This window comes from Bordetella sp. MIP270_01_BMS, assembly GCF_054958705.1.
In genome coordinates this window covers 283535-744907 of sequence record NZ_CM143297.1, presented here as the reverse complement: position 1 = coordinate 744907, position 461373 = coordinate 283535, and the positions used below count along the sequence as shown (strand labels likewise).

At 63.9% G+C, this 461373-nt stretch carries 396 protein-coding genes and 6 pseudogenes (2 of these 402 only partly in view); 175 read left to right on the top strand and 227 right to left on the bottom strand.

All coding sequences use genetic code 11. The features are described 5' to 3' along the window. The 4 genes in view from lpxA to ACV17W_RS03370 are tightly spaced (each overlapping or abutting the next) and all read left to right on the top strand, a layout consistent with a single transcriptional unit that may run on beyond the window. Positions 1-669 carry the 3' portion of an acyl-ACP--UDP-N-acetylglucosamine O-acyltransferase gene (gene lpxA / locus ACV17W_RS03385; protein ID WP_462595049.1) on the top strand. The gene continues 126 nt to the left of window position 1, outside the view, so 669 of the gene's 795 nt are visible here — the last part of the coding sequence; the start codon falls outside the window, past its left edge; the stop codon is at positions 667-669. Next, positions 666-1853, top strand: a complete 1188-nt coding sequence (lpxB, locus tag ACV17W_RS03380; protein WP_462595048.1) for a lipid-A-disaccharide synthase — start codon at positions 666-668, stop codon at positions 1851-1853. The genes lpxA and lpxB overlap by 4 nt, the downstream gene beginning before the upstream one ends. Beyond that, positions 1840-2454, top strand: coding sequence for a ribonuclease HII (gene rnhB / locus ACV17W_RS03375; protein ID WP_462595047.1), 615 nt, complete (start codon positions 1840-1842; stop codon positions 2452-2454). Before lpxB ends, rnhB begins: the two co-directional genes overlap by 14 nt. Beyond that, complete coding sequence (locus tag ACV17W_RS03370; RefSeq protein WP_462595046.1) at positions 2451-3224, top strand: TrmH family RNA methyltransferase; 774 nt, start codon at positions 2451-2453, stop codon at positions 3222-3224. Before rnhB ends, ACV17W_RS03370 begins: the two co-directional genes overlap by 4 nt. A 277-nt stretch (positions 3225-3501) precedes the next feature. Here the strand turns inward: ACV17W_RS03370 and ppsR are convergent, their stop codons facing one another. Continuing rightward, positions 3502-4332, bottom strand: a complete 831-nt coding sequence (gene ppsR / locus ACV17W_RS03365; RefSeq protein ID WP_462595045.1) for a posphoenolpyruvate synthetase regulatory kinase/phosphorylase PpsR — start codon at positions 4330-4332, stop codon at positions 3502-3504. Positions 4333-4491: 159 nt separating this feature from the next. Here ppsR and ppsA point away from each other — a divergent pair, with 159 nt between their 5' ends. Continuing rightward, positions 4492-6855 (top strand): phosphoenolpyruvate synthase, encoded by a 2364-nt coding sequence (gene ppsA, locus ACV17W_RS03360; RefSeq protein WP_462595044.1) that lies wholly within the window; start codon positions 4492-4494, stop codon positions 6853-6855. A gap of 206 nt (positions 6856-7061) precedes the next feature. Here the strand turns inward: ppsA and ACV17W_RS03355 are convergent, their stop codons facing one another. Continuing rightward, complete coding sequence (locus tag ACV17W_RS03355; protein WP_462595043.1) at positions 7062-7817, bottom strand: glutamine amidotransferase; 756 nt, start codon at positions 7815-7817, stop codon at positions 7062-7064. A gap of 109 nt (positions 7818-7926) precedes the next feature. Here ACV17W_RS03355 and ACV17W_RS03350 point away from each other — a divergent pair, with 109 nt between their 5' ends. Both ACV17W_RS03350 and ACV17W_RS03345 read left to right on the top strand, forming a co-directional pair. After that, the gene (locus ACV17W_RS03350) at positions 7927-8358 is read left to right on the top strand and encodes an NfeD family protein (protein WP_462596447.1); all 432 of its coding nucleotides are present in this window, start codon (positions 7927-7929) and stop codon (positions 8356-8358) included. A gap of 40 nt (positions 8359-8398) precedes the next feature. Beyond that, positions 8399-9325 (top strand): SPFH domain-containing protein, encoded by a 927-nt coding sequence (locus ACV17W_RS03345; protein ID WP_462596446.1) that lies wholly within the window; start codon positions 8399-8401, stop codon positions 9323-9325. A 31-nt stretch (positions 9326-9356) separates the two neighbouring features. On the opposite strand, the gene smpB is transcribed toward ACV17W_RS03345, so the two are convergent. Beyond that, positions 9357-9824: an SsrA-binding protein SmpB gene (gene smpB / locus ACV17W_RS03340; RefSeq protein WP_462595042.1), complete on the bottom strand. Its 468-nt coding sequence runs from the start codon at positions 9822-9824 to the stop codon at positions 9357-9359. A 69-nt stretch (positions 9825-9893) separates the two neighbouring features. Here smpB and ACV17W_RS03335 point away from each other — a divergent pair, with 69 nt between their 5' ends. From ACV17W_RS03335 to ACV17W_RS03305, 7 genes and pseudogenes are all read left to right on the top strand, one after another. Further along, positions 9894-10328, top strand: a complete 435-nt coding sequence (locus tag ACV17W_RS03335) for a type II toxin-antitoxin system RatA family toxin (protein WP_462595041.1) — start codon at positions 9894-9896, stop codon at positions 10326-10328. Beyond that, a complete protein-coding gene (locus ACV17W_RS03330) occupies positions 10318-10659 on the top strand; it encodes an RnfH family protein (protein WP_462595040.1) in 342 nt (113 codons plus the stop codon). Before ACV17W_RS03335 ends, ACV17W_RS03330 begins: the two co-directional genes overlap by 11 nt. A 190-nt stretch (positions 10660-10849) precedes the next feature. Continuing rightward, entirely contained in the window at positions 10850-12004 is a 1155-nt protein-coding gene (locus tag ACV17W_RS03325) for an acyl-CoA dehydrogenase family protein (protein ID WP_462595039.1), read from the top strand. Further along, on the top strand, positions 12001-13176 hold the full coding sequence (locus ACV17W_RS03320; RefSeq protein ID WP_462595038.1) for an enoyl-CoA hydratase/isomerase family protein: 1176 nt from the start codon (positions 12001-12003) through the stop codon (positions 13174-13176). The genes ACV17W_RS03325 and ACV17W_RS03320 overlap by 4 nt, the downstream gene beginning before the upstream one ends. Positions 13177-13282: 106 nt before the next feature. Next, positions 13283-14194, top strand: coding sequence for a 3-hydroxyisobutyrate dehydrogenase (gene mmsB / locus ACV17W_RS03315; RefSeq protein WP_462596445.1), 912 nt, complete (start codon positions 13283-13285; stop codon positions 14192-14194). Continuing rightward, a pseudogene (locus tag ACV17W_RS03310) lies at positions 14191-14626 on the top strand (PaaI family thioesterase). Before mmsB ends, ACV17W_RS03310 begins: the two are co-directional and overlap by 4 nt. Positions 14627-14665: 39 nt before the next feature. Next, positions 14666-15355 carry a VIT1/CCC1 transporter family protein gene (locus ACV17W_RS03305; protein ID WP_462595037.1) on the top strand — a complete coding sequence of 230 codons (690 nt, stop codon included), beginning with the start codon at positions 14666-14668 and terminating at the stop codon, positions 15353-15355. Between the two features lie 12 nt (positions 15356-15367). Here the strand turns inward: ACV17W_RS03305 and ygfZ are convergent, their stop codons facing one another. Beyond that, positions 15368-16378 carry a CAF17-like 4Fe-4S cluster assembly/insertion protein YgfZ gene (gene ygfZ, locus ACV17W_RS03300; RefSeq protein ID WP_462595036.1) on the bottom strand — a complete coding sequence of 337 codons (1011 nt, stop codon included), beginning with the start codon at positions 16376-16378 and terminating at the stop codon, positions 15368-15370. A gap of 152 nt (positions 16379-16530) precedes the next feature. Here ygfZ and mltG point away from each other — a divergent pair, with 152 nt between their 5' ends. The 5 genes from mltG to ACV17W_RS03275 all read left to right on the top strand — a co-directional run bounded on the left by mltG (position 16531) and on the right by ACV17W_RS03275 (position 21027). After that, positions 16531-17541, top strand: a complete 1011-nt coding sequence (mltG, locus tag ACV17W_RS03295; protein WP_462595035.1) for an endolytic transglycosylase MltG — start codon at positions 16531-16533, stop codon at positions 17539-17541. After that, positions 17538-18161 carry a dTMP kinase gene (gene tmk, locus ACV17W_RS03290; RefSeq protein WP_462595034.1) on the top strand — a complete coding sequence of 208 codons (624 nt, stop codon included), beginning with the start codon at positions 17538-17540 and terminating at the stop codon, positions 18159-18161. The genes mltG and tmk overlap by 4 nt, the downstream gene beginning before the upstream one ends. Continuing rightward, positions 18158-19210 carry a DNA polymerase III subunit delta' gene (gene holB / locus ACV17W_RS03285; protein WP_462595033.1) on the top strand — a complete coding sequence of 351 codons (1053 nt, stop codon included), beginning with the start codon at positions 18158-18160 and terminating at the stop codon, positions 19208-19210. Before tmk ends, holB begins: the two co-directional genes overlap by 4 nt. Positions 19211-19260: 50 nt before the next feature. Continuing rightward, on the top strand, positions 19261-20031 hold the full coding sequence (locus tag ACV17W_RS03280) for a TatD family hydrolase (protein ID WP_462595032.1): 771 nt from the start codon (positions 19261-19263) through the stop codon (positions 20029-20031). Between the two features lie 135 nt (positions 20032-20166). Then, positions 20167-21027, top strand: coding sequence for an ankyrin repeat domain-containing protein (locus ACV17W_RS03275; RefSeq protein WP_462595031.1), 861 nt, complete (start codon positions 20167-20169; stop codon positions 21025-21027). A gap of 36 nt (positions 21028-21063) precedes the next feature. Here the strand turns inward: ACV17W_RS03275 and ACV17W_RS03270 are convergent, their stop codons facing one another. Beyond that, a complete protein-coding gene (locus ACV17W_RS03270; protein WP_462595030.1) occupies positions 21064-21801 on the bottom strand; it encodes a hypothetical protein in 738 nt (245 codons plus the stop codon). A gap of 545 nt (positions 21802-22346) precedes the next feature. Here ACV17W_RS03270 and ACV17W_RS03265 point away from each other — a divergent pair. Further along, positions 22347-23636 carry a Glu/Leu/Phe/Val family dehydrogenase gene (locus tag ACV17W_RS03265; protein WP_462595029.1) on the top strand — a complete coding sequence of 430 codons (1290 nt, stop codon included), beginning with the start codon at positions 22347-22349 and terminating at the stop codon, positions 23634-23636. 55 nt (positions 23637-23691) lie between these two features. Here ACV17W_RS03265 and ACV17W_RS03260 read toward each other — a convergent pair whose 3' ends face one another. The 6 genes from ACV17W_RS03260 to ACV17W_RS03235 all read right to left on the bottom strand — a co-directional run bounded on the left by ACV17W_RS03260 (position 23692) and on the right by ACV17W_RS03235 (position 27840). Beyond that, the gene (locus ACV17W_RS03260) at positions 23692-24516 is read right to left on the bottom strand and encodes an RsiV family protein (protein WP_462595028.1); all 825 of its coding nucleotides are present in this window, start codon (positions 24514-24516) and stop codon (positions 23692-23694) included. Next, a complete protein-coding gene (locus tag ACV17W_RS03255) occupies positions 24516-25295 on the bottom strand; it encodes a lipoate--protein ligase family protein (RefSeq protein ID WP_462595027.1) in 780 nt (259 codons plus the stop codon). The genes ACV17W_RS03260 and ACV17W_RS03255 overlap by 1 nt, the downstream gene beginning before the upstream one ends. After that, entirely contained in the window at positions 25292-25567 is a 276-nt protein-coding gene (locus ACV17W_RS03250) for a biotin--protein ligase (RefSeq protein ID WP_462595026.1), read from the bottom strand. Before ACV17W_RS03250 ends, ACV17W_RS03255 begins: the two co-directional genes overlap by 4 nt. 17 nt (positions 25568-25584) lie before the next feature. Then, positions 25585-26091, bottom strand: a complete 507-nt coding sequence (locus tag ACV17W_RS03245; protein WP_462595025.1) for an N-acetyltransferase family protein — start codon at positions 26089-26091, stop codon at positions 25585-25587. Further along, complete coding sequence (locus ACV17W_RS03240) at positions 26092-26790, bottom strand: glutathione S-transferase N-terminal domain-containing protein (RefSeq protein ID WP_462595024.1); 699 nt, start codon at positions 26788-26790, stop codon at positions 26092-26094. A gap of 129 nt (positions 26791-26919) precedes the next feature. Then, positions 26920-27840: a DMT family transporter gene (locus ACV17W_RS03235; RefSeq protein ID WP_462595023.1), complete on the bottom strand. Its 921-nt coding sequence runs from the start codon at positions 27838-27840 to the stop codon at positions 26920-26922. A gap of 132 nt (positions 27841-27972) precedes the next feature. Between ACV17W_RS03235 and ACV17W_RS03230 the strand changes: the two genes are divergently transcribed. Next, positions 27973-28458 carry an Lrp/AsnC family transcriptional regulator gene (locus tag ACV17W_RS03230; RefSeq protein WP_462595022.1) on the top strand — a complete coding sequence of 162 codons (486 nt, stop codon included), beginning with the start codon at positions 27973-27975 and terminating at the stop codon, positions 28456-28458. Between the two features lie 9 nt (positions 28459-28467). Here ACV17W_RS03230 and ACV17W_RS03225 read toward each other — a convergent pair whose 3' ends face one another. The 4 genes and pseudogenes from ACV17W_RS03225 to ACV17W_RS03210 all read right to left on the bottom strand — a co-directional run. Continuing rightward, positions 28468-28959 (bottom strand): glutathione peroxidase, encoded by a 492-nt coding sequence (locus ACV17W_RS03225; RefSeq protein ID WP_462595021.1) that lies wholly within the window; start codon positions 28957-28959, stop codon positions 28468-28470. A gap of 75 nt (positions 28960-29034) precedes the next feature. Further along, a complete protein-coding gene (locus ACV17W_RS03220) occupies positions 29035-30228 on the bottom strand; it encodes a DUF1501 domain-containing protein (protein ID WP_462595020.1) in 1194 nt (397 codons plus the stop codon). A 22-nt stretch (positions 30229-30250) separates the two neighbouring features. Continuing rightward, positions 30251-30979 carry a DUF1800 family protein gene (locus ACV17W_RS03215; RefSeq protein ID WP_462595019.1) on the bottom strand — a complete coding sequence of 243 codons (729 nt, stop codon included), beginning with the start codon at positions 30977-30979 and terminating at the stop codon, positions 30251-30253. A 122-nt stretch (positions 30980-31101) separates the two neighbouring features. Beyond that, positions 31102-31722, bottom strand: a pseudogene (locus ACV17W_RS03210) (DUF1800 family protein); the annotation flags it as partial. 229 nt (positions 31723-31951) lie between these two features. Here ACV17W_RS03210 and ACV17W_RS03205 point away from each other — a divergent pair. The 3 genes from ACV17W_RS03205 (at position 31952) to arsC (ending at position 34255) form a co-directional block, all read left to right on the top strand. Beyond that, positions 31952-32278 carry a tetratricopeptide repeat protein gene (locus ACV17W_RS03205; RefSeq protein WP_462595018.1) on the top strand — a complete coding sequence of 109 codons (327 nt, stop codon included), beginning with the start codon at positions 31952-31954 and terminating at the stop codon, positions 32276-32278. Positions 32279-32380: 102 nt separating this feature from the next. After that, positions 32381-33829 carry a CoA transferase gene (locus tag ACV17W_RS03200; RefSeq protein WP_462595017.1) on the top strand — a complete coding sequence of 483 codons (1449 nt, stop codon included), beginning with the start codon at positions 32381-32383 and terminating at the stop codon, positions 33827-33829. A gap of 63 nt (positions 33830-33892) precedes the next feature. Continuing rightward, positions 33893-34255, top strand: coding sequence for an arsenate reductase (glutaredoxin) (gene arsC, locus ACV17W_RS03195; RefSeq protein ID WP_462595016.1), 363 nt, complete (start codon positions 33893-33895; stop codon positions 34253-34255). A 45-nt stretch (positions 34256-34300) separates the two neighbouring features. Here arsC and ACV17W_RS03190 read toward each other — a convergent pair whose 3' ends face one another. Next, positions 34301-34855, bottom strand: coding sequence for a peroxiredoxin (locus ACV17W_RS03190; RefSeq protein ID WP_462595015.1), 555 nt, complete (start codon positions 34853-34855; stop codon positions 34301-34303). A 127-nt stretch (positions 34856-34982) separates the two neighbouring features. Further along, a complete protein-coding gene (locus tag ACV17W_RS03185; RefSeq protein ID WP_462595014.1) occupies positions 34983-35387 on the bottom strand; it encodes a DoxX family protein in 405 nt (134 codons plus the stop codon). A gap of 214 nt (positions 35388-35601) precedes the next feature. Between ACV17W_RS03185 and ACV17W_RS03180 the strand changes: the two genes are divergently transcribed. Then, positions 35602-36660 carry a M4 family metallopeptidase gene (locus tag ACV17W_RS03180; RefSeq protein ID WP_462595013.1) on the top strand — a complete coding sequence of 353 codons (1059 nt, stop codon included), beginning with the start codon at positions 35602-35604 and terminating at the stop codon, positions 36658-36660. Beyond that, positions 36657-36974, top strand: a complete 318-nt coding sequence (locus tag ACV17W_RS03175) for a protealysin inhibitor emfourin (RefSeq protein WP_462595012.1) — start codon at positions 36657-36659, stop codon at positions 36972-36974. Before ACV17W_RS03180 ends, ACV17W_RS03175 begins: the two co-directional genes overlap by 4 nt. A gap of 9 nt (positions 36975-36983) precedes the next feature. On the opposite strand, the gene ACV17W_RS03170 is transcribed toward ACV17W_RS03175, so the two are convergent. The 7 genes from ACV17W_RS03170 to ACV17W_RS03140 form a co-directional block, all read right to left on the bottom strand. Continuing rightward, positions 36984-37409: a universal stress protein gene (locus tag ACV17W_RS03170; RefSeq protein WP_462595011.1), complete on the bottom strand. Its 426-nt coding sequence runs from the start codon at positions 37407-37409 to the stop codon at positions 36984-36986. A 281-nt stretch (positions 37410-37690) separates the two neighbouring features. Further along, positions 37691-38707, bottom strand: a complete 1017-nt coding sequence (locus tag ACV17W_RS03165; protein WP_462595010.1) for an XdhC family protein — start codon at positions 38705-38707, stop codon at positions 37691-37693. After that, a complete protein-coding gene (locus tag ACV17W_RS03160; RefSeq protein WP_462595009.1) occupies positions 38704-39345 on the bottom strand; it encodes a nucleotidyltransferase family protein in 642 nt (213 codons plus the stop codon). The genes ACV17W_RS03165 and ACV17W_RS03160 overlap by 4 nt, the downstream gene beginning before the upstream one ends. Positions 39346-39538: 193 nt before the next feature. After that, positions 39539-40150: a hypothetical protein gene (locus ACV17W_RS03155; protein WP_462595008.1), complete on the bottom strand. Its 612-nt coding sequence runs from the start codon at positions 40148-40150 to the stop codon at positions 39539-39541. 475 nt (positions 40151-40625) lie between these two features. After that, entirely contained in the window at positions 40626-41549 is a 924-nt protein-coding gene (locus tag ACV17W_RS03150; RefSeq protein ID WP_462595007.1) for a DUF72 domain-containing protein, read from the bottom strand. Positions 41550-41611: 62 nt separating this feature from the next. After that, positions 41612-43951 carry a cytochrome P450 gene (locus ACV17W_RS03145; protein ID WP_462595006.1) on the bottom strand — a complete coding sequence of 780 codons (2340 nt, stop codon included), beginning with the start codon at positions 43949-43951 and terminating at the stop codon, positions 41612-41614. A 12-nt stretch (positions 43952-43963) separates the two neighbouring features. Next, positions 43964-44941 (bottom strand): Bug family tripartite tricarboxylate transporter substrate binding protein, encoded by a 978-nt coding sequence (locus tag ACV17W_RS03140; RefSeq protein WP_462595005.1) that lies wholly within the window; start codon positions 44939-44941, stop codon positions 43964-43966. Between the two features lie 125 nt (positions 44942-45066). Here ACV17W_RS03140 and ACV17W_RS03135 point away from each other — a divergent pair, with 125 nt between their 5' ends. From ACV17W_RS03135 to ACV17W_RS03120, 4 genes are all read left to right on the top strand, one after another. Further along, positions 45067-45897: an IclR family transcriptional regulator gene (locus ACV17W_RS03135; protein WP_462595004.1), complete on the top strand. Its 831-nt coding sequence runs from the start codon at positions 45067-45069 to the stop codon at positions 45895-45897. Between the two features lie 243 nt (positions 45898-46140). After that, a complete protein-coding gene (locus ACV17W_RS03130; RefSeq protein ID WP_462595003.1) occupies positions 46141-46959 on the top strand; it encodes an IclR family transcriptional regulator in 819 nt (272 codons plus the stop codon). Between the two features lie 80 nt (positions 46960-47039). Continuing rightward, entirely contained in the window at positions 47040-48245 is a 1206-nt protein-coding gene (locus ACV17W_RS03125; protein ID WP_462595002.1) for an alpha-hydroxy acid oxidase, read from the top strand. A 244-nt stretch (positions 48246-48489) separates the two neighbouring features. Continuing rightward, positions 48490-52119, top strand: coding sequence for an AAA family ATPase (locus ACV17W_RS03120; RefSeq protein ID WP_462595001.1), 3630 nt, complete (start codon positions 48490-48492; stop codon positions 52117-52119). A 24-nt stretch (positions 52120-52143) separates the two neighbouring features. Here the strand turns inward: ACV17W_RS03120 and ACV17W_RS03115 are convergent, their stop codons facing one another. From ACV17W_RS03115 to ACV17W_RS03095, 5 genes are all read right to left on the bottom strand, one after another. After that, on the bottom strand, positions 52144-52806 hold the full coding sequence (locus tag ACV17W_RS03115; RefSeq protein ID WP_462595000.1) for a hypothetical protein: 663 nt from the start codon (positions 52804-52806) through the stop codon (positions 52144-52146). 543 nt (positions 52807-53349) lie between these two features. Then, positions 53350-53958 carry a nuclear transport factor 2 family protein gene (locus ACV17W_RS03110; protein WP_462594999.1) on the bottom strand — a complete coding sequence of 203 codons (609 nt, stop codon included), beginning with the start codon at positions 53956-53958 and terminating at the stop codon, positions 53350-53352. A 130-nt stretch (positions 53959-54088) separates the two neighbouring features. Then, positions 54089-56149 carry a TonB-dependent receptor domain-containing protein gene (locus ACV17W_RS03105; RefSeq protein WP_462596444.1) on the bottom strand — a complete coding sequence of 687 codons (2061 nt, stop codon included), beginning with the start codon at positions 56147-56149 and terminating at the stop codon, positions 54089-54091. 194 nt (positions 56150-56343) lie between these two features. Then, on the bottom strand, positions 56344-57765 hold the full coding sequence (locus ACV17W_RS03100) for a PQQ-dependent sugar dehydrogenase (RefSeq protein ID WP_462594998.1): 1422 nt from the start codon (positions 57763-57765) through the stop codon (positions 56344-56346). Continuing rightward, positions 57762-58190, bottom strand: a complete 429-nt coding sequence (locus tag ACV17W_RS03095) for a DUF2231 domain-containing protein (protein ID WP_462594997.1) — start codon at positions 58188-58190, stop codon at positions 57762-57764. The genes ACV17W_RS03100 and ACV17W_RS03095 overlap by 4 nt, the downstream gene beginning before the upstream one ends. Before the next feature lie 284 nt (positions 58191-58474). Between ACV17W_RS03095 and ACV17W_RS03090 the strand changes: the two genes are divergently transcribed. Beyond that, positions 58475-59119: a glutathione S-transferase family protein gene (locus tag ACV17W_RS03090; RefSeq protein ID WP_462594996.1), complete on the top strand. Its 645-nt coding sequence runs from the start codon at positions 58475-58477 to the stop codon at positions 59117-59119. Positions 59120-59188: 69 nt separating this feature from the next. Here the strand turns inward: ACV17W_RS03090 and ACV17W_RS03085 are convergent, their stop codons facing one another. Next, the gene (locus ACV17W_RS03085; protein ID WP_462594995.1) at positions 59189-65776 is read right to left on the bottom strand and encodes a hypothetical protein; all 6588 of its coding nucleotides are present in this window, start codon (positions 65774-65776) and stop codon (positions 59189-59191) included. A gap of 173 nt (positions 65777-65949) precedes the next feature. Between ACV17W_RS03085 and ACV17W_RS03080 the strand changes: the two genes are divergently transcribed. Then, positions 65950-66948, top strand: coding sequence for a cupin domain-containing protein (locus ACV17W_RS03080; RefSeq protein ID WP_462594994.1), 999 nt, complete (start codon positions 65950-65952; stop codon positions 66946-66948). A 52-nt stretch (positions 66949-67000) separates the two neighbouring features. Here ACV17W_RS03080 and ACV17W_RS03075 read toward each other — a convergent pair whose 3' ends face one another. From ACV17W_RS03075 to galE (ACV17W_RS03060), 4 genes are read right to left on the bottom strand one after another with little or no spacing between them, the layout of a single operon-like run. Continuing rightward, on the bottom strand, positions 67001-68797 hold the full coding sequence (locus ACV17W_RS03075; protein ID WP_462594993.1) for an ABC transporter ATP-binding protein: 1797 nt from the start codon (positions 68795-68797) through the stop codon (positions 67001-67003). Then, positions 68787-69992, bottom strand: a complete 1206-nt coding sequence (locus ACV17W_RS03070) for a beta-glucosidase (protein WP_462594992.1) — start codon at positions 69990-69992, stop codon at positions 68787-68789. Before ACV17W_RS03070 ends, ACV17W_RS03075 begins: the two co-directional genes overlap by 11 nt. 11 nt (positions 69993-70003) lie before the next feature. After that, positions 70004-72361, bottom strand: coding sequence for a UDP-galactopyranose mutase (gene glf / locus ACV17W_RS03065; protein ID WP_462594991.1), 2358 nt, complete (start codon positions 72359-72361; stop codon positions 70004-70006). Beyond that, the gene (galE, locus tag ACV17W_RS03060) at positions 72358-73479 is read right to left on the bottom strand and encodes a UDP-glucose 4-epimerase GalE (RefSeq protein WP_462594990.1); all 1122 of its coding nucleotides are present in this window, start codon (positions 73477-73479) and stop codon (positions 72358-72360) included. Before galE (ACV17W_RS03060) ends, glf begins: the two co-directional genes overlap by 4 nt. A 278-nt stretch (positions 73480-73757) precedes the next feature. Between galE (ACV17W_RS03060) and ACV17W_RS03055 the strand changes: the two genes are divergently transcribed. Continuing rightward, positions 73758-75149: a hydroxysqualene dehydroxylase gene (locus ACV17W_RS03055; protein ID WP_462594989.1), complete on the top strand. Its 1392-nt coding sequence runs from the start codon at positions 73758-73760 to the stop codon at positions 75147-75149. After that, complete coding sequence (locus ACV17W_RS03050; RefSeq protein ID WP_462594988.1) at positions 75149-75808, top strand: acetoacetate decarboxylase family protein; 660 nt, start codon at positions 75149-75151, stop codon at positions 75806-75808. Before ACV17W_RS03055 ends, ACV17W_RS03050 begins: the two co-directional genes overlap by 1 nt. 29 nt (positions 75809-75837) lie before the next feature. Here ACV17W_RS03050 and ACV17W_RS03045 read toward each other — a convergent pair whose 3' ends face one another. Continuing rightward, a complete protein-coding gene (locus ACV17W_RS03045; protein WP_462594987.1) occupies positions 75838-77034 on the bottom strand; it encodes a zinc-dependent alcohol dehydrogenase in 1197 nt (398 codons plus the stop codon). Between the two features lie 10 nt (positions 77035-77044). Continuing rightward, complete coding sequence (locus tag ACV17W_RS03040; protein WP_462594986.1) at positions 77045-77833, bottom strand: SRPBCC family protein; 789 nt, start codon at positions 77831-77833, stop codon at positions 77045-77047. A 226-nt stretch (positions 77834-78059) separates the two neighbouring features. Between ACV17W_RS03040 and ACV17W_RS03035 the strand changes: the two genes are divergently transcribed. From ACV17W_RS03035 to ACV17W_RS03015, 5 genes are all read left to right on the top strand, one after another. Then, positions 78060-79229, top strand: a complete 1170-nt coding sequence (locus ACV17W_RS03035; RefSeq protein ID WP_462594985.1) for a hypothetical protein — start codon at positions 78060-78062, stop codon at positions 79227-79229. A gap of 11 nt (positions 79230-79240) precedes the next feature. Next, positions 79241-79963, top strand: a complete 723-nt coding sequence (locus tag ACV17W_RS03030; protein WP_462594984.1) for a ferritin-like domain-containing protein — start codon at positions 79241-79243, stop codon at positions 79961-79963. A 554-nt stretch (positions 79964-80517) separates the two neighbouring features. Continuing rightward, positions 80518-80874: a hypothetical protein gene (locus ACV17W_RS03025; RefSeq protein WP_462594983.1), complete on the top strand. Its 357-nt coding sequence runs from the start codon at positions 80518-80520 to the stop codon at positions 80872-80874. Next, complete coding sequence (locus tag ACV17W_RS03020) at positions 80871-81689, top strand: DUF2243 domain-containing protein (RefSeq protein ID WP_462594982.1); 819 nt, start codon at positions 80871-80873, stop codon at positions 81687-81689. Before ACV17W_RS03025 ends, ACV17W_RS03020 begins: the two co-directional genes overlap by 4 nt. A 157-nt stretch (positions 81690-81846) precedes the next feature. Continuing rightward, positions 81847-82422 carry a lipid-binding SYLF domain-containing protein gene (locus tag ACV17W_RS03015; protein WP_462594981.1) on the top strand — a complete coding sequence of 192 codons (576 nt, stop codon included), beginning with the start codon at positions 81847-81849 and terminating at the stop codon, positions 82420-82422. 50 nt (positions 82423-82472) lie between these two features. On the opposite strand, the gene ACV17W_RS03010 is transcribed toward ACV17W_RS03015, so the two are convergent. Next, the gene (locus tag ACV17W_RS03010) at positions 82473-83780 is read right to left on the bottom strand and encodes an NTP/NDP exchange transporter (protein WP_462594980.1); all 1308 of its coding nucleotides are present in this window, start codon (positions 83778-83780) and stop codon (positions 82473-82475) included. Positions 83781-83786: 6 nt separating this feature from the next. Continuing rightward, a complete protein-coding gene (locus ACV17W_RS03005; RefSeq protein WP_462594979.1) occupies positions 83787-84704 on the bottom strand; it encodes an aldo/keto reductase in 918 nt (305 codons plus the stop codon). Between the two features lie 241 nt (positions 84705-84945). Between ACV17W_RS03005 and ACV17W_RS03000 the strand changes: the two genes are divergently transcribed. Beyond that, complete coding sequence (locus tag ACV17W_RS03000; protein WP_462594978.1) at positions 84946-85842, top strand: aspartyl/asparaginyl beta-hydroxylase domain-containing protein; 897 nt, start codon at positions 84946-84948, stop codon at positions 85840-85842. Positions 85843-86011: 169 nt separating this feature from the next. On the opposite strand, the gene ACV17W_RS02995 is transcribed toward ACV17W_RS03000, so the two are convergent. Then, the gene (locus tag ACV17W_RS02995; RefSeq protein ID WP_462594977.1) at positions 86012-86785 is read right to left on the bottom strand and encodes an aspartate/glutamate racemase family protein; all 774 of its coding nucleotides are present in this window, start codon (positions 86783-86785) and stop codon (positions 86012-86014) included. Between the two features lie 22 nt (positions 86786-86807). Continuing rightward, the gene (locus ACV17W_RS02990) at positions 86808-87797 is read right to left on the bottom strand and encodes a Bug family tripartite tricarboxylate transporter substrate binding protein (protein WP_462594976.1); all 990 of its coding nucleotides are present in this window, start codon (positions 87795-87797) and stop codon (positions 86808-86810) included. A 430-nt stretch (positions 87798-88227) separates the two neighbouring features. On the opposite strand from ACV17W_RS02990, the gene ACV17W_RS02985 reads away from it, so the two are divergent. Next, positions 88228-88602 (top strand): alpha/beta fold hydrolase, encoded by a 375-nt coding sequence (locus tag ACV17W_RS02985; RefSeq protein WP_462594975.1) that lies wholly within the window; start codon positions 88228-88230, stop codon positions 88600-88602. Positions 88603-88707: 105 nt separating this feature from the next. Here the strand turns inward: ACV17W_RS02985 and ACV17W_RS02980 are convergent, their stop codons facing one another. Continuing rightward, on the bottom strand, positions 88708-89739 hold the full coding sequence (locus tag ACV17W_RS02980; RefSeq protein WP_462594974.1) for a LysR family transcriptional regulator: 1032 nt from the start codon (positions 89737-89739) through the stop codon (positions 88708-88710). Between the two features lie 486 nt (positions 89740-90225). On the opposite strand from ACV17W_RS02980, the gene ACV17W_RS02975 reads away from it, so the two are divergent. After that, complete coding sequence (locus ACV17W_RS02975) at positions 90226-90417, top strand: YqaE/Pmp3 family membrane protein (RefSeq protein ID WP_462594973.1); 192 nt, start codon at positions 90226-90228, stop codon at positions 90415-90417. A gap of 25 nt (positions 90418-90442) precedes the next feature. Here the strand turns inward: ACV17W_RS02975 and ACV17W_RS02970 are convergent, their stop codons facing one another. From ACV17W_RS02970 to ACV17W_RS02940, 7 genes are all read right to left on the bottom strand, one after another. Continuing rightward, positions 90443-90952, bottom strand: coding sequence for a hypothetical protein (locus ACV17W_RS02970; RefSeq protein ID WP_462594972.1), 510 nt, complete (start codon positions 90950-90952; stop codon positions 90443-90445). Between the two features lie 136 nt (positions 90953-91088). Next, positions 91089-93497, bottom strand: coding sequence for a penicillin acylase family protein (locus ACV17W_RS02965; protein WP_462596443.1), 2409 nt, complete (start codon positions 93495-93497; stop codon positions 91089-91091). Positions 93498-93688: 191 nt separating this feature from the next. After that, on the bottom strand, positions 93689-94441 hold the full coding sequence (locus tag ACV17W_RS02960; RefSeq protein WP_462596442.1) for an amino acid ABC transporter ATP-binding protein: 753 nt from the start codon (positions 94439-94441) through the stop codon (positions 93689-93691). A gap of 106 nt (positions 94442-94547) precedes the next feature. Continuing rightward, complete coding sequence (locus ACV17W_RS02955) at positions 94548-95201, bottom strand: amino acid ABC transporter permease (protein ID WP_462594971.1); 654 nt, start codon at positions 95199-95201, stop codon at positions 94548-94550. Between the two features lie 47 nt (positions 95202-95248). After that, positions 95249-96040 carry an amino acid ABC transporter substrate-binding protein gene (locus tag ACV17W_RS02950; RefSeq protein WP_462594970.1) on the bottom strand — a complete coding sequence of 264 codons (792 nt, stop codon included), beginning with the start codon at positions 96038-96040 and terminating at the stop codon, positions 95249-95251. Positions 96041-96154: 114 nt separating this feature from the next. Then, a complete protein-coding gene (locus ACV17W_RS02945; RefSeq protein WP_462594969.1) occupies positions 96155-96592 on the bottom strand; it encodes a universal stress protein in 438 nt (145 codons plus the stop codon). Positions 96593-96730: 138 nt separating this feature from the next. After that, positions 96731-97780 (bottom strand): serine hydrolase domain-containing protein, encoded by a 1050-nt coding sequence (locus ACV17W_RS02940; protein ID WP_462594968.1) that lies wholly within the window; start codon positions 97778-97780, stop codon positions 96731-96733. Positions 97781-98314: 534 nt separating this feature from the next. Here ACV17W_RS02940 and ACV17W_RS02935 point away from each other — a divergent pair. The 7 genes from ACV17W_RS02935 to ACV17W_RS02905 all read left to right on the top strand — a co-directional run bounded on the left by ACV17W_RS02935 (position 98315) and on the right by ACV17W_RS02905 (position 106235). Next, positions 98315-99868, top strand: coding sequence for an ABC transporter substrate-binding protein (locus tag ACV17W_RS02935; RefSeq protein ID WP_462594967.1), 1554 nt, complete (start codon positions 98315-98317; stop codon positions 99866-99868). 30 nt (positions 99869-99898) lie between these two features. Then, entirely contained in the window at positions 99899-100816 is a 918-nt protein-coding gene (locus ACV17W_RS02930) for an ABC transporter permease (protein ID WP_462594966.1), read from the top strand. 2 nt (positions 100817-100818) lie between these two features. Next, the gene (locus ACV17W_RS02925; protein WP_462596441.1) at positions 100819-101736 is read left to right on the top strand and encodes an ABC transporter permease; all 918 of its coding nucleotides are present in this window, start codon (positions 100819-100821) and stop codon (positions 101734-101736) included. A gap of 3 nt (positions 101737-101739) precedes the next feature. Continuing rightward, positions 101740-102717, top strand: a complete 978-nt coding sequence (locus ACV17W_RS02920; protein WP_462594965.1) for an ABC transporter ATP-binding protein — start codon at positions 101740-101742, stop codon at positions 102715-102717. Further along, entirely contained in the window at positions 102717-103688 is a 972-nt protein-coding gene (locus ACV17W_RS02915) for an ABC transporter ATP-binding protein (protein ID WP_462594964.1), read from the top strand. The genes ACV17W_RS02920 and ACV17W_RS02915 overlap by 1 nt, the downstream gene beginning before the upstream one ends. Continuing rightward, on the top strand, positions 103685-105079 hold the full coding sequence (locus tag ACV17W_RS02910; protein WP_462594963.1) for a M20 family metallopeptidase: 1395 nt from the start codon (positions 103685-103687) through the stop codon (positions 105077-105079). Before ACV17W_RS02915 ends, ACV17W_RS02910 begins: the two co-directional genes overlap by 4 nt. 418 nt (positions 105080-105497) lie before the next feature. After that, positions 105498-106235: an IclR family transcriptional regulator gene (locus tag ACV17W_RS02905; protein ID WP_462596440.1), complete on the top strand. Its 738-nt coding sequence runs from the start codon at positions 105498-105500 to the stop codon at positions 106233-106235. 5 nt (positions 106236-106240) lie between these two features. Here the strand turns inward: ACV17W_RS02905 and ACV17W_RS02900 are convergent, their stop codons facing one another. The 14 genes from ACV17W_RS02900 to ACV17W_RS02835 form a co-directional block, all read right to left on the bottom strand. Next, positions 106241-107095: a polysaccharide deacetylase family protein gene (locus tag ACV17W_RS02900; RefSeq protein ID WP_462594962.1), complete on the bottom strand. Its 855-nt coding sequence runs from the start codon at positions 107093-107095 to the stop codon at positions 106241-106243. Next, complete coding sequence (locus ACV17W_RS02895; protein ID WP_462594961.1) at positions 107092-108147, bottom strand: TauD/TfdA family dioxygenase; 1056 nt, start codon at positions 108145-108147, stop codon at positions 107092-107094. The genes ACV17W_RS02900 and ACV17W_RS02895 overlap by 4 nt, the downstream gene beginning before the upstream one ends. Then, positions 108144-108998 (bottom strand): ATP-binding cassette domain-containing protein, encoded by an 855-nt coding sequence (locus ACV17W_RS02890; RefSeq protein ID WP_462594960.1) that lies wholly within the window; start codon positions 108996-108998, stop codon positions 108144-108146. The genes ACV17W_RS02895 and ACV17W_RS02890 overlap by 4 nt, the downstream gene beginning before the upstream one ends. Next, positions 108995-110020: an ABC transporter ATP-binding protein gene (locus tag ACV17W_RS02885; RefSeq protein ID WP_462594959.1), complete on the bottom strand. Its 1026-nt coding sequence runs from the start codon at positions 110018-110020 to the stop codon at positions 108995-108997. Before ACV17W_RS02885 ends, ACV17W_RS02890 begins: the two co-directional genes overlap by 4 nt. Before the next feature lie 7 nt (positions 110021-110027). After that, entirely contained in the window at positions 110028-111533 is a 1506-nt protein-coding gene (locus ACV17W_RS02880; protein WP_462594958.1) for a M81 family metallopeptidase, read from the bottom strand. A gap of 67 nt (positions 111534-111600) precedes the next feature. Continuing rightward, on the bottom strand, positions 111601-112431 hold the full coding sequence (locus ACV17W_RS02875) for an alpha/beta fold hydrolase (RefSeq protein WP_462594957.1): 831 nt from the start codon (positions 112429-112431) through the stop codon (positions 111601-111603). Between the two features lie 28 nt (positions 112432-112459). After that, positions 112460-113182: an SDR family NAD(P)-dependent oxidoreductase gene (locus tag ACV17W_RS02870; RefSeq protein WP_462594956.1), complete on the bottom strand. Its 723-nt coding sequence runs from the start codon at positions 113180-113182 to the stop codon at positions 112460-112462. A gap of 27 nt (positions 113183-113209) precedes the next feature. After that, a complete protein-coding gene (locus tag ACV17W_RS02865) occupies positions 113210-113929 on the bottom strand; it encodes an SDR family oxidoreductase (RefSeq protein WP_462594955.1) in 720 nt (239 codons plus the stop codon). Between the two features lie 35 nt (positions 113930-113964). After that, positions 113965-114885: an ABC transporter permease gene (locus ACV17W_RS02860; protein ID WP_462594954.1), complete on the bottom strand. Its 921-nt coding sequence runs from the start codon at positions 114883-114885 to the stop codon at positions 113965-113967. After that, complete coding sequence (locus ACV17W_RS02855) at positions 114882-115805, bottom strand: ABC transporter permease (RefSeq protein WP_462594953.1); 924 nt, start codon at positions 115803-115805, stop codon at positions 114882-114884. The genes ACV17W_RS02860 and ACV17W_RS02855 overlap by 4 nt, the downstream gene beginning before the upstream one ends. 21 nt (positions 115806-115826) lie before the next feature. Then, the gene (locus ACV17W_RS02850; RefSeq protein ID WP_462594952.1) at positions 115827-117368 is read right to left on the bottom strand and encodes an ABC transporter substrate-binding protein; all 1542 of its coding nucleotides are present in this window, start codon (positions 117366-117368) and stop codon (positions 115827-115829) included. Positions 117369-117947: 579 nt separating this feature from the next. Further along, complete coding sequence (locus ACV17W_RS02845; protein WP_462594951.1) at positions 117948-118424, bottom strand: DUF411 domain-containing protein; 477 nt, start codon at positions 118422-118424, stop codon at positions 117948-117950. A gap of 76 nt (positions 118425-118500) precedes the next feature. Continuing rightward, entirely contained in the window at positions 118501-120882 is a 2382-nt protein-coding gene (locus tag ACV17W_RS02840; protein ID WP_462594950.1) for a mechanosensitive ion channel domain-containing protein, read from the bottom strand. 305 nt (positions 120883-121187) lie between these two features. Continuing rightward, complete coding sequence (locus tag ACV17W_RS02835; protein ID WP_462594949.1) at positions 121188-121916, bottom strand: TerC family protein; 729 nt, start codon at positions 121914-121916, stop codon at positions 121188-121190. Positions 121917-122276: 360 nt separating this feature from the next. Between ACV17W_RS02835 and ACV17W_RS02830 the strand changes: the two genes are divergently transcribed. From ACV17W_RS02830 to ACV17W_RS02815, 4 genes are read left to right on the top strand one after another with little or no spacing between them, the layout of a single operon-like run. Continuing rightward, a complete protein-coding gene (locus tag ACV17W_RS02830; RefSeq protein ID WP_462594948.1) occupies positions 122277-123449 on the top strand; it encodes a DUF3182 family protein in 1173 nt (390 codons plus the stop codon). Next, entirely contained in the window at positions 123436-124194 is a 759-nt protein-coding gene (locus ACV17W_RS02825; RefSeq protein WP_462594947.1) for an alpha/beta hydrolase family protein, read from the top strand. Before ACV17W_RS02830 ends, ACV17W_RS02825 begins: the two co-directional genes overlap by 14 nt. Before the next feature lie 50 nt (positions 124195-124244). After that, on the top strand, positions 124245-124781 hold the full coding sequence (locus tag ACV17W_RS02820) for a CinA family protein (protein ID WP_462594946.1): 537 nt from the start codon (positions 124245-124247) through the stop codon (positions 124779-124781). Beyond that, entirely contained in the window at positions 124778-124963 is a 186-nt protein-coding gene (locus ACV17W_RS02815; protein WP_462594945.1) for a hypothetical protein, read from the top strand. Before ACV17W_RS02820 ends, ACV17W_RS02815 begins: the two co-directional genes overlap by 4 nt. A gap of 51 nt (positions 124964-125014) precedes the next feature. On the opposite strand, the gene ACV17W_RS02810 is transcribed toward ACV17W_RS02815, so the two are convergent. Further along, a complete protein-coding gene (locus ACV17W_RS02810; RefSeq protein WP_462594944.1) occupies positions 125015-125560 on the bottom strand; it encodes a type 1 glutamine amidotransferase domain-containing protein in 546 nt (181 codons plus the stop codon). On the opposite strand from ACV17W_RS02810, the gene ACV17W_RS02805 reads away from it, so the two are divergent. Further along, entirely contained in the window at positions 125559-126623 is a 1065-nt protein-coding gene (locus ACV17W_RS02805) for a DNA topoisomerase IB (protein ID WP_462594943.1), read from the top strand. The two genes, ACV17W_RS02810 and ACV17W_RS02805, sit on opposite strands and share 2 nt — an antisense overlap. A gap of 134 nt (positions 126624-126757) precedes the next feature. Here the strand turns inward: ACV17W_RS02805 and ACV17W_RS02800 are convergent, their stop codons facing one another. The 20 genes from ACV17W_RS02800 to ACV17W_RS02705 all read right to left on the bottom strand — a co-directional run bounded on the left by ACV17W_RS02800 (position 126758) and on the right by ACV17W_RS02705 (position 146066). Then, positions 126758-127123, bottom strand: a complete 366-nt coding sequence (locus ACV17W_RS02800) for a hypothetical protein (protein ID WP_462594942.1) — start codon at positions 127121-127123, stop codon at positions 126758-126760. A 10-nt stretch (positions 127124-127133) separates the two neighbouring features. Continuing rightward, complete coding sequence (locus ACV17W_RS02795) at positions 127134-127739, bottom strand: hypothetical protein (RefSeq protein ID WP_462596439.1); 606 nt, start codon at positions 127737-127739, stop codon at positions 127134-127136. Continuing rightward, on the bottom strand, positions 127739-128617 hold the full coding sequence (locus tag ACV17W_RS02790) for a glycosyltransferase family 2 protein (protein WP_462594941.1): 879 nt from the start codon (positions 128615-128617) through the stop codon (positions 127739-127741). The genes ACV17W_RS02795 and ACV17W_RS02790 overlap by 1 nt, the downstream gene beginning before the upstream one ends. Next, positions 128614-129309 carry a PIG-L deacetylase family protein gene (locus ACV17W_RS02785; RefSeq protein WP_462594940.1) on the bottom strand — a complete coding sequence of 232 codons (696 nt, stop codon included), beginning with the start codon at positions 129307-129309 and terminating at the stop codon, positions 128614-128616. Before ACV17W_RS02785 ends, ACV17W_RS02790 begins: the two co-directional genes overlap by 4 nt. A gap of 11 nt (positions 129310-129320) precedes the next feature. Beyond that, positions 129321-130319, bottom strand: coding sequence for a UDP-glucuronic acid decarboxylase family protein (locus ACV17W_RS02780; protein ID WP_462594939.1), 999 nt, complete (start codon positions 130317-130319; stop codon positions 129321-129323). Then, positions 130316-131287, bottom strand: coding sequence for a glycosyltransferase (locus ACV17W_RS02775; RefSeq protein WP_462594938.1), 972 nt, complete (start codon positions 131285-131287; stop codon positions 130316-130318). Before ACV17W_RS02775 ends, ACV17W_RS02780 begins: the two co-directional genes overlap by 4 nt. Continuing rightward, entirely contained in the window at positions 131274-132344 is a 1071-nt protein-coding gene (locus ACV17W_RS02770; protein WP_462594937.1) for a glycosyltransferase family 9 protein, read from the bottom strand. Before ACV17W_RS02770 ends, ACV17W_RS02775 begins: the two co-directional genes overlap by 14 nt. Then, complete coding sequence (locus ACV17W_RS02765; protein WP_462594936.1) at positions 132341-133330, bottom strand: glycosyltransferase family 2 protein; 990 nt, start codon at positions 133328-133330, stop codon at positions 132341-132343. Before ACV17W_RS02765 ends, ACV17W_RS02770 begins: the two co-directional genes overlap by 4 nt. Further along, complete coding sequence (locus ACV17W_RS02760) at positions 133327-135063, bottom strand: carbamoyltransferase family protein (protein ID WP_462594935.1); 1737 nt, start codon at positions 135061-135063, stop codon at positions 133327-133329. The genes ACV17W_RS02765 and ACV17W_RS02760 overlap by 4 nt, the downstream gene beginning before the upstream one ends. Positions 135064-135073: 10 nt before the next feature. Then, positions 135074-136189, bottom strand: a complete 1116-nt coding sequence (locus tag ACV17W_RS02755) for a glycosyltransferase family 9 protein (protein ID WP_462594934.1) — start codon at positions 136187-136189, stop codon at positions 135074-135076. Further along, positions 136186-136773, bottom strand: coding sequence for a D-glycero-alpha-D-manno-heptose-1,7-bisphosphate 7-phosphatase (locus ACV17W_RS02750; RefSeq protein ID WP_462594933.1), 588 nt, complete (start codon positions 136771-136773; stop codon positions 136186-136188). Before ACV17W_RS02750 ends, ACV17W_RS02755 begins: the two co-directional genes overlap by 4 nt. Further along, positions 136764-137492, bottom strand: a complete 729-nt coding sequence (locus tag ACV17W_RS02745) for an SDR family oxidoreductase (protein ID WP_462594932.1) — start codon at positions 137490-137492, stop codon at positions 136764-136766. Before ACV17W_RS02745 ends, ACV17W_RS02750 begins: the two co-directional genes overlap by 10 nt. 70 nt (positions 137493-137562) lie before the next feature. Next, complete coding sequence (locus ACV17W_RS02740) at positions 137563-137991, bottom strand: PRC-barrel domain-containing protein (RefSeq protein ID WP_462594931.1); 429 nt, start codon at positions 137989-137991, stop codon at positions 137563-137565. Between the two features lie 27 nt (positions 137992-138018). Continuing rightward, complete coding sequence (locus tag ACV17W_RS02735; protein ID WP_462594930.1) at positions 138019-138750, bottom strand: BON domain-containing protein; 732 nt, start codon at positions 138748-138750, stop codon at positions 138019-138021. A 158-nt stretch (positions 138751-138908) separates the two neighbouring features. Further along, entirely contained in the window at positions 138909-141596 is a 2688-nt protein-coding gene (locus ACV17W_RS02730) for an ATP-binding cassette domain-containing protein (protein ID WP_462594929.1), read from the bottom strand. Between the two features lie 59 nt (positions 141597-141655). Further along, positions 141656-141988, bottom strand: coding sequence for an ElaB/YgaM/YqjD family protein (locus tag ACV17W_RS02725; protein ID WP_462594928.1), 333 nt, complete (start codon positions 141986-141988; stop codon positions 141656-141658). 100 nt (positions 141989-142088) lie between these two features. Further along, complete coding sequence (locus tag ACV17W_RS02720; protein WP_462594927.1) at positions 142089-142568, bottom strand: hypothetical protein; 480 nt, start codon at positions 142566-142568, stop codon at positions 142089-142091. Then, positions 142568-142819: a hypothetical protein gene (locus ACV17W_RS02715; RefSeq protein WP_462594926.1), complete on the bottom strand. Its 252-nt coding sequence runs from the start codon at positions 142817-142819 to the stop codon at positions 142568-142570. Before ACV17W_RS02715 ends, ACV17W_RS02720 begins: the two co-directional genes overlap by 1 nt. Positions 142820-142863: 44 nt before the next feature. After that, on the bottom strand, positions 142864-144627 hold the full coding sequence (locus ACV17W_RS02710; protein WP_462594925.1) for a thiamine pyrophosphate-requiring protein: 1764 nt from the start codon (positions 144625-144627) through the stop codon (positions 142864-142866). A gap of 65 nt (positions 144628-144692) precedes the next feature. Next, positions 144693-146066, bottom strand: a complete 1374-nt coding sequence (locus tag ACV17W_RS02705) for a sigma-54-dependent transcriptional regulator (protein WP_462594924.1) — start codon at positions 146064-146066, stop codon at positions 144693-144695. A gap of 306 nt (positions 146067-146372) precedes the next feature. Here ACV17W_RS02705 and ACV17W_RS02700 point away from each other — a divergent pair, with 306 nt between their 5' ends. The 10 genes and pseudogenes from ACV17W_RS02700 (at position 146373) to treY (ending at position 167702) form a co-directional block, all read left to right on the top strand. After that, entirely contained in the window at positions 146373-147302 is a 930-nt protein-coding gene (locus ACV17W_RS02700; RefSeq protein ID WP_462596438.1) for a sigma-54 interaction domain-containing protein, read from the top strand. Between the two features lie 68 nt (positions 147303-147370). Continuing rightward, positions 147371-148477: a mechanosensitive ion channel family protein gene (locus tag ACV17W_RS02695; protein ID WP_462594923.1), complete on the top strand. Its 1107-nt coding sequence runs from the start codon at positions 147371-147373 to the stop codon at positions 148475-148477. 224 nt (positions 148478-148701) lie between these two features. Continuing rightward, a complete protein-coding gene (gene glgA, locus ACV17W_RS02690; protein WP_462594922.1) occupies positions 148702-150267 on the top strand; it encodes a glycogen synthase GlgA in 1566 nt (521 codons plus the stop codon). 11 nt (positions 150268-150278) lie between these two features. Next, the gene (locus tag ACV17W_RS02685; protein WP_462594921.1) at positions 150279-153500 is read left to right on the top strand and encodes a maltotransferase domain-containing protein; all 3222 of its coding nucleotides are present in this window, start codon (positions 150279-150281) and stop codon (positions 153498-153500) included. Between the two features lie 13 nt (positions 153501-153513). Beyond that, positions 153514-156850, top strand: a pseudogene (gene treS, locus ACV17W_RS02680) (maltose alpha-D-glucosyltransferase). Then, positions 156847-159048, top strand: coding sequence for a 1,4-alpha-glucan branching protein GlgB (glgB, locus tag ACV17W_RS02675; protein WP_462594920.1), 2202 nt, complete (start codon positions 156847-156849; stop codon positions 159046-159048). Before treS ends, glgB begins: the two are co-directional and overlap by 4 nt. Next, positions 159045-161162, top strand: coding sequence for a glycogen debranching protein GlgX (gene glgX / locus ACV17W_RS02670; protein ID WP_462594919.1), 2118 nt, complete (start codon positions 159045-159047; stop codon positions 161160-161162). Before glgB ends, glgX begins: the two co-directional genes overlap by 4 nt. A 92-nt stretch (positions 161163-161254) precedes the next feature. Continuing rightward, complete coding sequence (gene treZ, locus ACV17W_RS02665) at positions 161255-163003, top strand: malto-oligosyltrehalose trehalohydrolase (RefSeq protein WP_462596436.1); 1749 nt, start codon at positions 161255-161257, stop codon at positions 163001-163003. Next, complete coding sequence (malQ, locus tag ACV17W_RS02660) at positions 163000-165096, top strand: 4-alpha-glucanotransferase (protein WP_462594918.1); 2097 nt, start codon at positions 163000-163002, stop codon at positions 165094-165096. Before treZ ends, malQ begins: the two co-directional genes overlap by 4 nt. Then, a complete protein-coding gene (gene treY / locus ACV17W_RS02655; protein ID WP_462594917.1) occupies positions 165093-167702 on the top strand; it encodes a malto-oligosyltrehalose synthase in 2610 nt (869 codons plus the stop codon). Before malQ ends, treY begins: the two co-directional genes overlap by 4 nt. Here the strand turns inward: treY and ACV17W_RS02650 are convergent. Then, entirely contained in the window at positions 167664-170714 is a 3051-nt protein-coding gene (locus tag ACV17W_RS02650; RefSeq protein WP_462594916.1) for a PAS domain S-box protein, read from the bottom strand. The genes treY and ACV17W_RS02650 overlap by 39 nt on opposite strands. A gap of 270 nt (positions 170715-170984) precedes the next feature. Here ACV17W_RS02650 and ACV17W_RS02645 point away from each other — a divergent pair, with 270 nt between their 5' ends. From ACV17W_RS02645 to ACV17W_RS02605, 9 genes are all read left to right on the top strand, one after another. Further along, positions 170985-171755 carry an endonuclease/exonuclease/phosphatase family protein gene (locus tag ACV17W_RS02645; RefSeq protein WP_462594915.1) on the top strand — a complete coding sequence of 257 codons (771 nt, stop codon included), beginning with the start codon at positions 170985-170987 and terminating at the stop codon, positions 171753-171755. Continuing rightward, on the top strand, positions 171752-172960 hold the full coding sequence (gene clsB / locus ACV17W_RS02640) for a cardiolipin synthase ClsB (protein WP_462594914.1): 1209 nt from the start codon (positions 171752-171754) through the stop codon (positions 172958-172960). The genes ACV17W_RS02645 and clsB overlap by 4 nt, the downstream gene beginning before the upstream one ends. Beyond that, the gene (locus ACV17W_RS02635; RefSeq protein ID WP_462594913.1) at positions 172953-173975 is read left to right on the top strand and encodes a lysylphosphatidylglycerol synthase domain-containing protein; all 1023 of its coding nucleotides are present in this window, start codon (positions 172953-172955) and stop codon (positions 173973-173975) included. The genes clsB and ACV17W_RS02635 overlap by 8 nt, the downstream gene beginning before the upstream one ends. A gap of 153 nt (positions 173976-174128) precedes the next feature. Next, on the top strand, positions 174129-175706 hold the full coding sequence (ctaD, locus tag ACV17W_RS02630) for a cytochrome c oxidase subunit I (protein WP_462594912.1): 1578 nt from the start codon (positions 174129-174131) through the stop codon (positions 175704-175706). Between the two features lie 11 nt (positions 175707-175717). Further along, positions 175718-176317 (top strand): DUF2244 domain-containing protein, encoded by a 600-nt coding sequence (locus tag ACV17W_RS02625; protein ID WP_462594911.1) that lies wholly within the window; start codon positions 175718-175720, stop codon positions 176315-176317. Then, positions 176289-177311: an SDR family oxidoreductase gene (locus tag ACV17W_RS02620; RefSeq protein WP_462594910.1), complete on the top strand. Its 1023-nt coding sequence runs from the start codon at positions 176289-176291 to the stop codon at positions 177309-177311. Before ACV17W_RS02625 ends, ACV17W_RS02620 begins: the two co-directional genes overlap by 29 nt. Positions 177312-177482: 171 nt before the next feature. Continuing rightward, positions 177483-178373, top strand: a complete 891-nt coding sequence (locus tag ACV17W_RS02615) for an NAD(P)-dependent oxidoreductase (protein ID WP_462594909.1) — start codon at positions 177483-177485, stop codon at positions 178371-178373. A gap of 119 nt (positions 178374-178492) precedes the next feature. Then, a complete protein-coding gene (locus tag ACV17W_RS02610; RefSeq protein WP_462594908.1) occupies positions 178493-179959 on the top strand; it encodes an NfeD family protein in 1467 nt (488 codons plus the stop codon). Next, positions 179956-180735 (top strand): slipin family protein, encoded by a 780-nt coding sequence (locus tag ACV17W_RS02605; RefSeq protein WP_462594907.1) that lies wholly within the window; start codon positions 179956-179958, stop codon positions 180733-180735. The genes ACV17W_RS02610 and ACV17W_RS02605 overlap by 4 nt, the downstream gene beginning before the upstream one ends. 60 nt (positions 180736-180795) lie before the next feature. Here ACV17W_RS02605 and ACV17W_RS02600 read toward each other — a convergent pair whose 3' ends face one another. Together ACV17W_RS02600 and ACV17W_RS02595 are read right to left on the bottom strand one after the other, a co-directional pair. After that, positions 180796-181368 (bottom strand): DUF4142 domain-containing protein, encoded by a 573-nt coding sequence (locus ACV17W_RS02600; protein WP_462594906.1) that lies wholly within the window; start codon positions 181366-181368, stop codon positions 180796-180798. Between the two features lie 110 nt (positions 181369-181478). Continuing rightward, the gene (locus tag ACV17W_RS02595; protein WP_462594905.1) at positions 181479-181697 is read right to left on the bottom strand and encodes a hypothetical protein; all 219 of its coding nucleotides are present in this window, start codon (positions 181695-181697) and stop codon (positions 181479-181481) included. A 134-nt stretch (positions 181698-181831) separates the two neighbouring features. Between ACV17W_RS02595 and ACV17W_RS02590 the strand changes: the two genes are divergently transcribed. Together ACV17W_RS02590 and ACV17W_RS02585 are read left to right on the top strand one after the other, a co-directional pair. Continuing rightward, the gene (locus tag ACV17W_RS02590) at positions 181832-182116 is read left to right on the top strand and encodes a MatE family transporter (RefSeq protein WP_462594904.1); all 285 of its coding nucleotides are present in this window, start codon (positions 181832-181834) and stop codon (positions 182114-182116) included. A 65-nt stretch (positions 182117-182181) separates the two neighbouring features. Further along, positions 182182-182676: a DUF421 domain-containing protein gene (locus ACV17W_RS02585; RefSeq protein WP_462594903.1), complete on the top strand. Its 495-nt coding sequence runs from the start codon at positions 182182-182184 to the stop codon at positions 182674-182676. 105 nt (positions 182677-182781) lie between these two features. Here ACV17W_RS02585 and ACV17W_RS02580 read toward each other — a convergent pair whose 3' ends face one another. Beyond that, on the bottom strand, positions 182782-184047 hold the full coding sequence (locus ACV17W_RS02580; RefSeq protein ID WP_462594902.1) for a glycosyltransferase: 1266 nt from the start codon (positions 184045-184047) through the stop codon (positions 182782-182784). Between the two features lie 278 nt (positions 184048-184325). On the opposite strand from ACV17W_RS02580, the gene ACV17W_RS02575 reads away from it, so the two are divergent. Beyond that, positions 184326-185753 carry an RNA polymerase factor sigma-54 gene (locus tag ACV17W_RS02575; protein WP_462594901.1) on the top strand — a complete coding sequence of 476 codons (1428 nt, stop codon included), beginning with the start codon at positions 184326-184328 and terminating at the stop codon, positions 185751-185753. A 211-nt stretch (positions 185754-185964) separates the two neighbouring features. On the opposite strand, the gene ACV17W_RS02570 is transcribed toward ACV17W_RS02575, so the two are convergent. After that, the gene (locus tag ACV17W_RS02570) at positions 185965-186345 is read right to left on the bottom strand and encodes a hypothetical protein (RefSeq protein WP_462594900.1); all 381 of its coding nucleotides are present in this window, start codon (positions 186343-186345) and stop codon (positions 185965-185967) included. A 205-nt stretch (positions 186346-186550) separates the two neighbouring features. Between ACV17W_RS02570 and ACV17W_RS02565 the strand changes: the two genes are divergently transcribed. After that, positions 186551-186868 carry a BON domain-containing protein gene (locus ACV17W_RS02565; RefSeq protein ID WP_462594899.1) on the top strand — a complete coding sequence of 106 codons (318 nt, stop codon included), beginning with the start codon at positions 186551-186553 and terminating at the stop codon, positions 186866-186868. Positions 186869-186964: 96 nt separating this feature from the next. On the opposite strand, the gene ACV17W_RS02560 is transcribed toward ACV17W_RS02565, so the two are convergent. Beyond that, entirely contained in the window at positions 186965-187834 is an 870-nt protein-coding gene (locus ACV17W_RS02560) for an SDR family oxidoreductase (RefSeq protein WP_462594898.1), read from the bottom strand. A gap of 152 nt (positions 187835-187986) precedes the next feature. On the opposite strand from ACV17W_RS02560, the gene ACV17W_RS02555 reads away from it, so the two are divergent. The 10 genes from ACV17W_RS02555 to asd all read left to right on the top strand — a co-directional run bounded on the left by ACV17W_RS02555 (position 187987) and on the right by asd (position 198460). Next, positions 187987-188712, top strand: a complete 726-nt coding sequence (locus ACV17W_RS02555; RefSeq protein WP_462594897.1) for a FadR/GntR family transcriptional regulator — start codon at positions 187987-187989, stop codon at positions 188710-188712. A 63-nt stretch (positions 188713-188775) separates the two neighbouring features. Then, a complete protein-coding gene (locus ACV17W_RS02550; RefSeq protein ID WP_462594896.1) occupies positions 188776-189759 on the top strand; it encodes a TRAP transporter substrate-binding protein in 984 nt (327 codons plus the stop codon). After that, positions 189759-190238: a TRAP transporter small permease gene (locus tag ACV17W_RS02545; RefSeq protein WP_462594895.1), complete on the top strand. Its 480-nt coding sequence runs from the start codon at positions 189759-189761 to the stop codon at positions 190236-190238. The genes ACV17W_RS02550 and ACV17W_RS02545 overlap by 1 nt, the downstream gene beginning before the upstream one ends. Positions 190239-190242: 4 nt before the next feature. Next, positions 190243-191526, top strand: a complete 1284-nt coding sequence (locus tag ACV17W_RS02540) for a TRAP transporter large permease (RefSeq protein WP_462594894.1) — start codon at positions 190243-190245, stop codon at positions 191524-191526. Then, complete coding sequence (locus ACV17W_RS02535; RefSeq protein ID WP_462594893.1) at positions 191523-192431, top strand: HpcH/HpaI aldolase/citrate lyase family protein; 909 nt, start codon at positions 191523-191525, stop codon at positions 192429-192431. Before ACV17W_RS02540 ends, ACV17W_RS02535 begins: the two co-directional genes overlap by 4 nt. 10 nt (positions 192432-192441) lie before the next feature. Then, entirely contained in the window at positions 192442-194157 is a 1716-nt protein-coding gene (locus ACV17W_RS02530; RefSeq protein ID WP_462594892.1) for a thiamine pyrophosphate-binding protein, read from the top strand. Positions 194158-194168: 11 nt separating this feature from the next. Further along, positions 194169-195413, top strand: a complete 1245-nt coding sequence (locus ACV17W_RS02525) for a Zn-dependent hydrolase (protein ID WP_462594891.1) — start codon at positions 194169-194171, stop codon at positions 195411-195413. A 24-nt stretch (positions 195414-195437) separates the two neighbouring features. Beyond that, positions 195438-196934, top strand: a complete 1497-nt coding sequence (locus ACV17W_RS02520) for an aldehyde dehydrogenase (protein WP_462594890.1) — start codon at positions 195438-195440, stop codon at positions 196932-196934. Between the two features lie 119 nt (positions 196935-197053). Then, complete coding sequence (locus ACV17W_RS02515) at positions 197054-197521, top strand: hypothetical protein (protein ID WP_462594889.1); 468 nt, start codon at positions 197054-197056, stop codon at positions 197519-197521. A gap of 75 nt (positions 197522-197596) precedes the next feature. Next, complete coding sequence (gene asd, locus ACV17W_RS02510; RefSeq protein WP_462594888.1) at positions 197597-198460, top strand: archaetidylserine decarboxylase; 864 nt, start codon at positions 197597-197599, stop codon at positions 198458-198460. A gap of 3 nt (positions 198461-198463) precedes the next feature. On the opposite strand, the gene ACV17W_RS02505 is transcribed toward asd, so the two are convergent. Next, entirely contained in the window at positions 198464-199273 is an 810-nt protein-coding gene (locus ACV17W_RS02505; RefSeq protein ID WP_462594887.1) for a MetQ/NlpA family ABC transporter substrate-binding protein, read from the bottom strand. Between the two features lie 181 nt (positions 199274-199454). On the opposite strand from ACV17W_RS02505, the gene rocF reads away from it, so the two are divergent. Together rocF and ACV17W_RS02495 are read left to right on the top strand one after the other, a co-directional pair. Next, the gene (rocF, locus tag ACV17W_RS02500) at positions 199455-200402 is read left to right on the top strand and encodes an arginase (protein ID WP_462594886.1); all 948 of its coding nucleotides are present in this window, start codon (positions 199455-199457) and stop codon (positions 200400-200402) included. 118 nt (positions 200403-200520) lie between these two features. Continuing rightward, a complete protein-coding gene (locus ACV17W_RS02495; protein WP_462594885.1) occupies positions 200521-200895 on the top strand; it encodes a DUF423 domain-containing protein in 375 nt (124 codons plus the stop codon). A 64-nt stretch (positions 200896-200959) separates the two neighbouring features. Here ACV17W_RS02495 and ACV17W_RS02490 read toward each other — a convergent pair whose 3' ends face one another. Next, positions 200960-201598 carry a glutathione S-transferase family protein gene (locus ACV17W_RS02490; protein WP_462594884.1) on the bottom strand — a complete coding sequence of 213 codons (639 nt, stop codon included), beginning with the start codon at positions 201596-201598 and terminating at the stop codon, positions 200960-200962. Beyond that, positions 201595-202713 (bottom strand): PQQ-dependent sugar dehydrogenase, encoded by a 1119-nt coding sequence (locus tag ACV17W_RS02485; protein ID WP_462596434.1) that lies wholly within the window; start codon positions 202711-202713, stop codon positions 201595-201597. Before ACV17W_RS02485 ends, ACV17W_RS02490 begins: the two co-directional genes overlap by 4 nt. Positions 202714-202914: 201 nt before the next feature. Here ACV17W_RS02485 and ACV17W_RS02480 point away from each other — a divergent pair, with 201 nt between their 5' ends. Further along, a complete protein-coding gene (locus ACV17W_RS02480) occupies positions 202915-203532 on the top strand; it encodes a glutathione S-transferase family protein (protein WP_462594883.1) in 618 nt (205 codons plus the stop codon). A gap of 143 nt (positions 203533-203675) precedes the next feature. On the opposite strand, the gene ACV17W_RS02475 is transcribed toward ACV17W_RS02480, so the two are convergent. The 5 genes from ACV17W_RS02475 to ACV17W_RS02455 all read right to left on the bottom strand — a co-directional run bounded on the left by ACV17W_RS02475 (position 203676) and on the right by ACV17W_RS02455 (position 208522). Further along, positions 203676-204377, bottom strand: a complete 702-nt coding sequence (locus tag ACV17W_RS02475; protein ID WP_462596432.1) for an ABC transporter ATP-binding protein — start codon at positions 204375-204377, stop codon at positions 203676-203678. Next, positions 204377-205144 (bottom strand): high-affinity branched-chain amino acid ABC transporter ATP-binding protein LivG, encoded by a 768-nt coding sequence (gene livG / locus ACV17W_RS02470; protein WP_462594882.1) that lies wholly within the window; start codon positions 205142-205144, stop codon positions 204377-204379. The genes ACV17W_RS02475 and livG overlap by 1 nt, the downstream gene beginning before the upstream one ends. Further along, positions 205141-206376 (bottom strand): high-affinity branched-chain amino acid ABC transporter permease LivM, encoded by a 1236-nt coding sequence (locus ACV17W_RS02465; RefSeq protein ID WP_462594881.1) that lies wholly within the window; start codon positions 206374-206376, stop codon positions 205141-205143. The genes livG and ACV17W_RS02465 overlap by 4 nt, the downstream gene beginning before the upstream one ends. Next, positions 206376-207302 (bottom strand): high-affinity branched-chain amino acid ABC transporter permease LivH, encoded by a 927-nt coding sequence (gene livH, locus ACV17W_RS02460; protein ID WP_462594880.1) that lies wholly within the window; start codon positions 207300-207302, stop codon positions 206376-206378. The genes ACV17W_RS02465 and livH overlap by 1 nt, the downstream gene beginning before the upstream one ends. 104 nt (positions 207303-207406) lie before the next feature. Beyond that, the gene (locus ACV17W_RS02455; protein WP_462594879.1) at positions 207407-208522 is read right to left on the bottom strand and encodes a high-affinity branched-chain amino acid ABC transporter substrate-binding protein; all 1116 of its coding nucleotides are present in this window, start codon (positions 208520-208522) and stop codon (positions 207407-207409) included. 357 nt (positions 208523-208879) lie between these two features. Here ACV17W_RS02455 and proC point away from each other — a divergent pair, with 357 nt between their 5' ends. The 6 genes from proC to ACV17W_RS02425 all read left to right on the top strand — a co-directional run bounded on the left by proC (position 208880) and on the right by ACV17W_RS02425 (position 214802). Next, entirely contained in the window at positions 208880-209713 is an 834-nt protein-coding gene (gene proC / locus ACV17W_RS02450) for a pyrroline-5-carboxylate reductase (protein WP_462594878.1), read from the top strand. After that, the gene (locus ACV17W_RS02445) at positions 209710-210276 is read left to right on the top strand and encodes a queuosine precursor transporter (RefSeq protein WP_462594877.1); all 567 of its coding nucleotides are present in this window, start codon (positions 209710-209712) and stop codon (positions 210274-210276) included. Before proC ends, ACV17W_RS02445 begins: the two co-directional genes overlap by 4 nt. A gap of 261 nt (positions 210277-210537) precedes the next feature. Further along, positions 210538-211851, top strand: a complete 1314-nt coding sequence (gene ugpB, locus ACV17W_RS02440; RefSeq protein WP_462594876.1) for a sn-glycerol-3-phosphate ABC transporter substrate-binding protein UgpB — start codon at positions 210538-210540, stop codon at positions 211849-211851. Positions 211852-211951: 100 nt separating this feature from the next. After that, positions 211952-212833: a sn-glycerol-3-phosphate ABC transporter permease UgpA gene (ugpA, locus tag ACV17W_RS02435; protein ID WP_462594875.1), complete on the top strand. Its 882-nt coding sequence runs from the start codon at positions 211952-211954 to the stop codon at positions 212831-212833. Positions 212834-212852: 19 nt separating this feature from the next. Beyond that, positions 212853-213680 carry a sn-glycerol-3-phosphate ABC transporter permease UgpE gene (ugpE, locus tag ACV17W_RS02430; protein WP_462594874.1) on the top strand — a complete coding sequence of 276 codons (828 nt, stop codon included), beginning with the start codon at positions 212853-212855 and terminating at the stop codon, positions 213678-213680. Between the two features lie 33 nt (positions 213681-213713). After that, positions 213714-214802, top strand: coding sequence for a sn-glycerol-3-phosphate import ATP-binding protein UgpC (locus ACV17W_RS02425; protein ID WP_462594873.1), 1089 nt, complete (start codon positions 213714-213716; stop codon positions 214800-214802). Positions 214803-214845: 43 nt separating this feature from the next. Here ACV17W_RS02425 and ACV17W_RS02420 read toward each other — a convergent pair whose 3' ends face one another. Then, on the bottom strand, positions 214846-215454 hold the full coding sequence (locus tag ACV17W_RS02420; protein WP_462594872.1) for an RBBP9/YdeN family alpha/beta hydrolase: 609 nt from the start codon (positions 215452-215454) through the stop codon (positions 214846-214848). Positions 215455-215667: 213 nt separating this feature from the next. Here ACV17W_RS02420 and ACV17W_RS02415 point away from each other — a divergent pair, with 213 nt between their 5' ends. The 3 genes from ACV17W_RS02415 (at position 215668) to ACV17W_RS02405 (ending at position 226394) form a co-directional block, all read left to right on the top strand. Continuing rightward, positions 215668-216795 carry a branched-chain amino acid ABC transporter substrate-binding protein gene (locus tag ACV17W_RS02415; protein WP_462594871.1) on the top strand — a complete coding sequence of 376 codons (1128 nt, stop codon included), beginning with the start codon at positions 215668-215670 and terminating at the stop codon, positions 216793-216795. A 595-nt stretch (positions 216796-217390) separates the two neighbouring features. After that, positions 217391-225040, top strand: a complete 7650-nt coding sequence (locus tag ACV17W_RS02410) for an SDR family NAD(P)-dependent oxidoreductase (protein ID WP_462594870.1) — start codon at positions 217391-217393, stop codon at positions 225038-225040. 4 nt (positions 225041-225044) lie between these two features. Beyond that, the gene (locus tag ACV17W_RS02405) at positions 225045-226394 is read left to right on the top strand and encodes an aminotransferase class I/II-fold pyridoxal phosphate-dependent enzyme (protein ID WP_462594869.1); all 1350 of its coding nucleotides are present in this window, start codon (positions 225045-225047) and stop codon (positions 226392-226394) included. 48 nt (positions 226395-226442) lie between these two features. Here the strand turns inward: ACV17W_RS02405 and ACV17W_RS02400 are convergent, their stop codons facing one another. From ACV17W_RS02400 to cysQ, 3 genes are read right to left on the bottom strand one after another with little or no spacing between them, the layout of a single operon-like run. Beyond that, positions 226443-227840: an FAD/NAD(P)-binding protein gene (locus ACV17W_RS02400; protein WP_462594868.1), complete on the bottom strand. Its 1398-nt coding sequence runs from the start codon at positions 227838-227840 to the stop codon at positions 226443-226445. A 10-nt stretch (positions 227841-227850) separates the two neighbouring features. Then, positions 227851-229584 carry an SLC13 family permease gene (locus ACV17W_RS02395; protein ID WP_462594867.1) on the bottom strand — a complete coding sequence of 578 codons (1734 nt, stop codon included), beginning with the start codon at positions 229582-229584 and terminating at the stop codon, positions 227851-227853. 56 nt (positions 229585-229640) lie between these two features. Beyond that, positions 229641-230408, bottom strand: a complete 768-nt coding sequence (cysQ, locus tag ACV17W_RS02390) for a 3'(2'),5'-bisphosphate nucleotidase CysQ (protein ID WP_462594866.1) — start codon at positions 230406-230408, stop codon at positions 229641-229643. 1034 nt (positions 230409-231442) lie between these two features. Here cysQ and cysD point away from each other — a divergent pair. The 4 genes from cysD (at position 231443) to ACV17W_RS02370 (ending at position 236700) form a co-directional block, all read left to right on the top strand. Continuing rightward, entirely contained in the window at positions 231443-232342 is a 900-nt protein-coding gene (cysD, locus tag ACV17W_RS02385; protein WP_462596431.1) for a sulfate adenylyltransferase subunit CysD, read from the top strand. Beyond that, positions 232343-234244, top strand: a complete 1902-nt coding sequence (cysN, locus tag ACV17W_RS02380; protein WP_462594865.1) for a sulfate adenylyltransferase subunit CysN — start codon at positions 232343-232345, stop codon at positions 234242-234244. Between the two features lie 235 nt (positions 234245-234479). After that, positions 234480-235295, top strand: coding sequence for a sulfotransferase (locus tag ACV17W_RS02375; RefSeq protein WP_462594864.1), 816 nt, complete (start codon positions 234480-234482; stop codon positions 235293-235295). A gap of 103 nt (positions 235296-235398) precedes the next feature. Then, positions 235399-236700, top strand: a complete 1302-nt coding sequence (locus ACV17W_RS02370; protein ID WP_462594863.1) for a hypothetical protein — start codon at positions 235399-235401, stop codon at positions 236698-236700. Here the strand turns inward: ACV17W_RS02370 and ACV17W_RS02365 are convergent. The 23 genes from ACV17W_RS02365 to galU (ACV17W_RS02255) all read right to left on the bottom strand — a co-directional run bounded on the left by ACV17W_RS02365 (position 236695) and on the right by galU (ACV17W_RS02255) (position 266835). Continuing rightward, on the bottom strand, positions 236695-238068 hold the full coding sequence (locus tag ACV17W_RS02365; RefSeq protein ID WP_462594862.1) for a hypothetical protein: 1374 nt from the start codon (positions 238066-238068) through the stop codon (positions 236695-236697). The genes ACV17W_RS02370 and ACV17W_RS02365 overlap by 6 nt on opposite strands. A gap of 16 nt (positions 238069-238084) precedes the next feature. Further along, on the bottom strand, positions 238085-238996 hold the full coding sequence (locus tag ACV17W_RS02360; protein ID WP_462594861.1) for a hypothetical protein: 912 nt from the start codon (positions 238994-238996) through the stop codon (positions 238085-238087). 37 nt (positions 238997-239033) lie between these two features. After that, a complete protein-coding gene (locus tag ACV17W_RS02355; protein ID WP_462594860.1) occupies positions 239034-241946 on the bottom strand; it encodes a glycosyltransferase family 2 protein in 2913 nt (970 codons plus the stop codon). Between the two features lie 60 nt (positions 241947-242006). Further along, positions 242007-243746 carry a tetratricopeptide repeat protein gene (locus tag ACV17W_RS02350; RefSeq protein ID WP_462594859.1) on the bottom strand — a complete coding sequence of 580 codons (1740 nt, stop codon included), beginning with the start codon at positions 243744-243746 and terminating at the stop codon, positions 242007-242009. Between the two features lie 89 nt (positions 243747-243835). Continuing rightward, entirely contained in the window at positions 243836-244234 is a 399-nt protein-coding gene (locus ACV17W_RS02345) for a hypothetical protein (protein ID WP_462594858.1), read from the bottom strand. 409 nt (positions 244235-244643) lie between these two features. Continuing rightward, complete coding sequence (locus ACV17W_RS02340) at positions 244644-245219, bottom strand: hypothetical protein (protein ID WP_462594857.1); 576 nt, start codon at positions 245217-245219, stop codon at positions 244644-244646. Between the two features lie 60 nt (positions 245220-245279). Continuing rightward, positions 245280-246899, bottom strand: coding sequence for a tetratricopeptide repeat protein (locus ACV17W_RS02335; RefSeq protein ID WP_462594856.1), 1620 nt, complete (start codon positions 246897-246899; stop codon positions 245280-245282). Positions 246900-247074: 175 nt separating this feature from the next. Beyond that, positions 247075-247392, bottom strand: coding sequence for a hypothetical protein (locus tag ACV17W_RS02330; RefSeq protein ID WP_462594855.1), 318 nt, complete (start codon positions 247390-247392; stop codon positions 247075-247077). Between the two features lie 524 nt (positions 247393-247916). Next, positions 247917-248912, bottom strand: coding sequence for a hypothetical protein (locus ACV17W_RS02325; RefSeq protein ID WP_462594854.1), 996 nt, complete (start codon positions 248910-248912; stop codon positions 247917-247919). Positions 248913-249018: 106 nt separating this feature from the next. After that, the gene (locus ACV17W_RS02320) at positions 249019-250284 is read right to left on the bottom strand and encodes a polysaccharide pyruvyl transferase family protein (RefSeq protein ID WP_462594853.1); all 1266 of its coding nucleotides are present in this window, start codon (positions 250282-250284) and stop codon (positions 249019-249021) included. 36 nt (positions 250285-250320) lie between these two features. After that, positions 250321-251367: a hypothetical protein gene (locus tag ACV17W_RS02315; RefSeq protein ID WP_462594852.1), complete on the bottom strand. Its 1047-nt coding sequence runs from the start codon at positions 251365-251367 to the stop codon at positions 250321-250323. Further along, complete coding sequence (locus tag ACV17W_RS02310) at positions 251368-252636, bottom strand: glycosyltransferase family 4 protein (RefSeq protein WP_462594851.1); 1269 nt, start codon at positions 252634-252636, stop codon at positions 251368-251370. Next, positions 252636-254513, bottom strand: a complete 1878-nt coding sequence (locus ACV17W_RS02305; RefSeq protein WP_462594850.1) for a glycosyltransferase family 2 protein — start codon at positions 254511-254513, stop codon at positions 252636-252638. Before ACV17W_RS02305 ends, ACV17W_RS02310 begins: the two co-directional genes overlap by 1 nt. An 84-nt stretch (positions 254514-254597) precedes the next feature. After that, positions 254598-255611, bottom strand: a complete 1014-nt coding sequence (galE, locus tag ACV17W_RS02300; RefSeq protein ID WP_462594849.1) for a UDP-glucose 4-epimerase GalE — start codon at positions 255609-255611, stop codon at positions 254598-254600. 31 nt (positions 255612-255642) lie between these two features. Continuing rightward, positions 255643-256341, bottom strand: a complete 699-nt coding sequence (locus ACV17W_RS02295; protein WP_462594848.1) for an ABC transporter ATP-binding protein — start codon at positions 256339-256341, stop codon at positions 255643-255645. Beyond that, positions 256338-257129, bottom strand: coding sequence for an ABC transporter permease (locus ACV17W_RS02290; protein WP_462594847.1), 792 nt, complete (start codon positions 257127-257129; stop codon positions 256338-256340). Before ACV17W_RS02290 ends, ACV17W_RS02295 begins: the two co-directional genes overlap by 4 nt. A 1-nt stretch (position 257130) precedes the next feature. Beyond that, entirely contained in the window at positions 257131-259305 is a 2175-nt protein-coding gene (locus ACV17W_RS02285) for a glycosyltransferase family 2 protein (protein ID WP_462594846.1), read from the bottom strand. A gap of 103 nt (positions 259306-259408) precedes the next feature. Then, on the bottom strand, positions 259409-260611 hold the full coding sequence (locus ACV17W_RS02280; protein WP_462594845.1) for a polysaccharide biosynthesis/export family protein: 1203 nt from the start codon (positions 260609-260611) through the stop codon (positions 259409-259411). After that, a complete protein-coding gene (locus ACV17W_RS02275; protein ID WP_462594844.1) occupies positions 260604-261710 on the bottom strand; it encodes an ABC transporter permease in 1107 nt (368 codons plus the stop codon). The genes ACV17W_RS02280 and ACV17W_RS02275 overlap by 8 nt, the downstream gene beginning before the upstream one ends. 111 nt (positions 261711-261821) lie before the next feature. Further along, positions 261822-263021: a DUF1501 domain-containing protein gene (locus ACV17W_RS02270; protein ID WP_462594843.1), complete on the bottom strand. Its 1200-nt coding sequence runs from the start codon at positions 263019-263021 to the stop codon at positions 261822-261824. A gap of 9 nt (positions 263022-263030) precedes the next feature. After that, entirely contained in the window at positions 263031-264416 is a 1386-nt protein-coding gene (locus tag ACV17W_RS02265) for a DUF1800 domain-containing protein (RefSeq protein ID WP_462594842.1), read from the bottom strand. 246 nt (positions 264417-264662) lie between these two features. Continuing rightward, positions 264663-265760: a capsule biosynthesis protein gene (locus ACV17W_RS02260; protein WP_462594841.1), complete on the bottom strand. Its 1098-nt coding sequence runs from the start codon at positions 265758-265760 to the stop codon at positions 264663-264665. A 241-nt stretch (positions 265761-266001) separates the two neighbouring features. Then, positions 266002-266835 (bottom strand): UTP--glucose-1-phosphate uridylyltransferase GalU, encoded by an 834-nt coding sequence (gene galU, locus ACV17W_RS02255; protein WP_462594840.1) that lies wholly within the window; start codon positions 266833-266835, stop codon positions 266002-266004. 170 nt (positions 266836-267005) lie between these two features. On the opposite strand from galU (ACV17W_RS02255), the gene pgi reads away from it, so the two are divergent. Continuing rightward, on the top strand, positions 267006-268586 hold the full coding sequence (pgi, locus tag ACV17W_RS02250) for a glucose-6-phosphate isomerase (protein WP_462594839.1): 1581 nt from the start codon (positions 267006-267008) through the stop codon (positions 268584-268586). Here pgi and ACV17W_RS02245 read toward each other — a convergent pair. The 5 genes from ACV17W_RS02245 to rfbB are packed head-to-tail and all read right to left on the bottom strand — an operon-like array spanning position 268583 to position 274076. Continuing rightward, the gene (locus ACV17W_RS02245; protein WP_462594838.1) at positions 268583-270595 is read right to left on the bottom strand and encodes a capsular polysaccharide biosynthesis protein; all 2013 of its coding nucleotides are present in this window, start codon (positions 270593-270595) and stop codon (positions 268583-268585) included. The two genes, pgi and ACV17W_RS02245, sit on opposite strands and share 4 nt — an antisense overlap. 53 nt (positions 270596-270648) lie before the next feature. Further along, positions 270649-271197: a dTDP-4-dehydrorhamnose 3,5-epimerase gene (gene rfbC, locus ACV17W_RS02240; RefSeq protein ID WP_462594837.1), complete on the bottom strand. Its 549-nt coding sequence runs from the start codon at positions 271195-271197 to the stop codon at positions 270649-270651. Then, positions 271194-272078 (bottom strand): glucose-1-phosphate thymidylyltransferase RfbA, encoded by an 885-nt coding sequence (rfbA, locus tag ACV17W_RS02235; protein ID WP_462594836.1) that lies wholly within the window; start codon positions 272076-272078, stop codon positions 271194-271196. The genes rfbC and rfbA overlap by 4 nt, the downstream gene beginning before the upstream one ends. A gap of 12 nt (positions 272079-272090) precedes the next feature. Further along, positions 272091-273008, bottom strand: a complete 918-nt coding sequence (rfbD, locus tag ACV17W_RS02230) for a dTDP-4-dehydrorhamnose reductase (RefSeq protein ID WP_462594835.1) — start codon at positions 273006-273008, stop codon at positions 272091-272093. 6 nt (positions 273009-273014) lie between these two features. Further along, entirely contained in the window at positions 273015-274076 is a 1062-nt protein-coding gene (gene rfbB, locus ACV17W_RS02225; protein ID WP_462594834.1) for a dTDP-glucose 4,6-dehydratase, read from the bottom strand. Between the two features lie 184 nt (positions 274077-274260). Between rfbB and ACV17W_RS02220 the strand changes: the two genes are divergently transcribed. Beyond that, positions 274261-275244, top strand: a complete 984-nt coding sequence (locus tag ACV17W_RS02220) for a glycosyltransferase family protein (RefSeq protein ID WP_462594833.1) — start codon at positions 274261-274263, stop codon at positions 275242-275244. Here ACV17W_RS02220 and ACV17W_RS02215 read toward each other — a convergent pair. The 6 genes from ACV17W_RS02215 to ACV17W_RS02190 all read right to left on the bottom strand — a co-directional run bounded on the left by ACV17W_RS02215 (position 275241) and on the right by ACV17W_RS02190 (position 281793). Further along, positions 275241-276776, bottom strand: coding sequence for an LTA synthase family protein (locus ACV17W_RS02215; RefSeq protein ID WP_462594832.1), 1536 nt, complete (start codon positions 276774-276776; stop codon positions 275241-275243). The two genes, ACV17W_RS02220 and ACV17W_RS02215, sit on opposite strands and share 4 nt — an antisense overlap. Beyond that, on the bottom strand, positions 276769-277551 hold the full coding sequence (locus tag ACV17W_RS02210) for an SDR family NAD(P)-dependent oxidoreductase (RefSeq protein WP_462596430.1): 783 nt from the start codon (positions 277549-277551) through the stop codon (positions 276769-276771). Before ACV17W_RS02210 ends, ACV17W_RS02215 begins: the two co-directional genes overlap by 8 nt. Before the next feature lie 119 nt (positions 277552-277670). Beyond that, positions 277671-278174, bottom strand: coding sequence for a Dps family protein (locus tag ACV17W_RS02205; RefSeq protein ID WP_462594831.1), 504 nt, complete (start codon positions 278172-278174; stop codon positions 277671-277673). 117 nt (positions 278175-278291) lie between these two features. Next, positions 278292-279236, bottom strand: coding sequence for a LysR substrate-binding domain-containing protein (locus tag ACV17W_RS02200; protein ID WP_462594830.1), 945 nt, complete (start codon positions 279234-279236; stop codon positions 278292-278294). A gap of 54 nt (positions 279237-279290) precedes the next feature. Next, positions 279291-281375: an ATP-dependent DNA helicase RecG gene (gene recG, locus ACV17W_RS02195; RefSeq protein WP_462594829.1), complete on the bottom strand. Its 2085-nt coding sequence runs from the start codon at positions 281373-281375 to the stop codon at positions 279291-279293. 31 nt (positions 281376-281406) lie between these two features. Continuing rightward, complete coding sequence (locus ACV17W_RS02190; RefSeq protein ID WP_462594828.1) at positions 281407-281793, bottom strand: Rid family detoxifying hydrolase; 387 nt, start codon at positions 281791-281793, stop codon at positions 281407-281409. Positions 281794-282068: 275 nt separating this feature from the next. Here ACV17W_RS02190 and ACV17W_RS02185 point away from each other — a divergent pair, with 275 nt between their 5' ends. The 4 genes from ACV17W_RS02185 to ACV17W_RS02170 all read left to right on the top strand — a co-directional run bounded on the left by ACV17W_RS02185 (position 282069) and on the right by ACV17W_RS02170 (position 286018). After that, on the top strand, positions 282069-283424 hold the full coding sequence (locus tag ACV17W_RS02185) for an acyclic terpene utilization AtuA family protein (RefSeq protein WP_462594827.1): 1356 nt from the start codon (positions 282069-282071) through the stop codon (positions 283422-283424). Next, the gene (locus ACV17W_RS02180; RefSeq protein ID WP_462594826.1) at positions 283421-283834 is read left to right on the top strand and encodes an AtuA-related protein; all 414 of its coding nucleotides are present in this window, start codon (positions 283421-283423) and stop codon (positions 283832-283834) included. Before ACV17W_RS02185 ends, ACV17W_RS02180 begins: the two co-directional genes overlap by 4 nt. Positions 283835-283876: 42 nt before the next feature. Next, positions 283877-284839 carry a Bug family tripartite tricarboxylate transporter substrate binding protein gene (locus ACV17W_RS02175; protein ID WP_462594825.1) on the top strand — a complete coding sequence of 321 codons (963 nt, stop codon included), beginning with the start codon at positions 283877-283879 and terminating at the stop codon, positions 284837-284839. A 180-nt stretch (positions 284840-285019) separates the two neighbouring features. Beyond that, the gene (locus tag ACV17W_RS02170) at positions 285020-286018 is read left to right on the top strand and encodes a TRAP transporter substrate-binding protein (protein WP_462594824.1); all 999 of its coding nucleotides are present in this window, start codon (positions 285020-285022) and stop codon (positions 286016-286018) included. 151 nt (positions 286019-286169) lie between these two features. Here the strand turns inward: ACV17W_RS02170 and ACV17W_RS02165 are convergent, their stop codons facing one another. Then, entirely contained in the window at positions 286170-286946 is a 777-nt protein-coding gene (locus tag ACV17W_RS02165; RefSeq protein WP_462594823.1) for a ferredoxin--NADP reductase, read from the bottom strand. Between the two features lie 310 nt (positions 286947-287256). Here ACV17W_RS02165 and ACV17W_RS02160 point away from each other — a divergent pair, with 310 nt between their 5' ends. From ACV17W_RS02160 to ACV17W_RS02150, 3 genes are all read left to right on the top strand, one after another. After that, positions 287257-288297, top strand: coding sequence for a Fe(3+) ABC transporter substrate-binding protein (locus ACV17W_RS02160; protein WP_462594822.1), 1041 nt, complete (start codon positions 287257-287259; stop codon positions 288295-288297). 340 nt (positions 288298-288637) lie between these two features. Beyond that, entirely contained in the window at positions 288638-290308 is a 1671-nt protein-coding gene (locus ACV17W_RS02155) for an ABC transporter permease (RefSeq protein WP_462594821.1), read from the top strand. Between the two features lie 4 nt (positions 290309-290312). Further along, on the top strand, positions 290313-291089 hold the full coding sequence (locus ACV17W_RS02150; protein WP_462594820.1) for an ABC transporter ATP-binding protein: 777 nt from the start codon (positions 290313-290315) through the stop codon (positions 291087-291089). A gap of 42 nt (positions 291090-291131) precedes the next feature. Here ACV17W_RS02150 and ACV17W_RS02145 read toward each other — a convergent pair whose 3' ends face one another. Both ACV17W_RS02145 and ACV17W_RS02140 read right to left on the bottom strand, forming a co-directional pair. Further along, a complete protein-coding gene (locus ACV17W_RS02145; RefSeq protein ID WP_462594819.1) occupies positions 291132-292016 on the bottom strand; it encodes a pirin family protein in 885 nt (294 codons plus the stop codon). A gap of 186 nt (positions 292017-292202) precedes the next feature. After that, complete coding sequence (locus ACV17W_RS02140) at positions 292203-292901, bottom strand: pirin family protein (RefSeq protein ID WP_462594818.1); 699 nt, start codon at positions 292899-292901, stop codon at positions 292203-292205. A gap of 146 nt (positions 292902-293047) precedes the next feature. Between ACV17W_RS02140 and ACV17W_RS02135 the strand changes: the two genes are divergently transcribed. Next, positions 293048-293971 carry a LysR family transcriptional regulator gene (locus tag ACV17W_RS02135; protein WP_462594817.1) on the top strand — a complete coding sequence of 308 codons (924 nt, stop codon included), beginning with the start codon at positions 293048-293050 and terminating at the stop codon, positions 293969-293971. Positions 293972-294074: 103 nt separating this feature from the next. On the opposite strand, the gene ntrC is transcribed toward ACV17W_RS02135, so the two are convergent. The 6 genes from ntrC to ACV17W_RS02105 form a co-directional block, all read right to left on the bottom strand. Beyond that, positions 294075-295580 (bottom strand): nitrogen regulation protein NR(I), encoded by a 1506-nt coding sequence (ntrC, locus tag ACV17W_RS02130; protein WP_462594816.1) that lies wholly within the window; start codon positions 295578-295580, stop codon positions 294075-294077. Then, positions 295577-296644, bottom strand: a complete 1068-nt coding sequence (gene glnL, locus ACV17W_RS02125) for a nitrogen regulation protein NR(II) (protein ID WP_462594815.1) — start codon at positions 296642-296644, stop codon at positions 295577-295579. Before glnL ends, ntrC begins: the two co-directional genes overlap by 4 nt. A gap of 192 nt (positions 296645-296836) precedes the next feature. Further along, positions 296837-298249 carry a type I glutamate--ammonia ligase gene (gene glnA, locus ACV17W_RS02120; protein WP_462594814.1) on the bottom strand — a complete coding sequence of 471 codons (1413 nt, stop codon included), beginning with the start codon at positions 298247-298249 and terminating at the stop codon, positions 296837-296839. A 194-nt stretch (positions 298250-298443) separates the two neighbouring features. Then, complete coding sequence (gene hemW, locus ACV17W_RS02115) at positions 298444-299661, bottom strand: radical SAM family heme chaperone HemW (protein ID WP_462594813.1); 1218 nt, start codon at positions 299659-299661, stop codon at positions 298444-298446. Between the two features lie 24 nt (positions 299662-299685). Then, on the bottom strand, positions 299686-300315 hold the full coding sequence (gene rdgB / locus ACV17W_RS02110) for an RdgB/HAM1 family non-canonical purine NTP pyrophosphatase (RefSeq protein ID WP_462594812.1): 630 nt from the start codon (positions 300313-300315) through the stop codon (positions 299686-299688). A 101-nt stretch (positions 300316-300416) separates the two neighbouring features. Beyond that, positions 300417-301355 carry a LysR family transcriptional regulator gene (locus ACV17W_RS02105; RefSeq protein ID WP_462594811.1) on the bottom strand — a complete coding sequence of 313 codons (939 nt, stop codon included), beginning with the start codon at positions 301353-301355 and terminating at the stop codon, positions 300417-300419. A gap of 117 nt (positions 301356-301472) precedes the next feature. Here ACV17W_RS02105 and ACV17W_RS02100 point away from each other — a divergent pair, with 117 nt between their 5' ends. Together ACV17W_RS02100 and ACV17W_RS02095 are read left to right on the top strand one after the other, a co-directional pair. Then, positions 301473-302633 (top strand): acyl-CoA dehydrogenase family protein, encoded by a 1161-nt coding sequence (locus tag ACV17W_RS02100; RefSeq protein ID WP_462594810.1) that lies wholly within the window; start codon positions 301473-301475, stop codon positions 302631-302633. 5 nt (positions 302634-302638) lie between these two features. Next, entirely contained in the window at positions 302639-304009 is a 1371-nt protein-coding gene (locus tag ACV17W_RS02095; RefSeq protein ID WP_462594809.1) for an MmgE/PrpD family protein, read from the top strand. Positions 304010-304096: 87 nt separating this feature from the next. Here the strand turns inward: ACV17W_RS02095 and rph are convergent, their stop codons facing one another. Further along, positions 304097-304849 (bottom strand): ribonuclease PH, encoded by a 753-nt coding sequence (rph, locus tag ACV17W_RS02090; RefSeq protein ID WP_462594808.1) that lies wholly within the window; start codon positions 304847-304849, stop codon positions 304097-304099. A gap of 103 nt (positions 304850-304952) precedes the next feature. On the opposite strand from rph, the gene ACV17W_RS02085 reads away from it, so the two are divergent. Next, positions 304953-305882: a YicC/YloC family endoribonuclease gene (locus tag ACV17W_RS02085; RefSeq protein WP_462594807.1), complete on the top strand. Its 930-nt coding sequence runs from the start codon at positions 304953-304955 to the stop codon at positions 305880-305882. A 345-nt stretch (positions 305883-306227) separates the two neighbouring features. Continuing rightward, positions 306228-307220: a Bug family tripartite tricarboxylate transporter substrate binding protein gene (locus tag ACV17W_RS02080; protein ID WP_462594806.1), complete on the top strand. Its 993-nt coding sequence runs from the start codon at positions 306228-306230 to the stop codon at positions 307218-307220. A gap of 104 nt (positions 307221-307324) precedes the next feature. Here the strand turns inward: ACV17W_RS02080 and ACV17W_RS02075 are convergent, their stop codons facing one another. From ACV17W_RS02075 to galU (ACV17W_RS02040), 8 genes are all read right to left on the bottom strand, one after another. Next, positions 307325-307897 carry a SecDF P1 head subdomain-containing protein gene (locus tag ACV17W_RS02075; RefSeq protein ID WP_462594805.1) on the bottom strand — a complete coding sequence of 191 codons (573 nt, stop codon included), beginning with the start codon at positions 307895-307897 and terminating at the stop codon, positions 307325-307327. A 99-nt stretch (positions 307898-307996) separates the two neighbouring features. After that, positions 307997-308773, bottom strand: a complete 777-nt coding sequence (locus tag ACV17W_RS02070; protein ID WP_462594804.1) for an OmpA family protein — start codon at positions 308771-308773, stop codon at positions 307997-307999. 107 nt (positions 308774-308880) lie between these two features. Beyond that, positions 308881-315549 carry a YadA-like family protein gene (locus ACV17W_RS02065; RefSeq protein ID WP_462594803.1) on the bottom strand — a complete coding sequence of 2223 codons (6669 nt, stop codon included), beginning with the start codon at positions 315547-315549 and terminating at the stop codon, positions 308881-308883. A gap of 366 nt (positions 315550-315915) precedes the next feature. Then, positions 315916-316905 (bottom strand): helix-turn-helix transcriptional regulator, encoded by a 990-nt coding sequence (locus tag ACV17W_RS02060; protein ID WP_462594802.1) that lies wholly within the window; start codon positions 316903-316905, stop codon positions 315916-315918. Positions 316906-317202: 297 nt separating this feature from the next. Then, positions 317203-317394 (bottom strand): hypothetical protein, encoded by a 192-nt coding sequence (locus ACV17W_RS02055; RefSeq protein ID WP_462594801.1) that lies wholly within the window; start codon positions 317392-317394, stop codon positions 317203-317205. Between the two features lie 35 nt (positions 317395-317429). Further along, positions 317430-317837, bottom strand: a complete 408-nt coding sequence (locus ACV17W_RS02050) for a hypothetical protein (protein ID WP_462594800.1) — start codon at positions 317835-317837, stop codon at positions 317430-317432. A gap of 46 nt (positions 317838-317883) precedes the next feature. Then, entirely contained in the window at positions 317884-318351 is a 468-nt protein-coding gene (locus ACV17W_RS02045) for a low affinity iron permease family protein (protein ID WP_462594799.1), read from the bottom strand. Positions 318352-318402: 51 nt separating this feature from the next. Further along, positions 318403-319272 (bottom strand): UTP--glucose-1-phosphate uridylyltransferase GalU, encoded by an 870-nt coding sequence (gene galU, locus ACV17W_RS02040; protein WP_462594798.1) that lies wholly within the window; start codon positions 319270-319272, stop codon positions 318403-318405. A 201-nt stretch (positions 319273-319473) separates the two neighbouring features. Here galU (ACV17W_RS02040) and ACV17W_RS02035 point away from each other — a divergent pair, with 201 nt between their 5' ends. After that, entirely contained in the window at positions 319474-320439 is a 966-nt protein-coding gene (locus tag ACV17W_RS02035; RefSeq protein ID WP_462594797.1) for a Bug family tripartite tricarboxylate transporter substrate binding protein, read from the top strand. A 30-nt stretch (positions 320440-320469) separates the two neighbouring features. Beyond that, positions 320470-321372, top strand: a complete 903-nt coding sequence (locus ACV17W_RS02030; protein WP_462594796.1) for an NAD(P)-dependent oxidoreductase — start codon at positions 320470-320472, stop codon at positions 321370-321372. Positions 321373-321510: 138 nt separating this feature from the next. Here the strand turns inward: ACV17W_RS02030 and ACV17W_RS02025 are convergent, their stop codons facing one another. Next, on the bottom strand, positions 321511-322452 hold the full coding sequence (locus ACV17W_RS02025) for a LysR family transcriptional regulator (protein WP_462594795.1): 942 nt from the start codon (positions 322450-322452) through the stop codon (positions 321511-321513). Positions 322453-322592: 140 nt separating this feature from the next. On the opposite strand from ACV17W_RS02025, the gene ACV17W_RS02020 reads away from it, so the two are divergent. Beyond that, positions 322593-323468: a hypothetical protein gene (locus tag ACV17W_RS02020; protein ID WP_462594794.1), complete on the top strand. Its 876-nt coding sequence runs from the start codon at positions 322593-322595 to the stop codon at positions 323466-323468. A gap of 56 nt (positions 323469-323524) precedes the next feature. On the opposite strand, the gene ACV17W_RS02015 is transcribed toward ACV17W_RS02020, so the two are convergent. From ACV17W_RS02015 to ACV17W_RS02005, 3 genes are all read right to left on the bottom strand, one after another. Next, positions 323525-324892: a type II toxin-antitoxin system HipA family toxin gene (locus tag ACV17W_RS02015; RefSeq protein ID WP_462594793.1), complete on the bottom strand. Its 1368-nt coding sequence runs from the start codon at positions 324890-324892 to the stop codon at positions 323525-323527. Continuing rightward, a complete protein-coding gene (locus tag ACV17W_RS02010) occupies positions 324889-325188 on the bottom strand; it encodes a helix-turn-helix domain-containing protein (protein ID WP_462594792.1) in 300 nt (99 codons plus the stop codon). Before ACV17W_RS02010 ends, ACV17W_RS02015 begins: the two co-directional genes overlap by 4 nt. Before the next feature lie 114 nt (positions 325189-325302). Then, positions 325303-326799 carry an AMP nucleosidase gene (locus tag ACV17W_RS02005; protein WP_462594791.1) on the bottom strand — a complete coding sequence of 499 codons (1497 nt, stop codon included), beginning with the start codon at positions 326797-326799 and terminating at the stop codon, positions 325303-325305. 241 nt (positions 326800-327040) lie between these two features. On the opposite strand from ACV17W_RS02005, the gene ACV17W_RS02000 reads away from it, so the two are divergent. Further along, complete coding sequence (locus ACV17W_RS02000) at positions 327041-327652, top strand: C40 family peptidase (protein ID WP_462594790.1); 612 nt, start codon at positions 327041-327043, stop codon at positions 327650-327652. Positions 327653-327692: 40 nt separating this feature from the next. On the opposite strand, the gene ACV17W_RS01995 is transcribed toward ACV17W_RS02000, so the two are convergent. Next, positions 327693-328628, bottom strand: a complete 936-nt coding sequence (locus tag ACV17W_RS01995; protein WP_462594789.1) for a LysR family transcriptional regulator — start codon at positions 328626-328628, stop codon at positions 327693-327695. A 103-nt stretch (positions 328629-328731) separates the two neighbouring features. Between ACV17W_RS01995 and ACV17W_RS01990 the strand changes: the two genes are divergently transcribed. Together ACV17W_RS01990 and ACV17W_RS01985 are read left to right on the top strand one after the other, a co-directional pair. Next, positions 328732-332175, top strand: a complete 3444-nt coding sequence (locus tag ACV17W_RS01990; RefSeq protein WP_462594788.1) for a molybdopterin-dependent oxidoreductase — start codon at positions 328732-328734, stop codon at positions 332173-332175. A 180-nt stretch (positions 332176-332355) separates the two neighbouring features. Continuing rightward, the gene (locus ACV17W_RS01985; RefSeq protein ID WP_462594787.1) at positions 332356-333726 is read left to right on the top strand and encodes a short-chain fatty acid transporter; all 1371 of its coding nucleotides are present in this window, start codon (positions 332356-332358) and stop codon (positions 333724-333726) included. Between the two features lie 257 nt (positions 333727-333983). Here ACV17W_RS01985 and ACV17W_RS01980 read toward each other — a convergent pair whose 3' ends face one another. After that, positions 333984-334754, bottom strand: a complete 771-nt coding sequence (locus ACV17W_RS01980) for an SDR family oxidoreductase (protein ID WP_462594786.1) — start codon at positions 334752-334754, stop codon at positions 333984-333986. Positions 334755-335055: 301 nt separating this feature from the next. Between ACV17W_RS01980 and gmk the strand changes: the two genes are divergently transcribed. Genes gmk through ACV17W_RS01965 form a run of 3 tightly spaced genes read left to right on the top strand, consistent with a single transcriptional unit; the run spans position 335056 to position 338247 of the window. Then, positions 335056-335688 carry a guanylate kinase gene (gene gmk, locus ACV17W_RS01975; protein WP_462594785.1) on the top strand — a complete coding sequence of 211 codons (633 nt, stop codon included), beginning with the start codon at positions 335056-335058 and terminating at the stop codon, positions 335686-335688. Positions 335689-335727: 39 nt separating this feature from the next. After that, positions 335728-335931: a DNA-directed RNA polymerase subunit omega gene (rpoZ, locus tag ACV17W_RS01970; protein WP_462594784.1), complete on the top strand. Its 204-nt coding sequence runs from the start codon at positions 335728-335730 to the stop codon at positions 335929-335931. A gap of 21 nt (positions 335932-335952) precedes the next feature. After that, on the top strand, positions 335953-338247 hold the full coding sequence (locus ACV17W_RS01965; RefSeq protein WP_462594783.1) for a RelA/SpoT family protein: 2295 nt from the start codon (positions 335953-335955) through the stop codon (positions 338245-338247). Positions 338248-338276: 29 nt separating this feature from the next. Here ACV17W_RS01965 and ACV17W_RS01960 read toward each other — a convergent pair whose 3' ends face one another. Further along, on the bottom strand, positions 338277-339248 hold the full coding sequence (locus tag ACV17W_RS01960) for a tripartite tricarboxylate transporter substrate binding protein (RefSeq protein ID WP_462594782.1): 972 nt from the start codon (positions 339246-339248) through the stop codon (positions 338277-338279). Positions 339249-339476: 228 nt separating this feature from the next. Between ACV17W_RS01960 and ACV17W_RS01955 the strand changes: the two genes are divergently transcribed. Next, on the top strand, positions 339477-340178 hold the full coding sequence (locus tag ACV17W_RS01955) for a FadR/GntR family transcriptional regulator (RefSeq protein ID WP_462594781.1): 702 nt from the start codon (positions 339477-339479) through the stop codon (positions 340176-340178). A gap of 27 nt (positions 340179-340205) precedes the next feature. Here ACV17W_RS01955 and glnQ read toward each other — a convergent pair whose 3' ends face one another. The 3 genes from glnQ to glnH form a co-directional block, all read right to left on the bottom strand. Beyond that, the gene (glnQ, locus tag ACV17W_RS01950) at positions 340206-340934 is read right to left on the bottom strand and encodes a glutamine ABC transporter ATP-binding protein GlnQ (protein ID WP_462594780.1); all 729 of its coding nucleotides are present in this window, start codon (positions 340932-340934) and stop codon (positions 340206-340208) included. Beyond that, positions 340931-341590 (bottom strand): glutamine ABC transporter permease GlnP, encoded by a 660-nt coding sequence (gene glnP / locus ACV17W_RS01945; RefSeq protein WP_462594779.1) that lies wholly within the window; start codon positions 341588-341590, stop codon positions 340931-340933. Before glnP ends, glnQ begins: the two co-directional genes overlap by 4 nt. A gap of 110 nt (positions 341591-341700) precedes the next feature. Then, on the bottom strand, positions 341701-342447 hold the full coding sequence (gene glnH / locus ACV17W_RS01940; protein ID WP_462594778.1) for a glutamine ABC transporter substrate-binding protein GlnH: 747 nt from the start codon (positions 342445-342447) through the stop codon (positions 341701-341703). 164 nt (positions 342448-342611) lie between these two features. On the opposite strand from glnH, the gene ACV17W_RS01935 reads away from it, so the two are divergent. After that, on the top strand, positions 342612-343634 hold the full coding sequence (locus ACV17W_RS01935) for a C45 family autoproteolytic acyltransferase/hydolase (RefSeq protein WP_462594777.1): 1023 nt from the start codon (positions 342612-342614) through the stop codon (positions 343632-343634). Positions 343635-343686: 52 nt separating this feature from the next. Here ACV17W_RS01935 and ACV17W_RS01930 read toward each other — a convergent pair whose 3' ends face one another. Next, the gene (locus tag ACV17W_RS01930; RefSeq protein ID WP_462596429.1) at positions 343687-347310 is read right to left on the bottom strand and encodes a hydantoinase B/oxoprolinase family protein; all 3624 of its coding nucleotides are present in this window, start codon (positions 347308-347310) and stop codon (positions 343687-343689) included. Positions 347311-347369: 59 nt separating this feature from the next. After that, on the bottom strand, positions 347370-347879 hold the full coding sequence (locus ACV17W_RS01925) for a winged helix DNA-binding protein (protein ID WP_462594776.1): 510 nt from the start codon (positions 347877-347879) through the stop codon (positions 347370-347372). A gap of 299 nt (positions 347880-348178) precedes the next feature. On the opposite strand from ACV17W_RS01925, the gene ACV17W_RS01920 reads away from it, so the two are divergent. The 4 genes and pseudogenes from ACV17W_RS01920 to ACV17W_RS01905 all read left to right on the top strand — a co-directional run bounded on the left by ACV17W_RS01920 (position 348179) and on the right by ACV17W_RS01905 (position 352155). After that, on the top strand, positions 348179-349153 hold the full coding sequence (locus ACV17W_RS01920; RefSeq protein WP_462594775.1) for a TRAP transporter substrate-binding protein: 975 nt from the start codon (positions 348179-348181) through the stop codon (positions 349151-349153). Positions 349154-349159: 6 nt separating this feature from the next. After that, positions 349160-349660 carry a TRAP transporter small permease gene (locus tag ACV17W_RS01915; RefSeq protein ID WP_462594774.1) on the top strand — a complete coding sequence of 167 codons (501 nt, stop codon included), beginning with the start codon at positions 349160-349162 and terminating at the stop codon, positions 349658-349660. Continuing rightward, positions 349653-350952: pseudogene (locus ACV17W_RS01910) on the top strand (TRAP transporter large permease). Before ACV17W_RS01915 ends, ACV17W_RS01910 begins: the two are co-directional and overlap by 8 nt. A gap of 144 nt (positions 350953-351096) precedes the next feature. Next, positions 351097-352155 carry a porin gene (locus tag ACV17W_RS01905; protein ID WP_462594773.1) on the top strand — a complete coding sequence of 353 codons (1059 nt, stop codon included), beginning with the start codon at positions 351097-351099 and terminating at the stop codon, positions 352153-352155. A gap of 38 nt (positions 352156-352193) precedes the next feature. On the opposite strand, the gene ACV17W_RS01900 is transcribed toward ACV17W_RS01905, so the two are convergent. From ACV17W_RS01900 to ACV17W_RS01870, 7 genes are all read right to left on the bottom strand, one after another. Further along, a complete protein-coding gene (locus tag ACV17W_RS01900; RefSeq protein WP_462594772.1) occupies positions 352194-352988 on the bottom strand; it encodes a putative hydro-lyase in 795 nt (264 codons plus the stop codon). A gap of 46 nt (positions 352989-353034) precedes the next feature. After that, complete coding sequence (locus tag ACV17W_RS01895) at positions 353035-354381, bottom strand: amidase (RefSeq protein WP_462594771.1); 1347 nt, start codon at positions 354379-354381, stop codon at positions 353035-353037. 64 nt (positions 354382-354445) lie between these two features. Then, a complete protein-coding gene (locus ACV17W_RS01890) occupies positions 354446-355129 on the bottom strand; it encodes a DUF2848 domain-containing protein (protein WP_462594770.1) in 684 nt (227 codons plus the stop codon). Positions 355130-355171: 42 nt separating this feature from the next. After that, a complete protein-coding gene (locus ACV17W_RS01885; RefSeq protein WP_462594769.1) occupies positions 355172-356455 on the bottom strand; it encodes a TRAP transporter large permease in 1284 nt (427 codons plus the stop codon). After that, the gene (locus ACV17W_RS01880; protein ID WP_462594768.1) at positions 356452-357072 is read right to left on the bottom strand and encodes a TRAP transporter small permease subunit; all 621 of its coding nucleotides are present in this window, start codon (positions 357070-357072) and stop codon (positions 356452-356454) included. Before ACV17W_RS01880 ends, ACV17W_RS01885 begins: the two co-directional genes overlap by 4 nt. 75 nt (positions 357073-357147) lie before the next feature. Then, on the bottom strand, positions 357148-358188 hold the full coding sequence (locus ACV17W_RS01875; RefSeq protein WP_462594767.1) for a TRAP transporter substrate-binding protein: 1041 nt from the start codon (positions 358186-358188) through the stop codon (positions 357148-357150). Positions 358189-358531: 343 nt separating this feature from the next. Further along, positions 358532-359467 (bottom strand): LysR family transcriptional regulator, encoded by a 936-nt coding sequence (locus ACV17W_RS01870; RefSeq protein ID WP_462596428.1) that lies wholly within the window; start codon positions 359465-359467, stop codon positions 358532-358534. A 65-nt stretch (positions 359468-359532) separates the two neighbouring features. Here ACV17W_RS01870 and ACV17W_RS01865 point away from each other — a divergent pair, with 65 nt between their 5' ends. Further along, on the top strand, positions 359533-360492 hold the full coding sequence (locus tag ACV17W_RS01865; RefSeq protein ID WP_462594766.1) for a DMT family transporter: 960 nt from the start codon (positions 359533-359535) through the stop codon (positions 360490-360492). Positions 360493-360517: 25 nt separating this feature from the next. Here ACV17W_RS01865 and ACV17W_RS01860 read toward each other — a convergent pair whose 3' ends face one another. Continuing rightward, positions 360518-361189 carry an ABC transporter ATP-binding protein gene (locus tag ACV17W_RS01860; protein ID WP_462594765.1) on the bottom strand — a complete coding sequence of 224 codons (672 nt, stop codon included), beginning with the start codon at positions 361187-361189 and terminating at the stop codon, positions 360518-360520. On the opposite strand from ACV17W_RS01860, the gene ACV17W_RS01855 reads away from it, so the two are divergent. Then, positions 361188-361856 (top strand): arylesterase, encoded by a 669-nt coding sequence (locus ACV17W_RS01855; protein WP_462594764.1) that lies wholly within the window; start codon positions 361188-361190, stop codon positions 361854-361856. The two genes, ACV17W_RS01860 and ACV17W_RS01855, sit on opposite strands and share 2 nt — an antisense overlap. On the opposite strand, the gene ACV17W_RS01850 is transcribed toward ACV17W_RS01855, so the two are convergent. After that, positions 361841-363802 carry a SurA N-terminal domain-containing protein gene (locus ACV17W_RS01850; RefSeq protein WP_462594763.1) on the bottom strand — a complete coding sequence of 654 codons (1962 nt, stop codon included), beginning with the start codon at positions 363800-363802 and terminating at the stop codon, positions 361841-361843. The genes ACV17W_RS01855 and ACV17W_RS01850 overlap by 16 nt on opposite strands. A 336-nt stretch (positions 363803-364138) precedes the next feature. Here ACV17W_RS01850 and ugpQ point away from each other — a divergent pair, with 336 nt between their 5' ends. After that, positions 364139-364879, top strand: coding sequence for a glycerophosphodiester phosphodiesterase (ugpQ, locus tag ACV17W_RS01845; RefSeq protein WP_462596427.1), 741 nt, complete (start codon positions 364139-364141; stop codon positions 364877-364879). A gap of 13 nt (positions 364880-364892) precedes the next feature. After that, positions 364893-365750 carry a 23S rRNA (adenine(2030)-N(6))-methyltransferase RlmJ gene (locus tag ACV17W_RS01840; protein ID WP_462594762.1) on the top strand — a complete coding sequence of 286 codons (858 nt, stop codon included), beginning with the start codon at positions 364893-364895 and terminating at the stop codon, positions 365748-365750. 20 nt (positions 365751-365770) lie between these two features. Here the strand turns inward: ACV17W_RS01840 and ACV17W_RS01835 are convergent, their stop codons facing one another. From ACV17W_RS01835 to folC, 5 genes are all read right to left on the bottom strand, one after another. Further along, positions 365771-366241: a disulfide bond formation protein B gene (locus tag ACV17W_RS01835; protein WP_462594761.1), complete on the bottom strand. Its 471-nt coding sequence runs from the start codon at positions 366239-366241 to the stop codon at positions 365771-365773. A 65-nt stretch (positions 366242-366306) separates the two neighbouring features. Next, a complete protein-coding gene (purF, locus tag ACV17W_RS01830) occupies positions 366307-367827 on the bottom strand; it encodes an amidophosphoribosyltransferase (protein ID WP_462594760.1) in 1521 nt (506 codons plus the stop codon). Positions 367828-367850: 23 nt separating this feature from the next. Next, positions 367851-368339 (bottom strand): CvpA family protein, encoded by a 489-nt coding sequence (locus ACV17W_RS01825; RefSeq protein ID WP_462594759.1) that lies wholly within the window; start codon positions 368337-368339, stop codon positions 367851-367853. Beyond that, a complete protein-coding gene (locus tag ACV17W_RS01820) occupies positions 368336-369139 on the bottom strand; it encodes an SPOR domain-containing protein (RefSeq protein ID WP_462594758.1) in 804 nt (267 codons plus the stop codon). Before ACV17W_RS01820 ends, ACV17W_RS01825 begins: the two co-directional genes overlap by 4 nt. 50 nt (positions 369140-369189) lie before the next feature. Further along, positions 369190-370497 (bottom strand): bifunctional tetrahydrofolate synthase/dihydrofolate synthase, encoded by a 1308-nt coding sequence (gene folC / locus ACV17W_RS01815; RefSeq protein ID WP_462594757.1) that lies wholly within the window; start codon positions 370495-370497, stop codon positions 369190-369192. A 159-nt stretch (positions 370498-370656) separates the two neighbouring features. Here folC and ACV17W_RS01810 point away from each other — a divergent pair, with 159 nt between their 5' ends. Genes ACV17W_RS01810 through ACV17W_RS01795 form a run of 4 tightly spaced genes read left to right on the top strand, consistent with a single transcriptional unit; the run spans position 370657 to position 374476 of the window. Beyond that, positions 370657-371067 (top strand): cupin domain-containing protein, encoded by a 411-nt coding sequence (locus tag ACV17W_RS01810; RefSeq protein ID WP_462594756.1) that lies wholly within the window; start codon positions 370657-370659, stop codon positions 371065-371067. A gap of 60 nt (positions 371068-371127) precedes the next feature. Next, positions 371128-372093, top strand: coding sequence for a Bug family tripartite tricarboxylate transporter substrate binding protein (locus tag ACV17W_RS01805; protein ID WP_462594755.1), 966 nt, complete (start codon positions 371128-371130; stop codon positions 372091-372093). Continuing rightward, a complete protein-coding gene (locus ACV17W_RS01800; protein WP_462594754.1) occupies positions 372090-373310 on the top strand; it encodes a CaiB/BaiF CoA transferase family protein in 1221 nt (406 codons plus the stop codon). The genes ACV17W_RS01805 and ACV17W_RS01800 overlap by 4 nt, the downstream gene beginning before the upstream one ends. After that, positions 373310-374476, top strand: coding sequence for an acyl-CoA dehydrogenase family protein (locus ACV17W_RS01795; protein ID WP_462594753.1), 1167 nt, complete (start codon positions 373310-373312; stop codon positions 374474-374476). Before ACV17W_RS01800 ends, ACV17W_RS01795 begins: the two co-directional genes overlap by 1 nt. 63 nt (positions 374477-374539) lie before the next feature. On the opposite strand, the gene ACV17W_RS01790 is transcribed toward ACV17W_RS01795, so the two are convergent. Beyond that, on the bottom strand, positions 374540-375274 hold the full coding sequence (locus tag ACV17W_RS01790) for an IclR family transcriptional regulator (protein WP_462594752.1): 735 nt from the start codon (positions 375272-375274) through the stop codon (positions 374540-374542). Positions 375275-375402: 128 nt separating this feature from the next. Here ACV17W_RS01790 and ACV17W_RS01785 point away from each other — a divergent pair, with 128 nt between their 5' ends. The 7 genes from ACV17W_RS01785 (at position 375403) to ACV17W_RS01755 (ending at position 380093) form a co-directional block, all read left to right on the top strand. Then, positions 375403-375777 carry a flagellar protein FlaG gene (locus ACV17W_RS01785; protein WP_462594751.1) on the top strand — a complete coding sequence of 125 codons (375 nt, stop codon included), beginning with the start codon at positions 375403-375405 and terminating at the stop codon, positions 375775-375777. 92 nt (positions 375778-375869) lie between these two features. Then, a complete protein-coding gene (gene fliD, locus ACV17W_RS01780; RefSeq protein WP_462594750.1) occupies positions 375870-377243 on the top strand; it encodes a flagellar filament capping protein FliD in 1374 nt (457 codons plus the stop codon). Between the two features lie 21 nt (positions 377244-377264). Beyond that, a complete protein-coding gene (gene fliS / locus ACV17W_RS01775; RefSeq protein ID WP_462594749.1) occupies positions 377265-377690 on the top strand; it encodes a flagellar export chaperone FliS in 426 nt (141 codons plus the stop codon). 48 nt (positions 377691-377738) lie between these two features. Continuing rightward, positions 377739-378089, top strand: coding sequence for a flagellar protein FliT (locus ACV17W_RS01770; protein WP_462594748.1), 351 nt, complete (start codon positions 377739-377741; stop codon positions 378087-378089). Between the two features lie 40 nt (positions 378090-378129). Further along, positions 378130-379353 carry a flagellar hook-length control protein FliK gene (gene fliK / locus ACV17W_RS01765; protein ID WP_462594747.1) on the top strand — a complete coding sequence of 408 codons (1224 nt, stop codon included), beginning with the start codon at positions 378130-378132 and terminating at the stop codon, positions 379351-379353. Next, entirely contained in the window at positions 379350-379676 is a 327-nt protein-coding gene (locus ACV17W_RS01760) for an EscU/YscU/HrcU family type III secretion system export apparatus switch protein (RefSeq protein ID WP_462594746.1), read from the top strand. Before fliK ends, ACV17W_RS01760 begins: the two co-directional genes overlap by 4 nt. Before the next feature lie 15 nt (positions 379677-379691). After that, positions 379692-380093, top strand: a complete 402-nt coding sequence (locus ACV17W_RS01755; RefSeq protein WP_462594745.1) for a hypothetical protein — start codon at positions 379692-379694, stop codon at positions 380091-380093. 13 nt (positions 380094-380106) lie between these two features. Here ACV17W_RS01755 and fliE read toward each other — a convergent pair whose 3' ends face one another. Further along, a complete protein-coding gene (fliE, locus tag ACV17W_RS01750; RefSeq protein ID WP_462594744.1) occupies positions 380107-380439 on the bottom strand; it encodes a flagellar hook-basal body complex protein FliE in 333 nt (110 codons plus the stop codon). A gap of 321 nt (positions 380440-380760) precedes the next feature. On the opposite strand from fliE, the pseudogene fliF reads away from it, so the two are divergent. The 13 genes and pseudogenes from fliF (at position 380761) to fliR (ending at position 391839) form a co-directional block, all read left to right on the top strand. Beyond that, positions 380761-382420: pseudogene (fliF, locus tag ACV17W_RS01745) on the top strand (flagellar basal-body MS-ring/collar protein FliF). Beyond that, positions 382410-383420, top strand: a complete 1011-nt coding sequence (gene fliG, locus ACV17W_RS01740) for a flagellar motor switch protein FliG (RefSeq protein WP_462594743.1) — start codon at positions 382410-382412, stop codon at positions 383418-383420. The pseudogene fliF and the gene fliG overlap by 11 nt, the downstream one beginning before the upstream one ends. After that, positions 383413-384162, top strand: coding sequence for a flagellar assembly protein FliH (gene fliH, locus ACV17W_RS01735; protein WP_462594742.1), 750 nt, complete (start codon positions 383413-383415; stop codon positions 384160-384162). The genes fliG and fliH overlap by 8 nt, the downstream gene beginning before the upstream one ends. Then, positions 384144-385610 carry a flagellar protein export ATPase FliI gene (gene fliI, locus ACV17W_RS01730; protein WP_462594741.1) on the top strand — a complete coding sequence of 489 codons (1467 nt, stop codon included), beginning with the start codon at positions 384144-384146 and terminating at the stop codon, positions 385608-385610. Before fliH ends, fliI begins: the two co-directional genes overlap by 19 nt. Beyond that, complete coding sequence (fliJ, locus tag ACV17W_RS01725; protein ID WP_462594740.1) at positions 385603-386049, top strand: flagellar export protein FliJ; 447 nt, start codon at positions 385603-385605, stop codon at positions 386047-386049. The genes fliI and fliJ overlap by 8 nt, the downstream gene beginning before the upstream one ends. 20 nt (positions 386050-386069) lie before the next feature. Next, positions 386070-387344 carry a flagellar hook-length control protein FliK gene (locus ACV17W_RS01720; protein ID WP_462594739.1) on the top strand — a complete coding sequence of 425 codons (1275 nt, stop codon included), beginning with the start codon at positions 386070-386072 and terminating at the stop codon, positions 387342-387344. A gap of 160 nt (positions 387345-387504) precedes the next feature. Next, a complete protein-coding gene (locus ACV17W_RS01715; protein WP_462594738.1) occupies positions 387505-388095 on the top strand; it encodes a flagellar basal body-associated FliL family protein in 591 nt (196 codons plus the stop codon). A gap of 2 nt (positions 388096-388097) precedes the next feature. Then, a complete protein-coding gene (gene fliM, locus ACV17W_RS01710; protein ID WP_462594737.1) occupies positions 388098-389105 on the top strand; it encodes a flagellar motor switch protein FliM in 1008 nt (335 codons plus the stop codon). After that, positions 389098-389613, top strand: coding sequence for a flagellar motor switch protein FliN (fliN, locus tag ACV17W_RS01705; protein ID WP_462594736.1), 516 nt, complete (start codon positions 389098-389100; stop codon positions 389611-389613). The genes fliM and fliN overlap by 8 nt, the downstream gene beginning before the upstream one ends. A gap of 4 nt (positions 389614-389617) precedes the next feature. Next, the gene (gene fliO, locus ACV17W_RS01700) at positions 389618-389941 is read left to right on the top strand and encodes a flagellar biosynthetic protein FliO (RefSeq protein ID WP_462594735.1); all 324 of its coding nucleotides are present in this window, start codon (positions 389618-389620) and stop codon (positions 389939-389941) included. Between the two features lie 18 nt (positions 389942-389959). Then, entirely contained in the window at positions 389960-390739 is a 780-nt protein-coding gene (gene fliP, locus ACV17W_RS01695) for a flagellar type III secretion system pore protein FliP (RefSeq protein ID WP_462594734.1), read from the top strand. Positions 390740-390751: 12 nt separating this feature from the next. Next, entirely contained in the window at positions 390752-391021 is a 270-nt protein-coding gene (gene fliQ, locus ACV17W_RS01690; protein ID WP_462594733.1) for a flagellar biosynthesis protein FliQ, read from the top strand. Between the two features lie 26 nt (positions 391022-391047). Then, positions 391048-391839, top strand: coding sequence for a flagellar biosynthetic protein FliR (fliR, locus tag ACV17W_RS01685; RefSeq protein ID WP_462594732.1), 792 nt, complete (start codon positions 391048-391050; stop codon positions 391837-391839). Between the two features lie 64 nt (positions 391840-391903). On the opposite strand, the gene ACV17W_RS01680 is transcribed toward fliR, so the two are convergent. The 14 genes from ACV17W_RS01680 to flgB form a co-directional block, all read right to left on the bottom strand. Beyond that, positions 391904-393628 (bottom strand): methyl-accepting chemotaxis protein, encoded by a 1725-nt coding sequence (locus tag ACV17W_RS01680; protein WP_462594731.1) that lies wholly within the window; start codon positions 393626-393628, stop codon positions 391904-391906. 89 nt (positions 393629-393717) lie between these two features. Continuing rightward, positions 393718-394137, bottom strand: coding sequence for a hypothetical protein (locus ACV17W_RS01675; protein WP_462594730.1), 420 nt, complete (start codon positions 394135-394137; stop codon positions 393718-393720). 29 nt (positions 394138-394166) lie between these two features. Next, complete coding sequence (locus ACV17W_RS01670) at positions 394167-396152, bottom strand: methyl-accepting chemotaxis protein (RefSeq protein WP_462594729.1); 1986 nt, start codon at positions 396150-396152, stop codon at positions 394167-394169. Between the two features lie 44 nt (positions 396153-396196). After that, on the bottom strand, positions 396197-397423 hold the full coding sequence (flgL, locus tag ACV17W_RS01665; protein ID WP_462596426.1) for a flagellar hook-associated protein FlgL: 1227 nt from the start codon (positions 397421-397423) through the stop codon (positions 396197-396199). A 37-nt stretch (positions 397424-397460) separates the two neighbouring features. After that, positions 397461-399107 (bottom strand): flagellar hook-associated protein FlgK, encoded by a 1647-nt coding sequence (gene flgK / locus ACV17W_RS01660; RefSeq protein ID WP_462594728.1) that lies wholly within the window; start codon positions 399105-399107, stop codon positions 397461-397463. 69 nt (positions 399108-399176) lie between these two features. Beyond that, on the bottom strand, positions 399177-400148 hold the full coding sequence (gene flgJ / locus ACV17W_RS01655) for a flagellar assembly peptidoglycan hydrolase FlgJ (RefSeq protein WP_462594727.1): 972 nt from the start codon (positions 400146-400148) through the stop codon (positions 399177-399179). A 5-nt stretch (positions 400149-400153) separates the two neighbouring features. Further along, positions 400154-401284, bottom strand: a complete 1131-nt coding sequence (locus tag ACV17W_RS01650) for a flagellar basal body P-ring protein FlgI (protein WP_462594726.1) — start codon at positions 401282-401284, stop codon at positions 400154-400156. A 2-nt stretch (positions 401285-401286) separates the two neighbouring features. Continuing rightward, positions 401287-401976 carry a flagellar basal body L-ring protein FlgH gene (locus ACV17W_RS01645; RefSeq protein ID WP_462594725.1) on the bottom strand — a complete coding sequence of 230 codons (690 nt, stop codon included), beginning with the start codon at positions 401974-401976 and terminating at the stop codon, positions 401287-401289. Continuing rightward, the gene (gene flgG / locus ACV17W_RS01640) at positions 401976-402761 is read right to left on the bottom strand and encodes a flagellar basal-body rod protein FlgG (protein ID WP_462594724.1); all 786 of its coding nucleotides are present in this window, start codon (positions 402759-402761) and stop codon (positions 401976-401978) included. Before flgG ends, ACV17W_RS01645 begins: the two co-directional genes overlap by 1 nt. A gap of 52 nt (positions 402762-402813) precedes the next feature. Then, complete coding sequence (locus tag ACV17W_RS01635) at positions 402814-403572, bottom strand: flagellar basal body rod protein FlgF (RefSeq protein WP_462594723.1); 759 nt, start codon at positions 403570-403572, stop codon at positions 402814-402816. Positions 403573-403600: 28 nt separating this feature from the next. Next, positions 403601-404836, bottom strand: coding sequence for a flagellar hook protein FlgE (gene flgE, locus ACV17W_RS01630; RefSeq protein WP_462594722.1), 1236 nt, complete (start codon positions 404834-404836; stop codon positions 403601-403603). 73 nt (positions 404837-404909) lie between these two features. Continuing rightward, positions 404910-405599, bottom strand: coding sequence for a flagellar hook capping FlgD N-terminal domain-containing protein (locus ACV17W_RS01625; RefSeq protein WP_462594721.1), 690 nt, complete (start codon positions 405597-405599; stop codon positions 404910-404912). A gap of 19 nt (positions 405600-405618) precedes the next feature. Beyond that, complete coding sequence (gene flgC, locus ACV17W_RS01620; protein WP_462594720.1) at positions 405619-406038, bottom strand: flagellar basal body rod protein FlgC; 420 nt, start codon at positions 406036-406038, stop codon at positions 405619-405621. Between the two features lie 14 nt (positions 406039-406052). Continuing rightward, positions 406053-406460, bottom strand: a complete 408-nt coding sequence (gene flgB, locus ACV17W_RS01615) for a flagellar basal body rod protein FlgB (RefSeq protein WP_462594719.1) — start codon at positions 406458-406460, stop codon at positions 406053-406055. A gap of 166 nt (positions 406461-406626) precedes the next feature. On the opposite strand from flgB, the gene flgA reads away from it, so the two are divergent. The 3 genes from flgA (at position 406627) to ACV17W_RS01600 (ending at position 408248) form a co-directional block, all read left to right on the top strand. Further along, entirely contained in the window at positions 406627-407337 is a 711-nt protein-coding gene (gene flgA / locus ACV17W_RS01610; RefSeq protein WP_462594718.1) for a flagellar basal body P-ring formation chaperone FlgA, read from the top strand. A gap of 154 nt (positions 407338-407491) precedes the next feature. Then, positions 407492-407752 carry a flagellar biosynthesis anti-sigma factor FlgM gene (gene flgM / locus ACV17W_RS01605; RefSeq protein WP_462596425.1) on the top strand — a complete coding sequence of 87 codons (261 nt, stop codon included), beginning with the start codon at positions 407492-407494 and terminating at the stop codon, positions 407750-407752. Between the two features lie 22 nt (positions 407753-407774). Then, entirely contained in the window at positions 407775-408248 is a 474-nt protein-coding gene (locus ACV17W_RS01600; RefSeq protein WP_462594717.1) for a flagella synthesis protein FlgN, read from the top strand. Between the two features lie 2 nt (positions 408249-408250). Here the strand turns inward: ACV17W_RS01600 and flhF are convergent, their stop codons facing one another. From flhF to flhD, 15 genes are all read right to left on the bottom strand, one after another. Further along, positions 408251-410569 (bottom strand): flagellar biosynthesis protein FlhF, encoded by a 2319-nt coding sequence (gene flhF, locus ACV17W_RS01595; protein WP_462594716.1) that lies wholly within the window; start codon positions 410567-410569, stop codon positions 408251-408253. Next, positions 410566-412683 (bottom strand): flagellar biosynthesis protein FlhA, encoded by a 2118-nt coding sequence (flhA, locus tag ACV17W_RS01590; protein WP_462594715.1) that lies wholly within the window; start codon positions 412681-412683, stop codon positions 410566-410568. Before flhA ends, flhF begins: the two co-directional genes overlap by 4 nt. Then, a complete protein-coding gene (gene flhB / locus ACV17W_RS01585; RefSeq protein WP_462594714.1) occupies positions 412680-413849 on the bottom strand; it encodes a flagellar biosynthesis protein FlhB in 1170 nt (389 codons plus the stop codon). Before flhB ends, flhA begins: the two co-directional genes overlap by 4 nt. Before the next feature lie 132 nt (positions 413850-413981). Then, on the bottom strand, positions 413982-414614 hold the full coding sequence (gene cheZ, locus ACV17W_RS01580; protein ID WP_462594713.1) for a protein phosphatase CheZ: 633 nt from the start codon (positions 414612-414614) through the stop codon (positions 413982-413984). A gap of 8 nt (positions 414615-414622) precedes the next feature. Next, positions 414623-415012: a chemotaxis response regulator CheY gene (gene cheY / locus ACV17W_RS01575; protein WP_462594712.1), complete on the bottom strand. Its 390-nt coding sequence runs from the start codon at positions 415010-415012 to the stop codon at positions 414623-414625. Between the two features lie 107 nt (positions 415013-415119). Beyond that, positions 415120-416178 carry a protein-glutamate methylesterase/protein-glutamine glutaminase gene (locus ACV17W_RS01570; RefSeq protein WP_462594711.1) on the bottom strand — a complete coding sequence of 353 codons (1059 nt, stop codon included), beginning with the start codon at positions 416176-416178 and terminating at the stop codon, positions 415120-415122. 10 nt (positions 416179-416188) lie between these two features. Beyond that, the gene (locus tag ACV17W_RS01565) at positions 416189-417049 is read right to left on the bottom strand and encodes a CheR family methyltransferase (protein ID WP_462594710.1); all 861 of its coding nucleotides are present in this window, start codon (positions 417047-417049) and stop codon (positions 416189-416191) included. A gap of 4 nt (positions 417050-417053) precedes the next feature. Beyond that, entirely contained in the window at positions 417054-418757 is a 1704-nt protein-coding gene (locus ACV17W_RS01560) for a methyl-accepting chemotaxis protein (protein ID WP_462594709.1), read from the bottom strand. Positions 418758-418820: 63 nt separating this feature from the next. Further along, the gene (gene cheW, locus ACV17W_RS01555; RefSeq protein WP_462594708.1) at positions 418821-419321 is read right to left on the bottom strand and encodes a chemotaxis protein CheW; all 501 of its coding nucleotides are present in this window, start codon (positions 419319-419321) and stop codon (positions 418821-418823) included. Between the two features lie 12 nt (positions 419322-419333). Further along, positions 419334-421448 (bottom strand): chemotaxis protein CheA, encoded by a 2115-nt coding sequence (cheA, locus tag ACV17W_RS01550; protein ID WP_462594707.1) that lies wholly within the window; start codon positions 421446-421448, stop codon positions 419334-419336. A gap of 21 nt (positions 421449-421469) precedes the next feature. Next, positions 421470-421856 (bottom strand): response regulator, encoded by a 387-nt coding sequence (locus ACV17W_RS01545; protein WP_462594706.1) that lies wholly within the window; start codon positions 421854-421856, stop codon positions 421470-421472. A gap of 2 nt (positions 421857-421858) precedes the next feature. Then, positions 421859-422797, bottom strand: a complete 939-nt coding sequence (motB, locus tag ACV17W_RS01540) for a flagellar motor protein MotB (RefSeq protein WP_462594705.1) — start codon at positions 422795-422797, stop codon at positions 421859-421861. A gap of 11 nt (positions 422798-422808) precedes the next feature. Then, complete coding sequence (gene motA / locus ACV17W_RS01535) at positions 422809-423684, bottom strand: flagellar motor stator protein MotA (RefSeq protein ID WP_462594704.1); 876 nt, start codon at positions 423682-423684, stop codon at positions 422809-422811. A 114-nt stretch (positions 423685-423798) separates the two neighbouring features. Next, the gene (flhC, locus tag ACV17W_RS01530) at positions 423799-424389 is read right to left on the bottom strand and encodes a flagellar transcriptional regulator FlhC (protein ID WP_462594703.1); all 591 of its coding nucleotides are present in this window, start codon (positions 424387-424389) and stop codon (positions 423799-423801) included. Between the two features lie 14 nt (positions 424390-424403). After that, positions 424404-424727 carry a flagellar transcriptional regulator FlhD gene (flhD, locus tag ACV17W_RS01525; RefSeq protein ID WP_462594702.1) on the bottom strand — a complete coding sequence of 108 codons (324 nt, stop codon included), beginning with the start codon at positions 424725-424727 and terminating at the stop codon, positions 424404-424406. Positions 424728-425061: 334 nt separating this feature from the next. On the opposite strand from flhD, the gene ACV17W_RS01520 reads away from it, so the two are divergent. Together ACV17W_RS01520 and ACV17W_RS01515 are read left to right on the top strand one after the other, a co-directional pair. After that, entirely contained in the window at positions 425062-425802 is a 741-nt protein-coding gene (locus tag ACV17W_RS01520; protein WP_462594701.1) for an RNA polymerase sigma factor FliA, read from the top strand. 154 nt (positions 425803-425956) lie between these two features. Next, on the top strand, positions 425957-427201 hold the full coding sequence (locus ACV17W_RS01515; protein ID WP_462594700.1) for a FliC/FljB family flagellin: 1245 nt from the start codon (positions 425957-425959) through the stop codon (positions 427199-427201). A 176-nt stretch (positions 427202-427377) separates the two neighbouring features. On the opposite strand, the gene lpdA is transcribed toward ACV17W_RS01515, so the two are convergent. From lpdA to aceE, 3 genes are read right to left on the bottom strand one after another with little or no spacing between them, the layout of a single operon-like run. After that, positions 427378-429231 carry a dihydrolipoyl dehydrogenase gene (lpdA, locus tag ACV17W_RS01510; protein ID WP_462594699.1) on the bottom strand — a complete coding sequence of 618 codons (1854 nt, stop codon included), beginning with the start codon at positions 429229-429231 and terminating at the stop codon, positions 427378-427380. Positions 429232-429242: 11 nt separating this feature from the next. Beyond that, positions 429243-430964, bottom strand: coding sequence for a dihydrolipoyllysine-residue acetyltransferase (gene aceF / locus ACV17W_RS01505; RefSeq protein ID WP_462594698.1), 1722 nt, complete (start codon positions 430962-430964; stop codon positions 429243-429245). A 12-nt stretch (positions 430965-430976) separates the two neighbouring features. Next, a complete protein-coding gene (gene aceE / locus ACV17W_RS01500) occupies positions 430977-433685 on the bottom strand; it encodes a pyruvate dehydrogenase (acetyl-transferring), homodimeric type (RefSeq protein ID WP_462594697.1) in 2709 nt (902 codons plus the stop codon). Positions 433686-433992: 307 nt separating this feature from the next. Here aceE and ACV17W_RS01495 point away from each other — a divergent pair, with 307 nt between their 5' ends. The 4 genes from ACV17W_RS01495 (at position 433993) to ACV17W_RS01480 (ending at position 439531) form a co-directional block, all read left to right on the top strand. After that, a complete protein-coding gene (locus tag ACV17W_RS01495; RefSeq protein ID WP_462596424.1) occupies positions 433993-435747 on the top strand; it encodes a PAS domain-containing sensor histidine kinase in 1755 nt (584 codons plus the stop codon). Next, positions 435744-436370, top strand: a complete 627-nt coding sequence (locus ACV17W_RS01490) for a response regulator transcription factor (RefSeq protein WP_462594696.1) — start codon at positions 435744-435746, stop codon at positions 436368-436370. The genes ACV17W_RS01495 and ACV17W_RS01490 overlap by 4 nt, the downstream gene beginning before the upstream one ends. Then, on the top strand, positions 436367-437251 hold the full coding sequence (gene folD / locus ACV17W_RS01485; protein WP_462594695.1) for a bifunctional methylenetetrahydrofolate dehydrogenase/methenyltetrahydrofolate cyclohydrolase FolD: 885 nt from the start codon (positions 436367-436369) through the stop codon (positions 437249-437251). The genes ACV17W_RS01490 and folD overlap by 4 nt, the downstream gene beginning before the upstream one ends. Before the next feature lie 222 nt (positions 437252-437473). After that, complete coding sequence (locus ACV17W_RS01480) at positions 437474-439531, top strand: M3 family metallopeptidase (protein WP_462594694.1); 2058 nt, start codon at positions 437474-437476, stop codon at positions 439529-439531. A gap of 37 nt (positions 439532-439568) precedes the next feature. Here the strand turns inward: ACV17W_RS01480 and hutG are convergent, their stop codons facing one another. The 8 genes and pseudogenes from hutG to hutC all read right to left on the bottom strand — a co-directional run bounded on the left by hutG (position 439569) and on the right by hutC (position 447970). Beyond that, a complete protein-coding gene (gene hutG, locus ACV17W_RS01475; protein ID WP_462596423.1) occupies positions 439569-440375 on the bottom strand; it encodes an N-formylglutamate deformylase in 807 nt (268 codons plus the stop codon). A gap of 75 nt (positions 440376-440450) precedes the next feature. Further along, a pseudogene (locus ACV17W_RS01470) lies at positions 440451-440810 on the bottom strand (HutD/Ves family protein); the annotation flags it as partial. 17 nt (positions 440811-440827) lie between these two features. Further along, entirely contained in the window at positions 440828-441646 is an 819-nt protein-coding gene (locus ACV17W_RS01465; RefSeq protein WP_462594693.1) for a phosphate/phosphite/phosphonate ABC transporter substrate-binding protein, read from the bottom strand. Positions 441647-441654: 8 nt separating this feature from the next. Continuing rightward, positions 441655-442659: an ornithine cyclodeaminase family protein gene (locus ACV17W_RS01460; RefSeq protein WP_462594692.1), complete on the bottom strand. Its 1005-nt coding sequence runs from the start codon at positions 442657-442659 to the stop codon at positions 441655-441657. 12 nt (positions 442660-442671) lie between these two features. After that, the gene (locus tag ACV17W_RS01455) at positions 442672-443658 is read right to left on the bottom strand and encodes a Bug family tripartite tricarboxylate transporter substrate binding protein (protein ID WP_462594691.1); all 987 of its coding nucleotides are present in this window, start codon (positions 443656-443658) and stop codon (positions 442672-442674) included. 43 nt (positions 443659-443701) lie between these two features. Continuing rightward, positions 443702-445468, bottom strand: coding sequence for an HAL/PAL/TAL family ammonia-lyase (locus tag ACV17W_RS01450; RefSeq protein WP_462594690.1), 1767 nt, complete (start codon positions 445466-445468; stop codon positions 443702-443704). A gap of 39 nt (positions 445469-445507) precedes the next feature. Continuing rightward, positions 445508-447190, bottom strand: a complete 1683-nt coding sequence (hutU, locus tag ACV17W_RS01445; RefSeq protein WP_462594689.1) for a urocanate hydratase — start codon at positions 447188-447190, stop codon at positions 445508-445510. A 24-nt stretch (positions 447191-447214) separates the two neighbouring features. Further along, positions 447215-447970, bottom strand: coding sequence for a histidine utilization repressor (gene hutC / locus ACV17W_RS01440; protein ID WP_462594688.1), 756 nt, complete (start codon positions 447968-447970; stop codon positions 447215-447217). A gap of 72 nt (positions 447971-448042) precedes the next feature. On the opposite strand from hutC, the gene hutI reads away from it, so the two are divergent. From hutI to ACV17W_RS01420, 4 genes are all read left to right on the top strand, one after another. Further along, positions 448043-449326, top strand: a complete 1284-nt coding sequence (gene hutI / locus ACV17W_RS01435; RefSeq protein WP_462594687.1) for an imidazolonepropionase — start codon at positions 448043-448045, stop codon at positions 449324-449326. Positions 449327-449341: 15 nt separating this feature from the next. Continuing rightward, complete coding sequence (locus ACV17W_RS01430) at positions 449342-450727, top strand: formimidoylglutamate deiminase (RefSeq protein WP_462594686.1); 1386 nt, start codon at positions 449342-449344, stop codon at positions 450725-450727. A gap of 96 nt (positions 450728-450823) precedes the next feature. Further along, a complete protein-coding gene (locus ACV17W_RS01425) occupies positions 450824-451438 on the top strand; it encodes an SCO family protein (protein ID WP_462594685.1) in 615 nt (204 codons plus the stop codon). 132 nt (positions 451439-451570) lie between these two features. After that, positions 451571-451822 (top strand): GlsB/YeaQ/YmgE family stress response membrane protein, encoded by a 252-nt coding sequence (locus ACV17W_RS01420; protein WP_462594684.1) that lies wholly within the window; start codon positions 451571-451573, stop codon positions 451820-451822. Positions 451823-451894: 72 nt separating this feature from the next. On the opposite strand, the gene ACV17W_RS01415 is transcribed toward ACV17W_RS01420, so the two are convergent. Genes ACV17W_RS01415 through ACV17W_RS01405 form a run of 3 tightly spaced genes read right to left on the bottom strand, consistent with a single transcriptional unit; the run spans position 451895 to position 457752 of the window. Further along, positions 451895-453361 carry an efflux transporter outer membrane subunit gene (locus ACV17W_RS01415; RefSeq protein WP_462594683.1) on the bottom strand — a complete coding sequence of 489 codons (1467 nt, stop codon included), beginning with the start codon at positions 453359-453361 and terminating at the stop codon, positions 451895-451897. Then, entirely contained in the window at positions 453358-456567 is a 3210-nt protein-coding gene (locus ACV17W_RS01410) for an efflux RND transporter permease subunit (protein ID WP_462594682.1), read from the bottom strand. The genes ACV17W_RS01415 and ACV17W_RS01410 overlap by 4 nt, the downstream gene beginning before the upstream one ends. Before the next feature lie 9 nt (positions 456568-456576). Beyond that, positions 456577-457752, bottom strand: coding sequence for an efflux RND transporter periplasmic adaptor subunit (locus ACV17W_RS01405; protein WP_462594681.1), 1176 nt, complete (start codon positions 457750-457752; stop codon positions 456577-456579). A gap of 207 nt (positions 457753-457959) precedes the next feature. On the opposite strand from ACV17W_RS01405, the gene ACV17W_RS01400 reads away from it, so the two are divergent. Then, positions 457960-458889, top strand: a complete 930-nt coding sequence (locus ACV17W_RS01400; RefSeq protein ID WP_462594680.1) for a LysR family transcriptional regulator — start codon at positions 457960-457962, stop codon at positions 458887-458889. A 35-nt stretch (positions 458890-458924) separates the two neighbouring features. Here ACV17W_RS01400 and ACV17W_RS01395 read toward each other — a convergent pair whose 3' ends face one another. Beyond that, positions 458925-459656 carry a pseudouridine synthase gene (locus ACV17W_RS01395; protein WP_462594679.1) on the bottom strand — a complete coding sequence of 244 codons (732 nt, stop codon included), beginning with the start codon at positions 459654-459656 and terminating at the stop codon, positions 458925-458927. Between the two features lie 124 nt (positions 459657-459780). On the opposite strand from ACV17W_RS01395, the gene ACV17W_RS01390 reads away from it, so the two are divergent. Beyond that, positions 459781-460347, top strand: coding sequence for a chorismate--pyruvate lyase family protein (locus ACV17W_RS01390; RefSeq protein ID WP_462594678.1), 567 nt, complete (start codon positions 459781-459783; stop codon positions 460345-460347). Between the two features lie 69 nt (positions 460348-460416). On the opposite strand, the gene ACV17W_RS01385 is transcribed toward ACV17W_RS01390, so the two are convergent. Next, a complete protein-coding gene (locus ACV17W_RS01385) occupies positions 460417-460953 on the bottom strand; it encodes a YaeQ family protein (protein WP_462594677.1) in 537 nt (178 codons plus the stop codon). 248 nt (positions 460954-461201) lie between these two features. Further along, positions 461202-461373: the 3' end of a dipeptide ABC transporter ATP-binding protein gene (locus tag ACV17W_RS01380; protein ID WP_462594676.1), read on the bottom strand. Its footprint extends 1688 nt past the window's final position; 172 of the gene's 1860 nt are visible here — the last part of the coding sequence; its start codon lies off the right edge, out of view; its stop codon occupies positions 461202-461204.

The window sequence follows — 461373 nt, the reverse complement described above, 5'->3', positions numbered from 1 at the left end:
CCGCATTGCGTTGTTGACGGTGCTACCAGCATTGGGCGCGACAACCGCTTCTACCGCTTCTGCTCGATCGGCGGCATGCCGCAAGACAAGAAGTACGCGGGCGAGCCTACCCGCCTGGTGATCGGCGACCGAAATACGGTGCGGGAATTCACCACCTTCAACACCGGTACCGTGCAAGATGGGGGGGTGACCACCGTGGGCGATGACAACTGGATCATGGCCTATGTGCACATTGCGCACGATTGCCACATAGGCAACAACACCATCCTGGCCAATTCGGTACAGCTGGGGGGCCATGTACACGTGGGCGATTGGGCCATCGTGGGCGGCTTGACCGGCGTGCACCAGTTCAGCAAGATCGGCGCCCACAGCATGACGGGCGGCAACAGCTCGCTGATGCAGGACATGCCGCCCTACGTATTGGGGGCGGGCAACCCTTGCCGGCCCGTGGGCGTCAACGTCGAAGGCTTGCGACGCCGCGGCTTCAGTGCGCCGGTCATCTCGGCGCTGCGAGATGCCTACAAGATCATCTACCGGCGCGGCCTGTCGCTGGACGAAGCCCGGGCCGAGCTGCGCGCACGTCAGCAGTCGAACCCCGAGGCCACGCACGCTCTGCAGGTGTGGCTGGACTTCATCGACGCCTCTACCCGAGGAATCATCCGGCCATGAGCCTTTCGGTCGGCATGGTGGCGGGCGAACCTTCGGGCGATCTGCTCGCCAGCCGCGTCATCGCGGGCTTGCGTCAAAGCGATCCCGGGTTGGCATGCCAGGGCATCGGCGGCCCGGCGATGCAGGCGGCCGGTTTCGATGCTTGGCATCCCATGCACGCCCTGACGGTCTTCGGCTACGTCGATGCGCTCAAGCGGCTGCCCGGGTTGCTGCGAACCTACCAGGACGTCAAGCGGCGCTGGCTGGCGACGGGGCCCTCGGTGTTCGTGGGCGTCGACGCGCCTGACTTCAACCTGAAACTCGAGCTGCAGCTGCGCCATGCAGGGATCCCGACGGTGCATTTCGTCGGCCCGTCCATCTGGGCCTGGCGCTACGACCGTATTCACAAGATCCGCGCCGCCGTCTCGCACATGCTGGTGCTGTTCCCGTTCGAGGAAGAGCTGTACCGCAAGGAAGGCATACCGGTGACCTACGTGGGTCACCCGCTGGCAGACGCCATTCCGCTGCAACCCGACCGGCAGGCGGCGCGCCGCCGGCTGGGCCTGGACGACAACGCGCGCGTACTGGCAATTCTGCCGGGTAGCCGCGCGTCCGAGATACGGATCCTGGCGCCCCGTTTCCTTCAGGCAGCGCAGCAACTGCAGCGCCGAGATCCCGGGCTGGTCTGCGTCGTGCCCATGGTCAACGCGCAGCGCCGACAGGAATTCGACGCCGTGCTCGCGCAATATCCGGTGCCGGGCCTGCGCTGCCTGACCCTGGACGACCTGCCTTCGGGGGATGGCCAACCGGTTGCCTGGAGCGCCCTGGAGGCCAGCGACGCGGTGCTGGTGGCCAGCGGAACCGCCACGCTCGAGACGGCGCTCTTCAAGCGGCCGATGGTCATTTCGTATTATCTTTCACCCTGGATGCGACGCATCATGGCGTGGAAGTCGGGCCAGCAGCGCCCGTACCTGCCGTGGGTGGGCCTGCCCAATGTCCTGCTGCGTGATTTTGCGGTGCCTGAGCTGCTGCAGGACGACGCCACGCCGGACAAACTGGCCGATGCCACCTGGGCGGCCCTGACCGACGACGCGCATGCCGCCCGGATCGAAACCCGCTTCACCGCATTGCATCGCGACCTGACCCGCGATACGGCCCGCCTGGCCGCGCGAGCCATTACCGAGGTAGCCCATGGCGCAGCATAGCCTGTTCGCCGCCACGCCCGATTTCACCGGCATCCTGATGGCCGGTGTAGACGAAGCCGGGCGCGGGCCGCTGGCCGGCGGCGTATATGCCGCCGCCGTCATACTCGATCCCGACCGTCCGGTCGACGGGCTGGCGGATTCCAAGGCGCTGACGCCCGAACGCAGGGAAGAGCTGGCTGTATACATCCAGCAACGGGCCTTGGCCTGGTGCGTGGCCAGTGCCACGGTGGCAGAAATCGACACGCTGAACATCCTGCGGGCCACCTTGCTGGCCATGCAGCGCGCCGTCGACGGCCTGGCGCATATTCCGCAGGTCGCCATGGTCGACGGCAACCAGGCGCCGCCCCTGCGCTGCACCGTACAGACCGTCATCAAGGGCGATGCGCTGGTGCCGGCCATCTCCGCGGCCTCTATCCTCGCCAAGACGGCTCGCGATGCCGATCTGCTGCGGCTGCATGCCATGTATCCGCAGTATGGCTTCGACCAGCACAAGGGCTATTGCACGTCGCTGCATATGGAACGCCTGCGCGAGCATGGACCATGCCCCGAGCATAGGCGCAGTTTCGCGCCCGTGCGCGAGCGCCTGGCCGTGCTGCCATGAAGCAGATCACATCGCGCGACAATCCGGCTTTCAAGCAGTTGCAGCGCCTTGCTGCACACGCCGGCCGCCGCGGCGCTCCCGCCATACTCGAAGGCGTGCACCTATGCCAGGCCTGGCTGGCCCGGGCTGGCGCACCAACGCAGGCCATATTCGACGCCGAACGGGCGCAACAGCCCGAACTGGCCGACCTGCTGGCGAAACTTCCGCCAGGGCGGGCGTTGCTGGCGGACGCCAGGTTGCTTCGACAACTCGAGACCGTTGAAACTGGCCAGGGCGTATTGTTTGTCGTGAACCCGCCCGCGCCCGAACTGCCGCCGCGCCTGGCCGATCCCATGGTCTGGCTCGACCGCGTGCAAGACCCGGGCAACGTCGGCACCATTCTGCGCATATGTGCGGCGACTGGCGTAGAACGCGTGCTGCTGTCGCCGGGATGTGCTGCCGCGTGGTCGCCCAAGGTGTTGCGGGGCGGCCAGGGTGCCCATTTTGCGCTGACCGTGCACGAACAGGCCGATCTGCAGGCCTGCGCCCAGCGGCTGGAACTACCCCTGGTTGCCACGGCCCTGGACGGCGCCCAGGACCTCTATGCCACGACCTTGCCCCGGGCATGCGCCTGGGTGTTCGGCCACGAAGGGCAGGGCGTGACGCCTGCTCTGCAACAGGCCGCCGCATTGCGCGTGCGGATCGAGCATGCTCCGGCGGTCGAATCGCTTAACGTTGCGATTGCGGCTGCGCTCTGCCTGTTCGAGCAGCGTCGGCAGCTGAAGGGCTGAGTATCTGCGTGCAGCAGGCGCTGCGCAATCTCTTCGCAGGCGCTGCGGCGTCCGGCTGGCCCAAAGCCGCCGCGAACATCCAGACCCGGATGCACAGCGGCCGATGCCGGCGGGGCAACATCGGCGCGGTGCCATGGCGGGTCCGAGCGTTATTCGGTTTGCCGATGACGGCGCCGGCACCCTGGGCGCGAAACGCCGGCGGCCCGCCCGCCGAGACGGCTCGCGCTACGGGGCGGTCTCGGCCCGGGCCGCGGTCTGAGACCCGGCGCCCCGGCGGTCAGTTGGAGCGTCCCAGACCGACTTCCTGCATGACTGTCGTGGCGATCTCTTCGATAGACTTGGTCGTGGTGGACAGCCACGAAATGCCTTCGCGCCGCATCATGCGCTCGGCCTCCGCCACCTCGTAGCGGCATTGCTCGAGCTTGGCGTACTTGCTGTTGGGACGGCGCTCATTACGCACTTCGGCCAGGCGCTCGGGCTGGATGGAAAGCCCGAACAGCTTGGACCGATAGGGGGCGACGGTCGAGGGCAAGGTGCCTCGCTCGAAATCATCTGGCGTCAAAGGGAAATTGGCGGCCTTGATGGCGTACTGCATGGCCAGGTACAGGCTGGTCGGGGTCTTGCCGCAACGCGACACTCCCACCAGGATCACATCGGCCTGGTCGAGCTGGGTGATGAACTGCCCATCGTCGTGCGCCAGGCTGAAATTGATGGCGTCGATGCGGTTGCGGTACTGCTCGGAATTCGCCGCCATGTGCGAGCGGCCCACCGAATGGCTGGATTTCAGCCCCAGCGCCTGTTCGATATGCCCCACGAATGTGCCGAACAGGTCCAGGAACACGCCGTTGGCCGATCGCACGCATTCCATGCTGGCAGGATCGACCAGGGTGCTGAACACGATGGGCGGCACGCCGGTTTCCTGCGCATTGCGGTCGATGCGCGCTGCAACGTCGCGCGCCTTCTCCAGAGTGTCGACAAACGGCAGCCGCACCGGCTTGAAATGGACTTCCTCAAATTGCGACAGCACTGAGTGGCTGAAGGTCTCTGCGGTGATGCCGGTACTGTCTGAAACGATATAGACAGTCCGTTCGATAGTGGGCGATGCCATATGTAAAATATTCCAACCAAAGGGGAAAGCCATGGTGCCCGACCGGGTACAATCTGCCCCCGAATAAGTCACCCCAAGAGCGGTCCAAGGCCAGTTTGGTCAGCGCATCCTGATGCATTGACCAAACTCGCTTTCTCTCCATTGTAAAAGGTGACTTCAATGTCGTACGTCGTTTCGTTCGAGCAGCTCCGCATGACGGATGTGGACTCGGTAGGGGGCAAGAACGCATCACTCGGTGAAATGATCAGCCAGCTGTCCGGCGCGGGCGTCCGCGTGCCGGGCGGCTTCGCCACGACCGCCGAGGCCTTCCGCGACTTTCTGAAGGCTTCGGGCCTGGACAAGCGCATCGCCGAGCGGCTCACCACCCTGAACCCCGAAGACGTCCGCGAACTCGCAACCGCAGGCGCCGAGATCCGCCAATGGATCATCGACGCGCCATTCTCTGCGGAATTCGAACAGCAGATCCGCACCGCTTTTGCCGCCCTGGATGCCGACGGCAAGGGTTCGTTCGCCGTGCGCTCTTCGGCCACGGCCGAAGACCTGCCCGACGCTTCGTTCGCCGGCCAGCAGGAAACCTTCCTGAACGTCGTCGGCATCGATGACGTGCTGGACAAGATCCGCCACGTGTTCGCCTCGCTGTATAACGATCGCGCCATTTCCTACCGCGTGCACAAAGGGTATGCGCACGCCGAAGTGGCCCTGTCGGCCGGTGTGCAGCGCATGGTCCGCTCCGACAAGGGCAGCGCGGGGGTGATGTTCACCATCGACACCGAATCCGGTTTCCAGGACGTGGTCTTCATCACGTCTTCGTACGGCCTTGGAGAAACCGTGGTGCAGGGGGCGGTCAACCCCGACGAGTTCTACGTTTTCAAGCCCACGCTCGAGCAAGGCCACTATCCCATCGTCAGCCGCCGCATCGGCTCCAAGCTGATCAAGATGGAATTCGACCCCGAGCGCCCGGAAGGCCGGGCAGTGCGTACCGTGGACGTTCCCGTCTCCGAGCGCAACCGCTATTCGCTGACCGACGATGAAGTCTCCGAGCTGGCACGCTACGCCGTGATCATCGAGAAGCACTATGGCCGTCCCATGGACATCGAATGGGGCCGCGACGGCATCGACGGCAAGATCTATATCCTGCAGGCGCGCCCGGAAACCGTGAAATCGCAGCAGGGCGCCAATGACGTGCAGCAGCGCTACCGCCTGAAGGCGACCGGCCAGGTGATCGTGACCGGTCGCGCCATCGGGCAAAAGATCGGTGCCGGCCGCGTGCGCGTGGTGGGCGACATCTCCGACATGGACAAGGTCCAGGCCGGCGACGTCCTGGTTACCGACATGACGGATCCCAACTGGGAGCCCGTCATGAAGCGTGCCTCGGCCATCGTCACCAACCGCGGCGGCCGTACCTGCCACGCAGCCATCATTGCGCGTGAGCTTGGCATTCCCGCCGTGGTGGGCTGCGGCGAGGCCACCGACCTGCTCAAGGACGGGCAGGCCGTCACCGTGTCGTGCGCCGAAGGCGACGAGGGCCGCATCTACGACGGCCTGATCGAAACCGAGGTCGAAGAAGTGCGGCGCGGTGAAATGCCGCCCATCGATGTCAAGATCATGATGAACGTGGGCAACCCGCAACTGGCGTTCGACTTCGCCCAGATACCGAACTCGGGAGTGGGGCTGGCCCGCCTGGAGTTCATCATCAATAACAACATCGGCATCCACCCGAAGGCGGTGCTCGATTATCCGAATGTCGATGGCGAACTGAAAAAGGCTGTGGAGTCGGCCGCCCGTGGCTATGCCAGTCCGCGCGCCTTCTTCGTCGAGAAGCTGGCCGAAGGCATCGCCACCATCGCCGCCGCGTTCTGGCCGAAGTCTGTCATTGTGCGCATGTCCGACTTCAAGTCGAACGAATACCGCAAGCTGGTCGGCGGTTCGCGTTACGAGCCCGAGGAAGAAAACCCCATGCTGGGCTTCCGCGGCGCATCGCGCTATATCGCGGCCGATTTCGCCGAATGCTTCCGCATGGAATGCGAAGCCCTGAAGAAGGTGCGCGATGAAATGGGCCTGACCAACGTCGAGATCATGGTGCCCTTCGTGCGCACGGTGAACCAGGCTGCGCGCGTGGTGGAATTGCTGGGCTCGCACGGCCTGGCACGCGGCGAGAACGGCCTGAAGCTCATCATGATGTGCGAGGTGCCGTCGAACGCCATCTTGGCCGACGAGTTCCTGCAGTATTTCGACGGCTTCTCCATCGGCTCCAACGACATGACCCAGCTGACCCTGGGGCTGGATCGCGACTCGGGCATGGAGTTGCTGGCAGCCGATTTCGACGAGCGCGACGAAGCCGTGAAGTTCATGCTGCGCCGCGCTATCAAGGCTTGCCTGGCCGCCAACAAATATGTGGGCATTTGCGGCCAGGGCCCCAGCGACCATCCCGACTTCGCCCAATGGCTCAAGGACGAAGGCATTCTGTCCATGTCCCTGAATCCGGACACGGTGGTTGATACCTGGCAGCGCCTGGCGAAGTAAGTTCTGCCACCGCGTGCGGCGTCCTGCGCGGCACGCCGGCGTCAGCCCGGCCATTCAGTGCCTGGCCCGTGCAGCGGGCCGGGCACTTTTCATTGGTGCGAGGCCGGCGTGGCGGGCTGTCGTGACGGTGCAAGCGCGCCCCATGCGCCAGTGGGCCCGCGCCCGCTGCGGCACGCCAGCACGCGCCTGCGCCCGCCTGCGCGGCGCTAGCGCCCCGTGCGCGAGGTGGCGGGCAGGCGCAGGTGCAGGAATCGCCGCAGCAGGCTGGCCGCGGTAGGGGTGGGCTTGAGCTGGTCTGCCAGCATGGGGGCGTCAAGCCCTTCGCGCGCATAGGCGGCCTGGTTGCGAAGCAGGTGGGCGCGGATGAATTCGGGGCCGAGTTCCGGGTGGAACTGCGCCGAATAGACCCTTGGGGCGAACCGTACCAACTGGTGGGCGTCGAGCTGGGACCTGGCCAGAACCACGGCGCCGTCCGGCAGGCGCGTGACCGTCTGGGCGTGCAGGGTCTGCGCCGGAAAGCTCACGGGCAGGCCGGCCATGAGTTGGTCGCCATCGGCGGCGGGCAGGCATTCTATGGTCTGGGTGCCCAATTCGCGGCCCAGCGGGTTGTAGTCGACCGCGCCGCCCAACGCATGCGCCAGCAATTGGTGGCCGTAGCAGACACCGAAGATGGGCAGGCCCGCCGTCACCGCCTGCTTCAGCCATTGGGCGGTCTGCTCGCTCCAGGGCTCGCGGTCGGTGACCATGGCCGGAGAGCCCGTGATCAGCGCCGCGCGATATGCCGCCGGAGGGGCGGGCAGGTCTCCTGTGTACACGCGCACGATATGCACGGCGTCTGGAGCCAGCCCGGCCGCGTGGCGCATCATCTGCGCGTAGTCTCCGTGATGGCGGCGCAGGATCTCGTCGGGATCGCCGGTATGCAGGATCAGTACCGGCAATTCAGGCTGGGCAGTAGCGTTCATGCCGTCATGATAATCGGAGCCGCTGCTTCCCGCGTTGCGCGTCGCGCGCGGGGTGAGGCGGAAATCCGTACAATCGACGCGGTATACAACTCAGGCAACGAATATGACCATGTGGATCTGGTTCGGGCTCGCCGCCGTGGCGCTGATCGGTGAAGTGGCCAGTGGCACGTTCTATCTGCTGCTGGTGGCACTGGGCCTGGTTGCCGGCGGCATTGCGGCCTGGCTCGCGGTGGGTTTCGAGTGGCAGCTCGTAGCCTGCGCCGGGGTGGCGCTGGTCGGCCTGCTGGTTCTGCGCCGTACTGGCGTGCTCAAAAAGCGTGAGATTGACGCCGGGCGCAACGCCGACGTGCACATGGATATCGGGCAGACCGTGCGGGTCGAATCGTGGTCCGAGGGCGGCTCGGCCCGAGTCTGGTACCGCGGCGCCCATTGGCAGGCCGAGCTCTCCGCCGGCCAGCCGCGAGCGCCCGGCCCGCACATCGTCACCGAAGTGCGTGGCAACAGCCTGGTGCTGGCGCCCAAAGACACGGCCCGTCGCTGACACCACTCAATCATCATTCACTCAGGGACTCCCCTTCATGATGCTCGATACTTCCACCATAGCCCTGATCGTACTGGTCGTCCTGGCCTTGCTTATCATCATCAAGGCCATCGCCATCGTTCCACAGCAGCACGCCTGGGTGGTCGAACGCCTGGGCAAGTTCGACCGCGTACTCTCGCCGGGCGCCGGATTCGTCATCCCTTTCATCGAGCGCGTGTCCTATAAGCACTCGCTGAAAGAGATTCCGCTCGATGTGCCCAGCCAGGTCTGCATCACGCGCGACAACACCCAGTTGCAGGTGGACGGAGTGCTGTACTTCCAGGTCACCGACCCCATGCGAGCCTCGTACGGCTCGTCCAACTATATTTCTGCCATTACCCAGCTCGCGCAGACCACGCTGCGCTCGGTGATCGGCAAGCTCGAACTCGACCGCACCTTCGAAGAGCGCGAATTCATCAACAGCACCATTGTCAATTCACTGGACGAGGCGGCGTTGAACTGGGGCGTGAAAGTGCTGCGTTATGAGATCAAAGACCTCACGCCGCCCAACGAAATCCTGCGTGCCATGCAGGCCCAGATTACCGCCGAACGCGAAAAACGCGCGCTGATCGCGGCATCCGAAGGACGCCGGCAGGAACAGATCAATATCGCCACCGGCGAACGGGAAGCGGCCATCGCGCGTTCCGAGGGCGAGAAGCAGGCGCAGATCAACCAGGCGCAGGGTGAGGCGGCGGCGGTGCTGGCCATTGCCGAAGCCACGGCCAAGGCCATCGCGCAAGTGGGCGAGGCAGTGCGCCAGCCGGGCGGAATGGAAGCCGTCAATCTGAAAGTGGCCGAGCGCTACGTCGATGCGTTCAGCAATGTGGCCAAGGAAGGCAATACCTTGATCCTGCCGTCGAATCTGGCCGATGTGGGTGGCCTGATCGCATCGGCCATGACCATCGTGAAAACCGGCAAGCCGGCCTGAAGCGCCGGAGGGGCGGGGCTTGCGCCCCGCCTCAGCCGTCTTTGCGCGAGTTGCGCGTGTCGTGTTTCATCATGCGCTCTTTTTCGCGCTGCCAGTCTTTTTCGCGCGAGGTGTCGCGCTTGTCGTAGAGTTTCTTGCCCCGGCCCAGTGCAAAGTCGAGCTTGATGCGCCCATTCTTGTAATGCAGGTTAAGCGGCACCAGGGTATAGCCGCGCTGCTCGACCTTGCCGATCAGCTTGCTGATCTCTTCGGCCTTGAGCAGCAGCTTGCGGGTGCGCAGGGCGTCGGGATGGATGTGGGTGGACGCGGTTGGCAGGGGGCTGACGTGCATGCCCAGCAGGTACAGCTCTCCATCGCGTACGATGACGTAGCTTTCTTTCAGTTGCACGCGCCCATCGCGGATCGCCTTGACTTCCCAGCCCTGCAGAACCAGGCCGGCTTCGTAGCGGTCTTCGATGAAATAGTCGTGCGAGGCCTTGCGGTTGTCGATGATGCTCATGAGGCGGAAAATCCGGAGGTAGCGTCGCTACCGGTAAAATCTGAACATTCTAGCCATTTGCGATAGCCGATGCACAAAGTACAGCGATCCGTCCTGGTTCCCTATAGCGCCGCGCAGATGTTCGATCTCGTGGCCGACGTAGAGAAGTATCCCGAATTCATGCCCTGGTGTGGCGGCACCGAGGTGCAGTCGCGCACCGAGCACGGCATGCAGGCATCGATCTTGATCAGTTTCGCCGGGATGAAACAGCGCTTCACCACGCGCAACACGCACAACTATCCCGAGCGCATTGAACTCGAGCTCGTCGACGGCCCCTTTTCGATGCTGGTGGGGCACTGGGAATTCCAGGCCCTGGCGCCCGACGCCTGCAAGGTCTTGTTCACGCTCGAATACGCCTTCTCGAACCGTGCGCTCGAAATGGTCGTCGGGCCCGTATTCAACCGCATCGCCAGCAGCTTCATTGACTCGTTCACCAAGCGCGCACAGGCTGTTTATGGTGAATGAGTCCGGCGCGCTGCGCGTGTTGGTGTGCCACGCCGAATCCCCGCAATCGGCATGGCAGTGTACGGTCACTCTGCCACCCTCGGCTACCGCCGCCGACGCCCTGCGCGCCAGTGGCTTCGCGCTTCGTTTTCCGCAGCTCGATGCATGGCAATCGGGCGTAGGCATATTCGGCAGGCTTTGTCAGCCCGATACGCCACTGGCGGACGGCGACAGGCTCGAAATCTACCGGCCTCTGGCCTTCGATCCCAAGGTCTCGCGGCGCCGGCGGGCAGAGCACCGGCGGGCCAAGGCCGCCCGCCAGGGGCGCGAACGGCCGGCCGGCCTGCTGTAGGACGGCGGGGGCCTGCCCACACCCGCGCGTCATTGTCGCCAGCCCGACAAAAAACGGTGTGCATACGAGCGTAATATATCGTCAGCTGGTTTACGTTTACGTTAACGTCATGCAAAATCGGCACTGGCAGGCGCGGTCGCTCACAAGGCGGCTGTGCCTCCATCAAGACCGACCGACAGGAGACAACACCTTGGATCTGGAACTGACTGACGAGCAGCAGGCCTTTGCCCAGGCCGCGCGCGACTTCGCCGAGGGCGAACTGGCGCCTCATGCGGCACGCTGGGACGCCGAAGGCATTTTTCCGCGCGAGGCCTTCGCGCGAGCCGGCGAGCTGGGCTTCTGCGCCATTTACGCCGCTGAAGAAATCGGCGGCCTGGGGCTGCCGCGGCTGGATGCCACGCTGGTGTTCGAAGAAATGGCCGCGGTCGACCCCTCGACCACGGCTTTTCTCACCATACACAACATGGCCACGTGGATGGTCGGTCAATGGGGCAAGCCTGCCGTGCGCGAGACCTGGGGCGAGCTGCTTGCCAGCGGGAAGAAACTGGCTTCGTATTGCCTGACCGAGCCTGGCGCCGGTTCCGACGCAGGATCGCTTGCCACGCGCGCGCATCTTGACGGCGGCGAATACGTACTGAACGGATCCAAGGCCTTTATCTCGGGCGGCGGCGACACCGACCTGCTGGTGGTGATGGCGCGTACCGGAGCGGGCGGGCCTGGCGGCGTCAGTGCCTTTGCGGTGCCGGCCGACAGTGCCGGCATCAGCTACGGACGCAAAGAAGAAAAAATGGGCTGGAACAGCCAGTCCACCCGGCCCATCACCTTCGAGAACGTGCGCGTGCCAGCCGAGAATCTGCTGGGCGCGGAAGGTGAAGGCTTCAAGATTGCCATGAAGGGCCTGGATGGCGGCCGCATCAATATCGGCACCTGCTCGGTGGGGGCCGCGCAGGGCGCGCTGGATGCCGCGCGGCGGTACATGCATGAACGCAGTCAATTCGGGCGCCGCCTGGCCGAATTCCAGGCCTTGCAGTTCAAGCTGGCCGACATGGCCACGCACCTGGTGGCGGCCCGCCAGATGGTGCGCCTGGCGGCATGCAAGCTGGACGCGGGGTCGCCAGACGCGGGCACATACTGCGCCATGGCCAAGCGCTTCGCCACCGACATGGGATTCCAGATCTGCCTTGATGCGCAGCAGATCCACGGCGGCTATGGGTACTTGCGCGACTATCCCCTCGAGCGCCTGGTGCGCGATACTCGCGTACATCAGATTCTCGAGGGCACCAACGAAATCATGCGTGTGATCGTCGCCCGCCAATTGCTCGACAAAGGAGCCGACATCCGATGAATTCCCCGGTGCTTTTCGAAGAAAAAACCGCAGCCAATGGCATGCGTCTGGGCTTTGCCACCCTGAATGCGCCCCAGACGCTCAATGGCCTGTCGCTTGAAATGGTCGACATGCTCGCCGAACGGCTCGACGCCTGGTCGCGCGATGCGGGCCTGGCGATGGTGGTGCTGCAAGGAGCCGGGGGCAAGGCCTTCAGCGCGGGCGGTGACCTGCACGGGCTGTACCGCAGCATGCAACAACACCAGGGGCAGGGCGCCTGGGCCAATACGCTCGCGCGCGAATTCTTCGAGCGAGAGTATCGGCTCGACTACCGCATCCACACCTATCCCAAGCCCTTCCTTTGCTGGGGCCATGGCATTGTGATGGGCGGCGGCGTGGGCCTCATGATGGGGGCCAGCCACCGGGTGGTCAGCGAAACCTCGCGCATCGCCATGCCCGAAATTTCCATTGGCCTGTTCCCCGATGTGGGGGGCAGCTGGCTGCTCAACCGCATGCCGGGCCGCACCGGTTTGTTCCTGGCCCTGACAGGCGCGCAGCTGAACACCTCCGACGCGTTCTACGCAGGGGTGGCCGATTTCCGGCTCGATTCGGCCGATTGGCCGAAGTTCATCGAAACCTTGCTCGACACTCCCTGGGCGGGTCAGGCGGGCGGGCCGGGCGACGGCGGGGCCCCGCCGCGCTCCATCAACGACGGTTTGTTGCGCCGCGCACTGTTGGCGCACGAGCCGGCCGCCACGCTGTCGCCGGGTCCGCTGCGCCAGCACGCCTTCCAGATCAACAGCCTGTGCAGTGGCAATGACCTGGCCGAGATCTACGAGTCCATCGCTGGCCTGAAAGACCACGAAGACCCCTGGCTGGCCCGGGCGGCAGCCACGATGCTGGCCGGCTCGCCGGGATCGGCGCGGCTGGCGTTCGCCCTGCAGCAGCGCACACGGCTGCGCTCGCTGGCCGACGTGTTCCGCACCGAGTATGTGGCGGCGCTGGCCTGCACGGTAGAAGGCGACTTCGCCGAGGGCATACGTGCATTGCTCATCGACAAGGACAAGCAACCAAGGTGGAATCCGGCCACGCTGGACGCCGCTTCCGACGGCTGGGTGCGGCGTTTCTTCGAAGCCCCCTGGCCCGAGGGTCAGGCGCATCCGCTGGCCGACCTGGGGCCCCCGGAAGACTGACCACCGGCAAAGCGCGTGTCGGGCCCGTCTACCGGGCCGGCCGCGCCCGATCGCAAGCCGTGCCCGGCGTCGACGTTTACTGGAAGGCGACGGCAAGGTTCACGCTATAAGACCAAGGAGACCAAACATGAGCACTATCGCGTTTATCGGCCTGGGCAATATGGGCGCCCCCATGGCCCACAACCTGATCAAGGCAGGCCACCAACTTACCGTTTTCGACCTGGTGCCAGCGGCCGTGCAGGGGCTGGCCGATGCAGGCGCCCGCGCCGCCGCCAGCGCAGCCGATGCCGTGCAGGGGGCGGAAATCGTCGTGTCCATGCTGCCGGCCAGCAAGCATGTCGAGTCGCTGTATCTGGACGACGACCTGCTTTCCCGCATCGACTCCAGCGCGCTAGTGATCGATTGCAGCACCATTGCGCCCGACGCGGCTCGCAAGGTCGCCGCCGCGGCGCAGGCGCGCGGCCTGGCCATGATCGACGCCCCGGTCTCCGGCGGTACGGGTGGCGCGGTGGCGGGCACGCTCACCTTCATCGTGGGCGGCGAGGCGGCGGCATTGCAGCGCGCCATGCCCGTTCTCCAGGCCATGGGCAAGAACATCTTCCATGCCGGCGAGGCGGGAGCGGGCCAGGTGGCCAAGATCTGCAACAACATGCTGCTGGGAATCCTGATGGCGGGTACTTCCGAGGCGCTCGCGCTGGGCGTGGCCAACGGACTCGACCCCAAAGTGCTGTCGGACATCATCGCAAAGAGTTCCGGGCGCAACTGGGCCACTGAACTCTACAACCCCTGGCCCGGCGTCATGGACAACGCGCCGGCTTCCAAGGGTTACGCAGGCGGCTTCGGCGTCGATCTCATGCTCAAAGACCTGGGGCTGGCTGCCGAGTCGGCATTGTCGTCGCGTTCCTCCATCCCGCTGGGTGAACTGGCCCGCAACCTGTATTCGCTGCACAGTGCGTCCGGCAGTGGCAGGCTCGACTTTTCGAGCATCGTCAGGATGTACACGGACAAGGCCGAATGAGTGCCACGACCGGCGCCGAGGCGGCCGCCCGGCGCGTGCGCGAAAGTTTCGCGCGCCAGACCGTCATGGCCGCCTTCGGCGCTCGGCTCACGCGTGGAGCCGGGGCAGGTCGATATCGAGCTGCCGTTCCAGCCCAGCCTGTGCCAGCACAATGGCTATCTGCACGCGGGCATTTCCACCGCCATCGCGGATACTGCTGGCGGGTACGCCGCGCTGTCACTGTTCGATGCCGGCGACGATGTGCTGACATCTGAATTCAAGATGAACTTCCTGGCGCCGGCAGACGGCGAGCGCTTCGTGGCCAACGGCCGCGTCATCAAGCCGGGGCGGCGGCTCTCGATATGCCAGGTCGAAGTGCACGCGTACCGGCACGGTCAGCCCACCCTGTGCGTGGTGGGGTTGATGACGGCCGTGCGCGTTAGGCCGCGCTAAGATGGCGAATCGTCCCCGGTCAACCCGCAGCTGCCACACATGCCCGCACGAGAACACCATCGCATCTTTCGCTCGGGCTGGCTGCGTGCCGCAGTGCTGGGGGCCAACGATGGCATTGTTTCAACTGCCAGCCTGATCGCCGGGGTGGCTGCGGCGGGGGCTTCGCACGAGGCCATCCTGACATCGGGCCTGGCGGGCCTGGTGGCCGGGGCGCTGTCCATGGCTGCCGGCGAGTACGTATCGGTGCGGTCGCAGGCTGACACCGAAGCCGCCGACCTGCGCCTCGAGCAGCGCGCGCTGGCCGGCAACTCGACCCAAGAACTGCAGGAACTCACCGACATCTACATCGGGCGCGGCGTTTCACCCGAGCTGGCCCATCAGGTGGCCGAGCAGCTTACCCGCCACGATGCACTGGATGCGCATGCCCGCGATGAACTGGGCATCGTGCTGCACAACCGTGCGCGGCCGGTGCAGGCTGCGGTGGCGTCAGCCGTCTCGTTCGCCAGCGGAGCGGCGCTGCCCCTGCTTGCAGCGGCCGTGACGCCGGTCAGCCAGATGTTGCCCGTGGTGACGGTCACGTCGGTGGCGTGGCTGGCGCTGCTGGGGGCGCTGGCCGCACACGCAGGAGGCGCACCCATTGGCCCCGCGGCCTTGCGAGTCACCGCGCTGGGCGCACTCGCAATGCTGGCCACCGCTGGCGTCGGGGCATTGTTCGGGGTGGCCGTCTAGGCCCGCACCGGCTCAGCCGGCTGCGCCTTCGATCAGCGCATAAGGCAGGGGCGCCACGGCGATGTGCGGTCCTTCAGGGCTGCCCACGCGCAATTCGCCGGCCGCCAGCGCGGACAAGGTGATCTCGAACAGCACCCCCTCGCGCGAGGCGTCGATGACACGCCCGCACGGTTCGTTGGGCTGCGTGGCATCGTAGACGTCGGTGCCGGGGGGCGGGGCGTCGCTCTGGCCGTCCAGGCGTCCGTAGGCGGCCCGGCGTTTCACCGTGCCCCGGTAATGGCTGCGCGCCACCACTTCCTGGCCGGGATAGCAGCCCTTGGTGAAACTGACGCCTCCCAGCAGATCGAGATTGAGCGTCTGCGGGATGAAGAGGTCTTGCGTGGCTGCGGCCACCCAGGGCAGGCCCGCGGCCAGGTCGGCGCCGCGCCACGCGTCGGCGTCGCCCTGCGCCAGGACGGGCGCCAGGGCGCCGGCCTGCGACAGTTGTTCGTCGCGGGCGATCCACCACCAGCGCAACGCGGTCCCCGCCGATGGCGCCGAAATCCAGGTGCCGCAGGGCAACTCGGCCCGTTGCCAGGGTGTGGCGGGCAGACTTCCGCCAGCCGCAGCTTGCAGGGCCGGCAACTGGGCCGGCTCACACCACACGCCGGCCGCGTGCAGCGGCGCCAGTGCCAGCTTTGCCTTGGCCCGCAGCACGAACATCGACAGGCGCTTGACCAGGGTTTCAGCCAGGTCGCGGCGCACCAGGCCATAGAGCCGCGGCGCGTCGGCCGGCGGCGCCGGATGGTCCGTTACGCTCGCCCGCCATACCACCAGCGTGGCAAGTAAGCGCCCCTTCGCGGTGCAGTAGCCCGCGAGCCTCGAGCCATCATCTGGAAGACCTGTGACGTCCTGGGTCAACTGGCCGTGCAGGAAGGACAGCGCATCGTCGCCGGACGCCGAAATGATGGCGTACTCGGGCAGGGGAACACAGAACGCCGAACCATCGGCCCGCGCGGGAATCGAACTGAAGAAATCATGCATGGCGTAAACCGGAAACAAGGGCGGGGCGCCGGCAGGGCGCCCCCACAGACCTGATGATACCCGTGGCGCCCGCAGGCGGGACGCAATCCCGTGCCTGCGTCAGGGTGGCCGGCCTGCCCGGGGAGCGTTCATCCATTAAACTGCGCAATCTTATGAAAAAGCTCTCTGTCTATTTTCTGGTCGCCTGCCTGGTGTTGGCGGTGCTGGCCGGCACGCTGGCCGCAGGGGCGTGGCTGTGGGTCAACCGCGCTCTCGATCTGCCCGCGGAACGCGTCGAGTTCATCGTGCCACCCGGCAGCACGCCGCGTGCCGTGGCTCGCGCCATGGCCGAGGCCGGCATCCCCATCTGGCAGGATGGCTTTGCGTGGCTGGCGCGCCTCTCCGAGCGCGACAAGCTCATCAAGGCCGGGGGCTACGAGGCCCGTGCCGGAGACTCTCCCTGGACACTGCTCGACCGCCTCGCGCGTGGCGACATGGTGCAACGCCAGATCACTTTCGTTGAAGGCTGGACCCATGCGCAGTTCCGCCAGGCGCTGCGGGCGCACCCTGACATCAGGCAGACGCTGGATGACGTGACCGACGCCGAGCTGATGAAACGGCTGGAATCGCCCTTTACCGCCCCCGAAGGGCTGTTCTTTCCGGACACGTACGTCTTTACGCCGGGCACCACCGATTTCGACTTGCTGCGACGGGCGTACGACCAGCAACAGCGGGTGCTGGCCCAGGTGTGGGCAGAACGCCAGCCCGACCTGCCACTGAAAACGCCGTATGAAGCACTGATACTCGCTTCCATTGTCGAAAAAGAGACCGGCCACGGCCCCGAGCGTACGCGGGTGGCCGGGGTGTTCATCAATCGATTGCGCATCGGAATGATGCTGCAGACCGATCCCACCGTGATCTACGGCATGGGCGAACGCTATCAAGGGCGCATCCGGCGCGCCGACCTGCAGGCGGATAATCCCTGGAATACCTACACACGGGCTGGCCTGCCTCCGACGCCCATCGCGGCTGCCGGCCGGGCGGCCCTGCTGGCGGCAGTGCAGCCCGAAACGCACAAGTTCCTGTACTTCGTTTCGCGCGGCAACGGAACCAGCGAGTTTTCGGCTAACCTGTCCGAACACAATCGCAACGTTGCCCGCTACATCCTGGGCCGTAACCAATGACTGCACGTGGACGCTTCATTACTCTCGAAGGCGTCGATGGCGCCGGCAAGAGCACACACGCGAAATGGCTGGCCGACACCTTGCGGGACTGGGGGTACACCGTGGTGTCCACCCGTGAGCCAGGCGGCACGCCGCTAGGGGAAACATTGCGCGGGCTGGTGCTGAACGAACCCATGTCGCTGGACACGGAAACCCTGCTGATGTTCGCGGCGCGCTGTGAGCATCTTGCACAGGTGATCGAGCCCGCCCTGGCGCGTGGCGATTGGGTCGTGTGCGATCGCTACACCGATGCCACGTATGCCTATCAGGGCGGCGGGCGGCAGCTGGGCGCCGATCGCGTGGCCGTGCTCGAGCAATGGATGCGCCCCGCCGTACAGCCCGATCGCACCTGGCTGTTCGATGTGCCGCTGGAACTAGCCCGCGCCCGCCTGGCCGATGCCCGCCAGCCCGACCGCTTCGAACGCGAGGAAGCCGCTTTTTTCCAGCGGACTCGGGCGGCTTACCATGCGCGCGCGGCCGCCCGCCCTGACCGCATACGGATGGTCGACTCGAGCCGCTCGGTGCAAGAGGTGCGTGCCCAACTGCAGGCCGAACTTCGGGCGCTGGCCGAAGCTCCATGAGCGCCGCCGCATTTTTGCCCTGGCAGCAGGATACTGCCCGCGAATGGCTGGCCGGCCGCGAGCGATTCGCCCATGCCTGGCTGGTGCACGGCATGGCCGGCATAGGCAAGCTGGAATTCGCCCTGGCGGCGGCCGCCAGCCTGCTGTGCGAGTCGCCGCGGGAACATCTAGCCTGCGGACAGTGCCCGGCTTGCACCTGGGTTGCCAGCGGCAACCATCCGGACCTGCGCCGTATCCGCCCCGAAGCGGTTGCCGTGCAAGAGGGCGCCGAGGCGTCCGAAGGCGCGGAAGATTCCGAGCCCGCGTCTGGCGCGGCGGCCAAACGCGCGCCGTCAAAAGAAATCCGCATCGACCAGATTCGCTCCCTGGAATCCTGGTTCAACACCGCCACGCACCGGGGCGGCTGGCGGGTGGCGCTGCTGTACCCGGCGCAAGCCCTGAACGTCATATCCGCGAACGCCTTGCTCAAGGTTCTGGAAGAGCCCCCGGCGCACACGGTGTTTCTGCTGGTGGCCGACGCTCCTGATCGCCTGCTGCCCACTCTGGTGTCGCGGTGCCGCAGGCTGCCGCTGCCGGCACCCGGCCCTGAGCAGTCGCTGCAATGGCTGCAGGAGCAGGGGGTAGAGCAGGCATCCGACTGGCTGGCTGCCTCGGGCGGTGCGCCGCTGGCGGCGCTGCGTCGTTCGCAGAGCGGTGGGCAGGCCTGTCCCGAATGGCTGGCCCAGTTGGTGGAACCTCTGGCGGAAGGCCGCGCGCCTGATATCGGCGCCTTGGCCGAGGGGCTGGAGAAAACGCCAGCAGCCGACTGGATCGATGCCTTGCAACGGCTGTATGCCGACCTGATTCTTGCCGGCGCCCGGGCGCCGGTCAGGTATTTCCCCTCGCTGGCGCACCCGGTGGCCCAGATGGCCGCACGCGCCGATGCCGTGCGGCTGGCCGACGGCGCCCGCTGGCTGACCCAGCAGCGGCGCCTGGCGTCCCACCCCCTCAATGCCAAGCTGATGGCCCACGCGACGCTGCAGCGCGTGGTGCTATCCTGCATGGGCTAGGGGTTGTCGCGCCGGGGCGCGTCGCACCCACCCGTTTTGAGTCGTCTTTCATGTACGTTGATTCGCATTGCCATCTGAACTTTCCCGACCTTGCCCAGGAACTGCCAGACATCCTGCTGCGCATGCAGGCGAACAAGGTCACGCATGCCCTGGTGGTAAGCGTCGATCTGCCTGATTGGCCAGGCCTTATCGAGCTGGTCGAGCCCCATCGCAACCTGTGGGCCTCGGTGGGTGTGCATCCGGATTACGAAGCCGCGTCCGATCCCACCGAAGCCGAGCTGCTGCAGTTATCGCAGCATCCCAAGGTCGTGGCCATAGGCGAAACCGGCCTGGACTACTACCGACTGAGCGAGCCGCTGGATTGGCAGCGCGAGCGATTCCGGCGCCATATCCGGGTGGCGCGGCAGGCCAACTTGCCGCTCATCATCCATACCCGGGAATCGGTCGCCGATACCTTGCGTATTCTGCGCGAAGAAAACGCCTCCGAAGTAGGGGGCGTGATGCACTGCTTTACCGAGTCTTGGGAAATGGCACAGGCCGCGATGGACCTGAATTTCCATATCTCGCTGTCGGGCATCGTCACGTTCAAGAACGCGGCGCTGGTTCATGAAGTGGCAAGCAAGATGCCCCTGGACCGCCTGCTGATCGAAACCGATTCGCCATATCTGGCTCCCGTGCCATTCCGCGGCAAGCGTAACGATCCTTCCAAAGTGGTCCATGTCGCCGAGAAGATTGCGGAGCTGCAGGGCCGGCATGTCGCGGAAGTGGCCGAAGCATCTACAGAAAATTTCTTTCGTCTTTTCAATAAGATAGACAGATAATTTGAGGTATTTTAATTAAAGTGAATTCTTTAATGTAACTTCGCAAGTCGATCTTCGTGAGCCGCTCTTCCTGCACGGAACTTGAAGTAACACTTTTAAAGCTCTTTATAAAGTCGTTTTATTGAGGTGGCGCCCATGTCGCAACGAACCCGTAGATTCTTACCGGCCCGATCACTGGCAGGTGCCTGCGTCGCTGTGGCACTGGCCTGTGGAGCCATCGCGCCCGCCCACGCCGCGGAGCCGCCGCGCAATTGGTGGGTCTACGTGCACAACGACAATGCCGCGGATTTGCGCAAACTGCTGGCACAGGGCGCCGATCCCAATGTTCGATACAAGAACGGGCAACCCGCGCTGATGCGGGCCGTGGTCGACGGGGCCTGGCAGGTGTTCGATCTGCTGGCGGCGGATCCGCGAACCGATCTCGAAGCCGTCAATCCCGCCAATGAAACGGCCCTGATGTACCTGGCAGTCGCGGGGCAGACGCAACGCGCAAGCGAACTGATAGCGCGAGGCGCGCAGGTCAACCGCCTGGGATGGACGCCATTGCACTATGCGGCTTCGAAGGGCCATGTGGACACGGCCAGGCTGCTGCTCAAGCACGAGGCCATGGTCAACGCGCCTTCTCCCGACGGCACGACGCCCCTGATGATGGCGGCCCTGTCCGGCAACCGCGACATGGTGCAACTGCTGCTGGACTCGGGGGCCGACATCACCACGCGTAATCTCAAGGGTCAGAATGTGGTCGACTGGGCGCGCCAGGGCAAGGCCGGCAAACTGGCGGCGGAACTGACGACGCTGGTTGCCGCCGCCGAACAGCGGCGTCAGTCGCTACGCGGTGGACAGCCGGCGGATGCGCCGGAGAGGGCAGCGTCAGGCAACACCGCGGCGACAGTCGTGGCACCGCCCGCGCCGGCACCGGCCCAGACTGGCCAAGCGACCGAATCCGATTCGCCTACGCTTTCCGGCGTGTCAGGGGTAAGGTTGAACAAATACTGAAGGGGCGCCGCCAGTCTGGTAGCGGCGGCCCGGGCCTCAGTTCAGGGCCAGCGGAAATTCTCGCTCGGTCGTGGCGGGCAGGGGGGTCAAGATGCCCGCCGGCGTCTGCAGTTGGTAGCCAGCGCTGATGACCAGCGCCACGGTCTGCCCGTGGCGTATTTCGGGCAATTGCCAGGTGGCGGCGCCGATACGGGTGTATCCGTCGGCAGCCGGCTGCGGCGCAGCCGGTGCGGCCACCAACGCATGTTCCTCGCCGCGCTGACCATCGATCTTCAGGCATGCGGCGGCAAAAAAAAGCGCTGACCCGGCTTCGGTGCCCGAATGCGCGCCCATGGCGGAGACGGTAATGGCGCCCTGTTGCACTACATAGTCGCCCTGGAGGAAGTACGAACCGGCCACTGGCCCGCTCTCCAGCGCCAGGTAGGCGAGTTGCCGCAACCGGAAGGGGTAGGTCCCGTCAGCGAAAGCCGCCGGTTCGCCCTGGCGCGCGGCATAGACTTTCCCGGCGGCAATCAGGCTGGCCATGTGGCGGGCAGCGTCGGCGGGCGTCTGGGCCGGGGGCACGGTGTACCCGGGCTCCACCGCGTGACACAGGCGCATGATGGCCAGCCGGTTGCTGTCATCATTCAAGAAGTCGCGCAACATGGACTCCGCCCCGGAACGGTCGGCGGGGCGCCCCGCGGAGCGTCCGCTGCGCGCTTGCCAGGGAGTGAGCGTCAGGACGTCGCTGGAGTGCCGCAGGACGACCGTAGGAGCGTGCATACCAATGGACATGAGAGGCCTCCCGCAAAATAAAAGCGCACCGGACGGCGCGAATAGCTGAGCCATTCTATCGGCCGAGTATTGCTGCGCTAACTCAGTGGGCAACATGATGTAATGGCCTTGTCTGCGCTGCGCTTTGCGCCGCGCGAGCACGCGCAAGGCTTCGGCCTTCCTGCCTATGCGTGCCCCTGTGACGTGTTGCAACGCACTGAAGTGAAACGCCATGACGCATCGGGCTGCGCACCCGCGGCCTGCGGCAAGAGAAGCATCTGCGCGCCTGGAACACGGCGCCCGCAGCGGGCGCGTTGCCCTTGCTGAAGTGCAGGGCAGCAGGCCGTGTGGCTTCCGACGCCTCGTCTGGCAATCCCCGGAATGGTCCCGCGCAGCCTGCCTGTTGCAGGCAATGCAAGAAGGGCTTAAGGTGCCTTGCACGCCTCGGGCACGCCGGTCCAGTGCGGGTTTATATGCGTCCCTAATTAATTTTTTTCTTTTTTAATGGGGACGCTATTAGGTTTGCTCGCTACAATGTGCTCAGTCCTAGCCTGGAGATTTTTCTCATGTCCGAAAGCACCGCCCACGCTTTGCCGTCATACCTGGATGCCGCCCACCTGGGCCCCTGGGGAATCTACCTGCAGCAAGTCGATCGCGTCACGCCTTATCTGGGGCCTCTGGCGCGCTGGGTTGAAACGCTGAAACGTCCGAAGCGGGCGCTGATCGTCGACGTGCCCATCGAACTGGACAACGGCAGCGTCGCGCACTTCGAGGGCTACCGGGTACAGCACAACACGTCACGCGGGCCGGGCAAAGGTGGGGTGCGCTACCACCAGGACGTCACGCTATCGGAAGTGATGGCCCTGGCGGCATGGATGTCCGTCAAGAATGCGGCCGTCAACTTGCCGTTCGGCGGCGCCAAGGGTGGTATACGGGTTGATCCGCGGCAGTTGTCGCCCGCCGAGATCGAACGCATGACGCGCCGCTATACCTCGGAAATCGGCGTGATCATCGGACCTACCAAAGATATCCCGGCCCCCGATGTGAACACCAACGCGCAGACCATGGCGTGGATGATGGACACGTATTCCATGAACGAAGGTTCCACGGCCACGGGCGTGGTCACGGGCAAGCCGATCTCCCTGGGCGGCAGCCTCGGGCGGGTCGAGGCGACCGGCCGCGGGGTGTTCGTGGTGGCGTGCGAAGCGGCCCGCGACCGCAACATCGATGTCTCTCAAGCCAAGGTCATCGTGCAGGGTTTCGGCAACGTAGGGGGCACCGCGGCTCGCCTGTTCCACGAGACCGGGGCCAAGGTCATTGCGGTTCAGGACCATACCGGCACGGTGTACAACCCGGCCGGTCTGGACGTGCACAAGCTCCTGTCGCACGTATCGCAGCGAGGCGGCGTGGGCGGTTTCAGCGCGGGAGAAGCGCTGGATAACGAACAATTCTGGGAACTGGAAACCGATTTCCTCATTCCGGCGGCCCTGGAAGGCCAGATCAACGCCTCGAATGCCCACAAGATCCGCGCCAAGATCGTGGTCGAAGGGGCCAACGGCCCCACGACCCCCGAAGCGGACGATCTGCTCAGCGCGAACGGCGTATACGTGGTGCCGGACGTGCTGGCCAACGCCGGCGGCGTCACGGTCAGCTACTTCGAGTGGGTGCAGGACTTCTCCAGCTTCTTCTGGAGCGAAGAAGAAATCAACCACCGGCTCGAGCGGCTGATGCGCGACGCTTACTCTGCCGTGTCCCAGATGGCCAAGGAACACAAGGTCACGCTGCGCACCGCAGCCTTCATCGTGGCCTGCACGCGCATCCTGCAGGCGCGGCAGGTGCGCGGCCTCTACCCCTGAGCTGCACAGGCGGGTCGGTCAGAAGGCCGGCGCCTCAGGGCGCCGGCCTTCCGTTTCATGGGGCAGGCAGGAACTGCGGCTGCAGCACGTGGGTCAGCTCGCTGTAGGGAATGAGCAGCTCGGGCTCGCCATGGGAATACGGCGCGATGGAATAGGCGTCGTACTTCACCACCAGGCCTTCGGGCGTCAGCGCGAAGTTGTCGCTTTCCTGGAATGGCCACATGCGGTCATAGGCCGCCGGGTCGCGCTGCGCGTCGACGTTGCCCGCCAACCACGCCGTGTGGGCCTTTCTGAGCGCTTCGGTGTACGCGGGACGGGCACCGGGCAGCAGTGCTTCGTTTAGTGCCAGCACCCGGCCCCGGTCGCGTTGCCAGTTCAGGTACTGCGTCGCGGGAATGCCATGGGCCGCCCCCGTCAGGTATTGGCCGGTGTGCAGCTCGAGCGCCACGATATTGCCCGTGACCGCTTTGACGCTGCCCTTGAACACCGTGCTGTCGCGCGCCTGCGCCGTCTGCCAGAAGTATTGCGTGTATTCCGACAATGTGCGGTAAGGGCGCGGGCGGTCGGGGTCGACGCCGGTCATGTAGGCCAGTATGTGGTCGACCAGTTCGGTAAGTTTCGGGATGCCAGGAAAGGCGACGCTGTCGATCTGGATGCGAGGGCATTGGCCTTCACAGCCGGGCTTGACGCCTTCCCACTGGATTTTCTCGACGACCAGGTCGCCGATCTGGGCTTCGGTGGTGCTGGGCTGCGGCGTGGAAGCCGGCAGGCTGATGTCGGCCGGGGAGCTGGCGCAACCGGCCAGCACGACGAGCGCGGCGCCAGCCGCGCACCCGGACGCGCGCCGCAGGAGGTAAGACAGGATAGATTGACGTGGCATCACGGTACCAAGGCTGTCCATTCGGGGGTTGAGAACTTTTCCTGGGCTTGCCGACGCGCGCGCTCCAGGGTGCTTTCGGCCAGCTGCACCGGCTGCAGCGGCGCCAGTCTGCGGAAGGTCTGCAACATTCGGTCGATGATGACTTCGCGCGCCAGGCCGGTCTGGCTGCGCAAGGGGTCGACGCGCTTCTTGGCGCTGGTCGTGCCCTTGTCCGACAGCTTCTCGCGGCCGATACGCAGCACCTGAACCATTTTATCGGCGTCGATGTCGTAAGACATCGTCACGTGGTGCAGCACCGCGCCGGCGCGGCGTGCCTGCGCCGCGCCGCCGATCTTGCCGCCTTCGGAAGCGATATCGTTCAAGGGCTGGTACCAGGCCTTGATGCCCAGATCGTGCAGCGCGCGTATGACCCAGCCATCCAGAAATTCGTACGAATGCTGGAAGCTCAGGCCGTGCACCAGGGCCTGCGGCACGCTCAGCGAATAGGTGATGGTATTGCCGGGCTCGACGAACATGGCGCCACCGCCGCTGACGCGCCGCACCACGGTTACCCCATGGCGTTGCGCGCCTACGGGATCGACTTCGTTCTTCAGGGACTGGAAGCGCCCGATGATGACGGCAGGTTCGGACCATTCCCAGATGCGCAGGGTGGGCGGTCGCAGGCCGGCGCCGACCTCGTCGGTAATGACGGCGTCCAGGGCCATGTGCAGCGCGGGCGGCTGAGCGCCTTCGTGGATCAGCTGCCACGAGTAATCATTCCAGTACGTACGGGTGCTCATGCCAGGGCTCTTTGAACGGTGATGGCGACGGCCTGTGCAGAGAATCCGAACAGTTCGGCGTCGCGCGGCAGGGCCGCCTGCACGGCCTGCGCCATGTGGGCTTCGCCGGCGTCGGCGGGCAGTCCGCACAAAGCCTGGTTGATGCGATCCAGGGCCTCGGGCGGCTCGAGAAAGAAATCGCCGCTCAGGCGCACATTGGCCAATCTGCCGCCTGCGACGTCGAGGTCGACGACCACCAGTTTGCCACCGGGTACTTTGTATTCGCCATGCATAGGAATCGGACTCCGTTTCAGCCCGCCAGTTCCAGCTTCATGCCTTCATGCGTGGCTGCAAATCCAAGGGATTCATAAAAACGCCGGGCGTCGGCGCGCGTTTTGTCGGTAGTGAGCTGGACCAGTCCGCAGCCGCGTTCGCGGCAAACGCCGATGGCCCATTCAAACAGTTGGCGACCCGTGCCCGCGCCGCGTTCGCCGGCGGCGACGCGGACGCTTTCGATCTGCCCCCGCCACAGTCCGCGTCGCGACAGGCCGGGAATGAAGCTGAGCTGCAGGCAACCGACCACCGCGCCCTGGCGTTCCGCCACCGCCAGCAACTGGTTGGCGTCGTGTGCTATCGCCTCGAACGCCTGCACGTAGCAGGCGCTGGCCGGCACGGTGGGATCTTCCCGGTTGCTGCCCAGCATGTCATCGGCGAGCAGCGCGACGATGGCGTCGAGATCGTCGCGCCGCGCGCGCCGGAATTTCAAGCTGGGGCCAGGCGCCGTGCTGCTGCCGGCTGCTGCAGAGGCAGGCTGCATCTACCGCACCTGCTGGGCCGTCTGTCCGAACAGAATGCGCCGCGACTCGTCCGTATGCACCGAAGGGGTCCGGTTGATTTCGTCGGCCTTGGCATAAGCGCGCTGCGTGGCCTGGCGCTCCTGGATGGCATGGAACCAGCGCTGCAGGTGCGGAAAATCGTTCAGGTCCTGGCCCTGGCGTTCGTGGGGAACGATCCACGGGTAGGCCGCGATGTCGGCGATGGAGTAGGCGCCCGCCACGAACTCGCGGTCTGCCAGGCGCTTGTTCAGCACTCCGTACAGGCGGTTGGTTTCGTTGACGTAGCGGTCGACGGCATACGGAATGCGTTCAGGCGCATATACCGAGAAATGATGGTTCTGACCGGCCATGGGACCCAGTCCGCCCATTTGCCAGAACAGCCACTGCAGCGTATCGGCGCGGCCGCGCAGGTCGGATGGGATGAGCTTGCCGGTTTTTTCCGCCAGGTACAGCAGAATGGCGCCCGATTCGAACAGCGACACGGGCTCGCCGCCGCCGGCCGGTTCGTGATCGACAATGGCGGGAATGCGATTGTTGGGTGCGATTGCGAGGAACTCGGGTTTGAACTGGTCGCCCTTGCTGATGTTGACGGGCACGATCCGGTAGGGCAGGCCGGTTTCCTCGAGAAACATCGTGATCTTGTGGCCGTTCGGTGTGGTCCAGTAATAGAGATCGATCATGGAGAGATTCCTTGCGCAGTGCCGCCGTGGCACGGCGGCGACATAAGAGCCCATGATAGCGGCTCGCCGCCTCGCCGCTGCACAAGCCCCGGCCGCGCAAGTGGATTTACCGCCGCGTGCCTCGGACGCCTATGATCCGGTCGCACACGCGCCCGGGCCGTGCGCCTCTTTGCGCGCAAAGAGCCGCCAGTTCAGGCTGACCCCGGCCGCAGCCAGCAGAATCAGGCCTACGCCGGCCATCTGCGACCACGCCATGCGCTGGCCATACACCACGTAGTCGAGCAGGATGGCCATTGCGGGGTAAATGAAGGCCAGCGCCGCCACGGAAGTCGTGGGCAACTTCTGGATGGCTGAATACAGCAGAATATACGTGAGGCTGGTATGCACCAGGCCAATGGCGACCAGGGTGCTCCATTCCGCCGGCGCGGTGGGCAGCGCTTCCCAGTCGACCATGGGCAGCAACAGCAAGGCGCCCAGACTGACCTGAACCAAAGCCAGCACGTGAGGCGCAATATGCCTGAGACGCTTGACGATGATAGAGGTCACGGCGTACAGCGCGCCGGCGCCCAGCGCCAGGCTCAGCCCGAACAGATACTGGCCCGCCTGGGCCAGTTCGGCGGGTTCAATGCGCAGCACCAGGATCAGTCCGCCGAAGGCGAGTATCGACCAGCTCAGCTTGCCCAGCGTCGGCCGCTCGCCGAGGAATATCGCGCCGAGCGCAATCAGGAAGAAAGGCTGAAAGTTGTATACGGCCGTGGCCAGCGATATGGATGCCAGCGGGTAGGCAGAAAACAGCAGCACCCAGTTCAGCACGATGGCCACGCCCGCCAGCAGCGTCCAGCCCAGCGTGGCCAGGGTGAAGAGGCCGGGTTTCAGCATGCCTCGCGCCAGGCAATAGACCAACAGCCCGAGGGCGCCGAACACACAGCGCAGGAACACCACATTCCAGGCGCTCTGCCCGGACTCCAGCACGAAGATGCCGACCGTACCCGATATCGCCATGGCGGCGGCCATCTGGGCCAGGCCACCGCGCTCATTCGATGTGTTCATCGCTACACTCCCGCAAAATGCATCGGCACTCCGATGCCATGTGGAAATTATCCCAGGCGGTGTAGCAGCTTTACATGCATGAAGCGTGGTATTTTTCTGGGTGTGACCTTTTAAATATCGGTTTAATTTCCCATGAGCCTAATTTCTGAAAACAGCGTCCTGGATGCCGTCGATCGTCGCCTGCTGCAGATGCTGGCGTCGCACGCGCGCATCACCACCGCGGAATTGGCCCGGCAGATCGGCATGTCGGCGCCCAGCGTGGCCGACCGCATACGCAGGCTGGAAGAAGTCGGCATCGTGCGCGGATATACCGTGGACGTGGACCCGGTGGCCCTGGGCTATACCTTGACCGCCATCGTACGGATTCGTCCGTTGCCCGGACAGCTGCGCAAGGTCGAAAAGCTTATCGCGGGCATCGGCGAATTCGTGGAGTGCGACAAGGTCACCGGCGATGACTGCTTCATCGCGCGGTTGCTGCTGAAGTCCATCTCGGATCTGGACGGCATGCTCGATCGCATCACCGAATTCGCCGAGACGAACACGGCGATCGTCAAAGCCAGCACGGTGAGGCGGCGTCTGCCCCCGCTGCAGGGGCCCCGGGTCGCGTCGAACGCGTGACGCGCAGGGTCAGGCGGCCGCCGCGCAGGCGCGTGCGATATCGTCTTTCAATGCTGACGGCTTTTCGGTAGGAGCGTAGCGCCTGATCACGTGTCCGTCGCGCCCCACGAGGAACTTCGTGAAGTTCCATTTGATGGCTTCGGTACCGAGCAGGCCGGGCCGTTCGCCTTTGAGCCAGCGGAACAGCGGGTGTGCATGAGGGCCGTTGACATCGACCTTTGCGAACATCGGAAAGGTGATGTCGTATTCGCGGTTGCAGAACTCGCGTATGGTCGATTCATCGCCAGGTTCCTGACGCCCGAACTGGTTGCACGGAAAACCCAGCACCGCCAGGCCATCGGAACGATGGTCCCGATACAGCGTTTCGAGGCCGGCGTACTGCGGTGTGAAGCCGCATTGCGAAGCCACATTCACGATCAGCAGCACCTGCCCGCGGAACACTTCCAGGCTTTGCTCGTGGCCACCGATATCGATGGCGGAAAAGTCATAAATCGTGGTCATGGAATGCCTTTGCTGTGACGGACGCCCGGCGCACTGCCTAGCGTGGCGCCAGTGTAGCCGGGCGCCGGGGCAGGGCTAGATCAATTGCAGATCCCGGGGCTGCACACCCGGGAACACGGTGTCCAGGCGCTTGGCATCCAGCCCGTACAGGCGCGAAAAAAGACCGGCAAATACCGACCGATAGTCGTTGAGCACCGGGTAGTCCCGATCCTGGAACAGGGTATCGCGCCGCACCTCCACCTGACGCCCGGCGAGGCGGCCGCCCCGTACGCCACCACCCAGCACCCAGTACACCGTTCCGTGGCCGTGATCGGTACCCTTGTTGCCGTTCTCGCGAAACGTGCGGCCGAACTCGCTGAGGACGACGACCGTCGTATCGCGCCACGCGGGTCCCAAGGCCGTTTTGTACGAGACCAATGCACGGCTGAGTTGAGCCAGCTTATTGGCGAGCGAGCCTTCGGCGCCGCCCTGCGCCACATGCGTGTCCCACCCTCCGACGTCGATGAAACCCAGGTTGTAGCGATCTGCCATGAACCGGCCGACCCGCGCGGCCTCCCGCTCGAGCTGGCTGGCGGGCATCGCGGACCCATTGGCCTGTTGCATTTCGAGTTCCAGCTCGCGTCGCGCCATGACGTTCAACTGTATGCCTTCACTCACGGCGGCGCCGAGCTCGGTGTCCCGGTACATTGCTTCGATGGCTTGGGCGCGCCGGCGGTCCAGGGCCGATCGGCCGGCCGAGCCGCCGAGATCGACGTTGGGCACGCGGGACTCGCCTCGCCATATCTGCGGAAGATCGGCGGTGAACGAAACCGGCTTCGTCGTATCGTGGTTGAGCGCATGGGCAAGGCGATTGAGAAAGCCCGTTCTATAACTGTTGTCCGGATCACCCGGACGCCCCAGTTCGATGCCATTCTGCGTGGCGAAGTGACTCCGGCTGAGGTCTGCGGTACCCGCAAAGGGAACGAAAGCCAACTCGCCTGATTTGTACAGCGGCAGCAGCGTGTCCTTCAGGGCCGGGTGCAGGGCCCAGCCATCGGCCAGTGGGAGGGCCGCACCCGTGCCGCTGCCAGGGCGAGGCACGGCAATATTGGGCCGTGCCTCGTAATAGAAATCGCTGGAAGCGGGGATCAGGAGCCCATTGCTGTCATAGGCTCCACGCATGAAGACCACCAGCAGGCGCGGCGTGCTGCGCGGGGCCGCCAGCAGGCGGGTCGAGATCAACGCCAGGGGCGCGGCGGCGGAGAGTTTGAGTAGATGGCGTCTATGCATTGCGATGAATCCGGCGGTGGTGCTACCTGCGCATGAAATCGGGAGACGCCAGTAAATAGATGTTGGCGTCCAACACCGATCTGGCGTTCTCGATGGCATGGCGCGTGGCGGGAGATAAACCCGCATAGCGATTCGCCTTTTTGTACAACTCGGGAAGATCGGGAACAGGCGCAAGCTCCACCGCGGGCTTCTCGTCGGCGGGCTGGTAGAACGTACGCGACGCGGCCACGATGCGGCGCGCCCAGTCGAAGCGCTCGGTCATCTGGCCGGATCCCGACCAGTCGGACTGCGTCAGTGGGTAGCCATCCGGGGTAATGCGCCTGTACAGCGGCTGTCCCAGGCGCTTCAGCCAATTGTTCGCGGTGTCTACCCGTGCAATGGCCGGCAGATCGCCGTAGGCAAGGCGCAAAGATGAATAGACATAGTGCACCGGGTCCTTGAACTTCCCCGACTGCAACGATGCGCTGAATGCTTCCGACGAGAACATCGTGCGCAGCGTCGCGGTGATGTCGCCATCGCTGGATTGAAAGGTCTGAGCCATGGCGTCGACCAAAGCTTTCGGAGGCCGATCGGCGACGAAGAACCGGGCCAGTTTAGTGCTGATATGGCGGGCCGTCGCCGGATGCCGTGCCAGGATATCGACCGCCTGATCGATTTCAGCGTATCCGGTGCCCGGGATATCGTGGCCCAGCAAATGCTTGTCTCCGAAGTCGTGGTACCGGGGGTTGAAGAGAAAGTTGCCCTGCAGCACGATTTCAGCACGCAGATCTGCAGGCACTTTGGGTGGTGTGCCGGTGTACGTGATGCCTGAACCGTCAAGACGCGGGCCAGTTCCTGCACGTCTTTCTGTGTGTAGCCCCCGTCGACGCCGAGGGTGTGCAGCTCCATCAATTCGCGGGCATAGTTCTCGTTGACGCGGCCTTTGCGGTTGTACTGGTTGTCCAGGTAAATAAGCATGGCGGGCGAACGCATGGTCGCCGCCAGCAGGTCGCGGAACTTTCCCAGCGCATGCGGCCGCACCGCGCGGTCCTCGTAGTCGGACAGCGCGGCGCCCGCATTGCCCTTGGGGGCATAGACATTGAAGTGATTCATCCAGAGCCAGGTCATCTGGTCATGCAGCTGATTCGGCGCATACACCGCAAGCCATATCGCCCGTCGCGCGGTATCGGCGGCGCGCACGTTGCTGATTTCCCGTGCTTTTTTGCTGATCGCTTTCTTCTCGGGGCCATCCTCGAGTGCGCGCCTGGCGCTCAGGAATTGCTCGATCCTGGCGAAGGCCTTTTCGGAGGTTTCTCGGGAAATCGACAGGGCATCGATGCGCTCCTGGACCTCGCGCGGCAGCGGGGCCCGCAGATCGGGTGTCAGCTGGGCGTCGATATAACCCTTGACGCCCAGCTTTCGAGCGCGTTCGAGCTCTTTCGGCGTGAAGCCCCAGGTCAGGCGGTCGACGATCGCCGGAAGGTCTTCCTCACGCAAGTTCGAATCAGCCGCCATGGCGGACGGACCGGAAAGCATCAAGGTAAAGCCCAAGCACAGCGTGAGCAGGAAAGGGCGGACATACATCAAGCCGGAAATCCTTGCAAAAAGGTTGGCAACCATCAGGCGAAATTTCGGTTCAGACTATCATGCCCTCAGTCGGTGAATGCCGGATCTGATACTCCCTGACACAGTTGGTTTGGCCTTGCTGCGCGGCGGCGCCGCGCCCGGCCAGGCGGAGAGCGACATGAACGAACTGACAGAAAGACTGGAAGCCCTGCTGGCGCGAGGGCAGGACAACCTGCTGTTGCGCTATTCCCTGGGCAAGGCCTACGCCGAGCGGGATGAATTCTCCACGGCAATCCCGCATCTGCGGGCGGCGCTGGAATTCGACCCGTCTTATTCGGTTGCCTGGAAATGGCTGGGCAAGGCCTTGCACGGGCAGGGCGACATCGACGGCGCGCGCGCCGCCTGGCAATCGGGGGTGGATGTTGCCACCGCGCGCGGCGACCAGCAAGTCGTCAAAGAGATGCAGGTTTTTCTGAGACGCCTGGAGCGCGCGCCCAAGGCGTGAAAGCCACAGGCAAATGGGGCGCGTGCCGCCACGAGCAGGTTCGGTGATATTGACGCGCCGGCGCCCCGGCTCTGTAATCAGGTGGCTGGTGTTTGATGCAGAATGGAAACGCTGATGGATGCTACTAAGTTGTACCCCGACGGTCAGGGCCGCCAGGCCAGAACGGGGCGTGACGCCTTGCTGGGTCTGTGGCGGCTGCAGGCCATGCCCGACGAGGCCATGGATTACATCGATCTGTCCGGCCGCGAGCCGGCCTTGCCCTCATCGTTCGCGGTGGGTGTCGCGGCACAGGCGAGCATGGCGGCCGCCGCCCTGGCGGCCGCCGAGGTTTGGCATATGCGCGGCGGCAAGCGCCAGCGCGTGGCGGTCGACATGTTGCACGCGGCGCAGGAATGCCGCAGCTACTTCACGCTGGACGGCGTGGCGCCCGACGTTCACGACAAGCTCACGGGGATGTATCGATGCGGCGATGGCGGCTGGGTACGCATCCATGCGAACTTCGCGCATCACCGCGACGGCGCGCTGAGCCTGCTGGGCTGCGCGCCCGGCCCCTCCACGACGCGTGAACAGGTCGAACGAGCCTTGTCGCAATGGCGAGCTCTGGATTTCGAGCAGCAGGCGGCCGAGGCGGGCCTGGTGGTGGCTGCGATGCGCAGTTTCGACGAATGGGACCACCACGCCCAGGGCGTGGCGCTGGCTGGCCAGCCAGCGCTCACGGTCGAGCGCATCGGCGATGCCGATCCTCGGCCGCTGCCGCGCTATGGCCAGGACGCACGCCCCCTGAAGGACATACGCGTGCTCGACCTCACGCGCATCATCGCGGGGCCGGTATGCGGCCGCGCGTTAGCGGCGTACGGGGCCGACGTCATGCTGATCAATGCTCCCCACCTGCCCAACATCGACACCATCGCCGAGACCAGCCGCGGCAAACTGTCCGTGCATGCCGACCTGCAAACCGCAGACGGACGTATCGCGCTGGCGAACCTGCTGCGCAGCGCGCATATTTTTGTACAAGGCTACCGTCCAGGTGCTTTGCAGGCGCTGGGATTCGGGCCGGAAGAGGTCTCCGCCCTGCGTCCGGGCATCGTCTACGTATCGCTGTCGGCCTACGGCGAGAGCGGCCCATGGGCCGCACGCAGGGGTTTCGATTCGCTCGTCCAGATGGCCACCGGCTTCAATCACGCAGAGGCGCTGGCTGCCGGGGCGTCGACGCCCAAGCCGTTGCCGGTGCAGATCCTCGATCACGCGTCAGGTTATCTGATGGCCTACGGCGCACAGGTGGCGCTGGCCCGGCAGGCTACCGAGGGAGGCTCGTGGCACGTGCGCGTGTCGCTCGCGCAGACCGCGCGGTGGCTGCGTTCGCTGGGGCGCGTGCCGGACGGCCTGCAACGTGCCATGCCGCCGATCGAGGGTTACCTGGAAACCGGCGCCTCTGGTTTCGGTGAGCTGGCCGCGGTGCGCCATGCGGCGCAGTTCTCGCAGACACCGGCGCGTTGGGCGCGGCCTTCGATGCCCCCCGGGGCGCACCCCACGGTCTGGCCGTTCAGCTAGGGTTTGTCGCCTGCCTGAGATGCGTCCGATTGGGTAGACTATCTTTTTGGCTCAGGAGCTCGTATGTCTGCCACCATTTATCACAATCCACGCTGCAGCACCTCGCGTAACGTGTTGCAGATGATCCGCGATGCCGGCATAGAACCTACCGTCATCGAATACCTGAAGTCGCCGCCATCCCGCCAGACCTTGGCGGGGCTGATCCAGCAATCGGGCCTGACGGCGCGCGAAGCCATACGCGCAAAGGAATCGCTTTACCAGGAAATGGGGCTGGACGATCCCGGCGTCACCGACAGCGAGTTGCTGGACGCCATGGCGGACAACCCCATACTCATCAACCGGCCGTTCGTGGTCACCGAACAGGGGGCGCGGCTGTGCCGGCCGGCTGAGCGGGTATTGGAAATTCTGCCCGGGGCCACTCGCTGACATTCTGCGCGGCGGCCCGGCGGGCGCCAGGCCGCGGCACGCGCATCACGGGCGGGCAGGCGCCGACGCGGCACGCCACTCGCGCAGGGCCTGCATCGTATTGCCGACATGGCGGTCGGGGCTCATGTCGGTATAGGCATACAGGATCTTGCCATCGGGCGTGATCACATAGGACACTCGCTTGGCGTATTCGGGTCGGCGGTCATGGACGGCGTCGTACGCCTTCATGACCGACCCGTCTTCGTCGGCCGCCACTGCAAACTTGCCTCGGCATTCGCTGACCGAAAACTTCTTCAGCGTGTCGATGTCGTCGGCGGACACGCCGATGACGGTCGCGCCCAGCGCCTTGTAGTCATCAGTGGCTTGCGCAAAATTCCGCGCTTCGATCGTGCAGCCCTGGGTAAAGGCCGCCGGATAGAAGTACAGCACGACCGGGCCATGGGCCAGTGCATCGGCCAGATCGAATGTGTACACCTGGCCGTCCAGGGACGCGGGCGCCGAGAAGTTGGGGGCCGGCGCTCCCACGGGCAGTTCGGCACGAACCGCGCCCGCCCAGGAGAAAGCCAGTGTCAGGGCCAGCAGGGCAGCAGAACGTTTCATGGCATGCTCTCGAACTAGGATGATCGGCGCCGGCTTTCGCCGGAAATGCCGTGGGGGATGCAGGCACTGTACGATAACGGGGCCGCGCGTGCGATCCCGATGACTCAACCCTGGCGCATGCTCGGGCTCAGTTCCAGCGGCCCCCGGAACCGCTCAGGGCGAACCGGCCCGCGCCCATGAATGCCAGCGCCAAGGCTCCGAACAGGAACATGCCCTGCAGTTCGAGCGCCCAACCCCCTTGCGGCGTAATGCTGGCCAGATGCCCCATGTGAGCCAGGAAGATGGCCACCAGCATGTTCAACACGATCAGCAAGGCGCCAAGCCGGGTATAGATGCCCAGAATCACCAGCAATGGCCCGATGATTTCTCCGACGTAGGCGCCATAGGCCAGGAATCCCGGCAGGCCATGCGAAGCAAGCATGCCCGAAATGCCGCCCACGCCTCCCGACAGCTTGGCCAGGCCATGCATCAGCACCAGGATGCCCACGCTCAGGCGCAGGATAAGCTTGCCGGTATCGTCGGATTTGATCATGAAGACTCTCTTTCGTCTGTAGTTGAGGACCGCGGGCTGGACTGCCTGGGCTTTGGGCCGCCAGGCGGGTGCGCCACGGGCGGAGTCATTATTGCAAATCTTTCATGAATGGCAAGCAGCGCGGCAGTGGGCCGGCGCCGCATCGGGCCGGCCGGTGTCCATTTCTGCTAAGGTCATGACGAGGCAGTTTCAATCGCCCTTCGGAGGCCCGTTCATGTCGAGCGTCATGTACGACCCGTGGTGTTCAGGCGTAATTCCCCCATACATGCTGGACCGGTTGGCCCATCATGCCAGTGCCCGGGTACGCGAGCGTGTCAGAGCCACATTGCGCATCGAGCAGCACGAGCGCAGCCTGCGGCCGTCCAGGCCGGCCGCCTCGCCGGCCCTGCGCGCGCCGATGGCGGCCACGCGGGCGCCGGGCCAGGTCGAGCGCGCGGTATACAGCGCGGCCAACGGTATCGCGCTGCCCGGCCATCTGGTGCGCGGCGAGCGCCAGCCGCCCAGCGGCGACCCGGCCGTTGACGAAGCCTATGCGCACCTTGGCGCAACCTACGATTTATTCTGGAAGGTGTACCGGCGTCACTCGATCGACAATGGCGGCTTGCCGCTGGTGGGCACCGTGCATTACGGCGATGACTATGACAATGCCTTCTGGAACGGTTCACAGATGGTGTTCGGCGATGGCGACGGCGAAATCTTCAATCGCTTTACCGTCGCGGTGGATATCGTCGGGCATGAACTGAGCCATGGAATCATCGATCACGAGGCGGGCCTGGTCTATCAGGGTCAGTCCGGCGCACTGAACGAGTCGCTGTCCGATGTCTTTGGTTCGCTCGTCAAGCAATATCAGGCCGGCCAGACCGTGGAGCAGGCCGACTGGCTGATCGGTGCGGGCCTGTTCACGTCAGAGGTGAATGCCCGGGCGTTGCGCTCGATGGCGCGGCCCGGGTCTGCCTATGACGACCCCGCGTTGGGCAAAGATCCGCAGCCGGCCCATATGCGCGACTTTGTGCGCACCGACGATGACAACGGCGGTGTGCATATCAATTCCGGCATTCCCAACCGGGCGTTCTACCTCACGGCGACTGCGCTGGGCGGCCACGCCTGGGAACGCGCCGGACGGGTCTGGTACGACACGCTGCGCGACAAGCGGCTGGGGGCGCATCCCGATTTCACGACCTTCGCGACCTTGACGCTCGGCGCCGCCAGCGGCGACGCGGCTGCCCGCCAGGCTGTCCATGAGGCCTGGCGAGAGGTGGGAGTCTTGCCGTGATCGACCTGCCATCGCTGGACGATGCGCGGCGGGTCCGTGTGTCGCGCCAGGGCGGCCTGGCCTATCTGCCGGCGCGCGTGGCGCCGCGTGAATTCGACCTTCAGGCTTGCCCCGACGATACGCGGCGGGCAGTCTGCATGGCCCTGCGCGAGGCCGCGCCGCACGGTTCGCTCGAAGGGGCGGCGGGCGGCGACCAGCGCTATTTCCGCATCGAGATCTGGTTTGTGGAAGAGGCGCCCCGCGTCAGGTTCCAGGTACCGGAACACGGAGCGCCCGAGGCTCTGGTGCAGTTGTGGAAAGAGGGCGGCGTCTAGGCGCCGACGCTACTTCACCAGGGTGACGGGCATTTCGGCCAACGCGATGACCTTGTTCGCCACGGATCCCATCAGCATGCCCGGCAGGGCGCTCAGGCCGCGCGTGCCCATCACGACATGCGAGCATTGCTGCGCCTGGGCATAGGAGGCGATTTCCTGGGCAGACTGCCCGGGCTGCACGGCGGTCACGATGGGCACGCCCGATTGTTCGGCGATCTGCCTGGCCTCGGCCAAGGCCTTGTCGGCCTCGTCCTTGTAGTAATCCTGGATTTCGTCCTGGTTCAGAAACATGCGCGCGTGGCCGGACAGCACGGGCACGGGCACGTTGAGCAGATGCAACTCGGATGCGTTCTGCTGTCCGGCCATGGCGATGGCCACTTTCAATGCGCGCAGAGCGCAATCGGAACCGTCGACGGGAACGAGGATTTTGTACATGGGGGCTCCTTGCGTAGACGCAGTTGATGATTGTGGGATGTCCCCCAGCCAGGCGATCCACCACATTTGTGGCGCGCCAGATCATCTACCGCCAGGATGCGACGGCAAGCCCGGTGGCACGCGCGGCTGCAAGCAGGCCGCGAGCGTCGCCTCGATCCGGCGCCGCGAGCGCCGCCCGGCTGGGGACGCACAACCAGACGCAAGCGCCATGCCGGCCTGGTCGCCGCGTGGCGATGCCATCCGCAACGGACGCCGGCGGGGGTGCGGTGCGTCAGCCTGTCTCAGTCTTGCGGGCCCGCCTGCAGACGGGTGTCGTCGCGCAATGTGCCGGTGTCCAGGTACGCGGACGCCTGGCCGGTTCCCAGCGAATTGCGCACCCATACCAATTCGGCGGCCACGGCGACGGCAATTTCGGCTGGCGTGCGGCTGGCGATGCGCAGGCCCACCGGGCCGTGCAGGCGTGCAATCTGCGCGTCGTCGAGATCGAACTGCCTCAAGCGCTCTCGACGTTTCGACTGGTTGGGCCGCGAACCCAGCGCGCCGACATAGAACGCCGGCGATTTCAAGGCCTCCAGCAGGGCCATGTCGTCGAGCTTGGGGTCATGGGTCAGGGCGACGATGGCGGTGCGGGCGTCTACGCCGATTTCGACGACGGCGTCGTCGGGCATCGCGGTCAGAAGTGTGGTGTGGGGAACCTCCCAGCCTTCGTGCAGTTCTACGCGCGGGTCGCATACGAGCACGCGGAAGTCGAGCATGGTGGCGATGCCCGCCAATGCCCGGGCCGTCTGGTTGGCGCCGATGATGAGCAGGCGCCACTGCGGACCGTACACGGCGCGCAGGATGCGGCCGTCGAAATCCGGCCCGTCCGCGGGGCCCGCAGGCGCCACGGTGCAGGCGCCGGTTTGCAAATCGAGCGTACGGGCCACCAGCTGCTGGGCATCGATGGCATGTAGCACCCCCGCAAGCCAGCCGGCCTCGGCCAGTGGCTCAATGACCAGGCGCAATGTGCCGCCGCACGGCAGGCCGAAGCGGGCAGCCTCGTCGCCGGTTACCCCGTAGGAGACACGCTCCGGCCTCACACCGAGCTGGCCGGCCTGTGCACGCGCGATCAGGTCGTCTTCGACGCATCCGCCCGAGACCGAGCCGACGATGCGGCCGTCGGCGCGCAGGGCCATCAGGGCACCGGCCTGCCGCGGCGCAGAGCCCCAGGTCTGGGCCACGGTGGCCAGATGCACGGTGTGGCCTTGTTCGACCCAGTCGCGCGCCTGGCGCAAGACATCCATATCCAGAGGGTTCATCGCGAGGAGTTTCCTGTGAGCAGATCTTGTGGGGTGTCGATGTCGAGCAGGACGCCGGCATCGCCGCATTCAACTTCCAGCGCGCCATGTCGCTGCAGCAAGGCTCGCGCGCCAGTATCGCCGCCGATTTCGGCCAGTTCGGGCAGGAAGGCAGCACCGAAAACCACGGGATGACCCCGCCGGCCCTCGTGAACGGGAACGACGATACGATCGTCGGTGGCGCACTGCAGGATGCGCTGCAGGGTTTCGCTGCGTAGCCAGGGCATGTCGGCCAACGCGACCGCACAGGCTGGCCGCCTGCCGCCGGGCGCCGGGCGATCCAGCAAATGACGCGCAGCGGCGGCGAGCGACACACCCATGCCGCGCGGCTGCGCTGGCGCCTTCACAATGCCGCAGCCAGCGCGCGCCAACAATGCGGACAGCTCGGGCATATCATCGGCCACCACCGCGACGGTATCGGGCACGACGCTCAGCAGTGTGACGGCGCTGGCCTGAGCGACCGGGCGTCCGTCAGGAAGAGGTGCCATCAGCTTGTGCGCGGCATCGGGGTGCAGGCGCGCGGCGCGCCAGCGCTGACCGGCGCCCGCCGCAAGCAAGACTCCCACGCAATGATGTACCGGGGCTATCGATGTCACCATACCTTCCACGACCTGAACCTCGTTCGAGGTTAGGCCGGCCGGCAGTGCGGCGTCAAGCGGGGCGAGGTGGGGCGGCGATGGTGCGGTGGGAGGGGGATTGCCGGTCCCGTGATGAAAAACGGCGAGGCCCGGTATCCGGGCATCGCCGTATGCTGCCAGAAGGGCCCGTCAGGCCTGCATCATGCAGGGTCTTTCAGGCTTTGGTCATGCTGGGCGTGTTGATGCTGTCCGCCAGACCGGCCAGGCGCATGCCGCCCGCATACTGGTCTTGCGCCGCCAGGGCAGCCAGGCGCCGGTTGTCCCCGAACGGTACGTCGGGCACGGCAGCCAGGGCGGCCAGGGCCATGTTGCCGTCTTGCTCGTTGGCGGCCAGGGCGGCAAGCGCCATGTTGCCGTCCTGCTCGGTGGCGGCCAGAGCAGCCAGGGCGGCCAGGGCCTTCCCGGTGTCCGGCTGGCTGGCGGCCAGGGCGGCGAGGGCCATGTTGCCGTCCTGCTCGCTGGCGGCCAGGGCAGCCAGCGCGGCGCGGCGGAAATCCATGAACTGCTCATCTTCATACGAGAAGCTGGCCTTGGTCATATTGCTCTTGAGCGGCGTCTCATAAGAGAGGGCGGCTTTTTTCATGGTGGCTTTTTTCATGTCTTCGTGAGACATGCTGGCTTTTTTCATCGTGCCTTTCTGTACGTCGTCACGCGAAAGGGCGGCCTTCCTCATGTCGTACTTGCTGAAACCCTCGGAGGCGGCCAGGGCGCTGCCGGCGGCCAGGATCAGGCTGAGGGAAACGGCGAAGGTAAGGGTCTTGTTCATGATCGACTTCTCCAGGTGTTCGCGGCGCTGCCGCTAGGGGGTTGGGTTGCGGCCTTGCCGCGGTTTGGTCTTCGGCAACGCGATGACGTTTCGTCGTTGCTTGGGAGCATGTTAGGAAGCCGATATTGAGGCGCCGTTAAACGGCAACGCCCAAACCATCCCGCCTTCAACGTCCCATTCAACGCAAATTCAACGCCTGGCGAGCGTCCGGACGACGCCGTCAGGCGGGGGGTAATGAGCGGCTAGGGGGCGCTCGCGCCTCCAGGGCGGCCACGTCGCGGCCCCGGAGGCGTCCCGCCGGACCTGCGTGCCCCTTCCCGAGCGGCGCTTCCGACCGCCCGGCGGGTGCAGGACGTCATAGGGCTGTGGGGGTGTATGGCAGGCCGCTGCGCTGCGCAGCGAATCCACGGCGCGCGGCGCCCGCCCGGGCAGGCGCGGTGAGGCCCGGTGCGGGGTGAGTCCGACGATTCGTGGCTCAGGCCTGCGGTGCAGGTTCGACGGGAGCCAGGGGCAATTTCAACAGGCGCGCCAGGTTCCGGGCGTCGCGGGGCGCCTTCACCTTGATGTCATTGTCGAAATAGCAATAGACATCGCGTCTGCCGTACGGATGGGAAGGGCGCGGGCCGGCGCGGCGCGCGTCGCGTGGCTCGCGTCCGGACGACCACGCGCGTATGCGGCTTGCCCAGCGCTGCAGCGCCTTGTCGGTGTAGCCGCTGGCGTACAGTTCCTTGTCGCCGTGCAGTCGCAGATAGGCAAAGTCGGCCGTTGCGTCCTCCAGCAGGGGCCATTTTCCCGCCGTATCGGCGGTGACCAGCGCTACGTTGTGATCGCGCAGCATCTGCACGAATTCGGCACAGGCAAAGCTGTCGTGGCGGATCTCCACTGCGTGGCGAATCGCACCGCTTTGGCCCGGCTTCAGCGCCGCGCGACCCGCTACCCGGCCGTCATGGCGGGCGGCAAGGCGTGCCGCCTGGTCGGTATCGCGAGGCAGAAGCGAGAGGAATGGCCCGAAGAGTTCGGGGTCGAAGCGCATGGAAGGCGGAAATTGCCAGAGAATGGGGCCGAGCTTGTCGCCCAGTTCGAACAGGCCCGACGCCAGGAAATTGGCGAGCGGTGTTTCGATGTTGCGCAACCTCAGCCGATGTGTGATGAAGCGTGTGCCTTTCACGCTGAAGACGAAGCCACCCGGCGTGGCTTCGCGCCAGCGGGCGAACCACTCGGGCCGCTGCAGTGAATAGAAGGTGCCATTGATCTCGATGGTAGGCACCTGATGCGAGGCATAGCTCAGTTCCTGCGCCTGGGGCAGGTCGTCGGGATAGAAGGTGCCGCGCCAGGGGGGATATCGCCAACCCGATATCCCGATCCGTATGGCGCTTGCATGCGAGTCCGAAGAAGTCATGGCAGGGCAGGCTGGTCAGGAGCCTACACCCAGCAAGAATCGCGCCGCGCCGCGCTGGGCGCCTACAGCTCCAGCACGATCTTCCCGCCCGCCGCACGCGAGCAGCACGACATCATCTTGGTATTCGCTGCGCGCTCGGCGCGCGTCAGCACTACATCGCGATGGTCGACCTCGCCTTCCAGGACCCGCACCTCGCATGAGCCGCACAGGCCTTCTTCGCAATCGCTCTGAACGTCGATATTCGCGGCCCGCAAGGCCGCGAGCAGGGTCTGTCCGGCACCGACCTGCACGACGATGCCCGAGTCCTTCAGTTCGGCCTGGAAGGCATGTTCGCGCGTGGGATCCAGTGCGCCCACCGTGGAGTGAAAATGCTCGACACGCAATGCGTCGTCGGGCCAACCCTTGATCGAGCACGCCTGGGCCAGGGCATCGAGCATGCGCTGCGGACCACAGGCGTACAGCTGTGTGTGCGGGGCCAGGCGATCCAGCAGGGCGGTAAAGTCGTTGCGCTGCTGCTGGTCCGATATGTAGACATGCAGGCGGTCGCCGTGCAGTTCCTGGAGTTCGTCGAGCAAGGCCATGCCGGCGCGGGAACGGCCGCTGTAGTGGAGCTGATATTCGATGCCGCGGGCGCGGGCCCGCCGCGCCATGGCACTGATAGGTGTGATGCCGATGCCGCCGGCAATGAAAACCGCCCGGGTCGCATCCGGGTCGAGCCTGAAGTGGTTGCGCGGTCCACGCAGGCGCAGCCGGTCTCCCGCCTTGAGCTGCCGATGGATCCAGGCCGAGCCGCCCCGGCCCTGGGGTTCGTTCAGTACCGCGATCTCGTAGGCGGATGTGTCGTCCGGATCGCCGCACAGCGAATACTGGCGCGACATGCCCGTGTCGCCGCATTCGATGTCGATGTGCGCGCCCGGCGCCCAGCGCGGCAGCGGCTTGCCGTCGGTGCCGGCCAGTCGCAGCCTCAGGACGCCGTGGCAGGCCGGATCGGCACGTTCCACCACGACGGTACGCGTGATGGCGTGTACGGTGGGCTCGCCAATGCGTGCGGGATGGCATGCCTGCAGCAATTCGGGATGTCGTCGTTCCGGGTTCATAGCCGGATCCCATTCGACCCACAGATGCTCGGGTCCGCGGAACGACGTATTGGGCACGTAGGTGAAGACCTGGTCGCAAAGGCGCATGTGCGGCAGGCGGCGGGTAAGCTCTTGAAGAAAGATCTGCATTTCCATGCGCGCGAGATTTTTTCCCATGCACTGGTGCGAGCCGTAGCCGAACGTGAGCTGGTCGGTGGCGTTTTCGCGGCGGATGTCGAACAGGTCGGCGTCCACGAAGTGGCGTTCGTCATGATTGGCCGACGATGACACGATGAGCAGTTTGGCGCCCGCGGGGATGCGCACGCCGGCGATTTCCACATCTTTCGTGGCCAGGCGGCGCCAGGCGGCGACCGAACCGTTATGCCGCAGGCATTCTTCCACCGCGTTGGGGATGAGCCCGGGGTCTTCGCAGATGTCGCGCCACGCATCGGGATGTTGCAGCAGCAACTTGATCGCGTTGGCGGACGCATTGGCCGTGGTTTCGTGGGCGGCGACGATGCCGGCCATCATCATGGAATGCAGATAGGAGTCGGTGACGATGTCCGGGTGCTCCTGCTGCTTGCGTATCCCGTACTGCATCCAGCCAGGCCCGGACGGATCGCGCCGCATCTTGTCGAGCACCTTTCCGGCGAACTGCCAGAAATTGCCCACTGCGTGTGCCACGGCCACCTGTTCTTCCGGCCGGGGCCGGCCCCAGGTGTTCACGGTGTGCGCGATGGAGTACTTGCGCAGCATGTCCATGTCTTCTTCGGGTACACCGAGGAAGTGCAGTGCCACGGTCAGCGGCACTTCCCAGAGCATCTGGTCGACCAGGTCGGCCCGTCCGTCATCGATAAAGCGATCGACATATTCGCGCGTGAGCCGGCGCACCATGGGCTCGTGATGCTTGAGTTCGGCTGGCGTGAACGGGTCCATCAGCAGGCGCCGCCGGGGCATGTGCGCGGGTTCGTCTTCGTTGACCAGCGTGCGGCTCATGCCATAGCCGTAAGATTCGAGCACGGCATTGGCTTCCGGCCCGGTGGGTGTGATTTTTTCGAGTGCGATGGAAGGACTGAAGGTCAGGTTGTCGCGGAAGATCGCCTTGATGTCGTCATAACGCGTCACGACCCAATACCCTAGCTTGGGGCTGTAGAACACCGGCTCCTGCTCGCGTGCCCAGCGCACGTACTCGGGCGGGTCCTGCTGGTAAGCATCGCCAAACGGGTCGAATTCGGCCGCACGCGGGCTGACGGGGCAGCCCGGGCCCGGCGCAGCAGTATGGTCTACAGGGCAGCCCGTCGGGCGGTCCGTTGCGGTATGGGTCATGACGCGCAAACCTCAGTCCAGCTTGATGTTCAGATCGGCGATCAGCTTGTGCCAGCGGGCGCGTTCACGCTCGAGCAGGGCGTTGAACTCGGCGGAGGTGTTGCCCACCGGTTCAACACCGAAGTCGACCAGACGCTGCTTCACCGAGGGTTCGTTGATCGCGGCCACGACCTGCTTGTTCAGGGCATCGATCACCGTGGGCGGTGTCTTCCCCGGCACCACCAGCCCCACCAGCGCGGCAGCCTCGACATTCTTGTAGCCCAGCTCGGCAAAGGTGGGCACGTCGGGCAATTGCGGCAGTCGGGTGGCGTTGGCCACTGCCAGCGGCCGGACCTTGCCCGCCTTGATGAAGCCGGCGCCGGCCGCCATGTCGACCATCATGGCGGGCACCTGGCCTGCCGCCACGTCGGCCAGGGCGGGGGCGGCGCCTCGGTAGGGCACGTGCACCATGTTCAGCCCGGTCTCGACCTTGAAGAGTTCCATTGCAAGGTGGTGCGGGCTGCCCGCGCCAGCCGAAGCGAAGTCCATGCCCGACTTCTGGTTGCGTGCCTCTTCAATGAACGACTTCACATCGCTGGCCTTGCTTCCCGGACCGGCAACCAGAATCATCGGGAAACGGCCCATCAGTGTGACGGGCGCCAGATCCTTGCTGGCGTCGTAGGACAGCTGCGAGTACAGCACCGGATTGAAGACCAGGGTGCCGTTGTCTGCCGACAGCATGGTGTAGCCATCCGGCGCCGCGCGCGCGGTCTCGGACGCGCCGATCGCGGTGTTGCCGCCGGGTTTGTTGTCGACCACCACGGGCTGCCCGATGCGCTCGGACAGGCCCTGGCCGATGGTGCGGGCCAGGAAATCGGAGCCGCCGCCTGCGGCATACGGCACGATCCAGCGCAACGGCTTGCTGGGGTAATCCTGGGCGTGGACGCCGGTGGTCGCCAGCAGGGGCAAGGCCAACAGGCCCAGCGTAAACAGGGACTTGCGTAGGGACATGGTCTCTCTCCAGAGGTGCGCATCGGAACCGCGCGGTTCTTCTTGTTGCGTAAATGATATACGCTATGCGTAATTCAATGAAGCCGCAAATCCGTGAGGATTTTCCCTACCCGACAGGACCCCGCATGCCCACGAAATTGCCTCGGCCGCTCTCAGCGCGGCCTGATTCCGCATCGAGTTCCGACCGCCGGCGCCAGCGCGTGCAAGCTGCCGAAACGGGTATGGCCGTGCTGAAGGGCCTGGCGCGGCTGGGTGGCCGGGCCTCGCTCACCGCGCTGGCAACGCACGTGCAGGAGAGTCCGGCCAAGGTGCATCGTTACCTGGCCAGCCTGGTCGAAGAAGGCCTGGTGCAGCAGGATTCCGGCACGCAGCAGTACTACCTGGGCCTGCAGACTCTGCTTCTGGGTGTGGCGGCCATGCGCCAGGCCGATCCCATACGCCTGTCCGAGCTCGCGCTGATACGTCTGCGGGAATCACTGGAGGTCACCTGTTTCCTGTCGGTCATGGGCAACAAGGGGCCCACCATCGTGCGATTCGAAGAACCGGGGTTGCCGGTTACGGTGAATGTACGCGTCGGGTCGGTCATGCCCTTGTTGTGGTCTGCCACCGGGCGGGTGTTCCTGGCGCAACTGGATGAGGCGGCAGTGCTGGCTCGCGCGCAGGCCGAGCTCGACGCCGCGCCGCCCGAGCAGCGTGCACAGCTGCCAAGTGGCGACCCGATCCCGGCATTGCGGCATGCGGTGCGCGCGGACGGCTGCGCCACGGTTCGCGATACGAACCTGAAGGGCATCAGTGCGGTGGCCGCGCCGGTCTTCGACTACACCGGGCACACTTGCGCGGTGCTCACGGCGCTGGGAGCCACGGGCGGGTTCGATGCGTCTGTCGAGGGGCCCATCGCCACGGCCGTCAGGCAGGAGGCGCGCGCCATCAGCACGCTCCTGGGGTTCCAGGAATAGGACGCGGGCCTTGGCACGTCGTTCCCGATGATTCAACATGTGAACGTTCGACTGGGCGAGGCTTCGCAGCGGGAGTCCGCCGGCCGCTGTGGGCCGCGCCCGCGGGCGCGGCCGTCTACGCGCAGCCGGCAAGCCTGTATAGTCAGCGGACGAAAAAAATTCGGGAATTGCTGCGGGGCACCGGCCGCACGCACCAGCCCGAGCCTCACAGTCGATACGCGAAGCCACGGAGGAGGGGGGAGCATGGATTTCGAAGACCTCGCAATGTCGCTGCCCGCGCGGGCGGCCACCCCCGACCGCACGGGCACCCAGAGCCTGGGCCGGGGAATCAAGCTGATGCGCATGATCGCGACGCGGCCGGATTTCGGCTGGCGGCTGTCCGATCTGGCGGCGGCCTGCCAGCAGGACAAAGGTACGGTGCATCGCATGCTCGCCTGTCTGGTCGAAGAGCGCCTGGTGGTGCAACGCGCCGACGATCGCCGCTATCTGCCGGGGCCGCTGATGTACGAACTGGGGCTGGCGGTACCCGCGCGCGTGCAGTTCCAGCGCAGGGCAGAGACCCTGCTGCATGCCTTCGCGCGCCGCATGGGGGGAATCTGCCTTTTGCTGATGCGCAGCGGGACGGAATACGTCTGCAGCGTCAGGACGGGCACCCTGCAATTGTCCGGCCTGATGGTGCAGGTGGGCACGCGCCGTCCTTTGTTCACTTCGGTCGGGGGCGTCGCCATCATCCAGACCCTGCCGCCCGAAGAAGCCCGAGTCGTGTTGCGCAGCAACGTCGCGCAGGAGGTGTCCGGCCATGGCACGCAACGGCTGCATGCGTTGCAGAGAATGCAGGAACGTTCGGACCGGCACGGCTGGGGCGTGAATCTCGGCGACGTGGTGCCGGGCGTGCACGCGCTGGGAATGCCCCTGCGTGACGCGCGCGGCGATGCCTACGCCGCGGTCTGCCTGATTGGCACGGCAGAACTCTATGGCGAGGCGCGCCTGCCTGAATTGCGCGTCGCGCTGCAAGACATCGCGGCGGCGCTGGAAAGCGAAGCGGACAAGTTCAATATATGAAATAGACGCCGCGCCAGGCCGCGGCGGCGCGCGCAAGCTCGCTTATGGTAACGGCGTTGCCATTTCACCCGAGCCGTACCGTGAACGTAGAATCCGCCATCAACCTGGAAGACCTGCGCGTAATGGCGCGGCGCAAGTTGCCGCGCATTGCCTTCGATTTCATCGATGGGGGGGCAGACGGCGAGCTATGCCTGCAGCGCAACCGCGCGGCATTCGAACGCTTCTGCCTGGTGCCGCGCTACCTGCGCGACGTGTCCCACCGCGATCAGTCCGTCGAACTGTTCGGGTGTCGCTATGCGAGTCCCATCGGCATTTCACCCACCGGCCTGGCCGGCCTGTTCCGGCCCGGGGCGGACCTGCTGCTGGCGGCGGCGGCGCGTCGCGCCGACGTGCCGTTCCTGCTTTCCAGCGCCAGCAACGCGGCCTGGGAAGATGCCATCGCCGTCGCGCCCGAGCACGTCTGGTTCCAGATGTATTGCACCAGCGACGAACGCATCAACGACGACCTGGTCCGGCGTGCCCGTGAAGCCGGCTCGCGCGTGCTGGTGGTGTCCGTCGATGTGCCGGTCAATTCCAACCGCGAACGCAATCGTCGCAATGGGTTCTCGCGGCCATTCCGCATGACGGCCGGCGTCGTGCTGGAAGCGTTGGGACATCCGGGATGGGTCATGCGTTATCTGCGCACCGGCGGGATACCCATGATGCAGAACTGGAAGCCGTATGCGCCCGCGGGCGCCGACGCCGCAGCCGTGGCCGATCTGTATGGCACCCTGACGCCCGCGCCCATGATCAGCTGGGAACACATGCGGCGTATTCGCAACGCCTGGGACGGCCCGCTGGTGATCAAGGGCCTGCTGCATCCGGAGGATGCGCGCGATGCGCAGCGGATGGGGGTGGATGGGCTGGTGGTGTCCAACCATGGCGGCCGCCAGCTCGATGCGGCGCCGGCGCCGCTGGATATGTTGCCCGCCATCCGCGACGCGGTTGGCGATCGCATGACGCTCATCCTGGACAGCGGAGTGCGCCGGGGTTCGGACGTCGCGATTGCGCGCGCGCTGGGCGCCTCGTCGACCATCTTCGGCAGGCCCACGCTGTACGCCGTCGCGGCGGGCGGCCAGGCGGGCGCGGAGCGGGCATTGCAGATCGTGCGCAGCGAGCTCGATATGGTGATGACACAGATCGGCTGCCGGTCATACCAGGAACTGGACGGCAGCTATCTGTGGTCGCCCCAGCGGCCGTCCGGCGCATGGCCGCCGCCTGGCGCGGCCCGCCTGGCCTCTGCCTGATCCGGCGGCAACGGATCCGTCGACGCCGGGAACCGGGTGAAATGTTGATGCAGCCCGCAAGTATTCGGTACACTCGTCGGGCACTCAACGCCAACTGAGCGTTGATGCGCTGCACGCCGGCACTTTAGCGATCGATTTTCAACCGAGAGAAACTAAGGCCCAGCGCGGTATGGGGCAGCATGGCAGGCAGGCTTGGCCCTGGACTGCCTTGGCGGGTCGCAAGGTTCTCGTCATTGGGTCCGCTATGCACCCGAGCCTGATTCGGCCTGTCCACCTGCGGCTGCTCGGCGAATTCGACGTCACCATTGCCGACGTCAACGGCCGCCACGCGATCAGCTATATCAAGCCCAAGCTGCTGCTCGCCATGCTGGCGCTGGCGCAAGGCAGGCCGCACTCGCGCAGCGAACTGGCCAACATGCTGTGGCCGGCGGATACGAATGATGGCCGGGCCAACCTGAGGCATGCGCTGTTTGTCCTCAGGCGCCTGTTCGAATCCGTACCCGACGCCTGGATCACCACCAGCAGCACCCTGGCCCTGAACCCGGAAGTCATCACGGTGGACGCGCTCGCCATCATCGGCGCGAGCGGCTACGAATCCTTGACGCTCGAGCAGCGTCTGGGGTACGACCGCGGCGCCTTTCTCGAGTATTCGGACCTGCCAGACAGCGAAGCCTTCACGGCCTGGAAGACCAGCTGGCAGTCACGCATCGAGCGCGATATTTCCGAGTGCCGCAGTGCGTTGCTGGCCCGGCTGGCCCAGACGGGAGAGCATGAGCAGGCCCTCGAAATCGCCCGGCAGTGGGTGCACCATCATCCCGAAGACGAAAGCGCGCATCGCCACCTGATCCGCCTGCTGCGGGACAGCGGCAACCGCGAAGCGGCCATGCTTGCCTATCAGCATTGCGCCGGCATCTTGCGAGACCGCTACGATTCCGAACCCACGGAGCAGACGCGCGCGCTGATCGAGTCGGAGCCGGTACTGGCCAATGCCGCATTTCCTGCGCAGCGGGCCGCGCAGCCACCGCAGCACCAGCCCGTGGCCGTCCTGGCGCTGGCCCTGTCTCTGGATGAGTCGGCCGGCTGTCACGAGCAAGCCCTGCAGAGCCTTCAGGCGGCCCGCGGACAACTGCTCGAAGCGATACGCGGCGATGGGGCCAGCGTGCAGGTCGGGGCGGACAGCAGTCTGGTCGTCGTCTATGGTTATCCCAGGCTTGCGGAAAGGCCGGCGCATGCCGCCGCCAGCCTGGCCTGCGCCATTCGGCAGATCACGCTGCCCGATGGGGTACATGTGGGCATGGGGATGCACGCCGAGATCGCCCTGGTGGACGCAGGCTCGGGGCCGAATGCCTGTGCACTCGTCAGCCTGCGCGCGATGCGCCTGGCCTATCTTGCGGATCCTGGCGACATCTTGCTCAGCGCATCGGCCCGGGATCGTCTGGCCGGGGATTTCGCCACCCGCGCCGACAAGCGGCACGGTCACCAGCGATACTTGCTGCACACACAGCTCGAAGCAAAACTGGTGCGGCGCATGTTTGGCCGGGCTCGCGAGTTCGACCACCTGACCAGCCTCTGGAGCCGGCTGCCGTTGACGGAGTTGCCGGCGGTCACCCTGGTGCGAGGCGAGGCCGGCATTGGGAAATCGCTGCTGACCAGGGTCATGATGGAGTATGTGCGTCACACGCGAGGCGAGGTCAGGTCGCTGGCCTGTACCGAAGGCCATGACCATACGCCTTTTCACGCGGTGCGCGAATGCATTGTGCGCAGCTTGGCGGCAGAGTGGGGCGGTATCCAGGACGCCCTGGCGCAGCCCGATGCCCAGCGCGAGTTCGTCGCCTCGGTGTGCCAGCGCGTGAGGCTCGACGAGTCGATACGCGGCAGTCTGCGCCGGATGCTGTTTCCAGAGCGCGGACACGAACGCGGCGCGCCGGGTGAATTGCTCCGCGGGGCTCTGATGCAGGCCCTGGCCGCGATCGTGACGTTCCGCAGCGAGCCGCGGCGTCCATTGCTGCTCGTCTGGGAAGACCTGCACTGGGCGGACGCGTCCAGCGTCGAACTGATCGAGTTGCTGGCGAAACAGGGGCAATCGGGCCCCACCATGCTGCTGCTCACGGCACGTGAAGAGTTCAGGTACGACGGGCCGGCGCATGAGCTGTTGCTCAAGCCCCTGGAGCGGCAGGCCATGGCCGAGTTGGTCGCCCATCGTTCCCGGGGCCAGCGCCTGTCGCCGAAGTTGCGCGCCCGGATCGTGGCGGATGCCGACGGGATACCGCTGTATGCGGAAGAACTGGTGCACCAGGCCGAACTGGGCGCCGAGATGGGCGTCGCGCCCGTCGTTGCCGACCTGATTGCGGCGCGGCTTTCCGACCTGGACCCGGTGGCGCGAAGGCTGATCCAGTTTGTCGCCACGGCCGGGCAGGTCGATCAAGCGCTGTTGCCGCGCGCGGCGCAGGCCGCGGGTGTTGAAACCGGTAGTGTCGCCGAGGTGTTGCACCAACTGCGCCACCGGGGCCTGATAGAGGAGGGCATGCCCGCCAGGTTCCGCCATGCGCTGGTGCGCGAGGCCATTTACCACACGCTGAGCGCTGCCCAGCGCCGCGACCAGCACGAGGTCCTGGCCCACTCCCTGATCGAGCTGGGGTCTGCGGCCGGGTCGATCGAGCCCGCCTACATTGCGCGGCATCTGGAACTTGCGCAGCATGCCAGCGCGGCCCGATGGTGGTGCCTGGCCGCGCGGGACGCGCTGGCGCAGTCCGGCATGGCCGAGGCGCACGCGCTGACCGAACGCGCCTTGCAGGCGCTGCAGTTCATCTCCGATGGGGCCGCGCGTCGCGCGGCCGAACTCGAGGTGCAGTTGTTGCGTGGCTCGGTATTCGCGGCGCTGAAGGGGGGCGGGGCGGCCGAAACCTCGCAGGCCTATGCTCGCACCGCCGAGTTGCAGCAGCACAATGCTGATGCGGGTACACAATTCCTGCAGCTCTGGGGCGCGTGGACGGTCGCCTTGAGCACGCGAACCCATTCCGAAAGCCTGCATCATGCCGAACGCATGCGTCGCCATGCGGAACAGAGCGGCGATGCCGCCATGCTGAGCCGTGCGCAATATGCCTGCGGCTTCAGCAAGCTGCTGAGCGCAGACATGGTGGCCGCCGAACGATGGTTGCGGGCCAGCATTCATACCCTGGGCGGGCAGCCCGACCATTCCATGCGCTTTGCCCGCTGGGGCGCTGATGGCGTCTGCGCCGCGAAAGCCGTGCTGGGCTGGGCGCTGACGCTGCAAGGCCGTGAGGACGAAGGCCTTGCGTCGGCAAAATCGGGATTGGCGGACGCCGACAAGCTGGCGCACGCGGCCAGTCGCGTGCTCTGCCTGTCGATGCTGGGCGAGATCCATCGCCGCCGCGGCGAAGACGAAGCGGCGCTGCGCACCGTAGAAGCGGTTCGCGCCACAGCTCACAGCGGCGACTTCGCGCTCTGGTATGGGTTGTCCGACGGCCTGTCAGGATGGGTGAGGGCGCGGCAGGGCATGCCCGAGGCGCTCGACGAAATCAGGCGCGCCATCGAGGCCGCTCGCACCGGCATGCCGGTTTTGCAGTGCGGACTGGAATTACTGCTTGCGGGGGCAAGCCTGGAACTGGATCAGGTGGACGAGGCCACCAACGCCGCGCACCGCGCCGCCGACGCAATGGAGCGGTTCGGCAGCTTGTTCATGCGCGGCGATTATTTGTGCTTGCGGGGCAATGTGGCGGCGCTTCAGGGCAATCACGACCAGGCGCGCGAATATTGGCGGAGCGCGGTGGCGGAAAGCCGCAGGCTGGGCTTGATGCTCGCGGCGCGCAAGGCACAAGCCAGCCTGGATGGCGTCACGCAACTTGCGACTTGACCGGGTCGGCCGGACGAAAGCAGATCAGAACACACTGCGAGTGACGACCGCGCCTTTGGGGCGAAAGCCGACTCTGAAGCTCTTGGCTTCCGGTATCAAGGTCTGCGGCTGGCTGACGTACATCCAGGTTGAGTTCCGGTAGTACAAGAAATTGAAGGCGTTGGGATGGGCGTCAGCGCCGTAATCCTCGAAAGAAAAGCAGGATTCCAGCGTATCTCCGGATTCGCGCTTGATGAGATCGGCGATGGAACGACTGTGAGGGTGCTGGTTGTGATAGACGCGAAACCATTCTCTGCCCAGGGGTGAGTTCGTCACCACGAAAGCGCAGCCATTCATGGCAGGCGTGAACATGAATCGGTGTTGCGGGCTATGGCGCGGAATATCGACCCAGCCCGGCAGGATGTTGCCGGAATAGTAGGGACACCAGTAACCCGTGATGGGCGTGTCATTAGTGACGGCGGAATTGCCCATGCAGAGGTCGTGGACGATGCGCCCGTCATCCACCTCTTGCTGGACAACCAAATCGAACTGGGCTTGCTTGCGAATATTGGCGGCGGCGATGAGGCTTGCAAGACCCGTGCTGGATGCTTGCCCCGGGGTCGCGGACAGGCCTCGGATCGTGTTGACCACATTGGCCTGCAGGAACAGGTCTGGTGCATTAATAAATTGCCCATTTCTTCCATTCATCGCTGCTTTTCCTATCGCGTGCTTTCGGGAAACGCCTTGCCACGTTCGTGGAACGTGCCGGGCCTGATGTCGGGGATCGAATGCTCCAGATAGCCAAACCGGCGAAGTGCCGGGGCCTTTTTGGACGCATTAGCGTACGGCAGCTCGCACCCATCAAGGCGTTACCGATTATTGGTCCATGTAAGCCCGCGCCATGGCGGTGCACCGGCGGCGCCTAAGTTTCGGGTGGAATTGCGTGCTGCGACGATGGTCCGGACGTTACGAGCGCCAGCGGGGCGCGGCCCGTGAGACGGCCATTTTTGCCAGAGGTACGGCGACAATCAAATACGCATAATGTGTATTATGTAAAGCAGTGGTTATGAGCAGCCCAAGCCTGGGCCCGCCCTGACCGCTTTCGCCCCTAACCTGAATCGCTGGGCGGCCAAGCAGCCCGCATGATGGCGCGGGCCGTCGATAGCGCGGCATCGGGTGTGGGCGCACCCGGGGTCGGGCCCGCGCTGTTGCGGCCTCAAGCCGCCCTGTTGCGCGCTTGCGCCTTTCCGGTCAGGGTTTCGGAGTGCCGGTGACCGTGAACGGAGCCTTGTCTTTGGTTGTCTTTACCGTCCACGCTCCCGACTGCCGGAACGAACTGGCCGAGGCGTAGGTATCTTCCATGAACTGGAAGTACGTCATCTTCCCGTCGTGCACCTTGGCATGGATGGAAAACGGCGAAGTGAACGCCGTGCCGACGGCTACCGACCTATAGGTGAACTTGCCGAAGATCGCCACCGTTTCTTCAGACGCGATGCTGTCGGTGATGGCGAAGTCTTCGATGTTCCAGTAGTTGGCGACTTGCATGAAAACGCTGCTGAAGGCCGTCGGCCCCTTGTTCGTGCCGGTCCACGGAAGAATCTGCTTGAGCTCGGGATTGTCGAAATTGAGAGACACGTACGTGGCGTCCGGCGCCACCAGCCTCTGAGCGGCGGCCTCGACCTTGTCGGGCGCGGTGTTTTCCAGAAACTCCATCACCACGGCCAGCGAAGCGGCGGATTGGGACGCCGGCGCGGGCTGCGCCCGTTCGGTCGCCCCAGCACCTGCCGCCGCAACGGTCAGGCTGGCTGCGACGATGGCGGCAGCAAAGTTTGATTTCGGTGTTGTCTGGGTCGTGGGCATGTCTGGGTCCGTAGAAGGAGATTTTCCGATTCCGGACGGTACTTGCCGAGGAAGATCATGGATAGAACAAACACCGCGCGACAGAACCAGACTACGGCGGCGGCGCTTTTATGTCGCTCGCCGGTGGAGTTCAGAACGCATATGACACCATCATGCCTGCGCTCCAGTTCCTGCCAGCCGCCGGCTCGAAATACCGGCCATTTCCATCGTTGACAATGACCGAGCCGATGTAGTCGCGGTCGAACAGATTGTCTACCCGCGCGTAGGCGTCCCAGGTCCACGCCTTGTGCTGCCAGCGGTAGCCGGTGGATGCCGCAGCCACGAAATAGCTCGCGGCGGCATCGCTGTTGGCGTCGTCCACATATATCTTGCCCAGGTACCTGCCCTCGACCCCCGCACGCCACCCCTGCGCCGGGGCCCATTCCAGCGCGCCGTAAAGCATCTGCCGCGCGATGCCGGGAATGCGGTTGCCGGCGCGTATGTCCGAGCCGGCGATATCGTCGCGGTAGCGGGCATTTATCCAGGTGTAGGCCACGTCGGCCCGCCATTCGGATGCGAGGCGGCCGCTCCAGGCCAGCTCGACACCGTTGCGGCGGGTACGCCCGCCGTTCCGATACGAGGTGCGCCCGTTGGCACTGCCCGCTGCCACGATTTCGTTGCGTGTATCGGTGTGGAACGCCGCCACGGAAAACAGGCCCGCTCCCCATTCGGACTTGTAGCCCACTTCGTAGTTATGGCTGATGGCGGGCTGCAGCCCCAGGTTCAGCCCTGCCCTGCCATCGGGCCGGTATGAAACTTCATTGGTCGTGGGCGTCTCGAAACCCTGGCCATACGAGGCATAGACGCTGCTGCCGGGCGTAGGCGCGTAACGCACCGACGTCACGGGCAGCGCCCTGCGATATCGCGCTGAACCGCTGTCGTCCGCGTTGCCATCCTCAACATAGTGGTCGTCGGAATCGAAGCTGACCGAGCTGTACCGCAGCCCGGCGTCGACGGTCCAGCTCGGCGCGACCTGCCACGATGCCTGCAGATACGGATCGACGTTGTAGACGCGATTGGTTTCGTCGCGGCGCAGGCGCCCCTTCACACCAAGTTGGCTGGGTGCGAGCGCCGGACCGAGAAAGTTCTCGTATCCTTTTCGGTCTTCGTGCAGATGGTCATATGCGAGGCCACCTACCAGTGTGAGGGGCCGGCCGGCCAGCTCCATGCGCGTCGTCCAGCGCAGGTCCATGCCGGCGTACTGGCGTTCCAGGCCGATCACCCCGCCCGCCTGCCCCGGATTCAATTGGACGGCCGCGGGGATGGACAGATATTGCGTCATGTCGCGTTGCCCGAAGTACAGCATGGCGCGCAGTTCGTTGTCGGCATCGACCTGTCGCTCATATAGCAGACCGCCCTGCGTCTGCCGCACGGATTTGCGCGTGTTGTACTGGCTGGCCTGCGGGGTAGCCTGGCGCGGGTCCTGCTCATACTGTTCGCGCGTGAGGCCCATGGGATCCTGGGCATGCAGGTCCACGCTGTTGACCACCAGCGTGAGCCGGCCGGCATCGTCGAGTTGCAGTCCCAGCTTGGCGTTGCCCAGGTTCTTGCGCGCGCCGCTGTGATCGCGATAGCCCTCGGTAGTGAGTCGATGGGCGCTCAGCACGTAGTCGAGGCTCTGCGTGGCGCCGCTGGCCTTGACGCCGAAGTTGTAGGTGCCATAGCTGCCCGCCGACACTTTCCCCTGCACCCGTGGCGGGCTCTCGCCAGTCTCTGTGAACACTTGCACGACCCCGCCCGAAGAATTGCCATACAGCGCCGAAAAAGGGCCGCGCAGCACTTCGATTCGTTGCGCCGAGGCCAGATCGATGTTCGACGTCTGGCCTTGACCGTCCGGCATGGTGGCCGGAATGCCATCGACGTACAGCCGCACGCCACGCACGCCGAAGGTAGACCGGGCGCCGAATCCGCGAACCGACATCTGCAGGTCCTGTGCGTAGTTCTGGCGGTCCTGGATTTGAAGGCCCGGTACGATGCCCATGCTTTCGGCCAGGCTGATCCCTGGCGAGTCGAAGCGCAGCAGATCGCCCTGGACCACGTTGACCGAGGCCGGGGTGTCCAGCAGCGACGCGCTGTAATGGACGCTGGTCACAATCACCGGCTCCAGGGTCGGGGCCTCGGCTGCAGTTTGCGCCGACGCCTCGCTGCTCATCGCTGGAACCAGCGCGCCGCACAGCACGAAGGCCGCGCGATTCGGTCCGGAAGTCAGGCTGCGGGGTATCACCATGGGTAGACGGGCCAGCGATAGAAGTCAGGGGCGCATGTCATCCGCGCCCGGCGCGCGGCGCGCCCGGCCCCGAAGCAGGGGCCGGCGCGGCCGGTGAAGAATAGCCCAGGGATGCGGGCTCAACTGTTTCCGGCTGGCGCCGGAGCTACCGTGGCCGGCGGCTGGTCCGGGCTGGCCGGCGTGGGCTGCGCGGGGGAATCCTGCTGCGGCGGGGTCTGCTGCTGCGGCGATGGCTGCGAAGGCTGCGGCGGCGCGGCCTGGTTCGGCGTCACGCGCCAGACCGTATTCGATAGGTCGTCGGCAACGATCAGGGCGCCGCGCGGGTCCAGCGTCACGCCCACCGGGCGTCCGCGCGTCGTGCCATCGTCGTCGCGAAAGCCGGCCACGAAATCCACCGGGATGCCGGATGGCCGGCCGTCCTTGAACGGGACGAACACCACCTTGTAACCCACGGGCTCGCTGCGGTTCCAGCTGCCGTGCTCTCCGACGAAGGCGCCGTCGGTAAACTTGCCGCCCATGCTGCCGTCGGAAAATGCGACCCCCAGCGCGGCGACGTGTGCGCCCAGGCTGTAATCGGGCTTGATCGCAGCCGCGACCTTGGCGGGGTTCTGGGGACGCACGCGGTCGTCGACATTCTGCCCCCAGTAACTGAACGGCCAGCCATAAAAGGCGCCCTCTTGAACCGACGTCAGGTAGTCCGGTACCAGATCGGGGCCGATCTCGTCGCGCTCATTGACCACCGCCCACAACTGGCCGGTGCCCGGCTGGATGGTGAGCGCTGTCGGATTGCGCAAGCCCGTGGCATATACCTTATGTTCGCCGGTGCGGGCGTTGACCCGCCAGATCATGGCGCGGTCGGCCTCCGCGGTCATGCCTCGCTCGGTGATATTGCTATTGGAGCCGATACCGACATAAAGGTATTGTCCGTCGGCGCTCGCGGTCAGAGCCTTGGTCCAGTGGTGGTTGATCTCGGCGGGCAATGGCGTCAGCGTTTCGGGGGGGCCGCTGGCCTTGGTCTGGCCCGGCTGATAATCGAATCGCACCAGGGCGTCCTGGTTGGCCACATACAGATTATTCCCCACCAGGGCCAGCCCGTAGGGTGCGTTGAGGTCTTCGGCAAATACCGAGGCCTCGTAGGTGCCGTCCCCCTCGGGGTCGCGCAGCAGGGTCAGGCGGTTGCCTCCCTTCACCGAACTGGTGCCACGCGACTTCATGATGCCCGCGATCACGTCCTTCGGTTTGAGCGCCGGCGCGTTGCCGCCCCTGCCCTCTGCCACCAGGATGTCGCCGTTGGGCAAGACCAGGGTCTGCCGGGGAATCTTGAGGCCTGTCGCGATGGCCTGGATGGAATAGCCGTCCGGCACGGTGGGCAGCTTGTCGCCCCACTCTGCCGGTTCCGCAATGACCATGTCCGGCAACACGCCGCGCTGTGGCTTGGGCAGTTTGGGATCGGGACCATATTGATCGGGGCTCAGCTGGGCGAGGCATACGCCGGCTGCGGCCATTAGTGGTATCAGGGCGATAGCGGTGATATTTTTCATACGGCGCCCCTCAAATGCGGCGCGCGGAACCCCAGCCAGGTGGCCAGGCAAGCCAGCACGACCGTGATGACGGACATCACCAACCCTGTGGGCATGCTTGCCCAGGCATCGCGGGCATGCATCAGGGCGTTGAAGAAACCCACGATCCACATCGCCAGCAACACAAGCACGTAGACGGCCGCGCCGGGCCAGCGGCGTCTAGGCATGCAGACGTCGATGATCGCGAGCACCAGCGCCACGGCGCCGAATACCAGGCCGCCCACCAGCAGCCACGATGCGAAGTTGCTCCATTGGATGTGGTAAGTCTTTGCATAGGCAAGGTCGGCCAGCATGGTGCCCAGGAACAGGGGAATCACGCCCGCCAGGAAGACGGCATGCAGTGGATGCACCGTCAATGCATATCGATGTTGAACGAGTTGGGTCACGCGATTGCCTCCTTCCAGTGACGCGGGTTGGGCCAGGATATCGGGGACGGACAGCAAGAATGATGCCTGGCGGCCTGGGGGGTCGCTGGTCCGGGTGCCCTGGCTCGCGCCGAGGCGCGACACTCGCATGGGGAGCACTGCACGCCGGCCCAGGCATGGCACCCGGCGGCAGGTTTTGCCGGCTGCCTGAAAAAACGGGCGTCGCCAGGGGCGCCGGAGTTTGCTAAAACGCTAACCGGACCGTCGACTGGAATGGTCCGCCCCACTTCCGGAGACCCGTTCTGATGAAGCTTTACTACTACCCCGGCAACGCGAGCATGGCGCCGCATTGCCTGCTCGAAGAAATTGGCCAGCCCTTCGAGCTGAGCCTGGTAGATCGCGCGAACAATGGCCACAAAGACCCGGCCTACCTCGCCCTCAACCCCAACGGCCTGATCCCGGTGTTGGTCGACGGCGATCTCGTGTTGTACGAATCGGCAGCCATCTGCCTGCATCTGGCCGACCGATACCCCGAAAAACAACTGGCCCCTGCGCTGGGTACGGCGGAGCGGGCGCAGTGCTACAAGTGGCTGATGTGGTGTACCAACACGCTGCAATCCACCGCCCTGCTCTATTTCTATCCGGACCGCTGGGTCGAGGCAGGCAACGCGGACGCAGCGGCACAGGTCAAGGCGCACGCCGAAGCGCGTATCGACGGCTTGCTCGAGCAAATCGACGCGCATCTGGCGCGCGCCGATGGACCTTGGTTCCTTGGGCAGCGCTATTCGGTGCTGGACCCCTACGTGCTGATGCTGTGCCGTTGGACCCGCGGCTTCAACCGCCCGGCTCGCGGTATGCCGCACATCGGTCCCTACCTGCAACGCGTACTCGAGCGGCCTGCGGTGCAGCGCGCGCTGCGCACCGAAGGGCTGCAAGCGCCGTACGTGTAAAGGTCACGGCGTAACAGGCGAGCCTTGTGCGACGTCGGGCCAAACGTCGCGCGGACCGCATCGGTGCTGCTAGTACCGCCAGCTCGCCTTCAGAGAGCCCCCGTGGCTCTGCACATGGCTGGAGTAGAGGCCGTCGTACTGCAGGCGCACGTCGAAAGCCTCGCCGCCGAATATCTGCATGCCGGCGGTGACCCGGCCGAATGTGCGGCCCGATTCCAGCGTGGACCTGGCCGCGCGGCTGCCCGCAGGCGCCGCTTCGAGCCTGGCATAGCTGTCCCAATGATCGGTGCTGCTCAGGCTGAGCCCCAGGTTCAGATAGGGACGCAGCACGTGGTTTCCGGCCAGGTCGATCCGGCCGCCAATCTCCACGCCAGGCGTCAGTATGGCCGTCCACTTGTCGCTGGCTTCGTAATTGAGATTCAAGGCGCCCGCTCCATGTTCCGAGTACGACGGCATGCGGGTGTAGATCAGGTCCAGGTCGACCATCGGCTTGATGTAGGCCCGGCCCAGGTCGTGCGTGTATGCGGCCCGAAGCCTTTGCCCGAGCGAGAAAACATCCGGCGAGCTTTTCGCGCTGACGTCATCCGAGGACGAACTGATTCTGCGGGTGCTGTCGTAGCTGCCATAACTTCCCGTCAGAGAGCCCGCCAGCATCCAAGGGCCATCTTCGTATTTCAGCGTGGCGCCCAGGTAGCCAGTGTGGCCGCTGAGTTTCTGGCGGCCATCGGTGGCACGCATATGGCCGTTTTCGTAGGCCGCCGAGACGCCCACGAACCATTTTGGCGCGACCTGTTGCTGCACGCCGAGCTGATACGTGACGCCGCTCGCCTCGAACGACGAGGTGCCGTGGCTGCCGTCGACACGGGTGCTGCGTGCACCGATGTTGCCCCATACGCAAGACGTTTCACCCAGGCGCGGGTCTGCCCCCTGGAACTGCGGGCAGCTCTGCAGGGAGCTTGCGAATCGCGCCATGTCGGCCTGCTTCAGGGCGGCGGGCGCCGCGGATATGCCGGGTGCCAGGTTCGATAAAGCCTGATTGAAGCTGGCCGCGCCCTGCCGGGCGGCCTGGTCGAAGCCAGCATAGACTTCGGCCAGGCGCTCATCGCCGCCGCGCGCCCAGATGTCCTGCAAGTGGTCACCAAGTTCGCGCAGATTCCGGCCCGCGCCGGACTGCTGCGCCACCGTATCGAAATGGGCGCTGCCCAGCGCCACCGTCGCGTGGTCCTGCGAGTACGTCGTCGTGTAATCGAACAGCGGGGACCCGCCGCGCAGTGCGGTGCGTGGATCGATCTGCGCCGACCGCAGGAACACCACCGGTCGGTCCGGCATCAGGCGGGTGCCCTGAATACGCAGCGTCCCGCCGAGCGTCGCCGTGCCATCCACCTGCAGCAGGTCGGCCGACTGGCTGATGAAGTCGGCGCCGATCTGCAACACGCCGTCAGAGGTCTGGTCGAAATTGCCGGTGACCTGCGTGCGTGTCGTGGTCAGGGAATGTCCAACGAGGAACTCGCCGTGGTTGATCACTGACCCATCGATCGTGTCCGCCTTCAGTACCTGGCCCTGATTCTGCAGGGTGCCTGCCCCGTCGCGACCGTTCAGGTATTGGCTGCCGGCGACGCTGCCGTGGTTGGTCACGTCCACTTGCCGGATGCCTGTATTGTTGATGGCGGTGGCCGCCGACAGCGACGCGCCCGAGTCGATGGTGACGGTATTTGACTGCGCCGTGCCGTCGATCCACACCCCGCCGCCTGTGGCGGCGGTTGCCGTCACAGTTCCGCCGATCGACACGCTGACCTCACTCGAGTTGCTGGTGTTGCCGTCGCTTTGCGCGAAGATCGCGTAGGCGTTCTCGCCGCCTACACTGAGCGTGCCGCTCTGCGTGATCGATACGTTACCCGCTCCGTTACCCATCGCGTCCGGTGCGGCGTGATCGTACGCCGAACCCGCGTAGCTGCCTGTGCTGTCTCCGGCCAGTCCGCCGCCATCGGCAATGGACTGGGCGATGATTCCGAATGCGCCGTCGCCCGCCGTGGTCAGCGTGCCCGTGAACTGCAGTACGACGTCACCGCCGGTGCTTTCGTCGCTGCGCGGCGCGGTGACGGCCGTGCCATTCCATTCGGGCGACAGGGCGCCGTTGGCAGTGTAGCCGGCGATGCCGCCTCCGCCTCCGATGGATTGCAGAACGATGCCATGCGAGCCGGCTCCGCTGGTCGCAATGACAGCCGGATTCGACGAACTGGCCTGGCTGCCGAAGTTTCCAATCGTGATGCTGAGTGAGCCGCCCGCCAGCGCCTGGGCAGTGTTGCCTCCGCCGATTCCGATCTGCGCAACGTTGGCCGCCGCGCCCGACGCCACGATACCGCCGCCGCCGCCTATGCTTTGCGCCACCATGCCGAATGCATGTTCGCCGGTCGTGCTGATGTTCAGCCAGGCTTCCATGCCGATCGGCCCGCCTGAACTGTTCGACACGGGTGAGGCGATGCCAGTGTTGTAGGCGCCGCCGCCGCCGCCCAGGCTGAGGTCGAAATTCGGCGTAGAACCGTCGCCCGACACGCCAACCGATGCCACGCTGGCCGTGCCGCCGCCTCCGCCGATCGACTGCAGCACGACACCGTGCGAGTTGAATCCGGCGGTCGTTACCGAAAATACGCTGGCGGTGCTTCCATTGCCGGTGGTGATCCGGCCGCCCGAGCCGCCATTGGGCGTGGCGCCGGTGGCGCCCAGCGTGACGCTGGACGTAGAGTCGCCTGGAGGGGCCGAGTTGGCCGAGCCGTCGGCGCCCTGCCCGCCGCCGCCGCCGATGCTTTGCGCGAGCAGACCATAGGCGACGGCGCCCGTCGTGGAGATCGCCGCCTTGTTCATGGTGCCGTCGCCCTGCAGATCCAGGTAGACGGTTCCCCCGTTGCCTGCCGCCCCGCCTGAGCCGCCGACGCCCATGATCACGTTGGTGGCGCCGGTCACACCCGACGCCGTCGCCGTGCCCCCCGCGCCGCCGCCGCCGCCGATCGACTGCAGCACGATGCCGTCCGCGTACGTGCCCTGGGTCGAGACGGTACCCGAGAAGCCGTTCAGGGTAACGGCGCCGCCGCCTCCGGCCGCACCGCCCTGCCCGCCCACCGTCAAATTCATGTCATAGGAGTTCGAATCGTCGTCATCGTCCGACGCTGTGCTGCTGGCGCCGCCTGAGCCGCCCGCATCTGCGCCAGCCGAGCCGGCGAGGCCGCCGCCGCCGCCGATCGACTGGGCGAGAATGCCGTCGGCATCCCCGCCGGCGGTCACGATGGCGCCCTGCGCCGTCACGGTCACCGCGCCGCCGTCGCCTGCAGTGGCCCCGTTGGCGCCCACCGAAACGCCCACGGACGCCTGGTAGCCGTCGTCGTCGTCATCGTCGTCTCCGCCGCCAGAGACAGACAGCTGGACTGTGCCGCCTTGCGATGCGCCGCCGCCGCCGCCGATGGATTGCAGCAGCATGCCGCGCGAGCCGGACCCGTAGGTCTGCAGCAGCGATCCGGCATCCAGCTGGGCGGTCATCTCGCCGCCGTTGCCGCCGTCGCCGCCCGTGCCGCCGACCCCCACGGTGGCTTTGATCAGTTGTCCCGAGCCGCCCGTCTTGCTGCTGCCGATCCCGGCATTGCCGCCGCCTCCGCCCAGGGTCTGCGCCATCAGCGCGTTGGAAAAATCATCGTAGGTGGTGATGGACGAGCTGCCATCCACATACAGCTCGACCTTGCCGCCATGCCCGCCATCGCCCGCGCTGCCGCCCAGCGCCACACTTACTGTGATCTGGAGGGTGTCATCCGGCGCCGCCGTGGACGTGGTGCTCAGCGAGTGCGACGCGCCGCCAGCGCCACCCCCGCCACCGATCGTCTGCGCCAGCACGCCATGCGAACCCACTCCGCCGGTGGCCACCTTGGTGCCCTGCTCCAGGCCGACTTGCAGGATGCCGCCGTTGCCTCCGCTGCCGCCCGCGCCGCCCAGCGCCAGCGTGGTCGCAATGGCAATCGAGCCGTCTCCGGTAGGAATCCCCAGGTCCAGATCGCTGGCCTGTGCACTGCCGCCATTGCCTCCTCCGCCGCCGATGGCCTGCGCCAACACGCCATAGGAGTCCGAGATCGCCGTGTTCGACTGTCCGCCGGCTGTGGTGACGTTCGAATTCTTCAGGCCCACCGCGACGGTGCCGCTGCCGCCCCCATCGCCTGCCTTGCCGCCGATCGTCACGTCGGTGCCGAAGAAGGCGTTCAGGCTGGAGCCATGGGCGGCCCCGCCGTTGCCCCCGCCTCCACCTATCGATTGCGCGGTGATGGCGGGCGCGGCAATGCCCTGCGTGCTGACGGTGGAGCTTTCCAGGCCGATGGTCACGTTGCCGCTGTTGCCGCCTTTCGCGCCCGCGCCGCCGATCGACAGGCTGACGAAGTCGATGCCATCCTGGGTCGACGAGCCGCCCGTGCCGCCGCCGCCACCGATGGACTGCGCCAGCACGCCTATCGCTCCGGCCCCTTGGGTGGACAACGATGCCTGGTTGCCCAGCACCTGCACCACCTCGCCGGTGCCGCCGCCGCTGCCGCTGCCTCCCAAGGCCGGGGGCGCTTCGGACGATCCGGCGGACAGGCTGAATACGCTGCCGCCGTTGCCGCCGCCGCCCCCTATCGACTGGGCAACGGCGCCATGCGCGTAGAGCCCGGATGTCTTGATTGCACTGCCGCCCTGCAAGTTGATATTGACCGTTCCCGCGTCGCCCGCGGCGCCGCCCTGGCCGCCTACCGCCGACACCCCCAGCGCCGAGCCCGCATTGCCGCCGCCGCCGCCGACGGACTGTGCCAAGATTCCTATGCCGGCTTCGCCCGTGGTCGTGACCGCGCCGCTCAGGGTGGCGACGACGCCGCTGGCGGTGCTGCCGCCGCCGGCGGTGCCGCCCACCGAGATTATGCCCGAGGCGCTGCCTGCATTGCCGCCGCCGCCGCCAATCGACTGCAGCAGCGCGCCGATGGATCCGGTACCGGTCGTATTGATGGTGCCGCCCAGCTTGCCGCTTACTGAACCGCCATTGCCGCCCCCGCCGCCGCTGCCGCCCAGCGCAATCACGCCTCCGGCCGTGGCGCCCGTGCCGCCGCTGCCCCCGAGGGATTGCGCCAGCACGCCATGCGCGTACTGGCCCGAGGTGGTCACCGCGGCGTCGCTGTTCACGTCCGACTGGCCTCCGCTGCCCCCCACGCCGCCATCGCCCGAGTTGCCGTCTATCCAGCTGGTCCAGGCGCCGCCGGAGCCGCCCGCCCCGGCCAATGACTGGGTCACGATCGCGATCGCGTAGTCGCCGCTGGTGTTCACCTGGGAGGCGCTGTCCAGGTTGGCGGTCGCCACACTGCCGTTCGCCCCTTGGCCCCCCTGGTTGGTACCCACGCCTCCCAACCCGCCTATGCTTTGCACCAGCACCCCGTACGCGCTCGCGCCGGTGGTGGACACGGTGCTGCTGCCCAGCGTGGCAGTGGCGGTGCTGGCGGCGCCGCCGTCGCCGCCGTCGGAGTCGTCCGGCAGCGAGTTGTTCGAATCCGTGCCGCCATTGCCGCCGCGCGACAGCACTTGCACACCGCTCAGGCCGTCGCCCAGGCTCTGGACTTGGGTGTTGTAGACATTGGCGGCGGCGCCCAGGGAATCGCCCCCCCTGCCGCCGGTGCCATCGTTGGTGCCGTAATCCCCGCCATGGCCGCCCACCGACATCGCGAGGATGGCGGCGCTGTCGTCCTGGGTGGCCTGCGTTGTGGCGGCCGTGATGGTGGTGAGACTGCTGCCTGCAGAGCTTGCGCCGACGTTGGCCGTTGCCTGGCCGGCCTGTCCGCCATCGCCGCCTATATCGCCGGTAAACAGATTGACCCCGCCTGTCCCTCCGATACTGCTCGCGACGACCGCCGCGACGCTGCTGCAGCGGTTCACGTTGAACGTGGCACTGCAGGCGGTCTGGGCCGTCGGTGCCCAATATACCGACACGTCGCCGGTGACGTTGGCGGTTGCCGTCGAGGCGCTACCGCCTGCACCAGTGGGTTCCCCGTCGGTATTCTCGCCCTTGGTCAGATCACCGCCTTTGCCGCCCAGGCTCTGTGCGACGACGCCCCATCCCATATCGTTGCCGGCCAGGTAGGCCGACGCGCTACCCAACTGAACGCTGGCACCGCTGGTGACAGTGACCTCGGACGCGTTGCCGCCGGTGCCGCCGTAATGGTCGATGACCGCGGCGTTCGCGTCGGCGCCCGCGCCGCCGCGCGAGCTGCCCAGCACCCCGATGACGCCATGCTGCAGGTTCGCGCCGGACGCTGTGGGCGACGATATCGTGATGTCCGCTCCAGGCGAATTGGTCAGGGTCACCTGTGCGCCACTGCCGCCGTTGCCGCCGTTGTCATGCGAATCGGGCGTATAGCCCGCGCCGCCGATACTCGCGGCCCGCACCCCGATGACCAGAGTATCGCTGCTGGTCGGCGTGACTGCGACCGCCCCGCTGGTGGTGTAGGTGACATCACTGGCCCCGCCCCCGTCCAGGTTGCTTTCGGTGCCGGCGGCGCCACGGCTGACCTGCTGAACGCCCACCGTAATGGTGCTGGGATCGGCGGCCAGGGCCGGAGTGGTCACGAGCAGCGACAGGGCCAGGGGGCTTGCAATTGGTTTCATTGTTTATGTCCGATAGGGGCGGGCTTGCGGACGCCAAAACGGGCGCAGCCCGCAATGCTCGGCCGCGCCGCCGCTGCTGTCTATCGGTTAAACGCCGTGGCCCGACGAAAAAGCGCTGTTTTCAAGCGGCAATGATGAGTAATATGTCGTCACTTTGCATCCCGCGAGACGCGATGGCCCGATCTCTGTTCGCCCAAGTGCGCTTCGAGCATTACCGCGTGGTCAGTACGACTGATCCGGAAGAGGCACGGCACCAGATCGGCCAATTGCTCAATTCATACCAGCTCCGTGTCGAACACGGACGCCTGCTGCACAGCTACCTCGACCTGGTTCCCTGTGGCGGCCTGTCGCTCATCCGGATGCAGCATGCGCGCGGCGCGCAGGTCAGCGTCGACCCGGACTGCCAGTGTCTGGACGGCTATTACCTGCTGGTGCTGCCGACACAGGGCAAAGCCTTGTTTTCCTTTGACGGGCAGGCCCTGGAAGGGACGCCCAACCAGGCGTTCCTGATCAGCCCGGACCGGCGCTTCCATTTCAAGGCCAGCCCCGATTACGAGCAGGTGCTGCTGAGGTTGGAACGCAGCACCATTGCACGAGCCTGGCAACGCCTGACCGGGCAGGATGAAGCGCCCTCGATTTTCTTTGATGCAGTCATCCCTCTGCATTCGGCGAGCTGGCAGGCGCTGCTGCCCGTGCTGCAATGGGTCGTGCGGTGCGCCGGGGCCGGGATCACCCCCGATGCCCCGCATTTCGCCTTGCTGTCGGAAACCGAAATGATGGTCGCCACCACTCTGCTGTTGCACCAGCCGCACAATATGGCGGCCCGCCTGTGGCCGGCGCCGCCGCCATCGGCGCCGCAGGCGATCCGCCGCGCGCAGGCCTATATGCTGGAGCATCTGGGCGAGCGAATCCCGGTGGCCATGGTCGCCAGCCACTGCGGGTTGTCAGCGCGGCGCCTGCAGGCCCTCTTTCAGGACGAATGCGGGCAGTCGCCCCTGCAATGGCTGCGTCATCAGCGACTGCAGGCCGTGCGGCTGGCGCTGTCCCAAGGTGGCGGGTCGACAATCAGCGAAATCGCCGCCCGCTTTGGCTTCACGCACCTGGGCGAATTCTCGCGTGCCTATCGGCAGGCCTACGGCGAAACGCCGCAGCAGACGCGCGCCGTGCGATAGCCCGCGTCCAGAGCAAAGCGCGTCCGGGCCTGGGACGAGGCTCGCCTCGACTTCAGTTTGCCAACGCTTCGCGCGACGTGTCGGGTGGCGCGTGCGCGGGCGGGCTGACCGCCTGGATGTCCCAGAGCTTGCGAAACAGGCCGTCGGCGCGGCGCAGCTCGTCGAGCCGGCCGTCTTCCACCACCCTGCCGCCGTCCAGGACCACGATGCGATCGTAGCGTGCCAGAGAAGACAGCCGGTGGGCAGCCGCGACCACGGTGCGGTTGCGCATCAGCTCGATCAAGGCTTCCTTGATCAGCAGCTCTGAGTGACTGTCCAGCGATGACGTGGCTTCATCCAGCAGCAGGATGGGCGCGTCTTTCAAGAACGCGCGGGCAATGCCGATCCGTTGGCGCTGGCCTCCGGACAACATGGCTCCCCGCTCGCCGACCTGGGTATCGTAGCCATTGGGCATGCGCCGGATGAAGTCGTCGCAGTGGGCCTGCCGTGCGGCGTCGAAGACTTCCGCATCCGTCGCCGCCGGACGGCTGTATCGGATGTTCTCCATAATGGAGCGGCGGAACAGGCTGATGTCCTGCGGTACCACCGCGATCGCGGCGCGCAGGCTATCGGCGGTCACGTCGCGGATATCCTGGCCATCGATCCGTATCACGCCGCGCTGCGGAATGTCCGCGCGCTGCAGCAGCGACAGCAAAGTGGACTTGCCGGCCCCCGACGGGCCCACCAGGCCCACCTTCTGGCCGGGTGGAATCAGCAAGTCCACCTCGCGTATGGCCTCGTGCCCATCGGGGTACCGGTAGCTGACCTGGCGCAGTTCCAGTTTGCCCTCGCGGCAAGTCAGGGGGCGGCTGTGGGGCGAATCGGGCGCGGTGTGCGGGCCAGCCACGACGGAAAGCATCTCGGCAATCACCCCGAACTGCTGCGCCGTGCCGACCAGCGCCAAGGCGAGATCTCGCGAGCCGTGCAAAATGCGGAACGTCAGCGCGCTGACCACCACGACATCGCCCGGGCTGGCCTGGCCGGCCTGCCACGAACGCAGCACCCATACCAGCATCGCGGCCGCCATCAACCACAAGAAGATGTCGTGGATCACCCTGGCCTTCTCTACATACATCCAGCTTCGCCGCTGCGCGCGCGCTTCGTCGCCCAACTCGCGCGCCAGCCTGGCCCGCTCGCGCTGCTGGGCAGAGAACGCCTGCACCGCCCATATGTTGGAGATGGCATCGACGAGCTCGCCGCCAACCCTGGCGGCCTGTTCGCCGTACTGCCGATGCAGGCCTCGGCCGCGGGCGCCGAATACGACAATCACACTGCTCACGATGGCCACGAAAATCAGCAGCGCGACCGCCATGCGCCAGTCGACGAGCAGCAGTACGATCACGGCGCCGATGAAGTCCACGCAGGGCGGCACGATGTTCCAGGTCAGTGCGCCATAAATCGCGCCCGCGGCCCCCGCGGTGGAAGAAATTCGGTTGCCCAGGGCCCCGGAATGGTGGCGTTTGAAGTAGCTGAGGGCGTGATGGCTCAGGTGCTCGAAGAGGTCGACGCGCATGTCTGCGCAGGCCGCCACGATGCATCGGCAGCCCTGCCAGCCACCCAGGCGCCACAGGGCCGATTCGGCGGCGATCAGCCCCAGAAACAGCCCGAGCGGCAGCCACACCCCTGCATCGGCGCGGCCGCCGCCGGCCATGGCGTCGACGATCAGCTTCATTGCATACTGCACCGCAACGGCGCAGGATCCCGCGGCAACGACAATCAGGAACAGCGTCGAAAACGCCCAGGGGCGTGCGCCGGCATAGCGCCAGAGAAACGCGGCCGGTCGCCGGGGAATCGCATGCTCATGGCGCATCGGCGTCGTTCCGTTGCAGACCCGGCTCGGGGGGCGCCGCCGCGAGGGCGTCGGCAAGATGCCCCGCCGGAGCGGCTGGCGTGTCGGCGGCGAACGCGGCAAAGCGGCGCATCTGCCGCTGAATCTCCGCATCGTAGGCGCCATGCATGCTGCGCTGGCCGTCGGCGGTGGGCGCACCGAACAGTCCTGTGGGGCACGCCCGGTCGTCCTCCCAACCGGGGTAGTCGGTAATGGGATAGAGGCAGATACCCACCAGAGGCACGCCTTGCAATATCGCGTGTGCCGCCTCGTCGGCAACGTAACGCAGCCACGGCGCCCTCGCGTCGCCTTCCGCCCCGGTTTCGGCGATGAGGGTCGGACGCCGGTAACGCTGTGCGGCATCGGCCAGCAGGTCGCGCAGGGGGCGGTACTGCGGGGACTGCATCGGTATCATCGGCCCGTCCAGAAACCATTGATTGTGGGGGTAGTAGTTCAGTCCCAGTATGTCCAGGTAGCGCTCTGCGCCACCCAGTTCCGGTTCACGGCGTCCGCACAACATGTCCCAGGCCTGGAACTGAGCACAGTGGGCTTCCTGCGCCTGGGCGGCCCGCGACGCATCGAGCGGGTGGATGGCGATCAGCGGGTCCGCCGCCACCATCCGGGCTTCCGGGTCCACTTCCAGGATCGCGTCGGCCGCCTGGATGGCAGCGCGCACCAGCTGACGCTTCAGCTCGGCACCGCGTCCGAACGCGCTCGGGCCGAAATGCCCGACCTCGCCGCCTGCCCACGCCCAATATGAAATCTCGTTGATCGGACAGTACAGCGGCGGAACGGCAGACTCGTTGGCCAGCAGCCGCGCCGCCGCCGCCGCATAGCGCGCAAACTCTTCCGGAAAGCGGGCCGACCAGATGTCCAGCCAGTCCGGCCAGCCGTAGTGGCATAGATCCCAGATAACCTGCGTGCCTTGGGCCTTGGCCGCCGCCACCTGGTTGCGCAGGCTGCTCCAGTCATAGCTGTTGGGCGCTTGCCCCACTTTGTGCCAGCGAACGCCGTCCCGCACCGTGCGTAAGCCCTGGCGGGCCGCCGCCGCGTAGTCCTGGGCGGCCCATATCTCGTGGCCGGTCGAAGCGACCAGATCCAGTCTTCTTCCATCCGGGAACAGATGGCACGAACATTCGAAGCCGGCCTGGATGAAACTCTGGAACGTACTGCGCATGACCGGCCGCCTCAGGCTGCGAGCGCCGCCCCGTCCGGCTGCGCTGACACGATGCCTTGCGCGGCCAGTGCCGCGTAGCGAGCCAGCGCCTGGCCCACGACCTGATCCATGTTGTAGTACCGGTAAGTGGCCAGGCGTCCCACGAAATGCACGCCCGGGGTCCGATCCGCAAGTTCTTGATAACGCCGGAAAAGCGCCGCGTTTTCGGGCCGCGGAATCGGATAGTAGGGGTCGCCCTCTGCGCTCGGGTACTCGTAAGTGACCGCCGTGCACGCGTGCTGCTGTCCGGTCAGGTGCTTGTATTCGGTGATGCGGGTGTGCGGGACCGAAGCGTCGGGATAATTCACCACCCCCACCTGCTGCAGCCAGGCGCGTGGCAGCGTTTCGTGCCGGAATTGCAATGAGCGGTACGGCAGGCGGCCGTAGCAGTAGCCGAAGTATTCGTCGATCGGGCCCGTATAGATCAGATGGCGGAATTGGAACTCGCGTTTCGCCTGCTCGAAGCTCATGTCGAGCGCCAGGGCGATATTGGGATGGTCGAGCATGCGCTCGAACATGCGGGTATACCCCTGCGCAGGCATCTGCTGAAACGAGTCCGTGAAATAGCGGTCATCGTCCGACAGCCGCGCCGGCACGCGGGCGGCAACGGTGTGATCGAGTTCCGAGGGGTCCAGGCCCCATTGCTTGCGCGTGTACCCGCGAAAGAACTTCTCGTACAGTTCACGCCCCACCTTCGAGACCACCACGTCCTCGGAAGTGGCCACCGTGGCCACCGCTTCCGCGCGCTCATCGAGAAAGGCCTGCGCCTCCTCCGCGGAAAAGGGGCGCCGGTAAAGGCGAGCCAGCGTCGTCAGGTTGATAGGCATGGGCACCAGCATGCCGTCAACCTGCGCCAGGACACGATGCTCGTAAGGCCGCCATTCGGTGAACCGGGACAGGTACTCGACGACCTTATCGGAATTCGTATGGAATATGTGGGGTCCATAACGATGCACCAGAATGCCGTGCTCGTTGTAATAGTCGAACGCATTGCCCCCGATGTGGGGCCGCTTGTCGATCACCAGCACACGCTGCCCGCTTTGCGCGGCCAGCCGTTCGGCCAGCACCGCGCCGGCAAAGCCGGCACCCACGATCATGAAGTCGTATGGCTGCGCGGACGCGGTGCCCGCTGCGCCGCGTCCCGACCGCTGCTCGGCCGTGGCGCCGGAGGTCTTGCGCACGCGGCTGTTGTGCGCGCGGCCCATGGCATCGTGCATCGCCTGCCAGGACCTGTCCCACGACATGCCGTCCAGCGCATCGTCGGCCCGCCGCAGCACCCTTCCCGGCTCCTTCATGTCACGCATCGCCGCCTCGGCGGCGGCCACCATTTCCTGGGCATTGCCGGCGATGCGCACCACGCCGGACTCCCCGTAGGTGCGCACGACATCCACGATGGGGGTCGAGACCACCGGCCGCCCTCCCGCAAGGTATTCGGGTGTCTTGGTCGGGCTGATGTAGCGGGTGGAGTCGTTCAGGGCAAACGGCATCAGGGCGACTTGCCAACCCGCCAGATACGCTGGCAACTGCTCGTATGAACGCTGCCCCAGGTAGTGAATGTTTGGCGCGCGCGGCAGAGTCGCCGGATCCACCTTCACGATCGGCCCGACCAGCACGAACTGCCAGTCGGGGCGCAGTGCGGCCACCTTCCGCATGAGTTCGGCGTCGAAGCGTTCGTCGAGCACACCGAAAAACCCCAGGCGCGGTTCGGGAATGCCCGATTGGTCGGCCGGCGCATCGGTGCGTGTTCGTGTGGTCGCGAAGTGGGCCACATCGACGCTGCTGGGTACGGCGTGCACATTGGGATGCAGCTTGCGCTTGGCCTCATACAGGCTATGGCCGCCGGTGAACACGACATCGGCGCGGGCCAGCAGGTCGCGTTCACGGTCCAGCAGTTCGCGTGGCGCGCCCAGAAAGGCCGACAGCTCGTCCATGCAGTCGTAGACCACCAGCGACGCCTGCAGATGCCCGGAGTAACCCAGGCTCATGGGCGTGTAGTACCAAAGAATCGGGAGCCGGATCTCCCGTTCGCGCATCAGGGCGTCCAGCAGTCTGCGCTGCCGCGCATCGGCATCGTCGCTGCCGATATGAGGCGTGACGATCTGCACGCCGTCGGGGGAGGCTTTGATGTCGAGACGATCTTCATCTGTGGTCCAGATGGGCTCTTCCACGTAATAGACCTCGTGTTCCCGCGCCCAGCGCGCCATCAGGTGCTGCGGCCGCTGGTACACGAAGTTCCACCGCAGGTGCGAAAAGCACAGGATCGCCGGGCGTTCCAGGTCCAGCCACTGGGCGCCGGTGCGCGCAATGGCAAGTGGCTCGATGTTTTTCATTTGATCTCTCCGGCCGCAGCGGCCTTAGAAAGTTGAGACAACAAGGCAGCCGGGACCGGCTCCTCGATAACGTCCGCGTCGTAGCCCTCGGCATACCCGTGCGGGTGGTGACGCTGCCAGCGCCAGCCGTCGGCGCACATCTGGTCCAGCGAGCGCCGCGCCTTCCACCCCAGAATGCGCGTGGCCGCCTCCGGGTCGGCCCAGATTTCGGCAATGTCGCCCGGTCGCCGGGGTGCGTATTCGATGGGAATGTGCAGACCGCTGACGCGTTCGAAAGCCCGCACCAGCTCGAGCACGCTGACGCCCCGCCCCGTACCCAGATTCAAGGTCAGGCAGCCCGGCGCCTGCAGGGTGTGCTCCAGTGCCAGTACATGCCCCTCGGCCAGATCCATGACATGCAGGTAGTCGCGCACGCCAGTGCCGTCGCGCGTCCCGTAGTCATTGCCGAAGACCGACAGCGCGTGGAGGCGCCCGGCAGCCACCTGCGTGATATAGGGAAAAAGATTGGCGGGCACACCGTGCGGACATTCGCCCATCAGGCCGCTGGCGTGTGCGCCGATCGGATTGAAGTAGCGCAGCAACGCCACGCCGACATGCGGATCCGCGTCGACCTGATCGCGCAGTATGTCTTCGATCATGAGCTTGGTGCGGCCGTAGGGATTGGTGGGTGCCAGCGCGCACTGCTCGGTGACCGGAACGACCGAAGGGCAGCCATACACCGTGGCCGAGGAACTGAACACCATGCTGCGTATCTGGTGGCGCTGCATCGCGCGCAGCAGATGTACCGTGGCGCAGACGTTGGCCTGGTAGTATTCGAGCGGAATGGCCACGGACTCCCCGACGGCCTTGCGCCCCGCCAGGTGTATGACGCCAATGAACGGCATGCCCGCAGCCTGGTATTGGCTTATGACCCGGTCGGCCGCTCCTTCCTGCGCCAGATCAGCGATTTCCAGCGGAATCGGTCTGCCCGCCAGGCGCCCCGCCCGTTCCACTGCCATTGCGCTCCCGTTGCTGAGATCGTCTACGGCAACTGGCTGATATCCTGCCTCCGCCAGACAAACCAGCACGTGGCTGCCGATATATCCCGCCCCGCCCGTGACCATTACCACACCACTCATGACTGACCCCTGATCGGCGGCCCAGCGCCGCGCCGGGGGGCAGTCGCAATCGGTGTGCCATGGCCGCCGGTCGGGCGCGAATGGGGGCCGGCATGGCGCTTGCGACACGGCAATAACCGTCGTGCAGAAAAATTCGGTGCGCGATGTAGTTTGTTCCCGCGATCGTCGCGCCCGACTCCTCTCACCCGTTCGCCTTCGCCTGCATGACGCTGCCGCCGTCTTCAGCCCGTGTTTTTTCCCCCGCGCCCCTCCCTGCGCCAAATTCCAGGGGCGGCGAGGTGGTCGTCATCGGGGCCGGGGTCGCGGGCCTGGCATGCGCCACCTGGCTGGCCCATGCCGGCGTGCGGGTGCTGTTGCTGGAAGCCAGCGCGGTGGCAGGCGGGCGGGCGCGCAGCTGGAGCGGTCCCAGTACGGGCGACACGGTCGATATCGGCCCGCACGTGCTGCTGAACTATTACGCGAATTTCCGTGCCTTGCTGAAGCTGCTGGGCACCGACTCGCAGATCGCCTGGCAGGCGCGCCCTCTCCTGACCGTGTTGGATGGCCCGCGATCATTCCCTGTGCGCACCGCGCCGCTGCCGCCACCGTTGCATTGGTTGCCGACCCTGCCGGGCGCCCTGCCCAGCGCGGGCGCAGCCGGCGTCGCCTCGAACCTGCGCGTGGCGTGGCGCGCCATGCGTGGCAATGAGGCGGATTTCCTGCGGCTCGATGCCCAGCCGGCACGCGAGTATCTGCTGTCCCTGGGCGTGCGCCCAGCCATCCTGGAATGGTTCTGGGAATCCGCGGCGCTGGCTTTGCTCAATGTCCCACTGGCGCATTGTTCCGCGGCGGCCGTCATGCGTCTGGCCGCACACTTGCTGGGGCATCGCGGGGTTGCGTTCGGCATCCCGGGCGTTGGCCTGAGCGAGCTGTATGCACACGCCTGCACCCGACACGTCGAGCAGGCCGGCGGCGAGCTGAGGCTGCAGTGCGCTGCGGGCCGGCTGCGTCCCGACCAGGACGGCTGGCTGATTCCGCTGGCCGGCGGCAGCGCCGTGCGCGCCGCTCAGTGTGTGCTTGCCGTTCCACCCGAGGCCATGCAGGCGGCCCTGCCCACGCAGGTTTCCTTGCCGGCCGCTTCCTGGTTCGAACCGAGCCCCTACATCAGTTGCTACCTCTGGTTCGATCGTGCCCTCACCCGTGAACGGTTCTGGGCCTATCCGTGGTCTAGAACCGGCCTGAATACGGATTTCTACGAGCTCAGCCAGGTACGCCCGTTCGCCTATAGCCCAGGGTCGGTGATCGGCTCGAACATTATCTGGAGCCATCGCGCCAGCGACCTCACGGATGACGAAATCGTACGCGCCACGCTGGACGAACTGGCGCCCGTATGCAGCGTCACCCCGCACCGCCACCTGGTGGCCCAGGCGCTGCATCGCATTCCCATGTCGGTGCCGGCGATGCGGCCGGGCGCCGAAACCAGAAGGCCTGGCACCCGCGCCGCTCCTGGTCTTTATCTCGCCGGCGACTGGACGCGCACGGAGCTTCCTCCGTGCATGGAAAGCGCGGCGCGCTCCGGGGCATTGGCGGCCGAAGCGGTGTTGGCCGACCGTGGCCAGCGACACGTCATTGCCCATGATCCTCCCCGCCCCGACGGCCTGGCCGGCTGGCTGCGCCGCAAGGACTCTTGATGCCCGATTCCATGACAGAGCCCCGCCACGACTACTCCTCGATCCCGCCCGCGCCGTGGCGCCTGCACGGCAGCATGCTCGTCAGCCTGTGGCGCGTGCCTTCGGGCGAACTGTATATCCCGGTGGCAGCCGGCGCGCGTCCCTTGGTGGTGGCGGGACACGCCCTGGTTGCAACCGCGTGGGCGAGCTACGAACCAGGCGGAACGCTGAGTTATGGCGAGCTTCTGCACGCCACCGCGGTGAAAGCGGCCGGGTTGCTCACACCATCGTGTACCGTTGCGCCCATCTGGGTCGACGACGCCACCGCTGCCGAAGGGGGCCGTGTGCTGTGGGCGATTCCCAAACAGCTTGCGGCTTTTCATGGCGGCCGCTCGCCCACGGGCGTCCATCGGCACAGCGCCGCCTGCGACGGCCAGCCGCTGGCCACCGCCGAAGTCAGCGGTTGCCGGCGCTGGTCGCTGCCCTTTCGAAGCACCCTCTGGACATTGCAGGACGGCGAGTGCGGCGTGGTACGTACCCGATGTCAGATCCGCGCGCGCCTGCGTTTCTGCAAGGCCGCCTGGGACTTTGCGCCGGGCGCCGGCCTCGACTACCTGCGCGGCCGCGAACCCCTGGTCAGTGCGCGGTTGGAACGGCTGACCGCGCACTTTGGTGTGTAGGCGATCAGCGCCCTGCCGGCCGTGGCCCGCTAAAGTGAAGGCGTCGCGAGGACGCGGTCGGGTATGAACACGGCCCGCAGGCAGTTGTCATCCTTTTTCTTGAACATGGCATACCCTTCGACCGCCTGGTCCAGCGACATCGGATGCGTCAGCATGAACGAGGGGTCGAGCTTGCCGGCCTGGATCAATTCGAACAGCTGCTTCACATAGCGCTGCCCCTGTTGCTGGCCCGACCGGACGGTGAGCGCCTTGTTGACAATGGCCCCCATGGGAAACTTGTCCATGAAGCCGCCGTAGACGCCCATCACCGACACCACGCCTCCCTTGCGGCAGGCTCTTATCGCCTGACGCAGGGCAATGCCGCGGTCGTTCTGAAGAAAGGTCTGCTGCTTGAGATAGTCGTACCAGTACTGCGGGCCGTCTCCATGCGCTTCCATGCCCACGCAGTCGATGCAGCGGTCGGGACCTCGGCCGCCGGTCATTTCCTTCAATGCCTCATGGACATCGGTCTCTTCGTAGTTGATCACCTCGGCATTGCACTGGCTGGCCGCCAGCCGCAGTCGCTCGGGCAGCCGGTCGATGGCGATGACCCGTTCGGCGCCCATCAGGTATGCCGAGCAGATCGCCATCAGCCCGACTCCTCCGCACCCCCACACGGCCACAATATCGCCGGGCTCGACGCCCGCGAGGTCGGCGCCCATATAGCCCGTGGGCACCGCGTCCGAGACGAAGACCGCCTGCTCGTCGCGCACGCCTTCCGGTATCTTGAAGGCGTTCACGTCGCCGTAGGGCACGCGGATGTACTCGGCGTGACTGCCCGCATAGCCGCCGAAGGCATGGCTGTAGCCGATAATGCCTGCGCAGGCGTGGCCATACGCCACTTCGGTCATGTGGGGCTTGGGATTGGTATTGTCGCAGCACGAAAAGGCCTGCCGCAGGCAGTGCTCGCATGCGCCGCAGGCCAGGATGGACACCACCACCACGCGGTCGCCCTTCCTCAATGTGGTGACGGCGCTTCCGGTGTCCACCACCTCGCCCAGGAATTCGTGGCCCAGAACGTCGCCTGGCTTCAGCGCCGGCACATAGCCACTGATCAGGTGCAGGTCGGACCCGCAGACCGACGACATGCCCACTTTCACGAGAATATCCTTGGGATTCAGGATCTCCGGATCCGGAACCCGTTCAACAGCCAATTCGTTGGTGCCCTGCCAGCAGAGTGCGCGCATGGGTGATCTCCTATTGTGGCCGCGACTGCGACACGGTGGTCTCGCCGGTTTCCATCAGTTGCTTCAGGCGCCTGAGGTCGTCGGCCATCTGGTTGTGCGGCGTTTCCGGCAACAGCATGCGGCTGGCCAGCCGGCCTGCGTGTCCAAAGGGCGGCTGGTAGGCAATCTCGGCCCGTACCTCGGTGCCACGGCCGCCCGGTGCATCGCGAAACTCCACCCATCCCGCATTCGGCACATCGGCGTCGGCTTCAGACTCCCAGGCAATGCGTTCGTTCTCTCGCTCGTCGATGACGTACGAAACCCAATGAACCGTCCGCCCCATGGGCGCTTTCACGGTCCAGCATGAACGCTGCGGGCTCGTGACCTCGACGCGTTCCACATGCTTCATGAAGGCGGGCAGATTGCTGAAATCGCGCCAGAATCGATAGAGCTCGTCGCGGGGCCGGGCGATCGTGACGGCATAGTCGGTCACCGTGGCTGCCGGCCAGCCCCGCGCCTGGGCGACGCCCCGTTCGTACGGCGAAGACTGCACCGCGCGCTTGGCCAGGCTATGGCCGGTTGCGGCCCGGCAGAAGAAGCCCATTGCGCCTGCGGTGGCCAGCGTGGCGCCGGCGCCTCGCCGGCGCGCCGCCCAAGCCAGCAGCAGCAAGCCTGCCGCGCCGGACAGGATGCGGCCGCCTGGTGTGACGTTCGCGCCCTTTTCGCGGCGCGCAAACGCCGGTGCATGGTTGATCCACCCCGTCGTGCCATCCGGTTCGTCCCGCGGCGCTTGCGCGTTCCGCCATTCGTAATCGCCCATAGTCATTCCTGTCAGTGTGAAGTCCACCCGCAAAGGCCCGCTTTACCGCAGCCCGAGGCTCGCGTGCTGCGGCAGCAATCCCCATGCCGACGCGCCGCCGGCCAAACGGCATGCCGCAGCGCCGCCTCGTCGGCGAGCCGCTCGCCCGCTGGCGGTAGTCCGCGCGGCGCGCATGGCAGGAACATCAATTGCTATGGGATCGGCTTTCGGGAGATCACTTATGGGCATGATCAACAATCTGTGGGACAACGCAGGGGTTCCGCTGGACCGCCAGCGCTTCACCTGGCGCGACATGGTCGGCAAGCCGATCAGCAAGCTGGATGACGATGCCTTCACGCGCATACGCATCATCCTGCTTAACGGTCTGGAGCTGGACGCTTTGCGCATCAAGCATATTGCCGCCCGCTTCAATGGCGAGCTACGCGTGCCGCTGGCGAAGTTGCGGCGCGTGGAACAACACCAGGCAACCATGATCAATTGGCTACTGTCCGCCGATCACTCGCCGCTCGAAACCACCATTGCCTACGAACAGGTCGCCATCGAAGTCACGGCGGCGGTGGCGCAGGCGGAGCCCGACCCCTACCAGGCCCAGAGTTATCGCTTCGGCCTGTTGGAAGATTTCGACCACTTGTACCGTTACAGCGCGATGCTTGACCGGCTGGAGGGCAAGGACGCCAACAACATCCTGCAGGGTTACACCGACATCGTGCCCGGCCGGCCCACGGTGGACGAGCATCGAGACCCGGAAGACGACGTGCGAAATGCCTACCAGCGCGACCAGGCCCATCTGCTCACCAAGATGCACGCGACGCTGATCACCGCCGCCGAATACCAGACCCATGATTACTACATGAATATCGGCCCGCTGTTCGCCGATCCGTTGGCGCGGCAGCTGTACGCCGAAATCGCCTCCATCGAAGAACAGCACGTCACTCAGTACGGTTCGTTGCAGGATCCGGACGAGTCCCTGCTGGAGAAGCTGCTGATCCACGAGGCCACCGAGGTCTACACCTATTACAGCTGTGTAGAGCAGGAAACCAATCCGCGCATCAAGGCCATATGGGAAAGGTTCCTCGACTACGAACTCGGCCACCTGGAATACATGAAATCGCTCTTCAAGCAGTACGAGCGCCGCGATCCTGAAGAGATCCTGGGCACGGTGATTCCCACCATGCTGAGCTTTGCGCCTCAACGCGATTTCGTTCGCAGCGTGCTCTCCAGTGAAGTCGATCTGCGCGCCAAGGGCACGGCCTTTGTGCCCGCCGACCAGGAAGGCGATGCGTCCATCGAGGCGCGTCGCATCCTGAACGCGGAAGGTTCGCCCAGCAGCATCGTGTCGGCCGGCTATCAATGGTCGCCCGGCACCGAGTTGAACCGCCCCAACCTGCGACCCTGACCGAGGACGATATGGAAAAGACAATCAAGACCGGCATGAACCGCACCGGCATGCAGATGGCGCCGCTACAGGGCCCGCTGCAGGTCAAGTACGCGGCCGAACAGGGGCCGGCGCCCGGCAATATGGACGCCGCCATGGCCGAGCGCATGGCGTATATCGCCGAATCCGACCGCATCGGATCGGTACCCATACCCGGCACCGGCAAAGGCCTGGTGACCACAGCCGCCGGAAAGATGACGGGCAACAACCCCGAGGTGCTGCTCGACAAGCTCGGGCAACGCCTGGCCTATGAGCGATCCGGAACACGGCTCTACGAGGCGGCGCTTGCCAAGGTGCAGGCCGGCACCGACGACCGAATCACGCGGCTGCGCATGGACCTGATGGAAATCCGCAACGAAGAAGAAGCGCATTTTCACCTGCTCGTAGAAGTTATCGAAGGGCTGGGCGCCGATCCCACCGCGCAGACGCCCGGAGCCGACGTCAGCGGCGTGGCCGCGATGGGTTTGATCCAGGTGGTCACCGATCCACGCACGTCGATTCCGCAGTGCCTGGAGGCCCTGTTGACCGCAGAACTGACTGACCACGCGTCCTGGGAACTGCTCATAGAGCTCGCGCAGCAACAAGGCCATGACGACCTTGCCACGCGCTTCACCGAAGCCTTGACCGCAGAGGCTCGCCACACGGTGACCATCCAGCAGTGGCTGCGCGAGTGCCTCGCGGACGAGGCTACCTGAACTGCCCGGGCCGCGAGGTCTCCGTGGCTCTGCCTTCGCGGCGCGGCCTTCGCAGCCGGGCCTGGGTGGCCCCCCTGCGCGGTTCGCCCTGGGCGGCCCCCTGCGCGGCCGACCTGGGCGGACCCACCTGCGCGGCCCGACCTGGGCGGCCCCACCCTTCAAGGGCGGGTTGGGTAGTGGTGCGACGCCCTGCCAGGCAACGGGTCAATGCGGGCGCGTGCAGAATGTGCCGGTGGCGGAAAGATCTACCGCTGGACCGTGACGCGGAGACCTTTCCGCGGATGTCCGGAACCGCCAGGCGCTGACGCGGCCGTGTGCCACCGATTTGCCATACGTATGCACGCCTCCCCTCCCGCGGCGGTCAGGTGGCCCGGGCTGACGCCGGAACCGGCCTATTACTCCGTCCCGCCTGCCGTATGCCGAATGTCGCGCGGCGCGGCAGTGGTCCGGGCGGCCAGGTCGCCGTCACCACCGTGCGCCCGGTTCCGAGCGCGCCTCGGCTGGGTATGGGCCTTGCTCCTGGGCGCGGGTCCGCCATACCTTTGGAGCCATTCATGAAACCGACGTCCCCGACATCCCAATCCGACCACCCATCGCCCAGCCCGGATCCGGGCGCCGAAACCCGGCAAGCCGGGCGCGACGTCGAACCTTCGACCGAAAGCCAGGCGGATGTGGCCCATCGCGTGCAGGAAGGCATTCAGGACGCCAACAAGCGCAACGACGAAACCCAGCCGACCCAGGCGACCGATGCCGATCCCGCGCAGCCCGGCCTGACGCGTACGGGGCTCCATGGAGAACCGAAAGTCGATGGCAATCCCCACCCTGAAGCGGACGCGGAAGGCGGCGTGTTCAGGCCCGCCGACGACACGCCCGCCGTGCTGCGCAAGCGTGAAGGTCCGCGCGAGCCATGAGCCAGCCTGCCACGACAACGGAACCGCCGCGCCGGTCCCTCTGGGGCGGCTACCTGCTGGGATTCAGCATGGGCGGCTTCTTCGACGGCATACTGCTGCACCAGATCCTGCAATGGCATCACCTGCTGTCCGGATACCAGACGGGAGGGCTGGCCGACCTGCGTGTGCAGGTCCTTGCAGATGGGCTGTTCCATGCGCTGATGTATGTCGTGGGCATGGCCGGCTTGTTGATGCTGTATCGGGGAAGGAAGCAGCCTGCGCTGCCCCGCAAACCGTTGCTGGGCAGCTTCCTGATCGGGTTTGGGGTCTGGCATGTGGTGGACGCCGTCCTGTCGCATTGGCTCGCCGGCATTCATCGCATACGCATGGATGTCTCGAATCCGTTGCCATGGGACCTCGGCTGGCTCGCCATTTTCGGGCTGGTTCCCCTGTGGGCCGGGCTGGTACTGCGCCGCCGCGATGGCCCGCCCGCTGAGGGTCCGGGCGGTGGGCACGGCGTGGCCATCATGCTGGGCGCGGTCGTCGTCAGCGCCGCGTTCGCAAATCTGGTGCCGCTGCGGGCCGCCCCGCAGGACAGCACTGTCGTGGTGCTCCGTCCGGGCGCACCCGCTGCTGCACTGTACGCGGCCCTGGACGGCACCGCCGCCAGCGTCGCCTGGGTCGACAATGATGGCGCCGTGTGGGTGCTGAACGACCTCCCGCTGCGGCAGCGGCTGTCCCTGTACCGGTCGGGAGCCATGTATGTCAGTGGCGCAGCGGCGCCCGCCGGGTGCGCGGCGTGGCTCTCCTCCGCGCCCGCGGGCGGGGCCACCTGAAATTTTCGCAGAGGGTGCGCCTTCTATACCGATGGTGCATCATGCGGCCAGATCGCGGCATCCGGCTGCCTGGCAAGGTTGACAATTCCAGGGTCTATACCGATACTCGGCACGACTTCAACCGCGCCAGTCCCGCGATCCTCCCGGAGCCGTACTCATGAAATTCACAACAGGCGGTACCCTGGCGCGTTCAGCGCTGATCTCTGCATTGCTGTTTGGCGGCGCCACGGCCACTTGGGCTCCCGGCGCCGCGGCGGCTACCGCGGCCGAGATTTCCCGTGACGCCACGCAAGCCCTCAAAGAGCTGCAGGAACTCGAGCCCCGGGCCCGCACTCTCGCCGAAAAGGCCACGGCAATCCTGGTGTTTCCCAAGATCGTGAAGGCCGGCATGCTGATCGGCGGCGAAGGCGGTGAAGGCGCCCTCATCAAGAACGGCAAAGTGCAGGCTTACTACAACCTGGGCTCGGTTTCGTTCGGCCTGCAGGCCGGCATCCAGACTTTCGGCTATGCACTCTTCTTCATGAATGAGCAGGCATTGCAGTACCTCGATCGCAGCGACGGCTGGTCGATCGGCGCCGGGCCGTCGGTGGTGGTCGTCGACAAGGGCGCCGCAGCCAGCCTGACCAGCACCACGCTGTCACAGGACGTCTACGCCATTCCGTTCGGTCAGAAAGGCCTGATGGCCGGTATCGGCCTCGAAGGCTCCAAGATCACCCGCATCAATCCCAATTGAGGTGCTGCGCGGCCTGGCGCCGGGCGCGTTAGCCGGCATATCCGGCGCGGTCATGGTTTGCTGACGCCGACGTGTTCTAGGCGCCCATGCCAGCGGGCCAGCCATGCTCCCATGGCGGCCCAGGCCAGCGCGAGGCCAGCGCCCAGGCTCAGCGCCAGGGCTGGCTGATCGGCGATCAAGTCCACGCCGCGCTTGACCCAGCCACTTACCGCATCCGCGCCGCGATATACCACGGTGTCATTGAAGTTCTTGGCCTTGTACTTTTGCTCGGCGGGCAGCACGGTATAGAGCATCTCACGCCCCGGGCGGACCAGCGCGTACTCCCCGGCCCGCCGCAGCACCATCACCACCGCCAGCACGGCGAACACAGGCGCCACCGCCAGCCACAGGAAACCCGCCACCAGCAGCAGCGGCACCGCAGTCAGCAGCACCCCCACCCCCAGCCGTTGGGCGATGCGCCCCGTCAAGAACACCTGGGTCAGTATAGCCAGCGCCTGTACGATGGCATCGATCAGGCCGAACACCTGCGTCTGGCGGGCCCTGTCGGGAAAATACTCGGCCACCATGCGAGCCTGTTCGAAGTACAGGAAGGTATTCACGCTCGCCAACAGAACGACAAACAAGCCGATTCCCAGCAGATAAGGCGATCGCGCGAGTGCCATCGCGCCAGCGTAAGGGTTGCCCCCCAGGGGGCGATGTCGTTGCCGTGGGTCGGCCGACGGGGCACCGGCGTCAGGGTGCCGGTCGCGCCAGCGGTGCAGGCAGGCGGCAGCGCCCGCGCTGGCGGCAAGCAGCAACGCCGCGAGCGCCAGCAGCCCGTCGTGCCCCAGCGGCGCCACCAACAGCGCGCCCAGGATGGGCCCCGTCAAGCCGCCCAGGCTGGCGCCGCCCGCGATCAACCCGAACAGCCTGCGCGCCTCTTTGCCTGCGTACAGGTCGGCCAGCACGCTCCAGGCCAGCGAGATCGCCGTCAGGTTGAACACCGAAAGCCAGATATAAAACGCGCGCCCCGCCCATACGCTGTCGGGCTGCACGCGCATCAATGTGGCAAAACCGAGCAGGTTCAGGACGAAGAAGCCGTACACCCACGGCAGAATCTGCCGTCGCGGCGCCTTGGCGGCCACCCAGCCGAACAGGGGCAGCACGGCCAGCGTGGCAACAAAGGTGCCCGTGAACAGCCATTGCAGGTTGTCCACGCCGCCTGCGATACCCACGGTCTCCCGCACGGGGCGCAGCATGAAATAGGCCGTGAACAGCAGGTAGAACATGAGCAGGCCCGCGATGACGCCCGGCAGTTCTCCGGGACGCACATTCAGCAGGCGTTGCACCCTGCCCGGCATGGCATCATCGGCCGGCATCGCGGCTCAGGAAAACAAGGCTTGCAGCGACCGCCGCTGCTGCGCTGTAAGGGCCGGGCCCGTTCCGGCCCTCAGGTTGTCACTCTGCCGATCGGGCCGACTCGTCGCCGGAATGACCGCCGTCACGGCGGGATGGCTGCTCGAAAAGCGCAAGAATGCCTGCGCCCACGAGCTGATGCCGGCATCGGCGGCCCAATTCGGCAATGGCTTGCCGGCCACCTGGCGGAACAAGCGTCCGTCGTCGAATGCGCGGTTCACGAGTACCGCCACGCCCTGTTCCTGCGCCAGCGGAAACAGACGCGTCTCGGCCGCCGTGGATATCACCGAATAGTTGATCTGAAGAAAATCCGGCCTGCCCTCTCTCACGGCGTCGGCCAGTGCGTCGTGTCCGCCTTCATGGTAGTGGGTCAAGCCCGAATAGCGCACACGTCCCTGCGCCTTGAGTTCGTTTATCAGGGCAAGCTGCGTTCGCCAATCGACGAGATTGTGCACCTGCAGCAGTTCCACCTGCTCGGTCCGCAGGCGCCGCAGCGATTGCTCGAATTGCGCCATGCCCGCCTCGCGCCCGGTCGCGCCGATTTTGGTGCACAGAAACGCGCGCTGGCGCAGGCCCAGCTCGGCCAGCAAGTCGCCCAGCACAGTTTCGGACTGACCATAGCTGGGCGCCGTGTCGATCAGGGTGGCGCCGCCGTCAAAAAACCGCCGCAACACCTCTCGCAACGGGGCGCGTTGTGCTGCTTCGCCGCCTACATTGAAGCTGTCGGCGGTGCCCATGCCAATCACCGGCACTTCCTGCCCGGTGGCGGGAATGCGGCGAGTCTGCAGTGTTGCGCCATGCGGCTGCGCGGCATGGGCATGGCGCGCCAGCGGGCTGCCAAATGCCAGAGCCGGTACACCGGCAAGAAAAGCGCGTCGGGTCATCATAGGCGGCTCCAGGATTGGCGAGGTCCAGTGATTCTGGGCCGGGATGGGCTTGCGCGCAATGGCTGGCGCCGATACAAGAGCGGGCCCATACCCACGTACCGGCACGCCTCTTGCCCCTCGTCCCTGCCCCGGCATTACGCGGAGACCCGTTTTAACGCCAATTTACAAATCGCCTTGCTTTGTCGTAAATTTTGCCGTCTACCCGGAAACGTCCTTTCTAAACGGACAGGCTGCGTGACTCATGAAATGGTGGATACTGGCGTTATTCTGCGTTAGCGCGATCGCCGTGCACTTCCGGGGCAGCGTTCGGCATCGCTTCAGCCGGCAGCTGCTGGACCACTCTACCTTCACCGCTCCGATCAACTGTTTCATGTACGCGTTTTCGCGCGTACCGAACAAGCCTTATCTCGATCTCGCAGAGTTTCCCGACCTGCAGCGCCTCATTGCGCGCTGGCCGGAAATCCGCGCCGAGGCCGAACGGTTGTTCACCGACGGGCACATCCGGGCTTCCGACAAATACGACGACGCCGGCTTCAATTCTTTTTTCAAGAGTGGCTGGAAGCGGTTCTACCTGAAATGGTATGGCAGCGATCCCGCTTCGGCACTGGCGCTTTGTCCGCTGACCACGCGGCTGGTGGCCGACCTGCCCAGCGTCAAGGCCGCGATGTTCGCCGCCCTTCCCCCGGGCAGCCGTCTGCCGCGTCATCGCGACCCCTATGCCGGTTCGCTGCGATTCCATCTGGGCCTGATCACGCCCAACAGCCCCGATTGCTACATCAATGTCGATGGACAGACCTACCATTGGCGTGACGGCGAGGCAGTCGTGTTCGACGAAACCTTCATCCACTTTGCCGAAAACCGGACTGACGTCAATCGCATCATTTTCTTTGCCGACATCGAGCGGCCTATGCGCTACCGTTGGGCGCAGGCCGTGAACCACTTCTTTGGCACCCTGCTGCTGCGTGCCGCGGCCTCCCCAAACCGCGAAGGCGATCCTACCGGCGGAATCAACCGCATATTCGGCTCGGTGTATGCCGTGCGGCGATTCGGAAAGCGCGTCAAGAAGCGCAGCAAACCGCTCTACTACGCCATGAAATGGACGCTGGTGCTGGGTATTGCGGCACTGATCTTTCTTTGATTCCGCGTGCTGCCTGCACGTCCGGGCGCGAGCCACGTCCAGCCATAAGTCCCACCCCGAACATGGCGGCGCCTCGTCGCCCGCCTGATGCAGTACGCCACACCGGCCCGCCAGGGCACGCGCGGCGGGCGCTTATCGCACTCGATATGGCGTCCTGGACACACACCCCTCAAGGACGCTCACGCCACCCATAACTAGGCATGCTCGTGCTCGGGTAGCCGAAGTTGCGCGGTTCCAAGCCAGACTGGAACCAGCGAACGAAGGTATAGACATCGTAGACGGGAATCCCCAGCTCGTTCTGGAGTCGCCACGAATAGGGCGCCATGTTATGGCATTCGAGCACGAGAGCGCCTACATCCGGATGCTGGCGCAGCATCTCGTGGCCGGCCGCTATCACGTCACGCTCGGCTTTTTCGTAGTCCATTTCCAGCTCGTCGCCGAGCAATACACGAGTGAACTCCTCCCCTCGTTCCGTACCCACGATGGGGGTGTCCAGGGGTGCGCCGACGGCCTCCAGATGCTCGGCGTCCAGCCGTCCGCCATGCACAGTCAATATGCCGACGCGCTTGCCGCTGGGCAACATGGCCTGGACCAGAGGAATTTGCATGAGCGAAGAACTTGCCACCGGCACTCCGGCATAATCCGCCAGTTCTTTCTGCAAGATGCCCAGAAACCCGCCGGTGGTCGTGATGCCATCGGCTCCTTCCCGGACAAGCTCGCGCGCCGCATCAAGGAAAGCTTGTTTCAGGCCTCTGCTTTTCTCGTGCACGACCACGCGGGCCGAACTGCCCTTGACGACCTTGTAAAGTACTGGAAACGGCCAGGTCGCCGCGTGACCGGTGTCGCCCGGTACGCGAGGCCACTTTGTTTCCAGCATGAGAATCCCCACGCGGGCGCCGTACACAGTTTTGCCACCGCTCGCATGGCGCGAAATCGCAGTCATAAGCTCTCCTCTTGATTAACAGTTACTCGACAGCCAGCTTGACGGACTTGGACAAGTCTCGCCAACGTGCCATGTCGGCAGCGATCATGTCCCGGAATTGCGTGGCCGATCCTCCCTTGACCTCCAGTCCCAGCGGTTCCAGCCGCGCACGCATCTCGGGTCGGGCTAGCTCCGCGTTCACCTGCGTGGACAGCGTGTCGATAATGGACGGCGGCGTTCCGGTCGGCGCCATAAGCCCGATCCACAGTTTGGCAACGATATTCTTGATGCCCAGTTCGGCGAATGTTGGCACGTCGGGAAGCGCGGGCAGCCGCTGCTCGGACGCCACGGCAAGAGGCCGCACCCGCCCCGCTTCAACCATGGGCCGGGCACTGCTGATGAAAGTAAACAGCAGGGGAACCTGCCCACCAGCGAGATCGCCGATCGCAATGCCGGCTCCCTTGTAGGGAATCTGGACGAACTTGGCCCCCGTCTCGTGCTGAAGGAGCTCGAGTGCCAGATGGGACACGCTGCCGTTGCCGGTGTGCGCAAAGTCGATCTTGCCAGGGTTCGCTTTTGCTTCGGCGATCAGTTCCTCGACGGAGCGATACGGCGAACCGGCGTTCGTGTACAGCACAGCGGTGCTGTCGACGAGGTGCACAATGGGTAGCAGATCTGTCAGCGGGTTATATGGCAGCGACGGATAGACGAAGGGTGCAGTTGACACCTGCCCGCTGCTCGCCATGAGCAGGTGATAGCCGTCTGGCGGCTGGCGCACGACCCGAGTGGTGGCAATGGTCCCCCCTGCCCCACCCAGATTCTCGATGATCCATGGTTGCCCGTAGGCTTTTCCGTAAGCCTCGCCCAACGGACGTGCCACCGCGTCAAGCGCGCCACCCGCTGCGAATGGCACCAGCACGGTGACCGGCTTGGCTGGGTAGCTACCCTGTGCGCCCACACTGCCTGCAGCAAGCGCCAGCACGGCAAGTGATACCAGCTGAGCGCAGCGCGATATTGCCTGAGTGATGCTCATCGTTCTTCCCCTTGTTTAGTCCGCGCTCAATGCGCCGCGCGGAGAATGAAAACCATCACGTGCCACGACCCGCTGAGCGTAGCAAGCCTCGCGAACGAACAGAACCACAGCCTTTGAGCGTTGCGACGGAAAGCGCGGGATATCCCTAGGCCTGTGTAAAGGGATGCTTAACAAAGGCAAACCAGACTCGCCCAATGCCGCGCGTTGCCCGGTAGACGAGGTTGTGGGTAGTATTTATCGACCTCGTACACGATGAACCTGGCGAGTTGCCCGGCTGTCGCGCGTGACCCGTCCTGACCAATAAAGGAGACTGAAATGAAAAGAACGCGACATACGGCTATGGGGTTGACGGCCATTGCCGTTGCCTTATTTGGAATGTCGGCTCCGTTGGCCCGTCCCGACGCACCAGCGCGTCTGCCCCTGCGTCATCATGGCGCACTCCCAAGGTGGCAACTTCGCCTTCACCGCCGCCTTGCGCGCGCCGGACAAGGTCAAGGCAGTCATCGCAATCGAACCTGCCGGCACACCGGACCTTTCCAAGTCCGACCTGGGCCCCCTCAGGAATGTTCCCCATCTGTTTGTATGGGCCGCCTACATTGAAGCCTCGCCATTCTGGCAGAAGGTCTATAGCAACCTCAGGAACTACCGCCAGGCGCTCGACGGCCAAGGTACTGCGACCGACTGGGTCGACTTGCACGCTGTCGGCATCAAGGGAAATTCGCATATGCCGATGATGGACAAGAACTCCGACCAGGTGGCCGGAGTCGTCCAGAAGTGGATGGGCGACAAAGCCCTGATGCATTGATGCCGTGTCAGACCTGACTGTCTCACTCGCAGGCCACTGGGAACAGCGGCAGGCGGCATCCGAACGGGCTCGCAAGAAAGTCCGGTCCTCTGCAAGTCGTCCATACTATTCCCGATGCGACTGCCAGAGCAGTGCGGGTTCGATGCCCAATGCGGAGCCAATCTCGTTGCTCATTAATTGGGCAGCCCCGTCGCGGATGAATGCTGCGGAACGCCGGCGGATCGCCGGCGGCTCATTGTCGCGATATCCCAGGTAAAAAGTTCGCTCCGGCGGCGACAGGCGATGGCCTTGCCTGGAACGCAGCGATGAAATGGGATGAATCTGCACCTGCCCGATGAAATGACGCACCTCCCACAGGCAAAGCGGCGTCGTAATGGCAAAGCCGATACCGGCCGCCACTAGGCCTAGGATCGGCCCGGCGGTATCGAACGCAAACGTACGTGGAATATGTGTACCTAGCAGTTCGAGGTAGACGTCGATGTCATGTCCGATCACCGACCTGGAACTGTATCGGATCAGTGGCAGCTCAAGTCCCAGGTCATCAAGCGTGAGCGGCGGACCCGCGTCGTATTCCTTCGGCAGCACGAGCAGGTAGCGCTCGGAAAAAAGAGCGCCTTTACGGATGGACCCCTTGCCGACTGCCGGGCTTGTTGTGACCGTCATGTCTACGAGGCCTTTTTCGAGCTGCAGCTCCAAGTCCGGCGTCAGGCCGGAAGACAGGCGAACCATAGGCATGCCCGCCTGCCCTAGGTCGCGAATGAAGCGGGCACCGAGGGTCCCGGCAAATGATTCCACCGTGCCGAAGCGCACGGTACGCCGTTTTTCAACATGAAATGCACGCATCGCGTCGCGCATGACCAGCGCCTGTCGCAGCAGGCGTTCTGCGTGATCGTAGAGTTCACTGCCTGCCAGCGTGGGCTGCACCGGGCGCTTGCCTCGCACCAGCAATTCAGTTGCCTGGCTCGCCTCGAGCTGTTTAATCCTTTGGGACACCGCTGCACGCGAAACGCCCAGCCGTACTGCTGCCTGGGCTAGTGAACCCGTCTGCATGACGTACGCCCACGTCAGCAAAAGGTTCCAGTCGGGAACGTCACTGAAGTCGTCGTCCAGGTCGGCTTTGAGAGAGGCTTCTGGCATGGCGGACGCACAAAGGCACAAGCAACGAACGCTTGCCCGGATTGGGGCGCTCTATCTTATTCGCTCGCCCTCGACCTGCGTTTGCGCAATTACCCTAATACGCGGCAGCCAATCTTCCCGGCGCGGTTATCGCATGTGGGATGAACCGTTACCCGGTGGCGAACGAGCCCGCAGACCATGAAAAGCGCGAAAACGGTCGGCCGGCCAGTCTCCGGATTTGCCAGGACCCGCCGCGATGAAGGTGCCCCTCCATGCCATGGTCGGCATGGTGAACTCCCATACCGCTTGGTGCGTGATGTCATGGAGCCGCTGACGATCTGGGCGCGTTCAGTTGGCCTCGATTCAATCTTCCCCTGGTCCTCTTGCTGATAACCGACCAACATGTCTGCAAGCCACGCGAACCACCGGCGCATCTGGCGCCCGGCCCACGGACGACGCCGAACCCCGGTGTAAACTGGCCGTTTCGTACCGAAGGTGGATCGCGCCATGCGCTTGTTGATTGCCCTGCTTCTGCCCTGGTTGGGCTTTTTCACCATAGGCCGGCCCATTGCCGGCATCATCTGCCTGATTCTTCAGGTCACGCTCATCGGCTGGATCCCGGCCGCGATCTGGGCGGTCTACGCCCTGAGTCAGTACAACACCGACAAGAAGATCAAAGAGGCCATGCAGTCGCGCTGACGGCCGAGGCCGCCGCACAGGCGGCCTATTTTTCAGGCGTACCGCCCCGCCCTTCTCCGTACAGATCTTCCTTGTCTTCGATGTCGCCGAATTCGCCGTGCCGCGCATCGAGGTATCCATCGCTGCGTTCAGTCAGCGGGTCTGGCTCCACGCCATAGCCCCGGTTGAAGCCGTCTCCCTCATAATCGCCGCTGGCGGCGCCCGTCTCGTAAGGTTTCGCGTCGGCGCCCGTTCCGCTGCCGTGCGTAGTGGCGGGTGCATCCTCTCGCGAGTGCGGGGAGGTTTGCGCTGGTTTGCCCGAGTCTTGCCGCTGCTCACGCGCCTCGCGAGGGCGCCCGCCGGCGTCGCCAGCACGCCGGTCGCCCGCCAGTTCGTGCTGGTCGCTGCCCGATGGCGCGACGCCCACGCCGTTTGTGCCTTCCGCGAGGCCCCAATCGCTATGGGGCACCTGGGCGCCTTCGGACAGGGGCGATTTGCGGCGGCCGGCGGCGCCGACTTCCGGTTGGCCCGCCGGGGTGACGGAAGTCTTGGACATGGTTGTTCTCCTTGGAGCTTATGGGTTCGACAAGCCTGGTTCGCAGGCAGGCGCCAGCAAGCCGCGTACCCTGCCACCACGATCTGACGGCTCGTCGAACCCTGGCCACGGGGGCCAGGGCACCTATTACGCAGGCTCAGCGCGGCTGCAGCACCAGCGTGTCGCCCAATTCGTTTTCCACTTTTTCACGGCTGAACGCCATGGGTATGTATTTACCCGTGGCCCAGCCCTCCAGCAGATCGCGGTAATGCGGGCTGCGGGGATCGGCCGACTGCCCCGGCATGTTCTGCATGCGCGAGTTGTCCCATGCGCCCACATCGATGACCTGCCGGTACGACGCGCCGCTGATCTGGCGGAAATCCGATTTGCGGAACGTGGCGCGGTGCACCGTATCGTTGTCGCCGCTAACGGCATAGCGGGGCGTGCCCCAGGCGCGCGCCGTCTCGGGCGACAGCAATGACGCCAGCGCGTGTTCGAATTGCACGTGATGCAGGCGGCCCCATTCCCATTGACGCGAGTCGGTGCCCAGCTTGGCGGTCAGCTGTCGCATGCCGTCGGCCAATGCTGCAAGCAGCAGCGCGTCGCGCCCCTGCTCCGGTCTTGCGCCGAATGCGGCATCGGGCGCGGCGAGTTTATCGAGCACCTTGCGGGTGGACAGGTCGCCGTATACCGAGCGGCCCTGAGCGGGCACATAGAGGTCCGAAACACGCTTGACCACTTCGGGCAGCCAGAACTCGTACACGGTGGCGGCTTCGGAGTCGACTTCGGTGCGGAAGTCCCAGTCTTTCAGCAGGCGCAGAGCCTCGCCCACCACGGGATCGGTGGAGTTCAACCGTTGCGCATAGCCTGTCAGAGTGCGGGCCGGTATGGAAAGATTGTCGAACTGCAGTTGTCGCGAGGCTTCCAGGTCCAGTCCGCTGCGGTCGGCCAGCACTTCCCGGATGCGTTGCACTCTATAAGGCTCGGACCACGCCCGCGCAGCCATGTCTTTGTACGGATAGTCGTACGGCAGGTTGTACTCGTTGGCGGTGGCCACATAGCCTTCGGGCGGATTGAGGGCCTTGGGCAACGAGCTGGTGGGAAGGAAGCCGTTCCATTCGAAATCGCCGTTGCCCGGCACCGGCAGCATGCCCGACCAGTCGGCGCGCGTGCGCATCGGCGCGATGCTGCCGCCAAACCAGCCGATATTGCCATCCACGTCGGCGTACACCATGTTTTCACTCGGGGTGTAGTGTTTTTCCATGCCCGCCACAAACTGTTCCCAGTTCTGCGCCTGGTTCAGCCGCAAGCTGGCCAGGTAAGCCGCAGTACCCGGAAACTCCAGATAGGCTGCGCGCAAGGCATAGGCTTTGCGACGCGACGGATCTTCGTGGATCACCGGGCCGTGGCGCGTGAACTTCAGCTGACGCACGGCCGACGCCTGACCGCGCACGGGTATGGTCTCGTCCAGCGTGCGCATGGTTTCCCAGCCACCGCGATACCGGTACTGGTTGGGATTGGCCGGATTCGTATCGTAGACGTACAGATCTTCCTCGTCTGCGAACGAGAATATGGTCAGGCCGAATGCTATGCGGTCATTGTGCCCCATCGACACGCCGGGCAGCGCCGGCTCGCCCGCCCCGATGACATTCCAGCCCGGCGCATTCAGGTGCACCATATACCGCAGTGACGGCATGGCGATACTGCGGTGCGGGTCGCCGGCGAGTATGGGCCGGCCGGTGCTCGTGCGCTGGCCGCTGATCACCCAGTTATTGCTTTCATAGCGGGGCTCCATGGGGTCGAAGTCCGGATCGAGCTCGGCCAGCAGGTGGGAAGACAAGCTGCGCGCCAGCGCCTCGCGCTCGGCCTGGGCCAGCGGGCTGCGGGGGAAATCGCCTGCCTCGAACTTCTGCCCTTTGCGGGCAAGATCATAGTTGGCCAGCACGTCTTTGGTAATGTCCTGCACATTCCAGCCGGCGGGCACCTGCAATGCAATAGGCGGTTCATACACGCCCAGGTCCTGCACGGCGTTGATGCCCAGCGCGGCGATCTGTTGGGTGAGCTTGACTTCGCTGGCTACGTTGCGGGTCAGGCCATAGATGCGTATCAGAGAGGTCTGGGGGCTCCAGTAGCCCGGCTCGGTGCCCGTCAGCTTGAACTCGGGAGGCATGTGCTCGGGGTTGGCCTTGACCCAGTCTACATAGGCGTTGATGCCGTCCGCGAAGGCGGTCAGGATGGCCTGCCCGTCGGGATGGTAGCTGGCGAACTCGGTCTGCAGATCACCACGGTACAGGAAGAGCCGCGCGGCGCGGTCCTGCTCCACGAAGCGAGGCCCGAACTGCTCGGCCATCTTGCCCTCGCCCTGCCGCCGCCAGAGGTCCAGTTGCCACATGCGGTCGCGCGCCGCGCTGAAGCCTTGCGCGAAAAACAGGTCGTGCTGGTTCTGCGCATAGATATGCGACACGCCGTACTTATCGCGCAATATTTCGACGGGCTGTCTCAGCCCCGGCATCGATATTGTGTCTTTCTGCCCCCCGGGCGCGGCGCAACCGGCCAGCAGAGCCATTGCGCCGCACATGAGCCAGGCGGCGATCCTGCGTTGAAACGTACGCATGCCCTTCTCCTCTGTCTACCCCAAAGGCGTCAGAATTTTGCATCTGGCGCAACATTGTTAAGGTAGTCAGATCGCGGAGAAATGTTGTTTTATTTTATGAGCGCGTGCTTCGACTGTAACGGCGTATCGCGTTGCGGGCGCGTCTACAGCATCTGTCCCAGGAACTGCCGCGCGCGCGGGTGGCGCGGCGCCTCGAAGAAAGCCTTTGCGGGCGATTCTTCTACCACGCGGCCCTCGTCCATGAACACTACCCGGTGCGCCGCCTCGCGTGCAAAACCCATTTCATGCGTCACGACCAGCATGGTCATGTGTTCATCGGCCAGCTGGCGCATGGTGCGCAGCACTTCGCCCGTCAGTTCTGGGTCGAGCGCCGACGTCGGTTCGTCGAACAGCATGATGTCGGGCTCCAGCGCCAGCGCACGGGCGATCGCCACGCGCTGCTTCTGTCCGCCGGACAGGCGCGATGGATAATTGTCACGCTTGTTCAACAGGCCAACCTTGCGCAACAGGGCCTCGGCCTTGGGTATGGCCACATCGCGAGGCACGCCCTGCACCGTCACCGGCGCCTCGATGATGTTCTGCAGCACAGTCATGTGCGGGAACAGGTTGAACGACTGGAACACCATGCCCATTCGGCGACACAGGCGGCGCACGTCGGCGTCGCGCGCGTACACGCTGGGGCCGTTCGCCACGGCGGCCGCCAAGGTCTCGCCCTCGATGCGGATACTGCCTTCGTCGATGGTTTCCAGGTGGATGAGGCAGCGCAGGAACGTGCTCTTGCCCGACCCGGACGGACCGATCACCGCCACCACTTCGCCCTTGCGCAGCATGAGCGACACCTGATCGAGAACCCGGGTGGCGCCGAAGGACTTGCCGATGCCCATCGCCTCGATCATGACGGGCCGTGAATCTGCAACTGCCGCCACGGCATCGGCCGCCGCGGCATTGGCCGCCACGGCATCGGCCGGCGCGGCATCGGCCGGCGGGGGATGATGGCCGGTGCTATTGGTCGTACTTGGCATAACGTTTTTCCATGTGCTGGAACAACCAGGTGAGCATCAGCGTCATCAGCAGGTAGAATGCCGCGGCCACCAGGAACGGCGTCGTCGTGAAATCCCGCTGCACGATGCCGCGCGCCGTGCGCAGGATGTCGTTCAGCGCCAGCACGTAGATAAGCGAGGTGTCTTTGACCAGGGTGATGGTCTCGTTGCTGAGCGGCGGCAGCACCCGCTGCACCATCTGCGGCAGCACGACGCGGCGCAGCGTCTGCAGATAGCTCATGCCCAGAACCTTGCTGCCTTCATACTGGCCCCGGTCCACCGACTGGATGCCGGCCCGGAAGATTTCGGCAAAATACGCCGCATAGTTCAGGGTGAATGCCACGACGGCCGCCGGAAAATCGGGCAGGCGTACACCCACCACCGGTACGAACGGCAAGGCGAAGTAGATGAACAGCATCTGCAGCATGAGCGGCGTACCGCGCATGAGCCAGATATAGCCGTTGACCAACTGGCTCAGCAGGCGCCAATGTGAAATGCGCGCCAGCGCCAGCACCAGCCCCAGCGGTATCGCCAGGGCCAAGGTAATGAAGAACAGCGTCAGGGTGGTCTGGGCACCCTGTGCCATCGGCCCCAGCAGGGAGATGACGTAGTCCATGCGGAGATCCCGTCAGCCGGCCCCGGGGCGGTGCACCCCGGACCGACTTATTTGATGATGTCGGCGCCGAACCACTGCTGGGCGATGCGGGCTGCCGTGCCGTCCTGCTTCATGGCGTCGAGGGTCTGGTCGAGCTTGGCCAGCAGCTCGGGTTCGTCTTTGCGCAGGCCGACGCCGTAGTCTTCGGTGCCGAAGTTTTCTTCGAGCACGCGGTACTGCCCTTCCCGCTTGCTGGCCAGGTAACGACCCACCACTTCATCGACCACGACGGCGTCCAGGCGCCCCGCGGAAAGGTCCATCAGCGCCGTGACGTTGTCGCCGAACAGCTTGAGCTCCTTCAGGCTGGCGGCCACCTGCTCGTCTTTCTTGATGGCATCGATGGCACTGCTGCCATCCTGCGCGCCCATCACGCGGCCGGCGAGATCGGCCTTGTTCTGGATGGGCGACGCCTGCGCCACCAGGATGATCAGGTGGTTGGCCATATACGGCGCGGTGAATGCGATGTTCTTCTTGCGCTCTTCGGTGATGGTCAGGCCGTTCCAGAGCACGTCCACACGCTTGCCATTGAGCTCGGCTTCCTTTGCGCTCCAGTCGATGGGCTTGAACTCGACTTCGATACCCATGCGACGGCTGGCCTCGCGCGCCATGTCGATATCGAAGCCGACGAGCTGGTTGCTTTCGTCGCGGAATCCCATGGGCGGAAAGTTATCGTCCAGCCCTACGACGATTTTCTGGACGGCGCTGGGTGCGGCGGCCTGCGGTGCAGGATCGTCGCTTTGGCCGCAAGCGGCCAGCAGCGTCGTGGCGCAAGCCAGGAAGACAGCAGTGAGTTTTTTCATTTGAGATCGGGCGCTAGCTGCGCCTTGAAGAAACGACAGGCAGCCAAAAAAATGGCCGAACTGGCAATTATAGCCAGTCCGGCCGGGGTGATGCCCGCGCGCCCGGGCCGCGGCTCAGCGATAGACCAGCACGGGGATCTTGGACTTGGCCAGCACTTTCTGGGTCTGGCTGCCGAGCACCATGGCGGCCATGCCGCTGCGGCCGTGCGAACACATGGCGATCAGGTCGCAGCCGGCACGCGTGGCATATTCGACGATGGCGGCATAAGGCTGGCTCTCGTCGTGCACATGCGTGGCGCAGGCCACGCCGGCCTGGCGCGCCTGTTCGGACGCGGCATCGAGCGCAGCCTGAGCCCGCTCGCGTGACTGCTGGCGCAACTGCTGTTGCATGCCGGCCAGGCGCACACCTTCCGAGGCCGACAGATGAAAGGGCTCGAGCACGGTCAGGATGGTGACCCGGGCGTGCAGCGCCCGGGCAAGGTCGACGCCCCGTGCCAGGCCGATTTTGGATAGGTCGGAACCGTCGATGGGGATCAGGATGTGTTGGTACATAAGAGGCCCTTGGGAAATGGCGGCGAAAGCTCCGCCTGCATCCCAGGGTAGTGCCGCGGGTCCTGGCGCAAATTGACTGCGCTCAAACGCCAGCATGCCCGTCGCGAGTGGGCCCCGGCCCGCGCGGGCTGCGGCCGCTCAAGCGTCCACGGCGGCCTGTATCTTGCCGAACAACGTGTCTGCGTGCGCCGAATCCAGCCAACGCACGATCACGACCATGCGCCTCTGGGGTTCGACCCACGTGAAGGAGCTGCCGGCGCCTATGCCGAAGAAGCTGGATTCGCTGACGCTGGGGAAGATGCGGCGGCCCTCGTTCAGCCAGATCAGGAAGCCGTAGTACGGCGCAAGGTCGCATGGCGCGCGCATGGCGCGCAGCCATTCGGCCGAGACGATCTGGTGTCCGTTGGCACGGCCGTCGTCAAGCAGCATGCGGCCTATCAGGGCCTGGTCTTCGGCGCTGATGGACATGCCGCCACCCCAATGCGAGCCGCCAGGCACCGAGGGCATGAGCTCGCCATCGATCTCGACCCATGCGTTGTCATAACAGGCCCAATGCCAATCATCGCTTGCGCCGAGCGGGCGCATGATGGCGTCGCGGAAAATCTCGGGCAGCGGCTTGCGGAACAGGTGCAGCAGCGCGTACGAAAGCTGGTTGATGCGTACGTCGTTGTATTCCCAATAGGTGCCTGGCTCCTGCAGCGGCCGCGCATCGCCCTTCTTGCCTTGCGGCGGCGCACCGAACGTGACCGCGCGGTAACGGTCGACCTGGTCGGGCACGCCGAATCTTTCTCCTTCCCATTCGCTGGTCTGCTGCAGCAGATGCCTCCAGGTGATCTGGGCGTTGCGGCCCTCGTCGAACCCGATGCCCGGCACGCGGGCCCTGACGGGCTCGTCGACGTCGGGCAGCAGGCCCCGGTCATGCGCGACGCCGGCCAGCAGGGCCAGGTACATCTTCGCCACGCTGAAGGTCAGGTCGGCGCGCCGGGGCTCACCCCAGATTGCCACGGTGCGCCCATCGACCACCACCAGCCCGGTATTCGGACCGCGCCCATGTACCGGGCCGAGCAGCCGGTTCCAAGGCGGAGGATCCTGCTGGTGCACACCCCATACGCCGTCGACATCGCGGTCCCAGGAGGTTTCGTGTTCTTGGGCGAACTGGATGGCTTGCTGCATCAGAGCTTCTTGCATGCTGGTTCCTTTGGTATACCGGTGGGGCGAACACCAGGGAGCATCATACGCAAGCACCCAAGCTCGGGCAATGCGTGGCGCGTGCCTAACGCCATCGACCTTCCCCGGAACGCGCCACATATCCGCCGATCTGCAGGGTATTCCCCCATGCGTACAGCCCTGTGCGCTGATTTATAGTGCTTGGGCGCCAGACTCGATTTGGTATACCAAATGCATGACGCCGTTGTCCCGACGCCTTGGTCTGCGAGCCGCGCAGCCCGGCCGCTACAGGATTCCCCAACCCGGCGGGTTGGATGCTTTCTGGCGGATCGCCGGACCGCCTGCACGGCCCGGCGGGCCGCCGACGACTGCGGGCACGGCTGCCCGAGGCTGCATCCGGCATATTGTCGCGCCCGACCGTGGCCTGCATGAATGGCCGGGCCAGAAGGAACCTGACCTCCGCTGCGGCTGCCAGTACCGCGCCGGAACCACTAACGATTCACGCAACACCGCAGTATTCCGCTTATTGACCATCTTGGTTTACAGGAGTCTGTTATGGCTGAACGTCGCGTTAGTTTCGTTGCACCGCTGTCTTTTGGAACCCGTGCCGCGGCATTGCTGCTGGCCGGCGCCGCCATCGCCGCAGGTCCGGCCTGGGCCGGCAAGCAGGACGACACCCTGCGCATGGCCTACGACCAGGCGCCCGAAAGCGTGGACCCCTACTTCAACAACGTGCGCATAGGCGTCATCATTGCCGCCAATGTCTGGGACACGCTGCTGTACCGCGATCCGCTCACCAACGAGTACAAGGGGCAGTTGGCGAAGAGTTGGAAGCAGGTCGACGACAAGACCCTGGAATTCGAACTGCGCGAAGGCATCAAGTTTCACAACGGAGAGGACTTCGACGCCGACTCGGTGGTGTACACCCTGAACTTCGTGGCAGACCCGAAGAACAAGGCCACGACCCAGCAGAATGTTCGGTGGATCGACAAGGTAGAGAAAATCGACAAGTACAAGGTCAGGATCACCACCAAAGAACCCTTCCCGGCCGCGAAGGAATACCTGTCGACCACGGTGGCTATCCATCCCGCCAAGTACTATGCCGAGGTCGGGCCGCAGGGCATGAACGCCAAGCCGGTCGGTACGGGGCCATACAAAGTCGCCGAGTACGTGCCGGGCAAGTCGATCACGCTCGAGGCAAACAGGGAATATTTCAAGGATTCGCCCAAACAGCAGCCCAAGATCGGCAAAGTGGTGATCCGCTTCATCCCGGATCGGCAGACCCAGATGGCCGAGGTCATCTCGGGCGGTGAAGACTTCATCATGCACGTGCCGAAAGACCAGGCCGAGCAGCTCAAGACCCTTCCGCAACTGCAGGTCAAGAGCGGCAATACGATGCGTATCGTGTTCATGCAGATGAACATCCTGGACAACACGCCCGCCCCGCAACTCAAGGACGAGCGAGTGCGCAAAGCCATTCTGCACGCCATCGACCGCGAGTCCATTATCAAGAACATCGTTGGCGAAGGGTCGGAGATCCTGAATACGATCTGCACGCCATCTCAGGAAGGCTGTACCGACGAGGGTGCACCGGTATACAGGTACGACCCGGAACTGGCCAAGAAACTCCTGGCCGAGGCCGGATTTGCCAATGGCTTCGACATCGACATCGTGGCCTACCGCGAACGCAACCAGACCGAGGCCATCATCAATTATCTGCAGGCGGTCGGCATCCGCGCCAAGCTGAATTTCCTGCAGTATGCCGCCATGCGCGACATGATCCGGGCCGGCAAGGCTTCGCTGACCCACCAGACCTGGGGATCCAACCTGGTCAACGACGTGTCGGCCTCGACGCCGGTGTACTTTGCCTTCGGCAATGACGACATCACCCGCGACTCCGAGATACGCGACCTGCTCGACAAGGGAGACCGCACCATCGACAGCGCCGAGCGCAACGCGACCTACAAGCAGGCGCTGACCCTGATCGCAGAGAAGGCCTACGCGGCGCCGCTCTGGTCGCTGCCCGTGTATTACGTCGCCAGCAAAGACGTGGACTTCAAGGCGTATCCGGACGAACTGGTTCGGTTCTGGGACATGAGCTGGAAATAGGCCGGCGCCGCGGCAGCAAGGAGGACAGTGATGCTTGCATTCATGATCCGGCGGCTGGGGCTGGCCGTACTGGTGGCCCTGACCGTGTCGATCCTGGCTTTCCTGCTGCTGCATCTTTCGGGTGATCCCGCCATGGCTCTGGCCGGCGAAGGCGCGCGCCAGGCAGATATCGATATGATCCGCCAGACGTACGGCCTGGACCGGCCCATCGTCGTGCAGTACGCCGATTGGCTATGGAACATACTGAACGGCCATTTCGGCACATCGGTATATTTCAAGACCGATGCGGGGCCGCTGATTTTTTCCAAGCTGCAGACCACACTCGTGCTCGGGCTTGCGGCACTGGGGGTGGCGCTGTCGATTTCCATCCCGCTGGGTGTGCTGGCCGCGCTGTACAAAGGCAGCCTCGCCGATCGCCTTTGCCTCGCGGTCGCCGTGCTGGGGCAGGCCCTCCCGAATTTTTTCTTCGCTCTCCTGCTCATCATGCTGTTCTCGATAACCTGGCGGATATTGCCGGTATCCGGCAGCGGAACGTGGCAGCATTTCGTGATGCCCGCCATCGCGCTGGGTTATTACGTGGCGCCCGCCTTCATGCGTCTGATCCGCGCAGGCATGATCGAAGTTCTGGACGCCGACTATATACGCACGGCGCGCGCCAAGGGGCTGCCCGCCGGTTCAGTGATCTTCAAGCACGCGCTGCGCAACGCCATCGTTCCGGTGGTCGCGCTCGCCGCAGTGCAGCTGGGCTATCTGTTGGGCGGCTCGGTGGTCATCGAAACCATTTTCGCGCTGGACGGGCTGGGCTACCTGGCCTATCAGAGCATCACATTCAAAGACTATCCCGTCATGCAGCTGATCGTGCTCTTGCTGTCGGTACTGTATGTGTTGTTGACGCTGGCCGCCGATGTGGCCAACGCGTGGCTCGATCCGCGCATCCGGGTATCCTGATCATGGCCGCACCCTTGCCCCCCGTGATTGGCAACGTGCCGGCCCCCGTGCCATCCGCCGGCGTCGCGCCCTCGAGGCTGACCTGGCGCCGCCTGCGCCACAACCAGGCGCTGCTCGCGGGCGGATCGATCCTGCTGCTGATCGTGCTGGTGGCAGTGTTTGCGCCATGGCTGTCGCCCCACGACCCCTATTACCAGGACCTGACGCATCGCACCGTTCCCCCGGTCTGGGCCGAGAAAGGCACCTGGCTGCATCCGCTGGGCACCGACCAGCTGGGTCGCGACTACATGTCGCGCCTGTTCTACGGGGCACGGATTTCGCTGCTGATCGGCATCAGCGTGGCCCTGATCTCCGGGCTGATCGGTACGACGCTGGGCATGGCGGCGGGTTACTTCGGCGGACGCGTCGACATGGTTGTGTCATTTCTGATCACTACCCGCCTGTCCATGCCGGTGATACTCGTGGCGCTGGCAACCGTCGCCATCGTCGGCGGCTCGCTGTGGGTCGTGATTCTGGTGCTGGGACTGCTGAAATGGGACCGTTACGCCGTGGTCATGCGCAGCGCCACGCAACAGGTCCGATCTCTGGAGTATGTCGCCGCCGCGCAGGCGGCCGGCGCGTCCACCTGGCGCATCGTGCGCGGCGAGGTCCTTCCTAATGTGGTGCCCCACCTGATTGTGATTGCGACGCTCGAGGCCGCGAGCGCCATCCTGCTGGAAGCGGCGCTTTCCTTCCTGGGCCTGGGCGTGCAGCCGCCCCTGCCGTCCTGGGGCCTCATGATTTCCGAAGCCAAGGCGTATATGTTTTTCTCGTTCTGGCTCATCGCCATCCCGGGCAGCGCCCTGGCATTGCTGATCTTCGCCATCAACCTGGCCGGCGACGGCTTGCATCAATGGCTGACCCCAGACGACAAGGCCTGATTCATGAACCCTGACGATATCGTGCTGGATGTGCAGGACCTGAGGGTCGACATCGACACTCCGCGGGGCCCGGTCCATGCTGTGCGCGGTGTTTCATTCCAGGTGCGCCGCGGTGAAACACTGTGTCTCGTGGGCGAGTCGGGCTGCGGCAAATCCATGACCTCGCTGGCCATCATGGGCTTGCTGCCGCGCGCCGCGCGCCGCAGCACGTCCCGTCTGGCCGTCTTGGGCGAAGACCTTTCGCGCGCCGGACGGCGCCGCATCAACGCCTTGCGTGGCAACAAGATGGCCATGATTTTCCAGGAGCCCATGACAGCCCTCAACCCGGCCTATACCATCGGCGCGCAGTTGGCCGAGCATTACCGGCACCATCGTGGCGCCAGCGCGTCGCAGGCGCGCGACCGCGCCGTCGAACTGCTGGAAAAGGTCGGCATCGCGTCGGCAGGACAGCGGCTGGGCCAGTACCCCCACCAGTTGTCCGGCGGCCTGCGACAGCGCGTGATGATCGCCATGGCATTGATGTGCGGTCCGGAACTGCTGATAGCCGATGAGCCCAGCACGGCGCTGGATGTGACCATCCAGGCGCAGATCCTGCGGTTGCTGGCAGAGTTGCAGGCCGAGCTCGGCATTGCCATGGTGTTGATCACCCATGACCTGGGCGTCGTGGCGCGCATCGCCCGGCAGGTCGCCGTGATGTATGCGGGGCAGATCGTCGAACAGGCTTCGGCGGCCGAGCTGTTCACCGCGCCGCGCCATCCCTATACCGAAGGCTTGCTTGCCTGTATTCCGGTGCCGGGGCGCACCTTGCCAGGCTCGCCGCTGGGGACGATCCCCGGCGTCGTACCGCCCCTGACCGGCGAGTTGCGCGGCTGCGCATTCCGCGACCGGTGCCGTCATGCCCGGCCGGAGTGCCTGCACGACGTGCCGCTGCGGCAAACGCCACCCGGCAGACAGTGGCGCTGCGTCCTGGAGGCCGCCTGATGAACGCCCTGCTACAGGCCGAGGACGTCAGCCGCAGCTTCAATGTGAAGACTGGCATGTTCCAGCCACGCCGAACCCTGCATGCCGTCAATGGCGTGGATCTGCAAGTCGAGCGAGGCGGTGTACTGGGCGTCGTGGGTGAGTCGGGTTGCGGCAAATCGACATTGGCCCGACTGTTGCTCGGGCTTCTGCCGACCACCAGCGGCAAAGTCAGTATCGAGGGCCAGGATATTCGTGCCATGTCGCGGCGTAGTGTCGCCCGCCGGGTACAGCCGGTCTTCCAGGACCCGTATTCGTCGCTGAACCCGCGCCGCGACATTGCGTCGATCGTGTCCTTGCCGCTGGAGGTGCATGGCATCGCGAACCCGCGCCGGCACAAGGCCATCGAGATGCTGGAAAGAGTCGGCCTTCCGCCTCGCCTGGCCTCGAACACGCCGGGCCAACTGTCCGGAGGCCAGCGGCAGCGCGTGGCGATAGCACGCGCCCTGGTCATGAATCCCGAGATCGTCATCTGCGACGAGCCCACCTCCGCACTGGACGTGTCCGTACAGGCGCAGATCATGAATTTGCTCATGGCCTTGCGCCAGGAGTTCAACCTGACCTACGTCTTCATCAGCCACAACCTGGCGGTCGTCGAACATATCGCCACCCACGTCGCGGTGATGTACCTGGGGCGTGTCGTCGAATCCGCCCCCGCCGGAGAACTCTTCCGGCAGCCACGCCACCCTTACACGCAGGCCCTGCTGGCGTCGGTGCTTACCCCCGAGCCAGGGCTGGGGATTCCTGATACGGGTCTGGGCCTGTCGTTCCCCGACCCCATCAATCCTCCGCCGGGGTGTCCATTCCATCCGCGCTGCAAGCATGCCATGCCCCAATGCCGGGACGAGCGCCCCGCCCTGCTGGCGCAACAGCAGGCCCTGGTTGCCTGCCACCTTTATCCACCGTCTCCAGAAGGAAGCACCCCCACATGAGCCGCGCCGCCGCCATCGCCAGTGCCGAACAATGCTTCGATTCGGGTGCCTTCCGTGCCTTGCTCGCCCGCCGCCTGGCGCTGCCCACCGAAAGCCAGAACCCGGAACGTTCCGACGTACTGTCTGACTATCTGGAGAAAGAGATCCGTCCGGCGTTCGAAGGGATGGGCTTTGTCTGCACGACCTTGACCCATGCGCGCGCCAGCGCCCCGTTTCTCTATGCCGAACGCATTGAAGATCCGGCCCTGCCCACCGTGCTCGGCTACGGGCACGGAGACGTCATACGCGGCCTGGATCGCGAGTGGAGCGCCGGCCTTACGCCCTGGGAACTGACCGAACGCGATGGCCGCTGGTACGGGCGCGGCATTGCCGACAACAAGGGTCAGCACAGCGTCAATATCGAAGCGTTGCGCCTGGTGCTCCAAACGCGGGGGAACCTGGGCTTCAATGTGAAATACCTGGTCGAAATGGGCGAAGAGACAGGGTCCATGGGGCTGCGAGAGCTGTGCGCGGAGCATAGGGACCGCCTGTCGGCGGACCTGCTCATCGCCTCCGACGGGCCGCGATTGAGTGCGAAGCGGCCCACCGTGTTCCTGGGTGCGCGCGGCAGCCTGAACTTCGACCTCAGCATCGAGGCCCGCGATGGCGCGCACCACTCCGGCAACTGGGGCGGCCTGATCTCCAATCCCGGCATTCAGTTGGCACACGCCATTTCCACTCTGGTTTCGCCCTCGGGGCAGATCCGGGTGCCCGAATGGGTGCCGGCGCAGCTTCCTGACGCGGTGCGCCGTGCGCTCGCCGACTGCCAGGTCGACGGTGGCGCGGATGGCCCCGAAATCGAACCTGATTGGGGCGAACCCGGCCTGTCGCCCGCCGAGCGTGTGTTCGGCTGGTGTTCTTTCGAGGTGCTGGCGTACAAGACCGGAAACCCGGAAACGCCCGTCAATGCGATCCCTGCCCGCGCCTGGGCGCGATGCCAGCTTCGCTTCGTCGTGGGCGTGGATCCTGACGCCCTGCTGCCCGCGCTGCGCCGCCACCTGGACCGCCAGGGCTTTCCCATGGTGCGGATCCAGACCACGCGCGAAACCATGTTTCAGGCCACGCGCATCGACCCCGATGATCCGTGGGTGCGCTGGGCGGTCGAGTCGCTGGAAGCCACCAGCGGCAAGAAAGTGGCCATACTGCCCAATCTCGGCGGATCGCTGCCCAACGACAATTTTACGGATGTACTTGGCTTGCGGACCATCTGGGTGCCGCATTCCTATCCGGGTTGTTCACAGCACGCGCCGAACGAACACCTGCCCCCGGAACTGCTGCGCGAAGGGCTATGCCTGATGACGGGCCTGTATTGGGATCTGGGCGCCGGCGGCACCCCTGCGTTGCCACGATAGCGGGATCTGCCTCGTCGCACGCGTGCTTCCGTTCAGATGAACCCAGCCCGCGAAGGCGGCGGACTGAGTCCCCGTGCCGCGCTGACCCCATGGGTGGCCCGGCATCCCGCGCCCGTACGGCGCCTGGAGCTCCGCGTAGCGGCGGCGTGCCTCGTCCCCTCGCATTGAAACTGATCGTCTCGGTGCAGCATGCATGCAAGGAGCGGCCCCGGGCGCCCGTTGGGCTTCTGCTCGCAGCGACCCCGCTGTGCGGCCGGCTGCCTCTACGATATGCAAGCCGCCTACGGGAAAGCATGCGTGGCGGCGCACGTCCCTCATCGATTAATATTCAATACTTGTTATTTATATTCAATCACCGCTTGCGATGACGTCCGAGTTCCTTCCCGACAGTTCACCCCAGTCAGAAAACCCATTGAACGTGAAATCCCTGGGCAAGGCGTTTGCCATACTGGAAGCGTTCTCGGCAGGTGAGCGCACCATGAGTCTGAGCGAAATAAGCGCCGCCACGGGGCTGGATCGCAGTGCCGCACAGCGTTTCACCTACACCCTGAAATCCCATGGTTATCTGGAGCAGGATGCGGTCACGCGACGCTACGCATTGGGCAAGAAAGTATTGAGCTTTGCCTTCAACTTCCTGCGCGTGCATCCCCTCGTCGAGAAAGCTTCCCCGGTGATGACGGAACTGCGGCGGGCACTGGGCGAGCGGGTCGACCTGACCTTGGTCGACGGCAATGCGCTGCTGTATGTATTGCGCATGCGCACCAAGCGAGAAAGCCTGGCGCACGCACACATCGGATGCCACGTGCCCATGTATTGTTCCGCGGGCGGGCGCGCCGTGCTCGCGCGTTATCCGCAGGCACGCGCCTTGGAGATAATCGAGAGCTCGCAACTCGTGGCCTACACACCCAAGACCAAAACAAGCCCGAAGGCCATACTCAAGGAACTTGATAAAGCCCGCCGCGACGGCTACGCGTTACAGTCCGGCGAATGGAAGATCGACGAACTGGTGATCGGCGCCGCCATCACCGACCGCCATGGCGTCCCCCTGGGAGCGATACATGTGGCGGCCTCCGCAAGCGAATGGGCGGAAGCCGACTTCATCAGGCATGTCGTGCCGCAACTGCTTGCCGTATCGAATGATCTCAGCGGGCAATAACCCGGTCAGGGATAAGGCGTCAAATCGCCCCGCTGTACCCGGGCCTTGAATTCCAGCGCTGCCTGCTCCATGGTCAGGAAAGTGGCTTCCTGGGCGATGAGCCCCTCTATCAGGCCTTCCAGCACCAGCATGCGGTGGCCCCGGCCAGTGACGTACGGATGGAAAGTGTAGGTCAGTACGCCCCAGGATTCGACGCGACGCATGTATTGGAAATCGGCGAGCCAGTTCTCCAGCACCAGTCTGCCGTTCGACAGCCCCTGAAGGATGTGATTCTGCGTGCGCAGGAATTCGAAATGAGGGTAATCGTCCAGCGACCACGAGATCGGCATTTCCACCAACGCAGTGTGCCTGCCGAACGTGGGGGCCTCCGTCTGCGAGATTTGATCGCCCTTCCGGACAAAATAAGGACAGTGATCATTTCCCATCAGGCTGCTTTCGTAGAGGAACTGGTGTTCAAGCAGCAATTCCACTGTTCGATCGCTGATATCCCAGGCCGGTGACCGGTACCCTGCGGCGGTGCGGCCGCTGATGCGGCGTATGGCTTCATTGGCTCGAGCCATTTCCTCTGCTTCGACGTCCGGTGCAAGGTCCGCTGGCGGCCGGTGCGTCCAGCCGTGATGGCCGATTTCGTGGCCATGCGCCACGATGTCATGGCACAAGTCAGGGTAGGCCTGGATCACCATGCCCGGGACGAACCACGTGCTCTGGATGCCGTGCCGCTTCAGCAGCTCGAGTATGCGGCGTACACCCACCACACCGAACTCTCCGCGCGAGATGGGAGTCGGCGTGGTGAGGCCACGGGCGACAAAGCCCGACCAGGCGTCGAAATCGAAAGTCAGGCATGCAATGTGCCGCTTCATGACGCACTTGCTTGCGCGACACCTACATCATGCACGGCGCCCGTGACGTAGCCGCCTTTCACGCCGGGAGCCAGCGGGCGACCGGGCTCGCACTTGAGCCACAGCCGCAGCATGAGGCGCTTCCGGGTGTAATCGTCCGGATCCTGCCATCCGCTGCGGCAATGCAAAACGGTGTAGTTGTTGAGCAACTGCAGGTCTCCGGTCTGCAACGACATGCTATAGGCCAGATCCGGATGCGTCGCCAGGCGGATGACGGTATCAATGGCGTGCTGTTCCGCTGCGGACAGCGGGCGCCCCAGCTTCTGGGCCGCGGCCTCGACAGTCTTCGAATTGAATATGCAGCTGAGGTGACCTTCAAAGTAGCTGAAGGCCGGTATCTTGTGAGGTGTCAGCTCTTCGCCCGGCCTGACGGACTGCTTGCGCAGGTCATGGTAGAAGCCTTCGTAAAGCGTATCGAGGACCTCGGGATGATCGGACAGGATCTTGTTGTAGATCGCGGTCGAACTCACAATCTGGCTCACGCCACCTCCATCCTCGGCGGGCCGGATGCACAGTAGCGCCACCAGATCGGACGGGTCGCAGTGCGGCCTTTGTTCTGCGCTGGTCGCTGATCCATGGACGTTGAGCTGCGTGTAGTCCATGCCCTGGTTGAGGATATGCGCAATGAGGTTGTCGCGATATCCGCCCACATTGACCTGTGCGTGCTGTTTCATCGCGCGTCCCAGGTACAGCGTGACACCCCAGAGCAGGATGCCGGCCTTTTCCTCGTCCTGAGGGTCAAACGGCAGGCCTCGAAGCAGGACGGCACCACGCCCATCCTGCAACGCACTCAGTACTGCGTCAAGAAGCGGCTGCACTGAAGGCAGCGGGAAGTCATTGCGCGTGAATTCGGCGGCACGCAGTCCGCGTTCCCTGATGCGGTCCGCAGCATCGGAAAGTTCCGCTGCCTGGCTCGGCGTCAGCTCGATGATCCAGGACGTGTCCCGCACCAGATCCGCACGACGCCATACGCTGGCGTCGCTCACGGGTTCCAGAAGTTTTTCAGCGCTCATGTTGCCCTCGGCGATTCGTTCGGAGTGGATTCGATCACTGCATGCTCCGTCCGCGCCCTGGCCCCGATCGTGGGGTCGGGTGGAAGTACGGAATCGAGCAGCATGCGGGTGTAGGCTTGCTCGGGCCGCGCAAATACCTGCGCCGTCGGCCCGGCTTCAACGATCTTGCCCTTGTGCATTACGCACACTTGGGTGGACATATGTTCAACTACCGCGAGATTGTGACTGATCAATACGTAATTCAGGTTGAAATCGCGCCGCAAGTCGATCAACAAGTTGAGAACCTGTGACTGCACCGACACGTCGAGTGCCGATGTGGGTTCGTCGCAAATCAACAACCGGGGGCGAACCATTAACGCCCTGGCGATCGCCACCCGCTGACGTTGGCCACCGGACAATTGGGCGGGGTAGCTTTGTGCGTACCGGCGCGCCAGTCCGACGGCGTCCATCGCATCGGAGACGCGCGCACGGCGCTCGCTGGCGTCACCGATGCCGTGCACGGTCAGCGGCAGCATCAGCGACTGCTCGATAGTCGCGCGCGGGTTGAGCGACGCGTATGGGTCCTGGAACACTGGCTGCACGAGTCTCGCGATCTGCTTGCGCGCCAGGTGCGCGATCGGCTGACCGTCCAGGCGGATGGACCCGCTGGTGGGTTCGAGCAATCCCAGCATCATGAGGGCGAGCGTCGACTTTCCGCATCCTGATTCCCCCACGATGGCAAGCACCTCATCGTCGTCCACGCGAAGACTGACTTCATCGACCGCCCGATGCGTCCAGCCCCGGCGGAACATGCTGCTGCCTGACACAAAACTTCGCGTCAGTTTGTCTGTTTCCAGTATGGGCGGCTTCATGACGACGCCTCCGCGGCAATATGGTCCGGAGCCACCACACACCGGTAATCATGCCCGCCCTGTCCGGAGTGCCTGAGGGCTACTGGCAGGCGGCACTCGGGCATGGCAAACCGGCAGCGGTTGCGAAAGGCGCAACCCTCGAATTCCGCGGTAAGACTCGGCACCTGTCCGGGTATGTGACCCAGATGCTCCCCCGGCCTGACCTTTCCGGGTATCGGAATGCAGTCCAGCAAGCCCTGGGTATATGGATGCAGTGCTGATTGGAAAACCGCGTGAGCCGGTCCGGACTCGACGATCTCGCCGGCGTACATGATCGCCACCTCATCCGCGACCCTGGCCACCACGCCCAGGTCGTGCGTGATGAGAAGAATGGCCATGCCGAACTCGCTCTGCAAGTCATTCAAGAGCGTCAGGGTCTGGGCTTGAACCGTCACGTCCAGCGCCGTAGTGGGTTCGTCGGCAATAATGAGCTTCGGCGAACACATCAACGCCATTGCAATCATCACCCTCTGCCGCAGTCCGCCTGATAACTGGTGCGGATACTGCCGCAGGCGTGCTTCAGGAGACGGGATCTTCACCTTCTCCATCAGATAAAGAGCGCGTTCGCGCGCTTGCGCCCTGTCCCCTTTCCCGTGCCTGACATAGCCCTCGAGCAGTTGACGCTCGATAGTGAGAGATGGATTCAGCGACGTCATGGGCTCCTGAAAGATCATCGCGACCTCGTTGCCGCGCATTGCGCTCATGTCGTTCTCGGGAAGCCCAAGCATGTTGCGGCCGTCGAAGCTCAGGAGGCTCGCCCTGCGCTGCGCGTTCCGGGGCAGCAGCCCCATCAGCGCAAGTGACGTCATCGACTTGCCGCAGCCCGATTCGCCGACCAGGCATAAAGTCCGGCCGGCACGAATGTCAAACGAGATACCGCGCACGGCCCGCACGGTTCCGTGTGCCGTAGCGATATCCACTTCCAGGTCCCTGACCGAGATCAGGGGGGAATCCGCGGGCCTGCCCGAATGCCTCTCGTTCATCTCGCTCTCACAATTCGACAGGACTGCGGGGCATGATGCGCTGCGGCGTCCAGACGGTATCGGCATCCAACGGATAGACCGGCCGCTGTAACGCTTCGAAGCGAAACTGATCGTAGTTCGAACTCGTGACGCCGATCCCGTCGCATTCAATGACAGCCCGCGCGAGCGGCAGAAACCCCGCGCGATAATGCATCCGGGATTTCAGCAGGATGTAGCGCTTCGACGTCGGCTCGATACCGACAGAACGCAGGCACCCAAGGTCCCATGGCTCGTGGTTGCGTTCGCACACCACGATCTCGGCCTTGTCGGTTTCCAATACAGCGGTGCGGCCCATGGACGCCTTCATCCCCGTCATCATGGGGCCGCGTACGATGAAATGCCCGTCGGTAATGGCCTTGACGCGGCCCGTTATCGGCAGGGGCTGGCCTGGCAGGCCGATCTGATGCATATCGAGCTTGCCGCCGAGTGCCAGGGTCACTTCATGCCCTACCCCGGCCGCGATCATCCTTTGCACCGACTCCGGATCGCAGATCGCAAAGACCGCAACGTCCTCCAGGCCTTGTCGCATGGCTTCCTTGAATACGGCCATCGTGTCCTGCGTGCCGCCGGACGAACAATTGTCGGCATGGTCGATCAACAAGACCGGCCCTTCAGTCATGCGGCTTGCGCGCGCTATCGAGCTCTCCAGCGGTTCCGGACGGTAGACGAAGTCGGCGCGACGTTCCCACGCGAGCGCGAGTATTTCATCGACGACCGCCCGCGCGTGTTCTGCGTTTCCGTCGGTAATGCAGCACGCAGAAAAGCAGGGCCGAGGGATGTCGGCCATCGAAAATCCGCTGAATACCGAAGCGTCGAGTGCTCCTGCCCGCACGGCTTCGGGCAGCTTGGCGATCAGGCTGCGGAACGGCTCGGATTCAGTCTCCATGCATAACGTGTGAATCAGCGCCGGCATCTGGCTCCACGCCATGACGGGGCGGATTCTCCCCGCCATGGTGTCGATGAGCATGCGCCCGGCTCGCATGCCTGTGGCTCGAATATCCACGTGCGGATAGGTCCGATAGCCGGAGATGACCGTACAGTTCTCGACGAGCTCCCGGGTGACGTTGGCATGCATGTCAAGGGAAACAGCGATCGGAACCTCGGGAGCAATGGCGCGTATACGCCGCAGCAACGCGCCTTCGGCATCGTGTTCGCTGGGGGTGACCATGGCGCCGTGCAGGTCCAGCATGACAGCATCGCAACCGCCCGCCACTGCGGCGCAGATCCGCTCGGCGACATGGTCGAATACCTCGTCCGGCACCAGTCCGCTGGGACGCGAATCGGCGACGATCGGCGTATCGATCTCAATTGCGTGTTCCTTGCAAAGATCGATGTAGGCGCCGATGGCCGTATTCGTGCCGCGCATCGCTTCGAGCGCTGCGCGGCCGTAGTAAGGCCCCTGCGGTCCGAAGCGGGACAGGGGCGTAGGCACAGGTGAAAAAGTATTCGTCTCGTGTTTGAACAGCGCCAGCACAGCTTTTTTCATTTCACAGGCTCCGTCGCGGTGGGCCGGACCTTGGCCCTGCGCGACATGGTGGCTTTCAGGCGTGAAGGTGGCGGTCAGCGGCAGGGAATCGTCGCGACAGAAATGACAAGGCGTCAGCCACGCACATGTCTGCGACAAAATCGCTGATGTTGTGCGGCATGCCGGAATAAGTCAGCATTTCGACGTCGCGGATGTTCTTACGCATCACGTCGTAGGTGCTCGCGGTCCCCACCGTTTCGGCTCCCGGTCGCACCACCAGCGTCGGGCATTGCACCCGGGTCAGTTCGCTGCCCCAGTCCAGCGGCGATGCGAACTCGAGCCATCGGCAGATGAAGTCCTGGTCGTTCTTGATGGCTTCCTGCAAGAACCATTCAACCAGCCTGGGATCTGCGCAATCTGCACGGAACCGGTCCGCGATGGTGACCCGCAGGAAATGCTCGAGCCCTTCTTCCTGGATTCGGGGAATCCACGTATTGGTCTTGCTTTCGGCGAGGCCGGGGGTTGACCCGAACAGCATGAGGCTTTTCACGCGGGCGGGCTCGTACATTGCCAGATACTGCGCTACGTAGCCGCCCGATGAATTCCCCAATACATGCACCGCGCCCAGATCCAGCGCATCGAACACTTCCACTGCATCCTTCAGCAGGCGGTCCATGCTCAATTCGAGATGGGCGGCCGGGACATCGGATGCGCCGTGGCCACGCAGATCGACCCGAACGACACGAAATTTTCGGCTCAACGCGGGAACCCATGAATAGAAGCGCTCGGCGCTGCCCATCATGGAATGCAACATGAAGATTGTGTCCGGCTTCGTCCACGGATCGGTGAAGTCGTCGATGTAATAGGCGAGCTTGACGCCGTCGCTGGCAGTCACGAAATCAGGCATGGGGGAACTCCTTGGAAGTAGCTGGTGGTTATTCGGAAGGCTGGCGTCCGACGGACAAGCCCCCGCATACGAACAGAAGCTGACCGGTGATGTACCCGGCGTGCTCGCTGAGAAAGAACGAGACCGCATCGGCGACTTCCTCCGGCTTTCCCATGCGGCGCATGGGTATGGACGCATTGGTACGTCTGGTCAGTGCGGCATCCTGATCGCTATAACGTCGATAAAGCTCTGTGTCGACCACACCTGGCGCCACGCCGTTGACCGTGATCCCCAACTCGGCAAACTCCAGCGCCCAAGCCCGGGTCAGGACATTGAGTCCCCCTTTGGTGGCGTTGTAGGACAGCCGGTGCTCCTTGCCATAGGCGCTGCGGCTGCCGATATTGACAATGCGGCCGAAACCCGCTTCGCGCATCGCTGGAAGGGCCGCCTGTGCACATAGGACGGGGCACTTCAAATTCACAGCGGTCGTCGCAGCGAGATTGCTCAGGCCGTCCTCTTCGATCGGCATGGCTTCGCAGTGAGCCGCATTATTGACCAGGCGGGTCAGGCGGAAGTCGCTTGCAATCCGCTGAAGCGCCGCGCGGGTTGCGTCCGTGTCGCGCAGGTCGACCTGCACGGCGGTCGCCGCACATGTCTCGGGCACGTCGTTCTGATCCAAAACAACCACCGTCTGGCCATCCGCGATGAGCCGGTTGACGATCGCCAGCCCGATACCGTTCGCACCACCTGTCACAAGAGTCGCTTGTTGCATGAGTCGTCCTATTGGATTGATCCGGCGTCAGGAAGGCTGTACGCCCAGGGTCTGGCCGCCGCAGATCATCAAGATCTGCCCCGTGACGAAGCTGGCTTCCTTGTCGAGGAAATATGCAGCCCCGTGCGCGATTTCCTCTGGCGTACCGAAACGTGCCATCGGAACAGAGCGCAGGTTGCGCTCTGTCTGCGGGTGGCCGGCCGGATTCCCCAGACGGAACAATTCGGTTTCGATCGGGCCTGGCCCTATCGCGTTAGCCGTGATGCCTTCTCGGGCAAACTCCAGCGCCCAGGTCCGGGTCATGGCCAGCAGGCCGCCTTTTGTCATCCCGTACACGGTGCGCGTCGCCCGGCCGGTGACGGTCCGGCTGCATATGTTCAGAATGCGTCCGAACTTCGCGCGCCGCATCGCCGGCAGCGCCGCGTTCACGCACAGCATCGCGGCGCCCAGATTTACCGCGATGCCCTTGTCCATGTCTTCGACGGTTGTCTCTTCGAATGGCTTGGCCAGCACCACCGCGGCGTTGTTGACCACACGCAGGACTGAGTACTTGGCCGTGATTTCGCTCAGCACATTCCGGGTGGCGTCATGGTCTGCCAGATCCACCTGGTAGAAGTGCTCGTCCCCGCCCTCGGACGGCGGACGGATATCAAGGTTCAGCACGGTCTCGCCCTGCCCTTGCAACCGTCGCAGAATTGCTTTGCCGATGCCGTTGCTGGCGCCCGTGATCAAGGTGGCTGTTGTCATCTTTGCCAAATCCGTTTCCGAAGGGTTGTCATCGGTCAGCGCGTACTGCGACGCGCCGACATGTCGCGCAAACTGTCGCCCACCAGGCTGATCGCCATGATGAGCGTGAAAAGGCAGATGCCGGGAATGGCGATGACCCAAGGCTTGAACAGCATCTGGGCTTTGCCTTCGGAGATCATCAGACCCCACGATGCCAAGGGCGGCTGAACACCCAGGCCCAGGAAGGACAATGCCGACTCGAGCAAGATGGCGTGCGCCATTTCGATGGTCGCCACGACCAGCAGCAGGTGCCGGATATTGGGCAGGATCTGGGTGATGATCGTGCGGAAGTGTGAGCAACCGGCAGCACGCGCGGCCACCACGTACTCCAGGCCGCGCAACTCCTGTACGGCGCTGCGAGTCACCACCGCGAATCTGTCCCAGAGCAGACAGCCGAGCACCAGAATGACCACATTGAGCGAGCTGCCCATGATGGACGCGACGACGGCTGCGACCAGGGCGACGGGCATGCTCAGTCGGGTCGTGACAACAAAATTGATCAGCATGTCGGCTCGCCCGCCAAAGTAGCCGCCTATGACCCCCAGCGTGACGCCGATGACGCCCGAAAGAACCATCGTCAGCGCCCCGATCAGCAACGAGATGCGTGCCCCATACATGAGGCGGCTGAGGTAATCCCGCCCATGGCCGTCGGTACCCAGGACGTGCGCCCAGCTCCCCTCCGCATGCCAAACGGGCGGAACGAAACGTTGGCTCAGGTCGCCCTCGTAAGGGCCATAGGGCGCGATGAGCGGCGCGAGCAGCGCAACTGCGACAACGACCAGCAGCAGCACGCCTCCGACTACCATCGCCGGATTACGCAACGCTCCGCGCCACGGACTCGGAACAGCCACGGGAAGTGCGATGGTTTCCTCGGCCGCGGGCACCAGTGCCGCCGGTGTAGTAGACAGGCTGCTCATTGCATCCCCGTGCGCAGTCTTGGGTTCAAGATCGCGTTAAGCACATCGGCCATAAAGGTCAACAGAATGTAGACAGCGGAAGCCACCAGAACGACGGCCTGCATGACCTCGAAGTCGGAGCGCTGTATGGCCTGCCAGGCCAGCAAGCCTATGCCATTGAGTGAAAAGATCGCCTCTACGATGATCGAGCCGCCCAGCAGGAATCCAAACTGCACGGCGGCCAACGCGACTACCGGAATGACCGCGTTGCGAAGCGCATGACCGAAAACAATGGCGGGCATGCGCAGGCCCTTTGCCCTGGCCGTGCGGATGTAATCAGACGCCATCGCGTCGATGATTCCCGCGCGCGTCAGGCGCATCAGCGCCGGCGTAATGTAGTAGCCAAGCACGGCGGCCGGCATGATGAAATGCGCGAACGTCTCGCTGCCACTGATCGGCAGCAACTGCCAATACAGTCCGATGTACACAATCATGATCAGCGATAACCAGAACGTCGGCATGGCCTGTCCCACGACAGAAACCGCCAGCACGATCCGATCGACGACCGAATGCGGGCGCAATCCGGCCGCCACACCCAGAGGAAGCGCAAGCGCCAGCGCGAACACGAGCGACAGTGAACCCAACTTGACGGTCACAGGCAGGCGCTCCGCGATGATTGCCGAAACCTCGGCATTCAAGTGGTGCGACCTGCCGAGGTCACCGCGGACGGCGTTCGTGATCCAGTCCCAATAGGCCAACACTGCCGGCCTGTCGAGCTGATACTGCACCCTCACCCGCTCGACGTCCGCGGCCGAGGCGCCTTCGCCGGCAAGGGCCACCGCGGGGTCCCCGGACATGCGCAGGAGCGAAAACGTCACGAGGGAGACGGTGATCGCGACCAGCACCGAGACGAAGAGCCGTCTGATGACAAAGTTGAGCATTGCTGTTCCTGCTACCCGGGCCTATTTCCAGCGCGCGGCGTAGAAACGCGGCAGATCATCGAAATAGGCGCGCGAGTCCAACCTGTCGCTGAAGGCGTAGTACCGCACCAAGGTGAACATGGGCGCCCAATAGGCCTGCTCGGCAATCCGCTCTTGCGCCTTCTTGTAGTTTTCGAGACGGACCGAAGGGTCGACACTGGTATCGGCCACCTTCAGGGTCTTCTCTACTTCCGGATCTCGCGCCAGGTCGTCCGGGCCGCCCGCGAAGAAGTAGCTGGTGCTGGCCGACGCATCGCCCAGGCCGAAGGAACCCCAGCTCAGAAAGGCAAGACCGGCTTCCCCACTGCGCAGCAGCGGCCTCAGCGCGTTGTACTGCATGAATCGCAGGTTCGCCTTGATGCCCACCGCCCTCAGGTCATTGATGACCGCTTCGGCCAGTTCCCGTTCCCGATACGCGTAGATGTCGGTGGTGAATCCGTCCTTGTAGCCGGCTTCCGCCAGGAGCTGGCGCGCCTTCACCGGGTCGTAGGGATAGGACGCCACATCGGTATGGCACCCGAACTGTTTGGGATAGCAGGACGTGTTGAGCGCCTCGGAGGCCGGGCCAACCAGGTTCTTGGCGATCATCTCGCGATTGATGGCGTGATTCACGGCTCGCCGTACGCGGATGTCCTGGAATGGGTTCGACTTGAACTTGCCACTGGCGTCCATGCTGACGTAGCTGAATCGCTGGATGGGCGCCTGCACCACCTGGACCTGCTTCATGCGCTTGAGCCCTTCCGCTTTCTCGGGACGCAAGTCCCAGATCCAGTCGATATTTCCGCCCATGATCTCCACGATCTGGGCGTCGGGATCAATGATGGTGCGAAAGCTCAGGTTCTTGATAGTAGGCTTGCCCTTGCCTCCGCCAAAGTAGTTTTCGTTGGCCTGCAGCTCGATGGATTCGCCCGCGCGAACCTGCGTGATTTTGTACGGGCCGGTGCAATCTACCGGCACGCTCCCGTAGTCCTTCTTGCCGTTACGCGTAGGTGCGTTGTCGTAATGCCCGGCAGGCAAAATGGGCGTCGCGCTGGACAGATACTCCAGCGCCATCGGAAACGGGCGCTGCAGATGAATTCGAAGTTTTGTGGGGCTTTCCACTTCAACTGACTTGATCCAGTTGAAATGGCTGGCAGCAAGTACACCGCTATCGGCTGCGGCGATGTGTTCGAACGTGTACTTGACGTCGCTCGCCGAAAGTTTCTTGCCACTATGAAAGACCACGTCTTCCCGCAGTGTCATTTCGAGCGTCAGGTCATCGAGCCACTGGTATGCGCTGGCGACATGCGGGCCATACTGCCCGGTGTCGACATTCTTGTGCAGCAGTGAATCGCAAACCTCGTCGGTAAGAATCACTACCGCCCGGCTCATCGCGTAGTACGGGTCCGCCACAGAGACTTCCTGCTCCATTGCCCATACCAGGGTGTCCTGCTTGGCTGCCATCGATGCGCCGACCGTCAAAACCATGGCCAGCGCGCTGGTTACGCCGGCGAGGCACGCGCGCGCCTTTTGGTTTGCATTCATTGGGTACCCCTGTATTGTTAGTTGAAGTATTACAATGCAATGCGACAACTTCTTTGTGATACTGGAGACTAACGAAGCAGCGGCCCCTGTGCAAGCAGGGTAAACACCGACTGGCGGCGCTGCACAGGTTCAGTCCTCCCCCTCACGGCGCCGCGATCGGCAGCCGCACGCTGCCGCCGCCTGCGCGGGAAGTGACCATGCTTGGCGATGACTTTGAGGCCCTGGCGGCCAGGCTGCAGACAGCGCCGGACCGTTCTCACGCCCGAAGAAAGCCGGTCGGCGTCGCAGGCGATGCGATGGCCGGACGTTTCTGGAATTATTTTTGCGTCGCCGACCCAGGCGGGTTTGTGCGTCGGTCACCGAATCGCGGGCTGGCCGGCCAGTGCCGGGCCGGGTGCCCGGAGGTTCCCAAATGAAGCCAGGTATGCAAGGTGGCCGCCCTCGAGCGCACGCGCACGCACATGACGTTGCAGCGCCGCTTGGATCGCCCACTGGGGCTCGGCGCGTCGTCGCACGCCCCGGCAGACGGGCGCGGCTGGCGGAGTGCGGCGGCAGCCCTGGCGCGTCCCTCCCTGGGACTCAGCTATACGCCTGGAACACGCGGGTGAGCCCCCAGCGGCGCACCAGCAATACCTCGTAGGGGTGTTTCCGTCCTTCGTATTCGGGGCCGTCCATGCCCGGCGACCCCAGGGGCATGCCGGGAACGGCGAGACCGATCGCAGCGGGTCGTTCTCGCAGCAGGCGCTGTATGTCGCTGGCCGGCACGTGGCCTTCCAAGGCGTAACCCTCGACCAGGGCGCTGTGGCAAGAGGCGTACTCGTCGGGCATGTTGAGCCGGCGCCGTACCTGCGCGGTGTCGTCAACCTCTTGCACTTCGACCTCGAATCCGTATTCGTGCAAGTGGGCGATCCAGTCTTTGCAGCAACCGCAGCTTGGCGACTTCCATACCTGCACGCGCAAAGGCGCGGGGTTGGCCCAGGTCATCGCAGGCGAGAGCACGAGCCCGGCCAGCAGCCTGCGCCGCGTTGACTGGGAAACAGCATTCTTTGATGACATAGGATTCGCACTCTCAACTGACCTGCATCAGGTCTTCATCGTACGCCGGCCGGCGGCCGGCGTACTTGCACAATAATCAGGTGGCCGCCCTGGGATCGTCCGGTGTCTCCGGCTCTTCCACCACGCGGTCCAATTCATTGCCCAGCACATCTTCGCCCGCCGTGCCGGTTTCGCGGGACAGGCGCCGGCGTGTCTGGCCTGGCGCCCGCGCGCTGCCGTGCTCTTCGGGCCGGTCGGTCTGCATGAACACATTGGCTGCCGGCGCATAGCCGTTCTTGTCCTGTCCGAAATAGACCACGGTATGCGGGTATGGCAACTCGATGCCCGCGGCGTTGAAGTGCTTCTTCACCAATCGGTTGTATCCGCGTTGCACGGCCCATTGCATGCCCGGCGTGGTCTTGATCAGCACGCGTATGGTTACGCCTTTCTCGCTGAGCGCGGTGACGCCGGGAATGCTGATCTCCTCGAGCACTTCTGGCGCCAGCAATTCATCCTGCATCAGTTCGTCGAAGGCATGCCGCAGATGCTGGATGGCATCGTCGACACTTTCGCGATGAGCGATGGTGTACTCACCCAGATGGTAAGAAAAGTCGCGCATGTGGTTGGACACAACGTCGACGGATGAGAACGGAATCAGATGATAGCCCCCATCCAGCGTGCGGATTCCGACTGAGCGGATGGTGATTTTCTCGACCGTCCCGAAGATGCCGGCCACCTGCACCACATCGTTCTGGTTCATGCCGTTTTCCAACTGGATGAACACGCCGGTGATGATGTCTTGCACCAGTTTCTGCGATCCGAAGCCGATTGCCAGGCCCACCACCCCTGCCCCGGCGATCAGGGGTGCGATGTCGACGCCGATCTGGGACAAGACCACCAGGACCGTTAGCGTCACTATCACGATCAACGCGGCGTTGCGGAACAGCGCCAACAGCGTTCGTTCGCGTGCGGTCGGCACGCCCGTCCCTTCGCTCAAGCTGAGCCGGTGCTCGATGATGCTCGCGATCAGCGTCCAGGCAACCGCGGCAATCAGCAGGATGATCGCCACGTTGATCACCATGCGCACCGCCGCCGTGCCGGCATCTGACACCAGCCAGCTCGACAGATCGAACACACGCCACGCGTCCAGCACGAACAGCGCCACCACGATGCGTATGAGGATGCCCACGCCGCGCAGGGCGGCGGGCACATAGGCATTGACGCGGGCTTCGAGCATGGGCAGCTTGCTGCTTACGTCTTGCGGCAAGGTAATGCGGCGAGCGAGTGCACCGTGCAGCATGATGATCAACAGCGCCCCGGCCGCCAGCGCCAGCAGTGACTGGATGGTGGCCTGAACCATGAACGGCAGCGCGTGCTCGGTGTCCACCTGGCTGACCACCAGCAGCACGGTGAAATAGGCGATGGCCAGTACATGCCAGGTACGCGCCAGCAAGCGGAACCAGGTGCCGAACGTGGAAGAGGCCTGCGACGCCCGGCGTTCCAGACGTTGCCGCAGCGCCTGGCGGTTGCGCCAGATGGTACGCACCGCGTATAGGTACGCCGCCAGCATGATGATCAGGCCCAGGAGCTCACCGATGGACGTCGTGAGCAAGGATTTGGCCAAGGGCTCGGCCAGCAGTAGCCCGTAGCCGATTGCCGTCGCGATACGGCCCAGGCGGCTGTTCCAATAGCGCGCCAGGTCGTCTTCCATGGCGAACAGTCGCAGCATGGGATAGCGCGTGGCAAAGACACCACGGATGAACGCCTTGGCGAATTCCACAGCGATGAACGCGTACACGAACATCGATTGCGGCACGCTGATGATGCTCCTTGGGCTGGAGCTGTACAGGGCGACCACGTAGCCGGCCAAGCCGGCCAGCAACACAATGGCCAGGTCGATCGCCAGCGCGCCCAGCATGGCCGCCGCGCGTCGCATCATGACCGTCAGGGCGACATTTCGCCGCGCGCCGCCAGCGGCTACCGGCTGGCGCGCCACCCACCGGTCTATGCGGGCATAGGCGCGCGCGGCCACCGCCCGCAGCAACCAGAATGCCGCCAGGGTGCCTGCAGCGGCTATGGCCAGTCCGAGCAGCGCTTCGACGAGCGCGCTGCGTTGCGGCGGCGGCATTCCCCCGCGGGCCAAGGCCGCCAGTTCGTCCACCGCGCGGCCCGCATGGCTGGCCATGGCCGCCAGGAACAGCTGCGCGCTTTGCGCGACGCGCGCGGGCACGGATGGCGCGGCGGCGTTCGCAGGCACAGCGGCGTCCGGGCTCCCTGGGGCCGGGGCTTCGCTGCGCAAGCGCTCGATCAGTTGTTGCCGGGTGGCCGGATCGTCCAGCAGGTCCGCGAGGCGGGAAGGCGTCAGTTCAGACGCGCGGTCGTTCGAGGCGGCGGCATCCGGAGCGCTGGCGGACTGGGATTCGGCGGCGTCCGCCGCATGGCCCGCCGGGGCCAGGATGACAATCAAAAGCAGGAACAACGCGCAGCACGCTAGCCTGGCCCATGGACGGCCGACCACGCGCGCGGCAGTGCCGATTCGAGATACATGCCCAAGGGTCTGGTGTTGCGTGATTGCCGGGCCAAGTGGCGGCCTCCGTGCGAAGGCGGCCACTGATGCGCGGGCCGCGGCGACGCGGCTCTCCACTGCGGAGAGCCGCCGCCATGATAAAGCGCCGGGCGGCGGCTCGCCAAACCGCACCGAGCCGTTGCAGCCCGGCGCGCGCGCCGCGCCGGTGACGCAGCGATGAGGCTGGCCGCGCTGGCGGTCAGCCCGCCCGACAATCGTCAGGCGTCTTGCTGCGACACCGCCGGGGTAGCGGCTGCGGCCCTCTTGCGCGAGGCGATCCAGCGGCCCACGCCTACCACCAGCAGAGCGCCGGCGATTTCCGCGGCGATCTTCATGGCGCCCGACACTTCGCCGAAATGCTCGACGACCACGACGTCGGTGACCAGCATGCCGCCAGCGATCCAGCCCAGCAGTGCCGCGCCGAATGTGACCACCATCGGGAACCGGTCGATGAGCTTGAGGACCAGGGTGCTGCCCCAGATGATGATGGGCACACTGACCACCAGGCCGAAGATCACCAGGCCGAGCTGGTGCGACGGGTCAGCCATCTGTGCGGCGCCAGCGATGGCGATCACGTTGTCCAGGCTCATGACGAAGTCGGCTACGATAATCGTCTTGATGGCCGACCATATCGATGCGCCACCCTGAATATTCCCGTGTGCGTCTTCATCGGGAATCAGCAGTTTGATACCGACCCACAGCAGCAGCATAGCGCCGACGATCTTCAGGTAAGGAATGGTCAGCAGGGTCAGCGCGAACGCAATCAACAGGACGCGCAGGCCGATGGCCCCAGCAGTGCCCCACAGAATGCCCTGCATGCGCTGCTTGGCCGGCAGGTTGCGGCAGGCCAATGCAATGACTACAGCGTTATCGCCGCCGAGCAGGATGTCGATAAGAATGATCTGGAACACGGCGGCCCAGCTGAGGGTTTGCAAAAACTCAAGCATGCAATCTCCGAGGTTTGAATGAGGTAAGGCGGGGGTTTAGCTTTCTTACAAGAAGCTGAATATTAACCCGGCTTCGGGCGGGCGCGTAACGACCCCCGAAAGGACGCACTCGGCAACGCCTGGGCGCCGCCATGCCGCCCCGGTGATTCCTGTTTTTATCAATTTATTCAATGGCTTATATTTTTATCGGCTGGCCGGATGCCTAACGGGCCGGGGCTTTCCGCCCCCGGCACCGCGATCTGCGCATCGGATTGGAGTGGGCGCCGCCGGCGCCGTGGCTGAACGCTTGAGCCCCCTGCCTGGGCGGGCCGGGCACGGCGTATGCGTCGCGGCCTTCCCAGCCCAATATCGAGGCCTGCGATGCCCCTTCTGCCCGCGAACGGCGAGATGGCTCCCCCCGCAATGGTCGTGGCGTACCCCCGGCGATTGGGCGCTTCGACCCAAGACCGTGCCAGCCATCACGCCCTGACGAGCCGGCTCGCCGCACTTCTGGGAAGTCGGTGCGAGCTGGATTACGAGCCCGCGCGCCGTCCGCGCGGGATCAAAGGCCGCATCTACTACGTCCCCGCCATCACGCTCGGGTTGCCCGCCGCCGAACGGCTCGGCATCCATCACGAAACTGACCTGTATGGCGGCGTCGTGCCCTTCGAGTTTCTCGCGACCAAGGCGATCACACACCCGGCGCTCAAGGGCGCGCGCGCCGCGCCTCTGCCGGGCTGGCGCCACCAACTGGGTGCGCGCCTGAACGGATGCGTGCTGGCGGGATATACCGTCTTTTCGACTGAAGATGCCATGCATGCCGGTTCGTTGCTGTTGCGCGAGGGTGACGTGCGGATCAAGCCGGTTCTGGCGACCGCCGGAAGGGGCCAGATGACAATCCGGGACCCGGCTGAACTGCGCGAGGCGCTGCGAGGCGTCGATACGGCCGAGATGGCGCGATGTGGCCTGGTCCTCGAAGAACACCTTGACGAGGTCGTGACCTACAGCGTGGGCACGGTGAGCTTGCCCGGCCTGTGGGCCAGCTACGTAGGTACGCAGCGCCTGACGCCGGACAACCATGGTGAGCCGGTCTACGGCGGCTCGGACCTGTTCGTCGTGCGCGGCGGCTTCGAGGCGCTGGGCGCTCAGGATTGGCCAGACGCCATGCGCGTAGCCATCGAACTGGCGCGGCGGTACGACGCCGCAGTGTCGCAGTGCTACACGGATTTCTATGCCTCGCGCCGCAACTATGACGTTGCCGAAGGACTCGGCGCGGACGGCGGACTTCGCCGCGGCGTGCTGGAACAGTCGTGGAGAGCAGGCGGCGCCAGCATGGCCGAGATCTGCGCGCTCGAGGCATTCTGCGCCGATCCCGCTCTGGTACGGGTACAGGCCCGCACGACCGAGACCTATGGACGGGGCGGCGATCCGTCGGGCGGCGATCCGTCGGGCGGCGATCCGTCGGGCGGCGCCACGCTGATCTGCGACGCTGACGACCCGGTGGTGGGCCGCCTGCGGAAAACCGCCGGAATCATTCGATATGGCGACGCGTAAACAAGCCGTTTCAATAGAGGTGGAAGGCCAGGAACTGTCCGGCACATTCCTGGCCCCTGCGACCCAGATACCTGGAGTTCTGTTCATTCATGGCTGGGGTGGCAGCCAGGAGTTCGACTTGGTGCGCGCGCGCAGCATTGCGGGGCTGGGCTGCGTCTGCCTGACTTTCGACTTGCGCGGCCACGCTGCCACGGAAGAGCAGCGCACCCGGGTCTCGCGAGAAGACAGCTTGCGCGATGTGCTGTCGGCATATGACCGGCTGCTGAGCCATCCTTCCATTGACCGTGACGCCATTGCGGTGGTCGGCAGCAGCTATGGAGGCTACCTCGCCGCGATTCTGTCTGCCATGCGCTCTGTCCGGTGGCTCGCCCTGCATGTTCCTGCGCTTTACCGTGATGAAGAATGGGACAAGCCCAAGGGTGCGCTCAATCGCGCCAGCCTGGCGGCCTACCGCCAAAAGCGGGTCGGCCCCCGCGAGAATCGCGCCCTGGCGGCGTGCGAACGCTTTACCGGAGATGTGCTGATCGTCGAAGCGGAGCATGACACCTTCATTCCCCACTCCACCATCATGAATTATCGAACCGCCTTCCTGCGAGCCCATTCCCTGACCCATCGCATCGTCGATGGCGCCGACCACGCGTTGACTGACAAGGCGGCGCAGCGCGCCTACACGACCATCCTCCTGAACTGGGCGACCGAAATGATCGTCGGGGCGCGGGCGGGAGGCGAGCCGATCGACAGATGAGTGCCCGGGCACGCCATTTGCTCGGTGAGACGCATCCGGAGTCAGCAGATATGAACGAGATTGAACGCGTTGCCCGATACATGAAGGAACATTCGCTGGTGTTGGTGACGGCGGAATCGTGCACGGCCGGCCTGATTGCCGCCACGCTCGCGGACGTGCCGGGCGCCGGCAGCTTGCTGGACTGCGCCTACGTCACCTACGCGCCGGAAGCCAAGATGCGTTGCCTGGGCCTGGAAAAGTCGTTGCTGCAGCGCTGCAACCTCACCAGCGAGCCAGTGGCGCACGCCATGGCGCTGGGTGCGAGCCGCCTGAGCCCCGCCGCCGTGGCCATATCCAACACAGGAGTGTCCGACGCCACCGATGATGATATCGAACCAGGTACCCAATGTTATGCATGGCTGTTCCGTTCCGGGCCAGCCGATGCTCGACCCGTGATCTACACCGAAACACGCGTGTTCTCCGGCAGCCGCAACGCCATCCGCCAGGCAAGCGCCCGGTACGCGCTGTCACGCCTGCCGCATTACCACGGGGCATGGCAGGCCGGTGAGCCTCCTACCCCAGGCCTATCCACCGAGGAGCCAAAATGAACTCGACGAAGGAACCCGCTCAAAAGCCGGACCCTACCAACGATGACACGTCGCGCGACGAGCAGAAGAGCCACGGCGATCAACAAAACCGCACGAAGAAAGATGGCCATGCCAGCCAGGTGGGTACCGGCCAGGATCAACAGAGCCAGCGGCAGCGCGGCGGCGGCGCCCGCCGCGCTTGAACGGGCGCGAAGCCGGGGCAGGGTTCACCCGGACTCCCGGCTATGCGCTTTCTATCGATGCTCTTGAATTGCGCGCAGCATCTCGCGGTTGAAAGCGGGGATGTCGTCGGGCTTGCGGCTGCTCACCAGCGTGCCATCGACGACGACTTCCTCATCTACCCACTCGGCGCCGGCATTGCGAAGGTCGTCCTGCAGCGACGGCCAACTGGTCATCCTGCGGCCCTGCACCAGCCCTGCGGACGCAAGAATCCAGGCGCCATGGCAGATCACCGCGATGGGCTTGCCCTGCTCGGCCATGCCCCGCACGAAGTCGCGCGCGGCCGGATGCATGCGGATCTCGTCGGCGTTGACCACGCCGCCTGGCAACAGCACCGCGTCGAAGTCGTCGGGCCGGGCTTCGGCGAAGATCAGGTCTACGTCGAATTTATCGCCCGGCTCGGTGTGGTGCAGGCCCTGGACGGGATCGCGCCTGGCCGAGACAAGCGCCGTCCGGGCGCCTTGCCCCGTGAGCGCGTCGCGGGGTTTCGTCAGCTCGACTTGCTCAAAGCCATCTACCGCGAGGATCGCAACGTTGACGTCTTTTAAAGAACCTTCCATGTGCACCTCCGTGTCCACTGATTCGAGAGGCTATGGGCAGCAACCCCTGTACCCGGGCAATCCGGACAACGGGCTGGTGTATGTTGACGACCGCAGGCCGGGATACACCCGCAAGAAAACCCGCGCAGGAAAATTCTGCTACTACGATACGCGTGGGAAGCGCATCACCGATCCCACGGTGATCCGCCGCATCGACGCTCTGGCGATTCCTCCGGCGTATGCCGACGTATGGATATGCCCCTCCGCAAACGGCCACCTGCAGGCAACCGGCCGCGATGCGCGCGGGCGCAAGCAATACCGCTACCATCCGGATTGGACGGCGGTTCGCGATGCCAGCAAGTACGGCCACCTGCTCGAATTTGCCGCCGGCTTGCCCCGCATTCGGCGTCGCGTCGAACGCGATATGCAGTCGCGGGAGCTGTCTCAGGAAAAGGTGTTGGCCGTTCTGGTACGCCTGCTCGAAATCACTTTGATCAGGATAGGCACGAAAGAGTATGCGCGTGCGAACAAGTCGTATGGACTGACCACTCTGAAACGTCGGCATACAGCCGTGGCGGGCGATCGCCTGCGCCTGCGCTTCATAGGCAAGAGCGGTGTGCCACATGACGTCACCGTGACTGACGGCCGCATCGCGCGTACCGTGAAGCGCTGCATGGACCTGCCGGGCCAGCAACTGTTCCACTATCGCGATCCGGACGGCGAGGCCCGGCCGGTCAGCTCAGAAATGGTGAACGCTTATTTGAAAGAAGCGGGCGGAGGTGGCTTTACCGCAAAACACTATCGCACCTGGGCCGGCTCGGTCATGGCCTTCGCGCTGTTGCAGGAGCACCCGGCCGCCAGCGAGAGCCAGGCTCGCCGTATTGTGGCGCAGGTGGTGAAGCAGGTGGCCGGACGTCTCAGCAATACGCCGGCCGTCTGCCGCAACTGCTACATACACCCCGCCATTCTCGACGCCTATCTGCGGGGCGAGCTCCCGGCCCGCGGCGCCGCGCCGCTCACCCCTCGCGGGCTCAACGCCGACGAGCGACGCTTGTGGCACTTCCTGCAACCACACAAGCCGTGACCGAGCGCGCACGATGAATGGCGGGACAGCCATGGGCCGCCAGCCGGCGTGGCCTTCCCGAGACGCGAGCAACTGGCATCGCGGCCCAGGGCCGCCCATGGCGCCCCGTGCATTCTGGCGCCATCGTCGCCTCCTCAGAACAAATGCGAGCGCGCGTTCTTGGCGTTGGGCCTGGGCTTGGAACTGTCGGCCCAGTTCGATTCGTCGTCCGGATCGGCAGGCGGATCGCTGGCCTGCCCCGCTGCGTCCGGAGTGCCCGCATCCGGCTTGGCGGGTTGTCTTGGCACGTCGACCGGTGCGCTCGGCGCGTGCACCTTGCCCGACAAGGCGTCGGCAGACCGAGCGGCGTCGGCGTCCTGGCCGCGAGACGCGCGCTGCGGGCGGGCGGCCTCAGCCGTCGTACCCGCGCGCCCCGCTCCGTCTGCTGTCGCGTCATCGGCAGCCCGCCCCTCATCGGTGGCGGGAATGGTCTGACTATCAGGTGATCTGTTGGCTGTCATTGGGGCTCCTTCACGCCTGGGGGCTGCTGGTGGGCGCACGCGGGCTCAAGCCACCTGGTGCGCGCTGGGGCGGAGCGAGCGGGTCGAAATCCTGCCACTTGCCATTCATCCAGCGGCCGTTGGCGCGCTCGACATCGGTACCACCGGCTTCGCGCAGCATGGCCGCGACGCGCGCCTCCTGGTCCGGTTGCACGTGCAGTGCGAGCAGCACGCCAGCCTGACGCACCTCAGGGTGCTCTTTGGGTCCGGCGGGATGGCGGCGCCGTCCCCGGCCCGCCACCCATAGTGCTCCGCCCAGCGCGCCAACGTAGGCGCCTACGCCGCCCGCAGCGGTGACGGCGATGGCGGAGGGCTGGAACTGCCACGCCACCGCGCCGCAGACCAGTGCAAATACCACGCCCAGCGCCGCGGCGCCAAGCACTGCCCCGCCCGAGGCGCCCCGAGCGTCCGGATCGGCCTTGCGGTCGCCGCCCACCGGATAGCGGCCGTGCTCGCCGGCGATGCCCACGTAGAACGTGTGCATGTCTTCGTCGCGAAAGCCGGCTTCAAAAAGCCTGTGCGCGGCAGCCTCGGCGAGATCGAAGGTCTGGAACCGCGCTGCAACTATCAATGACATCATGGCCTCCTGCTGGGGTGTTGGCGTTCAGCACAGGCAAGCAATTCCTGTACCTGAGCCGACACGATCCGCCTGCGCGCCAGCACAGCGCGCAGCCCATGGCTCACATCTCGCGCCAACCGCAGTCGCGCCCGGCCCGACGCTTGCAGGCGAAACTCGCGCGCCGTCGTGCGCCACGCCATGGGCGCGGGCAGACGCAGCCATGCCGTCCACACCGCGTTTCGCGACAAGAGGCGCTGCCGGAGGCCGGCGTCGCGGGCTCGCGATGGCCAATGGCGGGTGCATACGGCGGGCGCATAGACAATGCGCCAGCCGCGTTCCAGCACATCGAGGGCCAGCAGGGCTTCCTCGCCCCCTATCATCAACGGTGGCCAATAGCCTCCCGCCGACCGAAATACATGGGTACGCATGACGCAGGCGCCTGCCATGAACCCCATCAGGCATGGCCCCACGCCGGGTTGCTCCGGCAACGGGCTTTCTTCCATGACGTTGCAGGCGGGGTCGGGCGTGCCCGCGCTCCCGACGAGAATACGGGCGTTGAGGATGCCCACTTCGGGCGATGCGTCGAGTATGCGCATGGCGGTCTGCAGCGCGCCCGGCTCCCAGCATGTGTCGTCGTCACAGAAGGCGACATATTCGGTGCCGGCCGCATGCACGCCCAGATTCCGTCCGGCTGCGCCCAGGTTCGCCGGCGCCCGCACCAACTGAACCTGAGGCATGAACTGCCGCACGGCCTCGGAGGTGCCATCGGAACTGGCGTTGTCGACGACGATGACCGGATAGCGCGCAGGTTGGTCCATCAGCCGGCGCAAGGTGCGCAGCAATTCGGCCCGGCGGTTGTACGTCAGCACCACGACCGACAGGCGCGCGCGACTCATGGTGTAGGCTGGCCCATGGTCAGGTGCCAATAGTGTTCCGGCGCCGCGTCATCGCCCTGCCCCGGGATCAGCCCGAGCGGCTCCAGCTGGCTGGCGTAAGCCGCAACCGCCCGGGTCTTGCGATCGCCGCGATACATCGGTCCGGCCACGGGCGTGGCGACGATACCCAGCGACGAGAACTCCAGAAGACGCTGTTGCACCAATCCAGGCCGGCGTCGGTACAAGGCTTCTTCATACATCAGCCAGGTGTTCGCCAAAGGTTGTTCGAACAGGCGCCAGACTGTCAGGGCGGCGTCCGACACACGCTTGTGATCTTGATGAAACAGCCCCATGGGCGCCAGCACTACCGAGGGATTCAGGGTCGTCAGCGCGCTGGCCAACATTCCCGTCAGGCGGCCCGGTTCAGCCTGCGGCCCGTCATATTGCTCGTCCAGCAGACCCAGTTCGAGTCCGCGCGCGCCGAGCACGGCCATTGCCGCGCTGTTCTCGGCCTGGCGAACCATCACGGCCTGGTCGGCCCGCTGGAAACCGCAGCGGCGGTCCCAATCCGGCAGGGGCGTCGAGCTGGGCGGCACTCCGGAATAAACCGTCAGGACGGTACTGCCGGGACACGCCGCCAGCCACTCGCCGCAGCTGAGTACCGCGTCATCAAAGTGCGGCGAGATCACCACCGCATTACCGGAAAATTGCATCTGTGCTCCTTCTACTGCGCAGCAACGGCGGCGGCCGCAGCCTCGGGCAAGAAAGGCCGTCGCCGGAAGTAATCGATGGTGCGCTCGAGACCGGTGGCCAATGTCGTGGATGGTTCCCAGCCCAGGCGTTGACGGGCCAGCGTGATATCCGGGCATCGTTGCATGGGGTCATCCTGCGGCAATTCGCTGAACTGCAGTGGCGCACGGCTGCCAGTCAGCTCGCGCACCAGCTCCGCCATGCCCCGCACGGTGATCTCCGTCGGATTTCCCAGGTTCACGGGCTGGCTCAGTTCAGCGGGGCTTTCCATCAGCCGTACGAGCGCGTCCACCAGATCGTCTACATAGCAGAATGACCGCGTCTGCCCGCCGTCTCCATAAATCGTCAGCGCCTTCCCGGCCAATGCCTGCACGATGAAGTTAGAGACGACGCGCCCATCGTCTGCGGCCATGTTGGGCCCATACGTGTTGAAAATGCGCGCGATCTTTACCGTGACGCCACGGCGGTGGCCGTACTCGGTGAACAGGGTTTCGGCGCAACGCTTGCCTTCGTCGTAGCAAGACCGAGGACCCACGGGATTGACGTGGCCCCAGTACGCCTCGCGCTGCGGGTGCTCGAGGGGGTCGCCGTAAACCTCGCTGGTCGAGGCCTGCAGTATGCGCGCGCCGGTACGCACTGCCAGGTCCAGCAGCTGGATCGATCCCTGCAAGCAGGTGCGCAGGGTGGCGACCGGGTCCGCCTGGTAATGCACCGGCGACGCCGGGCAGGCCAGGTTGTAAATGCGGTCGACGCGGATATCGGCCGGCAAGGCAAGCGAGATATCCTGGCGCAGCACCGTCAGCCCCGGGTGGGCTGCAAGGCCAGAAAGATTCTCCGCTCGACCGGTATAGAAATTGTCGACGCAGAGCACGTCCCAGCCGTCCAGCAGCAGACGTCGGCACAGGTGCGAGCCCAGAAAACCCGCGCCGCCTGCCACCAGGGCCCGTCGCGCCGTGGTCGTGCCGTCTTTCATGATGTCTCCGTCAGCGTGGCGAACACGCGATTCCAGTCGTCGGTGAACCGGGCCAGCGCAAACCGGCGCAATGCGGTACGACGCGCTTCCTGGCCCCATGTGCGGGCCAGGTCCGGTTCGGACAGCAACTGCCGCGCCACCTCATGCAGTCGCTCGGGCCGGCTGTCCACGTACCCGTCATGGCCGCTGGTAATGACGCAGGGCAACTCCGTCGCCGCGAAGCCGACCACCGGCAGGCCGCAGAGCATGGCCTCTACCAGGGACAGGCCAAGGCTGGCGTAGCGCACCGGGCTGAAAAAAAACCGGTAACGCGCAATGAACGGCGCGACCTCCATGTTTGGCACCTCGCCCAGGCCCCCTGCTTCTTCCGAACCCATGCCGATCAGATCCAGTGGCAGTCTGGCAGCCGCCTGTGCATACAGGTCGGCTCCCACCCTCCGGCCGCGGCGAGCCAGGTGATTGATCACGACAATGCCTCGCGCCAGGTCGCCGCGATACAGCGGGCCGGGATCCGGAAGGCCGTGCTCGACCACCTGATGCGGCATGCCTGCGGCATCCCACATCACCGCATTGTGGTGGGTCACGTGGACCAGCAGGCCGCGATCATGTCGGAAGGGATGGACCGTTTCGGCGGCCAGCGGCGCTGGCGGATTGTGCTCGATATAGGCGCACGGCAGCCTTCTTTGCGCCTGCGTCAGCAGCTGGGGGGCGTCCGCCAGATTGGGCCCCGACTGGTAGATGACCAGATCGAATTCCAGGTTGCGCACGTGCCTGGCCTCCACGGCGTGCACATTCGGGCCCCATGGGATCTTGCGGCCCAACGGACCGTACCCCGGGCGGCCGTCGTCTTTCTGAGGGACATAAAAGTCGTGTGGCGCGTGTGTCAGCGCGTACAGGTAATTGCCGTGCACGTGCCATACAAGGATGCGCAGGCGCCGCGCTCCTGCGGCCTGATCAGGTCGCAACATGATGGGGCTCTTCGAGATGACGCTGCACGCGTGAGATCACGGCTTCTGCCGACACCCCCAGCGCGCAGGGATGGCCGATGGGGCAGATCTCGTGACTGCAGGGCCTGCAAGGCAGATTGACGGCCATGACGCTGTGGCGCCGGCTGTCCAGCGGCGCCCACCGCCGTACGTCGCTGCCAGAGGCGATCACCACGCTCGGCGTGCGCATCGCTGCCGCCACGTGCGACATTCCGGTGTCGTTGCAGACCACCAGGCGACTGCGTCGCACCAGTGCCGCCAGCTCGCCCAGCGTCGTGCGCCCGCATAGGTTCGAGGCGCGCATGCCACTATCGCGCCATGCTGCGGCGACCAGTGCTGCCTCGTCCGCAGTGCCGGTCAGCGCAATCTGCCAGCCTTGCGCGGCCAGTGCGTTGGCGACCTCCGCGAATCGGGCTACGGGCCAACGCCGAGATGGCAGCCTGGCGCCGACATGCATCACGAGCGTCCGCTGCGGGTCCAGGTTTTCCTGCCGCTGCAGCCGCGCCGCGCCGGCCTCCTCCTGCTGGGTGACGGGAAGTTCCAGGCTGGAGTCGATCGCCGGGAGTCCAAGGAAGCGCAACAACGACAGGTACCGGAGCGGCTCGGGCATGCGATCCGGCCAGGGCATGCGGCTGCCCGGCACTGCCTCGGCCGGCGTGGGCACGAAGCCCGCCCATTGACGCGTACCCAGGCACCGAACGATATCATTCGAATGTTTTCCACTGCCGTGCATCTGCAGCGCCACATCGAAACGCCTCGCGTGAGCCTGCGCGTAAAACGCGGGCAGCGCCTGTTCGCGCGCCGCCTGCTCAGGGAAGTTCGCCGTTCCGGGGAACTCGAGCAACTCATCGATGTACCGGTCGAAACGCCGGACAAAATCGCGCGCGTTCGGCAGGCCCACGAGAGTGATGTGCGCCGCCGGGAAAGCCTGGCGCAGGGCGCGCAGCGCCGGCACGGCGCAAAGCATGTCACCCAACTGCAAGGCGCGGAATACCGCGATGCGCGGCGTTGCGCTGCTGGACGGCCCGGTTATCTTCATGGGAATCGCAATCCGAAGCGGCTCATGCCGACCAGTCGCCATGAGATGGAAAGAATGGGAATGAACACCGAGGTGAGTGCCAGATCGGCCAGATGAACAGGTCGATGCGATACGCCGCGAGCGCGGCTCAAGAAAAAATAAATCGTCATGCCCAGCCACACGGTCGCGAAGGCGGCCGCGGCCTGGCGGTGGCCGGCGACCCCAGCCGATACGGCTGCGACGAGCGACAATACGCCGGACAGATAGAACCAGGGAGGCCCGCGCCGGATGCGGCTGCGGTACATCTGGGGGTACTTGCTGTACAGCAGCACGTCGAACATCACCTTCTTCTGCATGCCCAGGCCGGCGGCGAATGCGGCGGGCCGCACGGGATGCAACACCCGCGCATGAGGCGTGCGCACAATGACCATACCGTGTTCCAGCAAGGCGAAATACAGATCCGAATCCTCGCGCCACGCCATGGTGTAGCGCGTGTCGAACCCTCCCACCGCTTCGAGCGCGGCTCGCCGTACAAAGCAATTCGCCGTGATGAACTCTGCACGAGTCAGGCCGGCGGCGTCGCGTTCATAATCGGTGGGCACATCGGGAATCGGCATTTCGGTGGCGCCCGCTGCGGCATGTACGCCGGGCCGAAGGGCAAGCATGCCCTGCCAGAGCCAGTCGGCCGCGGGAATCGTATCGTCGTCGGTAAAGGCGATTATTCCCGCTTGCGCGGCACGCCATCCGAGATTGCGCGCCGCGGCCGGCCCCTGCGTATCCTTGGCCGCCAGGTAGCGCACCCGCGGCCCCTGCCCCTCGGGCGCGTCGAAGGCCATCACCTGCGCGCGCGTGGCGTCCTCGGCGCCGTCGTCGCACACAATGATCTCGAACGAACGCCCCGGAAAGTCCTGCGCGACCAACGCCTGCAGACAACGTTGCAGCAAATCGCGGCGCCCGCGGGTCGGTACGACCACGGACATCAACACCGATGGCCCGGTGGTCATCATCGCGGCTTCTCCAGCAGATACGATCCGATCACCAGGGCGTCCAGCGGCGACGTCCAGAAGCATTCGATCGCGTCGCGGGGCGTGCACACCACAGGTTCGCCGCGCGTATTGAACGAGGTGTTCACCAATACCGGCACGCCGGTGCGCCGCTCGAAGGCGGCGAGCAGGTCGTAATAGCGTTCATTCTGGTCGCGCCGCACCGTCTGGACCCGGGCCGTTCCGTCGATGTGACGCACGGCTGGAATCTGCGTCGCACGGTGCTGCAATACGTCATACACGAACAGCATGAACGGCGCGCATAAAGGATTCTCGCCACGCGCGTCGAACCATTCGGGCGCCTTTTCCTGCATCACGACGGGCGCCACCGGGCGGAAATCCTCCCGGTCTTTCAGTTCGTTCAACCGCGCCTGCATGGCGTTATTCAGCGGAGACGCCAGGATGGAACGCGCGCCCAGGGCGCGCGGTCCGAATTCCATCCGTCCCTGGAACCACCCCAGTATCTTTTCTTGGGCGAGCAGTTCGGCGGCTTCTTCGGCCACATTGTCGAGCTTGCGGAACGACAGGCGCGAGCGTTCCAGAAACCGTTCGATCTTATCGTCGTCATAGGCGGGGCCCAGGTAGGCATGCTCCATGACCCAGCGGCGGGCGTTACCCCGGCGTTGCTGGTCCACATACAAGGCTGCCCCCAGCGACGTGCCGGAATCTCCGGCGGCGGGTTGCACCCACACCCCGTCGAAAGGACCGTCCCGGCTGATGCGCGCGTTCATGACACAGTTCAACGCCACGCCACCGGCCATCGAGAGATGGCTGGCCCCGGATTCGCGATGCAGCCATCGCGCCATGTGCAGCGCGGCTTCCTCCAGCACGTACTGCAGCGTGCTGGCCAGATTCTTGTGGTGGTCGTCGAAGGGCTCGCCCCGGCGGCGTGCGGGGCCGAATCGTTCCGCGAGCCGGGCAGGTTCAATGCGATACCCACCTGCCTCGTCCAGACGGACGATCTCTCTCATCTGAGGCAGGAACTCGGGCTCTCCGTAGGAAGCGAGCGCCATCACCTTGTACTCGTCCGACGAGTGCAGGAAGCCCAGATAGCGCGTCATATCCTCATAGAGCAAGCCCAGGGAATGCGGCAGTTCAATCTGTTTCAGCCGGGTGTACTTGCCGTCGCGGTACACGCCATAGCTCGTGCTCGCACGCTCGCCGCGGCCATCCAGGGTCAGCACTGCCGTCTCGTCGAAGGGGGACGCCAGGAATGCGCTCGCCTCATGGCTCAAGTGATGGTCCAGATACATCCAGCGAGACAGGATGTCGTCCAGCGAGAGGCCCTCGAAACGCGCCTTCAGATGATGGGGCGCGCCATCCAGCAGTTGGCGTGGCGCATTCTGCACGTACGACGTGAAGAGCGGATCCCAGGGAGAGCCCTCATAAGCGCGGTCGGTGGAGCGGGACGGTTCGAGGGGCAGAACGATCTGGCCGTCATGCTGCGGCGGGTCGGGCAAAAGCGCAGGGTCGAAGGCATAAACAATGTGGTCGACATCACGCAGGACGATGTCCGCCTCGGCCAGGCAGTAATCAATGGCGTGGTACGGCAACTGCCAGGTAGAAAACGGCACAGGCCGCTTGCCATGCTTGATGCGCGTGAAGCGCTCTTCTTCGGCCGCCGCCAGCACAACGCCGTCGCGCACCAGGGCCGCGGAACAATCATGAAAAGCGGCATTGATTCCCAGGGTGTACATCGGATTTCCTTTAGATTTCCTCACTGCACGCCGCGGCACCCGGCAGCAGCGCAGGGACACCCGAGGCAAGCAATTCGCGGGCCGCGGCCGCCACGCGCTCCGGCTCGACCCTTGCCAGGCAGGCGTGGTGGCCCTCCGGACATACGCTGCGGTAGCAGTATTTGCAGGGCACGTCGTGATAAAGCAGCTTGTGTCGCACCTGCCAGGGGGTGTGCTGTGGGTTGGTCAGGGCGTACAGGTCGACCACCGGCACCCCCAGAGCCGCAGCGATGTGCGCGGGGCCGCTGTTGTTGCACACCAGCACCGCCGCGCTTTCGATGGCCGCGGCAAGTTCGCCCAGCGCGAGTTCTCCGCTGAGATCGATCAACCCAGGCACCCGCGGATGCTGCGCCGCCAGCGCGCCATTCAGGCCGCGCTCGGCCTCGGTGCCAAGAACGACGATCCTGCGGCCTTCATGGCGCATCGCGGCTATCGATCGGGCGTACAGCTCAAGCGGGTAGCGCCGGGAAGCCGCGCTGGCACCCGGATGCACGGCTATCCACCCCCCCTCATCGTCCACCCCGGCCGCTTTCAGGCGCGCTCGCAGTCTCTCGCGATCGACACGCCGTACCTGCCAGCGCATCGCCGTATCCGGCGCGCGCGCGCCGACCGTCGCTACGAGGTCCAGCTGACGCTGGACCTCGTGACGCACGCCCTGCTCGGGTTCCTGCTCGCGGATCCAGTCGGTGAGCAAGCGGTACGGGTTTTCACGGCTGTGGGCCAGAACGCGAGGTATGCCGGCCAAGTGGCACAGCAGCGCCGCGGGAAGCGCGCTCTGGCTGTACACCGTGAAAATCACCGCGGCATCGAAGCCTCGCGACCGCAGTTGTTGCACTGCGTCGAGGTCTTGCCGGTTGCCCGTCGAATCGTTCTTTACCCAGGCGGCGTCGTAACGGAGCACCTCATCGACGTCCGGCAGGAACTCCGCCGCGGCCGCCCCGGAAGAGCTGGCCAACAGCGTCAGGCTGGGCCGTCCGGGTAACGCTTTCAACGCCCGCAACGCCGGGGTCGTCATGATGACGTCACCGAGATTGTCGAGCCGCACGCACAGGATGCGGCGCGCACGGGTCCACCCGGCGGCGCTCATGCCGCCTCCCGTGCGCTGCGCCGCCCCGGCTCCAGCACCAGGCGTGCGGCAGCGGCGAGGTTCGCGGCTCGCGCGGTCGGCGTGCGCCAGGGGCCGCGCTGCCATAGCGTCTCGTTGCCCACGTCCAGCAACAGGGTGCTGCAGCCCGCCCGATTGCCCGCCTCGACGTCGTCGAGAATATCCCCGATGAACCAGGAACGCCCCAGGTCGATTCCGCGCTCACTGGCAGCCTGCACAAGCAGACCTGGCATGGGCTTGCGGCACGCACACGTGCATGAGTATCGTGCCACCCTGCCCGCCGGGTGGTGCGGACACCAATAGAATCCGCTCATCGTCGCCCCGGCCGTGACGAACATTTCGCGCAGGCGTTGCTCCACGGCGCCCAGCGCATGGGGCTCGAAGTAGCCGAGCGCCACCCCCGGCTGATTGCTGATCACCACCAGCGGCCATCCGGATGCGGCAAGCATCCTTAGGCCCGCCAGCGCACCCTCTGCGAATCGCATCCGCGACGGATCGACGTTATACGGCACGTCGGCCAGCAAGGTGCCATCCTTGTCGAGAAAGATTGCGGGCGTCAGGGCCACGAGGTTTCCTTCATGGGCAGAACCATGACTTCTGGAACCACCGTCTCGTCGGGCTGAGTCAGCACGAAGCGCACGGCGCGGGCGACGTTTTCGGGGTCTTGCAGGCAGCTCGCGTCGATGTCGGGAAAGCGTTCCAGCAGGAACGGAGTGCGCATGCCCCCCGCGATCACCGCGCTGACCTTCAGACCCATGCCGCGCAGTTCGGCGTGCAGGGCGTGGGACAAGCCCATGAGGCCCCACTTCGAGGCGTGATAAGCGCTGGCGTTGGGCCACGCGCGGCGGGCAGCCGTCGACGCAATGTTCACGATATGGCCGCGCGGCGCCAGGCGGTTCTTGGCCAACTTGGCCAACAGAAATGGACCAGTGAGATTGGTGCGCAGCACGCGCTCCCAGTCCCTCACCTCGAGGTCGTCGATCGAAGCCGTGACGTCGATTCCTGCGTTGTTGATGACGGCATCGAGCTTGCCGTAGCGTTCGATGGCCATGTCCAGTGCCGCGGCCACCTGTGTTGCGTCGCCCACGTCCATCGTCACGGCGCTCGCCAGCGCCCCGCTGTCGGCGATCCGCTGGGCGGCTTCACGCGCACGCCCCTCATGCAGGTCGGCCACCACGACGCTCGCGCCCTCTTCGCCCAGCATCTTGCATATCGCCGTGCCCAACCCGCTGCCGCCGCCCGTCACTAACACGACGCGGCCCGCCAGACTTTCGTTTTCCCTCATCACGCTTCTCCGTGTATCAATGAAAATTGCGGGCGCAGGGCGCCCGCCACTCTGCTCGGCGACTGCAGCGTTACCAGTACGGAGGTTGGTCGTAATATTCGTAGAGTTCCTGGGCCCATTGCCGGTCGCCCATGCTGGGCCAGTGGTCCTTGTCGAAGCCCTGCGCGTTCTTCAGCCTGTCCTTGGCAACGTCCAGTACAAAGCATTTGCGATCGGTGTCCAGCACCAGGGCGCTCCAGGGCACGGCGTAAAGCTTGTCGCCGACGCCCAGTACCCCCCCATGCGAGAGCACGGCGTAGGCCACGCGCCCGTGCGGTACGTCGAGCATGATGTGCTGGATCGTTCCCAGCTTTTCATTGGCGGTGTTGAACACGTCGTTGCCCGTCAGCGTGTCCGCTGCCATGACCTCCGGGCCTGGGCCGTCGGCCGTTGCGCGCCCCTTGCCGATGATACGGGTTTCGCTGGACTGGGGGCTCTGCCCCCCGGTGTTGCTGTTCATGTCAGCTCCTTCGAGTGGCGAGGCCACTCATTGCATGCGCGTGTTGTCAGGATGACTGGTGCCGCCGACACGGACCTGGTTCTGGATATCCTTCACACCCAGGCAGTCATCCACGCAATCTTCGATGGCATGTTTCACGCGGCGGCTGGGCACAGTGCCTTCGAGGGTCACCGTGCCGTCGCTCACTTGCACGGATACGTCACTGACGTCCAAACCGCTGTGGCTCAGGCGTTCGCAGACGTCCTCGCGTATACGGTCATCCGAGCGCACATATCCCTTGGGCGAAATGCGCTGGGAGCGTTGCAACGCGGTATCGTTCGCGCCGCGATAGCGGTCTTCCCCCCAGCGCTGTCCGGAGTGGCCATGGCGCTCATCGGAGCGCTCGTCGCCGTAGTGAAACTGCTGGCGCTGGTGGCGCGTGTCCTCGCCACGAAACCCGCCGTAGCTGCTCTGGCCGGGATCGGCGCTGCGGCTGCGCAGGTTTTCGTTGGGGCCGGTCTCCCGCGTGCCCGGGTACTGGCCACCCTGCTCGTATTGCGGGCCTCGATAATTGGGGTTGCCCCCGCCTACCGAATCCTCCGGGCGTTCGCCGTACTGGCGGCCGTACGACGGTTCGTCGCCGCCCCAGCGCCCGCTTTGCCGGGTGTAATGTTCACGGCGGTATCGACGGGCGTCGTCGCTTTCCCCGCCCCAGTCGTCGCGGCCTCGATTTTCCTCGTCCGCGTCATAACGTTGCGTAGGCCTGTTGGAATGTTGCATGGCTCGTCTCCCTGCGTGATATCGTCGGCACGGCGGAGGATCCATCCCTGCCGGAACCTACAGGGCAAGCAATCACTGTGCCGATCGGGCGGGAGACCCGAGCTCTGCCCGCGCGAGCGGCGGGAAAACTTACACGCAGCAGTAAGAATGCGGGATGGCTAGGGCAGCCGTGGGGTACGGACCATCGCCGCCACCGTCGCGAGCAATTCCCGCGGATCCACGGGTTTGGCCACATGAATCTGAAACCCGGCCAGCAGCGCGCGCAAACGATCTTCAGGCCCTGCGTGCCCCGACAGTGCGATTGCGGGCAGGCGCGCCGCCAGGCGGGCGCCGCGTTCTGCCTCCAGGGCGCGTATGCGCCCGATCACCTCATAGCCTTCCAGGTCGCCCAGCGAGATATCGCAGACCAATAGGTCGGGCCAACTGTCACCAGGCTGGGCCAAGGCAGCCAATACTTCAGCCCCGCTGCCGCAGGTACGCACCTTTGCGCCCCGGTCGGCCAGCACTTCGGCCACCAGATCGCGCGCGTCGGGCTGGTCATCCGCGACCATGATTTCGACACCGGACAGGTCGACGCCCGTGGCCTCGACCACTGCGGCGGGCACTTCATCCACGGCCCGAACGGGAAACTCGAGCGTATAGACCATGCCGCCGGTCGGAGCGGCGACCCAGTGCAACGTGCCGCCCAGCCGCTCCGCCTCGGCCTGGTTCTGGGCCGGGTCGATGGCCGCCATACTGCGCAGCACCTCGGGCTGTTCGACCATGTGGGCCTGGGCCACGGCGTCGTCCGAGGGCGCCCGCTCGTCCGCGATACTCAGCCGGGTCGTCGGCCCCGCGCGGGTGAGGCGCAGTTCAATACGGCCCCCGGGCGGAGTCACCGCCACGGCATGGGCGTAGAGCGTCCAGATGAGATGCTGCAGGGCGCTGGGATCCCCTGTAATGCGCGCGGAATCGTTGCCTATCTGGGTGTACAGGTTCACCCCCTTGGCAGCCAGCAGCGGTCGGGCGGCATCCATCACTCCGGCCACCATGGCCACCAGGTTGACCGGCTGCCGACTCAGGCGCGTCGTCGCGGCCTCCAGCGCATTCTGCTGACGTTGCAGGTTCCACATCTGGGCGTACATGCCCTGTTGCGCCAGCAGCGCTTGGTGGGTTCCCTGCTCCACCACTCGCCCATGATCCATGACGAGAATGAGATCGGCGTCCACGATGGTCGAGAGCCTATGGGCGATGACCAGCGTGGTGCGCCCCTGCGAAATGCGCGTCAGTTCTGCCTGGATCGCGCGCTCCGTCCGCGTATCGAGTGCAGAAGTCGCCTCGTCGAAAACGAGAATGGGGGGATTCTTCAGCAAAGCACGGGCAATGGCGATGCGCTGGCGTTCACCGCCGGACAACTTGACTCCCCGTTCACCGACGCGCGTGTCGTAAGCCGCAGGCAGGCTGGCGATGAACTCATCCACGCGTGCGCCGCGCGCGGCTGCTATGACGGCCTGGCGCGACGCACCTGGATCGCTGTAAGCAATGTTGTACGCAATGGTTTCGTCAAACAGCAGCGTATCCTGCGGCACGATTCCCAGCGCGCGCCGCAGGCTCGCGGGATCGACGGCGCGTAAATCCTGGCCGTCGATCGACACCCTGCCGCTGTCCGGATCGTAGAGCCGAAACAGCAGCCGGCCCAGTGTCGATTTGCCGGAGCCGCTGCCGCCCACCACGGCTACCGTGGCGCCGGCCGGAATGCTGAAGTCGACATTCCATAGAATCTGCCGTCCTGGCTCGTATCCGAAACTCACGTTTTCGAATCTAACGATTCCCTCGCGCACCTGCAACGCCGGCATGCCGTGCTCGTCCGGGACCTCGGGGGGAATCTGCAACAGCGCGCCGACGCGTTCTGCGTTGATGAATGCCTCTTTCGCCTGTCGGAAGATCAGGCCCAGCGTATTCAACGGCAGGCATATCTGGATGATATAGGCGTTGACCAGCACGAGGTCGCCCACCGTCATGCGCAGATTCACGACCTGCTGGCCGGCCAGGAGCATCACGCCTGCCACCCCGAACGCAATAATGCCGCTTTGTGAAATGTGCAGTACGGAAAGCGAACGCTGGTTGATGATGCCCAGCCCCACCCACTGGTTGAGGATGCTCGACAGCCTTTGGGATTCAAGACTTTCGTTCGCATAGAGTTTCACTGCCTCGTAGTTCAGCAGGCTGTCCACCATGCGGCCACTGGCCTGCGAATCCAGCCCATTGATCTGCCTCTGCAGCGGCGCGCGCTTCTCGGTCAGCACGGTGGTCACGATCGCGTACGCGACGAAAGTTGCCAGCACGATGACCGCGAACCACAGGCTGTATCCGGCCACCAGAATGATCACCACCGACACAATTTCCACCAGGGTGGGCAGCAGGGTGAACAAGGCTGTACCCAGCAGGAACCCCACACCGGCGGTGCCGCGTTCAACGTCCCGAGCCATCACCCCAGTCTGCCGCGTGCCGTGGAACCGTGCCCCCAGGCGATGCAGATGTTCGAACATGCGCACCCGGAAATCCGCGACGGCCATCTGGGTGACACGAACGAAGACCACGTCGCGCAATTCGGTGAACAGGCTGCCCCCAAAGCGCAGCAAGGCGTACCCCAGCAGCAAAAAAACCGGTACAACCAGGATGGCGTCAGGGCTGCTGAGCGCATCGACGATGCGCTTGAGCACAGCCGGCACCGCCACCATCAGCAGTTTGGCCACCACCAACAAAAACACCGCCAACGCGGTGCGTCGGCGGTGCTTCCATAGCGCCTGAAGAATGCTGCGGTTGACTTCGCGGCGGGCGCGCCTTGCGCTGTTCGCATCAGGCATGGGAACGACGGGGCGGGAGCGCGTCGCCCCCTCGCCCGCTCAGAACTAAGCGACCGGGCTCAGCGGCGCCAGTGGTCGGAGGCCAGGCAGGCCCCGATCGCGATGCCCACCAGTATGGCCAGGCCCGCTGTCTTCCAGGCATGATCGTGCACATAGCCGTCGGCGGCCGATGAAACTTGCCGGTAACGTCCCACGGCGGAGCTTTCCCAGTCTTTCGCCTGCTCGCGGGCCACCTCGAGCTGCCGCTTCAGCCGGTCGCGAGTGGCTTCGACTTCCGCGCCGCTGTACGAAGCCGTGGCGCGCAACAAGTCTTCGACGCCGGCCACCATGTCGCGCAGACCGCCCTTGATGCGCTGCGTGGACTCGTGGTTGTCGTGGTTAAGCATGCTCATGTAGACCTCCTTGTAAAGATCGCCGATGACACCGGCGCTGGTCAGCGGGCACGCAAGCAGCGTGCCCGCCCGGCTGAGAGGCCGTGGCCGACCGGTGCTGTCATTCCGGCAGACGGCTGCGGGCCTGGGCTACCGCCTTGAGTGCATAGGCAATGGCGCCGGCGTAGGCCTCATCGAACCAGGGGTTCGCGCCACTCACGCCGACCACGATGCCATCGACACACGCACTGCCCCACACGGTGCCGTCCTGCGCGCGCAGCAGATGCGGGCGCGACTCGCATACGACCTGGCTGGGCAGTCCGGTGCGCCAGGAAATCGCGGCCTTCGAGCGGGCATATGCCGCATAATCGGCGTCCCAGGCGGAACGATCCCCCACGCTATGCTCGTAGAGTATGGCGGTTTCGAAGGGGTCGACTGCACTGTTGGCGGCCGGGTCCATCACGACAATGTGCAGGAACCCGCTCTCGCCGATGCGGCTGTCGGACAGCCCAGCCTCAATCATGGGCAGCACCATGGCGACGGCCTGGGTTGCCGCCTCGCGGTCAGCGTACATCGCCCGGCCCTCGCGCTCACGCGGCATCAGAGTTCCCGCGTGATGCGGCGCCAGGCGGCCTCGAAGGCCTCATCCTGATAGTGGTCTATACCCGGGGTCTGTTGCGGATCGACGCCCGGCATCGGATCCGGAATACTGTCAGGCGGGTAAGGCTGCCGTTCGGGTGTCGGCTGCGGCACTTCGTCCGGGTTGCGCGGCGGGTCTTGCACAGGGTCCGTCGGCATGGGCGTATGCATGCGGCGGTCGTAGGCGGGCATGGGATGGGGGGTATAGATCATGGATGACTCCTTCAAATTAGCGATGGGAACGGCGATAAATCACGTCAGCCGGCCCACCATTGCTTGATCGTCGCGCGCAATGCGGCGCCACCTGCGGCGTCCTGCCGCAGCGCCTTCAGATAGGCCTGCACCTGCTTCAGCGGCACATGCGGCGGGATGGCCGGGACTTCCGGGTCAGTGACCATTTCGAGCAGCACCGGGCGGCCGGCGGCGAGCGCCTCATCCCACGCCGGCCCAACCTGGTCGGGGTCGTCAACCCGTATCCCTTCCAGCCCAAGCATCCGGGCGAAATCCGCATAGGCAAACGGCGGCAGGCACTGTGAAGCCTCGAAGCGCGGGTCGCCCGCCATGCGCTGTTCCCAGGTCACCATATTCAGGTCGCCATTGTTCAGCACCATCACCACCAGCGTCGGATCGGCCCAATCGCGCCAGCGATGGGCTATGGTGATCAGTTCGTTGATGCCGCTCATCTGCATGGCGCCATCGCCCACCAGCGCCACAACGGGCCGATCCGGGTGAGCCAGCTTGGCTGCGAGCGCATAAGGCACCGCACAACCCATTGTGGCCAGCCCCCCCGATAGAGAACCCATCATGCCCTCGCGCAAGCGCAGACTTTGCGCATACCACGCGGCGGCAGAGCCGGAATCGCACGTCACGATGCTGCGCTCCGGCAAGCGCGGCGACAATTCCCAGAACGGCCGCTGCGGATTCATGGGCTTGGCCGACACCATGGAGCGGGCCTCGACCGTCTGCCACCACTGCGTCACGTCTTTCTCGATTTTTTCGCGCCAACGGCGAGAGGCTTTGCGCTTCAACATGGGAATCAGCGCGCGCAACGTGGCCTTGCTGTCGCCGACGAGTCCCTGCTCGACCGGGTAGCGCAAGCTGATCATGCGGCCGTCGCGGTCTATCTGCACCGCACGCGCCTGCCCCTCGGCCGGCAGGAATTCACTGTATGGGAACGCCGTGCCCACCATCAGCAACGTATCGCAATCGTTCATCATGCGCCAGCTTGCCTGCGTACCCAGCAGGCCGATCGAGCCCGTGACGCATGCCTGGTCGTCAGGCACCGCCGACTTGCCCAGCAATGCCTTCGCGATGCCTGCGCCCAGCAGATCGGCCACTTCAACCAGCTCTTCGCCGGCCGCAGCGGCGCCCGCGCCCGCCAGAATGGCGACGCGCTCGCCCTTGTTGAGAATATCCGCTGCATTCAGCAGCGCGGTCTCGCCCGGTACCCCGGCGTGCGAGGTCACGCCAATACCGGTGTGCACCGTGCCGTGCTCTCGCGGCGGCGTGGGTATGGCCGGCAAGTCCTGCACATCGTTTGGCAGGATCAGGCAAGTGACGGCCCGGCGCTCAAGCGCGATTCGGATCGCCCGGTCGATCAGGTGGCGCGCCTGCATGGGGGTCGATGCCACGTGCACGAAATCGTGGGCCACGTCCTTGAAAAGGCTGACGAGGTCGACTTCCTGCTGATAGTCACCACCCAGCGCGCTGCGCGCCTGCTGCCCCACCAACGCCACCACGGGCTGGTGATCCAGCTTTGCGTCGTACAGCCCATTCAGCAGATGAATGGCGCCCGGCCCGGAGGTTGCCATGCAGACGCCAACCTGGCCGGTAAATTTGGCATGCCCGCATGCCATGAAAGCCGCCATTTCCTCGTGACGCGCCTGGACAAACTCGAGTTCGCTGTTGCGGCCGAATGCGCCGATCAGGCCGTTGATGCCGTCCCCCGGATACCCGAAGACGCGCTTGATGCCCCATTGCGCCAGGCGTGACAGTAGGAAATCCGATACGGTGTCTTGCATGTCTGTGTCCATAGACGGGTTCTATGAACGCAGACACAGCAAGCGCCATGCCTGTCGGCGGGCGCCTAGAGTTCGGCGGGCGGCTTGCCTTCGTCGGTCAGGACAATATGCCCGGCGCGCGCATACTCTTCCAGGCGGTTGTACAGCGTCTTGGCGCTGATCCCCAATACGGCGGCCGTCTGCTTCTTGACGCCGCCGCAGCGCTCGAGCGTGGCGAGTATCAGGCGGCGGTCGGCTTCTGCGAGCGTGATGCCCAGCGGAACCGTGACACGTGCGCTCTGGTTGCCCCCGTCCGGCGCGATTTGCGGCTGCAAGGCATCCGCGGCCAGGAGGCCGTCTTCGGCCAGAATGTAGGCACGCCGCACAAAGTTCTTCAGCTCGCGCACATTGCCGGGCCAGGCATATTCATAAATGGCCTGGCGCGCCTGATCTGAAAAGCGCTTGTTTTCGCCGTACTTCTCATTGAGCGCCGCCAGGAACCGGTCTGCCAGGAACAGAATGTCGGTGCCGCGTTCGCGCAGGGGCGGCAACTCCACGGGAAACACGCTCAGGCGGTAGTACAGGTCCTCGCGCAGCTTCCCTTCCTGGATCGCCTGTTCGGGGCTGCGGTTGGTTGCGGCCACGACGCGGATGTCGCACGCGACTTCGCGGTGTGTGCCCACCCGCATGAATCGCCCGGTTTCCAGGACCCGCAGCAGCTTCACCTGCAGGTCCAGCGGCATTTCGGTGACCTCGTCCAGGAACAGCGTGCCTGAATCGGCGCGTTCGAAGTAGCCTTTGTGCTGCCGGTCGGCGCCGGTGAAACTGCCGCGCTCATGCCCGAACAGTTCGCTCTCGATCAGGTGCGGCGAAATGGCGCCGCAGTTGACTGCGATGAAGGGCTTGTTGCGCCGGTTGCTCAGCTCATGAATGGCATGGGCGGCCAGTTCCTTGCCGGTGCCGCTTTCGCCAATGAGAAAAGTGGTGACGTCCGTGGCGGCGACCCGGGCCAGCTGCGTGTAAAGGCGCTCCATGGTTTCGGATTGACCCAGCAGCTTGCCGAATCGGCCGGGCTCCTGGAAGGGCCCTGTGTCCACCGCCGATCCGCAATTGGACGCCACGCGCGTCATGATCTCGGAGAGCCGATCCATGCATACGGGCTTCACCAGATAATCGGTGGCGCCCAGCCGCAACGCCTCGACGGCGTTGTCCATGCTGCCATGGCCCGTGATGACGACCACTTCGGCATCTGAGTTCGGCATGCGCCCGAAGATTTCCATGCCGCTTGAACCCGGCAGGCGCACGTCGGTCAGCACCAGGTCGGGCTGCTGGCGCTGCAGCTGAATGACGGCATCTTTCATGGTGGCGGCCTGCGCAACCGAAAAACCGTGCTCGCGGCCTATTTCGGCCAGAACTTCGCGCACTGCCGCATCATCGTCCAGCACAAGCAAATGTGGCATCGTTACTCCGTTTCAGGGTCGGGCGCCGGCTCATCGTGGCCGGTCTATCATAGCTGTGGAGCATACCGCGGGCGCGTAAGTTGCGGCGCGCTGACCGGGGTGTCTTCCACCAACGTTTGCCAATGTTTGCACATGGTTGCAAATCCGATAATCGCCTGCCGTATGATCCAGTCCAATCCATCCATCGGGCTCCGGCCCTATTAAATACCGGGGGAAATTATGCAGGCCATTTCGCCCGCGCCAGCGCGTCAGCCTGCGGGCTCGACACCCTTATCGGAAGAGGCGTTCGCCGGCATGTGCGCGCTGATGCGGGACTTCGGCGCGCAAGTCCTGCGCGCCGCCCGCAGCGACGCCACCGTCTTCATCACCGGCGAAAGCGGCACCGGCAAAGAAATGGTGGCGCGCGCCATACACGAGGCCAGTGAACGCAGCAGCAAGCCGTTCATCGCAGTGAATTGCGGCGCCATCAGCAGTTCTCTGGTGCACGCGCAACTGTTTGGGCACGAGAAAGGCAGCTTTACCGGGGCGCTCGCGCAGTCTGCGGGCTATTTCGAATCCGCCGGCGGCGGCACCCTGTTCCTGGACGAGGTCACCGAAATGTCCGACGCCTTGCAGGTGCAGTTCCTGCGGGTGCTGGAAACGGGTACTTATCAGCGCGTGGGCGGCAGCGAACTGCTCCACACCGATGTCCGGATCGTGTGCGCTACCAATCGCGACCCCATGGCCGCCGTCGAACGCGGTGAATTGCGCCAGGACTTCCTGCATCGCCTGCTCGTGATTCCCCTGCGCGTCCCTCCCCTGCGTGAGCGCGAAGGCGACGTACGCATCCTGGCGCAGCGGTTCCTCGATGAATTGAACCAGGCTCACCAGACGCACAAGCGTTTCTCGCCGCGCATGCTGGATCTGCTGGCCAGCTACGATTGGCCCGGAAACGTGCGCGAACTGCGCAATGTCGTGCAGCGATCGTTCATCATGTCGGACAGCGTGATCGAAGCCGAGATCCCTCGCCGCGGGACGCGCGGTTCCACCCCTGAAGTGCGCGACGGGACTCTGTGCTTTCCGGTGGGCACCCCCTTGAGCGAAGCGCAACGCGACCTGATTCTCGCGACGCTGGAACACCATGGCGGCGACAAGCATCTCGCGGCGGCAACACTGGGTGTCAGCCTGAAGACGCTGTACAACCGGCTGGGCGCCTATGGCGCCGATTCTGGCTCCAGCCCGGGCGATACGCGCTGACGGTGGCGTCCCGCCGCGCGGCAGGTATGTGACTTGCGACCTTCCCCGCCAACTTTTGTTGGCGGAGGATGCGCGTGTTTCTACATGACCTGACCCACTACTCCCTGGCCGGCAGCCCCCTCTGGGCGTGGGCACTGACGGTCTTGCTGGCGGCCATACTGCTGTTGGCGATGCGCCTGGTATTGGGCATGGTCAGGGCGCGGATGCAGAATCGCCTGCAGGCCGGACCCCGGCCAGCCATTTCGGCCACGCTTGAGATCCTGGCGCGCACCAGCTGGCTGATCCTCTTCCTGATTGCCGTGCTCCTGGCGGCGCGCATCAGCGGCGTGATCGCGGCGTGGTCGGTGGCGGCTTCACATCTCTGGTTCGTCCTGGCGGCGCTGCAGGTTGCCCTATGGCTGGATCGCGCCGTGTCGGTCGGCCTGGTGCGCGCCCTGGTCGGCCGGGTAGGCGGCCGCGCCGTCACCGCCATGCTCATGGCGCTGCTGCTGCGCATCGTATTGTGGACTATGGTCATCCTGGCCATGCTCGATAACCTGGGCGTCAACATCACCGCGCTGGTGGCCAGCCTGGGCATAGGCGGCGTTGCCGTCGCGCTGGCGGTACAGACCATCCTGAGCGATCTGTTCGCCTCGATTTCCATCGGGCTGGACAAGCCCTTCGAGGTGGGGGATTTCATCGTCTTTGGGTCCGTCGCCGGAAGCATCGAGCACATCGGCCTGAAGACCACCCGCATCCGCAGTCTGGGCGGCGAACAGATCGTCTGTTCCAACACTGAACTGCTCAAGCAGACCATCCAAAATTACAAGCGCATGCAACAACGGCGCATCGTCTTCGGCTTCACACTGTCTTACCGCACCCCGGCCGATCAGGTGGCCGCGGTGCCCGATATCGTGCGGCGCCAGATCGAGGCTGCACCAGATACGCGCTTTGACCGGGCGCACCTGGCCAGTTTCGGAGAAAGCGGGCTGGTGTTCGAGTCGGTGTATTACGTCATGAGCGCCGACTACAACCGATATATGGATATTCAGCAACAGATCAATCTGGGGCTGCTGCGCGAACTGGGCGATGCCGACATCGCATTCGCGGTGCCCGAACGGCGGATACGAGTGTCTCGCGACATGTCGGCCGCGGCCTCCGGCCCGACGTCGCTGGCCATGGCGCGCCCCGTCTGAACCTGACCAGGCGGACACCGCGAACATGCCGCAGCCATGCGAATGCGCCGGGTCATCCGGCACGCCGCAACCAATGCACGCTGGCGGGCGGCCGCACCGTTTTGGGGCGCCGGAAGTCCGCGCCCATTCAATCGCCAATTGGGCACGCTGTTTGCGTACTGGGCGCCGGGCCTTCGTCAGGGCCCGTTTCCCCTGAAACATATGACCCTCGCATGGGAGCAGTCATGGCGCGAACAAGAAGCTTGATGGTGACATCCGAAGCGTATCCCCTGGCCAAAAGCGGCGGATTGGGCGATGCGGTAACGGGCCTGGCTCGAGCGCTGGGCCAGGCCGGCACCGAAGTCAGCCTGTTGATGCCAGCGTACCGCGGGGTCCTCGACCGCGTCGTCGGGGTGCGCCACGTCGCCCACCTCGCAGGCATGCCCGGCGGTGAGGCCACGCTGCTGGCGGCGTTGTGCCCGGAATCCGGCCTGCCGGTCTACCTGTTACGTAACGACGCGCTTTATGACCGCCCCGGCCTGTACCTGGACGAACATGGACAGCCCTACGCCGACAACTCCCTGCGTTTCGCCGCATTGGCGCACGCCGCGACCCGCATTGCGGGCGGACTTCCAGGCGTACGCCCGCCCGATATCCTGCATGCACAGGACTGGCATGCCGGCCTGGTGCCCCTGCTGGTTCGGGCGGCCGGGCTTCGTTACGTGAAGACCATACTGACCGTGCACAACCTGGCGTTCCAGGGGGTTTTTCCGCTGGCGTGCGCCCGGGAACTGGGCGTACCTGAAAGCTACTGCACCGACGACGGCGCGCGCTTCTATGACCAGCTCAGCTTCCTGAAGGCAGGCCTGCGCTATGCGGACCGCATCACCACCGTGAGCCGCAATTACGCCCGCGAAATCCTGACCCCCGAATTCGGATGTGGACTGGACTCCCTGCTGCGCGCCCGCGCCGACGACCTGGTGGCAATACCAAATGGCATAGACGACAGCCTGTGGAATCCGGCCACCGATACCCACCTGGGCCATCTTTGCTACAGCGCACGCAATCCTTCCAAGAAGGCCCGCGCCAAGGCCGCACTGCAGAAGTCGTTCGGCTTGCAAGTCGAATCGGGCGCTGCGGTGCTCGCCATGGGAAGCCGGCTGACCGAACAGAAGATGGCGGATGTGGCGGTCCAGGCCCTGCCACTGGCGCTTGAACGACATCCCGAGCTGCAGGTCGCCGTGATCGGTTGCGGAGACCCCCGCTTCGAGCAGGCGCTGACGAATATCGCGTCTGCGTTCCCCGGCCGTTGCGCGGTGCGGATAGGCTACGACGAGGCCACTGCGCATCGTTTGCACGCGGGCGCCGACATGCTGCTGCACGGCAGCCGGTTCGAGCCGTTCGGCCTGACCCCTTTGTACGCGATGCGCTATGGCGCCGTGCCGATAGGGTCGCGTGTGGGCGGCATGGTCGACACGATCGTCGACCCTGGCACGGATGACGCAGGCGACGCGATGATGACCGCGACGGGCATTCTTTTCGACGGCGATCGCCCCGAGGACATGGATCGCGCCATCGCGCGGGCTTTGCGCCTTTACGCACAGCCCGCGGTCTGGCAACGCATGCGGCGCAACGGGATGGAATGCGATTTCGGTTGGGCATCGGCGGTCAAGCCTTATCTCGAGCTGTTCGACAGCCTGGTAGGCAACACGCGGCGCGGCCAGGTGCCCGCCCCTGCGTTGCGCCCGGCGCCCGTCCCCGCCTATGTCGGCCGGCCGCTGGACGGCATGGCCGTGCCTGTTGCGTACTGAGGGCTATGCGCATGGAGAGCAGTACGCGTCCTTCTGGCTTCAACGCCGCCTCTGCCGGGGGCGTGCAGCCCCCTCTGCGCCTTTACTACGCCAGCGCGCCAGAGCTTGGACCGCAGGCGCAGGGGTGGGACGCCTTGTGCGCACAGGCGCGCCAGGCCGGTTTCAACGGCTTGCTGATCGAGCCGCAATGGCAACGCGCCGTCGGCGCCTCGAAGTGGCCGGCGCCGCGCGACCCCGACCGTCCGGACCCGCGCATCGCGCCCGAGGGCACGATGACGGACCTGCTGAAGCGTCTTGCTGAAGGCGCGGGCCGGCATGGCCTCGTGGTGTACATGGACCTGGTGCTCGACCGCGTCGCCGCAGACTGTCCGGAGCAACGACAGCATCCGGACTGGTATCAGGCCCCTGCAGACGACCCCGCGCGCGACCCGCGTAGCGCACTCAGCCAGCGTGGCATCCGCTATCTGCGTGACGGCCCGCTGCCGACCGGGCTCCTGGATACCTGGCGTGAACGCCTGGCCGCGTGGCTCGACGCGGGGCTGGCTGGCTACCGGATAGACGCGCCCCAACGCATCCTGCCTGGCGACTGGCAGGCCCTGCTGGGCCCGCTGCGCGCGGCATTTCCGGAATGCCGGTTCCTCGCCTGGACGCCCGGGCTCGATCCGCTTCAGTTGAAAGCCTTGCGCACAGCCGGCTTCGACGCGGTTTTCTCCTCGCTGCCGTGGTGGGATTACCGCTCGCCCTGGCTGGCGGAAGAACACGATCGACTGAGTGCGGTGGCGCCTGTTATTGCCATGCCGCCTGAGTTGCCCGACGACGCGCAGCAGGATTTATTGATACGCGGCCTGTGGGCGGCGGCGGTGAGCGGCGACGGTATCCTCCTTGCGGGTGGCCTGGCCGACCGCCAGCAGCTGTATGCCATGGTCAATGCCTGGCTGGGCGAGCTGCCCCCGGCCGGCGCGCTGCGTGTCGCGCCTGGCCTGAATGGCCAGTGCACCGTGCTGGTACACCATGACGCCTGGACAGGAAACGCGTCGCCCGGCGCGCGGGTACTGCTGGTCAACCCGTCGAGTCGTGCCGGCGCACGGATAGACTGGCGCCATGCAGGGTCCCTGTTGCCCGCCGGCACGCCCGAGTATGACACTGTGCCTGAGGCGCTGCGGATTCAGGGCGATGACCTGGCGCCCGGCGGCGTCGCCGCCTTCATCATCCGCGCTGGCGCTCCGGTTCAGGCGCCGGCAGCGGGGCGTCGCCCAGGGGCCAGGGCGCAGCGCGGCGGGCGCATTGTCGTCGAGAACGTTGCCCCTGCCGTGGATGGCGGGCTGTATCCCGCCAAATGCGTCGCGCAGGAGACGGTGTCCATCCAGGCCGATATCTACACCGACGGCCACGAGAAGTTGACGGCTGAAGTGCTGTGGCGCGCCGCAGACGAGTCGACCTGGCACGCCGAGCCCATGCGTGCCCTGCCCAATGACCGCTGGGAAGCCGACATCCGGCCGTATCGCATCGGGCGCCACGAGTTCATCATCAGCGCCTGGCGCGACACCTGGCAGACCTTTCGAGCCGATCTGGTCAAAAAACGCGATGCCGGTCAGCCGCTCGCCGCCGACCTGCAGGACGGCGCCGTGCTGCTGAAGGACGCCCTCGCGCGCGGCCGCGACCAGTCTGCCGACGACACATTGCTGGATCCCCTCAACGCCGCGTTGCAGGCCTTGGGCGGCAAGCAGGACGATCCGGCCCTGGCACTGCTGGGTGAACCGCTGGCGCAGGCAATGCATGCGCTCAGCGACAAGCCATTCCATTACGTCAGCCCCTCCGCCTACCCTTTATGGGTCGACCGGCGCGCAGCCTGCTATGCCAGCTGGTACGAGCTGTTCCCGCGTTCGCAGGCCGTCGAGCCGGGCCGCCATGGCACCTTCGACGACGTGATCGCCCGCCTGCCCGATATCAGGGATATGGGATTCGACGTGCTGTACTTCCCGCCCATCCATCCCATCGGGAGGGCGCACCGCAAGGGGCCCAACAACAGCCTCAAAAGTGTGGAAGGCGACGTGGGCAGCCCCTATGCGATAGGCGCGGCCGAGGGTGGGCACGATGCTATCCATCCCGAACTGGGCAGCCTGGACGACTTCCTGCGGCTGGTCGAACAGACGCGTCGGCACGGCATGGAACTCGCGCTGGATTTTGCCATTCAGTGCTCGCCCGACCACCCCTGGCTGGCACGCCATCCCGAATGGTTCGAGCGCCGGGCCGACGGCACGATACGCTATGCCGAGAATCCGCCCAAGAAGTACGAGGACATCGTCAACGTTTCGTTCTATGCCGGCAGCGGTCGCCGCGCCCGCAAATCGGCACTGTGGCTGGCCTTGCGCGACGTGGTGCTGTTCTGGGTAAGCCACGGCGTGCGCATTTTCCGGGTCGACAATCCCCACACCAAGCCGCTGCCTTTCTGGGAATGGCTGATCGGCGAGGTTCAGGGCCGCCACCCGGATGTGATTTTCCTGTCCGAGGCCTTCACGCGGCCCAAGATGATGTACCGGCTAGCCAAAGTCGGCTTCACGCAGTCATACACGTATTTCACCTGGCGCAACACGCGTCGCGAACTGACCGAGTACCTGCGCGAAGTCTCCACTCCCCCCGTGGCCGACTTCTTCCGGCCGCACTTTTTCGTCAATACGCCGGACATCAACCCGTACTTCCTGCAGACCTCCGGAAGGCCGGGCTTCCTGATACGCGCAGCCCTGGCTGCCACCACCTCGGGTCTGTGGGGCGTGTACAGCGGTTTCGAGCTATGCGAGTTCCAGCCGGTGCCGGGCAAAGAGGAATACCTGGATTCCGAGAAATACCAGCTGCGCCAGCGCGACTGGCACGCGCCGGGCAACATCGTTGCGCAGATCGCGCGCCTGAACGCGGTACGCCGGGCGAATCCCGCCCTGCAGACCCATCGCGGGTTTCACGCCATCGATGCCGGCAGCGAGCACGTGCTGTGTTTCTGGAAAGCCACGCCGTGCCGAGGCAACGTCGTACTGGTCGCGATCAACCTGGATCCGCATCGCGCCCATGAAGCTCGTATCGAAGCGCCCTTCTGGTTGTTCGACCAACCCGACGACGGCCATCTGCACGCTGACGACTTGCTGGACGGCAACCACGAGCGCTGGCATGGCAAATGGCGTGACGTCACGCTGCATCCCGACCAGCCTTACCGCCTGTGGCGGCTGTCGGCAAACGATTGATACGCGAGTACTTATGTCATCAGCATCATCTGCCCTGCCCCCGCATGACGAGACGCCCCTTTGGTACAAGGACGCGGTCATCTATCAGTTGCATATCCGCTCATTCTTCGATGGCAATAATGACGGCATCGGCGATTTCGAAGGCCTGACCGCCAAGCTGGACTACATTGCCAGCCTGGGCGTAGACACGATCTGGCTGCTGCCCTTCTACCCTTCGCCGCGGCGCGATGACGGATACGATATCGCCGATTACCGCGATGTGCATCCCGACTACGGCACGATCGCCGATGCGCGCCGTTTCATACGGGCGGCCCATGCCCGCGGCCTGCGGGTCATCACCGAACTGGTGGTCAACCATACCTCCGACCAGCACCCCTGGTTCCAGCGTGCGCGCAGGGCCCGCCCGGGGAGCGCGGCGCGCAACTACTACGTATGGTCAGACAACGATCAGGCGTACGCAGGCACGCGCATCATCTTCTGCGACACCGAGAAATCCAACTGGACGCGCGACCCTGAAGCCGGTGCCTACTACTGGCATCGCTTCTATTCTCACCAGCCGGACCTGAACTACGACAACCCGCAGGTGCTGAAGGAAATCCTCGCCGTCATGCGCTACTGGCTGGACATGGGCGTGGACGGCCTGCGGCTCGACGCCGTGCCGTACCTGATGGAACGCGAAGGGACCAACAACGAAAACCTGCCCGAAACGCATGCGGTGCTGCGCCGGATACGCTCGGTAATCGACGCCGAATACCCGGGCCGCATGCTGCTGGCCGAGGCGAACCAATGGCCCGAGGACGCCCAGGAATACTTCGGCAACGGCGATGAATGCCACATGTCTTTCCACTTCCCGCTGATGCCGCGCATGTACATGGCGATCGCGCAGGAGGACCGCTTTCCCATCACCGACATCATCCGCCAGACCCCCGAAATTCCGCCTGCATGCCAATGGGCGATTTTCCTGCGCAATCATGACGAGTTAACGCTCGAAATGGTCACCAGCGAAGAACGCGATTACTTGTGGAATGTGTACGCGGCCGACCAGCGGGCGCGCATCAACCTGGGTATACGCCGCCGTCTGGCGCCGTTGCTTGAACGTGACCGCCGCCGTATCGAATTGATGAACAGCCTGCTGCTGTCCATGCCTGGAACCCCGGTGCTCTACTACGGTGACGAACTTGGCATGGGCGACAACATACACCTCGGCGACCGCGACGGCGTGCGCACGCCCATGCAATGGTCGCCCGACCGCAATGGCGGCTTCTCGCGTGCGGACCCCGAACGACTGCCGCTGCCGGTACTGATGGGCCCCCTCTATGGCTACGAGGCCGTCAACGTCGAAGCCCAGCAGCGCGATCCGCATTCGCTGCTCAACTGGACCCGGCGCATGGTTGCCAAACGGCGGCAGTCCCGGGTGTTCGGGCGGGGGACGCTGCGCTTTCTGTATCCGGGCAACCGCAAGATCCTGGCCTATCTGCGCCAGGAAGCCGACTGCACCATACTGTGCGTGGCGAACCTGTCGAGCGCCGCACAGCCGGTTGAACTCGACCTGGCTGAATTCGCCGGCAAGGTACCGGTAGAAATGCTGGGCGACAGCCCATTCCCCGACATCGGTACGCTGCCTTATCTGCTGACGCTGCCACCGTATGGCTTTTACTGGTTCGACCTGAGCACCGACCATGCTTCGCCGGCATGGCACACGCAGGCGCCCGAGCAGATGTCCGACCAGCACACGCTGGTCCTGCGGGGCCGCGGCAGCTTCACGCTCACCGAGTCGTCACGGCGCGCTTTCGAACATGATGTGCTGCCGGAGTTCCTGCAGCGACAGCGCTGGTTCCCGGCCGAGCACCGCGTCGGCGCCGCAAGGTTGGCGGAGATGGCCACGCTGGCCGGCAAAGATGGAGAAATACCTGGTCACCGAGGTCGAGACGGGTACGGGCGACGCCCGCATACGCATGCATGTGCCGTTGGCGGCAAGCTGGCGGCCAGCCGGTCCGCAAGACTACGTCCTGGCCCGCATGCGCCGCGGCGCCGACCTGGGCGTGCTCACCGATGCGTCGCGCCATGAAGGTTATGTCCGCACCCTGCTGTCCGCCCTGCAGGCGGGCGCCGAACACCCCACGCAGACGGGCTCCGACGCTTCGATCTGCTTCCTGCCCGAGGCCGGACTGCGCAGCCTTGACCTTCCAGACGACGTGCCGCTGCGCTGGCATGGCGGAGAACAGAGCAACACCTCGGTCACCGTCGGCGACCAGGCCATTCTGAAGATCGTGCGCCGCATCGAATCGGGAATCTCACCCGAAGTGGAGATGTCCCGTCGGCTGACTCAGGCAGGCTACGCCAACACGCCTGCGCTGCTCGGCGAAGTCGCCCGGCGCGACGCCGATGGCTCGATGCGGACCCTGGCTTTGCTGCATGCATACCTCGTTCACGAGGGCGACGCCTGGACCTGGACCATGGATTACCTCAAGCGCGTCCTGGATGACGCCCTGGCGCGCAACGCAACCGTGGATGAATTCGACGAGATGCTTGCCGGCTACGCCACCGTGGCCGGGACGATCGGGCGCCGCCTGGCCGAGCTGCACAATGCGCTCGCTCAACCGGTCGATGACCCCGCCTTCAACCCCAAGCCTGCGGATGAAGAAGACGCCCGGGCGCGCACCGAAGCTATCGTCGAAATGCTGGATCGCGCCCTCGGTCTGCTGTCGCAGATCGAAGATACGCTCGACGCCACCACGCGCGCCTGCGTCATCTGGCTGCGTGAGCACCGCGACCGGCTGTCACGCCAGTTGGCCACCCTGGCGCAGGCCGAGGTCGGGGCGGCGCAAATACGTATTCACGGGGATTTCCACCTCGGCCAGGTGCTGCTGGCGCAGACCGATGCTTATCTTATCGATTTCGAAGGCGAGCCCGCCCGCCCGCTTGCCGAGCGGCGCACGCTCAGTTGCGCGCTGAAGGATGTGGCGGGCATGTTGCGTTCCTTCGATTACGCCGCCGCGACAGCCGGCCGGGCCGAGCTGCCCGGCGCCGTGGCCGCCGACATCGACTCGGGGTCGGCGGGTGAAAGCCTGCAGGACCGGCGCACCACCCTGCTCGCGCACTTCCGCACGCGCGCCAGTCAGGCTTTCCTGCAGAGCTACCGGGCCGCGGCGGCACCCGCGCTGAGCTTGCCTCCGGAGCGCGAACGAGCGCTGCTTCAGGCGGCGCTGATCGAAAAGGCCGCCTATGAAGTGTGCTACGAGGCCCGGTACCGGCCAGACTGGGTTGCCATACCGCTGTGCGGCCTGGCGGAACTGGCCCGCGGGGAATTGATGGCAAGCGCCATCGACAATGAGGAGCACCGTTCATGAGCAAGACGGCGAAGACCGATCGACCTGGCCTGGCACCTTCGGTGCAGGCGGCCCTGCTGGCAGGTGAATATGCGGACACGTTCGGCGTGCTGGGGCCACACATGGAGGACGGCCGAAATGTCCTGCGTGCGCTGCTGCCAGGCTCGACCGGCGTCGAAGCCCTGTTCGGCGACGGCGCCTCGTTGGTTCTGCCGCCCGTCGGCGACGGACTCTATGTCGCCGACATCACCGCCCATTGCCCGGCGGGCGCGCGCCCCTCGTACAGACTGCGGGTCAATTGGCCCGAGGGCATCGAAGAGCTGCATGACCCGTATTCATTCGGTCCGTTGCTCGACGACGAACACCTCGCCATGCTGGCGCAGGGCTCCTGGCTTTATGCAGGCCAATTGCTGGGCCCTCGCCACTGCGAGGTCGACGGCGTGCGCGGCGTGCGGTTCGCCGTATGGGCGCCGAACGCCAGGCGCGTCGCCGTCGTAGGCGATTTCAATGGATGGAACGGACTGCGCCACGGGATGCGCCTGCGCCACACCGCCGGCGTCTGGGAGATTTTCATCCCGGGCGTCGGGGCGCAAAGCCGGTACAAATACCAGATCTGGGGTTCCGATGGCGTGACGACATTGCGCGCCGATCCCATGGCGAGGCAGACGGAAGCGCCGCCCGCCACGGCGTCGGTGGTCCCGGATTCCGTTGAGTACAACTGGAATGATGCGGCCTGGATGGAGGGGCGCGCTGCGCGGCAGCGTCCCGACGCGCCACTGTCCATCTACGAGCTGCATGTGGGCTCCTGGCTGGGCGAGTCCGGGCCGGGGCCACTATGGGACCGCCTGGCCGACCGCCTGCCTGCCTATGCCAGGGCGCTGGGGTTCACCCACATCGAAGTGATGCCCATCATGGAGCACCCGTTCGGCGGATCGTGGGGCTATCAGCCGCTGGGCATGTTTGCGCCCAGCGCCCGGTATGGAAGCCCCGCGGATTTCGCCCGCTTCATCGACCAATGCCATGCCGCCGGCCTGGGTGTGATTCTGGACTGGGTGCCCGCGCACTTTCCCAATGACGCCCACGGGCTGGCGCGCTTCGATGGCACCGCTCTGTATGAATACGCCGACCCGCGCGAAGGCTTTCATCCGGACTGGAACACCCTGGTGTACAACCTGGGACGCAACGAGGTGAAGGCGTTCATGATCGCCAGCGCTCTGCATTGGTTGCGCGACTTCCACATCGACGGTCTGCGTGTCGATGCCGTGGCTTCCATGCTGTATCGGGACTATAGCCGCGGGCCTGGCGAATGGATCCCCAACCGCTACGGCGGCCGGGAGAACCTCGAGTCGGTGGAGTTCCTGCGAGAACTCAATACGGTCGTTGCGTGCGAATGCCCGGGCGCCATCACCGTGGCCGAAGAATCCACAGCATGGCCGGGGGTGACCGCACCCGTGACAGACGGAGGATTGGGCTTCGACTACAAGTGGAACATGGGCTGGATGCACGACACCCTGCGCTACATGCACCACGATCCCGTGCACCGCCGTTTTCATCATCACGACGTGACGTTCGGCATGATGTATGCGTATTCCGAGCGCTACATCCTTCCGCTTTCGCATGACGAAGTGGTGCACGGAAAGGGATCGCTGCTGGGCAAGATGCCTGGGGGCGACGTCGACCGGCTGGCACACCTGCGCATGTACTACGGCTATATGTGGGCACATCCGGGCAAGAAACTGGTGTTCATGGGCAGCGAAATCGCCCAGGAAAAAGAGTGGGATCACGATACGCCGATCGACTGGGGCCTGCTTGATGACCCTGCGCGCCGAGGCGTGCAGCGGCTGGTGGCGGACCTGAACCGCATCTATACCGAGTTGCCGGAGATGCATCGCCGCGATGCGGATCCCTCGGGGTTCGCCTGGATGGTGGGCGACGACGAGGCCAACAGCGTGCTGGCCTTCTTGCGCACCGACGGTCAACACCAGGTGCTGGCGATCTGCAACTTCACGCCGGTGGCCCGCCATGACTACCGGATAGGCGTGCCCACGGCCGGACGCTGGCGCGCCCGCCTCAATACCGACGATGCCGCCTATGGCGGCACCGGAATGGCCGGGCCCATTCTCGTCGAGACCCACGAAACGCCCGCCCACGGGCAGGCGCAATCAATATCGTTGACGCTTCCGCCGCTGTCGACGCTGCTGCTCAGACATGAAGGATGATCATGGCCAATTCCACGCAGTATCGCTTGAGCGCCGGCTCGCCCTACCCCCTGGGCGCGACGAGTGACGGCCTCGGTATCAATTTCGCTGTATTTTCGGCCAATGCGACACGCATCGAGTTGTGCCTGTTCGACGAGCAGGGGCGCAAAGAGCTGTGCCGGCTAACGCTGCCCGAATGCACCGATGAGGTCTGGCATGGCTACCTTCCCGACGCCCAGGCCGGCCTGGTGTACGGTTACCGCGCCCACGGCCCCTACGACCCCGCCAACGGCCATCGCTTCAATCCGCACAAACTGCTGCTGGATCCTTATGCGCGCAGGCTGACAGGTCCCGTGCGCTGGTCGGACGCGCTGTTCGGGTACCGCCTGCAGCATGCCAAGGCCGACCTGAGCATGGACCGCCGCGACAGCGCGGTAGCAATGCCCAAGGGCGTGGTGGTGGACGATTATTTCGACTGGGGGCGCAGTTCCCCGCCCGGCACCGCGTGGAACGACACTGTGATCTACGAAGTGCATCTGCGCGGCGCCACCATGCAGCGCGAAGACCTGCGCGCCCCGTTGCGCGGCACGGCGAGCGCACTGGCCGACCCCCGATTTGTCGATCATCTGCACAAGCTGGGCGTGACAGCCATCGAGCTGCTGCCGGTGCATGCCTTCCTGCAAGACCGCTTCCTGCTCGAGCGCGGGCTGCGCAACTACTGGGGCTACAGCACGCTGTCGTTCTTCGCGCCGGAACCGGCCTACGTGCCCCACGGCGGGCCCAACGAACTCAAGCAGGCCATCCGGCGCCTGCATGCGGCCGGCATCGAAGTCATCCTGGATGTGGTTTACAACCATACCTGCGAAGGCAGCGAACTGGGTCCGACGCTGTCGTGGCGCGGGCTCGACAATGCCAGTTATTACCGCCTCATTCCCGGGCAGGAACGGTACTACGTCAACGACACGGGATGCGGCAACACGCTCAACGTGTCGCACCCGCGGGTCCTGCAGATGGTGATGGACTCGCTGCGCCACTGGGCCACCGCCTACCAGGTGGATGGGTTCCGCTTCGATCTGGGCGTGACGCTGGGCCGCGAAGGAACCGGCTTCGACCCGGGCTCCGGATTCTTCGACGCCATTCTGCAGGACCCGCAGCTTTCGCGGCTGAAGCTGATCTCCGAGCCCTGGGATATCGGGCCGGACGGGTATCAACTGGGCCAGCATCCGCCCGGCTTCTCCGAGTGGAACGATCGTTTCCGCGACACGGTACGCCGCTACTGGCGCGGCGACGATGGAATGATCGGCGACCTTGCCGCACGGCTGGCCGGCTCGCGTGACCTGTTCGACCGGCGCCACCGGCACCCGTGGGCCAGCGTCAATTTTATTGCTTCCCACGATGGGTTCACGCTGCGCGACATCGTCAGCTACGAGTCCAGCCATAACGAAGCCAATGGCGAGAATGGCAACGACGGGCACTCCGAGAATTTCAGCGCGAACTGGGGCCATGAAGGGCCCACCGATGACGCCGATATCGAAAGCCTGAGGCGCCGGGTTCAGCGCGCCATGCTGGCCACCGTGCTGCTGGCCGATGGCACCCCGATGCTGCTGGCGGGCGATGAGTTTGGCAACAGCCAGGACGGAAACAACAATGCCTATTGCCAGGATGGGCCGATCAGCTGGCTGAACTGGGACGATCTCGAGCAGGATCCGGGTGCCGGACTGGCCAGTTACGCCTCGCGCGTGGCCGCCCTACGACGGGCCCACGCCAGCCTGCGCACGGCGCGGTACGGCGACGCAAGCCAGGAAGTGGTTCCTGGCGTCGCCTCGCTGTCCTGGTTCACCGAATCCGGCCAGCCCATGGACCCGCCGGCATGGGAAGACCCGGGGAGGCGCACGCTGGCCATGCGCCGCGCCGCCGCCGCAAGCGAATCGACCGCCGACATCACCCTGTTGCTGATGAACGCGGGCAATGACGCAGTGAGCTTCCAGCTGCCCGCCCCGGCTCTGCGTTGGACGCTCGAGATCGACAGTGCCCAGCCCGGACAGGCCGCGCGCCACCTCGAGGGCGAGACCGTCGAGGTGGTCGGACATAGTGTCGTCGTACTCGGTGCCAGCGAGAAGCGGAGCGCGTCATGAACTCCCGACCCACCCACACCGCGCCGGATGCCCGGCCCGCTGGTGCCCGGAACCTGGCCGAAGATGCCCTGCCCCAATTCGGCGCGCATTCCATGCCCGACGGAACGACGCGCTTTCGACTATGGGCGCCCTCGGCCCCGCCTACCCTCGCACTCGAGATCGAGGGCCTGGCGCCCATAGCGCTCGAGGTCGATGCTGAAGGATGGGCTGAGGCCCGGGTGGCTTGCGCGCCGGGCGCGCGTTACCGGTATCGGCTCGACGCGCATCGCACGGTGCCCGACCCCGCCTCACGGCTTCAGGCCGACGACGTGCATGGGGACAGCGTCGTCACTGGCCAGGGCGGCTATGCGTGGTCGCATCCGGACTGGGTGGGCCGGCCTTGGGAACAAGCCGTGATCTATGAGGCCCATCCCGGCCTGGGCGGCGGCTTCGCGGGACTCCAGCAGCGCCTGCCGCAACTCGCCGCCCTGGGCGTAACCGTGCTTGAGCTGATGCCCATCGCGGATTTTGCCGGGCAACGAAACTGGGGGTATGACGGGGTACTGCCCTATGCGCCCGACCGCAGCTATGGCACGCCGAATCAGCTGAAAGCGCTCATCGACGCCGCGCACGGTTTGGGCATCTGCGTCATGCTGGATGTCGTATACAACCATTTCGGGCCTGACGGCAATTACCTGTCGCAGTATGCGGAGGAATTCTTTCGCGACGATATCCAGACGCCATGGGGCCCCGCCATCGACTTCCGGCGGCCCCAGGTCTGCCGGTACTTCGAAGAAAACGCACTTTACTGGCTGACCGAGTACCGTTTCGACGGCCTGCGGTTCGATGCCGTTCATGCCATCGCCAATCCCGAGTGGCTGCCTCGGCTGGCGCACTACGTGCGCAGTCGCATTCCCGCTTCGCGGCATATCCATCTGGTACTGGAAAACGATGACAATCGGGCCTCGCTGCTCACCGAGGGCTTCGATGCCCAATGGAACGACGACGGCCACCATGTGCTGCATCACCTGCTGACCGGCGAGACCCATGGCTACTACGTTGACTATGCCCGCGAGCCGGCGGACCTGCTGGCGCGCTGCCTGGCCGAAGGTTTTGTCTATCAGGGACAACCTACCGTGCGGGACCCGCAGCGCAAGCGCGGCGAGCCCAGCGCAGACCTGCGGCCGACGGCTTTCGTCCTCTTCCTGCAGAACCATGACCAGACTGGCAACCGGGCATTCGGCGAGCGTTTGCGCACCCTGGTAGGCGGGCGGCCCGACGCCCTGCGCGCGGCCGTGGCGCTGCAGTTGCTGGCACCGCAGATACCGTTGATCTTCATGGGCGAAGAATGCGGGTCGTCAGCACCATTCCTGTACTTTACCGACTACAGCGACGCGGCCCTGGCCCAGGCCGTGCGAGAAGGCCGCCAGCGCGAATTCGACCTTGCGGCCCAGGCTGGCCAGGGCAACGCCGACCCGCTGCCCGATCCGAACGCCCCTTCGACCTACATGGCCAGCCATCCGTGGCCCGACGATCCCGAGGCCCAGCATTGGTTCGACTACTACCAGGCCTTGCTGGCAGTGCGCCAACGCATGATTGCGCCGCGTCTTGCGGGCGCCCGCAGCGAGGGAGCGTTCCCGCTCGGATCCTGGGCTGTCGCGGCTCACTGGCGCATGGGTGACGGCGCGCGCCTGTCGCTGTACGCCAACCTGGGCGCAAACGAAGTCGTCGTTCCCCACCTGTCTCCGCCCGGAGAAGACGCGATCTTGCTCTTCCAGAGTTGCGCGGGCGCCTGCGATGCGCTCATGAAGGGATGCGTGCCCCCGCATTGCACCCTGTGGCTGCTCGAGGAATCGCCATGACTGCCGCCCTTCGCGAGAATGCTCCCTTGGCCGAACTCGCCGCGGCGGCGGGTATTGCGGTCGATTGGGTGGATGCGCGCGGCGGGCCGCAAACGGTGTCCGACGATACGCTGCGGACCGTGCTGCAGGCGATGGGGATGCCTGCGACGACGTCCGCGCAGATTCGCGAAAGCCTGGACGCCGTGCGGCAGGAGGCGGCCGGCCCGCCGTCCCTGACCATCGCCGCTGCAGGCGAAACCTTGCGACTGCCAGGCGCGCGTGCGCGCCGCTATGTCATCCACTGCGAAAACGGCGACCAGATCGAAGGACAGGCAGGCGGGGACGACCGGGAGGTACTGATGGACGTTCCCGACTGTCCTGGCTACCACACGCTGGAACTCGATGGCCAGCCGTCGCGCCTGGCCATCGCGCCGGCACGGTGTCCGACGCCGGCACAACTGCTCCAGCATGATCCGCCGCGCGCCTGGGGCATGGCTGCTCAGATCTACAGCTTGCGACGCAGTGACTCCGACCATCCGTGCGCGGCCGGTTACGGTGACTTCGGCGCACTGCGCGAGCTTGCGGTGCAGGCCGCGCGGCTGGGCGCCGATGCCCTGGGCATCAGTCCCGTGCATGCCATGTTCAGCGCCGAGCCCGCGTCGTGCAGCCCCTACTCGCCTTCCAGCCGCCTGTTCCTCAATGTTCTGTATGCCGACCCCTGCGCGGTATTCAGCAACGACGAAGTCAGCGCGGCGCTGGCGGCCGTGGATCGCGATGCGCGCCGCGCTTCGCTGGAAAAGGCCTCGCTGATCGATTGGGACGCAGCCGGCCGTTTGCGGCTGGCCTTGCTGCGCAAGCTCTACGATGGCTTCGACCACGCGCCTGTCCCGTTGCGCGATGCCTATGCAAATTTTCGCCAGGCCGGCGGCGATGCCTTGCAGAGCCACGCCGTGTTCGAAGTGCTGCATGCGCGACATGGCAATGACTGGCGACACTGGCCGGACGCCTTGCGTGATCCGCGCTCGCCGCGCACCCATGGATTCGGTGCCGCGCACGAACGTGAAGTGGGTTTTCATATTTTCGCGCAGTGGCTGGCTCGCGCCAGTCTGTCGCGAGTCCAGGCCGATGCCCGCAAGGCCGGCATGCGGGTGGGCCTGATCGCCGACCTGGCCGTGGGCACCGACCCGCGCGGCAGCCACGCCTGGAGCCGTCAGGCTGACATCATCGAGGGCCTGGCCATTGGCGCGCCGCCCGACATATTCAATCCGGCTGGCCAGCAATGGGGCCTGGCGGCGTTTTCACCGAGGGCCTTGCAGCAGCACGGCTACGGAGCCTTCATCGAATTGCTGCGAGCCGTATTGGCCGACACGGGCGGCATGCGCGTAGACCATGTGCTGGGACTTGCCAGGCTCTGGGTCGTGCCGGACGGCGCGACGGCCGCCGACGGCGCCTACCTGCGGTACCCCCTGCGCGACATGCTGCGGCTGGTGGCGCTGGAGTCATGGCGGCATCGTGCATTGGTGGTCGGCGAGAACCTCGGTACGGTACCCGAAGGCTTCAACGATGAACTTGCGGCCCATGGCGTATTGGGTACCAGCGTATTGTGGTTCCAGACCGAATCCTTGCCCGAGGGCGCGTCTGCCGAATCCCAGCCGGGGTTTCTGCCGCCGGCGGCATGGCCCGACCATGCGCTGGCCATGCCGGATACCCACGACTTGCCCACGCTGCGCGGCTGGTGGGAAGGCCGAGACCTGCAGTGGCGGGACCGCTTGCATCGTGACGTTGGCGCAGCGGCCGCCGAGGCCGCCGTGCACAATCGCCGCTCGGCCATGTGGGAGGCCCTGCGCGCCGCCGGGCTGGCGCGCGCCGGCGAAGCGCCGGATGACGCGCCGGTGGCAGCCATGCTGGGCCTGGTGGGGGCCAGCCCCGCCCCGCTGATGCTGGCTCCGCTCGAGGACCTGGCCGCGCTGGCCGACCAGCCCAATCTTCCCGGCACGATCCGCGAGCACCCCAACTGGCGTCAGCGTCTGCCTGCCGTCAAACAGGGCTTGCTGCAGGAGCCTCGGCTGCTGGCCCGCATCGAAACCATCAAGGCCACACGGAGCAGATCATGACGCCGCGCGCCACTGTACGCCTGCAGCTGCACGCCGCATTCACCCTCCACGACGCACGCGCGCAAGTGCCTTATTATGCGCAGCTCGGCATCAGCCATTTATACCTTTCACCTGTTACCACGGCCTGCCCCGGCTCCACCCACGGCTACGATGTGGCGGACCACCGGCAGGTCAATCCCGAGCTGGGCGGCATCGATGCGCTGCGACGCCTGGTGAGCGACCTGCGCGCGCACCAGATGGGCTTGATCGTCGACATCGTGCCCAACCACATGGCCGCGCACACGTCCAATCCGTGGTGGAACGACGTGCTCGCCCACGGCCCCGATAGCCGCTACGCCGACTGGTTCGACATCGACTGGCAGCCGGCCGATCCAGCCCTGCACGGCAAGCTGCTGCTTCCCCAACTGGGCCAGGCCTACGGCGCCTGCCTGCGCAACGGGGATATCCGCCTGGTCTACGACCCGGACACCAGCGAGTATGTCATCGAGACCGGAGGTGCACGCCTGCCGCTCGCCGAGGGCACCCAGCCCGCGCAGTCGGCGCCCGGGGTGCCGCGCGACTCCCACGATCCGGGTTCCCCCGAAGGCCGCGAACGCCTGCACAGACTGCTGGAGCAGCAGCACTACCGTCTGGCATGGTGGCGCACGGCCGCAGACCAGATCAACTGGCGGCGTTTTTTCGAAGTCTCCTCTCTCGTCGGGGTCCGGGTCGAACGCGCCGAAGTCTTCGACGCGGTGCACGAGCTGACGCTTCAGCTGTATGCCGACGGACTGATCGACGGCGTCCGCATCGACCACGTAGACGGTCTCGCCGACCCCATCGGATACTGCGGGCAACTGCGCGCGGCCCTGCGATCCCGGGGCCAGGCGCGGCTGGCCGCCGACCTGCCGCGCGACCCTTACCTCATCGTCGAGAAAATCCTGGGTGCCGGCGAGGCGCTCGACGAGCGCTGGGACATCGACGGAACCACCGGATACGACTTCATGGACCAGGTGGGCGCGCTGCTGCACGACCCCGCCGCGGCCTCGGTGCTGGTCCAGGCATGGCAAGTATTGACCGGGGATTCACGCCGCGTCGGCCAGCAACTGGAAGCCGCGCGCCTGCGCATGCTTTCTCGCCACTTCGCTGCCGAACGGCGAGCGCTCGCGCGCGCGCTGCTGCAGGTGGCACGGCAAGATCTCGACACGCGGGACTGGAGCGAGGACGCGATCGACCGCGTGCTGACGCGGATGCTGGCAGCATTCCCGGTGTACCGCAGCTATGCCGGGCCTGCCGGGCGCAGCGCGGCGGATCAGACTTACTGCCAGGCTGCCGCCACCCGGGCGCAGCATCTGTCCGGACCTACCCTGACGCGAGCCGACCTGGAACTGCTGCGCCAGATCGACCATTGGCTGTCCGGGGAGGCGGGGCCGGGTGCGGCAGAGCTGGCGGTTCGCCGGTTTCAGCAACTGACCCCGCCGCTCGCCGCCAAGGCACTGGAAGACACACTTTTCTACCGCTACGGCCCCCTGCTCTCGCGCAACGAGGTGGGAGCGTCTCCCGAACAGTTTGCGTTGTCCACCGCTGACTTCCATCGCGCCTGCGCCGCCCGTGCCCGGCGTTTCCCGTCCGCCATGCTGGCCACGGCCACGCACGACCACAAGCGGGGCGAAGACGTGCGAGCCCGGCTGGCCGTCCTTTCCGAGATGCCGCTGGAGTGGCTGCGGCATGCGCAACAATGGCTGGGAGCGGATGACTCGGCGCCCGCGACGGCCGACCGCTACATGCTGCTGCAAACTTTAGTCGGTGCCTGGCCGCCGGGGCTGCAGGCCGATGATGCCTCGGGCGTGGAGGCATTCCTGGAAAGGGTGCGGGCGTGGCAGATCAAGGCCGTGCGCGAGGCCAAGCGGCATTCCAGCTGGACTGAACCGGATGAAGCGTACGAGGCCGCGTACGGCGCCTATCTGGATCGCCTGCGCGAACCGGCCGACTCCGGTGCGGCCCCGCTCGAGCAGATTGCCGATTTTGCCGGACGCATCACACCCGCCGGCATGGTGAACAGCCTGGTGCAGACCACGCTGCGGATGACGGTGCCCGGAATGCCCGACCTGTACCAGGGCACCGAATTCTGGGACTTCAGCCTGGTGGATCCAGATAACCGGCGACCCGTCGATCATGCCGCGCGAGCGGCTGCGCTGAGCAATACGTCCGCAGCCAGCCAGTTCGAAATCGCCGGCGGCCCGGGTTGGCCGGATGGTACCGTCAAACAACGCCTGATTCACTGTCTGCTGCAACTGCGCGCCGCGCATACCCTGCTATTCGATCACGGCAGCTATCTGCCGCTCTCGGTGCATGGCACGCAGGCCGTCCACGTGGTTGCGTTCGCGCGCAGCCACGGGGAACATCATCTGCTGGTGGTGGTGCCGCGGCTGTGCACGCTGAAACTGGCGGAGCCGGGCGCGGGCCCCGGCTTCTGGGACGACACGCGGCTGCGTCTGCCCGCGGGCCTGGCGCGCCTAGCCTGGCGCGACGTGCGCACGGGCGCCGTACAGCGCGCCGATGCGCATGGCTACCTCGAGCTAAGCGCCTTACTGTGCAGCGGCCCCGTCGGAATCCGGTTGGGCTGATGCCGACGGGCCCAGCCGTGCGGCCGGGCTGGCAGTCTGATTCTTCGCGAGCAGACGGCGCACGCGCCGCAGCATTTCGCCCAATGAGAACGGCTTGAGGATGACTTCCAGGCCCTCGCCTTGGAATTCGCTGCCATCGACGACGTTTTCGGCATATCCGGTCATGAACAACACGTTCAGCCCCGGATGGGATTCGCGGGCAATGTCCGCCAGCTGGCGCCCGTTCAGTCCCGGCAGGCCGACATCGGTCAACAACAGGTCGACCCGCGCCGCGTCGGCCAGCAGTCGCGCGCCCGCTTCGCCGTCGGCGGCGGCCAGAACCTGCACCCGCAGACTGGAAAGGCTCTCGCGAACCATTTCGCGGACATTGGTGTCGTCCTCGACAAGAACGATCACGGCCCCCGCCGGGAGGAATCCGGCATCGGCAGCGTCCTGGCCGGCAACCTGCACCTGGTCGGACGCCTCACCCGCATGGCGAGGCAGATACAGGCGTACCGAGGTCCCTTTGCCTTCGGTGCTTTCCATGGTGATCAGCCCGCCCGCCTGGCGCGCGAATCCGTAGATCATCGAAAGCCCCAGGCCCGTGCCCTCACCCAAGGGCTTGGTGGTAAAAAACGGCTCGAACGCGCGCGCCAGCACCTCGGGCGACATGCCGCAGCCCTGGTCCTGCACATGCACTTCGATAAACTCGCCCGGCTCGACGTCGGGATGCTGGCGCAGAAAATCGGCATCGAGCCGATTGTTGCGGGCTTCCACTGTCAGATGCCCGCCGTCGGGCATGGCGTCGCAGGCGTTGATCACCAGATTGAGCAGCGCGCTTTCGAACTGGTTGGCGTCGCACTTGACGATGTGCAGGTCGGGTTGCGAACGGCAGCTCAGCGTGATGCCTTCGCCCGTGTAACGCCGGAACAGGTCTTCCATCGACGCCAGGGTGATGGCCAGATCGAGCGGCTTCGGGTCCAGCGGCTGCCGCCGTGAAAAGCTCAGCAAACGCTGCGTCAGCCGAGCCGCCCGGCTGGTCGAATCCATGGCGGTGTTCACGAAGCGGCTGGCCTCTTGGTATTTGCCAGCTTCGAACTTGCGCTGAATCAGGTAAAGCGCGCCGCTGATCCCCTGAAGCATATTATTGAAGTCGTGGGCAATACCGCCGGTGAGGCGGCCCACTGCTTCCATTTTCTGAGCCTGCAGCAAGGCGGCTTGCGCCTGGCGCAACTGTTCGGCCTGCAGCTTGAAGTCGGTGTCATCGCGGCCAACGAGGTAGAAGTTGTCGTGCGCCCAGGAAACGGTCCAGGCTATCCAGCTGAACGTTCCGCGCTTGTTAAGCAGGCGGCACTCAATGTGGCGCGCCTTCTGGCCCTGATCTGCCGGCAGCGACAGACTTTTCCTGAAGCCCGGCAGGTCGTCACCGTGCACCAGGTCTTCCAGCGACATTCCCAGAAATTGTTCCGGTGTCCAGCCCAGAATCATGCGCACCGCGGGATTCACGCTCACGAAGCGCCCCCGCTCATTGGCCACCGCCAGCAGCTCCGGAGACAGGCGCCATATCCGGTCGCGCTCGGCTATGGCCGATTCCACACGCTGTTCGAGTACTCGCGCGTACTGCGAGCGCTCGATGGCGTCGCACAAGCGTTCGGCCACTTCCTCCACAAAGGCGATGTCGGGTCCCTTGAGGGGGTTGTCGCGATGCGGACGCACGTACAGCACACCTGAAGGCCAGCCCCAACGACGCAGGGGGATGGCAATGGCCATCGGCGTGGCGTCGCCGGCGGCGTTGGCCAGCAACGGCGGCAGGTACGCCGTGCGGCCGCTCTCATAAGCCTGCGCGCACTCGGGATTGATCTGCTCGGCAGTGAATGTCTCGCCCTCGGCCTGCGCCTGGTCGGACATCCAGTGCATCGCCGTCCGCGAGAGCGCGCCTCCGGCTCCGTACTCGAGCACGGCAACCACGCTGAGGCTCAGGTGCCGGCCCAGAGCCTCGCAGGCGACATGTTCAATATCCGACTGCTGATGAATCTCTCGCATCTGATCCACGAGCGACAGCAGAAAATTCTTGCGATGCTGGCCGGCCCACAGTTCGTCCTCGGCGGCCTTTCGGGCGGTGATGTCGAACACCAGCACAGTAATGCGTTCCGGCCCTTCCTTGTGAACGTGCGCCTCGTACCAGGCGTTTCGCCCCTGGTGCGGCGCGGCCAGTTCAAACTGCGTCGACGCGCCTGTCTCGACGACGTTGGCGAAGGTTTCCATGATCATGTCGGGCACCCCCGGGATCATCTCGCGCAGGGAATGCCCCAGGGTGTCTCCCGCCTGCAGCCCACTCTGCCGCTCAAAGGCAGGATTCACTTCCAGGAACCGGAAGTCGACGATCCGGCCGTCTTCGCCCCGCATGGCTTCGCTGAGGAAGAAACCTTCACGCATGCGCTGGAACATGCCGCGCCAGCGCTCGCTGCTTTCACGCAGCGCCTGCTCGGTACGATGGCGCTCGATCGCGAGCGCCGCCGTACGCGCCACCACGGCCATGGCGTCGATATCCTGCGGTGTCGGCATGTGCTCGACGCCGTAGTAATTGGAAAACACCCCGAGCAGCTTGCCGTCCGTGCCCTTGATAGGGGTCGCCCAGCAGGCCCGCAGGCCATGCGCCAGGGCCTGATCGCGCCAGGGTTCCCAGTTGGGGTGGTTGGCGATGTTGCCGACGTAGATGGGGGTATCCAGATACGCGGCCGCCCCCCACGACGCCGTGGTCGGCCCGATGGGCACTCCGTCGATTGCGGCCAGGAAGTCGGCAGGCAGGCTGGGCGCCACCAGGTGCCGCAGTCGTCCGCACTCTTGGTCGAAAGACATGATGGACGTGCGCAAATCCACACCTGATTGCTGCTCCACGGCTCGCAGTACGTAAGCCATCACCTCGGCCAGGGGCATGCCGTCGGCAATGCGCTGCAGCATCACCCGCTCGTCCTCAAGCCGGGCACGGGTTTCGGCCCAGGGATTGCGCACTCTATCTTGTTTGGTGAACATTCAGCCTCACACACACATACGGCCCAGGCCCGCGCTCGCTCGGGCGCTGGGCGCAGTATGCCCGACGACACGCCCGCACGGCTAACCCGCGCGACTCCGCTTCGACGCGCCGCTCAGCACGTGCCGTGCCCGGTACAGGCACTCCCTGGGAAAACGAGGGAATATTTTTCGTGTCCGGGTAAGAAATACGTTGCCTCCGCGATTCGCGCCCGGCCGGCCACCCCCCGGCACGCTTCTTGCATGAGCTTCGGCATGCCACTGGAGACCTCTATGCCCGGTCAGGAAGCGTCCGCTCGAGACGGCGCCATCGTCAAACTGCTGACGGTCAACGTACACAAAGGCTTCACAATATTCAATCGCAGCTTCATTCTGCACGAACTGCGCTCCGCGCTGCGCGATGCCCAACCCGACATCGTGTTTCTGCAGGAAGTCATCGGCAACCATCACCGGCATGCCAGGCGCCTGGCATCCTGGCCCGCGACGTCACAGTACGAGTTCCTGGCCGACAGCCTCTGGAGCGACTTTGCCTACGGACGCAACGCCGTGTATCCCGATGGCGACCACGGCAACGCCGTACTGTCGCGCTGGCCCATCGTGGAACACCACAATCACGATGTATCCATCGGCAAACATGAAAGCCGGGGAATGCTGCATTGCAAAGTCCGCCATCCATCCGCGGGGGGCGATCTGCACGTAGTCTGCGTGCACCTGGGCCTGCGCGAAACACATCGCCGCGCCCAGCTTGGACGCCTGTGCTCGCTGGTCCACGGAATTGAAGAAGGTGCCCCCGTGCTGGTGGGAGGCGACTTCAACGACTGGCGTCGCCGCGCGGGCCAGGCATTGGCGGCCTGTTCGATGCACGACGTGTTTCGCAGCGTCCTCGGTCGTGAACCGCGCACGTTTCCAGCCCGCTGGCCCATGCTGGCGCTGGACCGCATCTACGTTCGCAATGTCGCTGCAGCCCGGCCCGTGCCCCTCGCCTCGCGCGTCTGGCGCCACCTTTCCGATCACGCCCCGCTGGCGGCAGAGGTGAGGCTATGACGAGCGTATGGCGGCACGGCAATTCCGTGCACTTGCTGGAAAACGGCGAAGAATTCTTCCCCCGGGTGTTCGGCGCCATCCGGGCAGCCAAGAAAGAGGTGTTTCTTGAGACTTTCATACTGTTCGACGACGAAGTCGGGCGGGAGCTCAGGGAAGTGCTCATCGCGGCCGCGCAAAGAGGGGTCGAGATCGATCTCACCGTCGATGGATATGGCTCGGATTGCCTGGACGAAACATTCATTTCAGGGCTGACGGAAGCGGGTGTGCGCTTTCATATCTTCGACCCCCAGCCCCGCATTTTCGGCTTTCGGGTCAATGCGTTGCGGCGCCTGCATCGCAAATTGGTGGTGGTGGACGGCGAGATCGCCTTCGTGGGCGGCATCAATTACTCGGCCGACCATCTGGCGTCGTTCGGCCCGGAAGCCAAGCAGGACTATGCCGCTGAATTCCGCGGCCCCATCGTGGACGACATTCGTGCCTTTGTCCGCAATGTGGTCCAGCGCGGACGCCGTCGCCGCTGGGCATTGCGCCGCGGCGCCGCGCACGGCCCGACGGGCCAGGGCGCGGCGCTGTTCGTCACCCGCGACAACGACCGCCACAGCACCGACATAGAACGGTACTACCGTGCGGGATTCCGCACGGCCCAGCAGGACATCATCGTCGCCAATGCCTACTTCTTCCCGGGCTACCGCCTGCTTCGTGACCTGCGCAATGCCGCCCGCAGGGGCGTACGGGTCCGGTTGATCCTGCAAGGCGAGCCCGATATGCCCATTGCCAAGCTCGCCGCGCGAACCCTATACGACTACCTGATGTCGGCAGGCGTCCAGATCTACGAATACTGCGAGCGTCCTCTGCACGGCAAAGTCGCCTGCGTCGACGAAGAATGGGCGACGATCGGATCCAGCAACCTGGATCCGCTCAGCCTGTCCCTGAACCTGGAAGCCAACGTCGTGGTCCGTGACCGAGAGTTCACTTCAGCGCTGCGCGCGTCGCTCGAGCGCCTGATGCAACGTCACTGTCGCCGCATCGTGCCGCAAGAGGGGGTCAAGCGTGCCTTGCGCCGCCTGTGGTTTGGCGTGGCGGTTTTCCACGTCCTGCGGCATTTCCCCACCTGGGCATCCATTTTGCCGTCGCATGCGCCGCGCTTCGAACACATCGAACCCGCCCAGACTGCGGCGACTGCCAAAGAGAACAATCATGAATAAATTGCGCCGCCTGTTTCACCATTCTGCCTGGCGCGCGCTGCGCCGCTTCTGGAAACGCACCCGTCGCATCTGGACGGGTGTTTTCATGTTGGCCGCCATCGCGCTGCTGGCGCAATTGGCCCGCGACGTCGAATGGCAGGAGGTGTGGGGCATCCTGCGCAAAATGCCCAGGTCGGTGCTGATCGAAAGTGCCTGCCTGGTGCCGGTGGCATATCTGGCCTATACCTCCTTCGACCTGCTGGGCCGGGCCTATACCAAACACAAACTCAGCGCCGCCACCACGATGACGGTGGCCTTCGTCAGTTACTCGGCCAACGTGAATCTGGGCGCGCTGGTCGGCGGCGTCGGCCTGCGCTTCCGTCTCTACAGCAAGCTGGGCCTGCGGCTTTCCGTCATCTCGAAAGTGGTGGCAATGAGCATCTTCACCAATTGGCTGGGTTACCTGTGGCTTTTTGGTGTCTTGTTCGCCATGCATGAAACGCCGACCGCCTGGGACATGAGCCCGCTTCTACTGCAGCTGGCCGGGTTTGCCATGCTGGCTGTCGCAGCCGCCTATCTGGCGCTGTGCGCTTTCTGGCCCCGCCGCCATGTGCATGTAGCGGGCCGGCGGCTGCCCCTGCCCACCCTGCGAGTGGCCATTCTTCAATCTGTGCTGTCGGCCATCTGCTGGGGCGCCATGGGCGGCATCCTGTACCTGCTGTTCGAGCGCGAGGTGTCGTACGCCCTCGTCCTGGCCGCGTTGCTGCTCAGCAGTATCGCCGGCGCCATCGTCCACATACCGGGCGGCGTGGGCGTGCTCGAGGCGGTCTTCGTGGCCATGCTCGCCGGGGACGTGTCCAAGTCGCAGGTGCTGGGCACCCTGCTCGCCTATCGCGCCATTTACTACCTGGGTCCGTTGGCGTTGGCCACGATCCTGTACGCCATGCTCGAAGCCCGGCTGCGTAAAAGCGGCAAGGCAGGCGGCTCGGAAGTGCAATCGGAAGGCGTCGCCGGCAATTCCGGCGCAGCCAGCTGAGCGATACAGTACATGGCGTCAGGGTTTTCAGGATGTTGTCAGCGCCACGCGCGCTCAATAACCGAAGCCGTCATGCGATTGCCCTGGGCGCACTGATGTAAACCTGGCGCGCCAGCCGCGGCAGACCCTCCCATTTCTTTCGGGGATACGCCAATGAACACCCTGACCCACGATGCTCCCCACGGGCACGACCCGGCGCAAGGGTGGCGGCGCTGGCTGCTTGCCACCAACCATAAAGACATCGGGACGATGTATCTCATCTTCTCGTTCGCGATGCTGCTCGAAGGCGGCCTGCTGGCCTTGCTGCTGCGCACCGAGCTGTTCGAGCCCGGGCTGCAGTTCTTCCAGCCTGAACTGTTCAACCAGTTCACCACCATGCATGGCCTGATCATGATTTTCGGCGCCATCATGCCGTCGCTCGTCGGCTTCGCCAACTGGATGATACCGATGCAGATCGGCGCGGCTGACATGGCTTTTGCCCGCATGAACAATTTCAGCTTCTGGCTGCTGCCGGTGGCCGCCATCATGCTCACCGCCTCGTTCTTCGTACCCGGGGGTGCAACGGCCGCGGGCTGGACACTCTACGCACCGCTGTCCACGCAGATGGGCCCGGGCATGGATCTGGCCATCTTCGCCATCCACCTGATGGGGGCATCATCCATCATGGGCGCCATCAACATCATCGTCACCATCCTCAACATGCGTGCACCGGGCATGACGATGATGAAGATGCCGATGTTCTGCTGGACCTGGCTGATCACGGCGTTCCTGCTCATCGCCGTCATGCCGGTCCTGGCGGCCGCCGTCACCATGTTGCTGACCGACCGCCATTTCGGCACGGGCTTCTTCAATGCCGCCGCCGGCGGCGACCCCGTGATGTACCAGCACGTGTTCTGGTTCTTCGGCCATCCCGAGGTGTACATCATGATTCTGCCGGCGTTCGGCATCGTATCCATGATCGTCCCCGCGTTTTCCCGCAAGAAACTATTTGGCTACGCGTCGATGGTGTATGCCACGTCGGCCATCGCCGTGCTTTCCTTCATCGTGTGGGCTCACCATATGTTCGCCACTGGCATGCCGGTGGCCGGACAGCTGTACTTCATGTACGCCACCATGCTGATCTCGATACCGACCGGCGTGAAGGTCTTCAATTGGGTTGCCACCATGTGGCGAGGATCGCTCAGCATGCAGACGCCCATGCTGTTCGCCATCGGGTTCATCTTCGTATTCACCATGGGCGGCTTCACGGGCCTGATACTCGCCGTGGCTCCCATCGACATCCAGGTGCATGACACCTACTACGTAGTGGCCCATTTCCATTACGTGCTGGTGGCGGGCTCGCTGTTCGCGCTGTTCGGTGGCGCGTATTACTGGGTACCCAAGTGGACGGGGCGTATGTACAACGAGAAACTGGGCAAGGTCCACTTCTGGTCAACCATGATCTCGTTCAACATTACCTTTTTTCCCATGCATTTTCTGGGGCTGGCCGGCATGCCGCGTCGCTATGCCGATTATGCCGCGCAGTTCACCACCTTCCACCAGTGGGCCACCATCGGCGCGTTCTGGTTCGGCATTTCGCAGCTGCTGTTCCTGTATCTGATGCTGCAGTGCTATCGGGGCAAGGGCGCCGTGGCGGCGGCCAACCCCTGGGATGGTGCCGAAGGCCTGGAATGGACCGTGCCCTCGCCCGCGCCGCATCACACCTTCGCGGTCCCTCCCGACATACGCTGAGGGCCGCAGCCATGTCATCCGCCCCTGCGTGCGCGGGCGCCCTGCCTTCCGGGGGCTGCGATACCTCCTCCCCGCAGATACCGCCGGCCACCGTCGAGCGGCGCTGGGTCCTCAAGCGCACCTGCTGCGTGATGCCTGGGCAGTTCCTGGGCCACATGGCCGCAACGGCCGGCCTCGTCCTGGTGATCAGCCTGGTGTTCAGCTTGCGCGGATTATGGATGGTTGCCGTATTCGGAGCGCTCGAACTTACCCTCATCGTCGCGGCCACATTCGTATTCGCCCGCCATGTGCGTGATGGCGAGACCATCACGCTGCTCGACGACGGCCGCATGCTGGTCGACGTGTGCGTCGCCGGGCGCACGACGCGCCATGTCTTCAACCGAAACTGGGCACGCCTCGTGCGTCCCGTCGACACGCCAGATGGACTCTGGCTGCATTACGGCTCCGCTCGATTACGGCTGGCTCAACATGTGCCGCCCGAGTGGCGCCGCGACTTCGAAACCGAACTGCGACGTTCGCTGCCCTGGCGCGGTCCTCCCGGCGCGTGCCGGCCGGCGTCCGCGCCCCTCACGGGAGATAGACATGAACGTCCGACTGAAGAAACTACATGATCAGGTCATGGTGATTACCGGCGCCAGCAGCGGCATCGGCCTCGCCACAGCGCGCATGGCCGCGCGCCAGGGAGCGAAACTCGTCCTGGCCTGCCGCAATCAGCAGGCGCTGGACGATCTCGTGGCCAGCATCCGGCAAGAAGGAGGCGACGCGCTCGCCGTGCAGGCTGACGTGGGCGTGGCGGCCGATCATGACCGCATTCTCGGCGCCGCAATCGACCAATATGGCCGCATCGATACCTGGGTCAACAATGCCGGCGTCTCGATTTTCGGCCGGCTCGAAGATGTGCCGCTCGAGGACCAGCGCAAGCTGTTCGAGACCAATTTCTGGGGCGTGGTATACGGATCGCTTACCGCCGTGGCGCACCTGAAGAAGAATGGCGGCGCGCTCATCAACATAGGCAGCGAGGTCTCCGACCGTGCCGTCCCGCTGCAGGGCGCGTATTCCGCGTCGAAACATGCGGTCAAGGGCTATACCGACGCGCTGCGCATGGAACTCGAGACCGAGGGCGCCCCGGTGTCCGTCACCCTGGTCAAGCCGGCATCCATCGCCACAGGCTTCGCCCGGCACGCGCGCAATTACATGGACGTGGAGCCGCGCCTGCCACCGCCGCTGTATGCGGCCGACACCGTCGCGCGCGCCATCCTGTTCGCCGCAGAGCATCCGCGCCGCGACATTTTCGTAGGCGGCGCATCCAAGGCCATCTCTTCCATGGGCTGGCGCATGCCCCGCCTCTCGGATCACCTGGCGGGCTGGCTGATACGCAACCAGCGCAGCGACACTGCCGCCGGCGACCGGGCTGATGCCCTGTACGACGCCGGCGCGCCAGTCCAGGACGATACGGCGCGCGACGGGGTACAAGCGCCCAACGTGCGGCGGCGCAGCATGTACACCCAGCTTTCCACCAGCGGTCGTGGTCTTGTGTGGGCCGGTGCCGCCGCCCTGATCTGCGGAACCGTGCTGACAGCGGCCCGCGGCCGGCGCTGGCACTGAGCCCCCTTCTTTTCGGCGGCGTTGCAGTCTGCAGACGCGTCGTCGTGCGGGCCCCGCGCGGCCGTTCCAACCCGCCCCGGGGCCGGGCTGGTCTGCGCCCGCCCGCGGCTTGTATGATCTATACCAGTCCCGCCGCGATCGCGGCCTCTTCCACACGCGTGCAACGAACTCATGAACAGCAATAAAGACACCATCGGCATGATAGGCGTTGGCCTGATGGGCCACGGCATCGCAAGCAACATCGTCAAGCATGGCTATCCCCTGGTGGTCCTCGATCACCCGGGCAACCAGCCCATCGACAACCTGTTGGCGGCCGGGGCGGCGAAGGTCGCCAGCCCGGCCCAGGTGGCGCGCCAGGCGAACATCATCATCCTGTGTGTCACAGGCACGCCGCAGGTCGAAGACGTGCTGTTCAGCCCCGATGGCCTGTTGCAGGGCTTGCGGCCGGGCGCGGTCGTCATCGACTGCTCCACAGCGATTCCCTCGTCCACGGTAAAAATTGCACAGGCGGTGACCGATGCGGGCGCGCAGTTCCTAGACGCGCCCATGACCCGCACCCCCAAAGAAGCAGCCGAGGGTCGGCTCAACCTGCTGGTAGGTGGCGAACGGGCCCTGTACGAACGTTGCGAGCCCTTGCTGCGCTGCTATGCCGAGAACATCACCTACGCCGGACCCGTCGGTTCCGGACACCGTATGAAGCTGGTGCATAACTATGTATCGCTGGGATGCGCCGCCATCATCGCCGAAGCCGCCGCCTGCGCACAGCGCGCGGGCATCGATGCGTCGGTGCTGATCGACGTGCTCGCCAAGGGCGGCGGCGGCGGGGCGGCGCTTGACCGCATGCGGCCGTTCCTGGAATCGGGCGACGACACCGGATTGCGATTCTCGCTGTCGAACGCGCGCAAAGACCTGAACTACTACACCACCATGGCGCAGGAAACCGGTGCCGTGCATGGCGCTGCCGACGCCATCGAGAAGTTGTTTGAACGCGGCGCTCAGAACAGCCCTCCCCAGACCACCGTCCCGCGCCTCGTGGAACTGCTGGCGCGCGACACGCCCTGACGCACGACGGCGTGCCCCCCCGGCCCCGATGAGCCGCGTGGGGCGCGCCTTGTAGTGAGCCGGCTCAGGCACTACCATGGTCACAGGGCCTGTACGGGGGCCCCTTTCAGGAGGCCGCCATGACGCACCGCCGGTCATGTCGTCCGTACGCGGACGGCAGTCTTGTTCGCCTGCTCCAGTCCCTGGCCCGGTTCTGCCTGGCCATCGCGCTGATATGCCCGCCCGCGCAGGCCCAGGCTCCCGATGCACCGCAGGCGGCCCCGGTCATGCTGCTTCATCTGCACGGGGCGGTCGGGCCGGCCACCACCGAGTACTTGCAACGAGGGCTGGCCGACGCAGACAGGCGGCGCGCCGCCGCTGTCGTGCTGCGCATCGATACGCCGGGCGGGCTCGATTCCTCCATGCGCGACATCGTGCAGGCGATCATTGCGTCGCCGGTTCCAGTCATCGGCTATGTCGCGCCGGGCGGCGCCAGGGCGGCCAGCGCGGGCACTTATATCCTGTATGCCTGCCATGTCGCGGCCATGGCGCCCGCGACCAACCTGGGAGCTGCGACGCCGGTGCAGATGGGGCCGGCCCAACGCCCCGATAACCCGCCCGACCGCCCCACGGGCGCTTCCGGAAGTCAGGCAGGTTCCGACGGCAAGACCGCCCCCGGGGCAAACCAGCCGTCCACTGATGCCGACGCGCCCGAGCGCAAGGCCGTGAACGACGCCGCGGCGTTTATTCGTGGCCTGGCCGAACTGCGCGGCCGAAACGCGCAATGGGCTGAGGAAGCGGTGCGTGGTGCCGCGAGCCTCTCGGCCCGCGAGGCGCACGAACAGCAAGTTGTGGATCTGCTGGCCAGCGATACGCAGGATTTGCTGGATCGTGTGCACGGGCGCGAAGTGCGGGTGAACGCCAGCACCATTGCGCTGGCTACGCGCGACGCCCAGGTCGTGGAACTGCAACCCGACTGGCGCACGCGCGTCCTGGCCGTGATCACCGATCCAAATATCGCATACCTGCTGCTCCTGCTGGGTATTTACGGGATCCTGTTCGAGATGATGAATCCTGGGGTCATCCTGCCGGGCGCACTGGGCGTGATCGCGCTGGTCACCGCCCTGTTTGCCCTGAACATGCTACCCGTCGGCTACGCCGGCCTGGGCCTGGTTGTGCTCGGCATCGCCTTGATGGCCGCCGAGGCGCTCACCCCGACACTCGGCCTGCTCGGGGTCGCGGGACTGGCTCTGTTCGCCTACGGATCGTTCTTTCTGTACGACACGCCTTCGTCGGAATTCGCGCTGTCGATCCCGTTGGTGGCTGCCGCCGCCGTCGCCAGTGCGCTGGTGCTGTTCCTGATTTTCTATGTGGCGCTGCGCTCGCGGCGCAATCTGACGGTTTCCGGCCACGGCACGCGCACGGGTCAGGCCGTGGAGGTGTTGTCGTGGCACGGCCATTGCGGGCTGGTACGCGCCGGCGGGGAAACGTGGCAGGCGCGCGCCGAGGGGCCGCTCAGGCCGGGAGATCCCGCTGTCATCGAATCACGCGAGGGCCTCGTGTTGCATGTGCGCGCAAGAGCCCCCACCCACAAGGAGACCCCATGACGATGATCGCATCTTTGATCGCAGTTGCAGTACTGGTATTGCTGGCCATGTCCATGATCCGTGTGCTGCGCGAGTACGAGCGTGGTGTCGTTTTTACGCTGGGACGCTTCAGCGGCGTGAAGGGCCCGGGATTGATCATACTGGTCCCCCTTGTGCAGCAAATGGTTCGCGTCGACTTACGCACGGTCGTACTGGACGTTCCCACGCAGGACATCATTTCGCGGGACAACGTATCCGTCAAGGTCAACGCGGTGCTGTACTTTCGCGTGGTCGACGCGGATCGCGCCGTGATACAGGTTGAACGGTACATGGACGCCACCAGCCAGCTGGCGCAAACCACGCTGCGCTCCGTACTGGGCAAGCATGAGCTCGATGAGATGCTCTCGGAACGCGACAAGCTCAACGCAGATCTGCAGACGATTCTCGATCGCCAGACCGAAGACTGGGGTATCAAGGTCGCAAACGTGGAAATCAAGCACGTCGATATCGACGAAAGCATGGTCCGGGCAATCGCGCGTCAGGCGGAGGCCGAACGCAATCGCCGCGCACGCATCATCAATGCGGAAGGCGAGCAGCAGGCGGCCGAAAAACTCGTCGAGGCAGCCCGGGTGCTTGCGTCCGCTCCCGAAGCCATGCAGTTGCGCTACCTCTCCAGCCTGTACGACATTGCCGGAGACAAGTCATCAACCATCGTGTTCCCCGTTCCCATCGACTTGCTGCGGGGCGTGTTCGACAAAACGGGGGCGCCTCGACCCGAGCCCGGGCGCGCCCCCTGATTGCTGCGGAACAGCTTGGCGCTGGCGCTGGGCTGCGCCGGTGCCGGCGTGCGGGCAGCATCAATCCGCCATCTCCACTGCCGCGACCATGCTCGCCGTGTTGCCATGCCAGTATTGCTGACCCTGCAGCTCACGCGCCTTTTCCAGGTGGCGTTGCAACATGGGCACCACGCTGGCGGCATATGCCTGGATCTGCGGGTCCCGACTGTCCCGCACGGTTCGCTTGAACAGGCGCAATACCGCCGCCTGCCCCTCGAGCGCGACCTTCTTCAGGTAGAGCTCGTCGAACTCGCCGGGTGCGGCCGACTGCAATTCGCCAAGTACGGCATGCTGCTCCGCGCCCACCGCAGTGGGTACTGCGCGGGACTTCGCGGCAGCCAGTGCGAGAAGATCAGCTCGTGCCACCGCATGATCTTCCATGACCGCGCGGGCGTACGCGCGCAGTTCAAGGCTGGATGCGCGTTGCGCGGCCATGTCGCCGGAGCGCAGCTCGAACAGGCCCGCCCGCGTGGCGGCTTCCATGAACAAACGGTCTTGTTGATCCAACGCTGCCGAAGAGGCGTAAGCCTGTATACCGACTATCACCGCCGCTGCAGCCACGGCGGCAATGCCTGCCATTTTCCACGGATTCATGTCGTTCCCCTGGGGATACCCGCAGACTGCGGGCGCCGTTACATAGCAACTGGCATGCCCAGGCGGTGAATGAACCCACGAGCCATCGGCCCGGCCCCGAGCCAAATGGCCTAGGAGCGGTTATCCACCGGCGGAGCGTCGGGGGTCTGGTTGCCGGGGTCCCACAGGTCCTGAGCGTCGACGCCGGGCGGGATGCGGACCTTGGCCCCTGCCCTGTTGGGATCGGCGGGGCGGTCGTTCAGCGTGCGATCGGTATCTCCTTCGCGCACGCGCTCGTCCTGCTTATCGTCCTTGGAAGGCCCTGAACGAGTCTGGCGGGGATCGGACATGGTTTTCTCCTGAAAGCACAGAAAGAATGAGGTGGACGCGCCAGCCCGCAAGCTCCATTCCCGAGACCCCGGCACGATAATTGCAGCAGGCGCCTCGAGCGCCGCCGCGCGCCCTTACATAAAGGAGCCCCGCCATGCACCAGCAATTGTTCCGTGTCTCCCCATTTGCCATCCAGGCCATGCCACGCCCGCCGGGCCTGGGGCCCAGCGACTCTTCGGATTCCGGAAGCGACCTGCCCGGCACGGCCGGCGATCTCGACACCGACTCGCAAGGCACGGGTGAACGGGAAAGCGTGAACCCGACCTTGGACGACGATAGTGGTTCCGATATCGAGGCAGACCGGATCGTCGATGAAGACGAAGCCGGCCTGGCGCACAGCCGGCCCGATCCTGCGCGCAACGGCGGCGAGCCCGGCTGAAGCGTCGCCGTCACCGGCGGCCCTGAAGTGAGGCCGCCGACATTGCCTCAATTGGAGTTTCGACCATGGACGTCAATTGGTCAGACCTGTTTCGTCTGACAGTTCCGCCGCTGGAGCTGATCGTGCGCGGCTCCGCCATGTACTGGTTCATATTGATTCTGCTGCGCGTCGCGGGGCGCCGCGATATCGGGTCTTTGGGCGTGGCAGACATGCTGGTCCTGGTAATGATTGCCGACGCAGCGCAGAACGGCATGGCTGGCAATTACCAGTCCATCACGGACGGGGCCATCCTCGTGAGCGTGATCGTGGGTTGGGTGGCTCTCATCGATCGGCTGACCTACTTCCTGCCCTGGCTGGCCCGGCTGCTGGAACCGCATAAAGTCTGCCTGGTGCGTGACGGGCAGCTTCAACGCCGAAGCCTGCGCCGCGAGTACATCACCCTCGAAGAGCTGATGAGCGAACTACGGCAGAAAGGCTGCGACGATCTGGCGGACGTAAGGCGTGCTTACATAGAACCCGACGGGACCATCAGCGTCCTGAAACGGCGCGGCGCCGCGTGAAGGCACGCCGGACCCGGTCGATCCACCCTGCCTCGCAACCGCTCCGCCTGATGGCGGCCCCGGCCCTCGGCAACCACGATCGGCGGCCAGCATGACCGCCGGGCTTCAGGCCGCCCGCACCTGCGGCGCAGCGTACACAGGCCGCATTACGCGCGTGCCGGCGCTCAGTTCGTCATAGACCCTGAGCAACTCTTTGCCGACATGGGACCAGGTGAACAGGCGCCGCGCGCGGCTCGCGCCCGCTGCCCCCATCTTCCGGCAGAGTTCCGCATCCTGCGCCAGCTGCGCGAGGCGGCTTGCCAGCGCAGCGGGGTCACGCGCCTGCACCAGGAACCCTGTCTGGCCATCTTTGATGGTGCTGCGTATGCCGCCGGTATCGGCGCCCACGACGGGTCTGCCGCACGCCATGGCTTCCACGGGAGTAATGCCGAACGGCTCGTACCAGGGCGTGGTGACAAAGACATCACTGGCACCGTAGTACCAGCGGAGTTCCTCGCGACCCTTGCGACCGACGAAGTCCACGCACGCGGAAACGCCCGATTGCTCTGCCACAGACTGTAGGCGTGCGAGCTCCAGCCCATCACGCTCGTCGCCCCCCACGACGCATAACCGCGCCGCAATGCCATGCCGCCGCTTCAGTAGCCCCACAGCCTCGATGACATTGTCCACGCCCTTGCGAGGCACCATGCGTCCCAGCTGCAGTACCCGGAATTCATCCTCCCTCCAGCCGAGGCGCTGTCGCGCTGCCCGTCCGTCCACGGGGCCCATTTCCAAAGGATCATAGCCACACGGCACCACGCGGATGCGGCGGGGATCCGCGCCATACAGATTGAGCAGGTCGCGCCTGTCCTGCGGGCACTCGGCCACGATCAGATCCGCTTCGCGCACGATTTCGCTTTCGATCTCGAAGCGGCTGTCTGGAAATCTGTCTGCCTCGCGTTGATGCAGTCGCCGCACACGGCCCAGTGCGTGGAAGGTCACGGCCAGCGGCACACCGTAACGCCGCGCCACCGCAAGGCATGCGTGCGCCGACATGAAGAAGTTTGCATGGACTACGGCATAGGGCCGTTCCTGCTTGCCAAAATACCTGAGCAGGAACGCGGCAAAGGTATCCATATACGGAAGCAGCTCTTCCTTGGGCACGTACGTGGCCGGGCCGGCCGGTACATGAATCACGCGTATCCCGGGTTGCCATTCGAGTTCCGCCAATTGCCGTGCATCGTCACGACGCGTGAAGATGTCCACCTGATGTCCCGCCGCGGCGAACTGCCTTGCTGTCTGGGCGACATAGATATTCTGGCCGCCGCTGTCCACACTGCCAGCCAACGCCAGGGGCGACGCGTGTTCGCTGACAATCGCAATCTTCTTCATGAGCCATTCTCCATACGGAAGCTCCCGGGGCATCCGGGAACCAGGGCCGAGGCAGCCCGGCGCGGCACGTCGGAGAAGCAAGCACTATGCCGTCTGCCGCAGCCCCCGGGGGGCTGTGCCGCGCCCCGGCCCGTTCCGGCACTTCTTACACGGCGCCGTAAGAAAAACTCGCACGCCCCACGGCCAAACACCGCGCTTCCCTATGAAAATCGGGTTGGCATGGATCTTGCATCAACCAACGTGTTCGATGCACACGGCTGTTCAGAAAGGAGACGACTTTGATTCACGCCGCCCACGAGTTGCGCTTGCACCAACAAACCGCTCTGACGCCCCGCCTGCAGCAGTCGGTGAAGCTGCTGCAGATGTCAGCCCTGGAGTTCAACCAGGAGGTACGGCAGGCGCTGGTCGAGAACCCGTTTCTTGAGGAGGACGAGGAAAGCGTACCGGCCTACGGCCATGACGGGGAAATAGAAGGCACCAACACCCCGGTCGAACCCGAGCAGGCGATCGCACCGTCAATCATCGCTTCCGAAGGCGGCCCGATAGAGTATTCGGGCGATTATCCGGCTTCCCGCCATACCAACGACGGCGCGCCCATGGACATGGGCCAGTGGGTCGGCGCGTCGGTATCTCTGCAGGAGCGGCTGGACCAGGAACTCCGCACCTACCGCCTGTCGCCCCGCGACCGGCTGCTGGCCCAGTACATCGTGCAAGCGCTGGACGAGGACGGTTACCTGCGTCAGCCGCTGGACGAACTCGCCGACAATTCCGTGTTCGGCGCGGCTCCCGATGAAAGCGAGTGGCGTGCGGCGCTGCGCCTGGTGCAGCAATTGGATGTGCCCGGACTGGGCGCGCGCGATCTGCAGGAATGCCTGACGCTGCAATTGCAAGCGATGGACGCGGAACGCCCGGGCGTGCCGCTGGCCCGCCGGATCGTCGAGCAGCACCTGAATATCCTGGCGCGCCACGACTATGAGGCGCTGCAACGCGCGCTGGATTGCAGCGAAGCAGAGCTTCGCCAGGCATGCGATGTGGTGCGGTCGCTCGATCCCCGCCCCGGCCGGCGTTACGACCAGGCTCCCCCGGCGTACATCGTGCCCGACGTTATCGTGCGCAAGGAAAACGGAGTCTGGAAGGTGCACTGCAACCGTGGCGCCGTTCCGCAGCCCAGGCTGCATCGTGCTTACGCCGATCTGTTCCGCACGACGCGCTACCGCGACCGGGGGCCGATGGCGCAGGAACTGCAGGAGGCGCGCTGGCTCGTGCGCAACGTGGAACAACGCTACAGCACCATCCAGCGCGTCGCGGAGGCCATTGTGCGCTTGCAGCACATGTTCTTTGAATATGGGCCTGTCGCCTTGCGCCCGCTCATGCTGCGCGAGGTGTCGGCAGAACTCGACATCCATGAGTCGACAGTGTCGCGCGCCACGGCCAACAAGTACATGGCAACGCCGATGGGCATCCTGGAGTTCAAGTACTTCTTCTCACGCGAACTCGCCACCGACACGGGGGGCTCATGCTCGGCGGGCGCAGTGCGCGCCCTGATAGCGGATCTCATTGACAATGAAGACCCCCGCATGCCGCTTTCCGACGTAGCGCTTGCCAGCAAACTGGCCGCCGACGGCATCGTGGTGGCGCGCCGCACAGTGTCGAAATACCGGGCCCAGCTGAAGCGGCCTCCCGCCGAAATGCGGCGGCAATACTGATTGCCGCACCGCACTGTCTGCACTGACGGCCGCCGCGAGGCGGCCTTCTCGCTTATCGGCAGCACATCACGCAATGCGCGACGCTTTTCGCTGAAGCATGTGCGGGAGCACGTCCAAAGCTTCCTAAGGCGGCCGAATGCAAAGAGGTCGGCGCTCAAGCGCCGGCCTCCGGGACATCGACCGCTATGGCGAAAGGTCCGCCATCCGGCGATTACTTGCCGCCGGTATTCGGCATCTTGGGATCGGTCGTTCCCGGTTCATTGCGATCAGGGACTTGGTTCTGCGTGGGCGGCATGCCCGTGGCACTGCCAGGCGTTCCGGAGTGGCCGGCGCCCGTACCAGCGGTGCCATGCGTGCCTTGCGTGCCCATCGTGCCCTGGCTGCGATGCGCCGGGTTGGTTTCACCGGCAGGCGGGATCTGCCCCGCAGGCACCGGCGTGTTGGGGGGCACCGCCGTGCCGTCGTTGGGCGTCGTGGACGGCGCCGTGCTCGAAGGCTTGCCGGTGTCGGGCGTGGACTGCGCATAAGCGCCGCCCGCCATGGCACCCATCAACGTAACAGCCGCGGCCAAGGGAAGAAATTTACGCTTCATGTGAGTCTCCTGAAATGGATGAGTCTGCTTATACGCAACCGGCATGCCTGGGCTATGAAGCCTGCATGTCCTCTTGAATGCAGTACGCGCGGCTTCATGACGGCCCAGGTTTGCAGTGGTCGGTAAATTCGCATCACGCTGGCGGGCACGCCGCTTGCTCAAGACGTCCCGGGTGATTGAACCCGACAACTAACAGGGAGTAGCCATGAAAAATATCCGCCTTCTTCGCGTACTGGGTGCAACCGTTCTCGCCGCGACACTGGCCGCCTGCGCCGGACATGATGGTCATCGCAGCGCGGGCCAGTACACGGACGACACGGCCACCACGGCGCGCGTCAAGGCCGCGCTGGTGCAGGCCGACGGCGTGTCGGCCACGGATGTTCAAGTAGAAACGTACAACGGCGTCGTGCAGCTGAGCGGTTTCGTACCCAGCCAGAATGCGGCCAGCCAGGCTGTGCAGGCCGCCCGCGGTGTCGACGGCGTGAAGGAGGTGCGCAACGACATCCAGATCCGCGGCAAGTAAGCCGCCTCCACCTTCCGGCCTGACCGATACGAGTACCGGCACGGGGCCAGGCCACTTCAGGCCTGGCCCCTGCTTCAACCCGCCGGCTGCCGGCGCTCAACCGTTGACGATCTGGCCGCCGTTGGGATGCAGCACCTGCCCGGACATATAACTGGCATCGTCGCTGGCAAGAAAAACAAAACAGGGAGCAACTTCATCGGGCTGGCCCGGTCTTTCCATGGGGGTATTCTTCCCGAAAGACTCCAGGCTGTCGGCGGGAAAAGTTGAAGGTATCAATGGCGTCCAGATTGGCCCCGGAGCCACGGCATTGACACGGATGCCCCGCCCGGCCAGCGCCGTCGAGAGCGATCGTGTGAATGCCACGATGGCCCCTTTGGTCGACGAATAGTCAATCAACTTCGGATTGCCATGATAGGCAGTCACCGACGTCGTGTTCACGATGGCGGCCCCACGCTGCATGTGGGGCAGCATTTCCTGGGTCAGGCGGAACATCGCGAAGAAATTGGTGCGAAAGGTGCGCTCGAGTTGCTCGCGCGTAATGTTCTCGAAGTTCTCGATGACGTGCTGCTCCGCCGCATTGTTCACGAGCACGTCTAGTTTTCCGAACTCGTTTCTCACCAGATCGACCAGGCGCCGGATCTGCGCTTCATCGCCCAGGTCACCCGCCATCGTCAGGCAGCGTTGCCCGGTTTCTGACACCAGACGCTCGGTCTCGCGCGCGTCTTCATGCTCTTCCAGATACGTGATCACGACATCGGCGCCTTCCTTCGCATAGGCCACCGCCACGGCCCGGCCAATGCCGCTGTCTCCACCGGTGATCAAGGCGCAGCGGCCGCGCAGCTTGCCCGCGGGCAGGTAGTCTCGTTCCTCGCCGCGCGGCGGGGGATCCATACGATCCTGGCGTCCCGGCTGCGCCTGCTCGCGCGCTTTGCCGTCGTCGGTTGATTGGGGGATACGGTCGGACATCTGAAATACCTCGCTTGGGGTTGCAAAGTGCCTTGGCACGATGCGGATCGGCCGCAAGGTGCGTGCCACCTATGGTTTACCCCAGTGGGAAAGCCACACGCGCTTGTGTAAAGTCAGTGGCCTGACCACTAGACCACCAGGCACCCGGGCCCATGAGCACCTTCCAAGCCGTCGCCGTGACTCGGCTCTACCGCATGATTGCCGACCAGATCGCCAGCCGCATTCGCGCTGGCGACTTCGCCGCGGGAAGCCGATTGCCCGCCGAGCGCGACCTGGCCGAACAATTGCAGGTCAGTCGTTCGTCCATCCGCGAAGCGCTCATCGCCCTCGAGATCGAGGGCTACGTCGAAGTACGCGTGGGCACCGGTGTGTTCGTGCTTTCGCCGCCTGAAGACGGCAAGTACGGCTCCCAGTCGGCCGAGGCGCCCGCCGCCGAGCCCACCGACATCGGGCCCTTCGACTTGCTCGAAACCCGCCTGCTGCTCGAACCCGAGTGCGTGGCCCTGGCTGCCCAGCGCGGCTCGCCCGCCCAGATCGCGGCCATACAGGCGGCCCATCAAGGCATGTCACTGACCGATTCGCCCGGCGCACACGACCGTGCCTTCCACAGCGCGATCGCCAACGCCTGCGGCAACGCCGCCCTGGCAGCGGCCATTTCGCACATCTGGCAGTTGAGCAGTGCCAGCCCGGTTTTCAGCCGCCTGGAAAAGCATTTCGTCACCACGCAGGTCTGGAAGGCCGCGCACCACGAACACGAACGCATCCTGGCCGCGATCGTCGACCGCGACCCCACACGCGCGCGCCACGCCATGCACGACCATCTGGTCGGCATCCTGGCCCGGCTGCGCGAAGACTTCGGCAGCGGCGGTATCCGCTAGCCAGCCTCCACCGCCGTGAAAGGCATTTCTTCCGCCACATCAACAACATATCAAGGTGAAACCATGCAGCTGACCCGTACATTCGCCGCCCTTCTGGCCGCCGCCGGCATGACACTGGCCGCGCCGGCCGCCCAGGCTCTGGACATCAAGCTGGGCCACGTGCTGGCGCCCAGCCATAGCTGGAACAAGGCGGCCGAAGGTTTCGCCGCCGAGGTAAAAGAGAAGACCCAAGGACGCGTGAATTTCGTGCTGTTTCCCAGCGGCCAGTTGGGCAACGAGAAGACCATGCTCGAAGGGCTGCAGATCGGCAGCCAGGGCGCGGCCATCATCGGGTCGGGCTCGCTGCAACCCATCGAACCCAAGTTCGGCATCGTCGAGTTGCCTTACACCTGGAACACGGCGGAACAGGCCTACGCGGCGTACGACGGCGAACTGGGCGATGCGCTGGCCAAGCTGGCTGCGGCAAAGAATCTGGTCATCGTTTCCTGGTGGGAGAACGGCTTTCGCCACCTGACCAACAACCGAGGCCCCATCAACACGCCGGCTGACCTGCAGGGCCTCAAGACCCGCGTCACGCCGGACAAGATGCGGCTCGACACCTTCACGGCGCTGGGCGCGAACCCGGCCCCCCTGGCTTTCGGCGAACTGTACTCGGCGCTGCAGCAGAAGGTATTCGATGCCCAGGAAAACCCCTTGTCCATCATCTACACCTCGTCCTTTTTCGAAGTGCAGAAATTCTTGTCCCTGACCGGGCACGTATGGGGGCCGGCCAGCCTGGTCTTCGCCAAACACACCTGGAACCGCATTTCTCCGCAAGACCAGAAGATCGTTCAGGCCGCGGCCGACAAATGGCGCGACGAGCAGCGCAAGATGATCACCGAGGGTGACAAGGAATTCGTGGCCGCGCTGAAAGAAAAAGGCATGCAGGTCAACGAGGTCGACAAGGCACCCTTCATCGCGGCGGTGGCGCCGGTGTGGAAAACCTACGAATCCATCTACGGCGCTGACCTGATGGCCGCGCTGCAGAAATACCGCTCGGGCCAATAATGCTGCTTCGCCTTGCCGATCTGCTGTCGTGGGCCAGCAAGGCCATCGCCGCATTGGCGGTGGCCCTGTTGGCCATATTGATCACCTATGTCGTGTTCCAGCGATTCGTCACGCACCAAACGCCACACTGGGCAGAGGAATTGCCCCGCCTGGTGCTGGTGTGGGCGGCGTTCGTGGGCGGCGTCACCTGCAGCCATGAGCGCACCCACCTGCTGGCCGGCCTCCTGCCGTTTTTTGTCCGCAACGAGTGCGCGCTCGATCGCATACAGCGCCTGAACCAGATCCTCATCATCATCGGGCTGGCCGTGCTGGGCTACGCGGGTTGGCAGCTTGCCCAGCTGACCATGGACCAGACCTTGTCTGCACTGTCCGTGTCGGCCGGCGTTGTCTACCTGGCATTGCCCGTCGCATGCGCGGCGGCGGTCGTGGTGCATCTGGCACAACTGTTCTCGGCCCAGCCGGCCGCCCGGAAGGAATAACAAGATGTCTATGGGTGCCCTCTTTCTCATGGGCGTGTTCACCGTCACGGTGTTGATCGACATGCCCATCGCCTTCGGGCTGGTGCTGTCATGCCTGATATATCTGGCCGTCTTCGACACCGCTCCGATGATGCTGGCGGCGCAACAATATGTGGGCGGCCTCGACAGTTTCACGCTGCTGGCGATTCCGCTGTTCATCCTGGCGGCTCAGTTGATGAACGGCGCCGGGCTGACGCAACGCATCGTGCGCCTGTGCGCCGCGATAGTCGGCGACATCCACGGCGGGCTCGCGGTCGTCGCGGTGCTGGCTTGCATGATGTTCGGCGCGCTGTCCGGCTCGGGCGTCGCCGATGTCATCGCCATCGGCAGCCTGCTGCTGCCCGCCATGGCGCGCAGCGGCTACGACAAGGGCTTCAGCTGCGCGCTGGTCGGCAGCGCGGGCGCCGCGTCCACCATCATTCCGCCCAGCATCGTCCTGATCGTCTACGGCACCATCACCAACACTTCGGTGGGAAAGCTCTTTCTGGCCGGCATCGTTCCCGGCATCCTGCTCGGCTGCTCTCTGATCGTGGTTGCGCTGTGGCAGGCTCGCAAATACAACTGGGGGGGCGGCGCCCCGTTCAGCTGGGCCGAGCTGCGGTCGGCGTTCGCAGGAGCCCTGCCCGCGCTGATGGTGCCGGTGCTGATCGTGGGCGGCATCCGCATGGGTGTCTTCACCGCTACGGAAGCCGCTTCCAGCGCAATTGTGTACGCGCTGATCATCGGCCTGTTCTGGTACCGCAGCCTCACACTGCGCACCATCTGGGACAGCCTCAAGTCCACTGGCGAGGGCAGTGCCGCAATCCTGCTGCTGATCGGCGCATCGGGCCTGTTTGCGTGGATCCTGGTGGCCGAACAAGTCCCGCAGGCCTTGTCGCAACTGCTGGTCAACTGGACAGACAGCAAGACCACCGTGCTGCTGATACTGACGGTCGTGCTGCTGCTGCTGGGCACGTTCATGGAAGCCATCCCGGTCATCATCATCGTGGCTCCGGTCGTCATGCCCGTGCTGGCCCACTACAACATCGATCCGGTGCACTTCGGCATCCTCCTGTCCATCAACATGGCAATCGGAGCCAACACGCCGCCAGTGGGGGTGGACCTGATGGCGGCCTGCAAGATCGGCGGCATCAACATGATGCAGACCCTGCGTCCGCTGTCATGGATGATGCTGGCCATGACGGCGGTGATGCTGCTGCTGACCTTTGTTCCCGAACTCGTTCTGTACCTGCCCAGGCACGTCCAATGAAACCTGCTCCCTGCCCCTTGCGGCCCCCGCGGCTGCGCCGTAGCTGGATGTTCGTGCCGGGCCTCGACGTCGAGGCCCAGCATGCCGGCCTCAACAGCGGCGCGGATGTGCTGGTGGCCGACCTCGAAGAATTCACGGCGCCGCAAGACCGGCCTGCGGCGCGCCAGCGCATCGTGGCGCTGTTCGAGCTGTGCCGCGCCCGCGGCACGGTGGCCGCGGTTCGCATCAACACGCTGTCCGGCGACGGTCTCGACGACCTGCGCGGCGTGATGGCCGGCGCACCGGACGCGATCCTGCTGCCGCACGCCGAAAGTCCCGAACAGATCCTGGCGCTCGACCAGGCCATCGGGCAGTGCGAAGCGGCATCAGGCCTGCCCGCCGGCCGCACCGAAATCGTTCCCACCCTCGAATCGGCACGCGGCGTCTGCCGAGCGCTGGACATCCTGTCTGCCAGCCCGCGCATCAGCGCATGCCTGCTTGCCGCCGAGGACCTCACAGCCGACCTGGGCGCCGAACGCGGCCCCGACGGCATCGAGCTGCATGCACTGCGCAGCCGCTTCCTGGTCGATTGCACCGCGGCCGGCTGCGTGGCCATCGATTGTCCGTTCAACTATCGCGACGCCCAGGCCCAGGCTGCAGACTTGCGCTGGGCGCGGCGCATCGGCCTGAAGTCCAAGTGTGCGGTATTTGCCGAACAGGTCCAGGCCATCCATGCCGCCTTCACACCCAATGCCGCCGAAGTGCGCTCGGCCCAGGCCCTGACACTGGCGTATGAGGCCCAGAGCCGAGGCGAACCCAATGCTGGCGCCCGCATCGATCCGCCCGACTACAACACGGCCCGCCGCCTGCTCGCCCGCCACGCCGAGTTCGAAAATTGGCACGCCGCCACGCACGCGGCGTCCTAGGAGACCCTGAATGCCCCGCCCAATCCCACCCGCGCGCAATGGCGGACAGATCCTCATGCAGCAGTTGCGCATCCATGGCGTGCGCCGCATTTTCATGGTGGCCGGCGAGAGTTACCTGCCCTGCATCGACGCACTGAATGAGCATACCGACGTCATGCAGCCTGTCGTGTGCCGTCAGGAAAGCGGCGCCGCCTATATGGCCGAGGCCCACGGGAAACTCACCGGCGAACCTGGCATCTGCTTCGTCACGCGCGGCCCGGGTGCCACCAACGCCAGCATCGGCGTCCATACGGCCTTCCAGGACTCCACACCGATGATCCTGTTCGTTGGGCAGGTGGGCAACGACTTCTACGAACGCGAGGCATTCCAGGAGATCGACTATCGCCGCATGTTCGGCCAGATGGCCAAATGGGTGGCGCAGATCGATCGCACCGACCGCATTCCCGAATACATCGCGCGCGCCTTCAGCGTAGCCACCAGCGGGCGTCCGGGCCCGGTGGTGCTCGCGCTTCCGGAAGACACGCTCTGGGGCCGCGCAAGCGTGCCCGATCTGCCTCGTTATGTGCGCACCGAGATTCATCCCGGCGCCGGCGATCTGGATCGCATGGTCGCACTGCTGGACCAGGCCCAGCGCCCGTTCCTGCTGCTGGGCGGCAGCGGCTGGAACCGGGCCGCCATCAACCAGATGGCGGCGTTCGCCGAGCGCTTCGCGTTGCCGGTCGGTACCGCCTGGCGCCGCCTGGAATGCTTCGACCAGCGCCACGATCATGCCGCCGGGCAGGTTGGCTGGGCCATGACTCCGGAACTGCGGCGGCGGGTACAAGAGGCCGACCTGGTGCTGGCGGTGGGCACCCGGCTGGGTGAAGCCACCACCGAGGGCTACACCCTGATAGAAAGCCCGCTGCCACGCCAGCAGCTGGTGCATGTCTATCCGGATGCTGCAGAACTGGGGCGGGTCTACACGCCGACCCTGGGTATTGTCAGCACAGTGAACGCGTTCGCGGCGGCGGTCGGTACATTGCAACCGCGTTGCGTGTCCCACCGCGCCGATGTCGTGCGCAGCGCGCGTGCGGAATATCTGGCCAGCCTGCAACCCATGCCCGCACCCGGGGCCCTCAGCCTCGACGAAGCAGCCGTGCACGTCAATGCGCACATTCCGGCCGACGCCTGCATCACCGTGGGCGCCGGCAACTATGCGCTGTATCCGCACCGCTATCGACAGTTCACCGGACCGGGCACCAGCCTCGCGCCCACGGTGGGCTCCATGGGGTATGGCCTGCCGGCTGCCATATCCGCCAAACTCGAAAATCCGTCGCAAACCGTCATCTGCTACGCCGGCGACGGCTGCTTCCAGATGAACATGCAGGAACTGGGCGTGGCCATGCAATACCGGCTGGGCATCGTCGTCCTGGTGTTCAATAATGGCATGTGGGGCACGATACGCGCGCACCAGGAACGCGACTTCCCCGGCCGCTCGATCGCACTGGGATTCGACAATCCCGATTTCACGCAGATCATCAAGGGCTATGGCGGATATGGCGAAGCCGTCGAGCGCACCGAAGATTTCGCCGCGGCCTTCGAGCGCGCGCGCGCGTTTGCCGACCGCGAGCGACTGCCTGCCCTGCTCGAACTGCGCTACGACCCGGACGGCATCGCCCCCGGACAATCGCTGGCCGCCATACGCGAGGATGCGCTGGCAGCCCAAGCCCAACCCGCCCTATCCTGAGGACCCTCTCGATGACGACTCCGAATATCTCCATCAACCGCCAGCGGCTGTGGCAGTCGCTGATGGACCTTGCAAAAATCGGCGCCACGCCCAAGGGCGGCAACTGCCGGCTTGCCCTCACCGAACTCGATGGACAGGGCCGCGACTTGGTCGTGAGCTGGATGAAAGACGCCGGTCTCGCCGTGCGCGTCGATCAGGTCGGCAACATCTTTGCGCGCCGTGCAGGGCGCGATGACAGCCTGGCGCCCGTGATGACGGGCAGCCATATCGACACGCAGCCCACCGGCGGGAAGTTCGACGGCTGCTTTGGCGTGCTTGCCGGCCTCGAGGTCATGCGCGCGCTCAATGACGCCGGCGTGCAGACCGAGGCGCCTCTGGAACTGGCCATCTGGACCAACGAGGAAGGCTCGCGGTTCGTGCCCGTGATGATGGGCTCAGGCGTGTTCGCCGGCAAGTTTTCCCTGGAAACGGCGCTGAATGCCAAAGACGCGGCGGGAAAATCGGTACGCGATGAACTCCAAGCCATCGGCTATGCCGGCGCGGATCCGGTCGGAGGCCGGCCGGTCGACGCCTATTTCGAAGCACACATCGAGCAGGGCCCCATCCTCGAGCACGAAGACAAGGTCATCGGCGTGGTCACCGGCTCGCTGGGCCTGCGCTGGTACGACGTGGTGGTCACGGGAATGGAAATGCATGCGGGCCCCACGCCCATGCCCATCCGCAAAGACGCCTTGCTGGCGGCGAGCTACCTGGTTCAGGCCGTCATTGATATCGCCAATGCCAATCAGCCGCATGGCCGCGGCACAGTCGGCGAGATCCATGCGCACCCGGGGTCGCGCAACGTGATTCCCGGCCAGGTGCGCATGACCGTCGACCTGCGGCATGAAGACGAAGCCACCCTCACCCGCATGCACGAAACCTGGCATAAAACGGCCCAGGATGTGGCGGCTCGCCACGGCGTAAGCATCGAGGTGAAGGACGTGCAGTATTTTCCGCCCACGCCGTTCGATCCCGACCTGGTCGGCAAGATCCGCGACGGCGCCGCCGCCCGCGATCTGCCGCGCATGGACATCGTGACTGGCGCCGGCCACGACGCCGTCTACATGGCGTCGGTCGCCCCCACAGCGATGATCTTCGTTCCATGCAAGGACGGCATCAGCCATAACGAAATCGAAGATGCGCGCCCCGATCATCTCGAGGCGGGCTGCAATGTACTGCTCGACGCCATGCTCGCGCGCGCGGGCGCGGCACGCTGAATCCGCTTCCACGGAGACCCTTCCATGTCCCTGCACGATCTCGAATACTGGCGCGCCAAGGCTGCCGGCCTGCGCCTGCGCGGCCAGGCCTATATCGACGGCGCGTATGCCGATGCCGCCGATGGCGCCACCTTCGCCGCACATAGTCCTGTGGACGGCCGCAAACTGGCCGATGTTGCGGCCTGCGGGCCGGCCGACGTCGACCGTGCCGTGCAGGCCGCGCGCCGCGCCTTCGAGGCTGGCGTCTGGCGTGACCTTGCTCCTCGTGAGCGCAAGGTCCGGCTGCAGCGGCTTGCTGCCCTGATCACCGAAAACACCGAGACACTGGCATTGGTCGAAACGCTGGACATGGGCAAGCCGATCCGCGACGCCCTGGCCTTCGACCTGCCCGAAACCGCGCACTGCTATGCCTGGTACGGTGAGGCTATCGACAAGCTGTACGATGAAATCGCCCCCACAGGCGGGCAGTCGCTGGCCACCATCACGCGCGAGCCCCTGGGTGTCGTGGCCGCCGTGGTGCCATGGAACTACCCGCTGATGATGGCCGCCTGGAAGGTCGCCCCGGCGCTCGCCGCCGGCAACAGCGTGATTCTGAAGCCGGCTGAGCAGTCATCCCTGAGCGCCATCATGCTGGCCGACCTGGCCGCGCAGGCGGGCATACCGGCAGGGGTTTTCAACGTCGTACCGGGCACAGGGGCCCAGGCCGGCCAGGCCCTCGGCCTGCATCCCGATGTCGACTGTGTCGCATTCACAGGCTCCACGGCCACCGGCAAACGCTTCATGCAGTACGCCGGCCAGTCCAACCTCAAGCGGGTCTGGCTTGAATGCGGCGGCAAATCGCCGCACATCGTATTCGACGACTGCCCCGATCTGGAGCGCGCCGCGATGGCGGCCGCGGCCGGCATATTCGTCAACCAGGGTGAAGTCTGCATAGCCGGCTCGCGCCTTTACGTGCAGGCAGGCATCTACGATCAATTCCTGGAACGGGTGGCCGCGCACGCCCGCGCCATGCAGCCTGGCGACCCGCTCGATCCGGACAGCGTGCTGGGCGCCATGGTCGATGAAAGACAGATGCAGTCGGTGCTGGCGCGCATCGAGGCCGGCCAGCGCGAAGGCGCAACGTTGCGCATGGGCGGCAAGCGCGTGCGTGATGACAGCGGCGGGTATTACATCGAACCCACGATCTTCGACTGCGCGGGCCCCGATAACTCGCTGATGCGCGAAGAAATATTTGGCCCGGTGCTTGCCGCGCAGTCTTTTGCGACGGAAGAAGAAGCCATCGCCCTGGCCAACGACTCCATCTACGGCCTGGGCGCCGGACTCTGGACTGCCAATCTGGGCCGTGCACATCGCCTCTCCAGGCAACTGCGGGCGGGCCTGGTCTGGGTCAACTGCTATGCGGAAGGCGATATCACGGTGCCGTTTGGCGGCGTCAAGCAGTCGGGCTTCGGCCGCGACAAGTCCCTGCATGCGCTCGACAAGTACAGCGACTTGAAGACCACCTGGTTCAGTCTGGCCTGATCGCGTGGGGGCTCCGGCGGCATGTCATATGCCGCAGCGCCCGCCCCGGACGGTCGTGATCGTGCCGGCGGCGGCGGGCCGGGCTAGAATCGGCCCTTCGTTCCCTGCCTCATTGCGCAATGTCTGATGCAGCCCCCTACACGCCGACCATCCTGCTCTATACCGAAGAGCAGCGCGGCAAGATGTTGGTGGAATCCCCGGTAGTGGGAATGATTTCCGACATTTCCGGGTCGAACAAACTGATTGCCGTTCGCGACCCGCACAGCCTCATCACTTACTTGTACCGAGTCGACCACGCGACCGGCAATCTGGATGCTGTCGCCATCATCGACCAGGACCCCACCCACTTCGACGGCAGACACGGCATCACCCTCGACGGCAGCGGATATCGTCTGGGCACGCCCGAGAACGCCATGCGGCTATTGCAGGGCAAGACCCGCTGGATACAGGACAAGGGCGCCCTGCTTTCGGTGCTGCTGCGCAACGCGGCCAGCCGGCATACCGGTTTCGCCACCCGCGCGATCCATCGCGAACGCCTGCATCACATTCCCGACGGCGTGCCGATCGAGCCGCTGCCCCGCGGCTGAAGGGGCGCCTGGCGCGGGGGGGCCATAACAAGTAACATTCTTAACCTTCCGGCAGTACCATTCCCAACGGATTCCATGCTCTTCAAAGACCAGCTTTTCCTTGCCAGCCAGTATCTGGCGCCCCATCACCTGGTGTCGCGCCTCATGGGCTGCGCTGCCGACTGCCGCACGCCCGCCATCAAGAACTGGATGATCTCTCGCTTCGTCCGCCAATACGGCGTCGACATGAGCGAAGCCCTGCTGGAAGACCCTCTGGCCTACGAAAGCTTCAATCAGTTCTTCACGCGCAAACTCAAGGCGGGCGCGCGCCCGCTGGACACCGAGCCCGGCGCGGTCCTTTGCCCGGTCGACGGGGCCATCAGCCAGCTGGGGCCCATCGAGCACGGCCGTATTTTCCAGGCCAAGGGCCATTCATACAGCCTGACCAACCTGCTCGGCGGCGAGCCCGATCGCGCCGCGCCGTTCGTGGGCGGCGATTTCGCCACTGTGTATCTGTCGCCGCGCGACTATCACCGGGTGCACATGCCGTGCGCGGGCACGCTGCGCGAAATGGTGCATGTGCCCGGCAAACTGTTTTCGGTCAATCCGCTGACGGCCAGCCATGTGCCCGAACTGTTCGCCCGCAACGAGCGCGTGGTCTGCCTGTTCGACACCGAGTTCGGCCCCATGGCCATGGTGCTCGTCGGCGCCATGATCGTCGCCTCGATCGAAACTGTCTGGGCGGGGCTCGTCACGCCATACAAGCGGCAGGTGCGCAGCTGGCGCTACGACGCCGAATCGCGGGCGCCCATCCACCTGGACAAGGGTGCCGAAATGGGCCTGTTCAAGCTCGGCTCCACGGTCATCATGCTGTTCGGGCCCGATCGCGTCCGCTGGACCGACACCCCCTCGGTGCGCGGACCGGTACGCATGGGCGAACTCATGGCCATGCCGGCCTGAACGCTACCACGGGAAGTCGATCAGCTCGCCGTACAACTGCCGCAGCTTCGCCTTCACTTCCGGCGATTGCTGATAGATGCGGATGAACTCCAGCAGCCGCGGATCTTGCGCCTGCTCGGCGCGAGTCACCCAGCGGATCGCGTAGCGCCGTACATTCTGCGGATCGGTGTTGTCGAATGCGAGCCCGTCTTTCTCGTCGATGCCCGCATGCTTGGCGAAGGTCGTATAGGTGACCGACGCGGTAACGTCGTCGAACGTGCGCGCAGACTGCGAGCCTTCAAGTTGGATGATCGCCAGTTCGTGCGGATTGGCGACGATGTCCTGCATCGTGGCCTGGTGATCCGCCCCGGTCCGCAACACCAGCAACCCCATCGATTGAAGCAGGAGCAAGGCCCGGCCGGCATTGACCGGGTCGTTCGGGATTCCGATGCGGGCCCCTTTGGGCACAGGATCGCCGCGCTTCAGGCGCTTCGAGAACAAGCCTATGGTCGTCGAGTATCCATAGGCGATCGGAACCAGGTCGGTGCCACGGCTTCGGTTGAACAGCTGCAGAAACGGCTCGTGCTGAAAGAAGTTTGCGTCCACCGAGCCCTCCGCAGCCGCGATGTTGGGCATCACCCAGTCGCTGAACTCCACCAGTTCCACCTTCAGCCCCTGCTTGCGGGCCTGCGCAATGGCGATCTCCGTGGCTTCATTGGCGACGCTGGGAATGACTCCGATGCGCAGCGGGCGCTCAGACGCCGCGCCTGCCGTCCCGGCCATCATCAACATGCACATCAGCCCGGCAATTCGCAACTTCAGATTTGTGAACATAGTCGGTATGCGCCGTATCGGCGGTAGGAAAGCCCCCATTGTGCCGCAGGCCGGGCGCCCGCCTGCCGATGTCCCTGCGGGCGACACGGGCACCGTGTGCCCGGCTTGCGTTGCCGGCACACATCGTTAAAGATAGCCGTACCCCAATCTGCGCCAGCGTCGCGCCTTGGAGTCCGCCGTCGTGACCCATTCCATCCCGCCCAATCCCGCCCAGCCGCTCGCACTGACCTTGCTGGGCGCACCCACCGATATCGGCGCTGGGTCGCGGGGAGCCTCCATGGGGCCCGAAGCGCTGCGCGTCGCGGGCCTGGGCCCCGCCCTGCACGCCCTGGGTCACGACGTTGAAGATGCCGGCAACCTGGTGGGCCCGGCCAATCCCGGCCTGCCGGCTCGCGGCGGATACCGGCACCTGGATGAAGTGGTGGCCTGGAATGCGCTCGTGCACGAAGCGGTGCACACGGCGCTGGACAACGGCCGATTGCCCGTTCTGCTGGGGGGCGACCATTGCCTGGCAATAGGCTCCATCAGCGCGGTGGCGCGCTATTGCCAACGCGCGGGCAAACCGCTGCGCGTGCTCTGGCTCGACGCCCATATCGACTTCAACACCCACGCCCTGTCGCCGTCTGGCAACCTGCACGGCATGCCGGTGGCGTGCCTTTGCGGCCACGGCCCGCCCGCGCTCACCGAAATGGCAGGTCATGTGCCGGCCCTGCGGCCGGCCTGGATACGCCAGATCGGCATACGCAGTGTCGACGCCGGAGAAAAGCAGTTGATCCGCGAGTCGAATATCGAGGTCTACGACATGCGCACCATCGATGAGATCGGCATGCGCGCCGTGATGGAATCGGCCTTGGCCGACCTTGAGCCCGGCACCCACCTGCACGTCAGCTTCGATGTCGACTTTCTCGATCCTGAAATTGCCCCGGCCGTGGCCACCAGCATTCCCGGCGGCCCCACTTACCGGGAGGCGCAACTGTGCATGGAAATGATTGCCGACACCGGCCTGCTGGGCTCGCTGGACATCGTTGAGCTGAATCCCGCCCTGGACGTGCGTAATAAAACGGCGGCGCTCGCCACGGAACTCGTGCAAAGCCTGTTCGGCAAATCAACGCTCATCAGACGAAACTAGGGCGCGCCATTCAGGCAGACCGGCGTGCCCGTGCGGCAATCGGGCATTCCGGTCTCACGCGGCATAATGCGCTCTGATGGCGGCCTTTCTGGCCGCGCCCAGGCAAAGGAAGGCACACATGACCGATCGACAACTCACCGTACTGGCCGCACTGAACATGATCGCCGCTGTGGGTGCCGGCGCATTCGGGGCGCACGGCCTCAAGCGTGTGCTGTCGCCCGACATGCTCGCGGTCTGGCAGACTGGCGTGCTGTATCACCTGGTCCACGCACTGGGGCTGTTCGTGGTGGCGTTGCTGGGCGCCCGCTATGGCTCGAACCTGCTGTCGACGGCTGGCGCCATCATGTTCGCCGGCATCGTGCTGTTCAGCGGCAGCCTGTATGTGCTGGCCTCGACCGGCACGCGCTGGCTTGGCGCCATCACGCCCGTGGGCGGTGTGGCGTTCCTGCTGGCGTGGGCGCTGGTGGCCTGGGCCGTCTGGCGCGCCACGTGACGCCATTGCGGGCGCGCCGGTCCGGCTGCGCGCCCTGGCTGCAACGCGGTGCCTTCGGCCTGCCCTATTCCAGAGGCGGGTCGAAATGGCGTGCCAGAACGCTCCCGACTTCCTTGCGGGTTGCAGCCTGCACCGCCGCGGCGTACAGCGCTGGGCATTGGGCCTTGAACCATTGCGGTCCGGGGCGCCATCGGATCATCACCGCCGCATACAGGTCCAGTGCGCTGAAGCGCTCGCCCAGCACGTGTGGTGCGCCCGCAAGCCGATCGAACTCCTGCCACAGCTCGGCGCGCCGATCATGCACGCGCGTGCGCAGCAGCTCGGCCGCTGCGCCTTCCGTAGTCCACTTCGCAGGTTCGTCGGCATAGGTGAACGTCGGATATACCGCCCCGACCACGCGCATCAGCAGGTGCCAGAAGGCCGTGCGCTCGCGGCTGCCCGGCGGGGGTATCAGGCCGGCCTCGGGTGATGCGTCGTTGATGTGCAGAATCATGGCCGCACTCTCGGTCATCACCTCCCCGTCCGGCAATACCAGCGTCGGTACCTGTCCGGTCACGTTCAGGCGCAGCAGGCGGTCGCGGCCCGGCCCCGGCTTGAGGTACGGCAAGTCGGTCACCGTATACGGCAGTCTGGCCAGATCCAGCGCCATCTCGATGATGGCCGACCCGCAGCCACGCGAGCCTATCAGTTCATAAGTGTTCATTGCCTGCTCCCTTGGTCGGACGGGGCGATGCGCAACAAGGCGCCGCTACCCGCATCGGTAAGCACGTACAGATGCCCATCGGGCCCCTGCCTGACATCGCGAATGCGCGCGCCCAGGTCTTCGAGCAGGCGCTCTTCGCCCTGCACCTCTTTGCCGTCCTTCAATGGCAAGCGGATCAGGGCTTGAGCGCCCAACGCGCCGATGAACAACGAGCCGCGCCAGGCAGGATGCCGATCGGCATCGTAAAAGGCCATGCCGCTGATGGCCGGGGACTTCTTCCACCAGTACAGCGCCCCCTGCATGCCCGGCGCGCTTTCGCCCTTCGCCTCGGGTATTGCGAAGCCGGAATAGTTGACCCCGTAGGTCGCTACCGGCCAGCCATAGTTCAATCCCGGCCGGATGATGTTGATCTCGTCGCCGCCCCGCGGTCCGTGTTCATGTTCCCACAGCTCGCCCGTCCAGGGATTCAAGGCCATGCCCTGCGGATTGCGCATGCCGTAGGTCCAGATTTCGGGCCGCGCGGCGGCTTCACCCCTGAACGGATTGTCGTCCGGCACCGACCCATCCGGCCGTATGCGCACGATCTTGCCCTGCAACTTGTCCAGATCTTGCGCGGTGGGTCGCTGATTGTTGTCTCCCAGGGCGATATACAGCATTCCGTCAGTGCCAAACACCATCCGCCCGCCGTAGTGCTGCCCGCTGGACAACTTCGGAGCCTGCCGGAAGATCACCTGGAAATTCTCGAGGCCCCGCCCATCCTGACTGAGTCGTCCGCGACCCACCGCCGTTCCGCTTCGGCTGCCATCGACTTCGGCATACGACAGATACACCAGGCGGTCCTGCGGGAAACCCGGCGAAAGCACCACATCCAGCAAACCGCCTTGCCCGCGAGCGTACACCTCGGGCACCCCTTCGAGCGGCGCAGACAGCGTTCCCCGCGCGTCAAGGTGCCGCAGGCGTCCGGGCCGTTCCGTGATCAGCATGCCGCCATCGGGCAGAAATGCCAATGCCCAGGGGTGTTCCAGGCCATCGGTCACCTGGGTGACGACGGCCTTCCCCGACGTCGCTTCGGGCGCCTGCATTTGCGCCCAGGACACGCGGGGAACACCGACCATGAGCACGGCGGCCCACACGGCAGCGGCGCCGACAATCGACGCGCGCCATGAAAGGCCAATGGGAAATCTCGACATGAAGCACCTCACCGCATCGCAGACTGGGTGAAGGCACGAACCGGCACCGGGCGGCGGCCGCGCAAGTGGCGTACCATGGTTGCGATCGACGCATGAGGCGTCCGGTCGTACCAGAGAAGACATGCCATGAAACTGTACTACATGCCCGGCGCCTGCTCACTGGCGGCCCACATCGTTCTGGAATGGATAGGAGCGCCCTACGAGGTGCACGCTCTGTCGCGCGCAGAGCTCAAGGAACCCGATTTCCTCAGAATCAATCCGCTGGGCGCAGTGCCCGCGCTGGTCGATGGCGACCTCGTCCTGACGCAGAACGCCGCCATACTGGAATACCTGGCCGAGCAGGCGCCGCAAAGAGCGCTGCTTGGCGACGGCAGCGTGGCCGGCCGCGCCCAGGTCAGGCGCTGGATGGGCTACATCAACTCCGACGTACACCGCACGTTCACGCTGATCTTCGGTGCCCCGCGATATCTGCCCGATGACGAAGCCGCACAGGAAAAACTGCGCGCCGGGGCGGCAAGCCAGCTGAGCACGTTGTTCTCCCAACTGGACAAGCAGCTCGACGGCAAGCAGTTCCTGGCGGGCGACCAGCCGTCGATCGCCGATGCCTACTTGTACGTGGTGCTGCGCTGGGCTCACGCCAAGCATATCGATCTGGCCGGCATGAACAATCTGGCGTCGTTCTTCCAGCGTATGGAGGCCGACTCCGGAGTCCGGGCGGCGCTCAGCGCCGAGGGCCTGGCCTGAGCCACGCCTGAACCACGCCTGGACTGGCTGGCCACCCGTGGCAGGCACGATGCGCAGCGCCCTGCTGCTGGCAGCACCGCCCACCGGCAGCAGCCATGCGCCGCCGCCACGGCTAAAAACGTAAGGCGGCGCACCCGCGTCGCTCACCCGCCCAGATAGGCCTTGCGCACGTCCTTGTTCACCAGCAGATTGGCGCCCGTGTCCTGCAGCACGACCTGGCCATTCTCGAGCACATAGCCGCGGTCGGCCACCTGCAGGGCTTTATTGGCGTTCTGCTCTACCAGGAACACGGTGACGCCCTGCTCACGTATGGTACGGATGATGTCGAAGATCTGCGCAATGATCAGCGGCGCGAGGCCCAGTGTGGGCTCGTCCAGCAGCAGCAGTTTGGGCCGCGTCATCAGGGCCCGCCCTATGGCCAGCATCTGCTGTTCGCCGCCCGACATCAACCCCGCCCGCTGCCCCGCCCGTTCTTTCAGGCGGGGAAACAGTCCGTAGACGTGCTCCAGCCCAGACTGGATTTCGTCGCGGCTGGCGAAGAAACCGCCCATCATCAGATTCTCGGCCACGGTCAGGTCTTTGAATACCCGGCGGCCCTCGGGTGAGATCGCGATGCCCGAGCGCATGATGTGGTGGGTCTCTTTCCGGGTGATGTCCTCGCCCTCGAACGTGATGGTGCCTTCGCGGGCACGCGGGTTACCGCAAACTGTCATCAGCAGCGTGGTCTTGCCGGCGCCGTTGGCGCCGATCAGCGTCACGATCTCACCCTGCTTCACCTCCACGGACACTCCGTTCAAGGCCTGGATGGCGCCGTAATACGTATGGATATTGTCCAGCTTCAGCATCATTCTTCCCCCAGGTACGCCTTGATGACCCGCTCGTCCGAGCGCACCTGGTCGGGGGTTCCGGTAGTGATAGGTTTGCCGTGCTCCATGACCAGAATGCGGTCGGAAATCCCCATGATCAGGCTCATGTCGTGCTCGATGAGCAAAACCGCCACGCCGAATTCACGGCGCAGCTGGTCGATCAATTGCTGCAGATCGCGTTTTTCCTGGGGGTTCAGCCCAGCCGCCGGCTCATCGAGCATCAACAGGCGCGGTTTGGTGATCATGCAGCGCGCGATTTCCAGGCGGCGCTGATGCCCATAGGCCAGGTAGCCGGCTTCGCGGTTGGCAAACTCGCGCAGGCCCATGAAGTCCAGCCATTGCGCCGCGCGCGCCAGCGCGTCGGCTTCTGACTTCCGGTAAGACTTCAGCTTCAGAAGCCCGGGAAGCAGGCGCGATTCGACTTGCGTGTGCTGAGCCACGAGCAGGTTTTCCAGCACGGTCAATTGCTTGAACAGCCTGACGTTCTGGAACGTGCGCACCAGGCCGTGATGAGCCACCTTGTGACTGGGCAGGCCGTTGATGGGCTTGCCATCCATGATGATCTCGCCTGCCGTGGGCTTGTAGAAGCCCCCCACGCAGTTGAACACCGTGGTCTTGCCGGCGCCGTTGGGACCGATGATGGCGAAGACCTCGTCACGCTTTACTTCGAAACCCACGCTGTCCACGGCCAGCAGGCCGCCAAAGCGCATGCTCAGCCCGGACACTTTCAACAATACTTCACTCATTTGGCCAGCTCCACGTGAGGACGCTTCATGGGCAGCAGCCCTTGTGGACGCCACATCATCATCAACACCATGACCAGGCCGAAGATCAACATGCGGTATTCGGCGAACTCGCGCGCCACTTCAGGCAGCACCGTCAGCAGAATGGCCGCGAGAATCACGCCCACCTGCGAACCCATGCCGCCCAGCACCACAATGGCCAGGATCAGCGCCGATTCGATGAACGTGAAGGATTCCGGATTCACCATACCCTGACGCGCCGCGAAGAATGCGCCGCCAAAGCCGGCGAACATCGCGCCCAGCGTGAACGCCGACAGCTTGATGCGCGTAGGGTTCAGCCCCAGGGAACGGCAGGCGATCTCGTCTTCGCGCAAGGCTTCCCAGGCGCGGCCTACCGGCATGCGGATAAGGCGAGTCGACACGAACAGCGTCAACAGCGCCAAGGCCAATGCCATGAGGTACAGGTAATTCACCATGTGCTGGTTGCTGAAGGTCCAGCCCATGACCTCGTGAAAGGTGCGCGTACCCTCTTCGCTGGCGCGGCGAGTCATTTCCAGGCCGAAGACCGTCGGCTTCGGAATGCCCGAAATGCCGTCGGGTCCGCCGGTGATGAAGTTCAGGTTGATGAGCAGCAGGCGAATGATTTCACCGAAGCCCAGCGTCACGATGGCCAGATAGTCGCCGCGCAGGCGCAGCACCGGAAAGCCCAGTATGAAACCGAACAGCGCCGCCATCGCGCCCGCCAGCGGCAGCGCCTCCCAGAACCCCCATCCAGCCCAGTGGAACAGCAGCGCGTACGTATAGGCGCCCACCGCATAGAAACCCACGAAGCCCAGGTCCAGCAGGCCTGCGAAGCCCACCACAATGTTCAGGCCCAGGCCCAGCATCACGTAGATCAGTACCAACGTGGCGATGTCGACCGAGCTGCGGCCGCTGAAGAACGGCCAGATCACCGCCGCCGCGATCAGCAGCGCGATCAGCCACTTATTGCCCTTGGCCGGCGCCGCGGGCAGCACCGGGATGCTGGTCTTCAGCTTCTGGAACGGCTTGGCCAGCCACGGACGGATCAGCTGGAATACGAAAACCACGGCGGCCGCCAGGGCCACCATTTCCCAGTGGGCTTCCAGGTGCGTGCGGGCGCCCTGGCGAACCAGCTGCAGCCCGAACACCGGCATGACGATAATGGCCGTCAACACGGCCGCCATCGTGGCGTTTTTGAGTGTGTTGTTGGCCATCAGACTTTTTCCACTTCAGGTTTGCCGAGCAGCCCCGATGGGCGGAACAGCAGGATGAGCACCAGCAGCGAGAAGGCGACGATGTCCTTGTACTGGGACGAGATATAGGCAGCCGCCAAGGTCTCGGCCAGCCCCAGCAGTACGCCGCCCAGCATCGCACCGGGAATGCTGCCTATGCCCCCCAGCACCGCGGCCGTGAAGGCCTTGATGCCGGCAAGGAACCCGATGAACGGGTTGAGCTTGCCTATCGTGATGGCGATGAGTACGCCGCCCACCGCGGCCAGCATGGCGCCCAGCACGAAAGTGAAAGAGATGACCCGGTTGGTATCAATGCCAAGCAGGTTCGCCATATGCATGTCCTGCGAGCAGGCACGCGATGCACGGCCCATGCGCGAATGCTTGATGAACAACGCCAGCGCCACCATCAGCAGTACGGTAACCACGATGATCATCATGCGCGAGTATGGCAGCGTGACGTCGAAGTCGGAGCCCAGGTGGAACTGGACCGAACCGGATATCAGCGAAGGAACAGCCATGTCGCGCGCGCCTTGGCCAAGTGCAACCCAGTTCTGCAGGAATATCGACATACCGATGGCCGAGATCAGCGCCACCAGCCGCTGGCTGCCGCGCACCGGACGATAGGCGACACGTTCAACGCTGAAGCCGTAGACGCCGGTGACGGCAATGGCCACCAGCAGCATCGCCGCTATGATGAACGGCAGAGGCAGGCCGCTGTTGGTGCCGATGGCGGTAAGCGTGACCAGGCCCACGTAGGCGCCGATCATGTAGATCTCGCCGTGGGCGAAGTTGATCATACCGATGATGCCGTAGACCATTGTGTAGCCAATGGCAATCAGCGCGTAGATCGCTCCCAGCGAAAGGCCATTGAAGACCTGCTGGGTAAGTTGGGGGATAAGGTCTGACATGGATGTACCTATGCTCCAAATAGTTCCGGCTCCGGTAGGACGACCCGGAGCCGGAAACCTGGGCGTGCGTTCAAGCCCCGGCGGATAGCCGGGGGGGCGCGAGTTTACAGCTGGGTCTTCTTGCCGTCCTTGTCCCACTTGAAGACGGCGAATTCGAAGTCCTTCAGGTCGCCCTTGGCGTCGTATTCGACCTTGCCGATGGCAGTATCGAACGCCGTCTTGTGCATGTAGTCAGCCACCTTGTTGGGGTCTTCGCCGACCGCTTCGATGCTCTTCACCAGAATCTGCACGGCCGCGTAGGCAGGCATCTGGAAAGCGCCGTCGGGATCGCGCTTGGCGTCATGAAACGCCTTCACGATGCCTTCGTTGCCGGGCAGCTTGGTGAAATCGGAAGGCAGCGTCACCAGCAGGCCGTCGATGGCCGGGCCGGCAATCGCGACCAGATCCTGGTTGGCGGTACCCTCGGGGCCCATGAATTGCACGTTCAGGCCCTGTTCGCGCGATTGGCGCAGCAGAAGGCCGAGTTCGGGGTGGTAGCCGCCGAAGTAAACCAGGTCGACGCCGGCCGACTTGAGCTTGGTGATGACAGCCGAATAATCGCTATCGCCCACATTGATCCCTTCGAAGAGGGCAACGTTGACCTTGTTCTGCTCGAGAGATTCCTTGACCTGAGTGGCGACGCCCGAACCGTAGGTCTGCTTGTCGTGCAGTACGGCCACTTTCTGCGGCTTCAGGGTTTCGGCAATGTAACGGGCCGCGAACGGGCCTTGCTGGTCATCGCGGCCGATCGTACGGAAGAAGAAATGCGGCTTGGTGGTGTCGGTCACCAGGGGCGACGTGGCGCCCGGGGTGATGGCCACGATGCCCTCTTGTTCGTACACATTGACGGCGGGCACCGTCACGCCGGAGCAGGCGTGGGCCACGGCGAACTTGGCGCCGGAGTTGACCACGCGGTTGGCGGCCGGGACGGCCTGCTTCGGCTCGCAGCCGTCATCGATGAGAATGGGTTCGAGCTTCTTGCCTTTCACGCCGCCCTGGGCGTTGATGGTTTCGATCGCAGTGAGGGCGCCGGCCTGAATCTGCGTGCCGTACTGCGTATTGGGCCCGGTCATGGGCTGCGGGATGCCGATCTTGATGGTGTCGGCGGCTTGGGCGGCGCCGGCCAGGAGCAGCGCCCCGAAAGCCATGGCGACTGGGGTAACGCGTTGCAGAAGCTTCATTCGGATTCTCCAGCGATAGGGATGGACAGCTCGGGACGGGTCGGAGGCGCTGGGGGATACCCGGCGGGCCGATGCGGCCGTTGCTGGCTTCTTGGGCAAAAGTACAGCGTGGGCGGTATTCTGCGAGCAGCACCTTGCGGTGTCACTGCGTGTATTCCCCAATATTTGTGGCAATTTAATTAACGGGGACGCGCTGTGCTGGCGCGCCTCTTTTGCGCCGGGTGGGTGCTTGCGCCACAGGCCCTGCATGCTTACATCAGGGGCCAGGCAGTCCGCCACTGGCGCCGCAAGTATCTGACAGAATCCTTACACCGCGCTTGCGCAGGCCAGCAGCCGCCCCGGCTACAATTGCGCCCCATGGACTCTCAGCTTTCTATTGGCTTTATCGGCGGCGGCAATATGGCCACCGCCCTGGCGGCCGGCCTGGCCGGCAAAACGTGTCCTGCGGGCAATCTGCACGTGGTCGACCCCAGCCCCGGCGTTCAGGAAACCTGGCGCGGCCGCGGCGCTACCGCCGCCGCTCACCCCGATGCCGCCCTGCAGGCCTGCAGGGTCTGGATCTACGCCGTCAAGCCGCAGCAACTTCGCGACGCAGTCGCCGCCACGCGCCCCTGGCTGCGGCCCGGCACGCTCGTCATCAGCGTGGCCGCCGGCATCCGTGGCGACACGCTGGCCGACTGGCTGGGCGAACCCGGCGCCCCGTGGCAGAACCTGGTGCGCTGCATGCCCAACACGCCCGCGCTGGTCGGCGCCGGCGTCACCGGCCTGGCGGCCCTGTCCGGCGTCGATACCGAAGGCCGCCAGCTGGCCGAGAGCCTGCTGGCCGCAGTCGGCCAGGTCGTCTGGGTCGATAACGACGAAGCGCTGGACGCCGTCACCGCTCTGTCGGGCAGCGGGCCAGCGTACGTGTTCCTGTTCCTGGAAGCCCTCATCGCCGGCGGCGTCGCCGTGGGGCTGACCCACCATCAGGCCCGCCAGCTCGCCCTGGGCACGCTGGCCGGCGCGACGCAGCTGGCCGCGCAGTCTGCAGACTCTCCGGACATACTGCGCGAACGTGTCACCTCGAAGGGCGGCACCACGGCCGCCGCCCTGAATGTGCTGCAGCAGGCCGACTTTCCTGCCATCGTCGAGCGGGCCCTGCAGGCTGCGGCGCAACGTTCCCGAGAACTCGCCAGCGAGTTCGGCAAATGACTCAGGCCAGGCGATATCAGCCCATGACGCCGCGGCAGATCGCCGTGGCGATATTCTGCATGGGCTTGATCGTCGTCGGCTCCAACGTCCTGGTCCAGGTTCCACTGAACGACTGGCTGACCTGGGGCGGCCTCTCGTATCCCGTCGCATTCCTGGTTACAGACGTGCTCAACCGCCGATTCGGCCCGGCGGCGGCCCGTCGCGTCGCCTGGGCCGGCTTCGCGGCGGCACTGGTGGTTTCTGTCTGGGTGGCTTCGCCGCGCATTGCCTTGGCGTCCGGCCTGGCCTATATATGCGCGCAACTGGCCGATATCCAGGTCTTCGACCGGCTGAGGGACCGGCGGTGGTGGCAGGCGCCCCTTCTGTCCGGCACCGTCGGCGCCGTGCTCGACACCGCAATATTCTTCAGCGTGGCATTTGCGGCCACCGGTACGCCGTGGGTCACGTGGATGCTCGGCGACCTCGTGATCAAGCTCGCCGTCAATCTCAGCATGCTCGCGCCATTCCGTGCGCTGATGTGGAACCTCGCCCGACCGCCGGGGCTGCCGCACGGCACCCGCTGAAGGCGCTTGCCGGTGCCGAGCGCGCCTTTGCGGCGCGGGCGCACCCTGGCGTGACGCCGGGCAGCCAGCGAACGCCACGCGCGCAGAACCGGATACCTTCGAAAACCCCTGGAATCCCCGTCCCGGAGTAGTCTAGCGGGTATTTGACAGCGCTAGCGCGGGATGTAAAAGTCACGTCTCTGTCACAGACCATACATAAGGTGTCGTGATTTCCGCGGACGGACACCCTGTCCACGGCAACGCAACCCGGAGGACCCTTCCATGCGATCGCACCGTTTAGCCATGACTTTTGCCGCGCTGTGCGCGGCGTTTGCCGCCACTACGGCCCAGGCAGTCACCGATATCCAGTTCTGGCACTCCATGGAAGGCGCCTTGGGCGAGCGGGTCAACGAACTGGTCCAGGACTTCAACAAGCAGAATGCCGACTACAAGATCAACGCCGTCTACAAGGGCAACTACGGCGAATCCATGAATGCCGGCATCGCCGCCTTCCGGGCGGGCAACGCGCCCGATATCCTGCAGGTTTTCGAGGTCGGCACCGCGACCATGATGTACGCCAAGGGCGCCATCATGCCCGTCCAACAGATGTCCGAAGAAGCTGGCGAGCCGCTCGACCCCAAAGCGTTCATCGGCGCCGTGGCGGGTTACTACTCGTCGCAGGACGGCAAGCTCGTGTCCATGCCGTTCAACAGCTCGACCGTGGTCTTCTACTACAACAAAGACGCTTTCAAGAAGGCCGGCCTCGATCCCGAGAAGCCGCCCAAGACCTGGGAAGAGCTGGCTGAGGCGGGTCAGAAACTGAAGGCCGCCGGCCAGGAATGCGGCTATACGACCTCGTGGCCGTCGTGGGTGCAGCTCGAGACCTTCTCTGCCTGGCACAACGTACCGTACGCCACCCAGGACAACGGATTCGGCGGCCTTGACGCCCGCCTGGCTTTCGACACGCCTCTGCATGTAAAACACCTCGACAACCTGGCCAAGCTCGCCAAAGACGGCATCTTTATGTACGGCGGCCGCGGCGACCAGCCCAACTCGCTGTTCATCGGCGGCAAGTGCGCCATGATCACCGGCTCCAGCGGCTTGCGCGCCAACATTTCCAAGAACGCAAAGTTCGAATTCGGCACATCGACCCTGCCCTACTACGCCGACGTGGCGGGCGCGCCGCAGAACACGATCATCGGCGGCGCCTCGCTATGGGTGTTCGCCAAGAAGTCGCCCGAAGTCTACAAGGGTGTGACCAAGTTCTTCCACTATCTGGCCAGCCCCGAAGTCGCGGCACGCTGGCATCAGCAGACGGGCTACGTCCCGGTCACCAAGGCCGCCTACGAACTCACCAAAAAGCAAGGCTTCTATGACAAGAATCCGGGCACCGAGGTGGGCGTCAAGCAGCTCGACGTAGAGACCACTGCGCAATCCCGTGGCCTGCGCCTGGGATTCCTGCCGCAGATCCGCGAAATCGAGGATCAGGAGATCGAACGCATCATGGCCGGCAAGGCCAGCGCGCAGGACGGGGTCAAGACCATGGTGACGCGCGGCAACGAATTGCTCGAGAAGTTCGAGAAGAGCATCAAGTAAACGGCCCGGTACGGCGCCCGCTCCTCGAGCTGGCGCCTTTTTTCAGGCTGCCTTTCCGCGGCGACCCTTGCGTCGCCGTTGGCACAAACGGCGAACATTCATGGAAAAACGCGTCGTCTTCCGGCACAAAACCCTTCCCTACCTGCTGCTGGCTCCCCAGATCGCCGTGACACTGGTGTTCTTCTTTCTGCCGGCTGGCCAGGCCATGTGGCAGTCGTTGCAGCTTCAGGACGCATTTGGCCTGTCTTCGGAATTCGTCGGCCTGGCCAATTTCATCGAACTGTTCCGTCAGGCTGACTACCGGAATTCTTTCCACGTCACCGCCGTCTTCTCGGTGCTGGTGGCCTTCGTGGGCCTCGCTGTGTCGCTGCTCCTGGCCGTCATGGCCGACCGGGTCATGCGCGGCGCAAGCCTCTATAAAACGCTGCTTATCTGGCCTTACGCCGTCGCGCCCGCCGTAGTGGGCGTGTTGTGGCTGTTCCTGTTCTCGCCCTCGGTGGGCATACTCGCCGTCGCGCTGCACAATATGGGCGTCGGCTGGAATCCCCGCCTCGACGGCGACCAGGCCTTGACCCTGGTCGTCATCGCCGCCATCTGGAAGCAGATCTCGTATAACTTCCTGTTCTTCCTCGCCGGCCTGCAGTCCATTCCGCGATCACTGATCGAGGCGGCAGCCATCGATGGCGCCACGCCCGCGCGGCGCTTCTGGACCATCGTGTTCCCGCTGCTGTCGCCCACCACGTTCTTCCTGCTGGTGGTCAATATCATCTATGCGTTCTTCGACACCTTCGCCATCGTTGACACCACCACCCAAGGTGGTCCGGGAACATCTACCTCGATACTGGTCTACAAGGTGTACAGCGACGCATTTCACGGGCTGGACCTGGGCTCATCCGCGGCCCAGTCCGTCGTACTGATGGTCATCGTGGTCACCCTGACCGTAGCGCAGTTCCGCTACATCGACCGGAAAGTGCAATACTGATCCTTAAGGCACCGACACCATGGTTGAACGCCGTCCCTGGCTCGACATACTGGCTCACGTGATACTGCTTTGCGGCGTGGCGCTGGTGGCATTTCCCCTTTACGTCACCTTCGTCGCGTCGACGCAGACCGCGCAGGAAGTCGCGGCGGCGCCCATGTCGCTGCTGCCCGGCCCTCACTTCGCAGACAACTACGCACGAGCCCTCGCCGGCGCCGGAGTGGGGCGCATGCTGTATGTCAGCCTCGTCATGGCCCTGGTCATATCGATCGGCAAGATTGCCATCTCGCTGCTGTCGGCCTTTGCGGTGGTGTACTTCCGGTTTCCCGGACGCATGTTCTTCTTCTGGATGATCTTCGTCACGCTGATGCTTCCGGTAGAGGTGCGCATCGCGCCCACCTACAAAGTCGTCGCCGACCTGGGACTGCTCAACAGCTACGCCGGCCTGACGCTGCCCTTGATAGCGTCCGCCACCGCCACCTTTCTGTTTCGCCAGTTCTTCATGACCGTGCCCGACGAACTCGTCGAAGCTGCGCGCATCGACGGCGCCGGCCCGCTGCGTTTTTTTCGCGACGTACTGCTGCCGCTGTCGCGCACCAGCATCGCCGCGCTGTTCGTCATTCAGTTCATTTACGGCTGGAACCAGTACCTGTGGCCGCTGCTGATCACCACACAGGAAAACATGTACCCGGTGGTCATCGGCATCAAGCGCATGATCAGCGGGGGCGACAGCGTCACGGAATGGAACATCACCATGGCCACGGCCATGCTGGCCATGGTCCCCCCTGCCCTCGTGGTGATCCTGATGCAGAAATGGTTCGTCAAGGGCCTGGTCGACACCGAGAAATAAAGCGCGCCCCGCTTCGCTAACAAAGAACCCTCCATGGCTACTCTCAGCTTTCGCAACGTCAAGAAAACCTATGCTGGCGACGTCGCCGTCATTCATGGCATCGATGCCGAAGTGCAGGACGGTGAATTCATCGTGATCGTCGGGCCGTCGGGCTGTGGCAAGTCCACCCTGATGCGCATGGTCGCGGGCCTGGAAACGGTCACCAGCGGCGAAATCCTGATCGACGGCAAAGTGGTGAACAACCTCGAGCCTGCTGAACGCGACATCGCCATGGTGTTCCAGAACTACGCGCTTTACCCGCACATGAGCGTGTTCGAGAACATGGCCTACGGGCTGAAGATCCGCAAGTTCTCGAAAGACGACATACGCAGGCGCGTCGAGGCCGCCGCGCAGATCCTCGAACTTGACCAATTGCTCGACCGCCGGCCGCGCCAGCTGTCCGGTGGCCAGCGTCAGCGCGTGGCCATGGGCCGCGCGATAGTGCGCGAGCCCAAGGTGTTCCTGTTCGACGAACCGCTTTCCAACCTGGACGCAAAGCTGCGCGTGGCGATGCGGCTCGAAATCATGAAGCTGCACCGGCGCCTGCGCACCACCAGCCTGTATGTCACGCACGACCAGGTCGAAGCCATGACGCTGGCACACCGCATGATCGTCATGTACCAGGGGGTTCCGGAACAGATCGGAACGCCCATGGAAGTCTTCGACCGACCGGCGTCGACCTTCGTGGCCGGATTCATCGGATCACCCCCCATGAATCTGCTGCCGGTGCATGTCTCGGGCGATGGCACCATGCAGACGCACGACGGGGTGCCCCTGGATCTCTCGCCCCTTCAAGTGCCCCCACCTGTGCGAGGTCGCTCCGTCATTCTGGGCATGCGGCCAGAACACATGATGCTCAACGCCCAGGGATTGAACGCCGAAGTCGAAATGGTCGAGACACTGGGTTCCGAACAGCTGGTGCACTGCCGCAGCGGCCAGATAGCGGTCGTCGTGCGCTGCGCAACCCGCCAGCTGGCCGAACACCCCGCCCGGCCCGGCGACCAGATCAGCATCGGGCCGGATGGCCGCCATGCGCTGCACTGGTTCGAAAGCGACACCGGCCGCCGAGTACAGGACACCTGAACATTCACAGGCGCTTGCGGCCAGCCCTGGCCCGCGTGCACGCTCAACGGGACGCGCCGGCCTCCAGCGCAGCCGGGACGGGGGACACGCGGGGCAGAGGCGCCGTCACGCGCCACACTGCCCGGCGCCGCAGCGCCGACAGCAGCTTGAGACCTTGCGGCCAATCTTCCAGGCCGCTTTCTTCGTTCAGATGACCGCCCTGCGGCACCAGCTCGAAACGGCTGCCCCAGGCGGCGGCGAATTGGCGCGCCCGCTCCAGCTTGCAGTACGGGTCATTGTCGCTGGCCACCACCACCGACTGGAAAGATAGTGATCGCGCCGGCACAGGCCCGAAGATCCGAAGGCATTCGGGCATGCCGGCTTGCTCGACGTCGGCCGGGGCCACCAGCAATGCGCCGGCCACCTTGGTACGCAGCGGAACCGGCAAGTTCACTACGGCCAGGCAGCCCAGACTATGGGCAATCAACAGAACCGGACATGACGCGGCATCCACATGGGCCGCCACCGTGGCCGTCCACACGGCGGGAACAGGCGCGAGCCACTCTGGCTGCCGAACGCGCTGGGCGTTCGGCACGCACTGCTGCCAGCGCGTCTGCCAATGGGCGGGCCCGGAGTCTTTCCAGCCCGGAACGAGGATCGGTTGGAATCTCATGGCGCCCATGATGCCGCGCCCGCCTAAGATCGCAAACGAATTAATCGTCTTTTGCATATACGCCTGGCGGCATATAGGAGCGCGCCGCACAGCGCTGTGGATCATCCCTCGTGGCACCGCAAGATCACCGATGTTTCATGTATGCTTGCCTCCACAAGCCGCGCGGGCCCACGCCCGGGGTCGGCTTACATAACGACGCAAAGGAGGTTTCCCATGACACAATCATTCCGCCTCACCCCGGTGCTGGCCGCATTCGGCCTGGCCGTCGGCGTCGGCCTATCGGCCGGCGCGCATGCGCAAAGCATCAAGATCGGGGTCGTCGGCCCCACCACGGGCCCGGTCACCCAGTACGGCGCCATGGTCCGCGAAGGCGTGGACACGGCCGTCGAACGCATCAATGCCGCTGGCGGCGTCGATGGCAAGAAGCTCGAAACCGTGGTCATCGATGACGGCTGCGAACCCAAGCAGGGCCCGGTCGCCGCCAACCGCGTGGTCAACGACGAAATCGGTTTCGTTGTGGGCCACGTATGCTCGGGTGCCACCATCGCCGCGGCCGACATCTACAACAACGAAGGCGTGGTCATGATTACCCCGTCTGCCACCTCGCCCGCCCTCACCGACGGCAAGAACTACGAGTTCATCTTCCGTACGATCGGCCGAGACGACCAGCAAGGTCCGGCCGCGGCCAAGTTCGTGCTCGACAAGATCAAGCCCGCCTCCGTCGCGGTGCTGCACGATAAACAATCCTATGGCCAGGGCATCGCCACCGCCGTCAAGGACAACCTCGAGAAGGGCGGCGTCAAAGTCGTCGTGTTCGAGGGCATCAATGCCGGCGACAGTGACTACTCGGCCGTCATCACCAAGCTCAAGTCCAACAACGTCGACTTTGTGTACTACGGCGGCTACCACCCCGAAATGGGCCTGCTGCTGCGCCAGGCCAATGAGCAAGGCGTGAAGGCCAAGTTCATGGGCCCTGAAGGCGTCGGCAACCCCGACATCAATGCCATCGCCGGCGACGCGGCCGAAGGCATGCTGCTGACCCTGCCGGCCGATTTCACGCAGAATCCGGCAAACGCCGAGATCGTCCAGGCCTTTGAAAGCAAAAAGCGCAATGCCAGCGGCGCTTTCCAGCTCACCGCCTACGCCGCCACGCAAGTCATCGCGGACGCCATCAAGGGCTCGGGCAGCACCGACCCCACCAAGGTGGCGCAGTACCTGCACGCGAATACCTTCGAAACCCCTATTGGCAAAACATCCTGGAATGAACAGGGTGACCTGAACGAATTCGAATTTCAGGTATTCACCTGGCATAAAGACGGAAGCAAAACGGCATTCAAATAAGGTTATTGCTGCGAACTGAACTGCCGTTATGTTTCAAGGCCCCGCCAGGGGCCTTTTCTTTTTGTTTCAAACCATATTTAAACCATCTAATACTTCCGAAACGAGGTATGTCTCGGCACCAGAATTTGGCTGTTTTATAACTTTTTGTTACCATTATCTGCCCATCCGCTTTCGCTTTTTTCCGCCTTGGGGTCTAATCCGGCCCCATGACGCGTTAAGTCCCGGCAAGTTCCGCAAAGGCCGAGGGCTGCGACAACGTTTTGTATCTGTATCTTGCAGTGCAGCGTAGGGCGGCGTGGTTATGCCAATAATCTGTAAAATCTCGCCACTCGAAATAGCTAACATCGTGGCGATAATGGGCACTCCGCTATCTGCTGGGACTGATCCGGCGCTTTATTCAGAAGCGTCGACAGGCCAAATTTTGCAAGGAAACTACCGATTTTCCCACTACCTTCCTGGCCCTCCACGGCACCCCGGCTGATGTCTGCCTGCAGACCAATCCAGCCCGACGCCAATGCCAACGGCTTCGGCATTGTCGATCCGTGGCCACAAAATAAATAAGAACACTGAGCTGTTTGTTCGAAGGAAGATATACATGGCAAAGCGTGTTGCCGTCGTGGGACTTTCGTTCCGTTTCCCGCAGACCGACACTGAACGGTACTGGTCCGACCTGCTCGATGGGCGCGATCTGGTTACCCAGGTAGACAGCGATCGTTGGGCGCAAGACGCCTACCTGCATCCAGCCAAAGACCATCCGGGCACTGCCTACACGTTTGCCGCTGGGTCCATAGGTGACGTGTCGGGGTTCGACGCGCAATTTTTCGGCATCTCGCCCCGTGAAGCCGCCCTGATGGATCCCCAGCAACGATTGCTGCTGGAACTATGCTGGGAAGCCATCGAACATGCGGGCATCCGTCCCTCTTCCCTGCGCGGCAGCGATTGCGGCGTCTATATAGGTATAGCGAGCGCCGACTACGCCTACCGCATGGCAGACGATGTGGGCGCCGTCGATGCGTCGATGGCCACGGGAAATACCTCCAGCATCGCTGCCAACAGGCTGTCTTACCTGTTCGACCTGCATGGTCCAAGCATGGCCGTCGACACGGCCTGCTCTTCATCCCTGGTCGCCTTCCACCAGGCCTGCCGCGCCATTGTCACGGGCGAAACCTCCATGGCAATCGCCGGAGGGGTCAGCCTGCACTTGCACCCTTACGGATTCATCACCTTTTCCAAAGCCTCCATGCTCTCGCCTGGCGGCAGATGCAAAGTCTTCGACGCCTCCGGCGACGGATATGTCCGTTCGGAAGGCGGAGGCCTGTTCCTGCTGAAAGATTACGACCAGGCCATGGCCGACGGCGATCGCGTGTTGGCCGTCGTGCCCGCGACCGCCGTGAACACTGACGGCCGCAAGTCCGGCCTGACCGTGCCCAATGCCGATGCGCAAGTGGCCCTCATGCGCCAGGTGTACGAACAGGCGGGCATTTCACCAGACGACATCGATTACCTGGAGGCCCACGGTACAGGTACCGCGGTCGGCGATCCGATCGAAACCCGTGCCATCGGCGCGGCGTTGGGGCAACAGCGCCGCCCGGACAACCCCTTGCCTATCGGGTCCATCAAGAGCAACCTGGGGCACCTCGAAGCTGCGTCCGGGGTGGCGGGCCTCGTAAAGGCCATCTATACCCTTCAGCATCGGGTCGTCCCGGCGACCATCGGCATCCAGGAGCTGAATCCGGCCATCGATTTCGAAAGCTGGAACATCGCCGTCACGCGGCAGAACTTCCCGTTGCGCCAGTCCGGTCCACTCACGATCGGCGTGAACTCGTTCGGATTCGGCGGTGCCAACGCGCACGTCATTCTGCAAAGCCCGCCCCGCACCGGTGACGAACACGCCGACAAACTGGCCAACACCGTCGCCCTGCCTGTGGTTGTCTCGGGCAAGACGCCCGAAGCACTGAAGGCGGCTGCCCGGCAACTTGCCGCCGTGCTGCGAGGCCAGTCGGCGCGCGCGCTGTACGACGTCGCCTACCACGCCGCCATGAGGCGCGAGTGGCATACCGAGCGTGCCGTGGTCTACGGCACCGAGAGCGACGCCGTCGCGCAGGCATTAACCCGGTTTGCGGAGGGTGACTCCGCGCGCTACACCGTTTCTTCCGGCAGCGCAGTTCCGCAGGCGCAGGGGCCCGTCTTCGTCTTCTCCGGCAATGGCTCGCAGTGGACCGGCATGGGGCGCCACTTGCTCACCGAACCGGCGTTCGCGGAAGCGGTACACGAGATCGACACCGTCTTCGAACCCCTGTCCGGGTATCGCTTGGCCGACGAACTGGCGAAGGAAGATCGTAACGATCAGTACGAACGCACCGAGATCGCGCAGCCCGCGCTCTTCGCCATCCAGGTCGGCATCACCCGCATGCTCGCCCAGCGCGGTGTCAGCCCCACCGCCGTCGTGGGCCATAGCGTCGGCGAAGTCGCCGCGGCCTGGGCCTGCGGCGCTTTATCCCTCGCAGACGCCGCGCAAGTCATCTTTCATCGCAGCCGCCTGCAGGGCACCACCAAGGGCAACGGCGCCATGACGGCTGTGGGTATCGACGGAGGCACCGCCGAGGCACTGCTGGCCGAGCTGCAGCTTGCCGACGCCGTATGCGTGGCGGGTTACAACAGCGGACGGGGTGCCACCCTGGCTGGCGACCCGAGCGCCCTGGCCGCCGTAGAAGCCGCCCTCGGCGAACGCCAGGTGTTCCATAAACGGCTCGACCTCGACTATGCCTTCCACAGTGCCGCGATGGACCCGATACGCAACGGGTTGCGCAAGGTCCTGTCCAATCTCTCGCCACGAACTGGCGAGATACCGTTCTACTCTACTATTACCGGCGACCAGCTCGACGGCACGGAGCTCAACGGCGAGTACTGGTGGCGCAACGTTCGCGAGCCGGTACGCTTCCAGCATGCCGTCGATCGGCTCGTCGCCCATGGCGAGAATGTGTACATCGAAATAGGACCGCACCCTGTACTGCGTTCCTACATCAACGACGCGCTGTCCAGCGCGGAAATCAAGGGCCGCGTGCTCCTTACCGCAAGCCGGGGCAACGACGATCCTGCAAAAATCCGGGACACCGCCGGCCAGGCGCTGTGCAGCGGCGCCAGAATCAATTGGGACGACCTGTTCCCCTGGGAAGGCCGCCATATCACCCTGCCGGCGTACCCCTGGCAGCGTGAGCGCCATTGGCACCCGGTCACCGCCGAATCGCTCGGGCAACTGCAACGTACCAAGGTTCATCCCCTATTGGGATATCCCCTGCGGCAGCACGAAGGGATCTGGGAAAACGAGCTCGACACCACGTTGTATCCCTGGCTGGCCGACCACATTGTCGGCGACGCCGTCGTGTTTCCCGGCACGGGCTTTGCCGAAATCGCGTTGGCGGCAGCCGTGCAATGGCAGCCCGGCGCATGGGCGGAAATCGAAGAACTCGAAATCCGCGCGCCGCTTCTGCTTGCGCAGAGCCCTTCCAAACGGCTTCGCATCTTGCTGGACACGGCCGATGGCGGCTTGCGCATCCTGGCCAAGGACGCAGGAGGCGGCGACCCGTGGACACTGCATGCGGCCGCCCGCATACTGCGGGAGCCAGGCTCGGCCTTGTTCACCGATGCCGCTATCCAGGCGCCTGAATGCGAGCCCGATTTCACCGGGGAAATCCACACGCAGCTGACGCACGCGGTCGGACTTTCCTACGGGCCGACGTTCCAGGCCATCAAACATGGATGGTGCCTGTCTCCTGACACCATTCTCGCCGTCCTTGAACCCGCCGCAGCGGACCAGGCTGGCCTGGACCAAAGTCATCTCCATCCAGCGCTGCTCGACTGCGCATTCCAACTCATTATTCAGCTCTTGCGCGACGATCCCGGCATGGGGCACGGCGTTGCGTTCGTCCCGGCCAAGATTGGCCGACTGTCGTTGCGCGCCGGTGGCGGCGCGCCGGCTTACGCTCGAGCCCGCCTGCTGCACCGCGGGCCACACTCGCTCACCGCCGAATTCGCGTTGTTCGATTCCGACGGCAGCCAGGTGGCCGCCGTGCATGAAGCACGCTTTCGAAGCATACGCCTATCCAGGTCCAGCGCCGAAACTCTCGACTTCCTGGACGAGGTCGGCACCCCCAGCCCCCATCCCAACGACCCGCGGGGTCAAGTCAGCACGCTCGACGCAGGCACCACGGCCGAAGAGCTTGCGAGTGCCGCCGAGGCCATCGCGCAAACCGACACGTATCTGCGCTATGCACGCGAGATCGAACCTTTGCTCGACAGCCTGTGCGACCGCTTCCTGGTGCGCGCCCTCCAAGCGCTGGCGCCAGCATCTTCGCACCTGTATGACGAGGTACTCGATCGGTGCCGACAGGCGTCGCCAGCCACGGCCCCCTTGCTGGACAACTTGCTGGCGCGCGCGGTGCATTCCGGTCTGCTCGAGCGCACGCCCTCGGGTTGGACGGTTGTCGTAGATGAGCACGCCAGCGCGCCCGACGTCATTGACATCTGGAACAGCCTGGTGCGCGAGTATCCCGACTACGCCCATGTGGTCCACGCAGTGGGTCGCGTCGGGCTACACCTGGCGGATCTGGTGCAGGGCCGTGTCAGCCTTGATGCGGTTTGTCCCGCCGCCGCCTCACCCGCCGCCTTGAAGCGGAAGATCGTCGGATCACAGGCGCGCGTCCAACTAGGCAACGCATTGCGCCGGGTGCTTACACGCGCGCAGCAGGCACTGCCCGCAGGCTCTCGCTTCGGCGTCCTTGAGATCAGTGCGCACGAGCCCGCATTCGCAGCCGACTGCTGCGACACGCTCGACTTCGGCCTGGCTGATTATCACTACGCGTCACCCAATGCCGACGCGCAAGAGCGCGCCCAGCGCCTGCTTGATCGGTACCCTGACGCCAGTTGCAGCCTGCTAGCTCCGCAGGCGGTGAACCCCGATCAACTTTCGTACCGCGGACACGACCTGGTCATTCTTCACACCGACGCGGCGAGCGCGCACGATGCGCAGCAGATGCTGGAATACGCGCGGGCCCACCTCAAGACTGGTGGAACCCTCGTCATACTCGGTACGCATCCCATCATTTGGCTCGATTTCATTGCCGGCGCACGTCCTGATTGGTGGAGCGCGCAAGCGCATGACGGCTCGCCGAGTTCTTGCCAGTATTCGGCGCAATTCTGGCAAGACGCGCTGACACAGCGCGGATGCACGCCGCGCATGTTCGCCGAATTCAGTCCCCACTCCCTCAGCGGCCCATACATCATTACCGGAGAAGCGCGGCCGGCCGGTGAAAGCGTTCCCGCCGTGCTCGCCAAGGTTCCCGCCCCACCGACGAATTGGCTGCTGCTGGCCGGGCCGACAGCGCGTGAATCCGCGTTGGCAAACGCATTGGCCGCACGCCTGGTCGACCTCGGGCACAAGGCGTTGATCCAGGGCGAAGTCCGCCTGGAGAACCTCGAGCAAGTGTACGTACAGGCCTGCGAGCGATTGGAACGTGTCGACGGAGTCATCCACCTCGACGGCCTGTCGCTCGTCCGCGACGCTGTCGACCCAGCGGGACTGCTCGAAGCCCAGGTCCGGCGGTGTTCTGTGGCTGCCTCCATCGCGCAGATCCTTGAACGCCACAATAGCCCGGCCACGCTGTGGCTGCTGACGGCCGGCGCAGGCCAGCACCTGGCCAGCGAAGCGGGCGCGGGAGCACCGGGCGACTCCGCCCTATGGGGATACGGCCGCACCCTCATCAACGAGGCGGCACAGTTCAATGCGCGCCTGCTCGATCTGCCGGACATAGAACCCGACGCCACAGTGCTGGACGCCGTGGAACGCGAACTGTGCTGGCCCGACGCCGAACAGGAAGCCGTCATCACGTCACAGGGGCGACGCTACGCGCCGCGTCTGCGAACGCGCCCTCACCCCGCAAGCCCACCCGCTGCCGCCGCGAACTTCAGCCGCCTGCGGCTCGGCTTCGAATTCCCAGGCCAACTGCGCAACCTGCGCTGGGAAGCATGCCCGACCCCTGAACTGGAAGACGACGAACTCGAGATAGAGGTCCACGCAACGGGTCTCAACTTCCGAGATGTCATGTACGCGCTGGGGGTGCTGTCCGACGAAGCCATCGAGAACGGTTTCGCCGGCCCCACCCTGGGACTTGAATTTGCCGGCACCGTGTTGCGCGTGGGCTCCAACGCCGGCGAAGAGTATCGCCCGGGTGACGCCGTTGTCGGCTTCGGACCTGCCAGCTTCGCCAACCGTGTCAACACAAAGGCAAGCGCCATTTCCCGCATACCGCCCGGCATTTCGTTCGAGGCGGCGGCAACGATACCCAGCACCTTCTTCACGGTGTATTACGCGATGCACCACCTTGCGCAACTCGAAGAAGGCGAAAAAGTGCTGATTCACGGCGCCGCGGGCGGTGTGGGCATCGCGGCCATCCAGTTCGCGCAATGGCGTGGCGCTGAAATCTACGCCACAGCAGGTTCCGACGAAAAGCGCGACTTCCTGCGCCTGTTGGGCGTGCGGCATATCTACGACTCGCGCTCGCTTGCCTACGCCGACGCCATTCTGGCCGACACCGACGGCCAGGGCGTCGACGTGGTGCTGAATTCGCTGGCGGGCGAAGCCATCAACCGCAACCTGCGCGTCCTGAAACCGTTTGGCCGATTCCTTGAGCTGGGCAAGCGCGATTTCTACGAGAACACGCGAATCGGGCTGCGGCCCTTCCGCAACAACATCAGTTACTTCGGCATCGATGCCGATCAACTGATGCGCGAACGCCCTGCCCTGACCCGCAGACTGTTCGGCGAGATGATGGAGCTGTTCCTGCAGGGCGTGTTGCATCCGCTGCCCTACCAGGAATTCGACGCCAACGACATCGTCGGAGCCTTCCGCCATATGCAGCAGGCGCGGCAGATCGGAAAAATCGTCATTACGTACCGAAACGGCATACGCGGCGCACACACCGGCGTGCGCTCCAGCGCCGACCCGGCCGCACTCGTCCTGCACAGCGACGGTACCTACCTGGTCACGGGGGGCCTTGGCGGGTTTGGGCTCCGCACTGCCCAATGGCTGGCCGACAAAGGCGCCCGGCACCTTGCACTGGTCAGCCGCAGCGGCCCGGCATCCGAAGCAGCCCAAGTGGCGATCGCCGATTTGCAGGCCCGTGGCGTCAACGTATTCGCGACTTCATGCGACGTGACGAGCCCTCAGGCTGTCCGCGAGCTGATGCAGCAGATCGACCGGGCCATGCCCCCATTGCGAGGCATCGTGCACGCCGCCATGGTCATAGACGATGGCCTGGTGCGCAGCGCCACACCCGAGCAGATACAGCGCGTCCTGGCCCCCAAAGTGCTTGGCGCCGCCAATCTGGACGCCGCCACTCGCGCCCTGCCGCTGGATTGCTTCGTCATGTTCTCGTCGGCGACCACGCTGTTCGGCAACCCCGGACAGGCCAACTACGTCGCAGCCAACGCGTATCTTGAAGGGCTCACGCGCGCCCGTCGCGCGCTGGGCCTGCCGGCAACTTGCGTCCGGTGGGGCGCCATCGACGACGTGGGGTACCTCGCTCGGAACAAAAAAGTTAAAGATGCCCTGCAAAGCCGCATGGGGGGTTCCGCGCTGAACTCGGACGCCGCGATGCAGGCACTGGAGTCCATGCTGCTGGCCAATGCCAGCGACCTGGGCGTCCTGGAGCTGGACTGGCGCGCGCTGCGCCGCTTCCTGCCCAGCGCCGGCACACCAAGGTTCAGTCTGCTTGCGCGCCGCACTCATGACGCTGGCGATGAAGAAAACGATACGCACGATATCGTGCAGTTGCTCGCCACAATGGACGATGACGCGTTGCACCCTATTTTCGTCGACTTGCTCAGAGCCGAAGTCGGTGAAATTCTTCGCGTCCCCGCTGACAAGATCAATCCCGACATGTCCGTGTACGACATGGGACTCGATTCCCTCATGGGAGTCGAGTTGGTGGTCGCGCTGGAAAGCCGCTTCGGTATTCGCCTGCCCGTCATGGCACTGAATGAAAGTCCCACCTTGTCGAAGTTGGCCAGCCGCCTCATTCAGCTGCTGCGCAACGACGAAGATGCGGGTGCACGAGACACCGTGCTCGCCCAAGTCGAGCAGGTGGTGGCACGACACACCGACGAAGTGCCTGCGGAAGCACTGGCCAAGTTCGCCGACGAATTGAAGTCGGGCGCGGTCGACACCAAACAACGCATGATCCACTAACACTGTGAGCCAAGTCAAAAAGGGACTGCCGGGCCTATCCGCCAGCATCAAAGACAGACTGATCCAACAAGCGCTGGACAGAAAACTGCGTCAGGCAGGCCGCGAACCCACTGCTCGCGCCTTGCCCTTATCCTCGGCGCGTAGACAGTCCATACCGGAAGAGTTCTATCGGTTCGACCTGCACCCGGGATATCGACAGCTGCGCATCATGAACGAAGGCGCGGCCCGCATGGGGGTGCAGAGCCCGTTTTTTAAAACGCATGAAGGTACCGCCGGCGCCGAGACAGTGATCGGCGGTAAGACGTACGTCAATTTCGCCAGTTATAACTACCTTGGCATGTCGGGCGACCCCGTGGTCCAGGCCGCCGCGCGCGAGGCGATGGAAAAATACGGAACGTCGGTTTCGGCAAGCCGGCTGGTCTCGGGAGAACGTCCGATCCACCGGGAGCTAGAGCGCGCTCTGGCGGAAGTTTACGAAGTGGACGATGCCATAGCATTCGTGAGCGGCCACGCCACCAATGTCTCCGTAATCGGCTACCTCTTCGGCCCGCGCGACCTGATACTGCACGATGAACTGATCCACAACAGCGTTCTACAAGGCGCGCAGCTTTCGGGGGCTCGGCGCCTACCCTTTCCGCATAATGATTGGGCGGCACTGGACTCGCTGCTGACAGAACAGCGACACAAATTCGAGCGAGTGCTAATAGTGCTGGAAGGTATTTACAGCATGGACGGCGACTTCCCCGACCTGCCTCGCTTCGTCGAAATTAAAAAGCGCCACAAAGCATTTTTGATGGTCGACGAGGCACACTCCCTGGGGGTGATGGGCAAACGTGGCTATGGCATCCGAGAACATTTCGGATTGAAGGGCAAAGACGTCGATATCTGGATGGGGACGCTCAGCAAGTCGCTCGCGGGATGCGGCGGTTACATCGCCGGAGAAACGGCACTGGTGGAACACCTCAAGTTCCTTGCCCCAGGTTTTCTATACAGCGTAGGCATGCCCGCCGCGGTCGCTGCCGCCTCACTTGCAGCACTGCGCAGAATGCAGGAATCGCCGGGTCGCGTCGCGATGCTTCAAGCGCGCGGCAAGTATTTCCTTGAACTGTCGAAGGCAGCAGGGATTGCAACGGGCAAGAGTGCGGGCTTGGCGGTGGTGCCTGCCATCACCCAAAGCTCTCTCAAAGCAGCGCGCTTGTCAGCGGCGCTATTCGAGCGCGGAATCAACGTACAGCCTATTCTCTACCCGGCCGTGCCCGAAAAATCTGCGCGTCTCAGGTTCTTCATTTCGTACCTTCACACAGAAGCACAACTGCGGCACGCCGTGGATACGCTCAGTATGGAATTCCCATAATCTTTTTGCGCTGGCCGGGCTGTATGCCGACGCCAGCCAAGACCGCTTTCAAGCTATCGCCACGGCCTCGGGTTCTGAAAACTGTGCCGAAAGGCGGGCGATCAATTGCTCCACATGCGAGCGCAATTCAGGAATTGCGGTAACCTCCCAGAACTTTCCTTTGAGCAACGGCCCGACATACGACAGCCAGTCATGCGCTTCATCGCGGGCATCCAATAGGCGATACTGATCGTCCACGCGCAATCCAAATTGGTCTGCCGTCGCCAGGCCCGCGTTGCGCAACTGTATTAGCAATGGGTTCTGCAACAGCCCCGACGGTGCTCCGGTGCAATTAATCAAGTAATCCGCCGTCATCGCCCCGGCTTGATGTTCATGTCGTCGGCGTGTCACCAATTCAATTTTCTCGCCGGCGGTCCGTACGTTCAGCAGCCGCGCAGCCTCGATTGTCAGCCGCCCTTCCGCACGCAAAGCCTGGAGCATTTCGTTGGTGCTTGTGGGACAGCGGTGACGATGCACCTCCCAATAAGGTGCCGCATGCTCCACGAACTGCTTCTTTTCATCCGTGGACCAGGATTGCCAGATCCGGGGCACTAAAGGACGCAGGCGATCGATCACATCACGCCAGTCGCCTCCGAGCGATTGATAAAGGGCGGTTATTCTGCGCAGGGCGCGCATCGTGTCGGTGACCCCGCTGCGCACGCACGGTTCAAGCAACGCTGTAAGTTCAACGTCAGGACGGTACGCAGAACTGCCTCCATGGGGAAGCGGCAGCAGCCCCCGCCGCGATACCAGGTGAAAACGCGCCTGCCGTACATGCCGCCGCAACGAACTGACTACATCGAGCGCGGTGAGGCCTGTGCCCAGTACGGCGAATAGGGCACCCGGCGACGAGTCATACAATCTCTGAACGTTCCATGGGTCATGCAGATAACGCTCGCCCAAACTCCTGAACTCAGCCTTGGCCTCGGCTTCTCGCGAGACCGCACCCGTCGCCAGAACGACATGGTCCGCCTGCAGCACTTGTCCGTGGTTCAGCCTTAGTTCAGCCCGGGTGGCATTACCGCCGCCCGCAATCGAATCGACTCGGGCATAGACCCGATATAACCTGTGGCGCAAGGTCGACGCGGCCGTCTTGTCCAGCAGATCTTCAAGGTACGCGCCATATACCGCCCGGGGAATGAACGCATCTTTCGTGGGGTCGATACCAATTTCCCGGCAGAAGCGGTTGAAATCGCCCGGTTGCCCGCTGGCAGCACCCAGGTGAGCCGCACGTGCGTTCAGCAGCCACCCTTCATTGTTGCACTGATACGCCACGCCACGCGCAAACTGTGACCGATCGTCAATCAAGGCAATAGCAAGGCCGTCCGGCACAGACGCTCGCGCAAGCTCGCATGCAATCATGGTGCCGCAGAACCCCGCGCCAATTACGGCAATCGTCCTGGTCATGTCTCGTACGCTAAAACGGAAAGAACAGCGGCACCAGAATCAGCACGCAGGCCGAGTACACCATGCTGACCGGCAAGCCTGCCTTGAAAAAATCGCGGATCCGGTACCGCCCGGGGGAATAAACCATCAAGTGGGTCTGGTAGCCGAACGGCATCAGGAACCCCGCGCTGGCCCCATAGGCCACCACCATGACAAACGGCATGGGGTCCACGCCGAACGCGCGCGCCGTGGACAACGCAATGGGAAACGCCAGCGCCGCTGCGGCATTGTTTGTGACGAGCTCTGTCAGAATCAACGTCATCAAATAGATTCCGACAAACGCGCCGATGACGCCATAGCCATCGAAAACGGCGCGCATTCCGTTGGCGATCAATGCGGCTGCGCCGGTCGTTTCAAGCACTGTCGCCATGGCAAGCGCCGACCCGATGATCAGCACCAGATCAAAGGGAAACCGACGCCGCAGCTCGGAGATTTTCAGAATTCCGGTTGCCAGCAATGTCGCCAGCAACGCCAGCATCCCGCTGAGCAACGGCACCCATTCCAGGGCCGACAGGGCGATCACCAGCGCAAACCCGCCCACGGTGACGTAATTCTGCACGCGCCCCAGCCGCGGGCGCCAGCCGTCGCCATTGAGAATATGGAAGTTGCGATCCAGATTCCGGTGGTTGCGAAAATCCGTGCCTACCGCCAGCAACAGGCTGTCGCCGGTGCGCAGCGGAATACGCCCCAGCTGGCCCGTCAGGCGGCGCTCTCCGCGGCGTATGGCCACCACCCCTGCGTCGAACATGGTGCGGAAATCCACTTCCCGCAACGTGCGGTTGGCAAGTTCTGATTCATTGGAAATCACCACCTCAACCAGGTTCGATGACAACAATGAAGACGCCTGCGCGCCAAACACCTGCAATCCGTCGAACTGCTGGATGACCTGCAGTTTTTCAACTTCGCCCGAAAAAATAAGCAGGTCCCCTGCTTCGATGATCATGTCCGGGGTCACCGGCGAAATCAGGTGGCCCGCGCGCAGAATTTCAACCAGGAACAGGCCATCCAGGTTCCGCAGCCCATTGTCTTCCACCGATCGCCCTGCCAGCGACGAGTCCGCAGCCACCTGGGCCTCCAGGAAATACGATTGAACGCTTTCCTGGCTATCGGCCTCATGGGCAGGTAAAACACGGGCCGACAGCGTAATTGCAACAATGCACACCAACGCCAGCGGCACCCCTACCCAGCTGAACTGAAACATGGTCAAGGCGGGCAGCCCCGCATTGACCGTGAAAGAGTTCACGACCAGGTTCGTGCTCGTGCCTACCAGCGTGGTGACGCCGCCGATGATCGACGCGTACGACAAGGGAATAAGCAGCTTCGATGCGGGCACCCGCGTCTGCTTTGACACCATTCCCAGAAATGCCCCCACCACTGCCGTATTGTTGACAAAGGCCGATGCGGCCGCGGCGACGGCCGTCAACTTGAAAACGGCATTCGTCGAAGACCCTTTCTTGATCAATACGCGAGAGAGCTTGCCCAGGATCGGCGAGCGTTCCAGGGCCAACGACACCAACAACAGAACGACCAAGGTCGCCAGGGCAGGATTGGTAAAGCCCGCAAGATAGGTTTTCTCATCAACCAGGCCCGACAAATAATAGACGCCGCCCCATACGCTGAAAAGTATGGCGGGCGAGATCCGCCCATGCACCAGCAGCGCCAGCAACAGCGCAATTGACCCCAAAACCAGCCATGCGGTCATCATGTATCCAATAGGCAAATGTTTGCTAAGCGGAATTTCCGGGCGCGCACGCGCGCAGGCTACAGCCCCGACGCCACGAAATGCGGGTTTTCATAGCCGGGTTTTCCGTATCCCAGCACTTGCCCATCCAGGGTCGTGACCCGCCCGCCGGCGGCGGCCAACACCGCATGCCCGGCAGCGATATCCCATTCCATGGTGCGGCCCAGCCTGGGATACAGGTCGGCCTCGCCCGCGGCAACGAGGCACAGCTTCAGCGACGAACCCGCGCTGCGCACTTCGGCCAGCTTGCGGCCATTCAAGAATGTTTCCAACGCCTCGGCGTCGCCATGCGAGCGGCTCGCCACGACCGTCAGCCCATGTTCGGGGGCGCACCGGCAGGAAATCGCCCGCCGGCCCTCGGCCGTCTGCACATGGGCCCCGCATTCTTCTGCACCCAGATACAACTGGCCCAGGGCTGGCGCCAGCACCACCCCCAAGACCGGCCGGCCGTCTTCTATCAGCGCCACGTTGACCGTGAATTCGCCGTTGCGGCTGATGAATTCCTTGGTGCCATCCAGCGGATCGACCAGCCAGAAGCGACTTTCGGGATCCGGCATATCGCCGGCAGCCACGGCTTCTTCGGCCACCACCGGAACCCCGGGCAGCAATTCGCGCAATGCCGGGACGATCACATCCTCGGCGCGCTGGTCTGCCAGCGTCACGGGGGAAAGGTCCGCTTTGGATGCGGCCACGAATTCCGTCCGATATACCTGCATGACCACCTCGCCGGCGGCGCCAACGACCTGGCAGACACTTTCAAGCAATTTCATACGGTTCTGGGTGGGCATAGGGCTGTCGTTTCCTGGAAATAAGTGCAGTGCAGAAGCAAATCGCCAATACGTATATCCGAGCACGTATTGTTACACCAAATGCTTTTACGATTTGAACCATTAAAAAATTGTTTAATAACCGCATCGGCCCGTAATTTTGCCCTAAACTACTCGCCGTAATCCACATAGAACACATAGTTGGCTTGACCCAGACCGACACCCCCTCGCAACCCAACAGCCAAGACAGGCGGCGCACAGCCGTCACCATGCGGCTGGCCGGCGCCACGCTCGCGGCAATCCGCGACGCCACGGGGCTGAGCATGCCCACGATTATTGCGGCGCACAAAGCCTACATGGCGGGCGGGTGGGAAGCGGTAGCCAGCGGCAGACGCGGCCGGCCGGTACGCGGGCAAGAACAGCTGTCGGCCGACGCCGAGGCCGCGCTTCAGCAAGCCCTGTTTTGCAGCACCCCCGAAGGCGAACGCTTGCCCGGCCATTTTGTGTGGTGCCAGGAAGCCATCGCCGCATGGGTGCATAGCCGCTATGGACAGGACATTCTTGCCCGCAGCACCGCACGCCTGATACATCGCTGGGGCCTGGCCGCCCCTTCCTTGCTGGAAGACGCCCGGGCGAGCTCGCACCCTGCAATTGCCCAGTGGCTCGACGGCGAATATGGCACCGTGCGCAAACGGGCCAGGCAAGACAGCGCGCAAATACTCTGGATAGCGCAACGCACCCTGCGCAAGGGCGGGCACCAGCTCTACGCCCATACGCCCCGCGGCCGGCTGTTCTGGCTGACCACCGACGCCGCCCCCGCGGCCGCCGACTGGCAGCGCTTTCTGCAGGGGCTGCTGCGGCAGATTCCCCAAAAAATCCATGCGGTGCTTGCCAACAGGCACCTGCGGGATCCCGCCATTCTCGGCGACTGGCTGGCCACCCAGCATAGCCTTACACCCGTTTTTTTGCCCCCGGACTCCCCGCCCGCAACGGGCGCGCATCCCGGGCGCCCCGGTTTGTTGAACGTTCCATTGGATATCACCACGAGGCCCAATATGCCGTTAACACATTTACAACGACTGGAAGCCGAGAGCATCCACATCATGAGAGAGGTGGTTGCAGAAGCCGAGAATCCGGTCATGTTGTATTCCATCGGCAAAGACAGCGCGGTTATGTTGCACTTGGCGATGAAAGCGTTTTATCCCGCCGTTCCGCCATTTCCCCTGTTGCACGTGGATACCCGCTGGAAGTTCCGCGACATGTACGCATTTCGCGACAAAATGGCCAAAGAACTGGGGATGAAGCTGCTCGTGCACGTCAATCCCGACGGTATCGCCAAAGACATCAATCCTTTCACGCATGGGTCCGCCATCCATACGGACATCATGAAAACCGAAGGCTTGAAGCAAGCCCTGGATCTGCACAAGTTCGATGCCGCCTTCGGGGGCGCGCGCCGCGATGAAGAAAAATCGCGGGCGAAAGAACGAATTTTCTCGTTTCGCACCGCGCAGCATCGTTGGGACCCGAAAAACCAGCGTCCCGAACTCTGGAAGCTCTACAACGCCCGCAAGCATAAAGGCGAGTCCATGCGGGTGTTTCCGTTGTCCAACTGGACCGAGCTGGACATCTGGCAGTACATCTATCTAGAGAACATCCCCATTGTCCCGCTCTATTATTCGGCGCTGCGCCCCGTCGTTGAACGCGACGGCGCTCTCATCATGGTGGATGACGAGCGCATGCCGCTGAAGCCGGGCGAGGTGCCCATGATGAAAAAGGTGCGGTTCCGCACCCTGGGCTGCTACCCGCTGACCGGAGCCGTTGAATCAGAAGCAGACACCCTGCCGGCGATCATCCAGGAAATGCTGCTGACCCGCACCTCCGAGCGCCAAGGCCGCGTCATCGATCACGATTCGGCTGCTTCCATGGAAAAGAAAAAGCAAGAGGGGTACTTCTAAATGGCACACGTCTCAGACCTTATCGCAACCGACATCACGCAATACCTGAAGGCGCACGAACAGAAGAACCTGCTGCGCTTCATTACCTGCGGCAGCGTCGATGACGGCAAAAGCACCCTCATCGGGCGCCTGCTTTACGAATCCAAGATGCTGTTCGAAGACCAGCTGGCCGCTGTCGAAGCCGACTCCAGAAAATGGGGCACCCAGGGCGACGCCATCGACTTCGCGCTGCTCGTCGACGGCCTGGCGGCCGAACGCGAGCAAGGCATTACGATCGATGTGGCCTACCGCTTCTTTTCCACTGACAAGCGCAAGTTCATTGTGGCCGACACACCCGGGCATGAACAGTACACGCGCAACATGGTCACCGGCGCATCTACCGCCGATGTCGCCGTTGTCATGGTAGACGCGCGCAAAGGCGTACTTACCCAAACGCGCCGCCACAGCTACCTGGTGTCGCTCATCGGAATCCAGCACATCGTCGTCGCCATCAACAAGATGGATCTGGTCGACTATTCCGAGGCCGTCTACCAGAAAATTGTGGACGACTATCGCAGCTTCGCCGAGCGCATCGGGATCAAGAACGTCACGTTCATTCCCATGTCCGCTTTCAAGGGCGACAACATCGTCACCCCCAGCGCCAACATGCTGTGGTACCACGGCTCGACCCTGATGGGCTATCTGGAAACCGTGGAAATCAACGAGCTGCGGCTGCAACAACAACCGTTTCGCCTGCCGGTGCAGTGGGTCAACCGTCCCAATCTCGACTTCCGCGGCTTTACGGGCACCATCGCAAGCGGCAGCGTCAAGCCGGGCGATCGCATTCGCGTACAGCCGTCCGGCAAAGAAAGCACCGTCGCCCGCATCGTGGCTCACGGCGGCGACTTGCCGATGGCCGTGGCCGGGCAATCCATCACCCTGACGCTCACCGACGAAATCGATATTTCGCGCGGCGACGTCATTTCAACCAAAGACGATCCGTCCGAGGTGGCCGACCAGTTCGAATCCACCCTGATCTGGATGCACGACGAGCCGCTGCTGCCTGGCCGCCCCTACTTGATGAAGATCGGCACGCGCACCGCCACCGTGACCGTCACAAGCATCAAGCACCAGGTCAACGTCAATACACTGGAACACATCGCAGCCCGCAAACTCGACCTGAACGAGATCGGCGTCTGCAACATCAACATAGACCGGCCGATCGCCTTTGATTCTTACGCCGACAACCCCGAAACCGGGGGGTTCATCCTCATTGACCGGCACACCAACAACACGGTGGGCGCCGGCCTGCTCAGCTTCGCCCTGCGCCGCAGCTACAACATCCACATCCAGCACGTCGATGTAAACAAGGAGGCCCGCAGCGCCCTGAAACAGCAGCAGGCTTGCGTGCTGTGGTTTACCGGCTTGTCTGGCGCCGGCAAATCCACCATCGCCAACCTGGTCGAGAAAAAGCTTCATGCAGAAGGCCGCCACACCTACCTGCTGGACGGCGACAATGTGCGTCACGGCCTGAACAAAGACCTGGGCTTTACCGACGCCGACCGTGTAGAGAACATCCGACGTGTCGCCGAAGTGGCCAAGCTGATGATCGACAGCGGGCTCATCGTCATCACCTCGTTCATCTCGCCGTTCCAGTCCGAACGCGAAATGGCGCGCGGCCTGCTTGAAGACGGTGAATTCATCGAGATCTATGTCAACACCCCACTGACCGTCGCCGAAAGCCGCGACACCAAGGGGCTCTACAAGAAAGCGCGGTCCGGCCAACTGAAGAACTTTACGGGCATTGATTCGCCGTATGAAGTTCCTGAGAATCCGGAGATCGTAGTGAATACAGCTGATAGCACCCCAGAGGCGTCGGCTGATTTGATTATCGCTGCCCTGAAAGAACGAGGTATTTGCTAGCGAGTTATCCTGCTCGTAGTCGCAGATACTCTCGTTCGCCCCCTTGCAGCATTACGCTGACAAGGGGGTTTTTCTTGCCCTTAGCGTCAATACCCGGCCATCTTTCGCTGCGCTTGAAAGGCAAAAATAATGTCAAATCAAAATAAGTTTGCTAACATCGACCGGCTTCTTCTGCCACTTTCCCCCTGGCATAGCAGGCCCGAATAACAAAGCCCTACAGGTCGGTTGAATTGCCATGAACAGATACGTGATCGGGATCGGCGCCCAGAAAGCCGGAACGACATGGTTGGCGGATTACCTGTCACATCACAAGCAGGTATACATGTCGCCTATCAAAGAACTGCACTACTTTGATGCTACATATGTGCCGGAGCTGAGCAGCGATAACGGGTTGCGCCAGCGTTTGCGCGCGGTAGCAGCTGCCAACCTGCGACAGAAGTCCTACAGTGAGCAGCGGGCCAGAATGCTCAGCGCGCTCGCCGACCGGGTTTCGTTCCGCTCCTTGTCCGACTATCGAAGATATTTCGAGACGCGAGCCGGCAACAAACAGATTTACTGCGAATTTACCCCCAGCTATGCGGTACTGAATGAAGAGGGGTTCACGGCCATGAGGCAATTGGCTGACGATGTGAAGCTGATTTTTCTGATGCGTGACCCAGTGGAAAGGTTCTGGTCCGCTGCGCGAATGTACGCACGAAGTCAGAATATTCCTGTACAAAAGATTGACACCCTGAAATTGCTGGACAACCCTCAATTTTCATTTAGAGCAAACTACCAAAGAACACTGGACGCGGCTTACAAGGCCTTTAACCCTGAACACGTACACGTTGAGTTCTACGAAAGGCTTTTTACTCCGGAAGCCATCCAGCGAATAAGCAGCTTTATTGGCATCGATTATGTACAGCCAGACTTTCAGAAAGAGGTCAATAAAGGTGAAATGGCTGATATGCCATCCCGTGTCTGTGAAGCAGCCCGCCAGAAGCTCGATTCCATCTATCTTTGGGCTCGGGCGACGTACGGTGATCAGGTTCCGCCAACTTGGCGACGTTAACCATGCATTGGGCCTCACCCCACAGAATTTTCCAGCCTGATCCTGTCCAGTTCGCGGGAGGAGGTCAAAGTCTCGCGAACCGCCCTACGGATGGAGACACGCAATGAATCGATGCATCGTCCATTTTGGTATGCATAAAACGGGGAGCACATCCATTCAACGGTCCCTATATGCGCATTTACCCGATCCTCGCTTCCGTTATATCAGCATCCTGGGCGCTAATCAGAGCATTCCATTAATTACGCTTTACGGAAAAAAAGAATCCGCTATCGCCGTCAATGCTCATGTTGTACAGACACTCCAGAAGCGGTTCGCGGATGCGCTGCGTACGTGTGAGGGCCGTACAGGAATCCTATCGGGCGAAGCCATCTCTGCGCTACCGCACCATGGATTGCAACGTTTGCACGAAACATTGCAAGCGCATTTCGCAAGTGTAGAAGCGGTCGGGTACGTTCGTAGTCCGGTAGCTTACATGGAAAGTGCGTTCCAACAGAGGGTAAAAAGTGGGCACGCGCAGCTTGATCTTGAGAAAGTATGGCCCAGGTATCGGCAAAGATTCCAGAAATTTGACCAAGTTTTTCAGCGACACACCGTACAACTCTGGAAATTCGACCCGGCAAGTTTTCTGAACCGCGACGTCGTGCTCGACTATTGTTCCCGCATAGGGATTGCCTACCCACCAGAGCGCACAATCCGCGTCAATGAAAGCCTGTCCACCAACGCTGTGAAGTTGTTATATACCTACTTCCGGCATCGGCCCCCACGTGGTTTGGATCGCAGGCTCGAACCCGCAGGGGCGGCATTAGTCCGAAAGCTCAGCACCATACCTGGGCCGAAGTTCCGCCTGAGTTCCGAATTGACTGCTCCGCTTATTGAACGCCATCGAAGTGACATCTGCTGGATGGAAGAGCGAATGGCGACTGCTTTGACTGAAGACTCATCGTCCAGTGATTCCGTGGCAATCCGCCACGAAGGTGATTTACTTCAGTTTGATGAGCAAAGCATTGACTGGATTAGCGCCGAATCCGGGCTACCGCTACCCGCTCAAGCACGCCACGACCCTGAGACCCTGGCCACGTTCCTGGAGCAGTGGGGCGTCAAACTGGCAGCCAGGAGGTCGCGAACAGATCGCGACAAACGCCCCACTTCCGTCGCGGCATTAGTCAGGGCGTCGTTGCACGCTGATTCTGCCGGTAGCTACGCAGACGTTCCTGCGGATTCACTATCTACGGCCGTCACTGCCGTCCTGCAAGAGTTGGTGGCGCAATTGGCCGAAACCGAACACGGCGTCATAAAGGTCGAACATCTGGGCCATTTTCGTCGCGTGACGGGGCCAGCGGGCCAGAACGGCCCTCTTTTTATCTTCAGCGGCAACGGCACGATCCCAACGGGGAGCAACTCATGAAACTGGCTTCTTCGCGACGGCAGGCCTCGGTGCGGCAGGCCGGGCAGGCTGTCTCTTCTGCCCCTTCTTGATCCGATCACGAATGTTCTGCAGTGGCACGGATGCTGGGCGTAATTCGCAGGCGCGCTCAATAAATTTAAGAGCGGTGTTCGCGTCGCCGACCTCTTCATGCGCCACTGCCAACTCACGCAGAAATTGGGGCACCGCGACCTTGTCGCCCGTCAACCTTGCCACTTGCTTGGCATTCAGAAAAGTCGCGCGAGCGCCGTTCCCCGCAGGTGCGTTCAGGCTGATTCCCACGAGATTGGCCAGCGCAAACTGCTCAAACCCCCGCTGCTGAGTGGACTGGCAGTAAGCCGTCACACACTCGGTGACGTATCCGATCAGCTCTTCGTTACCGGCGAATGCAGCATTTGCCACATGCGAGATAGAAAAATCCCCTGCCACCACGAAGGGCGGCAATGCATGGTCGAATTGATCATGATCGGTCAGAAAGCTGATATTTTGATCGGGATAGAATCGTGCCCGAATGGCGTCATTCGACGTGCGGAATTTGCGAGCAAGCGCTTCGTAAATGTCGGGCGGAATAAGTTCGCCCAAGCTGATTCTGCGCTCGGGATTGTGGTCGGAATAGTGCTGCAGACACCTGTCAATCTCGTCGTTCAGCTTGCTGCGTTTCGGATCCAAGGCTAGGTTGAGCAGTCGCTTGAGCGCGAGCGCAGACCGGGAATAGCTTCCGTTCACCGGTCTATCCAAAAATTGAAACTTCGAATAATTGCCATCCGGGATAGACAACTTTGATAAGAAGCGTCGTTCTATGCTCTCTTTGGTAAATAATGCGGCGTCGTACGGCAATACCGATACGTGCTCATCCCCGAAAAGGTCTGCCCATTTCTCGTGCATCGCGCCACCCATGCTGACGACAGGCTTGCCAAGCAGATTTCGACAATAACTGGGCAGCGTGCCAGTCATGAACGCACGCTTTACCAACTGGTTATAGCTGGACAATATCAGGTCAAGTGGATCTCGGTGAAACCCAATAACCTTGACCGACAGCCCTTCGGTCAGGGCCCGGAAAGCTTCTGGCTGGATATACAGCGATTCAGCCGACAGCAAAAGAGTCAGCCGCTTCGATCGCGCGTCGGCAAGATACTCTGCGAACAATCCGCGTGCTTCATCTTGCTTGCCCGCATCCAGCAACGCATGTCCCAGGCGAGAATGCCCCCCCGACACCGCATTGCGATCGTGCGGATGAGGCGGATAGTAATACCCGCACTCTTCCGCTGCTGACCGATTCTGCACGAGAAAATACTGTATTGCCGAGGAACCGGTTTTGGGAGCGCCGTAATGGACAACCACATCGTACATGCTGAATCCTGTCTAATTAAGCTACCGTAAAGGGTGAGTTAGCCAAGTCCCTGACCTCATCACTTACCCGGGCACGGACCACGTCTCCAGCCTGCAGTGCCGCAGGAAGGGCAAAGGTGAAGCCGCAGGGCACGCCAAGCCGCTCCACCAAGTCGCGTCGACGCTCGCATGCCTTGATGCTGCCCACGCACGCATCGTTGACATAAATATCTACAGAGGCAACCTTGTTGTGATGCAGATACCGAGCCCAGCCTGCGACGACCTTATCGCGAGCAAGGTCAAGCCGCCCTTGCGCTTTGGTGATTCGTGATGCGTCCAGGTAGGCGGCTGGCTCGGGGTTAATAAAATCCAATGCCGCTTGCAGTTGGGCTTCGTTCGCGTCTACGCCGCAGAATTCGTTCAGCGCTTGCACGAACTCTTGTCTATAAGCCATGGCTTTTTCGTAAGACACCAACATCGCCGATGGTTGGGCGTCACGCAGAAACGCCACTACACGCTTATACTGGTCCAACGCGCGGTCCATGCCCGACAGCATTTCTGCTCGCATCGAAATGGAGTTTCGGTTGGCAATGGCGAACACATCCTTGAACACAAAGATGTAACGTGGTTCGCGAAACAACTTGTGCACTCTTTCAAGTTGATCAATGGACGAAGGACGTTTCCATCCGAACTTCCGCCCGTCTGCAGCGTACCGCTGCAGAATTGCGTCAACGTCCTTATCATTGCCTGCCTCGAATGCGCCTGAAAGCGTGGTGTCTTCGTATACCGGCGCGACAGCCGCATCCCCCATAAATAGCCCAAGATGCGCAAGCGCGCCCGCCACCATGGATGTACCGCCGCGAGCCGTGCCAACCACTACCACCGGAACATCCGGACGAGCCTGGCTGCCGATGACGGTCACCCCTTTATTTATCAATGTGTCAATCATTGTTATATCCACCGAGCCGAAGCCCTTCTATGCTTGCCTAGGCGATCGAAAAATCCTCACGCGCGGTAGTCAAGTTCTTACTGTAATAGGGGTCGGCCTGCAGATGAGATCCCCACTTTTCCTGCATGTAGGCCAACTCCGACATAAACCTGGCCTGCTTTTCGGGCGTGTCTTCGGTGCCTCGGGATTTGGACTCATGATGATAGAGTTCTGCATAAGGCGTCCACAAATTGCGATATCCGGCCTCACGAACTTTCAGGCAAAAATCGACGTCGTTGAATGCAACACGCAGCGCCTCTTCTTCCAGGCCGCCCACCTGCATGTACACAGACTTGCGCACCACCAGACACGCAGCGGTTACGGCAGACAGGTTCTGCACGACTTGCAGGCGATGGAAGTAACCGGTGGCCGAGCGCGGGAAGTATTTGTGCGAGTGGCCCGCCACGCCGCCTAGCCCAAGAATGACGCCGGCATGCTGAAGGGTGTCATCGCCATAATAAAGCTTGGCTCCAACGCATCCAATCTCTGGGCGCATGGCGTGGCTTACCATTTCGGTCAGCCATTCAGAACTGATAACCTCGACATCATTGTTTATCAATCCCAGAACCTCACCCCGGGCTTCTTGTGCGCCAAAGTTGTTAATAGCCGAATAATTAAACGGCTGATGATAGGGAAGCACCCTTACCCGCGAATCGGCCTGCTGCACGGCTTCGAAATATTCCAGGGTTGCCTGTTCTATGCTCTCGTTATCCAGCACCAGAATTTCGTAATTCGGGTAGGTGGTCTTTTGCAAGATGCTTTCGATGCAGGCTCGCAGCAACTCCACTTTGTCGCGCGTGGGAATCAACAGGCTAACAAGCGGCGCCGGATGCGGTACCGGGTATCGCACACGGTAGGTGTTGGGCACCAGCCCCTCTTCTACCACAACCTGTTCAAGACCCTGCGCCTTGAAGTGATCTTGCAGCGCCTTGACTCCCGCCCGAGTGGTGTAGCTCTTTCCGCTGGCTGCCTTGGCAGTGGATCCCTGCGTAATGCGCCAGTGATACAGCACCATGGGCACGTGCACGATATCCGCTGGGTCAACAAGAGGCAGGCAGCGAAGCAATAGATCCTGGTCCTGGCTTCCCTCTACGCCCAGCCGAAACCCGCCAATGTGTCGCAGCAACGCATGCTCGTACACGCCCAAGTGCGACACGTAATTCTGAGCGTAGAACAGATCAGGGTTCCAGCTCGACTTGAAATGCGGTTCGCAGCGCGAGCCCGTCTCGTCGATCTTGTCTTCGTCGGTGTAGATGATCCTGGCAGCGGGATGTCGGTTGATGGCGTCGACAATAAAATGCAACGCATGCATCGATAGCTCATCGTCATGATCGAGCAATGCAACATATTCGCCGGTGGCCAACTCAAGCGCGGTATTGGACGCCGCAGAAATGTGGCTATTCTTCTCTCGAAACACCACCTTGATCCGTGCATCGCGATCTGCATACTGCTGCAGCACCGCGCGCACCTGGGGGTTGGGTGACGCATCATCGGCAATGCACAGCTGCCAGCTCGCATAGCTCTGCGCCAAGACGGAATCAATTGCCTTGCCAAGCAATTCGGGATCAGGGTCGTACACCGGCATCACAATGGATACTGTCGGCTTGTGCTTAAACCCGTCTCGGTGTTGCCGCAGCCGGTCTACATCGCTGAACAGAGGCCTTTCGTTGCGCTGTATCCATTCTGCGTAGTCAATCGAAGAAGGATCATGTCGAAAAGTCGCGTCGTACATCTTCCGCAACTGCAGGTCGGCGTCCCCGCCGCTGCGCACGCCGCTATCCCCCATCAACTTATCGAGTGTCGCGCTGTCGGCTTCTGCATCGAGCGATTCGCGTACCCGCTCGGCCATGAGCCTGTTCGCATGGCGGGCCGAAATACGCTCGATGTGCAGGCGGGCAACAGAAAACGCCGTAACGCACTCAACGGGATCGAATCGAACGGCGCGTGGCGTTGAAGCCAGATACACCACCCTTGATACGGGCACCCCGCTGCGAAAAGGCAAGGCAATAGCGCCGGACTCGCTGAAGCCCTGGCCATAGTCGATATATAGCTTGGCGATACTGCGATCTACCTCGGCATCGAGCTGAAGGTCGATCATGAACCACCCCTTTCGCGCGCCGACCAGCCCTGCCCCAACCTTGAACCACGGATCGATTCCATCCGAGCGCCAGGCATATCCGGGCAGATTGCTGCGGCTTATCAGATGGCCCGGCGCCAAAGCCGCCGCGGTGCCCGTCGCTCCGCCCATCGCCGCGTATGCGTGCATGATCGCCTGCATGCCTTCCGGCACTGCTGGCGCCTCGCGCAACGCGTGTAGCGTGATGCGTTCAAGCCGGAACGAACCTGGACGGCTACACGGATCCAAACGGATATGACGGCAATCGACCGGTATGTATAGCGGAACACGAACCAGGCCGCGCTGCGGAAGTTCAAAGCTGACGGTGTGATCGGGCGAAAAACCGTGCCCCAGGTCGAAGTACAACTGCGCATCCAGCGGCGCGCCGCCGTCTACCTGGATCTCGAACCAATGCCAGCCGCCAAGACGGGGCCAATTGATATCTGCCACCAGCAAGAACTGGGGGTCTGCCCCCACCGCCACCCACTGCCCTGCGTCGCCCGCCTCTAATTGATAAAGCGGCACTACGTCGACCCGTTGCTTACCCGTCACGCGTCGAACGATCGATCGAAACAAGCGCAAGGGCGCCAGCAGCGTCGCCTCGGCGCCTTTGCGGTACCGGTTCAATCGGTGGTTGGCCCGCAGTACGCGCATACGCTGATACTGCAGTTCGTCCTCGAGTCGCTTCAGGGCGTGCCGTGCCTCGGCCAGTTGTGCTTCCCGTTGCTCTATGACCGAAGCATCCGCCAACGTATCAGCATCGTCTATTTGAATTGAGTTCGGATTGTCGCCCATGCTTCAGTTTTGATTAATGTACTACCGCTGGTTCTGGCGAACACGCGCACCAATGTCAAGTCACGAGAATGCACGGCGCACTTCGGCTTCTGTATAAATGTCTTTCCATTGTGCCAGCATACGCCAGGCCAAGTCTCGACACGCGGCCGGCGAATCTATCGCCTCAACAGCCTGAAGCAGTACGCTCGGCAACTCCTCCGGGCTCAGGTTATTGCGCAGCCGCTCGTTCAGTTTCGAGCGCGCCCCTTTCGCATCCGATGGCAACGACAACACAGCCAACAGATGATTCCAGGCATCGGCGTGCTGCGGGTGGGCGTCTGCAATGGCCTGGATTCTAGCTCTGGCCTCATCGTGCCGGCCAGCTTCCATCATCCAGGCCATCCACCTTCTGGCCACGTTCACTCTGGGTCGGGCAGAAAGATCTGAATCCAGTAACGATAACGCTGTGTCGAAATCTCCGTTCCTGGCCGTCATGGCGGCCAAAGCCAACAACCCCTTGGGGTCGCCCGGCTCAAACATTATGGCCTGCTGGTAATGCCGCTCGGCCCGCTCCCAATATTCCATGCATTCATAGGCCTTGCCAAGGTGGTACCACCCCGCCGCTTGCTGCGGCGCCAGCGCAATCGACTGCAAGAACGCTTGTTCCGCCTGCTGGTAAAAACCATGCTGTAAAAGGTACTCGCCGTACGCCTGCCAAATGCCGCCATCGTCTCGTGCATGATCTTTGATCCAGGCAACAATTCTGACCAATGCCGCCTCATCAGGGTTGGCGCATTGCTCAAGAGCCTGGGCAAAGCTATCGAGCCCCAACAGTTCATACCAAGGCGACTCATGCGACGGCTCGAGCTTGACCGGCTGCCCCCAGGTACGTAGGGCATCCCGTTCAAGCCTACGCAGGGCACGAGACAGCAAGGGGCTTTCTTGCTTATGCCATTTCAGTTCCAACTGCGGATCCGAAAGGTGAAAACCCAATTGTTTGCTGGCAGCGCCAATCAGTTGATCCCACACAAGGGCCAGCCTGCTTCGAAGCACCGGCGTAAGCATCGCCAGCACGCGATCATCTACCTGGTCGGTCAGAAGATCGGGCTTGATCACGGTGCTGGGCGGTGCATTTAAGCCGGTACCCCAGTGCTCGTTCATCCAGCCATTCGGCTCAAAGCCATTCATCAGCAGCGGCTGGGGCAACACAAGCACCCGTTCGGGATGCTGCTGAACGAAATCCAATATACGCGAGCAGTATGCGATCCACATGCGCGCCGCCAGCCCCGATTGCACCCAGAACGAGCGGTGCGCTTCCCGATCGCCCGCCTGGGCAGAGCCATGCTCGATCAGAATGCGACTATGGCGGTTCAACAGCGATTGGATCGACGCCGCCCAATGGCGGATCACCAGCAGATAGCGTGCGCGGTCGCCCAACAATTGATCCCACGCCGGAAGAAAAAGCGAGATGCGTGGGTCTTTGACGCCCCAACCGGCTACCCGATGCGTGGCATCTCGTTTATCGATATACGTCTTGAGGCTTGCGAGATCGCCACCACTGAGCGTCAAGGGCACTTCGTCATGGAACCGCCAGTCCGTACCGCAACGTTTCAAGAACGTATCGGCCAGCGCGACCGCCTCGGCGTCTTCAAAATGGCCATCGGGGTTAGAAAGATGACTGGGAACCAGCCTGGTTCCCATATGCAGCCCCCCGGCATACATGATCTGGGCTACAAGAGATGTCGCGCTTCGATGAAATCCCGTGCAAACGATAACCGGACCAGAAGTGGCGTGGTTGGCGGCAAGGTCGTTGGCACTCATATAAATTGAATCAATCCCTGTAGATAACCGCGAGAAAAGGGGGGGCAAATTTGGTGCGCAAACTTATCCCCCCACCGTACCGCCGTCAACTATGCAGTGGCCTCCGAATTTTTCGGCTTCATCGGCCTGAAGACTACGCGCCGAGTAACGGATTTTTCATTGTCGGCGCCTACCTTCTCAACCGTCCTCACTACAAAAGTGCCAAAACTGGGGATACGTAGTGAGCCCTCCGACGTACCATCAATGTCCTGGCCGAGTTGGCTGATCACCGCGCGAACGAGACCCTCTACCTTTTTATCAGGAATATTGCCGAACAACTGTGGCTTTTCAGCCCGAGCACGCGTCACCAAATCCGCGATCTTCGCCACAGCGGCCGCTTTAGGCGCCTCGTTAGCCGGTTTTACTACTTTCGTCATTTCGTCGTCCCTTATGTAAAAAACTACCCAAGCAAACCCTTCCTTGCCAGCACCCGCCGTAGCGACTGCCATTGCGGAAGAATCTCATTTGCTACGTCCCTACACACTTCGGAATCATCCTGCCTCTCAAACCATCGTATAGCGTTTGCCAGAGACTCCGGCAAAGTGCGAGCCGCGAGCTCTTGCTTCAACTCTTCCAACCTTTGCCATTGCGCACGCCACCGGAAAAACTCCTCGATCTCCTCTGTCGTAAGTAGAGACCTGACCTCGTCATCCAACGAAGGCGCCTCGTGGCGTACAGTGCCAACAATCGTGTTTACGCCCCGCTTCTTCTGCGGGTCATACGTCGTACGAATCAACTGGATTACGTTCTTGCGTGCCCTGAAATGCATGTCGTCTCGCCCTAAAGCAGGCAGTATATTGCCCGGAATGACAGCGTGCAAAGTCGACTTTGTGTCTGTTCGTATCGTAGGGTCCCCCGTCAAGTAGACGACGGCTGATAGAGATTCGGAGCAAGGGTTAGCCGAGGCATAAACTGCACCGGCGGAACACGGGCCAAACCGCTCTGCGGAAGTTCAAAGCTGACTACATGGCCAGGTAGAAAACCTTGGCCCAGATCGAAGTACAACTGCGCATCCAGCGGCTCGCTGCTGTTGAGCTGGATCTCGAGCCAATGCCAACCAGTAAGACGTGGCCAGTTGATATCGGCCACCAGCAAAAACTGAGGGTCTGCTCCCACAGCCATCCACCGCCCTGCGTCGCCCGCCTCCACTTGATAAAGCGGCACCACGTCGATCCGGTGTTTACCCGTGACACGTCGAGCGATTGATCGGAACAAGCGCAAGGGCGCCAGCATCGTCGCCTCGGCGCCTTTTCGGTACCGGCTCAATCGGTGATTGGCCCGCAGTACGCGCATACGCTGATACTGCAATTCGTTCTCGAGCAACGTCACGGCATGCCGTGCCTCGGCCAGTTGAGCTTCCCGTTGCTCAAAAATTGACGTGTCCACCGAAGTATCGGCACCGTTTATATTGATCGAGTTCTGATTGTCGCCCATGCCTCAGTTTCGAATGTGTGTGCTACAGCTGGTTGTGACGACATGAGCACGAATGCCAGGTCAAGAGAACGCACGGCGCACTTCCGCTTCTGTATAGATGTCTTTCCATTGCCCCAGCATACGCCAGGCCAGATCACGGCAAGCGGCCGGTGAGTCGATCGCGTCAACGGCCCGAAGCAATACGCTCGGCAACTCTGCCGGGCTCAGGCCATTGCGCAGCCGCTCGTTCAATTTCGAGCGTGCCTCTTTGGCATCAGACGGCAACGACAACACCGCCAACAGATGACCCCATGCGTCGGCCTGTTGCGGGTGGGCCTCTGCAATGGTCTGGATTCTAGCCCTGGCTTCATCGTGCCGGCCTGCTTCCATCATCCAAACCATCCACTTTCTAGCGACGCTCACCTTGGGGCGAGCGGAAATGTCCGAATCCAGTAACGATAAGGCTGCGTCGAAATCGCCGTTACTGGCCGTCATAGTGGCCAACGCCAACAACCACCTTGGGTTACCCGGATCAAGGATTATCGCCTGCTGGTAATGCCGCTCTGCCCGCTCCCAATGCTCCAAGCATTCGTTCGTCTTGCCAAGGCCGTACCATCCGTCAGCTCGCTGGGGCGCCAAAGCTATCGACTGCAAGAACGCTTGTTCCGCATGCTGGTAAAACCCATGCTGTAAAAGGAACTCGCCGTACGCCTGCCATACGCCGTCATCGTCTCGCGCATGATCTTTAATCCAGGCAAGAACTCGCGCCAATGCCGCGTCGTCAGTGTGCGTGCATTGCTCCAATGCCTGGCTAAACGTGTCGGGCGCCAAGCGTTCATACCATGGTGATTCATGGGCTGGATCAAGTTGAATGGGCTGCCCCCAGGTACGTAGCGCATCCCGTTCCAGCCTACGCATGGCACGAGAAAGCAAAGGGCTTTCGTTCTTATACCATTTCAGCTCCAACTGAGGATCTGAAGGGTGAAAACCCAATTGTTTGCTGGCAATGCCAACCAGCTTATCCCACAGATAACTCAACCTGCTTCTAAGCACCGGCGTAAGCATCGCCAGTAGACGGTCATCCACCTCGTCGGTCAAAAGATCCGGTTTGATCACGCCACTGGGCGGTGCACTTAAGTCGGTACCCCAATGTTCATTCATCCAGCCGTTAGGTTCAAAGCCGTTCATCAGCAGCGGCTGGGGCAACAATAACACTTGCTGCGGATGCTGCTGGACGAAATCCAGTATTCGCGAACAGTACGCAATCCACATCCGGGCCGCCAGCCCCGGCTGCGCCCAGAACGAACGGTGCACGTCCCGATCTGATGCTTGGGCAGAGCCATGCTCCACCAGGATGCGACTGTGGCGGTTCAATAGCGATTGGATCGACGCCGCCCAATGACGAAGTACCAGCAGATAGCGCGCGCGATTGCCCAACAGGCGGTTCCAAGCCGGAAGGAAAAGCGAGATGCGCGGATCCTTGACGCCCCAACCGGCTCCCTGATGCGTGGCATCTCGCTTATCGATATACCCTTTGAGGCTTGCGAGGGAATCCCTAGTGAGCGTCAATGGCACTTCGTCATGAAACCGCCAATCCGTCCCACAACGCTTCAAGAACGCATCACCGAGCGCAACCGCCTCGGCGTCCTCGAAATGGCCGTCGGGGTTGGAAAGATGACTGGGAACCAACCTGGTTCCCATGTGCAGCCCCCGGAATACATGATCTGGGCCACAAGAGACGTTGCACTTCGATGGAATCCGGTGCAAATGACTACCGGATTCGAGGGAGGATCATCCGCCATATTAACCCTTGCGCCAATAGCAGCATTCGAAATAATGAATGCGAGAATGCCTCCCTCGAAAAGGGCCGCTCTGCCTACTCGTTCGTGGCAACCGCTTTCGGCTTAGCCGGACGGAACACCACTCGACGTATCACCGCATCCCCACTATCGCTTTTCTTGTCGACTTGCCTCACCACAAAATTACCAAACCCCTGAACCTTCAGCGACCCCTCAGCAAGCTGGGAAACATCTTGATTGAGTTGCTGCATAACCAGTCGGGCAAGGCCGGCGACTTTCTTGTCGCTGATATCTCCAAAAACCTTAGGATTAGATGCACGTGCCCTTTCGACTAGATCGACGACGCGAATGGTTGCAACGGGAACTAAAGACTTCGATACCATAGTTTTGTTCATGATTCACCCCTATAAACGAACAATTACTAATCAAGAATTCCATTCTTAACAAAAACACGCCTCAACGCCTGCCACTGAAACATGATGTCATGCGCAACCGCCCTAGCGGCGCTGGAGTCTCCGTTTCTCGCGAACCATCCATAAGCCGCCGAAATGGAACTCGCAAGAGTCATCGCGGCCAACTCTTGCTGGAGTTCTTCGACCCGCCGGTGCATAACAAGCCAACGCTCAAACTCAGCTATCTCCTGTGCGGTCAATCGCTCTCGCAGGCTTTCCGGCAACTCGGGATTCGCCAAGCGAACCGTCCCCAATATCGTATTGGTGCCGCGCTTCTTGTCAGGACTGTACTCAACCCGGATAAACTGGATAACGGTCTTTCGAACACGAAAGTGCATATCACCCCACTAGTCTTCGAGCAGTATATTGCCCAACAATCTAGGCCTCAAGTAACCATTTTCTTAATATAACGAAAAATCTAACATTCATACCAGATAAATCGGTGCCACTTATTTTAGTTCCGCCATTCACGCAGTCTGTTTGCTCACCGCTACTTGCCGCTTGAACATGGCTATCCGCCTGATAAGCGATTTGAACAATACGTCGACCTCATTTGGAACTTCGTCCTGCGTCACATTCTTATTCCGCTGACTCGCCGGATCTATGACGGTGAACGCCTCACATTGCGGAAAGGTGCTCCGCACCCACTCCACGTCATCATTAAACTTCTCGACCAGCATATTATGCACCCGCGGGTCGTATATAAAGCATGATTTGCCCGTCGGGTTAGCATAAATGAGCGCATCTGATAATACCCCCTTAAACTCCTGACCGGTAGCGCGCGCGTATTCATTTAATCGCAACAATAGTTGCAACTCATACATCGACATGCTTCTATTAATAACATTTACCCTCTCCAATGAGTCGAGCACCTGTCCACACCCAACGGTAGAAAAGAAAGAGCCAAGCAAATCAGACTTCACACTATCGAAGTGCAGCAGCGAAATTTTCGAGAAAAAGTTCGACCATATCTTTATACATTGGACCTGAGGATTCTGATACGACTCAGCATGTAAATCAAACTGACCCGCATAGCCACCCTTTTTCACACGCTGCTGATAGGCAGACCAGCAATGGTCATATATGTTCCTAATGTATGCGATAACCTCCACATCGATGCCTCGCTCAATGCAATAATCGGAAAACCAGCGAAGCGCCTGGGGAGAAGCCTTCGCGAGACTTTCTCCTGAGATAAGGGCAACGTCACTTCCTGTGAAGTATACGTCCTCAAATTGCTCGCTGAAGTCAGATGGAACTTCCGTACTTGCGGCCGCACCACATAACAGCGGAACCAAATGCTTTGCATTCCCGGAAGTAATCCGCCCCTCTTTCGCCTGAGGGGCAAGATCAGCGTAGGACAATCCACATTCAGCCAGGAGCGTCTGATGGTTCAATGACAAGGCCGACTGGATTGCGGAGGATCCCGTCTTTGGCAGGCCGATATGTATAAATAATTTCCTCATCAGTTTCCTTTGCGATTAGTAGTTTAGTCGTGGAGAATAAAATATTATGAAGCGTCAAGAGTTCTTTAGCCACTTTAAGAAAGTGGCACGTTCGTCCGACGAGAGTTTATCTCGCCTCGGCACCAAGCTCAGTTGCGATCAGCTGCAATATCTCGTCTTCGTACGTAAAGCCAAAGCCGTGCCGCCGACAGAAATTGTGAAATCGTTTTAGCCGTTTCACATAAGTAAGCGCAAAATGATCTAATCGTTCGGCAGCAAATAAAAGTTCGCAAAGCGATTCTGGCGTATGCTTGTCTGTCTCATCAAGCCTAATCGACGGAATACCGTAGAAATCCGCAATCTCCTTGACGCGCGCATCCTCGTATAAAAGAATTGCCGGAGTTCCCGCCAACAGAGCTGCTATTGAGGCATGCAACCGGTCACCGATAAACAAGTCGCACCTTGAGCTGAATTGAAACCATGAAGCACTATTAGTAAAATAGAAATACTCGTTAAATGGCGCCGGCTCTCTATGGATTTCCTGCAAACGTTTGGCTACAAACTCTTGATCCAACCGATTCGAGGCAGCGTCGAAGACATTGGCAGCATTCAGATGTTCATCCGAATTAAATACCGAGTAAAGATCATTCTGAAATATATACGCAACATCGCTATGCCTTGAGAACAACCTGTTCAAATAGCCATGCCTTATAGACGAATGCGCGTAACCAGCTGTGGCGAACTTCTCGAAGCGAAAATCCCTTGCCTTGTTAATCGCAGCCAGCACGTTTCGTGGATGTCTATACATGCTAGGACATCCGAGCGCAATCGCTTTACTAATACCGTGATCTCTTAACCAGTCTTCGGTTTGTTTGCCCCGTACGCCGATGAATGTCGCATGGCGTTCCGCAGATAACAATAATTCTCGCAGCTGCGGTGTCAGCTCATTCAAGTCACCTTCAATCGGCGCTTGCAGGCCGAGGCCAAAGATCGACACATTGATATTCAGCAAGGATAATAGCTCTGCTATTAACTGGTGATCTTCTTTACCCCAATCCCGTCTTATATCGTTCGCAAAGCTCAGAACTAATGAGTCGTAATTCTCATTCATGAACTCGGCGGTGGGCGACACCCCCCCCTTCGCTGCAATTAACCTAGACAGGTTCACTTTCGACGAAAGTTCCTTGTCGAATGCAAAAATTCGAGAAGGCGACTCTGAGTGGATAAGATTGCCAGGGTTCGGGGTGTAGGCACTAATGTTTCTTTTAACGGACCGAAGCGTGCCGTCAAAATCGGGGAAAAACGAAACAATGGGCGTACCGTCTCTTCCCGTAGCCGGGACCACACCTGAATGATGAGGATAAAACACTATCCTCTTTAGCTTATTTTTCATATGCGCGATCGAGAAGCGAGCGGCCCAAGAGCCAACTCACTTTTTGTCCTGTTCAAGTTGTTCCGTCAATTGACGAACTTTACGCTCCAGATTTTCGAGCTTGTGCGCCTGTGCCATTACATAACGAGCCAGAACCAGGCACAATTCATCAGAAGCGATGGTACGATCAGGTAGAGTTACGGGGTCAGTAAGCAGCGGACCTTGTCCACACGCTTCAAGCATAGAATTGATCTGCTCACGATCCTCTGCTGTCCGTTCAGTCACTTGCTGCAGATCGACACCTGAAGCTACCAATTCCGTCAGATAAGCCGTAGGTGTATCACCACGGATAGCGCCGTTTCCGACCACCCGGTCGAACAGGGCCGGCAGTACCGGCTGCTTATATTGATCATTAAACAGTGCGCGCAGTAGCAGTTCGGTATTACCGAGACTCTCATTTGTTCTGACGTTCGCCAATGGTATTTCAGATAGCCCACAGACCTTCTTGAAATCCTCCACGGAATCCTTGACGCGGTCCAGGTTGCGTAACTCGACTCTACCCACGTCGGCTTTCTGGAACACGTTCAACCGCTCGGCGAACTTCGGCAACCCCTGTTCGACCCATTCGCGAAACGGTTTAATGTTTCCTCGATATGTTTTGTGTTTGAGGCCCCACTGCACATACGCCGACTGTGCCCACAAATCATGCCTGCGAACGTACGCTAGCACTGTAACTTCGAATTCATCCTTTAGACCACCAAGCGCCGTTAGGATCTGATGATTTCGGTCGAAGAATGATTCGTTGCTCCAGATTAACGTATGTATACCGATTGCTCGTGCTTCAGCGGCAACACCGCGCAGCACTGCTGAGACCTGCTCGACGGCATCGGCTGGCTCTAGTGCATGAAAATCTTGGTTCACTGTAGTGGGACGCTGCCAAGCATAATGTTGGCGAGCATACTCGAGCATCAATCCAAGGTACCAGACCCCATTTTGGCGAAGCTTTTCTCGTCCATCTTTTAGCATATGCTGTATGGACGTTGTTCCGGTCTTTCCTGCTCCAACATGCAGGATTAATTTGAGACGCTGATCCCCAGTCATCATTTAACCTTTGCTCATGTTTGCAAAATACTTCAGATGCGCGTCTGCACACTCCGAATATGTCATGGGGCGTTGAATGTTTTCTCTGCACTGAGCCCATAGATCCGCATTATCTGCCGCCTCCAACAATTTCGATGCCCACGCGGATGGGTTCCCGGTACTGACATGCAGACCGGTAACGCCGTCAAGAATTTTCTCGGCCATCCCGCCAATATCTGAACATAACAATGGCCGTCCGCAGACATAAGCTTCCTGAATTACCATGGGAGAATTTTCCCACCAGATAGACGGCACCAACACCCAGTCAACGCCTGCCATGCGGGAGCGCAACTCGTGCGGTTGATAGGGGCCCACCCAACGCACCACGCCCTGTTCTATCAACGGCTTCCGCAACCGTTCAATTTTTTCTTGGTATTCTGGCGGTTGCCATTCCAAGTTCGCACCGTGCACTTCCACGACCAATCGTTTTCTATCCGATTTAGTCATTAGCGTGAGCGCTTCAAGTATGACGTCCAGACCTTTGAACTGCGTGATCTGACCAAAATATGCGAATCGATTTCGCTTTTCACCTTCAGTAATCGCACGTGGCGGCAACGGGGCCTCAGCCGCCTGGCCATTCTCAATAACTATGATCTTGTTGGCATCAATGCCCCACTGAATATAACGCTGCCGAAGGAACTCACTTGGCGCAACAAAAGCGTCGACCAGCTTGAAATGGCTTTGAAAGTAATGCTTCCGTAGCCAGAAGTCTTCGGCAGTCTTATGCGGAAAACATTGGCGGCAGTCATCGTAGGACTCGCGACTACAAAGCTGAAACCGCCCGGTCTTAACCATCTGCCCGTTATTCTGGCATATAGCCATGTACTCATGAAGCGTCATAAAAATTCGAATATCTGGGTTGATATTTTTTATGACACGCAAATGCTCCAAGCCAAGGTGCGCATAGTGGTGGCTATGAACAATAGTAGGTTTTATGGCGCCGATGAGATCAGCAAACCAGGTGGTCAACGATTCTTGGTGAGCTGCCTTCATTCGATCCCAATCATGAATCGCTTGCTCCCAGAGATACTCGTTCGGGCGCCGGAGACTAATGGTACCGTTCGCGCCGCGGCCACGATCAGCTCTACCGAGATACCACGTGTTCTCTACATTTTGGTGTGCTTGGTACGCTTTAAATAAATTGTATGCAGCGATTTCCCCTCCCCCTAAACTAAAGTCAGGGTGCCCATGAGCCGTTACTAGAATTCGTTCTTGGAGTTGGCTCGTGGTCATCACGATTGCTCCTTGATATTTTGAACTAATAGAGGAGACTCGATTAGTTTTTTCCATCGTTCTTGATGTCTTACGGCGTTATATATCACCACACGGCTGCGAAACTCGTTCTCGCCCAGCAGTTTGAATGACTGCCGCTCCAAATGGGTAAGTTGTACCGTTGGCAAGTAGGCAATCTTCAAACCGTCGTTTCTCAACTTCAAGCACAAATCAGAATCCTCGAAGTCGCCGATCAAGTAGCCAGTATCCCATCCCCCTATCCTCTCAAAATCTTTACGTCGCATTGCCATACATGCGCCGGTAATACTGGGCAAAATAGCCAATTCCTGATTCGGATCCAGAGCAGGATCCAACCCCATATATGGGTGGTGATTGATCCAGATACCCAGTTCTTCACGCCGCAGAAACTGCATGCCCGCGTGCTGCAAGGAACCATCTGCAAAGAGCAAACGTGGGCCCACTGCACCGATATCTGGATAGGACTGAAGCACCTGTATCAAAGGCTGAATCCATCCGTCATGCTGGGGAAATGCGTCGCTATTCAGAAACACCAGATATTCGCCACAAGCAAGACTGGCGCCCAAGTTATTGGCGCCAGAGAATCCACGGTTAACGCTGCCCCACACCCAACTCATCGGCACGTTATATATCCTATGGAGGGCTTCCGCTTCATTCATAAAACGTTCAGCGATTTGAGGGTCATCAACAACATAAATGAGCTCAACATTATCCATAAGCCAGGCGTCTTGAGAGAACTCGATAAGTTGATGCTCGACGAAATCTGTACGCCCATAAAGCGGCACAATTACGCTCACTTTGGGGTTGGCCAAAGAGGGGCCCAGGAATTTGCGTTTGACTGGCAAATCGGCCCACATTTCCTGACGATGAGCGATAAGGCGCTCGAGAACCTTTCGATCCACCAAAGATATGCGCTTTGCGGTTTCACTTAATGCCGTTCCAATCCCAAATAACCATTGCGCAGCTGCAACAGGGGCTGCCGGAAGCGCGGTGAGCTTTACTTCGCCGAGAGTATGGACGCCGTACTCGGACGAAGCCTTTAGATAAACACTCTGGCCTACCCCTCCCCCTTTGATACGGACGATGAAGCCCGCGTCTCGATTTGAATGCCCGAACTCCTTGTCGACGGCATCATTAACGTCTTGTCGGAATCGGCGATAAGCGTTTTTTAGCGTAAATATGCGGCCAGATTGATCTTCAAGCCAAACGGGCGTGCCCGAATTGTGCACCTCCCAGCCAACGATGACGCTATCGCCAGTAATGTCAGAAGAGACACCCGCTTCGATAAACCCTTTCGCGGTGGGACAAGGCCGTTCCGCGGCGGGGACCTTTTTAATCATGTTCCGCCACGCTTCGGTGTAGGGCCTCATCGTTGCGGCGATCATACCAATAGCCGATTCAAATAAACCCGTTGCCGAAAACTCAGCTTCCGCCTCTTCAATACACTCCACTGCATGTACTGATACGATTTCCCCTTCGGCGCTCTTATAGCAGAGCTCAATCGATGGTGGGCCTTCGCATCTTGCGGCGATTACGAATCCAATCCCTTCTGCATCGTTCAATCCCAAATTCTTAGCTACATCAACCCGCCGAGTACTTTTCTTACGGAACGGAATTTGTCGCTTGTTGCTGCGCAACGCGAAATCTTGGCGGCCGGATGTCCAGCCGGCAATCATTATCAAATTGCCGCTACAAACAGCTGCGTCAACTTTCAGTTTTATAATGTTACCCGACTCATCGTCGAATATGCTTACTGGTGCAGTCTGCACGGGCGGGTATGCAGTATGCTGTTGAATTTCAATATCAGATGGGTCATTCAATTCATCGTAGATATTATTGTCAATGTTCTCTGTAGACATCGTGGTCTCGATTAGATCGCTGTTTTCGATGGTATTGGCAAGGGGAAGGTGCCGATAGGCTGTCAGCGGTGTGCACAAACCACGCTACTGCGTCGAAGCGCTCAGCATTGACTTACGCTCCCACGCCCATGCATGGCTGACTATGTCTTGAAGTGCGGGATAGGCTGGTGTCCAGCCCAGTTGACGCCTTATTGCACTAGAGTCGGCCACCAGCGCGGGAGGGTCCCCATCACGCCGGTCGCCATACTTCACTGGAACCTCTTGGCCAGTGACTTGCTGAACCATGTCAATTACCTGTCTTACGGAAAACCCTTTTCCGTTACCGAGGTTGAATCGAAGGCTGCCGCCTTCATCTAGCAAATGATGCAGCGCCAACAAATGGGCATTACAAAGGTCATGGACATGAATATAGTCGCGGATGCAGGTTCCGTCGGGTGTGTCATAGTCGGTGCCGAACACCGTGATGTGAGAAGAACGCCCCGCCGCCGCACGTAGAACCAGAGGAATCAGATGCGTTTCCGGATCGTGCCGCTCGCCAAGCTCACCATCGGGATCAGCGCCAGCAGCATTGAAGTAGCGCAGGCAGACCGACTTCAGGCCATAGGCCGTGTCGTAGTCTTTTAGCATTTGCTCCACAAACAGCTTCGTACGACCATAAGGGTTGATAGGTTGCGTGGGATGACTTTCGGCAATCGGCGTTGTAATGGGATTACCAAAGATTGCAGCCGTGGACGAAAAAATAAACTTGTTTACGTCATGGCGCCGCATGGCTTCAAGCAGCGTATGCGTGGCATTGAAATTATTCTGGTAGTACTTGGCCGGGTCGCGCACCGACTCACCCACCTGAATAAAGCTTGCAAAGTGCATCACCGCCGCGGGCATTATCGTACGAATCGCCTCGTTGATGAAGGCCTCGTCGCCAAAGCTGCCTATCCGCAGTTCTGCGTCGCCTACCGCGTCGGCGTGGCCGCTGCTTAAATCGTCAATAACGACAGGCCGGTACCCTGCCCTGCCAAGCATCTTGACCATATGCGAGCCGATGTAGCCCGCTCCCCCCAACACCAATATTGGTATACGTTCCAATTTCACACCTTTCATCACTATTTTTCAAAAAATACCTGTACTTGCGCTATGCGCCGGCCAATTGCACCTGACGCGACTCGGGCGCGGCGCCTAGCTTGAGATATGCGCGTATGCCTTCTTCGACGTCATCAAAGCAGGTGACGTTACCGTTTTCGAGCAATGCGACCATGTCGCACATTTTGCGTACTTGCCCCATTCCGTGGGTGACCAGAATCACGTTCGCCTGGCCAACCTTGTTTTTGAACGCGGCGGCGGCCTTTTCGCGAAAGTGTGCGTCGCCGACCGACATTGCCTCGTCGATCAGGTAGTAGTCAAAATCGAAGGCCAGGCTTAAGCCAAAGGCCACGCGTGCCCGCATCCCCGTGGAATATGTTTTGACCTGCTCATCGAAGGCAGAGCCGATTTCCGCAAATTCTTCGACGAACTTGATGCGTCGGCGCATGTCTTCGCCTTCGGCCCCCTGGACCCGGCAAACGAATTTTGCATTCTGGCGCCCTGTAAGAGACCCCTGAAACCCGCCGGCAAGTCCCACGGGCCAGGAAATTTTCTTGTCGGTAATGATGCGGCCGCTGTCCGGGGCGTCCAGGCCGCACAACAGGCGCATCAGGGTTGACTTGCCGGCTCCATTGCGGCCGATCAGCGCAATATTGCGCCCCGGCGGCACGGTAAACGTAAGATTGCGGAATACGTACTTTCGCCCTTTAAGGGTCAGGTACGATTTGGTCAGGTTTCGCAATTCGATCATAGCGCCACCAGGTCATGTCGCCGCAGGCGATACAACGCCATGCCCGCGAAAAATGTCACCAGCGCCACCTTTGCGGGATAGGCATAGCTAATGCCATAGGTGACTGGATAAGGAACGAAAATGGATGACCGCAGGTTGTCGATAATGTGCAGATACGGGTTCCACAGCAGCCACGGCAGATATTCTTGCGGCAAGTTCCATATCGGAAAAATAACCCCCGAAATCAGATATACCGGCAGGAAAATTACGCGGATGAAGGTCTTCGCGTTAGGAAAGGCCTGCGTCCACACGCAAAAAATAAGCCCCAGGCCGACGGAAAAAACCAGGCCTGTGGCAAGCGCGCCAAACCAGGCCAAGGGGTCATGTAGCGCGATGGTGTAGCCCCCCCAGAATGCCAGGGCGCCTATGACCAGCACATATACGCAGGCGTAGAGCGAAAACTCGACAATCGTTCGGGCAATCAGTGTGTCCAGCGGCTTGATCTGCTGATAGGCAAAAAGCGCCTGGTTGGCACTGATGGCATCCATCAGGCGCAGGGCGATATTGCGCATCATGAAGAACGGGATCATTCCGGTAGCCAGGTACATCGGGAAGTCCATTCCCGGCACTTCGCGACCACGGATGGCCGTAAAAATGAACATGATGATGGCGACATGCAGGATGGGCTCGAACACCATCCAGAAGGCGCCCATGCGTCGCGTGCCGAATCGCGTAAGCATTTCGCGCAGTACCAGCGCGAACAGCACGGATCGCATGATCTGTAGGGAACTACGTTGCGGCAAGGCCATATCAGTGCACCCGCAGGCACAGAGAAAAATCTTCCCGGTGCAAGCTTAGATTGGGGTTGTAGTATGGGTCTCGATCTAAAAGCGCGGCCCAGCGGTCACGCATGTAGCTGCGTTCACTCTCGAACTGGCTTTGCTTGGCCGGTGTATTGTTGGCGCCCCGAGTCTTGGATTCGTGGTGCAGCAACTCTGCGTACGGCGTCCAAACATTTCGGTAACCCGCTTCTCGCACCCGCAAGCAAAAATCTACGTCATTGAAAGCCACAGGCAGGTGCGTTTCATCCATCCCGCCCACCTGGAAGTAAATGGCCTTTTTGACGACAAGCGCTGCGCCGGTAACCGCGCTGATGTTATGCACGATGCGCAAGCGGTTGAAGTAGCCCACGGAATCTTTTTCGGCGAACTGATGCGCATGGCCGGCCACGCCGCCTACGCCCAGGATGACGCCTCCGTGCTGCAAGGTGCCGTCTGGATAGTAGAGCTTGGCTCCCACGCACCCTACACCTGGCCGCATCGCCTGGGCGACCATTTCCCATAGCCAGTCGGGATTCAGGACTTCAATGTCGTTATTGACCAGGGCCAGTACCGTGCCTTGTGCATTGGCGGCAGCAAGATTATTTATTGCGGAATAATTGAAGGCCTGATCGTACTGATACACGCGCACCCGGCCGTGCATGGATTCCACCAGATCAGCCAGGTATGACGTCGTTTCGGGCAACTGCGACTGATTATCGATAATCAGAATTTCGAAATCGGGATAGCGGGTGCGTTGGATAATCGATTCTATGCATGGCCTGAGCACGTCCAGCCCATCGCGAGTGGGTACAACGATGCTGACCTTGGGCGGCGTCGCCATGGGCCAATGCTGCCGATACAGGCCCGGCGCGACAATCGATACCTGGGCTCCCGGCTCGTGGTGATCCAGGTATTCCTGCAAAGCTCGTTGGGCCGCGGCATAGGCATAGGGCTTTTGAGCCGGGTTCAATGCCGTCGAACCTGCGGTTTTGCGCCAGTGGTACAACACATGGGGAAGGTGCAGCACCTTGCCGCCGTCGGGAAGACGGGCCAGGCAACGCAGGATGAGATCGTAGTCCTGGCTGCCTTCGAACCCGACGCGAAACCCGCCAACCGCGCATACCAGGCTGCGGTTGAACACGCAGAAATGCCCAAAGTAATTCTGGCCCAGCAGCAGATCCGGCGAGAAGTCGGGCTTGAAGTACGGGTCGCAACGCTGGCCGGATTCGTTGAGCTTATCCTCGTCCGAGTACAGAAGCTGTACGTCCGGCTGCTCTTGAATGGCGCTTGCAACGCAGAACAATGCGTGTTCGGCGAGTTCGTCATCGTGGTCCAGCAGCCCGATATAGCCGCCGCCCGCCAAGGCCAGCGCCGTATTGCTTGCGTTGGCAATATGGCCGTTGGCCTCGCGGAATTCCACCTTGATGCGCGCGTCCTGGGCCGCGTACTGCTGCAGCACACGCCGCACATGTTCATCAGTGGAGCCGTCATCAGCAATGCACAGCTCCCACTTCGGATAGCTTTGCCGCAATACCGATTCGATGCAGCGGCGCAGCAATGTCTCGGGCGTATTGAACACCGGCAGTAGCACCGATATCAGCGGCCATCCATCCGCGTCATTCCACTGCCGGGGCGAGGCTTGCGCAATTTTCTGCGCAAAAAGCTTCGTTTGGATGTTTTCGACCGTGTTTTGCCAGTCTTCGTACAGAATCAGGCCCACGCCATCTTGCGTGAAAAGGCAGCAATACTCCTTCCAGAGCGCTTCCAATGTTGCTGGCAGCGCGAGCGCCGAAGCCGTATGTTGACGGTCGCCGCTGAGCTGGTAGCGCGGATGCACGCTACGCAGCTTACGCTGCATGCGCACGCGGGCCACCCGTTGCGGCACTCTGCGCAACTTGAAGTGGTCTACGGCGAAAGCTCCGGCGGTGGTCAAGGGGTCGAACCTCAGTTTCGCCGGACGGCACAGGCGAATCAGCCTCTTGCCCGTCCGGCCGGACCGTAACGGCAGCGCATGAGAATCGTCTTGACTCTCGCCCTGCCCCACATCGAGATATACACGCGCAATCGTGCGCGCCGTTGGAAGGCTCAGCTTCGCTTCCAGCCAATACCAGCCCGCAGGCACCACGCCCTGAAGACGGAACTGCGGATCCGGGCCTTCAGACACGAATCCGCGCTCCCGCCGCTGGACTTGATGTGCGGGACGCAACGCCCTTGCGCCCCAATACCAGCGCAGCGGATTGAACCAGCCAGAGAACACCGTCAACCCTTCACAGCCCGTCAATCGTGCGGCCCAGCACCAGCACCTGCACAATCGGCGAGATGATTTTCTGCGCTTCGTAGACAGTGGCGTTGGTTACGTAGATCGCGTCTTCCGGTTTAACCTGGAATTGTCTGGCCAAGAACATCGACGCCGGGTCTCGCATGTCCAGTCGAAACACCTGCGCCGCCGGCTCGCCTTCGGCGGGCCGGTCATTCAGACGAAACACGAATACGCCGCGGGCATCGGCCGATCTTTCGCTCAGTCCGCCGACGGTGCCCAGCACTTCGAGCAAGCTGGGGTTGCGCGATGGCAGGTCAAAAAGCCCGGGCTTGGTCACGGCGCCCATTGCCACGAACCGCTGACGGGCGCGTTCAACGATGATTTCGGATCGGGGAGGAACCGGCATATTCTTGCCCGCCAGGATCTCGTCATAACCGTAGCTTTTGACCTCGGATCCGGTTCGCACCACCACTCGTATCAGGTGCGGTTCCAGCGTGGGCCCGCCGGCTTGATTGATCGCATCGAGCAGCGTCAACGGCCCTTGCAAGGCGGAAAAGCGACCAGGAGACGCCACTGCGCCCGCCACCAGTACCGAGCCAGACAAATCGCCCACCATTTCCACATGCACTTGCGGATCGCTGGCCACTTTTTCCAGGCGCTTGCGCAATGCGTCTTCAACCGCGGGCAGCGTCAGCCCTTCGACCTTCACGCGCCCGGCGTAGGGTACCGAAATCGTCCCTTTGGAATCGACCCGCAGATTGGAGAATACGGTTCCTCCGGCCGACAACGGGGCAAATACCGCCCCTTCGATCGCGCTATCCGAAATGATCGCGCTTATCACATCGCCGGGCACCAAATGGATGTCGGGCGCAGGCGTGGCCGACACAGTCGTGCTCAGCGCCGGCTCGGCCGGGCGCATATAGGCTGCAATGGTGTCCGCCGACAAATCGATCAGATCATAGGCAACCTGCCCGTCGGCCCCGTTGAGGATGGCCCCCTTGGTCGGGCCGGCGCCAGAAAGAAAGCTTCCGCATCCGACCAGCATTGCAGATAGCCCGGCCGCCGCCGCCATCCGCGACCCACGCCGCATCCATCGCGCAAATCGTTTCCTGTTTCCGGAAACGACTTCTTGATGACGGATGACCGCAGCAGCCATATCAGTGTTCTTTTCTATAGTTATCATGGAATTCGGCGCCCCTGGCTTAATCATGATGATCTCTGACCGACGCTATGATGAAGCGGGCCATGCCATACAACAGCAGCAAACCTATCAGAAGGGTGACCAGGTTATATAACCGCGCCGGATAGATCGGCTCTTGCGCCAGGTTGGGGCTGACCACCATGATCAAGGTACGGATTTTCTTCCCGACCTCGATTCGCGCATTTTCGACGGCCACGGTACTGGCCTTGTAGGCCTCTTCTGCGATACTGACGTCGATCAGCAGGTTTCGATACTGCGACGCCACGACATTGAGTTTGTCCCCGCCCGATGACGACACCAGCGCCTGCTTCTCGGCCCGAAGCTGGTCTTCTATGGCTCTTATGCGCGTGCGCTGCTGCCGTACCTGGGGGGTGTCCACGCCCAGGGATGCCAGCAACCCTTTGAGCCTGGCGCGTTCGGTGGTGAGCTCGGCCTCCAGCGTGGCGATAATGGTTGCGCGCGACTCCGCAGCCGCCTGCGCGTCCAGCAGCTCGCTGTTGCTCTGGAACTCCAGCATTTTGTGGCGCTCTGCCTCATAGCGCTTACGTGCGAGTTCCAATTCCCCTTCCGCAAATCTCATGTGTTCGCGAGACATCTTGTGCGACATCTCGTTGACGAACTTTTCGCTTTCGGCAAGGATCAGATCCAGCGTCTGCTTGGAAAATTCCGGGGTCAAGCCCTGCACTTCGACAGTCAACAAACCAGTTGTGTCGTCAAAATGCGCTTCTACCATGCGGTTGTAGAACTCAAGCAGTTCTTCCTGCGAGTCGCTGTCGCTGATCCATAGCCAGGGATCGCGCCACTGGCCCGTAAAGTGCTCGCGCCATTTCAGCCGTTCTTCAAGCACCTTCAACATGTCAAGCGACGTTATGAATTCCCGCAGATACAGCGTTTCTTCACGCGACGCCGGATTCAGGCCGGCCATCATCAATGCGATGCTTGGCGCACTTTGTTCGAGGGTGTCCTGGCTGGGCTGCCGCACAACCACTTGGGCAGCCGTCACGTAGCGATCTACGGCAAAAAATGCGTAGTAAACGATCGCCACGGCCAGGGGCACCACGACCATCGCAACGAATAAAGTCTTTTTTCTTAGATTTTTAAGCGCCATTTCGGGGATTGTTTACCTATTCGAACGGATACGAACACCAGGGGCCCGGCGCCCCTGGAATGAAGTGCACAGCAGATTAGGCCATTTCGTCGCGGGCGTGCAACGATTTGCCTATACCAGTTTCAGATCGATCGGCTTGACGTCGCCGCACACTTTGCGTTGCCGGCTTTCGTCCAGCCCATAAACATCTTTGAAAACTCCCCCCAGCACTGCTCGATAATCATTGAGCACGGGGAGATCGCGCGCCTCGTTCAGATCTTTTTCGCTTCGCAATAGCGTTTGCTCCCCGACAAGACGCCCGCCCTTCACGCTGCCGCCCAGTACCCAGTAGGCGGTGCCGAAGCCATGGTCGGTACCCTTGCCGCCGTTTTCTTTCATGGTGCGCCCGAATTCCGAAACCACCACCACCACCGTGCGCTTCCATTCCGGCCCCATGGCCTTGGCAAAAGACGCCAGGCCGCCACCAAGGTCTGCGAGTCGCGTGGCCAGCACCCCTTGCACGCCGCCCTGGGCGACATGCGTATCCCAACCGCCGACGTCAATAAATGCAAGGTTGAATTTGTCTCGCATCAACCCCGCCACACGCACGCTTTCCTGCGCGAAGCCCTTGGCGCTGTTGGCCCCCCTGTCTGCGGCCAACTGCTCTTCATCGAACACCTCGCTGACGTCGCGCTGTAATTTAAGGCCTTCGTTCAGCGTGGCTTCAAGCGAAGTGCCGCGATAACTTTGTATCAGCTGCTCGCGTAATTCCTGGTTTTTCTTGCCCAGATTCGGGCGACGATCCAGCCCGATGTTGTCAATATTGCGCGGCCCCTTGAACGTGCTGGGAAGGCTGTCGGTAAAAGCCACCGCCCGCGCCCCTCCGCCCACGGCGTCGGCCAGGCGGTACAGCATTCCCAGCTGCGGCAACTCGCCTCGCTCGACGTCTGCCGCGCCAAGCTCCAACCATTCTTGCGCTTCAAAGTGGCTGCGGGAAACTCCGGGAATACCCACAAATGGCACAAACGCAATCTGTTTTTCAGTCCAGATTGCGCCGAGCGACTTGGCCAACGCAGGATGCAAACCCCAGTCGCCATCTATCTTCACGGCCGCGTCGGGGCCTTTGCCCCCGGGTTTAGGGATCGCTATCGTGGGCCGTGATTCGTAGTAAAGGTTGCTCGAAATGGGCACCAGAGTATTGCAAACGTCGTACGCTCCTCGCAGAAAGACAAACAGCAGGCGCGTGTCCGTCCCCGGCGCGGCGAACAGCTTGGTGGCGTACCAACTGCCCGCAAGTGCAGTCCCATTGATCAAGAAACGTCGTCTGTCCATGGCCGGCTCCTATCGATACATGAACCCAGGCCCAGCAATATGCAAAAACAGCTCTTGCTGCGCCGGCCCCGCCTGGGCAGGGCCCGCCGCGTCGCGCCGCGGCGCCTGCATGGACATCGACGCGTTGCGCATCGCACCGTCGGCACGCTCGTTTTGCTGCTTTTTCCTGGGAACGGGTTTACCCCGCAAACCTGCCACGTTCTCTGCAATGGCTAGCCGGTTTGCCAACTGCCCCGTGCTGATCCAACTACTTCCCTTGAGTTCGTAACCATCGGGCGTCAGACGCCCATATAGCGGCTGACCTGCCATCGCCAGCGATTGCCGCACCACTCTGACGACGCGCTTTGGATCGTCGATATTGGCGATCTGCACGGCGGAAATCGCATACTGGTACGGCGACTTGAACTGCTTGCCGGCGTTTTCTTCAAAGTCGGCAGATTCAACCAGGAACTGGACGGTGGCCTTGATGTCGCCCTTGGTTTTGGAAAACACTTCGGCGGCGCCTTTGACCAAGCCCTTGGACGGCTCGTCGGCCACCAGGAACGTCGCGAGCTGCTGCGCGATATGCTGTGCCGTGGCGGGATTGGCCACCAGAATATCCAGCACCTGCTCCACTTCGGGCCAACCACTTCCTTTGATTGTGTGGCCAAGGAACTTCTTGTCTGAAAAGTCGTGGCGCCGGGGGTCGAACTGGAAGCCGTTTTCCGAGATATACAGCGGCGCAAGCTTCGCGGGAAGCTTGGGGTCGCCCTCGCGATAATCCACGCTGACCCCGGTCAGGATTTTCGCCAGCGCCTGAACATCTGCCTGGCTGTATCCGCCGTTTACGCCCAAAGTGTGCAGTTCCATCAGCTCACGGGCGTAGTTCTCGTTGGGCTTCTCTTTGGTGCTTTGGGCATTGTCCAGATACATGATCATGGCGGGATGCTTCAACGAAGCCTCGACCAGATCGCGAAAGTTGCCCAGCGCATGCTTGCGCAGCGTGTTCTCGTAATCGGCCAGCACAAAAGGGATGTTGGCCTTGCTATGAAACACGTTGAAATGGTTTACCCAGAACCAGGTCAATTGTTCGCGCAGTTGCCACGGCGAGAACGTGGCGCGCAGAACGGATACCTCAGACGCTTCGCGGATGTTCTGTTGCTTGGTTTTGGCAAACTTTGTCCTGAGTTTCGCGCGGGTCTCGCCATCCGCGTCGGCAATGGCGCTTGACTGCGCCCGCGCGTCCAGCAGCGCGTCGGCCGCGGGCACTTGCACGCTGGACAACCGCTCGATATAGGCCTGAACGGGGCGCGGCAGGTCATCCGAGGCCGGGGGCGACAGCTGCTGCTGCAGATAGGCTGTTCTTCCCTGCTCCTTCAGCGCCTGCAGCGCCGCCGGCTGGGCGCTGAAGCCCACGCGGGCAAGCCAGGCCTCGTCGGAAGCCGGCGCCGAATGCACAGTCGACGCCATGGCTGCCACGAACGCAACGAAGCAATGTAGAGCCAGGCGCTTACGGAAGCTTTGAAACATCGTCATCTGCCGTGATCACTGAACGAAGCCATCAGGGTATCAATTCTCTGTTGCAGGGAGCGTGACGTTACCGCCCGGGATATTGCTGAACGTTGCGCGCCACCCGCGTCGCGTTATATCTCGATACGTTATCTAGATAGCGTGCTGCAGCTCCTCCAATGGCGACCTGTCGCTTAGCAAACGCCCTACGGCATTCTGAACGGCCATCTGGATGCCGGGCTTTGTATAAAAGCCTCCGTTGACCTGCGTGGTGTGGATGACCACGTTGCGAAACCGGTTGAACAGGCCCATGTCGGGCGGCTCGCCTTCCTTCCAGAACGCGTCCAGCCCCCGCTGAAATGTCAGCCCCGCCATATCGTAAAGCGCCTGCCCCAGCGCGATCGTGGGACGGGCATGGACCAATGCGGAGCCGCCGACGGTGCTATTGACCACCACCACCCCTGCCGCGTGACTCAGCAGCGTGGGCAAGTGTCCTGATTCCAGGAATATGACGCGATCCTGAATGCCCAGGCGCCATGCCAGATTGAGCACGGTCAGCTCATGGTCGTCGATACCGGGATCCAGCGGGTGATTTTTTACGACCAACTGCGCGTCCGACGGCGCATGCATCGCGAACGACGGCAACACCCGATTGATGAGGTCGTCCATGTGCTTGAAGTCGGAATGCTGCTGAATCTGCGAGTCGCTGTTCAGTTGCAGGGCAAGCAGATAAAAACGCTTGTCTTGCTGGACCAGGTTGGAAATCTGCTGCGCATCTTTGCGCTGGCGCCTTTGCAGCTTCAGGGCCCGGCGTACATAACCGCCATACTCGAGCCACGCCGAATGCGTAGCATGGGAGCAATAGCCCGGATACGCCCAGCGGTCTCGCAAACCGTGGGCGTTATAGACCACATCATGCCAGGCGCGGGCGTAAAACGACGACTTGAACGTTTGCCCATTGCCATACCGGGGCACCAGTTTGCCGGCCTGGCGGTACCAGTCCGGCTCACGGGGAAGGCGCGAGTTGACATTCACCCCATCTCGCTCAAGCGTGAACCAGTACGGACGGAAGTAGCCTTCTTCGAAAACGTGGACGTGAAGGTTGTTCCGCTGGCATACCTCGATGGCAGTTCGATGGATGCGCCGGCTATCGCCGAACAGCACGACATCGGTGATCTCGTTCCTGGAAAAATAATCTTCGTAAAAAGACTCAAGCCCCTCTGGAGGGTCGCGGTAAGCAACGCTGGGCAAGGAGCGGGGCCAAAACGCGTCATCCCCGCCCGTGAAATTGACTTTATGGACTCGCGCGCCGTCGCGCGCCAGTCGCATACCGAGTCGCGAAAAAAAAGGCGAGCGCACGCCCTGAAGAAAAGCGAACGAAACTCCCCGTATGCGTCGAGCCATACCGTTTTAATTATGTTGTACAGGCCGTGCTCTCACACATGCCAAGCCTCATCCAGAGGGAAAATCGTTACCTCTTTCAAGCGAGTAATCAGGCCAGTTCGTGGTACTTCTTGCCCAAAGCCACCGTGGCAGAGAAAAACCCCTGCTTGTTTCCGCAATCGTAGCGGGTGCCCTCGTATTGGTAAGCAAACACCGGCCGCTGTTTGAGCATGGCAGCGATACCATCGGTGAGCTGGATTTCCCCGCCAGCGCCCGGCCGCGTCGACTCAAGGTACTCGAATATCTGCGGTTCCAGCACGTACCTTCCTACGACGGCCTGGGTCGTCGGGGCGTCTTCCGGGTGCGGTTTTTCAACCATGGAATCCACCCGCCAGGTGCACTCGTCGGTTTTCGTGCCGCTGATAATCCCGTACTTTCGGGTTTCCTGCCTGTCTACCTGCTGGATTCCCAGGACGCTACCGCCGCACGAATGCGCAATTTGCACCAATTGGCGGGTAGCGGGAATACGCGCGTCAATCAGGTCATCTGCCAACAGTACGGCAAAGGGCTCATTGCCCACAATAGGCGCGGCGCAGAGCACCGCGTGCCCCAGGCCCAGCGGCGCCGGCTGTCGGATATAAATGCACTTGACATGTGACGGCAAGATGTTGCGCACCAACTCAAGTTGTTGCAACTTGTCTTTGGCTTCCAACTCACGCTCCAGCTCGGGCATGGAGTCGAAATGGTCTTCTATCGCCCGTTTATTGCGTCCGGTAACAAAAATTAACTCGGTGATGCCGGCCGCGACGGCCTCTTCGGCGGCATACTGAATCAGCGGCTTATCGACGATCGGCAGCATCTCTTTCGGCATGGCTTTCGTCGCTGGCAAGAAGCGAGTGCCCATGCCAGCCACAGGAAAAACAGCCTTACGTACGGGTTTCATATGTCGCCTTCGTCAAATGGATAGTAAGCGGTAACAGTATTGCGTTGTTGCGGTGCGGTAAAGGAGGCATAGAATAGTAGCCCAATCAGTACACGCTTATTACCGGTAAATGTTTCAATAATTAACTATTACACGTTTTACAAAGATTACAGCGATAAAAGGAGTTTTTTTTGGCCACTTCGTTTCCGCCCCCGCTCACAGAACTCCCCGAATGGCAGGACTTTGCCCATGCGGCGCAAGCCGCAAAAATAGGCGTAAATTCACTGCGCATTCTGGAAGCGGCCGGCTTAAAAATTGATGTAAGCGCACAGCCGCACAGCGAAGAATTGGATGGCGCGTGCAAGCGGCTATTGGAAGCGCGTAGCTTCGAGCGGGCCCGTGCGGCGCTGTTTAATGGTGAAGTCGTCAACCCCACAGAGGGCCGTGCCGCCTGGCACACCATGTTGCGGGCCCCGTCGCCCGTCGCGGAAGTGGCAAAAGAGCGGGCCCGGCTTCTTGCGTTTGTCCAGCAGGCCGACACCGAACGTCGCTGGCAAAGCGTGTTACACATCGGCATTGGCGGTAGTGACTGGGGCACCCGGCTATTGGCTGCGGCCTTTGGATACCGGCGCTCGTGGCGCGACATCCGATTTGTGTCCAACATTGATGGCCATGCGATAGAAAGCGGCATCTCCGGCCTGGATCCTCATGAAACCCTTGTGGTGGTGGTGTCCAAATCTTTCACGACGGCCGAAACGCTGGAAAATTTCCGCCGCGCCGTGGAATGGCTCAGCGCGGCCGGCGTGCCCAACGCCTACGAACACGTAGTGGCCATCACCTGCCGACCCGATCTGGCGCAAGAGATGGGTATTCCCCCCGGCAACATCTTCCCTTTCTGGGAATGGGTGGGCGGACGGTTTTCATTGTGGTCGTCCGTGTGCCTGGCTACGGCCCTTACCGTGGGCGTGGATGTCGTCGGGGGCATGCTGGCTGGCGCCGCCGTCATGGACGATCACTTCCGTACCGCGCCAATTTCCGAAAATGCGCCGGTACAGATGGCGCTAACCGGCGTCGCCAACCGCAGCGTACGCGACTACAGCTCACTGAACCTGGCGGTATATGACTCGCGGCTTTTCTACCTGGTGCCCTATTTGCAGCAGTTGGAAATGGAGTCGCTGGGCAAATCGGTGGACGTCGCAGGCCGCCCTGTCACGGTGCCGACGGGCCCCCTGGTCTGGGGCATGCCCGGCACCGATGCCCAGCATACGTTCTTCCAATGGCTGCATCAGGGCACCGACGGCGCGCCCGTGGACTTCATCGTTTGCCAGCAGGCCGACCACGGGTGGGCCGACCATCACCAGCAACTGCTGGCACATTGCCTGGCACAACGAGAAGCGCTTCTCACCGGCAAATCGTACGAAATGGCGCTAAGCGAGAATCAGGATGCCGACCTGGAGAAGCGCCAGTGGCTGGCGCAGCACAAGTGCCACCCCGGCGGCCGCCCGTCGAATTTGATCGTGCTGCCACGCCTTTCGCCTTTCGCCTTGGGCGCCTTGGTGGCGCTGTACGAACATAAGGTGTTCGTACAGGCGCTGATCTGGGGCATCAACCCGTTTGACCAATGGGGCGTCGAGTTTGGCAAAGCCCTGGCACATCGCATTCGCAATGAATGGAAGGCCGGCACGGACAATTCCTTGGGAACGAACGAAAACCGGGACAAGTCCACGGCCTATTGGGTGGCGCAGTTCGCCAAACCCACGTCTACCAACTAACGTTTGCGAAACAGCTTGGCGACCAGGCGTCGCCAAGCCCCTGTCGGGGCGCCAGGCTCGCTGCGCCATTCCTGCAGCTCGCGCAGCGCGCCTTCGGGTGTGGTGAATCGATGCGTTTTTCGGCTGACATAGCTGGGGTACAGGATCAGCGTCGCCGCCACGAGCTCATCCAGACTCAGCCGCCGAGAACGGCGAGCGCGTACTTCATCGGCAAGCCCAAGGTCGCGGGTCAGCCCCCAGCCAGCATAAAAGGGCTGCCCGTAGGTCGTCACGGGCACTTCCCGCAGCAGCGCTTCGAAGCCCGCCAGCGACGTCAGCACATGTACTTCATCGACTGCGCCCAGCAAGTCGTGAAAGCTTGCATCGTCGATCACTTCGTCGCACCAGTCGATGGCAGCTGCCTCGCCGGCGCCGGGCGATCGCAGGCCTGCCTGCACGTCCGGATGACGTTTGTACAGCACATACGCGTCTGGATTGAGTTCCCGCACCAACTTCAAGAGCGACAGGTTCTGCCGTATGCGCGACGCGCCAAACTGGATGGACGCGTCGCTTTCGACCTGCCCGGGCACCAGTATGACCCGCCCTGCCGCGGCCGGCCTGGTCCAGGCCGCTCGGCCTTTCAGGTTGTACTTGGTGATTCCCGACGCCAGGATGGCGCGACGCAATGCCGCGGCACGCGTGATCAACGCGTCGTGAAAGTGCGCGTCGCGCAACAGCCGCTCCAGGCGGGATTCGGACGTCGCGTCGTAGTAAATGCCGCAGTCGTCCTGCACCCACGACAGCGGGCGTATCAGGTCGGCCCCCAGCCCCACGGAACGAATGAAGCCGTCTTCCAGTCGGATGACCGTTCCCGGCTGCCTTGCGCCTTGACGCAACCTGCTCAATGCTTCGTCGTGCTTGCGCCCCCATACCGCCACGCTGCCGCCCGGCCGGACGCCCCGCACGTTGCGCACGAACCGCACGGTACTGCCGGCGAAGAAGTCTCGCACAAATGGCTTTTTCCAGGCCGAGAAACCCACCGCCGTGACATGGGAGTCAAACCGCTGGCGCATCCGGCGTTGCAGGGCCAGCCAGTCAAGAACACGTTCGACTTCACAACGCACGCCGGTCTCGGGGTCGACGTACCGGCTGTATCCGATCAAGGCCCCGTGAACCAGCTGCTCGAAGGGGACAGCCGCCCGACGCGAAAAATCGTCGTGTTCGTCGTGCGTAAGCCCCCAGCCAGCGTAGAAAGGCTTGCCAAAAACGCGTACCGGCCTACCCCACAGCAAGGCTTCGAATCCCACTTGGGATGTCACGACATATACGGCCCTTGCCTGCGGCAGCAGGCTCGCAATGTGCATGTCGCGCTCAAGCACCTGCACCCTGGCCCGGGCTCGCAATTCCCCGATATCGAAATGGCCCTTCTTGCGACCGGATACAACATCGGGATGAACCTTTACAAGAACGGTGCTGTCCGGATATTCGGCCAGGGCCGCTTCCAGCATGGCCTGGAAGCTGCGAACGGTAGCGCCGCCGGCGCTGATCGACGCGTCGCCGTGCGTCTGGTCAACCACCAGCACGTAGTTCGATGGAAGACGGCTTTCGGCGTCGCGAGCATGGTTGTATTTGGAAACGCGACTTTCCCGCCACGCAGCCGCCAACGCCCGGGCGCGAGTCAGCTGCGAACCGTCAAGCGGCTGCCGGATCAGCGCTTCAAGGCGCGACGGCCCGTTCGAATCCAAGTACAGCCCTATGTCATCGACGATGATGGAAAGCGCCGGGTCATGCTGCCCCAACCCCACCGATCGAAGAAACCCGTCTTCGATGTGCAGCATGGCAAGCCCATGCAGCGCGGCATAACGACGGGCGTGCCCGGCGCTTGGCCGCTGGCCCCACGCCAGAACCGTATCCGTAGGCAAAGGGTGGGAAGGCTTGCCGAACACCAGCTCGAACTCGTCGAGCAACGTGGGCAACGCCTCCATCCGCCGCATGCCGGCGGACAGCACGATCAGGCGCGAAGAGCTCATATGGGCACGCCGTTGGCGGGCTCAGTGCGACAGCGCACGACCCCTTGCCTTCATCAGTCGAACATCTCGGCTTCGGCGAAGCTATGCGCTTGCGCGTCCTTATCGGACAACACAGGGGAAATGTCACGCGGCCAGTCTATGGCCAGCTGCGGATCGGACCAGATGATGGAACACTCGGCGTCCTTGGCCCAGAAGTCGGTCGTCTTGTACAAGAAATCGGCAGTGTCGGACAGCACCATGAAAGCGTGCGCAAAGCCTTCAGGAATCCATAGCTGGCGCTTATTCTCGGCTGATAGCGTCACGCCGACCCATTTGCCGAAGGTGGGCGAACTGCGACGAATATCGACGGCTACGTCATAAACCTCGCCCGACACCACACGCACGAGCTTGCCTTGCGCATGCGGCGGCAGCTGGTAATGCAGGCCTCGCAGCACGCCTCGCGTAGAGCGCGAATGATTATCCTGCACGAAATCGACCTTGCGGCCGACCGCGTCGTCGAACTTGCGTTGATTGAAGCTTTCAAAGAAAAAGCCGCGCGCGTCGCCAAATACCGCAGGCTCAAAGATCTTGACGTCGGGGATTGCGGTGTCGATGGCGTTCAAAGCTGCACCTCTGCCAAAACATTCAACAAATACTGGCCATAGCCGTTTTTCTTCAGGGGGTCGGCCAACCGCGTCAGTTGCGACGCGTCGATGTACCCCAACCGATAGGCAATTTCTTCCGGGCAGGCCACTTTAAGCCCCTGGCGCGCCTCGATGGTGGCGATGAACTGGCCGGCTTCAAGCATTGACTCATGAGTGCCCGTATCGAGCCAGGCATACCCTCGTCCCATTGTCACGACGTCGAGTTGGTCCTGGTCCAGGTAAGTTCGATTCACGTCCGTGATTTCCAGTTCGCCGCGCGCGGAAGGCCGGATGGACTTGGCAATATCCACCACCCGCGCATCATAGAAATACAGGCCCGTGACTGCGTAGTTCGATCGCGGGGAAATCGGCTTTTCTTCGAGGCTCAGTGCCCGGCCGTACTTATCGAATTCGACCACGCCATAACGTTCGGGGTCTTGCACGTGATACGCGAACACCGTGGCGCCTTTCTCGCGTTCGCCGGCCCGCTCGAGCAACTTGGCAAAATCGTGGCCATAGAAAATGTTGTCGCCCAGCACCAGGGCAGACGGCGCCCCGTCGAGAAAGCGCTCGCCGATGAGAAACGCCTGCGCCAACCCGTCCGGGCTGGGTTGTACCGCATACTGCAGGTTCATGCCCCAACGCGCGCCGTCTCCCAGCAGTTGCTCGAATCGCGGCGTATCCTGCGGGGTGGAAATGATCAGTACGTCCTGGATGCCCGCCAGCATCAGTGTGCTGAGCGGATAATAGATCATCGGCTTGTCATACACCGGCAGCAACTGTTTTGAAACCGCCAGAGTCGCTGGATACAGGCGGGTACCGGACCCGCCGGCCAGGATAATACCTTTGCGCTTCTTCATGGATGTCGTTTCCTAGATTTTCACTTGCCCCGCAATCAACTGCATGGCTTGCCGCACGCCGGCCTGCCATGCCGGCAATTCGAGCTTGAACGCCTCGCGCAGCTTTGCCGTATTCAGCCGGGAGTTGGCCGGCCGGGGAGCAGGCAGCGGATAGTCGGCCGTGGAAATCGCGCGAATCTGGTCGGGTTGCAGCTTCAATGCATAGCCTGCGTCGCGCGCCAATTGCGAAACCAGGCATGCATATCCGTGCCACGAGGTTTCTCCTGCGGCTGCCAGATGATATGTGCCGAACGGAAACTGGCGCCCACCGCCAGGTCGCAATGCCTGGTTGGCATATTCGGCCACGATATGCGCCGTCGTGTCGGCAATCAGCGCGGCGCCGGTTGGCGCACCGAACTGATCTGCGACGATGCCCAGCGAGTCGCGCTCGCGTATCAAACGCAGCACGGTTTTCATGAAGTTCAGGCCGTACGCGCCATATACCCAACTGGTGCGCAGGATGACATGTTTGCCGGTGGCTTGCCGAACCGCCTGTTCGCCGGCCAACTTGCTGCGCCCGTACGCGCTTTGAGGGCTGACCGGATCGTCTTCGTCGTACCACCCGTGCTTGGCGCCATCGAATACGTAGTCTGTAGAGTAGTGAACCAGCAATGCGCCGATCTTTTCGGCTTCTGCCGCCAGTACGCCCGGGCCTTGTCCATTGATTCGGTCGGCGAGTTCGGGCTCTTGCTCGGCTTTGTCTACCGCCGTATAGGCTGCAGCGTTGACTATGACATCGGGTTGATGCTGGCGCACGCACGCGCGCACACTTTCCGGTACGGCTAGATCACATTCGGCGCGATCAGTCGCCACCACCTGGCCGATTACGGACAGGCTGCGTTGCAGCTCGAAACCCACCTGACCATTCTTACCCGTCACAAGAATCTTCATGATCCGTCAGGCGCCATATTGTTTGTTTACCCAGTCGCGATAAGAGCCGCTGACCACCCCTTCGACCCATTCCTGGTTATCCAGATACCACTGCACCGTCTTGCGTATGCCGGTCTCAAAGGTTTCCGCCGGAAACCAGTCCAATTCACGCTGGATTTTGGTGGCGTCGATGGCGTAGCGACGATCGTGCCCCGGGCGGTCGGCAACGAAGGTAATCTGCGCAGAGTACGCAGCCCCGTCTTGCCGAGGCTGCAACTCGTCAAGCAATGCGCAGATCGTATGCACGACTTCCAGGTTGGATTTCTCGTTCCAGCCGCCAATATTGTAGGTTTGACCCGGTTCGCCACCGTTTAATACGCACCGTATGGCACTGCAGTGGTCTTTGACATAAAGCCAGTCGCGAATCTGCTGGCCGTCGCCATAAATAGGCAATGGCTTGCCCGCCAGCGCGTTCAGAATCACCAGCGGAATCAGTTTCTCGGGAAAATGGTAAGGGCCGTAATTGTTGGAACAATTCGTGGTGATCACCGGCAGTCCGTACGTGTGGTGCCAAGCCCGCACCAAGTGATCGGATGCCGCCTTCGACGCCGAATACGGACTATTGGGCTCGTATGGATTCTGCTCGGTAAAAGGCGCGTCTTCTGGCCCCAGTGACCCATATACCTCGTCTGTGGACACATGCAGGAATCGGAAATCCGCCTGAAGTTGCGGCGATAGCGAAGCGAAATAATCGCGCGTCGCCTCCAGCAGGTTGAACACGCCGACGATATTGGTTTGAATGAAATCGCCCGGGCCGTGTATGGAACGGTCCACATGGGATTCCGCCGCGAAGTTCACAACAGCTCGGGGCTGATGCTCGCGGAGCAAGGCCGTGACGAGATCTTTGTCGCCTATGTCACCCTGCACCAGCACGTGCCGCGCATCATCGTTCAATGTGGCCAGCGTGGCCGGGTTGCCCGCATAGGTCAGTTTATCCAGATTGATGATTTTTTCATCAGAAGAGGCGAGCCAGTCCAGAACGAAGTTGCCGCCAATGAATCCCGCACCGCCAGTAACAAGTAGTGTCATTTTGTTCGGTTACGTTGAAAATTACCCATGTGCCAGTCAATAAGAGCGCGTCACGTACACCGCTACGATGTTTCGCACGGTACAGTAACACCTTTGTTTTTCAGCTACGGTAAACGTTGTGGTCCTTACGCTACTTAACCGCTTATGGCGCAAACCGGCCTCGGGTCGGGCCGCACAGCATACGGTGCAACGTTGGCTCGTGCTGCAACAAGGTGCTAATCCGTCGACTGATTATTACATTTATCCACAATTGGCAGCGACCGGACTACCCATCCTCGCAAGGGATCTGGACAAGGATTCCCCCTGCCCTGATGATCTCGCCCAGGGAACGGGGGTCGTCATAGTACGCTATATGAACCCCGCCTGGATGCGCGCACTGAACGCTCGCCGCGGGTTGCTGGCCACCGTCGTTTACTTTATGGACGACGACCTGTTACAGCCCGCGCATTGGGCCGGATTACCTAAAACTTACATAAAAAAGCTCAATAAATATTGCCGCCCCTTTATTTCGGACATCCAGCAGCTCACGGCCGAATACTGGTTTTCGACACAGGCTTTGCGTGACGCTTACGCGTTCAAGAATGCCCGGATCGTATCGCCGCGCCCGATGAAGGACGATCTGCGCACAGATGATGCACAGTCGCCCGTGCGGCTTTTCTATCACGGTTCGGCCGCCCACGCCGCCGAAATCGACTGGCTGCTTCCCGTGGTGGCCGAGGCGCTGGATCGGTGCCCGCATCTTCAGTTCGAGATTATCGGCAACCATGACGTAAACGTGCGCTATCGCGGCCTGCCGCGCACGCGCATCCTGCACCCGATGTCGTGGGAAAACTATATCCGGTACTGCCGCACGTTGGATGGCCATATCGGCCTGGCTCCGTTATTGAAGTCTCCGTTCAATAAGAGCCGCTCGTATACCAAAGTATTCGATATCGCTCGCTGCAGGGCGGCAGGCATCTATACAAACTCGGCGCCCTACGACGAGATGGTGTCGCACGGGGAATCCGGCCTGCTGCTGGCAAATAGCCCCAGGCTCTGGACAGAGGCCATCGTTCGCGTGAGCCAGGACGCCGGAACGCTGGCGAAGCTGCGCCAAGGATCACAAGGCCTGCTGCAGCGGGCAGTTTCGGCGCCGCCGGGCGTCGGCGTGGGCCAGGTGGCAGGCTAAAGTTGCCGCAATAATATGTCCGCCAGATCCTGGATGGGAATATCCCGCCGGGGCCCGGCGCGGGTCTGGTCGGGCGCCCAGACCAGGTAGTCCGTCATGCCATCCGGATAGCCGAACTTGGCGTATACATCGGGCATTATGGGTACATGGTCGCCATATATGCACAGCAGGCCCGCCCTTTTGCGTGCCTGCAGCGCCTGGCTCAAGGTTAGAAAACTGGCATCGGCATTGCGCAAGTGCCTCGCGTAGGCGACGAGATCGTCGCATCCGGCCGGCAGCGGCCCGTTCAGCACAGCATGGGCATCGGCCGCGGCCACTTTTTCCCAATGCAGCGGCCCGTGATTTTCCATGGTGATGATATGCAGGTACAGCGGCCGCGCGCGCTCGTCGTCTTCTTGCAGGAAGCGAACCGCAAACTCGGCCAGCGCAATATCACCGACGTACGGACCGCAACGATGCGCCTCGCGAAATGCCGAAATATCGATGAACTCGTCAAAGCCCAGGTTCGGCAGCACCTTATGGCGCTGGTAGAAACTGGCATGGTAGGGATGTATGCAGATCGTGCGGTAGCCCAGGCTGCGCAGATGCGAGGCAAAGGTCGGCACCGGCGTCTGGGCGAGGCGCCGATATGGGTTGAACCGATGGATGCCCAGGTCTGCATCGTGCATCCCCGAAAAGAATGCGAACTCGGTGCGCACGGTGTTTGCCCCCCAACTGCCCACCCTGAGCCGGCCATGGCAAAGCGATTCCCGGCACAGACGGTCGTAGTTTTCGAGCACCGGCGCGCGCACTGCCGGATAGGCGCGACGAACATCGAAAAACGACTCGCTTTGTATGCAGACCAGGTCGCGGGGCCTGCCGGGCTGGCTGGCGGCGCCGGAAGGCTTGACGGACGAGCCCGCAAAGCGTGAGCGCCTGGCAATACGCGCCGCCGGCTGGCGCTCGTGATAGGCATAGCTGCACAACGTGGCAACAAGGCCCAGGTCACGCAGGTCTTGCACCGCCTCGAACGATACGCGCACGCGCCTGACCGACCACCGTGCCACGGCAAACCCCACCACCGCCAGGCCGATCGACAACGCGTAGAACGTGCCGGCAGGGATGGAGCCGGATGTCAGGGAGGGTTCCAGCGTCAGCCCCAGCCACATTGCCGCCCCATAACCGGCTGCCGCACCAACCGCCAGCGGCACGCTCAAGAACGGAAGATAAAGGCGTGGGTGCCGTAGCGCATCCAGGAAATATTCGAAGTCCGGAAAGACAAATGGCTCGCGTAGCGCCCGGAACTTTGCGTTGTTCACCAGCATCAGCAAGACCAGTAGGGCGAGCAGGTTGGCCATTGCGACGTAGGGGCGGCTGAACAGGATGAGCTCCAGCCCAAACCCGATGGTCCATATGGCTACGTGTGTGACGACCGCTGCACGGGGCCTGTGCCAGGGCGCCCGCGGGCGCGGGGTGAGCAGGCATTCCAGGAACCACGTGAGGCCCAAACCTCCCAGGAAAGGGGGGGCGACCTTCCCGAGTGCCTCAACCATAGCGGTAGCCCAGCCTCTTCAACACCCACCCCGACACAGCCGGGTGTATCACCGACAGCAGAAAACAGCCCAAATTCAAGGGGAATGGAAAACTGATCCGGGCCTTGTTCTTTTCGAGACCGCGGCGGATCGCCCTCGCTGCTCGGTCGGCTTTCCAGAGAAACGGCTTTGGGCCCGGCATCTCCGCGCACATTTGCGACTCTACGTAGCCGGGCATCACCACATTGATCCTGACGCCTGCCGCGGCCAACGAATCGCGCATGGCCTCGCCATAGACTTTGACGGCGGCCTTGCTCGCGCTATAGCTGGGCGTGTCGGGCAGGCCCCGCCAGGCGGCCAGTGAGCTGATCAGCGCGATTTGGCCGCTGCCGCGCGCTCGCATGGCCGGTAGACACGCATGCGCTGTAGCCATGACGGCCTTGATATTGACGTCAATCAGGCGATGCATATCGCTCCAGGACTCTCCCTGGTGCTCCGGCCCCGTGTTGATATTGACGCCAGCGTTGGCGATGACCAGGTCGGGCGCCTCGGCTGTACTCACGTCCGCGAGCCACTCCATCAAAGACTCGTGGTCACGGACGTCCTGCACATGCAGCACGATGCGCGCGCCAAGCGTAGCGCATTCCCTGGCAAGCTGGTCCAACAGTGTGCGGTTGCGACCGTGCAGGATCAGGGTGCGGGTTCCCGCTCGCGCGTATTCCAGGGCAAGCGCACTGCCTATGCCTCCAGTGGCACCAGTGATCAATACGCATGAGGGTGCACGGGAGGTAGTCATAACGGTAGCGATCATGCGGATTTTTCAGAGCGAAGCTAGCACGGTACTGCGCCCCGCGAAAATGAAACCGGCTTCCCGCACAGGGAAGCCGGCGAACAGCGGACACGAATCAGAGGCGCTTATTCAAGCAGGCTGCGCAGCATCCACGCGTTTTTCTCGTGAATGTCCATGCGCTGGGTGAGCAGGTCGGCCGTGGGCTGGTCGTTGGCGCCGTCGGCCTTATCAAAGGCAGCGCGGGCCGTCTTGGACACGGCTTCGTTGCCCTCGACCAGCATGCGCACCATTTCCATCGCGTCAGGCACTTTGGCCGGCTCGGCGATGGAAGACAATTTGGCGAATTCACGGTAGGTGCCCGGAGCGTGCACGCCCAGGGCGCGGATGCGTTCGGCGATGTCGTCCAGCGCCGCCCATTCTTCTGAATACTGGGTCATGAACATCTGGTGCAGGGTATTGAACAGCGGACCAGTGACATTCCAGTGGAAGTTGTGGGTCATCAGGTACAGCGTATAGGAGTCAGCCAGCACCTTGGACAGCTCGGCCGCGATGGCAGTACGGTCTTTGTCGGAAATACCGATGTTGATGCGTACCGGCGTGGTGCTGGCAACTTTGGACGACTTGGCCATGAAGTGCTCCTTTTTAACTGGATTGGGACCGAACAAGAATACCACTGGAAGAAAATAAATTTGAGTCAGACGCATGGATTATTGACTTGCGCCAGCTTTGCCTTTGACTCGGCCCGCTCATGTCGGGACGGCCTCTTTGTCCAGCATCGTTACCCCCGGCAGCCCGCATTCATATACGGCTTGGGCGAGGGCCTCGATGGCCGCCAGGCGCGGAAAGCTGCGCCGCCATGCCAGCACCACTCGCCGTACGGGGGGGGCCCCTTCGAAAGGCAGGTACTTCAACAAGGCCTTCGGCTCACGCGTTTCGGGAATCGCCGTAACGGGCAGCACCGTTACGCCGATGCCCGCCGCCACCATGTGCCGTATGGTTTCCAGCGATGAGCCTTCGAAGGTGCGCTGGATGCCATCGCTGGCGGCCGAGAATCGGGACAGTTCGGGGCACACTTCCAGCACCTGGTCGCGGAAACAATGGCCCGTGCCCAGCAAGAGCATAGTTTGCTGTTTGAGGTCTTCTGAACTGACGGACTCGCGGTCTGCCCACTCGTGGTCGCGGGGCACCGCCACCACGAAGGGTTCGTCATATAGCGGCTGAGTGACCAGTCCCGCCTCGGGCAGGGGCAAGGCCATGATCGCACAGTCAATCTCGCCTTGCCGCAGCAGTTCAACCAGCCTCAGCGTGAAGTTTTCCTGCAGCAACAGGGGCATCTGCGGCGTGCGGGCAATCTGCATGGGCACCAGGCGGGGCAGCAGATAAGGCCCGATGGTGTGAATGACGCCCACCCGCAGCGGCCCCGCGAGCGGATCATGCCCCTGGCGCGCTATTTCTTTGATGCTGGCGCTTTCTTCCAGCACCTTCTGCGCCTGGGTCACGATGCGCTGGCCTATCGCGGTGACGCCGACTTCGGTGCCCCCGCGCTCGAAAAGGGTCACGCCCAGTTCGTCTTCGAGCTTGCGTATGGCCACCGACAGTGTCGGCTGGCTGACAAAACATGCTTCGGCCGCCCGGCCGAAGTGCCGCTCACGAGCGACCGCTACGATGTACTTGAGTTCGGTCAGTGTCATGTGGATGCGTACCTTGCGATGCTGGGCTGTGGAAAGCGGGAAATAACAAGAGAATCATGTGCGCAGGAAGTCTTCACGACCGCGCATCCAGCGCGCCAGGTGGGCGTCGACCGCTTGGGGATGCTCGGTCCTGAGCCAGGCGGCGGCCTCGCGCGCTTGTTCAGCGATGCCTACATCGGACTCCAGATCGGCGAAGCGCAGCAGGGTCATGCCCGACTGTCGGGTACCGAGGAATTCGCCGGGGCCTCGAAGCTCGAGGTCTCGGCGGGCGATTTCGAATCCGTCAGAGGTCTCGAACATGGCGCGCAGCCGCTGGCGTGCGATCTGCGACAGCGGCGTCTGATAGAGCAATACACAGACCGATTCGGCAGTGCCGCGCCCTACCCGCCCGCGCAACTGGTGCAGTTGGGCCAGGCCGAATCGCTCGGCATGCTCGATGACCATCAGCGACGCATTCGGCACGTCGACGCCGACTTCAATGACGGTGGTGGCCACCAGCAGATCGATATCGCCATCGCGAAATGCCTGCATGACCGCTGCCTTGTCGGCCTGGGGAAGTCGTCCATGCACCAGGCCCAGCCTGAGGTCGGGCAGTTCGACACGCATGGCTTCGTAGGTGTCGACGGCTGTCTGCAGCTGCAAAGCTTCGCTTTCTTCCACCAACGGACAGACCCAGTAGGCCTGGCGGCCTTCGCGCACTGCGTGAGCGATATGGGCAATGACTTCGTCGCGGCGGGCGTCGGACACCAATTTGGTGACTACCGGAGTGCGCCCGGGCGGCAATTCGTCGATGATCGATACGTCGAGGTCGGCGAAGAAAGTCATCGCCAGGGTGCGGGGAATGGGCGTGGCGCTCATATTGAGCTGGTGGGGCACGGTCTGGCCCTGCGGTAGCTCGCCCTTGCGAGTCAGAGCCAGTCGCTGCCCTACTCCGAAGCGATGCTGCTCGTCCACGATGGACAGGCCCAGCCGATGGAACTCGACATGGTCCTGGATCAGCGCCTGCGTGCCCACGACCAGCTGCACGCTGCCGTCTGCAGCACGGGCGGCCGCCTCGCGGCGCGCCTTGGCGGTGAGACTGCCGCTCAGCCATGCCACATTGACGCCGAGCGGCTGCAGCCATGACACCAGTTTCCGGAAATGCTGTTCTGCCAGGATTTCGGTGGGCGCCATCAAGGCGACCTGGGAACCGCATGCAATGGCCTGTGCCGCCGCAATGGCGGCGACCACCGTTTTGCCGCTGCCTACGTCGCCCTGCAGCAGCCGGTGCATGGGATACGGCTTGCCCAGGTCTGCCGAGATTTCCTGCACGACCCGCTGTTGCGCCTGGGTGAGCTGGAACGGCAAGGCCTGGTACAGGCGCGCCACAAGGCCGCCCGGACCGCCCTGGGGGGGCAAGGGCACCGACCTGACGGTGCGCCGCGCAGCGCGCGCCGCCGCCAGCGACAGCTGCTGCGCCAGCAGTTCATCGAACTTGATGCGACGCCAGGCAGGGTGGCCCCGCTCGACCAGGTCTTGTTCGGACACGCCCGGCGGGGGGGCATGCAGCAGTCGGATGGCCGGCGCAAAAGGCATCAGCGCATAGCGCTCGAGCACGGCAGTCGGCAGCGTCTCGTCCAGATTGGCTTGCAGCAGAGCCTGGGCGATGGCTTTGCGCAACGAGGGCTGCGACAGGCCTTCGGTGCTGGGGTAGACCGGCGTCAGTGACTCCGGCAGCGCGGTATCGGCGCTGCTCATGCGGGGATGCACCATTTCGCGACCGAACAGGCCGCCGCGCACTTCGCCGCGCGCCCGCAGCCGGCGCCCTGCCGTCAGCTGCTTCTGCTGGCTTGGATAGAAATTCAACCACCGCAGTTGCAGTTCGCCGGTTTCGTCAGCCATGACCGCCGTCAGCTGTCGGCGCGGACGGTACAGCACCTCGCTGCGCAGGATCTCGCCTTCAACCTGGGCTGAGGCTCCGGGGCGCAGCGACGCAATCGAAACGATGCGGGTTTCGTCTTCGTAGCGCAGCGGCAGGTGCAGGACGCAATCGTCGGCCGTTACCAGGCCCAGGCTGTGCAGCTTGCGTTGCACGTCTGTCAGCGCGCGCCCGGCGGCGGACGGGCCGGATGCTTTGCGGGCTGCGACTGTAGCCGGCATGGAGTGGGACGGTGACTGCGCGGGACCGCCTTTACAGAACCAGGATGGCTTCGACTTCGAACTGGGCGCCCTTGGGCAGGCTTGCAACGCCCACCGTAGAACGCGCCGGGAACGGCTGCGGAATGATTTCAGCCATGATGGCGTTCGCGGCCGTGAACTTGTTCAGGTCGGTCAGGAACAGGGTGAGCTTGACGATGTCGTCGAGCGTGCCGCCGGCCTCTTTGATGACGGCCTCCATGTTGGCAAACGCCTGGCGGACCTGCGCGTCAAAGTTTTCGGAAACCAGGTCGCCGGTGCCGGGCTCGAGCCCGATTTGTCCGGACAGGTACACCGTCTTGCTGCCGGTCACTGCGACCGCCTGCGAGTACGGGCCGACCGCGGCGGGAGCCTCGTCGGTGTGGATGATCTGCTTGCTCATGGGCCGGTTCCTTGGAAGAACAGTCAGATTGACTGGACTATTGAAGTGTAATCATCAATAGGCAACTGCGAAAGGCGGAAGTTCCCGTGCAGGGCTGTGCGCACAGCACCATGCCGGCAGAGTTGACCGCCATCAACCCAAGCCGCCGCGCGCCGGCACACGAATTAATCCGCAATTTGAATAAATTAATCTTTTTTTTCGATTTAACTTATTGACCCCATCTGCCTATAGTGAAGCCTGTACAGGCGCCCACGCGCCCGTGGACGGACAGACACATGGCTGTGAATCCCTTATTGGTCGGATGTGCCACCGGATTTTCCGGCGATCGCACGGACGGCGCGGCACCCGTCGTGAAAACGCTGATTGCGCGCGGTGGCGGAACGCTCATATTCGAGACGCTGGCCGAACGCACCCTGGCGCTGGCGCAACTGGCGCGCAACGCCGACCCGGATGCCGGCTTTGAACCCCTGCTTCGCGAACTGCTGGAGCCCGTGTTGGCCGATTGCCTGAGCCACGGCATTCGCATCGTGGGCAACTTCGGCGCCGCCAACCCGCCGGGGGCCGCGCGCTGCATTGCCGCCATGGCACGCACACAGGGCCTGCGCGCGCCCCGCATTGCCGTGGTGCACGGCGATGCGCTTAACGCGCCGGAGCAGCGTGCGTTGTTGCGCGAGCGGCTTGGCCCGCGCCTGGATTCGATCGATATCGTCAGTGCGAATGCCTACCTTGGCGCGACTGAAATCGCCCAGGCGTTACGCGCCGGCGCCGATGTCGTGGTGGCCGGCCGAGTGGCCGACCCCTCGCTGACCGTAGGGCCGGTGCTGGCGCATTACGGGTGGTCACCGGATGACTGGGGGCGCCTGGGACGCGCCACCATGGCCGGGCATATGCTCGAATGCGGTACCCAGGTCACCGGTGGCTATTTCTGCGTGCCGGGGCTGAAAGATGTGCCCGACGTGCACGTGGCGGGCTTTCCCATCGCCGAAATCGACGCCGATGGCAATTTCGTCATCGGCAAAGCCGATAACACGGGTGGCATGGTGGATGCGCGAACCGTCAAAGAGCAACTGCTCTACGAGGTACATGATCCCGCCCGTTACCTGACGCCCGATGTGGTGGCCGATCTGAGCCGGGCCACCGTGGAAGTGCTGGGGCCGGACCGGGTGGCAGTGCACGGCGTAACCGGGCACGCGCGGCCCGCCGAACTGAAAGTCAATGTCTGCTACCGCGGCGGATGGCTCGCCGAGGCTGAGATCTCCTATGCGGGCGTACAGGCGGAAGCCCGCGCACGCCTGGCTGGGGACATCGTGCGGCGGCGCGTGGGCTCCCCGCTGCAGATACGCACCGACCTCATCGGCGTGCTGAGCATCCTGGGCGACGATCAGGGCACTTTGCTGAACCGCCGGCCAGTGGGCGTGTCTCGCGATGTCAGGCTGCGCCTGGCAGCGGAACATCCGGATGCGAAAGTGGCCGAACGTCTGTTGCGCGAAGTCACGGCCCTGTATACCTGCGGCCCTGCCGGCGGCGGCGGCGTGCGTACGGCCCTGCGCCCGCGGCTCAACACCGTGTCGTGCACCATTCCGCGCGAAGCCGTGAACGCCGGCTGGACCTTGATGGAGAACACGCCATGACCGTCCGCCTGCCGTCAACGCAGGTACCCCTGTACCGTCTTGCGCACAGTCGTTCGGGCGACAAGGGCGACATTTCCAATCTGAGCCTCATCGCCTGGGATCCGGACTGTTACGCCGTGCTGGCCGAACAGGTCACCGAAGCCCGTGTGGCCGCCTGGTTTGCCTATCGGCGCCCTACCCGCGTCACGCGCTATTTGATTCCTACGCTGCACGCGATGAATTTCGTGCTGGAAGGTGTGCTGGACGGCGGCGTGAACGACGCGCTGAATCTCGACACTCACGGCAAGAGCCTGTCGTTTCATCTGCTCGACATGAAGGTGGACGTTGCCCCCGAACTGGCCCGGCGCTTGCCGGACATTCCCGGAGACGAGCCCGCCGAAGGATTGCCCGCCTTGCCCACAGATTCATAGGCGGGGCTTTTGCAGTTCCACAACAACACCAGGAGACTCCATATGCGCACCACACCCTTACGACTGCTGGCCGCCCTGCTAGCGGCGCTGCCGCTGACCGTGGCGGCACAGGACTTCCCGTCCAAGCCCATTACCTTCATCGTGCCGTTCACCGCGGGAAGCGCCACGGACCAACTGGGCCGGGCCATCGGACAGGGTCTGGCCGAGCAGACCGGACAGTCGGTGGTGATCGAAAACAAGCCCGGGGCCAGCGCCATGATAGGGGCCCAGACTGCGGCGCGTGCAGCGCCGGACGGCTACACGGTACTGATCACGACCAACACGACGCAGGCAGCCAACCAGCACCTGTACAAGACGCTGCCTTACGACCCGGTGAAAGACTTTGCGCCGCTTACCCTGCTGGGCAAGGGCGGTCAGTTCATGGTGGTGAACCCCTCTTCATCGGCCAAGAGCGTGAAGGATTTCCTGGAACTGGCCAAAAAATCGCCGGGCAAGCTCAGCTTTGGCAGCGGCAGTTCCAGCAGCCGGATCGCGGGCGAGCTGCTGCAGCAAATGGCCGGCGTCGAATTGCTGCATGTGCCCTACAAAAGCAATCCGCTTGCAATCACCGACCTGCTGGGCGGGCAGATCGACATGATGATTACCGACAGCGCAACGGGCCTTCCACAGGTAGAAGCCGGCAAATTGCGCGGCCTGGGCTTTACCGGCGGGGAACGCTCGCCGCTTGCCCCCGACCTGCCCACCATTTCTGAAGCTGGCGTTCCCGGGTATGAAATGGGCTACTGGTTCGGCGCATATGTCCCCGCCGGCACCCCGGATGCCGTGGTCAGCAGACTGAATGAGCTGCTCATCAAAGCAACGCAAAGCGCTGCCGCGCAGCAGTTCTACAAGTCGACGGGCACGACTGCGGCCACGTCAACCCCGCAGGAACTGGCCAGCTTCCAGGATAGCGAAGCGAAGAAATGGGGCGACATCATCAAGAAGGCCGGTATCAAGCCGGAATAGCAGACCGGCGCATCCGCCTGGCGCGCCCCGGGCGCGCCAGGCGGGCCTGCATGAACGCTTCCAGGTGCCTCGCGTGGCGGCCTCGGGCGCCACGCGATTACGTGATTCCCCTGCTACCCCTGCAGTTGCCCCGGTGCTACAACGTCAGGGCAGCACTGACAAAAATTTCAGGGGATGCGCATGCCCACACCTTGCACGCAACACCGCGTCCGCGCCGCCATGGCCTTGTGTGCAGCACTGCTGTTTGCACCGGCCTGGGCCGACACCACGCTGCAGCTCATCAACGAATACCCCGCAACCTCGATCACGGCCGCCGCAGATCTGCGTTTCGCCGAGACGGTGCGACAGGCGTCGAATGGCAACCTCGCCATCGAAACCCTGCAGGAAGCACAAAACCCATACAAGGGCGACGAACAGGTCAGCGCCGTACTGGAGGGCGAGGTGCAAATGGGCACCTTGTTCGGTGGTGTCCTGGGCAACAAGGATTCGTTGTTTCTGTTGTCTTCCCTGCCCTTCGCCGCCAAAGACTTCAAGCAGGCCCGAGCGCTCTATGACTGCGCGCGGCCCGCGCTGGAAAGCCGCCTGCAAGCCTTGGGCGCACGCCTCCTGTACGTCACACCCTGGCCGCCTTCGGGGATATGGTCCACTGCACCGCTGCGCAGTGACGCCGATGTCAAGGCCTTGAAGATCCGCACCTACGACGCCACGAGCAAGTCGGTATTCGAACGGGTGGGTGCCCAGAGCGTGCAGATGCCCTATTCCGCGCTGGCGGCGAAGTTGGGTGCCGGGGAAGTGAACGCCGTGCTTACATCGGGCGACGGCGGCGCAGGGCGCGGCCTCTGGACCCATCTGCCCAACTTCACCGCGGTCAGCTATTCGATACCGCTCAGCTACACGATCATCAACGCCGCAACCTGGAATAGCCTTACCTCAGGTCAGCAAGCCCTACTTGGGGAGGCGGCGGCGAAGGTATCTGATGCTTCGTGGGCCGACGTGGAACAGCGAATTCAGGCCAACTACCAGCGCATGCGCGAGAACAAAATGACGCTCGATACGACGCCGGCGGAATCCATCATGGCGACACTCAAGCGCGCCGGTGCCGAAGAAACACAGGCCTGGCTGAAAGCCAACAGACTTACAGACCAGGACGCTGCATGCCTGTCGGCGGCTGCATCCTGACGACCGGGGCGCAGGGGGCCCGGGGGCGCACCGTCACTTCAGGGCTTGGTCAAGGCATGGAGACGCCCCGGCTCGCGCGGGACGATTGCGCTCACCCACAAAAATGCCCTGCCGCCGCGAGGTCGCAGGGCATGCGTTGGACGGCTGCCGCCTATTTCTCGACGAAAGCGCGCTCGACGACGTAATCGCCGGGCTCGCCCACGCCAGGCGATACCTGGAAGCCACGCGAATCAAGCATGGCGCTGATATCCGCCAGCATGTGCGGGCTGCCACAAAGCATGGCCCGATCAGTTTCGGGGTTGATCGGCGGCAGGCCGATGTCCTCGCACAGCTTGCCGTTTTCCAGCAGCTCGGTGATGCGGCCCTGATTCCGGAACGGCTCGCGCGTGACGGTGGGGTAATAGACGAGCTTCTCGCGGACGACATCGCCGAAGAACTCGTTGTTGGGCAGCTCTTTTTCGATGAAGTCGGCATAGGCCAATTCGCTGACCCAGCGCACGCCGTGCACAAGCACGATCTTGTCGAAACGCTCGTAGACGTCGGGATCTTTGATGATGCTCATGAACGGTGCGAGCCCCGTGCCGGTTCCAAACAGGAACAGGTGCTTGCCCGGTTTGAGGTCATCGACCACCAGGGTGCCTACCGGCTTGCGGCTGACCAGAATGGTGTCGCCTTCTTTAAGGTGTTGCAGCCGGGACGTGAGCGGCCCGTTCTGCACCTTGATGCTGAGAAACTCTAGGTTCTCTTCGTAGTTGGCGCTGGCGATGCTGTATGCCCGCATCAGCGGCTTGCCTTCGACTTCCAGGCCAATCATGACGAAGTGGCCGTTACGGAATCGCAAAGCCGCGTCACGCGTGGTGGTGAAGGAAAAAAGCGTATCGTTCCAGTGGCGCACGCTGAGTACGCGCTCGGTATTGAAAGCTGCCATGTCGCTGAAGTGGTACGACGCACCAGGTACGCCAGGTGAATTTCCGTGCAGCAGGAAAGCGGAAAGGGCCGCACGGGCTTAGGGTTATCCCTATTTTACCGCGAGTCCTTGATAACCGCTCTCATTAATCCGTAATGCCTTTATAACTATTTGATAGAAATCAGGCGGACGAAATTGCCATTGACCCCAAGTTGAATGCCCCCCGGCTTCCTGTTATTGTCGCACCTACTTGATAATCATTTTCGTTAACAGACGCGGTCAGCGCCCTCAGGCGGTTGTTCGTGTCCCCGACCTCGCACCGGAGCTCTACATGTCGATCCGACGCTTTTCCTTGGTCCCCCTGCTGGGCGCGCTGGCGCTGGCGGGTGGCGTCGTCGCCTCGCCCGCGGCCGCGGCTGACGAAGTCAGTCTGTACACCACCCGCGAGCCGAAGCTGATCCAGCCCATGCTGGACGCGTTCACCAAGGAAAGCGGCATCAAGGTCAACACCGTGTTCGTCAAGGACGGCCTGCTCGAGCGGGTCAAGGCCGAGGGCTCCCAATCGCCCGCCGACGTTCTGATGACGGTGGATATTGGAAACCTGATCGACCTGGTGGACGGCGGCGTCACGCAGGCCATCCAGTCTGAGACTCTGAATTCGGTGATTCCGGCCAATCTGCGCGGCGCCGACGGAAAGTGGTACGCCCTGTCGCTGCGCGATCGGGTGCTGTACGCGGCGAACGACCTGAAGCTCGACAGCTTCCACTACGAAGACCTGGCCGATCCGAAATGGAAGAACAAGGTATGCATACGTTCGGGTCAGCACCCCTATAACACCGGCCTGGTGTCCGCCATGATCGCGCACGACGGCGCGGAGGCGACTGAACAATGGCTGCGCGGCGTCAAGGCAAACCTGGCTCGCAAGGCAGCGGGCGGCGATCGGGATGTGGCTCGCGATATTCTGGGCGGCATCTGCGATATCGGCATAGCCAACGCCTATTATGTGGGCCACATGAAGAACGCCGAGCCTGGCACGGACGCCCGCAAATGGGGCGATGCCATCAAGGTGGTGCGCCCCACGTTCAAGAACGGCGGCGACGGCACGCACGTGAACGTCAGTGGCGCCGCAGTGGCCGCCCACGCTCCCAACAAAGACAATGCCGTGAAGTTGCTTGAATTCCTCGTCTCGGAGCCGGCGCAAACCCTGTACGCGCGTGCGAACTACGAATATCCGGTACGCAAGGGCGTGAAGCTCGACCCCGTCGTGGCCAGTTTCGGTGAGCTCAAGGTCGATTCCCTGCCCGTGGCGGAAGTCGCCAAGAACCGCAAACAGGCCAGCGAACTGGTCGACAAGGTGGGTTTCGACAACTGAGCGCAGGAGGGCTTTGACCGGGTTGCGGCAGTTCATGTCTGTTGCGATGCCTGCGCCTTGCACAGGCCAGGCGTCGATCCGGTCAGACGCATGAACCGGCGTGCGTCGGGCGCCTGCGGCAGCCAGGCGCTATGATGCGCCTCGGTGCAATTTTGCAATTTTCTTAACGGGTGCCTGAAAACGCGGCTGATTCTATCGAGCAACAGGCTGCGCAAGGCCGCCGGCAACAGCCGGCGGCCGAGTGCTGTTCAGGGCGACCCGCCTGCACGCCTTTCCTGGACGGCGGCCACGCAGCATCCACCGCGCAGACCTATCACTCAGACGCCTTCTTTCTTGAAGCATGCATACACAAACCTTGCCTCGCCCTTGGCGGCTGCGCGGCCCTGAACGCGGCGGCGGCTGGCTGGCGGGCGCCGCACTGGTGGCGCTGGCGGTGCTGCTGCCCCTGGGGGCGTTGGCGTGGCAGGCCACCCACGCCGATTTTTCGCATTGGTCTCATCTGGCGCGGTACGTGCTGCCGCAGGCATTTACCAATACGGCGATCCTGCTCGCCGGAGTAGGCATACTCGTGACCCTGCTCGGCACCGGCGCCGCCTGGCTGGTCACCGCCTTTGATTTCCCGAGCCGCCGTACCCTGACGTGGGCACTGTTGCTTCCCTTGGCGGTGCCGACATACATCATCGCCTTCGCCTACCTGGACTTGCTGCATCCCATCGGCCCCATCCAGACGGCGATACGCGCCTTGCTGGGCTATGACAGCCCGCGCGATTTCCGGCTACCCGATCTGCGCTCGATCTACGGCGCCATTTTCGTGCTGGGCTTCGTGCTCTACCCCTATGTTTACCTGAGCACGCGCATCATGTTCATGACGCAGGCGGCCAGCCTGCTGGAAGCGGCGCGCACGCTCGGGGCGGGCCGCGTGGGGGTCTTCGTGCGAGTGGCCCTGCCACTGGCCCGGCCGGCGATTGCCGTGGGGGCCAGTCTGGCCCTGCTCGAAACCCTGAATGACATCGGCGCGTCGGAGTTTCTGGGGGTCCAGACGCTGACCGTGTCGGTGTACACGACCTGGATAACCCGGTCCGATCTTGCCAGTGCCGCGCAGATCGCGCTGAGCATGCTGGCAATCGTGGTCGGACTGATCTTGCTGGAACGGCATGGCCGCAAGCGCCAGCGCTATGCCAACACCCAGCGCATGCGGCCGATGCAGCCCCGCCGCCTGCGCGGTGCCGCCGCGGCTCTGGCCGTCGTACTGGGCTGGATTCCGGTGATGCTGGGATTCGTGGCGCCGGCATGGTACCTGGTGGTGGAAACATACAAGCGCCTGCACCTGGTCGGCGGCGTGTCGGGCCAGTTGTTGAACGGCCTGGCCAATACGCTCATGGTGGCGTTTACCACCACGGTCGTCACGCTGGGGTGCGGTTTAATCGTGGCCTGGGCCGGGCGCACGATGCGCGAAAGCTCACGCTTGAACCCGGGCCGCGCCTGCGCGCGCATTGCCAGCCTGGGCTATGCAGTTCCAGGCACCGTCCTGGCCATCGGCCTGCTGGTGCCCTTCACGTGGATCGACCGGCAGCTGGGCTCGGTATTCGGCACGCAGGGGCTGTTGCTCATGGGTTCGATGGGGGCGCTGGTGTGCGCCTATACCATGCGCTTCCTGGCCATTTCGGTGGGCGGCATCGAGGCGGGGCTGGCTCGCATTCCTCCGTCGCTGGAGCAGGCCTCGCGCCTGCTCGGCGAATCGTCGAGCGGGACGCTGCGTCGCGTGCACCTGCCGCTGCTGCGCCCCGCGCTGGCTGCGGCCGCCCTGCTGGTGTTCGTGGATGCGATGAAAGAATTGCCGGCCACCCTGCTGCTGCGACCCCTGAACTTCGAAACGCTGGCTACCTGGCTGTATGCCGAAGCCGCGCGCGGCACCTACGAAGAAGGCGCGGTGGCTGCGCTGGCCATCGTGCTGGCGGGACTGCTGCCGGTAGTGCTGCTGGCACGCACCAATCTGAAAATGGGACATTGAAACCGTGCCGGATCTGCTTGAACTCGACCACATCCATCTGGCATACGACACCCCTTCAGGCCTGAAGGCAGTGGTGCGCGACTTGTCGCTGACGTTGCCAGCGGGCAATATCGGCTGCCTGCTGGGCGAATCCGGCTGCGGCAAGACCACGATCCTGCGCGCCATCGCCGGTTTCGAGCCGGTGCGCGCGGGCCATATCGCCGTTGATGGAACCGTGATTTCCTCATCCGCCGTACAGGTTGCTCCGGAACTGCGCCGCGTGGGCATGATGTTCCAGGACTACGCGCTGTTCCCGCACCTGACCGCCGCGCAGAACGTCGCATTCGGCTTGCGCAAGCTGGGACGCGCCGAACGCGCGCGACGCGTACGCGAAATGCTGGACCTGGTGGGCCTGGGCGCGTCGGCCAACAGTTATCCCCACGAAATCTCGGGCGGACAACAGCAGCGCGTCGCGCTCGCCCGCGCCCTGGCCCCCTCGCCCGACCTGCTGCTGCTCGACGAGCCCTTTTCGAACCTGGACGTCGACACCCGCGAGCGGCTTGCCTTCGAAGTGCGCGACATCCTGAAGTCGACGGGCCACACGGCCATCCTGGTCACCCACAACCAGGCTGAAGCCTTTGCAATCGCCGATCGAATCGGCGTTATGAGCGAGGGCAAGATTGTGCAGTGGGACACGCCGTACAACCTGCATCACCACCCCGTCGATGGCTTTGTGCGGGATTTCGTGCGGCGCGAAACTCTGGTCGCACAGCGCCAACAGGCGTACGCCCGGGGCATGTAGGCCGACGGCGCCCGGTATGCCGCGGGCGGACGCCCGGCGCGATCAATTGCGCGGGGGCGGCAGCGGGATGTAATCGGTCTCGTCGCCGGGCACCGTCTGATTGAAGCGATGCTGCTGCCAGTCGTGCTTGGCCTGCTCAATACGGTCTTTGCTGCTGGACACGAAATTCCACCAGACGAAGCGGGGCCCATCCAGCGGCTCACCACCCAGTATCGCAAAACGCGCGGCATCCCGCGCTCGCACGGCCACGGGCTGGCCCGCGGCGAAGACGAGCAGCTGCCCCGGTTGGTAGGCCTGCCCATCGATCTCGACTGAGCCGCTGGTCAAATAGGCCGCCCTTTCCTCATGCTCGGCCGGGATCACGATGGTGGCGCCCGGCTGCAGGCTGATATCGCCGAAGAACAGGGGAGACAGCGTTTTCACCGCAGAGGTCTTGCCGAACATCGACCCCGCCACCAGCCGCGCGTTCACCCCCTCGCCTTCGATGATGGGCTGGGCATCCAGCCCGTAATGCACAAAGCCCGGGTCGGTTTCTTCGTGGCGGCTGGGCAGTCCCACCCACAGTTGCAGGCCCGAAAGCCGGTAGCCCGATTCGCGCGCCCCAGGCGGCGTGCGTTCGGAATGCACAATGCCGCGGCCGGCCGTCATCCAGTTGAGCTCGCCGGGCCGGATTTCCTGGGTATGTCCGGCGCTGTCACGATGCATGATCGCACCTTCATACAGATAGGTGACCGTGGCAAGGCCGATATGGGGGTGCGGGCGCACATCGACGCCATCGCCAGGTTGGAACAGCACCGGGCCCATCTGGTCCAGGAAGACGAATGGGCCCACCGTGCGGCGCTGCGCAGAAGGCAGGGCCCGGCGAACTTCCAGGCCGCCGCCCAGGTCGCTGGTGCGAGGAACAATCAGTGTTTCGACGGTGGGCATGGCGTTTTCCTCAAGGTGGTGAACATTCGTGCCGCAGGCGCGGCAGGTGGGATGGCGTCGATGAAGCCACGGACCGGGCGCCAGCGCCGCAACTGACGCCCGACGCCCGTTGAACTGCAGCGATCGGGCGTCAGGCGCCGCTGGCGCAGGACCGCCGCATGGCAGCGTCAACGCCGAAGATACTGCTTACGGCAGGTCGAATACCAGTACATCGGCCTGCGTACCCTGGCTGATACGCACCGCGGCTTCATCAGTCAGCGCGACCGCATCGCCCGCGGAAAGCTCGATGCCGTTGACGCTGGCCGTGCCCCGAGCAATATGCACCCAGGCACGCCGACCTGCCGCCAGCGGCAACTCGAACTGCTCGGCGCCGTCGAAAAGCCCCGCGTACAGGCGGGCGTCCTGGTGAATGCGCATCGAACCCTCGGCGCCGTCGGGCGAGACCAGCTGCCGAAGCCGGCCGCGCTTTTCGCTCTCGGGCACGCGCAGTTCTTCATACTCGGGCTCGATGCCGGTGACATCGGGCTCGATCCAGATCTGCAGCAAGTGGGTGAACTGATTGTCGAGCGGGTTGAACTCGGAGTGCAGTACTCCCCGGCCGGCGCTCATGCGCTGCACATCCCCCGGCCGTATCGTGGACCCGCTGCCCATGCTGTCTTTGTGCGCCACCGCGCCATCGAGGACATAGGTGATGATTTCCATGTCCCGGTGGCCGTGCGTGCCAAAACCGCGGCTGGGGGCAACGCGGTCATCGTTGATGACGCGCAGCGGCCCGAAACCCATATGCGCAGGATCGTAGTAATTGGCGAAGGAAAACGTGTGATAGCTGTCCAGCCATCCATGGTTGGCATGGCCTCTTTCCTCGCTACGGCGCAGGGTCAGCATGGCAATCTCCTTTAAATCAAATGAACTGGCAGTCCGGCGATGTCCGCCTTTGAAACCGCCGATGAGATGCATTGTGCGCGTTGGAACTCCGCTTGAGGCTGAATCTGTTTGATGAGATCATTCACTTTTATTGAACGATAATTGCGATGCAAGCTATTACGCCCGAACTGCTATATATGGTGGATGCGATTGCCCGGCACGGCAGTTTCGCCAAGGCTGCCCGTGAACTGGGAAAAGTGCCATCGGCCGTCACGTACGCGGTGCGCAAACTGGAAGATGCCCTGGATGTGCTGCTGTTCGACCGCAGCGGCCACCGGGCCCAGTTGACCGCGGCCGGCCAGACCCTGCTCGACGATGGACGCCAGGTGCTGCAATCGCTGGACGCGCTGGCCGGCCGGGTCAAACGCGTGGCAACAGGCTGGGAACTCGAATTGCGCGTGGCCGTGAACACGATACTGCCCATGGCGCCGCTGTACGAGGTGCTGCGAGAATTCCGTGCCGTGGCGGCCGTGACCACCCTGCGGGTCTCGACCGAAGTGCTGAGCGGCAACTGGGACGCCCTGGCCACGGGCCGGGCGGATCTTGTCATTGGCGCCGACGCCAACGGCATTGCGCCGGCGGCGTTCCGCTCACAGCCGATGGGTGAAGTGCAGTTCGGATTCTGCGTTGCGCCAGACCATCCACTGGCGTCGTTGGGGCGCCCTCTGCGGGCCGACGATATTGCCGCGTATTGCGCGGTGGTCATCGCCGACACGTCGCGCCACCTGCCACCCCTGACGCGCGGCCTGCTGAGCAAGCAGCCACTGATCGTGATGCCGACCATGCAGGCCAAGATCGACGCCCAGGTGCGTGGTTTGGGTTGCGGATACCTGCCACTGACATTGGCGGCCCCTTATCTGATGCGAGGCGAACTGGTGCAATGCGATATTGGCGACGGCGTTCCCATGACGGAACAGCTGGTCTATGCCTGGCGCGACCACGCCCCGGGTGCAGCGCTGAAGTGGTGGTTGCAGAAGCTGCGTTCACCCCGCCTGTGCGAGAGCCTGCTCGGGTTGCAGGAACGGCGCTGACGCGGCCCATCGCGCCGGTCCGGCTCTCCCAGGCAGTCAGTGCGGGCCAACGTCGGTCTGCGCTGTACCGGGTTGCCCGTTACGGACACTCCGGCCAGCCCCGCTAGTCTTCGATGCCGAGCTCGCGCAGCTTGCGCGTGATCGTGTTGCGCCCTATGCCCAGCCGCGTGGCGGCCTCGACCCGGCGACCCCGGCTGGCGTCCAGAGCGCTCTGCAGCAGAATTTTCTCGAACTGACGAGTCAGCGTGGCCATGACCGCCGGCTCTCCGCGTTGCAGCCGCTGCTGCGCCTCGCGCAACAAGGCGGCTTGCCAGTCTGCGGCGCCGACATCGCTGCGCATCACCGGACTGGTCGTCGTGGTGCTGGGAGGCGGAAAACCGCCCTGCACAGCCAACACCCCATGATGCCCTGAGTGCCCGTGCAGATCCATGGCACGGATTTCGGGCGGCAGGTCGGCACGTTCGATCGTCTGCCCCGGCGCCATGACGGTAAGCCAATGGCAGAAGTTTTCCAGCTGGCGAACATTGCCCGGAAAGTCGAAGCGGGTAAGCGCCGCCATGGCATCCGGCGTCAGCCGCTTGACCGGCACGCCCAGCGAGCGTGCGCTGGCGGCCAGGAAATGATTGGCCAGCGCGGGAATGTCTTCGACACGCTCGCGCAACGGCGGCAGGCGCAACCGAATGACGTTCAGGCGATGGAACAGGTCTTCGCGAAACAGGCCTTGTTCGACACGCTGCTCGAGCGGCTGGTGCGTTGCGGCCACGATGCGCACATCAACCCGCACGGGTTGCGAACCCCCGACGCGGTAGAAGCTGCCTTCGGCCAGCACGCGCAGCAGCCGGGTTTGCAGCTCGATCGGCATGTCGCCGATTTCGTCGAGAAACAAGGTGCCGCCATGCGCCTCTTCGAAGCGGCCGCGCCTGAGGGTATTGGCGCCCGTAAAAGCGCCCCTTTCATGGCCGAACAGTTCGGCTTCTAGCAGATCGCGCGGGATGGCGGCCGCATTCAGGGCAACAAACGGCCCGCTCGCGCGAGCCCCGTGACCATGCAGCGCTCGCGCCACCAGCTCTTTGCCGGTGCCGGATTCGCCCGTGATGAGCACCGTCACCTTGGACTGCGCCAGGCGGCCAATCGCGCGAAATACTTCCTGCATTGCGGTGGAAGACGACTGCGTCATCATCCAGCGCTCGTTGTTCTGTGCGCCTTCGGCGCTATCGGCGTCACCGGCCCGCTCATCTTGCGGAGCCGATTCGTTCACCGCGCGCTCGATCAGCGCCACGGCTTCGTTGACGTCGAAGGGCTTTGCCAGGTAATCGAAAGCGCCGCCCTGGAACGCCGACACGGTGCTGTCGAGATCGGCAAAGGCGGTCATCACGATAACCGGCAGACGTGGATGCCGCTCTTTGATCTGCCGCAGCAGATCCAGGCCGTTGCCGCCCGGCATGCGTATGTCGGACACCAGCGCAGACGGCGTCTGGCTGTCGAGCGCGGCCAGCACGTCGGGCGCCTGCGAAAAGCTGCGAGTGGGGATCCCGGCGCGGGCCAGGGCTTTTTCCAGCACCCACCGTATGGCCTGGTCATCATCAACAATCCAGACGATTTTGCTCATATCGATTGCTCCATCGGCAGGACCAGGCGGAATTCAGTGTGTCGGGGACGGGATTCGAATTCGATGATGCCTCCGTGCTGCTGCACGAAATCCTGGGCGAGACTGAGCCCCAGCCCCGTACCGCCCGGCCGGGCGGTGACGAGCGGATGAAAGATGCGATCGCGTATTGAATCGGGCACGCCCGGACCATTGTCGATGACGGCAAGCTCCAGCGCCAGGCGATGCTGGCGATGCGCCAGCATGACCTGGCGCGCGACCCGTGTGCGCAACACGATCTGGGCCGGCGGGACGTCGGGCCCCGCCGCCTGCTGCGCCAATTCCTGCGCGGCATTGCGCACCACATTGAGGACGGCCTGCATCAGGCGCGGCGCGTCGCCCTTCAAGTCGGGCACAGAGGCGTCGTAGTCGCGCACCAATGTGACCTTCTCGCGGAACTCGGCCTGGATCAAGGCGCAGACGCGCTCGCAAACCTCGTGGATATTCACCGGCTGCGTGTTGAGAGGCACGCGCTGCGGCCCGCTCAGGCGGTCGACCAGCACTTGAAGACGGTCGGCCTCGGAGATGATTACCTGTGTGTATTCCGCCAGCGAGGCATCGGGCAATTCGGCTTCGAGCAGTTGCGCTGCTCCGCGCAGTCCACCCAAGGGGTTCTTGACCTCGTGCGCAAGGTTGCGCAGCAATTCGCGATGCGCTTCGATCTCATCGACGAGCCGGTGGTTGCGATCCGCGAGCACGCGTTGTTCGATTTCGCGAGCCTCGATCAGTACCGGCCAGCTCTGGCCCGCCAATGACACGGTGGTGACCGTGACTTCCACGGATTCGCCGGCCCGGCGCACCGAGGACAATTGACGCACATCGGCGAACTGTCCGGCGACCGCGCGGTCAACAGAAGATTGCAGGGTTTCGGGATGGCCGAACAGGTTGGCGGCCGCCACGCCCCGCAGCTGTTTGCGGGACCGGCCGAACAGGTCTTCAGCCGCCGCATTGGCATGCTGCACATGCCCGCGCTCATTCAGCAGCAGGATGGCCGTAGCCAGTAGGTCAAACGCATCGACATTTATCATTGGCAGCACCAGGGCAACGCACTAAGGCACAATTTGCAGGCCCATGAGCCAGCCCTTGCTCACGGCGCAACAATCCCTTCCCGCGCCCGGCACCAGCGTGCCCGGCATGGGTTGGAATCAAGCGGCCCGTGTAAAGCTCGGGGCCGACGCCCTCAGGCGTCGGGCACCCGGGAAAAATCCCTTGGAGCTGGATTACAGGCTGTAGTACATGTCGAACTCGACCGGGTGCGTAGTCATGCGCAGACGCTGCACTTCGCCTTCTTTCAAGGCCAGATAAGCGTCGATCATGTCGTTGCTGAACACACCACCGCGGGTCAGGAACTCGCGGTCTTTGTCGAGCGCTTCCAGAGCCTGGTCGAGCGACGCGCAGACGGTCGGGATCTTTGCATCTTCTTCGGGCGGCAGGTCGTACAAGTTCTTGTCGGCGGGGTCGCCGGGGTGGATCTTGTTCTGCACGCCGTCCAGGCCGGCCATCATCAGGGCCGAGAACGCCAGGTACGGGTTGGCCAGCGGATCGGGGAAACGCGTTTCGACGCGGCGAGCCTTGGGATTGCCGACATACGGGATGCGGATCGACGCCGAGCGGTTGCGCGCCGAGTACGCCAGCTTCACCGGTGCTTCGAAGTGCGGCACCAGGCGCTTGTACGAGTTGGTGCCCGGGTTGGTGATGGCGTTGAGCGCACGCGCATGCTTGATGATGCCGCCGATGTAGTACATGGCGAATTCGGACAGGCCCGCGTAGCCGTTGCCGGCGAACAGGTTCTGGCCGTCTTTCCAGATCGACTGGTGAACGTGCATGCCGGAACCGTTGTCGCCCACGACAGGCTTGGGCATGAAGGTGGCGGTCTTGCCATACGCATGCGCCACGTTGTGCACGACGTATTTCAGAATCTGCGTCCAGTCGGCGCGCTGCACCAGGGTGCTGAACTTCGTGCCGATTTCAAGCTGGCCGGGGCCGGCCACTTCATGGTGGTGCACTTCGACCGGCACGCCCATCTGTTCGAGCAGCAGGCACATTTCGGAACGCAGGTCCTGGAACGAATCCACCGGGGGCACGGGGAAATACCCGCCCTTGACCGCGGGGCGATGGCCCATGTTGCCGCCTTCGAATTCGATGGCCGACGACCACGAGGCTTCTTCGGACTTGATCTTCACGAAGGTGCCCGACATGTCGGTGTTCCAGGTGACGCCGTCGAAAACGAAGAATTCGGGCTCGGGGCCGAAGTAGGCGGTATCGCCAAGGCCCGACGACTTCAGATAGGCTTCGGCGCGCTTGGCCAGCGAGCGCGGATCGCGGTCGTAGCCCTTCAGATCGGAGGGTTCAACCACGTCGCAGCTGAAGATCAGCGTGGCTTCTTCACGGAACGGGTCGAGATTGGCAGTGGTCAGGTCCGGAATGAGCAGCATGTCGGACGCTTCGATGCCCTTCCAGCCCGGAATGGACGAGCCGTCGAAAGCCTGGCCGCTTTCCAGCTTGTCTTCGTCGATAGCCGAGGTGGGTACCGAGACGTGGTGCTCGCGGCCCATGGTGTCGGTGAAACGGAAGTCAACGAACTTGACCTCGTTGTCGGCGATCTGTTTCAGGATGTCTTTCGGGCTTGCCATGTCATCTCCATTGATAAAAGGCCGGGGGTGTACGCTGTCCGGCTGGCACGTACCCCATTAAAGCAAGATACATGCCAAGGACCAACTAAGGGCATGCAGGCCAGAAATGCTCGTGGCGGGGCGCTTATGCACCAGTATAGTGCAATTCATGGGGCATCAATGCACCAATTCGGTGCGATCGCCCCGGCCTGCGGCTACAGAAACATTTCCTGGAGGTCGTTAAGGAATCGCCAGCCCAGGGGCGTGGCGCGCAGGCGCGTGGGGTCCGCGTCGAGCAGGCCTCGCGCGGTGGCTTGTTGGAGCGGACGCGAAATGGCAGTCATCGACAGACCGGTCCGCTCGGAGAATGTGCTGGCGGCCACCCCTTCTTTCAGACGCAACGCGTTCAACATGAACTCGAACGGCAGTTCGTCGGGGCCTACCAGGCGGTTCTCGGCAATGTGGCTGCCGTCGCGCGCCATCGCGGCCGCCATCCAGCTGTCGGGATTGCGCAGCCGCGCCTCGCGGACGATGCGGTCATGGAACGACAGCTTTCCGTGCGCACCAGGGCCGAGCCCCAGATAATCACCGAATTCCCAATAGTTCATATTGTGGCGGCAACGCGCGCCCCGCCGTGCATAGGCAGACACCTCGTAGCGGTGCAGCCCTGCCGCTTCAAGCGCCGATTCCACTGCGTCCTGCATTGCCGCGCTGGCGTCGTCGTCTGGCAACTGAGGCGGATACTTTGCAAAGACCGTGTTGGGTTCGAGGGTCAGGTGGTAGAGCGAAAGATGTTCTGTCCCGAAGGAAACCGCCTGCCGCAGGTCATCCAGGCATTCGGCCAGATCCTGCCCGGGCAAGGCAAACATGACGTCCAGGTTCACCCGCGACACCGCGCGCTGGGCCATCTCGATGGCTGCTCTCGCCTGCGCGGCATCGTGGATGCGCCCAAGTTTCTGTAAATGCGCGTCGTTGAAGCTCTGGATACCGAGCGAGATACGGTTGACGCCGCTGGCCGCGTAATCCCGGAAGCGCCCTGCTTCGGCCGTGCCCGGATTGGCTTCCATGGTGATTTCTGCGTCGGGCAGCAGGTTGAGACAGGCCCGCAGCATCGCGAGCACTTCGTCCAGGGCCGCGGCGGACAGCAGGCTGGGCGTGCCGCCTCCCAGAAACACGGACACCACCTGGCGTCCCCAAACCGAAGGCAGCGCCTGCTCGAGGTCGGCACGCAGGGCGTCGAGATACGCGCGTTCAGGAAGTTCGGCGGGTAACGCGTGTGAATTGAAGTCGCAATAGGGGCACTTGCGCACGCACCATGGCACATGCACATAGACAGAAAGCGGCGGCAGACTGGTCAGCGTCGCGCCGGGCGGCGTAACCGATCGCCGGGCAGGAGCCGATCCGGCCGGGTGGATGGGTATGGTGATGGCCACGGTCTACCTATAGCGGCTGATGAGTCAGTTTGCGGCCAGCTTGTCCAGCAACTGGGCCAGCGCCCGCGCGCGATGGCTGACCTGGTTTTTTTCGGCCGGGTCGAGTTCGGCGGCCGTACGGCCCAGATCGGGCAGCAGAAAATGCGGGTCGTATCCGAAGCCATGCTCGCCGCGCGGGGAGTCGACGATCCCACCGTGCCACAGGCCTTCGCCTATCAGCGGTTGCGGGTCGTCGTGCGAGCGAACCAGCACCAGCACGGCGACATACCAGGCGCGGCGATTCGCGATGCCTGCCAGATTGCGCACCAGCAGGGCATTGTTGGCGGCATCGCTGCGCGGAGCATCGGGGTCGCCAAGTTGCGCATAGCGCGCCGAATATACGCCGGGCGCCGCGCCCAGCGCCGCCACGCAAAGCCCGGAATCGTCGGCGAGTGCGGGCAGGCCGGTAAGACGGCTTGCATGGCGCGCCTTGGCAAGCGCATTTTCAACAAAGGTGGGATGCGGCTCTTCTGCCTCGGGCACGCCCAACTCGCCCTGCGGCACCAATTCGATACCCAGCGGTTCAAACAGTGCGGCAAATTCGCGTAGCTTGCCCGGGTTGTTCGAGGCCAGCACGACCCGGCTCAAGGAATTGTCAGTGTTCTGGGAATTCATGCCGCCATTGTAGTCGGGGGCGGCGGCCCCGTCGGGACGGGGCGGACCGCCCAGCAGCCCCCGTGCACCGAGTTTGGGCTCGTTGCGGAACCGCTGCGCCGCTAAGCGGGACGGCGTCCGCGCGCGGTAGATTTCTTTTCTTGCTCGGGAACGTCGGCCACCAGCATATCGAGCAGTGCCCGGGCAAAAGCAGGAAGAGCGTCGCGATCGCGGACGCAGATCTGCAATTCACGCAGTGCCCAGTCGTCGGTCAGAGGCACGATGGCCATTTTCAGTGCGCGCGCGTAGCGCAGAGCGACGGATTCGGGAATGACCCCGATGCCGACGCCGCTTTCTATCATGCGGCATACCGCCTCGAAGTTGCCCACCTCGACCCGGAACTTGAAAGTGCGCCCCAGCGCCGCCGCCGCCTGCAGCAGGAACGGATGAATGGCGCTCCATTCCGACAGGCCCACATAGTCGTTGCCTAGCGTATCCGCGAACGCTACCGCGGATTCCCGGGCGAGCGGGTGGCCAACAGGAGCGACCAGCACCAGGCGATCTTTTCTATAGGGGATGAATTGGAGCCCCTGGTCGGCCGTGCACCCGGCCACGATGCCCAGGTCGGCGGACCCCTCGGCCACGGCACGCACGATCAGGTAGCTCAGGCGTTCGCGCAATTCGACGTTGACGTCGGGGTGCGCCGCCAGGAAGCGCCCGAGCACGGCAGGCATGAATTCGGTCATGGCGGTGGTATTGGCCAGGACCCGCACATGCCCTTTCACACCTCGGGCAAATTCCTGCATATCGCCGCGCAGTTGTTCGATCTGCCGCATGACGGTACGGGCATGCCGCGTGAGGGCTTCGCCGGACGGCGTCAGCGTGACCCCCTGGCTGGTGCGGTACAACAACTGTGTGCCGAAGTGTTCTTCCAGGTTCTTGATGCGCGTGCTGGCGGCAGGCAGCGACAAGTGCGTTTTCTCTGCGCCGCGCGTCAGGCTGTGCCAGTCGCCGATGTGCACGATCAGCTGAAGGTCGGTCAGATCGAAATGCCCCGCCATGAATTCCTCTACTTCTGCAATTGCTAACCCGGTATTAAGCAATCATAAATTGGCAAGTCAGCCCCGGTTGCGGCAAAGTGCCGGATTATCCGCAGGCCTCATCATAGAACCCGAATCATGTCTGACACCAATCTGCCTTTCCAAGATATCCGCGAAGCCGTGCGCGACCTGTGTTCGCAGTTTTCCGGCGAGTATTTCCGCAAGATCGACGAACAGCGTGGCTATCCCGAGGAATTCGTGAAGGCCCTGACCGACGCAGGCTGGCTGGCGGCCCTGATTCCGCAGGAATACGGCGGTTCGGGGCTGGGCCTGACCGAAGCGTCGGTCATCATGGAAGAAATCAATCGCAGCGGCGGAAATTCGGGCGCCTGCCACGGCCAGATGTACAACATGGGCACCCTGTTGCGTCATGGTTCCGAGGCGCAGAAGCGCGAATATCTGCCGCGTATTGCGAACGGCGAGCTGCGCCTGCAGTCCATGGGGGTGACTGAACCCACCACGGGCACCGACACCACGAAGATCAAAACCACGGCCGTGCGCCGCGGTGACCGCTATGTCATCAATGGCCAGAAGGTGTGGATCTCGCGGGTGCAGCACTCCGACCTGATGATCCTGCTGGCCCGCACGACGCCGCTCGAGCAGGTCACGCGCAAATCCGAAGGCATGTCGATCTTCCTGGTCGACCTGCACCATGCGGTCAAGAACGGCATGCAGGTGCGCCCTATTCCCAACATGGTCAACCATGAGACCAACGAACTCTTTTTCGACAATCTGGAGATCCCGGTCGAAAACCTGATCGGCGAAGAAGGCAAGGGCTTCAAGTACATCCTTGACGGACTGAACGCCGAGCGCACATTGATTGCGGCCGAGTGCATCGGCGACGGATACTGGTTCGTCGACAAGGTGGCCGCATATGCCAAGGAACGCGTGGTGTTCGGCCGCCCTATCGGCCAGAACCAGGGCGTGCAGTTTCCCATTGCCCGCGCCCACATCAACGTCGAGGCCGCCAGCCTGATGCGCTACGAAGCCTGCCGACTGTTCGATGCGCACCAGCCTTGCGGCGCCCAGGCCAATATGGCGAAGCTGCTTGCAGCCGATGCTTCCTGGGAAGCCGCGAACGCCTGCCTGCAGTTCCACGGCGGTTTCGGGTTCGCCAACGAATATGACGTGGAACGCAAGTTCCGCGAAACGCGCCTGTATCAGGTGGCGCCGATTTCCACCAACCTGATCCTGTCATATGTGGCCGAGCACGTGCTGGGCCTGCCCCGTTCATTCTGACTGCCATGGCCCACACACATCCCCATCCCAGCGCCGCACTGGCGGAGTTTGCCGCCAACCTTCGGTTCGAAGACATCCCTGCGCCAGTCCTGCGGCGCGCCGAAGACCTGCTGCTCGACTGCCTGGGCTCCATCCTGGCGGGCGCGAGCGCCCGCCCGGTACAGGCCATTGAACGCTTTGCCGCCGCCATGGGACCCGACCAGGGCGCCTCGCAGGTGTTGATCACGCGGCGTCGCACGACGCCCCTGTTCGCGGCCATGGTGAATGCGGCGGCCGCGCACGTCGTGGAACAGGATGACGTTCATAACGGCTCGGTGTTCCACCCTGCCGCCGTGGTGTTCCCGCCCGCCCTGGCTGTGGCTCAGGCCCTGGGACGCTCGGGCAAAGACCTGTTGGTGGCCTCGGTGGCGGGCTACGAGGTGGGCATCCGGGTGGGCGAATATCTTGGGCGTTCGCACTACAAGATTTTCCATACGACCGGCACCGCCGGCACTCTGGCCGCCGCGGTCACTGTCGGCCGGCTTCTGGGCTTGAACGCAGAGCAGATGCTGCACGCGCTGGGCTCGGCCGGCACCCAGGCCGCGGGCCTGTGGGAATTCCTGCGCGATGCCGCCGACTCCAAGCAACTGCACACCGCAAAGGCGGCCGCCGACGGGCTGACGGCGGCCTACCTCGCCCAGGAAGGCTTCACCGGGGCGCAACGCATTCTTGAAGGGGCGCAAGGCATGGCCGCGGGCATGTCCAGTGACGCCGACCCTGCACGCCTGACCGACCGCCTGGGCCAGCGCTGGGCGCTGGCGGAGACTTCATTCAAATTCCACGCTTCGTGCCGTCACACGCACCCGGCCGCCGACGCCCTGCAGCACGCCATGCGCGTACACAATCTGAGCGTAGAAGACCTTGCGGAAGTCGTGGCACACGTACACCAGGGCGCCATCGATGTGCTGGGCCCCGTAGTCGACCCCACGACCGTGCATCAATCGAAGTTCTCGATGGGCACGGTGCTGGCCTTGATTGCACGCGAAGGCCGGGCCGGCCTGGCTGAGTTCGATGCCGCGCTGGGCAACCAGGAAGTGGCCGCCCTGCGCGGCAAATTCCGCATGGAACTCGATGCCGAGGTCGACAGCGCCTATCCGGAACGCTGGATAGGCAAGGTCACGGTCACCACGACCGATGGCCGCGTGCTGCACGCCCGCGTGGACGAGCCCAAGGGTGACCCCGGCAACACGCTCAGCCGCGCCGAGATCGAAGAAAAGACCTTGAGACTGGGTGTGTACGCGCAAGCCGCCACGCAAGCCGAAGTGCGCAGCCTGATCGAGACGGTGTGGAATCTGGAAAACCTGGCGCGCGTGGACGCGCTGCTGCCAAACTCATAGTTGCGCAGACCGGCACGTCCGGCACAGGGCCGGACCCGTGCAGCCCCACGGCCAGCTCAGGCCGCGCGGGCTTCGTTGCGCCGGAGATCAGTCCAGCGCGGCGCGCTGGGCTTGAACCAATTGCGCAATGCCGTGCTGGGCCAGCGCCAACATTGCGTCAAGATCTGAACGGGTGAACGTGGCGCCCTCACCCGTACCTTGCACCTCTACAAAAGCACCGGCGCCCGTCATGACGACGTTCACATCGGCTTCGCAGGCGGAATCTTCCTGGTAGTCGAGATCCAGCACCGGACGCCCCGCCACCATGCCCACGGAAACGGCGGCGACCGCATCGCGAATCGGGTTGACCGACAATTCGCCGCGTTGCATCAATAGGGCTACCGCATCGGCGGCCGCGACCCATGCACCGGTAATGCTGGCGCAACGCGTGCCGCCGTCGGCCTGCAGCACGTCGCAGTCCAGGTGCAGGGTGCGCTCGCCGAGGGCCTTCATATCGAACACGGCGCGCAGGCTGCGGCCGATGAGGCGCTGGATCTCCTGCGTGCGGCCGCTTTGCTTGCCGCGGGCGGCCTCGCGGTCGCCTCGCGTATGGGTGGCTCGCGGCAGCATGCCGTATTCGGCCGTCACCCAGCCTTCGCCGCGCCCCTTCATGAACGGCGGCACCTTGTCCAACACACTGGCGGTGCAAAGAACGTGTGTGCCCCCCGCGCACACGAGCACGGAGCCCTCGGCATAGCGGGTGTAGCCGCGCTGGAGGCTGAACGGGCGCAGCTGGTCTACATTGCGGCCCGATGGACGCGGCACGGCGGTAGCGGAAGACGAGGTCAAGGGCGACTCCATAAAACAGACATATTGCGCCGCATTGTACGTGGGGGATTGAGGTATTCTGCCGAAAAGCGCTTTAATGGCGCCCGCACATCACGGAATTTCTACAGGACACCCCATGATTCGCAGCATGACCGCTTTCGGCAACGCCCGCGCAGACCTCGAACAAGGCACCCTGGCGCTCGAGCTGCGCAGCGTGAACAGCCGTTACCTGGATCTGCACTTTCGCCTGCCGGACGAACTGCGGCATGTCGAGACGCCATTGCGCGAATTGCTGACCGCGAACCTCGGCCGGGGCAAAGTCGAAGTCCGCGCCTCATTCGCCCGTAACGCCGGCACGGAACTCACCAAGCTGGATCCGGAATGGCTGCGCCAGCTCGCCGCGCAATTGCAGGCGGCGCGCGCCGTGCTGCCCGAAGTGGCGCCACCCCGCCTGGCTGAACTGTTCAATTGGCCCGGACAACGCGGCAACGACGCGCTCGACCCACAGATCTGGGGCGCGGCCTGTGTCGAGGCGGCCAGACAGGCACTGGCCCAGCTGCAGGAAGGCCGCGAACGCGAAGGTCAGCGGCTGGCGGCCACCATGCTCGAGTGCGCAGAAGGCGTCGCGCAGATCGTCCAAACCGTCGAGAAGCATCTGCCTCAGTTGCTCGCGGACCATCGCGAGAAGCTGGCCACCAAGTTGCGAGAGTCGGTCGAGGCGGCGTTCCCCGGCGGTTTCACCCATATTACCGGCCCGGAACTTTCAGAACGCCTGGCGCAAGAAGCCAACTTGTTCGCCTTGCGCATCGATGTCGCGGAAGAGCTGGCTCGGCTGCGCTCGCACCTGGAAGAACTGCGCCACCTGCTCGGTGGCGGTGGCAAGTCGAAGGAAGGCAAGCGTGGCGGCGGCAGCGCCGGCAAGCGGCTGGACTTCCTGTTCCAGGAAATGAACCGCGAGGCAAACACGCTGGGCTCCAAGGCTGGCAGCATGGACGTCACGCGCGCGGCCATGGATCTGAAGTTGCTGATCGAGCAGATGCGCGAGCAGGCGCAGAATATCGAATAACGCATCCAGCATCCAAAACAATGGCGGGCCTCGCCTATGCGCCCGCCACGCATTTCCGCAGCCCGCCACATCATGAATGAGGTTCACGCGCCGGGCTTTCCATCTCTGCGCCGCGACCCGGGCGCGCTCGGGCGCGGCTGTGGCCGTGCAACAGCGTCTCCGCGTTCCGGGCACGCCGCGATCGAGCCGCGGCGACGCCGGCACGCTGCCGCCCCGAGGCCGGTTGCCCTCCCTCACCTGGCTTCAAAGTTCACGTTGTGAAAATGTAGGGCGCTCGCTGGATTCAAATTGCCGGGCGACAGGGATATGGTGGAACCCTGATTTCGATAACTATAAGGAGACACCATGATCATCAAATCGATCGGGCTGGCCCTGGCCTCGGCGGCGCTGGCGCTGTGCAATGCGGCGCTGGCCGCCACGGCCCCGGCAACCTCATACCCGGATAAACCCGTACGTATCATCGTCGCGTCCGGCACCGCCAGCAGTCCCGATTCGATCAGCCGCATCGTGGCGGAAAAGCTGGCCGCCAAGTGGGGACAGCCGGTGATGATCGAGAATGCCGCAGGCCTGGGCGGCATCATTGGCACAGAACGCGCCTCTCGCGCCACTCCGGACGGCTACACGCTGCTGGTCAGCACCATCGGCGCGATGGCCGTGGGGGTGAGCCTCATGGACAACCTGCCCTATGATCCTGTCAAAGACTTCAAGCCGGTGACGATGATCATGGCCATGCCCAATCTCTTCGTCGTCAACCCCGGCGTGCCGGTGAAGAACCTGAACGAGCTCATCGCTTACCTCAAACAGAACCCGGGCAAGCTGCGCTACGGCCACCCTGGCATAGGAACCACGCCGCACCTGTCGGCCGAACTGTTGAAGCAGATGACCGGCATCCAGATGGAAGGCATTCCGTACAAGGCCAGTTCGCAGATGACGACGGACTTCCTGTCGGGCCAATATGAGGTGCTGTTTCACAACGCCTCTGTGCTGCTGCCGTATGTGCAGGCAGGCAAGGCTACCCAGATGGGGATCACCAGCCCCAAGCGCGTGAACTCGCTGCCCGATGTCCCCACCATTGCCGAAGCGGACAACGCCCTGCGGGATTTCTCAGTTCACGCGTGGTGGGGCCTGCACGCCCCGGCCGGCACGCCCGATGCCATCGTGCAGAAGGTAAGCCAGGATGTGTCCGAGATTCTGGCCACGGCGGAAGTCACTAAGTGGATCGAAGACCGCGGTGGAGAGGTGGGAGGCGGCACGCCCGAGGATCTGCGCAAATACCAGGCTGCAGAAACTGACAAATGGCGCAAGCTCATCAAAGAGGCCGGCATTCAGGCGGAATGATCCGTCATCACGCCACGCGCCTCGCGCATCCGCATTGACGAAAAGTTCGACTGCATCGGATCGCGCGCGCGCCGGGCGTCCGGCGCTGCACGCGACGGTCATCGTCAACCTGCGGCCTCGCGCAGCAACTGCACGATGGACTGGGCTTCATCGGCGCTGCCCACCCCGACAGGCAGGACGCCATTCTCATGGGCTGCCGTAATTTGCGGCACTGCAACCAACCTGCCTCGTATGCTCAACAGCAAGTAGTTGCCCATGGCTTCGCGTGTGACCTGCGCCAGCTTGGCGGCGCCAGACTGGTTGAACTCGAAGCGCAGGAAAATCTGCCCCGTGCTGCTTTGTACCGGCACCACCTGTTGCAGGTCTGCCTGAGTGAACACAGGTTGGGGAACGGCGAAAAGAGCCGTCTCAGGGTTGAGCTGGACTCGAGCCAGGCCTTCCGCCTGCTGCAGCTGCGCCAGGTGGAATGTGACGCTGGGCGCCGCGCTGCCATGCGGAGCAGAAGCCGGGGGGGGCGCCGTCGCGGCAGGCTGCGCAGCGGCTGCGGCCGTTCGGGAACCGGCGTCGGGGGTCGAGGTGCTGCGCTGGGGTGCGGTCTGCTGGCAGGCGGCCAGGGTCACGGCGCCCATCAGGGGCACCAGCATTCGCAACATCCGTTTTACATTGACAGTGTTCATGGCTGATCAAGGTCCTTGGTCTGCATCGCTGCGAAAAGGGAGAAATGTCGGAGGGCCGAGGGATAGGGCCCACAACCCTCCGGCGGGTGGCACGACGGTTCAGCGCGTACCGCTGGCCTGTATCTCGACCCGGCGGTTGGGCGCAAGGCAGGCGATGAGTTCTGCCCGATCTGCCTGGTCGCACTGCACCAGAGGCTGGCGCTCGCCGTACCCCGCCGCGGTCATGCCGCTGGCCGGGATACCGTTCGCGATCAGCGCCTGGCGTACGGCACTGGCCCGTTGCGCCGACAGCGCGTCGTTGGCGCTATCGCTGCCGATGCGATCGGTATGGCCTGCGATTTCCAGATGCTCGATGGTTTGCGCACTGCGCAACTGCGCGGCGATCTCGGCAATGCGGGCCTGTCCCGCTGACGTCAGCACGGCGCTGCCAAAGCCGAACGACACATCGCTGCCCAGGGTGTATTTCTGAGGCGCCGGCGGCTGCGCGCCCGGGCGGCAGTCTTCGGGGGCCCAGTGGAAACTGCGCGCGATCTTGTCACGGTCGAACAGGACCTTGAACTGGCACGTACGCACGCCCTGCGGCGTACGGAAGTGGAAAAGATAATCCCACTCGCGCACCTGGAACCCTTCGGCGAAATGGGGCCGGCCGATCAGGTCGTACACCTGGTCGCGCGTCACGCCTTCCTGCAATTGCGCGACGTTCTCCAGGTTGGGAAATGTGCCGGATGAAAGCGATACTTTGCCTGGGTCAGGGAATACGGGCTGGTCGGTTTTTCCATCACGGCTCACGTCGCTGAGCGTGCCGCATCCGGCCAGCAGTACGGCCGCGGCGCAGGGGGCTAGCCAGCGAACATGGCGGTTAGAAGCGGATTTCATGCAAGTTTCCTTTAAGTCGAGAATGTGGAAATTGGCCGCCGGAGCCACGCACGTGGCGCGGGCAGCCCGGTCCGGACCGGACCGGGACATTCATGAGGTTCGCGTGCTTACCACTGATAGCCCACCCCCACCGCGCCACCGTAGTCACCGCGCGAGTTCGTATTGCCCGACAGTTTCAACACCCACTTGCCGTTATCCGAAATGGTCGACACGCCCAGGGCGAAGCCCGATTCACCGTTGTAGGTGCCGCCGGCAATCGCGGCCATGCTCTTGCCCGGCAGATATGCCTGCGGCAGGCCCGCCGTGGCCATGGCAGCGGCTACGCCAGCGCTCAGCTTGTTGTCGAGCCTGCTCAGATCGCCGCGCACCTGGTTGACCTGGTTCTGCAGCCCGCTCGTGGCGGCTTCAAGCTGACCGAGATTCACCGCGTCGCCCCGCGATGTGCCAGGCGCCAGATTGGTGATCTTCTTGTTGTTCATATTGATCCCGCTCTGGTTGATCGTCGGACCGTTCTCGATCGCCACTTCCTTGGTCCGTACTTTGTCAGCCTTGACCTCCTTGGCCGTTACGGAATTGACCTTGATATCGGGCGAGACGCTGACCTTGACCGTGTTGTTGCCGTCGGCCGAAGTGGTGCGGGTGATCTGGACGTTGTCGCCATTGGTGAATTCCACTTTGGCGCCCGGCGCCACCTTGCTCGCCCCGTCGCCATTGGCTTCGATCTGCCAGCCAGCATTGGCGATCTGCTCAACGTTCTCGATTTTGTTGGTCAGGTCGTTGTTCACGCCGTTCAACGCATCGTTCACGTTGTTGTAGCTCTTGGAGCCCACGTTCAGCTCGGTCACCAGCTTGCCATTCTCATACTTCGAGTTGCCGCCGAGTGCGTCCGCCACTTGCGTGCCTTGCTCGTGCAATTGCGCGCCGTTGATCGCATCGGTGCTGGTGGCCGAGATTTCGCCCTGCGCCAGGTTGGTGATACGGGTGCCGCCGGTCTTGCCGCCATCGGTCGAGGGCGTGCCTTCCAGGGTGATGGAATTTTTCGGATCTCCCTTGTTGCCGTCATACTTCACGGCACGATCGTCGAGATTCTGGACATTCTGCTCGACATCGCGCAACTGGCTCACGTTCACCGCATCAGTGGGATCCGTGCCCGGCGCGACGTTGGTGATCTTGAATCCGCCTGCGTTGATACCGGTGCTGGCCGAGATGATCACGTTGCCGGCCCTCAAGCCGTCGTTGCCGACGAAGACATTGTTGCCGACGCCCAGCCCCGCGGCAGTCAAGGCCACATCATTGCCGACCTTCACGCCATCGTTGTTGAGCACGGTATCGCCGGCAGTGACCGAATCGACCTGCAGGTCCGGATTCAGATTCACCTTGACGTCATTGCCGTTCTTGGCGATTACAACGTTGCCGTCGTCGTTGGCGAAGTCGACCACATCACCCGGCTTGACCTGGGTCTGGTCCGCTGCCGAGTTGCCATTGACGGACAGCTGCCAACCCGCGCGCGCCACCGTCTCCACGCCCTTGAGCTGGCTCACGTTGACCGCGTCGGTGTCGTTCACCCCTGCCGCGACATTGATGATGCTGGACCCGCCGGCATTGATCCCGCCCCGTGTGATGCTCGGGCCACCGGCAATGGTCAGTCCATTAGACGCCACGCTGGTATCGCCGAGCTTGATGCTGCCATCCGGGCCCAGGTCGAGATTCCTCGCCAGCGCGATCTGAATGCCGCCGGCATTGGTCGTGGTCGTGATGTTGGCATCCGCCCCATTGAACGCGACGGCTTGGCCCAGCTTGCGGTCCAGCGGCGCGCCTGCGTCGGCCGTGAACGTCAGCGGCTTGTCGGCCAGCTCGGTCAGCTGCTCGACGTTGACCGCGTCGTTGTTGTCCACGCCCCTTGCGACGTTCGTGATGCGGTTGCCGCCCATGTTGACGGCGGTGTTGCCGCCCACGGTGAACTCGCCCGGCCTGACGACCAGCGTGTTATTGCCCAGGTTGGTGGTGCCGCCCACGCTCAGGTCATTGGTCACCGCAACGTTGGTCACGTTGATCTGGTTGGCCAGTCCGAACTTCACATCGGCGTCGGCCGCGCCCTTGGTGATCACAATGTTGCCATCGGACGAGGCCAGGTCTACCGCACCGCCCGGCGCAACGTTGGACTGATTGCCGCCTTCGGCCGTCAGGTTCCAGCCGGCATTGGCCACGTTTTCCACGCCTTTGAGCTGGCTCACGTTGACCGCGTCGGTGGCGTTGACACCGGCGGCCACATTGGTGATGGTCGTGCCGCCGGCATTGATGCCGCTGGTGGTGACGCTGGGGCCGTTGGCGATGGTCAGCCCGGTGTTGCCCAGCGCCACGTCCGGCCCGACGGCGACACCCGCGTTGTTGACCAGCGTATCGCCGGTCTTGACGCTGCCGGCCGGGCCCAGATCCAGGTTCTGGGCCAGCGCGATCTGCACCCCGGTTGCCGTGGTCTGCGTCGTGATGTTGCTGTCCGCGCCATTGATTCCCACCTGCTGGCCCAGCTTGCGGTCCAGCGGTGCGCCTGCGTCGGCCGTGAACGTCAGCGGCTTGTCGGCCAGCTCGGTCAGCTGCTCGACGTTGACCGCGTCGTTGTTGTCCACGCCCCTGGCGACGTTCGTGACGCGGTTGCCGCCCATGTTGACGGTGGTGTTCGGGTTCACCGTCAGGTGATTGCTGATGGTGGCGCCACCGGTCAGGTTGGTGTTGCCGGCGACGTTCAGCGTACCGCCCAGCGTCGTGTTGCCACCCACGCTCAGGTTGTTGGTCACATTGATGCTGTCGCCCAGGCCGATCTGCACCTGACCATTCGCGACCTGGGTGACCACGTTGGCGTCCGCGCCCACCACTTGAACGGATTCGCCCAGTTTTTTCTGCACCGTCTGGCCGTCGCCGGCTGTCAGGCCGAAACCCTTGTCGGTCAGTTCCTGACCCTTGTCAGTGAGCTGGCTCACGTTGACCGCGTCGGTGGCGTTGACACCGGCGGCCACATTGGTGATGGTCTTGCCGCCGGCATTGATGCCGCTGGTGGTGACGCTGGGGCCGTTGGCGATGGTCAGCCCGGTGTTGCCCAGGGCCACGTTCGGCCCGACGGCGACACCCGCGTTGTTGACCAGCGTATCGCCGGTCTTGACGCTGCCGGCCGGGCCCAGGTCGAGATTCTTCTTGAGCGCGTAGTCGATGACCGTGTTGCCGTTGGCGGTGCTGCGGACCACCGTCATGTTGTTTTCGCCATTCGCCAGGCCAATATCCACGGTGTGGCCCTGGCCTGTGCTGACGTGCGTTGCCGCGTCGCCATCCGTGCGCACGTTCCAGCCGGTGGCTTTCAGCTGCGCGACGTTGACCGCATCGGTATCGGCAGCGCCAGCCGCGACGCCGGTGATCTGGCGCCGTACGCCGTTGCCGCCGACCGCGACCGCGCCGGTGGTGCTGCGCGTGGCGGTAATGGCGTTGTTGGCGGAACCGCCATTCGCGTTGGGCACGTAGCCCGCCACATTGGCACCGGTGGTCGCCGCACTTCCCGATCCCAGGGCCACGCCGCCGGCGACCGTTACGCTCGATTGATTGCCCATCACGAAAGCGTCGGCTACGGCCACACTGTTGTTATTGCCGATCACGCGGCTGCCCGTGGCGCCGTTGCTCAACACATTATTGTTGCCAAAGGCGCCGGTGTTGCCAGCCGTCAGGACGTTGCCGTTGCCCACCGCCTGGGCACTGGCTCCGCTCACCACATTGTCGTTACCCGTCGCGCTCGAGCCAGCGCCATTGATGGCGTTGGCCGCGCCCAGCGCCAGCCCGCGTTCACCGCCCACCGAGTTGCCTGCACCGAGAGCGGAGCCTTGCCGGCCCGTCACGGCCGTTCCGTCGCCCACGGCCAAGGACTGCTCGGCAGTGGCCTGCGCCGCCCGGCCCAATGCGGTGGAGTTCTTCGCTTCGGCGAGCGCCAACGTGCCGATGGCCACCGCGTTCACATTGTCGGCCATCTCGTCCGGCCTCAGTACCGCCTTGCCGGCCTGCGAGCCCCGGCCCATGGCGATGCCGCTGTCGGCATAGCCCCTGGAATCGGCGCCCGAAGCAATGGCGTTGGCGCCAGAGGCAACCGCCCGGGTTCCGCTGGCGCTGGCATTAACGCCCGAGGCCAGCGAGTTGCTGCCGATGGCGGTCGCGTCGCGTCCGGACGCTTCCGAGTCGAAACCCTGGGCGATGGCGCGTACCTCTGAAGCCAGAGCTCGCTCACCGACGGCAATACCGTTATCGGCGCTCGACTCGGCCTCGGTACCGATCACCACTGAGTTGTGAACGGTCTGGTTGGGGTCCTTCGGATCCGACTGGGCCTTGGTGCCGATGACGATGGAGTTGTCACCCTGGCTGCGGGCCTGGTCGCCCATGGCCACGGCGCTGGCGCCGTATGCAAACGAGTTATTGCCCACCACGGTGGAATTCGCGCCGAGCGCATTGGTATTGTGACCCAGCGCCAGGGCCTCATCGGACTGCGCGTAGGCCTGGTAACCCACTGCCATCGAGGCATCGCCCGTGGCGCTGGCCTCCGGTCCGATGGCCATGGCGTCGCTGCCTGTCGCATTCGAGTTGTCCCGATTGCCTGGTCTGACCGAGTTGACGCTGTAGTAGCGCGACGCGTTGGCGTCGATGCTCTCGTTCATCTGCTGCAGATTGACGGCTTCGCTGGCGCTGGTAGCCGCGGCGACGTTGAGCGTGCCGTCGGCGTTGTACCGGGCTGCATCCGGGGGCAGCACGCTGATTCCACCGCTCGTCACCGCGCCCAGGGCGTCCACCACCGTACCGTACTGGTGAGAATCTCCGTTGGTGTCGACGAGGGTGATCTGGCCGAACTTGCCATCGGCGCCGACCGTGACATTGCCGCCTACCAGGTTTGCGACTTCTTGCTGGGCGCCGCGCAGTTGCCGCACGTTGACGGCATCGTGCTGCGCAGAGCCATCGGCCACGTTGACGATGCGGCGTGTGCTGCCGGTGGCCGTGTTGCCCACCGACACCACGCTGCCGCCCATGAAGCTGCTGCCTGTCAGGTAGCCCACGCCATCTGCGTCGCTCGCTACGGCCGCCGAATTTGAACCCAGGGCGACACCCGTGCCGTCCGAGTACGCGTTCTTGCCTACCGCCACGCCCTGCCCGGCCGCCACGCGTGCCTGCGTGCCCACGGCCACGGCGCCTTCCGCTTGCGCGCTGGCCTCATAACCCATCGCCACGGCGTCGCGCCCGGCATAGCTATTGGCGCCCACCGCGGTGGCATGGTCCACCTGGTTCGCGCTGCGGTTCGCCTGGAATCCGATGGCGACATTCATATCGCCTTCGATACCGCTGCCCGCTTGCGAGCCGACCGCGATGTTGTGATCGCCCTGCACATTCGAACCGGCCTCAAAGCCGAGCGCCAACGATTGGTTCCCCGTGACGCTCTGGCCGGCACGAGTGCCGATGGCGATATGCGAAGTGCGATCATTGGCGGGCGTTCCGAACGTGTTGACCCCCGCACCGGTTCCCAGGGAAATGCTGTTGGCCGCGTGCGCGTGCGCGCCGTCGCCAGCTGCCAGGGTGCTGGCGCCCTGCGCCCGCGATGCCCCCAGGGCGACCGACGAAGTCCCCGAGGCGGCAGACCCTGCGCCCAGCGCTACTGCATTCGCCGCGCTGGCCGCTGCCCCTGCTCCGATCGCTGTTGCGCGAGAGCTGAAGTCGCCGCTGACCGTGGCGCTCGTGCCGACCGCGATGGCGTCTTCCACGAATTCCGAGGTCACCGCCGCCCGGTCGCCGAGCGCCACGGCGCTTTTGCCAGCGGCGCTTGCCTCGCGTCCCACGGCAACGCCGCCTTCAGCGGTAGGCTCGGTCATTGCACCGTCGCCCATGGCGATACTCGAGGCGCCATTGGCTATGGCAGCCGGCCCCACGGCAATAGAGTCTGCACCCGCCGCCAGCGCGTCCGGCTTGGCCGACTGCACGCGGAAGTACTTCACGCCGGTGTAGGGCGCCGCCACGCTGCCCAATCCCAGCTTCGCGAGATGCTGGTTGATGGTGGAGACTTCCTGGTTGGTCACGAACAACTGGCCGCCAGTCACGGCTTCCTTGCTGCCTGCGGTCACTGCGCCATTCTGCAGGTTGGTGATCCGGGCATTGGCCACGTCGATGGCCGTCTTGCCGGCGTTGAATTTCACCGCGTTCGCGTCCAGCGTGGTGATCGCGTTCTGCGCGTTCTGCGCCTTCTGATCGACGGTATGCAGCTGTCCGCCCGTCACGGCATCCTTGCTGCCGGCGGCCATGGTGCCGTCTTGCAGGTTGGTGATTCTTGCGCCCTGCGCGTCGATCTGCGTGCCGGCCGCGTTGAACTTCACGGCGCTATTGTCCAGATCCGAGACCGCGTTCAGCGCGCTGTCGGCCTTCTGGTCTACGGCGTAAACCTGGCGGCCGGTTACGGCTTCGGTGCTGCCCGCATTCAAGGCGGCGTCGTTCAAGCCGCTTACCGTGCCGCCCTGGTCGAACACGATACTGCCGGCGCCGCCGCTGAACAAGATTTCGTTGCCATCCCATTGGCCGGGTGTACTGCTGTCCGGAATGGTCACATCGGCTTGCGCTGCACCCATGGCGCCCGCGACTGTCATCGCCAGGGCGGCTCGCGCCAATATGCGCGCCCCGGAAGACCGTTTGCCACGGGCCTTGACCGTTTCGGCGACGGCAACAAAGGTACCCGTCTTTTCGCACCAAACACTGCGGTATGTCTTGTTCATGCTCAGCTCTACTCTATTCAATGATCAATAGGACGGGGTAAAGCGGCGCCCCGGAAGGCAGATTGGTTATCAGTTGCCGGTTTGCCGCCCGACTTTTGAAGGCGGCATGGGGTCTGTTAGGTCAACTTTGAATCTGCATACCGCCACGCCTGGACGTTGCGGAAACCGGTTAATGAGCACTGGCTGAAAAACCGACGCGCTCATTTACGCGGCGGTTGTATGTTCTCTTTCGCGCGCCTTTATTGATTAGTTTTTTTGCGCACGAAACTGGAGTCAGAACGCATCACAAATACAAGCATTGTTAATGTGGTGCGTGGAGTAATGGTACGGGGCTGGCATTAATGCCAATTCAGTATCCGTACGGTTTCAAGCTTCAATGGCGAAGCCTTGACGACGCGCCTGGCCAGGGGTGATTCCGTAGAGTTCGCGGAATACCTTGCCAAAATAAACAGGATCGGCGAAACCACAGTTCCAGCAGATCTCTGCGATGCTCTGATGCGAGTACTTTGCGTCCATGAGCATCTTCATTGCTTGCCGCAGGCGTCTTTCACGCAGGAAAGAAACGAATGTGACCCCCTGGCCGTAACGGGAGAAAAGATTCTGTATATAACGGGGCGACACCTGGAAGTGACTCGCGACCACGTCAGAGCTCATGTCCGGCATTGCGTGGTGGTCGGACACCCAGGCACAGATGTTCCTGTACAGCAATTCCCCGCGACTTTGCGCGCGCTGCTCTACGTCGTCGCGCCTTATCCACGAACGTGAGCCATTGAGCCGCTCACGCAACGCCCGACGCAACAGGGCCATGAGTTGCTGCTCCACCAGCGCCTCTCCGGATTCCTCGCGGCAGACGAACGTCAGCGTCGCCGCGTCCAGAGTTTCCAGATACGCCTGCAACAGGCGGCCCCAGGCGTTTTCGAGCGGAATATTTTCTGTGCGCTGTGTAAGCAGTTTGCGGTCGTGCGGCGACATGGCCGCCTCGCGCAGCAATAGCGCCGTACCTCGAAAATCATGGAAACTCGCGGGGCTGACATCGTCGCCCCGGATCAGCGTCAGTTGGCGTTCGTCCAGCGCCAGAAGCGTATCGCGCGACAGCACGCTGATACGCTGCCGCGAGTAGACCAATAGCCAGGTTCCCGGCGATCGCAGGTGCTGCAGCGCCACACCGGCGCCCGCATAGCGCGCCGCGTCGGGCGCCGAGCGCCACGGGGTGCCGGCGGCATCGGCGGCGTCGAATCCATTGGAAATCAACACAGCGAAGTCGCTCTGGCGGATATTGAATACGGCAGCGCCCGATTCCTGGCCGCACTTTGCGGCAGCGGGCGGGGAGAGAGAATAATCAAGAGATGCTCGCACGGCGGGCCACCTTCCACTTTCTACGAAAAACCGCGGCGGTGACCGCGGCAAGCCGCTGATTCTTGTAAGAGTGGATTATTATGTCCTGCAGTGGATAGTTCTGTACGCACAAAATTGCGTTTTGAAGGGCTATAAACCACAGGAATTGCAAAGCCGGGCTGCAGAAAATGAATTTAACCCCGCTAAAATATATTTGACACTTGAATAATCGCCGGGTCAATTTAATTAATCGTTAATCTGGCAATATTTACAATGTTTGAATGCCGCCCGTCTCCGGGCGGCGGCATTCCATGGTTTTCACGCCAGGTCGATGCCATCCGGTGAGGCGGGATTCGGCCCTTGCGGCGTACCCGGTATGCGCTCCGGGTCGAACGGAGGGGTGTCGGTGTCGGGCGTCGGCTTGTCCGGCGCGGGCTGGCCCGGCCAGTTGGGTTCGCCTGGGGGCACCCCTGGCGGGCCGGCAGGTTCACGGTGATTCGCCAATTTCATATGAGTCTCCTTGTTGAACGTCGGAATCGCGGGTATCAGCGCCCGCCCGCCCCCAGCTTGTGTCCGCCAGACCCGGCGCGCCCCCCGGGGACCTGCTTATCGGCATCGGACTTACCACCCTCGACCGTTCCCTGGCCGCCGGGCATGGGTTGGGACTGGCCCTGGGCGGGAGCGCGTTGTTCACCGGGCGCCGGATTCGGCGGTTGCAAGCGTTCGCCCTGACTGGCGCTGGGCCGTTGCGGGTTCGAGTCGCTTTGTCCTTGGGTAGAGGACGAGCCGTCCTGGGTGCGTGCGCTGTCGGGCATAGGCCGCGATCCGGGTTCGGCGCTGGCTGGGCCCGCCTGCCCGGGCGGCTGGCTCGCGCCGGTTACCAGCGGCGCCGCGAGGATCAGCCATCCGCCCAGCAGCGCGGCCATCAACTCTTTACGTGAAGTCTCGACCATCGTGTGCTCCTTATCAAAGGCGGCCGACCGAGGGCCGCGGTTCCTGCTATCGGCCTGCCCTGCGCTCGCGGGCCGCCACCGCCAACCGGCGGTACTTTTCGACGATCTCATCAAGCTCGTCTTCTTCCATGTCTTCGATGTCCACCAGCCGTTCATTTGCGCCCTTCATTGACATCAGCAGCTCGTCCAGCTTGACGTGCACGGCGCGGCTGTCTTTGTTCTGGTTCTGCTGAATCAGGAAGACCATCAGGAACGTGATGATGGTGGTGCCCGTGTTGACGACCAATTGCCATACTTCGGAAAATCCGGCCCAGGGACCGGCCGCGGCCCACATCACGATCATCAGCACGGCGATGCCGAACGCAACCGGCGAACCGGTGGCTCGCGCGACCGAACTGGCGAAATGGTCGAACGCGCGAGTGATGCGCGACTGCGTACGCCCAGCCGACTGCCGAGGCGCTTCAGGATCGTAGCCAGCGACATTCGGTTCGCCGGTATGCGTCAGGTGCTTCATGTTTCCTCCCGAACACACGCAAATCGGGGGTTGGCGGCCCCCCTGCATGAATCAATCTCCTCCCACCAGCACGGCGTCGTCCGCCTTGACGCCCAAACCGTGGTATTTGCGCCCAAGATCCATCGTGGCCTGAAAAAATCCGGCTTTGCTGCCGCAGTCGTAGCGCACGCCTTCGTATTGATAGCCGAACACGTTGCGCTCACGCAGCAGGCGCGCGATGCCGTCTGTAAGCTGAATCTCTCCGCCCACGCCGGCCTGAGTGGCTCGCAACAGGTCGAAGATTTCTGGCTCGAGTACGTAGCGCCCGACCACTGCCAGCGTCGTCGGAGCCCGAGCCGGCTGAGGTTTTTCGACGATGCCCTGCAGGCGCGAGGTCCGCGCGTCGACGCGGTGGCCCGAGATGATGCCGTACTTGTCGGTCTGGTCGCGAGGCACGCTCTGGATGGCGAGCATGCTGCCGTCATGGCGGCGGGCGGCGTCTATCAATTGCGCGGTGGCTGACACATCCGCATCGATCAAATCATCTGCCAGCAGCACGGCGAACGGCTCGTCGCCCACGATATGGGCGGCGCAGAGCACCGCATGGCCCAGGCCCAGCGGGGCCGCCTGGCGGGTGTAGATGCAAGTCACATGCGAAGGGATGACATTGCGCACGGTCTCGAGCAGCGCCGTTTTGTGCTTGGCCAGCAGGCCGGCCTCAAGCTCGGGAACGCTGTCGAAATGGTCTTCTATGGCTCGCTTGTTCCGCCCTGTGACGAAGATCAGTTCCGTAATTCCGGCCGCCACCGCCTCTTCCACCGCGTACTGGATCAGCGGCTTGTCTACGATGGGCAGCATCTCTTTAGGCATGGCCTTGGTCGCTGGCAGGAAACGGGTGCCCATGCCCGCGACAGGGAATACGGCTTTGCGGATTGGTTTCATGACGATCTCGACAATGGGATGGTGGCCCGATCTAGCAAACCGCGTGCCCGAGCGTTATGCCAAAAACCATGAGGCTGGTATGCACAGAATGAGGGCATGGCTGTGCACCCGAGTGGCTAGTATCGGATGAGCCCGAGACAGGGCGACGGGCGGCACAGCGCTGTGCAAGTGCCGGGCCCGGGATTACCAAGGAGACTCGACATGTTGCGCTTACTTGCAAGTTGCATGGCCGCCTTGACTTTGGCCGCCCCCGTGGCGGCTCAGGAATTTCCCACCCGACCGATCACCATTATTGTGGGCGTCGCACCAGGCGGCACACTGGACACGCTGGCACGCCTGATCGGCAATTCCCTGTCCAAGACGCTCAAACAACCCGTGGTGGTCGAAAACACCACCGGCGCGGGCGGTCTGATAGGCATGCAGCGCCTCATGAAGTCCGAGCCGGACGGCTACACGCTGATGTTCAGCAATCTGTCGATGGCCATCATTCCCCTGCTGAATCCGGACGCCGGCGTCGATCCGGTGCGGGATCTGGCCACCGTGGGCACCGTGGCGACCGTACCGATGGTGCTTGCGGTGAGCAACAAGAGCGGCATCAAGAGCCTTCCGGACCTGCTGACACGCATGAAGTCCCCACCGCGCCTGAATTTCGGCTCTGGCGGCCCCGGCACCACGGCTCATCTGGCGGAGGGGATGTTCCTGCACCTGTCCGGCAGTCAGGGGGAACTTATCCAGTATCGCGGGTCCGGGCCCGCCTTGGCTGACCTGATGGCCGGCGTCATCGAGGGGGTGCTGGACCAGACCGTGACCATCATGCCGCTGCACCAGGATGGCCGCGTTCGCGCGGTGGCCGTGTCCACCCCGCAACGTCTGCCGCAGATGGCCGACGTGCCGACTTTCGCGGAAGGCGGCCTGCCTCAATTCGACCTGTCGATCTGGAACGGCGTGGTCGCGCCCAAGGGCACACCACGCCCCGTCATTGACAAGCTGGCCGAGGCACTTTCGGTGGTCATCGACAGCCCGGAATTCAAGAGCCGCCTGGAACAGCTCGCGGCCCAGGCTCCCAGTCCGGCCGAGCGCGGCCCCGACCCCTTTGCCAAATTGCTGGCGCAGGACAGCAAGCGGGTGGCCGACCTGGCCCAGCAAATCGGCCTGCGCCCCCGTTGACCTCGATCAATCACCCACGAAGGAATAGACATGCCTGAAACCACCTATGGCTTCATCGGGCTGGGCAATATGGGCGGGCCGATGGCCGGCCGTCTGCTCGACGCAGGCTACACGCTGTCGGTCTATGACACCCAGCGCGCCGCCGTCGACGCCCTGCAGGCAAGAGGTGCGCGTGCCTGCGCCGGTGTTCGCGAGCTGTGTGACAGCGTTGATACGGTGTTCCTGAGCCTGCCCACCCCCGAAATCGTGCAGCAGGTGACGCTGAATGCTGACGGCGTGATCAGCGGAACGCGCGCGCGCCGCATTGTTGACCTTTCCACCATCGGGCCGCGCGTGGCGCGACTGGTGGCGCAGGCGCTGGCCGAACGTGGCATCACCTACATCGACGCGCCGGTGAGCGGCGGCGTAGGCGGGGCCATCCGCGGAACCCTGGCCGTGATGGCGGCGTGTCCGCGCGCCGACTACGACGCGCTGGAACCCACGCTGAAGCATTTCGGGCCCGTGTTCTACCTCGGCGACCAGGCCGGCATGGGCCAGAGCATGAAGCTCGCCAACAACCTGCTGTCGGCGGCGGCGGTGGCCATTACGTCTGAAGCCATGGCCATGGGGGTCAAGGCCGGACTGGACCCGGCAGTGATGCTTGACGTTATCAATGCGGGCTCGGGGCGCAACACGGCCACGCAGGACAAGTTTCCCAAAGCCGTCCTGACCGGCACATTCGATATAGGATTTGCCGCTCGGCTTGCCTACAAAGACGTACGCCTGTGCGTCGATGAGGCCGAGGCGATCGGGGTACCCATGGTCGTGGGTTCGGCTGTACGCGAAATGCTCGTGCTGACCACGGCGCTTTGCGGCGAACAGGCCGATTTCACTCACGTCGCCAAAGTGGTGGAAACCTGGAGCGGCGTACCAATACGCGCGCGCCAGTCCTGACGAGCGGGCAGGCGCAGCAGCGCCCGCCGGGGAGCCGGCCCCGGCGGCCCGATCCCCCGCGCCGCCCCGGGGTCGTGCGCGGCGCTCACGCCGCACTGCCGCCTCGTCGGAAAGCCGGCACAACCGCGATATCCGCCGCTATGAAAACACCGAAGCGGCGGGTGTCCAGCGTCCCTGTTCCACCAGGTCGCGGATCTGGCGGCGCAACAGGGTGCCGAGGGCCCGCACCGCGTGGGTTGACGGGCGCTGGGTCGACGTGGCGATGACCAGCGAACGCGTGATGGTGGGCTGCACGATGCGCCAGATGCGCATGCGCCGCTGCGCAATCTGCGACGCCACGCAGGCGTACGACAGCACCGCATAGCCCAGCCCGCTTTCCACCAGCCGCAGCATGGAGTGCATGGCGTCGATTTCCAGCTCGACGTTTGGTGACAGCCCAATGCTTGACAGGGATTCGTCGACCAGCACGCGAATGCCGTGCGGCCGGCTGGGAAGAATCATCGGTATGCGGCTCAACCGCGCGGCGGGCACCGGGCCGCTGCCTACGCCCGCGGGATCGCTCGCCGGCCCGAGCAGGAACAGTTCGTCAGTCAGCAACGCCTCGGTGGGCAGGGTCGGGATACTCAGGCGCGGGGCGTCGTACAGGACCGAGATGTCGGTACGCCCGGCGGCAAGCCATTCCAGCACGTGTCCGCTGTACCCCTCCATGAACTTCAGCGACATGCCCGGATAGGCACGGCGAAAGGCTTCGATCAAGGACACCGACAGTACGGTGGAAATCGAAGCGGGCATGCCCAGCACGACCGGGCCGGCCGGCGCGCCGCCAATCGCCCTGACGGCAATGGCAGCGCCCCGGGCGGTATCGACCAGCCCCCTCGCATATTGTTCGAGCAGGGCCCCCGCCTCGGTGAGCGTGACGCCCCGGCCCGTACGGTGGAACAGCGCCACGCCCAATTCGTCTTCCAGCGCCTTGACCTGTCGGCTGAGTATGGGCTGGCTGATGGACAAACGCATCGCCGCGCGCGAATAGGCGCCCGCCTCGGCGATCGCGATGAAAAGTTCCAGTTGCCGCAGTTCCATGTCGCGCCCTGCTCTCGGGTAAGCTGCCGTCTCAGAGTAATGGCACTTTACTGCAACGTGGGCCTTCCCCGGTGATCCAGTACGATGCCATCGACGCCGTTCCACCCAGACCCCAAGGCTGGCATGCCTACTTCGCTTACATGACCGCATTTGATGTTTTGATGGCGGGCTACTATCTCGCGGTCGATCCGCTGCTGACGCGCTGGCGCAAGCCCGCCCGGCTGCGCGAGTGGCCGGCCACCCATCCGCTGCCGTCCATCCCCTTGGCCCTGCGCGCCGACGAGGCCACCGGCAAGGCCGCGCAACAGACGTTGCGCCGCTTCAGCCGTATCGCAAAGCGCTACGACATGCAGCCCATCCAGCATCAGTCCAGCTCGCCCGGATCACGGGCCACTCCGATGCTGCTCGACTTGTCGGCCTGTGATGGCCGTCCGGGGTTCGAAGCACTGCTGCGTCGTCGGTCCAATCGAACCCTGGCCAAGATCCGCCATGCCGAGCGCCTGGGCTACCAGGTCGCCCGGTTCGCTCTGCCGATGCATGTGCATGACGTGCATGCCGTCAAGACCTCCATGGCCGTACGCAGCGGCGGTCCGGTGCTGGCGCGCTGGCTGCTGAAACCGGGGCATATCGCTGAACCCGCACGATCGGCGTGCAGCGTGCCCGAACCGGACTGTGCCACCCACTGGACTCTCTGGTGGGGGGTCTTCCTTCCCGAGCCGGGCCACCGCAACGGCCCGCTGCAGACCGACCGCCGCCTGGTGGCCTACGTGAAGCTGGCACGCTGCGGCGACATCGTGCATTACCTGGATCTGATGGGCCATAAAGACCATCTGGCCCAGGGTGTAATGCCCTTGATGCATGCCGCGATCGTCAATTGGTTGCTCGATGCCGAGCAGGCCAGTTCGGCGGGCGCGCGTGCCGTCTGGTATGGCGCGCTCGAGCATGGCGGCCCGGGCCTGCTGACTTGGAAAAAGCGGTCTGGCTTCCAACCGGTACGCGTAGTATTGCAGCCCTGACCGGTCCGGACGGCCCCGGGGCCCTGGCGCTCGTGCGCCGCCGGGCGCCCCGGGTGTCAGTTCAGTTGACGGCCTCGGGGCGACGCCCGTACCGATTTCACCATGGGATGCGCGCGAAAATGGGCCAGCAGATTCTGCCGCTGCCGAGGCGTGAGTGGTGCCGTTTCAATCATGCCTGGCCAGCGCGCATGGGCCGCCTTGACGCAGTCTGCCACGGCGCGCGAGGCGGGTTTCTCGGGTATGCCGAGGCCGGCGCAGAAAGCGCGCAGCATCGCGGGCGACAGGCCCGGCTTCGAACCCCATGCCGCATCCGCGCGGCGCCGTGGTTGCAAGTGGGCCGGCACGATATGCAGGGCGTGCCCCTGGCAGGCATGATAGGCGGCGTATCCGACAATATCGTAGGCCGGCGCCAGCCGGGGTGTCCGTCCGTCGGGATACACGACGCCCAGGTTCTTCAGGTGCATGTCCGGGTTGCCCAGCATTTCGTTGACCGCCATGCGACGCAGCAGTTCATGGACGGCCGGCTCACCCATCGAATCGAAAGCCAGCAGCACGGCGGCCACGTCCAGATACGTTGCGGCGCGGTATTTTTCTTCGGGCATTGCACCCAGGATCTGCGCGAAGTCTTCGCAATGCACGCGCCGCCCCGGCTCGCGGTCGTAGCGCACTACGGCAAGAAACTGCGTGCGGGCGTCGGCGGCGCCCAGGTCGTAGCCATGCTCGGCTGCCAGATTCTCGAGCGGTTCCAGATAAGCGTGGCACACGTCGACGCCAGCGGCTGCGGCGAGCTGCAGCGAGAGCGCTTCGAGCTCGGGCAGCAAAGGCTGCCCCACCACGGGCAGCTTGGCGATGATGTGAGTATCGTGGTCGCGCGTGCGCCCCACATAACGCTGCCCCTGCTTGATCACGCCCAGTTTGGGCTGCACCCCCGACAGCGACACGCCCTGTTCCATAGGATCGGCGGTGACCGTCATTTCGAGCGCGTCCTGGTCCTGGGTGACATAGTGCGCCAAGGCATCGCGCGAGAGTTCCACGGGCCGGGCGTATACATTGCCCGGCAGGTCGGCCCCGCACGCGGCCAGCATTTCGAAATGGTCTCTGGGATCGCATCCGCGTATGCGGGCCACGTGGTCGCGGAATACCCCTTCGGGAAGCAAGTTCTGGAAGAAGGCGGGCAGCAGCCAGCCGTTCTGGGACGAATAGCGCCCGTTGAGCGGCTGGCTGCGCACATCTGCCCAGAAAGCCGACTGATCCTGGGCCGAGGCCGCCAGATACGCGGCCGACAACACCGGTGCGTCCTGAAGGCGTGCGAACGCATCGTCGGCCACGAAGCGGGTGACGACCTCGGCGCCCGGCATGCGGTATTGAAACAGCACGCCGACGCGCTGCAAGCCGATGAATACGGCCAACGCCTGGACATTCATTCAGATCCCTCGCGCAGTTGTCGGCGGGCCAGCTCCACCCGCGTGGGCACCTTGGCCGGCTCGGGCTCAACGCGGTCAATCGCGCCTGCAGCGCCCTTGGGCACCAGGGCCAGCCGCAAGCCGAGGCGGTCGGCCAAAGCCAACAGCGTGCTGAGCTTGAAGTCTTGCTCACCGCTGAGCACATTGGTCAGCGTACGCTGGGACACCCCCGCGGCTTCCCGCAAAGCGAGTTGCGTCAGCCCCTGTTGCTGCAGGCGCACGCGCAGGGTGTGCGCGATGTCGGACAAGGTGTTCATGGCATCAAAGTAGTGAATTCGCAATAATTACTACTATACTGCCATACGGGCCTGCCGGCCATCGCATATTGGCAATAAAGTAGTGTTTTCTATGAAATTACTACTTCATAGCCATCACTGGAAGGCGGTTTCCATGAAGGTTCGAAGCTTGCGTGAATGCAGGCGCTCCGAAGGCATGTCTCGCAGGCGTTCCAGCGCGCGTATGCCGATTTCGAGATGCTGGTTGACCTGGTCGCGATAGAACGCGCTGGCCATACCGGGCAGCTTGAGTTCGCCATGCAACGGCTTGTCGGACACGCACAGCAGCGTGCCGTAGGGCACCCGAAAACGGAAGCCATTTGCCGCGATCGTGGCCGATTCCATATCGAGCGCAATCGCGCGCGACTGCGTGAACCTCTGTACCAGCTCATCGTGATCGCGCAGTTCCCAGTTGCGATTGTCGATGCTGGCAACCGTGCCGGTTCTCATGATGCGCTTCAGTTCCCAGCCCGACAGACCGGCAACCTCTTCCACCGCCTGCTCCAGCGCCACCTGCACTTCGGCCAGCGGCGGCACCGGCACCCAGGTGGGCAGGTCGTCGTCCAGCACGTGGTCTTCGCGCACATAGCCGTGCGCCAGCACGTAATCCCCCAGCCGCTGCGAGCCGCGCAGGCCCGCGCAGTGACCCAGCATCAGCCAGGCGTGGGGCCGCAGCACGGCAATGTGATCGGTAATCGTCTTCGCGTTGGACGGCCCCACGCCGATATTGACCAGTGTGATTCCCGCATGGTTGGGGCGCACCAGGTGGTACGCCGGCATCTGGGGCAAGCGCAAACCGCCGGTCGGAGGCGACTGCGGCGTGGTATCGCCGCGATGTGTGACGCGATTGCCCGGCTCTACCAGTGCATCGTAATCGCCCTCGCCACTGGCCATCAGGGCACGCGCCCGGGCGCAGAACTCGTCTACGTAGAACTGGTAATTGGTGAACAGGACGAAGTTCTGGAAATGGCTGGGCGCCGTGGCCGTATAGTGCTGAAGCCGATGCAGGGAATAGTCAACGCGCGGCGCGGTAAACGGCGCCAAGGGCCGCGGTTCGCCGTCGCGGCCCCGCCACGAGCCATTGACGATGGCATCGTCAGTAACGGCCAGGTCCGGTACGTCGAAAAGATCACGCAAAGGGCGTCGCATGCTTTCAAGACGCTCACCTTCGACGTACGCTCCCTCGGGAAATGCGAAATGCAACGGAATGGGCGAGTCCGACTCGCCCACTTCAACGGGCACGCGATGGTTCTGCAGCAGCAGCCCGATCTGTTCCACAAGGTAGTCGCGGAACAAGTCGGGCTGTGTCACGGTGGTCTGGTAGATGCCGGGTTCGGCCACATGCCCGAACGACAGGCGCGTGTCGATCGGATCATAAGTCGCCACTGCGATCCGTATGGCCGGATAGCAGGCCCGTACCGGCCCGGGCAGGTCTCGCCCATTGACCACGTCCTGAAAGGCGCTGCGGATATACGCCGTATTGCGGGCGTAGATCTCCACAAGCCTTTCGACCGCCGCGGCGGCGTCCTGGAAAGGCTCGAAAGCCCGGGGCTCCGGGCGATGGATAAAAGCGGCTGAAAAGTCAACTGTCATATTGCGGGTCCGGAAGGGAATCGTGCCGTGCGCGCCATCGGACGATTATGCCCTACGCGCCTGTGACGACCCTTCAGAGGCTCAAGCTGCCCGCATCTGCGCACATTCCCCTAGTAATAACCCGCAAATGCAAAAAAACGTCAATCCTGTAAAATGCGGCGAAGCCTGTTGCAAAGGCGCCACATTTCGCCGGCTTGACGCAGTCAGCCATCTTCGCCCGCCCGATTTCCGAACTGTCGCAATGACTCCACCGACGCGAAAAGTCCGTTCCGTCCTGTCCGCCCTACCCGCTTTCCTGGCCGCGCCTCTCCTTGCCGCCAGCCTTACCTGGTCTCCCCCCGCCCAAGCCTCCATCGCCACCGATGCCATTGCATCGTTGCATGGGCTGCGCCTTTTCGATCCCCTCACCGTCCCATCCCTTTCCGAAATGGTGGTGCGAGCCGGGCTCGAAACGCTGGGCACGCCCTACGTCTGGGGGGGCGACGACCCCGCCGCCGGCTTCGACTGCAGCGGTCTGACGCAATTCGTGTACCGGGAAATCGCCGGCGTGGAACTCCCACGCACGGCGCGTGCCCAGCGCCTGGAAGGCACTGCCGTCAGCAAAAAGCAATTGCAACCCGGCGACCTGGTGTTTTTTGCCACGCGCCGGCGGGGCGGCGTGTCGCACGTCGGGATTTATATCGGCCAGAACCAGTTCGTGCACGCGCCGACACGTGGCGCCCGCGTCCGCGTCGACAGTCTCGACAACCGGTACTGGTCGCGCAATTACGTTGCGGCCCGACGGTACCTGGATACCGCACCCGGCGCCCAACCCCAGGGCCAACTGCTCGCTTCGGCGAGCGCGTCGCGCTGAGCTTCACGGACGGCTGCACCGCCAGCAGCCGGCCTGCTTTTCATTCGTGGGCCATCGCCTTCACGGCCGCGTGTAAATAACGCAGCACGATGTCGCGGTTATTGCATGGCGGCCTGGCCTTGCACCAGACGGCGCCAATATCCATGGTGGGCACGACCTCGCTGACATTGCACCGCAATATGCGGCGACCCTCCAGCGACCATGGCCTGTAGACCAGGTCCGACAGTATCGCAATGCCTTTCTGAAAGGCCACCATGCTGCGCACAGCCTCCAGCGATTTGCTCTGGAAATACACGTTGGGCCTCAGCTGGTGCCGCACCCAGTACTTTTCCATGGTGTCGATGTGCTCATCCATGTCGAGCAGGACGTAGTCATAACGCGCCACGTCGTGCAGGCTGACCTTCGACCTCTGCTGCAACGGATGATCTGGATGGGTCCAGAGCCGCCGCGGCGATTTGAGCATGATGTCGTATTCCAGATCGTCGTTCTCGGTCAGGTTCGACACAATGACCAGGCCCAGGTCCAGGTCGCCCTCGAGTAGCGCGCGCTCAATGCTGGGCCGGTCGGTTTCCACCATCTGCAGGCGCAGATGCGGGAAGCGCTGCTCGGCCGTGGAGATCACGCTGGGCACCACATAGGCCGAAATAGTTTCCGTGACACCGATCCGCAACTGGCCGGTGACGTCGCTGGGCGCCGACCGTATATCGTCGATGGCGCGCGCGGCCGCGTTGGCCACATTGCGCGCATGCGACACGAACCGCTCGCCCGTCTCGGTGAGCCGCAACCCTTTGGCATGACGGACGAACAGCGACACGCCCAGCGTCTGCTCCATGCCCCGCAACGCCACGGTCACGGAAGACTGCGACACATTGCAGCGCAGGGCAGCCTTGGACACCTGCCCCGTTTCTGCAAGCGCCAGAAAGTACTCGAACTGCCGCAGGGTAACTGCGCGCCCTGGCCCGTCGACAATATTCATGCTATCTATATTGCATATTAAAGAATATATATTAGCAATAACTCTGCAACTCTTTTAGGATACCGGCGCTTAGATGCCCGATGGGCGGGAGGAAGTCGGAACCATGTCGGCGCAGATCAATGGCTATTGCACTCTTTGTCGTTCGCGCTGCGGAACGCTTAACACCGTACGCGACGATGCGTTGATTCGCATCGACCCTGACCCTGCCCACCCCACGGGCAGCGCGACCTGTCCGAAGGGGCGCGCGGCACCCGAACTGGTGCACAGCCCTCACCGCATGCTGTACCCCATGCGTCGTACCACACCCAAGGGATCGCCCGACCCGGGCTGGCGGCGGATCACCTGGGATGAGGCGATGGACGAAATCGCGACCCGCTTCGGCCAGATCAAGGCGGAAAGCGGGGCCGAGGCCGTCGCGTTTGGCGTCACCACGCCCAGCGGCACGCCATTGTCGGACAGCATCGACTGGATCGAACGCTTCGTGCGTGCTTTCGGCAGCCCGAACATTGCCTATGGCACGGAAGTCTGCAACTGGCACAAAGACCACGCGCACGCGTTCACCTTCGGCTGCGGCATCCCGGTGGCCGACTACCCGAACGCGGAACTCATCATGCTCTGGGGCCATAACCCCAGCAATACCTGGCTGGCGCAGGCCAATGCCATCGGCGTAGGCCGGCGCGCGGGCGCCCGCCTGCTGGTCGTGGATCCGATGCGCACGGCGCTGGCCGCGCAAGCTGACGCCTGGCTGCAGGTCAAGCCGGGCACCGATGCGGCGCTGGCGCTGGGCCTGGCCCACCAGCTGCTCTCCACCGACCGCTACGACCACGCGTTCGTGCGCAATTGGACCAACGCGCCACTGCTGGTGCGGGGCGACACGGGCCAGCTCCTGCGTGCCTGCGACGCCGGCGCGTCCGCGGAAGACGCACAAGCCTGGGCGGCCTGGGACCTGCGCGCCATGAAGCCCGTGCGCTACGACACCCGCTACCCTGGCACGGACCAGGGCGCTGACGCGTTCGCGCTTCGAGGCGAGTTCATCGTCAATATCGACGGCCGGCCCACCCTGTGCCGGCCCGTACTGGAAACGCTGGCGCAGCGCTGTGCCCAGTACACCCCGGCGCAGGTCGAAGCCGTGACCGGCGTGGCGCCATCCGCGCTGCAGAAGGCCGCGGACCTGATTGCTCAGAGCTCCTCCATCGCCTATCACTCGTGGTCCGGGGTGGCTCAGAGCACCAACGCCACGCAGACCGACCGGGCCATCGCGGTGCTCTATGCATTGACCGGCAGCTTCGACCGGCCCGGCGGCAATCGCGTCTACCCCAAGCCAGCCGTCAATGCCGTCAATGGGCTGGACCTCATTCCTGCCGCGCAGCGCGAGAAGGCCCTGGGCCTGCAAGAACGGCCCCTCGGCCCCGCCGCGACGGGATGGGTGATCGCGCGCGATCTGTATCGGGCTATTGTGAATGCACAGCCGTACCGAGTCAGGGCCTTCATGGGTTTCGGCACCAACCAGCTTTCCTCGCAGGGCGATGTCGAGCTGGCGCAAGCCGCCTTGCAGCAGTTGGAGTTTCATGTCCATTGCGACCTGTTCGACACCCCCTCGTCCCGGTACGCCGACATCTACCTGCCGGTGAACACTCCCTGGGAACGCGAGGGCCTGCGCATCGGATTCGAAATCAGCCAGGCGGCCCAGGAACGGGTACAGTTCCGCCCCCGGATGGTCTCGCCGCGCGGCGAATCGCGCTCGGACAACGACATCGTGTTCGATCTGGCATGCCGTCTGGGGATGGCGGACACATTCTTCAATGGCGACCTCGAGCGCGGGTGGGACCATCAATTGGCGCCACTGGGCCTGACGGTGGCCGACCTGCGACGCAGCGAGGCCGGCACCGTGCACGTGCCGCTGGTGCACCGGGACCAAAAGTACGCGCTGCCCGCCGAGACGGCCACGCCAGGTGCAGCCGGAATGGTCAACGGATTCAATACGCCAACTCGCAGGGTCGAGCTCTATTCAGAGCAGTTGCTGCGCCACGGCTACGATCCGTTGCCCGGCCATTATGACCTGCTGAGCAACGCCGCACACGACGAACGCAGCTACCCGCTGACGCTCACGTCGCGCAAGAACGGCTATTACTGCCACAGCCAGCATCGATCGCTGGCGTCGTTGCGCAAGCGCGCGAACCTGCCGACGGCGAGCGTCCATCCGGAGATCGCCGCCGAGCGCGGCATCGAGGCGGGTGACTGGGTACGCGTTACTACGCCGGCCGGCACTGCGCGGTTTGTCGCGACGCTGGACCCGCACCTGGACAGGCAGGTGGTCTACGCCGAAGTCGGCTGGTGGCAAGCCTGCCCGGAACTGGGCGAACCGGGCTATCCCGTCGTCGGCCCGGCGAACAGCAATTACAACGGGCTGATTTCCGCCGAGTTCGTCGACCCGATCAGCGGGTCGGTGCCCATGCGCCAGTTTCCTTGCAACATCGCGCGCGATCCGGCGTTCGATCTGCGTCAACGCCGCTGGCAAGGGCGACGCGAGTTCCAGGTATGCGCGCTGCACCCCGTCGCGGACGGCGTACTGGAACTGACGCTGTCGCCGCAAGATGGCGCACCCCTGCCCGACTACCGCCCCGGCCAGCACATCGCGGTCGAAGTCGCGCGACAGGACGGCAAGTCCGTGATGCGCAGCTATTCGCTGATCGGGCCGGCCGCTCTCGCGTCGCGCAAGACCTACAAGATCGCGGTGCGCCTCCAGCGCGGCCAGGATGAGTCCGGCCAGCCATGGGAAGGCGCCATGTCGGGCCATCTGCATGGTCATATGCGCGTGGGCTCCGCGATCCGTGTGGGACCGCCGGGGGGCTCGTTCGTCATGCCGCTGCAGTCGGCGCAGCCTGTGGTCCTGTTCGCGGGCGGAATCGGCATTACGCCGTTTCTGTCGTACCTGGAGTCGCTGCTGTATGTGGAAGACGCTCCGGAGGTCTGGCTGCATTACGCCAACCGCAGCAGCCATAGCAAGGCTTATGGCAAGCGCCTGCAGGAGCTTGCCGCGCGCCTGCCACGCCTGCACATCCGCGACTATTATGGCGACCCGCTGTCCGGCGAGCCCGACCCCCGCGACGTGCTGGGAGCGCACGTGGTGCCGGACACCCTGATCCGCGCGCGGGCGCGCTTCTATATGTGCGGCCCTCCGGCCATGATGGACAGCGTCCGCGCCGGGCTGTGCGCAAGGGGCGTTCCGGCCTTCGACATCTTCAGCGAAGTGTTCCGTTCGCCTCCCACTGTCGACCCCGACAGCACGGCTCAATACGAGGTGCGGTTCAGCCGATCGGGAGACGTCAAGGCGCAATGGAGTCCGCCGCGCGGCACACTGCTGCAGTTTGCAGAGGATATGGGGGTGTCGGCGCCCAGCGGCTGCCGCGTCGGACAGTGCGAGAGCTGCGCGGTCAGGATCATCTCGGGGCAAGTGCGTCATCTGCACGGCGTCGAGCCGGATGATCCCGCCGTATGCCTGACCTGCCAGGCCGTACCCACTTCGGACCTGGTGCTGGACGCCTGATCCGCAGAAAGTTGTCGATCTATAAAGAAGAACGCGCGGTCCTGGCGGGCCGCGATCAGCACAGGAGGAACTGGCCGTCGCGAGGATGATTCAGAAACAGGGGAAGCGGAATCAATTATTCTCCGATTTCGCAAGTGGATTCACCGGATTCCGGTATTTACATAATCACAAGGCACGCAAATGTCACAACACCATCATGCCAATGCCCGCTCTTCGGGACTAATGGGGCCGATCAACAATTTTCTCGAGCGATGGATCCCGTCCGCGATGACTTTCGCGATGGCGCTGACCATCATAGTGGCCATCATGGCTCTCTTCCTGACTGATACGGCGCCCACCGAGATTGTCCGATTCTGGGGTAACGGCCTCTCGGGCATCCTTGCCTTCATGACACAGATGTGTCTGATTCTGCTTCTGGGCCACATCCTGGCGAACACCGGCCCGATCCGCAAAGTGCTCATCGCTCTAGCCCGCATTCCGTCGAGGCCCGCAACGGCATACATGTTTGTCTTCATCGTCAGCGCTGTACTGTGTTTTTTCGTCTGGGGCCTGGGGCTGATCGCCGGCGCCGTGCTCGCCCGCGAAGTCGCCGTACAGGGCCGCGCGCGAGGCATCAAGCTGCACTTTCCGCTGCTGGTGGCCGCAGGATATTCCGGGTTTATCGTCTGGCACATGGGCTATTCCGGCTCGGGGCCCCTGACGGCGGCGACCCCAGGGTCCTTCCTGTCCGGCGCATTGGGCGGCGGCACGATCCCCGTGTCCGACACCATATTCGCGTCGTGGAACATTGCCGCGGCAGTACTGGTCATCGTGGTCTGCGCCGCTCTTTTCTGGCTGGTGGCTCCCAAGGGCGACGCCCGTGTGTACGAGTTGCCTGAGGAAGTTGGCTCGGAGGAGCACAGCGTCGCCAAGTACGAGGTAGTGACGCCGGGCGACCGGATGGACGCCTCCCGCATCCTTGTGTTCATTTTCGGCCTGGCATTGGTGGCCTACCTGGTGATCCATTTCGCGCGCGGCGGCAGCATCACCCTGGACATCGTGAACTGGTCATTGCTGGCGCTGGTGCTGCTGTTCACCAAGAATGTCTTCGAACTGGTGCATCTCACCCGGAATGCCGCATCCAGTGTCGGCGAGATCCTCCTGCAGTTCCCGCTCTACGCGGGCATCCTGGGCATCATGCAGCATTCTGGGCTGATAGCCTTGCTCTCGGATGCCTTCGTTGCCATCTCGACGCAGCAGACCTTCGGTATCCTTGCCTTCCTGTCGGCCGGCATCGTGAACTTCTTCGTGCCTTCGGGTGGCGGCCAGTTCGCGGTCCAAGGGCCCATCATGCTCGATGCGGCCCGCCAGCTCGGCGTGGACCCCGCCGTTGCCATCATGGCCGTCGCGTACGGCGATCAGTGGACCAACATGCTGCAACCCTTCTGGGCGCTTCCCATCCTGGCGATTGCCGGCCTGAAGATGCGCGACATCCTGGGTTACACCATGGTCACGCTGGTCGGATCGGGCGTAGTCTTCATGGGTGCGCTGTGGCTCGCGTCTTCCATGTGAATGCGCTGAGCAAACGCGTGCGCGACGTTGCGGTTCCGCTCGTAGCGCACGCGTCGACATGAAAAGCACCCCGGAGCTTGGATTCCATGTCCGGCTTCCGGGGTGCAGCAAAGGCCCTGCGGCCTTTTTTGCTTTCCGAACCTTACCCTGATGCTTGGGTTGTGGAATCAGGCGCCTGTCTCGTTCAGGCTTTCGGGCGCTTGGCGGTCTCGGCGAGGGGCTTCACAGAGGCCCCTCGCGTCGTGTCCGCGGCCCGGTCAACCGCGGCCGACGAATGGCATATTGGTCGCCATGATGGTCATGAACTGTACGTTGGCGTCCAGCGGCAGGTTCGCCATGGAAAGCACGGCCTGGGCCACATGCGCCACGTCCATGCGAGGCTCGGCGCGACGGCTGCCGTCGGCCTGCAGGATGCCGTCGGCCATGCGCTGTGTCATGTCGGTCGCGGCGTTGCCGATGTCGATCTGGCCACACGCGATACCGTACTGGCGGCAATCGAGCGAAATCGACTTGGTGAGCCCCGTGACCGCATGCTTGGTGGCGGTGTAGGCAATGGAATAAGGGCGCGGCGCATGCGCTGAAATCGAGCCGTTGTTGATGATGCGGCCCCCCTGGGGCTGCTGCGCCTTCATCAGGCGGATGGCCGCCTGCGCACACAGGAACATGCCGGTCAGGTTCACGTCCACCACGTCGCGCCAGGTTTCTACGGGCAGGTCTTCGATCGGCACGGCCGGCGCATTGCGGCCCGCGTTGTTGAACAGCACGTCGAGACGGCCGTAGGCACGCTGCGTTTCGTCAAACAGCGCCCGTACGGCCTGCTCGTCGCTGACGTCCGTAGGCACCACCAGGGCTCGCACCCCGTCGTCGCCCGCGGCGGTACGCGTCTGCTCAAGTAATTCGCGGCGCCGGCCAGCCAGCACCACGCGGTACCCCTGGGCGAGGAATTCCAGGGCCACGGCGCGGCCTATACCGGTGCCTGCACCTGTGACCAGCGCGACGCGTGCGCCGGGTTGCTCATTCGATTGCATCAGTTTCTCCCTCTGACTGAATCGCAGAATCCTAACGCAATTGCAGGCCCAGGTATGCAAGCGCCGGTGACGGGGCGTGCCCAGGCCGGAAGCTGCGCCGCATATAATATTTAGTTATCCGAGTGCTTCCGCCCGTTATCCGGCCACGCTCACCCGCGTGTCGCACGGCCAGCGCCGGCCGCCATGCCCCGGCCAAGGCCGCGCGCCCGGCCAGACGCCAGGCGCGGCCGGCCAGTAGTCGGGCCATCGGCTCGGCCTATTTTGCTATCCTTCGCCTCTTATCTGCCTGCCTTTCCGATCCATGTCCGAAAACCCCGGCAACGTATTCATGGTCGTCGCACCCAGCGGCGCCGGCAAATCCAGCCTGGTCAGAGCCTTGCTCGACCACGACCCGTCCCTCGTGCTGTCGGTCTCGTGCACCACCCGCGCCCCCCGTCACGGCGAGGCCGATGGTCGCGAGTACCGCTTCATCAGCGTCGAGCAGTTCGAAACGCTGCGGCGCGAGCACGCGCTGCTGGAGTGGGCCGAAGTGCATGGCAACTTCTATGGCACGCCGCTCGACCTGATCGAGCAGTCGACGCGCGACGGCAAAGACGTGCTGCTGGAAATCGACTGGCAGGGCGCGCGCCAGGTGCGCCAGCATTATCCGCAGGCCATCGGCATCTTCATTCTGCCGCCATCCATCGAAGAGCTCGAGCACCGGCTCAAGGCTCGGGGCCAGGACGCCCCCTCGGTCATCGCACGACGGCTGCTGGCCGCGGGCGGCGAAATCGCCCATGCGCCGGAATGCGAATATGTTATTATTAATCAAGAATTTAGCGTAGCCTTGGCGGAACTTTCGCAGATCATCAGCGCCGCCCGGCTACGTTTTTCGTCTCAGGCCGTCCGCCATGCGCCCCTGTTCGCCCAGTTGGGCATTCCGGCGGCACACTGAAGCGACCTCTCTATTCACAGCTTGTTCCAGGTGTAATCCATGGCTCGAATTACCGTCGAAGACTGTCTGAACCAAATTCCGAATCGCTTCAAACTGACGCTGGCCGCTACCTACCGTGCCCGTGAGTTGGCCCAGGGCCACGCCCCCCGCATCGACAGCAAAGACAAACCCACCGTCACCGCGCTTCGCGAGATCGCCAGCGGCCATACCGGCCTGGAAATGCTGCGCAAAGTCCCGACCTGATCCGGTCCTGGGGGCGGCAACATGGCTTTTCCCCGGCTGAAGTACGCGTCCACGGGATTGCTCGCCGCTCTGCGCGCGGGCTCCCGTCTGGGACGTCGCCCGGGCAAAAAGAGCGCCACCACGCCGGCGCCGGCCGCCACGGGCGCCCACGATGAAGCGCTTCCGGCATCATCGCCGGTTGCCTCGCTGGCGCCACTCACCGAGATCATCTCGGGCTATCTCGATAAAAAAGACGTCGAGCGGGTACGCGAAGCGTATCGGTTTGCTGACCAGGCTCACCTGGGCCAGTTCCGCGCCAGCGGATCGCCCTATATCTCGCACCCGATCGCGGTCACCGAGATCTGCGCCGCCTGGAAACTCGACGCCAACGCCCTGTCGGCCGCACTGCTGCACGACGTCATCGAAGACCAGGGCATAACCAAGCATGAACTGGCCGAGAAGTTCGGCCCGGAAGTCGCCGAACTCGTCGACGGCCTGTCCAAACTCGACCGCCTCGACTTCGCCACCAAGGCGGAACAGCAGGCCGAGAGCTTCCGCAAGATGCTGCTGGCCATGGCGCGCGATGTGCGCGTCATCCTCATCAAGCTGGCCGACCGCTTGCACAATATGCGCACGCTGGACGCGGTCAACCCGGAAAAGCGCCGCCGCATCGCCCGCGAAACCCTGGAAATCTATGCCCCGATCGCACATCGCCTGGGGCTCAATGTGCTGTTCCGCGAACTGCAGGACCTCTGTTTCGCGGCGATGTATCCCAACCGATACCAGGTGCTGTACAAAGCGGTGCTGGCAGCACGCGGCAATCGGCGCGAAGTCATCAGCAAAATCGGCGACGCCGTCTGCGCCGCCCTGCCCGCCGCCGGCATCGAAGCCGAGGTATCGGGCAGAGAGAAAACATTGTTCGGCATCTATGCCAAGATGGTCGAACAGAAGAAGTCCTTCTCGGAAGTGCTGGATATCTATGGGTTTCGCGTGATTGTGCACACGCTGCCCGAGTGCTATCTGGCCCTGGGCACGCTGCATCAGCTGTACCGCCCGGTGCCGGGCAAGTTCAAGGATTACATTGCCATTCCCAAGGTCAACGGCTACCAGTCGCTGCACACGACCCTGGTGGGCCCGTACGGCACGCCCGTGGAATTCCAGTTCCGCACACGCGACATGCACCACATCGCCGAAGAAGGCGTCGCGTCGCACTGGCTGTACAAAGGGGCCGACGTTTCGCTCAACGACCTGCAGAAGCGCACGCACCAGTGGCTGCAATCATTGCTGGACATCCAGAGCCAGACCGGCGATTCCGGCGAATTCCTGGAACACGTCAAGGTCGACCTGTTTCCGGATGCTGTCTACGTATTCACGCCGCGAGGAAAGATCATCTCGCTGCCGCGAGGTGCCACGCCGGTCGATTTCGCGTATGCCATCCATACCGATATCGGCAACCAGGCAGTGGCCGCCAAGGTCAATAATGAGTTCGTGCCCCTGCGCACCGAACTGAGCAGCGGCGACGCCGTCGAAATCATTACGTCACCAGCTTCGCGGCCCAATGCACAGTGGCTCAACTACGTGCGCACCGGCAGGGCGCGATCCGAAATCCGGCACTACCTGCGTACGGTCCGCTACGAAGAATCCGTCGCCTTTGGCGAGCGGCTCCTGGAACAGGCCCTGCAAGACCTGCACCTGGACCTGCCCGCGTCGGACGATCCGGCCTGGCAAAAGCTGGCGCGCAGCACCGGCGCCAGTTCGCGCGATGAAATCCTCGCCGATATCGGGCTGGGCAAACGCCTGGCCACGGTGGTGGCGCGGCGATTCGCCCCCGAGCATCAACTGGTCGCCACGACGGCCGCCGCAGTCGATGAAATCACGTCTGCCCGCAGCGCCCCCATCCTGATTCAGGGCAACGAGGGCCAGGCGGTACAGCTCGCGCCCTGCTGCGGCCCCCTGCCCGGTGACACCATCGTGGCCGGACTGCGGCTGGGTCAGGGGCTGGTGGTGCATACCGCCGATTGCCTCATCGCCGTGCGACAGCGTGCGCGTGAACCGGAACGGTGGGTCAACGTGGCTTGGGACGCCCAGACTGCCAAGCACCTGTCCACCCGGCTCGATGTCATCACGCGCAACGAGCGCGGCGTTCTGGGCCGTCTCGCCGCCGAAGTGACCGCCGCCGATGCCAACATCGTCCAGATCACCATGCACGACGACGCGGTATCCACCGTGTCGCTGCACCTCACCATCCAGGTCGACAGCCGCAAGCACCTGGCGCAGGTCATACGCGCCATCCGGCATGTGCCCCAGGTGCAGAAGATCGTGCGCGTCAAGGGCTGAAGCCGCCGCTGCGGCGCGTCGTCGTCGCCCTATTCCACCTTGCCGATACGTTGCACCGCCTGCGCCATGGCCTGCGCATCGGCTTTCCAGTAGGCAGCGAACTCAGGGGCGTCCAGGTACTGCACCGGGCTGCCCGCCCCCAGGATGGTCTGTTGCACCTTGGGGTCGTTCAGCACCACGCGGGCCGCGTCGCGCAGGCGCTGCACCACGGCTTCTGGCGTGTCCACCGGCACGAAGATGCCCGACCACTGCACGAACTTGATATCGTAGCCTTGCGACGCCAACGCCGGCACGTCGGGCAGCGCGGCCAGCCGGGCATCTCCCCAGTGGGCCAGCGCGCGCAGCTTGCCCGCCTGTATCTGCGGCATCACGCTCGAGGGCCCGCTGGAAATGGTCTCGACCTGCCCGCCCAGCAAGGCCGCTACCGCCGGGCCCGCACCGGTGAAAGGCACGTGCGTCAATTCTATGCCCGCTGCATTCTTCAGCATTTCCATGGGCACGTGCATCGAACCGTAGATTCCCGAGCTGCCGTAGTTCAGCGTGCCAGGTCGGCGCTTTGCATCGGCGACGAAATCCTGCAGGCTGTGCCAAGGGGAATCGGCGCGGACGATGAGCACGGTGGGATCGGCGGTAATGCGTGCAATGGGCGTGAATTGGTCGATCTGGAACGCGGCCTTGCGACCCAGGATGCGGTCCGCCTCGGGCAGGATGGATATCGAGGACAGGCTGAGCAGCACGGTATAGCCGTCTGGTGCGGCGCGCGCGGCCTGACCGATGCCCACCGAGCCGCCCGCCCCCGCCTTGTTCTCGACCACCACCGTCTGCCCAAGCTCGCGGCCCAGCGCCTCGGCCACGGGTCGTGCCACCGTGTCGGCCACGCCTCCCGGGGGAAACGGAACGATCATGGTGACGGGACGCTCGGGATACTGCGCCTGTGCGCTCCATGATGCCGCCCATGCCAGCATCAGTCCGGAAGCCCACCTGCTCGCGGAAAAAGCCATGTCTCGAACCCTCCGTGTACGGCACCGGTGCGATGGCCCGCCAAATGCAGGCCGAACCCGTGTACCAATTGGATCTGCATGCTGCGTTATTCTGGCGCGGGCCGCTGCAACATGGCCGCGCAAAGGCCACTCTAGAACCGGGGCTCGGCCCTGGCAAGACCTTTCTGCTGAACATGAACGACCAATTGGTTCATAATGGCTGCCCACGCCAGACGATGGGAAGTTACCGTGAACGACATCCTCACCGGCACCAGGGTACGCGCCGCGGGCGCCAAGGCGCTCGCTCGCCACCTGAAGGATTCGATAGCCGGCGGCCAGCTTCATGCCGGCATGCGCTTGCCGCCGGAACGCGAACTGTGCCGGCGCTTTGGTGCGTCGCGCGGGTCGGTGCGTCGCGTGCTGGCCGAGTTGCGCGAACTGGGCCTGATAGTTCAGGCTGTAGGCAGCGGAACATTCGTGGCGGAGGGGGTCGGATCCGGTGCAGCAGCGGCCGGCAGAATGGCTGGATTGCAAACGAGCCCGGCCGAATTGATGCAGGCACGACTGCTGATCGAGCCTCTGATGCCCACGCTCATCGTGCGCAATGCCACGAGCGCCGATTTCGCGCGCATGGCGCTATGCCTGGCACGCTCGGAAGCCGCGTCCAGCATCGAAGAATTCGAACAGTGGGACGGCGAACTTCACAAGGCCTTTGCGCAAGCGACCCACAACACGTTCTTTCTGCAGATAATGGAATTGGCCAACCAGGTCCGCGAGCAAGGCGAATGGGGCCGGCTGAAACGCGAATCCCTTACCGCAGCGCGTCGCGGGCAATACCAGCTGCAGCATCGGGCCATCGTGGCCGCATTGAAAGACCGCGATGCCGGCCAGGCCCGCGTGCTGCTGCACGCGCACCTGGAACAGATCCAGCAGAATCTCTTCGGCGGCTGACCCGGCGCGCGCCGGCCGCGGGGCACATCAGGCCACGTGCTGCAGGAAATCGCGCAGGCGCTGGCTGGGCGGGCTCGACAGCAATTCCGCCGGCGGGCCGTCATGGGCGACCTTGCCGCCATCGATGAAAATCAAGCGGCTGCCGACCTTGCGCGCGAACTCCATCTCGTGCGTGACGACCACCATGGTCATGCCCTCTTCGGCGAGGTCGCGCATGACTTTCAGCACTTCGTGACGCAACTCGGGGTCGAGTGCCGAGGTCGGCTCGTCGAACAGCATCAGTTTGGGCTTGATAGCCAGGGCCCGGGCAATGGCCACGCGCTGCTGCTGCCCGCCAGACAGCTCGGCGGGATAATGATTCATGCGTTCGGCCAGCCCGACTTTGCCCAGCAACGCCTGGGCCTGCTGACGCGCTTCCTCGCGCGAGGCGCCGCGCGTGTGCACGGGTCCGAACATCACGTTCTCCAGCGCCGTCATCTGGGGAAACAGGTTGAATTGCTGGAACACCATCCCGGCTTCACGGCGTATGGCCCGGACCTGCGCGGGCGGACCCTTGACGCTTTGGCCGTCGACCAGCAGGTCGCCGCCTTCGATGGTTTCCAGAACATTGATACAGCGCAGGAAAGTGGATTTCCCTGAACCGGAAGGCCCCACGACCACGACCACTTCGCCGGCGTCGATGTTCAGCGAGATGCCGTCCAGCACCGTCGTGGCGCCGAAGCGCTTGGTGACATTGCGGAATTCGACCATGCTCATAATATGCGCATCCGTTTTTCAAGCAGGCGCAGCGCCAGTGCCAGCGCGCCCGTCAGGATCAGATAGATGATGGCCACGGCTGACCAGATCTCGACCGCCCGGAAATTGCTGGCCATGATTTCCTGGCCCTGGCGTGTCAGCTCGGCCACCCCGATCACGATGAACAGTGACGAGTCTTTCAGGCTGATGATGCACTGGTTTCCCAATGGCGGAATCATGCGGCGGAAGGCCACCGGGCCGATGATGTGCACCAGGATCTTGTGAAACGGCAGGCCCATGGCCTGCCCGGCCTCTTTCAGGCCCTTGTGCACGGAAAGCAGCGAACCGCGCACGATTTCGGCGATATAGGCGCCGGAGTTGATCACCAGGGTGGCGATCGCTGCCCACAACGCATCGATCCGCATTCCAGGCACCAGCATCGGCAAGGCGAAGTAGATGAACATCACCTGCACCACGATGGGCGTGCCACGGATGATCGCCACGTATACCTGGGCAATGGCTGACAGGGGCCGCGGACCGTAGGCGCGGGCCACCCCGGCCAGCGCACCCAGCGCGAAGCCGCCAACCAGGCCCCAGAAAGTGATCTTGACGGTCATCAGCGTGCCGTCGAGCAGATTGGGCATCGATGCCCAGATGACAGACCAGTCGAATTGCACGGTCTTCCCCTCTAAGGTGTTGCCTGCGGCGGCGCGCCAGCGCTGCCACCGCGACGCCGAAGCTTGCGGTAGAGCCGCAGCCCCGGCCTGTTATCGCGGCGCGACGGCGCTCAGGGCTGCTTGCCGAACCACTTGGTGTAGATCGCGTCGTACTCGCCATTGGATTTCAAGGTCGCCAACGCCTCGTTCACCTTGGCAACCAAGTCACTGCCCTTCGGGAAGGCAATGCCATAGAAGTCGCCGCTCTTGACGGTGCCCACCACTTTCACGCGGCCCTTGCCCGCGGTATTGGCGTAGTACTGCACATTGGGGGTGTCGTGCACAGCGGCATCCACGCGGCCCGTCGCCAGTTCCAGATAGGCGTTGTCGATATTGGGGAACAGGCGCAGCTCGGCACCGGGCACCTGCTTCTTCATGAAATCTACAGTGGCCGTGCCGGTCTTTACGGCAACGCTCTTGCCCGAAAGATCCCCCGCCTGCTTGATGTCGCTGTTGTTTTCGGCTACCAGGATGGCCAGGCCGCTCTCGTAATAGGGGTCAGAGAAATCGATGACCTGCTTGCGATCGTCGCGGATGGTGATGCCGGCCAGCGCCACGTCGATGTTCCGGGTCTGCAGGCCCGGAATGATGCCGTTGAAATCCATGGGCTGCAGCTTGTATTTCAGATTCAGCTCTTTCGCGATGGCGGCCCACAGGTCGATGTCGAACCCGACATAAGTATTGCCCTGCTTGAATTCGAACGGGACGAACGCCGTGTCGGTGGCGACGATCAGTTCTTTGTCCTGGGCTGTGGCGGTGGCCATGGCGCCGATCAGGCTCAGGCCCACCAGCGCGGCAGCGAATTTGCGCTTGATCATTGAATTCTCCTGTAGAGATGACTTGCTCACCGGCGTGTGCCGGCCTGGACACTGGCGTGCCGTGACGGTGGTCTGGCGCGCCTCGCGATTCATCTTACCTCATCCGTCCCCCAGCCAAGTATCGGTGCGCAAATTACAATCGGATCACCCCCTGGGAGATTTTCATGCCTTTCAAGCCCGTACGAATCGCCGGCAGCCGCCGCCAGATTGGCCTGGCGCTGGGCAAGCTGGCACGGCCCATCATGACTGTTTACCTGGATCAGAGCGCTACCTGGCAGGCGCTGCGCCCGTGGCGCGGTCACGCCTACCTGCGGGAACTGGCGGGACACGCACAAGCGTCGCTGCCCGAGGTCTGGGCAGAATTCGAGGGACTGGCCGAGGGCCTGCGCATGCCTGCCGACGACCTGCTCCTATGGCATTGCCGAGGCGACCTGCTGCACAAGACCACTGACGGGTGCACCACGGTCGCGCTGCAAGCGGCCGCGGGGTCTTCCTGGATCGCCCATAACGAAGATGGCGATCCATATCTGTACGGACGGTGTCACGTCGTGGACGTGCAACCCGAGAACGCGCCGGGTTTCGTCAGTTTCTACTATCCCGGCTCGTTGCCTGGGCATACATTCGGCGCCAATCGGGCCGGCATTGTGCAGACCATCAATAATGTGCGCATCCGTGGCCGGCGCGCGGGCATACCGCGGATGTTCCTGGCGCGCGCGGTGCTCGACTGCCGCACTCTGGACCAGGCCGCCGAGTTGCTGGCGCATATGCCGCGCGCCGGCGGCTTCCACCATACGCTGGGCGCCGCCGCCGACGGGCGCTTGCTGAGTATCGAAGCCACGCCGGGAGCATGCTCCATCGAGACCATCGCGCGCCGGTACGGGCACGCCAACCACCTGATCCACCAGGGCACGCGCGACATCGCGCAAACAATCAGCGACTCGTCCGCCGCGCGGCAGAGCCGCATCGACACCCTGATCGACACCTGGAACGAGGGTACGGGCGAGACTGCACTGGTCAACGCCCTGCATGACGCCGAAGGTTCGCTGCCCATCCTGCGGCAGGCGCCCGACGATCCGGACGAGGAAAACACCCTCGCGACCGCCGTGTTCGCAATCGCCGACGGGCGCGTCACGCTGCGCATCTACGACCGCAAGCCACGGGCCGCGCAGGAAATCGTCATCAATTAAAGAAGCCGGGCGAAAGAAGCCGGGCGCGAAATGCGCCCGGCCTTTCCGAGGGCTACGCCTGGCCGTAGCCACCGCCTCCGGGCGTTTCCACGACGAATACGTCGCCGCTGCGCAGGGTGGCGCTGTCTTGCGGACCGAGGTGTTCAACTGAACCGTCGGCGCGCTCGATGTAGTTGCGGCCAACCTGTCCTGGGGACCCTCCCGCCAGGCCGAACGGCGCATAGACCCGGTTGTTGGACAGAATCGCGGCAGTCATGTCTTCCAGGAAGCGTACCCGCCGCACGCCGCCGTCACCGCCACGATAGCGCCCCGCGCCTCCGGACCCATGGCGGATCTCATACGATTCCAGGCGAACCGGGAACCGCAGTTCCAGCACCTCCGGATCGGTAAGCCGCGAATTCGTCATGTGCGCCTGAACCACAGACGCCCCGTCAAAGCCCTCGTCATGCGGCCCGGTGGCGTCGATGCGCAGCGGGCCTGCGCCGGTACCGCCTGAGATGGTCTCGTAGTACTGGTAGCGCGCATTGCCGAACGTGAAATTGTTCATGGTGCCCTGGCTGGCCGCCAGCACGCCCAGGGCGCCATAGAGGGCGTTCACAATGCACATCGACGTCTCGACGTTGCCCGCCACGACCGAAGCGGGCGGGTTGGGACGCAGCATCGAGCCTTCGGGCACGATGATCTCCAGAGGCTTCAGGCAGCCCGCATTCAACGGGATGTCATCGTCCACCATGGTGCGGAAGACATACAGCACCGCGGCCACCGCGATCGCGCCGGGCGCGTTGAAGTTGTTGTCGAGTTGTGCCGAAGTGCCCGTGAAGTCCACTACCGCGCTACGCGATTCGCGATCGACACGCACCGCCACGCGGATGACCGCGCCATTGTCCAGCGGGTACTCGTAGCGGCCATCCTTCAGCACCGAAATCACGCGGCGCACCGCTTCTTCGGCATTGTCCTGTACGTGGCCCATATACGCCCTCACCACGTCCAGTCCGAAGTGGTCGCACATGCGCAACAACTCCTGCACGCCTTTCTCGTTGGCGGCAATCTGGGCATGCAGGTCGGCAATGTTCTGGTCTGGATTGCGGGCCGGCCAACGGCCAGAAGCCAGGATCTCGCGGGCGGCCGCTTCGCGGAATTCACCATCGCGCACCAGCTGGAAGTTGGTGAACAGCACCCCCTCGTCTTCCACCGTCCTGGAATCGGGCGGCATGGATCCGGGCGTGGTTCCGCCGATATCCGCGTGGTGCCCGCGCGACCCTACGAAGAACAGGATGTCGCGCCCGTCGCGGTCGAACACCGGCGTAATGACGGTGACATCCGGCAAATGCGTGCCGCCGTGGTAGGGATCGTTCACCACGTAGGCATCGCCGGGACGCATGGCGCCCGCGTTGGCCTGCATGATGGTCTTGATCGACTCGCCCATGGAGCCCAGATGCACCGGCATGTGCGGCGCATTCGCAATGAGGTTGCCCTCCGCATCGAAGATGGCGCACGAAAAATCCAGACGCTCTTTGATGTTGACGGAATAGGCCGTGTTCTGCAGCCGGTAGCCCATCTGTTCGGCGATGGACATGAACAGGTTGTTGAACACTTCCAGCATGACCGGATCGGCCCGTGTGCCCACTGCACGACGCTCGGGGCGCGCCTCGACGCGCTTGAGCACGATGTGATCCAGCGACGTGAGCTCTGCTTGCCAGCCCGCCTCGACGACCGTGGTCTGGTTGGGTTCCGAAATGATGGCGGGTCCGGGCAGCACGTCGCCGGGCACCAGGTCGGCCCGCACATACAGCGGCGTGTCGCGCCATGCGCCCTGACCGTACATCTGCACCCTCTGGCGCGGTTGCGGCGCGCCGTCGCGCTTGCGGTCGACCGGCGCCTCGGCGGCGGTCTCGCCGCCGCCGGTGGCCTCGACCGATATGGTCTCCACGACCAGCTCGCGGCCCGGCATGAGGAAGGAATAGCGCTGGCGATAGGCTTTCTCGAAGTCCTGGCGCACTTGTGCCAGTTCCCCGTATGGCACCTCGAGCGCGGTGTCGGTGCCACGGTACTTGACGTGCAGGCGGCGCTGAACCCGGATCAGTCCGGCGGGAACATGCTGGCGCAGCAATTCGCCACGGGCCTGCCCGGCCAGTTCTTCGAGTTCGGCCTGCAGCGATTCCATCAACGCGGCATCCAGCACTTTCTCTACGGTTTTCTGCCGCATGTCGGTCTGGTCGGCCAGCCCCATGCCGTACGCCGAAAGCACGCCGCCCAATGGATGGGCGAACACGGTGGTCATGCCCAAAGCGTCGGCCACCAGGCAGGCATGCTGCCCGCCGGCTCCGCCGAACACGGTCAGCGCGTACTCGGTGACGTCGTGGCCGCGCTGGACCGAGATACGCTTGATGGCCTCTGCCATATTGCCCACCGCAATTTCCAGAAAGCCTTCGGCCAATTGCTCGGGGCTCATTTCGCGCCCGGTGGCCTCGCGGACTTCAGCGGCCATGGCGGCAAAGCGTTGCCGAACCGCCGCGCGGTCCAGCGGCTGGTCGGCGGCGGGGCCGAACACTCGCGGGAAGAACTCGGGCTGAATCTTGCCCAGCAGCACATTGCAGTCGGTGACCGCGAGCGGGCCGCCGCGCCTGTAGCAAGCCGGACCGGGATTGGCTCCGGCCGAATCGGGGCCCACGCGCAGGCGCGCGCCGTCGAAGTGCAGGATGGAACCGCCGCCGGCCGCCACGGTGTGGATGCTCATCATGGGCGCGCGCATGCGCACCCCGGCTACCAGGGTCTCGAATTCGCGCTCGAACTCACCGGCGTAATGCGAGACATCCGTCGACGTGCCACCCATATCGAAACCGATGACGCGTTGCATGCCGGCCAGTTCGCTGGTGCGCACCATGCCGACAATGCCGCCCGCCGGACCTGAAAGAATCGCATCTTTGCCGCGGAACCGGTGCGCATCGGTCAGGCCGCCGCTGGACTGCATGAACATCAGGCGTATGCCCGGCAGCTCGGATGCCACTTGGTCGACATAGCGCTTCAGAATGGGCGACAGGTAGGCATCGACCACGGTGGTGTCGCCGCGAGACACAAACTTGATCAGCGGGCTGACTTCGTGCGAAGCGGAAACCTGGGTAAAGCCGATTTCGCGCGCCAGCGCCGCCGCCCGCTGTTCGTGCGCGGGTGCATGCCACGCGTGCATGAACACAATGGCCACTGCACGTATGCCGTCGTCATACGCGCGCTGCAGGCTCAGGCGCAAGCCATCGGCGTCGAACTCCCGCACCACCTTGCCATGGGTATCGACCCGCTCGTCGGCCTCGACCACGGACTCGTACAGCATTTCGGGCAGGCTCACGTTGCGGTCGAACAGGCGTGGCCGGTTCTGGTAAGCGATACGCAACGCATCGCGAAACCCGCGGGTCGTGACCAGCAACGTCCGTTCGCCCTTGCGTTCCAGCAGGGCGTTGGTGGCCACCGTGGTGCCCATTTTCACGCATTCCACCTGGTCGGCCGGCACGGGTTCGCCCGGCTTCAGGCCCAGCAGTTGCCGGATACCCGCCACCGCGGCATCGCGGTATTGCTCGGGATTCTCGGAAAGCAGTTTGGCGGTTGCGGTGCTGCCATCGGGGCGCCGCGCCACGATGTCGGTGAAGGTACCCCCACGGTCAATCCAGAATTGCCACTTCATCATTTCCTCGTTGTCGGTCAGGGGCTGAACCGCACATTGCCGACGCAGCCCTTTGGTTGTCAAAGCGACGTGGCCGCGCGCGCCGCCTGGTCGTACAGGCCCGAGAGCGCACGCAAGGTCTTGGCCAGCTGCCGATTGAATTCGACTCCTGAGCCCGCCCCTGCCTCCAGGCCGTCGATCAGGCACTGCTCTCGGATTTCGGTATATCGCTTGATGTAAGCCGCGCCCTCGTCGGTCACGCTGTAGAAAACTTCCTTGCCGTTGCGCTCGCCCGCGACGATGCCCAGGCGCTCCAGCTTCTTCAGCGAGTAATTCACGATGTGCGTGTCTTCGACATTGAGCGTGAAGCAGATGTCGGCCAGCTTTTTGCTGCGTTGGCGGTGATACACGTGGTGCAGCACCATGACGTCGGTGGAAGTCAGGTCGGGCAGACCGGCCGCCGCCATGCACCGCACGATCCAGCGCTCGAAGGCATGACCGGCAATCATCAGGCCGAACTCGACTTCGGAAAGGTCGGGAGCACGACTGCTGACCAAATGGGCAGACGACGCGATGAGATGAGCGCCCATAAAACCTCCTCAGCGGAACATGGATGAAATACTAATAATTTATCAACGTTTTATCAACATATAATTGTGGCGCCAAGCCTCATCATTTAAGCGTCAAGCATTTGTCGCGAGGCTGGCCGCAGCGTCATCGCCGTTGGTGTGTCACCCTAGGAATTACCCCTAAGCCACGGATTCTGAGACCTGCACGCGCTGCGTGCGTCTTAGAATTGCACGGTTTGTGACGACCGCGGCGCACACGCCGCGATGCTTCCACGGTGCCGCAAGGCCTACTGCCCATGAATCGCTACAAGGGGTCCATCATGAAAAAACATCTTTCTCTGCTGGCTGCCAGCTTCGCGCTCGCTTTCAGCGCCGGCGCCGCCGCCCAGACCAAGTGGGACCTGCCCACCGCCTACCCCGCCAGCAACTTCCATGTCGAGAACCTGACCACGTTCATCAAAGACGTCGAAACTCTGTCGGGCGGCAAGCTGAAGATCACCCTGCACAACAACGCGTCGCTGTACAAGGCGCCCGAAATCAAGCGCGCCGTACAGGGCAACCAGGCGCAGATCGGCGAAATCCTGCTGACCAACTTCGCGAACGAAGATCCTGTGTATGCACTGGACGGCCTGCCTTTCCTCGCGACCGGCTATCCCGCATCGTTCAAGCTCTACCAGGCGCAGAAACCCTACCTGGAAAAGAAGCTGGCCTCGCAGGGCATGACGCTGCTGTATGCCGTGGCCTGGCCGCCGCAGGGCATCTTCGCCAATAAAGACCTGCAGAAGCTGGAAGACCTGAAGGGCCTCAAATGGCGCGCGTACAGCCCCGTCACGGCGAAGATCGCCGAGCTGGTGGGCGCGCAGCCCGTGACTGTGCAGCAAGCCGAACTGGCGCAAGCCATGGCAACGGGTGTCATCGATTCGTACATGTCATCCGCCTCCACCGGCTACGATACCAAGACCTACGAGTACATCAAGAAGTGGTACGACACCCAGGCCTGGCTGCCCAAGAATGCCGTCATCGTCAACAAGAAAGCCTTCGATGCACTGGACCCCGCCACACAGGACGCCTTGAAGAAGGCCGGTGCGCAAGCTGAGGAGCGCGGCTGGAAACTGTCCGAAGAGAAGAACAAGTGGTATCAGCAAGAGCTGACCAAGAACGGGCTGGAAATCATCACGCCGACGGCCGACCTCCAATCGGGCATGACGAAGGTAGGCGAACGCATGATCGATGAGTGGCTCGAACGCGCGGGCCCGGATGGCAAAGCCATAGTCGAAGCGTATCGGAAGATGTAATCGTCCATGCGCCGTTTTCTCGACACTTTGTACAGCACCGCCGGCATCCTGGCCGGCGTGTGCATGATAGGCGTGCTGGTATCGGTGCTGGCCGCCATTCTGGCGCGCCAGGTGGGCTGGAATATCCCGGGCACCGATGCCTACGCGGGCTATTTCATGGCCGCCGCGGGCTTTCTCGCGCTGGCCACCACGTTCAAGCACGGTGAGCACATCCGCGTCACGCTGTTGCTGAATTCGCTGGCGGCCCGCAATGGGCGCCGCCTTGATCTCTTCGCCTTGGCGATAGGCACGGTGCTGGCCGCGGCTTTCGCCTATTTCAGCATCAAGCTGGTGCACGATTCGCACCTTTATAACGATATCTCCACCGCCAACGACGCCACGCCGCTCTGGATTCCGCAGGTCGCCATGGGTGTGGGCACTGTTCTTTTCCTGGTGTCTCTAGTCGATGAACTGGTGCGCCGACTGCGTGGCATGCCCGCACCCTCTTCGCAGCAAACCCATGAATGAAGTCCTGGTAATTACTCTGCTGATCGTCTCGATCTTTGCCTTGCTGGGATGCGGCGTCTGGGTGGGGCTGACACTGGCCGGCACAGCCTGGATCGGCATGGAGATCTTCTCGAGCCGCCCCGCCGGCGATGCGATGGCTGTCACCATCTGGGGCGCTGCTTCGAGCTGGACACTGACCGCCCTGCCCTTGTTTCTGTGGATGGGCGAGATCCTGTTCCGCACGCGCCTTTCACAAGACCTGTTCAAGGGACTCGCCCCTTGGCTGAACCGTATGCCCGGGCGTCTGCTGCACACAAATGTCATCGGGTGCGCGATCTTCGCAGCGGTTTCCGGTTCATCCGCCGCGACCTGCGCCACCGTGGGCAAGATGACCATTCCCGAATTGAAGCGGCGCGGTTACCCGGAAGACAAGGTGCTGGGTTCGCTGTCGGGGGCCGGTACGCTGGGCCTGCTGATTCCGCCCTCGATCATCATGATCGTCTACGGCGTGGCGGCCGACGTGTCGATCGCCCGGATGTTCATCGCGGGCATCCTTCCCGGCATACTGCTCGCCGCGCTATTCATGGGCTACATCGCCCTCTGGGCCTTGCGCAACCCGACGAAGGTGCCCGCGGCCGACACGGAAATGAGCTTGCGCCAGAAGCTGTACCAGTCGCGCCATCTGATTCCCGTATTGCTGCTCATTGCAGCCGTGCTGGGCTCGATCTACGCAGGCATCGCGACGGCCACCGAAGCGGCTGCCATCGGCGTGGTGGGCGCCCTCGTGCTGTCGTTGATGCAGGGGTCGCTCACGCGGGCGTCTTTCATGCAGTCGCTGATGGGCGCCACCCGGCTGTACTGCATGATCGCCCTCATCCTGGCGGGCGCGCAATTCCTGACGCTCTCGATGGGCTACATCGGCCTGCCCCGTGCCTTGGCCGAATGGATCGGCAATCTCGGCCTGTCGCAGTTCTGGCTGATCATGGCCCTGATGGTGTTCTTCATTTTGCTGGGCTGCTTTCTCGACGGCATCTCGATCGTGGTGCTGACCATGGGTGTCCTGCTGCCCACTGTGCAGGCCGCGGGCATCGACCTGATCTGGTTCGGCATCTTCGTCGTGTTCGTCGTGGAAATGGCCCAGATCACCCCGCCCGTGGGCTTCAACCTGTTTGTGCTCTCAGGAATGACGGGGCGTGAATTGCCATACATCGCACGGGCCTCGCTGCCGATGTTCCTGCTGATGACGGTGGCCGTGCTGCTGTTGTACGGTCCCCGGTATCGCCACGTGGTTGCCCCAGCACATGCGCATGTAGTAGTGCAGTGAAACAGGCGCCGGCCCCTCTACAAGGGGCCGGCGCTCTTTTTGGCCCAGGCGGGGCAGCCTACCGATGCAACGCCTGATATCTGCAGGCACCGGTCACGAACCGGGCAGGCACCTGAAGCCGCAAGGACTCACCATGAAGAAAACCGCAATTGCAGTGCTGGCCCTCGGCGGGCTGGCATCCGCCGCCGCAGCGGCCCAGAGCCATGTCACGCTGTACGGTATTGCCGATATCAGCGTGCGCTACCTGAGCCGCGGCAGCCAGGACGATGGCAGCCGGTTCGGGCTGGCCAACGGCGCCATTTCGAACAGCCGATGGGGCCTGCGCGGCACCGAAGATCTGGGCGATGGCATGAAGGCGTTCTTCCGCCTGGAGAATGGGTTCAGCCTCCAGAACGGCAACGGCTCCAACCCCGACAAGACCTTCAGCCGGCTGGCCTACCTGGGGCTGGATGGCGGCGCAATAGGAACGCTGACCCTCGGCCTGCAGAACACCCCCATGTTCAATCTGCTGGCCGATTACTTCGATCCGCTTACCGTCGGCAACTATGATCAGAACGCCTGGCTACCCGCTGCAATGTCGCGCGTGCGCACCGGCAACATGGTCACCTACGCCAATACGCTGGGCGGACTTGCCCTGGTACTGTCGTACGCCAACGGCGAAGACTATGACGACCACAAGGTGGGCTCGCAATACGGTGCGTCGCTGCGCTACAACTTCGGACAGTTCGCCATCGGAGGCGCCTTCCAGCAGACGTACTCGGAGACGACGTCCGACGACCGTCAGCGTGTCTGGAACCTGAACGCGTCGTACCAGTTCGAAGCCACCAAGGTATTCGCCGGCTACTTCAATGGCCGCGACGAAACCGGTTTCGTCAACGCCGTGATGGGCAGCGCCCCCGCACCGGGCCTCGACCGCAAGGACCACGGCTACTTCGCCGGGGTCACCTGGCAGGCGACGCCCCGTTGGGCCATCACCGGTGCGGCCTATTACGATCGCAGCAAGAACGTGGTCGAATCCGGCGACAAGGGCAAGCGCTACGCGCTCGTGGGCGTGGCGGAATATTCGTTGTCCAGGCGCTCGCAGGTATACGCCACGGTCGATTACAACAAGGTCAAGGATGCCGCCAGCGAAGAGATCGATGGCGGCAGCAACCAGGTCGGTGCGGCAGTGGGCTTTCGCCACATCTTCTGAGGCATGCCGGACGCAGCGCGCCAGGCGCCCCCCGGATCTTAAAACACCGCCATGCGGCTGTTGAGCAGATCGGTCACGAGCATGTGGCCCGGCGCATGCGTGATGCAGAACTCCGGCCGCACGGCCGCCACCACCGACTGTGGGGTGACCCCGCATGCCCAGAACACGGGTATTTCATCCGGCCCGATCCGGACCGGGTCGCCGTAATCGGGCCGGCTGATATCCATAATGCCGATCAAGGCGGGATCACCCAGGTGCACCGGCGCGCCATGTACCGAAGGGAATCGCGACGTGACCTGTATGGCTCGTATGGCGTCGGCTGCCTTCAAGGGCCGCATCGACACCACCAGCGGTCCGTGGAAAGGACCGGCGGGCTCGGTGGGGATGGACGTCCGGTACATGGGCACGTTGCATCCCTGCTCGATATGCCGCACCGGAAGGCCGTTGTCGAGCATGGCCTCTTCGAAGGAGAACGAGCAGCCGATCAGGAACGCCACCAGGTCGTCGCGCCAAAGGTCGCGCACGTCGGTCGGCTCGGCGACCAGCTCACCATTGCGCCATACCCGGTAACGCGGAATATCGCTGCGCACGTCGATATCGTGGCCCAGCGCAGGTAATGAGGGATCGCCGGGCTCGGAAACGGCCAGCAACGGGCACGGCTTGGGGTTGCGTTGGCAAAAGCGCAGAAAATCGCCCGCCACATCGACGGGCAGTATCGCCAGATTGGCCTGCACATGGCCTGGCGCCAGATTGGCGGTGGGCCCGGTAAGCCGGCCGGTCCGCGCGTCAAGGCGTGCCTGATGGGCCGCCGTCAGGGGGTTGGAGGTTTTCATGAGCGTGTTCTCTGCGGCCTGCCCAGGCATGCCGCTCAGGTCGCCACTAGGGCTGCAACAGGTCTTCCAGCGCCATGCCGATCGACAGGATGCGGCGGTCAGTCCCATTGGGCCCGGCCACCATCAGCCCCACGGGCGCGGTGCCTGGCGCATGGCATGGCAGCGACACCGCGCAGCCATCGAGGAAGTTGATGAAAGTGGGATTGCGCAGAATGAGGCCGTTGGCGGCATAGTAGGCCTCGTCGCTGGCCGTGACCTCGGCCAAGGTCGGAGCGACCACCGGAACCGTGGGCAACAGCATGGCGTCATACCCGGCCATGCGATGCTCGACGGCGGCCACCCAGGCCTCGCGCGCATCGAGCAGGTCGATGTAGTCGGCCGCCGACATCTCGGCGCCGCGCCGGATGCGTGAGACCACACGTGGATCATAGCGATCGGCGGCGCGAGAAATCAGGTCACGGTGCCAGGCCCACGCCTCTGAAGCCGTGAATCCGCCTTTGGCGTTGATCGACGCCAGCTGGGCGAACTCCGGCATCTCGATTTCGTCGATACGCGCGCCAGCGGCGGACAGCCGCGACAGCGCCGCGGCGAAAGTCTCGCCTACGTGCGCATCCATACCGTCCATTACGAGCGTGGTGGGCACAGCCAACCGCAAGCCGTCAAGATGGGCCGGCTGGCCGTCGCTGAGCTCGTCGCCCGCCAGGATGGCGTCGAGGGTGGCGCAGCACCGCACCGACGCGGCCAGCGGGCCGATCGAATCCAGGCTGGCAGACAGCGGCAGCACGCCCGCCATGGAAACCCTCCAGGCGCTGGGCTTGAATCCAGCGAGGCCGCATAGCGCGGCCGGTATGCGCACCGAGCCGCCGGTATCGGACCCGATGGCGGCCAGCGCCATGCCATCGGTGACCGAAACCGCGGCTCCGGAAGACGAACCGCCGGGAATGCGGCCTTGGGCACGATCCCAGGGGTTGAGCGGCGTACCGTAGTGCGGATTGACGCCCAGCCCCGAGTACGCAAATTCGACCATATTGGTGCGGCCGATGATCACGGCGCCGGCCGCGATCAGCCGCTGCACCACGACTGCGTGTTCGTCGGCGGCCGGTTCGCCTTCACGGGCCACCGATCCCGCCATGGTGGTCTCGCCGGCGACGTCGAAAAGATCTTTGATGGAAATGGGCAGCCCGTCGATCGGAGAACGCGTCCAGCCGGCGGCGCGCAAGGCGTCGGAGGCCTGCGCCGCGGCGCGCGCCTGTTCGGCGTACAGCCGCGTATAGACCCGCGCGCCCTCCCCCGCCGGATCCTGCGCGCGCGCCAGCGCGGCTTCGGTCAACTCAACGGAACTGGTGCGGCCTTGCTGCAGGGCCGCGGCGGTATCGTTCAGGGTAGCAAGCATAGGGTCCTCGTGCCGCGGCGCGGCGTGCTGATCATGTGGGTGGGTGCCTGCGGGATGGCACGCGTCAGGCCACCTCAGGCAGTACGTCGACATCATAGCGGTGCCGCAGCACGCGCTGGCGGCGCAGGTCGGCGAGTTCCATGATGAACGTGGCCGACGGGCGTATGCCGCCGATGGCCGCGACCGTGCCGCAGGTCATGCCGGTGCCTTCGGCCAGCTCACCGCCCTGGGTGTACCCGGCGATCAGGTCGGCGGGCGTGCGCAGCGCGGCCAGCGTGCCCTCCTGGTACAGCACCTCGGCGCCGTTCTCGACGATATAGGCGCGCACCACCAGTTCGTCCCAGTACTCGGCCACGTCGGCCATGCGCCACGCCGTAGTGCCGACCGGCTTAGCGCAGACCTGCTTGGACAGCGCCACGCTGTGCGCCTCGAGCTTTCGGTCGGTGTGGTCGGACGCAATGCTGACGAACATTTCTCCATCGACCGCGAACACGAACGTCTCGACCTCGCCCGACGACGCATCGCCCACCACCTGAATGCGGGGCTCCTGGGTCAGCTGGTTGTCGGCAATGCGGTAATACAGCGGCACGCTGCTGGGACGCGGCACGCCCAGCGCGGCAAGCTCCTCGATATGGTGCTCGATGGCCGCGCGGTCTCGCCCGGCCCAACCGGCAACCACAAGTTGCCTGATATCGGTTTCGACGGTGCGCGCCGCACCGTCCGCTTCCACTTGAAATACAGCTTTCATGACGATTCCTGCATGAGATTCGTTAAAGAAGGCAACGCGCCATCAACTGAAGACGCGGGGCAACCACAAAGCCAGGTCGGGGAAGAAGGCCAGCAAGGCCAGCATCGCGAACATCGCCACCACGAACGGCAGGCTGCCCACGATGACGGCGCCCATGTTGCCGCTCTTGCGCAGGCTTTGAACCACAAACAGATTCAGCCCGACCGGCGGAGTGATCAGCGCGGCTTCCACCAGAATGATGATGACGATGCCGAGCCAGATTGGATCGAAACCCAGCGCAATCATGATGGGTGCCACGATGGGAATCGTGGTGATCATCATCGACAGCGTTTCCATGAAGCAGCCCAGCACCAGATAGAACACCACGACGATCAGCAGCATCCAGGCCGGTGACAGTCCCAGGCCGGTGATAGAGCGGGTCAGCGCATCGGTGATGCCAGTGGCCGAAAGCACGAAGTTCAGGAAGCTGGCGGCGATCACGATCAGCATGATCATGGCCGTGGATCGCATGGTGCCTTCGACCGCTTCTTTCAACATGCTCAGCGTCAACCGGCCGAAACACGCGGCCAGGATCAACGCGCCCAGCACACCCAGCGCAGCGGCCTCGGTTGGCGTGGCAAGACCGGCGTATATGGACCCCACCACCAGGAAGAAGATGCCCATGGGCGGAGCCAGATGGATGAGGCTCAGCAGTCGCTGGGCAGCCGTGGCGCTGATCTTCCGGCCGCCCCATTGAGGCTTGATCATGCACGCCACCACCACGGTCAGCATGAACAGCATGGCCAGGCCGAATCCGGGCAGTATGCCGGCCAGATACAGCTTGGGGACGGACGAATTGGTCAGCACGCCGTAAATCACGAGATTGATCGACGGCGGAATCAGGATGCCGAGCGTACCGCCGGCGGCCAGGCTGCCGAGGAACAGCGACTCGTTGTAGCCATAGTTCTTTATCTGCGGAATGGCCACGGTGCCTACTGTGGCGGCCGTCGCAACGCTCGAACCAGAGGTGGCCGAGAACAGCGTCGATGCCCCGATGTTCGCGTGCATGAGCCCGCCCGGCAACCAGGACAGCCACAGGCTCATGGCGCTGTACATGCGCTCGGCGAAGCCAGACCTCAGCAGTATCTCGCCCAGCATGATGAACAAGGGAATGGCCACCAACAGGAATTCGTTGTTGGTGCTCCAAGATATTTCGCCGATCGCCCGGGTAAGCGGCAGCATCGAAAACATCGGATCGAGGATGAGGCCGAGCACGCCCAGGGCAGCGCCCACCGGGATGGAGATGCCGATCAGCACCAGCAGCAGGATAAGGGAGGTGGAAATCATGTTGCGCCCCCGTTGACCATGCGTGCTCCGGCCGCGGCCTCTTCTTCGGCTTCCTCCAGAGTGGAACGCACGCCGCAGATCTGCTGGACCAGCTTCAGGTCGCCAGTCACCAGCGCGATGGATGCACGCACCAGCATCAGCGCCACAGTGAGGCACATCCACAGCAGACCCAGCGCCCACAGCCCCTGCGGAATCCATAGCGGCGTGGCCAAAGGCGTGTTGGCCGCCGAACTCTGGGCCCATGACGTCTGCGCCATCTCAAGGGCAAAGTAAGTGAGATAGACCATGAAGACGCCCAGCGCGACGAGCGATACCCAGTCCAGCACCGCCGCCACGCGCACGGGCAGGTGCTGATAGATCACGTCGACGCGCACGTTGGCGCGCTGCAGCGTGGCAAAAGCCAGCGCCCACGAGGTGCTGATCGCGAACGCGTAGCTCGAAAGCTCGTCCGCCCCGCCGGTCGTAAAGCCGAAGAATTTACGCGCCAGCACATCGAAAGAAATCAACAGCACGCTGGCCACGGTGAGCGCGCCGCCCACCCAGACCGCCACGCGCGAGAAGGACTCGGCCCGGCGCAGCAATGCGCCGAGGGTTCGGATTTGTTCAGGTCGGGTCATCAGTGTGTCTCCGTGGCCGCGCGCAGCGCTCCAGACCCCACTGGGCCCGAGCGGCGCGCGGCACTTTGCGACGGCTTACTTCTTGGCCTGCAGGCCCAGTTCCTTGCCGATGGTGGCGTTGAAATCCTGGACGCATTGCGCCGAGCAGCGCGCGGCCCACTTGGGCAGCACCGCGTCGTTGAGCACCTTCTTCAAGGTTTCGCGGTCGGCGTCGGTGGGTTGCACCAGCACCATCTTGCCCTTCACGGGATACGGGCAAGCCTCTGCACCGGTGTTGCAGTCATAACCCTCCTGGGTCTGCCGAGCCGCCGCGTCCCAGATGTCGTCGACCAGCTTGTCGATATTGGTCTGCAGGAAGCTCTGCACCTTCGGATCGAGCTTGTCCCACGCCTTCTGGTTGACGGCATGGATCTGCTGGTTCCAGTTGATCGGCAGCGCGTACAGGTGGGTAGAGACTTCGTACCACTTGGCCGAGTAGCCTGACAACGATCCGGTAATCGCGCAGTCGACCACCCTGTTCTGCAGTGCAGGCACCACTTCGCCGAAAGCCATGGTCACGCTGGCGCCCCCCAAGGCCTCTACGAACTCGGCCGTCGTGCGGCTGCTGGTGCGCACCTTCTTGCCTTTGATATCGGCCAGGCTCTTGATCTCGGCATTGCAGAAGAGCACTTGCGCCGGATAGGTGGAGATGCCCAGCAGCTTGACGTTGGCGCCGTCACCGTACACCTTGGCGTATACCGGTTCGAACGCCTCGGTCACCGCGCGAGCCGTCTTGACATCGGGCGCCAGGCCCGCCAGGTCGATGGCCTCATTGATGGGATTGTCGCTGGCGAAGTACGACAGTGTGGCGGTGCCGAACTCGATGACGCCTTGCGACATCAGGCGCAGCAGCTCCGGTCCCTTCAAGCCCATTTCGTTGAAGCCCTTGATGTCGGCGGTGACCTGGCCTTTCGAGAGCTCGGGCACGGTCTTGGTCCAGAAAGGCTTCTCGTAGTCGTTGTAGGCGGTCAGGTTGCTGAGTCCACCCACCACCTTGAGGTGGGTCTTGGGCAGGTCCTGCGCCTGGGCAGCTGCGCCCAGCAGCGCCGTGGCGGCGATGATCAAGGCCTTCTTCATGCGACTTCTCCTTGCAGGCGGGATTCGAACGCGCGCCGGGCCCCGTTGCCTGGTGGCGCGCTGCGGATAAACAGGGCCATCGGCCTTCAGGCGATGCAACCCCTGCCGGGCATTCCACCGGCCAGGGCTGCCCCTGTCCAATCGTAAGTTCGGATGCCAGGCTATAAAAAATTTTTAAGGCTCTTCGGGCGCCGCTCGGGATTCGGGAACGGAATCGGCGCAAATGCAGGCGCCATGCGGCTTTGCGGGCAAGCTGCCACAGAAACCGCAAATCAGCCGCAGCCGGGCGGAACAGCCGTGCGGCGCCCTGCCATCAGGGAAAGTCCTAGGCCCTGCGATCGCCTTACAGACTCGCCGACAGCGGCGTGAGCCGCCCGACCGCCGCCTGCTGGGCCAATTGGGCAATGGTGCGCGCCATATGGCTGTCGGCGCCCTGCACCCATGTTGCCGTGAAGGCCAGGTCCGGCAAGGGGTCCGCCTGCACGTTCAGCAGACGCAGTTCGCCGCTGGCGAGCTCCTTGTCCAGGAACACCGGCGAGATGACGCTGGTACCTATGCAATCCTGGGTCATGCGTACGACCATCGACAGAGACGCGCTGCCGTACATCCGCGGCTCGCGCACGCCCGCGCGGGTCAGCATGTCGCGCACCAGCTGATACGGACTGCTGCTTGAAGGATAGGTGATCACCGGCAGCGTGCCGATGCGCTGCAGCGTAAGGGGCTCGGGCCCCAACGCCAGCCGCGGGCTGGCGACCCACGCCAGCGGATACGCACACAAAGGCAGGTTCTCGAAACGGGGCTCGAGCAAAGGCCCCATCAGGAAAGCCAGGTCGATCTGCCGGGCCGTGAGCTGGGTGCGCAACACCGGCGTCGTGTCGACCTCGATCTGCAGCACCAGCGCCGGATACGCGGCGTGCAAATGTTCGACCAGTCGGGGCAGCCAGGTCTGCACGATGGTCTCGGCCACGCCTATGCGCATCGGGCCGCGCATCACGTTCTGTTCCCGCGCTGCCTGCAGCATGTCGCGCCGCAGTTGCAGCATGCGTTCCGCATGCGACAGGAGTTCAAGCCCCTTGGCCGTCAGCGTCACGCCGCGTGCATCGCGCTCGAACAGGCGTACGCCCAGGTCGCGCTCGAGCGAGGCGATGCGCTGCGACACTGCAGGCTGCGTGGTGCTGAGCTTTTCGGACGCGGCGCGAAAACTGCCCAGCGTCGCCACCCAGAAAAATGTTTCTATATTGCGCAGCTCTAGCGTCGCCTGGTCCCGTTTCGCGTCGATCAGCGTATCATGTGCACCGCCTAGCCGGGCAGGTGCAATCCTGCCCCACCCCACCAGGAGACCGCATGAACCGGGCTAACGCCGGGCCCGCTCCCGCCCCCGCGCCTTCCGCCACCCGCTCGCACTCGGCGCGCCCCGTGGTGGGCATCGTACTGTTGATCCTGTCCACGTGGGTACTTTCCTGCCTGGATGCCAGCGGCAAATGGGTCATGGAAGCCGGCGTCCCGCTGCTGTTGCTGTGCTGGGTACGCTATCTGGTACACCTGCTGCTGGTGCTGGCCCTGGTGCTGCCCCGGCGCGGCCTGGGGGTGCTGCGCAGTGTACGCCCTCGCGAACAGCTGTTGCGCGGCAGTTCCATGTTGCTGGCCACGCTGGCGTTCTTCACCACCCTGAGTTACATACCGCAGGCCGAGGCCACGGCCATCAACTTCCTGGCGCCGCTGCTGGTGCTGGCGCTCGCCCCCTGGGTGCTGAAAGAGCCGCCCCGCATATCGCGCTGGGTCGCTGCCGTGGTGGCATTTGGTGGCGTTCTGATCATCGTGCGGCCCGGGGGAGGCCTGCATCCCCTGGGTGTCGTATTCGGCCTGCTGACAGCCTGCTGTTTCGCGGCGCAATTCATCGCCACCCGCAGGGTGGCCCGCGACGATCCCTATACCTCGCTGATCTGGAGCGGCGCGGTGGGCACGCTATGCCTGACCCTGGCACTACCGTTGATCCTGCCTCCGGCCATGCCGGCGCTGGCCGAGCTCAGCCTGGCCAACTGGGTACTGCTGATATCCACCGGGGTATCGGGCGCCCTGGGGCATCTGCTGCAGATCGGCGCCTACCGCAATGCGCCGGCGTCGACATTGGCGCCATTCGTCTATTTGCAGATTGTCAGCGCCACCGCCGTGGGCTGGCTGGCCTGGGGGCACTTCCCGGACGGGCTGACATGGGTGGGCATAGGCATCATCTGCGCGAGCGGAATTGTCATCGGCATACTTGAATGGCGGCGCAGCCGCGCCGTCACACGCCAGGCCGCCTGAAACGCCGGCCGGCCTCCTCGGGGCATCAATCCGCGAGCCGGCCGCCCGCCAGTACCAGTTGCCGTCCGCACCGAGCCGCCAGCTGGGCATCATGGGTCACGAGCACCAGGGTGGTGCCATGCTCGCGGTGCAGGTCGAACATCAGGTCGATGACGGTGGCGCCGGTCGCGGCGTCCAGGCTGCCCGTGGGTTCGTCCGCGAACAGCAGGTCCGGCTGCACCACGAATGCGCGCGCCAGCGACACGCGCTGCTGCTCGCCGCCGGAGAGCGTGCGTGGATAATGATGCAGGCGTTCGCCCAGCCCAACGCGTTCGAGCATGGTCTGCGCCGGCTCGCGCGCCGGCTGTCCGGCCAGTTCCAGCGGCAGCATGACATTTTCCAGCGCTGTAAGATTGGGCAGCAGCTGGAACGACTGGAACACGAAGCCCACATGCCTGGCCCGCAACCTGGCCCGGCCGTCTTCGTCCAGCGAAAAAAGGTCCTGGCCGGCCAGCCTCACCGTGCCCGACGAAGGAACATCCAGCCCCGCCATCAGTCCCAGCAGAGTGGACTTGCCGGAACCCGAGCTGCCGGTGATCGCCATGGCGCTGCCGGCGGCCACCGTAAAATCGATACCTTCCAGTATCGAAAGCGTGCCGCCAGCGTCGGACACCTGCTTGCCCAGCCCAGCCACTTCGATCGAGACCTTGCTATCCATGCGTTTTTTCTTCCGTTTATGTGCCGCCGCCGCCATGGCCGCCGCGCTTGCCGTACCCGCCACCCAGGCTCAGACCGACGCCGGCACGCCCAGTTCCACATCCGGCACGTTGCTGGTGGTGGGAGACAGCCTGTCTGCCGAATACGGCCTCGCCCGGGGTACGGGCTGGGTGGCCCTGCTTGCCCAGCGGATGTCGCAACAATACCCCAACTACCAGATCGTGAATGCCAGCATCAGCGGCGACACCACCAGCGGCGGAGCCAGCCGGCTGCCGGCGCTGCTCGAGCGCCATCGGCCCACGGTGGTGGTGCTTGAACTGGGTGCGAACGACGCCTTGCGGGGCCTGTCTTTGACGATGACCGAACAGAACCTGCGCAACATGGCGCGGCAATCGCGCGAGGCCGGCGCCCGCGTACTGGTCGCGGGCATGCAGATCCCGCCCAACTACGGCCGGGACTATACCCAGCGATTCGCCGCCTTGTTTCCAGCCGTGGCACAGGCCGAGCAGGCCGAGCTGGTGCCCTTCCTGCTGGACGGCATGGCCACCGATCGCGCCATGTTCCAGGCAGATGGCATACACCCCAACGTACAGGCTCAGCCCGTCCTGCTGGAAAACGTATGGGCCGCATTGCGGCCCATACTGGAAAAACATCAACCTTCCGACTGATCCGTGCTCTGCAGCACGGCCGCCGCTTCGGGCAGAATCTTCACCTCGTACTGCTGGCGCAAGATCTTGAGCACGGCGGCATCTTCTGCCTGGCCCCACGCCGCGTCCAGCTGGCGCGCGAGCAGCTCGCGCGCTGAAGCGTCGGCCGACCCCGGCTCGACTTTTTCCAGGCGCACGACGACATAGTCGTTGCCATCGGCGACACTGGCGTAGGCCGGCAGGTTCTGCGCCGGCAGCTTCATGGCCGCTTCCAGCACGGCCTGCGACAGCTGTTGCGGCTGCTGGCGCGACACGACGGTGGGCTCATCAAAGCCATCGGGCAAGGTGGCCGCGTCGGCCTTCCAGCCCTCGACGGCAGCCGTGGCCGCCTGCTGCGCCGCCTCGGCCGCCCGCTCATCGGTCAAGCGCGCCCGTATGGTGTCAGTGACTTTCTCCAGGAGCGGCACCTGTTCAGGCTGCAACTGGCTCACCCGCACGGCCAGCATGGTATCGGGAGACAACTCGATGACGCCCGAATTCTGCTTGTCGCGCAGGACTTCCTGTGAAAACAGGGCCTGGCGCACACGCGGATTGTCGAGCAATGCGGCGTCCGGGCTCGAAATGGCGGCATCCGGGCCAGCCTCGTCGGCCGGCAACAAGCCTTCGCGCGTGATGCCCGACGCGGTGCGCAGCTTCAGGCCCAATGCATCGGCAGCGGGCTGCAGACTGTCGCGTACGTCGTACACCGTTTCGGTGAGCTTGGTGGCCATTTCGGCAAAGCGTTGCGCCGCCACCTGTTTGCGGATTTCGGCGGTGATCTCGTCGCGGACCTCGTCGAGCGCCTTGATGGCGGCGGGCTGAAGGTCGGTGACCATGATGATGTGCAGGCCCGAAGGGCTCTCGACCACCGCCGAGACCTCGCCCTTGCCCAGGCCGAATATGGTCTCTTCCAGCGGGCCGGCCAGCATGCCTCGCGCCAGCCAGCCGAGGTCGCCGCCCTTATCGGCGGACCCGGCGTCCTGAGAATTGGTGCGCGCCAGCTCGGCAAACTGGCCGGGATCGGCGGCCGCCTGCTGGGCCAGGGATTCGGCCTTGGCGCGCGCGGCCTGGCGCGCCTCTTCGGAGGCGCCGGCCGGCAATTCGATCATGATGTGGCTGGCGCGACGGCGCTCGGGTTGCCCGAAGCGCTGCTTGTTCTGCTCGTAATAGCCGGCGACGTCGGCATCGCTGACTTGAACGCCCTGCGTGGCGGCGGCCTCGTCAAGCACCAGGTACTCGGCGCTGACATGCTCGGGGACTCGCAACTGCTGCTTGTTGGCGTCGTACCAGGCCTGGATGTCCTGTTGCGACACCGACACCTGCGCGCGATAGTCGGCCGCCGCATAGCGCCGCACTTGCACGGTACGTTGCTGGGTCAGCGCGGATTCGAGCGAGGCGGTAACCGAATCGGGCACACTGGCCGATTGCGTCACGGGGTCGAGCACGCGGCCGACGGCCAGGTCGCGTCGCAAGCCGGCCTCGAACGATGTGGGGGTCATGCCCTGCGCGGCCAACACCTGGCGGTAACGCTCGGGCGAAAAGCGGCCGTTGTCCTGTACCTGCGGGATGGCGGCAATGGTGTTGCGCAAGGTGCCGTCGGAAACCGAGAAGCGGTTGTCCATCGCGACTTGCACCAGCAGCCTCTGGTCTATGAGCTGATTGAGCAGTTGCTCGCGCATGGCGGGCGTATCGATCAGGGCCGGATCGAACTGACTGCCCAGGCGCTGGCGGAACTGCTCGAGCTGGTTGCGGTGCGCCATGTCGAACTCGCCGCGCGTAATGGGCTGGCCGGCCACCGTAGCCAACTCGGGCTCTCGGCTCATGAAGCTGTCATAGCCCTGCATGCCCACCAGGAAAAACGACGGCACGATCAGGACCAGCAGTATGAACTGCATCCAACGACGGTGATTGCGTATTAGTTCGAACATGGATTCCCTGATTGCCGTACACGGAGCGCGACGCACCTGACGCCGCACCGCGAGAAAACGCATAAAAAAAGGCGAACCGATTCGCCCTCGCCAGGTGCCGGAATCGTACCTGGTCAGCCGCCGGAGTTTACCATTTTCGCCCTGCGCGCTACAGGCAGCGCGCCGCCGCGCGCAGCGGCCCGCGCCCGGCGCATCACGGTGCCGCTGGCTGGCGCCCCGGCCCGGCCAGCCCGGACCGCCTCGCAAGCGCGCGTACACCGGCTTGGCGCAGGATGCCCGACCCGCGCAAAGGGGTTATTCTTGCAGACTCGCGCCCGTCAACCCGCCCCCGTACACATGCCTTCGTTCTGGCCCTATCCTGCTCACATCGCCCACCGCGGCGGCGGCCACCTCGCCCCCGAAAATACCCTCGCCGCGATGCGCACCGGCGTGCGCCACGGGTTTCGCATGGTCGAATTCGACGTCAAGCTCAGTCACGACGAAGTCCCCTTCCTGATGCACGACGACACGCTGGACCGCACCACCGATGGCCACGGTCCTGCCGGCGCCCTGGCCTATGGGGAACTTGCGCGGCTGGATGCGGGAAGCTGGCACTCGCTTGCCTACACCGGCGAACCCGTCCCGACTTTCCGCTCGGTGGCCCGCTATGCCATCGCCAACGGCATCGCCTGCAATATTGAAATCAAGCCCAACCCCGGTCAGGAAGTCCTGACGGGCGCGACGATCGCCCTGGCCGCGCGCGAGCTGTGGCAGGCGGCCCAGCCCGCCCCGCTGCTGTCATCATTTTCCGAGGCCGCGCTGGCGGCGGCCCAGGCAGCCGCGCCCGAGCTGCCGCGTGCATTGCTGGTGGAGCACGTTCCGGCCGACTGGCAGCAGCGGCTGCAGCGCTACGATTGCGTGGCGCTGAACATCAATCATCGCGATGCCACCCGCGAACTCATCGAGGCGGTACACGACGCCGGCTACCGCATTGCCGCCTGGACCATCAATGACCCGGCACGCGCCCGGTTGCTGCTCTCCTGGGGCCTTGATGCCCTTTTCACCGACGCGCTGGCCGACATCGGCCCGCCCGCGTAAGCAGGATTACGATTTGTTCAGTTATCGACACGCCTTTCACGCCGGCAACCATGCCGACGTCCTCAAGCACGCCGTGCTGGTCCACGTTCTGGATTACCTCAACCGCAAAGACGCTCCCTATTGGGTCGTCGATACGCATGCGGGCGCGGGGCTCTACGCCCTGGACGGCGATTGGGCGTCCAAGAACGCCGAGTACGCCGACGGCATCGGCCGCTTGTGGCAACGCGACGATTTGCCGCCACTGTTGGCCGATTATGTTCAGCGGGTCCAGCATTACAACCCCGCTTCCCGCCTGCGCTATTACCCGGGATCGCCCTGGCTGACCCTGGACGCCCTGCGCCCGCGCGACCGTCTGCGCCTGTTCGAAATGCACCCCTCCGAATCGGAGGTGTTGATCAAGAACCTCGAGCAGCTCGACAAGACTGCATTGCGGCAGACCACCATTTATGGCACCGACGGCTTCGAAGGCATGAAAGCCCTGCTGCCGCCGCCCCCACGGCGCGGCCTGGTGCTCATCGACCCGTCGTATGAAGACAAGCAGGACTACAAGCGCGCGCTGAACGCCGTGAAAGAAGGCGTCAAGCGCTTTGCCACCGGCACCTACGCGGTCTGGTATCCCCAGGTGCAACGGCGCGAATCCAGTGAGCTGCCCAGACATCTGGAGAACTTGCCGGTGAAGAACTGGCTGCATGTATCGCTGACCGTGAAAAAGCCGTCGGGCGACGGCTTCGGACTGCATGGCAGCGGCATGTTCCTGGTGAATCCCCCCTGGACGCTGCACGGGGCGTTGCAACAGGCCATGCCCGTGCTCAAGCGTTTGCTGGCCCAGGATGACCGCGCCGGTTACACCTTGCAGCACCGCGCCGCCTGAGCAGGCGACGCGCCTGGCGCTCAGCGGCGCAGCAATGCGCCGCGCAGCCCCAGTATGACCAGCACGGCGAACAATCCCAGGCTCCACAGCGCATATTCGACTCCCAGCACTTCCACGCTGGCGTCCATGCAGCTGGCGTAGATGCCAAACAGCCAGGGCATGGCGGCATCCAGGCCCGAACCGCTCATGAAGCGGTCGGCGTAGGTCTGGTCGCAAGAGAACATGTGGGCCGCCACATCGTATTGGTACCACGCGGCCGCAATCCCGGTTGTGGCCAGCACCGCGCAGAGCGCCAGGCACAGCCGCGCGATGGCGGCCGCCCCAGCTCCCGCCAAGGCAACCAGGCCGATCACCAGAAAGATCAGGCGCTGGAGCACGCACCACGCGCAAGGCGGCATATTGAATACGTGTTGTGATACCAGCGCCACTCCGAGGGCGGTGAAACACAGGACGGCAATGATCAGCAGCTGGCGCTGGCGTGAAGAGGACATGGCTGGATCCGATGGGGGAAAGCCCGCCGGGCCGCTATGGGCCCGGCGCCGCGACGTAGGCACGATCAGGCGTCGTTGGACCTGTAACCCAGATTGAATTGCAACCCGCCGGCCGACTCTTCGTCGCTGGAACTGCTGCGGGACTGGCCCAGCCTTTCCAGGTATTCGGGGGTAATGTCGCCGGTGATGTACTGGCCGTCAAAGCACGACGCCTCGAAGCGGGTCAATGCCGGGTTGATGTCGGTGACCGACTGCTGCATATCCTGCAGGTCCTGGTAGATCAGCCCGTCAGCCCCGATAGTGCGGGCAATTTCCTCGTCGGACCGCCCGGTCGCGATAAGTTCGCTCTGGGTGGGCATGTCGATGCCGTACACGTTGGGGTAGCGCACCGGTGGCGCGGCCGACGCGAAATACACCTTATTGGCGCCAGCGGCCCGGGCCATGTCGACGATCTCTCGGCTGGTGGTGCCACGCACGATGGAATCATCGACCAACAGCACATTCTTGCCCTTGAACTCCACGCCGATGGCGTTGAGCTTCTGGCGCACCGATTTACGTCGTACCGCCTGGCCCGGCATGATGAACGTGCGGCCCACGTAACGATTCTTGATGAGCCCTTCGCGGTAATCGAGGTTGAGCCGCGCGGCCAGTTGCATGGCTGCCGGCCGCGACGAATCGGGAATGGGCATGACCACGTCGATATCGCCCAGGCGCATGTTGCGCGCGACCTTGTCGGCCAGGTATTCGCCCATGCGCAGGCGCGCTCCATAGACAGACACGCCATTGATCAGCGAGTCGGGACGCGCGAAATAGACGTATTCGAAGATGCAGGGAACCAACTGGGGATTTTCGGCACACTGACGGCTGTACAGGCGGCCGTCGAGGTCCACGAACACCGCTTCTCCGGGCTCGACGTCGCGAACAAAGGCAAAACCGCTGCCTTCGAGCGCAACGGACTCCGAGGCAGCCATCCATTCGACGCCCTCATCGGTTTCCTGGCGGCCAATGCAAAGCGGGCGAATGCCATGGGGATCGCGGAATGCCAACATGCCATAGCCTGAAATCTGCGCCACCACCGCATAGGCGCCGCGCACGCGCTTGTGAACGGCGGCCACGGCGCGGAAGATGGTGTCGTCGTCCAGCGAGACGCCGTTGGCGGCTGACTGCAGTTCGTGCGCCAGCACGTTCAGCAGGACTTCGGAATCGGAATTGGTGTTGATGTGGCGGCGATCGACCCGGTACAGCGATTCGCGCAATTCACGCCAGTTGGTCAGGTTGCCGTTGTGGGCGAAGGTGATGCCGAACGGCGCGTTCACATAGAACGGCTGCGATTCTTCCTCGCTCTGGCTGGAACCGGCGGTGGGATATCGCACATGGCCCACCCCGCTCGAGCCGGGCAACGAGCGCATGTTGCGCGTGCGGAATACATCGCGCACCAGGCCGTGAGCCTTGTACATATTGAAGTGGTTGCCCTGCGACGTGGCGATGCCGGCCGCGTCCTGGCCACGATGCTGCAGCAGCAGCAGACTATCGTAGAGCAGCTGGTTTACCGGCCCGCGCCCCACGACCCCGATGATTCCACACATGGTGATTTCCCGTTTAACGAAACTTAGTATGGCAGCCACGTCGCCAGCGACGGCGGCAGCCACAACTTGATATGCCTGACGGCCTCGGTGGCCGAATGCGAAAACATGGCGTCCTGCCACCAGGACTCCTGGGGCAGCGGCGTATATCCGCCCAACGCCACCAGCACAAGAACGAACAGCAGCCCGCGCGCCAGACCGAACAGGGCTCCCAGGCCATGATCGGCGGGCGTCAGCCCCGTGGTGCGAATAAGTGCGGCCAGCGTCATGTTGACCAGCCCCACACCCAGCAGCACCACTATGAACACTGCCGCGTAAGCCACGCCCATGCGCAGCATCGCGGTTTCAATATAGGTTTCCAGCCAGCCGTAAACGGTGGGCCCCCACCAGATTGCCGCCACGAAGGCCAGCACGAAGGCCAGCAGCGACAGCACCTCTTTCAGCAGGCCGCGCACCAGACCCAGCAGCGCCGACACCGCCAGGATCGCCAGGACGACGAAGTCGAAGCCGGTCACTGGCTGGCGATAAAGCCGTTGTCGTAGCCCAGCGTGCGCAGGCGCGCCTGGGCCGCCTGCGCCGCATCACGCGACGGGAACGGCCCGACGCGCAAGCGATATTGCTGCTTGCCGCTGACTGAAGCTTGCTCTACGAAGGCATTGGTGACTCCCGCCTGGTGCAGCTTGGTGCGACGCGACTGGGCGTCGGCCTGGTTGCTGTAGGACGCGATCTGCAGGACGAAGTTCCCCTTCGCGGCCGGCGCGCGCGTGGGCGGCGCGCTGGTCGTGCCGGGAGCCCGGCCCTCCAGCAACGCCAGGGCGCGGGCGCCATCGTCGTCACGCGGCGGCTTGGGTTGCGCCGGTGGCTTGGGCACCGCCGGAGGGGGCGCCGCGGACGGCTCGGATGCCGGAGCCTTTGCCGTGGCCGGCGGCTGGGGTGGCTGCGTGGCCAGGTCGGGCGGTGCGGGCGGGTCGGCAGGCGGCTGGGCAGCGGGCGGCGCGGCGGACGACTGCGCCGGCGACGACGTGCTGCCATTGGGCGTGCCCGCATCCGCCACGGCGGGCGGCGTGACCTGGGGCTGGTATGGCGTATTGCGGTCGGGAATGCGGATGGGGATGTCGTCGGCGACGGGTACGGGCTCGGAATCGAGCACCATGGGCAACACGATGACGGCTGCCAGTACCAATGCTACCGCCCCTGCCAGCCGACGCCGGGCGCGCGCACGGAGTTCCGCCGCCTGGGCTTCGCTCGAGACCGATGGACGCGGCCGGGTGGGCGATGCCTGCGAGGCGGAATCTTTGCGAGAAAACAATCCCATGGACAGGAATCCTTGACCTGGACGAGGCTGGCGCCTCGCCTGCCCGAGCCCTATGCTTTGCGGCCCAACGACTGCAAAACCGAGGCAACGGTGAGAAATGAGCCGAACACCACGATTCTATCACCCTCGCCCGCCCGTTCGCGGGCGGCAGCATAGGCGGCGGCCGGGTCGGCGTACGCTTGCACGGTAGGCGCGTCGGCGCCTGCCGGCGCCGCCTGGATGGCGGCGGACACGTGGCTGGCGAGCTCCGCACCCGATCCGCCGCGCGGGCCGGTCAGACCCGCGCAATACCAGTGGTCGACACGGCTGGCGAGCTTGGCGATCACCCCATCGACATCTTTATCGTTGAGCATGCCGACGACTGCATGCGTATACGGGTGAAAGCCCATGTTGTCGAGATTCTGCGCCAGCACGGCCGCGGCATGGGGATTGTGGGCCACGTCGAGAATCACGGCAGGCTGGCCTGGCAGAATCTGGAAGCGGCCCGGCAGCGAGGCCTGCAGCAAGCCGACGCGCACCGCCTGCTGAGGCACAGGCAGTCGGTCGCGCACCGATTCCAGCGCCGCCAGGGCAGCGGATGCATTGAGCAATTGATTGGCGCCACGCAGCGCCGGATAGGCCAAGGCGCTGCGGCGCTGCGCGCGCCCGCCATAAGCCCATTGCTGGCGGTCGCCCGAATAATTGAAGTCGAGGCCGAAGCGCCAGAGGTCGGCGCCGATGGCCTGGGCATGATCCAGGAGCGCCTGCGGCGGCTGCGGGTCACTGCAGACGGCCGGGCGCCCGGCACGGTAAATATGGGCCTTTTCCAGGCCGATCTGGTCACGCGTGTCGCCCAGGAAATCGGTGTGGTCGATGTCGACGCTGGTGATGATGGCGCAGTCGGCGTCCACGATATTGACGGCGTCGAGGCGGCCGCCCAGCCCGACTTCGAGCACTACCGCATCCAGCCTGGCCTGTGCAAACAATCGCAGGATGGCGAGCGTGGTGAACTCGAAGTAAGTGAGGGTGACTTCGCCCCGGGCCGCCTCGACGGCGGCGAACTGTTCGGTCAGTTGCGCATCCGTCGCCAGTTGCCCGTTGATGCGGGCGCGTTCGTTGAAATCGATGAGATGCGGCGAGGTGTAGAGCCCGACCCGATAACCGGCCGCCAGCAGTATCGCTTCTAGCATGGCGCAGGTAGAGCCCTTGCCATTGGTGCCGCCCACGACGAACTTCACGGCCTCCAGGTTCAGCGCCAGGCGGTCGGCGACCTGGCGGACTCGGTCGAGGCCCAGGTCGATGGCCTTGCCATGAATAGACTCGAGATACTGCAGCCACTGAGGCAATGGGGACGTGGCATCGAGACGGGCGGTGGACATGACAGCATACAAAAAGGGCAGAGGCGGCAGTTTAGCAGTCGAGCCCCGGCATCCCAGGGATAAACCCCGCGTCGTTACTGCCATCAGGGAAAATCCGCTTGCCACACAAATTCATATGTATAAAAATGAATTCATACTGACGAAAAACAGGAGCATCCCATGTCCGCGTCTCCCCGATGGCTGGTGCGCGAATCCGAGGTGCCCGGGTACCACCCCGCCAACCATACCGGCACGCTGAACCGGCGCCTGATCGGCGCCGAGAACGTAGGCGCCCGCCATGTCGAGGTCTTGCTGGGCGTCATCGAAAAGGGCCAGGGCGCCCTGCCCCATGCCCATCCCGGCATCGAGCAAGTCTGCTATCTGCTGGCCGGCACGGCGCGTGCCCAGGTCGGGGACGAGACCGCCGACCTCGTCGCCGGCGATTGCTGCTATTTCCCGCCCGATATCCCGCATGTGTTCACGGTGACCAGTGAACAGCCCGCACGCCTGCTGGTGATCTACACGCCCCCTTATGAAGAATCGCCCGACCGCGTCGTACGCGGCTTCACGGCGTCCACCGGCGCGCCCTGAGCGGCGCGGCGTTCTTTCCCAGGCGGCCGTCAGATGCCGTCCATATGAGGAGACTCACCCATGTTCCTACGCACACTGCGGGCCGCCGCCATGCTGGGCGCGGCGCTTTCCATGGCCGGCCCTGCCCTGGCCGCCTATCCCGACAAGCCCATCAGCCTGGTCGTCCCGTTTCCGGCAGGCTCAGGCACCGATGCCGTGGGCCGCATCTTCGCCGCCGAACTGGGCAATATCCTGGGCCAGCAAGTCGTCGTCGAAAACAAACCGGGCGCCAACGCAACCATCGCCGCGCATTATGTGGCGCGCGCCAAGCCAGACGGCTACACCCTGTTTGTCACCACCAACACATCGCACTCTGCGGCGCCCTTCCTGATGAAGAGCGTGCCCTACGACCCGGTCAAGGACTTCACCCCCATCGCGCGCGGCGGCAACCTGCCGTTCCTGTTGGTTGTGAACCCGAAACGGCCTTACAAGAGTGTCCAGGAACTGATCGACTACGCGCGCAAGAACCCTGGCCGCGTCACGTACGCCACGGGCAACAGCACCGGCATCGTGGCAGGTGGCACGCTGGCGCGCCGCGCTGACATCGATATCCTCCATGTTCCCTATAAAGGCACGCCACAGGCGCTGACCGACCTGGTGGGTGGCCAGGTCGACTTCATGTTCACCGACCTCGCCTCGGGCCTGCCCTTCGTGCAGTCCGGCCAGTTGCGAGCGCTCGCGGTGTCCACGGCCGATCGCAGCAGCATCGTGCCCGATCTGCCGTCCATGCGCGAGGCAGGCGTGGCCGATTTCGACCTCAACTCATGGAATGGCTACTTCGGACCAGCCGGCATGCCGCCGGAGATCGTGGCCCGGCTCAACGCCGCGATCAACAAGGTTGTGTCGGACCCTGAGGTCCGCAAGCGTCTGGCCGGGCTGGGCTTCGATGCCTTCAGCGGCACGCCGGAAAGTTTCGCCACATTCGTGTCCGAGCAAAGAGACCTGTGGGGCAAGCTGATCAAAGATGCAGGTATCCAGCCGCAATGACACCTGCTGTTGACAAGGCCGGTCCGCTGGCCGGCATACGCATCCTGGACCTGAGCACGATCGTGATGGGCCCCTATGCGACTCAGGTGCTCGCCGACCTGGGCGCGGATGTGATCAAGGTCGAGCCGCCGGCGGGAGACACGCTGCGCGCGGTCGGGCCCATGCGCAATACCGGCATGGGCCATCTGCACCTGCATCTGAATCGCAACAAGCGCTCTATCGTGCTCGACCTGAAAAGCGCGCAAGGGCGCGACGCCTGCCTGAAGCTGGCAGAAAGCTGTGATGCGCTGCTGTACAACATCCGACCCCAGGCCATGGCCAGGCTGGGACTGTCGTATGAAGCCGTCGCCGCGCACAACCCTCGCCTGGTCTATCTGGGCGCCTATGGATTTGGCGAGGCGGGCCCCTATGCCGGCCGCCCCGCTTACGACGATCTCATCCAGGGCCAGGCAGGTATTGCCGACCTGTACTTGCGCCAGGGTGGAGATGTGCCGCGCTACGCGCCGCTGACCCTGGCCGACCGGGCCGTGGGCCTGCACGTGGCCATCGCGCTGCTGGCGGCGGTGTTGCATGCGCGCGCCGGCGGGCGCGGTCAATCCGTAGAGATTCCCATGTTCGAAGGCATGGCCCACATGGTGCTGGGCGACCATCTCGGCGGCTACACTTTCGACCCGCCGCAAGGGCCCACGGGATATGCGCGCCTGCTGGCTTCGCATCGCCGTCCTTATGCCACCGCCGATGGCTATCTGTGCCTGCTGATATACAACGACAAGCACTGGCGCAATTTTTTCGCGCTGATAGGCCGCCCCGAACTTGAACATGACGCTCGCTTCAGCTCGCATACGGCGCGCGCCCGCCATATCGATGAGGCTTACGCTTTCGTCGCAGAGGTCATGCGAACCCGCAACAGTGCGGATTGGCTCGATGCCCTCGTGGGTGCGGACATCCCGGCCGCCCGCCTGTATTCGGTCGATGACTTGCTCGTGGACCCTCATCTGCAGGCAACGGGCTTTCTCAACACACTCGAGCATCCCACGGAAGGACGTCTGCGCACCCCCGCGCCGCTGGGGCGCTTTGCCGGCACCCCCACCTCAATCCGCCGCCCCGCACCGCGCCTGGGCGAGCACAGCAGGGAAATTCTGCGCGAGGCTGGCTGCACCGACGCCGAAATCGATGCCCTGATCGCCGCGCGCGCCACTCAAGAAGGAACCATTTGATGGATTTCGAGTTTTCTGCCGAACACCTGACGCTGCGCGACGCGATCACGCGCGTCTGCGAGCGCTTTCCCGACGACTACTGGCTCACGCGCGACCGTGAAGGCGGCTTTCCGCATGAGTTCCATGCCGCGTTGGCGTCGGACGGCTGGCTGGGCATCGCCATGCCGCCGGAATTCGGCGGCGCCGGCCTGGGCATGACCGAAGCGGCGCTGATGATGCAGACCATCGCTGCATCCGGCGCGGGTTTCGCCGGCGCGTCGGCTGTCCACATGAATATCTTCGGCCTCAATCCGGTCGTGGTGTTCGGCAGCGACGAACAGCGTCATCGCTGGCTCGAGCCGCTGATCGCGGGACGGGAGAAAGCCTGCTTCGCCGTGACTGAACCCGATGCCGGACTCGACACCACGAAACTGACCACCCTGGCACTGCGCCAGGGTGATGAATACGTGGTGCATGGCCGCAAAATCTGGATTTCGACGGCCCAGGTCGCCCAGAAGATGCTGTTGCTCGCGCGCACCACGCCACTGGCCGAGGTGTCCAAGCCCACTGAAGGACTTTCGCTCTTCTATACCGACCTGGACCGCAGCATGGTCGAGGTTCGCGAAATCGACAAAATGGGCCGCAAAGCAGTCGATTCGAACATGCTGTTCATCGATGGCCTGCGCATTCCGGTTGCCGACCGTATCGGCGAAGAAGGCCGCGGGTTCGAATATATTCTTCATGGGCTGAACCCCGAACGCATCCTGATCGCGGCGGAAGCGGTCGGCATCGGGCAGGCCGCGCTGGATCGCGCGGTCAAGTACGCCGGTGAACGCAGCGTATTCGGCCGGCCCATCGGACAGAACCAGGGCATACAGCATCCCCTGGCGCAAGCCTGGATGCAACTCGAGGCGGCCAACCTGATGGTGTACAAGGCGGCCAGCCTCTATGACCAGGGCCGTCCCTGCGGGCCTTATGCGAACAGCGCCAAGTATCTTGGCGCAGAGGCCGGGCACAACGCCTGCCAGACGGCGGTGCTGACCCTCGGCGGCATGGGCTATGCAAAGGAATATCACGTAGAGCGCCTGCTGCGCGAAAGCTACATCGCCCGCATTGCGCCCGTCAGCCCACAATTGATCCTGTGCTTCATTGCAGAAAAGGTGCTGGGCCTGCCCAAATCCTACTAGACGGCGCGCGGCGGTGCACCTCGTCCAACCCGCATTCAACCGGGCGGCGACACGCCGCCGCGATCAGCCCAGCTGCTCCAGCGCGGTGCAGGCCGCCCGAAGAATCCGGGCATATTCCTGCTGTTGCGGCTCGATGCGATAGACCGGCCCGCCTACAGATATTGCATAGGGGATGCCCGACAAGGTCACAGGCCAGGCAATGGCGCAGACGTCGGGAATGGACTCGCCCAGGTTCATGAACCAACCGCGCTGCCGCGATTTTTCCAGATCGGCATCCACAGCCTCGGGGGACGTCAGTGTGCGTTCGTTGTGACGCTTCAGCGGACGGGCCGCCAGCAGGGCCTGCCTTTCCTCCGGTTCAAGTATCGAGAGCAAGGCCTTGCCCAGCGAATTGGCGTGCAGCTCGCGAAACTCGCCTGCCACCGGGGCATACCGTATCGTGTGCGGCGAATCCAGCACTTCGAGATACACCACCCTGCCGTCGCTGAGTTTGCCGAACACCACGGTTTCCTGGGTGGCGTCGCGCAATTCCACCAGGCTGGGATAGACACGGTCGAGCACCGGGTCGGCGCGGGCGATCCGCTGCGCCATGGCCAGCAGGCGCCCCGTCGGGTAATAGCCCTGCCGCCGGCCGGTCTCGTACAGATAGCCCAGGTCGGACAAGGTACGAATCAGCGCCAGGCAACTCGACACCGGCACTTCCAGCAGCCGCGCCAGCTCGGTCAGCGGCAGGGCACGCCTTTCGCGGGCGTAAGTCTCGATGATTTCGATGACGCGCAGGGCCGTTTTGACGCTCATGGGCTTGGCAACAAAGGGGAAAGGTTACGGCAGGCAGCCTAAAGTTCGGCCCGTAAGTGCCGTAATGGTAGCTGAGAATTTCCCGTTAAACCTGTGCCGCGCCCTGGCGCCGGCCCACTGGAGTGACCATGGCTGTCAGCCCGCTCGCCCCCGCCCCTCTTGCGCTAACCACCGTGACCGTCGCGCCGGCTCCGCCAGAGCCGGCCATGGCCGTCACCCCGGCTGCCGCCTCCACCGACAGCGGCGGCGCGCAAGATGCGGCGGCGGGCTCCGGCCAACCGCCCCTGCCCATGGATCGGGCGCTGGAGGAGCTGAACGACCAGCTTCGCGCCTGGAAGACCCAGTTGCAGTTCGAGATCGACCCGCACGTCCACCAGGTGGTGGTAACGATCGTCGATTCGGAAACGGGCGACACGATTCGCACCATTCCGTCGGAAACCCTGCTGCGCATCGCCCGAATGATAGTGCAGATGCAAGGCAATGCCGTCGCCACGACGGCCTGAAACTCTCAAATTAGACCGGCGTTGTGCCCTTGCCCGGCCGATCGCAACACGCGCCGATTTGACAGAATCGCACAGCTAGCAAGGAATTCGATATGGCCTCCATTACTTCACTGGGCGCCGGGTCGGGCCTGACCAACCTGGAAGACATGCTCAAGCAGCTCCAGGCTTCGGAAGAGGTCCGCCTGTCCCGCATTACGTCTCAACAGAACAGCTACAAGGCGCGCATCTCCGCTTTTAGCAAGATCCAGGGCGGCGTCGAGGCCGTTCAGAAAGCGGCCGCGGCATTGTCAGATCGCGCCACGCTGGACGCCGTGAAGAGCTCGGTGTCGGGCGAGGGGCTGTCGGTGAAGACCGCTCCGGGCGCGGTGGCGGGCGACTACAGGATCGCAATCAGCGACCTGGCCCTGGCGCAGAGCCTGAAGTCTGAAGCCGTCGCTAGCCGCACTGCCCAGATGGGAACGGGCGGCTCGATCGAAATCACGCTCGAGTCCGGCGCCAGCGCGACGATAGAGCTCGGGTCGGACACTTCGCTCAATGGCATCGCTAAAGCCATCAATGGCGACGACAAGGCGGGCGTACGCGCCACCATCATCACCGACGGCAATGGCAGCAGCTATCTGATGCTGACCAGCAAGGCAACGGGCCTCGAGGCCGCCGTGCAGGGCATCACCTCCGACAACGCTGCCGTGCAGAACGTCGTCGGCTACCAGGCGGGCGCCGCCTCGCCGATGAGCGAGCAGCAGGCCGCAAAGAATGCCAAAGTCACCATCAATGACATCGAAGTCGAAAGCCAGTCCAACACACTCGCGGGCGCGATCGATGGCGTAACGCTGGAACTGAGCGCCACGACCGAACCCGGCAAGTTCGTGACAGTGACAGTCACGAGCGATCCGGCGGCGGTGTCGAAGGCCGTCAAAGGCTTCGTCGACGCGTACAACGCACTCCAGACCACCATCGGCAGCCTGACCGCCTTCAATGTGGAAGAAGAGACCCAAAGCGCACTGACCGGCGACGGCACGGCCCGTGCCATCCAGTCGGCCATGGCCGCCGCGCTGCGGGTGGCGACGGGTGAAGGCGCGTTGCAGACACTGTCCCAGCTCGGCGTGACCACCGACCCGACCTCGGGCAAACTGCAGCTCGACCAGGCAAGGCTGGACCAGGCGCTGGCCGACAATCCCGCCGATGCAGCCCGCGTACTGGGCGGCAGCGGCGGGTTGGCCGAAAAAATGAAGGCCACCACCGAAGACATTCTGGGCACGGACGGCGCGATCAAGGTCCGCAGTGATGGCCTGCAGAAAACCGTGGACACGCTGCAGGATCAGTACGATCGCACCAAGGTGTCCATTCAGGCCACCATGGACAATTACCGCGCACAATTCACGCGGCTCGATGCCCTGGTCAGCCAACTGAACAGCATGAGCGCCTATCTGACCCAGCAATTTGCAGCGCTGGGCGGCAACAAATAACCGACTCAACAGGCCGCCACCATGACCTACGCAGCCCGCCGTCCCGCGGCTTATTCAGCCCGTTCCTACACCGACATCGGCCTGGAAACCCAGGTATCGAGCGCCAGCCCGGAACGATTGATCATGTTGTTGTTCAATGGTGCCCGCGCAGCCATTGCCCAGGCTCGGCTTCATCTCGCAGCGGGGCGCGTGGCCGAACGGGGCGCGGCCATTTCAAAGGCGATCCGCATCGTCGATGAAGGGTTGAAAATGGGCCTCGATATGGACGCCGGCGGCGAAATCGCGGCCAACCTGGCCAACCTGTATGACTACATCGTACGCGCCCTGCTGCAGGCGAATCTGAAGGGCGACGCGGAGCAGATGGAGTCCGTCGACCGCCTGCTGGCCGAACTGGCGCAAGCCTGGCAGTCCGCCAACGACCCTTCCGCCGGCTTGGTCCCGGCCTGATCTGCACGGCTGCACGCCGCCCCACATCGCCACCTGCGCGAGACTCTTATGACGTCCCCCCAGCGCCACGCCTCCGTCCTGGACATCTACCAGGAGATTGCCACCTTGACTGATGACATGTACGCGGCCGCCCGGGCGGGCGACTGGAGCCGTGTGCTCGTTCACGGTCAACGCTACTGTGAATGCGTCGAGCGGCTGCGCCGCATCGAACCCGGTACACCGCTGGACAACGCCGGCCGTGAAACCAAGTACGAACTGTTGGTGCGCATTCTGGCAAACGACGCCGCCACCCGTGACCTCGCGGTGCCGCAGATGGCTCGGCTGAGCGACCTTCTGGGCCGGATGAAGCGGCAGCAATCGTTGATGTCGGCGTACGGCGTACGGGCTTCGGCCGCATGAGCGCCGGCACCGCCCGCGCGAATCATCCGGAGCCCTGCGCATGAGCGTCGGTCCTTCGGCGTTGGGTACCGTGTTGGTGCAGCGGCTGGACGCCGTGCTGGGCACCACCATGGCGGCACACGCCAATCTCATCAGCGGAGCAAGACCCGATGCCGTGGCGCAGCCGGGAGAAGCCGCGCGGCCCGGCCAGACTGACCACGCCAGCCGTTCACCACGTTCCCCCGTCGACCCGGCCGCCGGTCGAGGCGAACGAGGATCCACCGTCGGGGATACCCGGCAGACCGATGCCTCGGGCCAGACCGAGCGCAGCCTGGTTACTCGCAGCGATACCACAGCATCCGCGCCGACCACCCTGGGTCAGACCGCACGCAGCATTCTGGCATTACTTGCGCTCTATCCGGAGCAGGCGCCACCTGCCCGGGGCCGGAGGCCTTTGTGGCTGGCGCCCGCCGGACCGCCCGACGCAGGCATTGTCCGCAGCTCTGCCCACGACGCAGCCGCAACCCCCAGGGCCGGCGCGTCCCATCCCACCGCGTCGCAGCGTTTCGCGGGCGCGGCGACCGTCGGGCCGGCCGCACTCCCATCCGGAACCGCCCCCGCGGCCGGGGCCGGCGAAACCCGTCCTGCCCCCGCCCTGCCTCCCGCCGCCGCCCTCGCCACAGCCCTGCGCCAGGCTTTGCAAGGCAGCGGCCTGTTCTATGAGTCGCACCTGGCCGACCTGGCCTACGGAAAGCGCTCCGCAGAGGAAATCCGCAGCGAGCCGCAAGCGACCCTGCCCCGCGCGCCGCAGCAGTCCAATGTGTCGGCCCCACGGACGCAGGCATCACCCCCTGGCCCGGCCACGCCTGCCGGGGCAACGGCGACTTCGTCGCCGGCGCCAGTGCCGGCAGGAATCCATCCCGACGCCGCTCCCCTGGTACGACAGCAACTCGATATTCTGGCCAATCACACGCTGAGTTGGCAGGGCGACGCTTGGCCGGGCACGCCCATGGAATGGGACGTCTGCAGGGAAGCCGCCCATGAGGGCGCCGATGGCGTTGCGCACTGGGCCACCCGCCTGAAATTGGACTTGCCGCGTCTGGGTCTGGTCGAGGCTCGCCTCAGCCTGGCCGGCGATCAGCTTGTCATGCAACTGGTTGCGCCGCGCAGCTCCCGGGAAATCAACGGGGCTGCGAAATCGCTGCGCCATACGCTGCAGCGCGCCGGCCTCACGCTCAGCCACTTGTCGGTAAGCGGTGCGGCCGCGTCCGGGTCGGCGCCATGAACGGCGGCGAAGGATTCGGTTCCTCTGCATCGCGCGGCGCCGCCGTGGCGCTGAGTTACGGCGAACACGACGCGGCGCCGCGCGTCGTGGCCAAAGGCTATGGCCAGATCGCCGACACCATCGTGCGCACCGCGCGCGAGCACGGCCTGTATGTACACGAATCGCGGGAACTGGTGAGCTTGCTCATGCAGGTGGATCTGGACACGCAAATACCGCCGCAACTCTATGCGGCCGTAGCCGAATTGCTGGCCTGGCTGTATCGCCTGGAAGCTGGCGCGCCGCCCGAAGCCGAGCCGGACGCGCTCGCGGCCGCGCAGGGCTGAATGCTCGGTGACGCCATGAAACCCATTGCCGCAGGCGCACTGCTTTGCCGCACCGACGAGATCCGCTCCATCTTGCGTGAACTCGCCCACCCGCAAGGGCGGGTGAGCGTGTGCGCACCCCGGCCTCTGAGCGCGACCGACCAGTGTGTGGCACGCATCCTCGGGCCAGATTGGCGATTGCGCCATTTTTTCTGGCGTCCCGAAGACTTCGGCGGGTTTCCCGAGCGCCTGTGCGCCAGCCGCACGCTCGATGACATCCTGCTGGATTTCACCGGCATCACCCCGGACGGAGGCGAGGTCCGGTTCCGCGTGAATCGCTCGCTGGCCATGCATTTCGTCGACAGCAGCGCCGCCATGCTGAGCGGCTTTCCGGAAGTCATCTGGTTTCAACACCCCCGGCCGCCTGCATCCGGCTGAGCCGGATCCGGCGCTAGACCGCCATCGACGAAATCTCCTTGTACGCAGCCACCAGTCGGTTGCGCACCTGCACGGCCGTCTGGAAGGCGATCGAACTCTTCTGCAGGTCGATCATCACGTCATTCAGGCTGATACCCGGGGCGCCCAGTTCGAAGGCCTTGGCCTGATTGCTGGCGGCATTCTGCGTAGCAGAGACTCTCTGCAGCGACCGATGCAGTTCGGCGGCAAACGTCGCCGGTCTTGGCGACAGGTCAGTGGCGGTGACGCCATTGCCCTGCGCGGTTTCCACCACGGCCCGCATCTGCTGCAACATGCTCTCGATTCCTGCCAAACCGGACACTGCCATGGCCCTCGCTTCCTTGCGCTCGAATGATGACGAGCTTGCAAGACTACGCCCGCGCGAACCGACCCGGTACGCCCAACAAGCGCCAAAAATCCCCGCAATTTGACCCTTGGCTGCAGGCCACACGGGTGGATGGCCACGCCGCAAGCGGGGGACACATAGAGAACAAGTAACGCCAAAAACCGCTTGTTTTCGTCGATTGGGAAGTCGGCATGCACGGCCATAATTCACGCTCCCCCGATACCAAGCATGTTGCATGCGTAACCTGCCACACCCGCCCATGTCGTCCGCCACCATGCTCCGCGAAGCTTGCCGGAGCCCCCGATGAACCAGCAGGCCACTTTGAGTACGCTGCTGACCCGGTTTCCGGCGCTCGAGAAAGTCCGGGCCCTGCCCAAGCCCTTGCTGATGGGCGCGGCCGCAGCGGTTGTAGCGGTCATCGCCGTGCTGGTGCTGTGGGGCCGCGAGCCCGAATACAAGGTCCTGTTTTCGAACCTGGACGACAGAGATGGCGGCGCCATTGTCAGCGCGCTCGGGCAAATGAACGTGCCCTACCGCTTCAGCGCTGACGGGCGTGCCCTGCTCGTACCGCCCGACCGCGTTTATGCCACGCGCATGCAATTGGCAAGCCAGGGCCTGCCCCGCGGCGGCTCTGTGGGCTTCGAGCTGCTGGACAACACGCGATTCGGCGCCAGCCAGTTCGCCGAACAAGTGAACTACCAGCGCGGATTGGAAGGCGAACTTGCCCGCTCGATCGAAGCGATGAACACGGTCCAGAGCGCCCGCGTGCACCTGGCGCTGCCACGGCAGTCGCTGTTCGTGCGTGACAGGCAGGCCCCGACCGCGTCGGTCCTGCTGCACCTGTATCCGGGCCGCAGCCTGAGCGACGCCCATGTGTCTTCCGTGGCTTGGCTGGTGGCTTCCAGCGTGCCGGATCTCACCGCCGACAACATCTCCATTGTCGACCAGAACGGCCGCCTGCTGTCTGCGCCGCAGGGCGAAGGTCGCGGCATGGAGCACGACCATTCGCGCCTGCGGCGCGATATCGAGCAGCGCACCGTCGAACGCATACTCACCATCCTGAATCCCCTGGTGGGTCCCGGCAATGTCCAGGCGCAGGCCAGCGCAGAGGTGGATTTCTCGCGCCGCGAGCAAACCTCAGAGGTCTACCGACCGAATCAGGAACCGGGCCAGGCGGCCGTACGCAGCAAGCAGACCAGTGACTCTTTACAGACTGGCGTCGATCTGGCGCAAGGGGTGCCCGGCGCGTTGAGCAATCAGCCCCCGGCGCCGGCCCAGGCTCCGCTGGTCAATTCGCAGCCGCCTGCCGCCGTCCCGCCCCAACCCGGACAAGCGCCTGCCACCGCAGCTCAGACCACCGCCACGTCGGCCCCCGCCGCTGTGCCTACCAACAATCGCAGCGACGCCACGATCAATTACGAGGTCGACCGCACCATCAGCCACGTCAAGCAGCCGGTGGGCCAGCTCACGCGTCTTTCGGTGGCAGTGGTGGTGAACTACCTGCCGGACAGCAGTGGTGAACCGAAGCCCTTGCCGCCAGAGGAACTGAGCAAGCTGACCAATCTGGTGCGCGAGGCCATGGGGTATTCCGAGGCGCGCGGCGACTCATTGAACCTGGTCAACAGCCAATTCAACGATCAGCCCGTGCAGCCTCCCGTCTGGCGCGACGCTCAGTTCATCGATCTGCTCAAGACGGTGTTCGCCTGGGTGCTGGGACTGGTGCTGGCGCTGTGGCTGTACCGCAGGCTCAAGCCCGTCGTGAGAGATTACCTGTATCCGCCGGTCGACCCGGTAGAAGCCGAGGAACGGCGTCTGGCGGCACAGCGCGAAGCCCAGGCGGCGGCGCGCGCCAAGGAGGTCGATCGCTACGAAGACAACCTGCAACGCGCTCGCGACATGGCCACCAAGGATCCGCGGGCCGTCGCCATGGTGATGCGAGCATGGATGCAAAGATGAGAAATGACGCAAAGCCTCTTGACGGCATCACGCGCAGCGCGGTGCTGATGATGTCGCTGGGCGAGGATGCCGCGGCCGAGGTGTTCAAGTATCTGACGGCACGCGAAGTGCAGCAGGTGGGCGCCTCGATGGCCAACCTGAAGCAGGTCACGCGCGGCGACGTGGCCGTCGTGCTCGAAGAATTCCGCCAGGAAGCCGATCAGTTCATGGCGGTCACGCTGGGGTCGGACGAATACATCCGGACTGTGCTGACCAAGGCGCTGGGCAGCGACCGGGCGGCCGGCCTGATCGAAGACATCCTGGAGGCGGGCGATGGCGCCAGCGGCATAGACGCGCTGAACTGGCTGGATCCCCACACGGTTGCTGAACTGATCGGCGACGAGCATCCGCAGATCATCGCGACCATCCTGGTGCATCTGGAGCGCGACCGGGCAGCGGGTGTGCTGGCTTTGCTGACCGACCGTCTGCGCAACGACGTCATGTTGCGCATCGCCACCTTCGGCGGCGTGCAACCGGCTGCGCTATCAGAACTGACCGACGTGCTGAACTCAGTACTGGCCGGCCAGGGTGCCAAGCGCAGCAAGATGGGCGGGGTACGCACGGCGGCCGAGATCCTGAACATGATGAACTCTTCGGACGAAGAGGCCGTGGTGGAAAGCCTGCGCGAACGCGACAACGACCTCGCGCAGAAGATCATCGACGAAATGTTTGTGTTCGATAACCTGATCGACGTTGAAGACCGGGCTTTGCAGCTCATCTTGAAGGAAATCGACAACGACGGACTCATGGTGGCGCTCAAGGGTGCTTCCGAGGACCTGCGCAACAAGTTCCTGCGCAACATGTCCAGCCGTGCAGCCGACATCCTGCGCGAAGACCTGGAGGCGCAAGGGCCGATCCGCATGTCGAAGGTCGAGGCCGAGCAGAAGAAGATCCTGCAGATCGCGCGGCGCCTGGCCGAGAGCGGCCAGATCGTGCTGGGCGGCCAGGGAGACGATGCCTATGTCTGAGGCCCGCCGGCCCGGACACGATGCGCCGCCCCGCTCTGCCTGGCGACGCTGGCAGATGTCCTCATTCGACGCGTCAGCATCCGCGGCGCCCGATCTCATCGAAATCGAGCCGCAGCCCGAACCCGGCCCCGATCCCGAGGAGCTGTTGCGCGAGGCCCTGGCCCAGGCGCGCGAAGAAGGCTACAGCGCCGGTCTGGAGCAAGGCCGCGACGCAGGCACGATCGCGGGCCGCGCGGAGGGCCATGCGGAAGGCTTTGAAGCAGGCCGCCAGGCCGGACGCGAAGAAGGTCTTGCGCAGGGCCGCGAGCAGGCGCGCCAGGAGGCCCTGCGCCTGCATGCCCTCGCCGACTCGTGTGCAGCGTCGCTCGCCGCGCTTGAAGCCCAGATGGGACAGGCCCTGTTGACCCTGGCCCTGGATATCGCCGGCCAGGTGTTGCGCACGACACTGGCCGAACGACCGGAATCCATGCTCGCCGGGGTACGCGAGGTCCTCCACATCAACCCCCCTTCGTCCGGCGTCCTGCGGCTGTGGGTGCATCCCGCCGACCTGGAACTGGTCCGCCTGCACTTGGCCGACGAGCTGCAGGAAGGCAACTGGCGCGTACTGGCCGATGAATCCATCCTCCGGGGCGGCTGCCGCGCCGAGACCCCGTATGGCGACATCGACGCCACCCTCGAGACCCGCTGGCGCCGCATCGCGGCTTCGCTGGGCCGCAGCGCCTCATGGGAGCCGACGCCATGAGCTCGGCCGCCCAGGTGCCCGTGATCGATCGCTGGGATGCACAGCTGCGCATCGGTTCGATACGCGCGGCCTCGACCGAGCCCTGGCTGGCCAGCGGACGGATTACCCGCGCGACCGGGCTCGTGCTGCATGCCACCGGGCTGCGGCTGCCCGTCGGTGCCGCATGCCGCATCGAGCTCGCCCGAGGCCATGACCTCTGGGCGGACGCAGAGGTGGTCGGGTTCGATGGTCATGTGCTCTACCTGATGCCGCAGGCCGATATTTCCGGTTTGCCGCCCGGCGCCCGGGTGATGCCCAGCGAGCCCCCCGTGCAACGCGCCATCCCGCTGCCCCGCACCGCAGAGTTGAACGGCAATGCAAAACCGCAACTGGGCCGCCACCTGCCGGTGGGCGATGCTCTGCTGGGCCGCGTGCTCGACGGGGCCGGGCGGCCGCTGGACGACCTCGGCCCATTGGTCGGCGCCGAACTGGCACCGCTGTCTGCACTGCCGATCAACCCCTTGTCGCGAGCCCCCATCGATTCGGTCCTGGACGTGGGCGTGCGCGCCATCAACGGCTTGCTGACGGTGGGCCGCGGCCAGCGCATGGGACTCTTTGCCGGATCGGGCGTGGGCAAGAGCGTACTGCTCGGCATGATGGCGCGTTATACGAAGGCCGATGTGATCGTAGTCGGCCTGATCGGCGAACGGGGCCGCGAGGTCAAGGAATTCATCGAACTCAACCTGGGCGCAGAAGGACTGGCGAGGTCGGTGGTAGTAGCCGCGCCAGCCGATGTGTCGCCGCTGCTTCGGCTGCAGGGCGCGGCCTATGCCACGCGGCTGGCCGAACATTTCCGCGACCAGGGCCAGGACGTGCTGCTGATCATGGACTCGCTCACCCGTTATGCCATGGCACAGCGCGAAATCGCACTGGCCATTGGCGAGCCGCCTGCGACGAAGGGGTACCCGCCGTCGGTGTTTGCGCGGCTGCCGGCGCTCGTCGAACGCGCCGGCATGGGCGCGCCCCGGCAGAACGGCAAAGCGGGGTCTATCACCGCGTTCTATACCGTTCTGGCCGAAGGCGACGACCAGCAGGATCCCATCGCCGATTCCGCGCGCGCGATCCTGGACGGGCACGTCGTCCTGTCGCGCCACCTCGCCGAAGCCGGCCACTATCCGGCCATCGATATTGAGGCGTCGATATCGCGCGCTATGACGGCGCTGATTCCCGACGCGCAGTATGCCGTGGTGCGCCGCTTCAAACAGACACTGTCTCGATATCAACGCAACCGAGACCTGATTGCCGTGGGCGCCTACACCGCGGGCAATGATCCGCAACTGGACGAAGCCATTGCGCGCTATCCGCGCCTGGAAGCCTATCTGCAGCAGAACATAGGCGACCGCGTGTCATACGACGACGCCGTGGATCAATTGCGCGCGTCCTTCGAGATCAAGGAAACCTATGTCTAGCCAATTGCCCCTGGACGCGCTGATCGGGCTGGCCAAGGAAAGCGCCGACGAAGCCGCACGGATGCTGGGGCGGTTGAACGCCGAACGCAATCATGCGGAACAGCAGTTGAGCATGTTGCGAGACTACCGGCAGGACTACCTGCAAAGGCTGCAGACCGCCATGCAGTCCGGCATGTCCGCGGCCGACTGCCACAATTATCAGCGATTCATCGCCACCCTGGACGACGCCATCAGCCAGCAGCTGAGCGTATTGCGCCAGGCCGACACGCACCTGGCACAGGGCCGGGTGCATTGGCAACAGCAACAGCGCAAGCTGAACTCCTTCGATGCGCTTGCCGAGCGCGAACGGCGGGCCCACGCCATACGCGAAACACGGCGCGACCAACGCGCCAGTGACGAATTCGCGGCGCGCATGAGCGCCCGCGCGCATCCGATTTAACCGATGACCAGGATGAGCCATTGACCGCCACCCCGACCGCATCCGCGCTGACACTTCCTGCCAATACCCTGACGCCCCCGCGCACGACGCCCCAGGCGAACGTGAAGCAGGGCCAGAGCTTCGCCCAACACCTGGCGCGCCATGGCCACGCGTCCGACGCGAAGGACCGCAATGGCGGCGTCACACCGGACAGGTCCGCCACGGCGGAACCTGCGGCGCCCGGCAAGCCGGGCCATCGCCCCGAAGAGGGTCCGGCCGAAACACAGCACGAAGTTGCGGCCGCCGAGTTGGCCACGGCGGCGGCCGTGCCGCCGGTGCTGCTGACCCCGCAGACGGCCACACCGCCGCCGGCGCTGCCAGCCCAGGCCCTGGAGATCGCTGCGCAGGCGACGGCGTTACAGCAAACAGTCGCAGCGCAGCTGCCCACCCAGGCCGCCGTCGCTACGCCCATGGGCATCACGGCGCCCGCTCTACCCGTTGCGCAGTCTGAGCCTGTGGACGACACCGGCATGGCCAAGCCGTCGCCCGCACCGACGCATTCGATGCAAGCCCCTCCGCTTGGGGCGGCTGCTTTCGCCTCGCTGGCCTCCCCGCCGGCTGGCCCCGCTGAATCGCTGATGCGGCATACCGCCGCCGACTCGCAGCCCGAAACGCCTCTGGACGCGCTGCGGCTGTCCAATGCGTCGGGCGAGGCGAATCTCGCCAGCACCGCGCCTGAAGCGGCCCTGCCTGCCGGGACCACCGCACCTGCTCCGGAATGGTCAGGTCTGGGTGTGGCAACCGCCGCGCCGATGCGGCACGACACCATCGCCCCGCCCGCGCCTGCGTCCGGGCCCTCCACCATGACATTGGCCGTCGGTACGCCCGTAGCTGCCACACCAGCCTGGGGCGCCGATCTGGGGCGGCAGTTGCTCACCCTGAGTCATGACGCCACACAAGGCCGGCACACTGCCGAGCTTCGACTCGATCCGCCCGACCTGGGGCCGCTGCGCGTCACCCTCAGCGTACATGACGGTGTGGCCAGCGCCAGCTTCGTATCGGCTCACGCCGCTGTGCGTCATGCCGTGGAAGCCGCGCTGCCTCAGCTTCAGCAGGCGTTGGCACAGGCGGGGCTGTCGCTCGGCCAGGCCGACGTGGGCGAGCATGGCGCAGAGGCTGGCGCCGGGACGCCGCAGCAGAACTCGGGCGGCGGCCGGCGTGGCGGCGCCGAGTCCGGCGGGAACGGCGCCTTGCCGCCGCAAGCGGCCGATGCCCCGGCACGCCGTGGCAACGGACTGGTCGACACCTACGCCTAGACGGCCTCCCCGGCCGCGCCGCCCTGCGGCCTTGCCCATGACGCCAGGCACCGGCGGCAGGGCAATAGCCTGAGATACGCGGCTTTCGCCCTGCTTTTCGCATGCAATCGGCAACGGACTTTGGGGCAGAATCCCTCCACTACCAAGTATCGATACCCTGATGGCCACTTCCAAGAATTCCTCCATGCCTGCTCGTAGCGGCCTTCCGCTGCGCTCGTCTGGCGGCAGCACCATCATGCGCACGCTGCTCTGGCTGCTGATCCTGGCCGCCGTCGCGGCGACCAGTGTTGCGGCAACCTGGTTCATCATGCAGCGCCAGCATGCGCAGGACGTCGCGCAAGTGCGGCTCGAAGTGGGACAGCCCGATACCGGAGCGGCGCCCTCACCGGCTCAGGCCGTTTTTGTCGCTCCCCCCGCCCGGCCGTCCCCGGTGCCGGCACCAATCTTCATCCCACTGGAAGCCTTTACCGTCACCCTGCTGAGCGCCGACAGCGAGCGCCTGCTCCATGTGGGGATTACGCTGCGCGCCCATGATGACCAGACTCGCCTGCGCATCGAAAAGTACATGCCGGAAGTACGCAGCCGCATCCTGATGGTGCTGTCGGCGCAGTCGCCCGTCGCCGTACAGACCGTGCAGGGCAAATCCGAAATTGCGCGCGCCGTCGTCGACGCAGTCAATCAGCCGTTCTTTCCCTTGCCCGACGGCCAGCATGTAAGCGACGCCCTGTTCACCGCCTTCGTGGTGCAGTAAGCATGGCCTACGAGGCGTTTCTTTCGCAGGACGAGGTTGATGCGCTGCTGGCCGGCGTCAACGGCGAGAGCGACAGCAAGCCGCGGGAGGCGGCCGACCAGCGGGGCGCGCGGGCATACGATCTGAGTTCGCCCGATCGCGTGGTACGCCGGCGCATGCAGACGCTGGAGCTCATCAACGAACGTTTCGCGCGCCACCTGCGCAACCTCTTGCTGAACTTCATGCGTCGCAACGCCGACATTACGGTCGGCTCGATCCGGATACTGAAATACGCCGACTTCGAACGCAATCTGCCCGTACCGAGCAATCTGAACATGATTCAGATGAAGCCATTGCGGGGCACGGCGCTGTTCACGTACGACCCGAACCTGGTCTTTCTGGTGATCGACAGCCTGTTCGGTGGCGATGGGCGTTATCACACACGGGTGGAAGGCCGCGACTTCACCACCACCGAGCAGCGCATTATCCGGCGCCTGCTCAACCTGACCCTGGAAAGCTACGGCAAATCATGGGAAGCGGTGTATCCCGTCGAGTTCGAATACGTGCGTTCCGAGATGCATACGAAATTCGCCAGCATCACGGGCAATAACGAGGTCGTCGTGGTGTCCTCGTTCCACATCGAGTTCGGCGCGACCGGCGGAGACCTGAATATCTGCCTGCCCTATTCCATGATCGAGCCGGTGCGCGATCTTCTGACCCGGCCATTGCAGGAAGCCACGCTGGAAGAGGTTGACCAGCGCTGGACTCAACAACTGTCGCGCCAGGTGCGCAGCGCCGATGTCGAGCTGACGGCCGAGTTCGCGTCCATACCCTCGTCCATTGGCGAATTGTTGCGGCTGGAAGTCGGCGACGTCCTGCCGATCGACGTGCCCGGCAACGTCATCGCCCGCGTCAACGGCGTGCCGTTGATGGAATGCGGCTACGGCGTTTTCAACGGCCAGTACGCACTACGCGTCCAGAACCTGTTTTCCCCCGAAATCGAAACTCACGAGGCCCCCGACCATGACTGACACGAACAAGCCCGGGCAGACCGGCGCCGGTTCGTCCGCCACCCCGGCCGACGACTGGGCCGACGCACTGGCCGAGCAATCCTCAGCGGCCCCGCCTCCCACCCAGGCCGATGGCTTGAAGCCCTCCGACGACTGGGCCGGCGCCATGGCCGAACAGGCCGCCGCAGCCCCCTCGGCGGCTGCAAGGCCCGCCGCCGGCTCGGTGTTCAAACCGCTGGCGGATGCTCCGGGCAGCAAAGTCAACGACATTGACCTGATCATGGATGTGCCCGTCCAGCTCACGGTGGAACTGGGGCGCACCCGCCTGACCATCAAGAACCTGCTGCAGTTGGGTCAGGGATCCGTGGTGGAACTCGATGGACTGGCCGGAGAACCGATGGACATCTTCGTGAACGGCTACCTGATTGCCCAGGGCGAGGTCGTGGTGGTGGATGACAAGTACGGCATCCGCCTGACCGACATCATCACCCCGTCCGAGCGCATCAACCGCCTGAACAATCGCCGCTGACACCATGAGCGACTCTGGCGTGCTGCGCGTGGTGATCGGCCTGCTGCTGGTGCTGGCGGCCATTCTGGCCTGTGCGTGGCTGGCACGCCGCGCCGGACTGGCGGGGCGTCAGGCTGGCGGGGTGCTGCGCCAGGTCGCAAGCCTGCCGCTGGGGCCGCGCCAGAGCGTGACGGTCCTGCAGATCGAAGACACCTGGCTGGTGGTCGGCGTCACACCGACCCAGCTCACCGCGCTGCACACCCTGCCCGCAGGCCCGCTGCCCCCCGCTGAGGCGGACCTCGCCGCATTCGCCGGCAAGCTCAGCCAGGCGCTCAAGCGCCGCGGCTGAGCCCGGCTCCACCCGACCATGCCGCATACTCTATCGATTCCCGGCAGGCGCCGCCCGCGCCCCGCCTGCGCGGTCGCGCTGGCCGCCCTGGCCCTGCTGCCGTCGGCTGTGCTGGCGCAGGCCGCGTTGCCCGCGCTTACGGCCACCCCCGGCGCGGACGGCTCACAGACGTATTCGCTCAGCATGCAGACCCTGCTGCTGATGACGTCGCTGTCATTCCTGCCCGCGGCGTTGCTGATGATGACAGGCTTCACCCGCATCATCATCGTGCTGGGGCTGTTGCGCAGCGCAATGGGCACCGCCATGTCGCCGCCCAACCACGTATTGATCGGCCTGGCCCTGTTCCTGACCTTCTACACCATGTCGCCGGTGTTCGACCGCATCTACGTGGAAGCTTACCAGCCGCTGGCCGCGGGTACCATGCCGTTCGAAACCGCCGTCGAGCGGGCCTCCGTGCCGCTGCGAGGTTTCATGCTGAACCAGACGCGCGAGAACGACTTGCTGCTGTTTGCAAACCTTGCCAATCACCCTCCGCTGCAAGATGCGTCCGAAGTGCCGCTGAAGATCCTCGTGCCGGCGTTTATCACCAGCGAACTGAAAACGGCCTTCCAGATCGGCTTCACCATCTTCATTCCGTTTCTCATCATCGACCTGGTCGTGGCCAGCGTGCTCATGGCGCTGGGCATGATGATGGTGCCGCCGGTCACCGTGGCACTGCCGTTCAAGCTGATGCTGTTCGTGCTGGCCGACGGCTGGAACCTGCTGCTGGGATCGCTGGCCGGCAGCTTCTACCAATGACCGGAGCCTGCGATGACCGCTGAAACCGTCATGTCCATGACTTACCAGGCCCTGAAGATCGCTCTGGCCATGGCCGGACCGCTATTGCTGGTGACGATGATCGTGGGGCTGGTCATCGCCGTCTTCCAGGCGGCCACGCAAATCAATGAAATGACACTGTCCTTCATCCCCAAGCTACTGGCGATGTGCGGGGTGCTGGTGCTGCTGGGCCCCTGGCTGCTGGGGCTCATGACCGATTACATCCGTCAGCTGCTCGGCCAGATTCCGCTGCTGGTTTCCTAGCAGCGTGGCCGCTCCCATCCCCCGTCATGATTGCGTTCACCCAGCAGCAGCTTGACGCGTGGCTGTTGCAGTTCCTGTGGCCCTTTGTGCGCATGCTGGCGCTCGTGGGTACCGCGCCCCTCTTCGCCGAATCAAGCGTGCCCGTGCGGGTCAAAGTCGGGCTCGCCTTCGTCCTTGCGCTCGCGGTCGTGCCAGGACTGCCGCCACCCCCGCCGATCCCCCCCGGTTCGTTTGCCGGCCTGATGTTGCTGGGGCAGCAAGTGCTGATAGGCGTGGCCATGGGATTCACCATGCGCGTGGCGTTCGCGGCGGTCCAGACTGCGGGCGAATTCGTCGGCCTGCAGATGGGGCTGTCCTTCGCGTCGTTCTTCGACCCCGGCACGGGCGCCAACACGGCCGTACTGTCGCGCCTGTTCAACATCGTGGCCATGCTCGTTTTCCTGGCTCTGGATGGCCATTTGCTGGTGCTGGCCGGCGTCGTGCATTCATTCGATTATCTGCCGCTGGCCGATGCCCCGCTGCATCGCGACGGATGGGCCATGATCGCCCAATGGGGGCAGACTATTTTCGTATCGGGCCTGCTGCTGGCACTGCCTCTGATCTGCGCGCTGCTGACCATCAACCTGGCGATGGGCATTCTCAATCGCGCCGCGCCGCAGTTGTCGGTGTTCGCCGTGGGCTTTCCCGTCAGCCTGCTTTCGGGCTTGCTATTGCTGTCGGTCGTGCTGCCCCGGTCTGCCGCCTTTCTCGAGAACCTGCTGCGCGACGCACTGCGCACGATGAGCGAAGTCGTGGCGGGCCTCGCGGGCATGCTCTGAGCAAGCCGGCCGCAGCCTGAAGCGATCACGCCGCGGGTCAGCCGCGGCGTGACGCCCCCCGGCATCAAGCCTGCGCCACTCGGGGCGGTACGTAGCCCGTCAGCTGCTGCGCAGGAACTTCGATCACCTCTCCCGCGTTGATCTTGAATACCGCCACCGCCTCGGCCAGCTGCTGCGCCTGCTCCTGCAGCGATCCCGCCGCCGCGGCCGCCTCTTCCACCAGCGCCGCGTTCTGCTGCGTGACTTCATCCATCTGCGACACCGCGCGATTGACCTGGTCTATCCCGCCCGACTGCTCTTCCGAGGCCGCCGATATCTCGCCCATGATGTCCGTCACCCGCTTGACCGAGGCCACGATCTCCTGCATCGTCGCCCCGGCACGCTCGACCTGCTGCGAGCCCGTGCCCACCTTGCTCACCGAGTCCTCGATCAGCACCTTGATCTCTTTGGCCGCCTGCGCACTGCGCTGCGCCAGCGAACGAACCTCGCCCGCCACCACCGCGAACCCCTTGCCCTGCTCGCCCGCCCGCGCCGCTTCCACCGCCGCGTTCAGCGCCAGAATATTGGTCTGGAACGCGATGCCATCAATCACCGACACAATCTCCGATATCTTGCGCGAACTCGCCGATATCGCCTGCATCGTGTGCACCACCTCAGATACTGCCGAACCGCCACGCTCGGCCACGTCCGACGCGCTGGCCGCCAGCTGGTTCGCCTGGCGCGCGTTGTCCGCGTTCTGCTTGACCGTCGAGGCCAGCTCTTCCATCGACGCCGCCGTCTCCTCCAGCGACGCCGCCTGCTGCTCCGTGCGGCTGCTCAGGTCGGTGTTGCCCGACGCTATCTCGCGCGAGCCCACGTTGATCTCATCCACCCCGCGGCGAACCTGCGACACCGTACGCGCAAGGTTCTCCTGCATGCGCTTGAGCGCCGCGAACAGCTGCCCGATCTCGTTGCCGTTGCGCACTTCCACGCGCGCCGTCAGGTCCCCACCGGCTATCTTGTCGAAATGCTGGCCCGCTTCGATCAACGGTCGCACGACCAGGCGCCCGAACACCATGCGCGCCACCAGCATCAGTACCAACGCCAGCAGAACCGCGACGCCGACCGCCGCCACGGCACGCTGGAAACTTGACTGCGCTGTGGCAACGTTGGCGCTCTGCTGCTGTTGAATGTAGTCGCTGAACTCGCGGATCGCCTCGATGAACGTGGCGCTGCGCGGCGTACCATATTCGTTGTTCACCATGTAGAAGGTCGAATAGTCTTCACTGCGAAGCGCTTCCACCATCGTATCCACGCCGTCGTCAATGTAGGCGCGATAGCGCCGAACCAGGTTCATTGACAGGCGGCGCCCTGTATCGTCTTCAAGCATGTTCTGCTGAAAATCCGAAAAGCGCTTGCGCACACTGTCGAGCCGGGCGGTGGCGCCGTCCAACGCTTCCTTGGCGCCTTGACCGGCGTTTTCGCCGCTTCCCCAGCCCGACTCTTGCTGGAAGCGCGCCGCCACCATCAAGTCGACCCGGGCGCGCAACATGTCACTGTTGATGATCTCCACCTGCTTGGCCCGATCCGTCAGGTCCTGGATCATGCGTATCGACTGGTAGTTCGTCTGCAGGAAATAGGCAGCCAGGGCACCCACCCCGGCAATCAGCAGCGCGAAGAACATCATCACGACCAGCAGCAGCGTACCGACCCGGGCATCGCGCACCTTCCACGAGCGCTTCTGCTTCGGGACCTTGCTCCGCTTCCTGCTTTTAGTCGGTTTGTTACCGGTATCGTAAGTCGCTTCCATTGCTCTCCCCGTCCATCAGAAAATTCGCATCGTCAATGTCCGCCAGCTGGCGCCGGCGTGCGTCAAGCCTGGCAGGTACGCCGAGGCCGTTATTGCGCCGGCGGAACTGGCGCCTCGCGACTGCCGGCCAAATCCGGCAGTCCGTCCAAGCCGGACGGCGGCGCGCCCGACAACTTTCGGCGTTCCCAGGGTTGCAGCAGCACGTTGTTGCTGTCCACCAGGCGAACCAGTCGGCCGTCAGGCCCAAACTGCAGCAATGCCTGTTTTTGGCTGTACAGGCCGTCGGTAATCCACGTGACGCGGTAAGTCCAGAGCGCCAGGACCCCGCCGTCGGACTGCCCATATACCAATGCGGGCGCGACTGCCAGGGCATGAGTCGCATCGGCCAACGTTGACGTCCCGGGATCGAGCCTGGCCAACTGCGCTCCGTCGAAGTTGCGTCCCGCCGTGGTGCAGCCCGACAGGACCGTGGCCAGCCCAAGCATCGTCAACAGTGCTCTCACATCCACGGCTGCCCCCTTTCCCTCGCGCACAAGCGTCAAAAAGATTCCCAGTCGTCGTCGGCGGAAGTCGTGCGCCGTGATGCAGGAGCGATCGCGGCAGGCGCCGCAGCGAAGGTGCGCCCTGGCCGCATCGCGGGAACGCCGTCCGACACGGCATGCGCGGCCACCTTGCGGCGCGTGGTTGCCCCCGAGGTCCCCGTCCCTGGATGGGTCGAGCCTGTGCCATCGGCCCCGCGCTCCATCGCCTGGCGAGAGCGGTCTGTAGCAGCCCGGCCGACACTCAATAAAGTTCTGGCCGTATTCGCGGCAGCTGCTTCGGGCGGCGCCGCTCGTGCCGCCGTCAAGGGTGCCGGATCGCGCTCACCCTCGCCGCGGCTTTCGCGCCCGTCGGCCTTTCGCGCCGCCCGCGGCGCCTCGACTGCGCGCGGCGCGTAGCCCGCCAGCCGCTGCGCGGGAACTTCGATCACCTCTCCCGCGTTGATCTTGAACACCGCCACCGCCTCGGCCAGCTGCTGCGCCTGCTCCTGCAGCGATCCCGCCGCCGCGGCCGCCTCTTCCACCAGCGCCGCGTTCTGCTGCGTGACTTCATCCATCTGCGACACCGCGCGATTGACCTGGTCTATCCCGCCCGACTGCTCTTCCGAGGCCGCCGATATCTCGCCCATGATGTCCGTCACCCGCTTGACCGAGGCCACGATCTCCTGCATCGTCGCCCCGGCACGCTCGACCTGCTGCGAGCCCGTGCCCACCTTGCTCACCGAGTCCTCGATCAGCACCTTGATCTCTTTGGCCGCCTGCGCACTGCGCTGCGCCAGCGAACGAACCTCGCCCGCCACCACCGCGAACCCCTTGCCCTGCTCGCCCGCCCGCGCCGCTTCCACCGCCGCGTTCAGCGCCAGAATATTGGTCTGGAACGCGATGCCATCAATCACCGACACAATCTCCGATATCTTGCGCGAACTCGCCGATATCGCCTGCATCGTGTGCACCACCTCAGATACTGCCGAACCGCCACGCTCGGCCACGTCCGACGCGCTGGCCGCCAGCTGGTTCGCCTGGCGCGCGTTGTCCGCGTTCTGCTTGACCGTCGAGGCCAGCTCTTCCATCGACGCCGCCGTCTCCTCCAGCGACGCCGCCTGCTGCTCCGTGCGGCTGCTCAGGTCGGTGTTGCCCGACGCTATCTCGCGCGAGCCCACGTTGATCTCATCCACCCCGCGGCGAACCTGCGACACCGTACGCGCAAGGTTCTCCTGCATGCGCTTGAGCGCCGCGAACAGCTGCCCGATCTCGTTGCCGTTGCGCACTTCCACGCGCGCCGTCAGGTCCCCACCGGCTATCTTGTCGAAATGCTGGCCGGCCAGACGCAGCGGCCGCAACACACTGCGCTGCATGAAAGCCCAGCACAGCGCAGCCAGCAGTAGCGATACCAGCACCAGAGCGATGGATACGCCACGCGACACGGTGTAATCGGCCTGAGCGTCCACCACCAGCTGGTCCGTACGCGAATCAACGTAGTCCAGATACTCCGCCACCGCCTTCTCGAAGGCGGCTGCCGCCGACTGCGTGCCCGAGTTCTGCTCAATGAAGCCGCGGAGATCCTGCCGTCCTACCGCTTCAACCTGGCGTGCGCCGCTGCCCGCGTAGCGCTGATACGCCGCGTTCAAGGCCTGCGCCTTCTCCGCGAGTCCAACGCTCTTGTCCGTGTCAATGAATGCATTCATCGACTGCGCCGCCGCGCTGCCGGCCGAACGCGCGTTGTCCAGGTACTGCGCGGATTCACGCAATCGGCCTTCCTGCAGTTCCAGCAGGGCCGCGGCCGCGTACAGGCGGGAACGCTGCAGCATGGTATACGCGGTGTACACCGGCGTAACCTGGTGCGAATACACCGCGTTGACCCGATCGAGCTTGTCATTGCTGGAATACATCGCCAGCCACGCGGCCCCGTTGGATAGCAACAGGGCCAGCAAGAGAACGCCTAGCACGAGGACGATGCCCGTGCGTACCTTCAAATTCGACAGCATGATCTAGGGCTTTATTGAGGTGAAAGGCAAAGGGTGGCCACCCGTCAGCGACCACGGCTGAACAGGCTGGATCCCTGGATGGTCGAGAACGAGGCGGCTGCGGCGTCCAGCGCCACTTTGCGCAGCAGCAACTGTGAAGTGACCGAATAAACGTCCACGTCTTCAAGGTCGGACAGCTGCTTGGTGTATGAAAGATTGCGCTGAGAGCCCACCGCGTCCAGGGCGTCGATCTCATTGAGGCGCGCGCCCACCGATGCCTGCACGGTCAGGACGTTGTCGAGAGTGAGCGTGAGTTTCTTGTTGGCGGTAGCCAGCATGTTGGTGATGGCTGCCGACGCGGCCGGGTCCTCCATGGCGGGCCGACCCAGCGTGTCGATGAGCCCGTTGAGCGTTTCGAACATATCCATGTTCGACGGCTTGGGCGTTTCGACCGTGAACGTGTCGCCCGCCGCGGGCCTGCCCGTAATGGCGACACGGACCCCGCCCATATCGATGGCCTCGCCCTCCGTGTAAGGCACAGGCGCCGGCGGGGGCACCGACCCAGGCACCGTGTCGGCGATATAGCTAAGTACGCCACCGTCGTCCACGAAACTGATCGAGAAATCCTGCCCCACGTTGTTCCCGGCAGCCGGCGCGCTGAACGCGACTTTTCCGAACTGCCCCGTGCCGGTGTTGGCTGCGCCTGCCTGCGCGATGTACGCCAGCGAGCCATTGGCGGACTTGCCGAAGATGTCGGCAATCACATCACTGCCCGCCATCTGGCGGCTCTGGTCGACCTGGATGATGCGCTGGCCGTTGTCGCCGCCATAAGTCACCGAACCATCGGCATTCAGCGTGACGGGTTGCGCATAACCATCGTGGCCCGAGAACAGATACTGCCCATTGCCGTCCGTGGAATTGGCCAGGCCCACCAGTTGCTCGCGGGCGCCCTGCAGTTCGGCGACCAGTGCCTGCCTGTCGGCATCGCTGAGCGTACCGCCCGCTTGCACCACGCGCTGCAGCACCGACTGCAACGTCGTGACGGTGGAAGCCAGCGCATTGCTTTCCAGCCCCAGTGTCTGCTTGGCCGTGTTGCGATTGGCCGCGTAGGTGGCGTTCATGCTCGACGTCTGCGACACGTTGACGGCCAGCGACGCCGCCAGGGGGTCGTCTGCCGGAGTCAGCACGCGTCGTCCGCTGGCAAGCTGCTCTTGCAGACGGGATAACGTTGCTTCTTGCTTCAGTATGCCGTTCAGGCCATTCTGGTAGATCAGTGAAGTGCTCAGGCGCATCATCGGGCTCCGGATCGGGTCAGTCGGCAGTGGCGGTTCAACGCAGGCCAAGCAGGGTATCGAACACCGTGCTGGCCACGTCCAGGATCCGGGCGCTGGCCTGGTACTGTTCCTGGTAGATTGTCAGGTTGACGTATTCTTCGTTCAGGTTCACGCCCGAAACGGACAAATACGCCGAGGTCTGCTGCGTGATGAGGTTTGCCTGCGCCGTGTTGGCCGTCTTGATCTGCTGAGTCTGCACGCCGACGTTATTGATCAGTTGCGAGAATTGACCGCTGAGGCTCAATGTGCCGCCGGCCAGCACCTTCCTGGTCTGCAGTTTCGCGAGTTCCAGGCCGTTGGCTCCGTTCGTCGTTCCGCCGGTGGCATCGGCAAGCGCAATCTTGGCCGGATCCGTGATCAACATGGCCAGGTCGCGCGCGGCGTCGCGCGTCGGTTGCAACATCCAGGTATCACCGGCCATGGGCGTGCCGCCCAGATCGACGGTCATGCCATCGAACTCGATCACAGGAGGCGTGCCGGCGGGCGTCAGCGTCTGGGTGCTGCCATCCGAGCGACGCGTGACCTGGTATTGCGTGCCGTCGAAAACGATGTCATACGAGGTCGCCTGGATTTCGCCCACGCTGGTGAACGCCGCGGCAAGGGTCCCGTCGCCGATATTGCCTGCATTCGGAATGCCCGCAGGATTGCCCAGTCCGAACAAGGGACCACCCGGGTCGCCGTTCAGGTCCCGTCCAGCCTCGTGCTGAGCATTGAACGCCAGCGCCAGGCCCACGGCAAGTTGCCCCAGCTGGTCCTGTACCGCATCCAGCGAAGCGCTCCGGAACTGCAGAAATCCACCCAGCTTGCCGCCGTCGATCTCGCTGTCCGACAGTTCCACCCGCGTCGTCGATCCACCACCTGCCGGCAAGGTATAGGCCAACGCCATGCGGGTGGGATCGGTGGCGGACTGCACTGCGGCCAGCGGATATACCGTCGTGCCCGACAGCAGGGTCTGCCCGCTCTGCAGCGTGATGTTAAGGCTGTCGCCCTGGGCGTAATAACGGATGCCCGCTAGCTGGTTCAGCTCGGAAAGTGTCTGGTCGCGCTGGTCCAGCAGGTCGTTCGGCGCGTGCCCCGATTTGCCTTGCGCGACCACGATCTGCTGGTTCAGATCATTGATGCGCTCGAGATAACTGTTGACCTGGTCCACCGTCGTGGAAATCTGCGTGTTCACGCCATCGCGCAGATTCTGCAGTTCTCGATATGCGGTGTTGATCTGGGTGACCAGCGAGTTGGTCTTGCCTATCATGTCCTGGCGCACGGCCGGGTCCGCAGGATTGCTGGCCCCCGCATTGATGCTGGCGAACAGGCCCTCCAGCGCCGGGGTGATGCCGACGGTGCGGTCGGCGAACAAATTGTTGATCTGCGAAACCTGATCGTACTGGGTGGCCAACTGCGCCCCAGACCCCTGCGCTCCCACCATCTGGCGGTATAGAAAGCTGTCGTACTGGCGCTTGACCGTGTCGACCTGCACGCCGCGCCCGAAATAGCCCTGGCCGGTTGCCGTGGCGCCGGCGGTCGAGGTCACGACGCGCTGGCGACTGTAGCCCACGTTGGCCGAATTGTTGATGTTGTGGCTGGTGACTTCCAGCCCCGCCTGCGAGGCGTTCAACCCGGTAAGCGCCAAGTTGTACAGATTCATTGTGCCGTTATCCCGTAGAAAACCGCGTCCGGTCCAGATACCCGGTTAACGGCACCCGCCCCGGTGAATTTAGCGAGCACCGGAAATTTCTCCGGCTGCGCCCCGCAGCTGGGCCATGACCGCTATGAGCTTGTCGGCATACGCCGGATCGGTGGCATAGCCAGCCGCCTGGATTCGGCGCGCTGCCTCGATCTCGTCGCGTGCCTGCAGCACGGATTCATAACGCGGACTTCCGCCTATCAGGCGCGCGTAGTCGGCGAACGCCGCCGCATACGAACTGTAGGCACGGAAAGGTTCCACTACCTTGCGCGGCACACCGTCCCGGTATTCAGTGGTCAGGACCTCGACCACCTTGCCCGTCCACCCGGATCCGGCCTTTATGCCGAACAGGTTGTGACTGGTCGCGCCGTTCTCGTACTTGAGCTCGCGACGGCCCCAGCCCGACTCCAGAGCCGCCTGGCCCAGTATCAGCCGCGCTGGCACACCGGTCTGCTGCGCCGCGTGCCGGGCCGCGTCCGCCATGCGAGAAACGAAATCCACGACATGCGGCGGCGCCCCCTCGGAGGCGGCGAGCACGCGGTCGCGCGCGCGATTGCGCTGCAGAACGTCGAGCAGCGCGGCTATCTGCCGTGGCGGAGCTCCGTCAGCCCCTTTCTGTGCCGCTGCGGCCCCTGGCGCTCCGATGGCGCGCTCACGAACGTCCCCCTGCAACTCCGATGGATGGCTCTGATGCATCTGCCGCAGCATTGCATTCGCCAGGCCTACCCCCGGGTCGGCCAGCTGCAGCGCCAGCTGCTCGTCGCCCATCGTGCGCAGCATCTGCGATTGCTGCGAATCGAACAGGCCGCCCTTGGGCGAGGCTTCGCGCATGCGCTTAAGCAACATCTGCAGGAACAAGGCTTCCACTTGCGTGGCGACCTGCTTGTGTTCGGCAGCGGTAGCAGATGATGCAGAGACGCCGCGTTTCAGGTCGGCCAGGCGCCCAAGATCAAACACGGACTGCTGGCTGCCGGGCCTGGGGGTATAACTGACGAACGCCATATCGATCAGATGATTTCGAGGTCGGCCCGCAATGCGCCGGCCGATTTCATGGCCTGCAGGATCGCAAGCAGATCCTGCGGCGTGGCGCCCAGGGCATTCAGCGCCTTCACCACATCGGCCAGGTTGGCGCTGGTACGCAGGCGATGCAGCGCGCCGTCCTCCTGCCGAACCTCGATCTGCGTGCTCGGAACCACCACCGTCTGGCCGCCCCCGAAGGGCGTATCTGGCTGGGATACCTGCGCTTGCCGGTTGATGATGACGGAAAGACTGCCGTGCGCCACGGCCGCCTCGTCGATCATGACAGTCTGGTTCATGACCACCGAACCGGTGCGCGCGTTGATGATGACTTTGGCAGTGGCCGGCGCGCGCCGCACCTGCAGGTTCTCGACCTGGGCCAGAAAGGCGGCCTGATCGCTCGCTCCCAGCGGCGCGCGCACCTGAACCACGCGCCCGTCCACGGCAGCGGCGGTACCCGGGCCGAACGCCCGGTTCAAGGCCGCCACGACATTCTGCGTCGTGCCGAAATCCGTCACATCCATTTCAAGGTAGATGTGACCGTCATGCGCGAACGACGTGGGGACGCTGCGCTCCACGATGGCGCCGGCCGTGATCCGGCCGCCGTTGAGCTGGTTGATCTGCACGCTGGAGCCGCCGGCGGAAGCCCCCGCGCCGCCGACCAGGATATTGCCCTGCGCAATGGCATACACCTGGCTGTCGGCGCCCTTCAGGGGGGTCATCAGCAGCGTGCCGCCGCGCAGGCTCTTGGCATTGCCCATCGACGACACCACCACATCCAGGCGCTGGCCGGGACGCGCGAACGGCGGAAGCGTGGCGGTCACCATGACGGCCGCCACGTTCTTCAGCTGCATATTGCTGCCCGGCGGCACCGTGATGCCCAACTGCGACAGCATGTTGGTCAGGCTCTGCTGGGTGAAAGGCGTCTGGCGCATCTGGTCCCCGCTGCCGTCCAGGCCCACGACCAGACCGTAGCCGATCAGCATATTGCCGCGTACGCCCTGAATCGAGGCCAGGTCCTTGATTCGCTCGGCGTGCACTGCACCGCACAATGCGAACAGGGATAGCGCCAGAACGGCCACACGGCGGGCCACTGCGAAGATCAGAAACGAGCGGTTCATGGTCAGAACGGAGAAGCAATCAGGAAAAACCGTTGCAGCCAGCCCATGGTTTGCACCTCGTCCATGACCCCCTTGCTGCGGTATTCGATGCGGGCGTCGGCGACCTGCGTCGATGACACGGAGTTCGCGCCCGTGATAGAACGCGGGTCCACCACGCCCGAGAACCGCACGTACTCGCTGCCGCGGTTGATCGCAATCTGCTTTTCTCCGGCTACCTGAAGATTGCCATTGGGCAGCACACCGATCACGGTCGTGGTGATGGTGCCGGTGAACGTATTGTTGGCGCTTGAATCGCCCTTTCCGGACGCCTTGTTCGAACCGGCCGCTTCGGTGTCCAGCTTGGCGTTGGCCCAGCTGTCCATGAAGCCCGGCGCGGCCGCCACGCCCAATCCGACGCTGCCGCTGCGGTCGGTATTGGTGGCCACATTCTTCGCCGCATTGGTGCGCTCATTGAGTACAACCGTCACAATATCGCCGACGTTGCGCGGCCTCCGGTCTTCGAACAAGGGGTAGTTGCCGTAGACGCGCGGTTGGTAGATCGAGCCGTTGGGTTGCGCCGCGGGCGCCGGTGGCGCGGGAGGCACGGCCGTCACCGGCCCGATCACGATGGGCTCTGGAGGAATCATCGCGCAACCGGCGGCCGCGCCCACCAAGCAAACCGCAGAAAGTATGCGCAACACATTCATGGACATCACAGCTGCGTCAGGCGGGCCAGCATCTCATCCGAGGTTTTCACAGCCTTGCTGTTCATCTCGTAGGCGCGTTGCGTGGAGATCATGTTGACCAGCTCTTCGGCCACATTCACATTCGAGGTTTCGACGTACTGCTGCAAGATCGATCCCGCCCCGTCGATGCCCGGCTGCAGGATATTCGCAGGGCCCGACGAATCGGTTTCCAGATACAGGTTCTCGCCAATGCTCTGCAGGCCCGGCGGGTTGATGAAGGTAGCCAGTTGCAACTGGCCGATCTGCACGTTCAGGCCGGCGGCGCCGGGCTGGGTGATGGATACGGTCCCGTCCTTGCCGATCGTCAGCGACAGCGCATTGTCCGGCACATTGATGGGCGGCTGAATCACATACCCGCCTGCGGTGGTCAGCTGTCCGTTCTGGTCTACTTGCAGTGCGCCATCGCGAGTGTAGGCTTGCGTGCCGTCCGGCAGGTCGACTTGCAGAAATCCCTTGCCTTCGATGGCAATGTCCAGCTCGCCGCCGGTGTTGTTCATGTTGCCCTGGGTGAACACGCGCTCGGTCGATGCGACCCGTACACCGGTGCCCAGCTGCAGTCCGGTAGGCAGCTGGTTGGCATCGCCCACCTGCGCTCCAGGCTGGCGCAACGTCTGGTACATCAAGTCCTGGAAGATGGCCCGGCCACGTTTGAAACCATTGGTCTGGACGTTGGCCAGGTTGTTGGAAATCACGTCCATCGAGGTCTGCTGACCTTCCAGGCCCGTCTTGGCGATCCAAAGCGAACGCATCATGATGAATACTCCTGGGGCGGCCTGTCAGCCGGCCCACAAAAAATTGACTGCCTCAACTCGTCGCCAGCAGGCTGTTGGCGCGCTCGGCATTCTGGTCGGATTCGCTGATGACCTGCATCTGCATCTCGAACCTGCGCGCGTTCTCTATCATGCCCACCATAGCCTTGATGGGGCTGGCATTACTGCTTTCCAGCACCCCCGCCATGATCCGCAAGGCCGGGTCGGCCGGCAGCGCGATGGGAGGCTGACCCGGCGCCTGCGCCAAGCGGAACACACCGTCATCGCCGCGCACCAGCGCCTCCGGCGGCGGATTCACCAGCTTCAGGCGTCCCAGGTTCAGGATATTGTTGGGCGGGTCCCCCGCGCCGAGCGCCGTGATCGTGCCATCGCCGGCGATGGTCAGCGTGGCAAGCTCGGGCACGTCGACCACGCCGTTCTGGTCGGACAGCACCGGCTGACCCTGCGCCGTCTGAAGCAGTCCGTTGACCCCGACCTGCAAATTGCCCGCGCGAGTGTAGGCCTCGCCTAGCGGCGTCTGCACGGCAATCCAGCCGGGGCCCGCCAGCGCCACATCCAGGGCGCGGCCGGTGGCGTCCATATTGCCTGCCTCGAAATTGCTGCCCGGCGTCGATGCCACGGTTGAAACCCGGGTCGGCAGCGAAGTGCCATCCAGCACCGGCACCGCCCGGTACATCGCCAACTGCTCGCGAAATCCGGGTGTACTGACGTTGGCCATGTTGTTGCTGAGCACGGCCTGCTTTTCGCCGATTCGCGCCGCGCCGCTCATGGCGGTGTAGATAATTCGATCCATGCCTGTCTACCGTGCTCCGGATCGCGCGTCAGCGCATATTGATCAGCACTTGCATGACTTCGTCCTGCGTCTTGATCGTCTGGGCATTCGCCTGGTATGTGCGTTGCGCAATGATCATGTTGACCAGTTCACGGCTCATGTCCACGTTTGACGCCTCGAGGGCCTGACCCACCACCGGACCCAGGCCGTTGGTGCCCGGCTGGCCCAGCATGGCCTGGCCCGACGCGGAGGTCTCGGCCCACGCGTTATTGCCCACGGGCTGAAGGCCCTGAACGTTGTTGAAGTTCGCCAGCGCCAGCGTACCCACCACCGCGTTCTCGCCATTGCTGTAGTTGGCTTGCAGAGAGCCGTCCTTGCCCACGGAAATGCCGGTGAACTCGCCACTGGAATAACCGTTCTGAACGACCTTGGGCGAGAAGTCGCTGCCGTACTGCGTCACGCCGTCATAGCTCATCGTGATGGCCAGGGGTTCGGCAGGAGAGGTGGCGCCGCCCGGATTTGCGAAGCTCAGGTTCACGGTCGGCGCCGAGGTCAGCCTGCCGGCCGAATCAAAGGTCAGCGGCTGGCCGCCTCCCCAGGCGCCCCCGGCTTCCGTGGTCGGCGCCATGGCTTCACCGTCCAGCGCGTAATAGACCTCGTACACACTCTCGCCGGCCGCGTTGGCGGGGCGCTTGACGAAATACTGCGTGACCTGATGCGCGTTGCCCAACGAGTCATACACGGTGGTCGGAACCGAGTCCGTGTAGGTGGATGCCTGTGCGGGGTCGAACCCGACGGCGGGATCAATGGGCGCCGCGTTGGCGTTCAAGTTGGTTTGCAGGCCCGCTGTGGTGGTGGCGTTGGGCGCGATATTGCCCTGGGGCAGCCGCAGGTCCACCGGAGCCGACCCCACCGCGCCGGCCGCGTAGCCGGTCAGGCGGTAGCCCTGCATGTTGGTGATGTAGAAGTCTTTGTCTACCAGGAACTCGCCGTTGCGTGAATAGACCACCCCGCCGCTGGGATCGGTCAGGCGAAAAAAACCCTTGGGGCCGTCGATGGCAATATCGTACTCACCCCCCGTCGTGGTGACGGTGCCCACCGTGAAGCGCTGATTGATGGCCGCCACCTTCACGCCCAGGCCGACGCGCGAGCTGGCGTAGACGTCGGCGAACGAGGCCGAGGCAGACTTGAAGCCCACCGTGCCCGAGTTGGCAATGTTATTACCGATCACGTCCAGATTCTGTGCCGCTGCATTCAGGCCGCTCAATCCTTGTCCGAAACCCATGTGTGTTCTCGCTCGTCTGTGAGTGTCTAGTATTGCCGGCACGCTACGCGCCGGCAGCCATGACCAGGTACCGTCAGGTACCCAGCACCTTGCGCACGTCCAGTACGCTGATCTGCCCTGCCAGGCCCAGGTCCAGGCGCAACCCCTCGGTGGAGTACGCGACGCTCTTGACCTGCCCATAAGTCAGGGCTTCGGCCTTGACCTTCTTTCCATCGGCATCGGAGGCCACGATATTGACCGTGTACTTCCCGTCCGCCAGCGCCTGTCCGCCGTCGTTCGTTCCATCCCATTCCAGAGTCAGCACACCGGCGTCCTGTGCGCCCAGTTCGACAGTGCGCACCACCGAGCCGGATGCGTCGAGAATCTTCACCGTGACCTTGGCCGCATCGCCTTGCACATCCACGCCGAACGGCGTGGCCACCCGTTTGGAGGGATCGTTCACATCCGTACCCAGCGATACCTTTGCACCCGGAATGAGCACGCCCTTGCCTATCATCGCCACCGCGTTCATGGACTGCGAAACGTCTATCTGCCCACTGATCGCCAGCAAGGTGTTTTTCAGATTGTTGATCCCTTCCACGGTCGAGATCTGCGCCAGCTGGGACGTCAGCTCGGCGTTCTCCATGGGGTTCAGGGGATCCTGGTTCTTGAGCTGGGTGACCAGCAAGGTCAGGAAGCGGTCCTGCAGGCCTTGCGCGCTACTGGCGCTGCTCTGCGCCAGCGCCATCGCCGTGGTGTCCGTGTAGTTGTTGACCGTGGTCATCCGAAGGCTCCGATCCGGGTTACGACTGACCGATGGTCAGCGTCTTCATCATTAGCTGCTTGGCCGTGTTCAACACCTCGACGTTGGCCTGATACGAGCGCGACGCCGCGATCATGTTCACCGTCTCTGCCACCGGGTCAACATTCGGCATGTTCACGTAGCCCTGGGCATCCGCCAGCGGATGGGCCGGGTCATAGAGCCGCTTGAAAGGCGCAGGGTCCTGCACCACGCCTGCCACGCGCACGCCGCCTATCTCCCTGCCATAGGCCTGGCCTGGCGGCGGGTTCACCTGGAATACGACTTGCCGGGCTCGATACGGCTGTCCATCGGGGCCAACCGCGCTTTCGGCATTGGCCAGGTTGCTCGCCGCCACGTTCATGCGCTGCGACTGGGCCTGCAGGGCAGAGCCGGCGATACTGAAGATGCTGGTCAGTGACATGGCTGTTTGGCGCCCTATTCCTGGATGGCGGACATCATCGAGCGGATGCGGCCGGACACTAGTTGAAGCGTGCTTTGATAATGCATGGTGTTATCGGCGAACTGCACGCGTTCGGCGTCCATGTCCACCGTGTTGCCATCCACACTGGGCTGGAAGGGAAGCCGATACTGCAGCTCCACCGGATTCGGCGTGACGGCCTTCCCGGGAATATGCCGAGCGGAGGTCAGCGCCAGGCTGGTGTCGGGCAATCGCATGCGCGTATCCAGCGCGTCGCGCATGGCGGCCTGGAAATCGAAGTCCCGCGCCTTGTAGTTCGGCGTGTCCGCATTGGCAATATTCGAGGACAGAACCTCCTGTCGTTGCGCACGCAAGGCGAGCGCCTGCTGGTAAAAACGGAAGTCCTCGTTGAGCCTGTCTAGCATCTTTTAGCGCTTGCCCGGTTGGTTGGCATGGAAATGGACGCACATCCCACTTCTTCGGCATGACGGCATATTAGGGGCGGCGTCCGCCGCACAATCATCCAAATAACCCGTTATTTCCGAGCCAATTCGCGTCTTGCGCCACCGTCCTCACTTCTACAATCCCGACATGCCATCGCGAACTCGCATCCTTGCAGGACTGGTCCTGGGTGTCCTGATGTCGGCCAGCTTGCCAAGCTGGCCGAAGCCGGGACCGGAAAGTGCGCACGCCCCCGCCATCTCGCGGGCGGCCGAAGCGTTTCTGCGCGAACAACTGGCCTCCGTACCCGGCGAGCTGAGCATCACACTCGACCCGATCAACACCGACCATGCTGCGCCCTGCACGGGCTTGGCGCCGTTCATGCCTGCCGCGTTGCGGTTGCGGTCCCGCATGACCATCGGTATGCGCTGCACCGCGCCACGGCCCTGGACGCTGTACATACAGGCCACGGTCAGCGTGCAGGCTCCGTACTACGTGGCCGCACACACGATTCCGCCCGGCCAGGCCATTCAGCCCGGCGACCTCGCCTCGCGGCAGGGCGACCTGGTCACTCTGCCGCGCGACGTGGTCGTCGACGCGGATGCCATCCTGGGCAGGCGCGCGCGCTACCGCATCAGCGCCGGACAGCCGATCAAGGCAACCGCGCTGCGCAGTGGCGACGCCGTGACTAGAGGCCAGCCCGTTCGTATCACGGCACGGGGGCCGGGTTTCGTCGTCAGCAGTGAAGGCGAAGCGCTGGGCGACGCGCCGCCCGGGGCACCCGTACAGGTACGAACCAGCTCGGGCCAGATCGTCAGCGGCATTGTGCGCAATGCCGCTCTCGTGGAGATTGTCCTCTGATGTTACAAATCGCGAATCGGAATGGGCACTTACCGCTAAAGTTCGGCTTCCGGCGGCCGTTACAAAGACCACAGCCGGCAGACCTGTTGCGCGCCTGCCGGCGCCACGCCTCGCGGAGAACTTCTTGAAAATCACACCCCCCGCTTCCCGCCCGATCGGAAGCCAGGCGCCCAGCGGGCGCGCCGACGCGCTGGGCCCGGCTGGCCCGCTGAGCGGAGCGCCTGTTGCCTCCAGCGCGCAGGTCGCGCTCAGTCCTGCATCGCGTCAGCTGCTGGCATTGCAGGATGGCGGCAAAGATATCGACATCGAGCGCGTGGCAGCCATCCGCGCGGCAATTGCATCGGGCCAGTTGCAGATCGATGCGGGCCGGATCGCTGACAGCCTCATAGCCAGCGCTCGCGACCTGCTCAAATAACTTTCGCCTCAAGCCCCCGTTCATGGACATGCCCGAAAACCTGCTCGACTGCCTGATTCGCGAAACCGCGCTGGTCAGCGAATATTCGGCCCTGCTCGACAACGAAACCCAAGCCCTGGTCGACCGTGCGGCTTTCGACCAGCTCGCCGAACTGGCGCCTCGGAAAGAGGCGCTGGCCTCGCAACTGGCCGCGCTGAGCGATCATCGCGACGCCTTGCTGCACAGCCTCGGACTGCCTGGCGGACACGAGGGCACGGAACAGGCGGCTGCCGTCGACGCACAAGTGCGCACGGCCTGGCGGACCCTGCTTGAAGAGGCAAGCAGCGCCCGCGAGCGCAACAGCCGCAACAGCGCGCTGGTCGAGCTCAGTCTCAGGTATACACAGCAATCGCTGGATGCCTTGAGCGCGCTGGTCGGTGTGGCCGGCGCGGGAACCTATGATGCCCAGGGCCGTGGCCGGCGTGGTTACGGCGTCAAAAGTATTGTGGCGGCCTGAGTTCAGGCAGCCGCTTCAAGCATAGAGAAAATCTTCAGCAGGACTTCGGGGGCATTGCGAGCATTCAGTTTGCGGCGATGCCCGACTGCACCGCTCAGCAAAGGCCCGAGCACCGCGGCGCCGGGCGCGTAGGCGGCCTGCCAGCAGGCCGCACCCAATTGTGCCGCCACGCTTGCCTTGCCCGGCAGGTCCACAGCGCATGTCGCGCCGAGCAACGCCGACCACGCGTGCGCCATGCCCCGGAAAGCACGCCGTGCCTGCTCCTGCCTGGCGAGCCAGCGAGCCACCGTGGCGGCGTCGGCCGCGTCGGGCGACAGATTCGTCAAGCCGAACAATTGCCCCAGCACCGTGCCATCCGAGGCCACCATGCGCGCGCACACCAGTCTCGTTCGGCGGGCGGGACCGGCCCGCTGAATCACCGTGACCTCGGTGCCGGAAGCCCACAACGTTGCCGGCCCGGCTTGGGAAGCCTCCCCATGCAGACCTGGAACTCCGGCTGGCGCGGGCCATTGGCCCGCAGGCAGATAGCCCAGGGCCTTGCCCACGGCGTTGAGAATGGTCGGGCAATCATCGTGCAGCACTTTCAAGGTGCCGGTATGCCGCGCTACCCACAGAGCGCCGTGCGGAAGCCCGCGCCACAGCGGCTGGGTGCCATTATCCAGTACGTGCACAAGTGGAACGCCAGGCAAGCCCGCCGCCAGTGCCGCCACTCGGGCTTCCAGCTCGTCGCTTCCACGGCGACGGACGGCGGAGTCTGCCATCGCGGCGCCTGGGCCCGGCCAATCGACGACGGGCAACGCCGCGCCCAGGGCCAGCCCCCGATCGCTGAGCATCAGGGCGGCGTGCAGGCGACCGCCCGGTAGATCGGCGGCACGCAAGGCAGTGGCGCCGTGCACCGCCAGCATATGCCGGTCGCACGACGCCGAAAAGGCCTGCTGGATGGACCTGAAGTCGGCGCCGGCCGCAGCAGGCGCGGACGGCGATTCGCCCCTTGCGCAATGATGGCGCCAGGCGCTGCGTGCCCGGGTGCAGGCCGCGTCGCGATCCATCCACGATGTGGCTTCGGCCACTACAGCCGGGCCCCGCGCCTGGTTCGGCAACAGCGCGGCCGCCAGCCACAGCCTGCGGTGCCGCGCTTGAACACCGGCGGTCTGGACCGCCGTGGACGCGCGCAGCAGCGCCGCCATGTCGGCCTCGCTGGGTGCGTACAAGGCTGGCATGCGCTGCGGCGCGGCCAGCGCCTGGTCCACCAAAACATCGGCGCGCGCCAATTCCAGGTCCTCCGGCACCTTCTGTCCCACGCATACGTAATGCACCGGCAGACGGTGGCGGATGGCTGTGTCCAGCGCCGGCCCCAGGCGAGATGCTTCATCCAGCTTGGTCACGATGCAGCCGGCCACATCGACGTCGGCGCCAGTGCGGTACGCATGGGCCACCTCGTCCAGCGTATCGCCTTGGCTGGCGGCATTCAACACCAGCAGGCGCCGTACCGGCATGCCCGCCCCGCACAGCAACGCCGCTTGTGCGGCGACTTTCTGGTCGCGCTGGCTGATGCCGGTCGTGTCGATGAGGATGAACCTGCGCCTGCCCAATTCGGCCAGTGTGGTGCGCAATTCGGCCGCGTCACGCACCGACCGGGCCGGCACGCCCATCAGCCGGCCATAGATCTGCAGTTGTTCCAACGCGCCGATGCGGAAGTGGTCGGTGGTCAGCATTGCGACCTGTTCGCGGCCCTCGCGCGCAACGCATCGCGCCGCAAGCTTGGCCAGCGTAGTGGTCTTGCCCACCCCGGTCGGTCCTACCAACGCATAAACCCCCCCTCGCGAGAACAGGTCTTCCTCGTGGGCCAGGACCGGCAGGTGGGTGATGAGTTCGTTGCGCGCCCAAGCCTGCGCGTGGCGCAGCTCCAGGCCGTCAGGCAGGCGCTCAAGCATGGCGCGCACCAGTCGGGCGCTGAAGCCGGCGTCCAGCAACGTCCGGTACAGCGTCGCCCTGAGCGGTTCGCGCCCGGGCCCGTTGGCGCCGCCCCACAGCAGGCCGTCAAGCCGGGTTTCCATGGCGCCGCGCAACGCTCCGATTGCGGACTCCAGCCCGGCGACCACGTCAGTGCTGCGGGTATCGCCGGTCGGCAATGCCGTCGACAGCGTACCGATTGCGGAAGGCTCCACAGATTCGGACAGCGGCAAATCAAGCGCGGCAAGCACTTCAACGCCTTCGGGCACGCTTCGATTGGATACGATCAACGCGTCCGGACCCAACGCGTCGCGCACCTGCCGCAAAACTTGCCTGCTGGTCGCGCCGATGAAACGGCTCAGCTTCATGCCCCCGCCCCGATCAGGCTGGTGACGCGCAGCATCCGCTCATCGGGAATCTCAGCATTGGAAAGTACGCCGAGCTGGGGCAAGTGATGCCGCAGGAAGCGAGCCAGTGGCGCGCGCAGCGGCGGCGATACGACCAGCACCGGCGCATCGCCCTGGGCCTCCTGGCGGGCCACGCTGCTTTGCGCTTCGCGCAGCAAGGTATCCGCCAGGCCGGGTTCCAGTCCCCCGCTGGTGGTCAGCGCCTGCACCAGCACACGTTCCAGCTTGACGTCCAGGCCAATGACGCGCAGCTCTCCATCGCCGGGGAACCATTGCTGCGTGATGGCGCGCCCCAAGGCGCGCCGCGTCAGCGCGATCAATTCGGGCACGACGTCCGCCTGCGCGCCGGTCGTTGCGGCTTGCGCCGCCAGTCGCGGCGCGTGCTCGGACAGCGTATCGACGATCGAACGCATGTCGCGGATCGGCACTTCCTCGGCCAACAGGCCCTGCAGCACTTTCTGCAGCGTCGTCAGGCTGAGTGTCTTGGGCACCAGATCCTCTACCAGCTTGGGCGCCTCGGCGGCGATCCGGTCCAGCAGCTGCTGGGCTTCCTGGCGGCCAAGCAGACTTGCGCCATGGCGATGCATCATATGGTTCAGGTGCGTGGCCACGACCGTGCTTGCATCGACCACGGTGTAGCCGGCGGCTTGGGCCGCGTCTCGCTGGGCGCTGTCTATCCATGTCGCAGGCAAGCCAAACGCGGGATCCGTGGTGGGCGTGCCTTTCAGACTAGTCGTCACCCCGCCCGGGTCGATGGCAAGCCATTGATTGGGCATCGCCACGCCGCGGCCGATCTCCACGCCAGACAGCAGGATGCGGTAGTCGTTCGGCTTGAGCTCCAGATTGTCGCGGATATGCACGACGGGAGGCAGAAACCCGACGTCCTGCGCAAATTTCTTGCGCAGGCTGCGGATACGATGCAGCAGTTCGCCGTTCTGGGCGTGATCAACCAGCGGAATAAGGCGGTATCCGACTTCGAGCCCCAGCGGATCTACCATCGACACGTCGTCCCAGCTGGCTTCCGCGGCAGCCGCCTGGGCCTGGGCGGCCGCCTGGGCAGGCTTGCCGGCCGATGCCCGCGCGGCCTCCAGCGCCCTGCGCCGCAGAGTCCATCCGGTGGCTGCGAGCAAACCCGCGAGCGTCAGGAAGGCCAGGTGGGGCATGTTGGGAATCAGGCCCATCATGCCGATGATGCCCGCCGTCAGAAACAGTACGCTGGGATTCGAGAACAGCTGCGTCAGGATCTGCTGCCCCACGTCCTGGTCGGTGGATACGCGAGACACCACGACACCCGCCGCAGTGGAAATGACCAGGGCCGGGATCTGCGCCACCAGGCCGTCTCCGATGGTCAGCAGCGTGTAGACGCGCGAAGCGTCGCCGACCGACATATCATGCTGGGCCACGCCGATGAACAAGCCTCCCAGCACGTTGATCACCATGATCAGCAGGCCGGCGATGGCATCGCCCCGCACGAACTTGCTGGCGCCATCCATCGAGCCGAAGAAGTCGGCTTCCTGCGACACTTCGGCTCGGCGCCGGCGGGCTTCGTCTTCGCCTATGAGCCCGGCATTCAGGTCGGCGTCGATCGCCATCTGCTTGCCCGGCATGGCGTCCAGCGTGAATCGGGCACCCACTTCGGCGATGCGTCCGGCCCCTTTCGTGATGACGATGAAGTTGATGATGGTCAGGATGACGAAGAGAATCAGCCCGACCGCGAAATTGCCGCCCACCAGGAAGTGCCCGAAGGCTTCAATCACCTTTCCCGCCGCGTCCGGACCTGTGTGCCCATGCAATAGCACCACCCGGGTCGAGGCGACGTTGAGCGACAGGCGCAGCAGCGTGGCGAAGAGGAGCACGGCAGGGAAGGCTGCGAAGTCCAGCGGCTTGCGCGTGAACATCGCCACCAGCAGGATCATTACCGAAAGAGCGATGTTGAAAGTGAAAAGCAGATCGAGCAGGAAAGTGGGCAGGGGCAGCACCATCATGCCCAGCACCAGCACGATCAATACCGGGCCGGCCAGCAGCCTGGCGTTCGCCGCGCCGTGGGTCTTAAAAGCGGATAGCAATTCACTCATGCGTATGACTCTCTCGGGCGGTGGCGCGACGAAGCGTCAGCCAGCGGATCCAGGTCGGCAGGTACGGGCAGGCTGGCTGGGGCCGTGGGCTCTGCACCCCACTCGGTCCGCCAGCTGCGCAACTGGAAGACCCAGGCCAGCACCTCGGCAACGGCGGTGTACAGGGCCGCCGGGATCTCCTGGCCTATGTCTACATGCTGGTGCAGGGCGCGGGCCAGGGGCGGGGCCTCCAGAACAGGAACGCGGTGCTCGGCGGCCAGTTCACGGATGCGCGCCGCCACCAGTCCCCTGCCCTTGGCCACGACCCGCGGCGCGGCCTCGCCCTCGGCATATCGCAATGCCACCGCGTAATGCGTCGGGTTCGTGACCACCACATCGGCTCGCGGCACCTCAGTCATCATGCGCCTGCGGGCCATGGCGCGTTGCTGCTGGCGGATCCGGGCCTTGATGTGAGGGTCCCCGTCGCTTTCCTTGTGTTCCTGCCGCACGTCCTCTTTGGACATGCGCAATTTCTTCAGATGGCTCCACATCTGCCAGGGAACATCCAGCACCACGATGATTGCCAGCGATGCAACAATCAAGGCGGCGCACAGCGCCACCAATTCCAGGGCACGCGCCAGCGCGGCGGTGGGTGCGGCATGCATCAGCCCCAGCATCTCGTCGCGATGACTGGAAATGACGGCTACAGCCACACTGCCGACCAGCAATGCCTTCGCTATGGCTTTGACAAGCTCCACCACAGTCTGCGCGGACGCCATGCGCTTGAGGCCCGACCACAGACTCAGTTTGGACAACTTCGGCTGCAAAGGCTTGCCCGACAACACAAAGCCTCCCAGCAGCACACTGCTCAGTACCGCAACCACCATGAGCACGGCAAAAATGGGCATCATCAGCCACAAAACCTGTCCGGCGCTATTGACGGCCTGTGCCACCATGATTCCGTCGTCGCGCGCCAGTCGGGAATCGAAACCCAGCCCGGCGCCCAGCACGCCGGTCAGGCCTCGATACAGCAGAGAACCGCTGAGCCACAGCGCGCCTGCGCCCGCGGCCAGCAGCAGAAAGGTACCGAGCTCGCGCGAGCGCGCGATCTGCCCTTCTTCGCGCGCCTTTTCCAGGCGCCGAGGTGAAGCAGATTCGGTTTTCTCAAGATCGCTTTCGTCGGCCATGCTCGCGGTGTCTTTCGCCGTCCGCGCATCGAAACGGGACGGCCCGCCGAGATTCTAGAATCCCGGGCTCGCGAACGATCAACCAAGAAGCAGGCGTAAACCGCTGCTATTCGGCGCCGCTGTGCAGAAATACTAGAAACCCAGGCTTGCCAGCAGATCGTCGACCTGGTCCTGGCTGGTCACCACGTCGGCCTTTCCCGCTGGACTGACCTGTGGTCCGTTCAGCAGCGTCTGGGCCTCGTCGCGCCGCTCCTGAGGCACGTTGTCCAGCAGCACTTGCAGCAGTTCCCGCTCTATTGCGCCCACAACGTCCATCATGCGCATGATGACCTGTCCGGTCAGGTCCTGGAAATCCTGGGCCATCACGATTTCCATCAGGCGGTTCTGGGTTTGCTGAGCATGGGCGGGGACCTCCCCCAGAAAGGCTCGCGTATCCTTCACCAATTCGCGCGCCTCGGGCAATTCCAATGGCTGGTCGAACCATTGTTGCCAGCGTGCGTCCAGCGCTTGAGCCGAGCGTGACAACTGTTCCTGCAGCGGCGTAGCCGCGTCCGTGGCGTTCAACACCCTGTTGGCCGCCTGCTCAGTCATCTGGGCGACATAACGCAATCGGTCACGCGCGTCAGGTATGGCCTGCGCCGCGTCTTTGATCGCCTGGTCCAGACCCAGCTCGCGCATACTGTCGCGCAGCATGCGCGTCAGCGAGGCGATTCGGTGGATCAGATCGCCAGGGTCTCCGGTATTGCTTGATTCCAATGCGCTCATACGTCCCCTCAGGCGGCGAGTTTCTCGAAAATCTTGTTAAGTTTTTCTTCCAGGGTGGCGGCCGTGAAGGGCTTGACCACATAGCCACTGGCGCCCGCCTGAGCGGCAGCCACAATGTTCTCTTTTTTTGCCTCGGCCGTCACCATCAGTACCGGCAACTTCTTCAGCGCGGCATCCGCCCGGATCTGCTTGAGCATTTCCAGTCCGTCCAGGTTTGGCATATTCCAGTCGGAAACGACGAACTGGAAATCGCCATTGCGCAGCTTCTCGAGCGCGATGGCACCGTCTTCCGCCTCGTCTACATTTTCGAAACCGAGCTCTTTGAGCAGGTTTCTGATAATGCGCCTCATGGTAGGAAAGTCATCCACCACGAGAATCTTCATGCCCTTGTCGATCATTTTTCACTCCAGTAGTTGTTCGTTGATCCACGCCCGCCATCCGGACCGTCGAAAGCCATGACGATCCTGGGAGTCGGCAGGCCTGGTCAGGTTGGTCGGCCCCGGCCTCAGACGCGGGTTGCGCGGTCGCCCAGCCTGCTCAAGATGCGCTCACCCATGGCCCATAAGGGCACGACCTCGGCGGCGGCTCCCAGCGCGATGGCCTCGCGCGGCATTCCGAATACCACGCAGCTTGCTTCGTCCTGCGCCAGCGTATGTGCCCCCGCCTGCTTCATGGCCAGGAGGCCGGCGGCTCCGTCCTTGCCCATGCCGGTCAGGATGACGCCGATCGCGTTGGCCCCCGCCGCTTGCGCCGCCGACCGGAACAGCACATCCACCGACGGCCGATGGCGGTTGACCGGGTCGGTCGCCTCGAGCTCGATGATGTAATTGGCACCGCTGCGTCCTAGCTTCATATGGGTTTCGCCCCCCGGCGCAAGATACACATGCCCTGGCAGAACCCGTTCGCCATGCGTGGCCTCGCGCACCGTCACGGCGCACAAGGCGTCGAGGCGCTGCGCGAATGAGCGCGTGAATCCGGCCGGCATATGCTGGGTGATCAACATGGCGGGGCTGTCGGCTGGCATCGGCATCAGCACTTCGCGTATGGCTTCGGTGCCGCCCGTGGATGCGCCCATCATGACAAGCTTTTCCGAGCTGGCGTATGGACTGCGCAGACGTTGGGGGGTATTCGCCACCGGGGCGACCCGCGCAGGCGGACGCAGCCGCGCCCGCGCTGCCACGCGGATCTTGTCGGCAATCAGTTCCGAGTACTCGAGCAGCCCATGGCGTATGCCCAACTTGGGTTTGGTCACGAAGTCGATGGCGCCCAGTTCCAGAGCCCGCATCGTCGTTTCGCCTCCGCGCTCGGTCAATGACGACACCATGACAACCGGCATGGGTCGCAGCCGCATCAGCTTTTCAAGAAAGTCGAGTCCGTCCATGCGTGGCATTTCCACATCCAGCGTCAGGACATCCGGATGGTGCTGCTTGATCAGTTCGCGTGCGACCAGGGGGTCTGGGGCGACAGCCACGACCTCCATGTCAGGATGCGCGTTGATGATCTCGGTCATCAGCCCTCGCACCAGGGCTGAATCGTCGACGCACAGAACCCGGATCTTCTTCATTCTCGCAGCCTCAACGGTGCGGGTGCGTGGCCACGCACTCGTAAACGGTCTGGCCGCGCAGGCGGAAGTCGCGGCTGATATAGGTGAAATTTTCCGAATGCCCGGCAAACAGCAGTCCGCCCTCTTTCAGCAACGGGACGAACCGGTTCAGAATGTTGGCCTGAGTGGGCTTGTCGAAGTAAATCATGACGTTGCGGCAGAAAATCGCGTCGAAGCGTTCCGTGTGCGGCCACGCAGGAGCCAGCAAGTTCAGGGACTCAAACCGCACCATCGACGCCAGCTCCGGGCGCACTCTCACTTGTCCGGCATTCGCGCCTCGTCCGCGAAGGAAGAACCGCTTCAACCGGTTCGCGTCCATTCGAGCAACGCGTTCCGCGGCATATACGCCAGTTCGCGCGCGATCCAATACCTGTGTGTCGATGTCAGTGGCCAGGACACTGGCGCGGGTGGCCCGCGCGCCGAGCGTCTCTGCCAGCGTGATCGCGATGGAATAAGGCTCTTCGCCTGTGGACGCGGCGCAGCACCATACCGAGATGGGGTCGGAACGGTTGCGAACCAGATCCGCGAGTATGGGAAAGTGATGCGATTCGCGGAAGAATGCCGTGAGATTGGTCGTCAGTGCGTTGACAAAGTCTTCCCACTCCCGTGCCCTGGGATCGCTTTCCAGATGGTCCAGGTAGCCTGCAAAATCTTGCCTGCCCAATGCGCGCAGCCGGCGGGTCAGCCTGCTGTACACCATCTCGCGCTTGTGCTCGCCCAGCGAGATGCCTGCGCGCTCATGGATCATGCGGCGCACGCGCGCAAAGTCGGCTTCCTGGAAGTCGAAAGGCCGTTCGGCTTGTAGAGCGGCACCCGCAGCGGAACTTGCCATGGCGTCAGTGCTGCAAGGCCAAGGCGCCCCTGGGGCCGGCCGCCCGACTCCCCGGGGGCTTGATGGCGGTCCGGGCATCGCCCACCTGAGGGGCGTCCACTTCGATCACCTCTCCCGCGTTGATCTTGAATACCGCCACCGCCTCGGCCAGCTGCTGCGCCTGCTCCTGCAGCGATCCCGCCGCCGCGGCCGCCTCTTCCACCAGCGCCGCGTTCTGCTGCGTGACTTCATCCATCTGCGACACCGCGCGATTGACCTGATCTATCCCGCCCGACTGCTCTTCCGAGGCCGCCGATATCTCGCCCATGATGTCCGTCACCCGCTTGACCGAGGCCACGATCTCCTGCATCGTCGCCCCGGCACGCTCGACCTGCTGCGAGCCCGTGCCCACCTTGCTCACCGAGTCCTCGATCAGCACCTTGATCTCTTTGGCCGCCTGCGCACTGCGCTGCGCCAGCGAGCGAACCTCGCCCGCCACCACCGCGAACCCCTTGCCCTGCTCGCCCGCCCGCGCCGCTTCCACCGCCGCGTTCAGCGCCAGAATATTGGTCTGGAACGCGATGCCATCAATCACTGACACAATCTCCGATATCTTGCGCGAACTCGCCGATATCGCCTGCATCGTGTGCACCACCTCGGATACTGCCGCACCGCCACGCTCGGCCACGTCCGACGCGCTGGCCGCCAGCTGGTTCGCCTGGCGTGCGTTGTCCGCGTTCTGCTTGACCGTCGAGGCCAGCTCTTCCATCGACGCCGCCGTCTCCTCCAGCGACGCCGCCTGCTGCTCCGTGCGGCTGCTCAGGTCGGTGTTGCCCGACGCTGTCTCGCGCGAGCCCACGTTGATCTCATCCACTCCGCGGCGAACCTGCGACACCGTACGCGCAAGGTTCTCCTGCATGCGCTTGAGCGCCGCGAACAGCTGCCCGATCTCGTTGCTGTTGCGCACTTCCACGCGCGCCGTCAGGTCCCCACCCGCGATCTTGTCGAAATGCTGGCCGGCGAGTTGCAGCGGCAGCAGAACGCGCCGCCGTAGGAAGGCATACGTGGCCCAGACCAGCAACCCCGCCATGCCGCCGCCCAGCCCTACCGCGATCAGTACACCCTGGTAGCGCTGCGTTGCCTTTAGATAACGGTCCTGAAGCAAAGCAGAGCGCCAGGAATCAAAAGCGCCCACCGCCTGAGAAAAGCGCCCTTCCAGCGTATCGTGCAGCAATTGCGCAGTTGTCTGGTAAGCCGCCAGATCGGCCTGTTCCAGCGCGCGGAGCATCGGAACGACGCCCTGATTCACCACGGCGCTATAGGCAGCGTCGACCTCGGCCAGGATGTCGTGCGAGGCTTCGGGGCGCGGAAGGCCCTTGAAATGCTCAAACTCGGACTGGGTTTGCGTCATTGCCACACTGGCCGCTTGCAGCAGACCTCGCGCGTCCGGGCCCGGGCGGCTGCCTGCCGCGGCCGTCGCGCTGACTCGCTCGGCATAGCGGGCATTTTCCGCCCGTGACACGGCGTTCACCCCCTCTTGATAGCGATTGAGGGCGCGTGCCAAGGCATCCCCGACGTCCTGGGCCTGCCGGATCTCTGCCAGGGTCGTGTTACTGACCCGCAACGAAACGACGCCGAGCGCCGCGCCTATCACCAGCAGCAACGAGAAAAAGGCCAGCACGATCAGCAGGCTGGTGCGTATCTTCATGTCGGCCAGGAACTTGCGCATGATTGAAACCGATCTCCAACGATGAACGGCAGGGGGCCTGCACCAGGCCCTGCCGCCCGCCCCTTACGATGCCGCCTTCTCGACCAGCGCCATTTCGTCGCTGGTCATCAGCTTTTCGATGTCGACCAGAATAAGCATGCGGTCGTCGACAGTGCCCAGGCCGGTGAGATACTCGGTGGACAACGTCGCACCGAACTCTGGCGCCGCCCTCACCTGCCCGGCATTCAGCATCAGTACATCCGAGACCCCATCCACCACGATCCCGACCACACGATGATCCAGGTTGAGGATGATCACCACGGTTTGCTCGTTGTACTCCACGCGACCGAGGCTGAACTTGATCCGCAGGTCAACGATAGGCACGATGATGCCGCGCAGGTTCGTCACCCCCTTGATGAACGTGGGCACGTTGGCGATTCTGGTCACGGTGGCCGCGTCATACCCCCGAATCTCCTGCACCTTCAGGATATCGATGCCGTACTCTTCTTCGCCCAGCGTGAACACCAGGAACTCACTGCCGACGTCTTCGACGCGCGCGGCCTGCGTATGCGGTTTGGCTGCCATGATGATTCTCCGTCAATTCAGTACGGCGTCGGGTTGCGCCCATTTCTCGCGATTCGCACGCGCCAGCGCAAACACATCCACGATGAGTGCCACACTGCCGTCGCCCAGAATGGTCGCCGCCGACACGCCGGGAACTTTGCGATAGTTCGATTCCAGATTCTTGACCACGACCTGGTGCTGCCCCACCAGGTGATCCACCAACAATGCGAACCGGCGGTCCTGCGCCTGCATGATCACGGCAATCGCCTGCGTGGGGTCAGTCTGCGCACCCGCAACGCCAAATACCCGATGCAGTTCCACCAAAGGGAGGTACTCGCCACGGACCTGCATCACGCGCTCGTCGCCGGCCACGGAATACATCTGTTCCGGCACGGGCTGCAGGGACTCCGTGACATGGTTCAACGGCAAAATGAAGGTTTCTGCTCCGACCCGCACTGACATTCCGTCCAGGATGGCCAGCGTCAGGGGAAGCACGATGCGCGTGGTGGTGCCTTCGCCCGGCACGCAGGAAAGCTGCACATGTCCGCCCATGTCCTGGATGTTGCGACGCACGACATCCATGCCCACGCCGCGGCCCGAGATATCCGTGATCTGTTCGGCCGTTGAGAAGCCCGGCGCGAAGATCAATTGCCAGACCTCTTCATCGGGCGTGTTCTCATTGACCGCCATGCCCTGCGCCATGGCCTTCTTCAGGATCCTCTCGCGGTTCAGGCCGGCGCCGTCGTCACTGACCTCGATCACAATATTGCCGCCGTTATGCTCGGCCGACAGAATCAGCTGTCCCACCGGGTCCTTGCCCGCGGCGATCCGCTTTTCAGGCGTCTCTATGCCGTGGTCCAGACTATTGCGCACCAGATGGGTCAGCGGATCGATGATGCGCTCGATCAGGCTCTTGTCCAGCTCTGTCGCCCGGCCATAGGTCTGCAATTCGATCTGCTTGCCCATCTTGACGGCGATGTCGCGGACCAGCCGCGGAAAGCGGCTGAACACGTAGTCCATGGGCATCATCCGGATCGACATCACCGCTTCCTGCAGGTCGCGTGCATTGCGTTCGAGCTGCTCCATGCCGTTGAGCAGGCGGTCGTGAAGCACGGGATCCAGCGTCGAAGCCGTCTGGGCCAGCATCGCCTGAGTGATGACCAGTTCGCCCACCAAGTTGATGATCTGATCGACCTTCTCGACGCCCACGCGTATCGATGTTGATTCTTTGTCGGCGCTGGAGGCCGGCGCAGCTCGGGCTGGCTTTCCCGCGCCCCCGCTGGCTCCCTTCTCGCTGGCGGAACTCCCGTTCGCCGCTGCGGGACCGGTGCCCGCCTGCGGTGAGGCACAGATAACAGAGACTGGCGCGGCGTCTGCAGGCATGTCTGCCTCGCCCGGTTTCGGCGGTGCACCCCTGCGCAGCTCCAGCTGGCTGGCGTCGACAATAAAGCAGCACACCGCCTCGATGTCGCCCGCCGAGCAAGTGGTGTCGACCCACACGGTCAGGCCGCCATCCTCGCGCTCATGCCCGAGCACCTTGCCCAGATTGCCCATTTCTTCCACCAGCGCCTGGGCATCCCGGTCTGATATGCCTGCAATGCTTAGCTGGTATGGCAGGTTCGACCCACCCGTGGTATCCGCGGCCGGCAGCGGCGCTGCCGTATCGACCGGCGTCGGGTTGGCCGGCGAGGCGGGCTCGCCAGTCATCGCCACCGGCATATCTACGCGGGTGGCGGAAGGATTCCGCTCGTGCTCGTGAGCCAGTTGCCGCAGGACTGCACAGATCCTTTCATATACAGCCTCTTCCGGCTCTTCCGAAGCGCGGTAAGTGTCCAGTTGGCTCTTCAGCACGTCTTTGGTTTCCAGGAAGATATCCACCATGTCGGAACGCAGCGCCATCTCGCCGCGCCGGATCGCATCCAGCAGGTTTTCAAGCAGATGGGTTGTGCCGGCAAGATGCTGGAAACAACCGAACGTCGCCGCGCCACCTTTGATGGAGTGCGCCGCCCGGAAGATGGCGTTCAGCTGCTCGACGTCAGGGTTGTTGACGTCCAGCATCAATAACAACTGTTCCATCTCGGCGAGCAGTTCGTCTGCCTCGTCGAAGAACGTCTCGTAGAACTGACTGAGATCCAGACCGCCGCTCATAGACCGTTTGCCTTTATTCGTTCATGCTCGTGCGTCGGGCTGAGCGCCGAGCAGTTCAGATGCCAGCTCCAACAGCACGGCCGGATCCAGCGGCTTGTTCAACCAGCCCGAAACGCCCAGGTCGCGTGCAGCGCTCTTGCATTGCCCGTCATCTTCGGTGGTCAGCACCAACACAGGCAGATTCCGGTATCGCGGGTGGGCGCGCAAATTCTGTATGAGCGCCAACCCGCCCATCACCGGCATGTTCCAGTCGCTGACCAGCATATCGACAGGGCTGGAGTCCGCGATTTCCAGCGCCTTGCTTCCGTCGCTGGCGGTCAGCACGCGCCAACCAGCCTCGCTCAATGTCGCCTCGACGATCATGCGCATCGTTGCCGAGTCGTCCACCACCAATATCGTTGCCGTCATGACTACCTTGCCGTATCGCCGGGCGTGGCCTGATCTGCCAGAGCATCGCCGATCTCGCCGGCATTGCGGCCGCTCAGGTCGGCCGCAGCCGCGTTCTCCTGCTCGATCTGTTGCTGGGTACGTCGGTTCAACACCACCAGGCTGATGCGACGGTTAACGGCAGCATACGGATCATCTTTAACCAGGCTCATGCTGGAAGACAGCCCCTGAATGCGCATCAGCTTGCCCTCGGCCATACCGCCGGCCACCAGTTCCTGACGTGCCGCGTTGGCACGGTCGGCGGAGAGTTCCCAATTGCTGTAGGCGCGTTCGCCGCGTGCATACTGGGTGGCATCGGTATGCCCGGCGATGCTGATTTTGTTGGGAAGCTCGTTGAGCACTGGCCCGAGCTCGCGAAGAATATCCCGCATATAGGGCTGCACCTCGGCGCTGCCGGTGGCATACATCGGCCGATTCTGGTTGTCCACGATCTGGATGCGCAACCCTTCAGTCGTCATGTCGATCAGCAGTTGCGGGCGGAAATTCTTCAGTACAGGGTTTTCCTCCAGCATGGCGTCCAGCCGCCGCTTCAGGCGCTCCAGGGCATGGCGATCGCGGCGTTCCGAGTCTGGCTGCACCTGCGCCTGCACGCGCTGACCGTCGGCCTTGCGCACCTCGCCCTCATCGCGCAACGGATCGCGCCCGCCGCCCGGTATGGCGCTGGTCTCGGCCGACTGGTTGGGCCCGCCGGTCAACGCCACCTTCAGCGGCGTGCGGAAATATTCGGCCAGACCGCTCAACTCTTCCTTGGGCACGATGGCAATCAGCCACATGACAAGGAAGAACGCCATCATCGCGGTGATGAAGTCCGCATAGGCGATCTTCCAGCTGCCGCCGTGGTGCACGGGCCGGGCAATGCGCTTGCGGCGCACCACTACCCTGTGATTGTTCAGCGAACTCATCTGCCGCCCCGTCAGGCGCGGCCGGTGGCGGCGGACTTGGCCTGGCGCACGTGCTCTTCCAGCTCACCGAACGAGGGACGCACCGAAGAGAACAGCACCTTCCGGCCGAACTCCACGGCGAGCTGGGGCGGATATCCGTTCATACTGGCGAGCAGCGTCACCTTGATGCACTCGAGCACCTTGACCGATTCGGCGGTGCGCTGCCCCAGACGGGCCGCCAACGGTCCAACGAATCCATAGGCCAGCAACACGCCCAGGAACGTACCGACCATGGCCTTGGAGATAAGATCGCCCAGCACCGCGGGCGGCTGGTCTACCGAGCCCAGCGCCTTGATCACGCCCAGCACTGCCGCGACGATACCGAAGGCCGGCAACGCATCGGCTACCTGCTGCAGGGCGTGGCAAGGGACATCGCGTTCATGACGATAAGTTTCGATTTCCTCGTCCATCAGCGTTTCGATCTCGAAGGAGCTCATGTTTCCGCTGATCATGATGCGCAGGTAATCGGTAATGAACTCCATCAGGCGGGCGTCTTGGCGAATGCGCGGATACTCGCTGAAGATAGCGCTCGCATCGGGATCTTCGATATGCGATTCGATGGCCATCAGGCCCTCGCGGCGCGCTTTGTTCAAGAGGACGTACAAGAGGGCCATGAGTTCCATGTAGACCTCTTTACTGTATGGGGCTCCCTTGACGGCCTGCGGCAGCGCCTGTCCCATCAGCACCAGCGATTTGCGGCTGTTGCCCGCCAGGAACGCGCCAAGCGCAGCGCCCGCGATCAGTGTCAACTCAAACGGCTGGTACAGCGCGCCCAGATGGCCGCCCAAAGCTACAAAGCTGCCTATCACGGCAACGAGCACCACCGTATAACCAATAACAATCAACACATCGGGCCTCTGCCATCGAATCTGGAGTTGGCGACAATGATCACCCGTCAACCCGTGCGTAAAAGCACGGGTTACGGGGATTTTTCAGGGGCTTTTGGACTTATTGCCGGCCACTCAGGCGCGGCCGGTGGCAGCCTGGGTGGCCACTGGATGTCCGTCTCGCTGCGCTGCACGGGCGCGGGCCGCTGCCCGCGTTTTGCCCGCGCGAGGCGGCGGACGGCAGATCGCACAGATGAAATCGCCCTGCGGATCATGCGCGTGCGCGATGAAATGCCCACCGCACTGCCGGCATGGCGACAACTGGAGCATGCCGCTATCGAAGAAGCGGACCAGCATCCATGCGCGGGTAAAACTGAGCAGGGGCTCATCGCCCTGGTTCTCCACGCCGGCGTGTTCCAGATACAAGCGGTAGGCGTCGATGGTCGCCCGAATGCCGCGATTGGCGGTACGTGTATTCAGGAACGAGTACACGTTATAGAACAGCGAAGAATGGATGTTGGGCAGCCAGGTCATGAACCAGTCCACCGAGAACGGCAGCATGCCCTTGGGAGGCGAACACCCACGGATTTCGCGATAAAGGCGGGAAAGCCGGTCGTGACTGAGCCGGGTTTCGGCCTCCAGCACTTGCAACCGTGCACCCAGTGAAATCATGGCGCTGGCAAGAAGGATGTCGTCGGCTTCCTGCGAAACGCTTTTGGCTGGCATGGTGGCACGCGACATCACGCCAACTGCTCAACGGGTTGCTTGGCCAGCAATATGGTCGCATGCGCTTGCTGCAATGCGCCGCCCAGCACGTCGTGGGTCAAAGCCGACAACAGGCTGTAGTCATCGAAGCGGAACCGGCACAACAAAGAACTGGAGCTGGCCAGCTTGACGAGCTGGGCCGGTGACAGGCGCATCAGGATGTCGGCCACTTCGTTACTGAACCCAAGGCGGAACATTGACGCCGCATAGTCGTCGCGCAGCATGCGCTGGGCGAGGAGCAGGTACGAGAGATTGACTTCCCGAATATCGGCGAGCAAAGAACTATCTGCTGTGTTCACGCTGTGGGCTCCTAAAAAGCTTGTGTAACATTTTCTATGGAATTGCAAATTCCCCGCTTCCCTGGGGTAACCTGCACGCCGTAGATACTAAATGTATCTATAATTGCCAATATGCGTTCAATTTATCATGCATATTGTCAGTTTCTATGACATTTCCCACTCATTTCGACTGTTGAAGATAAATTTGGCATAAAAGATACAGTAACGTTACATTTTCAACGGTTTTTGCACCCGTCAATCCTGAAACAACCCGTAAAAAGCTTTCTTTTTTGTACGAATGAAATACGCAGGGATGGCCACAATCGTCGCTTGATCTAGAGGTCGACGAAAACGCATGTCCTACGCCGATGACGCCCTGGTGCGCTACGCCCCGCTGGTGCGCAAGCTGGCGCTCCAATTGCTGGCCCGGCTGCCGTCCAGCGTGCAACTGGACGATCTGATCCAGGCCGGCATGATTGGCTTGCTGGACGCCGTGCGGCGCTATCAGGAAACCCCAGACGCGCAATTCGAAACCTATGCGACCGCACGGATCCGGGGCGCCATGCTGGACGAGTTGCGCAGCCAGGACTGGCTGCCACGCAGCGTACGCAGCAAAAGCAAGCGCATCGAAGCGGCAATCCAGCGAAAAGAACAGGAACTGATGCGCGCGCCGTCGGAAGGGGAAATCGCCGAAGAGCTGGAGTTGCCGCTGGCCGAATACCAGTCCATGCTCAATGACGCGCGCGGCATTCAGATACTTCATTATGACGATCTGGATTCCGGAGACAGCGAGTCGCACTTCTGGCATGACACCCCTGCCGACACCTCTGCAGACCCGCTGGACGCGTTGCTGGCCGGCGATCTGCGCCGAGCTCTGGTGGAGGCCATCGAGGTGCTTCCAGAACGTGAGAAGCTCGTGCTTTCGCTCTGCTATGAGCAGGGCTTGAACCTGAAAGAAATCGGCGCCGTGCTCGAGGTCACCGAGGCCCGCGTCTGCCAATTGCGCAGTCAGGCCACCTCGCGCATCCGCGCGCGCCTCAAAGCCGGCGCCTGGCATCAGCTCCCGGCGCAAGGCAAGCTCGCCCAAGTGCTGTAGCGACATCCGTCCGAGACCGCCGCAAATTTGCGAGCAAACGCACTTAAGTTGCCGATTGTCGCGCCGTTACCCAGGGCAGCGGGGCATGAAGCCTCGCGTAGTGGGCGGCCTGGCTGCCCGGTTTGAAGAAGCCTTTCTCTCTTGGGAGCTATTCATGGCTGCTGTTATCAACACCAATTACCTGTCGCTGGTTGCGCAAAACAACCTGACGAAGTCCCAATCCGCCCTGGGTTCGGCCATCGAGCGTCTGTCCTCCGGCCTGCGCATCAACAGCGCCAAGGACGATGCGGCCGGCCAGGCGATCGCCAACCGTTTCACCGCGAACGTGCGCGGGCTGACCCAGGCTGCCCGCAATGCCAACGACGGCATCTCGATCGCCCAGACGACCGAGGGCGCCCTGAACGAGATCAACAACAACCTGCAGCGCATCCGCGAACTGACCGTGCAGGCCACGAACGGGACGAACTCGGGCTCGGATCTGGAGTCGATCCAGGCTGAAATCCAGCAACGTCTCGGCGAAATCGATCGTGTGTCCGAGCAAACGCAGTTCAACGGCGTGAAGGTCCTTTCGAGCGACCAGGGCCTGACGATCCAGGTCGGCGCCAACGACTCCGAAACCATTACGATCGACCTCAAGCAGATCAACAGCTCGACGCTGGGCCTGGGCGGCTTCTCGATCGCATCGTCGTCGCCGACGCTGAGTGCCAAGATCACCGAACTGGGCGACGGCGAAGCCGCGCCTACCGCGGTGAACCTGGACGACGTCGCGACCTCGCTCAGCGCTGCGCTGGGTAAAACGGTGAACGCCAGCGAGCTGTCGCTGCATAACGTACAGGACGCGTCCGGCGCCGGCACCACGCAGTATGCCGTGAAGCATGGCGATGATGTGTATGCAGTGGACATCGACGCCGGCGCGGTGGCCCTGGTCACCAACGACCTGACCGTCACGACCGCCGACGGCCTGACCGGCACCGTGTCGGGCGCTGCCGTCAAGCTCGCGGCAGACGGTACCTCCGGGTACGTGACGTATGGCGGCAAGAACTACGCCGCTGGCGCCGTCACTGGCACCGCCGGAACGGTGACGATCGATGTGGGCACGACCGCCGAATTCGACGGCGCATCGTCGGCCAACCCCCTGGCCAAGCTGGATTCGGCGCTGGCCACGGTGGACTCGCTGCGCAGCGACCTCGGTGCCATCCAGAACCGTTTCGAATCGACGATCGCCAACCTGAACAATACGGTGAACAACCTGTCGGCCGCGCGCTCGCGTATCGAAGACGCAGACTACGCCACGGAAGTGTCGAACATGACCAAGGCGCAGATCCTTCAACAAGCAGGCACCTCGGTCCTGGCGCAAGCCAACCAGGTTCCGCAGACGGTGCTGTCGCTGCTGCGTTAATCCGCGGCAGCAACGCCCAGTCGGGACAAGGTGGCGGCCCACGAGGCCGCCTCCTGAAGGAACGGCCGGATGCCATGCATCCGGCCGTTTCCATTGCGCGCGCAGTCCAACGGATGTCACGAACGGCCATGAAAAAGCCGCCTGGAAGGCGGCTTTTTCAGGCCCTGCACCAGGCGCTACTTCCGGCGGACCGGAGGAAGGTCGGTGCACACACCCTCTGCCACTTCGGCCGCCATGCCCACGGATTCCCCGAGCGTGGGGTGCGGGTGGATGGTCTTGCCGATGTCGACCATGTCGGCGCCCATCTCGATTGCCAGCGCGACCTCGCTGATCAGGTCGCCGGCATGGGTGCCCACGATGCCGCCACCCAGGACGCGGTGCGTTTCCGCATCGAACAGCAGCTTGGTGAAGCCTTCGTCACGTCCGTTGGCAATGGCGCGGCCCGAAGCCGCCCATGGGAACAGGCCCTTCTCGATCTTGATGCCCTGCTTCCTGGCTTCGTCTTCCGTCAGGCCCACCCAGGCCACCTCGGGATCGGTATAGGCTACCGACGGAATCACGCGGGCGTCGAAGAACGACTTCTGCCCGGCGGCCGCTTCTGCGGCAACATGCCCTTCATGCACGGCCTTGTGCGCCAGCATGGGCTGGCCCACGATGTCGCCGATGGCGTAAATGTGTGGCACATTGGTACGCATCTGCCGGTCGACTTCGATGAAGCCACGCTCGGTAACCGCCACGCCGGCCTTGTCCGCACCGATTTTCTTGCCGTTGGGACTGCGCCCGACGGCCTGCAGCACCAGGTCATAGCGTTGCGGCTCAGAGGGAGCCCCCTCGCCCTCGAAGCTGACGTAGATGCCGTCCTTCTTGGCTTCGGCGCCCACCGTCTTGGTCTTGAGCATGATGTTGTCGAAGCGCCCGGCGTTCATCTTCTGCCACACCTTGACCAGGTCGCGGTCGGCGCCCTGCATCAGGCCATCGAGCATTTCCACCACATCCAGGCGCGCACCCAGCGTGGAATACACCGTGCCCATTTCGAGGCCGATAATGCCTCCGCCGATGATCAGCATTTTCTTCGGGATGCCTCGCAACTGCAGTGCGCCCGTAGAATCGACGATACGCTCGTCATCCGGCAGGAACGGCAGTTTCACCGATTGGCTGCCTGCGGCAATGATGGCGCTCTTGAAACGGATCGTCTGCGTTTGGCCGTCCGCCCCCTTCACGGCAAGATGGTGCGGATCGAGAAACTCGCCCACGCCAGTCACCACCTTGACTTTGCGCGCCTTCGCCATGCCCGCCAGGCCGCCGGTGAGCTTGGCGACAACACTGTCTTTGTAGCCGCGCAGCTTGTCCAGGTCGATCTTGGGCTCGCCGAAACTGATGCCATGGGCAGCCAGGGCCCGCGCTTCGTCGATGACGGCAGCGTTGTGCAGCAGTGCCTTGGATGGAATGCAGCCCACATTCAGGCAGACTCCACCGAGCGTGTCGTAGCGCTCGACCATCACTGTGGACAGGCCCAGGTCGGCGGCGCGGAACGCGGCCGAATAGCCCCCGGGGCCGGCGCCCAGCACGAGCACATCGCACTCTACATCGGCAGAGCCTGCGTGCGACGCCGCGGCGGGCGATCCCGCGGCGGGCGCCGCTGCCTTGGGCTTGTCATCTGCGGGGCGCACCTGCTGAGCGGCGGACGGGTTGCCGCCCCCGGACTTCGTGCTCGCACCGTTGTCGGCGGAGTCCGGCGATTGGCCGGCGCCCGATTTACCGGCATCGGCGGGGGCAGCCTGAGCCGATTCCGCCGCCTCGACTTCGAGAATGACCTTGCCTTCCGCAATCTTGTCGCCGACCTTGACCTTGACCGCCTTGACCACTCCTCCGGCCGAAGCCGGGATTTCCATCGAGGCCTTGTCGGATTCGACCGTGATCAGGCTCTGCTCGGCCTTGATGGTGTCGCCTTCGGCCACCAGCACTTCAATGACTTCCACTTCCTTGAAGTCACCGATGTCCGGAACCTTGATTTCCACGAGTTTGCTCATACGGCCCCCGGTTACAGCGCGATGCGACGGAAGTCGGCCAGCAATTGGCCCAGGTACGCGTTGAAGCGCGCGGCGGCAGCGCCGTCTATGACCCGATGGTCATATGACAGCGACAGCGGCAGGATCAGGCGCGGAACGAACTGCTTGCCATCCCATACTGGCTTGTGGACCGAGCGCGATACGCCGAGGATGGCAACTTCCGGCGCATTGATGATGGGTGTGAAGTGCGTGCCCCCGATACCGCCCAATGACGAGATGGAGAAACATCCGCCTTGCATGTCTGCTGGCGAGATCTTGCCATCGCGCGCCTTTTTGGACAGCTCGCCCATTTCTTTGGCGATGTCGATGATGCCCTTCTTGTCGGCGTCGCGGATGACCGGAACCACCAGCCCATTGGGCGTGTCGGCGGCAAAGCCGATATGGTAGTACTGCTTGTAGACCAACTGGTCGCCATCCAGCGAGGCGTTGAACTCCGGGAACTTCTTCAGCGCCGCAACCACGGCTTTGATCAGGAAGGCCAGCATCGTGACCTTCACACCGGACTTCTCGTTCTCTTTATTGAGCGTGACGCGCAACGCTTCCAGGTCGGTGATGTCGGCTTCGTCATTGTTGGTGACGTGCGGAATCATTACCCAGTTCCGATGCAGGTTGGCACCGGAAATCTTCTTGATGCGCGAAAGCGGTTTCGCCTCGACCGGCCCGAACTTGGTGAAATCGATCTTCGGCCACGGCAGCAGACCCAATGCCGCGCCATCGGCTTGCGCCCCGGCGGCGGCCGCCGGAGCAGCCAGCGCCTGTTTGACGAAGGCGCGCACGTCGTCGGCCAGGATGCGGTCTTTGGGGCCAGTGCCCTTTACCTTGCTGAGATTGACCCCCAGTTCGCGCGCGAACTTGCGCACCGAGGGCGACGCGTGGGGCAACTGCCCGGGCTTGAGGTCCGCGTCTTCAAGCGCCGCGGTTGGAGCGGGCTTCGCGGACCCGGTGGTGCCGGGCGCGGACGCGCTCGAGGCGCTGCCGGAGGGCTTGTCTTCCGATGCCGCCGCCTGGGCGGGCTTGGGAGCCGGCTGGGCGGCCTTCGGGGGGGCGTCGCCCGCCGCCCCCTGGCTTTCCGCGATCACGATGACGGTGCCCTTGGCGACCTTGTCGCCCACCTTGACCTTCACTTCCTTGACCACGCCCCCGGCGGATGCAGGGATTTCCATCGAAGCCTTGTCGGACTCGACTGTGATCAGGCTTTGCTCGGCCTTGATGGTGTCTCCCACGGCGACCATCACTTCGATGACCTCGACCTCTTTGAAATCGCCGATGTCGGGTACTGCGATCTCGACGACGCCCCCGCCCTGCCCCTGGCCCTCGCCATCGGCAGGCTTCACGTCCGGATCTTCCACGGTCTGGCCTTGAGTCGTGGGCACGTCGCCGGAGGATTTCTCGTCGCCGCCAGCTGCCTCGGCGGCCGGCTTTTCGGAGGCATCGCCAGCCGGCTCGGCCGCCTCGCCCGCTTCGATTTCCAGGATGACTTTGCCTTCGGCGATCTTGTCGCCGACCTTGACCTTGACCGACTTCACCACTCCGCCGGCCGAAGCCGGAATCTCCATCGAGGCCTTGTCGGACTCGACGGTGATCAGGCTTTGCTCGGCCTTGATGGTATCGCCCTCGGCCACCAGCACCTCGATGACTTCCACTTCCTTGAAGTCACCGATATCCGGAACCTTGATTTCCACGAGTTTGCTCATGTCTGTTTACCTTCAGGCGTGATGCGGGTTGGCTTTGTCAGGGTTGATGCCGTATTTCTTGATGGCTTGCGCCACTTTGGCAACCGGGACCTTGCCTTCGTCGGCGAGGGCGCGCAAGGCGGCCAGCACCACGAAGTGGCGGTCGACTTCGAAATGCTCGCGCAATTTGTAGCGGAAGTCGGAGCGGCCATATCCGTCGGTGCCCAGCACCCGGAACGTGCGGTCTTTAGGCACGAACGGACGAATCTGGTCGGCGAACAGCTTCATGTAGTCGGTAGACGCGATGATCGGGCCATCGGTCTTGGCCAACTGCGCGGTGACGTAGGGCACCTGAGGCTGCTTCTGCTCGGGATGCAGCAGATTGTGGCGGTCGGCATCGAGTCCATCGCGGCGAAGCTCGGTGAAGCTGGTCACGCTCCAGACGTCCGAAGCGATACCCCAGTCGGCTTCCAGCAGATCCTGGGCCGCCATGACCTCGCGCAGGATCGTGCCCGAGCCCATGAGCTGGACCCGCAGCTTGCCCTTGCCATGCGACTTCAGCTTGTACATGCCTTTGATGATGCCTTCCTCGTCGCCCTTGGTCAGACCGGGCTGCGGGTAGTTTTCGTTCATCACCGTCAGGTAGTAGTACACATTTTCCTGGTCCTCGACCATGCGCTTCAGGCCATGCTGGATGATCACGGCAAGCTCGTGCGCGAACGTCGGATCGTAGGACACGCAGTTCGGAATGGTGGAAGCCAGGATGTGACTATGGCCGTCTTCGTGCTGCAGGCCCTCGCCGTTGAGCGTGGTGCGCCCGGCGGTGCCGCCCAGCAGGAAACCGCGCGCCTGCATGTCGCCGGCTGCCCAGGCCAGGTCGCCGATGCGCTGGAACCCGAACATCGAGTAGTAGATGAAGAACGGGATCATGATGCGATTGTTCGTGGAATACGACGTTGCCGCCGCGATCCACGAGCTCATGGCGCCCGCTTCGTTGATGCCTTCCTGGAGCAACTGCCCATCGGCCGATTCTTTGTAGTACATGACCTGGTCTTTATCGACCGGCGTGTACTTCTGCCCTTCGGGTGCGTAAATGCCGATCTGGCGGAACAAGCCCTCCATACCGAAGGTGCGCGATTCGTCGGCGAGGATGGGCACCACGCGCGGGCCCAGATCCTTGTCGCGCAGGACCTGGTTCAGCACCCGCACGAAGGCCTGCGTGGTCGAAATCTCACGTCCCTCGCTGGTGGGCTCGAGCACGGCCTTGAAGGCATCCAGCGCCGGGACCTTCAGCTGTTCATCGGCCTTGGGACGGCGCTTGGGCAGATAGCCGCCCAGCGCGCGGCGCCGTTCATGCAGGTACTGCATTTCCGGTGAATCGTCCGCGGGCTTGAAATACGGCAGCTTCTCGAGCTGGTCGTCGGGAATCGGGATGGCGAAGCGGTCGCGGAATTCGCGGATTGCATCCAGTTCCAGCTTTTTCTGCTGGTGGGTGGGGTTCTTGGCCTGGCCCACGTGGCCCATGCCGTAGCCCTTGATGGTCTTGGCAAGAATGACGGTGGGTTGGCCCTGGTGGGTGGACGCCGACTTGAAAGCGGCATACACCTTGTGCGGATCATGGCCGCCGCGGTTCAGGCGCCAGATGTCTTCGTCGCTCATGCGCGACACGGCTTCCAGCAGCTTGGGATGCTTGCCGAAGAAGTGTTCGCGCACGAACTTGCCGTCGTTGGCCTTGTACGCCTGGTACTCGCCGTCCACGGTTTCTTCCATGATCTGGCGCAGAATGCCTTCTTTGTCGTGCGCCAGCAGCGGATCCCAATAGCCGCCCCAGATCAGTTTGATGACGTTCCAGCCCGAGCCGCGGAAATCGCCTTCGAGTTCCTGGATGATCTTGCCATTGCCGCGCACCGGGCCGTCCAGCCGCTGCAGGTTGCAGTTGATGACGAAGATCAGGTTGTCGAGTTTTTCGCGCGCGGCCAGCGAGATCGCGCCGAGCGATTCGGGTTCGTCCATTTCGCCATCGCCGCAGAACACCCACACCTTGCGCTTGCTGGTGTCGGCAATGCCGCGGGCGTGCAGGTATTTCAGGAAGCGCGCCTGGTAAATGGCCATCAGGGGGCCCAGGCCCATGGACACCGTGGGAAATTGCCAGAACTCCGGCATCAGCTTCGGATGCGGGTACGACGACAGCCCCTTGCCATCGACCTCCTGGCGGAAATGATCGAGCTGCTCGGCGGTGAGGCGGCCTTCCAGATAGGCGCGGCCATACATGCCGGGCGAGGTGTGGCCCTGGAAATAGACCAGGTCGCCGCCATGCTCCTCAGTTTCGGCGTGCCAGAAGTGATTCTGGCCGCAGCCGATCATGGTGGCCAGCGACGCGAACGACGCGATGTGGCCGCCCAGGTCGCCGCCATCGGGCGGATTGTGCTTGTTGGCTTTCACGACCATCGCCATGGCGTTCCAGCGCACGTAGGAGCGTATGCGGGATTCCAGCTCGAGGTTGCCCGGGTGGGCGGGTTCGAGCGCGTGCGGAATGGTATTGACGTAGGCCGTATTGGGCGAAAATGGGATATGCGCCCCCGAGCGGCGGGCGGCGTCTATCAGGCGTTCCAGCAGATAGTGGGCGCGCTCGGGACCTTCGCGATCGAGCACGGCGGCCAGGGCTTCGAGCCACTCCTGGGTTTCCAGGGTGTCTTCGTCATTGGCGGCAGATAGCGCGCGAGCCTGGGCGTTAGAGGACATCGTGTGTCTCCTGTGAATTCTGAGCACGCCCACCCGTGGATTGCGGATGGGGCAGACCAATGTTCCGGCACATGCCGGGTTTATCCCTCGCCGTGCCACTCGACCCGATAGGGTACGGCAAGGAACGCTAAACGCGAAGATTAACCCGACCACGGGAAAATTTCATGTTGCGGTACGGCATTTCGTAATATGGAAAATTGACAATAAACTGAATCGCGGCAAGCCCGGCAGCAACCCATAGACGGCCTTAATCGCACGGAGGGCGGCAACAGGCACTAAAATGCCCGCTCGATACGGCCCGAACCCCATGTCCAGCCAGCACAAGTCCAATATCCCCAACTCGTTTCACGACCACGCACGCCAGCGGCGGCGCGGCGTGTACTGGGTGACGCCGGCGGTAGTGCTGATCCTGTACCTTTGCGTCATGGGCGCCTTCTTCTGGCTGCAGCGCCTGCACGACGACAGCGTCATGTTCGTGACCATCGACCAGGAAGTGCGCCAACAACGGCTGCTGTGGGTGGTGCTGGCCCTGTCGTGCGTGATCATCATCAGCCTGCTGATGCTCTGGCGCTATACGCGCTTTCGTTCCACCGCCGAAGCCGCCCTGATTGCCGAAACCGGCTTCAGGCGCGCGATGGAGAATTCCATGTCGACCGGCATGCGCGTGCTCGACATGGAAGGACGCATTGCCTACGTGAACCCGGCCTTCTGCCGCATGATCGGCTGGAACGAAGCCGACCTGATCGGCCGCAGCCCGCCCTTCCCGTATTGGGTGCCGGGCCGCCACGAGCAGCACCAGCACACGCTGGACGTGCTGACCTCGGGCAAGACCCCCAGCAGCGGGCTCGAGGTCGAGGCGCAGCGGCGCGACGGCTCGCGCTTTACCGCCCGCATGTATGTATCGCCGCTGCTCGACCCTAACGGCACGCAGATCGGCTGGATGACTTCGATGACGGACATCACCGAACCCAAGCGTATCCGCGAGGCCCTGACCGCCGCCCACGAACGCTTCATGACGGTGCTCGAGGGCCTGGACGATGCCATCTCGGTGACGGCCGACACCCATGACGGACTGGAGCTGCTTTTCGCCAACCGCACCTATCGTCGCGTGTTCGGCGCGCAGACGGGCGGACACGACGAACTGCTGGCCGGGCGCCGCGGCCGCTTCACTGACGAGTCGGTTGAGGTTTTCGCGCCTTCGGTACAGCGCTGGTTCGAGGTGCACCATCGCATGCTGGCCTGGACCGACGGCCGGCGCGTGCGCATGCAAGTGGCCCGCGACATCACCGAACGGCGGCAGCACGAAGAAGCGTCGCGGCTGCAACAAGAGAAAATCCAGCTGACCAGCCGCCTGACCACCATGGGCGAAATGGCGTCGTCGCTGGCGCACGAACTGAACCAGCCGCTGACGGCCATCGCAAACTACAGCATGGGCGCCGTGGCGCTGGTGAAGGCCGGCCACACCAGCCCCACGATGCTGCTGCCCGCACTGGAAAAGGCGGCGGCGCAGGCCGAGCGCGCCGGCAAGATCATCAGCCGGATCCGGGAGTTCGTCAAACGCAGCGAACCGCGCCGCCAGCGCGTACCCATCAGCCGCATCGTCGACAATGCCATCGGCTTCGCCGAAATCGACGCGCGCAAGCGCCGCATCCGCATTGAGCCGTTCGTGCCCTCGAACGCGCCGGACGTACTGGCCGACCCCATCCTGATCGAGCAGGTGTTGCTCAACCTGCTCAAGAATGGGCTGGAAGCCATGGAAAACAGCGAATCCGACGAGCTCAAGGTCGCCGTGATTCTGCACGAACAGCAGATCGAAGTGGCGGTCGTCGACCGGGGCCACGGCCTGGCCGAGCCCGAACGGCTGTTCGAACCTTTCTTCAGCACCAAGTCGCAGGGCCTGGGCATGGGGCTGAATATATGCCGTACGATTATCGAGTCGCATCACGGCCGCCTGTGGGCCGACCCCAACCCCGCCGGCGGTACTATCTTCCGCTTTACACTGCCCTGCGCCACGCCCGATCGGCTTGCGCAGAGTGATCAGCCCGAGGAGTTGCACGCATGAACACCCCCCACCAGTCGAGCACGGTATTCATTGTCGATGACGACGAAGCGGTTCGCGATTCTTTGCGCTGGCTGCTCGAGGCCAATGGCTACCGAGTCCGCGCGTTTGCCAGCGGCGAGACATTTCTTGAAGAATACGACGCGTCGCAGGTCGGCGTTCTGATTGCTGACGTGCGCATGCCGGGCATGAGCGGCCTGGAATTGCAGGAGCAGATCCTGGCGCGCAATGCGCCCCTGCCCATCGTGTTCATCACCGGCCACGGCGATGTGCCCATGGCGGTGTCCACCATGAAGAAAGGCGCGGTCGACTTCCTGGAAAAGCCGTTCAACGAATCCGACCTGCGTGAAATCGTGGCGCGCATGCTGGAGCAGGCCACGCAGCGCGTGAGCCAGTTCCAGGCCCAGAAAGACCACGAAGCAATGCTGGCGCGCCTGACCGCCCGCGAGCAGCAGGTGCTCGAGCGCATCGTCGCCGGCCGCCTGAACAAGCAGATCGCCGACGATCTGGGCATCAGCATCAAGACCGTCGAGGCGCACCGCGCCAACATCATGGAAAAACTTGAAGTCACCACGGTCGCCGACCTGATGAAGGTCGCCCTGGCCAAACCCGAGGCACATGCATGACCCAGCAGGACCCTTCCACCGCGGTGCGCACCGACGCACGCATCATCGATGGCGCCGCCCTGGCGCAGCGCATACGCGAAGACGTCGCCCAACGTGTACAGAAGCTTGCGGCGCAAGGCGCCCGGCCCGGACTGGCCGTCGTGCTGGTGGGCGATGACCCCGCTTCCCAGGTCTATGTGCGCAACAAGGTCGCTGCCTGCGAAAAGGCGGGCCTGCACTCGATCAAGGAACAGTATCCGTCAGAGATGTCCGAGGCCGAGCTGCTCGAGCGCATCGACGCCCTGAACCGCGACCCGGCCATACATGGCATTCTGGTGCAGTTGCCGCTGCCGCCGCATATGAGCAGTCACAAGGTGATAGAAGCCATCGCGGCGGAAAAAGACGTCGACGGCTTCCATATCAGCAACGCCGGCCTGCTCATGACGGGTCGGCCCCTGTTCCGGCCCTGCACGCCTTATGGCGTCATGAAAATGCTGGAGGCCGAAGGCGTGGCGCTGCGTGGCGCCGAAGCCGTCATCGTGGGGGCCAGCAACATCGTGGGCAAGCCCATGGCCATGCTGCTGCTGCAGGCCGGCGCCACCGTCACCATATGCAACTCCAAGACGCGCGACCTGGACAGCCAGACGCGCCGCGCCGATGTGCTGGTGGTCGCCACCGGCAAGCCCGGCATGATCAAGGGCGACATGATCAAGCCCGGAGCCGTCGTGATCGACGTGGGCATCAACCGCGGCGCCGACGGCAAGCTCTGCGGCGACGTGGACTTCGCTTCGGCCCGCACGGTGGCCGGGGCCATTACGCCGGTACCCGGGGGTGTGGGCCCCATGACCATCGCCATGTTGCTGGTCAATACAGTCGAGGCCGCCGAACGCGCCGCAGCCTGACGGCCCCTGGCACGCCGCAACGGCTGCCGTCGATGGCCTGCAGCGGGCGCAGTGCCGCGCGGACGCGGCCCCCCTACCCCGGCTCGGGCCGTTCGGGACGGCCATAGGACAACGCCGGGGGCTGCCGCCCCCGCCCGGCCCCGCCGTGGCGCTTGATTTCGGCGGCGCCGCCCTTACCTGTAGTTCTACCGTTCCTTCATCTATCCGCGCAGCGACCCCTCCATGACCCCAAATCCCCTGCTTGCTCCCGTCTCCGGGCTGATCGACTATGCGGCCGTGAAACCCGCGCACATTGTGCCGGCCATCGAGGAACTGCTCGCCGTCGCCCGCCAGGCGGTGGACAAGGCCGCGGATCCCTCCCTGCCCGCGAGCTGGGAAGCGGTTGTGCAACCGCTGGACACCGCCACCGAACGGTTGTGGCGCGCCTGGTCGGTGGCTGGGCACCTGAATGCCGTGGTCAACACCCCCGAGCTGCGCGAAGCGTACAACGCGGCGCTGCCCCTGGTGACCGAGTTCTCGACCTGGGTCGGGCTGCACGAAGGCCTGTACAAGCAGTACCAGCGCCTGCGCGAGTCCGAATCATTCGAGGCCTGGGATCCAGTCCGGCGCCGCATCGTCGACCTGGCCCTTCGCGATTTCCGGCTCAGCGGTGTCGAATTGCAGGGCGCGCCGCGCGAGCGCTACGCCGCCATCTCCGACCGCGAAGCCCAGGTCACCCAGAAGTTTTCCGAGAATGTGCTCGATGCCCGCGACACCTGGGCGCTCTTCGTCGACGAGGCAGCGCGCCTGGACGGCCTGCCGGCCGACGTGCGGCAGGCCGCAAGACAGGCGGCCGAGGAAGACGGCAAACAGGGCTGGAAGCTCACGCTGAAAATGCCGTGCTATCTGCCGGTCATGCAGTACTCGCGCGACCGCAGCCTGCGTGAAGCCATGTACCGTGCGTACGGCACCGTGGCATCGGAACAGGGCGACGCCCGCTACGACAACTCGCCTCTTATCGAAGAACTGCTTGCCCTGCGGGCCGAAGAGTCCAGTCTTCTGGGTTTCGGCACCTTCGCCGAACTGCGGCTGCAAACGCGGATGGCCCGGGATGCCGGCGAAGTCGTCGAGTTTCTGCGAGACCTGGCGTCGCGCGCCAAGCCGCACGCCCAGCGGGACCTGGCCGAACTTCAAGCCTACGCGGCGTCCGAACTGGGACTGGACACGCTGCAACCCTGGGATATTGCCTACGCCTCCGAGCGGCTGCGCGAATCGCGATACGCGTATTCCGAAGACGAGATCAAGCAATACTTCACCGAACCGCGCGTGCTGCAAGGCCTGTTCGAGGTCATCGAGACCTTGTTCGATGTGCGGCTGCGCGAAACCGAGGTCTCGCGCTGGCATGATGACGTGCGCGGCGTGCGGGTGGAAACCCCGGACGGCGCGCAGGTCGGCCACCTGTACCTGGACCTGTATGCGCGCTCGGGCAAGCAAAGCGGCGCCTGGGTCGACAGCGAACGCAATCGGCGCCGACTGGACGGCCAGCTGCAGACGCCGGTGGTATACCTGACCTGCAATTTTGCGCGCCCCGGCGACGGCAAGCCGGCGCTGCTGACGCACGACGACGTCATCACGCTGTTCCATGAAACCGGCCACGCCTTGCACGCACTGCTGTCCGAGGTGGACGAGCCGGCCGCTTCGGCGTTTGCCAGCGTGGAATGGGATGCCATCGAACTGCCATCGCAGTTCATGGAAAACTTCTGCTGGGAATGGCCTGTGGTGCAGCGCCTTTCGGCACATGCCGAGCACGGGCGGCCGCTGCCGCGCGAACTGTTCGACAAACTCGTGGCGGCGCGCAACTTCCAAAGCGGCATGCAGGCCGTGCGACAAGTCGAATTCGCGCTGTTCGACATGCTGCTGCATGATCGCGCCCAGGGCGCTTCCATTGCCGATACGCTTGCGTTGCTGCAACAGGTGCGCGATGAAGTCGCCGTGTTGTTCCCGCCGGCATGGCATCGGCTGCCGCACAGTTTTTCGCACCTGTTCGCAGGCGGGTACGGCGCGGGTTACTACAGCTATAAATGGGCCGAGGTGTTGTCGGCCGACGCCTACGAGGCATTCGAAGAGGCTGGCCAGGCGAGCGGCAACGGCACGCTGGACGCGGACACCGGCGCTCGATTCCGTAAAGAAATTCTTGCGGTGGGCGGCGCGCGCCCTGCGGCCGAATCGTTCCAGGCATTCCGGGGGCGAGAGCCTCGCATCGATGCGCTGCTGCGCCACAGCGGCATGGCCACCACCTGAGCGGCGGGTGTGTCGCGCGCTGCCATCGCAGCGCGCGTTACGATGCCGGGCGGCCCGCCATGAAGGTACGCAGAAGGTCCAGCAGGTGCGGCTGCAGCGCGGCTCCCTTGGTGGCGTCGTAAGCGTACGGCGGCGTTTCGTCCATGTAGGCGATCTGCGCCAGCTCGAGTTGCATGGCATCGACGCCCTGAGCGGGGTCGCCATAGTGGCGCGTGATATAGCCCCCCTTGAACCGGCCATTCAGCACTGCGCTGTGCCCGGGTATGCGGTGCGCCACGGCCATGACCTGATCGGCCAGTTCCGGCCTGCAACTGGCTCCGTCGGCAGTGCCGAGATTGAAGTCCGGCAGCCGTCCCTCGAAAAGCCGGGGAATCTCGCAGCGGATGGAATGCGCATCCCACAGCCGCACGTAGCCATGCCGTGCGCGCAATCGGCTCAATTCCCCGGCCAGCGCCTGATGATAGGGACGCCAGAAAAATTCTACGCGATGCGCGATATCGGCATCGTCGGGTTCCTGGCCGGCCAGGTAGAGGGGGTGCTGGTCGAAGGTGTCGACCGGGCACAGCCCCGTGGTATTGCGGCCTGGATACAAGTTGGCATTGTCGGGCGGACGGTTCAGGTCGACCACATACCGCGAATGAGTCGCCATGAGCAGCGTGGCGTCCAACTCGACGGCAAAGCCATAAAGCCTATCAAGGTGCCAGTCGGTGTCGTGGCACGCGACGGCATGCGGCGTCATCCGGCCGGCCAGCGCACCCGGTAATTCCGTGCCGATGTGCGGCATGGAGATCAGCAGGGGTGAGCTTCCCTGGCGCAGGGTGAAAACTGGCAGGTTCGTACTCATGATGTCGGTTTCGCTGACATAGAATTTCTCAACGGCATGGCCATCGGAGAAGACGGCCACAATATGCGGGCCCGCGACATGCACCCTGCCCTGCCAGCCGGCATCTTCTGCGAACATCAGGTTGAGGACACGGCATGGCCCGCCGCGCGGCGTGGCGAGCACCGAGGCCGCCCCGTCAAACTGACAGCAGTCACCTCGGCCATCCAGGCGCACCAGGCCCTGACCGGCAATCTGCAGCTCGAGCGCCTGGCCGGACAGCAGGACCAAGGCGCGACGTGCGCCCGGGAATGCGGAAAACGGCCGGGCCTGTTCAATTTCGGCGATGCTGAGCCGCCATTGGAATGGCAGGGTGTCATCACGCGGATGGCGGGCCACCTCGCGCGTGCGGCCTCCCCCATTGCGCCATCGTTGCACGGGTAGCGAGTCCAGCGTCATGACAGGGGCGAAGGCGGTCATCGTATCTCTTCATAGCCGTGCGCCACGGCCTGCCGCTCCAGGTCGATGAGGCTCGCATAGCGGGCGGTATCGACGGCCACGAATCGCGCCACCCGGGCGGCGGCGAGCAACGCGGCATTTTCCGGAGCATCGTGCAATGCGAGCAAGGCGTCGGACAACCGGCGCGCCACTGACACGTCTACGTCCGGCCCGGCGACCAACAAGGGGTTGGGCGTCCAGGGCGTGAAGGCCAGACTGCGCAGACCGGCCAGCGCAGCGGGATCATGTACGCGCAAGAGGTCCAGGTACCACCCGTCCACCGCCGTGAGATCGATCTCGCCGCCGGCAAGTGCGCGCAGCAGCCCGCGCGGGTTGCCATAAGGCCCGCTGACCTGCGCGAACATTGACTCGCCCGGCGCCGACAGTTCGGCCAGCATCGCGCGCGGTGCGTTCCAGCCCGATTGCGAGTCGCGCACCATCCAGCCGTAGCGGCATCCGCGAGCGTCGGCCAGCGAGGCCCAGGCGCAATCGTCGCGCACGAGGAACTCGCTGCGGTATCGCGGCAGGCCTTCGTAGCCCGGCAGATCGGGCACCACACTGGCAAGCGCGATGAAAGCGCGCCCAGCCTGCAGGGCCGTGGCGTACGGCCAGCCGCACATGAATGCACCGCACAAGCCAGGGCGTTGCCAGAGCTCGCCGATGGGGGTGGGCCAGCCATGCGGGACAAACGCTATGTTCAAGCCGGCACGCCGGTGGGCAGCGCCCAGCAGCGCATGCCACGCGGCCTGCGCGGCCGGGGCCACGTCGTACATGCGAGTCGAGGCAATCAGCGTCACGGCGCCTCTCAGGCGAACTTCAGGACCTGGCCCAGACCCATGCCACGCGCTTTCTCGAGCATGGCGTAGCCAAGCGCGATGTCCGTCGTGGAAAGGCCCCGGTGCCAGAACAGTATGGTTTCATCGTCGCGCTCGCGGCCCGGCTTGAGCCCGGCGACAACCTGACCGATTTCGGCATGCAGGTTTTCTTCTGTGATCCGGTCGCTGTCGACGTGGGCGCGCAGCGATCCGAACGGCAGCCCCTTGCGGCACTGACCCCAATCATCGACCACCACTTTGCTCATGATGTCCGTCAGGCTCAGTTCAACTGCGCTCATGGTGCCATAGGGCATTACCAGGGCCCCGGGCTTGATCCATTCAGTCTTGAGCAGCGGAGTCGGTTCGGGCAAGCGCGACGCTTCCACGACAATATCGGCGCCCCGCACGCAGGATTCCCAGTCATCCACGACACGCACCGGCTTGTCCAGATCCCTGGACAGGCGCTCGCCGAACGCGCGCTGGCTTTCCGGCCGGCGGGAATGCACGCGGATCTCGTCGAAGTCGAAAATGCTGTCGAGCAGCCGCACATTCCAGTACGACGTGCCACGCGATCCGATATGCCCCAGCACTTTACTGTTCTTGCGGGCCAGGTACTTCGCGCCGAGCGCGGTGACGGCACCCGTGCGCATATCGGTGATCGCGGTGGCGTCGACCACCGCGAGCGGCTTGCCTGTGACCGGATCGAAAAGATTCAGCAGAGCCATCTCGGACGGCAGGTCGACTTTATAGTTGTCCACGAAGTCGCTCACCACCTTGACGCCGGCGACATGCAGCGGTTCGATATAGCCGCGCAGCACATTGAAGTGGCCCTTGGTCGAGGACTCCGGCACCAGGTGCACGCGCGGCTCGATGACGGTCTTGCCCCGGCCCTGGGCATCCAGCGCGCTTTCAACGGCCTTCAGGATCTCGGCATCCGACAGGTTCAACTTCCGGATGTCCGGGCCGTTCAGGTAAGTAATGTCGATGGATTGCATGGTGTCTCCGGGTTACTGGATGGGTTGGATGCCGGCTTGCCTGACGATGGTGGCCCACTTGGCGCTTTCTTCCTGGATCATGCGGGCGAAGTCGGCGCGTCGGTCGCCTGCCGGCGTCACGCCCAGGCCGGCGAACCTCTGGCGCACCGATTCTTGCTGGACCGCGGCGGCGATGTCGGCCTGCAGTTTGTCGAGGATTGCCGGCGGAACCTTGGCAGGCGCCACGATGCCGTACCACGAGGTCACGTCGAATCCGGGGTAACCGCTTTCGGCCACGGTGGGCACATCCGGCAATTGCGCCAGGCGTTCAGGCCCGGCCACGGCCAGCGCTCGCAACTTGCCGGACTGGATGTGCGGCAACACCGTCGAGACGCCCGCGAACATCATGTCGACGGTGCCCGACACTACGTCGTTGACTGCAGCAGCCATGGCGTTATACGGAATGTGGCGGGTGGCGATGCCGGCTGACTGGTTGAGCAGCTCGCCAGCGAGGTGCGCGCCGCTACCCGCCCCCGGCGACGAGTAATTGAGCTTGTCCGGATTCTGGCGCGCGTAGTCGACCAGTTCCTTGAACGTTCCGGCCGGCACGCTGTCGTTGACCACGAGCACATTGGGCGAAGTCGCCAGCAAGGTTACCGGCGCGAAATCTTTCGCTGTATCGAAGGGCAGCTGGGTATAAAGCAATGGATTGACGGTCAGGTTGCCCGCGGGCGCCAGGCCCAGGGTGTAGCCGTCCGGCTTCGCCCGTGCGACCTGCGCCATGCCGATGTTGCCCGAGGCGCCGGCCTTGTTCTCGAGGATGACCGGCACGCCCCATTTTTCGCTGAGCTGCTGCCCCACGATGCGGGGCAGCGCATCGGCGATGCCGCCTGCCCCGAAAGGCACGATGATGGTCACGGGTCGATCGGGATACTGGCCATCGGCGGCGTATGCCGGCGCGGCGGATGCTGCACCCGCCAGACAAGCGGCGGCGATTCGTAGGGCGAGAGACGTTTTCATGGTTTTCCCCTATATAAGTCTCACTGCGGTATCGGGACGGCGCTCAAGGTGCGTGGGCGTTCGTCCGCTCGAGAAACTGGTCGGCCCGCGCGATGTCATCGGCAAGGCGGCGGTCTTCCGACAGGAACGCCACTTGGGCGCGGAACGCATCCAGCAAGGCGCCAGTCCCCTTGCCCAGCGGGCGCTGGGGGTCGGCGAGCGTGCGCAGTTCGGTAGCCTGGGCGGCATGGATCAATTCGATGCCCAGCAGCGTGCGCAGCCGCCGCACCTGCTGGGACACGCGCTGAGCCACCAGCGGCGCGTTGGTTGCGACGTCTTCGATATGCCCCGCCACCACCAGCGCATCGGACGATACCGGTTGCGACAGCGAGCGGATCTCGGTGGCCAACACCGACACGGGTTTCTGTATCGTCGTGTACGCAAGAGTCTTGTCGTTCGGCGACAGGAAGCGCGAGAGACGCGTGAATGCCGGATCGCCCAGGCGCAGCACGCGCTGCGCGGACGACTGCGCCACATGCGAAAGCGCCACACCAACGGACTGCAGCGGCACCACCCATACTGTCGGATCGAAGCCGGCGCTGGGCACGATCGCGCCACGCACCTGGCCCCGAGTCACGTAGTAGCGCGACTCCTGCGGAGTGGCGCCGTCGGGCGGTGCAGCGTCCAGTGCCACCGTCGGGTTGTCGTCGGAGCTGTTGATCTGTATCAGCAACTGCGACTGGAGGGCCTGCAATGCCGTGCGCGCCGCGCCGTGCACCTGGCTTACGGTACGGAAACTGAGCGGGTCCTGCAGCGAACGCTGCTCGTCTCGTTGCCAGAGCGCACTGCCCTCCAGCATGGCCAGAATGCGCCGCGCACTGTGTTCCTGCCCGGGGTATGGGCGCTGCGTTTGCGTCACCGGCAGCAGCGGCGCGACATTGCCATTCAGGCCCTCCAGCGACAGGGCGGCGACTTCGTCGGCGCGGTCGATGAGGCCCGCAACATCGTGCGCAGCCAATATGGCCAAGGCCGCGCCGTACGCGTTGGAGCTGAGCAGCGACAGCGAATCCTTCGCATAAGGCTGCACGGGCTCTATGCCGGCCTTGCGCAAGGCTTCCCGAGCCGGCAGCACCTGGCCGCCAAGCTCGATCTGGCCTTCTCCCATCATGGCCAGGCCGATTTGCGGCAGGATGGTGATGTCCGCCTGCCCGACCGAGCCTTCACCCAGGATCACCGGCGTCAGGCCCCGGTTCAGGAATGCCTCGTACTGCCGGACCAGCGCCGGGCTCATGCCCGTGCCCCCGAACAGGGCCGTGTTCAGGCGCACCAGCATGGTTGCACGCACCACGTCGGCGGGTACGGGCTCGCCGTAGGCCACGGTGTGCGACAGCAGCATGCGATGATTGAAAGCCTCGGACAACGCACGGGCTTCGTCCGATATGGTGTCGCCCGAGAAAATCGTCTGGTCTTTATTCTGCCCCACGCCGCGGTTCAAGCCATACACGGGCTGCCCAAGGCGCGCGTATTCCAGCAGCAGTTCATGCGAGCGCCCCACCCGCTGCCACGCAGCATCCGCGGCGGCGACGGTCGCGGCCCCGCGCGCCACGGCGACCACCTGTGCCAGGTCGAGCGAACGGCCGTCCAGGGTAACCGGCGCGGCCCTTGCCGCCTGGGTCTGCGTTGGGCTGGCAGCGGCATTGGCCGACATGGCCGTGCCCGGAGGAGCCGCAACCATCAACAAGGCAAAGAAGATCACGCCGGCCCGAGCGGGCCTGACTGCCAGGGTCGAAGTCCGGCTCGGTCGGCTCGGGCTCGCAAGGGGATGACGCATCACGACTCCTTGGGTGACATGCGGCGGTCTGCCGCGAATTCAGGGCTTGAGCATGGGCAGGTCCAGCCCGACCTCGCGGGCGCAGTCGATGGCGAGGTCATAGCCGGCGTCGGCATGGCGCATGACGCCGGTGCCCGGGTCGTTGCGCAGCACCCGCGCCAGCCGCTGGTCGGCTTCCGGCGTGCCATCGCACACGATGACGACGCCGGCGTGCTGTGAGAACCCCATGCCGACGCCGCCGCCGTGGTGCAGCGACACCCAGGTCGCGCCGCCCGCCGTGTTGAGCAGCGCATTGAGCAATGGCCAGTCGGATACGGCATCGGAGCCGTCGAGCATGGACTCGGTTTCGCGATTCGGGCTGGCCACGGATCCCGAGTCGAGGTGGTCACGGCCAATCACGATGGGGGCGCTCAATTCGCCATTGCGCACCATCTCGTTGAATGCCAGACCCAGCCGCGCACGGTCACGAACGCCAACCCAGCAGATGCGCGCCGGCAATCCCTGGAAGGCGATACGCTCGCGGGCCATGTCCAGCCAGTTGTGCAGATGCGGATCGTCCGGAATCAGCTCTTTGACCTTGGCATCGGTCTTGTAGATATCTTCGGGGTCGCCGGACAGTGCGACCCAGCGGAACGGGCCAATGCCCTGGCAAAACAGCGGCCGTATATAGGCGGGCACGAAACCGGGAAAATCGAAGGCGTCCTGTACGCCCTCTTCGAGCGCGACCTGCCGGATATTGTTGCCATAATCCAGCGTTGCCGCGCCGCGCTCTTTCAGGGCAAGCATGGCCCGAACGTGCACCGCCATCGATTGCCTGGCTGCCGCCACCACCGCCTGAGGGTCGGATTGCCGCTTGTCGCGCCAGGCCTCCATGGTCCAGCCTTGAGGCAGGTAGCCGTTCAGGGGATCGTGCGCCGAGGTCTGGTCGGTGAGGCAGTCGGGGGTGATATTGCGGCGTACCATTTCCGAGACCACATCCGCGGCGTTGCCCAGCAGGCCCACCGAGACCGCGCGGCCCTCGGCGCGGGCTTGCTCGACGATGGCCAGCGCCTCATCCAGCGAAGTCGCCTTGACGTCGATATAGCGGGTACGCAGGCGGAAGTCGATGCGCGACTCATCGCATTCGACCGCGATCATGCTGAATCCGGCCATGGTCGCAGCCAGGGGCTGCGCCCCGCCCATGCCTCCCAGGCCCGCGGTCAGGATCCAGCGCCCCTTGGGGTCGCCGCCGAAATGCTGATTGGCCACCGCATAGAAGGTTTCGTATGTCCCCTGCACGATGCCTTGCGAACCAATGTAGATCCAGCTTCCGGCCGTCATCTGGCCATACATCATCAGGCCCTGGCGATCCAGCTGGTGGAAGTGTTCCCAGGTCGCCCAGTGCGGCACCAGGTTCGAATTGGCAAACAGGACGCGAGGCGCGTCGGGGTGCGTCTGGAACACGCCCACCGGCTTGCCGGATTGCACCAGCAGGGTTTCGTGGGGCTCGAGCCGGCGCAGCACTTCGAGGATCTTGTCGTAGGCGGGCCAGTTGCGCGCCGCACGGCCGATTCCGCCGTACACCACGAGATCGTGCGGATGCTCGGCGACTTCGGCGTCCAGATTATTCTGGATCATGCGATAAGCCGCCTCGATGAGCCAGTTCTTGCAGCTGAGAGTATTGCCACGCGGTGCGCTTATGCGGCGTGTGGCATCGTGGCGTAGGGACGTGGTGTCGCTCATGGCGTGTCTCCGTCGTGGTTCTGTCTATTTGGCTTGGGATGCGCGGCCGGCCCCCGCGGGTACGGTTGCGTAGCCGCTGAGGCGATAGGAGTCGCCCGGATGGATCAGCCGGGCGAAGGTCGCGATATGCGGATCCGCCCAGGTACGGCGCAGGACCTGCAGACATGCCGCAGGCGGCTGCAGGCCCAGCCAGCCACTGACCTGGGCGTTCGGCAGGATGGCTTCGATCGTGTGCTCCACCGCCGACAGCGGTGCGACGCGGCTGAGGTAGGAGTTCGGCGTTTCGCTGCTGAAATCCTGGTCGAGGTAGCCGGGCGCGGCCTGGGGGTTGACGTAGCGGTCTTCCAGTTGCACGGCAATCTCGTTGTCCATGTGCAGAATCACCGAGTGAAAAACCGTGCTGCCCGGGGCGATGCCCAGCGCAATGGCGATGCCTTCGGTGGCGATCTCGGCGTTGAGCACTATCACGCGGTTGCTGTACCGGTGGCCCCGCTCCATGATCTCGTCGGCGATATTGCGCACTTCCAGTACGGGCAGCACCGGGCGGCGTTCCGCGACGAAGGTGCCCAGGCCCTGGGAGCGCACGAGCATGCCGTCCTGCGTCAGTTCCAGGATTGCCCGGCGCGCGGTCATGCGCGATACGTCGAACTGGGCGGCCAGCTGATTCTCTGAAGGCACCTGTTCATTCACGGCCCACTGCCCGGATTCGATGTTTTCGATGATGTGGCGCTTGATGCGGGCATAGGGAGCCAGGGGCTGGTCGCGTGTCGCGGCGTTCATGGCGGTTTCCGTGAAGATTCAACGAGCGAATTAAACTTGGATATACAAGTATAGTCAAGTAAACTTTCGTCCATGCTCGATGAAAAAAAGGCACCCCTCATGGTCCGTACGCCCTTGCATCAACCCTGGGACACCCTGATCGTCAATGCGCGATTGGCCACCTTCGATCCCTCACGAGACGCCGAATACGGCGCGGCGCCTGAGGCCGACGCGCTGGCCATCAGCCAGGGGCGGATCGTGTGGCTCGGACGGGCCGCCGAGCAGCCCGGCGTAGCCACGACCACGATCGATGCCGAGGGGCAATGGGTAACGCCCGGCCTTATCGACTGCCATACGCATTTGGTGTACGCCGGAACCCGCGCGCACGAATTCGCGATGCGGTTGAAAGGCGCCAGCTACGAAGACATTGCCCGCGCGGGAGGCGGGATAGCCTCCACGGTGCGCGCCACCCGGGCATCCAGCGAAGCAGAACTGTGTGCCGCGGCGCTGCCGCGCCTGCGGGCGCTCATGCGCGAAGGGGTGACCACGATCGAAATCAAATCCGGCTATGGACTGGATCGCGACACCGAGCTGGCCATGCTGCGGGCCGCCCGTCGATTGGGAGCCGCCGAGGGTGTCACGGTGCGCACGACTTTCCTCGGCGCACATGCCGTACCGCCCGAATTCACGAACCGGCCGGACGATTACATCGATCTGGTGTGCAACGATGTGCTGCCCACGGCTGCCCGCGCGGGCCTGGTCGATGCGGTAGATGCATTCTGCGAGAACATCGGCTTTGACGCCGGCCAGACCGAGCGCGTGCTGGCGGCGGCCACCGCTTTGGGCCTGCCGGTCAAACTGCACGCCGAGCAGCTCAGCAATCTGGGCGCGAGCCAGCTGGTCGCCCGGTATGCCGGCCTGTCTTCCGACCACCTGGAGCACCTGGATGCGCAGGGCGCGCAGGCCCTGGCCGAAGCCGGCACGGTGGCAGTGCTGCTGCCGGGCGCTTATTACTTTCTGCGCGATACCCAGACTCCGCCCATCGAGCTGCTGCGCCAGCATGGGGTGCGCATGGCAGTTGCGACGGACTGCAATCCCGGTACCTCGCCATTTGCTTCGCTGCTGCTGATGCTCAACATGGCCTGCACACTGTTTCGGCTGACGCCTGCAGAAGCCTTGAACGGCGTCACGCATGCGGCGGCGTGTGCGTTGGGCATGGCAGACCAGATCGGCAGCCTGGAACCAGGCAAGCGGGCCGACCTGGCCTTCTGGGAAGTGCCGGACCTGGCCGAACTCTGCTACAGCTATGGCACCCATGTGCCCAGCCGCGTCCTGCGTGCCGGGATAGCCGCCGGCGGCGTTTCCACCACTTCCTGATTAGCGGGATTTCAGATGCGATACTTTGCTCGCAGTGCCTTATTGCCCCAGGGCTGGGCCGAGGATGTCGTGCTGCACGTCGATGACAGCGGCAACCTGCAAGCAGTTTCCGCGGGCCAGCAATGCCCGCCGGATGCCGACCGGTTGGCCGGACCCGTCGTTCCGGGCATCGGCAATGCGCATTCGCATGCGTTTCAACGCGCCATGGCGGGCCTCACGGAATACAGGGGCCATCCGCAAGACAGCTTCTGGACCTGGCGCGATCTCATGTATCGCCATGCCGCGCATATCACACCCGAACAGATGGCCGACGTGGCCCGATGGCTTTACATCGAAATGCTTAAGGCGGGCTACACCGGCGTTGCCGAGTTTCACTACCTGCATCACGACGTGGGCGGAAAGCCGTACGCGCGAACCGGTGAAATGTGCCATGCCCTACTGGGCGCGGCGGCGCAGGCCGGCATTGCACTCACACTTTTGCCGGTGCTTTATACCTACAGCGGATTCGGCGGCAAGCCCGCCACGGAAGGCCAACGGCGCTTCGTGCACGAGCTCGACGGCTACGCCGATCTGCTGGCTCAACTGCATGGCCAGATGCGCGGCAGTCGACAGGCACGCCTGGGCATGGCCTTCCATTCGCTGCGCGCCGTCGACGCCGCCCAGATCTCTGGCGGACTGCAGGCGCTGCAAGCGCTGGACGCAGAAGCCCCCGTTCACATCCATATCGCCGAACAGACGGCCGAAGTGCAGGATTGCGTCCGTTGGTCCGGCCTGCGGCCGGTGCAATGGCTATACGCCCATGCGCCCGTCAACGAACAATGGTGCCTGGTCCATGCCACGCACCTGGATGAAGATGAAATTCGCCAGGTCGCGGCCAGCGGCGCCGTAGTGGCGATCTGCCCCAGTACCGAAGCCAACCTGGGCGATGGCTTCTTCCCGGCGCGGACTTACCTGGATGCACCCGGCCCCTCGAACTGGGCCGTCGGCTCCGACAGCCACATCACGGTCGACGTGGCTGACGAACTGCGGCTGTTCGAGTACGGCCAACGGCTGGTCCATAGGCAGCGCGCGGTGCTCGCCAGCGCCGGCACGCCATCGGTGGGCCGCAGCCTGTACACAGCCGCGGCTGCCGGCGGCGCCCGGGCACTGGGCCGGCGCGGCGGTAGCCTCGCAGCGGGCGCGCCCGCCGACTGGGTGGTGCTCGACCCCGACCATCCTGCACTGCTTGGCCGCAGCGGCGACGCCCTGCTCGACAGTTGGGTCTTCAGCGGTCTGAGCAGCTGTGTCCGTGATGTGATGGTGCAGGGCCAGTGGCAAGTGCGCAATCGCCGCCATGCGCGCGAGCAGGCCGCCTACGAGGCCTTCCGCGCCATACTGCAACGTGGCGCCCCGCGAAGGTGACTCCGGCGGCGTGGCAAGGCGGAACGGAAGATTTCCCGCAGGTTAGAATGGTCTACACCGTAGTCCTGACTGCCGCGCCTGTGCGCTCACCCTGATATGTTTGCTTCTTTCCCTGGCCGCCTCGCGCGCGCCATGTTGTTGGCCGCCTGCACCCTGCTGGCGGCATGCGGCGACAAGGCCGCCGACTGGACTTTATACGACATCAAGGGCCATCTGCCCGACCTGCGGTTCGAACTCGACGGCGCGCAGGGCCGGACGGTGACGGCCAATGACCTGAAGGGCGAAACCGTACTAATGTTTTTCGGATACGCCAGTTGCCCCGACGTCTGCCCGACCACCATGGCGCAACTGAGCGCCGTGCTGCAACAGCTGGGCGAGCAGGCTGAAAAGGTGCGCATTCTGTTTGTCAGCGTCGATCCGCACCGCGACACCCCCGACGTGCTGCAGGCCTATGTCGATGCCTTCAACAACCAGGCCGTGGGGGTCACGGGCAGCGAAAAACAGATTGCTGACCTCGCGCGGCGCTATCGCGTGGCGTACCAGATCGAGAAACCGCGTCCGGGTGCTTCGGCCGAGCAATACGAAGTGACGCACAGCCGCGGCGTGTATATATTCGACAACGCCGGCAAGGCCCGCCTGCTGGCGTCGGATACCGACAGTGTCGACGCCATCGTGAAGGATCTGCGCCAATTGATCAATATCACCGGCTAGTTTCAGCCGCCGCCCGCCGCTGCGCCGCGGGTGTTGCGTATAAGCCCCAAATACGTGTTGTTACAGTCGCGGCATGCGCACGGTGGGTATCATCCAAACGCTTACCCCTACATCTGAAAGAGGAGCACGCGCATGAGCATTATCATCATGATCATCGTCGGCTTTGTCGTGGGGCTGATCGCCCGCGCCATCATGCCCGGCGACCAGAACATGGGCATTATCATGACCACCATCCTGGGCATCATCGGTGCGGTCGTCGCCGGTTTCCTGGGCCAGTCCCTGGGCTGGTATGCACCCGGCGAGCCCGCTGGCTGGATCGGCTCGGTAGTGGGCGCCATCATCGTGCTGTTCGTGGTGGGGCTGGTCTTCAAGAAACGCGCCTAGCACGCGACTCGTCCAAAGGGCGGCCACTGGCCGCCCTTTTGTTTTATACCCGCATCAGGCGCTTGCCGCGGGTCAGCGCGCGGCAACGGTGTGCTCGGTCCAGCCGCCGCCCAGGGCACGATACAAGCCGACCAGGTTCGACAGTCGCGCCAAGCGCGTTTCTACCAGCACTTGTTGCGACGAATACAGCGAGCGCTGGGCGTCGAGTACGCTCAAGTAATTGTCGACCCCCAGGTCAAATCGCTGCCGGGACAGGTCGTAGGCTCGCTGGCTGGCCTCCACCAGCTGCTGCTGCGCCACGATCTGCGTCTGCAAAGTGCCGCGGCCGGCCAGCGCATCCGACATTTCGCGGAATGCCGTCTGGATCGACCTTTCGTACTGAGCCACCTGGATGTTCTTGCGTACCTCTGACGCTTCCAGACTGGCGCGCAGCGCCCCGCCTGCGAATATAGGCATCGTGATGCTGGGCGCGAAGCTCCAGGCGCCAGAACCGGCATCGAACAGCCCGCCCAGGCTGGCGCTGGCGGTACCGGCGCTGCCGGTGAGGCTGATACTGGGAAAGAACGCAGCCCGCGCCGCGCCGATGTTGGCGTTCGCGGCCTGCAACTGATGTTCGGCAGCCCGTATGTCCGGGCGGCGCGCCAGCAGATCGGACGGCAGGCCGGCCGGCAAGGCGGCCGGCATGAGGCCATCGGGCAAAGTGGTCGCCCGATCCAGCTGCGCCACCACGTCTTCGGGCAGCGGCTGGCCCACCAGCAGGACCAGTGCGTTGCGGTCCTGAGCCACCAGGCGTGTGTACTGCGACAAGTTGCGTTCCGCCGTCCGTAGCGCAATCTCGGCCTGGCTGAGGTCGAGCGCCGTCGCCACGCCCAGGTCGTAGCTTTGCTGAGTCAGCTTGAACGAATCCTGTTGCGCGGCCAGGGTCGAGCGCGTCAGGTCCAGCAGCTCCTGGTCGGCACGCAAGGTCAGGTAGGCCGCGGCCGTCTCGGCGATCAGCGCCAGCTGGGTGGCGGTGCGCGTCTCGTCTTGCGCCAGGTACAGCTGCAGGGCCTGCTCGCTGAGGCTGCGGATGCGGCCGAATAGGTCGAGTTCCCAGGCCGGAATGATGCCTCCGACCTGATAAGTGCGGCTGATGCCGGACTGGCCGCTCTGAGTCAGATCCCCCGGCACACGCTGTACATTGCCCTGCCCGGCGACACCCAGCCCTGGCAGCAAGTCCGCGCGCTGGATGCGATACAGGGCTCGGGCTTCATCGACGTTGAGCGCCGCCACGCGCAGATCGCGATTGGCGTGCAGGGCCATGGCGATCAGCCGCTGCAGCAACGGGTCGGCAAAGAAGTCGCGCCACCCGATGTCGGCCGCCACCGCGCGGGGCGCTGCGCCCTGCCCCGTCGCCGGTTCCGGCGCATAGGCCGGCCCGGCCGGATAGGCGCCGCTGACGGGGGCTGCGGGGCGCTCGTAGGCGGGGGCCAGCGTACAACCCGCCAGGATCGACGCGAACCCGACGCTCAGAAGGAATCGACACGTGTGCGAGTTCATTGCGGTTGCTCTCCCGGCTGCGCCGAAGGGGCGATCGGCAGGACTTCGGCTGGTTCGGCATCGACGTCGCCGTCATCGTCATCGTCGTGGCGTTCACTGTGACGCTTCACCTTGAACAGTTGCAGCATCACCACGAAGAAGGTCGGAACAAAGAAAATCGCCAGGACGGTGCCGGCCAGCATGCCGCCGATCACCCCCGTGCCGATGGCATGCTGGCTGCCCGATCCGGCGCCCGTGGATATCGCCAGCGGCACCACGCCCAGTATGAACGCGAGCGACGTCATCAGGATGGGACGCAGGCGCTGCCGGGCCGCATGCACGGCGGACTCGATCAGGCTGGCGCCTGCTTCGTAATGCGCCTTGGCGAATTCCACGATGAGAATGGCGTTCTTGGCGCTGAGCCCCACCGTGGTGAGCAGGCCGACCTGGAAGTACACGTCATTGGACAGGCCGCGCAGCAGCGTGGCCGCAAGCACCCCGATCACCCCCAGGGGCACCACCAGCATCACTGCAGTGGGAATGGCCCAGCTTTCGTACAGCGCGGCCAGGCAGAGGAACACCACGAGCAGCGAAATGGCATACAAGATCGGCGCCTGCGCCCCCGACAGCCGCTCTTCGTACGACAGCCCTGTCCATTCGAAACCCACACCGGGTGGCATGGTGGCGGCGATGCGTTCCATCTCGGCCATGGCTTCGCCCGAACTGTAGCCGGGCGCGGCCTGGCCCTGGATGTTGAACGAGGGCACGCCGTTGTAACGGTCGAGGCGCTGCGGCCCGTAGGTCCATTGGGCCGAGGCGAAGGCCGAGAACGGCACCATGCCTCCGGCCTGGTTGCGCACATACCACTTGTCGAGGTCCTGCGGCAACATGCGCGCGGCGGCTTCGCCCTGCAGATAGACCTTCTTCACCCGCCCCCGGTCAAGAAAGTCGTTGGCATATGCCCCGCCCCAGGCGATCGACAGGGTGCTGTTGATGTCGGCGACGGCAACGCCCAGCGCGCGCGCCTTCTCGCGGTCGATATCCAGCTGGTATTGGGGAGCATCCTGCATGCCGTTCAGCCGCACGCCCACCAGCTTGGGACTTTTGGACGCCTCGGCCAGGAAGTCATCGCGTGCCTGAATCAGGCGTTCGTGCCCCAGGCCCGCCTGGTCCATGAGCTGAAAATCGAAGCCCAGTGCGTTGCCCAGTTCCATGACCGCGGGGGGCGCGAAGGCCGTCACCCGCGCATCGTGCAGATGCTCGGCGAAATAGGCATTGGCACGCGCGGCCACCGCGTCGACTTTCAGGGCCGCATCTTTCCGCTCGGCCCAGTCGCGCAGCTTGATGAACAGGATCGCGGAATTCTGCCCCCGGCCGCCGAAACTGAAGCCGTGCACAGCGAACACCGACACCACCGCGTCTTTCTCGTCTTCGAGCAGGTAACGGGTGGCCGCCGTAACGGTCTTGGCGGTGCGCTCGGCCGTGGCGCCTGCCGGCGCCTGCACCTGGGCGAACACGATGCCCTGGTCTTCGTTGGGCAGGAACGACGTCGGAATGCGCGTGAACATCCAGCCCATGACCAGCAGCAGTACCAGGTAGATCAGCATCAGCCGCCTGGTGCGGCTCAGGCCTCGCGCCACCGAATTCGCGTATCCGTGCGCCGAACGGTCGAAGAACCGGTTGAACCAGCCGAAGAAACCGGTCTTGACGCCATGGTGGCCCTTTGGCACGCGCTTGAGCATCGTGGCGCACAGGGCCGGCGTGAAGACGATGGCGACCAGCACCGACAGCACCATCGACGACACGATGGTGATAGAGAACTGGCGGTAAATCACCCCCGTGGACCCGCCGAAGAAAGCCATGGGCACGAACACCGCCGACAATACCATCCCGATGCCGATTAGCGCGCCGGTGATCTGGCCCATGGATTTGCGCGTGGCCTGCCGCGGCGACAGGCCTTCTTCGGCCATGACGCGCTCGACGTTCTCCACCACCACGATCGCATCGTCCACCAGCAATCCGATGGCCAGCACCATGCCGAACATGGTGAGCGTGTTGATGGAATAACCGAAGGCGGCCAGCACGGCAAAGGTGCCCAACAGCACGACCGGCACCGCCAGGGTGGGTATGAGCGTGGCACGGAAGTTCTGCAGAAAGAGGTACATCACCAGGAACACCAGGATGATGGCCTCGATCAGCGTATGGATCACGCTTTCGATCGACAGCGACACAAACGGCGATGTGTCGTACGGGTACACCACGTCCATGCCCGGCGGGAAGAACGGCTTGAGGCGATCAATGGTGGCGCGCACCGCATCGACCGTGTCGAGCGCGTTTGCCCCGGGCGCCAGCCTGATGGCCAGGCCCGAGGCCGGCTTGCCGTTGTAGAAGCTGTCGATGGCATAGCTCTGTGCGCCCAGAGCGATACGGGCCACGTCGGACAGCCGCACCTGCGATCCGTCCGGATTCACCTTCATGAGGATCTGGCCGAATTCCTCGGGGGTCTGAAAACGGGACGGACCGATTATGGTGGCGTTGAGCTGCTGGCCCTGCACGGCAGGCAGGCCGCCCAGTTCGCCGGACGACACCTGCACGTTCTGTTCCCTTACCGCATTCATTACATCGAGGGCGGTCAGGTTGAAAGACAGCAGCTTGTCCGGATCCAGCCAGATTCGCATGGCGTATTGCGACCCGAACAGCTGGAAGTCGCCGACCCCCGTCGTGCGGCTCACAGGATCCTGCACGTTCGCCGCGACATAGTTCGCGAGGTCTTCCTTGGTCATGGAGCCATCGGTGGACACGAAGCCCGCCACGATCAGGAAATTCTTCGTGGCCTTGCTGACCCGTATGCCCTGCTGCTGCACTTCAAGCGGCAGCAGAGGCTGCGCCACCGCCAGCTTGTTCTGCACCTGGACCTGCGCCGTATCGGGATCGGTGCCCTGCGCGAAGGTCAGCGTGATGGACATGCTGCCGTCAGAGTTGCTTTCGGATGCGATGTAGTTCAGGTTGTCGATGCCGTTCATCTGCTGCTCGATGACCTGCACCACGCTGTCCTGCACCGTCTGCGCCGACGCGCCGGGATATACGACCCGGATGCTGATGGCCGGGGAAGCGATGCTGGGATACTGCGCCACCGGCAGCTGCAGAATCGCGATGACGCCGGCCAACATCAGTACGATGGCGATGACCCAGGCGAATACCGGCCGGTCGATGAAAAACTTGGCCATGCCTGCTCCTTACCGAGCCGCGCCAGGCGCGGCGGGCGTCGCCGCCGCAAATTCGCTGGCCTGCACCTCGACGCCGGGTCGCACGCTCTGCAGTCCCTGCACGATGAGCCGGTCGCCAGCCTGCAGGCCGGCGGTCACCAGCCATTGATCACCGATTGCGCGATCAACCTGCAGCACGCGAAATTCGACCTTGTTGTCGGCATCGACCACCAGGGCAGTGGGTTGGCCGCGCTGGTCACGGGTAATGCCCCGCTGCGGCGCCAACAGGCCTTGCGGCACCGTACCCTCGATCACGCGGGCACGAACGAACATGCCGGGCAACAGTTTGCGTTCGGGATTGGGGAAGACGGCCCGCAGCGTGACCGAACCCGTGCCCTCGTCCACCGTGACCTCCGAGAACTGCAGCTCCCCCTCGTGACCGTACTTCGAGCCATCAGCCAGCGTCAGCGAGACCCGGGCGGAGTCGCTGCCGGCCTCGCGCAGCAGCAGCCCGCTTTCGAGCGCGCTCTTCAGGCGCAAGAGATCGACGCTGGATTGCGTGACGTCTACATAGATAGGGTCGATCTGCTGGACAGATGCCAGTGCCGCGGGCTGGTTGGCCGTGACCAGGGCCCCTTCGGTCACCGACGACCGGCCAATGATGCCGTCGATGGGCGACAGCACTTTTGTATACACAAGGTTGATGCGGGCGGTCTCGAGCGCGGCCTTGGCGGATTGCACATCGGCGGCCGCCTGGTCGCGCGCGGCCACCGCGTCGTCGTACGCCTGCCGGCTGACCGCGCGGCTTTCCGCCAGCGGCTTGTAGCGCTGGACCAGCAAGGTGGCCGTCTTCAACTGTGCCTGCGCGCGCGCCAAGGCAGCCTTCTGGCTATCGAAGCTGGCCTGGTACAAGGCAGGGTCGATCTGGTAGAGCTGCTGGCCAGCCTGCACCTGCCCACCTTCGGTGAAGAGGCGCCGGGTGATGATCCCGTTGACCTGGGGGCGTACTTCCGCCACTCGATACGCTGCGGTGCGGCCGGGCAGTTCGGTCGTGAGTTGCACGGGCCGCGTGGCCAGGGTCACCACGGCGACCTGCGGCTTGCCTCCGGCAGGCGCTTCGGCGCCCTTGCCACATCCGGCCACCACCAGCGCAGCCCCGATGACGGCTGCAAATGCGGCACTGAGCCGCGTCCCGTTGTTGTTCATGCGTATTTTTCCCAGCTGTGCGATGCCCGCCCCGCCTTATCCACGGTGGGTGCGGATCTGTTTGGTATCACCCGCGGCGCGACCCAACGCGGTCGGCGCGAAATCCGAAATTGTCCTTTATCCCAATTCAGAAACAAATAGGCTAATCACGAAAACTTCATCCCATTTATGGGACAATCGTCCCGTTGCCACCGCGGAAGATCCAGCATGAAACGCCTGCAGGGCATGGAATACTTCGTAGAGGTTGCCAAGACGTGCAACTTCGGTCGGGCGGCAGCCATATTGGGCGTGCCCAAGTCGACCGTGTCGCGCCAGGTGGCCGAACTCGAGCGCTCGCTGGGCTTGCAGTTGCTCAGCCGCACGACCCGGCGCGTTGAACTCACCGATGCGGGCAAGCTGTACTTCGACCGGTGCCAGCGCATCGTGGCCGAAGCGCAGGTGGCGCATGAAGAACTGCAGAAGCTGGTCGAGACGCCCGCGGGGCCGTTGCGCGTCAACATGCCTGCCGACTTTGGCACGGATTTCCTGGCCGAAGCCTTCATGGAGTTCTCTCAACGCTATCCCGAAGTCACGTTCTACCTAGATCTCGCCAGCCCGGAACACGCAGGCCGGGTCTTCCAGAGCTGCGATATCGCTATCGAAATCGGCGCACTGCCCGACTCGACGCAGATTGCGCGCCTGCTCGGCCGCCTGTCGGCCTATCTGTACGCCTCGCCCGACTACCTGCAGCGACACGGCATGCCACAGCACCCCAGCGACCTGACGCGCCACGAGTGCCTGGAATTCCGGGCCGACAACGCCAAGGTCACCCGTTGGCCGCTGGCCCGTGGCGACGAACGCCTGGAAATCACGCCGGGCAAGCGGTTTTCAGTGAACAGCGTGGCCATGGTGCGCAGCCTGGCCTCGCTGGGCGCCGGCATCGCCATTCTGGCGCCCGCCCGCAGCGTACGACAGGACGTCGAGCAACAACGCCTGCAGCGCGTGCTTCCGGACTGGCAGGCGGGGCCGTTTCCGGTTTACGCAGTCACCGACACGCGGCTGCTGCCCGCCAAGACTCGAATATTCATCGAGTTCTTGATGGAGCGTTTGAGCGACGCCATGCTCGCGCCCGAGGATAGCGCGTCGCCGCTGATGTAGAGCGGTGTCCGAAACCGACTGAAACGCTGGCGTCGCTAGAATCGCTCATCGTCACGCAGGTAGCGCCATTGCCCCGGAGGCAGGTCGCCCAGCATTACCCCACCGATGCGTACGCGCTTGAGCCCGACCACCCTCAGGCCAACCAGTTCGCACATGCGCCGGATCTGGCGCTTCTTGCCCTCGCGCAGCACAAAGCAGAGCTGATCGGCGTTCTGCCACCGCACCTGCGCCGGCCGCAGCGGCTTGCCGTCGAGCGAAAGGCCATGGTTGAGCAGCGCCAGGCCGCGGGCGTCCAGCCGGCCCTGCACGCGTACCAGGTATTCCTTGTCCACGCCGGAGTCTTCTCCGATGAGATGACGGGCGATCCGGCCGTCCTGGGTGAGCACCAGCAAGCCCTGCGAATCGATATCCAGGCGCCCGGCCACGGCCAGGCCCTGCAGATGGGCGTGGCTGAAGCGCAGGGGGGAACGATCGCGCGCATAGCGGCTGCGCGCGTCGATCAGCGCGGCGGCGGGCGTATACCCCTTTTCGGCCTGGCCCGATACGTAGCCGACGGGCTTGTTGATAAGAATGGTGACCCGCGCGGTCTGCCGGGCCTGGGCGGCGCGCTCCAGGGTGATGACCTGGTCTGGAAAAGCGCGCGCGCCCAGTTCGGCCACCACGACGCCATCGACCTTGACCCAGCCCCGCTCGATATAGCTGTCGGCCTCGCGGCGCGAACACAAGCCGCGCTCGGCCATCAGCTTCGATATTCGTACTTTTTCCATATTGCGCATTATCGCGCACCCTTGGCGGCATGCCGACGGCATTGCATCGCTGCCGTAGGCCGGTGCACCACGATTCGCGGCCAGGCCGGCCCTGGCGCGCGCGCGCTCTTGGCATAATGTCGCCATGAAAGTATCCGCCCCCCTGGCAGCCGGCTGGCTGCCTGCCGTTCCGCCTTCGTTATCGCCCGCTCACAAATACTGGCTGATGCGCCCCGGCGCCCTCACGGCTGGCTTGCGCCAACTGGGACAGGTTCGCTTGAGGGTGCTGCGCGAATACGCGCAGGGCGCGCCGGCCGACGAGGCCCGCGCCATGGGTCTTCCCCTCGCCCATCCGGTGTGGGTGCGTGAGATCCTGATGTCAGTCGATGGCGTCGATAGCGTGGTCGCCCGCAGCCTCACACCACTGTCGGCGTCGCACGGCACGTGGCAGGGCATGCGCCGGCTGCGCACTCGGCCGCTGGCGGACATGCTCTATCACGACCGCAGCATTGAACGTTCGCCCTTTGTTTGCCGTCGCCTCGCCTGGCCGGTGCCGTTTCATGCCACGGTGCGCGCGGTGCAGGAAAAGCCCGCAGCGGGCGCCTTGTGGGCGCGCCGGTCGGCGTTCTGGCGGCAAGGCCAGCCCCTGTTGGTGGCGGAGTGCTTCCTGCCGGCCTTCTGGTCCGAGGTCGAGCGCCATCCGGCGCGCTGAGGACGCAGTGACTCGCTGAGTCCCGCGGGGGCCGCGCCGGCGCGCACGGCGCGCTTGGAGGCCGCCCGGTCAGCGCCAGGTTTCCGGTTCTACTGTGACCTGGCCCGATGGCGCCGACACAAAAGCCGTACCGTCCTGCAAATTGACGTGCAGGTCCATCGTGCGCTCGGCCAGCAAGCCAAGTTCACGGGTCTGGCCGCTGGGGAGGTTCACCACGCTCAGATTGCGGGCCCGCGTCAGTTTGTTGCGCACGCCTTCCCACCATATGCTGCTGGCGTGCCCGCCGTAGCAATACACCACCACCCGGTTGGCGCGACCACAGGCCTTCAGGATGCGGCGTTCGTCGGGCTGGCCCACTTCAATCCACAAGTCGATGGCGCCCGTCAGGTCCTTGAGCCAGATATCAGGTTCGTCGGTGTCGCTGAGCCCTTTGGTGAAAACCAGCCCTTCCTGGGCATGCAGGGCAAAGGCCAGCAATCGGACCATCATGCGCTCGTCGGTCTCGGACGGATGCCGCGCCACTGTCAGGCCATGACTGCCGTAGTAATGGCGATCGCTGTCGGCGACGTGCAGATCGGCTTTGTAGATGGTTGCGCGCAGGGCCATGGGAATCCGGCGGCGGGGCCGCGAAAAATCGGTAATGATACTCGCGGCGGCTCGCGTGATGCTGGCGGCGTCCCCCCCGGAGCACGCCATGACCTCTGACCGGCCTGGTGTTCCTGACCTTCGGCCTGTAGCTGGCGCTGGAACGGCGCTAACTTGCGGCGCGCAGCGGCGCGGCGTCCGCATGGCGCGGGGCCGCGCTGAGGCCCCGCGCCGGCGTACGTCCGCGTGAAAACCGGCAGGAGGCGCGCCTAGGCGTATACGCCGATCGGGTGGCGAGCTACGTAATGGCCTTCAGCCACCTTGACCAGTGGAGCCACGACCGGTTCGTCTCCCACCTTGCGCACCGGGCTGGGAATTTCATCGACCAGCAGCGAACGCGCGCGATGCCTGCGCGCGGGGTCTGCAATCGGCACGGCGTCC

Bases quoted from the DNA above. Each gene is read 5' to 3' on its own strand.
- folD (WP_462594695.1), top strand. From the start codon at position 436,367: ATGACCCAGCAGGACCCTTCCACCGCGGTGCGCACCGACGCACGCATC.
- ACV17W_RS01855 (WP_462594764.1), top strand. From the start codon at position 361,188: ATGCGTTTTTTCTTCCGTTTATGTGCCGCCGCCGCCATGGCCGCCGCG.
- fliK (WP_462594747.1), top strand. From the start codon at position 378,130: ATGAGCGTCGGTCCTTCGGCGTTGGGTACCGTGTTGGTGCAGCGGCTG.
- cysD (WP_462596431.1), top strand. From the start codon at position 231,443: ATGCCGTTAACACATTTACAACGACTGGAAGCCGAGAGCATCCACATC.
- recG (WP_462594829.1), bottom strand. From the start codon at position 281,375: ATGCCGGCTACAGTCGCAGCCCGCAAAGCATCCGGCCCGTCCGCCGCC.
- ACV17W_RS02020 (WP_462594794.1), top strand. From the start codon at position 322,593: ATGACCGCATTTGATGTTTTGATGGCGGGCTACTATCTCGCGGTCGAT.
- ACV17W_RS02775 (WP_462594938.1), bottom strand. From the start codon at position 131,287: ATGTTGCGACCTGATCAGGCCGCAGGAGCGCGGCGCCTGCGCATCCTT.
- ACV17W_RS02955 (WP_462594971.1), bottom strand. From the start codon at position 95,201: ATGGACTACGTCATCTCCCTGCTGGGGCCGATGGCACAGGGTGCCCAG.
- ACV17W_RS03015 (WP_462594981.1), top strand. From the start codon at position 81,847: ATGAAATTCACAACAGGCGGTACCCTGGCGCGTTCAGCGCTGATCTCT.
- motB (WP_462594705.1), bottom strand. From the start codon at position 422,797: ATGAGTTCGCTGAACAATCACAGGGTAGTGGTGCGCCGCAAGCGCATT.
- ACV17W_RS02805 (WP_462594943.1), top strand. From the start codon at position 125,559: ATGTGCACCTCCGTGTCCACTGATTCGAGAGGCTATGGGCAGCAACCC.
- ACV17W_RS01835 (WP_462594761.1), bottom strand. From the start codon at position 366,241: ATGTCCTCTTCACGCCAGCGCCAGCTGCTGATCATTGCCGTCCTGTGT.
- ACV17W_RS02465 (WP_462594881.1), bottom strand. From the start codon at position 206,376: ATGGCCAACAACACACTCAAAAACGCCACGATGGCGGCCGTGTTGACG.
- ACV17W_RS03230 (WP_462595022.1), top strand. From the start codon at position 27,973: ATGAGCCTAATTTCTGAAAACAGCGTCCTGGATGCCGTCGATCGTCGC.
- ACV17W_RS02420 (WP_462594872.1), bottom strand. From the start codon at position 215,454: ATGAGATTCCAACCGATCCTCGTTCCGGGCTGGAAAGACTCCGGGCCC.
- ACV17W_RS02095 (WP_462594809.1), top strand. From the start codon at position 302,639: ATGGCCCACACACATCCCCATCCCAGCGCCGCACTGGCGGAGTTTGCC.
- ACV17W_RS03190 (WP_462595015.1), bottom strand. From the start codon at position 34,855: ATGAAACGTTCTGCTGCCCTGCTGGCCCTGACACTGGCTTTCTCCTGG.
- ACV17W_RS03115 (WP_462595000.1), bottom strand. From the start codon at position 52,806: ATGAATGGAAGAAATGGGCAATTTATTAATGCACCAGACCTGTTCCTG.
- flhA (WP_462594715.1), bottom strand. From the start codon at position 412,683: ATGAGTGAATTGCTATCCGCTTTTAAGACCCACGGCGCGGCGAACGCC.
- ACV17W_RS02735 (WP_462594930.1), bottom strand. From the start codon at position 138,750: ATGCAACATTCCAACAGGCCTACGCAACGTTATGACGCGGACGAGGAA.
- ACV17W_RS03135 (WP_462595004.1), top strand. From the start codon at position 45,067: ATGCCCACGAAATTGCCTCGGCCGCTCTCAGCGCGGCCTGATTCCGCA.
- ACV17W_RS02340 (WP_462594857.1), bottom strand. From the start codon at position 245,219: ATGGGCGACAATCAGAACTCGATCAATATAAACGGTGCCGATACTTCG.
- ACV17W_RS02080 (WP_462594806.1), top strand. From the start codon at position 306,228: ATGATCATCAAATCGATCGGGCTGGCCCTGGCCTCGGCGGCGCTGGCG.
- ACV17W_RS01560 (WP_462594709.1), bottom strand. From the start codon at position 418,757: ATGCGCAAGTTCCTGGCCGACATGAAGATACGCACCAGCCTGCTGATC.
- ACV17W_RS01635 (WP_462594723.1), bottom strand. From the start codon at position 403,572: ATGGATCGAATTATCTACACCGCCATGAGCGGCGCGGCGCGAATCGGC.
- ACV17W_RS03170 (WP_462595011.1), bottom strand. From the start codon at position 37,409: ATGTACAAAATCCTCGTTCCCGTCGACGGTTCCGATTGCGCTCTGCGC.
- ppsA (WP_462595044.1), top strand. From the start codon at position 4,492: ATGTCGTACGTCGTTTCGTTCGAGCAGCTCCGCATGACGGATGTGGAC.
- ACV17W_RS01600 (WP_462594717.1), top strand. From the start codon at position 407,775: ATGGACATGCCCGAAAACCTGCTCGACTGCCTGATTCGCGAAACCGCG.
- ACV17W_RS03225 (WP_462595021.1), bottom strand. From the start codon at position 28,959: ATGACCACGATTTATGACTTTTCCGCCATCGATATCGGTGGCCACGAG.
- ACV17W_RS02810 (WP_462594944.1), bottom strand. From the start codon at position 125,560: ATGGAAGGTTCTTTAAAAGACGTCAACGTTGCGATCCTCGCGGTAGAT.
- ACV17W_RS03155 (WP_462595008.1), bottom strand. From the start codon at position 40,150: ATGAACAAGACCCTTACCTTCGCCGTTTCCCTCAGCCTGATCCTGGCC.
- ACV17W_RS02105 (WP_462594811.1), bottom strand. From the start codon at position 301,355: ATGGCGGGGCATTTCGATCTGACCGACCTTCAGCTGATCGTGCACATC.
- ACV17W_RS02765 (WP_462594936.1), bottom strand. From the start codon at position 133,330: ATGATGACCACCGGGCCATCGGTGTTGATGTCCGTGGTCGTACCGACC.
- malQ (WP_462594918.1), top strand. From the start codon at position 163,000: ATGACTGCCGCCCTTCGCGAGAATGCTCCCTTGGCCGAACTCGCCGCG.
- ACV17W_RS02135 (WP_462594817.1), top strand. From the start codon at position 293,048: ATGCAAGCTATTACGCCCGAACTGCTATATATGGTGGATGCGATTGCC.
- ACV17W_RS02145 (WP_462594819.1), bottom strand. From the start codon at position 292,016: ATGCCCACCGTCGAAACACTGATTGTTCCTCGCACCAGCGACCTGGGC.
- ACV17W_RS03150 (WP_462595007.1), bottom strand. From the start codon at position 41,549: ATGACTTCTTCGGACTCGCATGCAAGCGCCATACGGATCGGGATATCG.
- ACV17W_RS01925 (WP_462594776.1), bottom strand. From the start codon at position 347,879: ATGGGCGCTCATCTCATCGCGTCGTCTGCCCATTTGGTCAGCAGTCGT.
- ACV17W_RS01715 (WP_462594738.1), top strand. From the start codon at position 387,505: ATGGCCACTTCCAAGAATTCCTCCATGCCTGCTCGTAGCGGCCTTCCG.
- ACV17W_RS01915 (WP_462594774.1), top strand. From the start codon at position 349,160: ATGCGCCGTTTTCTCGACACTTTGTACAGCACCGCCGGCATCCTGGCC.
- fliS (WP_462594749.1), top strand. From the start codon at position 377,265: ATGACCTACGCAGCCCGCCGTCCCGCGGCTTATTCAGCCCGTTCCTAC.
- ACV17W_RS01890 (WP_462594770.1), bottom strand. From the start codon at position 355,129: ATGAAAGCTGTATTTCAAGTGGAAGCGGACGGTGCGGCGCGCACCGTC.
- ACV17W_RS02400 (WP_462594868.1), bottom strand. From the start codon at position 227,840: ATGACCAGGACGATTGCCGTAATTGGCGCGGGGTTCTGCGGCACCATG.
- ACV17W_RS03080 (WP_462594994.1), top strand. From the start codon at position 65,950: ATGGCCCGATCTCTGTTCGCCCAAGTGCGCTTCGAGCATTACCGCGTG.
- ACV17W_RS02000 (WP_462594790.1), top strand. From the start codon at position 327,041: ATGACTCCACCGACGCGAAAAGTCCGTTCCGTCCTGTCCGCCCTACCC.
- ACV17W_RS03255 (WP_462595027.1), bottom strand. From the start codon at position 25,295: ATGAGCACCCGTACGTACTGGAATGATTACTCGTGGCAGCTGATCCAC.
- ygfZ (WP_462595036.1), bottom strand. From the start codon at position 16,378: ATGCATGATTTCTTCAGTTCGATTCCCGCGCGGGCCGATGGTTCGGCG.
- ACV17W_RS03335 (WP_462595041.1), top strand. From the start codon at position 9,894: ATGCACAAAGTACAGCGATCCGTCCTGGTTCCCTATAGCGCCGCGCAG.
- ACV17W_RS02185 (WP_462594827.1), top strand. From the start codon at position 282,069: ATGGCTGTGAATCCCTTATTGGTCGGATGTGCCACCGGATTTTCCGGC.
- hutI (WP_462594687.1), top strand. From the start codon at position 448,043: ATGCTCGATGAAAAAAAGGCACCCCTCATGGTCCGTACGCCCTTGCAT.
- ACV17W_RS02715 (WP_462594926.1), bottom strand. From the start codon at position 142,819: ATGATCTATACCCCCCATCCCATGCCCGCCTACGACCGCCGCATGCAT.
- folC (WP_462594757.1), bottom strand. From the start codon at position 370,497: ATGTCCACCGCCCGTCTCGATGCCACGTCCCCATTGCCTCAGTGGCTG.
- ACV17W_RS01770 (WP_462594748.1), top strand. From the start codon at position 377,739: ATGACGTCCCCCCAGCGCCACGCCTCCGTCCTGGACATCTACCAGGAG.
- ACV17W_RS03160 (WP_462595009.1), bottom strand. From the start codon at position 39,345: ATGGTGACATCGATAGCCCCGGTACATCATTGCGTGGGAGTCTTGCTT.
- flhF (WP_462594716.1), bottom strand. From the start codon at position 410,569: ATGAAGCTGAGCCGTTTCATCGGCGCGACCAGCAGGCAAGTTTTGCGG.
- rnhB (WP_462595047.1), top strand. From the start codon at position 1,840: ATGGCGCAGCATAGCCTGTTCGCCGCCACGCCCGATTTCACCGGCATC.
- treY (WP_462594917.1), top strand. From the start codon at position 165,093: ATGACGCCGCGCGCCACTGTACGCCTGCAGCTGCACGCCGCATTCACC.
- flgK (WP_462594728.1), bottom strand. From the start codon at position 399,107: ATGAATCTGTACAACTTGGCGCTTACCGGGTTGAACGCCTCGCAGGCG.
- cheW (WP_462594708.1), bottom strand. From the start codon at position 419,321: ATGGCAGCCAAACCGCATACGCAGGCCGCGCGCGTCGAAGACGTCGGC.
- ACV17W_RS02615 (WP_462594909.1), top strand. From the start codon at position 177,483: ATGAACAGCAATAAAGACACCATCGGCATGATAGGCGTTGGCCTGATG.
- ACV17W_RS02315 (WP_462594852.1), bottom strand. From the start codon at position 251,367: ATGATGACTGGGGATCAGCGTCTCAAATTAATCCTGCATGTTGGAGCA.
- ACV17W_RS01960 (WP_462594782.1), bottom strand. From the start codon at position 339,248: ATGGCTTTTTCCGCGAGCAGGTGGGCTTCCGGACTGATGCTGGCATGG.
- lpdA (WP_462594699.1), bottom strand. From the start codon at position 429,231: ATGAGCAAACTCGTGGAAATCAAGGTTCCGGACATCGGTGACTTCAAG.
- fliP (WP_462594734.1), top strand. From the start codon at position 389,960: ATGCCGCATACTCTATCGATTCCCGGCAGGCGCCGCCCGCGCCCCGCC.
- ACV17W_RS03305 (WP_462595037.1), top strand. From the start codon at position 14,666: ATGCCCGCACGAGAACACCATCGCATCTTTCGCTCGGGCTGGCTGCGT.
- galU (WP_462594798.1), bottom strand. From the start codon at position 319,272: ATGAAACCAATCCGCAAAGCCGTATTCCCTGTCGCGGGCATGGGCACC.
- fliG (WP_462594743.1), top strand. From the start codon at position 382,410: ATGAGAAATGACGCAAAGCCTCTTGACGGCATCACGCGCAGCGCGGTG.
- ACV17W_RS02480 (WP_462594883.1), top strand. From the start codon at position 202,915: ATGAAACTGTACTACATGCCCGGCGCCTGCTCACTGGCGGCCCACATC.
- ACV17W_RS02620 (WP_462594910.1), top strand. From the start codon at position 176,289: ATGAACGTCCGACTGAAGAAACTACATGATCAGGTCATGGTGATTACC.
- ACV17W_RS01455 (WP_462594691.1), bottom strand. From the start codon at position 443,658: ATGAAAACGTCTCTCGCCCTACGAATCGCCGCCGCTTGTCTGGCGGGT.
- ACV17W_RS02475 (WP_462596432.1), bottom strand. From the start codon at position 204,377: ATGCTGAAGCTGGACAATATCCATACGTATTACGGCGCCATCCAGGCC.
- rdgB (WP_462594812.1), bottom strand. From the start codon at position 300,315: ATGAATTCCCAGAACACTGACAATTCCTTGAGCCGGGTCGTGCTGGCC.
- ACV17W_RS02190 (WP_462594828.1), bottom strand. From the start codon at position 281,793: ATGAGCAAGCAGATCATCCACACCGACGAGGCTCCCGCCGCGGTCGGC.
- ACV17W_RS03345 (WP_462596446.1), top strand. From the start codon at position 8,399: ATGCTCGATACTTCCACCATAGCCCTGATCGTACTGGTCGTCCTGGCC.
- fliJ (WP_462594740.1), top strand. From the start codon at position 385,603: ATGTCTAGCCAATTGCCCCTGGACGCGCTGATCGGGCTGGCCAAGGAA.
- ACV17W_RS03000 (WP_462594978.1), top strand. From the start codon at position 84,946: ATGAAATGGTGGATACTGGCGTTATTCTGCGTTAGCGCGATCGCCGTG.
- ACV17W_RS02495 (WP_462594885.1), top strand. From the start codon at position 200,521: ATGACCGATCGACAACTCACCGTACTGGCCGCACTGAACATGATCGCC.
- ACV17W_RS02170 (WP_462594824.1), top strand. From the start codon at position 285,020: ATGCCCACACCTTGCACGCAACACCGCGTCCGCGCCGCCATGGCCTTG.
- ACV17W_RS02245 (WP_462594838.1), bottom strand. From the start codon at position 270,595: ATGAGCTCTTCGCGCCTGATCGTGCTGTCCGCCGGCATGCGGCGGATG.
- ACV17W_RS02720 (WP_462594927.1), bottom strand. From the start codon at position 142,568: ATGCCGCGTGAGCGCGAGGGCCGGGCGATGTACGCTGACCGCGAGGCG.
- ACV17W_RS02565 (WP_462594899.1), top strand. From the start codon at position 186,551: ATGAAAAATATCCGCCTTCTTCGCGTACTGGGTGCAACCGTTCTCGCC.
- ACV17W_RS01520 (WP_462594701.1), top strand. From the start codon at position 425,062: ATGTCCTACGCCGATGACGCCCTGGTGCGCTACGCCCCGCTGGTGCGC.
- ACV17W_RS03370 (WP_462595046.1), top strand. From the start codon at position 2,451: ATGAAGCAGATCACATCGCGCGACAATCCGGCTTTCAAGCAGTTGCAG.
- glgX (WP_462594919.1), top strand. From the start codon at position 159,045: ATGATCATGGCCAATTCCACGCAGTATCGCTTGAGCGCCGGCTCGCCC.
- ACV17W_RS03145 (WP_462595006.1), bottom strand. From the start codon at position 43,951: ATGACCCATACCGCAACGGACCGCCCGACGGGCTGCCCTGTAGACCAT.
- ACV17W_RS02175 (WP_462594825.1), top strand. From the start codon at position 283,877: ATGCGCACCACACCCTTACGACTGCTGGCCGCCCTGCTAGCGGCGCTG.
- ACV17W_RS01400 (WP_462594680.1), top strand. From the start codon at position 457,960: ATGAAACGCCTGCAGGGCATGGAATACTTCGTAGAGGTTGCCAAGACG.
- glf (WP_462594991.1), bottom strand. From the start codon at position 72,361: ATGAAAAACATCGAGCCACTTGCCATTGCGCGCACCGGCGCCCAGTGG.
- ACV17W_RS03020 (WP_462594982.1), top strand. From the start codon at position 80,871: ATGAGCCAGCCTGCCACGACAACGGAACCGCCGCGCCGGTCCCTCTGG.
- ACV17W_RS02780 (WP_462594939.1), bottom strand. From the start codon at position 130,319: ATGAAAGACGGCACGACCACGGCGCGACGGGCCCTGGTGGCAGGCGGC.
- ACV17W_RS02210 (WP_462596430.1), bottom strand. From the start codon at position 277,551: ATGACTACCTCCCGTGCACCCTCATGCGTATTGATCACTGGTGCCACT.
- ACV17W_RS02455 (WP_462594879.1), bottom strand. From the start codon at position 208,522: ATGAAGCTTCTGCAACGCGTTACCCCAGTCGCCATGGCTTTCGGGGCG.
- ACV17W_RS02925 (WP_462596441.1), top strand. From the start codon at position 100,819: ATGGCCGCACCCTTGCCCCCCGTGATTGGCAACGTGCCGGCCCCCGTG.
- ACV17W_RS03270 (WP_462595030.1), bottom strand. From the start codon at position 21,801: ATGTCCATTGGTATGCACGCTCCTACGGTCGTCCTGCGGCACTCCAGC.
- ACV17W_RS01865 (WP_462594766.1), top strand. From the start codon at position 359,533: ATGAACCGGGCTAACGCCGGGCCCGCTCCCGCCCCCGCGCCTTCCGCC.
- ACV17W_RS02015 (WP_462594793.1), bottom strand. From the start codon at position 324,892: ATGAATGTCCAGGCGTTGGCCGTATTCATCGGCTTGCAGCGCGTCGGC.
- ACV17W_RS01460 (WP_462594692.1), bottom strand. From the start codon at position 442,659: ATGCAATCCATCGACATTACTTACCTGAACGGCCCGGACATCCGGAAG.
- ACV17W_RS02590 (WP_462594904.1), top strand. From the start codon at position 181,832: ATGCACCAGCAATTGTTCCGTGTCTCCCCATTTGCCATCCAGGCCATG.
- ACV17W_RS02695 (WP_462594923.1), top strand. From the start codon at position 147,371: ATGCGCGTGTTTCTACATGACCTGACCCACTACTCCCTGGCCGGCAGC.
- ACV17W_RS03355 (WP_462595043.1), bottom strand. From the start codon at position 7,817: ATGAACGCTACTGCCCAGCCTGAATTGCCGGTACTGATCCTGCATACC.
- glnQ (WP_462594780.1), bottom strand. From the start codon at position 340,934: ATGAGCATGGTCGAATTCCGCAATGTCACCAAGCGCTTCGGCGCCACG.
- glgA (WP_462594922.1), top strand. From the start codon at position 148,702: ATGGCGCGAACAAGAAGCTTGATGGTGACATCCGAAGCGTATCCCCTG.
- ACV17W_RS02760 (WP_462594935.1), bottom strand. From the start codon at position 135,063: ATGTACACCCTGGGAATCAATGCCGCTTTTCATGATTGTTCCGCGGCC.
- ACV17W_RS03075 (WP_462594993.1), bottom strand. From the start codon at position 68,797: ATGCGCCATGAGCATGCGATTCCCCGGCGACCGGCCGCGTTTCTCTGG.
- ACV17W_RS03030 (WP_462594984.1), top strand. From the start codon at position 79,241: ATGGAAAAGACAATCAAGACCGGCATGAACCGCACCGGCATGCAGATG.
- ACV17W_RS03330 (WP_462595040.1), top strand. From the start codon at position 10,318: ATGGTGAATGAGTCCGGCGCGCTGCGCGTGTTGGTGTGCCACGCCGAA.
- ACV17W_RS02530 (WP_462594892.1), top strand. From the start codon at position 192,442: ATGCCCCGCCCAATCCCACCCGCGCGCAATGGCGGACAGATCCTCATG.
- ACV17W_RS02970 (WP_462594972.1), bottom strand. From the start codon at position 90,952: ATGTCCAAGACTTCCGTCACCCCGGCGGGCCAACCGGAAGTCGGCGCC.
- flgB (WP_462594719.1), bottom strand. From the start codon at position 406,460: ATGCTAGACAGGCTCAACGAGGACTTCCGTTTTTACCAGCAGGCGCTC.
- ACV17W_RS01850 (WP_462594763.1), bottom strand. From the start codon at position 363,802: ATGTTCGAACTAATACGCAATCACCGTCGTTGGATGCAGTTCATACTG.
- ACV17W_RS02790 (WP_462594941.1), bottom strand. From the start codon at position 128,617: ATGAGTCGCGCGCGCCTGTCGGTCGTGGTGCTGACGTACAACCGCCGG.
- ACV17W_RS01405 (WP_462594681.1), bottom strand. From the start codon at position 457,752: ATGAACAACAACGGGACGCGGCTCAGTGCCGCATTTGCAGCCGTCATC.
- ACV17W_RS01490 (WP_462594696.1), top strand. From the start codon at position 435,744: ATGAACACCCCCCACCAGTCGAGCACGGTATTCATTGTCGATGACGAC.
- aceE (WP_462594697.1), bottom strand. From the start codon at position 433,685: ATGTCCTCTAACGCCCAGGCTCGCGCGCTATCTGCCGCCAATGACGAA.
- fliE (WP_462594744.1), bottom strand. From the start codon at position 380,439: ATGGCAGTGTCCGGTTTGGCAGGAATCGAGAGCATGTTGCAGCAGATG.
- ACV17W_RS01625 (WP_462594721.1), bottom strand. From the start codon at position 405,599: ATGACCACGGTCAACAACTACACGGACACCACGGCGATGGCGCTGGCG.
- ACV17W_RS02005 (WP_462594791.1), bottom strand. From the start codon at position 326,799: ATGACAGTTGACTTTTCAGCCGCTTTTATCCATCGCCCGGAGCCCCGG.
- ACV17W_RS02985 (WP_462594975.1), top strand. From the start codon at position 88,228: ATGGCGCACTCCCAAGGTGGCAACTTCGCCTTCACCGCCGCCTTGCGC.
- ACV17W_RS02550 (WP_462594896.1), top strand. From the start codon at position 188,776: ATGCAGCTGACCCGTACATTCGCCGCCCTTCTGGCCGCCGCCGGCATG.
- ACV17W_RS02885 (WP_462594959.1), bottom strand. From the start codon at position 110,020: ATGAACGAGAGGCATTCGGGCAGGCCCGCGGATTCCCCCCTGATCTCG.
- ACV17W_RS03110 (WP_462594999.1), bottom strand. From the start codon at position 53,958: ATGCCCACGACCCAGACAACACCGAAATCAAACTTTGCTGCCGCCATC.
- rpoZ (WP_462594784.1), top strand. From the start codon at position 335,728: ATGGCTCGAATTACCGTCGAAGACTGTCTGAACCAAATTCCGAATCGC.
- ACV17W_RS02525 (WP_462594891.1), top strand. From the start codon at position 194,169: ATGACGACTCCGAATATCTCCATCAACCGCCAGCGGCTGTGGCAGTCG.
- ACV17W_RS01670 (WP_462594729.1), bottom strand. From the start codon at position 396,152: ATGCTGTCGAATTTGAAGGTACGCACGGGCATCGTCCTCGTGCTAGGC.
- ACV17W_RS02940 (WP_462594968.1), bottom strand. From the start codon at position 97,780: ATGCAAGAAGCTCTGATGCAGCAAGCCATCCAGTTCGCCCAAGAACAC.
- flgG (WP_462594724.1), bottom strand. From the start codon at position 402,761: ATGATGCGTTCGCTTTGGATCGCCAAGACGGGCCTGGAAGGTCAGCAG.
- ACV17W_RS01875 (WP_462594767.1), bottom strand. From the start codon at position 358,188: ATGAAGAAGGCCTTGATCATCGCCGCCACGGCGCTGCTGGGCGCAGCT.
- ACV17W_RS02520 (WP_462594890.1), top strand. From the start codon at position 195,438: ATGTCCCTGCACGATCTCGAATACTGGCGCGCCAAGGCTGCCGGCCTG.
- ACV17W_RS02155 (WP_462594821.1), top strand. From the start codon at position 288,638: ATGCATACACAAACCTTGCCTCGCCCTTGGCGGCTGCGCGGCCCTGAA.
- galE (WP_462594849.1), bottom strand. From the start codon at position 255,611: ATGAAAGGTGTGAAATTGGAACGTATACCAATATTGGTGTTGGGGGGA.
- glnA (WP_462594814.1), bottom strand. From the start codon at position 298,249: ATGGCAAGCCCGAAAGACATCCTGAAACAGATCGCCGACAACGAGGTC.
- ACV17W_RS02320 (WP_462594853.1), bottom strand. From the start codon at position 250,284: ATGAAAAATAAGCTAAAGAGGATAGTGTTTTATCCTCATCATTCAGGT.
- ACV17W_RS01935 (WP_462594777.1), top strand. From the start codon at position 342,612: ATGCCTTTCAAGCCCGTACGAATCGCCGGCAGCCGCCGCCAGATTGGC.
- ACV17W_RS02570 (WP_462594900.1), bottom strand. From the start codon at position 186,345: ATGAAGCGTAAATTTCTTCCCTTGGCCGCGGCTGTTACGTTGATGGGT.
- flgE (WP_462594722.1), bottom strand. From the start codon at position 404,836: ATGGGTTTCGGACAAGGATTGAGCGGCCTGAATGCAGCGGCACAGAAT.
- livG (WP_462594882.1), bottom strand. From the start codon at position 205,144: ATGAGTGAAGTATTGTTGAAAGTGTCCGGGCTGAGCATGCGCTTTGGC.
- ACV17W_RS02585 (WP_462594903.1), top strand. From the start codon at position 182,182: ATGGACGTCAATTGGTCAGACCTGTTTCGTCTGACAGTTCCGCCGCTG.
- ACV17W_RS03045 (WP_462594987.1), bottom strand. From the start codon at position 77,034: ATGCGCGCACTCTGCTGGCAGGGCACCAACGAATTGGCTGTTGAACGG.
- ACV17W_RS02890 (WP_462594960.1), bottom strand. From the start codon at position 108,998: ATGAAGCCGCCCATACTGGAAACAGACAAACTGACGCGAAGTTTTGTG.
- ACV17W_RS02555 (WP_462594897.1), top strand. From the start codon at position 187,987: ATGAGCACCTTCCAAGCCGTCGCCGTGACTCGGCTCTACCGCATGATT.
- ACV17W_RS01930 (WP_462596429.1), bottom strand. From the start codon at position 347,310: ATGAAGTGGCAATTCTGGATTGACCGTGGGGGTACCTTCACCGACATC.
- ACV17W_RS02165 (WP_462594823.1), bottom strand. From the start codon at position 286,946: ATGGCAGCTTTCAATACCGAGCGCGTACTCAGCGTGCGCCACTGGAAC.
- ACV17W_RS01895 (WP_462594771.1), bottom strand. From the start codon at position 354,381: ATGCTTGCTACCCTGAACGATACCGCCGCGGCCCTGCAGCAAGGCCGC.
- fliI (WP_462594741.1), top strand. From the start codon at position 384,144: ATGGGAGCCGACGCCATGAGCTCGGCCGCCCAGGTGCCCGTGATCGAT.
- flhC (WP_462594703.1), bottom strand. From the start codon at position 424,389: ATGCCAGCCAAAAGCGTTTCGCAGGAAGCCGACGACATCCTTCTTGCC.
- ACV17W_RS01785 (WP_462594751.1), top strand. From the start codon at position 375,403: ATGGCTGTCAGCCCGCTCGCCCCCGCCCCTCTTGCGCTAACCACCGTG.
- ACV17W_RS02370 (WP_462594863.1), top strand. From the start codon at position 235,399: ATGAATCGATGCATCGTCCATTTTGGTATGCATAAAACGGGGAGCACA.
- ACV17W_RS01425 (WP_462594685.1), top strand. From the start codon at position 450,824: ATGTTTGCTTCTTTCCCTGGCCGCCTCGCGCGCGCCATGTTGTTGGCC.
- ACV17W_RS03105 (WP_462596444.1), bottom strand. From the start codon at position 56,149: ATGAGCAGCGAGGCGTCGGCGCAAACTGCAGCCGAGGCCCCGACCCTG.
- arsC (WP_462595016.1), top strand. From the start codon at position 33,893: ATGTCTGCCACCATTTATCACAATCCACGCTGCAGCACCTCGCGTAAC.
- ACV17W_RS02560 (WP_462594898.1), bottom strand. From the start codon at position 187,834: ATGTCCGACCGTATCCCCCAATCAACCGACGACGGCAAAGCGCGCGAG.
- ACV17W_RS02830 (WP_462594948.1), top strand. From the start codon at position 122,277: ATGCCCCTTCTGCCCGCGAACGGCGAGATGGCTCCCCCCGCAATGGTC.
- ACV17W_RS02920 (WP_462594965.1), top strand. From the start codon at position 101,740: ATGAACCCTGACGATATCGTGCTGGATGTGCAGGACCTGAGGGTCGAC.
- ACV17W_RS01385 (WP_462594677.1), bottom strand. From the start codon at position 460,953: ATGGCCCTGCGCGCAACCATCTACAAAGCCGATCTGCACGTCGCCGAC.
- ugpA (WP_462594875.1), top strand. From the start codon at position 211,952: ATGGAAAAACGCGTCGTCTTCCGGCACAAAACCCTTCCCTACCTGCTG.
- ACV17W_RS02045 (WP_462594799.1), bottom strand. From the start codon at position 318,351: ATGAAGCACCTGACGCATACCGGCGAACCGAATGTCGCTGGCTACGAT.
- ACV17W_RS02835 (WP_462594949.1), bottom strand. From the start codon at position 121,916: ATGCTTGAGTTTTTGCAAACCCTCAGCTGGGCCGCCGTGTTCCAGATC.
- ACV17W_RS02725 (WP_462594928.1), bottom strand. From the start codon at position 141,988: ATGAGCATGCTTAACCACGACAACCACGAGTCCACGCAGCGCATCAAG.
- ACV17W_RS01495 (WP_462596424.1), top strand. From the start codon at position 433,993: ATGTCCAGCCAGCACAAGTCCAATATCCCCAACTCGTTTCACGACCAC.
- ACV17W_RS01480 (WP_462594694.1), top strand. From the start codon at position 437,474: ATGACCCCAAATCCCCTGCTTGCTCCCGTCTCCGGGCTGATCGACTAT.
- ACV17W_RS01880 (WP_462594768.1), bottom strand. From the start codon at position 357,072: ATGACCCGACCTGAACAAATCCGAACCCTCGGCGCATTGCTGCGCCGG.
- livH (WP_462594880.1), bottom strand. From the start codon at position 207,302: ATGTCAGACCTTATCCCCCAACTTACCCAGCAGGTCTTCAATGGCCTT.
- ACV17W_RS02770 (WP_462594937.1), bottom strand. From the start codon at position 132,344: ATGAAGATAACCGGGCCGTCCAGCAGCGCAACGCCGCGCATCGCGGTA.
- ACV17W_RS02085 (WP_462594807.1), top strand. From the start codon at position 304,953: ATGATTCGCAGCATGACCGCTTTCGGCAACGCCCGCGCAGACCTCGAA.
- ACV17W_RS02645 (WP_462594915.1), top strand. From the start codon at position 170,985: ATGCCCGGTCAGGAAGCGTCCGCTCGAGACGGCGCCATCGTCAAACTG.
- hutU (WP_462594689.1), bottom strand. From the start codon at position 447,190: ATGAGCGACACCACGTCCCTACGCCACGATGCCACACGCCGCATAAGC.
- ACV17W_RS02535 (WP_462594893.1), top strand. From the start codon at position 191,523: ATGAAACCTGCTCCCTGCCCCTTGCGGCCCCCGCGGCTGCGCCGTAGC.
- ACV17W_RS02795 (WP_462596439.1), bottom strand. From the start codon at position 127,739: ATGTCATTGATAGTTGCAGCGCGGTTCCAGACCTTCGATCTCGCCGAG.
- ACV17W_RS02445 (WP_462594877.1), top strand. From the start codon at position 209,710: ATGACTCAGGCCAGGCGATATCAGCCCATGACGCCGCGGCAGATCGCC.
- ACV17W_RS02705 (WP_462594924.1), bottom strand. From the start codon at position 146,066: ATGCCACATTTGCTTGTGCTGGACGATGATGCGGCAGTGCGCGAAGTT.
- flgC (WP_462594720.1), bottom strand. From the start codon at position 406,038: ATGTCACTGACCAGCATCTTCAGTATCGCCGGCTCTGCCCTGCAGGCC.
- ACV17W_RS02945 (WP_462594969.1), bottom strand. From the start codon at position 96,592: ATGTACCAACACATCCTGATCCCCATCGACGGTTCCGACCTATCCAAA.
- ACV17W_RS02745 (WP_462594932.1), bottom strand. From the start codon at position 137,492: ATGAGGGAAAACGAAAGTCTGGCGGGCCGCGTCGTGTTAGTGACGGGC.
- ugpE (WP_462594874.1), top strand. From the start codon at position 212,853: ATGGTTGAACGCCGTCCCTGGCTCGACATACTGGCTCACGTGATACTG.
- ACV17W_RS02875 (WP_462594957.1), bottom strand. From the start codon at position 112,431: ATGCCTGATTTCGTGACTGCCAGCGACGGCGTCAAGCTCGCCTATTAC.
- cysQ (WP_462594866.1), bottom strand. From the start codon at position 230,408: ATGCCCACCCAGAACCGTATGAAATTGCTTGAAAGTGTCTGCCAGGTC.
- ACV17W_RS02865 (WP_462594955.1), bottom strand. From the start codon at position 113,929: ATGACAACAGCCACCTTGATCACGGGCGCCAGCAACGGCATCGGCAAA.
- tmk (WP_462595034.1), top strand. From the start codon at position 17,538: ATGACTGCACGTGGACGCTTCATTACTCTCGAAGGCGTCGATGGCGCC.
- ACV17W_RS01990 (WP_462594788.1), top strand. From the start codon at position 328,732: ATGTCGGCGCAGATCAATGGCTATTGCACTCTTTGTCGTTCGCGCTGC.
- ACV17W_RS02180 (WP_462594826.1), top strand. From the start codon at position 283,421: ATGACCGTCCGCCTGCCGTCAACGCAGGTACCCCTGTACCGTCTTGCG.
- ACV17W_RS02625 (WP_462594911.1), top strand. From the start codon at position 175,718: ATGTCATCCGCCCCTGCGTGCGCGGGCGCCCTGCCTTCCGGGGGCTGC.
- ACV17W_RS02950 (WP_462594970.1), bottom strand. From the start codon at position 96,040: ATGAAAAAACTCACTGCTGTCTTCCTGGCTTGCGCCACGACGCTGCTG.
- fliH (WP_462594742.1), top strand. From the start codon at position 383,413: ATGTCTGAGGCCCGCCGGCCCGGACACGATGCGCCGCCCCGCTCTGCC.
- ACV17W_RS02635 (WP_462594913.1), top strand. From the start codon at position 172,953: ATGAATAAATTGCGCCGCCTGTTTCACCATTCTGCCTGGCGCGCGCTG.
- ACV17W_RS02415 (WP_462594871.1), top strand. From the start codon at position 215,668: ATGACACAATCATTCCGCCTCACCCCGGTGCTGGCCGCATTCGGCCTG.
- ACV17W_RS02070 (WP_462594804.1), bottom strand. From the start codon at position 308,773: ATGAAATCCGCTTCTAACCGCCATGTTCGCTGGCTAGCCCCCTGCGCC.
- ACV17W_RS02855 (WP_462594953.1), bottom strand. From the start codon at position 115,805: ATGCTCAACTTTGTCATCAGACGGCTCTTCGTCTCGGTGCTGGTCGCG.
- ACV17W_RS01570 (WP_462594711.1), bottom strand. From the start codon at position 416,178: ATGAAGAAGATCCGGGTTCTGTGCGTCGACGATTCAGCCCTGGTGCGA.
- ACV17W_RS03140 (WP_462595005.1), bottom strand. From the start codon at position 44,941: ATGTCCCTACGCAAGTCCCTGTTTACGCTGGGCCTGTTGGCCTTGCCC.
- ntrC (WP_462594816.1), bottom strand. From the start codon at position 295,580: ATGAGCAAAATCGTCTGGATTGTTGATGATGACCAGGCCATACGGTGG.
- ACV17W_RS02860 (WP_462594954.1), bottom strand. From the start codon at position 114,885: ATGAGCAGCCTGTCTACTACACCGGCGGCACTGGTGCCCGCGGCCGAG.
- ACV17W_RS02545 (WP_462594895.1), top strand. From the start codon at position 189,759: ATGCTGCTTCGCCTTGCCGATCTGCTGTCGTGGGCCAGCAAGGCCATC.
- ACV17W_RS02580 (WP_462594902.1), bottom strand. From the start codon at position 184,047: ATGAAGAAGATTGCGATTGTCAGCGAACACGCGTCGCCCCTGGCGTTG.
- ACV17W_RS01410 (WP_462594682.1), bottom strand. From the start codon at position 456,567: ATGGCCAAGTTTTTCATCGACCGGCCGGTATTCGCCTGGGTCATCGCC.
- ACV17W_RS01430 (WP_462594686.1), top strand. From the start codon at position 449,342: ATGCGATACTTTGCTCGCAGTGCCTTATTGCCCCAGGGCTGGGCCGAG.
- ACV17W_RS03010 (WP_462594980.1), bottom strand. From the start codon at position 83,780: ATGCCGGCCGATGATGCCATGCCGGGCAGGGTGCAACGCCTGCTGAAT.
- treZ (WP_462596436.1), top strand. From the start codon at position 161,255: ATGCCCGACGGAACGACGCGCTTTCGACTATGGGCGCCCTCGGCCCCG.
- hutG (WP_462596423.1), bottom strand. From the start codon at position 440,375: ATGAGTACGAACCTGCCAGTTTTCACCCTGCGCCAGGGAAGCTCACCC.
- ACV17W_RS01680 (WP_462594731.1), bottom strand. From the start codon at position 393,628: ATGGAAGCGACTTACGATACCGGTAACAAACCGACTAAAAGCAGGAAG.
- ACV17W_RS02205 (WP_462594831.1), bottom strand. From the start codon at position 278,174: ATGGCCAAGTCGTCCAAAGTTGCCAGCACCACGCCGGTACGCATCAAC.
- ACV17W_RS02485 (WP_462596434.1), bottom strand. From the start codon at position 202,713: ATGGTCGGTGTTCCCCGCGTGTCCTGGGCGCAAATGCAGGCGCCCGAA.
- rfbA (WP_462594836.1), bottom strand. From the start codon at position 272,078: ATGAAGAAGCGCAAAGGTATTATCCTGGCCGGCGGGTCCGGTACCCGC.
- ACV17W_RS02845 (WP_462594951.1), bottom strand. From the start codon at position 118,424: ATGTCATCAAAGAATGCTGTTTCCCAGTCAACGCGGCGCAGGCTGCTG.
- ACV17W_RS03090 (WP_462594996.1), top strand. From the start codon at position 58,475: ATGAAGCTTTACTACTACCCCGGCAACGCGAGCATGGCGCCGCATTGC.
- ACV17W_RS03070 (WP_462594992.1), bottom strand. From the start codon at position 69,992: ATGCGCAGTACGTTCCAGAGTTTCATCCAGGCCGGCTTCGAATGTTCG.
- ACV17W_RS02200 (WP_462594830.1), bottom strand. From the start codon at position 279,236: ATGACACTGACCGAACTCAAGTACATCGTAGCGGTCGCTCGTGAGCGG.
- ACV17W_RS03130 (WP_462595003.1), top strand. From the start codon at position 46,141: ATGGATTTCGAAGACCTCGCAATGTCGCTGCCCGCGCGGGCGGCCACC.
- ACV17W_RS02800 (WP_462594942.1), bottom strand. From the start codon at position 127,123: ATGACAGCCAACAGATCACCTGATAGTCAGACCATTCCCGCCACCGAT.
- ACV17W_RS02055 (WP_462594801.1), bottom strand. From the start codon at position 317,394: ATGAAATTGGCGAATCACCGTGAACCTGCCGGCCCGCCAGGGGTGCCC.
- ACV17W_RS01805 (WP_462594755.1), top strand. From the start codon at position 371,128: ATGTTCCTACGCACACTGCGGGCCGCCGCCATGCTGGGCGCGGCGCTT.
- ACV17W_RS01860 (WP_462594765.1), bottom strand. From the start codon at position 361,189: ATGGATAGCAAGGTCTCGATCGAAGTGGCTGGGCTGGGCAAGCAGGTG.
- ACV17W_RS02375 (WP_462594864.1), top strand. From the start codon at position 234,480: ATGAACAGATACGTGATCGGGATCGGCGCCCAGAAAGCCGGAACGACA.
- ACV17W_RS02965 (WP_462596443.1), bottom strand. From the start codon at position 93,497: ATGGCTCTGCTGGCCGGTTGCGCCGCGCCCGGGGGGCAGAAAGACACA.
- ACV17W_RS01390 (WP_462594678.1), top strand. From the start codon at position 459,781: ATGAAAGTATCCGCCCCCCTGGCAGCCGGCTGGCTGCCTGCCGTTCCG.
- ACV17W_RS02275 (WP_462594844.1), bottom strand. From the start codon at position 261,710: ATGGCGCTTAAAAATCTAAGAAAAAAGACTTTATTCGTTGCGATGGTC.
- ACV17W_RS02910 (WP_462594963.1), top strand. From the start codon at position 103,685: ATGAGCCGCGCCGCCGCCATCGCCAGTGCCGAACAATGCTTCGATTCG.
- ACV17W_RS03165 (WP_462595010.1), bottom strand. From the start codon at position 38,707: ATGAACCCTCTGGATATGGATGTCTTGCGCCAGGCGCGCGACTGGGTC.
- ACV17W_RS02280 (WP_462594845.1), bottom strand. From the start codon at position 260,611: ATGATTAAGCCAGGGGCGCCGAATTCCATGATAACTATAGAAAAGAAC.
- flgL (WP_462596426.1), bottom strand. From the start codon at position 397,423: ATGCGCCTGAGCACTTCACTGATCTACCAGAATGGCCTGAACGGCATA.
- flgA (WP_462594718.1), top strand. From the start codon at position 406,627: ATGCCATCGCGAACTCGCATCCTTGCAGGACTGGTCCTGGGTGTCCTG.
- ACV17W_RS01415 (WP_462594683.1), bottom strand. From the start codon at position 453,361: ATGAACTCGCACACGTGTCGATTCCTTCTGAGCGTCGGGTTCGCGTCG.
- ACV17W_RS02350 (WP_462594859.1), bottom strand. From the start codon at position 243,746: ATGAGTGCCAACGACCTTGCCGCCAACCACGCCACTTCTGGTCCGGTT.
- ACV17W_RS02870 (WP_462594956.1), bottom strand. From the start codon at position 113,182: ATGCAACAAGCGACTCTTGTGACAGGTGGTGCGAACGGTATCGGGCTG.
- ACV17W_RS01420 (WP_462594684.1), top strand. From the start codon at position 451,571: ATGAGCATTATCATCATGATCATCGTCGGCTTTGTCGTGGGGCTGATC.
- purF (WP_462594760.1), bottom strand. From the start codon at position 367,827: ATGTGTGGAATCATCGGGGTCGTGGGGCGCGGGCCGGTAAACCAGCTG.
- ugpB (WP_462594876.1), top strand. From the start codon at position 210,538: ATGCGATCGCACCGTTTAGCCATGACTTTTGCCGCGCTGTGCGCGGCG.
- ACV17W_RS02310 (WP_462594851.1), bottom strand. From the start codon at position 252,636: ATGACCACGAGCCAACTCCAAGAACGAATTCTAGTAACGGCTCATGGG.
- ACV17W_RS03220 (WP_462595020.1), bottom strand. From the start codon at position 30,228: ATGCATAGACGCCATCTACTCAAACTCTCCGCCGCCGCGCCCCTGGCG.
- ACV17W_RS03260 (WP_462595028.1), bottom strand. From the start codon at position 24,516: ATGCCACGTCAATCTATCCTGTCTTACCTCCTGCGGCGCGCGTCCGGG.
- ACV17W_RS01795 (WP_462594753.1), top strand. From the start codon at position 373,310: ATGGATTTCGAGTTTTCTGCCGAACACCTGACGCTGCGCGACGCGATC.
- aceF (WP_462594698.1), bottom strand. From the start codon at position 430,964: ATGAGCAAACTCGTGGAAATCAAGGTTCCGGATATCGGTGACTTCAAG.
- flgJ (WP_462594727.1), bottom strand. From the start codon at position 400,148: ATGGCGTTCGTCAGTTATACCCCCAGGCCCGGCAGCCAGCAGTCCGTG.
- ctaD (WP_462594912.1), top strand. From the start codon at position 174,129: ATGAACACCCTGACCCACGATGCTCCCCACGGGCACGACCCGGCGCAA.
- ACV17W_RS02325 (WP_462594854.1), bottom strand. From the start codon at position 248,912: ATGAGGAAATTATTTATACATATCGGCCTGCCAAAGACGGGATCCTCC.
- ACV17W_RS02740 (WP_462594931.1), bottom strand. From the start codon at position 137,991: ATGAACAGCAACACCGGGGGGCAGAGCCCCCAGTCCAGCGAAACCCGT.
- ACV17W_RS02960 (WP_462596442.1), bottom strand. From the start codon at position 94,441: ATGATCGAGGCGATGGGCATCGGCAAGTCCTTCGGCGCCACCCGGGTT.
- ppsR (WP_462595045.1), bottom strand. From the start codon at position 4,332: ATGGCATCGCCCACTATCGAACGGACTGTCTATATCGTTTCAGACAGT.
- ACV17W_RS02330 (WP_462594855.1), bottom strand. From the start codon at position 247,392: ATGAACAAAACTATGGTATCGAAGTCTTTAGTTCCCGTTGCAACCATT.
- ACV17W_RS01985 (WP_462594787.1), top strand. From the start codon at position 332,356: ATGTCACAACACCATCATGCCAATGCCCGCTCTTCGGGACTAATGGGG.
- ACV17W_RS02345 (WP_462594858.1), bottom strand. From the start codon at position 244,234: ATGGCAGTCGCTACGGCGGGTGCTGGCAAGGAAGGGTTTGCTTGGGTA.
- ACV17W_RS03280 (WP_462595032.1), top strand. From the start codon at position 19,261: ATGTACGTTGATTCGCATTGCCATCTGAACTTTCCCGACCTTGCCCAG.
- ACV17W_RS03245 (WP_462595025.1), bottom strand. From the start codon at position 26,091: ATGCAGCCTGCCTCTGCAGCAGCCGGCAGCAGCACGGCGCCTGGCCCC.
- ACV17W_RS02895 (WP_462594961.1), bottom strand. From the start codon at position 108,147: ATGAGCGCTGAAAAACTTCTGGAACCCGTGAGCGACGCCAGCGTATGG.
- cheZ (WP_462594713.1), bottom strand. From the start codon at position 414,614: ATGAGCGCATTGGAATCAAGCAATACCGGAGACCCTGGCGATCTGATC.
- ACV17W_RS02335 (WP_462594856.1), bottom strand. From the start codon at position 246,899: ATGGGAACCAGGTTGGTTCCCAGTCATCTTTCCAACCCCGACGGCCAT.
- ACV17W_RS03240 (WP_462595024.1), bottom strand. From the start codon at position 26,790: ATGATCGATCTCTATTACTGGACCACACCGAACGGCCACAAGATCACG.
- glgB (WP_462594920.1), top strand. From the start codon at position 156,847: ATGAGCAAGACGGCGAAGACCGATCGACCTGGCCTGGCACCTTCGGTG.
- fliN (WP_462594736.1), top strand. From the start codon at position 389,098: ATGACTGACACGAACAAGCCCGGGCAGACCGGCGCCGGTTCGTCCGCC.
- ACV17W_RS02295 (WP_462594848.1), bottom strand. From the start codon at position 256,341: ATGATCGAATTGCGAAACCTGACCAAATCGTACCTGACCCTTAAAGGG.
- ACV17W_RS02685 (WP_462594921.1), top strand. From the start codon at position 150,279: ATGGAGAGCAGTACGCGTCCTTCTGGCTTCAACGCCGCCTCTGCCGGG.
- ACV17W_RS02610 (WP_462594908.1), top strand. From the start codon at position 178,493: ATGACGCACCGCCGGTCATGTCGTCCGTACGCGGACGGCAGTCTTGTT.
- rph (WP_462594808.1), bottom strand. From the start codon at position 304,849: ATGGAGTCGCCCTTGACCTCGTCTTCCGCTACCGCCGTGCCGCGTCCA.
- ACV17W_RS02975 (WP_462594973.1), top strand. From the start codon at position 90,226: ATGCGCTTGTTGATTGCCCTGCTTCTGCCCTGGTTGGGCTTTTTCACC.
- ACV17W_RS01565 (WP_462594710.1), bottom strand. From the start codon at position 417,049: ATGGCAAGTTCCGCTGCGGGTGCCGCTCTACAAGCCGAACGGCCTTTC.
- ACV17W_RS01760 (WP_462594746.1), top strand. From the start codon at position 379,350: ATGAACGGCGGCGAAGGATTCGGTTCCTCTGCATCGCGCGGCGCCGCC.
- ACV17W_RS02010 (WP_462594792.1), bottom strand. From the start codon at position 325,188: ATGAACACCTTGTCCGACATCGCGCACACCCTGCGCGTGCGCCTGCAG.
- ACV17W_RS02710 (WP_462594925.1), bottom strand. From the start codon at position 144,627: ATGCAAGACACCGTATCGGATTTCCTACTGTCACGCCTGGCGCAATGG.
- fliM (WP_462594737.1), top strand. From the start codon at position 388,098: ATGGCCTACGAGGCGTTTCTTTCGCAGGACGAGGTTGATGCGCTGCTG.
- hutC (WP_462594688.1), bottom strand. From the start codon at position 447,970: ATGAACGCCGCGACACGCGACCAGCCCCTGGCTCCCTATGCCCGCATC.
- holB (WP_462595033.1), top strand. From the start codon at position 18,158: ATGAGCGCCGCCGCATTTTTGCCCTGGCAGCAGGATACTGCCCGCGAA.
- ACV17W_RS02995 (WP_462594977.1), bottom strand. From the start codon at position 86,785: ATGACTGCGATTTCGCGCCATGCGAGCGGTGGCAAAACTGTGTACGGC.
- ACV17W_RS01820 (WP_462594758.1), bottom strand. From the start codon at position 369,139: ATGGGATTGTTTTCTCGCAAAGATTCCGCCTCGCAGGCATCGCCCACC.
- ACV17W_RS01965 (WP_462594783.1), top strand. From the start codon at position 335,953: ATGGCTTTTCCCCGGCTGAAGTACGCGTCCACGGGATTGCTCGCCGCT.
- fliR (WP_462594732.1), top strand. From the start codon at position 391,048: ATGATTGCGTTCACCCAGCAGCAGCTTGACGCGTGGCTGTTGCAGTTC.
- ACV17W_RS03200 (WP_462595017.1), top strand. From the start codon at position 32,381: ATGGAAACGCTGATGGATGCTACTAAGTTGTACCCCGACGGTCAGGGC.
- ACV17W_RS01900 (WP_462594772.1), bottom strand. From the start codon at position 352,988: ATGAAAACCTCCAACCCCCTGACGGCGGCCCATCAGGCACGCCTTGAC.
- ACV17W_RS02290 (WP_462594847.1), bottom strand. From the start codon at position 257,129: ATGGCCTTGCCGCAACGTAGTTCCCTACAGATCATGCGATCCGTGCTG.
- ACV17W_RS02270 (WP_462594843.1), bottom strand. From the start codon at position 263,021: ATGGACAGACGACGTTTCTTGATCAATGGGACTGCACTTGCGGGCAGT.
- ACV17W_RS02505 (WP_462594887.1), bottom strand. From the start codon at position 199,273: ATGTTCACAAATCTGAAGTTGCGAATTGCCGGGCTGATGTGCATGTTG.
- galE (WP_462594990.1), bottom strand. From the start codon at position 73,479: ATGAGTGGTGTGGTAATGGTCACGGGCGGGGCGGGATATATCGGCAGC.
- ACV17W_RS03205 (WP_462595018.1), top strand. From the start codon at position 31,952: ATGAACGAACTGACAGAAAGACTGGAAGCCCTGCTGGCGCGAGGGCAG.
- cheA (WP_462594707.1), bottom strand. From the start codon at position 421,448: ATGAGCGGCGGTCTGGATCTCAGTCAGTTCTACGAGACGTTCTTCGAC.
- ACV17W_RS03025 (WP_462594983.1), top strand. From the start codon at position 80,518: ATGAAACCGACGTCCCCGACATCCCAATCCGACCACCCATCGCCCAGC.
- ACV17W_RS02730 (WP_462594929.1), bottom strand. From the start codon at position 141,596: ATGCCTGATGCGAACAGCGCAAGGCGCGCCCGCCGCGAAGTCAACCGC.
- rfbB (WP_462594834.1), bottom strand. From the start codon at position 274,076: ATGACACTACTTGTTACTGGCGGTGCGGGATTCATTGGCGGCAACTTC.
- ACV17W_RS02305 (WP_462594850.1), bottom strand. From the start codon at position 254,513: ATGTCTACAGAGAACATTGACAATAATATCTACGATGAATTGAATGAC.
- ACV17W_RS02490 (WP_462594884.1), bottom strand. From the start codon at position 201,598: ATGAACACTTATGAACTGATAGGCTCGCGTGGCTGCGGGTCGGCCATC.
- ACV17W_RS03100 (WP_462594998.1), bottom strand. From the start codon at position 57,765: ATGAAAAATATCACCGCTATCGCCCTGATACCACTAATGGCCGCAGCC.
- ACV17W_RS02820 (WP_462594946.1), top strand. From the start codon at position 124,245: ATGAACGAGATTGAACGCGTTGCCCGATACATGAAGGAACATTCGCTG.
- glnH (WP_462594778.1), bottom strand. From the start codon at position 342,447: ATGATCAAGCGCAAATTCGCTGCCGCGCTGGTGGGCCTGAGCCTGATC.
- lpxB (WP_462595048.1), top strand. From the start codon at position 666: ATGAGCCTTTCGGTCGGCATGGTGGCGGGCGAACCTTCGGGCGATCTG.
- ACV17W_RS03085 (WP_462594995.1), bottom strand. From the start codon at position 65,776: ATGAAACCAATTGCAAGCCCCCTGGCCCTGTCGCTGCTCGTGACCACT.
- ACV17W_RS02785 (WP_462594940.1), bottom strand. From the start codon at position 129,309: ATGCAATTTTCCGGTAATGCGGTGGTGATCTCGCCGCACTTTGATGAC.
- ACV17W_RS03185 (WP_462595014.1), bottom strand. From the start codon at position 35,387: ATGATCAAATCCGACGATACCGGCAAGCTTATCCTGCGCCTGAGCGTG.
- ACV17W_RS02930 (WP_462594966.1), top strand. From the start codon at position 99,899: ATGCTTGCATTCATGATCCGGCGGCTGGGGCTGGCCGTACTGGTGGCC.
- ugpQ (WP_462596427.1), top strand. From the start codon at position 364,139: ATGCCTTCGTTCTGGCCCTATCCTGCTCACATCGCCCACCGCGGCGGC.
- ACV17W_RS01395 (WP_462594679.1), bottom strand. From the start codon at position 459,656: ATGGAAAAAGTACGAATATCGAAGCTGATGGCCGAGCGCGGCTTGTGT.
- cysN (WP_462594865.1), top strand. From the start codon at position 232,343: ATGGCACACGTCTCAGACCTTATCGCAACCGACATCACGCAATACCTG.
- flhB (WP_462594714.1), bottom strand. From the start codon at position 413,849: ATGGCCGACGAAAGCGATCTTGAGAAAACCGAATCTGCTTCACCTCGG.
- ACV17W_RS02815 (WP_462594945.1), top strand. From the start codon at position 124,778: ATGAACTCGACGAAGGAACCCGCTCAAAAGCCGGACCCTACCAACGAT.
- ACV17W_RS02595 (WP_462594905.1), bottom strand. From the start codon at position 181,697: ATGTCCGATCCCCGCCAGACTCGTTCAGGGCCTTCCAAGGACGATAAG.
- ACV17W_RS02755 (WP_462594934.1), bottom strand. From the start codon at position 136,189: ATGAGCGCCGCCGGGTGGACCCGTGCGCGCCGCATCCTGTGCGTGCGG.
- ACV17W_RS03265 (WP_462595029.1), top strand. From the start codon at position 22,347: ATGTCCGAAAGCACCGCCCACGCTTTGCCGTCATACCTGGATGCCGCC.
- ACV17W_RS02850 (WP_462594952.1), bottom strand. From the start codon at position 117,368: ATGAATGCAAACCAAAAGGCGCGCGCGTGCCTCGCCGGCGTAACCAGC.
- ACV17W_RS02915 (WP_462594964.1), top strand. From the start codon at position 102,717: ATGAACGCCCTGCTACAGGCCGAGGACGTCAGCCGCAGCTTCAATGTG.
- ACV17W_RS02515 (WP_462594889.1), top strand. From the start codon at position 197,054: ATGTCTGATGCAGCCCCCTACACGCCGACCATCCTGCTCTATACCGAA.
- ACV17W_RS01755 (WP_462594745.1), top strand. From the start codon at position 379,692: ATGAAACCCATTGCCGCAGGCGCACTGCTTTGCCGCACCGACGAGATC.
- ACV17W_RS02990 (WP_462594976.1), bottom strand. From the start codon at position 87,797: ATGAGCATCACTCAGGCAATATCGCGCTGCGCTCAGCTGGTATCACTT.
- ACV17W_RS01885 (WP_462594769.1), bottom strand. From the start codon at position 356,455: ATGATTTCCACCTCCCTTATCCTGCTGCTGGTGCTGATCGGCATCTCC.
- proC (WP_462594878.1), top strand. From the start codon at position 208,880: ATGGACTCTCAGCTTTCTATTGGCTTTATCGGCGGCGGCAATATGGCC.
- cheY (WP_462594712.1), bottom strand. From the start codon at position 415,012: ATGATCGACAAGGGCATGAAGATTCTCGTGGTGGATGACTTTCCTACC.
- ACV17W_RS02365 (WP_462594862.1), bottom strand. From the start codon at position 238,068: ATGTACGATGTGGTTGTCCATTACGGCGCTCCCAAAACCGGTTCCTCG.
- ACV17W_RS01905 (WP_462594773.1), top strand. From the start codon at position 351,097: ATGAAGAAAACCGCAATTGCAGTGCTGGCCCTCGGCGGGCTGGCATCC.
- ACV17W_RS02935 (WP_462594967.1), top strand. From the start codon at position 98,315: ATGGCTGAACGTCGCGTTAGTTTCGTTGCACCGCTGTCTTTTGGAACC.
- smpB (WP_462595042.1), bottom strand. From the start codon at position 9,824: ATGAGCATCATCGACAACCGCAAGGCCTCGCACGACTATTTCATCGAA.
- ACV17W_RS01810 (WP_462594756.1), top strand. From the start codon at position 370,657: ATGTCCGCGTCTCCCCGATGGCTGGTGCGCGAATCCGAGGTGCCCGGG.
- fliO (WP_462594735.1), top strand. From the start codon at position 389,618: ATGAGCGACTCTGGCGTGCTGCGCGTGGTGATCGGCCTGCTGCTGGTG.
- ACV17W_RS02035 (WP_462594797.1), top strand. From the start codon at position 319,474: ATGTTGCGCTTACTTGCAAGTTGCATGGCCGCCTTGACTTTGGCCGCC.
- asd (WP_462594888.1), top strand. From the start codon at position 197,597: ATGCTCTTCAAAGACCAGCTTTTCCTTGCCAGCCAGTATCTGGCGCCC.
- ACV17W_RS02605 (WP_462594907.1), top strand. From the start codon at position 179,956: ATGACGATGATCGCATCTTTGATCGCAGTTGCAGTACTGGTATTGCTG.
- ACV17W_RS02030 (WP_462594796.1), top strand. From the start codon at position 320,470: ATGCCTGAAACCACCTATGGCTTCATCGGGCTGGGCAATATGGGCGGG.
- ACV17W_RS02700 (WP_462596438.1), top strand. From the start codon at position 146,373: ATGCGGGACTTCGGCGCGCAAGTCCTGCGCGCCGCCCGCAGCGACGCC.
- ACV17W_RS03250 (WP_462595026.1), bottom strand. From the start codon at position 25,567: ATGCATGGCGAATACAAAGTACCCGGTGGCAAACTGGTGGTCGTCGAC.
- ACV17W_RS02425 (WP_462594873.1), top strand. From the start codon at position 213,714: ATGGCTACTCTCAGCTTTCGCAACGTCAAGAAAACCTATGCTGGCGAC.
- ACV17W_RS03035 (WP_462594985.1), top strand. From the start codon at position 78,060: ATGATCAACAATCTGTGGGACAACGCAGGGGTTCCGCTGGACCGCCAG.
- clsB (WP_462594914.1), top strand. From the start codon at position 171,752: ATGACGAGCGTATGGCGGCACGGCAATTCCGTGCACTTGCTGGAAAAC.
- ACV17W_RS03005 (WP_462594979.1), bottom strand. From the start codon at position 84,704: ATGATGACCCGACGCGCTTTTCTTGCCGGTGTACCGGCTCTGGCATTT.
- ACV17W_RS01650 (WP_462594726.1), bottom strand. From the start codon at position 401,284: ATGAACCGCTCGTTTCTGATCTTCGCAGTGGCCCGCCGTGTGGCCGTT.
- ACV17W_RS02410 (WP_462594870.1), top strand. From the start codon at position 217,391: ATGGCAAAGCGTGTTGCCGTCGTGGGACTTTCGTTCCGTTTCCCGCAG.
- ACV17W_RS02065 (WP_462594803.1), bottom strand. From the start codon at position 315,549: ATGAACAAGACATACCGCAGTGTTTGGTGCGAAAAGACGGGTACCTTT.
- rfbD (WP_462594835.1), bottom strand. From the start codon at position 273,008: ATGAAGATTCTTGTGACGGGTAAGAATGGTCAGGTGGGTTTCGAGCTG.
- fliD (WP_462594750.1), top strand. From the start codon at position 375,870: ATGGCCTCCATTACTTCACTGGGCGCCGGGTCGGGCCTGACCAACCTG.
- ACV17W_RS01790 (WP_462594752.1), bottom strand. From the start codon at position 375,274: ATGAGCGTCAAAACGGCCCTGCGCGTCATCGAAATCATCGAGACTTAC.
- ACV17W_RS02100 (WP_462594810.1), top strand. From the start codon at position 301,473: ATGTCTGACACCAATCTGCCTTTCCAAGATATCCGCGAAGCCGTGCGC.
- ACV17W_RS02900 (WP_462594962.1), bottom strand. From the start codon at position 107,095: ATGAAGCGGCACATTGCATGCCTGACTTTCGATTTCGACGCCTGGTCG.
- glnL (WP_462594815.1), bottom strand. From the start codon at position 296,644: ATGATAAATGTCGATGCGTTTGACCTACTGGCTACGGCCATCCTGCTG.
- ACV17W_RS01450 (WP_462594690.1), bottom strand. From the start codon at position 445,468: ATGCGTCATCCCCTTGCGAGCCCGAGCCGACCGAGCCGGACTTCGACC.
- ACV17W_RS01645 (WP_462594725.1), bottom strand. From the start codon at position 401,976: ATGTCCATGAATGTGTTGCGCATACTTTCTGCGGTTTGCTTGGTGGGC.
- ACV17W_RS03180 (WP_462595013.1), top strand. From the start codon at position 35,602: ATGTCGAGCGTCATGTACGACCCGTGGTGTTCAGGCGTAATTCCCCCA.
- ACV17W_RS02140 (WP_462594818.1), bottom strand. From the start codon at position 292,901: ATGCTGACCCTGCGCCGTAGCGAGGAAAGAGGCCATGCCAACCATGGA.
- gmk (WP_462594785.1), top strand. From the start codon at position 335,056: ATGTCCGAAAACCCCGGCAACGTATTCATGGTCGTCGCACCCAGCGGC.
- ACV17W_RS02075 (WP_462594805.1), bottom strand. From the start codon at position 307,897: ATGAACACTGTCAATGTAAAACGGATGTTGCGAATGCTGGTGCCCCTG.
- ACV17W_RS01920 (WP_462594775.1), top strand. From the start codon at position 348,179: ATGAAAAAACATCTTTCTCTGCTGGCTGCCAGCTTCGCGCTCGCTTTC.
- galU (WP_462594840.1), bottom strand. From the start codon at position 266,835: ATGAAACCCGTACGTAAGGCTGTTTTTCCTGTGGCTGGCATGGGCACT.
- mltG (WP_462595035.1), top strand. From the start codon at position 16,531: ATGAAAAAGCTCTCTGTCTATTTTCTGGTCGCCTGCCTGGTGTTGGCG.
- ACV17W_RS03120 (WP_462595001.1), top strand. From the start codon at position 48,490: ATGCACCCGAGCCTGATTCGGCCTGTCCACCTGCGGCTGCTCGGCGAA.
- ACV17W_RS01545 (WP_462594706.1), bottom strand. From the start codon at position 421,856: ATGACGGCAACGATATTGGTGGTGGACGACTCGGCAACGATGCGCATG.
- ACV17W_RS02025 (WP_462594795.1), bottom strand. From the start codon at position 322,452: ATGGAACTGCGGCAACTGGAACTTTTCATCGCGATCGCCGAGGCGGGC.
- ACV17W_RS02355 (WP_462594860.1), bottom strand. From the start codon at position 241,946: ATGGGCGACAATCCGAACTCAATTCAAATAGACGATGCTGATACGTTG.
- ACV17W_RS02360 (WP_462594861.1), bottom strand. From the start codon at position 238,996: ATGATTGACACATTGATAAATAAAGGGGTGACCGTCATCGGCAGCCAG.
- ACV17W_RS01980 (WP_462594786.1), bottom strand. From the start codon at position 334,754: ATGCAATCGAATGAGCAACCCGGCGCACGCGTCGCGCTGGTCACAGGT.
- ACV17W_RS01995 (WP_462594789.1), bottom strand. From the start codon at position 328,628: ATGAATATTGTCGACGGGCCAGGGCGCGCAGTTACCCTGCGGCAGTTC.
- ACV17W_RS02160 (WP_462594822.1), top strand. From the start codon at position 287,257: ATGTCGATCCGACGCTTTTCCTTGGTCCCCCTGCTGGGCGCGCTGGCG.
- fliQ (WP_462594733.1), top strand. From the start codon at position 390,752: ATGACCGCTGAAACCGTCATGTCCATGACTTACCAGGCCCTGAAGATC.
- ACV17W_RS02540 (WP_462594894.1), top strand. From the start codon at position 190,243: ATGTCTATGGGTGCCCTCTTTCTCATGGGCGTGTTCACCGTCACGGTG.
- ACV17W_RS02825 (WP_462594947.1), top strand. From the start codon at position 123,436: ATGGCGACGCGTAAACAAGCCGTTTCAATAGAGGTGGAAGGCCAGGAA.
- ACV17W_RS01800 (WP_462594754.1), top strand. From the start codon at position 372,090: ATGACACCTGCTGTTGACAAGGCCGGTCCGCTGGCCGGCATACGCATC.
- ACV17W_RS03275 (WP_462595031.1), top strand. From the start codon at position 20,167: ATGTCGCAACGAACCCGTAGATTCTTACCGGCCCGATCACTGGCAGGT.
- ACV17W_RS03320 (WP_462595038.1), top strand. From the start codon at position 12,001: ATGAATTCCCCGGTGCTTTTCGAAGAAAAAACCGCAGCCAATGGCATG.
- ACV17W_RS01515 (WP_462594700.1), top strand. From the start codon at position 425,957: ATGGCTGCTGTTATCAACACCAATTACCTGTCGCTGGTTGCGCAAAAC.
- ACV17W_RS03040 (WP_462594986.1), bottom strand. From the start codon at position 77,833: ATGGGCGATTACGAATGGCGGAACGCGCAAGCGCCGCGGGACGAACCG.
- ACV17W_RS02215 (WP_462594832.1), bottom strand. From the start codon at position 276,776: ATGGTTGAGGCACTCGGGAAGGTCGCCCCCCCTTTCCTGGGAGGTTTG.
- ACV17W_RS03350 (WP_462596447.1), top strand. From the start codon at position 7,927: ATGTGGATCTGGTTCGGGCTCGCCGCCGTGGCGCTGATCGGTGAAGTG.
- ACV17W_RS02395 (WP_462594867.1), bottom strand. From the start codon at position 229,584: ATGATGACCGCATGGCTGGTTTTGGGGTCAATTGCGCTGTTGCTGGCG.
- ACV17W_RS02650 (WP_462594916.1), bottom strand. From the start codon at position 170,714: ATGTTCACCAAACAAGATAGAGTGCGCAATCCCTGGGCCGAAACCCGT.
- ACV17W_RS03235 (WP_462595023.1), bottom strand. From the start codon at position 27,840: ATGAACACATCGAATGAGCGCGGTGGCCTGGCCCAGATGGCCGCCGCC.
- ACV17W_RS03050 (WP_462594988.1), top strand. From the start codon at position 75,149: ATGCCCGATTCCATGACAGAGCCCCGCCACGACTACTCCTCGATCCCG.
- ACV17W_RS02980 (WP_462594974.1), bottom strand. From the start codon at position 89,739: ATGCCAGAAGCCTCTCTCAAAGCCGACCTGGACGACGACTTCAGTGAC.
- ACV17W_RS02050 (WP_462594800.1), bottom strand. From the start codon at position 317,837: ATGGTCGAGACTTCACGTAAAGAGTTGATGGCCGCGCTGCTGGGCGGA.
- ACV17W_RS02600 (WP_462594906.1), bottom strand. From the start codon at position 181,368: ATGAATCCGTGGAAAATGGCAGGCATTGCCGCCGTGGCTGCAGCGGCG.